General features: G+C 37.2%; 396 protein-coding genes, 28 tRNA genes, 6 rRNA genes, 1 other RNA gene, 3 pseudogenes, 2 riboswitches and 4 other annotated features (2 of these 440 only partly in view). Of the genes and pseudogenes, 85 read left to right on the forward strand and 349 right to left on the reverse strand.

Annotated features, from left to right (window positions below; all coding sequences use genetic code 11):
• The 6 genes from IGJ66_RS09615 to IGJ66_RS09640 all read right to left on the reverse strand — a co-directional run.
• Window positions 1–713, reverse strand: the 5' portion of a protein-coding gene (locus IGJ66_RS09615; RefSeq protein WP_430616546.1) for a CDP-glycerol glycerophosphotransferase family protein. Its footprint begins 1,645 nt before the window's first position; only the first 713 of its 2,358 coding nucleotides appear in the window; it begins with the start codon at window positions 711–713; the stop codon falls past the left edge of the window.
• 40 nt (window positions 714–753) lie between these two features.
• The gene (gene tagD, locus IGJ66_RS09620) at window positions 754–1,149 is read right to left on the reverse strand and encodes a glycerol-3-phosphate cytidylyltransferase (protein WP_067482535.1); all 396 of its coding nucleotides are present in this window, start codon (window positions 1,147–1,149) and stop codon (window positions 754–756) included.
• Entirely contained in the window at window positions 1,146–2,324 is a 1,179-nt protein-coding gene (locus IGJ66_RS09625) for a CDP-glycerol glycerophosphotransferase family protein (RefSeq protein ID WP_270492832.1), read from the reverse strand. Before IGJ66_RS09625 ends, tagD begins: the two co-directional genes overlap by 4 nt.
• Window positions 2,321–3,121 (reverse strand): WecB/TagA/CpsF family glycosyltransferase, encoded by an 801-nt coding sequence (locus IGJ66_RS09630; protein WP_082294016.1) that lies wholly within the window; start codon window positions 3,119–3,121, stop codon window positions 2,321–2,323. Before IGJ66_RS09630 ends, IGJ66_RS09625 begins: the two co-directional genes overlap by 4 nt.
• Entirely contained in the window at window positions 3,105–4,229 is a 1,125-nt protein-coding gene (locus tag IGJ66_RS09635; RefSeq protein WP_095803779.1) for a CDP-glycerol glycerophosphotransferase family protein, read from the reverse strand. The genes IGJ66_RS09630 and IGJ66_RS09635 overlap by 17 nt, the downstream gene beginning before the upstream one ends.
• Window positions 4,230–4,685: 456 nt before the next feature.
• Window positions 4,686–6,422: a fibronectin type III domain-containing protein gene (locus IGJ66_RS09640; protein WP_430616547.1), complete on the reverse strand. Its 1,737-nt coding sequence runs from the start codon at window positions 6,420–6,422 to the stop codon at window positions 4,686–4,688.
• 220 nt (window positions 6,423–6,642) lie between these two features.
• On the opposite strand from IGJ66_RS09640, the gene IGJ66_RS09645 reads away from it, so the two are divergent.
• A complete protein-coding gene (locus IGJ66_RS09645) occupies window positions 6,643–7,485 on the forward strand; it encodes a helix-turn-helix domain-containing protein (protein ID WP_430616548.1) in 843 nt (280 codons plus the stop codon).
• A 124-nt stretch (window positions 7,486–7,609) separates the two neighbouring features.
• Entirely contained in the window at window positions 7,610–8,254 is a 645-nt protein-coding gene (locus IGJ66_RS09650; protein WP_067482545.1) for a lytic polysaccharide monooxygenase, read from the forward strand.
• A gap of 65 nt (window positions 8,255–8,319) precedes the next feature.
• Here the strand turns inward: IGJ66_RS09650 and IGJ66_RS09655 are convergent, their stop codons facing one another.
• Complete coding sequence (locus IGJ66_RS09655; RefSeq protein WP_271027421.1) at window positions 8,320–9,465, reverse strand: 3D domain-containing protein; 1,146 nt, start codon at window positions 9,463–9,465, stop codon at window positions 8,320–8,322.
• 196 nt (window positions 9,466–9,661) lie between these two features.
• On the reverse strand, window positions 9,662–10,498 hold the full coding sequence (locus IGJ66_RS09660) for a putative ABC transporter permease (RefSeq protein ID WP_067482547.1): 837 nt from the start codon (window positions 10,496–10,498) through the stop codon (window positions 9,662–9,664).
• A 174-nt stretch (window positions 10,499–10,672) separates the two neighbouring features.
• On the opposite strand from IGJ66_RS09660, the gene IGJ66_RS09665 reads away from it, so the two are divergent.
• Window positions 10,673–12,388 (forward strand): ABC transporter ATP-binding protein, encoded by a 1,716-nt coding sequence (locus IGJ66_RS09665; protein WP_430616549.1) that lies wholly within the window; start codon window positions 10,673–10,675, stop codon window positions 12,386–12,388.
• A 1-nt stretch (window position 12,389) separates the two neighbouring features.
• Entirely contained in the window at window positions 12,390–14,153 is a 1,764-nt protein-coding gene (locus tag IGJ66_RS09670) for an ABC transporter ATP-binding protein (RefSeq protein ID WP_095803784.1), read from the forward strand.
• Window positions 14,154–14,201: 48 nt separating this feature from the next.
• On the opposite strand, the gene IGJ66_RS09675 is transcribed toward IGJ66_RS09670, so the two are convergent.
• Together IGJ66_RS09675 and IGJ66_RS09680 are read right to left on the reverse strand one after the other, a co-directional pair.
• Entirely contained in the window at window positions 14,202–14,738 is a 537-nt protein-coding gene (locus IGJ66_RS09675) for a folate family ECF transporter S component (RefSeq protein ID WP_067482553.1), read from the reverse strand.
• A gap of 36 nt (window positions 14,739–14,774) precedes the next feature.
• Window positions 14,775–14,878: riboswitch (THF riboswitch) on the reverse strand.
• A gap of 157 nt (window positions 14,879–15,035) precedes the next feature.
• Window positions 15,036–15,467 carry a methylglyoxal synthase gene (locus IGJ66_RS09680; RefSeq protein ID WP_067482555.1) on the reverse strand — a complete coding sequence of 144 codons (432 nt, stop codon included), beginning with the start codon at window positions 15,465–15,467 and terminating at the stop codon, window positions 15,036–15,038.
• 204 nt (window positions 15,468–15,671) lie between these two features.
• Here IGJ66_RS09680 and IGJ66_RS09685 point away from each other — a divergent pair, with 204 nt between their 5' ends.
• Window positions 15,672–16,781 carry an ABC transporter ATP-binding protein gene (locus IGJ66_RS09685; RefSeq protein ID WP_067482557.1) on the forward strand — a complete coding sequence of 370 codons (1,110 nt, stop codon included), beginning with the start codon at window positions 15,672–15,674 and terminating at the stop codon, window positions 16,779–16,781.
• Window positions 16,782–17,062: 281 nt separating this feature from the next.
• On the opposite strand, the gene IGJ66_RS09690 is transcribed toward IGJ66_RS09685, so the two are convergent.
• The 3 genes from IGJ66_RS09690 to IGJ66_RS09700 form a co-directional block, all read right to left on the reverse strand.
• Window positions 17,063–17,575, reverse strand: a complete 513-nt coding sequence (locus IGJ66_RS09690) for a hypothetical protein (protein ID WP_430616550.1) — start codon at window positions 17,573–17,575, stop codon at window positions 17,063–17,065.
• Window positions 17,576–17,592: 17 nt separating this feature from the next.
• The gene (locus IGJ66_RS09695) at window positions 17,593–18,333 is read right to left on the reverse strand and encodes a helix-turn-helix domain-containing protein (RefSeq protein ID WP_270344619.1); all 741 of its coding nucleotides are present in this window, start codon (window positions 18,331–18,333) and stop codon (window positions 17,593–17,595) included.
• A 747-nt stretch (window positions 18,334–19,080) separates the two neighbouring features.
• On the reverse strand, window positions 19,081–19,938 hold the full coding sequence (locus tag IGJ66_RS09700) for a LysR family transcriptional regulator (protein ID WP_413126954.1): 858 nt from the start codon (window positions 19,936–19,938) through the stop codon (window positions 19,081–19,083).
• A gap of 109 nt (window positions 19,939–20,047) precedes the next feature.
• On the opposite strand from IGJ66_RS09700, the gene IGJ66_RS09705 reads away from it, so the two are divergent.
• Both IGJ66_RS09705 and IGJ66_RS09710 read left to right on the forward strand, forming a co-directional pair.
• Window positions 20,048–20,605, forward strand: coding sequence for a sugar O-acetyltransferase (locus IGJ66_RS09705; RefSeq protein ID WP_075491683.1), 558 nt, complete (start codon window positions 20,048–20,050; stop codon window positions 20,603–20,605).
• A 95-nt stretch (window positions 20,606–20,700) separates the two neighbouring features.
• Window positions 20,701–21,447, forward strand: coding sequence for an SDR family oxidoreductase (locus IGJ66_RS09710; RefSeq protein WP_430616551.1), 747 nt, complete (start codon window positions 20,701–20,703; stop codon window positions 21,445–21,447).
• A 112-nt stretch (window positions 21,448–21,559) separates the two neighbouring features.
• On the opposite strand, the gene IGJ66_RS09715 is transcribed toward IGJ66_RS09710, so the two are convergent.
• The 5 genes from IGJ66_RS09715 to IGJ66_RS09735 all read right to left on the reverse strand — a co-directional run bounded on the left by IGJ66_RS09715 (window position 21,560) and on the right by IGJ66_RS09735 (window position 26,425).
• A complete protein-coding gene (locus tag IGJ66_RS09715; RefSeq protein WP_067482563.1) occupies window positions 21,560–22,168 on the reverse strand; it encodes a hypothetical protein in 609 nt (202 codons plus the stop codon).
• Window positions 22,169–22,598: 430 nt separating this feature from the next.
• Complete coding sequence (gene rsmA / locus IGJ66_RS09720; protein WP_430616552.1) at window positions 22,599–23,486, reverse strand: 16S rRNA (adenine(1518)-N(6)/adenine(1519)-N(6))-dimethyltransferase RsmA; 888 nt, start codon at window positions 23,484–23,486, stop codon at window positions 22,599–22,601.
• Entirely contained in the window at window positions 23,479–24,042 is a 564-nt protein-coding gene (rnmV, locus tag IGJ66_RS09725; RefSeq protein ID WP_095803786.1) for a ribonuclease M5, read from the reverse strand. Before rnmV ends, rsmA begins: the two co-directional genes overlap by 8 nt.
• Complete coding sequence (locus tag IGJ66_RS09730) at window positions 24,039–24,812, reverse strand: TatD family hydrolase (protein WP_067482569.1); 774 nt, start codon at window positions 24,810–24,812, stop codon at window positions 24,039–24,041. Before IGJ66_RS09730 ends, rnmV begins: the two co-directional genes overlap by 4 nt.
• Before the next feature lie 302 nt (window positions 24,813–25,114).
• Window positions 25,115–26,425: an APC family permease gene (locus tag IGJ66_RS09735; RefSeq protein ID WP_067482571.1), complete on the reverse strand. Its 1,311-nt coding sequence runs from the start codon at window positions 26,423–26,425 to the stop codon at window positions 25,115–25,117.
• Between the two features lie 176 nt (window positions 26,426–26,601).
• Here IGJ66_RS09735 and IGJ66_RS09740 point away from each other — a divergent pair, with 176 nt between their 5' ends.
• Window positions 26,602–27,186 carry a hypothetical protein gene (locus IGJ66_RS09740; protein WP_271027368.1) on the forward strand — a complete coding sequence of 195 codons (585 nt, stop codon included), beginning with the start codon at window positions 26,602–26,604 and terminating at the stop codon, window positions 27,184–27,186.
• Window positions 27,187–27,249: 63 nt separating this feature from the next.
• Here IGJ66_RS09740 and metG read toward each other — a convergent pair whose 3' ends face one another.
• Entirely contained in the window at window positions 27,250–29,259 is a 2,010-nt protein-coding gene (gene metG / locus IGJ66_RS09745; protein ID WP_430616553.1) for a methionine--tRNA ligase, read from the reverse strand.
• Window positions 29,260–29,518: 259 nt separating this feature from the next.
• Between metG and IGJ66_RS09750 the strand changes: the two genes are divergently transcribed.
• The gene (locus IGJ66_RS09750; RefSeq protein ID WP_067482577.1) at window positions 29,519–29,797 is read left to right on the forward strand and encodes a hypothetical protein; all 279 of its coding nucleotides are present in this window, start codon (window positions 29,519–29,521) and stop codon (window positions 29,795–29,797) included.
• A 93-nt stretch (window positions 29,798–29,890) separates the two neighbouring features.
• Window positions 29,891–30,724: an NUDIX domain-containing protein gene (locus tag IGJ66_RS09755; protein WP_071868865.1), complete on the forward strand. Its 834-nt coding sequence runs from the start codon at window positions 29,891–29,893 to the stop codon at window positions 30,722–30,724.
• A gap of 172 nt (window positions 30,725–30,896) precedes the next feature.
• Here IGJ66_RS09755 and IGJ66_RS09760 read toward each other — a convergent pair whose 3' ends face one another.
• The 5 genes from IGJ66_RS09760 to opp3b are packed head-to-tail and all read right to left on the reverse strand — an operon-like array spanning window position 30,897 to window position 35,916.
• The gene (locus IGJ66_RS09760) at window positions 30,897–31,907 is read right to left on the reverse strand and encodes an RNA-guided endonuclease TnpB family protein (RefSeq protein WP_067482581.1); all 1,011 of its coding nucleotides are present in this window, start codon (window positions 31,905–31,907) and stop codon (window positions 30,897–30,899) included.
• A 13-nt stretch (window positions 31,908–31,920) separates the two neighbouring features.
• A complete protein-coding gene (locus IGJ66_RS09765; protein WP_067482583.1) occupies window positions 31,921–32,874 on the reverse strand; it encodes an ABC transporter ATP-binding protein in 954 nt (317 codons plus the stop codon).
• Window positions 32,849–33,925, reverse strand: a complete 1,077-nt coding sequence (locus tag IGJ66_RS09770) for an ABC transporter ATP-binding protein (protein WP_067482585.1) — start codon at window positions 33,923–33,925, stop codon at window positions 32,849–32,851. Before IGJ66_RS09770 ends, IGJ66_RS09765 begins: the two co-directional genes overlap by 26 nt.
• A 5-nt stretch (window positions 33,926–33,930) precedes the next feature.
• The gene (locus IGJ66_RS09775) at window positions 33,931–34,974 is read right to left on the reverse strand and encodes an ABC transporter permease (RefSeq protein ID WP_067482587.1); all 1,044 of its coding nucleotides are present in this window, start codon (window positions 34,972–34,974) and stop codon (window positions 33,931–33,933) included.
• Window positions 34,975–35,916 (reverse strand): oligopeptide ABC transporter permease, encoded by a 942-nt coding sequence (gene opp3b / locus IGJ66_RS09780; RefSeq protein WP_067482589.1) that lies wholly within the window; start codon window positions 35,914–35,916, stop codon window positions 34,975–34,977.
• Window positions 35,917–36,000: 84 nt separating this feature from the next.
• Here opp3b and IGJ66_RS09785 point away from each other — a divergent pair, with 84 nt between their 5' ends.
• Window positions 36,001–36,345 (forward strand): DUF3899 domain-containing protein, encoded by a 345-nt coding sequence (locus IGJ66_RS09785; protein ID WP_067482591.1) that lies wholly within the window; start codon window positions 36,001–36,003, stop codon window positions 36,343–36,345.
• Window positions 36,346–36,428: 83 nt separating this feature from the next.
• Here IGJ66_RS09785 and IGJ66_RS09790 read toward each other — a convergent pair whose 3' ends face one another.
• From IGJ66_RS09790 to IGJ66_RS09820, 7 genes are all read right to left on the reverse strand, one after another.
• A complete protein-coding gene (locus IGJ66_RS09790; RefSeq protein ID WP_067482593.1) occupies window positions 36,429–38,093 on the reverse strand; it encodes a peptide ABC transporter substrate-binding protein in 1,665 nt (554 codons plus the stop codon).
• A gap of 321 nt (window positions 38,094–38,414) precedes the next feature.
• A complete protein-coding gene (aac(6'), locus tag IGJ66_RS09795; RefSeq protein ID WP_067482595.1) occupies window positions 38,415–38,960 on the reverse strand; it encodes an aminoglycoside N-acetyltransferase AAC(6')-Ii in 546 nt (181 codons plus the stop codon).
• Window positions 38,961–39,105: 145 nt separating this feature from the next.
• A complete protein-coding gene (gene rlmN, locus IGJ66_RS09800; RefSeq protein ID WP_067482596.1) occupies window positions 39,106–40,182 on the reverse strand; it encodes a 23S rRNA (adenine(2503)-C(2))-methyltransferase RlmN in 1,077 nt (358 codons plus the stop codon).
• A 190-nt stretch (window positions 40,183–40,372) separates the two neighbouring features.
• Window positions 40,373–42,817 (reverse strand): DNA translocase FtsK, encoded by a 2,445-nt coding sequence (locus tag IGJ66_RS09805; protein WP_067482599.1) that lies wholly within the window; start codon window positions 42,815–42,817, stop codon window positions 40,373–40,375.
• A 259-nt stretch (window positions 42,818–43,076) separates the two neighbouring features.
• A complete protein-coding gene (locus tag IGJ66_RS09810; RefSeq protein ID WP_071868860.1) occupies window positions 43,077–44,516 on the reverse strand; it encodes a glycoside hydrolase family 1 protein in 1,440 nt (479 codons plus the stop codon).
• 416 nt (window positions 44,517–44,932) lie between these two features.
• Window positions 44,933–45,283 (reverse strand): hypothetical protein, encoded by a 351-nt coding sequence (locus IGJ66_RS09815; RefSeq protein ID WP_430616554.1) that lies wholly within the window; start codon window positions 45,281–45,283, stop codon window positions 44,933–44,935.
• On the reverse strand, window positions 45,276–46,604 hold the full coding sequence (locus IGJ66_RS09820) for a Y-family DNA polymerase (RefSeq protein WP_071868858.1): 1,329 nt from the start codon (window positions 46,602–46,604) through the stop codon (window positions 45,276–45,278). Before IGJ66_RS09820 ends, IGJ66_RS09815 begins: the two co-directional genes overlap by 8 nt.
• 408 nt (window positions 46,605–47,012) lie before the next feature.
• Between IGJ66_RS09820 and IGJ66_RS09825 the strand changes: the two genes are divergently transcribed.
• Complete coding sequence (locus IGJ66_RS09825; protein WP_285701560.1) at window positions 47,013–48,212, forward strand: amidohydrolase family protein; 1,200 nt, start codon at window positions 47,013–47,015, stop codon at window positions 48,210–48,212.
• 755 nt (window positions 48,213–48,967) lie between these two features.
• Here IGJ66_RS09825 and IGJ66_RS09830 read toward each other — a convergent pair.
• Entirely contained in the window at window positions 48,968–52,261 is a 3,294-nt protein-coding gene (locus IGJ66_RS09830; RefSeq protein WP_430616555.1) for a non-contractile tail sheath protein, read from the reverse strand.
• Between the two features lie 436 nt (window positions 52,262–52,697).
• The gene (locus IGJ66_RS09835; protein WP_067482616.1) at window positions 52,698–53,045 is read right to left on the reverse strand and encodes a hypothetical protein; all 348 of its coding nucleotides are present in this window, start codon (window positions 53,043–53,045) and stop codon (window positions 52,698–52,700) included.
• A 283-nt stretch (window positions 53,046–53,328) separates the two neighbouring features.
• Here IGJ66_RS09835 and IGJ66_RS09840 point away from each other — a divergent pair, with 283 nt between their 5' ends.
• Window positions 53,329–53,538, forward strand: a complete 210-nt coding sequence (locus tag IGJ66_RS09840; protein WP_067482618.1) for a hypothetical protein — start codon at window positions 53,329–53,331, stop codon at window positions 53,536–53,538.
• A 419-nt stretch (window positions 53,539–53,957) separates the two neighbouring features.
• On the opposite strand, the gene cls is transcribed toward IGJ66_RS09840, so the two are convergent.
• From cls to IGJ66_RS09965, 25 genes are all read right to left on the reverse strand, one after another.
• Entirely contained in the window at window positions 53,958–55,481 is a 1,524-nt protein-coding gene (gene cls, locus IGJ66_RS09845) for a cardiolipin synthase (RefSeq protein ID WP_430616556.1), read from the reverse strand.
• Window positions 55,471–56,580 carry an AI-2E family transporter gene (locus IGJ66_RS09850; RefSeq protein WP_430616557.1) on the reverse strand — a complete coding sequence of 370 codons (1,110 nt, stop codon included), beginning with the start codon at window positions 56,578–56,580 and terminating at the stop codon, window positions 55,471–55,473. The genes cls and IGJ66_RS09850 overlap by 11 nt, the downstream gene beginning before the upstream one ends.
• A 466-nt stretch (window positions 56,581–57,046) precedes the next feature.
• Window positions 57,047–57,571 (reverse strand): HdeD family acid-resistance protein, encoded by a 525-nt coding sequence (locus IGJ66_RS09855; protein WP_086270728.1) that lies wholly within the window; start codon window positions 57,569–57,571, stop codon window positions 57,047–57,049.
• Window positions 57,572–57,651: 80 nt separating this feature from the next.
• On the reverse strand, window positions 57,652–58,857 hold the full coding sequence (locus tag IGJ66_RS09860; protein ID WP_067482627.1) for a hypothetical protein: 1,206 nt from the start codon (window positions 58,855–58,857) through the stop codon (window positions 57,652–57,654).
• A gap of 17 nt (window positions 58,858–58,874) precedes the next feature.
• Entirely contained in the window at window positions 58,875–59,714 is an 840-nt protein-coding gene (locus IGJ66_RS09865) for a YitT family protein (RefSeq protein ID WP_067482629.1), read from the reverse strand.
• 6 nt (window positions 59,715–59,720) lie between these two features.
• Window positions 59,721–60,842, reverse strand: a complete 1,122-nt coding sequence (locus IGJ66_RS09870; protein WP_430616558.1) for a M20/M25/M40 family metallo-hydrolase — start codon at window positions 60,840–60,842, stop codon at window positions 59,721–59,723.
• A gap of 145 nt (window positions 60,843–60,987) precedes the next feature.
• Window positions 60,988–62,436, reverse strand: coding sequence for a helix-turn-helix domain-containing protein (locus tag IGJ66_RS09875; RefSeq protein WP_430616559.1), 1,449 nt, complete (start codon window positions 62,434–62,436; stop codon window positions 60,988–60,990).
• Between the two features lie 392 nt (window positions 62,437–62,828).
• Window positions 62,829–65,525, reverse strand: a complete 2,697-nt coding sequence (locus IGJ66_RS09880) for a leucine-rich repeat protein (protein WP_430616560.1) — start codon at window positions 65,523–65,525, stop codon at window positions 62,829–62,831.
• Complete coding sequence (locus IGJ66_RS09885; protein ID WP_095803797.1) at window positions 65,492–66,490, reverse strand: DUF916 and DUF3324 domain-containing protein; 999 nt, start codon at window positions 66,488–66,490, stop codon at window positions 65,492–65,494. The genes IGJ66_RS09880 and IGJ66_RS09885 overlap by 34 nt, the downstream gene beginning before the upstream one ends.
• 96 nt (window positions 66,491–66,586) lie before the next feature.
• Window positions 66,587–67,252: a WxL domain-containing protein gene (locus IGJ66_RS09890; RefSeq protein ID WP_430616561.1), complete on the reverse strand. Its 666-nt coding sequence runs from the start codon at window positions 67,250–67,252 to the stop codon at window positions 66,587–66,589.
• A gap of 92 nt (window positions 67,253–67,344) precedes the next feature.
• On the reverse strand, window positions 67,345–68,016 hold the full coding sequence (locus IGJ66_RS09895; protein ID WP_095803799.1) for a WxL domain-containing protein: 672 nt from the start codon (window positions 68,014–68,016) through the stop codon (window positions 67,345–67,347).
• Window positions 68,016–68,294: an LPXTG cell wall anchor domain-containing protein gene (locus IGJ66_RS09900; RefSeq protein WP_218657929.1), complete on the reverse strand. Its 279-nt coding sequence runs from the start codon at window positions 68,292–68,294 to the stop codon at window positions 68,016–68,018. The genes IGJ66_RS09895 and IGJ66_RS09900 overlap by 1 nt, the downstream gene beginning before the upstream one ends.
• A 33-nt stretch (window positions 68,295–68,327) precedes the next feature.
• Window positions 68,328–68,540: a hypothetical protein gene (locus IGJ66_RS09905; protein ID WP_071868849.1), complete on the reverse strand. Its 213-nt coding sequence runs from the start codon at window positions 68,538–68,540 to the stop codon at window positions 68,328–68,330.
• 654 nt (window positions 68,541–69,194) lie between these two features.
• Window positions 69,195–70,388 (reverse strand): MFS transporter, encoded by a 1,194-nt coding sequence (locus IGJ66_RS09910; protein WP_067482647.1) that lies wholly within the window; start codon window positions 70,386–70,388, stop codon window positions 69,195–69,197.
• Window positions 70,389–71,137: 749 nt separating this feature from the next.
• Window positions 71,138–72,142, reverse strand: a complete 1,005-nt coding sequence (locus IGJ66_RS09915) for an SIS domain-containing protein (RefSeq protein ID WP_071868848.1) — start codon at window positions 72,140–72,142, stop codon at window positions 71,138–71,140.
• A 2-nt stretch (window positions 72,143–72,144) separates the two neighbouring features.
• The gene (locus tag IGJ66_RS09920) at window positions 72,145–73,218 is read right to left on the reverse strand and encodes an SIS domain-containing protein (protein WP_071868847.1); all 1,074 of its coding nucleotides are present in this window, start codon (window positions 73,216–73,218) and stop codon (window positions 72,145–72,147) included.
• A 15-nt stretch (window positions 73,219–73,233) separates the two neighbouring features.
• Complete coding sequence (locus tag IGJ66_RS09925; RefSeq protein WP_370629891.1) at window positions 73,234–74,058, reverse strand: PTS system mannose/fructose/sorbose family transporter subunit IID; 825 nt, start codon at window positions 74,056–74,058, stop codon at window positions 73,234–73,236.
• Entirely contained in the window at window positions 74,045–74,830 is a 786-nt protein-coding gene (locus tag IGJ66_RS09930) for a PTS mannose/fructose/sorbose/N-acetylgalactosamine transporter subunit IIC (protein WP_086270720.1), read from the reverse strand. Before IGJ66_RS09930 ends, IGJ66_RS09925 begins: the two co-directional genes overlap by 14 nt.
• Before the next feature lie 18 nt (window positions 74,831–74,848).
• Window positions 74,849–75,319: a PTS sugar transporter subunit IIB gene (locus IGJ66_RS09935; protein ID WP_071868845.1), complete on the reverse strand. Its 471-nt coding sequence runs from the start codon at window positions 75,317–75,319 to the stop codon at window positions 74,849–74,851.
• A gap of 26 nt (window positions 75,320–75,345) precedes the next feature.
• Window positions 75,346–75,762, reverse strand: coding sequence for a PTS sugar transporter subunit IIA (locus IGJ66_RS09940; protein WP_071868844.1), 417 nt, complete (start codon window positions 75,760–75,762; stop codon window positions 75,346–75,348).
• A 78-nt stretch (window positions 75,763–75,840) separates the two neighbouring features.
• Window positions 75,841–78,612, reverse strand: coding sequence for a sigma 54-interacting transcriptional regulator (locus tag IGJ66_RS09945; RefSeq protein WP_430616562.1), 2,772 nt, complete (start codon window positions 78,610–78,612; stop codon window positions 75,841–75,843).
• 367 nt (window positions 78,613–78,979) lie between these two features.
• On the reverse strand, window positions 78,980–80,302 hold the full coding sequence (locus IGJ66_RS09950) for a C39 family peptidase (protein ID WP_311817900.1): 1,323 nt from the start codon (window positions 80,300–80,302) through the stop codon (window positions 78,980–78,982).
• A gap of 228 nt (window positions 80,303–80,530) precedes the next feature.
• On the reverse strand, window positions 80,531–81,343 hold the full coding sequence (locus IGJ66_RS09955) for an amino acid ABC transporter substrate-binding protein (RefSeq protein WP_067482651.1): 813 nt from the start codon (window positions 81,341–81,343) through the stop codon (window positions 80,531–80,533).
• A 20-nt stretch (window positions 81,344–81,363) separates the two neighbouring features.
• Window positions 81,364–81,999: an amino acid ABC transporter ATP-binding protein gene (locus IGJ66_RS09960; RefSeq protein ID WP_067482653.1), complete on the reverse strand. Its 636-nt coding sequence runs from the start codon at window positions 81,997–81,999 to the stop codon at window positions 81,364–81,366.
• An 11-nt stretch (window positions 82,000–82,010) separates the two neighbouring features.
• Window positions 82,011–82,652 carry an amino acid ABC transporter permease gene (locus tag IGJ66_RS09965; protein WP_067482655.1) on the reverse strand — a complete coding sequence of 214 codons (642 nt, stop codon included), beginning with the start codon at window positions 82,650–82,652 and terminating at the stop codon, window positions 82,011–82,013.
• Window positions 82,653–82,809: 157 nt separating this feature from the next.
• Window positions 82,810–83,043 (reverse strand) — a binding site (T-box leader).
• Window positions 83,044–83,136: 93 nt separating this feature from the next.
• Between IGJ66_RS09965 and IGJ66_RS09970 the strand changes: the two genes are divergently transcribed.
• Window positions 83,137–83,622 (forward strand): prolyl-tRNA synthetase associated domain-containing protein, encoded by a 486-nt coding sequence (locus tag IGJ66_RS09970; protein ID WP_095803803.1) that lies wholly within the window; start codon window positions 83,137–83,139, stop codon window positions 83,620–83,622.
• Between the two features lie 718 nt (window positions 83,623–84,340).
• Here the strand turns inward: IGJ66_RS09970 and IGJ66_RS09975 are convergent.
• The 3 genes from IGJ66_RS09975 to IGJ66_RS09985 all read right to left on the reverse strand — a co-directional run bounded on the left by IGJ66_RS09975 (window position 84,341) and on the right by IGJ66_RS09985 (window position 87,434).
• Entirely contained in the window at window positions 84,341–86,413 is a 2,073-nt protein-coding gene (locus IGJ66_RS09975; RefSeq protein WP_075492003.1) for a DNA topoisomerase III, read from the reverse strand.
• Complete coding sequence (locus IGJ66_RS09980) at window positions 86,346–86,723, reverse strand: DUF1033 family protein (RefSeq protein ID WP_067482663.1); 378 nt, start codon at window positions 86,721–86,723, stop codon at window positions 86,346–86,348. The genes IGJ66_RS09975 and IGJ66_RS09980 overlap by 68 nt, the downstream gene beginning before the upstream one ends.
• A 129-nt stretch (window positions 86,724–86,852) precedes the next feature.
• Window positions 86,853–87,434 carry a TetR/AcrR family transcriptional regulator gene (locus IGJ66_RS09985; RefSeq protein WP_071868838.1) on the reverse strand — a complete coding sequence of 194 codons (582 nt, stop codon included), beginning with the start codon at window positions 87,432–87,434 and terminating at the stop codon, window positions 86,853–86,855.
• Window positions 87,435–87,585: 151 nt separating this feature from the next.
• Here IGJ66_RS09985 and IGJ66_RS09990 point away from each other — a divergent pair, with 151 nt between their 5' ends.
• Entirely contained in the window at window positions 87,586–88,884 is a 1,299-nt protein-coding gene (locus IGJ66_RS09990) for a multidrug efflux MFS transporter (protein ID WP_067482666.1), read from the forward strand.
• A gap of 238 nt (window positions 88,885–89,122) precedes the next feature.
• On the opposite strand, the gene mnmA is transcribed toward IGJ66_RS09990, so the two are convergent.
• Together mnmA and IGJ66_RS10000 are read right to left on the reverse strand one after the other, a co-directional pair.
• The gene (mnmA, locus tag IGJ66_RS09995) at window positions 89,123–90,244 is read right to left on the reverse strand and encodes a tRNA 2-thiouridine(34) synthase MnmA (protein WP_067482668.1); all 1,122 of its coding nucleotides are present in this window, start codon (window positions 90,242–90,244) and stop codon (window positions 89,123–89,125) included.
• A 185-nt stretch (window positions 90,245–90,429) separates the two neighbouring features.
• Entirely contained in the window at window positions 90,430–91,041 is a 612-nt protein-coding gene (locus IGJ66_RS10000) for a metallophosphoesterase family protein (protein ID WP_430596610.1), read from the reverse strand.
• Window positions 91,042–91,199: 158 nt separating this feature from the next.
• Between IGJ66_RS10000 and IGJ66_RS10005 the strand changes: the two genes are divergently transcribed.
• Window positions 91,200–91,970: a hypothetical protein gene (locus IGJ66_RS10005; RefSeq protein WP_270492848.1), complete on the forward strand. Its 771-nt coding sequence runs from the start codon at window positions 91,200–91,202 to the stop codon at window positions 91,968–91,970.
• 581 nt (window positions 91,971–92,551) lie between these two features.
• Here IGJ66_RS10005 and IGJ66_RS10010 read toward each other — a convergent pair.
• From IGJ66_RS10010 to IGJ66_RS10075, 14 genes are all read right to left on the reverse strand, one after another.
• Window positions 92,552–93,559, reverse strand: coding sequence for a sugar kinase (locus IGJ66_RS10010; protein ID WP_067483112.1), 1,008 nt, complete (start codon window positions 93,557–93,559; stop codon window positions 92,552–92,554).
• A gap of 10 nt (window positions 93,560–93,569) precedes the next feature.
• Complete coding sequence (gene dagF / locus IGJ66_RS10015) at window positions 93,570–94,310, reverse strand: 2-dehydro-3-deoxy-phosphogluconate aldolase (protein ID WP_067482674.1); 741 nt, start codon at window positions 94,308–94,310, stop codon at window positions 93,570–93,572.
• Window positions 94,311–94,334: 24 nt separating this feature from the next.
• On the reverse strand, window positions 94,335–95,429 hold the full coding sequence (locus IGJ66_RS10020; RefSeq protein WP_430616563.1) for a DgaE family pyridoxal phosphate-dependent ammonia lyase: 1,095 nt from the start codon (window positions 95,427–95,429) through the stop codon (window positions 94,335–94,337).
• Window positions 95,413–96,525, reverse strand: a complete 1,113-nt coding sequence (locus tag IGJ66_RS10025; protein ID WP_067482678.1) for an amidohydrolase/deacetylase family metallohydrolase — start codon at window positions 96,523–96,525, stop codon at window positions 95,413–95,415. Before IGJ66_RS10025 ends, IGJ66_RS10020 begins: the two co-directional genes overlap by 17 nt.
• 9 nt (window positions 96,526–96,534) lie before the next feature.
• A complete protein-coding gene (locus tag IGJ66_RS10030) occupies window positions 96,535–97,623 on the reverse strand; it encodes a DUF871 domain-containing protein (protein ID WP_270608215.1) in 1,089 nt (362 codons plus the stop codon).
• Complete coding sequence (locus tag IGJ66_RS10035) at window positions 97,620–97,883, reverse strand: hypothetical protein (RefSeq protein ID WP_067482682.1); 264 nt, start codon at window positions 97,881–97,883, stop codon at window positions 97,620–97,622. The genes IGJ66_RS10030 and IGJ66_RS10035 overlap by 4 nt, the downstream gene beginning before the upstream one ends.
• A 70-nt stretch (window positions 97,884–97,953) precedes the next feature.
• On the reverse strand, window positions 97,954–99,297 hold the full coding sequence (locus IGJ66_RS10040; protein WP_067482684.1) for a PTS sugar transporter subunit IIC: 1,344 nt from the start codon (window positions 99,295–99,297) through the stop codon (window positions 97,954–97,956).
• Between the two features lie 175 nt (window positions 99,298–99,472).
• Window positions 99,473–100,174 carry a GntR family transcriptional regulator gene (locus IGJ66_RS10045; RefSeq protein ID WP_067482686.1) on the reverse strand — a complete coding sequence of 234 codons (702 nt, stop codon included), beginning with the start codon at window positions 100,172–100,174 and terminating at the stop codon, window positions 99,473–99,475.
• A 445-nt stretch (window positions 100,175–100,619) separates the two neighbouring features.
• The gene (locus tag IGJ66_RS10050; protein ID WP_430616564.1) at window positions 100,620–102,062 is read right to left on the reverse strand and encodes a glycoside hydrolase family 1 protein; all 1,443 of its coding nucleotides are present in this window, start codon (window positions 102,060–102,062) and stop codon (window positions 100,620–100,622) included.
• 22 nt (window positions 102,063–102,084) lie between these two features.
• Window positions 102,085–103,941 carry a beta-glucoside-specific PTS transporter subunit IIABC gene (locus IGJ66_RS10055; protein ID WP_430616565.1) on the reverse strand — a complete coding sequence of 619 codons (1,857 nt, stop codon included), beginning with the start codon at window positions 103,939–103,941 and terminating at the stop codon, window positions 102,085–102,087.
• A 124-nt stretch (window positions 103,942–104,065) separates the two neighbouring features.
• Window positions 104,066–104,914 carry a BglG family transcription antiterminator LicT gene (gene licT / locus IGJ66_RS10060; RefSeq protein ID WP_067482690.1) on the reverse strand — a complete coding sequence of 283 codons (849 nt, stop codon included), beginning with the start codon at window positions 104,912–104,914 and terminating at the stop codon, window positions 104,066–104,068.
• A 292-nt stretch (window positions 104,915–105,206) separates the two neighbouring features.
• Window positions 105,207–105,953, reverse strand: a complete 747-nt coding sequence (locus IGJ66_RS10065; protein WP_071869161.1) for a class A sortase — start codon at window positions 105,951–105,953, stop codon at window positions 105,207–105,209.
• Between the two features lie 95 nt (window positions 105,954–106,048).
• On the reverse strand, window positions 106,049–106,375 hold the full coding sequence (locus IGJ66_RS10070; RefSeq protein WP_067482694.1) for a nucleotide pyrophosphohydrolase: 327 nt from the start codon (window positions 106,373–106,375) through the stop codon (window positions 106,049–106,051).
• Window positions 106,376–106,410: 35 nt separating this feature from the next.
• Window positions 106,411–106,869, reverse strand: coding sequence for a MerR family transcriptional regulator (locus tag IGJ66_RS10075; RefSeq protein WP_067482696.1), 459 nt, complete (start codon window positions 106,867–106,869; stop codon window positions 106,411–106,413).
• A 74-nt stretch (window positions 106,870–106,943) separates the two neighbouring features.
• Here IGJ66_RS10075 and IGJ66_RS10080 point away from each other — a divergent pair, with 74 nt between their 5' ends.
• Window positions 106,944–107,675, forward strand: coding sequence for an SDR family oxidoreductase (locus tag IGJ66_RS10080; RefSeq protein WP_430616566.1), 732 nt, complete (start codon window positions 106,944–106,946; stop codon window positions 107,673–107,675).
• 687 nt (window positions 107,676–108,362) lie between these two features.
• Here IGJ66_RS10080 and IGJ66_RS10085 read toward each other — a convergent pair.
• On the reverse strand, window positions 108,363–108,734 hold the full coding sequence (locus IGJ66_RS10085; protein ID WP_067482702.1) for a winged helix-turn-helix transcriptional regulator: 372 nt from the start codon (window positions 108,732–108,734) through the stop codon (window positions 108,363–108,365).
• A gap of 285 nt (window positions 108,735–109,019) precedes the next feature.
• Here IGJ66_RS10085 and IGJ66_RS10090 point away from each other — a divergent pair, with 285 nt between their 5' ends.
• A complete protein-coding gene (locus IGJ66_RS10090) occupies window positions 109,020–110,261 on the forward strand; it encodes an MFS transporter (protein ID WP_430616568.1) in 1,242 nt (413 codons plus the stop codon).
• 85 nt (window positions 110,262–110,346) lie between these two features.
• Here the strand turns inward: IGJ66_RS10090 and IGJ66_RS10095 are convergent, their stop codons facing one another.
• Window positions 110,347–111,165, reverse strand: a complete 819-nt coding sequence (locus tag IGJ66_RS10095; protein WP_067482704.1) for a MurR/RpiR family transcriptional regulator — start codon at window positions 111,163–111,165, stop codon at window positions 110,347–110,349.
• Between the two features lie 158 nt (window positions 111,166–111,323).
• Here IGJ66_RS10095 and IGJ66_RS10100 point away from each other — a divergent pair, with 158 nt between their 5' ends.
• Window positions 111,324–112,013 (forward strand): N-acetylmannosamine-6-phosphate 2-epimerase, encoded by a 690-nt coding sequence (locus tag IGJ66_RS10100; RefSeq protein ID WP_067482706.1) that lies wholly within the window; start codon window positions 111,324–111,326, stop codon window positions 112,011–112,013.
• 11 nt (window positions 112,014–112,024) lie between these two features.
• Window positions 112,025–113,539, forward strand: a complete 1,515-nt coding sequence (locus IGJ66_RS10105) for a PTS transporter subunit EIIC (RefSeq protein ID WP_067482708.1) — start codon at window positions 112,025–112,027, stop codon at window positions 113,537–113,539.
• 90 nt (window positions 113,540–113,629) lie between these two features.
• Here IGJ66_RS10105 and IGJ66_RS10110 read toward each other — a convergent pair whose 3' ends face one another.
• From IGJ66_RS10110 to gnd, 10 genes are all read right to left on the reverse strand, one after another.
• Window positions 113,630–114,349: an HAD family hydrolase gene (locus IGJ66_RS10110; protein ID WP_067482710.1), complete on the reverse strand. Its 720-nt coding sequence runs from the start codon at window positions 114,347–114,349 to the stop codon at window positions 113,630–113,632.
• A gap of 272 nt (window positions 114,350–114,621) precedes the next feature.
• A complete protein-coding gene (locus tag IGJ66_RS10115; protein ID WP_218657939.1) occupies window positions 114,622–115,281 on the reverse strand; it encodes a bifunctional 4-hydroxy-2-oxoglutarate aldolase/2-dehydro-3-deoxy-phosphogluconate aldolase in 660 nt (219 codons plus the stop codon).
• 30 nt (window positions 115,282–115,311) lie between these two features.
• Window positions 115,312–116,376 carry a mannonate dehydratase gene (gene uxuA, locus IGJ66_RS10120; protein ID WP_071869167.1) on the reverse strand — a complete coding sequence of 355 codons (1,065 nt, stop codon included), beginning with the start codon at window positions 116,374–116,376 and terminating at the stop codon, window positions 115,312–115,314.
• Window positions 116,377–116,393: 17 nt separating this feature from the next.
• Window positions 116,394–116,837: a PTS sugar transporter subunit IIA gene (locus IGJ66_RS10125; protein ID WP_067482716.1), complete on the reverse strand. Its 444-nt coding sequence runs from the start codon at window positions 116,835–116,837 to the stop codon at window positions 116,394–116,396.
• Window positions 116,831–117,757: a hypothetical protein gene (locus IGJ66_RS10130; RefSeq protein ID WP_430616569.1), complete on the reverse strand. Its 927-nt coding sequence runs from the start codon at window positions 117,755–117,757 to the stop codon at window positions 116,831–116,833. Before IGJ66_RS10130 ends, IGJ66_RS10125 begins: the two co-directional genes overlap by 7 nt.
• A gap of 85 nt (window positions 117,758–117,842) precedes the next feature.
• Window positions 117,843–118,349, reverse strand: coding sequence for a PTS system mannose/fructose/N-acetylgalactosamine-transporter subunit IIB (locus IGJ66_RS10135; RefSeq protein ID WP_067482720.1), 507 nt, complete (start codon window positions 118,347–118,349; stop codon window positions 117,843–117,845).
• 21 nt (window positions 118,350–118,370) lie between these two features.
• Window positions 118,371–119,237: a PTS system mannose/fructose/sorbose family transporter subunit IID gene (locus tag IGJ66_RS10140; RefSeq protein WP_067482722.1), complete on the reverse strand. Its 867-nt coding sequence runs from the start codon at window positions 119,235–119,237 to the stop codon at window positions 118,371–118,373.
• A 21-nt stretch (window positions 119,238–119,258) separates the two neighbouring features.
• Window positions 119,259–120,104: a PTS mannose/fructose/sorbose/N-acetylgalactosamine transporter subunit IIC gene (locus IGJ66_RS10145; protein ID WP_067482724.1), complete on the reverse strand. Its 846-nt coding sequence runs from the start codon at window positions 120,102–120,104 to the stop codon at window positions 119,259–119,261.
• A gap of 80 nt (window positions 120,105–120,184) precedes the next feature.
• Complete coding sequence (locus IGJ66_RS10150) at window positions 120,185–121,183, reverse strand: D-isomer specific 2-hydroxyacid dehydrogenase family protein (protein WP_071869168.1); 999 nt, start codon at window positions 121,181–121,183, stop codon at window positions 120,185–120,187.
• Between the two features lie 13 nt (window positions 121,184–121,196).
• Window positions 121,197–122,108 carry a phosphogluconate dehydrogenase (NAD(+)-dependent, decarboxylating) gene (gnd, locus tag IGJ66_RS10155; RefSeq protein WP_067482728.1) on the reverse strand — a complete coding sequence of 304 codons (912 nt, stop codon included), beginning with the start codon at window positions 122,106–122,108 and terminating at the stop codon, window positions 121,197–121,199.
• Window positions 122,109–122,243: 135 nt separating this feature from the next.
• Between gnd and IGJ66_RS10160 the strand changes: the two genes are divergently transcribed.
• A complete protein-coding gene (locus tag IGJ66_RS10160) occupies window positions 122,244–123,092 on the forward strand; it encodes a MurR/RpiR family transcriptional regulator (RefSeq protein WP_067482730.1) in 849 nt (282 codons plus the stop codon).
• Between the two features lie 251 nt (window positions 123,093–123,343).
• Here the strand turns inward: IGJ66_RS10160 and IGJ66_RS10165 are convergent, their stop codons facing one another.
• The 13 genes from IGJ66_RS10165 to IGJ66_RS10225 form a co-directional block, all read right to left on the reverse strand.
• A complete protein-coding gene (locus IGJ66_RS10165; RefSeq protein WP_067482731.1) occupies window positions 123,344–123,571 on the reverse strand; it encodes a hypothetical protein in 228 nt (75 codons plus the stop codon).
• A 226-nt stretch (window positions 123,572–123,797) separates the two neighbouring features.
• A complete protein-coding gene (locus IGJ66_RS10170; protein WP_067482733.1) occupies window positions 123,798–124,634 on the reverse strand; it encodes an MBL fold metallo-hydrolase in 837 nt (278 codons plus the stop codon).
• Between the two features lie 11 nt (window positions 124,635–124,645).
• Complete coding sequence (locus IGJ66_RS10175; RefSeq protein ID WP_368027080.1) at window positions 124,646–125,773, reverse strand: glycoside hydrolase family 88 protein; 1,128 nt, start codon at window positions 125,771–125,773, stop codon at window positions 124,646–124,648.
• A gap of 13 nt (window positions 125,774–125,786) precedes the next feature.
• The gene (locus IGJ66_RS10180) at window positions 125,787–127,742 is read right to left on the reverse strand and encodes an alginate lyase family protein (protein ID WP_430616570.1); all 1,956 of its coding nucleotides are present in this window, start codon (window positions 127,740–127,742) and stop codon (window positions 125,787–125,789) included.
• Window positions 127,743–127,753: 11 nt separating this feature from the next.
• Window positions 127,754–129,520 carry a glycoside hydrolase family 35 protein gene (locus IGJ66_RS10185; protein WP_067482739.1) on the reverse strand — a complete coding sequence of 589 codons (1,767 nt, stop codon included), beginning with the start codon at window positions 129,518–129,520 and terminating at the stop codon, window positions 127,754–127,756.
• A gap of 22 nt (window positions 129,521–129,542) precedes the next feature.
• On the reverse strand, window positions 129,543–130,367 hold the full coding sequence (locus tag IGJ66_RS10190) for a carbohydrate ABC transporter permease (protein WP_067482741.1): 825 nt from the start codon (window positions 130,365–130,367) through the stop codon (window positions 129,543–129,545).
• Window positions 130,357–131,247: a carbohydrate ABC transporter permease gene (locus IGJ66_RS10195; protein ID WP_067482743.1), complete on the reverse strand. Its 891-nt coding sequence runs from the start codon at window positions 131,245–131,247 to the stop codon at window positions 130,357–130,359. Before IGJ66_RS10195 ends, IGJ66_RS10190 begins: the two co-directional genes overlap by 11 nt.
• Before the next feature lie 75 nt (window positions 131,248–131,322).
• Window positions 131,323–132,663 carry an ABC transporter substrate-binding protein gene (locus IGJ66_RS10200; RefSeq protein WP_067482745.1) on the reverse strand — a complete coding sequence of 447 codons (1,341 nt, stop codon included), beginning with the start codon at window positions 132,661–132,663 and terminating at the stop codon, window positions 131,323–131,325.
• A 472-nt stretch (window positions 132,664–133,135) separates the two neighbouring features.
• On the reverse strand, window positions 133,136–134,137 hold the full coding sequence (locus tag IGJ66_RS10205) for a LacI family DNA-binding transcriptional regulator (protein ID WP_067482748.1): 1,002 nt from the start codon (window positions 134,135–134,137) through the stop codon (window positions 133,136–133,138).
• A gap of 9 nt (window positions 134,138–134,146) precedes the next feature.
• Complete coding sequence (locus IGJ66_RS10210) at window positions 134,147–134,764, reverse strand: YitT family protein (protein ID WP_067482749.1); 618 nt, start codon at window positions 134,762–134,764, stop codon at window positions 134,147–134,149.
• Between the two features lie 545 nt (window positions 134,765–135,309).
• Window positions 135,310–138,333, reverse strand: a complete 3,024-nt coding sequence (locus IGJ66_RS10215; RefSeq protein WP_430616571.1) for a polysaccharide lyase 8 family protein — start codon at window positions 138,331–138,333, stop codon at window positions 135,310–135,312.
• A 264-nt stretch (window positions 138,334–138,597) separates the two neighbouring features.
• Window positions 138,598–139,050, reverse strand: a complete 453-nt coding sequence (locus tag IGJ66_RS10220) for a MarR family winged helix-turn-helix transcriptional regulator (protein WP_067482753.1) — start codon at window positions 139,048–139,050, stop codon at window positions 138,598–138,600.
• A gap of 3 nt (window positions 139,051–139,053) precedes the next feature.
• Window positions 139,054–139,527: a YbaK/EbsC family protein gene (locus tag IGJ66_RS10225; protein ID WP_071869175.1), complete on the reverse strand. Its 474-nt coding sequence runs from the start codon at window positions 139,525–139,527 to the stop codon at window positions 139,054–139,056.
• Window positions 139,528–139,692: 165 nt separating this feature from the next.
• Between IGJ66_RS10225 and IGJ66_RS10230 the strand changes: the two genes are divergently transcribed.
• Both IGJ66_RS10230 and IGJ66_RS10235 read left to right on the forward strand, forming a co-directional pair.
• Window positions 139,693–140,910 (forward strand): restriction endonuclease subunit S, encoded by a 1,218-nt coding sequence (locus IGJ66_RS10230; RefSeq protein ID WP_430616572.1) that lies wholly within the window; start codon window positions 139,693–139,695, stop codon window positions 140,908–140,910.
• An 81-nt stretch (window positions 140,911–140,991) separates the two neighbouring features.
• The gene (locus IGJ66_RS10235; protein WP_430616573.1) at window positions 140,992–141,921 is read left to right on the forward strand and encodes a site-specific integrase; all 930 of its coding nucleotides are present in this window, start codon (window positions 140,992–140,994) and stop codon (window positions 141,919–141,921) included.
• 46 nt (window positions 141,922–141,967) lie between these two features.
• On the opposite strand, the gene IGJ66_RS10240 is transcribed toward IGJ66_RS10235, so the two are convergent.
• From IGJ66_RS10240 to IGJ66_RS10255, 4 genes are all read right to left on the reverse strand, one after another.
• Window positions 141,968–143,176, reverse strand: a complete 1,209-nt coding sequence (locus IGJ66_RS10240; protein ID WP_430616574.1) for a restriction endonuclease subunit S — start codon at window positions 143,174–143,176, stop codon at window positions 141,968–141,970.
• On the reverse strand, window positions 143,173–144,762 hold the full coding sequence (locus IGJ66_RS10245) for a type I restriction-modification system subunit M (RefSeq protein ID WP_430616575.1): 1,590 nt from the start codon (window positions 144,760–144,762) through the stop codon (window positions 143,173–143,175). The genes IGJ66_RS10240 and IGJ66_RS10245 overlap by 4 nt, the downstream gene beginning before the upstream one ends.
• A 46-nt stretch (window positions 144,763–144,808) precedes the next feature.
• Window positions 144,809–147,796, reverse strand: a complete 2,988-nt coding sequence (locus IGJ66_RS10250; protein ID WP_430616576.1) for a DEAD/DEAH box helicase family protein — start codon at window positions 147,794–147,796, stop codon at window positions 144,809–144,811.
• A 474-nt stretch (window positions 147,797–148,270) separates the two neighbouring features.
• Window positions 148,271–148,948, reverse strand: a complete 678-nt coding sequence (locus tag IGJ66_RS10255; protein ID WP_430616577.1) for a DUF4767 domain-containing protein — start codon at window positions 148,946–148,948, stop codon at window positions 148,271–148,273.
• 1,215 nt (window positions 148,949–150,163) lie between these two features.
• Here IGJ66_RS10255 and IGJ66_RS10260 point away from each other — a divergent pair.
• On the forward strand, window positions 150,164–151,102 hold the full coding sequence (locus IGJ66_RS10260; RefSeq protein ID WP_430616578.1) for a hypothetical protein: 939 nt from the start codon (window positions 150,164–150,166) through the stop codon (window positions 151,100–151,102).
• A gap of 289 nt (window positions 151,103–151,391) precedes the next feature.
• On the opposite strand, the gene IGJ66_RS10265 is transcribed toward IGJ66_RS10260, so the two are convergent.
• The 17 genes from IGJ66_RS10265 to IGJ66_RS10345 form a co-directional block, all read right to left on the reverse strand.
• Entirely contained in the window at window positions 151,392–152,315 is a 924-nt protein-coding gene (locus tag IGJ66_RS10265) for a DUF5655 domain-containing protein (RefSeq protein WP_270608189.1), read from the reverse strand.
• A gap of 597 nt (window positions 152,316–152,912) precedes the next feature.
• Window positions 152,913–153,611 carry a hypothetical protein gene (locus tag IGJ66_RS10270; RefSeq protein WP_430616580.1) on the reverse strand — a complete coding sequence of 233 codons (699 nt, stop codon included), beginning with the start codon at window positions 153,609–153,611 and terminating at the stop codon, window positions 152,913–152,915.
• A gap of 230 nt (window positions 153,612–153,841) precedes the next feature.
• Window positions 153,842–154,258 carry a hypothetical protein gene (locus IGJ66_RS10275; protein ID WP_430616581.1) on the reverse strand — a complete coding sequence of 139 codons (417 nt, stop codon included), beginning with the start codon at window positions 154,256–154,258 and terminating at the stop codon, window positions 153,842–153,844.
• 310 nt (window positions 154,259–154,568) lie between these two features.
• Window positions 154,569–154,739, reverse strand: coding sequence for a hypothetical protein (locus IGJ66_RS10280; RefSeq protein ID WP_270608176.1), 171 nt, complete (start codon window positions 154,737–154,739; stop codon window positions 154,569–154,571).
• A gap of 497 nt (window positions 154,740–155,236) precedes the next feature.
• Window positions 155,237–156,628, reverse strand: coding sequence for a Fe-S cluster assembly protein SufB (gene sufB, locus IGJ66_RS10285; protein ID WP_067482761.1), 1,392 nt, complete (start codon window positions 156,626–156,628; stop codon window positions 155,237–155,239).
• 4 nt (window positions 156,629–156,632) lie between these two features.
• Window positions 156,633–157,103: a Fe-S cluster assembly sulfur transfer protein SufU gene (gene sufU, locus IGJ66_RS10290; protein WP_270492858.1), complete on the reverse strand. Its 471-nt coding sequence runs from the start codon at window positions 157,101–157,103 to the stop codon at window positions 156,633–156,635.
• Window positions 157,090–158,322: a cysteine desulfurase gene (locus tag IGJ66_RS10295; protein WP_430616582.1), complete on the reverse strand. Its 1,233-nt coding sequence runs from the start codon at window positions 158,320–158,322 to the stop codon at window positions 157,090–157,092. The genes sufU and IGJ66_RS10295 overlap by 14 nt, the downstream gene beginning before the upstream one ends.
• Window positions 158,319–159,608, reverse strand: coding sequence for a Fe-S cluster assembly protein SufD (gene sufD / locus IGJ66_RS10300; protein WP_071869093.1), 1,290 nt, complete (start codon window positions 159,606–159,608; stop codon window positions 158,319–158,321). Before sufD ends, IGJ66_RS10295 begins: the two co-directional genes overlap by 4 nt.
• 12 nt (window positions 159,609–159,620) lie before the next feature.
• On the reverse strand, window positions 159,621–160,394 hold the full coding sequence (gene sufC, locus IGJ66_RS10305; protein ID WP_067482766.1) for a Fe-S cluster assembly ATPase SufC: 774 nt from the start codon (window positions 160,392–160,394) through the stop codon (window positions 159,621–159,623).
• A gap of 651 nt (window positions 160,395–161,045) precedes the next feature.
• Window positions 161,046–161,891, reverse strand: coding sequence for a MetQ/NlpA family ABC transporter substrate-binding protein (locus IGJ66_RS10310; RefSeq protein WP_067482768.1), 846 nt, complete (start codon window positions 161,889–161,891; stop codon window positions 161,046–161,048).
• A 24-nt stretch (window positions 161,892–161,915) separates the two neighbouring features.
• On the reverse strand, window positions 161,916–162,602 hold the full coding sequence (locus tag IGJ66_RS10315; RefSeq protein WP_067482770.1) for a methionine ABC transporter permease: 687 nt from the start codon (window positions 162,600–162,602) through the stop codon (window positions 161,916–161,918).
• Window positions 162,595–163,629, reverse strand: a complete 1,035-nt coding sequence (locus IGJ66_RS10320) for a methionine ABC transporter ATP-binding protein (RefSeq protein WP_095803815.1) — start codon at window positions 163,627–163,629, stop codon at window positions 162,595–162,597. The genes IGJ66_RS10315 and IGJ66_RS10320 overlap by 8 nt, the downstream gene beginning before the upstream one ends.
• Window positions 163,630–163,700: 71 nt before the next feature.
• Window positions 163,701–163,953 (reverse strand) — a binding site (T-box leader).
• A 78-nt stretch (window positions 163,954–164,031) separates the two neighbouring features.
• Window positions 164,032–164,370 carry a glycine cleavage system protein H gene (locus IGJ66_RS10325; RefSeq protein WP_067482774.1) on the reverse strand — a complete coding sequence of 113 codons (339 nt, stop codon included), beginning with the start codon at window positions 164,368–164,370 and terminating at the stop codon, window positions 164,032–164,034.
• Window position 164,371: 1 nt separating this feature from the next.
• Entirely contained in the window at window positions 164,372–164,728 is a 357-nt protein-coding gene (locus IGJ66_RS10330) for an arsenate reductase family protein (RefSeq protein WP_067482777.1), read from the reverse strand.
• Between the two features lie 4 nt (window positions 164,729–164,732).
• On the reverse strand, window positions 164,733–165,920 hold the full coding sequence (locus IGJ66_RS10335; RefSeq protein WP_067482779.1) for an FtsW/RodA/SpoVE family cell cycle protein: 1,188 nt from the start codon (window positions 165,918–165,920) through the stop codon (window positions 164,733–164,735).
• 106 nt (window positions 165,921–166,026) lie between these two features.
• Entirely contained in the window at window positions 166,027–166,554 is a 528-nt protein-coding gene (locus IGJ66_RS10340) for a GNAT family N-acetyltransferase (RefSeq protein WP_067482781.1), read from the reverse strand.
• Window positions 166,538–167,413 carry a LysR family transcriptional regulator gene (locus tag IGJ66_RS10345; RefSeq protein ID WP_067482783.1) on the reverse strand — a complete coding sequence of 292 codons (876 nt, stop codon included), beginning with the start codon at window positions 167,411–167,413 and terminating at the stop codon, window positions 166,538–166,540. Before IGJ66_RS10345 ends, IGJ66_RS10340 begins: the two co-directional genes overlap by 17 nt.
• A 160-nt stretch (window positions 167,414–167,573) precedes the next feature.
• Here IGJ66_RS10345 and IGJ66_RS10350 point away from each other — a divergent pair, with 160 nt between their 5' ends.
• Window positions 167,574–168,617 (forward strand): YeiH family protein, encoded by a 1,044-nt coding sequence (locus IGJ66_RS10350; RefSeq protein ID WP_071869096.1) that lies wholly within the window; start codon window positions 167,574–167,576, stop codon window positions 168,615–168,617.
• A gap of 90 nt (window positions 168,618–168,707) precedes the next feature.
• Here the strand turns inward: IGJ66_RS10350 and IGJ66_RS10355 are convergent, their stop codons facing one another.
• Window positions 168,708–169,172: a methylated-DNA--[protein]-cysteine S-methyltransferase gene (locus IGJ66_RS10355; RefSeq protein ID WP_067482792.1), complete on the reverse strand. Its 465-nt coding sequence runs from the start codon at window positions 169,170–169,172 to the stop codon at window positions 168,708–168,710.
• Between the two features lie 286 nt (window positions 169,173–169,458).
• Here IGJ66_RS10355 and IGJ66_RS10360 point away from each other — a divergent pair, with 286 nt between their 5' ends.
• On the forward strand, window positions 169,459–170,403 hold the full coding sequence (locus tag IGJ66_RS10360; RefSeq protein WP_430616583.1) for a glycosyltransferase family 2 protein: 945 nt from the start codon (window positions 169,459–169,461) through the stop codon (window positions 170,401–170,403).
• Window positions 170,404–170,525: 122 nt separating this feature from the next.
• Here IGJ66_RS10360 and IGJ66_RS10365 read toward each other — a convergent pair whose 3' ends face one another.
• A complete protein-coding gene (locus IGJ66_RS10365; protein WP_067482796.1) occupies window positions 170,526–170,762 on the reverse strand; it encodes a hypothetical protein in 237 nt (78 codons plus the stop codon).
• A gap of 123 nt (window positions 170,763–170,885) precedes the next feature.
• On the opposite strand from IGJ66_RS10365, the gene IGJ66_RS10370 reads away from it, so the two are divergent.
• Both IGJ66_RS10370 and IGJ66_RS10375 read left to right on the forward strand, forming a co-directional pair.
• Window positions 170,886–170,958: transfer RNA gene (locus tag IGJ66_RS10370), tRNA-Thr, on the forward strand.
• A gap of 236 nt (window positions 170,959–171,194) precedes the next feature.
• Window positions 171,195–171,476, forward strand: a complete 282-nt coding sequence (locus IGJ66_RS10375) for a DUF1905 domain-containing protein (RefSeq protein WP_082294022.1) — start codon at window positions 171,195–171,197, stop codon at window positions 171,474–171,476.
• Between the two features lie 89 nt (window positions 171,477–171,565).
• Here the strand turns inward: IGJ66_RS10375 and IGJ66_RS10380 are convergent, their stop codons facing one another.
• The 7 genes from IGJ66_RS10380 to IGJ66_RS10410 form a co-directional block, all read right to left on the reverse strand.
• A complete protein-coding gene (locus IGJ66_RS10380) occupies window positions 171,566–171,958 on the reverse strand; it encodes a hypothetical protein (protein WP_430616584.1) in 393 nt (130 codons plus the stop codon).
• Window positions 171,959–172,025: 67 nt separating this feature from the next.
• Complete coding sequence (gene upp, locus IGJ66_RS10385; RefSeq protein WP_067482804.1) at window positions 172,026–172,655, reverse strand: uracil phosphoribosyltransferase; 630 nt, start codon at window positions 172,653–172,655, stop codon at window positions 172,026–172,028.
• Window positions 172,656–173,088: 433 nt separating this feature from the next.
• The gene (gene glyA / locus IGJ66_RS10390) at window positions 173,089–174,333 is read right to left on the reverse strand and encodes a serine hydroxymethyltransferase (RefSeq protein ID WP_075491261.1); all 1,245 of its coding nucleotides are present in this window, start codon (window positions 174,331–174,333) and stop codon (window positions 173,089–173,091) included.
• Between the two features lie 70 nt (window positions 174,334–174,403).
• Window positions 174,404–175,426: an L-threonylcarbamoyladenylate synthase gene (locus tag IGJ66_RS10395; protein WP_067482809.1), complete on the reverse strand. Its 1,023-nt coding sequence runs from the start codon at window positions 175,424–175,426 to the stop codon at window positions 174,404–174,406.
• Between the two features lie 196 nt (window positions 175,427–175,622).
• On the reverse strand, window positions 175,623–176,459 hold the full coding sequence (gene prmC, locus IGJ66_RS10400) for a peptide chain release factor N(5)-glutamine methyltransferase (protein ID WP_368027070.1): 837 nt from the start codon (window positions 176,457–176,459) through the stop codon (window positions 175,623–175,625).
• Window positions 176,452–177,525, reverse strand: a complete 1,074-nt coding sequence (gene prfA / locus IGJ66_RS10405) for a peptide chain release factor 1 (RefSeq protein ID WP_067482813.1) — start codon at window positions 177,523–177,525, stop codon at window positions 176,452–176,454. The genes prmC and prfA overlap by 8 nt, the downstream gene beginning before the upstream one ends.
• Before the next feature lie 2 nt (window positions 177,526–177,527).
• On the reverse strand, window positions 177,528–178,118 hold the full coding sequence (locus IGJ66_RS10410) for a thymidine kinase (protein ID WP_067482815.1): 591 nt from the start codon (window positions 178,116–178,118) through the stop codon (window positions 177,528–177,530).
• Between the two features lie 247 nt (window positions 178,119–178,365).
• Here IGJ66_RS10410 and IGJ66_RS10415 point away from each other — a divergent pair, with 247 nt between their 5' ends.
• Window positions 178,366–178,965 carry a class I SAM-dependent methyltransferase gene (locus IGJ66_RS10415; RefSeq protein ID WP_430616585.1) on the forward strand — a complete coding sequence of 200 codons (600 nt, stop codon included), beginning with the start codon at window positions 178,366–178,368 and terminating at the stop codon, window positions 178,963–178,965.
• 523 nt (window positions 178,966–179,488) lie between these two features.
• Here the strand turns inward: IGJ66_RS10415 and lepB are convergent.
• From lepB to IGJ66_RS10435, 4 genes are all read right to left on the reverse strand, one after another.
• On the reverse strand, window positions 179,489–180,061 hold the full coding sequence (lepB, locus tag IGJ66_RS10420) for a signal peptidase I (RefSeq protein ID WP_067482821.1): 573 nt from the start codon (window positions 180,059–180,061) through the stop codon (window positions 179,489–179,491).
• A gap of 247 nt (window positions 180,062–180,308) precedes the next feature.
• Complete coding sequence (locus IGJ66_RS10425) at window positions 180,309–181,085, reverse strand: DUF6681 family protein (RefSeq protein ID WP_071869103.1); 777 nt, start codon at window positions 181,083–181,085, stop codon at window positions 180,309–180,311.
• Window positions 181,082–181,543 (reverse strand): hypothetical protein, encoded by a 462-nt coding sequence (locus tag IGJ66_RS10430; protein ID WP_067482825.1) that lies wholly within the window; start codon window positions 181,541–181,543, stop codon window positions 181,082–181,084. The genes IGJ66_RS10425 and IGJ66_RS10430 overlap by 4 nt, the downstream gene beginning before the upstream one ends.
• Window positions 181,544–181,638: 95 nt before the next feature.
• On the reverse strand, window positions 181,639–182,325 hold the full coding sequence (locus IGJ66_RS10435; protein WP_067483114.1) for an epoxyqueuosine reductase QueH: 687 nt from the start codon (window positions 182,323–182,325) through the stop codon (window positions 181,639–181,641).
• 195 nt (window positions 182,326–182,520) lie between these two features.
• Between IGJ66_RS10435 and IGJ66_RS10440 the strand changes: the two genes are divergently transcribed.
• A complete protein-coding gene (locus tag IGJ66_RS10440; RefSeq protein ID WP_430616586.1) occupies window positions 182,521–183,921 on the forward strand; it encodes a TrkH family potassium uptake protein in 1,401 nt (466 codons plus the stop codon).
• A gap of 63 nt (window positions 183,922–183,984) precedes the next feature.
• Here IGJ66_RS10440 and IGJ66_RS10445 read toward each other — a convergent pair whose 3' ends face one another.
• Window positions 183,985–185,529, reverse strand: a complete 1,545-nt coding sequence (locus IGJ66_RS10445) for a glycosyltransferase family 39 protein (protein ID WP_349702660.1) — start codon at window positions 185,527–185,529, stop codon at window positions 183,985–183,987.
• A complete protein-coding gene (locus IGJ66_RS10450; protein WP_349702659.1) occupies window positions 185,530–186,474 on the reverse strand; it encodes a glycosyltransferase family 2 protein in 945 nt (314 codons plus the stop codon).
• Window positions 186,475–186,699: 225 nt separating this feature from the next.
• On the opposite strand from IGJ66_RS10450, the gene IGJ66_RS10455 reads away from it, so the two are divergent.
• Window positions 186,700–188,052 (forward strand): Mur ligase family protein, encoded by a 1,353-nt coding sequence (locus IGJ66_RS10455; protein WP_067482829.1) that lies wholly within the window; start codon window positions 186,700–186,702, stop codon window positions 188,050–188,052.
• The gene (locus tag IGJ66_RS10460; RefSeq protein ID WP_067482831.1) at window positions 188,045–188,740 is read left to right on the forward strand and encodes a type 1 glutamine amidotransferase; all 696 of its coding nucleotides are present in this window, start codon (window positions 188,045–188,047) and stop codon (window positions 188,738–188,740) included. The genes IGJ66_RS10455 and IGJ66_RS10460 overlap by 8 nt, the downstream gene beginning before the upstream one ends.
• A gap of 92 nt (window positions 188,741–188,832) precedes the next feature.
• Here IGJ66_RS10460 and manA read toward each other — a convergent pair whose 3' ends face one another.
• The 6 genes from manA to IGJ66_RS10490 all read right to left on the reverse strand — a co-directional run bounded on the left by manA (window position 188,833) and on the right by IGJ66_RS10490 (window position 196,840).
• On the reverse strand, window positions 188,833–189,789 hold the full coding sequence (gene manA, locus IGJ66_RS10465; protein ID WP_430616587.1) for a mannose-6-phosphate isomerase, class I: 957 nt from the start codon (window positions 189,787–189,789) through the stop codon (window positions 188,833–188,835).
• 38 nt (window positions 189,790–189,827) lie between these two features.
• Window positions 189,828–190,853 (reverse strand): serine hydrolase domain-containing protein, encoded by a 1,026-nt coding sequence (locus IGJ66_RS10470; protein ID WP_071869104.1) that lies wholly within the window; start codon window positions 190,851–190,853, stop codon window positions 189,828–189,830.
• Window positions 190,854–191,084: 231 nt separating this feature from the next.
• Window positions 191,085–191,921, reverse strand: a complete 837-nt coding sequence (locus IGJ66_RS10475; protein WP_067482841.1) for a VOC family protein — start codon at window positions 191,919–191,921, stop codon at window positions 191,085–191,087.
• Between the two features lie 636 nt (window positions 191,922–192,557).
• Entirely contained in the window at window positions 192,558–194,447 is a 1,890-nt protein-coding gene (locus IGJ66_RS10480) for an ABC transporter ATP-binding protein (protein ID WP_430616588.1), read from the reverse strand.
• Window positions 194,444–196,171 (reverse strand): ABC transporter ATP-binding protein, encoded by a 1,728-nt coding sequence (locus IGJ66_RS10485; RefSeq protein WP_071869107.1) that lies wholly within the window; start codon window positions 196,169–196,171, stop codon window positions 194,444–194,446. Before IGJ66_RS10485 ends, IGJ66_RS10480 begins: the two co-directional genes overlap by 4 nt.
• A 15-nt stretch (window positions 196,172–196,186) precedes the next feature.
• On the reverse strand, window positions 196,187–196,840 hold the full coding sequence (locus IGJ66_RS10490; protein ID WP_430616589.1) for a TetR/AcrR family transcriptional regulator: 654 nt from the start codon (window positions 196,838–196,840) through the stop codon (window positions 196,187–196,189).
• Between the two features lie 720 nt (window positions 196,841–197,560).
• Here IGJ66_RS10490 and IGJ66_RS10495 point away from each other — a divergent pair.
• A complete protein-coding gene (locus IGJ66_RS10495; RefSeq protein WP_430616590.1) occupies window positions 197,561–198,181 on the forward strand; it encodes an FMN-dependent NADH-azoreductase in 621 nt (206 codons plus the stop codon).
• Between the two features lie 108 nt (window positions 198,182–198,289).
• Here the strand turns inward: IGJ66_RS10495 and IGJ66_RS10500 are convergent, their stop codons facing one another.
• Both IGJ66_RS10500 and IGJ66_RS10505 read right to left on the reverse strand, forming a co-directional pair.
• Window positions 198,290–199,459 carry an AI-2E family transporter gene (locus IGJ66_RS10500; RefSeq protein WP_067482849.1) on the reverse strand — a complete coding sequence of 390 codons (1,170 nt, stop codon included), beginning with the start codon at window positions 199,457–199,459 and terminating at the stop codon, window positions 198,290–198,292.
• A 9-nt stretch (window positions 199,460–199,468) separates the two neighbouring features.
• Window positions 199,469–199,822: a PTS glucitol/sorbitol transporter subunit IIA gene (locus IGJ66_RS10505; RefSeq protein ID WP_067482850.1), complete on the reverse strand. Its 354-nt coding sequence runs from the start codon at window positions 199,820–199,822 to the stop codon at window positions 199,469–199,471.
• Between the two features lie 165 nt (window positions 199,823–199,987).
• On the opposite strand from IGJ66_RS10505, the gene IGJ66_RS10510 reads away from it, so the two are divergent.
• From IGJ66_RS10510 to IGJ66_RS10520, 3 genes are read left to right on the forward strand one after another with little or no spacing between them, the layout of a single operon-like run.
• Window positions 199,988–201,004 (forward strand): lactonase family protein, encoded by a 1,017-nt coding sequence (locus tag IGJ66_RS10510; RefSeq protein ID WP_430616591.1) that lies wholly within the window; start codon window positions 199,988–199,990, stop codon window positions 201,002–201,004.
• A gap of 32 nt (window positions 201,005–201,036) precedes the next feature.
• Window positions 201,037–201,387, forward strand: a complete 351-nt coding sequence (locus tag IGJ66_RS10515; protein ID WP_067482853.1) for a hypothetical protein — start codon at window positions 201,037–201,039, stop codon at window positions 201,385–201,387.
• A gap of 50 nt (window positions 201,388–201,437) precedes the next feature.
• Window positions 201,438–201,599: a hypothetical protein gene (locus IGJ66_RS10520; protein WP_430616592.1), complete on the forward strand. Its 162-nt coding sequence runs from the start codon at window positions 201,438–201,440 to the stop codon at window positions 201,597–201,599.
• Between the two features lie 677 nt (window positions 201,600–202,276).
• On the opposite strand, the gene IGJ66_RS10525 is transcribed toward IGJ66_RS10520, so the two are convergent.
• The 6 genes from IGJ66_RS10525 to IGJ66_RS10550 all read right to left on the reverse strand — a co-directional run bounded on the left by IGJ66_RS10525 (window position 202,277) and on the right by IGJ66_RS10550 (window position 209,572).
• Window positions 202,277–202,711, reverse strand: a complete 435-nt coding sequence (locus tag IGJ66_RS10525) for a hypothetical protein (protein ID WP_071869109.1) — start codon at window positions 202,709–202,711, stop codon at window positions 202,277–202,279.
• A 93-nt stretch (window positions 202,712–202,804) separates the two neighbouring features.
• Window positions 202,805–204,667: an LTA synthase family protein gene (locus IGJ66_RS10530; RefSeq protein WP_368027063.1), complete on the reverse strand. Its 1,863-nt coding sequence runs from the start codon at window positions 204,665–204,667 to the stop codon at window positions 202,805–202,807.
• 133 nt (window positions 204,668–204,800) lie between these two features.
• Window positions 204,801–205,958, reverse strand: coding sequence for an NAD(P)-dependent oxidoreductase (locus IGJ66_RS10535; RefSeq protein WP_071869111.1), 1,158 nt, complete (start codon window positions 205,956–205,958; stop codon window positions 204,801–204,803).
• 132 nt (window positions 205,959–206,090) lie between these two features.
• A complete protein-coding gene (locus tag IGJ66_RS10540; RefSeq protein WP_067482862.1) occupies window positions 206,091–206,927 on the reverse strand; it encodes a Cof-type HAD-IIB family hydrolase in 837 nt (278 codons plus the stop codon).
• 322 nt (window positions 206,928–207,249) lie between these two features.
• Window positions 207,250–208,074, reverse strand: coding sequence for an ammonia-dependent NAD(+) synthetase (gene nadE, locus IGJ66_RS10545; protein WP_067482866.1), 825 nt, complete (start codon window positions 208,072–208,074; stop codon window positions 207,250–207,252).
• 25 nt (window positions 208,075–208,099) lie between these two features.
• Window positions 208,100–209,572: a nicotinate phosphoribosyltransferase gene (locus IGJ66_RS10550; RefSeq protein ID WP_430616593.1), complete on the reverse strand. Its 1,473-nt coding sequence runs from the start codon at window positions 209,570–209,572 to the stop codon at window positions 208,100–208,102.
• 257 nt (window positions 209,573–209,829) lie between these two features.
• Between IGJ66_RS10550 and IGJ66_RS10555 the strand changes: the two genes are divergently transcribed.
• Complete coding sequence (locus IGJ66_RS10555; RefSeq protein ID WP_067482870.1) at window positions 209,830–210,060, forward strand: hypothetical protein; 231 nt, start codon at window positions 209,830–209,832, stop codon at window positions 210,058–210,060.
• 138 nt (window positions 210,061–210,198) lie between these two features.
• On the opposite strand, the gene IGJ66_RS10560 is transcribed toward IGJ66_RS10555, so the two are convergent.
• A complete protein-coding gene (locus IGJ66_RS10560) occupies window positions 210,199–210,555 on the reverse strand; it encodes a DUF1827 family protein (protein WP_430616594.1) in 357 nt (118 codons plus the stop codon).
• Between the two features lie 23 nt (window positions 210,556–210,578).
• Window positions 210,579–211,427 carry an HAD family hydrolase gene (locus IGJ66_RS10565; RefSeq protein ID WP_071869113.1) on the reverse strand — a complete coding sequence of 283 codons (849 nt, stop codon included), beginning with the start codon at window positions 211,425–211,427 and terminating at the stop codon, window positions 210,579–210,581.
• Window positions 211,428–211,549: 122 nt separating this feature from the next.
• Between IGJ66_RS10565 and IGJ66_RS10570 the strand changes: the two genes are divergently transcribed.
• Window positions 211,550–212,311: a MerR family transcriptional regulator gene (locus IGJ66_RS10570; RefSeq protein WP_071869114.1), complete on the forward strand. Its 762-nt coding sequence runs from the start codon at window positions 211,550–211,552 to the stop codon at window positions 212,309–212,311.
• Window positions 212,312–212,553: 242 nt separating this feature from the next.
• Here the strand turns inward: IGJ66_RS10570 and IGJ66_RS10575 are convergent, their stop codons facing one another.
• The 5 genes from IGJ66_RS10575 to groES form a co-directional block, all read right to left on the reverse strand.
• Window positions 212,554–213,477, reverse strand: a complete 924-nt coding sequence (locus IGJ66_RS10575) for a LacI family DNA-binding transcriptional regulator (protein ID WP_095803823.1) — start codon at window positions 213,475–213,477, stop codon at window positions 212,554–212,556.
• Between the two features lie 18 nt (window positions 213,478–213,495).
• Window positions 213,496–213,765, reverse strand: a complete 270-nt coding sequence (locus tag IGJ66_RS10580; protein WP_067482878.1) for a hypothetical protein — start codon at window positions 213,763–213,765, stop codon at window positions 213,496–213,498.
• Window positions 213,766–213,919: 154 nt separating this feature from the next.
• The gene (locus IGJ66_RS10585) at window positions 213,920–215,332 is read right to left on the reverse strand and encodes a PTS sugar transporter subunit IIC (protein ID WP_067482880.1); all 1,413 of its coding nucleotides are present in this window, start codon (window positions 215,330–215,332) and stop codon (window positions 213,920–213,922) included.
• A 381-nt stretch (window positions 215,333–215,713) separates the two neighbouring features.
• Window positions 215,714–217,339 carry a chaperonin GroEL gene (gene groL / locus IGJ66_RS10590; RefSeq protein WP_067482882.1) on the reverse strand — a complete coding sequence of 542 codons (1,626 nt, stop codon included), beginning with the start codon at window positions 217,337–217,339 and terminating at the stop codon, window positions 215,714–215,716.
• Between the two features lie 40 nt (window positions 217,340–217,379).
• Window positions 217,380–217,664, reverse strand: a complete 285-nt coding sequence (groES, locus tag IGJ66_RS10595; RefSeq protein WP_067482883.1) for a co-chaperone GroES — start codon at window positions 217,662–217,664, stop codon at window positions 217,380–217,382.
• Window positions 217,665–217,899: 235 nt separating this feature from the next.
• Here groES and IGJ66_RS10600 point away from each other — a divergent pair, with 235 nt between their 5' ends.
• Window positions 217,900–218,553 carry a CPBP family intramembrane glutamic endopeptidase gene (locus tag IGJ66_RS10600; protein WP_067482884.1) on the forward strand — a complete coding sequence of 218 codons (654 nt, stop codon included), beginning with the start codon at window positions 217,900–217,902 and terminating at the stop codon, window positions 218,551–218,553.
• A gap of 57 nt (window positions 218,554–218,610) precedes the next feature.
• Here the strand turns inward: IGJ66_RS10600 and IGJ66_RS10605 are convergent, their stop codons facing one another.
• From IGJ66_RS10605 to IGJ66_RS10615, 3 genes are all read right to left on the reverse strand, one after another.
• A complete protein-coding gene (locus IGJ66_RS10605; protein ID WP_067482885.1) occupies window positions 218,611–220,044 on the reverse strand; it encodes a 6-phospho-beta-glucosidase in 1,434 nt (477 codons plus the stop codon).
• A gap of 36 nt (window positions 220,045–220,080) precedes the next feature.
• The gene (locus IGJ66_RS10610) at window positions 220,081–221,412 is read right to left on the reverse strand and encodes a PTS sugar transporter subunit IIC (protein ID WP_067482886.1); all 1,332 of its coding nucleotides are present in this window, start codon (window positions 221,410–221,412) and stop codon (window positions 220,081–220,083) included.
• A 190-nt stretch (window positions 221,413–221,602) separates the two neighbouring features.
• A complete protein-coding gene (locus IGJ66_RS10615; RefSeq protein ID WP_086270683.1) occupies window positions 221,603–222,352 on the reverse strand; it encodes a MurR/RpiR family transcriptional regulator in 750 nt (249 codons plus the stop codon).
• A 147-nt stretch (window positions 222,353–222,499) separates the two neighbouring features.
• Between IGJ66_RS10615 and IGJ66_RS10620 the strand changes: the two genes are divergently transcribed.
• Window positions 222,500–223,129 (forward strand): NAD(P)-dependent oxidoreductase, encoded by a 630-nt coding sequence (locus IGJ66_RS10620; RefSeq protein WP_430616595.1) that lies wholly within the window; start codon window positions 222,500–222,502, stop codon window positions 223,127–223,129.
• A 266-nt stretch (window positions 223,130–223,395) separates the two neighbouring features.
• On the opposite strand, the gene IGJ66_RS10625 is transcribed toward IGJ66_RS10620, so the two are convergent.
• From IGJ66_RS10625 to IGJ66_RS10670, 10 genes and pseudogenes are all read right to left on the reverse strand, one after another.
• Window positions 223,396–224,205: an MBL fold metallo-hydrolase gene (locus IGJ66_RS10625; protein WP_067482895.1), complete on the reverse strand. Its 810-nt coding sequence runs from the start codon at window positions 224,203–224,205 to the stop codon at window positions 223,396–223,398.
• A 55-nt stretch (window positions 224,206–224,260) separates the two neighbouring features.
• Complete coding sequence (locus IGJ66_RS10630; RefSeq protein WP_271027079.1) at window positions 224,261–225,133, reverse strand: two-component system regulatory protein YycI; 873 nt, start codon at window positions 225,131–225,133, stop codon at window positions 224,261–224,263.
• Window positions 225,134–226,453, reverse strand: a complete 1,320-nt coding sequence (locus IGJ66_RS10635) for a YycH family regulatory protein (RefSeq protein WP_075491266.1) — start codon at window positions 226,451–226,453, stop codon at window positions 225,134–225,136.
• Window positions 226,450–228,285, reverse strand: coding sequence for a cell wall metabolism sensor histidine kinase WalK (walK, locus tag IGJ66_RS10640; RefSeq protein WP_067482899.1), 1,836 nt, complete (start codon window positions 228,283–228,285; stop codon window positions 226,450–226,452). The genes IGJ66_RS10635 and walK overlap by 4 nt, the downstream gene beginning before the upstream one ends.
• Window positions 228,286–228,288: 3 nt before the next feature.
• On the reverse strand, window positions 228,289–228,993 hold the full coding sequence (gene yycF / locus IGJ66_RS10645; protein ID WP_067482900.1) for a response regulator YycF: 705 nt from the start codon (window positions 228,991–228,993) through the stop codon (window positions 228,289–228,291).
• Between the two features lie 527 nt (window positions 228,994–229,520).
• Window positions 229,521–230,519: pseudogene (locus IGJ66_RS10650) on the reverse strand (IS30 family transposase).
• 157 nt (window positions 230,520–230,676) lie between these two features.
• Complete coding sequence (locus tag IGJ66_RS10655; protein WP_067482903.1) at window positions 230,677–231,357, reverse strand: MIP/aquaporin family protein; 681 nt, start codon at window positions 231,355–231,357, stop codon at window positions 230,677–230,679.
• Between the two features lie 84 nt (window positions 231,358–231,441).
• The gene (locus tag IGJ66_RS10660; protein ID WP_067482905.1) at window positions 231,442–232,302 is read right to left on the reverse strand and encodes a DegV family protein; all 861 of its coding nucleotides are present in this window, start codon (window positions 232,300–232,302) and stop codon (window positions 231,442–231,444) included.
• On the reverse strand, window positions 232,295–232,861 hold the full coding sequence (locus tag IGJ66_RS10665) for a DUF1836 domain-containing protein (protein WP_430616596.1): 567 nt from the start codon (window positions 232,859–232,861) through the stop codon (window positions 232,295–232,297). Before IGJ66_RS10665 ends, IGJ66_RS10660 begins: the two co-directional genes overlap by 8 nt.
• A 472-nt stretch (window positions 232,862–233,333) precedes the next feature.
• On the reverse strand, window positions 233,334–234,026 hold the full coding sequence (locus IGJ66_RS10670) for a MurR/RpiR family transcriptional regulator (RefSeq protein WP_067482909.1): 693 nt from the start codon (window positions 234,024–234,026) through the stop codon (window positions 233,334–233,336).
• A gap of 44 nt (window positions 234,027–234,070) precedes the next feature.
• On the opposite strand from IGJ66_RS10670, the gene IGJ66_RS10675 reads away from it, so the two are divergent.
• The 4 genes from IGJ66_RS10675 to IGJ66_RS10690 all read left to right on the forward strand — a co-directional run bounded on the left by IGJ66_RS10675 (window position 234,071) and on the right by IGJ66_RS10690 (window position 237,743).
• A complete protein-coding gene (locus IGJ66_RS10675) occupies window positions 234,071–234,688 on the forward strand; it encodes a hypothetical protein (RefSeq protein WP_067482911.1) in 618 nt (205 codons plus the stop codon).
• Between the two features lie 12 nt (window positions 234,689–234,700).
• Window positions 234,701–235,999, forward strand: coding sequence for a PTS sugar transporter subunit IIC (locus tag IGJ66_RS10680; protein ID WP_067482912.1), 1,299 nt, complete (start codon window positions 234,701–234,703; stop codon window positions 235,997–235,999).
• Between the two features lie 585 nt (window positions 236,000–236,584).
• Window positions 236,585–236,657, forward strand: a tRNA-Lys gene (locus IGJ66_RS10685).
• 663 nt (window positions 236,658–237,320) lie between these two features.
• A complete protein-coding gene (locus tag IGJ66_RS10690; protein WP_067482913.1) occupies window positions 237,321–237,743 on the forward strand; it encodes a VOC family protein in 423 nt (140 codons plus the stop codon).
• Between the two features lie 113 nt (window positions 237,744–237,856).
• Here IGJ66_RS10690 and IGJ66_RS10695 read toward each other — a convergent pair whose 3' ends face one another.
• The 6 genes from IGJ66_RS10695 to IGJ66_RS10720 all read right to left on the reverse strand — a co-directional run bounded on the left by IGJ66_RS10695 (window position 237,857) and on the right by IGJ66_RS10720 (window position 244,423).
• Window positions 237,857–239,584 carry an ABC transporter permease/substrate binding protein gene (locus tag IGJ66_RS10695; protein ID WP_067482914.1) on the reverse strand — a complete coding sequence of 576 codons (1,728 nt, stop codon included), beginning with the start codon at window positions 239,582–239,584 and terminating at the stop codon, window positions 237,857–237,859.
• A complete protein-coding gene (locus IGJ66_RS10700) occupies window positions 239,577–240,770 on the reverse strand; it encodes a quaternary amine ABC transporter ATP-binding protein (protein WP_071868952.1) in 1,194 nt (397 codons plus the stop codon). Before IGJ66_RS10700 ends, IGJ66_RS10695 begins: the two co-directional genes overlap by 8 nt.
• A gap of 142 nt (window positions 240,771–240,912) precedes the next feature.
• Window positions 240,913–241,545, reverse strand: a complete 633-nt coding sequence (locus IGJ66_RS10705) for a GntR family transcriptional regulator (protein WP_430616597.1) — start codon at window positions 241,543–241,545, stop codon at window positions 240,913–240,915.
• Window positions 241,546–241,672: 127 nt separating this feature from the next.
• Window positions 241,673–241,810 (reverse strand): FeoB-associated Cys-rich membrane protein, encoded by a 138-nt coding sequence (locus IGJ66_RS10710; RefSeq protein ID WP_095803826.1) that lies wholly within the window; start codon window positions 241,808–241,810, stop codon window positions 241,673–241,675.
• Window position 241,811: 1 nt separating this feature from the next.
• Window positions 241,812–243,953, reverse strand: a complete 2,142-nt coding sequence (gene feoB / locus IGJ66_RS10715; RefSeq protein WP_430616598.1) for a ferrous iron transport protein B — start codon at window positions 243,951–243,953, stop codon at window positions 241,812–241,814.
• Complete coding sequence (locus IGJ66_RS10720) at window positions 243,950–244,423, reverse strand: FeoA family protein (protein ID WP_430616599.1); 474 nt, start codon at window positions 244,421–244,423, stop codon at window positions 243,950–243,952. Before IGJ66_RS10720 ends, feoB begins: the two co-directional genes overlap by 4 nt.
• A gap of 410 nt (window positions 244,424–244,833) precedes the next feature.
• On the opposite strand from IGJ66_RS10720, the gene nrdH reads away from it, so the two are divergent.
• From nrdH to nrdF, 3 genes are all read left to right on the forward strand, one after another.
• On the forward strand, window positions 244,834–245,058 hold the full coding sequence (nrdH, locus tag IGJ66_RS10725) for a glutaredoxin-like protein NrdH (RefSeq protein ID WP_067482923.1): 225 nt from the start codon (window positions 244,834–244,836) through the stop codon (window positions 245,056–245,058).
• Window positions 245,059–245,182: 124 nt separating this feature from the next.
• Window positions 245,183–247,342: a class 1b ribonucleoside-diphosphate reductase subunit alpha gene (nrdE, locus tag IGJ66_RS10730; protein ID WP_067482924.1), complete on the forward strand. Its 2,160-nt coding sequence runs from the start codon at window positions 245,183–245,185 to the stop codon at window positions 247,340–247,342.
• Window positions 247,343–247,387: 45 nt separating this feature from the next.
• Window positions 247,388–248,353: a class 1b ribonucleoside-diphosphate reductase subunit beta gene (gene nrdF, locus IGJ66_RS10735; RefSeq protein WP_067482926.1), complete on the forward strand. Its 966-nt coding sequence runs from the start codon at window positions 247,388–247,390 to the stop codon at window positions 248,351–248,353.
• A gap of 435 nt (window positions 248,354–248,788) precedes the next feature.
• Here nrdF and IGJ66_RS10740 read toward each other — a convergent pair whose 3' ends face one another.
• The 4 genes from IGJ66_RS10740 to IGJ66_RS10755 form a co-directional block, all read right to left on the reverse strand.
• Window positions 248,789–249,499: an MgtC/SapB family protein gene (locus IGJ66_RS10740; protein ID WP_067482927.1), complete on the reverse strand. Its 711-nt coding sequence runs from the start codon at window positions 249,497–249,499 to the stop codon at window positions 248,789–248,791.
• A gap of 112 nt (window positions 249,500–249,611) precedes the next feature.
• Window positions 249,612–250,418 carry a PTS system mannose/fructose/sorbose family transporter subunit IID gene (locus IGJ66_RS10745; protein ID WP_067482929.1) on the reverse strand — a complete coding sequence of 269 codons (807 nt, stop codon included), beginning with the start codon at window positions 250,416–250,418 and terminating at the stop codon, window positions 249,612–249,614.
• The gene (locus IGJ66_RS10750) at window positions 250,405–251,199 is read right to left on the reverse strand and encodes a PTS mannose/fructose/sorbose/N-acetylgalactosamine transporter subunit IIC (RefSeq protein ID WP_067482931.1); all 795 of its coding nucleotides are present in this window, start codon (window positions 251,197–251,199) and stop codon (window positions 250,405–250,407) included. The genes IGJ66_RS10745 and IGJ66_RS10750 overlap by 14 nt, the downstream gene beginning before the upstream one ends.
• 19 nt (window positions 251,200–251,218) lie before the next feature.
• Complete coding sequence (locus IGJ66_RS10755; protein WP_430616600.1) at window positions 251,219–252,145, reverse strand: PTS mannose/fructose/sorbose transporter subunit IIAB; 927 nt, start codon at window positions 252,143–252,145, stop codon at window positions 251,219–251,221.
• 229 nt (window positions 252,146–252,374) lie between these two features.
• On the opposite strand from IGJ66_RS10755, the gene IGJ66_RS10760 reads away from it, so the two are divergent.
• From IGJ66_RS10760 to IGJ66_RS10770, 3 genes are all read left to right on the forward strand, one after another.
• Complete coding sequence (locus IGJ66_RS10760) at window positions 252,375–253,082, forward strand: GntR family transcriptional regulator (RefSeq protein ID WP_067482933.1); 708 nt, start codon at window positions 252,375–252,377, stop codon at window positions 253,080–253,082.
• 127 nt (window positions 253,083–253,209) lie between these two features.
• A complete protein-coding gene (locus IGJ66_RS10765; RefSeq protein ID WP_071868944.1) occupies window positions 253,210–254,415 on the forward strand; it encodes a glycoside hydrolase family 88 protein in 1,206 nt (401 codons plus the stop codon).
• Window positions 254,416–254,427: 12 nt separating this feature from the next.
• On the forward strand, window positions 254,428–256,227 hold the full coding sequence (locus IGJ66_RS10770; protein WP_430616601.1) for a glycoside hydrolase family 35 protein: 1,800 nt from the start codon (window positions 254,428–254,430) through the stop codon (window positions 256,225–256,227).
• A gap of 586 nt (window positions 256,228–256,813) precedes the next feature.
• On the opposite strand, the gene IGJ66_RS10775 is transcribed toward IGJ66_RS10770, so the two are convergent.
• From IGJ66_RS10775 to nagB, 3 genes are all read right to left on the reverse strand, one after another.
• The gene (locus IGJ66_RS10775) at window positions 256,814–257,647 is read right to left on the reverse strand and encodes a hypothetical protein (RefSeq protein WP_430616602.1); all 834 of its coding nucleotides are present in this window, start codon (window positions 257,645–257,647) and stop codon (window positions 256,814–256,816) included.
• Window positions 257,634–259,376, reverse strand: a complete 1,743-nt coding sequence (locus IGJ66_RS10780) for a DUF2264 domain-containing protein (RefSeq protein WP_430616603.1) — start codon at window positions 259,374–259,376, stop codon at window positions 257,634–257,636. Before IGJ66_RS10780 ends, IGJ66_RS10775 begins: the two co-directional genes overlap by 14 nt.
• A 572-nt stretch (window positions 259,377–259,948) precedes the next feature.
• Complete coding sequence (gene nagB, locus IGJ66_RS10785) at window positions 259,949–260,650, reverse strand: glucosamine-6-phosphate deaminase (RefSeq protein WP_067482938.1); 702 nt, start codon at window positions 260,648–260,650, stop codon at window positions 259,949–259,951.
• A 236-nt stretch (window positions 260,651–260,886) separates the two neighbouring features.
• Between nagB and IGJ66_RS10790 the strand changes: the two genes are divergently transcribed.
• Complete coding sequence (locus IGJ66_RS10790) at window positions 260,887–262,443, forward strand: ABC-F family ATP-binding cassette domain-containing protein (RefSeq protein ID WP_067482944.1); 1,557 nt, start codon at window positions 260,887–260,889, stop codon at window positions 262,441–262,443.
• A gap of 90 nt (window positions 262,444–262,533) precedes the next feature.
• Here IGJ66_RS10790 and IGJ66_RS10795 read toward each other — a convergent pair whose 3' ends face one another.
• From IGJ66_RS10795 to rplK, 6 genes are all read right to left on the reverse strand, one after another.
• Window positions 262,534–263,715: an MFS transporter gene (locus IGJ66_RS10795; RefSeq protein ID WP_071868939.1), complete on the reverse strand. Its 1,182-nt coding sequence runs from the start codon at window positions 263,713–263,715 to the stop codon at window positions 262,534–262,536.
• A gap of 68 nt (window positions 263,716–263,783) precedes the next feature.
• Window positions 263,784–264,479, reverse strand: a complete 696-nt coding sequence (locus tag IGJ66_RS10800) for a TVP38/TMEM64 family protein (protein ID WP_430616604.1) — start codon at window positions 264,477–264,479, stop codon at window positions 263,784–263,786.
• Between the two features lie 710 nt (window positions 264,480–265,189).
• Window positions 265,190–265,558 carry a 50S ribosomal protein L7/L12 gene (rplL, locus tag IGJ66_RS10805; protein ID WP_067482950.1) on the reverse strand — a complete coding sequence of 123 codons (369 nt, stop codon included), beginning with the start codon at window positions 265,556–265,558 and terminating at the stop codon, window positions 265,190–265,192.
• 50 nt (window positions 265,559–265,608) lie between these two features.
• Complete coding sequence (rplJ, locus tag IGJ66_RS10810; protein WP_067482952.1) at window positions 265,609–266,112, reverse strand: 50S ribosomal protein L10; 504 nt, start codon at window positions 266,110–266,112, stop codon at window positions 265,609–265,611.
• Between the two features lie 118 nt (window positions 266,113–266,230).
• Window positions 266,231–266,356, reverse strand: a sequence feature (ribosomal protein L10 leader region).
• 82 nt (window positions 266,357–266,438) lie between these two features.
• The gene (rplA, locus tag IGJ66_RS10815) at window positions 266,439–267,128 is read right to left on the reverse strand and encodes a 50S ribosomal protein L1 (RefSeq protein ID WP_067482954.1); all 690 of its coding nucleotides are present in this window, start codon (window positions 267,126–267,128) and stop codon (window positions 266,439–266,441) included.
• 108 nt (window positions 267,129–267,236) lie between these two features.
• Window positions 267,237–267,659 carry a 50S ribosomal protein L11 gene (rplK, locus tag IGJ66_RS10820; RefSeq protein WP_067482956.1) on the reverse strand — a complete coding sequence of 141 codons (423 nt, stop codon included), beginning with the start codon at window positions 267,657–267,659 and terminating at the stop codon, window positions 267,237–267,239.
• A gap of 327 nt (window positions 267,660–267,986) precedes the next feature.
• On the opposite strand from rplK, the gene sdaAB reads away from it, so the two are divergent.
• Both sdaAB and sdaAA read left to right on the forward strand, forming a co-directional pair.
• Complete coding sequence (sdaAB, locus tag IGJ66_RS10825) at window positions 267,987–268,655, forward strand: L-serine ammonia-lyase, iron-sulfur-dependent subunit beta (RefSeq protein WP_067482958.1); 669 nt, start codon at window positions 267,987–267,989, stop codon at window positions 268,653–268,655.
• Window positions 268,656–268,672: 17 nt separating this feature from the next.
• Window positions 268,673–269,545 (forward strand): L-serine ammonia-lyase, iron-sulfur-dependent, subunit alpha, encoded by an 873-nt coding sequence (gene sdaAA / locus IGJ66_RS10830; protein ID WP_067482964.1) that lies wholly within the window; start codon window positions 268,673–268,675, stop codon window positions 269,543–269,545.
• Window positions 269,546–269,787: 242 nt separating this feature from the next.
• Here sdaAA and IGJ66_RS10835 read toward each other — a convergent pair whose 3' ends face one another.
• On the reverse strand, window positions 269,788–270,261 hold the full coding sequence (locus IGJ66_RS10835) for a helix-turn-helix transcriptional regulator (RefSeq protein ID WP_067482965.1): 474 nt from the start codon (window positions 270,259–270,261) through the stop codon (window positions 269,788–269,790).
• Window positions 270,262–270,389: 128 nt separating this feature from the next.
• Between IGJ66_RS10835 and IGJ66_RS10840 the strand changes: the two genes are divergently transcribed.
• Window positions 270,390–270,935, forward strand: a complete 546-nt coding sequence (locus IGJ66_RS10840; RefSeq protein ID WP_067482967.1) for a hypothetical protein — start codon at window positions 270,390–270,392, stop codon at window positions 270,933–270,935.
• Between the two features lie 480 nt (window positions 270,936–271,415).
• Here the strand turns inward: IGJ66_RS10840 and IGJ66_RS10845 are convergent, their stop codons facing one another.
• From IGJ66_RS10845 to rpmG, 5 genes are all read right to left on the reverse strand, one after another.
• Window positions 271,416–272,516 carry a lactate oxidase gene (locus IGJ66_RS10845; RefSeq protein WP_067482971.1) on the reverse strand — a complete coding sequence of 367 codons (1,101 nt, stop codon included), beginning with the start codon at window positions 272,514–272,516 and terminating at the stop codon, window positions 271,416–271,418.
• A gap of 151 nt (window positions 272,517–272,667) precedes the next feature.
• Window positions 272,668–273,501, reverse strand: a complete 834-nt coding sequence (locus tag IGJ66_RS10850; RefSeq protein WP_082904086.1) for an alpha/beta fold hydrolase — start codon at window positions 273,499–273,501, stop codon at window positions 272,668–272,670.
• Window positions 273,502–273,669: 168 nt separating this feature from the next.
• The gene (gene nusG / locus IGJ66_RS10855; RefSeq protein ID WP_067482980.1) at window positions 273,670–274,215 is read right to left on the reverse strand and encodes a transcription termination/antitermination protein NusG; all 546 of its coding nucleotides are present in this window, start codon (window positions 274,213–274,215) and stop codon (window positions 273,670–273,672) included.
• 99 nt (window positions 274,216–274,314) lie between these two features.
• Window positions 274,315–274,485: a preprotein translocase subunit SecE gene (secE, locus tag IGJ66_RS10860; RefSeq protein ID WP_067482982.1), complete on the reverse strand. Its 171-nt coding sequence runs from the start codon at window positions 274,483–274,485 to the stop codon at window positions 274,315–274,317.
• 21 nt (window positions 274,486–274,506) lie between these two features.
• Complete coding sequence (gene rpmG / locus IGJ66_RS10865) at window positions 274,507–274,659, reverse strand: 50S ribosomal protein L33 (RefSeq protein WP_067482984.1); 153 nt, start codon at window positions 274,657–274,659, stop codon at window positions 274,507–274,509.
• Window positions 274,660–274,818: 159 nt separating this feature from the next.
• Here rpmG and cbpA point away from each other — a divergent pair, with 159 nt between their 5' ends.
• Window positions 274,819–275,457 (forward strand): cyclic di-AMP binding protein CbpA, encoded by a 639-nt coding sequence (gene cbpA, locus IGJ66_RS10870; RefSeq protein ID WP_067482986.1) that lies wholly within the window; start codon window positions 274,819–274,821, stop codon window positions 275,455–275,457.
• Window positions 275,458–275,743: 286 nt separating this feature from the next.
• Here cbpA and IGJ66_RS10875 read toward each other — a convergent pair whose 3' ends face one another.
• Window positions 275,744–276,241, reverse strand: a complete 498-nt coding sequence (locus IGJ66_RS10875) for a QueT transporter family protein (RefSeq protein ID WP_067482987.1) — start codon at window positions 276,239–276,241, stop codon at window positions 275,744–275,746.
• 488 nt (window positions 276,242–276,729) lie between these two features.
• Here IGJ66_RS10875 and IGJ66_RS10880 point away from each other — a divergent pair, with 488 nt between their 5' ends.
• The gene (locus IGJ66_RS10880) at window positions 276,730–277,707 is read left to right on the forward strand and encodes a diacylglycerol/lipid kinase family protein (RefSeq protein WP_430616605.1); all 978 of its coding nucleotides are present in this window, start codon (window positions 276,730–276,732) and stop codon (window positions 277,705–277,707) included.
• Between the two features lie 93 nt (window positions 277,708–277,800).
• On the opposite strand, the gene recD2 is transcribed toward IGJ66_RS10880, so the two are convergent.
• The 4 genes from recD2 to IGJ66_RS10900 form a co-directional block, all read right to left on the reverse strand.
• Window positions 277,801–280,371, reverse strand: coding sequence for an SF1B family DNA helicase RecD2 (gene recD2, locus IGJ66_RS10885; protein WP_071868932.1), 2,571 nt, complete (start codon window positions 280,369–280,371; stop codon window positions 277,801–277,803).
• 18 nt (window positions 280,372–280,389) lie between these two features.
• The gene (locus IGJ66_RS10890) at window positions 280,390–281,046 is read right to left on the reverse strand and encodes a histidine phosphatase family protein (RefSeq protein ID WP_067482994.1); all 657 of its coding nucleotides are present in this window, start codon (window positions 281,044–281,046) and stop codon (window positions 280,390–280,392) included.
• Between the two features lie 57 nt (window positions 281,047–281,103).
• The gene (locus IGJ66_RS10895) at window positions 281,104–281,607 is read right to left on the reverse strand and encodes a tRNA (cytidine(34)-2'-O)-methyltransferase (protein ID WP_067482996.1); all 504 of its coding nucleotides are present in this window, start codon (window positions 281,605–281,607) and stop codon (window positions 281,104–281,106) included.
• Window positions 281,608–281,838: 231 nt separating this feature from the next.
• Window positions 281,839–282,696 (reverse strand): methyltransferase domain-containing protein, encoded by an 858-nt coding sequence (locus IGJ66_RS10900; RefSeq protein ID WP_430616606.1) that lies wholly within the window; start codon window positions 282,694–282,696, stop codon window positions 281,839–281,841.
• 103 nt (window positions 282,697–282,799) lie between these two features.
• Between IGJ66_RS10900 and IGJ66_RS10905 the strand changes: the two genes are divergently transcribed.
• A complete protein-coding gene (locus IGJ66_RS10905) occupies window positions 282,800–283,438 on the forward strand; it encodes a copper homeostasis protein CutC (protein ID WP_368027052.1) in 639 nt (212 codons plus the stop codon).
• Window positions 283,439–283,658: 220 nt separating this feature from the next.
• Here IGJ66_RS10905 and mgtE read toward each other — a convergent pair whose 3' ends face one another.
• From mgtE to IGJ66_RS10925, 4 genes are read right to left on the reverse strand one after another with little or no spacing between them, the layout of a single operon-like run.
• Window positions 283,659–285,020, reverse strand: a complete 1,362-nt coding sequence (mgtE, locus tag IGJ66_RS10910) for a magnesium transporter (RefSeq protein WP_067483003.1) — start codon at window positions 285,018–285,020, stop codon at window positions 283,659–283,661.
• A 17-nt stretch (window positions 285,021–285,037) separates the two neighbouring features.
• Complete coding sequence (locus IGJ66_RS10915; RefSeq protein ID WP_430616607.1) at window positions 285,038–285,937, reverse strand: RluA family pseudouridine synthase; 900 nt, start codon at window positions 285,935–285,937, stop codon at window positions 285,038–285,040.
• A 1-nt stretch (window position 285,938) separates the two neighbouring features.
• Window positions 285,939–286,736, reverse strand: a complete 798-nt coding sequence (locus IGJ66_RS10920; RefSeq protein ID WP_067483007.1) for an NAD kinase — start codon at window positions 286,734–286,736, stop codon at window positions 285,939–285,941.
• Window positions 286,733–287,419 (reverse strand): GTP pyrophosphokinase, encoded by a 687-nt coding sequence (locus tag IGJ66_RS10925; RefSeq protein ID WP_067483009.1) that lies wholly within the window; start codon window positions 287,417–287,419, stop codon window positions 286,733–286,735. The genes IGJ66_RS10920 and IGJ66_RS10925 overlap by 4 nt, the downstream gene beginning before the upstream one ends.
• A gap of 132 nt (window positions 287,420–287,551) precedes the next feature.
• On the opposite strand from IGJ66_RS10925, the gene IGJ66_RS10930 reads away from it, so the two are divergent.
• Window positions 287,552–288,127 carry a CYTH domain-containing protein gene (locus tag IGJ66_RS10930; RefSeq protein ID WP_067483012.1) on the forward strand — a complete coding sequence of 192 codons (576 nt, stop codon included), beginning with the start codon at window positions 287,552–287,554 and terminating at the stop codon, window positions 288,125–288,127.
• A gap of 118 nt (window positions 288,128–288,245) precedes the next feature.
• Window positions 288,246–288,923 (forward strand): ClpXP adapter SpxH family protein, encoded by a 678-nt coding sequence (locus IGJ66_RS10935; protein ID WP_067483014.1) that lies wholly within the window; start codon window positions 288,246–288,248, stop codon window positions 288,921–288,923.
• 198 nt (window positions 288,924–289,121) lie between these two features.
• On the opposite strand, the gene pepF is transcribed toward IGJ66_RS10935, so the two are convergent.
• From pepF to spxA, 4 genes are all read right to left on the reverse strand, one after another.
• Window positions 289,122–290,933: an oligoendopeptidase F gene (pepF, locus tag IGJ66_RS10940; protein ID WP_071868924.1), complete on the reverse strand. Its 1,812-nt coding sequence runs from the start codon at window positions 290,931–290,933 to the stop codon at window positions 289,122–289,124.
• 109 nt (window positions 290,934–291,042) lie between these two features.
• On the reverse strand, window positions 291,043–292,059 hold the full coding sequence (locus IGJ66_RS10945; RefSeq protein WP_218657962.1) for a competence protein CoiA: 1,017 nt from the start codon (window positions 292,057–292,059) through the stop codon (window positions 291,043–291,045).
• 116 nt (window positions 292,060–292,175) lie between these two features.
• Window positions 292,176–292,832 (reverse strand): adaptor protein MecA, encoded by a 657-nt coding sequence (locus tag IGJ66_RS10950; protein ID WP_071868922.1) that lies wholly within the window; start codon window positions 292,830–292,832, stop codon window positions 292,176–292,178.
• A 291-nt stretch (window positions 292,833–293,123) separates the two neighbouring features.
• A complete protein-coding gene (spxA, locus tag IGJ66_RS10955; RefSeq protein WP_067483021.1) occupies window positions 293,124–293,522 on the reverse strand; it encodes a transcriptional regulator SpxA in 399 nt (132 codons plus the stop codon).
• Window positions 293,523–294,289: 767 nt separating this feature from the next.
• Here spxA and IGJ66_RS10960 point away from each other — a divergent pair.
• On the forward strand, window positions 294,290–294,997 hold the full coding sequence (locus tag IGJ66_RS10960; RefSeq protein ID WP_430616608.1) for an HAD family hydrolase: 708 nt from the start codon (window positions 294,290–294,292) through the stop codon (window positions 294,995–294,997).
• 110 nt (window positions 294,998–295,107) lie between these two features.
• Here IGJ66_RS10960 and IGJ66_RS10965 read toward each other — a convergent pair whose 3' ends face one another.
• The 4 genes from IGJ66_RS10965 to IGJ66_RS10980 form a co-directional block, all read right to left on the reverse strand.
• Window positions 295,108–298,302: an SNF2 helicase associated domain-containing protein gene (locus IGJ66_RS10965; protein WP_430616609.1), complete on the reverse strand. Its 3,195-nt coding sequence runs from the start codon at window positions 298,300–298,302 to the stop codon at window positions 295,108–295,110.
• Between the two features lie 16 nt (window positions 298,303–298,318).
• Window positions 298,319–301,471 (reverse strand): AAA family ATPase, encoded by a 3,153-nt coding sequence (locus IGJ66_RS10970; protein WP_430616610.1) that lies wholly within the window; start codon window positions 301,469–301,471, stop codon window positions 298,319–298,321.
• A gap of 6 nt (window positions 301,472–301,477) precedes the next feature.
• On the reverse strand, window positions 301,478–302,596 hold the full coding sequence (locus tag IGJ66_RS10975; protein ID WP_067483029.1) for an exonuclease SbcCD subunit D: 1,119 nt from the start codon (window positions 302,594–302,596) through the stop codon (window positions 301,478–301,480).
• 152 nt (window positions 302,597–302,748) lie between these two features.
• Complete coding sequence (locus tag IGJ66_RS10980; RefSeq protein ID WP_067483031.1) at window positions 302,749–303,366, reverse strand: lysophospholipid acyltransferase family protein; 618 nt, start codon at window positions 303,364–303,366, stop codon at window positions 302,749–302,751.
• Between the two features lie 132 nt (window positions 303,367–303,498).
• Between IGJ66_RS10980 and IGJ66_RS10985 the strand changes: the two genes are divergently transcribed.
• Together IGJ66_RS10985 and IGJ66_RS10990 are read left to right on the forward strand one after the other, a co-directional pair.
• Entirely contained in the window at window positions 303,499–304,233 is a 735-nt protein-coding gene (locus tag IGJ66_RS10985) for a tRNA1(Val) (adenine(37)-N6)-methyltransferase (protein WP_071868919.1), read from the forward strand.
• Window positions 304,223–304,498, forward strand: a complete 276-nt coding sequence (locus IGJ66_RS10990) for a GIY-YIG nuclease family protein (RefSeq protein ID WP_075491245.1) — start codon at window positions 304,223–304,225, stop codon at window positions 304,496–304,498. Before IGJ66_RS10985 ends, IGJ66_RS10990 begins: the two co-directional genes overlap by 11 nt.
• Before the next feature lie 81 nt (window positions 304,499–304,579).
• Here the strand turns inward: IGJ66_RS10990 and IGJ66_RS10995 are convergent, their stop codons facing one another.
• The 4 genes from IGJ66_RS10995 to hisS all read right to left on the reverse strand — a co-directional run bounded on the left by IGJ66_RS10995 (window position 304,580) and on the right by hisS (window position 310,938).
• Complete coding sequence (locus IGJ66_RS10995; protein WP_430616611.1) at window positions 304,580–306,559, reverse strand: acyltransferase family protein; 1,980 nt, start codon at window positions 306,557–306,559, stop codon at window positions 304,580–304,582.
• Between the two features lie 293 nt (window positions 306,560–306,852).
• Complete coding sequence (locus tag IGJ66_RS11000; protein WP_067483039.1) at window positions 306,853–307,728, reverse strand: YitT family protein; 876 nt, start codon at window positions 307,726–307,728, stop codon at window positions 306,853–306,855.
• A gap of 126 nt (window positions 307,729–307,854) precedes the next feature.
• Window positions 307,855–309,624, reverse strand: a complete 1,770-nt coding sequence (gene aspS / locus IGJ66_RS11005; RefSeq protein ID WP_430616612.1) for an aspartate--tRNA ligase — start codon at window positions 309,622–309,624, stop codon at window positions 307,855–307,857.
• Between the two features lie 15 nt (window positions 309,625–309,639).
• Window positions 309,640–310,938 carry a histidine--tRNA ligase gene (gene hisS, locus IGJ66_RS11010; RefSeq protein ID WP_270492987.1) on the reverse strand — a complete coding sequence of 433 codons (1,299 nt, stop codon included), beginning with the start codon at window positions 310,936–310,938 and terminating at the stop codon, window positions 309,640–309,642.
• A gap of 424 nt (window positions 310,939–311,362) precedes the next feature.
• Here hisS and IGJ66_RS11015 point away from each other — a divergent pair, with 424 nt between their 5' ends.
• Window positions 311,363–312,310 (forward strand): aldo/keto reductase, encoded by a 948-nt coding sequence (locus IGJ66_RS11015; RefSeq protein WP_271027060.1) that lies wholly within the window; start codon window positions 311,363–311,365, stop codon window positions 312,308–312,310.
• A gap of 200 nt (window positions 312,311–312,510) precedes the next feature.
• On the opposite strand, the gene IGJ66_RS11020 is transcribed toward IGJ66_RS11015, so the two are convergent.
• From IGJ66_RS11020 to IGJ66_RS11055, 8 genes are all read right to left on the reverse strand, one after another.
• Complete coding sequence (locus IGJ66_RS11020) at window positions 312,511–312,681, reverse strand: hypothetical protein (RefSeq protein WP_169819333.1); 171 nt, start codon at window positions 312,679–312,681, stop codon at window positions 312,511–312,513.
• 415 nt (window positions 312,682–313,096) lie between these two features.
• Entirely contained in the window at window positions 313,097–313,543 is a 447-nt protein-coding gene (dtd, locus tag IGJ66_RS11025; protein ID WP_067483047.1) for a D-aminoacyl-tRNA deacylase, read from the reverse strand.
• Window positions 313,544–313,565: 22 nt separating this feature from the next.
• A complete protein-coding gene (locus IGJ66_RS11030; protein WP_067483049.1) occupies window positions 313,566–315,779 on the reverse strand; it encodes a RelA/SpoT family protein in 2,214 nt (737 codons plus the stop codon).
• Window positions 315,780–316,084: 305 nt separating this feature from the next.
• The gene (locus IGJ66_RS11035) at window positions 316,085–316,714 is read right to left on the reverse strand and encodes a hypothetical protein (RefSeq protein ID WP_218657966.1); all 630 of its coding nucleotides are present in this window, start codon (window positions 316,712–316,714) and stop codon (window positions 316,085–316,087) included.
• Window positions 316,704–317,471 carry a 16S rRNA (uracil(1498)-N(3))-methyltransferase gene (locus IGJ66_RS11040; RefSeq protein WP_430616613.1) on the reverse strand — a complete coding sequence of 256 codons (768 nt, stop codon included), beginning with the start codon at window positions 317,469–317,471 and terminating at the stop codon, window positions 316,704–316,706. The genes IGJ66_RS11035 and IGJ66_RS11040 overlap by 11 nt, the downstream gene beginning before the upstream one ends.
• Window positions 317,472–318,419 (reverse strand): 50S ribosomal protein L11 methyltransferase, encoded by a 948-nt coding sequence (gene prmA / locus IGJ66_RS11045; RefSeq protein ID WP_067483055.1) that lies wholly within the window; start codon window positions 318,417–318,419, stop codon window positions 317,472–317,474.
• 13 nt (window positions 318,420–318,432) lie between these two features.
• Window positions 318,433–318,924, reverse strand: a complete 492-nt coding sequence (locus IGJ66_RS11050; RefSeq protein WP_071868910.1) for a DUF3013 family protein — start codon at window positions 318,922–318,924, stop codon at window positions 318,433–318,435.
• Window positions 318,911–319,570: a DNA-3-methyladenine glycosylase gene (locus IGJ66_RS11055; protein ID WP_067483059.1), complete on the reverse strand. Its 660-nt coding sequence runs from the start codon at window positions 319,568–319,570 to the stop codon at window positions 318,911–318,913. Before IGJ66_RS11055 ends, IGJ66_RS11050 begins: the two co-directional genes overlap by 14 nt.
• Window positions 319,571–319,709: 139 nt before the next feature.
• Here IGJ66_RS11055 and IGJ66_RS11060 point away from each other — a divergent pair, with 139 nt between their 5' ends.
• From IGJ66_RS11060 to IGJ66_RS11075, 4 genes are all read left to right on the forward strand, one after another.
• On the forward strand, window positions 319,710–320,990 hold the full coding sequence (locus IGJ66_RS11060) for a replication-associated recombination protein A (protein ID WP_430616614.1): 1,281 nt from the start codon (window positions 319,710–319,712) through the stop codon (window positions 320,988–320,990).
• Window positions 320,991–321,060: 70 nt separating this feature from the next.
• Window positions 321,061–321,255, forward strand: a non-coding RNA gene (ssrS, locus tag IGJ66_RS11065) — 6S RNA.
• Window positions 321,256–321,334: 79 nt separating this feature from the next.
• Window positions 321,335–321,619, forward strand: coding sequence for a hypothetical protein (locus IGJ66_RS11070; protein WP_271015918.1), 285 nt, complete (start codon window positions 321,335–321,337; stop codon window positions 321,617–321,619).
• 76 nt (window positions 321,620–321,695) lie between these two features.
• Window positions 321,696–322,172 (forward strand): universal stress protein, encoded by a 477-nt coding sequence (locus tag IGJ66_RS11075; protein ID WP_067483065.1) that lies wholly within the window; start codon window positions 321,696–321,698, stop codon window positions 322,170–322,172.
• 125 nt (window positions 322,173–322,297) lie between these two features.
• Here IGJ66_RS11075 and IGJ66_RS11080 read toward each other — a convergent pair whose 3' ends face one another.
• The 10 genes from IGJ66_RS11080 to comGA form a co-directional block, all read right to left on the reverse strand.
• Window positions 322,298–322,948 (reverse strand): uridine kinase family protein, encoded by a 651-nt coding sequence (locus tag IGJ66_RS11080; RefSeq protein ID WP_430616615.1) that lies wholly within the window; start codon window positions 322,946–322,948, stop codon window positions 322,298–322,300.
• Window positions 322,949–323,130: 182 nt separating this feature from the next.
• Window positions 323,131–324,315 carry an acetate/propionate family kinase gene (locus IGJ66_RS11085; protein WP_270608599.1) on the reverse strand — a complete coding sequence of 395 codons (1,185 nt, stop codon included), beginning with the start codon at window positions 324,313–324,315 and terminating at the stop codon, window positions 323,131–323,133.
• A gap of 25 nt (window positions 324,316–324,340) precedes the next feature.
• Entirely contained in the window at window positions 324,341–325,348 is a 1,008-nt protein-coding gene (locus IGJ66_RS11090; protein ID WP_067483071.1) for a class I SAM-dependent methyltransferase, read from the reverse strand.
• 171 nt (window positions 325,349–325,519) lie between these two features.
• A complete protein-coding gene (comGG, locus tag IGJ66_RS11095) occupies window positions 325,520–325,888 on the reverse strand; it encodes a competence type IV pilus minor pilin ComGG (RefSeq protein ID WP_067483073.1) in 369 nt (122 codons plus the stop codon).
• Complete coding sequence (gene comGF / locus IGJ66_RS11100) at window positions 325,866–326,216, reverse strand: competence type IV pilus minor pilin ComGF (RefSeq protein WP_430616616.1); 351 nt, start codon at window positions 326,214–326,216, stop codon at window positions 325,866–325,868. Before comGF ends, comGG begins: the two co-directional genes overlap by 23 nt.
• Before the next feature lie 31 nt (window positions 326,217–326,247).
• Window positions 326,248–326,550, reverse strand: coding sequence for a hypothetical protein (locus IGJ66_RS11105; protein WP_430616617.1), 303 nt, complete (start codon window positions 326,548–326,550; stop codon window positions 326,248–326,250).
• A gap of 25 nt (window positions 326,551–326,575) precedes the next feature.
• Entirely contained in the window at window positions 326,576–327,028 is a 453-nt protein-coding gene (gene comGD / locus IGJ66_RS11110) for a competence type IV pilus minor pilin ComGD (RefSeq protein WP_430616619.1), read from the reverse strand.
• A complete protein-coding gene (comGC, locus tag IGJ66_RS11115; RefSeq protein WP_071868905.1) occupies window positions 327,009–327,320 on the reverse strand; it encodes a competence type IV pilus major pilin ComGC in 312 nt (103 codons plus the stop codon). The genes comGD and comGC overlap by 20 nt, the downstream gene beginning before the upstream one ends.
• Complete coding sequence (comGB, locus tag IGJ66_RS11120) at window positions 327,317–328,366, reverse strand: competence type IV pilus assembly protein ComGB (RefSeq protein WP_430617028.1); 1,050 nt, start codon at window positions 328,364–328,366, stop codon at window positions 327,317–327,319. Before comGB ends, comGC begins: the two co-directional genes overlap by 4 nt.
• Window positions 328,311–329,312, reverse strand: coding sequence for a competence type IV pilus ATPase ComGA (gene comGA, locus IGJ66_RS11125; RefSeq protein WP_285701371.1), 1,002 nt, complete (start codon window positions 329,310–329,312; stop codon window positions 328,311–328,313). The genes comGB and comGA overlap by 56 nt, the downstream gene beginning before the upstream one ends.
• 131 nt (window positions 329,313–329,443) lie before the next feature.
• On the opposite strand from comGA, the gene ade reads away from it, so the two are divergent.
• Complete coding sequence (gene ade / locus IGJ66_RS11130) at window positions 329,444–331,171, forward strand: adenine deaminase (protein WP_430616620.1); 1,728 nt, start codon at window positions 329,444–329,446, stop codon at window positions 331,169–331,171.
• Window positions 331,172–331,461: 290 nt separating this feature from the next.
• Here ade and trmB read toward each other — a convergent pair whose 3' ends face one another.
• From trmB to IGJ66_RS11150, 4 genes are all read right to left on the reverse strand, one after another.
• Complete coding sequence (trmB, locus tag IGJ66_RS11135; RefSeq protein ID WP_067483086.1) at window positions 331,462–332,112, reverse strand: tRNA (guanosine(46)-N7)-methyltransferase TrmB; 651 nt, start codon at window positions 332,110–332,112, stop codon at window positions 331,462–331,464.
• Between the two features lie 64 nt (window positions 332,113–332,176).
• Window positions 332,177–332,959 carry a phosphotransferase family protein gene (locus IGJ66_RS11140; protein WP_172843754.1) on the reverse strand — a complete coding sequence of 261 codons (783 nt, stop codon included), beginning with the start codon at window positions 332,957–332,959 and terminating at the stop codon, window positions 332,177–332,179.
• A gap of 288 nt (window positions 332,960–333,247) precedes the next feature.
• Complete coding sequence (locus tag IGJ66_RS11145) at window positions 333,248–334,459, reverse strand: ABC transporter permease (protein WP_430616621.1); 1,212 nt, start codon at window positions 334,457–334,459, stop codon at window positions 333,248–333,250.
• The gene (locus IGJ66_RS11150) at window positions 334,456–335,190 is read right to left on the reverse strand and encodes an ABC transporter ATP-binding protein (RefSeq protein ID WP_086270662.1); all 735 of its coding nucleotides are present in this window, start codon (window positions 335,188–335,190) and stop codon (window positions 334,456–334,458) included. The genes IGJ66_RS11145 and IGJ66_RS11150 overlap by 4 nt, the downstream gene beginning before the upstream one ends.
• Window positions 335,191–335,335: 145 nt before the next feature.
• Here IGJ66_RS11150 and IGJ66_RS11155 point away from each other — a divergent pair, with 145 nt between their 5' ends.
• From IGJ66_RS11155 to IGJ66_RS11165, 3 genes are all read left to right on the forward strand, one after another.
• Window positions 335,336–335,770 carry an HIT family protein gene (locus tag IGJ66_RS11155; protein WP_430616622.1) on the forward strand — a complete coding sequence of 145 codons (435 nt, stop codon included), beginning with the start codon at window positions 335,336–335,338 and terminating at the stop codon, window positions 335,768–335,770.
• On the forward strand, window positions 335,763–336,113 hold the full coding sequence (locus IGJ66_RS11160) for a YtxH domain-containing protein (protein ID WP_430616623.1): 351 nt from the start codon (window positions 335,763–335,765) through the stop codon (window positions 336,111–336,113). The genes IGJ66_RS11155 and IGJ66_RS11160 overlap by 8 nt, the downstream gene beginning before the upstream one ends.
• A gap of 184 nt (window positions 336,114–336,297) precedes the next feature.
• Window positions 336,298–337,308, forward strand: a complete 1,011-nt coding sequence (locus IGJ66_RS11165) for a peptidylprolyl isomerase (RefSeq protein ID WP_067483096.1) — start codon at window positions 336,298–336,300, stop codon at window positions 337,306–337,308.
• 82 nt (window positions 337,309–337,390) lie between these two features.
• On the opposite strand, the gene IGJ66_RS11170 is transcribed toward IGJ66_RS11165, so the two are convergent.
• From IGJ66_RS11170 to IGJ66_RS11210, 9 genes and pseudogenes are all read right to left on the reverse strand, one after another.
• Window positions 337,391–338,335 carry a 3'-5' exoribonuclease YhaM family protein gene (locus tag IGJ66_RS11170; RefSeq protein ID WP_067483098.1) on the reverse strand — a complete coding sequence of 315 codons (945 nt, stop codon included), beginning with the start codon at window positions 338,333–338,335 and terminating at the stop codon, window positions 337,391–337,393.
• Between the two features lies 1 nt (window position 338,336).
• Window positions 338,337–341,030, reverse strand: a complete 2,694-nt coding sequence (locus tag IGJ66_RS11175; RefSeq protein WP_430616624.1) for an AAA family ATPase — start codon at window positions 341,028–341,030, stop codon at window positions 338,337–338,339.
• Complete coding sequence (locus IGJ66_RS11180; protein ID WP_067483124.1) at window positions 341,027–342,247, reverse strand: metallophosphoesterase family protein; 1,221 nt, start codon at window positions 342,245–342,247, stop codon at window positions 341,027–341,029. Before IGJ66_RS11180 ends, IGJ66_RS11175 begins: the two co-directional genes overlap by 4 nt.
• A gap of 147 nt (window positions 342,248–342,394) precedes the next feature.
• Window positions 342,395–342,510: ribosomal RNA gene (gene rrf / locus IGJ66_RS11185) — 5S ribosomal RNA — on the reverse strand.
• 91 nt (window positions 342,511–342,601) lie between these two features.
• Window positions 342,602–345,515, reverse strand: a 23S ribosomal RNA gene (locus IGJ66_RS11190).
• A gap of 229 nt (window positions 345,516–345,744) precedes the next feature.
• Window positions 345,745–347,305: ribosomal RNA gene (locus tag IGJ66_RS11195) — 16S ribosomal RNA — on the reverse strand.
• The 16S, 23S and 5S rRNA genes sit together here, the layout of an rRNA operon.
• A gap of 513 nt (window positions 347,306–347,818) precedes the next feature.
• Window positions 347,819–349,225 (reverse strand): annotated as a pseudogene (locus tag IGJ66_RS11200) (MFS transporter).
• 194 nt (window positions 349,226–349,419) lie between these two features.
• Window positions 349,420–349,761, reverse strand: coding sequence for a YlbF family regulator (locus IGJ66_RS11205; protein ID WP_067481657.1), 342 nt, complete (start codon window positions 349,759–349,761; stop codon window positions 349,420–349,422).
• 65 nt (window positions 349,762–349,826) lie between these two features.
• Window positions 349,827–351,998: a PBP1A family penicillin-binding protein gene (locus tag IGJ66_RS11210; RefSeq protein ID WP_430616625.1), complete on the reverse strand. Its 2,172-nt coding sequence runs from the start codon at window positions 351,996–351,998 to the stop codon at window positions 349,827–349,829.
• A gap of 196 nt (window positions 351,999–352,194) precedes the next feature.
• Here IGJ66_RS11210 and IGJ66_RS11215 point away from each other — a divergent pair, with 196 nt between their 5' ends.
• Window positions 352,195–353,049, forward strand: coding sequence for an RluA family pseudouridine synthase (locus IGJ66_RS11215; RefSeq protein ID WP_071869322.1), 855 nt, complete (start codon window positions 352,195–352,197; stop codon window positions 353,047–353,049).
• Window positions 353,050–353,250: 201 nt separating this feature from the next.
• On the opposite strand, the gene IGJ66_RS11220 is transcribed toward IGJ66_RS11215, so the two are convergent.
• The 3 genes from IGJ66_RS11220 to IGJ66_RS11230 are packed head-to-tail and all read right to left on the reverse strand — an operon-like array spanning window position 353,251 to window position 358,102.
• The gene (locus IGJ66_RS11220) at window positions 353,251–354,114 is read right to left on the reverse strand and encodes an ROK family protein (RefSeq protein ID WP_067481660.1); all 864 of its coding nucleotides are present in this window, start codon (window positions 354,112–354,114) and stop codon (window positions 353,251–353,253) included.
• Window positions 354,115–356,802 (reverse strand): alpha-mannosidase, encoded by a 2,688-nt coding sequence (locus IGJ66_RS11225; protein WP_430616626.1) that lies wholly within the window; start codon window positions 356,800–356,802, stop codon window positions 354,115–354,117.
• A gap of 10 nt (window positions 356,803–356,812) precedes the next feature.
• Window positions 356,813–358,102 carry a glycoside hydrolase family 125 protein gene (locus tag IGJ66_RS11230; RefSeq protein WP_430616627.1) on the reverse strand — a complete coding sequence of 430 codons (1,290 nt, stop codon included), beginning with the start codon at window positions 358,100–358,102 and terminating at the stop codon, window positions 356,813–356,815.
• Between the two features lie 151 nt (window positions 358,103–358,253).
• Between IGJ66_RS11230 and IGJ66_RS11235 the strand changes: the two genes are divergently transcribed.
• Both IGJ66_RS11235 and IGJ66_RS11240 read left to right on the forward strand, forming a co-directional pair.
• Window positions 358,254–359,321, forward strand: coding sequence for a GntR family transcriptional regulator (locus tag IGJ66_RS11235; RefSeq protein ID WP_071869319.1), 1,068 nt, complete (start codon window positions 358,254–358,256; stop codon window positions 359,319–359,321).
• A complete protein-coding gene (locus IGJ66_RS11240) occupies window positions 359,302–361,443 on the forward strand; it encodes a GH92 family glycosyl hydrolase (RefSeq protein ID WP_376022358.1) in 2,142 nt (713 codons plus the stop codon). Before IGJ66_RS11235 ends, IGJ66_RS11240 begins: the two co-directional genes overlap by 20 nt.
• Window positions 361,444–361,647: 204 nt before the next feature.
• On the opposite strand, the gene IGJ66_RS11245 is transcribed toward IGJ66_RS11240, so the two are convergent.
• From IGJ66_RS11245 to IGJ66_RS11280, 8 genes are all read right to left on the reverse strand, one after another.
• Complete coding sequence (locus IGJ66_RS11245; RefSeq protein ID WP_071869317.1) at window positions 361,648–363,090, reverse strand: response regulator transcription factor; 1,443 nt, start codon at window positions 363,088–363,090, stop codon at window positions 361,648–361,650.
• Entirely contained in the window at window positions 363,083–364,825 is a 1,743-nt protein-coding gene (locus tag IGJ66_RS11250) for a sensor histidine kinase (protein WP_430616628.1), read from the reverse strand. Before IGJ66_RS11250 ends, IGJ66_RS11245 begins: the two co-directional genes overlap by 8 nt.
• Complete coding sequence (locus tag IGJ66_RS11255; RefSeq protein ID WP_430616629.1) at window positions 364,818–365,432, reverse strand: DUF624 domain-containing protein; 615 nt, start codon at window positions 365,430–365,432, stop codon at window positions 364,818–364,820. The genes IGJ66_RS11250 and IGJ66_RS11255 overlap by 8 nt, the downstream gene beginning before the upstream one ends.
• An 85-nt stretch (window positions 365,433–365,517) precedes the next feature.
• Window positions 365,518–366,975 carry an ABC transporter substrate-binding protein gene (locus tag IGJ66_RS11260; RefSeq protein ID WP_430616630.1) on the reverse strand — a complete coding sequence of 486 codons (1,458 nt, stop codon included), beginning with the start codon at window positions 366,973–366,975 and terminating at the stop codon, window positions 365,518–365,520.
• Window positions 366,976–367,007: 32 nt separating this feature from the next.
• Window positions 367,008–367,928, reverse strand: coding sequence for a carbohydrate ABC transporter permease (locus tag IGJ66_RS11265; RefSeq protein WP_067481675.1), 921 nt, complete (start codon window positions 367,926–367,928; stop codon window positions 367,008–367,010).
• A gap of 12 nt (window positions 367,929–367,940) precedes the next feature.
• Window positions 367,941–368,888, reverse strand: coding sequence for an ABC transporter permease (locus IGJ66_RS11270; RefSeq protein WP_067481676.1), 948 nt, complete (start codon window positions 368,886–368,888; stop codon window positions 367,941–367,943).
• Window positions 368,889–369,147: 259 nt separating this feature from the next.
• On the reverse strand, window positions 369,148–369,867 hold the full coding sequence (locus IGJ66_RS11275) for a pseudouridine synthase (protein ID WP_067481678.1): 720 nt from the start codon (window positions 369,865–369,867) through the stop codon (window positions 369,148–369,150).
• An 80-nt stretch (window positions 369,868–369,947) separates the two neighbouring features.
• Window positions 369,948–371,594: a putative polysaccharide biosynthesis protein gene (locus IGJ66_RS11280; RefSeq protein ID WP_067481681.1), complete on the reverse strand. Its 1,647-nt coding sequence runs from the start codon at window positions 371,592–371,594 to the stop codon at window positions 369,948–369,950.
• Between the two features lie 289 nt (window positions 371,595–371,883).
• Between IGJ66_RS11280 and IGJ66_RS11285 the strand changes: the two genes are divergently transcribed.
• Window positions 371,884–373,395: a UDP-N-acetylmuramoyl-L-alanyl-D-glutamate--L-lysine ligase gene (locus IGJ66_RS11285; RefSeq protein ID WP_067481682.1), complete on the forward strand. Its 1,512-nt coding sequence runs from the start codon at window positions 371,884–371,886 to the stop codon at window positions 373,393–373,395.
• A gap of 98 nt (window positions 373,396–373,493) precedes the next feature.
• On the opposite strand, the gene IGJ66_RS11290 is transcribed toward IGJ66_RS11285, so the two are convergent.
• The 3 genes from IGJ66_RS11290 to IGJ66_RS11300 form a co-directional block, all read right to left on the reverse strand.
• Complete coding sequence (locus IGJ66_RS11290; protein ID WP_071869314.1) at window positions 373,494–373,727, reverse strand: hypothetical protein; 234 nt, start codon at window positions 373,725–373,727, stop codon at window positions 373,494–373,496.
• Window positions 373,728–373,902: 175 nt separating this feature from the next.
• Window positions 373,903–376,317, reverse strand: a complete 2,415-nt coding sequence (leuS, locus tag IGJ66_RS11295; protein ID WP_071869313.1) for a leucine--tRNA ligase — start codon at window positions 376,315–376,317, stop codon at window positions 373,903–373,905.
• A 106-nt stretch (window positions 376,318–376,423) separates the two neighbouring features.
• Window positions 376,424–376,636, reverse strand: a binding site (T-box leader).
• Window positions 376,637–376,705: 69 nt separating this feature from the next.
• A complete protein-coding gene (locus tag IGJ66_RS11300; RefSeq protein WP_430616631.1) occupies window positions 376,706–378,739 on the reverse strand; it encodes a LysM peptidoglycan-binding domain-containing protein in 2,034 nt (677 codons plus the stop codon).
• Window positions 378,740–379,083: 344 nt separating this feature from the next.
• Between IGJ66_RS11300 and IGJ66_RS11305 the strand changes: the two genes are divergently transcribed.
• Genes IGJ66_RS11305 through IGJ66_RS11315 form a run of 3 tightly spaced genes read left to right on the forward strand, consistent with a single transcriptional unit; the run spans window position 379,084 to window position 381,284 of the window.
• The gene (locus IGJ66_RS11305) at window positions 379,084–379,716 is read left to right on the forward strand and encodes a phosphatase PAP2 family protein (RefSeq protein WP_067481691.1); all 633 of its coding nucleotides are present in this window, start codon (window positions 379,084–379,086) and stop codon (window positions 379,714–379,716) included.
• Window positions 379,717–379,742: 26 nt separating this feature from the next.
• On the forward strand, window positions 379,743–380,699 hold the full coding sequence (locus IGJ66_RS11310) for a TIGR01212 family radical SAM protein (RefSeq protein ID WP_067481693.1): 957 nt from the start codon (window positions 379,743–379,745) through the stop codon (window positions 380,697–380,699).
• The gene (locus tag IGJ66_RS11315; protein ID WP_071869311.1) at window positions 380,700–381,284 is read left to right on the forward strand and encodes a class I SAM-dependent methyltransferase; all 585 of its coding nucleotides are present in this window, start codon (window positions 380,700–380,702) and stop codon (window positions 381,282–381,284) included.
• A 65-nt stretch (window positions 381,285–381,349) separates the two neighbouring features.
• Here the strand turns inward: IGJ66_RS11315 and IGJ66_RS11320 are convergent, their stop codons facing one another.
• Window positions 381,350–383,119, reverse strand: a complete 1,770-nt coding sequence (locus tag IGJ66_RS11320; protein ID WP_067481697.1) for an ABC transporter ATP-binding protein — start codon at window positions 383,117–383,119, stop codon at window positions 381,350–381,352.
• Window positions 383,120–383,122: 3 nt separating this feature from the next.
• Complete coding sequence (locus tag IGJ66_RS11325; RefSeq protein ID WP_430616632.1) at window positions 383,123–384,835, reverse strand: ABC transporter ATP-binding protein; 1,713 nt, start codon at window positions 384,833–384,835, stop codon at window positions 383,123–383,125.
• Window positions 384,836–384,949: 114 nt separating this feature from the next.
• Between IGJ66_RS11325 and IGJ66_RS11330 the strand changes: the two genes are divergently transcribed.
• Window positions 384,950–385,606 carry a TetR family transcriptional regulator gene (locus tag IGJ66_RS11330; RefSeq protein ID WP_095803855.1) on the forward strand — a complete coding sequence of 219 codons (657 nt, stop codon included), beginning with the start codon at window positions 384,950–384,952 and terminating at the stop codon, window positions 385,604–385,606.
• A 50-nt stretch (window positions 385,607–385,656) separates the two neighbouring features.
• Here the strand turns inward: IGJ66_RS11330 and IGJ66_RS11335 are convergent, their stop codons facing one another.
• The 44 genes and pseudogenes from IGJ66_RS11335 to pth form a co-directional block, all read right to left on the reverse strand.
• Window positions 385,657–386,445, reverse strand: a complete 789-nt coding sequence (locus tag IGJ66_RS11335) for an alpha/beta hydrolase (protein WP_067481702.1) — start codon at window positions 386,443–386,445, stop codon at window positions 385,657–385,659.
• 18 nt (window positions 386,446–386,463) lie between these two features.
• Window positions 386,464–387,939: an MDR family MFS transporter gene (locus IGJ66_RS11340; RefSeq protein ID WP_430616633.1), complete on the reverse strand. Its 1,476-nt coding sequence runs from the start codon at window positions 387,937–387,939 to the stop codon at window positions 386,464–386,466.
• 133 nt (window positions 387,940–388,072) lie between these two features.
• Complete coding sequence (gene metK / locus IGJ66_RS11345) at window positions 388,073–389,266, reverse strand: methionine adenosyltransferase (RefSeq protein WP_075491740.1); 1,194 nt, start codon at window positions 389,264–389,266, stop codon at window positions 388,073–388,075.
• Window positions 389,264–389,341: riboswitch (SMK box riboswitch) on the reverse strand. (Overlaps the previous gene by 3 nt.)
• Before the next feature lie 215 nt (window positions 389,342–389,556).
• A tRNA-Glu gene (locus tag IGJ66_RS11350) sits at window positions 389,557–389,628 on the reverse strand.
• 22 nt (window positions 389,629–389,650) lie between these two features.
• A tRNA-Ser gene (locus tag IGJ66_RS11355) sits at window positions 389,651–389,738 on the reverse strand.
• A gap of 24 nt (window positions 389,739–389,762) precedes the next feature.
• A tRNA-Ile gene (locus tag IGJ66_RS11360) sits at window positions 389,763–389,836 on the reverse strand.
• A gap of 17 nt (window positions 389,837–389,853) precedes the next feature.
• Window positions 389,854–389,924 (reverse strand) — tRNA-Gly (locus tag IGJ66_RS11365).
• Window position 389,925: 1 nt separating this feature from the next.
• Window positions 389,926–390,001 (reverse strand) — tRNA-Asp (locus tag IGJ66_RS11370).
• A gap of 20 nt (window positions 390,002–390,021) precedes the next feature.
• A tRNA-Met gene (locus tag IGJ66_RS11375) sits at window positions 390,022–390,095 on the reverse strand.
• Window positions 390,096–390,108: 13 nt separating this feature from the next.
• Window positions 390,109–390,198 (reverse strand) — tRNA-Ser (locus tag IGJ66_RS11380).
• Between the two features lie 13 nt (window positions 390,199–390,211).
• A tRNA-Glu gene (locus IGJ66_RS11385) sits at window positions 390,212–390,283 on the reverse strand.
• A gap of 12 nt (window positions 390,284–390,295) precedes the next feature.
• Window positions 390,296–390,369 (reverse strand) — tRNA-Ile (locus IGJ66_RS11390).
• A gap of 17 nt (window positions 390,370–390,386) precedes the next feature.
• Window positions 390,387–390,457, reverse strand: a tRNA-Gly gene (locus IGJ66_RS11395).
• 6 nt (window positions 390,458–390,463) lie between these two features.
• Window positions 390,464–390,536 (reverse strand) — tRNA-Phe (locus IGJ66_RS11400).
• 3 nt (window positions 390,537–390,539) lie between these two features.
• A tRNA-Asp gene (locus tag IGJ66_RS11405) sits at window positions 390,540–390,612 on the reverse strand.
• A gap of 20 nt (window positions 390,613–390,632) precedes the next feature.
• Window positions 390,633–390,706: transfer RNA gene (locus IGJ66_RS11410), tRNA-Met, on the reverse strand.
• Between the two features lie 13 nt (window positions 390,707–390,719).
• Window positions 390,720–390,809 (reverse strand) — tRNA-Ser (locus IGJ66_RS11415).
• A gap of 23 nt (window positions 390,810–390,832) precedes the next feature.
• Window positions 390,833–390,906, reverse strand: a tRNA-Ile gene (locus tag IGJ66_RS11420).
• Between the two features lie 14 nt (window positions 390,907–390,920).
• Window positions 390,921–390,994 (reverse strand) — tRNA-Met (locus IGJ66_RS11425).
• Window positions 390,995–391,022: 28 nt separating this feature from the next.
• Window positions 391,023–391,095, reverse strand: a tRNA-Ala gene (locus tag IGJ66_RS11430).
• 12 nt (window positions 391,096–391,107) lie between these two features.
• Window positions 391,108–391,181: transfer RNA gene (locus IGJ66_RS11435), tRNA-Pro, on the reverse strand.
• A gap of 5 nt (window positions 391,182–391,186) precedes the next feature.
• A tRNA-Arg gene (locus tag IGJ66_RS11440) sits at window positions 391,187–391,260 on the reverse strand.
• A gap of 11 nt (window positions 391,261–391,271) precedes the next feature.
• Window positions 391,272–391,357, reverse strand: a tRNA-Leu gene (locus IGJ66_RS11445).
• Window positions 391,358–391,373: 16 nt separating this feature from the next.
• Window positions 391,374–391,445, reverse strand: a tRNA-Gly gene (locus IGJ66_RS11450).
• A 10-nt stretch (window positions 391,446–391,455) separates the two neighbouring features.
• Window positions 391,456–391,528 (reverse strand) — tRNA-Thr (locus IGJ66_RS11455).
• 22 nt (window positions 391,529–391,550) lie between these two features.
• A tRNA-Leu gene (locus IGJ66_RS11460) sits at window positions 391,551–391,632 on the reverse strand.
• Between the two features lie 7 nt (window positions 391,633–391,639).
• A tRNA-Lys gene (locus IGJ66_RS11465) sits at window positions 391,640–391,712 on the reverse strand.
• A gap of 3 nt (window positions 391,713–391,715) precedes the next feature.
• A tRNA-Val gene (locus IGJ66_RS11470) sits at window positions 391,716–391,788 on the reverse strand.
• A 13-nt stretch (window positions 391,789–391,801) separates the two neighbouring features.
• Window positions 391,802–391,917: ribosomal RNA gene (rrf, locus tag IGJ66_RS11475) — 5S ribosomal RNA — on the reverse strand.
• A 92-nt stretch (window positions 391,918–392,009) separates the two neighbouring features.
• Window positions 392,010–394,923: ribosomal RNA gene (locus IGJ66_RS11480) — 23S ribosomal RNA — on the reverse strand.
• A 173-nt stretch (window positions 394,924–395,096) separates the two neighbouring features.
• Window positions 395,097–395,169 (reverse strand) — tRNA-Ala (locus tag IGJ66_RS11485).
• 83 nt (window positions 395,170–395,252) lie between these two features.
• A 16S ribosomal RNA gene (locus IGJ66_RS11490) occupies window positions 395,253–396,813 on the reverse strand.
• Window positions 396,814–397,499: 686 nt separating this feature from the next.
• Complete coding sequence (gene lysS / locus IGJ66_RS11495) at window positions 397,500–398,996, reverse strand: lysine--tRNA ligase (protein WP_067484745.1); 1,497 nt, start codon at window positions 398,994–398,996, stop codon at window positions 397,500–397,502.
• 116 nt (window positions 398,997–399,112) lie between these two features.
• Window positions 399,113–400,111: a tRNA dihydrouridine synthase DusB gene (dusB, locus tag IGJ66_RS11500; protein ID WP_430616634.1), complete on the reverse strand. Its 999-nt coding sequence runs from the start codon at window positions 400,109–400,111 to the stop codon at window positions 399,113–399,115.
• Window positions 400,112–400,999: an Hsp33 family molecular chaperone HslO gene (gene hslO, locus IGJ66_RS11505; RefSeq protein WP_071869035.1), complete on the reverse strand. Its 888-nt coding sequence runs from the start codon at window positions 400,997–400,999 to the stop codon at window positions 400,112–400,114. It lies immediately after the preceding gene.
• Window positions 401,000–401,233: 234 nt separating this feature from the next.
• Window positions 401,234–403,393: an ATP-dependent zinc metalloprotease FtsH gene (ftsH, locus tag IGJ66_RS11510; RefSeq protein ID WP_067484737.1), complete on the reverse strand. Its 2,160-nt coding sequence runs from the start codon at window positions 403,391–403,393 to the stop codon at window positions 401,234–401,236.
• An 88-nt stretch (window positions 403,394–403,481) separates the two neighbouring features.
• Window positions 403,482–404,027, reverse strand: a complete 546-nt coding sequence (hpt, locus tag IGJ66_RS11515) for a hypoxanthine phosphoribosyltransferase (RefSeq protein WP_067484734.1) — start codon at window positions 404,025–404,027, stop codon at window positions 403,482–403,484.
• Window positions 404,021–405,429: pseudogene (gene tilS / locus IGJ66_RS11520) on the reverse strand (tRNA lysidine(34) synthetase TilS). Before tilS ends, hpt begins: the two are co-directional and overlap by 7 nt.
• A gap of 153 nt (window positions 405,430–405,582) precedes the next feature.
• Window positions 405,583–406,065 carry a S1 domain-containing RNA-binding protein gene (locus IGJ66_RS11525; RefSeq protein ID WP_067484728.1) on the reverse strand — a complete coding sequence of 161 codons (483 nt, stop codon included), beginning with the start codon at window positions 406,063–406,065 and terminating at the stop codon, window positions 405,583–405,585.
• A gap of 44 nt (window positions 406,066–406,109) precedes the next feature.
• Window positions 406,110–406,535: an FtsB family cell division protein gene (locus IGJ66_RS11530; RefSeq protein WP_067484725.1), complete on the reverse strand. Its 426-nt coding sequence runs from the start codon at window positions 406,533–406,535 to the stop codon at window positions 406,110–406,112.
• Window positions 406,536–406,606: 71 nt separating this feature from the next.
• On the reverse strand, window positions 406,607–406,873 hold the full coding sequence (locus IGJ66_RS11535) for an RNA-binding S4 domain-containing protein (RefSeq protein WP_067484722.1): 267 nt from the start codon (window positions 406,871–406,873) through the stop codon (window positions 406,607–406,609).
• 9 nt (window positions 406,874–406,882) lie between these two features.
• Entirely contained in the window at window positions 406,883–408,481 is a 1,599-nt protein-coding gene (locus IGJ66_RS11540) for a putative polysaccharide biosynthesis protein (RefSeq protein ID WP_430616635.1), read from the reverse strand.
• A gap of 15 nt (window positions 408,482–408,496) precedes the next feature.
• Window positions 408,497–412,018, reverse strand: coding sequence for a transcription-repair coupling factor (gene mfd / locus IGJ66_RS11545; RefSeq protein WP_430616636.1), 3,522 nt, complete (start codon window positions 412,016–412,018; stop codon window positions 408,497–408,499).
• Between the two features lie 14 nt (window positions 412,019–412,032).
• Window positions 412,033–412,593, reverse strand: coding sequence for an aminoacyl-tRNA hydrolase (pth, locus tag IGJ66_RS11550; protein ID WP_067484716.1), 561 nt, complete (start codon window positions 412,591–412,593; stop codon window positions 412,033–412,035).
• A 345-nt stretch (window positions 412,594–412,938) separates the two neighbouring features.
• Here pth and IGJ66_RS11555 point away from each other — a divergent pair, with 345 nt between their 5' ends.
• A complete protein-coding gene (locus tag IGJ66_RS11555) occupies window positions 412,939–413,910 on the forward strand; it encodes an L-lactate dehydrogenase (protein WP_067484713.1) in 972 nt (323 codons plus the stop codon).
• A gap of 200 nt (window positions 413,911–414,110) precedes the next feature.
• Window positions 414,111–415,511: a L,D-transpeptidase family protein gene (locus IGJ66_RS11560; protein ID WP_067484712.1), complete on the forward strand. Its 1,401-nt coding sequence runs from the start codon at window positions 414,111–414,113 to the stop codon at window positions 415,509–415,511.
• A 50-nt stretch (window positions 415,512–415,561) separates the two neighbouring features.
• On the opposite strand, the gene IGJ66_RS11565 is transcribed toward IGJ66_RS11560, so the two are convergent.
• Window positions 415,562–416,287, reverse strand: a complete 726-nt coding sequence (locus IGJ66_RS11565) for a YebC/PmpR family DNA-binding transcriptional regulator (RefSeq protein ID WP_067484711.1) — start codon at window positions 416,285–416,287, stop codon at window positions 415,562–415,564.
• Window positions 416,288–416,355: 68 nt separating this feature from the next.
• Window positions 416,356–416,862 carry a VanZ family protein gene (locus tag IGJ66_RS11570; protein ID WP_071869029.1) on the reverse strand — a complete coding sequence of 169 codons (507 nt, stop codon included), beginning with the start codon at window positions 416,860–416,862 and terminating at the stop codon, window positions 416,356–416,358.
• A 119-nt stretch (window positions 416,863–416,981) separates the two neighbouring features.
• Here IGJ66_RS11570 and IGJ66_RS11575 point away from each other — a divergent pair, with 119 nt between their 5' ends.
• Window positions 416,982–418,784 (forward strand): M3 family oligoendopeptidase, encoded by a 1,803-nt coding sequence (locus IGJ66_RS11575; RefSeq protein ID WP_067484708.1) that lies wholly within the window; start codon window positions 416,982–416,984, stop codon window positions 418,782–418,784.
• Window positions 418,785–418,907: 123 nt separating this feature from the next.
• On the opposite strand, the gene IGJ66_RS11580 is transcribed toward IGJ66_RS11575, so the two are convergent.
• From IGJ66_RS11580 to IGJ66_RS11665, 18 genes are all read right to left on the reverse strand, one after another.
• Entirely contained in the window at window positions 418,908–420,461 is a 1,554-nt protein-coding gene (locus IGJ66_RS11580; protein ID WP_430616637.1) for an NlpC/P60 family protein, read from the reverse strand.
• Between the two features lie 184 nt (window positions 420,462–420,645).
• A complete protein-coding gene (gene mreD / locus IGJ66_RS11585) occupies window positions 420,646–421,155 on the reverse strand; it encodes a rod shape-determining protein MreD (RefSeq protein WP_067484702.1) in 510 nt (169 codons plus the stop codon).
• Window positions 421,156–421,158: 3 nt separating this feature from the next.
• Window positions 421,159–422,016, reverse strand: coding sequence for a rod shape-determining protein MreC (gene mreC / locus IGJ66_RS11590; RefSeq protein WP_067484700.1), 858 nt, complete (start codon window positions 422,014–422,016; stop codon window positions 421,159–421,161).
• Between the two features lie 167 nt (window positions 422,017–422,183).
• A complete protein-coding gene (locus tag IGJ66_RS11595) occupies window positions 422,184–422,822 on the reverse strand; it encodes a thiamine diphosphokinase (protein ID WP_067484698.1) in 639 nt (212 codons plus the stop codon).
• 1 nt (window position 422,823) lies between these two features.
• The gene (rpe, locus tag IGJ66_RS11600) at window positions 422,824–423,474 is read right to left on the reverse strand and encodes a ribulose-phosphate 3-epimerase (RefSeq protein WP_430616638.1); all 651 of its coding nucleotides are present in this window, start codon (window positions 423,472–423,474) and stop codon (window positions 422,824–422,826) included.
• Window positions 423,475–423,485: 11 nt separating this feature from the next.
• A complete protein-coding gene (rsgA, locus tag IGJ66_RS11605) occupies window positions 423,486–424,382 on the reverse strand; it encodes a ribosome small subunit-dependent GTPase A (RefSeq protein WP_067484694.1) in 897 nt (298 codons plus the stop codon).
• A 169-nt stretch (window positions 424,383–424,551) separates the two neighbouring features.
• Window positions 424,552–426,588 (reverse strand): Stk1 family PASTA domain-containing Ser/Thr kinase, encoded by a 2,037-nt coding sequence (gene pknB, locus IGJ66_RS11610; RefSeq protein WP_071869025.1) that lies wholly within the window; start codon window positions 426,586–426,588, stop codon window positions 424,552–424,554.
• Window positions 426,585–427,325, reverse strand: coding sequence for a Stp1/IreP family PP2C-type Ser/Thr phosphatase (locus IGJ66_RS11615; protein WP_071869024.1), 741 nt, complete (start codon window positions 427,323–427,325; stop codon window positions 426,585–426,587). Before IGJ66_RS11615 ends, pknB begins: the two co-directional genes overlap by 4 nt.
• Before the next feature lie 12 nt (window positions 427,326–427,337).
• Window positions 427,338–428,696, reverse strand: coding sequence for a 16S rRNA (cytosine(967)-C(5))-methyltransferase RsmB (rsmB, locus tag IGJ66_RS11620; protein WP_067484685.1), 1,359 nt, complete (start codon window positions 428,694–428,696; stop codon window positions 427,338–427,340).
• Entirely contained in the window at window positions 428,696–429,637 is a 942-nt protein-coding gene (fmt, locus tag IGJ66_RS11625) for a methionyl-tRNA formyltransferase (protein ID WP_430616639.1), read from the reverse strand. The genes rsmB and fmt overlap by 1 nt, the downstream gene beginning before the upstream one ends.
• Window positions 429,630–430,121, reverse strand: coding sequence for a peptide deformylase (def, locus tag IGJ66_RS11630; RefSeq protein WP_067484760.1), 492 nt, complete (start codon window positions 430,119–430,121; stop codon window positions 429,630–429,632). Before def ends, fmt begins: the two co-directional genes overlap by 8 nt.
• A 13-nt stretch (window positions 430,122–430,134) precedes the next feature.
• On the reverse strand, window positions 430,135–432,543 hold the full coding sequence (gene priA / locus IGJ66_RS11635) for a primosomal protein N' (protein WP_430616640.1): 2,409 nt from the start codon (window positions 432,541–432,543) through the stop codon (window positions 430,135–430,137).
• Between the two features lie 182 nt (window positions 432,544–432,725).
• A complete protein-coding gene (gene rpoZ / locus IGJ66_RS11640) occupies window positions 432,726–433,031 on the reverse strand; it encodes a DNA-directed RNA polymerase subunit omega (protein ID WP_067484679.1) in 306 nt (101 codons plus the stop codon).
• Between the two features lie 4 nt (window positions 433,032–433,035).
• Window positions 433,036–433,650, reverse strand: a complete 615-nt coding sequence (gene gmk / locus IGJ66_RS11645) for a guanylate kinase (protein WP_067484676.1) — start codon at window positions 433,648–433,650, stop codon at window positions 433,036–433,038.
• Between the two features lie 234 nt (window positions 433,651–433,884).
• Window positions 433,885–434,169, reverse strand: coding sequence for a hypothetical protein (locus IGJ66_RS11650; RefSeq protein ID WP_430616641.1), 285 nt, complete (start codon window positions 434,167–434,169; stop codon window positions 433,885–433,887).
• 32 nt (window positions 434,170–434,201) lie between these two features.
• Window positions 434,202–435,092 carry a YicC/YloC family endoribonuclease gene (locus tag IGJ66_RS11655; RefSeq protein WP_218657991.1) on the reverse strand — a complete coding sequence of 297 codons (891 nt, stop codon included), beginning with the start codon at window positions 435,090–435,092 and terminating at the stop codon, window positions 434,202–434,204.
• A gap of 16 nt (window positions 435,093–435,108) precedes the next feature.
• Entirely contained in the window at window positions 435,109–435,327 is a 219-nt protein-coding gene (locus tag IGJ66_RS11660; protein ID WP_067484668.1) for a YdbC family protein, read from the reverse strand.
• Window positions 435,297–437,009: a patatin-like phospholipase family protein gene (locus IGJ66_RS11665; RefSeq protein WP_270659897.1), complete on the reverse strand. Its 1,713-nt coding sequence runs from the start codon at window positions 437,007–437,009 to the stop codon at window positions 435,297–435,299. The genes IGJ66_RS11660 and IGJ66_RS11665 overlap by 31 nt, the downstream gene beginning before the upstream one ends.
• Before the next feature lie 265 nt (window positions 437,010–437,274).
• Between IGJ66_RS11665 and IGJ66_RS11670 the strand changes: the two genes are divergently transcribed.
• Window positions 437,275–438,051, forward strand: coding sequence for a hypothetical protein (locus tag IGJ66_RS11670; RefSeq protein WP_086270511.1), 777 nt, complete (start codon window positions 437,275–437,277; stop codon window positions 438,049–438,051).
• A gap of 111 nt (window positions 438,052–438,162) precedes the next feature.
• Here IGJ66_RS11670 and IGJ66_RS11675 read toward each other — a convergent pair whose 3' ends face one another.
• The 8 genes from IGJ66_RS11675 to mprF all read right to left on the reverse strand — a co-directional run bounded on the left by IGJ66_RS11675 (window position 438,163) and on the right by mprF (window position 448,219).
• A complete protein-coding gene (locus IGJ66_RS11675; protein ID WP_067484661.1) occupies window positions 438,163–439,131 on the reverse strand; it encodes a ribose-phosphate diphosphokinase in 969 nt (322 codons plus the stop codon).
• Window positions 439,132–439,223: 92 nt separating this feature from the next.
• On the reverse strand, window positions 439,224–440,597 hold the full coding sequence (gene glmU, locus IGJ66_RS11680) for a bifunctional UDP-N-acetylglucosamine diphosphorylase/glucosamine-1-phosphate N-acetyltransferase GlmU (RefSeq protein ID WP_067484657.1): 1,374 nt from the start codon (window positions 440,595–440,597) through the stop codon (window positions 439,224–439,226).
• 157 nt (window positions 440,598–440,754) lie between these two features.
• A complete protein-coding gene (purR, locus tag IGJ66_RS11685) occupies window positions 440,755–441,576 on the reverse strand; it encodes a pur operon repressor (protein WP_067484655.1) in 822 nt (273 codons plus the stop codon).
• Window positions 441,577–441,739: 163 nt separating this feature from the next.
• The gene (locus IGJ66_RS11690; RefSeq protein WP_067484652.1) at window positions 441,740–442,567 is read right to left on the reverse strand and encodes a metal ABC transporter permease; all 828 of its coding nucleotides are present in this window, start codon (window positions 442,565–442,567) and stop codon (window positions 441,740–441,742) included.
• Window positions 442,540–443,220: a metal ABC transporter ATP-binding protein gene (locus tag IGJ66_RS11695; protein ID WP_067484650.1), complete on the reverse strand. Its 681-nt coding sequence runs from the start codon at window positions 443,218–443,220 to the stop codon at window positions 442,540–442,542. The genes IGJ66_RS11690 and IGJ66_RS11695 overlap by 28 nt, the downstream gene beginning before the upstream one ends.
• A gap of 32 nt (window positions 443,221–443,252) precedes the next feature.
• Window positions 443,253–444,209, reverse strand: a complete 957-nt coding sequence (locus IGJ66_RS11700) for a metal ABC transporter substrate-binding protein (protein WP_430616642.1) — start codon at window positions 444,207–444,209, stop codon at window positions 443,253–443,255.
• A gap of 403 nt (window positions 444,210–444,612) precedes the next feature.
• Window positions 444,613–445,464 (reverse strand): 4-(cytidine 5'-diphospho)-2-C-methyl-D-erythritol kinase, encoded by an 852-nt coding sequence (gene ispE / locus IGJ66_RS11705; protein WP_067484646.1) that lies wholly within the window; start codon window positions 445,462–445,464, stop codon window positions 444,613–444,615.
• A gap of 181 nt (window positions 445,465–445,645) precedes the next feature.
• Complete coding sequence (mprF, locus tag IGJ66_RS11710) at window positions 445,646–448,219, reverse strand: bifunctional lysylphosphatidylglycerol flippase/synthetase MprF (RefSeq protein WP_430616643.1); 2,574 nt, start codon at window positions 448,217–448,219, stop codon at window positions 445,646–445,648.
• A 143-nt stretch (window positions 448,220–448,362) separates the two neighbouring features.
• On the opposite strand from mprF, the gene proC reads away from it, so the two are divergent.
• Entirely contained in the window at window positions 448,363–449,178 is an 816-nt protein-coding gene (gene proC / locus IGJ66_RS11715) for a pyrroline-5-carboxylate reductase (protein ID WP_067484643.1), read from the forward strand.
• Between the two features lie 42 nt (window positions 449,179–449,220).
• On the opposite strand, the gene rny is transcribed toward proC, so the two are convergent.
• The 8 genes from rny to yfmF form a co-directional block, all read right to left on the reverse strand.
• Complete coding sequence (gene rny / locus IGJ66_RS11720; protein ID WP_430616644.1) at window positions 449,221–450,777, reverse strand: ribonuclease Y; 1,557 nt, start codon at window positions 450,775–450,777, stop codon at window positions 449,221–449,223.
• 486 nt (window positions 450,778–451,263) lie between these two features.
• Complete coding sequence (gene recA, locus IGJ66_RS11725) at window positions 451,264–452,310, reverse strand: recombinase RecA (RefSeq protein WP_430616645.1); 1,047 nt, start codon at window positions 452,308–452,310, stop codon at window positions 451,264–451,266.
• A gap of 104 nt (window positions 452,311–452,414) precedes the next feature.
• The gene (locus IGJ66_RS11730; protein WP_430616646.1) at window positions 452,415–453,659 is read right to left on the reverse strand and encodes a competence/damage-inducible protein A; all 1,245 of its coding nucleotides are present in this window, start codon (window positions 453,657–453,659) and stop codon (window positions 452,415–452,417) included.
• Between the two features lie 97 nt (window positions 453,660–453,756).
• Window positions 453,757–454,335, reverse strand: coding sequence for a CDP-diacylglycerol--glycerol-3-phosphate 3-phosphatidyltransferase (gene pgsA / locus IGJ66_RS11735; protein ID WP_067484631.1), 579 nt, complete (start codon window positions 454,333–454,335; stop codon window positions 453,757–453,759).
• Window positions 454,336–454,489: 154 nt separating this feature from the next.
• On the reverse strand, window positions 454,490–455,374 hold the full coding sequence (locus tag IGJ66_RS11740) for a helix-turn-helix domain-containing protein (RefSeq protein WP_071869015.1): 885 nt from the start codon (window positions 455,372–455,374) through the stop codon (window positions 454,490–454,492).
• Window positions 455,375–455,396: 22 nt separating this feature from the next.
• On the reverse strand, window positions 455,397–456,122 hold the full coding sequence (ymfI, locus tag IGJ66_RS11745; RefSeq protein WP_071869014.1) for an elongation factor P 5-aminopentanone reductase: 726 nt from the start codon (window positions 456,120–456,122) through the stop codon (window positions 455,397–455,399).
• Window position 456,123: 1 nt separating this feature from the next.
• Window positions 456,124–457,416, reverse strand: coding sequence for an EF-P 5-aminopentanol modification-associated protein YfmH (yfmH, locus tag IGJ66_RS11750; RefSeq protein WP_067484618.1), 1,293 nt, complete (start codon window positions 457,414–457,416; stop codon window positions 456,124–456,126).
• Window positions 457,409–458,677, reverse strand: a complete 1,269-nt coding sequence (yfmF, locus tag IGJ66_RS11755; protein ID WP_285603250.1) for an EF-P 5-aminopentanol modification-associated protein YfmF — start codon at window positions 458,675–458,677, stop codon at window positions 457,409–457,411. Before yfmF ends, yfmH begins: the two co-directional genes overlap by 8 nt.
• A gap of 151 nt (window positions 458,678–458,828) precedes the next feature.
• On the opposite strand from yfmF, the gene mscL reads away from it, so the two are divergent.
• Window positions 458,829–459,290: a large conductance mechanosensitive channel protein MscL gene (gene mscL / locus IGJ66_RS11760; RefSeq protein WP_067484613.1), complete on the forward strand. Its 462-nt coding sequence runs from the start codon at window positions 458,829–458,831 to the stop codon at window positions 459,288–459,290.
• A gap of 39 nt (window positions 459,291–459,329) precedes the next feature.
• On the opposite strand, the gene IGJ66_RS11765 is transcribed toward mscL, so the two are convergent.
• The 4 genes from IGJ66_RS11765 to IGJ66_RS11780 all read right to left on the reverse strand — a co-directional run.
• Entirely contained in the window at window positions 459,330–459,761 is a 432-nt protein-coding gene (locus IGJ66_RS11765) for a GNAT family N-acetyltransferase (RefSeq protein WP_067484610.1), read from the reverse strand.
• Between the two features lie 86 nt (window positions 459,762–459,847).
• Window positions 459,848–460,093, reverse strand: coding sequence for a Veg family protein (locus IGJ66_RS11770; protein ID WP_067484607.1), 246 nt, complete (start codon window positions 460,091–460,093; stop codon window positions 459,848–459,850).
• Window positions 460,094–460,200: 107 nt separating this feature from the next.
• Window positions 460,201–460,782 carry a sigma-70 family RNA polymerase sigma factor gene (locus IGJ66_RS11775; protein ID WP_067484603.1) on the reverse strand — a complete coding sequence of 194 codons (582 nt, stop codon included), beginning with the start codon at window positions 460,780–460,782 and terminating at the stop codon, window positions 460,201–460,203.
• A 75-nt stretch (window positions 460,783–460,857) separates the two neighbouring features.
• A protein-coding gene (locus IGJ66_RS11780; RefSeq protein ID WP_067484601.1) for an NYN domain-containing protein crosses the window boundary here: on the reverse strand, window positions 460,858–461,373 show its 3' portion. It continues 15 nt past the right edge of the window; the window shows 516 of its 531 coding nt (coding positions 16–531); its start codon lies off the right edge, out of view; it ends in the stop codon at window positions 460,858–460,860.

A 461,373-nucleotide genomic window follows, 5' to 3' on the forward strand; every position in this document is an offset into this window, starting at 1 on the left:
TTCTTATGGTAACGGAATTCATTCATTTTAACTGGTGGTTGTATTGTAAATGATAACGATGTTTTTTGAGAGGCATAGATCATTGCTTCACGAGTAGCATCTCTATATAAAAAATCAAGATATTTATTTTTTTTTGTATGAATTTTAGCTAGTAAAAATTCGTATTTTTTGCCTTCAGTTTCAAGATAAAAATGGTACCTACCAAGTTCATTTACTTGACCAATTAAGTCAAGATTATTTATAACTACGGTTGTTATTCCTGCCGTTTGACTTCTAGAATAAGGAAGCTTTTCATACAGTTTTCCAGCCTTTGAGCGGACATTTATCGTAAACTCATTTTGATTCAACTCGAAAAATGAAAATTTCAATTGCTGATTTTCAATCAAACAGTCAAATATGGGTAATCTATTTTCTTGTAGAATCTGTTGTTCAGTGAACCAATTATGCGTCCTTAATTCTAATATTGTCATGTTCATATCAACTAATTTAACTACTGAGTTATCTTTAATGTCTACCGGTAATTCTCGATCGACTTCAATTTGAAAAATAAACTCATCTGCTAATAGCATTCTCGTTACGTTGACAATCTGGAAATTTTCTTGATTGATTTGTAATGAGTAATTTTCCGAGAAAACGTCAAGAAGCGAGGTGTCTTTCAAACTACCTCGCAAGTTGTTATTATTCAGTAAGATAAATGAGCATTCGTATTTCAAAAAAACACCTCTTTTCAACTTTACAACATTAATTAAATTACTACTTATTCAAGTCTTTCTTTATTTGTGTAGTTGAAATCTCAGGTGTTCTTGGTAAATAGAAAACTTCAGCTGTTGTTTCTGTTTCCAGAAAATCAAATTTACCTGCCCAGTCGTCTCCCATCACAAAAGTATCAATATGATATTCTTTGATGTCCGATGCTTTTTGACTCCAGCCGTTTTCTGGAATTACCAAGTCAACGTACCGTACAGCTTCTAGTAACTGTTTCCTTTTTTCATAAGAAAAATAGCATTTTTTTTGCTTTTGCTCCCAGTTAAATTCGTCTGTTGATAAAGCTACGACTAGATAATCTCCTTGTTCTTTAGCTCTCTTTAATAAATTGATATGACCATAATGTAATAAATCAAATGTTCCATAAGTAATTACTCGTTTCATTTTGTTCCTCCTAAAATTTTCGTTATTAATTTCTCAGTCGCATCAATATCATCAATACAAAAACGTTGATAAAATGCACGATAGTCTCTATTAGTTGTAAAAGATGTTGAATTAATTGCATGGATTTCAGAAATAAGGTCTGCACGTTTCTGAATAATTGGTCCTGGCAATTGATTCAACACCCCCTCATAAAATCCTCTAATTTCCTGTCCGTAAGAATCTAAATCATACATATAGAAAATCATTGGCTTTTTCGTTAAGGCAAAGTCAAACATGACAGAAGAATAGTCCGTAATCAACAGGTCTGCAATCAAATATAAATGACTGATATCTTCGTAACTAGAAACATCTATTACGCGATTCCCATATTGCTTAGGATCAAATTGTTCTGCCACTAAGTAATGTAGCCTAGTCAAAATAATCGTGTCTGATTCTTGTTCTAAAATTTCAGTGAAAGGAAATTGATTATCAAACTTGTAAGCACCTTTTTTTATAAATTGGTTATCTCGCCAAGTAGGTGCATAGAGGATAACTTTTTGATTTTCAGCAATAGTTAACTTTTTTCTGATTTGTTTGATCTTTTCACTATTATCAGGTAACAGAAGAATATCATTCCTTGGATAACCGATTTCTAGGATCTCCCCTTCATATGCAAATGCACTTCGAAAAATTTCCGTACTGTATGCATTAGGTGAAATCAAATAATCCCAACGGGCCGCTTCGTTTTTAAAATTTTCCCGATACTTATTTGTATCCGTTCCTGGCATCGTTACATTTTTGATATCTAAGCCTAATCTTTTTAACGGTGTTCCATGCCATGTTTGAACATACATATTTTTACCTTTAACCATCCACCCAGGCATCCTAGTATTGAAAAACCAATATTTTGATCTTGGCATTGTTAGTAGCCACTTCAAGCCCATCCGTCTGACATAAGGAACATCATTTTCAATAAAAGGGGCTTCAAAGCCTTTCTTTACCGCCCAAATACAGGTGTATTCCGGATAATTTTCCCGAATATATTCATAAATAGCACGTGGGTTGTCACTATATTGTTTGCCATGAAAACTTTCAAAAAAAATTAGTTTTTCTTTCGGATGTTTATTAAGGAGAGAAAAAACTTTTTTCACCCATCGATGATAAATTATTTCAAGATTTCTTCGCACTATACTCACTCATGTCTCCACTCTTTTATCTCTTTTTTGATTTCTACATCTAGTTGTTGCACCTTGTTTTCCATTTTGGCGTCCCTATGTCGCACAATCGAATACAAATACTTCGGAATCTGCACCAAACGATCATAACGCTTCATCGAAAGCGAACGATAGAGCCATTCAAGATTGTTGTCTAAATAAAATTTTGGTGCCCGCTTGACTGCTCCTGCAAGGACATCAAAAGTACCACCAACATCTAGAAAAACTTTGGCATTCAATTGATCTACGTTTCTTTCCAAAAAGATTTCTTGCTTAGGTGAACCCAAAGCGACAAAGAGAAAGGTACAGTTTGCTTGATTGATTTTTTTAATCACTTCTTCTGTATTTCTACTTGTGTAGCCATGAAGTGTACCTGCTACTTCAATATTCGGATATTTTTCTTGAATATTTCGTGCAGCTTGATTCACAACATCCTTTTTCGCTCCATATAAGAAAATCCGGTAGCCAAATTGATTCGCAAACTGCAAACTTCTTTCCATCACTTCAATACCAGTTATCCGTTCACGAATATTTCCTCGTAACATTTTAGAAGCCTTAACCACGCCAATTCCGTCAGCAATTCGATGTGTTGCCCGTTCTAAATAAGCCTTTACCTCTGGATACTGATAAGCTTGCAATGTAATTTGAGGATTAACACTTGTGATTAACATTTTTTTGTTTGCAGCTAGATATTTGGGGATGTCCTCCACAATTGTTTGATAGGTCAAATTATCAACAGGGACTCCACTTATGTATTCTGTCCTACTCTTCTTTTCCACCAATCTCACCCAGTTCCTTTTTCACTAACGCCATTATCTTTCCAACAGTTTTGCCATTTTCATATTGATTCCATAACAGTTTTGCTTGTTTTACCCCTTGTTCATTTGCTTCATATGAATAGGTCTGAATTGTTTGCCCCAACAATTCCTGATTCTTCACGACTGGTCCAGGTGCCCACTCAAGAAAATCATTTTGAATTCCTGGATTTTTTTTATATTTATCAAAATCAGGACAGAAAAAAATAATTTTTGACTGTTCCTGTATAGTAAGATACTCAAAAGTACTTGCCGAGTAGTCCGTAATCAATAGTTTGACATTTGGATAACTTTTCATAATATTTTGGTTCCACCAATGTACATTTTTAGGTAATACCCAATTTTCTTGCTGAATTGTCGGATGCAGATGTACATAAAATTGTTCCTCAGGTAGTTTAGAAAATGTAGCTAATACTTGACTAAGAATTTGCTCCATATCTTTTTTTTCTGGACGATACGTTGGTGCATATAAAATAAATTTTTTTGTTTGTTCAACTGATTCTGCTACTTTTTGAGCTGTTTCTAATCTCAAAGAACCGAACTTTTGAATCACTTTTTGATTTAAACTGTAGCTTTTTTGAAAAACCTCTGCCATCTTATCCGAATTGACTACTACATAATTGAAGGAGTCATAAACTTTTTGAAATCTTTTTTTGTCTTGCCGACTACGTTGTTTCGTCTGTGGATCATCCCAGCCAAATTTTTTGATTGCACCATCAGCATGCCAGACTTGAATGACTACTTGATTTGGCGTCATCACGGCTAACTCAGGAAAGTAGTTATCAACAATAATTACTTTTGCTTGTTTTAATAACGTGAGATTTCTTCCTAAAAAAAGACTTTTGGGCGTAAATGGGCGAACATCGATCCCTTCACTCTTTAACTTTTCCGCATACTCGCGGCACTTGTCTACAAAAAAAACAGTCACCTTTCCTGGATAGTTCAAGTGAAGCTGCTTAATCAAGTCGCCTTCATTAAACGAAAAACTCATAATGTACACAATCGTCGAGGTCAATTTTCTCTTAGGCCAAAGCATTGCAGCGGTCATATATCCATTTTTCAATATATTCATCACTGAACTACTCCTTCCCAACCTAACAATTTTGTCACCTAATCAACATTTTCTATCCTAGTTTATACACAAAATGCACACAAACTAATCGACAAAAAATCAATTTTCGGTCTATAAAAAGGCAATATTTGATCTAATTATACAGAATAATATAAAGAATTTAAAGGTGATTCGTCATGTGTAATACTCGAGAAATACTTACGTAATAATAATTTAATATTATAGTCTTATTTGTAAAGTCCCGCTTTTTAATTACCGTTATTTATTAGTTGATAAAACCATCAATCTACAGCTATATTGTATTTTTAATGACTAAATAAAAAACAATATCTTTCAACTTCGTAAAATGCAGCTTAATTGATATTATTTAAAAAAACAAACATCTAACCACGAATCAAAAGACCTCACGCCTTTTTTCTCAGTAGTTAGATGTTTGCTTAATTGACTGATTCAAATTTATTTATTTAACTTTTCCCATAAAGCTGGTGCTTGGTCTGGGCTCCAAACGGAAATCGAAGTATGTTCTTGTAAACATTTATATTGATGTCCTTGATGAGTCACAATATCCCCAATATGATAAGTCACGCCAACTTTCCATTCACCTACTTGACCACTGTCAGATGTTGTCGTTCCTGTCACTTGCTGACTAAAATCAGATAGACCAACTCGATTTACCGCTTTGATCTGATACATGTACGTTGTTTCTGGTGTTAGATTTTGATCCGTGAATTGATTATCAGTTGTCGTTGCCACTTTTTTATTTTCACGATAAATCTCATAGGTGGTTACTTCTTCTTCTGGTGCATTGTTGTCCCATGCTAAAGTTAAACTATTTGCTGTAGCTTTGCTAATTTCTACATTTGTTGGTGCAGATGGCTTGTTTAACTCGGATGCCTCTTTTGTAATCACATCTAGCTTAGTTGAGTGCGCAGATTGGTTATTTGACGTATCTACTGCTACGACTGTATAGCTATAGTTTGTTGCTGCTGATAAACCAGTGTGCACAAAATTTGTTGTTTTACTTGTGCCAACTAACTGATTGTTTTCATAAATAGTGTAATGATCTACTTTGACATTATCAGTAGACGCTTTCCAAGATAATGAAACACTGTTTGAGGTCGCAGATGCTGTTAAATTGGTTGGAACAGATGGTTTCTCTGTATCAGGTACCTGTTCTTCAAATAATCCTTGATACGCATGTGCAAATGATTCATTGTAACCAATTCCTGCTGAATTTTTTCCTTCGTCCCAGTTAACACTCCAAGTCATGATTCCTTTTAAAGGCGTCCCTTTTGCCGCTAGTTTTTCAAATACTTGATAGACAACATTCGGATCTTTGACATAACCATTTGCTGCTGCATCTTGGTTTGCTGGAAGTCCTAAAGCTAATTTATTGGCTGGGATATGAATGAAGCCATTATTTCCTTTATCAAATGCATCTGAGATTCCATATAAAAATTCAAACTTTTTGCTATCATTGTTTTGAGCAATCCACTCTGAGCCAACGCTAATACCATCTCCTGCTTGATTATAAAGCTGTGGAGCAATAAAGTCATAATCGTTTTCCAAGGCAGTAATGTAAGGGACATATTTCCCTGCTGTTCTTAAGTATGGGAATTCTGGAGCCATTGAAATAATAAAGTGTTTATTTTGTTGTTCATAATGGTTGCGCACAATTTTTAACGCTGCTGGGATTACTTTCGCATTATCACCTGCCGCTACAGCCGTTTGTTCCAAATCAATATCTAATCCATCAAAGCCATAAGTATCGACCAAGCGAATAATTTCATTTGCAAAAGCTTGTTCTTGTCCAGTTGAAAGTTCAATATGTGAATCTGCGCCACCTAATGATAAAAGAACCGCACGATCTTGTGCATTTAAGGTTGCCACTTGGTTTCGGAATGCTTGATCACTCATATTATACGGTTTGAAAGTTGGAATTCCCTCACCCTTCATAAACGCAACCGAAATGACATTGTAAAAAGGATTGATTTGTTCTAATTGGATATCAGCGGGGACTCCGCCCACATAACCTGCCCCCATTTCTCCAGGCCAGTTATGATAATAACCAACTGAAATTTGCTTGTTCGCAATACTTGGCATTTCATCTGCGGTATCCGCAGCAACACCATTAGCACAGCCAAGTAATCCTCCCATGATACTAATTGAAAATAACAATAATTTTTTTTGCATTCTTTTCCCTCCAACACTTATTTTATTTAAAAAGCCTCCTCAATTATAAACAGCCTCCTGTAAAAAAGATTTTTTTGTACGCTATTGCAACAAAATATCCTTAAAACAAAAGGGTGTTCACACTTTTTAATAAAAAGGCAGCACAAAAGAAGACTTTCTTCATTCGAATTGGAGTGTGTTATCTTAAACTAGAAATAAAATAACAAAAGGAGTGTTGAAGATGTCAGAACATGCTTTTTTGATCCGGAAGTTAAGGAAAGAACGTGGCTTTACTCAGGAGCAGTTGACCATGGGAATTTCCCAACGAGGAACACTCGCTGCTTTCGAATCTCGTGGAACAAAAATCAGTTTTGAGCTTTTGATTAATTATTTAGAAAAAATGAATGTGACCTTAGAGGAATACGAATTTTTACTAAACGAGGGTTCGCTGTCGCCAAAGCAAAAATTAACCAATTATTTTCTTACGACTCCTGGACTCACTTCTGCACAAGAAGACGAATTACTAAAAGAATATGAAAAAACCGGAAATATTTTTTACCGTTTACTTTACGCCCAACGAAAAATCATCCTTAATCATTTGGAAAACAAAGCAACCACTCCTGAGGTGAAAAAAGAAATACAACTGATTATGAACTATTTAGAACATATTGATACCTGGGGGCGTTTTGAGCTTTCAATCTTTTCAAGATGTCTTTTTATTTTTAAAACAGATTATATCGTACGTTCCTTCTATCATAGCGTCACTAAAATGGGGATTTATCAAGATACAACTGTCCAGCAAAACTTATTAGCCAATTTTATTTTAAATGGCGTCAGACTGTCTTTTACTCGTTCATCAGCTACTTTAAGAACTCTTTTTCTTACTGAACTAAAAAAACTAGCAGAATTACATACAAATAGCTTAAATATAGCTTATTATAAAATTTTTTCTGCCTTGGATCGTTTAGCTCAAGGCGATCAAAGCGCAATTGCCGAAATCGATCAAGGAATTCATTTTTTTGATTGGTTAGGTCTAACAGCAATGACGGACTTCATCATTCGATTGAAGACAACTTATAGTTGATTAAATAATTTTTGTTGCAATAACATACAAAATAATTTTTCAAAACTGTTCCATTTTATACTACTTGTTGTTGAAATAACTGAGTTTTATTTCAAACAGATTATTTATTTTGGAGGGTTTCAAGATGAAAAAGAGTACACTGCTAGGGTTAAGTTTCGTTTTAGTTGCGACTGGGTTGACTGCATTAACAACTGTTTCTGTTGATGCACATGGGTATGTCAAAGAACCAGCCAGTCGTGGTTATCAAGGCTTTTTAGACAAAAATCAGCTAGGTTGGAGTGCCGCGCATGATAAATATGGTGCTGTAATTGATGACCCACAATCACTGGAAGGAAAAAAAGGGTTCCCACAAGCTGGACCTGCTGATGGGCACATCGCTTCAGCTGATGGTGTATTGGGTGATTATACTTTAGACAAACAAACAGCTGATCGTTGGACCAAACATACAGTATTCACCGGTAAAAATAATTTTTCTTGGACATTTACTGCCGACCATGCAACAACAAAATGGCATTACTATATTACGAAAAATGGTTGGGATCAAAACAAACCATTAACTCGCGATGAATTACAATTAATTGATACAATCGATCACGATGGTGATGTTGCTTCAACAGATAAAACTCATGAGGTAACAATTCCTACAGATCATCTAGGCTACCACGTGGTTTTAGCCGTTTGGGATATTGATGACACACCAAATGCGTTTTACAATGTAATTGATGTAAACGTCAAACAAGGAAATCGCTTGACTAATTTAGCACAATAAAAAGAAAGGCTGAGGCAAAACGCGCATGCGCTTTGTCTCAGCCTCTTTTTTATTTATGAAAAGTTTTAACTCATGACAGTTACTTTTACTTGACGACGTCCCCAAGCAACGCATTTCTCAACCGTTGTAAAGTGAACATCAATAATATTTCCTTTGATTGCTCCACCTGTATCAGCGGCAATTGCTACACCATAGCCTTCAACATTTACGATTGAATTCAGTGGAATCACGCTTGGATCAACGGCAATTGCTTGTGGATTGTCATACAAATCTAACCCACTTGCAGTGATATGTCCTGAACCGGGTTCTGAATAAGAATATGCCGTAGATTCCATCATGCGAGTAGCACCTGACGTTGGTACTTCCTCTTTTGATGTGTCTTCTTTTGGCTTTTCGTTTGACTCTTCTTTGGCTGGCTCAGTTTCCTTCTCTGCGTTTTCTGCTGCCAATTTTTGGGCTTCTTCTTTTGCTTGTTGTGCTTCTTCTTTTGCTTTTTCAGCCTGTTTTTGTGCTTCTTCTTTTGCTTGTTTTTCAGCAGCCTCTTTTTTCGCGTTTTCTGTAGCAATTCGCGTTTTTTCAGCTTCTTTATTCTTAGCAATTTCGCTAAGCGTCACTTGATTATCTGTTAGTTTTTGTTTTAAAGAATCAACTTTTTCATTCAAAGAGTCCGCTTCGACTTCTAGGGAAACTTGATTATCCTTTAATGAAGTTTGTGTATCCTCTAATTTTTGATTGAGATCAACTAACTTTTGTCTTTGATTATCTAAGCTAGCAATTTTATCTTTTTCTGCTTGATGAAGAACACGAACAGCGTATGCACGATTGATAAATTCGGCCACAGTTTCAGCGTCTAAAAGTGCTTGTAAATTTCGCTCGTTTGAACCATTGATTTGAACATCTTTTAGTCGTTGTGCAACGGCTTCTTTGCGTTTCTCAATCGTTGCTTCGGTCTCCTTGATTTCTTGTTTTGATTGATCAATCGTTTTTTTGTTTTGAACAATCTCTTGTTTTATTTTTTCAACTTCTTGATACTTTTCATTAACATCATTCAATGCCACTTGTACTTCGACACTGATTTCTTCACCCTGACGTTTTGCAACTTGTTCTTTTTCATTTAAAGAATCAAGAGATTCTGCTTGAGTCACTAAGGGTAGTGCTAAATTTGCTGACAATAAGACAGCAAGCATAACTAAGGCTTTTTTTGCCTTCACGAACTCCAACACCTTTCTCCTAAAATACCAACTCTTACATTATACAAATGATTATTACAATTCATATGTCAGAAATATTACAATTTATTACAAATATAATTCGTTCACATCCATTTTTGATTAACTGTTAGCTAAAATAAAAAAGCAATTGAACTTTTTTTCGTTCAATTGCTTTATTTTTGAGCAAATTTGCTAGTTATTTTTTTTTGCGCAATTCTTTTACTAATTGGCGAATTTCATTGACATCTTTTCCTTCTTTCAATGACAATTGTGGGAAATTCTTTAAGAAGCGTCGTTGCGTATAATTCAAACGTGGCAAATAATCATTGGTTTTCGTCGATTCTTTAAATGCTTGTAACCAATCACCAGCAGCTTTTTTCTCTGGTTTTGAGACAATTCCCTTGCCAAAAACTGTGCCAGAAGTTTTTTGTCGTTCTTCCCATTCGTCTTTGGTTTTTTCAAAGACTTCTTGCAAGTTTGCTTTTTGTTCATTAATTGCTTTCTGTAAATCTGTGACTGCTTTTTGGAAACTTTGTAAATTCGCTAATGTGTAACCAAGATCCATCATAATTAGCCCAATCAAAAGAACTGGCAAGTAAAAACTAAAGTGTTCCGCCAAAAATCGTTCCAAAATCAAAATATGCGGATGGATTACTTTCACGATCAAGACACAGCCCACACCCCAGAAAAGTGAAACTGGTAAAGCAACTCTTCCATTGATATTCAATGGAACATCATGGTAATCCCACCAAGTGGCATGAAATAATTTTTCTAAGCCAAAGCTAGTCAGGTACTCCAAAATCGTGACCAGAACAGTTGATAAAACATACAGTAAAACAAGGTTCGATTGGAATGGTTCAATAAAATACAATACCCCTAAAATCCCAAAACCATAGATTGGCGTAATTGGACCAACTAAGAATCCTCGATACACGAAATGTTTGGCTTTAATGGAACAGTAAACTGTTTCCCATAACCAACCGACAAATGAATAAATAAAAAATAGCAATACTACACGGATAAATTCGGTCATAAGTGCCTCCTTTTTCTTTTTATTGTATCAATAAGCTGGAAAAATGAAAAGAAACTCTAATGAAAGAGCTTGCTGGCTTTTCATTCCAAATTTCATAAGCTACAATGTGTAATGTACTTATCGTTTTTCTTTCTACTATAAATATAGAAAATTTTACTACTTAGGAGGAATCATATGATTCAATTATTGCGTTATGCAAAAGACTATCGTAAGCAAATCATTTTGGGACCCTTTTTCAAATTTCTTGAAGCAGTTTTTGAATTAATTCTCCCTTTATTGATGGCTTCGTTGATTGATAACGGACTTAGAAAAAATGATACAGGTGTAGTCATTCAAATGGGTATTTGGATGGTTGTCATGTCAATTATCGGACTGATTTGTGCTATTATTTGTCAATACTATTCCTCAGTTGCTTCGCAAGGTTTCGGTACGGAGTTACGTAACCAACTCATGAAAAAAATCAATACACTTTCCCACAGCGAGCTAAATCATTTTGGAACAGATACCTTGATTACCCGAATGACCAATGATATCAATCAATTGCAACTAGCTTTAGCGATGGTTATCCGGCTATTGATCCGCGCGCCATTTTTAAGCATTGGTTCTGTCGTGATGGCCTTTATCATTGATTGGCAAATTGGCTTGTTCTTTTTACTCTTTTTACCCATTTTTGCGGTAATCTTGTATTTCATTATTAAAAAAACAATTCCTCTTTACCAAAAAGTACAAGAAAAATTAGATCACTTAAACGAAATCGTTAGTCAGAATCTTAGTGGCGTTCGTGTCATTCGCGCCTTTGGTCGAACAAAGACAGAGGTTAAAACCTTTGACGAAAGTACCGATGATCTGGCAAAAAATTATTTGCTCGTTTCAAATATTTCTGCACTTTTGACCCCTGCCACAACATTAATAATGAATGTAGGCATTATTTGCCTGTTGACAGTTGGTGGAATCAAAGTCAATATTGGCGGACTACAGCAAGGACAAGTGTTAGCGTTAATCAATTATATGAACCAAATGTTGTTAGCTTTGATTGTTGTTTCTAATTTAGTCGTGATTTTTACCCGTGCTGAAGCTTCAGGAAAACGTGTCAAAGAAGTCTTGACCATGGAAAATTCAATCCAAGAAATGCCAGACGCAAGCACACCTGCGCTTGACAGTCAGATAATCCTTGAATTTAAGCACGTTGATTTCCGCTATACACCAGCTTCTGGTTTGTCTTTGGAAAACATCAATTTTCAAGTGAGAAAAAATGCGATTGTCGGCATCATTGGACCCACTGGTAGTGGTAAAACAACTCTGACTCAGCTCATTCCTCGTTTCTACGATGTAAGTAATGGTGAGATTCTCGTTGACGAGCTAGATGTCCGACAATGGGAAATGGAAAAATTGCGAGCGCAAATTGCCATGGTTCCTCAAACAGCTGTGCTTTTCACTGGCTCCATCCGAGACAACTTGCATTGGGGCAAAACGAATGCCACAGATGAAGAATGTTGGGAAGCTTTAACAATTGCACAAGCTGACGATTTTGTTCGTCAACTTCCTGATGGTTTGGACACCAGAGTTATGGAAAACGGGAAAAACTTTTCTGGTGGTCAAAAACAACGTTTGACCATCGCACGTGCTTTGATTGCAAAACCAGCGTTACTAATTCTTGACGATTCATTAAGTGCACTTGACTATCAAACAGATTTGAATTTACGCAAAGCTTTGAAAACTTCCCTTGATTGTACCGTACTGATTATTTCTCAACGAGTTCGTTCAATCCAAGAAGCAGAAACTATTTTAGTCATGGATCAAGGACGGATTGTCGCTCAAGGAACAAATGCTGAACTGTTGCGTACATCAAAAGAATACCAAGAAATCGTGGCATCGCAGGAGGAGGAATAAAATGAAACAAAAAAAATTCTCAATGCAGTTATTCAAACGATTTATCCCCTACCTGATGGCTTATCCTAAAGAAATTACTTTAGCGATTTTCTTTGGTTTGCTGAACGGTATCGCGACCGTCGTCATGACGTTACAAATTGGCCAAAGTATTGATCTGATGATTGGTATCGGACGGGTTCAATTTCAAGAACTCTTTCATTTATTGTTACTCTTTGGTGGTGTAGTACTCGTCAATGTTCTTAGTCAGTGGTTGATTCAAGTCTTAAGTAACCGGCTTGCTTATCTCTCGGTAGCGGCGCTGAGAAAAGATGCTTTTGAACGATTGAACCGTTTGCCTCTTCGCTATTATGACCAAACAGCACACGGAAATATCGTCAGTCGTTTTACCAATGATATGGATAACATTTCTATCGCCATTGCAGCAGCCTTCAATCAATTATTTTCTGGCGTTGCGATCATCATTTTATCTTTTATCTTTATGATTCATTTGAGTCCGTTGCTAACAGTTGTCGTTTTATGTGCCACCCCGATTATCTTTTTAGTCAGTTTTCTGGTCGCACGTTCTTCCCAAAACGACTTTAATCAACAGCAAAAAATTATTGGTGACATTTCCGGATTTGTGACTGAACGTATTGGAAATCAAAAAATCGTAAAAGCTTTTCAACAAGAAACAGCTAGTCAACAGGCATTTGAAACATTGAATCAAGAACTTTACGTCAAGGGACAGCGTGCTCAATTTTCTTCTTCTTTGACAAATCCTTCTTCCCGTTTTGTCGATCATTTAGCTTATCTGTCAATTGGTTTAGTTGGCGGCTTGCTTGCTTTACGAAGCGGGTCAGCAATTACCGTTGGTGTTATTTCCAGTTTTACCATCTATTCGAGTCAATTTTCTAAGCCTTTTATCGAATTATCTGGAATCACTACGCAAATTCAAACGGCCTTTGCTGGATTGGATCGAGCGTTCGAGTTGATTGATCAGCCCGAAGAGACACCTGACGCCCCTAATGCGTTTGCTTTGGATCCCAACACAATCAAAGGAGAAGTCGTTTTTGAACACGTTTCGTTTTCATATGATCCAAATCAGCGTTTGATTGAAGACTTTAATTTCAAAGCAAAACCTGGGCAAACAATTGCAATCGTCGGAAAAACAGGTGCCGGGAAATCAACGCTGGTCAATCTTTTAATGCGATTTTATGATACCACTAGCGGAAGGATTCTGATTGATGGTCACAATCTCCGTGACATCAAACGAACGACTTTGCGCAAAAGCTTTGGTATGGTTTTACAAGACACTTGGCTATTTGACAGTTCCTTACGTGCGAACCTTCGCTATGGCAATCCAAGTGCTAGTGATGAGGAAATCAATGAAGCATTAAAAGCTGCCTATATGTATGAATTTGTCGAGCGACTACCAGAAAAACTTTCAACCAAAATCGGTGGTCAAGGACTAAAAATTTCCGATGGTCAGCGACAACTATTAACGATTGCACGAACGATGATTAGTAACCCGCCCATGCTGATTTTAGATGAAGCAACTAGTTCTGTTGATACGCTAACCGAAAAGAAAATCCAACAAGCCTTCTTGACAATGATGGAAGGGAAAACCAGCTTTGTAATTGCGCACCGACTTTCCACTATTAAAAATGCGGACCAAATTCTGGTCATGGATCATGGTGAAATCGTTGAAATGGGTACACATGATGAATTATTAAAAAAAGCTGGTTACTACAGTCAGCTTTATCAAGCACAATTTACACATCAATAAAAAAACAGGCAATCTTCTGGGATGGGAAGATTGCCTGTTTTTTTATTTTTATTTCGTGCGAACTGTTAGACTTTGCAAAATCTTTTTATAAGGAATACTTCGTCCAACATAGTAAATTGCAATTGATTGAAGCGGGATCCAAATAACTGTTTTCAACAATCGTGGTGCCCAAACGACCCAACTAAACAGTGGGACATGATACATCAAAGCTAGCCAAAGTGGCGTCAAAATCAAATTGATAATCAACGTGACACTCAGTGTTGCTAAGATAGCATTTTTCCAAGTAATTTCTTTTCTATAGAAAAAGAAGCCGTAAATCGCACCTTCGATAAAAGCATTCAAGGTAAACCCAATAAAGAATGCTGATTTTGAAAATAATGCCATTCCGACAAGGTCAGCTAACACTGATCCAATACCAGACCAAAAAGGGCCAAATAAAATCCCCATGATGACCTGTGGAATAAATGTTACACTGAGTTTGATAAAAGGTGTTTCGATAGATATTAGTCGTGATAAAGTAACCATTAAGGCAATCAACAGCCCCATGATCGCTATCATCCGTGCGTCTAATCGATTTTTTTTCATTTTAGCATCTCCTTTAAGAGCTGCTACACAATAATATGCAGCGAATGCGAAAATAAAACCGCGAATAAGTTCCCTTATCCTTCGTCCAGGTGGCAACATCCCATCCTCCCAGCACTTAACGCTTTATTTCCTACTCTGATTTTATTTTGGGAAACAATTCCCTCACAAAATATAACATAATTATCATTGACTAGCAAACAGGAAAACTGAATGTTACTATGATTTCCGTCTTTTATGTTCGCTATTCAACAACTTCCATTAGTATTTATTCATATTATTGGATAAAATACCGAAAATTCATTCATGTTCCGTTGAAATCGCTTCTTTTTCCATTTCATGAACGACCGTCCGAAAATCTAAATATCCTGCTGCTAATCCACGCAGTAAAACTTCAGCTGTGCCAATATTGGTGGCCAAAGGAATCTCGTATACATCTGATAAACGAATCAACGCTGTTACGTCTGGTTCGTGTGGTTGCGCTGCCAGTGGATCTCTCAAGAAAATGACTAAATCAATTTCGTCTTCCGAGATCATTGCCCCAATTTGTTGGTCGCCTCCCAACGGACCTGATTTAAAACGATGAACTGGCAAATTAGTTGCCTCTTGAATTCGTAAACCTGTCGTCCCAGTTGCATAAAGCTCGTGTTTCGCTAAAATCGTTTGATAAGCTGTCGCTAATTTAATCATCAATGGTTTCTTTCGATCATGTGCAATCAAAGCAATTTTCATCAGTCACACTTCCTTTCTTTTCTTTAGTGTAACAAACTTAGGAAACCGTTTAAATTTTTTGTTACCATTTTTTTGATTTTCTTTGCTTCTTCGTCACTCTGACCAAAAAACAGACAAATTCTTGTTCATTCTGCCGTTGTCACAGGTTAGCGCTTTCATTTATACTTTAGTCAAATAAAACTTATAGAAAGTGTGGAATTTACTATGGTAGAAATGGCGTTGACACATGTTTATAAAAAATACGATAATGCAGAAAATTATTCAGTTACTGATTTTAATCTAAATATTCAAGATCGTGAATTTATTGTTTTTGTTGGACCATCTGGATGTGGGAAATCAACTACTTTACGTATGATTGCTGGTTTAGAAGATATTACGGAAGGCGAATTAAAAATTGGCGAAAAAGTCATGAATGATGTAGCTCCAAAAGATCGTGATATCGCAATGGTTTTCCAAAACTACGCTCTTTATCCTCATATGACTGTTTTTGATAATATGGCATTTGGTTTGAAATTGAGAAAATATGACAAAGCTGAAATCAAAAATCGGGTTGAAAATGCGGCAGAAATTTTAGGTCTAACCGAATACCTATCTCGTAAACCAGCTGCATTATCTGGTGGACAACGTCAACGTGTTGCTTTAGGTCGTGCAATCGTTCGTGATGCCAAAGTCTTCTTGATGGATGAACCTTTATCAAACTTAGATGCTAAATTACGTGTAGCAATGCGTGCAGAAATTGCTAAATTACACCAACGTTTAGAAACAACAACAATCTACGTTACCCATGACCAAACAGAAGCGATGACAATGGCAGATCGAATCGTTATTATGAAAGACGGATTTATTCAACAAATTGGTTCACCAAAAGAAGTTTATGACACACCAGTGAATGTTTTCGTTGCTGGATTTATTGGTTCACCTGCAATGAACTTCTTCAATGTAACGCTAAATGACGGTGTGATTACTGATGGTCACGGATTAAGACTTCGCATTCCAGAAGGAAAAAATAAAATCTTAGTAGAAAAAGGCTACAACGGCAAAGAAGTCATCTTCGGTATTCGTCCTGAAGACATCCATAGCGAACAAATTGCTTTAGATGCTTCACCAGAAGCAGTCGTTCATTCTGAAGTTGTGGTTTCAGAATTACTAGGTGCAGAAACAATGCTTTACACAAAAACTGGCTCAACTGAATTTATTTCAAAAGTCGATGCACGTGATTTCCACAAACCAGGCGAGATGATTGACCTTGCTTTCAATATCAATAAAGGACATTTCTTCGATAAAGAAACAGAAGATGTGATTACCTTACCTTAATTTTAATTGATGCCCCCTTTTTAAGAGCTGTACCGCAACCAACGGTGCAGTTCTTTTTTTGCAATACTAGGGCCTTGTTCGATTACAAAAAAAAATAAAAGAGCTTGGGACAAACGCGTTCAGCTCTAAAAAAGAAAAACAGTTTGGAAATAGCTCTGCCTATTTTTGAAATTATTCGGCTTGTTTTTCGAGAAATTTACTTTTTGAACATCATTTGTTCGTAAAAAAGTGTCTGGAACATTCATCAAAATGATGATTTTCCAGACACTCGTTTGCTTATTTTAAAACATCATATTCATTCCATAATTCATGGCACTGGAAGATAAGTTTCTTAAACCGAAATAATACGTTGCAGTAGCTGATGTTGTATCAGCGATTGAAGCTGGTGTCCCGTACACTTCCCAATATTGGATTTGCGCGCCATTTTGATTTACAATCATTGCTCTCGGACTCCAATCACTATTATGATTAGTAGTTAGGTAAGTATATCGAGTGTTTCCTGCAATCGTAAAGTTGTAGCCTGTTACATCACCGCTTAAAAGCTGTACATCATGATAGATAAAAGGTGTTACACCTGGGATTTCCTTATCTAGTAAGACGAGCTTATTCTCATTAATCACATATCTACCTTCAGAAGTCGTACAAAGAATGTCAGTCAAGTCAGACTCACGCTCATCTATGTAAATTTTCCCCAATTCTGGTGCCACATCGTTAGTAATTTCAGCAGCTTGTGCTGGCTGACCAAACAGTAACATTCCAAACGTAACCAAGCCCAGACAAACAAATTTTTTCATTTCTAAACACTCCTTTTTTATTTTTCCCAAATCACCCGTTGCTCTTTTGCTGTACTTGGGGGATCTGCGGTATTATCGTCAATCAAGATAATCTTTTTAGGGATATCCATGTACTCGGTATCCCTAACATACTGTGCAGCAACAAAACTCAATTTTGGAAAATAGTTGGTCGGAAAAGGTTCACCTTTATACACTTTATTTTGTGAAAGATGAATATACGCAGCTCCCGTATTATTATCAAAATGAAAAACCCATCCCGGTTCTTTCCAGCCTTCACGTAATTTTACATTTGCAGTTATTTCAGGAACTTGATATTTATTATCTTTACCGTAAGGGATTTCTTTGACCGTAACATCCATGATATCCGTCAAAGGAATAATATACTCGACCGGTTCTTTTTGTACTTTTTCTTTTTTTGTACTCTGATTCGCCGTATTCAGAAAAAATAAGCCAATCAACAGTGCGCAGATGAAGCAAGCCAAAAAGCCAAATCCAAAATATTTTTGTTTCTGATTCAAAGAACCCATTGTTTTTATTGTCTGATTGTTGTCAATTGTCTCTTCTTCATCTTTAATTAAATAATCGACTGTTACTCCATATAATTTACTTAAAGTAATCAGGAAAGAAAGATCAGGATATGTTCTCGACACTTCCCAGCTTGAAACAGTGGAGCGTGCAACATTCAATATTTTGGCAATATCTTCTTGCGTATACTCATTCTTTAGACGTTCTTCTTTCAGTTTGTCTCCTAGACTCATTTTTGTTCCCTCCATTAAATAGTTGTCTCAATCAGACTAACGGAAGTTGTTAACCAAGTTAAGACAAAATTCATAGCTAGTAGGCTTGCTACAAAACATATCGTAGCTATTTGGTGCTTTTTTACATAGCAAACGAACTAAATGACTAATCAGGAAGATAATTGAGCATATAAATAACAATATTATATAGCCATTAAACAACAATATGTACGCCAACCACGCCAAATAAAAGTTATTTTTATTCCAACCACCTCTTTATTCAATCGTACGATTTTATTTATCAGGCACCTTCAGTTACACTATGTCACAAAAAGATAGCGCTTTCAATAAGTTTTTTTATTATTTTTAATTTTGGGTACGCATCTTAGACTTTCTATTTTAAAATTTGTTTTTTTTAGAAAAAATATTTTTCGAAAATTCATTTTAAAAGAACAATCAAAAATATTTTCCCATTAAATCGCTCACTTTTTTTGACAGCTCTTCTCTAGATGCCCTAAGTTAATTGATTGCTAATGTAAAAAAAAGTGAGTGCTCCTGCATTCCCTTTCAATACTTTTATTCTAAAGTAAAAGGCTTACTCTACCTTTTTTACTTATTAATTATTTTCAAAAAGCGCTCTACCATATTTTTACTAACTTTCCCACCAGTGAACCGCTCGATTTGACGGAAGGGCATATTGATAATAAGGTACATATTATTTGACCAAATCAGATTTTTTTTGCTTGCAACGAATAGCTAAACAACTTTTCACAGTAAAGTTAGGAGTTGATTTGCCGCATTAGAAAATACTCGATTTTTTTTCCAAACAATATTTATTGTGGCATATAAGCTTGGACTTAGAGGGACAAACTGAAGATCTGTTCCCTCTGTATTAATGATTCCTTCAATACATAAAGCACTTGCAACGTCTTCTTTCACCATCACTGATGCATTATAAAGTAAGTTATAGGTACCCACAATATTTAAATTCTGAAGATTCGTTCCAAACCATTCGGCTAATTGATTGTCTACGGATGATTGATTTGAAATCAGTAAGGGTATTTCTTTTAACTCCTCGGCTAATACGAATTCCTGTTTCGATAATGGGTTTTTATTATTTAGAAGTATGCCCCAGCGATCTTTTTGAGGTAATTGTTTATACTCGTACTTTTGTTTGGAAACCGGATCAATAACCAGACCAAAGTCTAATAATCCTTTATCTAATTTATCCAATACATCATCAGCATTTCCACTATATATTTCTACTTTAATGTCTGGATGATCAGTAATTAATTTGTGTACAAGACCAGCAATAACTCCAAATGCTTCCGTTTCTCCTCCGCCAATTGTGATTTTCCCACTGACAACGGATTGATTTGTAAGATTCGAAATCGTTAAGTCAACTAGAGTCATTATTTCTTGTCCTCTGTTTTGCAAGTAAATGCCGTCCTCAGTTAACGTGATTTCGCGGCTCCCACGTTCAAAAAGTTTGATACCTAATTCCTGTTCTAATTCCTTTAATTGCTTTGATAAGGTTGGCTGTGTGACATGTAAAGTTTTCGCAGCTTTGCTGATTGTTTTTTCCCTTGCAACAGTCAAAAAGTAATTTAGTACTCGTAGTTCCATCCAATTCCTCCTATAACGAAAAGTTATACTGCCCTATTCTATATAAGTATTTTTCATTATCAGTATAGCGAAGTACACTAAATGTAGCAAAAAAATCGGAGGTATTTTCATGGAAAGGTTACTTGAGTTGATTCAGTATATAGAAATTCTGCCTAATTCACCACTGTTTAAGCAAATTCATAGCATAAAAAAACAAAATGAACGTCCATTAGTTGAATTGAATCTCGACTACCGAACAAACGAAGAAATATTAGCATGGCTAGAGCCTGTATTAGGTAAAAAAATTGACTCTTCAGTTACTATTTCTCAACCATTTTATAGCGATTTTGGGCGCCACATTTCATTAGGAAAAAATATTTTTATCAATCAGAATGTAACGCTTGTTGACTTAGGTGGGATTACAATAGAAGATCATGTTTTAATTGGACCAAATAGTCAAATCATTACAGTTAATCATTTGACTGATCCTAAAAATCGTCGCGGGTTGATAACCAAACCGGTAGTAATTAAACAAAATGCGTGGTTAGGCTCTGGGGTGACAGTCCTGCCTGGAGTGACAATTGGAAAAAATGTGATTGTCGCAGCTAACTCAACTGTAACGAAAGATGTACCAAGTGATGTGATCGTTGCAGGCACTCCTGCTAAAATAATCAAATCTATAGAATAAGATACTTCAAATTAAAAAAGTTCAATGAAATAAATAATTAATTGGAAACCATACGTTCAAAAAGGAACTAATTTTATTTAATAGGAGGAATTAATATGACTATCAAAAATAAAGTTGTAGTGATTACAGGTGCTTCTTCTGGTATTGGCGAATCTACTGCTAAATTACTTGCCATCAAGGGCGCAAAAGTGGTCTTGGCTGCCAGACGTGAAGAAAAGTTAAAAGAAATCGTACATGATATCCAAAATGCTGGTGGCAATGCAGTTTATCACGTAATGGACGTAACTAATTTGGATGAAAATCACAAATTAATCGAATTTACCAAAGAAAATTACGGAAAAATTGATGTCATTTTTTTAAATGCTGGAATCATGCCCAACTCTCCACTATCGGCTCTGAAAGTCGATGAGTGGAATCAAATGATAGATATCAATTTGAAAGGTGTATTAAATGGCTTAGCAGCAGTCCTTCCCACATTCATTGGACAAAAAAGTGGTCACGTAATCACAACTTCTTCCGTAGCAGGAATAAAAGCCTATCCAGGTGGCGCTGTTTATGGAGCAACTAAGTGGGCAGTCAAAGATCTGATGGAAGTTTTACGAATGGAGTCAGCTCAAGAAGGGACAAATATCCGAACCGCGACCATCTACCCCGCTGCAATTAATACTGAGCTACTTGATACAATCACAGATAAAGATTCTTTAGAGGGCATGACAGCTCTTTACAAAAAACACGGGATAGCTCCTGAACGAATTGCCAACATTGTTGCTTTTGCAATAGATCAACCCGAAGATGTCAATATAAATGAATTTACGGTTGGACCCACAAATCAACCATGGTAAGCAAAATAGGTAATCTAAAACAAAATCTGTTTTAGGTTACCTATTTTTTACTAATGTATTTGAAAAATTCAACAATAACTAAATCTAATCAATTTTTCTCATTCAATTATTTTTAGCCAAGCTTCTCCATCTTCCTCGCCTGTTCTTTCGCTGCAGTAAATACAGGAATATCAAAATATTTGCTCAACGTGCCCGCAACAAAGTAAGCAATATTGTAGTCAACCAAACTGTGAATCAATCCACCGATTCCCATCAAAATAAATACTGTGTAGAAATAACCTTCTGAATAATACGTATCAGGCATATTACCCATAAAGTAAAAAGCACTCACAACCAACATTTCGGCAATTGAATGGATAACCCCAATGACAAAATTAAAGCCTTGAAATTTCCAGTTTGCTAGCGTAAATTTTCCATCCTTCAAGACGATTCCAGGTTTCTTTTGCAAATACCAAGCACCAACTACTGCAAAAATAATGTGTGACAATGCTCTTAATGCAATAATGACTGGTGTCGATAAAAAGAACCCAAACGTTGTTCCTAAAGCGACAGCAACAGCTACCCCTGGTGAAAAAAACATTGCTAAGAATAATGGCACATGCGAAGCTAAGGTAAAAGATGCTGGTGGAATCATGATTTTTGGCATAACTAAAGGAATGATGATTCCCATCCCAATCAGCAGTGCAGAAATAGTTAAGTGACGAACAGAATTTTTTTTCATTTTTTCTCTCCTTATGTGTCTTGACACATTGATGTTGTTTATTGTACTGATATTCCATGTATCTGTCAAGACACTTAAAGAAGTTGCCAACAATCTTCGACAAATTCTTTTTTTACTCACTTAGTTGGATCGTATAAATGCTTTTCAAATTGGATATGTCTGTCAGCTCATCAATTTTATTATAGAGCCACCAAGTCATTCTTCTTTTCCAATTAAAATAATTGTGTTGCTAACTTACTTCAAAAGCATCCTTTCGTCATTCGAAAGATGATTTAGAAAGTGACTTAGTTGTGCTACTTTTTTCATCCTATCCCTATTATAAAAGTACGCATTTTCCTCCAAATTTTATCCTACTTGATAAAAAAATCACAGAAAAACGCGAGCATCCTGCTCCGCTTTTCTGTGATAACTATTTTTTGAACAATACTTCTTACCCTTGTTTATTCGCCATCATCGCATTGCTTAATGCAGCAAATTCTTCTAATGACAGTGTTTCCCCACGACGTTTTGGATCAATTTCTGCATCAGCTAAACTTTGAGTCAACCACGCTTTGGTTGCTTCGTCTTTTCCATAAGCGTGTTGCAAATTGTTCCATAATGTTTTGCGACGCAATTGGAATGAGGCTTTCGTCAAACGGAAAAATTCTTTTTCATCCGTGACTTCAACAGCTGGTTCTTCTCTGCGTGTCAATTTTAAAATCGCTGAATCAACGTTTGGTTGTGGTACAAAAACTGTTTTAGGAACGATAAATGCTAAGGACGCATCCATATGATATTGCACGGCAATTGAAAGTGAGCCGTAAGCTTTGGTACCAGGCTTTGCAGAAATTCGATCTGCAACTTCTTTTTGCATCATAACAACCATTTCATCCACACGTACGTCCGATTCAAGAAAGTGCATCATGATTGGCGTTGTAATGTAATAGGGAAGATTTGCGACCACTTTTAATGGTAAATCTTCTGTAAAATATTCTTTGACAGCAGCAGCCAAGTCCGTTTTTAAAATATCTTGGTGAACAACCTTAACATTTGGATAACGGTGAAGTGTATCTGCTAATACTGGAATCAAACGATCATCGATTTCAAATGCGACGACTTGATTTCCATTCATGGCTAATTGTTCAGTCAGTGCGCCAATTCCTGGTCCTACTTCAATTACATTTGTTTCATGGTTGATCTCAGCTGTTTCAACGATTTTTCGTAGAATGTTAGGCTCTGTTAAAAAATTTTGTCCTAAACTTTTTTTAAATTGAAATCCATGTTCTTTCAAGATTTCTTTTGTTCGAGAGGGTGTTGCGATCTCACGATATTCAGTCATGTTTTGCCTCCACTTTTTTCATTGCTTGTGTCAATTCTTCTGGTGTAATGCGAAACATTTTCAAGCGTTTCGCTAATTGTTTGCCATTGGTGTAACCAATCCTAAGTTCATCCCCAAGTTTTTCTCTTTTTTCTTTGGCTTGTGCTCCCGCTATTAAACCATAGTCCAAAAGCATCTGTCTAGGGATTTCGTCAAACGCTTCCTCGCTAGGTGTCACAACTTTCTTCAATGCTTCAAGAATGGCTTCATTGCTTGCGTGTTCAACACCTAAGCTACCCTTTTTCTTTGGCTGAGCTTGCTTTCGAGGTAAGAAGGCATGTTTCGCTTGTGGTACGACTTCCATAATTGTTTTACGAATTTTTTCGCCTGAAAAATCTGGGTCTGTAAAAACAATCACCCCTCTTGTTTCTTGTGCATGCTCGATCTGCATCAAAATCGCTTCGTTAATTGCTGAACCAATTGTTTCAATCGTATCGACATTCACGACTTCTTGCAATCGTCTGGTATCGTCTTTTCCTTCAACGACTACAATTTCTTCAATAGTCAATTTACTCATTTTTCTGAAATCCCAAATAAGCGATGTGCATTGTGCCATGTGTGTGTAGCAATTTCTTCAAAAGGTACTTGGCGAAGTTCCGCAATTTTTTCAACCGTATAGCGAGTATACCCAGGTTCATTTCGCTTACCACGATAAGGTACCGGCGCAAGGTAAGGGGCATCCGTTTCTACCAGCATCTTATCTAAAGGAACATTCGTTGCAGCTTCTTGGACATCTAAAGCTTTTTTGAATGTCACAACACCACTAAAGGAAATATGCATACCCAGATCAAGAAAGCGCTGTGCCCACTCATAGTCACCACTAAAACTATGCATGATTCCACCAATATTGTGGACTTTTTCTTCTTTTAAAATCTGGTACGTATCTTCTATCGCATCACGCGTATGGATGCTAATTGGTAAATTCATTTCTTTGGCAATCGCAATTTGACGACGAAAAATTTTTGCTTGAACTTCCTTTGGATCTTCCATCCAATAATAATCCAAACCAATTTCTCCTAATGCCACAACCTTAGGTAACGTCAATCGTTCTTGTAATTGTTGTTCAACTTCTTTGGTATAGCTACCAGCCTCAGTTGGATGCCAGCCAATGATACTATAAATATTTGGGTAGTCTTGACTAAGCTGTAAGGATTTTTCAATCGTTGGTTGATCAAAGCCAACCACAGCCATCTTTGTCACGCCCAGCTCTTTAGCACGCTCAATTGTTTCGGGAATGTCTTCATTAAATTGTTCCGCATTTAAGTGAGTATGAGAATCAAATATCATTCAAATCGCTCCTTTTCTTTCCTACTTTAGCACATAAACGGTTGAGACAGAAGTGGGACGGAAAAAAAGATTTTGAGAGTTTCAGAACTTCAAGTTTCTCATTCTAGCAAACAAGAAATTCTTTTTAGAAACCACTGCTTTTTATTTTATTTTTTCAGGAAACTACCTGATGAACAACAATTCATTTTCAAGTTCTTTTGTTACGAATAAACTGAAGAAATGTGCTAAAAAAACCATCTTTAAGCTTAGCAATGCGTTAGACAAGTAAAAAGAGATTGAGTAAGCCCCAATCTCTTTTTTATTTATTTCTTATTTTTATATAAGTAAACTGGGATTCCTAATAACGTCACGCCAATCCCAATCATCGCAAGTGATGTCTGCGTTAAGATTGTCATTCCTAAGATAAAAATTGCGCCAATAATCGCAATTAGCGGAATCACCGGATAAAGCGGCACTTTGTAAGGACGATTCATCTCTGGCGCTTTCTTGCGTAAAACAAAAACAGCGATAAATATCAGTAAACTAAACAGCCACATCACAAAAATTAACATATCTGTCAGAAAATCAAATGAACCCATCGTCATCATGATACAGGCAATCACCAACTGAAACATTGCTGGCACGTAAGGAACTGTGAATTTCTTTGATAATTTTGTTAACTGATTACTGAATGGTAGTTCATTTTCTAAGGCCATCGCATAAGGAACACGAATTCCAGTCAACGTGTAGCCATTCAGCGCGCCATAAACAGAAATCAGAATACCAATCGTAACTAACTTTCCACCAAATGAACCAAAAATCACTGCTGAAGCATCCGATGCTGCGTTCAAGTTTCCAGCAATTCCTTCGATTGGTAAAGTCTTCAAGAAAACAAAGTTAATCAACAAATAGACCACTGTCACAAAACTTAATCCTAAAATAATTGCTTTAGGCAAATCTTTTTCTGGCTTTTTCATTTCACCAGCAATTGCGCCGACACCTAGCCAACCATCATACGCAAACAAAGTAGCCAGTAACGCACTACTCAATCCTTCCATAAAGGAAACATCTTTCCCCGCTTCAATTGGAAAGAGCTGAACCGTACCAGATCCGGGAACCATTAACCCCCAAACAACAATTACTGCAATCGGGATCAATTTGATAATAAGTGTAGCAGATTGAACAGTTGCACCAACTTTTGTCCCCAATAAATTCAATCCAGTTACTGACAAAGCAGTCACAGCTGCAATCAATACCAGATAATCAGTGGATAACTGAAAGAGATTCGTCAACTGTGTTGCAAAAATAATTGAAAGAGCCGCAATGTTTGCTGGAAAATAAATCAGACTTTGCGCCCAACCTAATAAGAAACTTGGTAATTTTCCATACGCAGCCTCTATGTATTTAACTGCTCCACCTGTTTCTGGAATTGCTGTGGCTAATTCTGCAACAGTCAACCCGGCACAAATGGTCAAAAGGCCACCCAATAACCATACAAAAAGTGTTAAACTCGGTGATTGTGTGCTAGCAGTTACTGAAGCGGTCTTAAAAAAAACTCCTGCTCCAATAACAGTTCCCATAACTGTTGCTAATGCGCCAAACAAATTAATTTCACGTTTTAATTTATTTCCCATTCCTCATCCTCTTTCCTATTTTTATTAATATAATTGCTAGTATAACCGAGTTTTTTCCCCTTGGCTACGCACAAATCTAATAAAGGGTTTTCAAAAAAATCCCCCTTAAGTCGGATGTTTTTTCTTTCCTTTTTGATTACAATTTAGCCAGTTTCTATTTAAAGGAGGTTTTGCTTTTGGACTTTCAACGTTCACATCCAAAATTAGCAAATTTTCTCACAGATCATGTTTCAGTTACACGAAAAGAACAACAACAGTCGCGCTGGCATTGGGCCACGCTGATTCTTTTTGGTCTTTTGACCATCGCTTCGTTTAGTCAACAGCTCCTTTTACTCACTGGTCTAGTAATTTTAGTCGCGTTATTCAGAGGACCCGGTTTGATTCTATGGAGCATCGTCTATTCTTTTTTAGTTAGTCTTTTCCCACCGCTAGGAATTATTTTATCTGCAATTTTCTTTTTGCTTAACATTGGAACCTTTACTAAAAATTGGCGTGTCACCTTGGTTGGCATCTATTTTTACCTTTATCCTGTTTTTGTCATGAGCTTACGTTATTTCAAATGGGATAATCAATGGTTTCTCGCCGGTTCGTTAATTATTGGTTTGTGCTTACTTCACTTGATGTTAAGGAGCCTCTACCAACGATATGGCATTGGACGAACAATTTCTTGGTACATCTTTGCGATTCCTTTCACCGTTTTAAGTGCGTTGCTACCTACTCGCTTGAAAAAACGATTGAAAAGATTTCCTTCAGTAAAGTGATACAAAATCATTTATATGTAAATAAAAAGGAATCCAATCATTACGATTGGATTCCTTTTTTATTTACGCAATTTCTGAACCATTTGGCATGCCTTTTGGCGCTTCAACTACTTGCAATGAGCCATCCGGTGCTTCTGCTGAGAGAATCATTCCTTGGCTGATTTGACCACGCATCTTACGTGGTTTTAAGTTTGCCACGATCACAAGCTTTTTGCCGATTAACTCACTTGGATCAGGATAATATTCTGCGATTCCAGATAAAATTTGACGGTCCTGACTATCCCCTGCGGCTAAACGGAATTGCAGTAATTTATCTGCACCTTCCACTTTTTGACAGCTGATTACTTCAGCAACTTTTAATTCAACTTTATCGAATACATCAAATTTGATTTGTTTTTCTTTTGAAGAAACAAATTCTGTTTCTTCTGGGTCCCACTTCACTGTGTCCTCTGTACTTTGGGTTCCTTCAGACATTTTCATTTGGATATAAGCAACTTCTTCGTCCATATCTAAACGTGGGAAAATTGGTGTACCTTTAGCAATAACTTTTGTTCCAGAAGGAAACTCACCAAAGTGTAAGCCTTCCAAGTTCATGGATTCCGCATCCAATCCCAATTGTTTGAAGATTTTGACTGGTGTTTCAGTCATGATTGGTTGCAACAGAATGGCTGCAATTCGTAATGTTTCAGCTAAATGAACCATTACGCTATCCAATTCATTTTTCTTTTCTTCGTCTTTTGCTAATACCCAAGGTTCTGTTTCATCAATGTATTTATTCGCACGAGAAATCAATACCCAGATCTCAGCTAAAGCTGTATTAAATTCCATTTTTTCCATGGCATCATGGTAACGTCCAACTACGTTTGCAGCAGTTGTTGACAGTTCACTATCAAAAGGCGTTACTAATGAAGCATAATCAGGAACGACACCCTCACAATATTTGTTGATCATCGCAACAGTGCGGTTCAATAGATTACCTAAGTCATTGGCTAAATCGTAATTTACACGAGAAACAAAATCTTCTGGTGTGAAGACACCATCAGAGCCAAATGGAACTGCACGCAATAAGTAATAACGTAATGCGTCTAAGCCATAACGTTCAACTAACATTTCAGGATAAACAACGTTTCCTTTTGATTTGGACATTTTGCCGTCTTTCATCAATAACCAACCATGTCCAAAAACTTTTTTAGGTAATGGCAAGTCTAGCGCCATTAACATAATTGGCCAATAAATTGTGTGGAAACGAACGATTTCTTTCCCAACCATATGGACATCAGCAGGCCAATATTTTTCAAACAAACTATCATCATCTGAACCATAACCTAACGCTGTAATATAGTTTGATAATGCATCAATCCAAACATATACAACGTGCTTTGGATCACGTGTCACAGGGATTCCCCAGCTAAATGTCGTTCTTGAAACAGCCAAGTCTTCTAAACCAGGTTTGATAAAGTTGTTAATCATTTCTTTCTTGCGTGATTCTGGTTGGATAAATTCAGGATGTGCTTCATAGTACTCAAGCAAACGATCCGCGTATTTACTCATGCGGAAGAAATAAGATTCTTCTTTGACTAATTCAACTTCATGTCCGCTTGGGGCTTTCCCACCAATCACGTTGCCTTCATCGTCTTTGTAAACTTCAGCTAGTTGTGTTTCTGTAAAGAATTCTTCATCAGAAACTGAATACCAGCCTTCGTATTCACCTAAATAAATATCGCCTTGTTCTAGTAAACGATCAAAGATTTTTTGAACAGCTACTTTGTGATAATCATCCGTTGTTCGAATAAATTTATCGTAACTGATATCAAGTGTTTTCCATAATTTTTTCACGTCTGCAGCCATTTTATCCACATATTCCTGTGGTTCAACACCTAGTTCTTCTGCTTTTGTTTCGATTTTTTGACCGTGCTCATCCACTCCAGTAAGATAAAACACATCAAAGCCCATCAACCGTTTGTAACGTGCAACAGCATCGCAGGCAATCGTTGTGTACGAGTTACCGATGTGCAGTTTGCCACTTGGATAATAGATTGGCGTAGTAATATAAAAAGTTTCCTTTTCTGCCACGGGGCTCCTCCTCCTTTATCGCATGATGCGAATTCGTTTCCTTGCTAGTATACCACAAAATAATCTTAATGTTAGCGAATTTTTGAAAAGGGAATTCGGTAGGAATACTCGTCTTCCTAGTTGAAAAAAAGGAAAAACTTAGAATTCTTTGTACGTTTATTAAGTTACGTTTTTTGGGAAAATTTTCCCCGCTATTTTTCCAAAAATGAATCATGTATAATAGAAGGGGAAAAACCAATGAACAAAGGTAGGAATGATTATGCAGAAAAAACACACGATTTTTATGATTAGTATCGCAGTACTGACAATTGCTCACTTATTTTTTAGTTATTTTTATATAAGGATGTATGGTTACTTTAACTTAAATGGTAACTTGAATAGTTTCCTTCTTGTTTCGAATCTCTTTCGTATCGCATTCGATTTATTTATCATTATTTGCGGGTTCTTTGCACTTCGTGAAGAAAAAATGAAGTTTTTACCTTTTTATCTACTGTTCTTTTTAGTCAATTTAGTTTTACCATTCATTTTTCATCTTTGATAACCACGAAATTTTGCGGGAAGTCCTTGGTTTTTTCCAAGAGTCTGCTACAATAAAGTAAAATGTACTTTTATCGGCAGTGGAGGTGTCAGAATGAAAGAATTTGCTTCTAAAGAAGAAGAAAAACTATATTATGAACAAGAAGCCAGCGAAGAAGATTTTTTAACTTGGTATCAAGCACAAGAACGCCCTGAATACGACAAACCTTCTTTGACTGTCGACATCGTTTTGATGTGTTACAACAAAGAAGAAGATCAGTTAAAAATTCTTTTGATTCAAAGAAAAGGGCATCCTTATCGAAACTCTTGGGCATTGCCTGGTGGCTTTGTCCAACGAGATGAGTCAACTGGTGAAAGTGTCTTACGCGAAACACAAGAAGAAACTGGAGTTATTATTTCTAAGGAAAATATCGAACAGCTTCATACATTCAGCACACCTGATCGTGATCCACGTGGCTGGGTCGTGACGGTCAGCTATCTTGCCTTTATTGGTGAAGAACCTTTGATTGCCGGAGATGACGCCAAAGAGGTTCGCTGGTTCACTTTAGAACGACAAATGAATCAAATCCACTTGACCAGTGGCGATGTCTCAATCGCACTTGATTTAGCAACTGGCCAATCAACTGGAAAAGATAAGTTAGCATTTGACCACAGTTTCATCGTGTTAAAAGCCTTTAACCGTATCGTCAATAAAATGGAACATGAGCCACAAGTCCTTCAAGTATTAGGCAAGGATTTTACAATTACTGAAGCTCGCAAAGTGTTTGCAAAATTTTTAGGAATTGATTTTAAAACAATCGACCACTCAAATTTTAAAAAGGCAATGTTGCAATATTTTGACGAAATCGGTGAACGCCCCGTTGGAATCGGTCGTCCATCAAAAATCTATCAATTAAAACCTGAACACCATCCAAAAATGGAAGATTAATCGGTAAAAACCAAGGACTGTAACACAAAATCATTGCTGATTTATGTTACAGTCCTTGGTTTTTGGTTTCTCATAATTAGTGAGCTTTTTCTTTAAGCGAAAAGAAAATTCCTAGAAACAAAAGTTTTAAAAACTTTTTATTAGCAAGGCGAACTCTGGCGCTCCTACCAGTTTAGACATCAAAAAGTAATTGTTTCCCAATTCGTTCCAACAGCCGACTCTTTTCTTGTGCAGAATGACTGTGGATATCTTGTGTATTAATCAAAATAAAAGTTTTTTGATACCATTCTGCTTTATACCTCAATTTGGTCAACAGTTTGTGCCAGTCTTGCACTGAAAAATCAGAAGCAAGCTTTTCATCTGGTAATGATTCAATAAACAAATAATCAAATTTATTCACCAGAATAGCAGAAAGCTGTTCTAAGTAGTCTTCCCGTTGATATTTTTGTTTTTGATACAGATTCAGCACTTTTCTTTTTTGTTTTTGATAATTTTTTGCTCGTTCTAAAGCCTTTTTTCGTTGTTGAGCTGCTTTTGCTCGAATACTCAATTTTCTTTCTGCTACAGCGATTTTTTGATTTGTCACCAAAAGTTTAGGTGCAACAACCTCAATTTTCTGCGAAGTTTCGACTAAGCCTTTGGGGCAATACGCGATTCCCACCCATTCATTGGTTTTCTGTCTTTTATTCAGCGGAACTTCACATAAAAATGAAACATAAAACTCTTCATTATATCGTGAAGAAATCGTAGCTGAACGAATTGTTCCTTCGATTGGCCGGTGGACATGCACGTTGAACAACTTTTTTTGCTTTGGTAATTTTAATTGATTTCCTTCTAAATAAATGGTGTGTCCTTGGTTATTTGTGGTATAAGATTGCCACATACTCTTCTTACTTTTCAACTTTGGAAAGCTGGCTCGTCCTTTAAAATAATTGCGAAACGCACGATCCAAATTCAACTGAGCATTGGCTAATGCCAAACTATCCGCCTCTTTTAAAAACGAATAACGTTTTTTCAAAGCAGCTGGTGTCAACGAATAATCAATCACACCTAGTTGCTTGTAAGTTTCTTGTCGTGAAAGTAATAAATGATTATAGGTGAACCGAACACAACCAAAATTTTGAATTAACCACTTTTTTTGTTCATCGGTGGGATACATCCGGAATTTAAAGGCTTTGAGCATTAGCACTTACCCCCTAGTTTGCTACGAGTAAGTTTTCTTTTTTTCGTTGCAATTTTTTCGCATAGTAGGCAACTTCTTGTTCTGTTGCGTACACAAAATGTTCTGGTGCAATTTCTCTTAATGTACGTACTTGATTATCATCTGGTTCTGGCTGGTATTTGATTCGACGGCGCTGTCTCTCATGGTCTGGATCTGGTAATGGAATAGCAGACAACAAACTTTCGGTGTATGGATGAACACCAAAGTTATAAATTTCGTCACTTGTTCCCATCTCTAACAACAAGCCATTGTGCATAACGCCAATGCGATCGCTAATGTGTTTTACCATTGATAAATCATGGGCAATAAATAAGTAAGTTAAATTCTGTTCTTCTTGTAAGTCTTGTAATAAATTTACTACTTGAGCCTGAATGGACACATCTAGTGCAGAAATAGGCTCATCACAAATAACAAAACGTGGATTGACTGCTAACGCTCGAGCAATGCCAATCCGTTGACGTTGTCCACCTGAAAATTCATGAGGATAGCGCGTTCCGTGACTCGGGTTTAACCCAACTGTTTTTAATAAATCATCGACTTTTTGCGCACGCTCCTGTGGCGACTTCGCTAAGCCGTTCACATCAATACCTTCTGCAATAATGTCACGAACTTTCATTCTCGGATTTAAGGATGCGTATGGATCTTGAAAAATCATTTGGACTTCATGACGAAATTTCGTCATTTCTTTTTTTCCTTTGATTTTTGTCACATCTTGTCCATCAAATAAAATTTCGCCACCAGTTGGCTCATTTAAACGAATGATTGTCCGACCGGTCGTCGACTTTCCACTCCCAGATTCACCAACTAATCCAAACGTTTCCCCTTCATAAATGTGAAAACTGATGTCATTAACCGCATGCACTTCATTTTTTTTGCCAATGTTGAAATATTGTTTTAGACCTTTAACCTCGAGTAGCTTTTTTTTCATCCACTATTCCCCCTTGGCTCCCTTGTTTTTCTTTAAAAATTGCCCAACGACGTTGAATTTCTTCTGGCGGCAGAACTTTTGGTGCTTGTGGTGCTAATAACCAAGTTGCTGCTTTGTGTGTTGCAGATAATTCAAAAAATGGTGGCTCTTGCTCTGCATCGATTTTCAAAGCATATTCATTACGTGGATAAAATGCGTCTCCTTTTGGTGGATTCAACAAATCTGGAGGTGAACCAGGAATCGCATAAAGCTGTTTGCTTGTACTTTCCAACGTCGGCATTGAACCAAGTAATCCCCAAGTATAAGGATGTTGTGGATTATAAAAAATTTCTTCCGAAGTTCCTACTTCGATGATTTTCCCACCATACATAACAGCCACTCGGTCAGCGACATTTGCCACTACACCAAGGTCATGGGTAATAAAAATGATTGATGTATCAATTTTTGTTTGAATTTCTTTGAGTAATTCTAAAATTTGTGCTTGGATTGTTACGTCTAACGCGGTTGTTGGTTCATCTGCAATCAAGATTTCTGGATAACAAATCAAAGCAATCGCAATCACGATCCGTTGACGCTGCCCACCTGAAAACTGATGTGGGTAGCTTTTGATTCGTTTTTCAGCTTCTGGAATCCCAACTAAATTTAGTAGGTCTAGCGCTGCTTTTTCGCCATCTTTTTTTGATACTTTATTATGTTTGCGTAAAGATTCCGCTACTTGCTTTCCAATCGTCATCGTTGGATCTAACGATGTCATTGGATCTTGGAAAATCATCGCAATTTCTTTTCCGCGAATTTTTTGCATTTCTTTTTCGGATTTGTTAACAATGTCTTCTCCTTTAAATAGGATCTGACCAGCGTCAATGTTGGCATTACTTGACAGAAGTCGCATGATACTCCGAGTTGTAACAGATTTTCCACTCCCAGATTCACCAACGATTGCCAAAGTTTCTCCTTTATTCAAGTGAAAATTAACACCGCGAATTGCTCGAACTTTACCAGCATAAGTGTCAAAAGAAATTTCTAAATCTTTCACTTCTAAAATTTTCGTCATAATTCTCACTCTTTCATTTTAGGATCGAAGGCATCACGTAATCCATCAGCTAATAAGTTAAAGCCAATCATGATAACCGATAAAGTTGCTGCCGGAATCCATAACAGATATGGCAGATATAAGAATGTTTTGTAGCCATCACTTAGCATTGTTCCTAATGAAGCAGACGGTGGTGTTAAACCTAGCCCGATGAAACTTAGGAATGCTTCGAAGAAAATAGCTGATGGGATACTAAACATCATTTGAATAATAATCACACTTGAGATATTCGGTAAGATATGTTTGAACGCGATTTTCAACTTTGATTCACCCAAAGTCAAACCAGCTAAAACATATTCTTGATCTTTCAATTTCAATGTCTGTGCACGAACAATCCGTGCCATTGGAATCCAGTTCGTGATTGCCATCGCTGCTACGATTGAAAAAATTCCTGGCTCAAATACAACCAGCATCAAAATCATTACAACTAAGTTAGGAATCCCAGATAAGATTTCCAAAAAGCGTTGCATTGCATTATCTACACGTCCACCTAAAAGACCAGAAACCAATCCATAAGCAACACCAATCGTCACGTCTAGAATAGCTGCGATAAATGCAATCAATAGAGAGATTCTCGTGCCCATAAACAAGCGACTCAGCACATCACGACCTAGGCCATCTGTTCCCAAAAGAAAGTTCACATTTGCTGGAACATTTGCCTGTGCATATTTATCGACTAACTCGCCACCAACCATCGCTTTTCCGTTTAGACCATCAATACTGATACCAGGAATACGTGGCGGTAAGTTGATATAATCAACATTTTGTGCAGTCGGATTATGCGGTGAAACAAAAATTGTCACGATTGAAATCAAAATAATCGTCGTTAGTAAGACCATTGAAACCACTGCCGCTTTATTTTTCTTCAATCGACGCCAAGAATCTTGTAAGAAATTCAGCGAAGGAGCAGAAATCTGTTCACGCTCAGCTTCGGTATTTTTTTGTAAAGGAAGAAACTCGTCTGCAGGAATCTCCGCAACTGTTTCATAGCGTTTTGGTACCATTTCCATCTATCCTCGACTCCCTTCAGAAACACGAATTCTTGGATCAACTAATCCATACAATAAATCAACGACTAAGATGACAAAAATCAACATAAATGAATAAAGAATTGTCACAGCCATGATTGTCGGATAGTCATTTGTGGTAATTGATTTAACAAATTGTTCCCCGATTCCAGGAATGGCAAAAATATTTTCAACCACTAATGAACCAGTCATCAAAGCAACTGCCAGTGGTCCTAATAAAGTCATCAATGGAATCAAACTGTTTCTTAAGCCATGTTTAAAGGCAATTTCCCAACGACTTAGCCCTTTTGCTCTAGCTAATTCAACATAATCACTATGAAGAACTTCAACCATTTCGGTTCGAATAAAGCGGGCGGAATCGGCAAGCGGGGACATCGCTAAAGCGATTGTCGGTAAAATGGTATAAGCGAATCCATCCCATTTTGCGATTGGTAAAATGTGTAATTTCATTGCAAACACATATTGAAGCAATACCGCAAACACAAAGTTAGGAATCGAACGTCCTAAGATTGCAATCAAGGTTGACGAACTGTCGACCCAAGTGTTTTGCTTCATTGCGGAAATCGTTCCTAAAATCGTTCCAACAAATGTCCCAACAATAATTGCTTGTAAACCTAACTGTAAAGAAGGTCCAATTCTGCCTGCTAATAAATTAGCCACAGGTTGGTTTTTAAATTGGAAAGAAATACCAAAGTCACCTTGAAGTAGATTAGAAAGATAAATGCCATATTGAACAAGTACCGGCTTATCTAAACCTACTTGTTTATTCAACATTTCAATCGTTTCAGGACTCAAGCGTTCCTGATTGGTATAAGGTGTTCCTGGTAATAACTGCATTAAGAAAAAAGTGATGGTGGCAATCAGCCACAGCGTGATCATCATGAAGAAGACACGTTTTAAAACATATTTGATATAACTATTCACAGATGTTTCCCCCTAGCTTTTGACTTCTGACAAATGTTTCGCTACATTATTAAGTAATGAACCCACTGATAAAGGAGCAAAAAAATGAACAAAAAGTATCTTCCCTATGCCATTTCCATTTTGTTGATGGTCCTCATTTTGATAAAAAATTTTTTAACCAATCAATTAACTTTTCTACAATTATCAAATGATTCTTTCTTATGCGCGTTGCCGTTTTTGATTATCGGCGGATTTTTATGGGTTTTTTCCTCGGGTTTCTTTGATCATTTTCAACGATCGATTCACCTAGCTCGAACAAGAAACCGGAAGAAAAAACCAGAGTTCTCGCTGCTTTCATCTGCCAGCCATGGTATGTACAGCTTTTGGCTGATTATTGCCGGGATTTTACTTATTTTTTCAATTCTCTTCATGCTATTCGCTCTTTTATAATTGTTGATGAGAACAGGGTGTGTCGTTGGATCAATGACCTACCCTGTTTTTTCTCATCTTCAATTGTTAACGAATAAAAGTGGTTATTCTTCGATATATGTCCACTTGTAATCCCATGAAGCCCCAGCTGCGTGATGCACGATTCCTTTAACTTTTTCATTAACTAAATGACCTTCAGCCTTTTGGTAAACTGGTGCTACACCCATATCATCAGCAATGATTTTGTTTGCTTCTTGCAAATCATCCCAACGCGCTTTTTCATCGCCGGCATCAGTTGAAGAAGATGCTTTCACTACTTTGTCATACTCTTCATTACTCCATTGTCCACGGTTATAAGAGTTTCCTGTTACGAACAGATCAGTAAAGCTACTTGGATCTGCGTAGTCAGCACCCCAACCACCTAATACTGTGTCAAAATCACCTGATGATGAACGATCCAAACGAACAGAGAACGGTACTGGAACTGGTTTAACTTTCACACCATCTAAATTTTCTTGAATTGAGTTTTGGATATATTCAATTACTTTTTTCGTTGAGTCATCATCTGATGCCATCAACTCAAATTCGAGTGAATCAATACCTAGCTCTTTCTTCGCTTTTTCCCAATGTTCTTTTGCTTTGTCTTTATCATAAGAAACTAAATCACCAGCTTCTTTGGCAAAGTCTTCGTTTGTATCAGGATTTTTTGTCATGTCTGCTGGAATTAAGCCAGTTGATGCAACCGAGCCATCCCCCATAACTTGTTTTACTAATGCATCGCGATTGATTGAGTAAGAAATCGCTTTTCGCAAATCAGCATTGTTGAATGGAGAGTCTTCTTCACGTTGGTTAAACTCGATATAACTTGTACGAGCTTCTTTCACAGATGTATACGCTGGATCATTTGCATTTTGTTGTGCTAACTCACCTGATAAAATAACATCATCTGCTTGACCATCTTTAAAGAGATTCAATGAAGTAGAAGATTCTTTTACTACACTGACTTTGACTTCTGATAACTTCACTTCGTCCTTATCCCAGTATTCATCATTTTTCTTGTATGTCCATTCTGTATCCGTTCCTGGACCATCAAAGTCTTCTAATGTGAATGGACCATTGTATACTGCTTTGTCACTTGCTGAAGCATAAGCATCACCGTTTTCTTCAACAACAGCTTGACTTTGCGGGAAGAAAGATGGGAAAGCGAGTAAATATTGGAAATAAGGTGTTTGTTTTGTTAGCGTGATTTCTAATTCGTGATCACCATTCGCTTTGATGCCTAACTCTGATTTATCTTTTTTACCAGCTGTGATGTCTGCTGCATTAGCAACTGGTTCAAATAGATACGCATATTCAGATGCTGTTTTTGGATCAACCGTACGTTGCCAGCCATAAACATAATCTGCTGCTGTTACCGGTTCACCGTTCGACCATTTTGCATCTTCACGTAATTTGATTTTATAAGTTAAACCATCTTCGCTGACGTCTGCCAACTCACTTGCACCTGCAGGTTGTGGTTTACTATCTTTATCAAGACGATAAATTCCTTCATATACGTTGTTCAACGCTGTAAAACTAATTGTATCTGTCGCAACAGATAAATCAGCTGTTGGCATTTCTTGAGGTACAACTAAATTAAATACGCCGCCTCCACTAGCAGAACCACTGCTTTTTGTATTACTGCTCCCTGTATCTGAGCTGCCACCATAACAGCCAGCAAGGACAAGGCCACAAACCGCAACAAAACCAAAAGTTACTTTCTTTTTCATCTTTCGTACCCCTTTTATCGGAATTTTCAGAATAATTAAATATTTCTGAAGTTGTTTAAGAGTTTAATGAATAATTATTAAAAAAGCAACTACTTTTTTCTCTTTTTTCTTAAAATAATCTCTTTAATCAGTATTTTTCGTTAGATTTTTCAGAAAATTCCCTTTATTTATAAAGAAAATAACATTTTTTTGTTTTCAATAAAATAATACGTAAAAAAGATTTGATTTCTTAAAAAAAGGTTTTAATGTTCGGTTTTTGCTCAAAAAAAGAGCCGTACAAGTCATTTTCTTGCACGGCTCTTTCTCATTTTTTTCTTCTTTTTATGTGGTTGGTCTTGGCACAAGACCTTTTGCCATCCAAATATCAGGTTTATTCCAGCCATTTGCATCTGGAATCACGCCAACAATTTGATACCCCATTTTCTCATAAAACTCATAAGGATGACTTTTCAAATTTTGAATGGCTTTTGCTTTATCAAAAGTATGCTCAAATAAATTCTCATAACTTAACGTTGTTCCATGATCCAGATCATCTGTACCTAAGTACATCGTGATTCCACCTTTTGATGTTACTTCTTTTTCTAGGTATGTCACAAGTCTGGTACCAATTTGATTTCTCCTTCGAGTGCTCTCTACTACTAAGGGATGCAATTCCCAGCCTGTCAATCGGTATTGAGGAATCGCTCCAACAAAACCAATCAGCGTATCTCCATCTAAGGCAGAAACAGCAATGCGATCTGGTTCCATCAACTGGTCAACTTCTTTTGTCGCATCGGTACCATATTCTTCTGGCCAAGTTAATCTCAATAAATCTGCAAGTTGGTCTCGCAGATCGAGATCGTCACGATCGAATTCAGTAATAATCATTTGTTTCCCCCCGTTCCAACTTATTTTAGCAATGATTGTGGAAAAACCCAAAGATTTCTTCTTGACGTTTAAAAAATGATCGATCATTTTAGATAAAAAAGAAGACGTGAACAAGTCACGTCTTCTAATAATAAACAGCAGTTTCTTACTTACCTGCTACTTTTTTCTCTTTCTTCATCTGCTTGCTACGCAATTGACCACAAGCTGCATCAATATCTGTCCCGTGTTCTTTACGAACGACACAGTTGACCCCATTTTTCTTCAAGACATCATAAAATTTCAACACATCTGCCTTAGGGCTACGTGAATACTGGTCATGTTCACTTACTGGGTTGTATGGAATCAGATTGACATATGCTAATTTTTTCTTATCTTGTAACAAATCTGCTAACTGCTGTGCGTGTTCTGGCCGATCATTCACGTTGTTCAACATAATGTATTCAAACGTGATTCGACGATTCGTTTTCTCAAGGTATTCATCAACTGCTTCCATCAATTTTTCGATTGGAAAGCTTCGATTGATTCGCATGATTGACGTACGAACTTCATTATTGGGTGCATGTAAGGAGATTGCTAAGTTTACTTGCAGCCCATTATCGGCAAATTCTTTGATTTTATTTGCTAAGCCACTCGTTGACACAGTGATGTGACGTGCCCCAATTGCTAGACCTTTCGCATCGTTGATAATATGCAAGAAATCCATCACGTTATCATAGTTATCAAATGGTTCACCAATCCCCATTACAACAACGTGAGATACTCGTTCACCTTCTCCGCGTTCATCAAAATAATGTTGAACCATCATGATTTGAGCAACGATTTCTCCTGCAGTTAAATCACGATTTTTTTTCAGTAATCCGCTAGCACAGAAGGTACAGCCAATATTACAGCCAACCTGAGTTGTAACACAAACGGACAGACCATACTCTTGACGCATCAAGACAGTCTCAATCATATTCTTATCCGGTAATTCAAATAAATATTTGACTGTTCCGTCAGCTGCTTCTTGCACAACCATTTGTTTTAATGGATTAATCACAAAGTTTTCTGTTAGTTTTTCAATCAAATTTTTTGATAAATTGGTCATTTCTGAAAACGCTGTTACCCGTTTTTGATAAAGCCATTCCCAAACTTGGGCTGCACGGAATTTCTTTTCGCCATTGTTGATAAACCAATTTGTTAGTTCTTCATTCGTCAAGCCATAAATGGACGTTTTTTCCAAAATTATTTCCCTCTTTTTCTCAAAGTTTCGCTACATACTATAACTGATTCTATCTGGGAATGCAAGAAAGTTTGCGAGATCCTTCACTTGTTCTTTCGTAGTGAAGTCCAACTAAAAAAACCAGCCAGCACGGAGTATTCTCTGTGTTGGCTGGTTTTTTTACACACATATAATTTTTTGTTTCTATTAATTATAGATGATCCTCTGGCTGTCCTTCTGGTAAATCATTCATTGAATCTTCTAATTGCTCAATAAAGACTTTTCTTGGCTTGCTTCCTTCTGATGGGCCTACCACACCATGCGTTTCTAGTTCATCTACTAGACGTGCTGCACGATTGTAGCCAATTCTAAATCTTCTTTGCAATAAAGAAATACTTGCCGTTTGCATCTCAACAACCAAAGCTTTCGCTTCTTCATATAACTCATCTTGTGGTTGTTCTGGAGTACCAGTGGTCTCGACCTCATCTGTTGGCATCATTTTTTCTTCATAACGTGCTTCTTGTTGTGCTGTTACAAAACTTACGACGCGTTCAACTTCATGATCAGAGATGAAGGCGCCTTGAACACGGATTGGTTTATTTTCTCCCATTGGTAAGAAGAGCATATCACCACGTCCAAGTAATTTTTCTGCCCCATTTGAATCAATGATCGTACGAGAGTCAGTCCCACTAGAAACTGCAAAAGCCATTCGCGAAGGAACATTAGCTTTGATAATCCCCGTGATAACATCCACACTAGGGCGTTGTGTTGCTAGAATCATATGGATCCCAGCAGCCCGAGCCATTTGTGCCAAACGAATGATTGCATCCTCAACTTCATTACTGGCAACCATCATCAAGTCTGCTAATTCATCAACGATTACCACAATAAACGGTAATGTCGGATGCTTCGTGCCATCTTCTAAATTCTTTTGTTGTACAAATTCATTGTACCCAGAAATATTTCTGACTCCTGTAGCGGCAAATTTTTCGTAACGTTCTTCCATTTCTTGAACAACTTTTTGTAAAGCTTGTGCTGCTTTTCTTGGATTTGTTACAACGGGCGTTAAAAGATGCGGAATCCCATTGTACATATTCAACTCAACCATTTTCGGATCAATCATCATTAATTTGACCTCATGTGGTTTTGCCTGCATCAAGATACTTGTGATAATGCCATTGATTGCAACAGACTTCCCACTACCGGTGGAACCTGCCACAAGTAAGTGAGGCATTTTGCTTAAATCAGCTGTTTGTACGCGACCAGAAACATCACGACCTAATGGTACTTCCAAAAGTTTATCCGGATGTTTTGGCTGTGCTTCAATTACTTCTCTAAACGAAACCATACTGATTTTGCCATTAGGAACCTCAATCCCAATCAAAGATTTACCTGGAATTGGCGCTTCCATCCGCACATCTTTTGCTGCCAAAGCTAAGGCAATATCATCAGTTAAGTTAACAATTTTGCTTACCTTTACACCAACGGCAGGCTGTACTTCGAATTTCGTAACGGAAGGACCAAGACTCGCTTTCACTACTTTGGCATCTACGCCAAAACTTTGGAAAGTTTGTTCTAGCACACCAATATTTTTTTCGATTTTCTTATACTCGTCACTTTGGTCCACTGCTGGAATCGAATCGAGCAAATCAACAGACGGTAATTCATACGCATGATTTTCTTCTTCAGCGGCAATCTCAAACTCTAAAACAGAGCCGTCATCTTCAGGAACTTCTTCTTCAAGCCCTTCATGCGCATCAATCGGCAACGTTGTTTGTGTAGGTGTATGTTCAATCGGTGGCTTCGTCTGCATTTGTTCTTGGAAGCTATTGATTGGCACAAAACTCGGTTCGTTTGTTTCTGTCGCTGGTAATTCATCTGGTTCGTCGTTTCTTGTTTGTTGACGTTCCCGATTTTTTTCCATTTCGGCAATTTCTGCCTCAGCTGCTTCTTGAGCAGCCAAACGTTTTGCTTCTCTTGCTTGTGCTCGTTGTTCTTTTCTCTCTGCTTTTTCAGCTTGTTTTTTTGCTTGTTTTGCTGGGTCACCTTCCAACAATCCTTGCAGTCTCTCCCCTAATGTTTGGATGCCCTCTAGTAATTGATACCCTTCAAGATTGCTAAATAAAAACGCGCCGACAATCAATAGTAAAACAGCGACCAGATAGCTACCTGGTTGAGCAATCAAAAAGTAAGTGAAATGATACAACAGTGCTCCAACCATCCCACCACCTACATTACTACTGACTTGACTTTGCTTAATATCACTTGCTAATAAATCCCAAGTAGTGCCAAGAATATTCGGTTCTCCACTGTGGAGCTTCCCAAATAAATGAGCGTGGAAGAAAAGTAATATTCCTAAATAAAAGAAAATACCTCCTACCAAACGTCGAGGTTTGCCAATCTTTAATTCCGTATTCTTGATAATGATCCAGAATCCTGTGATGGCTAATAACAAACAAAGAATTGGATAAGTATTACCTGCAAAGATTCGAAAACCATTAGCAACTAAAGTTCCTAAGAACCCTAATCTTAAAAAACCAAATGCAGCAAATAAAATCAGTGCAAAACCGACAAAAATCGTCAAGAGTTGCTCTTGTTGCTGCTTTTGCTTTTTCGTCTTTTTCTTTTTCTTTGCAGGACGTTTTTTCTGCGCCATTATTTATCCCTCATTTCATTCCCCATTATACAAAAAAAAAGAAGGGAACTAAAGTTTTGTTTCAAAGAACTCGTCTCTTTCTTTTCATTTCGTCATTTTTTCATAAAAATGCGAAAGAAATTTGATTATAACAATGGAAGAAGTGAATGCTTTATTTTTTTATTATCAAGAATGAATTTTTCAGTTAAACTTTTGCTCGCAAAAAAGTTGAAACAACAGCTACGTAGCTATCGTTTCAACTTTTCGACTTCATTTTTTATTATTCGATTGATTCGCCATTTTCTTTAATGACTGATTGATACCAATAATAGCTGTCTTTTTTGTAACGTTCAAGCGATCCTTCTTGTGTTTCATCTTGATCCACATAAACAAAGCCATAACGTTTTTGGTAGCCATTCAACCAACTTAACAAATCTGTATAGGACCATGTGCAGTAACCTAAAACCGTCGCACCATCAGAGATTGCTTCTTTGATGGCTTTCACATGACTCGCCAAATAATTAATTCGATACTCATCATGGATTTTTTTGTCGTCAGTTAACTTATCATATTCACCTAATCCATTTTCGGTAATCAAAATAGGTGTTCGATAACGGCTGGTAATTCGACGAAGAGCAATTCTTAACCCTTCTGGATCGATTTCCCAGTCCCAATTTGTGCGTTCCACAAAAGGATTTTCAACTTTTTTGTACATTCCCGGTACACCGGTTTCTTCAGAAGAACCTTTTTTACCAGTTGTGTTCATTTTACCTGCGCCAACGCCATCTAAGGGGTTAAATGCATTCGTTGCTGTCTGATAATAATTGATACCTAAAAAGTCAGGCTTTGCTGATTCTAGCAGTTCTTCATCGCCCGCTTCAATCGTTGGTGCCCAACCTTGCTCCTCTAAAAACTTCATTGCAGCAATTGGATACTTGCCCCACATGTAGACGTCCATCCAATAATTTGCCATTAAATCTTCGGCATTTTCAGCAGCCAAAATATTTTTTGGATCGCTATTGATTGGATAATTTGGCGTATACGCAAAACTTGGACCAATTTTTCCTGGCATTTTTAATTCATGGAATTTATTGATTACAGAAGCATTCGCTAAATTCGCGATGTGATTTACTGCATACATTCTTTTTGGATCGGTTACACCTGGTGGATGAACAGCCAGTAAGTAGCCTAATGAAGTGAAGACATTTTGCTCATTTAAACTAATCCAATAATGAACTTTTCCACGAAAAGCTTCAAATAAAGTTTCAGCATACTTCGTAAAGTCTTCAATAATTTGGCGTGATTCCCACCCATTGTATTCATCTTGCAATGCTTGTGGCAAGTCCCAATGATACAAAGTAACCATTGGTTCAATGTCGTTTTTAATCAACTCGTCTACTAGTTCCTGATAAAAGGCTAACCCAGCTTGATTGACTTCCCCGCGACCTGTTGGGAAAATTCGAGTCCAGGCAATTGAAAAACGATAAGCTTTCAATCCCTGTTCCTTCATTAAAGCAATATCTTCTTGAAAGCGATGATAATGATCGACCGCTAAATCACCATTGGTACCTTTAAATGTTTTACCCGGAATTCGGACAAACCGATCCCAGACAGATTCTCCTTTACCATCTTCTTGCCAAGCACCTTCGACTTGGTAAGCAGCTGAGGCAGATCCCCATAAAAAATCATTTGGAAATGAAGTTAATGTTTGATGTTCCATTGTCTACTTCCTCTCTTCCTTCATTCAATCCTTACAACCTTAGAATAACACGAAACCCCTTTCAGTTCAAAGAGTTTTATCGAAAAAGACTAGACATTTTAAAATAAGGATAGTGTTTCAGTTTTATTGGCATCAAGGCTGATTCAAACAAATAATTTGTGTAGTAATAAAATATCCCTAGTAAAAATTCAATTTCAGGAATAATCAAATCAATGAGCTTCAGTGTGAAAATAGCCATTATTTGCTTGTTTTCATTGCTTACCATAATAGGTTATTTTAAATCGATTGAAAAAAATTCAAAACTATTTTTCAACTTCTTTCATAAATAAAATACTTCTTCAGCAATCACAGCTTTACTTACTCAAGAAAGAATATTCTGACCATGGCTAGGCTTTCGAATTCTTTCAAAAATAAACCTAGTCTAACGCACTCCATTTTTTGGGGGTATATAATTCGACATGCCTGATCTCGTCATAATTCACTTTATTTGAATGAATGTAAATCCCTAATTCATCATGACCATCAATCTGTCCGATAAGTTCATCAGAATAGTGACCTTCCACATCTATTTCTTCTTTTTGGATCGCGACTGCTTTATTTTTGATGATTGCTTTGTTTAAGACTCGAGCGATTTCTTCGTTTGTCATTTTCACCTTTGCCAAATTGATTGTCCTTTTTTCTTTCGCTTGGCAAGTAATTTTTTCAGTATGGTCAGACAAATACATCCCTTGCCACTTGATTATTCCACGATCTTCATAATCAACCATGATTGATTCCTCCATTTCCACCAGCGTGTCCACCAACCAAATGACTTCGGTCAATACTTCTTGCACCTTCAAGATAAGAAGATGCATGAACAATTGAGCTAAAACCATATTTTTCTCGAATTTTATCAATAATTCGATCCAAATTTTCCTCTTTGATTTGTTTTTCTGGATTGCTAAACAAATCCAATTGCATCGACTCTGTATAAACTAACTTGCTATAGGAGATGGAGACTTTGCGAACTTCTTGACCATTATAAAATTTATTAAATAAATACACGCAATACATTTGTAGCTGTTTCGTATTATCAGTCAAAGGTATTTTCATTTGGCGAGAAAAGCCTTCTTTCTCTTCTAATATAGATGTGCCAATACCTACATGAATACAACTTGTTTTACAGCCGTGCTTTCGAATTCTAATGGCTACTTGCTCAGCCATTTCTTTCACGACAATCTCAATCTCATTTCTTCTAGTATAATCTCTTGGTAATATTTGAGAATTGCCATAGCTTTTTTCTTTGGTTGGTGGTGGCGCAACTGCGATATCGGTTCGATCTATACCATTTGCATGAAAATATAATTGCAGACCTATCACACCAAATTTATTCTTAAGTAAATCAGGTTTCCAATTAGCTAAATTTTCGATGGACATAATGCCCATCTGATGTAATCTTTTTTTCGTTCGTGAACCAATCCCCCAAAAATCGGTCATTTCTGCTATGTTCCAAACTTTCTTAGAGATATCTTGATATGTCCATTCAGCGATAAACCCGTTATTTTTTTTGGCTTCGTTGTCTAATGCCAGTTTCGCAAGCAAGGGATTGTCCCCAATTCCAACAGTTGCGATCAAACCCATTTTCTGATAAACATGTCGTTGAATTTTTCTAGCTAATTGTTTTCGCTGCTTACTCCGACTTTTTCCTTCTGTCGTAAATAACTTCATCGACTTAGTGACTTTCAAAATAGATTCATCAATTGAATAGATTAACAAATCTTCATCAGTTACATACTGCCTAAAAATATCATTCACTTCCATGTTTCTCTTGATGTATAAATTCATTCTAGGTGCGGCAATAACTAGGCTATCAGGAAAAGGCGAAGGCAGATCTCTTGGACGACTTACATTGGAGATTCCGTAATGTTTCTTAGCCATCGGTGATGAAGCCAAAATAAGTCCTGAACCAGTATTGTCAGCTTGGCTCATTACAACCAGTTCTGTTGCTAAGGGATCCAGTCCACGTTCAACACATTCAACTGAGGCATAGAAACTCTTTATATCAATCATGAAATAGTCATTCACTGGTTCATTTGAATAGTCTAACACGTCGTTACACCTCACTTCACGCCCTTATTATACAAACATACGTTCCCTTTGTAAACTGATTGTCCCAAGTTTTTCAAAAAAAGAACACAGGAAAGAAAGGGTTCCAGATTGATTTTTCTTTTTTGTGTATAGTTTTTGCCAAGCAAAAAATCCTTTTTTAGTTTCGAAAATAAAATGACAAAATTTCTAACGAATCAAGCCTTTTCTTCACACTTTGTTTCCAAAACCCTCTTTTTTTCAAAAAGTAGCGCTAAATGTGTTACCGAAATGCTTGAAACTGGTTTATGCGTATCAGTTGGTGCTCTTGGTGGATGTGTTCGTTTTATCCAAGAAGCTAATCAAAAGCCAAAAATTCGTATCTTTTCCAAAAATTAGGTATGGTAATCATACATACTTGGAGGTGCAAAAATGGAAACTTTGTTAAAAAATGTGCGTGTTGAAACAAATTACTTAACAGCTGGAAATTATACGTATGGAACGGAAACGAGAACAGTCGATATTTTATTCAACCAAGACACGATCGTTTCTGTTCGAACTGCTGGCGAAACACCCGACAAAAATCGACAGGTCATCGATGGCAAAAATGCACTTTTTCTGCCCCAATTAAGAGAAATGCACTGTCATTTTGATAAAAGTAAACTGGGTATTCCTTGGACACCCATCGAGCCGGCAGCAACTATTGTCGAGCGGTTTACTCGAGAGTATGACTATTTAGAATCCGCACCACTTTCTTTTGACGAACGAATGAAAAATTTACTCAATTTGGAATTGCTTCATGGCGCCACGCATTTTCGTTCGCATATTGATGTTCATCCCTTAGTCGGTCAACGTTATTTAGAAGGGGCACAAAAAGTTTTAACTGAGTATACAGATAAACTGGCGTACGAATTAGTTGCCTTTCCTCAACATGGATTACTTCGTTCAAATGCTTACGACGAAATGAAAAAAGCTTTGCAAAATGGTGCAAGCTTGGTCGGCGGAGTTGATCCACTCAGTCTTGATGGTAACTTGGAGAAATCATTAACAACCACATTTGATTTGGCTACACAATTTGATGCGCCCATCGACCTTCATCTGCACGAACGTGGTGATAACGTCCGGCAAACTTTTGCAAAGATCATTGCATTAACTGAAGAAAGTGGCTGGGCTGGCAAAGTAACTGTCAGTCATGCTTATGGGCTGAAAGATTTATCTGCTAGTGAACGAAAAGAACTGTTTCCACGTTTAGCAGAAAATAACATCACGATTATCTCAAGCATTCCACTGAACCCTGTGATCCCACCCCTAACAGAATTAAGGACTGCTGGTGTAAAAACATTTATTGGCTGTGATAATATTTATGATTGCTGGTCTCCTTTCGGTAATGGTGACGTGCTAGATAAACTAAATCGTTATGCCGAAATTTTTAATTTGACGAGTCAGCAAGCACTTACTGAAAGTCTCGAATTAGTGACGAATCAGCCACTAATTGAGCCAGATGGTTGGGTAAAAATCGGCATGCCCGCAAATTTCACATTAGTTGATGCAACTTCTACTGCTGAATTTGTAGCACGAAAAATCCCTATTTCAGCTAGCTATTTTAAAGGAAAGAAAGTAACAATTGATTAACAAAAAAGCCATTGCTCTATTTAAGAGCAATGGCTTTTCCATATGTCATTTGAAAATCAATCGCAAATCCTGATTAACGTAACGAATTTTCATTACTTACCTTTTCTTATATCTATGACCTGTACGGACATTGGTTAAGACAGACCTGTTGACCTTGTCTCATCTTTTTTTTTCTCTTAAAAAAGCAAATAAGAACCACATCTATACCAGATATGGTTCTTATTTTGAAAAAGTGAACACAATTTATAAGAGTAAACGATCATCACCGTTCTAACTAATTCAGCTAGCTGATTTCACTTTTACTGGTATTTTTTAAAAAAAGTTTTCCTTTAAAAAATAGCGCTACTAAAATACTAAGTCTTATCACGCTATCTACCAAATTAAAATGAATACTTACTTCAGGATGTTTATACGTATAAATAAGGAAGACCAATAATGTTATCGCCAGTAAGAGGTTCTTCCAATTTTTTTTAATCATTCCCATGATAAGCATCTGGATACCTGCCAAAAGAAAAAAGAGAGGAAAAACAAAAAAATTCATTATTGTTAGCAAGAAACTGGTAGTTATCGTCTGCTGAAACATTGCTAAAAATTGACTAAAAAAGAAGCTATTCCAAGTTAATATGCCTATGAACAAAAAAATCGTTCTTATCCATGGATTAATTACCATAAAAAATACGGTTGAAAATAGTATTAATGCATAACTAAGTTCCATCATTCTCTGTTCATCTCCGCTTCTTTGGTTTCTACTGTGGTCACATTTCTTCTTTTGCTAAAGCCAAAAGTTTGTCTTTAAATGCTTTACAGATATCTTTCTTCGCTTCTACTGATTCTTCGCCCTGTTCAATACCAAGGGCTGCATCTGAGCCCCCAAACAGGGTAAGTAAACCGATTCTAAATCCATAAATAATTGGATGTTCTACAGCCGAACTTAACAGTGCTTCTTTTGCACTTTCTAACATATAATCTTCTGTAGCGCCATATCTTGTAGCAATAAAATTCGTATAACGATAACCATATAAACTAGGTTCTCCTAAGTAGTCTGTAAAAGCACTAGCAAGTGATCGTTCATTTTTAAGTACTTGGTAAGCCATATTCCATGCATCAACATCAGAAATCAAGTCTTCTCTTGAAAAGAAGCTCTTGGCATTTTCACCCGTACCACCAATCCAATCATAGCTAAAGTTATAAACAGATTCAATTATATCTTTTTTATTCCAATAATCAATTAGGAAAGTATCTAAATCACCCAACCAGCCACAGCCATCGCCAAGGTTTGCTCCGTTAATATCAGGTAACCCATGCTGTAAATAACCTGCAATAGCGGCGAAACAATGTGCGCCACCAATAGTATCGCCACTGCTAGGATCAATATAATCAAAATATCGTTCATTTTCAGGTACTTTCGAATGAACAAGTGCTACAAAGTTATCATCAATTTTCCCCGCAACGGATTCCCAAATGTACCCTGAATATACCTCGTGTCTAAAATAATCTGCAACTAAATGTGCTCGATGAAGTGGTAAATACAAAGGCTTATACTCTTTAGCTAGATCTTCCACTTTTTGAACAAACGCAATAAAATTATTTTGATCGTTCTCGTAATTAGTTACTTGTGTATTGACGACTGCTGCGTTTCGACCAGGAATAGGCGCAAAATCTTCGAAGTTTCGACCATAACCAAGCTTTATTTCTTTTGGCGAACCAATCCCTAGGTCACTTAATTTAGCTGTCACTTCAATAAAGTTACTTTTTTTGATGATTTTTGCTTGTCCTATTTCCTCCCAAGAAAAATCAGAACCTGTCCCTGTATAACGATAAATTTTATCATTTTGAATCATCCGATTCATCTTTGCATTTGGCCAAGCCCAAACGTCCATTCCAGCTCCAGCACCTGTATCTAAGTAAAAATTGCTAGAGGTATCTAGCTCATATCCTCGTACATAAATATAAAGATTTTTACTATCTTCGGCTGCACTCAAATCAAAAATTTTACCTGAACCCATAGCTAGAGACTTAACTGTTACCCACTCAGAAAAATCCCCCGTTGAGCTAATTGTCGTTTTTAATTTTTTAGACATGTACATCGTATAACTAAATTGAGAAATTTCAGATATTGTGTCTCCAATCACTTGAGCGACTTTAAACGTGACCGACTTATCGATTTTTATAGGCCCAGAATACACCGTGCCATTCTCTAATGTTGGGTTCAAGCCATTTGTTGTATAGATTAATTTATCCCCAGTGTAGTTAAAGGATAAATTAAATGGTTGGGTATAATTTCCAGATTTATGCGATGCATAAATCACTTTTGGTTGTAACCAATTATCCCTTTTGACTTGCGCATACGCCCAAATATAAGTTTCGCCCATTCCAACATTCACGCCATCCATAATCGCTTGATGAATTCTTTTCCAGACATGTGCGTCCTTTTCCGGATCAAGTACAAATCCCGTAAAGTAATGAATTTTTTCCGAAGGATAGCCCAAATTATTTTGAATGAATTCTAATACATCTTGATGTTCACGCATCTGATTCTTAATCAAGTAATCATAATCTTCCAGCATAAAGAAATCAAGATTTGGATATGCCCACTCTACTTTAGGAAAATTTACCATTCCCATCATCATCGGTGTTCGAGTCTTATCCATAACAGAAGGTGGGAAGAATAATACTGTGAACTGTGCATTTGAATAATTTGCTTTGACTGCGTCACGCAACATTAATGTAAAGGAACCAATTTTTGTTTGCAACCATGAAAGCATTGATTCATGACCAACGATTGCTTCGTTAACTGTATGAAATTCATGCATATCTAAACCAGTTTCTGCTTTATAAAGATTTCTAGTGGCTTGGTCATAAAAACAAGGAGTTAATTCATCTTGATGCCACCACCAAGGTTCTCCTAATTGCACGATAGGCGTTAAGCCAAATTGATTGGAAATGTCAGCTAGGCCAACTGCTAGTCGTTGATAAAATGCTTGAACTTCTGCATTTGTGAAACTTAAAAAATGCGGGGTAGGTGTCCAACCACTTGTCCCTGGTGTTCCATCATATGTTCGTTGCCACCATTCTTCTTTCGCATCTACATTTTCCATGGAAATTGAATGAATAATAGCCATTTGGTTATCAGCTAATCGTCTTACATAGTCTTTATACCAAGCTTCAAATGCCTGATTGAACAATTTATCTTCGAGTAAAATCCCAGTACCATCTACAATTTTTTTATCATAGTAATGGGAGGCACCAATGTAAAAGTTCACAATTTTGGTATAACCTAATTGGAGATAGCTATCAATAATCCGCTCAGGTGTTAAATTATAACTATCATCATAATCATCACACATTCTGATTACTCCAGGAGAAGCGGCTACTGTTTCATTGCCAAGAAAGGTGTCCCCTGTAACTTTCCAGTTCGTCATACTCATAGCAAAAGGATAAGAATCATCTAAATATTGAGTAGTTCCTCCACCATTTCCAGTATAGCCAATTGGTGTGAACGCCCACATGATTGTTTTGATATTCGTTACATCAATTTTTTTCCATTCAGGATTTTTGTTCCATTTTCCATTTGCATCAAACGTATATGGACTCCAACCTTCATAAAGATTATCAAAATCTAATTGGATTGTCCCCAAATTTCCTGTTCCATTACCTGGTGTTCTTCCTTCTGGAAAGACAATTCCTTCTTGTTTCTCCCATTCGTCTTCTGGTCGATTAGTCACATAATTCCATAGTCGAATATAATGAATTTTTCCATCAACGGTTTGAATCGTTAAAGCTGATGCTTTATCAGAATCTAAGGCTTCTGTATACCCACTTAAAGCATAGTCATAGCTTAACGATACATTTTTAAAATTCGGATTTGTTGGATATTTTAAAGATTCATGGCTGTGAGTATCTTCCGTCTCCCAAATAAGTCCAGCCAAATCGTCTGTTGTTCGAAAATGTCCTTGTACGGAAAACGAATTTTCATTTTGTGTCACAACTGAAGCTGTCATTTCAAAATTGAAATTAATAGTTAAATACTTTGCTTGTAATTTGTACATACTCAAGATCACTTCTTTCCTGTTGAATCATCAACATAATTTTCATTTGATTATTTACATCTAAACTAACAGCACAAAATCGCAAAACACTTTTATAATATTTTATAATAAAAAATTGTGCGAGCATCTTTAAAAACGCTAATAAATCACCTCCTCGAAAACAATTATACGAACATAAGTTCTTTTTAGCAAGCGTTAATCTCGGATTTTCACAATAAACTATAAAAATAAAATAAAAAAATAACTTAATATTTTTTTATTTCGTTATATTGTAAGTTAGCTAATTAAAATAACGTTTTTTAGATAGACTTTATTTAAAATTTTTTTCTTATTCATAACTGTGCACAAAAAAACTGTAAACAAAATTCCAAACTTGGATGGTTTACAGTTTTATTATTTTATTCAATTTTTTATCTGCGATTAGCTGTTGAAAAAGTTAATTGGCTATTTTGGTTACATTGGCTATGACATATTCTCTGATTTTTTCAGTATCATTCGTAAAGTACAGATTATAAGGAATGCTGAATCCTTTTTTCTTGGTTTCTTCATCAAGATATTTTTCATCTACATCTGTATAAATAATTAAATCTGCATCTAACACCTTAGGCTCTCTTATATCATAACTAATAAATTCTAAATCAACTTCTGGCATTAATTCCGCTTTGAGTTCCTTTTGAAATTTCATGCCATTTCCGAAAAGGTATTGCCCAGCTTTCGTTCCCATGTATCCTAATGGAGGTACTCCGTCAGCATTGACAGAAAAGATCCATTTAGCTTTTTTCATGATATCCACCTCAATGTTTTGAAATTTTATGATAATCAATCCGGTATTTCCAAACGATTGACTAACCAAGTTGTTCTTAAAAAAAATAGGTATGAAACTTTTTTCAGTTAAGTTATTCTCTTACTCCACTCCATCATACTCCTTATTGCAGAAATGTAAAAGGATAAGTAGAATCAGATAAATTCGTTATTTGATAGTCCTGAATAGGTTTTTTTATGATAGATACAAAACATAGCAATAATCTGTATGTAAGTGTATACTTTCTCTATAAGGAGATGATTACGTGCGTTATTTGTTCGGATTTATTTTTTTATTCTTAAGTGTTTGGCAATTCATTATGTTTAAGCGAGCATTCACGAATCTGAAAGAAAAAGGAAACCAGAATACTTCCCCTTTCATTATGTTAGGTCTGTGGAGTGGCTTGGTCTTTGCCATCATATTCTTAATTGTTGCCATCAATTGTTTTTTCGCTGATTTTTCAACTTTTTTGTAAAAGAATTCATGTAAATGATTGATTAAATCTTAGTAATACTTTATTTGTTTTGTTCATATAAATCTTCCAGACTTTAGTGACAAATAAAATGCTTTCCTTTTGTGTTATCCAAAGATGGTTCTTACTTGAACATCTTTGGATAACATTTTTTTACAATTATGTTTATATATTTTTCACCAAAAATTTTGATCAACTTGGTTTGCTTGATTCCAAAAAATCCCTTATAAATGATCTCTAACGGCTTTTGCCCACTATTACTATTCATGGAACAAAACAAGTTAGAAACAGATTAGTTTTACAAATTTTATTGAATTGGGTAGAGCAAATAAAAAAAGGAAGCCTACGTAGAAGCTTTCCTTTTTGTAGCATTAACAAAAATTAGAGTTGCTTACATAACTTCATATCCATTTACCTTTGCTTCACAGCAAAGGAATGAACAACTCACTCAATCGCTCTTTGATAATTGTCCATGTTGACCGCGTTTGATAGTAATGGTCCACGCTTATCGACTGTTCCAGATCTGTTGCAAACTGTCGATTTAATTCGTCAATCGTTTTTGAGGGACCATAAATAAACGCAGATACTTCGTGATTTAAGTGAAAGCTACGAATATCAAAATTCGTTGAACCAATCGTCGCAATTTCATCGTCTACAATCATTAGTTTACAATGGATAAACGACTCTGGATCGTAGAAAAAGACCTCGATTCCTACTGCTAACAAACGGTTAATGAATGAATTCGAACCATGAAAAGAAATCCCTCGATCTCCTTTTCCAGGAATAATCAGTTGGATTTTGATGCCACAACGTGCTGCCCTTCGTAAAGCAGACAACGCTTCTTCATCTGGTACAAAATAAGGCATGGCCAACTTGATAGATTTCGTTGCTTTCCCAATGATGTCAATGAATGCATCCTTGATGACTCTTTCTGAATCATAAGGCCCTCCATATAAAATCTGAACTGCTTCTCCCGCCGAATATTGTTCTGTCAACAAAGGAAAATAACGGTCTGTCTGTTTCAATAATTTATCTACCACCGCCTGATTGTCGTCTAAAAACAACCAATCATAGATAAAAATTTCTTGCACTTCAAGAACTGAAGGCCCTTTGATTCGCAGATTCGTATCGCGCCAATAGTGAAACTTTTCTGTTTTGCTTAGGTATTCATCTCCGATATTCATGCCACCCATATGCGCAAGTTTTCCATCAACAACCACCATTTTTCGATGGTTTCGCCAATTGATACGTGTACTCAACAAAGGGGAATTAACGAGATCATATGCTCGCACTTCTCCACCAGCTTCTTCCACGAGATGGATCAATTCATAAGGAAGTTTGATTGAGCCCAAGCTATCATACATCAGGCGAACAGTCACTCCCTGTCGCGCTTTTTCAGCTAAAAGATGCAACAACTCTTCACCTGTAGCATCCCCTTTAATAATAAAATAAAATACATGAATGTGATCTTGCGCAGCCCGAATATCTTCGAGGAGTTCAGTGAAAGCTTGCTTTCCATCATGAAACAGATCAACTTTGTTCCCAATCAACGCACGCTTACCTGATAATTGAAATAATTCTCTTGATAAAGGATGGTCTAAGTCAGGAAAGCGGCTTTCATCACTGATTATTTTTGATACATGTTGTTGCAAAGTACGTTCGTTTCTTTTTTGTTGTTCAGAGAATTTTCTTGATTTTGGATTTTTTCCAATCAAAAGGAAACACAAAAGTCCAATATACGGAATAAGAATGATTGTTAAGATCCAAGCAAATTTTGATGTCGTATTTCTTTGGTCAAAAAAGACTAAATACCCACAAGTCAAAAAGGCAAACAGTTCAACAATCATTGTCACATAAATAAATTGTGGCACATACCAATAGAAAAGGATTAGTACACCTATCGTAATTATCGTTAACAATGCAAATTGTTGGAATTTATTCTTCATGGGCAGAGTCCTTAAGAACCGTTTTGCTTTCCGCTTTTCTGATTCGATAAACCTTGATTCCATAATCAATAATCACTTTCAGCGCGGCTACCAACGGCAAGACAATAATCATCCCTAAAATACCAAAAACTTGTCCCGTAATCAGCAAAATAATAATCACTGCTAATGGATGCATTTTTAATTCCTTACTCATGATATAAGGAGAAACCAGGTAAGACTCGCCTAATTGGACAATTAAAATACCAATAATAATAATAAAGATATTGACTTCATTGGACACCAAGGCTGACAAAATTGCTGGCAATGTACCAATCCAAGGTCCAAAATAAGGAACAATATCCATCAATCCGGCAATTACGGCAAAAACTAACGCACCTTTTAACCCCGCAAAGTAGAACGTCGCCCAAGCACCCAAAAAAACATAGAGACAAACCAGTGATTTTCCACCAATATAATCGGAAAGCGTCTTTTCAAGATCGTAGAAAAACTGTTTGGAAACACTTCGATATGATTTTGGAATCCACGCCGGAACTTCTTTTGGTTTATTTGTCTTTTTCAACATAAACAGCACCATGATCGGCACTAAGCTTACAACCAAAAATGAACTAGCAATGATTGCCATAATGATTTGGATACCATTTTGCAAGCCAAGAAAAATCAGATCAATCAGGTCTTCTATCGAGGTGTTAATCAATGAAAGATAGTATTGAACATTTCCTTCGCCTAATAACTGGGACTGAATAAGCCACTTGTCAAATTCTTCGATCCATCTCGGAAACTCAGTGAGAATGGTATCTATTTGTACAAATAGTACCGGAATGACTTCTCTGATTAAAAAATAAATCAGCAAAGATAACACCGCAAAGGTTCCGATCAAACTAATGGTTTCGTTCTTCCCAACTTTCAAAAGGAAGAGATATAAAGGCCGTAACATGTAATACAAAAAAATTGAAATAATCACTGGAATTAATAACGTACTGAAAGTAACCCCCACTATCCTTGATAGAAAGTCACTATTTTTAATTTCCGACCAAACAAGCAAGCTGCTAAAAAGCAACACAAGAATATAAAAATATTTTGATTTTTTTAGATAATCCATTCTCGTTCCACCTTCTTTTTATTCTAATTAGAACTCTTTTTCTCAATTTATTGAGCATTTAAGGAGGTGTGACAAAAGTTTTGTCACACCTCCTTTTTCCGAATAAACGGTGTTCACAAAGCAACTCCTACAGATAGCTTGCATCCGCTTCAAAACACGGAAAGCTATTTTGAGCGTCTGCTCGCTATCTTGTCGGAGCTAAGCACTTTGCGCCACAACCTCTATTCACGGTGTTCCCAAAGCAACTTCTTCGGCAATCAATCCTCTTTTTTTAATATGAAAAACTATTTTTAGAAAAGTATTCTTATTGCTTAAAGCCTAACGCTTTGCACCACAACCTCTATTCATGGTGTTCCCAAAGTAGCTTCTTCGGTAATAAGTCCTCTTTTCATAAAAATATGAGAAGCTATTTTTAGAAAAGATTCCTTATTACTTGAAGCTAACCACTTTGTGCCACAACCTTTCATTATGATGAAAAACGAAGTCCTTGTACTAGTTGAACAATCCCAAATAAGATGGCAAACCAGCCAACTAAAATTGGTAACGCCAATGTCACCACTAATGGGTTTAAAATAAGCATGACTGCAATGACTAAACAAACAATGTCTAAAATCAGAATGCCGATTTTGGCAATCCCTGATCTTTTAGAAAAACGCGTGGTCAAAAATAGATTTCCGATACTTTCAACAAAGAACCAAACGGCAAAAAAGATTCCCAGCCAAAAAGCACCCTTTGCTAAATTTGCGACAAAAATAAATCCAATAAGGATATCCACGATTCCGATAAACAGTCGCACACCTCGTGACTTGCCATCACCGTAAGCACCCATTCCAGTAAGTGTGGCAATTCCTCTGATAATCGAAAATACACCAAACCAGATAACTAACGCACCCAACGTTGCAATTGGGCGGTTTAATGAAAAGATACCTAACCCAATAAAAACAATTCCTAAGATAATCTCGACAATTCTACTTCTCTGACTTCTATCCATACATATTCCTCATCTCTTTTCTTTTTATTGACTCATTTCGTTGTTGGATGTTATTTTTACTAACAAATAACCTATTTTACCTAACCAAACATCAAACCAACAATCAAGCCACCGGTAATCACCGAAGTAATCGTAATCGTTGAAAAACCTGCGGTAACCATGATTGGTAAAATATTTTGTTCAATCACGGCAATTTCTTCGTCTGATTCGCCAACAGCTGCTGCTGCTTCTTTCGTTAACACCATCGTCCCCGGAAATCCGAAGAACGTCGTCATACCAATTGCTAGTGAAAGTGGTCCTGAGTACCCCACTCTTTTCCCAATTACGTAGGAAATGGCCAAAATAATTACGACTCCTGCCACTAAATAAAACAGAATTGGCCAAACTAACGTCAACAAATCGGCTGGGACGATATCAGCCAATGGACCAAATGCAATGACCATGATTGAAATCATTAATAACCCAAAGGAATCTGTCGTTGACAACGCATTAGGTTTCAACACTTTAAAGTGACGTAATAAAATACCAAGTAGTAAAGCAATCACAAACGTATTCACATAGCCATCTGTTAAACTACTCAGCAAACGAGCAACATAAACCGCTACCCCTAACATGAAGAGCGTTCCATAAGGCGTTTGTAAAAATTCTGGCAATACACTTTCATGTTCTGTTTTCGTATTTTCTTCTACTTCTTTTTCATAAAAAGTCAGATTTCCTTTACGGTATTCGCCTCGCACACGTAACGCTTCTTTTTTCAAAATATTGGCAGTAACTAAGAAACCAACTAAATTTTTCAAATTAAGAATCAATAATGGAAAAACCGCTAATAGGTAGCTGGATAACATACCTAAATTACCACCGGCAGAATTAATTTCATTTACCTTATCTTGGACCATCAAGATGGATAAAGTTCCTCCTGTGATTGAGGCAGTTCCTGCAATTGCAACATTTCGATCAAAGATTAATTCACCCGCAAAAATCAAGATGACCGTCATCAGAACAACTGTTAACGAGCCAATGACAAATGTCCGCCACTGTGCTTTTAAATCCTCAAGACTCATCATCGTTCCTAAATGAACGATAATGATACCAATTACTGCATTTCCGAGTCCTAATAGTCCAGAATCTTGAATCAAATCATGTGGCAGAAAATCTCCGGCAAACCCAATTAAAAAAATCATTGATGCCACGAGCATCATGGAGACAAGTGCTTTCGTTTTAGTTGAAACAAATTCACCAATCGTCCAAATCAACATAACAATCGTAAACGCTAAAATTGGTTCCATCTTTTTGCCCTCCTATTTTACTGTATTGGATGATACGTAAATCCTGCCCCATGAACTTCAGCAACATTGTACGTCATCATAAAACTTTTTGGATCAATCTCATCAACAATTCTTTTCACCTCTGGGTATTCTTGATTTGAAACAACAATCAACAACATTTCACGCGCTTGTTCCTGTCTACCACCTCGGATATCTAAAATCGTCAACCCTCTATTCACGTTTTCCATGAGACTAGCTCGTAAAACTGCAGCTTCTGTTTGACTAATAATCATAATGGCTTTACGTCGCTTCATCCCTGTTTCAATGTACGTCATCACAATGGATGTAATTCCGATTGATAAAATAGCAAACAAAAACTCTTCAAAGCCAAAAACGTATAAACTCATGGAAACAATAATAAAGTCGGTCACAAACAAACCTACGGACGTATTCAGATTAAAATACTTTTCAAAGATCAACGGCGGGATCGTCGTTCCACCACTGGACGCTTGGATTGTGTATAGAATGGAGACCCCCACCGCAAAAATCAAACTCCCAAAAATAACCGATAATAGCCGGTCACTCGTCAACATCACTTCCGGAACAATTCGTAAAAACAATGGAAAAACAACACTACCAACCACCGTATTTAAAAAGACAGTCTTGCCAAGAAAAATGGCTGCTAAGACCAAAACCAGAATATTTAATGACAAAACGACCCATGATCGCCCAATACCCAAAGCTGTTTCGGCTAAGATACCAATTCCACTGACACCACCGGCAGCAATGTGATGAGGGCCCAAAAACATGTTGATACTAACGGCCAAAATGAGCACAGCCAAGACGATTTTCATAAAATGTTTCACTTGTGCTACCATAGTTGATCACTCTGCCTTATTTGGTGAATTTTTGACTAATTCGATGACCAATTGAACAGCCTTTTCCATTTCTTCCACAGGAATGTATTCATCTGTCGTGTGAATTTTTTCATATCCTATAGACAAATTGACGACCGTCTTGCCTTTTTCATTAAAGACATTGGCATCACTACCGCCACCACTGACTTCACGAATTGCCTCAAACCCAAGATTTTTTGTAGCCTCTAAGAATAACTGCATTACTTGTTCCTCGTCACTAATATGAAAACCAGTTGCCATTTTTTTCGTGTCAATTGTTACCGAACCATTGTGTTTTTCTGCTGATTGTTGGAAAGCATCTGTCATTTCTTGAATCAATTTGTCCGCTTTTTGAGGATCTACAGCACGAACTTCTCCTTTCACTAACAGATGGTCCAGCACAACGTTTGTGGCTTCCCCACCTTGAATTACCCCAATATTAGTCGTCGTCGTTTCATCTAACCGACCAATCTTGATAGTTGGTAAAGCATCTGCCAAAATGGCGACCGCCGAAACACCTTTTTCAGGTTCGATTCCTGCATGTGCAGCGACACCTGTGATTGTTACGTCATACATGTATAACGTTGGGCTGGCAATTGTCACTTTGCCTACTGCTCCGCCACTATCTAATACATAGCCATTCGCAGCTTCGATTAAATTCATATTCAAAGCCGAAGACCCAATCAAACCAATCTCTTCTCCTGGAGATAACACGAATTCCAACGTGCCATGGGGGATAGATTGTTCTTTGATTTGTTGGATTGTTTCAATCATGATCGCAATTCCTGCTTTATCATCTGCCCCTAATATGGTATTTCCTTTAGAGAATAGCTTTCCATCTTTCTCAATTACCTCGATGCCTTCTCCAGGAGGAACTGTATCCGTGTGGCTCGAGAAAAATAGAGGCTCGATATCACTATTTCCAGCTAAGGTGGCAATAATATTGTTTCCGCCTAATCCAGTCTCTTTTTTACTATCGTCTTCTCTTACCGTTAAGCCCAACTCTTTGAATCTCTGAATCAAATATTCATGGACTTTTGCTTCATTTTTGGAAACAGAATCAATTTCAACAAGTGTGGAGAATGTGTTAATCAATCGTTCACGTGTCATTTTTTATTCCCTCATTTCGTCAAATTATCGTTCAATATCGTCCTACTTTTTTATGATTCTAGGATTATCAGAATGTCTTCGCGCATTTATATGAATTTCGTTGGAAAACGAAAGAATTTTTTGAAATTTTTGATTGTAGAAAAAATCACACTCGATATAGCTTTTCTACAAGAGCTTCCCATTCTTTTTCATTGGGGTTATCTGACAAACGAATCAGTTCACATCTTTTCCGATCCAATTGACGCTGGTCGATAATGACATTGGTAACGATAATATCAATATCTAGCGCTTGCAGTAACTCATTGGACACTGGCTTATTAAATAAGAAATGAGCACTAGCTTCATGTGGTAATAATCGATGGATAATCCCCTTATAATAAGGGATAAGTACGGGTTCACCGGTTAAAACGAATAAAACATTTTTGTAGTTATAATCCCTTTGCATCAGTGATGTACAAGTCAAATAACTTAGACTTGTTGCCACATCATGTTTAAATTTCCAGTCAGAATTTTCCAACAATTCTTCCCACAAATTACATATTGGCGCATACGTTTCAGGAAAATGAGCCTCTACACCAAGCCGTTGATGTAATACAGTCGTATCTGTCAAAAAAGATAAATTCGTTAAAAAAGCTTTCAATTTGAATTCTAGTTCAGAATAGACGACACGATTCAATTGGTATTTGGAAAAAAACTCCGAGACAATTCCATGGTATTTTTCTAATTCTTCTATATATTCATCTACAAAATAGACTTTTCCATCTTCATAAACCACTGTACTCAATCTCGTGATATAAGCATAAACCAACTCAGACTTTGAACTATTTTTCCAAATTTCATTTGTCGAAAAAAAGAGTTGAAATGCTTTCATATACTGCTGAAAGTAAGATGTGTTCCAATATTGAGTAATGATCTTCTCATCGATTATCACTGTGTTTCCTTGTGATAATCGAGTTTCGATTACAAACATCCACAGCAACACTCGCGAGTAATCAACATATAAAGGAATTTGATATTCTAAAGCAAGATAGTCCAAATAATCGTATAAGCCTTTGGCGTTTATTTGATATTGTGGGCTTTCAGCAGCTAATTCGCCTGAATAATGAAAAAAATGAAAATAAAAATAACGAACATCGGCCTCCTTTCCTATCAAAATAACCACTGGTGATAGCTTCAAGGTCAGGTTATACTCCTCCACTATGTTTTCTAATAGTTTTAGATATGTTCTAGTCGATGATTCAGACAAAAAAAGTTGATCCGCATATTCCGTGATTGTTAGTTTTTCGCTATAGAAAAGTGCTTCAACGACATTGAACAGTGGACTATCTCCTGCCCAAGATTTCATTAGCGACGAAAAGACAAAATAATCCGAGACCTGTAAGATTAGAACAGATGATCTTAAAATTTCTACTTTAATCTCACTTGGTAACTCATCTTCTAAAATAGCTAATAATCGCCGAACTGTTTTTTCTGAAGCATGAATGTGTTTTGCAGTATCCTGAATGGTCTTTGGTCCTGCTAATAAGTAATTCAGCATAGCTATTTTTCTTTTTGACGTCTTACTTAAAACTAATCGACGACCAATTTTGTACACATCCTTTCCCCTCCTTACTTAATGCCTTTTTATGTATTTCAGCTCTCTCAGCACATTATTTGTGGGCGTTTACAGTATTTATAAAATTATCATACCATGAATTAGAAAATTCTCCTTTTTTGAGCTACTTATCGTTCATCTTAGCGAATCAAATGTTTATTTAATAAGTCTGTACTTATAAATAAAGTCTTATGCTAAATACTTTGATAACAGATAATCAAAGTATTTAGCTACGACTTCATATATAGATTGCATTGTTCATGACTATTCATTGATATTTTCGTCAGTGTCTCGACTTTTTTCATTTTACTGTTTCATCAACTCAGTCATTTTCTTAATATTAGACAATAGTCTCCTGTGTTTTTCATTGTGTTAAACCAACTAAAAAAATGTTATGGTCCTGTCACTAACTGCCAATGAACCGTCGTTTCATAACTACCTATCCCAGTTTTTTCTGGCACTCTGAGACGCATTGGCTTCCCTTCACTCTCCATTCCCATCGAAACAATACCAAATGGATTTGATTGGTTAGTGGTGGTTCCTGCGAATCGTTGAGGTGCATCATTTAAAACTAACTCTGAAGACGGGTCTATGAGTAAGTTGTCTTGATTGGCTTGATGAATAAATGGATTCATCACGATTTCTGCACCATTCATAAACGATGTATCTTGACTCACCAACAATTCCCAGCCAGAACGTTCTGATTTTGGTCGCATATCTTGGATCGTTACCATTGGTTGATTTTCTTGAGTATCTAAAAATAAATCTTGGTCAGATACGCTAAATGGTGCTGACTTGAAGTGAATGTCACTTGCATAGCGAATCGATAATCCGGCAACATCTGGATTCACATTTTCTGGTGATGCAGGAGGCTCACTTGGATCAATCGCTGGAATTTCCGGTTCTATTTCTGGAATAACTTCTAGCTGTAAATCAGGAAACGGCGTTCCATCCACAATTGCTTTATAGATTCCACTGTCTGATTCTTGAACATTTAAAAGCTCTAGGAATGGAGAAGTCGCTCCCTCAATAGCTGATTCATTTTTTTCCCATTGTACTTCTGGTAGATGCGCATCCCATACGCGAGTGTCCACTGATCGAAGTCGATACTGTTGCGAAATTGCATAATCAATCGTTTGGCCAACTAAAACAGATCTTTCTTTCTTCGTTCCGATTTCATACTCAAGTGCACGAAGAACCGTTCTGTCAATAACGCCATTCATAACCGTTGAAGTTAGTAGGTTCTTTAATGTATCAATGTTTTCTAAACTGGTTTCGATATATTGTAGCGGATTCTCTTCAAACACCGAGTCGCCTAAATTTGTTACACTGCTTGGAATTGTCACACTCGTTAAATCATTATCATAGAAAGCATCTAGCTCTATATTAGTCACACTATTAGGGATGTTCACACTTTCAAGGCTATTTATACTAAACACCCCGGCCTTTAAAGTTGTCACACTATTTGGAATCATAACGCTCGTGAGCTTGTTATTAGAGAATGCATCACTGCCTAGAGTAGTTACACTATTCGGAATCTCTATACTTGTTAATTGATTTCTAGCAAATGCGGATGCCTTTATAGTTGTCACACTATTTGGAATAGCAACATTTCGTAACTGGCTCCTAAAAAAAGCATGCTGTCCTATAATCTTTACAGTATCAGGGATAGATAAATTTGTGATACGTATTTCTTGAAACACTCTGTCTCCAATTTCAGTAACTGGTGAAAACATTTCCCAGCCTGCTTCTGTATTTACTGCTTCTGATGGAATCACTACATCTCCACCATCTCCGTTATAACCTACTAGGGTTGCGGTTGAGTCTCCATCTGATCCACTGAATATGAACTCAAATTCTGCCTTCTCTACGTCTAAGATAAGATTAGGAAATCTTTCGCCATCAACTACCGCATGATACACACCGCTGTCGTTGATTGCTACTGATTCAAGTTTAAGCAATGGCTCAGTTCGTTCAGATAATACAATTTCATTCTTAGACCATTGAACTTCTGGAATGTATTCTTGCCAAATTCGGTCATAAGTATCATTTGTCTGATATTGTTGAGAGATTTCATAGCTTATGTCATCTCCAACCCTTACTTTTCTTTCTCTTTCAGTTCCTGTTAAATAATCAAGCGCACGAAGTATAACTCTCCCTTCTGATGATACACTTGGCAAAACGTTCGGTGCTAATTGATTTTTAAAAGTATTCAGATGGTCTGTAACAACTTCTATATATTCCAATGGATTATAAGAAAATGCTCCCTCACCCAAAGTATTAGGTGCCGCACCCTTGAATTCAATCTTTGTAAGCTCATTATGAGAAAATGCACCATTCATTATCCAGAATGCGTTGGGAAGAAGAGTCAAAGATTCAAGAACATTAAATGAAAAAGCGTCAGTTCCTATACGTTGTACTGATGCTGGGATGTCAACTGTTTGAAGGTTATTATTAAAAAAGGCTCTGTCTCCTATAGCCGTTACTCCAGATGGAATAATCACATGATCAATATTTTTATTAGCAAGTGCATCCTGTCCAATTTCTCTAACTGGTACTGGTAAGCTCCAATAAGCGGGAAGAACTGTTGCTGGAATAACTACACTTCCGCCCGTACCGTCATAACCGATAACAGTCGCCAGTGCAATACCTTCACTCCCCCGAATTCCAATTACTAGATCATCAATTGTCATCACGAAGTCAAAAGCTAGTACAACTTCAGATTTTGGCTCCATCGATTCGGACTCTATTTTTTTTGTATGAATATTATCTTCTGATACGCCACTAGTTTCTTTATTAGCTAAATCTTCTTCATCATTCGATTTAATTTCTTCTTTAATGTCAGGTTCTGCTTGCTGATTTTCATCTTTGGCGAACAGTTTTTCGCTAGACACTTCTGCTTTTTCAGAAGTTTCTTCTGCCATTTTATCAGTGCTTACTTCCGCCTCACTTGTGGCGACGATTTCTGTTGCTTGCACGATACTTGGCATCATCAAAGCTAAAACCATACATAGGGCGGAAAACTTCTGCCAAATTTTCTTTTTCATGTTTTCACCTATTTCTTTTTTCGTTTTGAATACACTAACCAAACAATCACCAATAATAACAACACGACTACGCCACTAGCAATTGCCAAGTAAAGACCGGTTCGATTCGTTTCCAAATTCACCGCTTGTTCATTTAGTTCTCTGGCTTCTTTTGCGGTGATAGTAAAGTCTTTTTCAAATTGCCACTCTTCCTCACCAGAAGCAACAACCATTTTTAGTCGATAGTCGCCAGCCTGTAATGGTTTCGTCCCTGTACTAATCCCAAAAGGTAAAGTCGAATTAGGTGCCATGCGCATATCGCCTCGTGCCTCTGTATAAATCGGTGTCTCGTTTCCTTTTTCAAACACTTGTGCTTCTACCTGTACGTCATTCAAAATCATTGCTGCTTGATTTTGAATCGAACCAATCACAAAACTTCGACGGTTTCGTTGGTCTACGTTTACTTGTGTTAGGTCTACCACAGGTGAAATTTCTTGATCCGTTTGGTTAATGACCACAGCTAAGGAATAGGAAAAGCGGTTTGTGATTTGGCTCTCATTTTCCGGTACTTGTTCAGAAACCGTGATTCCACCCAGTAAGATGCCATCAAAAGATTGTTCTGGCATTATCACTTTCGCTTCAATCGTGCGCGTTTCGCTTGCAGCTAGTGTGATTGATTGGTCTTCAAGTTCAACGATTTCAGCAAAATTAATCGGCAAGGTATCGTCTGGTTCTGCCTCACTAAATCCATAGTTAATCACACCATTACTATTGGTTGTTGCAGTATTCACACCTATATCAAGGGTCATTTCTTCTTCCGAATTGTTTGTAACTTGAACTGCCAACATCTCTTCCTGTTTTGGTTCTAAGTTGATATCAAAATACGAAACGTCTTCATTTGTTTGGCTTTCGGGCAACACTGCTTGTACACTAAAATCAGGTGAACTTGCTTCTACTAAACTGCCTCCCGTAAAAAACACACCTACTACAGAGGCAAAGCAAATCAATCCCACTACTACTCGTCGCACGTATGCATCTTCCTTTCTTTTTTGACTGTTTTTTAGTTATGAACAAGAAAAGGGAATAAGTACCCTTTTCTGTTGTTCATTCTTTTTTGTCTTGACTTACTCAGGTCCGTTTGTCAAATTCCACACCAAACTTGTTTCGTATGCCCCTACACCTGCACGTGCAGGTACATCTAGTGTGACATTCCCCATCCCCATGGAAATCACACCAGCATCGGCCTCTTGATTATCTGCTTGTGCAAAAACTTCATCTTCTGTATTGACAATTAGCGCACCCGAAGTAGTCGTTACGCCATAGTCATTGTTTGCCACATGTGGATTCAGCGTCATAACAGAGCCGTTCATAAATGCTGTTGCTTGACGAACCGTCAATGTCCAACCGTCTCGTTCGCCACGAATATCTTCTACCGTGACCATGTTTTCAAATTCTTGTCCTTCCACGCCGGAATCCAGATGTGCAGTCAATCGTTGTGCTTCCGTTGAGAATTCTGCGCTTCCAAAATCAAGTGATGAAACATATCGAATGGATAATCCATCTCCACGATCCGGATTCGTTTCCTCCGGATCAATCGGAAGGTCTGGATTCTCTGGATCAATTGGTGGAATCTCTGGATTTTCTGGATCGATTGCTGGAATCGTAATTTCTGCTGTGACCGAAGAGTTTGCATCAAGCGGTCCATCATATGTCGTTGCGGAAACTTGAATACCTGTTCCTACTAGCATTGCCATTAAGGCAGCTGTGCTCATTAATTTGATTGATTTCATCTTTTTCCTGCTTTCTAATCTTTATTTTTCTAAGTTTGTTGTTGTTTTAAATACTTTTTTCATAAGGAGTTTTAGCTTGAGTTACCAAATGTTTAGCCCAACGGACCGTCTGTTAATTCCCAGACAATCGTCGTTGTATACTCACCTGAAGCATAATCTTCTCCAGGAATAACTAATTGAACAGCTTGATCTGGTTGTGCCATTCCCATGGAAACCGTGTGACGTGCATATGGTACTTGACCAGCTTCCGCAAAGGTTGTTGCATTAGTGCTTAATGAAATTTCTCCGCCAGTTTCAATCCCAAATTCTTCTTGGTTACTACTATGAACATATGGATTCATTTTGATTTCTGCACCATCTAAGAAATCAGCTTCGTACCGAACCGTTAAAGCCCAGCCTTGACGTTGCGCATCTGCGCGTCGATCTTGAACGGAAACCATTGGTGAAAAAACTTGTCCTGCTGTATCTATATCATCTGCAGCATCAATCACTTGTTCTTCACCATTCAACACAACTGTGCCAAAATCTAAAGGAGATACATACAAAACATCTAGTAAACCAGGTTCTGGATTCGGATTTTCTGGTTCAGGGGATGGATTCTCTGGGTCAGGCGGTGGAATGGTAACATCTCCATCTTCTTCAATTAATACCCTCACAGAACTTTCTGCTTTTCCTGGCTCTGGAAATTCGGTTGTGGCTTGTGCAACAACACTACCTCCTGTAATAGCTAAAATACCGACAGCTGTTAATCCAATTTTTTTCATTATTCCTGTTCCTTCTTTCTTTTTCTAGTTTTGATTAAATATGCTCCACCCAACAGTAGTAATACACCGCTAAAGAAGAACTTGTTATTTGCAACGCTCCCTGTTTTAGGAAGCAAATTGTTCTCGTTATTGACCAACTTACTATCTTGCGGATTGATGATTCTCACACGTACTTCAGATTCTCTTTGGACAGTTGTTCTGGCATTTACCTCCGAGGTATAACCCAAGGTCAGCGCACAAAGAAGTACTAGAAAACATGAACGAATAAATTTACACACTGCTTTCCTCCCTTCCTCTTTTTAACAACTTAATTACCAACATATGACATCTCGCTCAATTTCATCAATATATTCAATCGATAAAATCCTTCCCATACGAGCAGACAAAACTTTTTTGATTTCTGCTTCAGTCATCTCTGGCTCAAATGCAAAAGCTCGTTCTACATGTAACATCCCACCATTTTTTCTTTGACTACAAAATCCCACACGATAAACATTAATGTTTTTCATTTCCATACTGCCCATACTATCCCCCCTTTCACATTATGATGGTGGCTGGCGAATCAAGTACCTCAACTCTATAATTTATGTTAGCAAGCGCTCGAAATTTCCGCATTTTTCTTTTGTCCAAAATTGTCCATTTTTCTGTAGCAAGAAGGAAATTTGCTTTTTTAACGACCAAGACCAGCCATTTATTCCTAAATAGCTGGCCAAATGATTTTAAATGGGATTTCTTCAGTAAGGACTAGTAAGATAAACCATTTTGTTTTTCTATAAAACAAAAACCTCTTTTGCTCACACAAAAGAGGTTCCAGACTGTAAATAAAGCCCCAAAAAAGGGGTGACATCTACAGTTTTTTTATTTTACACTTAATATACGAAAACACTTTAAAGAAATGCGGAAGAAACATGTCAAAACACTCAATGAATGAAATAAATCAATACATGATGGTTTCCTTGTTGGGAAAAGTCACAGTGCATACGGGGCTAAAAGAAAAGCCTTCATCTTTCTTTTTTTTACTTTGATACTAAGACAAAGAATACGTTCAACTCTCTATTTTCTAAATGTTGAACGTATTTGTCTACAGTCTGAGGGACTATCTATTGAAGGTAGTCCCTTTTATCACGTAATAAATAAAGAGCTTAGCATCTAAATCAGCTAAGCACTTTCAACACCATCTATTCTTGCAAACTTACCTTTAAAGCTTTAACCTCAGTAAGTGTCATCAAAACCAGCAAACTAACTAGATAAATACTACTTAAAAAAATGATAACTGCGGTCAAATCATAATGATCCATCAAAAAACCAATAATAATAGAAGAAAAACCACCAACTGCACGTCCTAAGTTCATAATGAAATTATTCGCAGTTGCTCTAATTTCAGTTGGATATAAACTACTAATAATTGCACCGTACCCGCCATACATGCCGTTGATAAAATAGCCAACGACAACTGCAGCTGCGATTAAACTCCACTGACTGTGAGCCATTACCAGTAGGAATACTGACAATGAAGAACAAATCAAAAATAACGTAAATGCAGTTCTAGGTCCTAATTTGTCCATAATGATACCAAAAGTCAACATTCCTAGTGACATCCCTGCAATCGTACTAACCATCCATATTGAAGAACCTGAGACAGATAAACCTAATTGTTTCTGCATAATGGAAGGTAACCAATTCATCAAACCAAAGTAACCAGCAATTTGCACTGTCACCATGATACTTAGACCAATTGTTTGCCAGGCTAGTTTCTTTGTTTCAAATAGATTAATCAGTTTCGTTGGTTTACCAGTCACTCGCTTTTTCTGGAATTCCTCTGGTTCCTTCAATCCTCGACGTATAAATAAAACCATTAGTACTGGCAGTACCCCAATAACATACAACATTTTCCAACCTAGCAAAGGAATAACGAGAGCTGCTAAAATAGCTGCTAAAGCAGCCCCTACCTGAGCGCCAATTCCTGCAATCGAAGAAGCTCTTCCAATTTGTTTTTTTGAAAAGCTTTCAGAAATTAAGGACATACATGCGCCATATTCTCCTCCTGCACCAATCCCTGCGATAAAACGAAAAAGATAAACGAGATAGATATTTGAAGCAAAAAACATCAATAATGAAGCAATTGAGAATAAAATGACTGTTTGTGAGAATACTTTTACTCGTCCATATTTATCTGCCATGAGCCCAAAAAAAATACCTCCAACGAGCATCCCCAAATTAGTGATTGTAGCGATCATTCCCGCCTGTGTTCCACTAATATGAAAAGTTGCAATCATTGAAGATAAAGAAAAAGCTAAAAACATGATATCCATATTTTCTAATGCGATTCCCGCTGATGTTGACAATAAAACTTTCCGTTGATACTTTGACATTTCACCTTACCCCTTTTCCTGAAAAATAACCCTAAATTATCGAAATTATACATATAAACGAAAGAAAATGCAAGTACTTTTGAATTTTAAATTGAGTATAATTTCAGCAATCCAAGTATTATGAATAAACGGCTCACTCATAACTGTCGCTAATTAGTGCTTTAACTGACTAAATAGTCAATGAATTGTTGCAAGCTTGTCGGTATAGTGATTTCAAATAAAAAAAAGCTTTTCACTTGAAGGTTCCTCCTCTCCTAACTGATTATTCTATTAAATAAATGAGTATGGTTGAATTAACTGTTGCGTAATTCAACCATACTCATTTTTTCATTATATATTGCGGTAAACTGCTAATCTTAGCTGGTGATTTTACACCTTCATCACCAGCGATAGTTGTCCTTAAATCTACATAACTTTGCAAAGAAACATCTTTTAAATAAAATGAAGTTTTCCATCACTAACTTCGGCATTTAGAATCAAAATTTCAAATCCTGCAATCGAATTGGCTAAGCAAATTTTCCCAGTTTAGTTTTTTTCAGGATCTACATCATTAATCACCTCAAAAATTATCCGATTGTTTCTCGTGATTCTACATTCTAATTCTAACTGTATTGCTATTTTCACCTGCTATATCACTAACTATTAATCTTAGATACAAAATACATCATTAAAATAATAGAGTGTTGAGCGTGTTTGTCTACAGTCTGAATCTCTTTTGCTCACACAAAAGAGATTCATTATTTTCTTAATTAATATTCAAATTGACGATAATAACGACGAATATCTAGTGGATGACAATTTAGTTTTTCAACGTGAGCATCAATTCGTTGTGTCACGCAGTGCATCAATAAATGAGATAATACTCTCCCTCTATTTTTTTCACTAATTCCTTCGATAGGATAGTCTTTTGAATCAATAAACGTATAATTTCCACAGATACGCGGTAATAGTTTTTTTACGCGTTCAGCTAGTGGCCGTTGCTCATCTTCGCCTAGGAATAAAGTTACTGGTGTTGTTTCATCAACGATTTCTAATGTGCCATGTAAAAATTCAGCTGCATGAATTGACTTGGATCGCAACCAACTTTGTTCTTCCCAATAACACATTGCATACGAATATACGCCTCCCCATTGATTACCAGCACCAATGAAATAATGCATTGCATCGTGGCGATGTTTTTCCGCGAACGCTTGACCAAAAGTATCTGCCTGCTTTTCTGCCTCAACTAATCCTTTGGCTAAATGACCTTCTAGTTCCGCATAATATTCTTCATAGTCAGGAAAATCACCATTGTTATTCATTAGTCGATCAGCTACCATAAAGAATTTGATTTGTTCTGTACCAGGTGCAGGATAAGTGATTACATGGTCACAGCTTTCAGCAAGTGGTGTATCTTTCGTATCAATAAATCCTACTAATGTTGCCCCAACTTTTTCGATTTCATTAACTGCTTTAACAACTTCTTCCGTTGTTCCTGTAACAGATGACAAAATCACAAGTGAATCTTTCGTTAATCTCCGATTTCCTGTCGTATAATATTCGGCAGCATGTTGAACGTAAACCGGTAAATTACTATGTCCCTTAATGTACGTTTCCGCTTGTAGTGCTGAAGCGTATGTTCCTCCAATTCCTAAATAAAAAATGTTATCATATCCTTTTTCGCAAATCTTATCTACGATTTGCTCTACGTGTGGACGTAAGTTTAATGCACCTTGAATATCATCAACTTGTTTTTGTTCATTAAATTTCAACATTTTTAACTCTCCTCAACTTTTTCTATTTTACTTTTTAATACTGAATCAAAATCATTAAAAATTCGTTTGCTTAAATCTATCCCTTTGGTTGTGGCTATCCGATAAGCTAATACTTGAAACGGAATAACTAGTAGTAGTGGAGAAAACTCCTCAGAAACAGCAATATTCAATGCCAGAGTATCACTATCAGGGCTGTCCTCTGTTGTAATCTTGAACAATTTACCAACATAATTAGCCATATAATTTGCTAATGCGTATGACCGACTTTTGTTACAACTTGGCGTTTCAACAAAAAACAGTGTATGTTCCCAGTTTGCCTCCAAATAAGGACCGTGCATGTATGACTCTAGCTCAAATCCTTGGCTAGGACGACGAACTGTTTCAGTGAATTTCGTTTCAAATTCTTTTACCGTTCCCCAATTTGGTCCATAACCTAATGCAACGAATCTTCCACCAAGTTTCAATATTTTCTCGTGTTGTTCAAAAAAAGCATTCGACTGGTCAATCACTCCTTGAAAATGACTGATTAGCTCATATAATTCTTTTTTTAATTCGTTTAGTCTGTGACTATCAATCTGTTTTTTAGAAACGCCAACACGAATGGCAAGTAGCATAAGATGTAACACCGTTGCTGAAAAACCTTTTGTCACAAACCCTACTGTCTCAACTCCCATATTCAAATCAATTACATAATCAGCTACTTGTGCAATGGGACTTGTTACATCACTTGTTAAAATAATTTGTTGTATCTCACTACTTTTTAAGTTTTTGATAGCATCCACAGTAGAAGCACTTTTCCCGCTTTGTGAAACACCGATGATCGTATCTGTTCCCGCTATCAGTCGTCCATAATGATTAAAATGATACGGCTCTTCAATCACAATCGTAGCATCAGCTATTTTTTCAAATGCCATTTTAGCGGATAAACACGCATTATACGAAGATCCTGTAGCCAAAATTGTCACTGTTTTCAGCTTTGTCAATCTGGGATCTAACGTAAAATCATACTCATCTAAAATTTTAGACAGTGCTTTTTGTTCCTCATTGATATAGTGAAGCATTGTCATTGGTTCCATTTTATTTCCCCCATTCTAAAAAAAGCCGACCCATGAACCAAAAATCCCAAAGATAGCTAAGCCTAATAAAATCGTTAATGCTTTGACTTCCTTTTTAAGTAAGTAAAAGACCACACCGAAAGCGCCAAGCGATAAAATTTGAGGAACAATATCGTCAAAAATACTTTGAACTGTTACTGCATTTTCTCCTGTGCCAATTTTTAATGGAATATTGATATCAATCATTGAAGCTGTCATTCCTCCCACTACCATCAAACCAATGATCGACGCTCCCAATGTCAAACTTCCCATCATGCCATTTTCTTGAATTTTCTTTAAGAACCCTGTTCCCAATTTATATCCCCAAGATGTTGCAAAATAACGAAATAGTAAATGAGGTATGTTGAAAATAAGTATAAATAGAATAGGTCCTAATATATTTCCTTGCATTGCTAACGAAGTACCTACACCAGTAGCAATTAAACGTAGTGTTCCCCAAAAGAAAGAATCGCCGATGCCTGCCAATGGTCCCATAAGTGAGGTTTTGATATTATCAATCGTGGACACATCAAAATTGGGATCGTTGGCATTTTCTTCTTCCATAGCTGCATTGATTCCTAAAATCAGCGTAACAATGTGTGGTGTTGTATTGAAAAACTCCAAATGACGTCTCAAAGCATTGGCCATTTCGTTCTTAGTTTTGTAAAGTTTTTTCAAAATAGGAATCATTGCATAACAATAAGCAAGATTCATTTGTCGCTCATAATTCCAAGAAAATTCCATCTGAAATGAACGCCAAAATACTTTGCTCAGATCTTTCTTAGTGATTTTCAACTCATTATTCTCATTAGAAGTCATCATCAACTATCCCTCCTGTTGAAGTTTGGGCACTGTTTTCTTGATTACCACGTACATTCATAATGTTAACAACTACGACTGCTACGATAGCGCCAAAAATTGCGATTCCAGTAACTGGAATTTCTAGATAAGCAGCTAAAGCAAAACCTAGGAAAAAATACGGTGCTACTTCTTTATTGATTAAAAGTCGTGCGAGCATAGCAAATCCAAGTGCTGGAATCAATCCCGTCGCTACAGATAATCCATGCTGAATGAAATCAGGAATCATGTTTAATAAATCACCGATTGTTTTACTACCCACCACAAATGAAACCATGACCACTAAACCTAGCATCAATGATAGACCAAACCCTGCAGTCAAATGCATTCGCTCAACACCTTTATAGTTTCCTTCTAGAGCGTATTTGTCCGCTTTTTGGTTCATGATTGGAATCAAAAGGCCAAGATAGACGTTCTTTAAAATCAAAGTCAATGTCGCAATAGGTAAGCCCAATAGCAAAGCTGTTTCGGGTCCCGCATCAGCAGTAATTGCGAAAGCTGTTCCCAACACACCACCAGTAACAACATCTGGTGGAATCGCTGCACCAACAGAAAATGAACCGATAAATGCTAATTCTAGAGTAGCTCCCATAACGATCCCAGTCTTCAAATCACCTAATACTAGTCCAGTAAATAGACCTGTAACGATTGGCCGTGACAGTAATGATGTTCCTAATGCATATTCCGACTGGGCAATAAATGCAACGAGTCCGAGTAAAATTGCTTGAATGAACATTTTTCTTCAACCTTTCTTTTAAAGAACTTCAGTAACAATAACTTTTTTATCAGATGGTACTTGTCGTATTTCTACTTCGATTCCTTTATCGACCATTTCTGCTAATAGATCTTCTTCTTCCGGTAAAACATTGACTGCCTTACCCAGACTTCGCGTTCCTTCTTTTGCTTTGATTCCACCCAAATTGATTTTTTTGATTTCTGGATAGCCTTCTGCTAATTTCTTGGCATCAGCAATTGACTCCACTACAATAAAAAGTTTGTACTTATCTGTCACACCACTTTGTAATGCTGAAATTGAATCTTCGATATTTTTGATAACCAACTTTACTCCTTGTGGTTTAGCTAACTTGATTGTCGTTTTCCGAATTTCATTTGTTGGTACATCATCATTTGCAATCAAAATACAATCTGCCCCCAACCCTTGTGTCCAAGAAAATGCCACTTGTCCATGTAATAAACGATGATCCACTCTTGTTAATAAAATCATTATTTTTCCTCCATTTATTTAATGATTTAAAACTCTTCTTCCTCTACTTCGTTGCTGATTAATGAATTACAAAACAGAATCGTTTGTTTCGTTTTCTCTAAAGTTTCTTTAATTAAACTTGAGAGTGATTCTGTTATTTGAAACTGCATAGTTAACTCAATTAAAAAAGGTAAATTCATTCCTGTAACTAAATAAAAATTGTCTTGTTGAATATACGTTAAAAATTCATTGTTCACACTTCCACCAAATAAATCCGTCACAACTACTAACTGATGATCTTGGTGACGTTCCATTATTTTTTTGACTTCCTTTTCTAAATTAAACTCTTCACTCAAGTAGCAATCTAGTGTTTCAATTTCTTTTTCTCCACAAATCAAATCCAAAGAAGATTTTATCCCCGATGCTAACTTTCCATGTGATGCTAAAATCAGCTTTCTTTTCAATAATGTTCACCTCTCCGTCCTTTACAGTTAAATAAAAGCAAGCAGCGTGCCAACTTTAGTGGCGTACTGCTTACTTTTCTAAAATTCTTCAGTTTTCATTGAGGTGTCAGTGTTTCTATAGACGATATCAAAAATATAAGCAACTTCAGAATCTGGAATCACGACACTATAATCACGTTCAATGACACTAAAAGCTTTCTTAAGGCTCTTCAAGCGTTCCTTTTGACACTGATCAAATACCAAGGGTCCTTCATAAGTTTCGATTGGGATATTTCGAATCAAACGCTCAATCAGACAGCTAACATGGACATATAGTGCTAATTTTTTTGCATTTGATAACTGAATCAAGTTAACTAATTCCAGGTCGCGTATAAATAAATCAATTTCACTCATCACTTTATCCGTATCAAGAATCGTGACTGAATCAATCACTCTTTCTAATGAAAAATTGCGGACGATGTTTGTATTAAAAATCTGCTTTTCTTCTGGTGTCATCACTTGACTTAGCCACTCATTCAATTTCTGATGCTCATCTCCTGAAATCAGTTCTTCTAAAGATAGGTATGCTACACCTTCAATTGCTGGATCATCTGTACCAATAATCCCTAAGACGTCATAAACAGAAAAAACAATCTCATTTACTTTTCTTTCATTTAAAATCCGATATTCTTGTGGCAAAATTTTTAGTTTGCAGGAATTAGGTAAACTTTTTTCTAATAACTGACTAATCTTAGTTGCCGTTCCTATACCTGTTTGACAAGTGGTTAACAAGGCTTTTGGGCGATTTTCCTCTGGATAGATGATTTCCCAATCAAAATGTACTTTATCAACAGACTCACTTGCAATTTCATTTAAAGTTCGTTGGTTCTTAATGTTTTCACCTACTAAAATCGCTAGTGGCGTTGTCACATTGTTCATAATGACAATTGGTACATTGATTTGCTTCGGAAAATACTGATAGATCTCTTTGAGGCTGCCCATATCCACTAAAATGACTAGTCCATTAGAAATATCATTGTTTTCACTGTATACTAGGATTTCTTCTGCAATTTGCTGTGGCGTTACATCTAAAGACATATCAAATGATTCAAAAATATTATGTTCTAAAAAACGGTTCGCAACATTTGCAATACTACTAGCTGTCGCATAACCATGGGCGACAATAATTGCTTTCGGTATTCCCTGTTTTTTGGTCCAATCTGCTTTTTTTAAATATAGGGTCAGAACGATTCGATCCATTACTGATACTTCAATATCGACCTTTGGTTTGCATAACTCAAGTATTCTTTCAACATAATGATAGCTTGCTGGATAGGCTTCCAAGAGCTGTGCTTCCAGTTGATAGACTAATCCCATAATCTGTCGATCCTCAGGTATCCAACGACTAGCACCACGTTGAAATAAATAATAGCCAACTGCGTATACACTATTTCCGTTAAACTTTATCTGATAAGCATTTTCCATTTGTTGAAAAGTTTCACGAACATATTGAGTTAGGTATAGCAATGTCTCATGTTTTTGGTTACGGTCTGTTTTAAATAGCAAATAGTCAAATAACCGATCAACTATTTCTTTTAATTTTAAATGGCACTCGTTCAAATGCCCGTTAGATTTTTGATATTCTAAAATGATAGTTGATAAAAAGTCATCCACTTTTTTTTGATTATGCGTATTTGGCATCATTAAATGTTCTACTTTAGATTCACTATGAATGACTATTTCTTCTGGAAATGATGTTTGTAAGTTGTAACTATGTTGCGAAAACAATCTTTCTGGTAGCTGATAAATGGTCAATTTGATTGGCTGTTCTTTCATCGATTCAGAGAAAGCTTTAGCCACCATGACCTTAATAATATTTTTTAATTCCCCAATATTCCCTTTAAATTTTCCATTAGCCAGTAATTCAAGTGTTTGACCACTAATCAAAAGATCGCGTTTGATTTTTGTTTGTTCATTAATCAGAAAAGAATAAATTAACTCGACTCGTTCATTCTTCTCTCGCTGTTGTAGTGAAGGAATTGTCACTTGGATCGGGATTCGCCGAATAAATGTATTTAAGAAATTACTAGTTAGCTCTTCTGTTGTTGCAAAAAATAACCTTGTTTGAACATTAATTGGATTACTTGTATCTCCCATTCGATAAATTAAATGCTGATCTAAATAAGTAAATAATTTTTCTTGACCTTCAGCAGTCAAGCGATGCACTTCATCTAAAAATAAAATCCCGCCATTTGCTAATTCAAATGCGCCTTTGCGATCGTCATCCGCCCCAGTATAAGCCCCTCTCACATGTCCAAAAAGATTACTAGTCAGAAGTTCAGGATTATTCGCATATTGTGCACAATTCAATGTCACAAAAGGTGCGTCTTCTGCGATAAGATCATTTTGGATACAGTAATGATGAATCAATTTAACCAAATAGCTTTTTCCTGTACCACTTTCTCCATTAATCAGGACAGGTAATCCACCATCAGGATAGTTAAGCGCTGCTTTGATTTGTTCAATTACTTGATGCAAACTCTTATCGTGACCGATTAGAAGAGAAAATAAATCTTGTTTTTTACCAAACAAGGGTTGCTCAGATAAAATTTGTTTAGCGCTTTCATAATAGTTTGTGTGCAAAGTAAAAAACTGTTTTTCGAATGCTTCTTTGTGAAAATAATAAACTGGGCGTGAATTTATCTTCACTAACTCACCAGTTTCTGTCATAAGATTTAAATATTGGCTAACTGTATTTCGTTTCACTTTAAATATTTCAGCCAACTTTGAAGCAGTGAAGATATCACTTAAATCATTCAAATTGAGAAATGCCGTTTGGTTCTTCAAATAATTCAACAATTCTTCTTTCATGTACTCCCCCCCTTCTCTTTATAATAGAAAAAAAGCCTTCAAAGTCAATCCTTGTTTTTCTTTAGAAAAGTAGCTAATTATCATATATTAGTTGCTTCAAATGCGTTACCTTCCTATTCCCTTCTGGAAATAAATCCACAAACTATAACCATTCTCCTGCTCATTTTCAAGAGATTGCCTTTTAACTTTCATTTTTTTATTTTCAATCAGGTGGCTAATTCATAAAAGAATTGGACTGGAACAAAAGTAACCTAAATAGAAAAACGCCCAAAATTCGTTTTGAAAACGATAATTTTAGGCGTTTTTTAAATTGGAAAATGTGTTAAGAACGGCTGGATTTTAATTTTGTCCCTGTCTTGTCTTTTACTTATTTTACAACTACTGCATATTTTCTTGCATTGTAAATATTCTCAAATGTTGTTCGGCTTAGCCAATATGAGCCACTGATTGGATCAGAAACATGAACTTGATTACTGCCCTTGTTGTAGCCATCGAGTGTTACTGCGTGATTATTATTGGCTGCTACCCCAAAATTCCAGTTACCCCAGCGTATCGGTTGGAAATTAATCGTTACCCAAGCAACAACTGGGTTCCCGCTTTTCACTTCATTTAAAAGAATATTCATCGAACTTCCAGAAATGTTTTGAACATTGCCATACTTTTGTCCCCAAGTTGTTAATGGTGCAGGATAGATTGCGGAATAGGTCCAAGAATTTTCTACAAAAGGACTGCCAACAAAACCAGTATTTGGATTTCCATTTGTAGATTTAGGAATCGTATTTAAAAATTGAGTTAAGCTCCAGTTAGTGATTTTTCCTTTGTATTGTAAAGCTTGCAGTAATGAAGCACCCTCACAACCGCTTGGGGCACCTAAAGCGTATTGGTTGTAATTTTTTACACCAAGAAGCTTATAGTCATCATTCGTTTGTTGGCCATTCCCTACCGCATACCAACCTACACCTTCATAGTTCCAGCCTTGTTTACTAATCACATTTTTCTCGTTTTCGTCTAGCGTGTAATGATGCCAGTTGACCCGTTTACTATACAGACGGCTAACGGGGATTCCATTTGTGCCAGTGTAAGAGTACCAACCAATGCCTTCATACTTCCAACCATATTTAGTGATATTGTCGCGCTCTTTCGCATTTAGCGTGTAAAAATGTTCCCCATTGTAACGGTTGTACAAACGATAAACAGGTGCACCAGTTGTTGGCGCTTGCCAGCCAACTCCTTCATAGTTCCAGCCAATTTTTCTCAGTTTATCACGCTCACCAGTATCTCTTGTGTAAAAATGTTCCCCACTATAGGGATTGAATAAACGATACATCGGAAATGTTTGAACAGAACTTTGAATCGCACTTCGCGCATAAAGACTTGATCCACCTTCTTGCAACTCTTCTTTTGGTGCCTCCGTTGCCTCTGCCTCAGCTTGACCTTCTTTGACTGGTGGTTCAACAGTTACTTGTTCCCCATTGACAATAGTTGTCTGTACTTCTTCATTCACTTGGTCTTCCTCTGTAACTGTACTACTTTTCGTTTGTTCCTCCGTATAAGTAGACATTATCGTCTGCTTATTCATTGTTGTATTCGTCGTTGTATCAATTGTTTCTTCAGCAAGAACACTTGTCGTTGCTAACATCATTGTTGACAGCAACGTCACACATACTAAATACCCTACACCCTTTTTCATTAAACTGTTCCTCCGTAAAAATATGTCTCATTTATGATAACATTCTTTTTTACATTTATAAAAAAAACATGAGTGATCCAAACGGACGCATACCTGCTCTTATCTTCACATACCAGTGTTCCTTTTTTATAGGGTAACCTTCTCTTCTGTTTCTTTATATTTACTTACTTAAATAAAAAATAGCTCAAGAAACCCCGTTACTGATTTCTTAAACTATCTTTCATTTAGTCATTTTGGCGTCACATCTTCCCCAAACCATCGCTGTGACAGTTTCTGAAACTCACCTGAGGCTTCTAGTTGATCAAACGCCTGATTGATTTTTGTCACTAATGTCTGATCTGATTTTCTCGCCCCTACTGCAAAATCCTCGCTTGCATAATCTCCAGTTAAAATGTGATAATCTTGCAATTGATTTTTTTGTTTCAAATAATAATTTGCATACACACGATCCATTAATAAACCATCAATTCGACCACTTCTCAAATCAATCAATGCTTCATTAAAGCTATCATATAGAACAGCTTCCTTGTTTTTAACATAATCTTTTAGGACTTCCGGTTGCTTCGTAAAGACATCGTAACCTGATGAACCATTTTGAGCACCTAGAATCTTCCCCTTCATGTCTGCAAAACTTGTGATTTTAGAACTTTTAGGCGTTATTAAAACTTGCATGTTTTCCATGTAAGGTTGTGTAAACTGTACTTTTTTTTCACGTGCAGGGGTTTTGGAATAGCCATTCCAAATCAGATCAATCGTTCCATTAGTCAACTCAAACTCCTTCATTGACCAGTCAATCGGTTGAAAGTTGACCTTGATTCCATATTCTTTAAACACAGCTTTAGCTAACTCGATATCAAAGCCAGTTAACTTACCATCTTTATCACGAAACCCCATCGGAACAAACGTATCGTCTAAGCCAATCGTGATTTCTTTTTCTTGATTGATTGTCGCCCAACTGTCTTCTGTTGGCTTTCGTCCACAACCAGAAAGTCCGAGTAAAATAAAAAGAACTAAAAATAATGCCTGAGTAAATTTTTTCATCTATTTTTTCTCCCTTTCTTTTACTGGTTTGGTGTTACTTTTAATAACTGATCGCTCACATTTTCTGCAAAAACTAAATCATGGGTCACGATAATTTGAGTTACACCTTCTTCTTTCAGAGATACAATCAACTTTTCAACTTGTTGACGCAACTCAGGGTCTAGTGCACTTGTTGGCTCATCGTAAGCTAACACTCTGGGATTCATAGCTAACGCGCGTGCGATTGCAACACGTTGCTTTTGCCCACCTGACAATTGGAAAGGATAGCTGTCTAATAAATCACTGATACCTAAAGACTCTGCCAGCTCTTTTGCCTTTTTGGTATACACTTCTTTTGGCTGTTTTAACACATTCTTAGGCGCTAAAGTGATGTTATCGAAAATACTTAAATGTGGGAATAATTGAAAATCTTGGAATACAACGCCTACCACTTGTTCCCGATTTTTTAGTTCCGCTGGGTTAAATGGTTCTTGATCTAAATAAAACTCACCACTATCTGCTTTTTCAAGCCCAGCTAATACACGAAGGAGGGTTGTCTTCCCACCACCAGAAGGACCAACGATAGCTAATGTCTTACCATCAGGAATGACTAAATCTAACTCTTTGATTACTTGTTTTTTACCAAATGTTTTACTTACTTTTTTTAATTCGATCATCTTTTTTCCTCCTAGCGATAATAGTTCAACTTCTCTTCTACTTGTTTCATAATCAATGTCAAGATTCCTGTCAGTGCAAGATAAATTCCTGCCACACCTAGTAATGGTAATAAACTAGCATCCCGTTCCATGGCAATTTTTCCTGCACGCATAACGTCCCCTAAACCTAAAATATAAACTAATGAAGAATCTTTCACCAAGTTGATGACTTCATTTCCTACAGAAGGAAGAACAATTTTTATTACCTGTGGGATCACGATTTTCGTCACTGTTTGAAAAGGACTAAATTGTAAAACTTGTGCTGCTTCATACTGTCCTTGTGGAATAGATTGGATTCCCCCGCGAAAGATTTCGGCAAAGTATGCCGCATAATTTAATACAAAAGCTAGTAAAGCTGCTTCAAAACGATCGAAGACAATCCCAATCGTTGGTAACCCATAAAAAACAAAAATCAATTGTAAAAGTAATGGTGTTCCTCGCATAACCCAGACATACGTTTGAAGAAGATAACGAATTGGCTTAAAGTTGAGCGATAATCCTAACGCTAAAATCAATCCGAGTGGGAGTGAGCCGACTAATGTCAAACAAAATAATTTCAAGGTTGTCAGTGCTCCAACTAATAATTGCGGCATAACTTCAATTAAATCTTTCATTGTTTTTCCTCCTTTAAATAAAAAAAGCCCTCTTGGCTTGATGCCAAGAGGACGTTTACACGTGGTTCCACCTCTGTTTACTTTTTCCTTGCAGAAAAAACCTCTAGCGGTCTTGTTTCCAGAAATTGGTGAAAAAAAAAGCCTTTGGTCGTTATGACCAAAGGACGAATAAACGTGGTTCCACCTTTTTTTGTTGGCACTTCACAGTCAGCCAACCTCATCTGGTCATCAAACAATGACCGCAGCTATAACGGGCTACCCGGGTTCTCCTACTTCTCAATTTCAAAAAACCGACTCCAAGATGTGTTTCACAATTAGTTGCTATCTCTTCGCACCAACCAGAGACTCTCTAAAAACTGCTAATGGCTACTCTTCTTTTCGATGTCATTTCATTTACTTACGTGTAATTTACAGGATTAATTTTCATTTGTCAAATTTTTTTTACCTGTTAAAATAAAAATAAATGAAGGAGGTCGAATGAAATATGCCACAAGCAACTGAACAAGAAGCGTACGAGCTACTTTCTCACCTAGGAATTTCTTATCAAAAAGTGGACCATCCAGCAATTACATCTGTTAAAAATTTGACATTTGATTTACCTGGTCCTCAAGTTAAAAATTTATTGTTGAAATCAAAAAAAGGCAAGCAAATTTATCTTGTTATCTTGCCTGATGAAAAACATGCTGATTTAAAAAAGTTAGCCGATGAATTAGCTGAGAAGCGTCTTTCTTTTTTATCAGAAGAACAAATGACCCAATTATTAGGCGTTCCTGCTGGCACCCTCACGCCTTTAGCCCTTATGCACGATACCGAAAATCAAATTCAAGTAGTTATTGATGCGGCAATCGACCAAAAAGACACAGTTGGCTTTCACCCAAACATAAATACAACAACATTAATTATCGATTTTGTAGATTTCCAAAAAATTCTAAAGTATTTAAATCATCCGCCAATTTTTGAAAGTTTATAGGCATTTGAAATTAAGTAAATAAGTCTGGTTCAAATTTTCTTTATTCATATCAAACAATCTGCTGAAAAATAGCAGAAATCTTATAAAAAGCCACGCAGCTTCTCATGTAGAAGCTTGCGTGGCTTTTTTGATTTTCTTTTATTCTTTAGTTGTTTAACTAATTTTGAGCTATTATTTTTAGAAAAGTGTTCTTACTTGTTTGAAGCAAGACGTTTTGTGCCACAACCTCTATTCACGGTGTTCCCAAAACAACTCCTCCAGATAGTTTGCAAACACGTCAAAATATGAAAAGCTATTTTGCGTGTTTGCTCACTATCTTGTCGAAGCTAAACATTTTGCGCCACAATCTTTATTCACGTTATTCAAGAAATAACTCCTTCCAAATAAGTCCAAATTTCACAAAAATTTGAAAAGCAATTTTCGAAAATTTATTCTTGTTTATTGGAGCAGCGCACTTCTTTCACAACCTTTTTCACGGTGTTCCCAAAGCAACTTCTTCGGCAATAAGTCTTTTTTTCATAAAAACATGAGAAACTATTTTTAGAAAAAACTCCTTATTGCTTGAAGCTACACGCTTTGCGCCACATCCTTTATTCACGGTGTTCCCAAAACAACTCCTCCAGATAGTTTGCATCCACGGCAAAATATGAAAAGCTATTTTGCGTGTTTACTCACTATCTTGTCGGAGCTAAGCGTTTTGCGCCACATCCTTTTTCTACTACTCTTTCATCGCAGCTTTTAAAGCAGCTGCCAAAGGACTTTCTTCCGGCTCTTCCGCCTGTGAATATTTTTTCATCAGACGACGCTCTTCATGCTTCGTCATCTTTTTCTTTTGCTCTTTTTTCCCTAACATTTTTTCTGTCGTTCCATCATATTTACAACGGAAATAAGCGCCATTTTTCCCCTCAATGATTTCCATTTTTCGATGACATTGTGGGCAACGATGGTTCGACACCTTAGGATCTTTTCGTCGACGATAACTACAGTCCGCATTCGTACAGACATAGATTTTACCGTCACGCGTATTTTTTTCTCGTAAATTTGAACCACATTCAGGACATTTCTTTTGTGTAATTGAAAAATCTTGATAAGATTGCTTGCTTGTTTTGATTTCTTGAACTAAACGTTTCGTTTCCTTTTCAATTCCTTGTAAAAATTGACCCGCCTGTTTTTTTCCTGCGGCAATGGCTTCCAGATCTTTTTCCCAACTTTCAGTCAATTCCGGTGTAACTAATGAAGGATTAACTAACTCAAGTAATTGCTTACCTTTCGGCGAAACTTGTAGACCAGCTGGTGTCCGCTCCATTAATTCTGATTTAATCAATTTTTCAATAATCTCCGCACGAGTCGCTGGTGTGCCCAAACTATACTTCTCCATAAATCCAAGTAAACTTGCTTCAGTTAATGGCTTTGGCGGTGCAGAAAGTTCTTTTTTGATAGTAAAGTTTGGCGTAATGCGCTGCCCTTTTTTCCATTCAACTTCGTTAACCGTTTCTTCCGCTGATTTCTTCCAGCCAGCTTGAACCACTCGATTTTGACGAAAAACAAATATTTCTTTTCCAAAATTTACGGTGATTTTTGTCTGGCTCACTTTATGTGGTTCAGCAAATAACGTTAAGAAACGTGTTACGATCATTTGATAAATTTTTTGTTCCTCGTTGCTCAATTTTTCATAACGTGGACGATTTTCCGTTGGTAACAGCGCATGATGATCAGTTACTTTGCTATCTTGAAAAACTTTTGTTTGTTTCACTACTGCGCCATTTTTCAAGTAAAGTTTCACTTCTGGTGCAAAATCACTAACAGCTTGTAGACGCTCTTTCATCGTGCTTTTCATATCATTTGTCAAATACTTACTATCTGTACGCGGATAAGTCACGATTTTGTGTGTTTCATACAAACTTTGAACTAAACTTAATGTTTTTTTCGCTGAATAACCATGTCGTTGGTTCGCTTCACGCTGGATTTCTGTCAAATCATAAGGCAACGGAGCAGGCTCAGTCTTTAGCTTTTCTTGAATCTCTGTTACCGTACCATTCGACTGACTTAATGTTTTCACAAGTGCTTGTGCTTCTTCTATTTTTTTCAACGCAAATTGATTTTTTTGAATCATTTTCGCTTGTTCGTTAGCAACCGCTAAATGGATTGTAAAATAAGTCTGTGGTCGAAATTGTTCAATCTTCTTTTCTTGATCACGTACTAAAGCTAAAGTTGGTGTTTGCACACGGCCTGCAGATAAATTATCCTGATATTTAACCGTCAATGCTCGTGTCACATTTAAACCGACTAACCAGTCTGCTTTTGCTCTTGCCAAAGCAGACGCATAAAGTGCATCGTATTCTTTGGCTGGCTTGAGGTGCTTAAATCCATCTTTGATTGCTTTATCTGTTTGAGAAGAAATCCATAAACGTTTTACTGGTTTATTAAAATGTACGTATTCTAAAATCCAGCGCGCGACTAACTCGCCTTCTCTTCCAGCATCCGTTGCAATGACAACTTCATCCACATCTTTTCGGGTTGCTAATTGCTTGATTGCCTTTAATTGATGCCCAGTTTTTGGTAGTGGTTTGATTCCTAGATTTTTGGGAATCATCGGTAATGTTTCCATCTGCCAGCTCTGCCATTCTTTGTTCAAGTCTTCCGGCATTTTCAGTCCCAATAAATGACCAAGGGCCCAGGTCACAATCACCTTGGGTCCTTCGTAATAATTTTTATGTTTTTGATTAGCTCCAAGCACCTTGCTTAGGTCTTTGGCAACGCTTGGTTTTTCCGCTAGAATTAGTTGTTTCATAAAATTCCTTTCCACTTTCTACGCTGAGTGGTTGATTTTCTTTTAATAAAGCTAAACCTTTATATTGTTGGAGATCATCATCACATTCTTCACACCAGCGCTCTTCTCCTTCATTCCAAAAGGCGCTTAGAAAGTTGCTCTTCGCATTGATATATTCATATTTTTGATGGATTGCGATCCATTGTTTTTCATACTCAGCTTTGGCTTCTTCAAAAGAATCAAAGATTTTCTCATCTTGAATATCTTCTTCCCAATTCTCGAAAAACCACCATGGCTCATTATCACCAAACATGGTTATTACTTGATACATATTTGCGTTCCCTCTTTTCAACTTAGACGTAAGCATTTTGTTCTGCTCGTTTCACAATAGCTACATCTTAGTCACTTTTCAAAAAAGTTGCAAGAAATCACTCTTACGAAAATCAATCTATTTTAATTTTCATTTATCCAAACCTTTTTTAGATGACAATGTCGCAATAAAATCTTCAATCATCCAGCGATAGCTTTCTTCTGGATCCACTTGTGGTTCACGAGTAAAATAGCCTAAAAAACGTAAAGATAAATACCCATGGATCAGACTTCTTAGCTCACGGCTGCGATGAACTTTTTCTTCATTTGTTAATTCAAATACTTCAAAAATCTGCAAGATGATTTGATTCGTTTCATGGATCCCATCGAGTAAAATTTCTTCATTCGTGTGGGGAATACTAATCAATAACTCATAGACTGCGCGATTGGCAAAAGCAAATTCTTGATAAGTTTTTGCGTATATTCGGAGTGCCTCAGCACCACTTTTCCCAACTAATGCTCGTAACAATTGGTCATTCAGTTCACGTAAAAGCTGCGCAGTCAACGCCGTTTTCACCTCACGAATATTTTTAAAATAGTTATAGAGTGAAGGCGACTTGATGTCTAAACGTTTTGCTAAATGTTGAAAAGTAAGTTGTTGCACATCCATTTCTTCTGCTAACTCACGAAAACAGTCGATGATTTTTTCTTGAGACAGATTTCTCTTTTTCATTTCTTTAATCTCCTCATAAGTAAAAAAATCCTTAACATTCATAGTTTAACATGAAAAACTCGGATAAAAAAGGAAGTTTTGTTGATAAACTACAAGTTGTAGTTTATAATAATCGACTGTAGATGAAAATTTTCAGAAAGAAGGATTTTGCTTGACTACGGAAATAAAAAGAAAAATATTTAGAAGAAGAGAAGTTTGGGAACGCAATCTACTCGTTTTATGGTTTGGAACTTTTATGGCTGGTATTGGGTTCAGTCTGGTCATGCCATTTATGTCACTTTACATAGATACGTTAGGTCATTATAGTACCGCTCAGTTGAATTTTTGGAGTGGCTTAACCTTTTCTTCTACTTTTTTGGTAACGACGATTATCTCCCCATGGTGGGGAAAACTTGCCGATCAAAAAGGGCGAAAATTGATGCTGTTACGTGCTTCTCTTGGGATGGCAGTTGTGATTGCCTTAATGGGTTGCGTCAGCAATGTTTATCAACTTGTTGGCTTACGTCTTTTGCAAGGTATCTTTTCGGGCTACATCAGTAATGCCACCGCTCTCGTTGCGACAGGTACTCCTAAAGAAAAAAGTGGTCAAGTTCTTGGAACACTGGCTACTGGATCAGTTACTGGAACATTACTCGGTCCGCTGTTAGGTGGTATTTCTGCTTCAACTTTTGGCTATCGTCCAACATTTTTCATTACTGGAATTATTTTATTTTTGGTTTTTCTACTTAGTCTATTTTTTGTTCATGAAGAATTTATACCTGTGAAAAAAGAAAACATGGTTTCTGCTAAACAAATTTTTCGAGAGCTTAAGTATCCTCAAGTTGTCTTGGGAATGTTTATCACTACAATGATTATCCAAGCATCTAATAATTCAATTAGTCCAATCATTAGTTTGTATATTCGTCAGTTATTGAATGGACATGGAGACGTGACTTTAGTTAGCGGAATTATTGCATCGATTCCTGGGATAGCAACTTTGATTGCAGCACCTCGTTTTGGACGGCTTGGTGATCGAATCGGTAGTGAACGAATTCTAGCAATCGGCTTAGGCTTTGCCGTCTTAGTCTATATTCCAATGGCATTTGTCACAAATGTTTGGCAGCTTGCTGGTTTGCGTTTTTTAGTTGGGATCTCGGATGCTTGTCTTCTTCCAGCGGTTCAAGCATTGATCACGAAATATTCACCACATCACGCTGCTGGTAGAATTTTTAGTTACAATCAATCTTTCCAAGCGACAGGAAATGTGATTGGTCCAATGATTGGTTCAAGCGTTTCAAGTGCTTTTGGTTATCGGGGCGTGTTTCTCTCAACCTCGTTACTCGTTATGGTTAATTTTTTATTAGTCCGTCATAATACACAAGAAATCCATGAACCCGTTGTTGAAAAGTCAGTTTCTTTAGATGATTCAGCATTAACAGAGCATTCTTTGAAAGAAAAACAATTACATTAACTAAAAAATGAAAAGGTTGGTTGCCATGTCAGCCAGCCTTTTTTACACCAAATTCTCTTAACTTATCTGCTAGTAAATAAAAAAATAGCTACTCCCAATTAGGAGCAGCTATTTTTTTATTTATTTTTTGTTACTTGCGTTACTTAAAATAATCATTAATGTTTGTTCCAAACGATGGCAACTGTTTTTGAACATCACTCCTTATCTTCTCGGAGTTAAACGATTTGGGCCGCAACCTTTAGATATATTGCAACACTTTTGCTTCTTGGAAGGCATTATCAATTAAACCGCCACCCAAACATTCCATTCCATCATAAAAGACAACTGCTTGCCCTGGTGTGATCGCACGTACTGGTTCATCAAAAATGACTTCTGCACGATTTCCAGGAAGTAAGCGAACCGTTACAGGAACATCTTGTTGACGATAACGGAATTTCGCTGTGCATTTGAATTCTTTCGGCATTTCATTGTTGGTTGTGAAATGAATTTCACTTGCTTCAAGACTTGTTGCATACAAGGCAGGATGATTAAATCCTTGTCCAACATATAACGTGTTTGTTGTTAAGTCTTTTCCAACAACAAACCATGGTTCTTGTGTCTTTCCGCCACCACCAATTCCTAATCCTTGGCGTTGACCGATTGTGTAATACATTAAACCAGCATGTTGTCCCATGACTTCACCATCAAGCGTCACCATGTTTCCTTTTTTTGCTGGTAAGTAATTGCTTAAAAATTGTTTGAAATTCTTTTCTCCAATAAAACAGATCCCAGTTGAATCTTTTTTCTTTGCTGTCGCTAAGCCAGCACGTTCAGCAATGGCACGTACTTCTGATTTTTCCATACCGCCTAGTGGGAACATTGTTTTTGCTAATTGTTCTTGTGACAATTGGCTCAAGAAATAGGTTTGATCCTTGTTATTGTCCACACCACGAAGCATGTGAACCACACCATTTTCATCACGAGAAACTTGTGCATAATGCCCAGTTGCTACATATTCTGCACCTAAATCCATTGCGTAATCTAAAAATGCCTTAAACTTGATTTCTTTATTACACATCACATCTGGATTTGGTGTCCGTCCTGCACGGTATTCTGCTAAGAAATATTCAAACACTCGATCCCAATATTCTTTTTCAAAATTCACAGAGTAATAAGGAATCCCAATTTGCGCTGCAACTTTTGCAACGTCTTTGTAGTCTTCCGTCGCTGTACATACGCCATTTTCGTCAGTATCGTCCCAATTTTTCATGAAGATACCAACGACATCATACCCTTGTTCCTTTAGTAAAAGTGCTGTTACTGATGAGTCAACTCCGCCACTCATCCCTACGACAACGCGTGTTTTGCTGTTGTCTGTCATACTATCACCATCATTTCAATTAGATTTTCTGAAACATCTACGAGTTGAAGGTCGCAACTTTTCAGTGCTTTCCATTATACGTCATTTTTTTGAAAATTTCATCTCTTTGTTCTTAAGATTTTACCAAAAATAATTTCAATAATTTATAACCAAAAAATCACCGTTTTATATAAGATGAAGTTTGTTCATAATCGGTTAATTTTTGCTAATTCTTCTTGCTTTGCTTGAAAAATTTCATCAATGTTTGCTTCTGATAATGGCGATCCGAATGGTAAGGTTTTGACTAATAATTTCCTTTCCGGCGCATCTACACCCACATTTACGTCATTGCCGATTGGAACACTATAATTATGGATGTGACCGTGCAAATTACGAACGGCATCATTTTGCCCCAACAATAAAGGATAATGCGTTAAGTAATATTGATGGTGATTAAATTTAACGATTGCACCGACATCATGAAAATAAAACTTCTTGTCTTGATTCATCATTCCAGGATCATTTTTTTCTAAATAACGAAAAAAGGCACGGCTATCATGGTTGCCTTTAATAAAATGGATTTCCCCATTTAGTTGTTTCACTTGTTCAAGTATTTCCTGACTCCCCTTTTCATACTGAGGATGCATGGCAAGATCACCTAAGTGATAAACGGTATCTTGCTCTTTTACAATAGCATTCCAGCTATCGATAAGTTGAGCATTCATTTCATCAACTGTTTTAAATAAACGTGGAGCAAAATCATTTTGTCCTAATAGAGCCTCATGAAAAAAATGAAGATCACTAATAAAATAATTCATGTTCTCGCCTCTTTCTAAACTTATCAAGTTCTCTTTATTTTAGCGTTCTTTTGCTAAAATCACCAAAGTTAAAGCCAAATAAAGGGAAGTTGTTTTTCATTCATGCTAAACTGAACGTAGCTATTGCTTAAACTAAACGAGAGAGAAGGGAAAACATTATGACAATCTCATTTACTGGAACAATCAAACCAGACCAAACAATTATCGAGTTAGCTGAGAGCCAAGGAACCTTAACCATTTCAACTAAGAAAGTAGAACCTATGGACAACTCTTTTGAATTATACTTCCAAAATCGCCACTGTGTTGGAATTGATTCCGTACCTAAGGACTTCGATACGCTTATTTTGGTAACGCTCCCTTGGGAAATAGAAGCAAATTATTTAAGTCACTCCTTTTTAGTACTCGCAGAAGAAAACAACTTAACCATTTCGAAACCAGAAGAAATTGCCAAGCAGATCCCTACAAATGTTTTACCGAAAATCGAGGAAACACGCGAACAATTTTTGCGTATACTGACAACAATCGGTTACTTCTTCTTGCCAGCAGAAACAAAGAAAAAGAAACCAGCCAAAGCACGTCATCGTTGGACAAAAGAAGTCAGTGAGATTCCATTCACTGTTCATTTTCGTGGCAGTAAAGCCACCCTTTATTGGAAAAGTCGAAATGAAATGCTAGTTAAAAAAGGCGCTATTATGATGGAGGAAGCTCCGCTTAATAAAGATGGTTCCGTGAGTTACGCCGCAAAGTATGGTGACAAATTACGTGCCGATCATCAAGAAAAAATTTCTGGTAATAAAACAACTGCTGATATTATTTTGAAAAGTGTCAATGAAGTGAGTCTGTTCCTTTACTTTGGCGGGACAAACAGTTGGCTTGAAATTCTGGATGAGAATGGGAAAAGTCTAGATGAATGGACTAGAGTAGACTAATTAATTGATAAAAAATTCAAACAAAAAAAGTAGCATCAAACATAGTAAAACAGGAGCTGTGACAAAATTATTGTCACAGCTCCTGTTTCTTAATAGGCGATATTTCCCAAATCAGCTTTTTCGGCAACAAGTCCTCTTCTCATAAAAATATGAGAAACTATTTTTAGAAAAATTTCTTATTGCGTGAAGCTGACCGCTTGGAGCTACAACCTTTTTTCCTCGGTGTTCCCAAAACAACTCCTCGCAATAGCTTGCATCCACTTCAAAATATGAAAGGCTATTTTGAGTGCCAGCTCGCTATCTTGTCGGAGCTAAACGTTTTGCGCCACAACCTTTTCCTCGGTACTCAAGAAGTAACTCCTTCAAAATAAGAATAAATTTCACAAAAATTTTAGAAGCAATTTCTGAAAATTTATTCTTATTTATTAGAGCTGAGCGTTTTGAGCCACAGCTTTTATTCACGGTGTTCACAAAGTAGCTTCTTCGGTAATAAGTCTTTTTTTCATAAAAACATGAGAAACTATTTTTAGAAAAAATTCCTTATTACTTAAAGCTAACCACTTTGAGCCACAGCCTTTTTCTTAACGAATCAAATCTGTGTCTGGATGTTCCAGTAATTGCTTGACTTGTTTTCGCGTTGTCAATGGTACATCCCCTTGAATCGCATGCGCAAGTCGTGCATTGGCAATAGCAAATGCAACAGTTTCTTCCAATGACCAGCCTTCTGCAAAACCAAGTAGGATTCCTGCGGCATACGCATCTCCAGCACCAATTCGATCTAAAACCTCTAATCGTTGTTTGGGTATTTCAAATGCGTCTGTCGGCGTTATCAAATAACCGCTCAAAAATTTTTCGTGATTAATCACTTGGCGTTTTGTACCAGCAAACCACGTAATATCATAATGTGCTAAAAAGGATTGGATAAAGGCTGTTTCATTTTCTGAAACGGAGACTTCTGTTTTCCATTGCATCAACTCCACCAAATCTCGGGTGGAACCAAAAACTATCGTACAATAAGGCAATATTTCTTCGTAACGCTGTTTCATTTGCTCTTTTTTCCCTGGTTCTTGGTTTAAACTTGGGCGAAAATTAAAATCAAAACAAACGATTTTTCCCGCAGCATGTGCCTCTTTTGCCAACGTAATCGCCGTTTGTGCTGTAATTTCAGTCAAACTTAAACTAATTCCGCAGATATGAAGCATATCCACTTGCTCAATGAATTGTTTCACGTCATAAGCTTCGATTGGAGACAAACTAAACGAACTACTTTTTCGGTTTTGGTAAGTCACTTCGGTTGGTCTTGCACCAAATCCCATCTCCGCAAAGTACGTACCAATATGTTGATGTTGTTGAACGATATACGCTGTTTGAATACCTAAACTTTTTAAATTAGCTAACGCAGCTTTCCCCAAACGATTATCGGGTAACGCCGTCAACAGATAACTTTCTATTTCAAAATGCGCTAAATTTCCAACCAGATTCACACCTGTTCCCGTATACGCCATTCGCAAAGTATGTGTTTGTTCCAATTGCAAATGTTCAGGGGGCGTCAAGCGTAACATCACTTCACCATATGCACCAATCTTCATTTTTTTCACTTTACTTCACCAGCTTCTCCATCATTTCCAATAACGTTTTAACATCTTCAACTTTTGTATCTCCTGTTTCTGAATCAATAATTGAGCTATAAACATGGGGAATGATTTTTTTCACACCAGCATCAACGGCAATCTGCACGATCTCTTCGAAATTCGCCAAATCAATGCCACCAGTTGGCTCCAACGCAAAATCGAATTCCGCACAAGCTTTTGCGACTGCTTGATATTCTTCTTTGTGCGCAAGTCCCTTCATAGGGAAATATTTAATGGATGTCCCGCCCATGTCTTTTAACAACTGAATAGCTGTTTCAATTGGTACTTCAGCTGCAGGTGCTTGTGAACTTAATGGCCCAGTTGCGATATTGACATAGCCCACTTTTCCAGTCGGTGACACAAGACCATTGACAACTGTTTCTTCTTGTTGTAGTAATGCTCGTGAAGCACCTACTCCCGTAAATACTTGGTTCACATGTTGTGGTTGCAAAACAGCCGACAGTCTTGAGACCATTTGGCTTTGATTGGGATCGCCCGCACCCAAACCAACGGACAAAGCATTATTCGTTGCTTCTTGATATTTTTTCATATCAGTAATTGCTGCTTCATCTGTTTCGTAATTTTTTGAAAGAACACCTAAAACAATATGACCATTGGCTGCTTCATAACATGCTTTTGCATTTTCGACAGAGTTTGCTAAAACGTTTAGACAAATTCGATCGGCTAAATAATTTGGACTAAGTGACATCTTCATTCTCCTCATCAATTGGTTTTAGTTTAAAATTTCTGCTAATCGTGTAATAATTTTTTTCATTTCGGCTTCTGTGACTGACCGAATATCAAATTCGATCACACCATTGTTTGCCTGATATTCTCTTGTATAGATGGCAGGATCTTTTTCTTTCAACTCAGTAATCACTTCTTTAGCTGACTTTTCACCTGAAACTTTGATGCTTGCTCGATAAATATCCCGACCAGCACCATCCTGCACGATTTTTGCTTCAATATTTGGTAGTTGGTTCATCGCCTCAACAAAAGGAAGTAATCTTTTTTTCATTGATTCCCCAGTTTCACTTCCTGTAAGTAAATAGTCCTCAACGGCTTGAGTAAAGCCTAGTAAATTATCTTTGCCGATTTTCATCGCACGTCCGATTCCTTTGCTTTGCAAACGAACCCATTCCACATACGTTTTCTTGCCAATCACTAAGCCAGCACTAGGGCCTTCAATTGCTTTCGCGCCAGAGTAAATTACTAAGTCGGCACCAAGTTGACTATAAGTAAACAAATCTTCTTCTGCGGCTGCATCAACAATTAAAGGAAGATCATGTTGATGTGCCACTGCTGCAGCTTCTTGGACACTCAGCATACTTTTTTGAACGGTGTGATGACTTTTAATATATAAAATTGCTGCTGTTTCTTCCGTAATCATCATTTCTAGGTGGTCAGGTGTACACATATTGGCATATCCTGTCTCGACAACTTGTCCACCACCTTGTTCAACCATCACTTCAACAGGCGTACCATAATCCACATTATGACCCTTAGGTAAAATGATTTCTCGCTTGGTGATTTTTTTGGTATAAGGGTGATACACGTGATAGGCACTTCCTTGCCCAATAATGCCAGCAACTGACTGTGCAATTCCAGCTGAGGCACTCGAAACGATTTGAGTATCTTCGACTTGAAGTAGCCCAGCCAAGTAGCTCCCTGTTTCTTTCACTAATTCACTCATTTCAAAAAAGTGTTCACCGCCAAAACGCTGCGCTTCCAGCACTTTTTCTGAAACCTTTGATACACCTAGAATGGTCATTTTTCCAGAAGCGTTGATGACTTCTTTTAAGTGAAATTTTTCATAACTGACAGTCATAAATTTCCCCTCCAATAATGGTTTTGACTGGTTTGATCTGACTATCCGTCGTCCGAGTAAAACCATTGGAATCTGTTAACACTTTTGGTTCTTCTAAAAATTCAAAAATCGTTAAATCTGCATCAAATCGTTCTTTCAACTGCCCTTTATTGGCTAGATGAAAGTTTTCCGCAGGTGCCTTTGTTACTTTTTCAATAATTTCTTCCCAAGAATAACCAACGACATGTAACTTTTCCATCGTGGTTGCTAAATCATAAACTGGTCCATTTTCACGATTACGAATATAGATATCCGTACTAATTGATGATGCTTTGATATTTGCTTGTTTTGCGACTTCTGCCACATGAAAATTGAAACTATCTGTCCCATGACCAATATCAAAAATGATTCCTTTCGCAAAGGCTTCTTTAGCAATCAATTTGATTTCATTTGTTTCTGAATCAAGGATACCATTACTTTTTCCATTGAAACAGTGAGTCAAGACATCTCCTTTTTCCATTCTAGCTAAAACTTCGGCTAATTCTGGTGGCGCAGAACCAATATGAACCATTAAAGGTAGATGCTGATTCTCATTTTGGATTTTTTTAGCTAAATCTAGTGGTGTGATGCCATTTTTTCCTACCACAGTTTTACTCATTCGTGCCTTGATTCCAACAATGAATTCAGGAAGTTCATTCATTTTTTGTTTCACTAATGTTTCTTGCACTTTACTTAAATCAGCTAACTCATCTTGCGTGACAATTCCCCATTTAGAGATATTCAGTAGCGCATAGACATTCGTTTTTGCTTGCTTGGCGTAACGATAAAACGTTTCGATATTTTCTGCGCCAGTTGTTCCGGCATCAATAACGGTCGTCACGCCTTTTTCAACGCCAATTTTATCCGGATAATCATAATAAAGCGTCATTTCTTCAAAACAATGTACATGATCATCAATCCAGCCAGCTGATAAATATTGCTGTGAGGATAAGGTCAACGTTTCTTTTGTCTCTCCCGTAATTTTGGGTGCAATTTGGCTGATTTTCCCATTTTCAATACCAATTTCAAAGGACGGACCTTTAAGTTCTTTTGCATTTTTTATTACTAAATCAAACATGGCGACACCCTACTTTTCAATAAATTTAAATTTTGACCAAGGATGAATAAATGGCAATAAAATAAGCTCTTCTTCACGAATTGTTCCTACTTTATTTTTTCTTGAATCACTATGAGGCTCTAAAACGACTTGAAGTTCATTTTTGTATTTGCCAAATTGATCATTGCCAATCACAACGTCACCCACTTGAAATTCAAAACTTGCATCATGGACAGGATTGTCTACATTTTTATATTTTTTTCGTACTTCAGTTGAACGAATCACTTGGTTGGTAATATCTCCACGACGAACATGTTGCTCATTCAATACGATTTGACGCTCTACTTCATTTACTTCTGGTACAAATTCAATCGCAAAAACAGTTTGATAACGATCAATCTTGCCTAAAGCTTCTAGCTCTTCTTCTGAAGCATATGCATTTCCGATAATAACGTCATCAATCAAGTCTGTCGCAAATAAATGTTTTGCAGCAACATCAACAGGTAAATGGCGATGCATTTCTAATGTTGGTAACCCATCGTTGATGTCCCAAGGGCCAATTTCTCCAACTTGTGAAGTAATGAATGCCGCTGTGCGAATACCTTGACGTTTAAAACGTTGGCTACATTTTTCAAAAAATTCAAAAGGTAAAGCCGTGCCTTCTTGGGGATAAAAATTATGACAACCATATAAAAATGGTGTATTTGCTTGATAAGTCAAAATGTTATCTAAGTAAGCAACATCATTACTCATATTTAATTCGATTGCTAATTCATAAGGATTGTATGTTAGCATTGCTTCCTTATTTCCATCAAAACCTAAATCTAAACGAATGCCATCCGCACCTAATTCGTGGAAAAAACTCAAATCATCATACGAAATGCCAAGCTGTTCAAAAATCGTTGGTGCAACATCTAAAATCGTTTCGTAACCAAGTGATTTGGCGAAAAAAATCAAATTTTTGAATTTTTCTTTGACAACTTCACTATCTTCATTGATTTCTAACATACTCATAAAAATTCGACGGAAACCATAACGATGTGCCAGTTCAATATAAGCACGATCTGTTTCACTATCACTGTGGTCTGGATAAACTGAAATACCTAAAACTCTCTTCATACTTCTTCTCCTCGTTCCATTTTTTCAAATTTTTTTCGGTACTTATAAGCAATACTTGTGGCAAAAAGAATGGTCACAATTCCTACAAGTTGGTGTAAACCAGCAAAAAGTCCACTCAAAATAATCACAGTTGAAATACCAATGATTGCAATAACTAGAAAATAACGTAATTTCATCTGCTCCATTTTTGGAGGTAATCCTCTTTTTTCCAAATAAGTATGTGCTGCAATTAACACAACTATGCCAACGATCAGTTCCATTTTTTCACCACCATTCACTTTTACTGATTCAATTCAATAAAGGGCAGGACTGCATCCCGCCCTTCGTTGTTTATTGTTCTTGCGTGATCCCAGTATTCAATACTTCTTGTGTTGCTTGTTCTTGTGCCTGTTCTTCAGCTTCTCTTGCTAGCTGTTGTTTTTCAAATACTTTAAAGAATGGATAGTAAATTCCTAACGTAATGAAGAAGTTCACCACAACTAAGATTCCTGCGGCTACGCTCCAATTCGTGCTCATCCAAGCAGCGATTGGTGCAGGCATTGCAAATGGCAAGCGTGCGACCATCATCGGTACAACTCCGCTGATTGTTAAGACATAAGATAAAGTTGTTGTAATCAACGGTGCTACGATAAATGGAATACCTAAAACAGGATTCATCACGATTGGAGCCCCGAAAATCACTGGTTCATTGATGTTAAATAAGCCAGGGAGAATGGATAATCGTCCTAAACTCTTCAAATATTTTGATTTTGAGAACATGAACAACACGACTAAAGCAAGGGTTGTTCCAGCGCCACCAATCCAAATGAACCATTGTAAAAATTGTTCTGTGAAAATATTTGGCATGTTTTGTGCACTTGCTCCAGCATTGAATGCATCAATGTTTTCAGCAATTGAAATATCCCAAAACGGACGGATAACTGGTCCCATGATTGCTGGCCCATGAATCCCTAAAACCCAGAAGAAGCAGATTAAGAAAACAGTTAGTAAACCACCAAACAAGCTATTTCCAGCTAAAATCCCTTTTAGAGGCATCAAAATTTGACTTAAGAATCCATTCAAATCGAATCCTAGCATATGACGAATAACCCAGAAGAAAATCAAGATTACTGCACCTGGGATCAAAGCGACAAATGAATTGGTGACTTCAGGTGGCACGCCATCTGGCATTTTGATGGTAATTTTCTTTTCAATAAAAAAGCGATAAATTTCTACAGAAATAATTGCAGTTACGATTGCACCAAATAATGACCCTGAACCTAAATTAGCAATATTGATATAGCGTCCTGCACCAATCACGTTATCCACATCTTCAAATACACGTGTTGGTGGTGCTGCAACGATCAAAAATGACATTAATGCTAAAATTCCGGCTGTTAATGAATCGACTTTGTAGCTTTTTGCTAATGATGAAGCAATCCCGAAAGTTGCATATAATGCTAAGATCCCAACGGTGTAACGAAATGGAATATCTAAAATTTCTCGGTATGGTTCAATCACTGCAGCAACTGATTCAATCGGAATATTTAACAAAATAGTGAAAAATGAACCAACAATCGTTAATGGCATTGTTGCGATGATTCCCTTTCTGATTGCAGTCATGTGTCGTTGTGTTCCAATTCGATTGGCTACTGGCATAATCTTTTGCTCAATGATGCCTACAAATTTATCCATGTTGCTCCCCCTCTAGTTCCTTTTGTTGTTATAACATTATAATGTTTACACAAAGAGAATAACACATATTTTTTATAATGTAAACGCTTTTTAAAATACAAAAAAGAAAAAGTGGAATCATTGCCCTCCCACCTTTTCTTTTTGATGTACCTTCTTACTTTTCGGTTCAGCTTCCTTACGTTTCATAGTCAATATGATAAGGATGTAAAGCCGTGTGATAGATAGCTTCTGAATACTCAACTAGCTGACCGTCTTCTGTCAATGAACGTCTGATTCGTTTCATTCCTAGCGGTTCAGTTGTTTTCAAGATTGCTTGTTCTTCTTTGCTTAAAAATACCGCAGAAAAATCATCCGAAAATTGATCAATTGCATAACCTTTTTGCGTTAACAAACGATATAAAGATTCTTGATGGAACATTTTTTCCTCTAGCTCAGTAACTGCTTTTGGCAAATAATGCACAAAATAAATATATGGCTTTTCGTTGAGATAATACAATCGCTTAAATCGTACCGCTTGATTTCCAAAAGAAGAAAATAATGGATCTTCTTCTGCCAAATCAATTGGGGTAAGCTCTAAAGTTTCTTTGCGTACTTCATGTTGTGAGTTTTCTAAAATTTGCGTAAAACTTGCTGCTTTAGATAAACGATTATATGGACGATTACTTAAAACCGTTGTGCCACGCCCACTTTTCTTTTCCACATATTCATCAGAAGCTAATAATTCAATTGCCTTACGCACAGTGATTTTACTTACCTGAAACATTTCTTCTAATTCATTTTCCGTCGGTAGCATGGAACCTACAGGATATTTTCCAGAGAAAATATCTGCTTTAATTTTATCTGCAACTTCTAAGTATAATACCCGCGTTCTCTTCATAGTTTCACCCTTTATTTTACTCTTAGTAAAAGAATAGCACATAAAAAATAAAATACAAAAAGAAGAACATAAAAGCCTGGGATTGAATAGATCTCCCAGACTTCTTTATTGTATATACAACAGTGATACCGTTTTTCTTTTTGAGTAATTTCGCGATTTTAGGAAAAATTTTTATCAATTAGCGTTGAGTGTTTGTATCACAATTTCTATCTGCGGTGTTCAAGAGTCAACTCCCAACTTTCTAAAAACATGAAAAGCCATTTTGAGTGTCAGCTCACTATCTTTTCAGAGCAAAGCGTTTTGCGCCACAACCTTTTTCACGGTGTTCCCCAAGCAGCTCCTCGAAATAATTCATAACTGTCCAAAAATATGGAAAGCTATTTTTGTCAGTTACTCTTTATTTTTTTGAAGCTGACCGCTTGGAGCCACAACCTTTTTCACAACCTTATGCTCTTTCACCATTCGTCTTAATAACTTCTTTATACCAATCAAATGATTTTTTCTTTGAACGGTTCAATGTACCAGCACCATTATCATCCAAATCAACATAGATGAATCCATAACGCTTGCTCATTTCACCGGTAGAAGCACTCACTAAATCAATACAACCCCACGGCGTATAGCCCATCAAGTCAACACCATCTGCCACCGCATCCGCCATTGCATCAATATGTCGACGTAAATAATCAATTCGATAATCATCATCAATCGTTCCATCTGGCTTTACTTCATCAATTGCACCTAAGCCATTTTCTACAATAAATAGTGGTTTTTCATAACGATTATATAATTCGTTCAATGCAATTCGAAGGCCATCTGGATCAATTTGCCAACCCCACTCACTTGCTTCTAAGAATGGATTTTTGACCCCGCCTAATAAATTACCAATTGATGTATCTGCTTCTGGACTAACTTCATCAACTGCGCTAGACATGTAGTAGCTAAAGCCAATGTAATCTACAGGATAACTTTTCAACAACTCAAAGTCTTCAGCTGTTTGTTCTAGAAGGCTCGCATCCACGCCATATTTTGCATAAGTTCGAGCGGTATATGCAGGGTATTCACCACGAACTTGCACATCCGTACAAAAGAAATTAAATTCTTGATTTTGGATCATTGTTGCAACCTGATTCACTGGGTTGGCATCAATACTATAAGTGGTCGCATAAATAATCATGCATCCAACTTCAATATCTGAACGTAATTCATGCGCAATCTTCACTGCTTTACTGCTAGCAACAAATTGATTGTGCCACGCCTGAAAAATATTTTGATAATCTGCTGCCCCATTGCTTGGGACTAAGCCTTGGCTTAAAGCAGGAAAATGGAAAGCTGAATTGATTTCATTGAACGTCATCCAGTATTTTACTTTTTCGTGGTAACGAGTCAACACTGTTTCTGCGAATCGTTCATAAAACGTAATCAATTCGCGGTTTTTCCAGCCACCATATTTTTTAGCTAAGTTCAACGGCATTTCATAATGAGAAATCGTAATCACAGGCTCAATACCATACTTCAAACATTCATCAATCAACTGATCGTAAAAGCGTAAACCTGCTTCATTTGGCGTCAACTCGTCTCCTTGAGGAAAAATTCGTGACCAAGCAATTGAGAAACGATAACATTTAAAGTTCATTTCAGCAAATAAAGCAATGTCTTCTTTAAAACGGTCATAATGTTCGATTCCTCGGTGATTTGGATAAATATATGTTTCTTCATCAATTGTCCAGTCAAAGTCCTCACTACCGATAATCGCAAATCGTTGCTTTCCACCCGGCATTGCATCGGCAACGGATAAACCTTTGCCATCACGATCAAATGCACCTTCTAATTGATTGGCGGCTGTTGCGCCTCCCCATAAAAACTCTTTTGAAAAACGTGTTGTCATCACTTATATCCTCCTAGTGTCTTTATTTTACGATTGCTAGAAAATCTTCATTCGAGATAATTTCTTTTTGATCTAGTTCTAAAACATCAGCAAATTGGTCGGTATTCGTAATTACAATTGGTGTCACGGTACTGTAACCCGCAGCATGAATTGCCTCAATATCAAATTTTGCTAACAGGTCACCCGCTTTCACTTGGTCCCCTTGTTTTACGACCGTTTCAAAACCAGTACCATTTAATTCCACCGTATCCATTCCAATATGCATCAAGATTTCAATACCATCCGTTGTTGTTAAACCAACTGCGTGACCCGTTGGGAAAATCGTAGTAATTTCGCCATCTGCTGGTGCAACAAGTTCCCCTTTTTCTGGCTCAATTGCGATTCCTTTTCCCATCGCACCAGATGAAAAGACTTGATCGGCCACTTCACTTAATGGTAACACTTTTCCTGTCAATGGGCTCTTTAGATTATGTCGACCAGAAGAAAGTGTTTCTCCTGCTGTGGCTTTCTTCTTTGTTTCTTCTGCAGGATCTTCAAATCCAACCAATAAAGTTCCTACAAAGGCAAGAATGAACGAAATTCCTGTCGCAATGATTGCCATCGTTACATTGGACTCTACACCATCAATTGTACTGATGAACGACGGGATCGTTAGCAAGCTGACCAATCCACTAGCAAAAGATTTTACGCCTGCAAAACCGATCAAGGCACCACCAATCCCACCAGAAACACAAGCTACGATAAACGGTTTTTTCAATGGTAATGTTACCCCATATACAGTTGGTTCTGTAATCCCAAATAACGCAGTAATTGTGGATGAAATACCTAACGAACGTAATTTACTATCTTTCGAACGAACTGCAACAGCTAATGCTGCACCCCCTTGTGCTAAAACAGCTGGTAATAGCATTGGCATCAAAATATCATAACCAAATTGATCAAGGTTCAAGAACATAATTGGGACAAATCCCCAATGCATTCCAAACATAACAAATACTTGCCAAAAGCTTCCCATAATCAAACCAGCAACAATTGGACTAAAGTCATAAATTGAGTTGAACAAGCCACCTAACGCATTCCCAGCAATTGTTCCAATTGGTCCTAAAGCTAAGAAAACCAAAGGAACCATGACTACTAAAATAATTAAAGGAACCAAAATCATCTGTAAAAATTGTGGAATAATTTTTTTCACAAGTGGTTCAAACTTACTTTGGACCCAAACAGCCAAAAGAATTGGAATAACAGAAGAAGTATAACCAGATGGCGATAAAATAACTGATATCCCAAAGAAATCTAATGCTGTTCCAGCACCAGCTGCTGCCGTGATTGCTGGATAAACCAGTGCCATTGCAATAGCTACTGCTAAAAATTGATTCGTTTTAAATTTCTTAGCTGCTGTAAAAGCCAACATTACTGGTAAAAATGTGAATACGCCATCAGCCGCTGCAAACAAAATCTGATAAGCCCCACTATCTGCAGCTAGCCAGCCAAGAACAGTTGCCAAAGATAGAAATCCTTTTAAAACCCCCGCTGCTGCCATTGCACCTAAAAATGGTGTAAAAATACTTGAGATGATATCAATAAACTTACTTAACAGATTACCTGATTTTTCTTCCTCTGTTGGTTGATCCGCCAAGCCTTCTTCATCCACAATTGCTTGATAGACATCAGCCACATTACTGCCAATCACCACTTGATACTGACCGCCACTTTGAACAACCTGAATCACATCTGGATCACTCTTTAATTTTTCTGTGTCTGCAATAGATTCATCTTTTAATTTAAAACGTAATCGTGTTGCGCAATGAACCAGACTGTTGACATTTGTTTGCCCCCCAACTGCTTCCCATACACGTTTGCCAACTGCTTTGTTATCCATTTTTCTTCCTTCTTTCTACTAAATTTTGATAAAATAAAAAACCTAGATTGAAAAAACGGTCACGAGCTACTTGCTCGTGTCCATATTTTCAATCTAGGTTTTGCCTGCCTGACAGTAACAACCCTTATGATTGGATCTGTTTTTCATTCACTACACGTTGAATGTGAATCGTCAAATAAATTTGTTCTGCAACTTCCATCTCTTGCTGCTGCGTATGAACTAAATAATCATTAATTCGTTGCACACAACGAAAGGCTTGTGGGTATTTTCCCTGAACTAATGCGTAAAGAAACTCATCTTTTTCGTCAGAATTCTCACCTTTTAGGTAACGCTGTGCAAAAAATTGTAGATGTGTGATAATTCGTTGATAATTCAATGATTCTTCATCAAAAACGACACCGAAAAATTTACTAATAATGCTCAAGATATCACGTACCATGGTTGTCGCAGTCATTGTCACTTGCATATCACCATTTCCTTGCTGGCTATTCACAAAATGAAAAGCGATAAATCCAGCTTCATCTTCAGGAAATTCAATAGCAGTCTTTTCTTCAAGAAAATGCAAGGCTTCTTTAGCAATCTGATACTCTTTAGGATAAAACTTTTTTGTTTCAAATAATAACGGATTTGGCAATTGAATTTTTTCTTTTGCTCGTCCAATTGCATAATGAACGTGATCCGTTAGTGTTAAATAAATATTTGGTGAAAAGTTCACAGCTAATTTTTCTTCCGCTAAATCAACGATTTGCTTTACTAGCTCGACTTCCTCAGAGGGAATGTCAGCCATCAGCTGTTGAAATTGGTTTCTTGAAAAAGAATCCTTGAGTACAAACTCTTTTTGGATTGCTTCAGGTGAAATCGAATCGCCGGGCTTCTTTTGAAACGCCAGTCCTTTACCCATGTAGACAATTTCTTCACCTAATTCATTTTTCGAAATGACGACATTATTATTCAACACTTTTTCAATAATCATCTCGTCTTCCCCTTTCCAAAAAATAAAAAAAACCTAGAATTCGCCTGTAAATCCTCAGCTGAATTCTGGTTTTGCCTGCTAAGCAGTAACAATCCATTTCTTAACTGAATTTATGATAACACTTTCTTTTCTTCTTTGCAACCCCTTCCAAGTTTTTTTATTTTTTGTTTTGGCTTTCTTCTATTGTTAACTGTTGACAACTATTAAAATAAAAAAACTGAGAACCTTTAGTTCTCAGTTTCTAAGCCTTTCTATTCTCCAGCAACGCTCACACTTTTTATGAAATTTCGTACTAAAAAGTTTTTGTTTCTAAATTAAAGGCTTGTTTCATTTCATCTGTTGCATCTTTTATCGGTGTTACTTTTTCTAATGCGCCTTGTACAACTAACCGAGTTACTGCATTATTATCTCCACAAGTAATCAGGGTCACGATTTCTTTACCGTCCACTACATCTAATAACTCAGTTTCTGTTGGTGCTACTTTTTCTTTGAAAAAAGCTTTATACGTGTACACATTCTCTAAATCAGTCAAATAGATTGTAGCACCCATTGATAGATTTTCTAAAGGAGTGAACAATAGCTCTGGATTGGTTGAGCGATGACTAGCCAGCGCATAATTTCCTTTTCCCATTTGTTGATCAGGTGATAAAGTTCCTGCACCATACAATAACGCTGTATTTGAAAGTCCCTTAAAAATTGGTAAGTTGATTGATACAGATGGAACTGCGACACTAGCAATCACTGGCAGATCCTTACTTTCAGAACTGGCCTCTGCTCGAATCACACGTTCAGAACTCATTGGTTCAACTGCATCAAAATCAAACGTTGTTTCTCGTTCGTTGTTTTTTTGCAAATCTTCTTTAGTTACATTAGCTATCGCGTATTGATCACCAGTATTCTTAACAAAAAAATCTTTGATTTGTTCATTAAAAATTAAAGCAATTCCTACTAGTAAGAGTAACAGCAAAAGTAAATTCATTAGCCAACGTCTCACGCGTTTTCCTTTTTTCTCTTTATTCGTGTTGTTGTCAGTCGCCATTGTACGACCTCCTCTTTCCACACCATATTTTCTTCATTTTAATGGATATCCCTACTTCTGTCTATCATTCAAGCGTAACTTACTACTCATTTGTTTTAGAGTTCCGTGTATTTTTCGCGCTTTCCTATACTCTTTTCGACAGGATATTTTCTATTATTTTTGATTAACTTTTCTTCAATGATTTCATCCAAATCGAAATCAAGATTATCCGCTAACATGTACGAATAGATTAAAACATCTGCTAGCTCTTCCTTAATTCGTTCTACCTGATTTGTCGTAACTTCCTCAGGTTGCTTCCATTGAAAAAGTTCCAGTAGTTCTGAAGCTTCCAAAGAAATCGAAATCGCTAAATCTTTTTCGTTATGAAATTGTCGCCAATTCCGATCATCACGAAATTTATTTACTTTTTCCATACTGTTCATTTGTCGGGCCTACTTTCTTTTTATCACTAAGTTTTTTAGTAGACAGTCTTTGATAATTGGTCTTCATATTCTTGATGCCATTTTTCGCTGACTTGTCTTGTTCCTGGTTCAAAAAAAACTGTTTCTGTTCCAACTTCATTTGCTTTTTGATAATACCATTTCTTCCAACGTAAAAAAGCCAAATTAGCTTCTAATACTTGAATTTTTGCTTCTAAAATCGTTTCTTGTTCAACAATAAAGGCATAGCGATCAGGTAGAGTCCCATCACCTTGCATACACCATTCCATAAATGTTGCAATATCTTTTACTGGAATAGCCGATTTTTTTAAACACTCAATGACATTCAAGTAACCTAAATCATCCTCGGTAAATACACGTCGCCCCGCTGAATTTTTTTTCACGAATGGTAACAAACCTTCTTTATCATAATAGCGTAAGGTGTCTGTTGATAATTGATACTTTTCAGCAATTTCGCCAATTGTATAAGTTTTCATTTTTCCTCCTTGACTTGGAGCTAACTCCAAGTTGTATACTACGTTTATCTTAACAGAAGAAAGCAGGAAATGAAATGAATAAACCCCTAATCGTGATTACTGGAGCAAGCTCAGGCTTTGGAGCAGAAATCGCCAAATTATTTAATAAAGAAAACTATCCCATGTTATTGCTAGGTCGTCGTACAGAAAAAATCTATTCCTTACCGCTTGATTTTGATCAAGTGCTTGTTGACTCTGTCGACGTGACTGATGAACAAGCTTTCAAAGCCAGTATTGCCACAGCAGAAGAAAAGTTTGGAAAAACTGATTTATTAGTAAATAACGCTGGTGTGATGTTATTAGGTAATGTTCAATCACAATCTCCATCGGAATGGAAAACGATGATGGACACAAATGTTTTAGGTGTGTTAAATGGTATGCAAGCTGTACTAACAGATATGGTTGAAAGAAAGCACGGTACAATCATCAACATGTCTTCATTAGCTGGACGTAAAACTTTTGTGAATCATGCCGCTTATGTTGCCTCAAAGTTCGGTGTTCACGGATTAAGCGAAACCATTCGCGAAGAAGTTTCAAAAGATAATGTTCGTGTAAGCTTAGTTGCCCCTGGCGCTGCCGAAACGGAATTATTAACTCATGTTACAGATACTGGTGCTTTGTCGGACTATCAAGCATGGAAAGAAACAATGGGCGGAATCACTCTTGATCCTGTCCACGTCGCAGAAGTGGTTAAATTTATTTATGATATGCCACAAGAAGTGAACATCAGAGAAATTGACATTGCAGCAACACGCCAAGATGGCTAATCATTCTGATACTAAAAAGGTTGGAACAAATGGTTCCAACCTTTTTTCTATTTAAGGAGTAGCTCCTAAAAATAACATGCTACTCTTACCATCTATGAAAAGTTTTTGGTATCTCTGTTTGATATTTTTGTCAGTTGTTCTTTCTCTTTTCGGAACTGAACGCTTGGAGTCACAGGTTAAGCCTTTTGCGCTACAACCTTTTCCCTCGGTGTTCCCAAAGCAACTTCTCGAAATAACTCTCAACTGGTCAAAAATATGAAAAGCTATTTTTTGTCAGTTGCTCTTTATTATTTCGAAGCTAAACGCTTGGAATCACAACCTTTTTTCTCGGTGTTCCCAAAACAACTCCTCCACATAGCTTTCATCCACTTCAAAACATGAGATGCTGTTTTTAGTAACTGCTTGCTATCTGTTCGGAGCTGAACGTTTTGCGCCACAACCTTTTCCTCAGTGTTCCCCAAGCAACTTCTTCGACAATAAGTCCACTTTTTCTAAAAATATGGGAGGCTATTTTAAAAAAAGTTTTCTTATTGCTTGAAGCTAAACACTTGGAGCCACAACCTTTCTCTCAGTGTTCAAGAAGTACCTCCTTCAAAATAAGCCCAAATTTCACAAAAATTTGAGGAACAATTTCTGGAAATTTACTCTTATTTATTGGAGCTGGGCACTTCTTTCACAACCTTTTTCTTAATAATTCAAATAACCGCCGTGCGTATGTAAAAGTTTGACTGACTTGCCTTCTTCTTGCTGCTTTTCAATTCGCTCTTCACCCCAAACAGACATTGCAACCAAAATCTCCCGTAGTGATTTTCCTTCTTCTGTTAATGAATATTCTACTTTAGGAGGCACTTGATTATAAATCTTTCGATGAACGATACCGTCTTGCTCTAACTCACGCAATTGTTGCGTTAACATTTTTTGAGTAATTGTAGGAATTTTTCGACGTAGTTCACCCGTGCGAATAGCCCCATTTCCTAAATGGCAAAGAATAATTGGTTTCCATTTTCCGCCAATCACTTCTAAAGTTGCTTCAACACCAATATGATAAATTTTTTCCATTCACTTACTCTCCTCCAAAAAAGATACGCTCCAAATACTAGCACCTTCTATCAACTTTTGAAAGCAAAAAAACTTTTTTCAAAGACTATCAATTAATAATCAGCGTCTTAAATAAAAAATGAAAAATGAAAAATTTCTAATACTACAATAAAACGATTTTTTTCGCGTACTTACGCAAATGTTACAAAAAAGTACCTATTGCACTAAAAAGTAGGTACTTTCTACTTTCATAAATAAGGTCTATATTTTCTATTCGTCAGGTATCAAACTTTTAGGAGGAAAAAAATGAAAAATAAAATCTCACCCACGCTTACATTGATGGCATTAGTTATCAATGCCTTTGCCATTGGTTCAACTGAATTTATCAGTGTTGGCCTTATGCCTTTGATTGTAAATAGCTTTCACGTTAGCTTGGCACAAGCAGGACTGACTGTTTCCCTTTACGCAATTGGCGTTACTGTTGGCGCGCCACTCTTAACTATTTTAACTGGAAAATGGAGTCGAAAATTTTTAATGATGATGATTATGTCTTTATTCATTATTGGAAATCTATTTGCTGCATTCGCTGCAAGCTTTGCCATGTTACTAATTGGTCGTGTTATTTCTGCCCTAGCTCATGGTATTTTCATGTCCGTTTCAAGTGTCATTGCAGCAGATGTTGTTCAGCCACATAAACGTGCCAGTGCAATTGCCATCATGTTTACTGGATTAACCGTGGCTACCGTTACAGGTGTTCCATTAGGTACCTTCATCGGCCAACAGACCAATTGGCACATGACATTCATTTTTATTGCAGCTGTTGGTTTCATCGGGTTAGTCGCCAATTTATTCTTGATTCCAAGTGGCTTACCTATCCCAGGGTCGGTAGACTTGAGAGGTATTCTAAGAATCTTTAAAAATAAATTTTTAGTTGGTTCCTTTTTGATCACTGCACTTGGTTATGGTGGTACTTTTGCTGCTTATACTTACCTAACGCCAATTTTGCAAGACAAAATTGGTTATTCTGCACATGCTGTCGTTATCTTATTAGTTATCTATGGACTAATGGTTGCCATTGGAAATACGATTGGTGGGCATTACTCTAACCGGCAACCTTTGAAAGCTTTAGGTGTTATGTTTGGTCTGTTAGTTCTTTCTCTACTTTTCCTATTTTTAACAATTTTGAGTGGAAATAAACTAGTAGCAACCGTTGCAACACTCGTCTTAGGACTCTTCTCTTTCATGAATGTTCCTGGGCTACAATTTTATGTCGTTCAACTAGCTGAAGGCTATACACCAAAAGATATTACTCTAGCTTCAGCATTTAATATTTCTGCATTTAATATCGGAATCGCATTCGGCTCGTTTGTCGGAGGACAAGTAACAAAAACTGTCGGCGTTGGTTACACGCCAATTTTCGGAGCAGGTATTGTCTTACTGGCTGTTTTTTTAGTTCTAAAATTGATTGCTGAAAATAAAAAAATAGAACAACTGTCTTTAACTGCACAGGAAATGAATCCTGAAAATTCAACTAGTGTCACAAAATAAAGAAGAGGACGAGCCTAAGACTCGTCCTCTTCTTGCGTTTTCTTGATGCTTTTTTCCTATACATACGTTATGTCTATTTAAGCGTTTAATCGATACTCTTATCGATAATTGCCCGCAGTACCTTTTCCCTTAACTCAATCGAATCAACGTTATTTTTTCGTTCATAACCTTGAACCAGAATATCGCAAAGATAAAGCTGAGAGATTTTTCCAGCTAAAGACGCCCCGTTCAGAAACTCTTCAATTGCTGTTTGTAAAACAAAATCGGCAGTTCGTCCAATTGGCGATTGAAGATAATTCGTAATTGCCAAAATTTTGGCACCATTTTTTTTCGCAATTTTCATTGAATCATACGTATCTTTTGTTTTCCCTGACAGTGAAAAAACAATTACTGTGTCTCCTTCATCCAATAGTGAAGCAACCTGTGCTTGAATATGCGGATCTACTACTGCATGCGCCTTTACACCAACTCTTAGAAACATAGTGGCTAAATCTAAACTAGTCGTTCCACTTGATCCCACTCCAAATATATAAATATTGTTTGACTGGCTAATCAGTTGAAGCGCATCGGCTAATGTTTCCTCGTTAAGTAATGATTCTGTTGCATTCAATGCCTCTTTTACTCCAACTGCGATTTCAGTAAAATATTTTGCTTCTTTCGGTAGCTCTTGTTTCTGGCTAAAGTCTTCTTTCGCAATTTCGATTTTCAAATCAGAAAAACCAGAAAAACCTAATTTTTGACAAAAACGAATAATTGTTGCATCGCCAACTTTTGTTTTTGCCTTGATGTCACTCATTGTATTATAAATAACTGATTTCCCAGAATCCAAAATATAGTCAGCTACTTTTTTTTCAGATTTTGTTAAAAATGGATAGTGCTCGCGAATCAAATAGGTATACTTCATGACTTCTCCTTCACTACAACGTATTCGCTTCATTATACTCCAAAACAAAAAAATTCTCCAAAATTCTCCAATTAAGGCTTTACATGATTGTAAGCGGATGCTACACTATGTTCGGAGTTATTATCCAAAAATAAAACAAAAATGGAGAATTAAGGAGAATGAAAAAACAAACATTTTTAGATGCCATTTCTGGCGGGTTGATTGTTTCTTGTCAGGCTTTACCTGGCGAAGTATTTTACAGCGAAACTGGCGGAATAATGCCTTTATTTGCTTTGGCTGCTCAAAAAGCAGGAGCTGTTGGTATTCGTGCAAATTCTGTTCGTGATATTTTGGAAATCAAAGAACAAGTTGACTTGCCGATGATTGGTATCATCAAACGTGATTATTTACCTGAAGAACCTTTTATTACTGCAACCATGCGCGAAGTTGACGAGCTTGTTGCAACCGGTGTGGAAGTTATTGCTCTTGATTGTACTTTACGAAAACGTCACGATGGCTTAAAAATCAATGACTTTATTGTTCAAATTAAAGATAAGTATCCCAATCAACTATTGATGGCGGACATCGCCACATTTGCAGAAGGTGTCAATGCTGCTAAGGCAGGAGTTGACTTTATTGGGACAACATTGAGTGGTTACACAGCAGACAGTAAACACCAAAACGAGCCAGATATTGAGCTTATCAAACAATTGGTTGATGCAAATCTATGTGTTATCGCAGAAGGAAAGATCCACACACCTGAACAAGCAAAAAAAATCAAAGACTTAGGTGTTGCTGGACTTGTTGTTGGTGGTGCAATTACGCGACCGCAAGAAATTGCACAGCGTTTTGTTGATGGATTAAACTAGGAGGAATCACTATGTTCAAAAAATTTTCACAGCTTGGTCGTGCTTTCATGCTCCCGATTGCTATCTTACCTGTCGCTGGTCTTCTTCTTGGACTGGGTGGCGCGCTAACAAATGAAAGCGCCATAAATGCCTACCCACTTTTAGCACAACCATGGCTACACACGATTTTGAGTATTATGAGTGTTGCTGGTAATGCTGTTTTTGCAAATCTAGCGTTGATTTTTGCGATTGGTATCGCAGTTGGCTTGGCAAATGGCGATAAAGGAACTGCTGGATTAGCTGGCGGTGTTGCCTATCTCGTGTATACAGCAACAATTAGTGGCTTTCTGGAACTTTTTTCTCCAGAGGGTGCCTCTTTGGATACTGGAGTTGTTGGTTCAATTGCCATTGGTGGCACGGTCGCCTTTTTGCATAATCGTTATCGAAAAATCGAATTACCACAGTTTCTTGGTTTTTTTGGCGGCTCTCGTTTTATTCCCATCGTTTCTAGTTTAGCTGCAATTCTTATCGGTTCATTTTTTTATTTGATCTGGCCGCCAATTCAAAACGGCTTAGTCATTGCTGGAGAGCAAATTGCACAAATGGGTAGTTTGGGTACATTTTTATATGGCTTTTTACTTCGTCTGACTGGTGCAGTTGGTTTGCACCACACGATTTATCCACTGTTCTGGTATACTTCGTTGGGCGGAACAGAAACAGTTGCTGGTTCAACGATTTCAGGTGCACAAAATATTTTCTTTGCTCAGTTAGCCGATTCTAGCCACACAGGTCTATTCACTTACGGAACCCGTTTCTTCGCAGGAAGATTTGCTACGATGATGTTCGGTTTACCTGCTGCATGTTATGCAATGTATCGCGCGATTCCCAAACAAAACCGTAAGAAGAATGGTGGTTTGTATTTTAGTGGTGCGTTGACCTCTTTTTTAACTGGGATTACTGAACCTATTGAATATATGTTTTTATTTGTAGCTCCATGGCTATATGTCATTCACGCATTTTTAGATGGGCTCTCTTTTTATTTCGCTGATATTTTAAACATTCGAATTGGTAATTCATTTTCTGGAGGCCTCATTGACTTCTTATTATTTGGTGTTTTACAAGGAAACGACAAAACAAATTGGTTGAAATTACTACCTTTTGGTCTTGCTTGGGCAGTTATCTATTATGTTGTCTTTTCATTTTGTATCAAAAAATTCAAAGTGGCGATTCCAGGTATGGAGTTAGCTACAGATGAAACTCCGAACGAATTTGAAAAGGAAAACAAAAAGAAACCAACTACTTTACATGACGAGTCACTAACCATCATTACTGCACTCGGAAGCCAAGAAAATATTGAATCAGTCGAAGCTTGTGCTACTCGTCTGCGTGTTTCTGTCACCGACGGACAACTGGTCAATAAACAAGCTATCCAAGAATTAGGCGCTACAGCTGTTTTTGAAGTTAAAGGTGGCATCCAAGCCGTTTTTGGTGGTAAGGCAGATCTTTTGAGTCAGGAAATCAACCAAATTTTAAATAAAGATAGTTAGCAGTTTGCTACTTATTGATTGCATAAAAAAGAAGCTCAGTTGTCCCACACTAGACAACTGAGCTTTTTCATTCTTTCATTTACTAAATACTTATAAAAACAACTCTTTTTTCGCCAAAAAATTTCTAGCTTGCAACAAATCATGAAACTGAAAATCTGCGGGTGCTGGACGTTCTCGTAAACGTGAAAGATCTTTTTTCAGTGGATAGCGCCCTTTTCTAACTGGTAGATCCGTGATATCATCTTCAACTAGAACAGAAAGAATTCCTGCACGACGCGCTGCTTCGATCCCGACTCTTGAATCTTCAAAAACAAGCGCATGTGCTGGATCAACACCAGCTTTTTGACTGGCTTTTAAGAAAATCTCTGGATTTGGTTTCCCGGCTTCGACTTCATCCCCCGCCAATAGTACATCAAAATAGTCAGTAAGTCCTTCCATCTCTAAATAAGTTAAGACTTTTTCTCGGTTTGAAGACGAGGCAACAGCGATTTTAACCCCTTGTTCTTTGGCGAAATCTAATAATGGAACCAAACCATATTTTTTATGAACTGTTTTTTCTTTCGCCAATAGTTCATTTTTGAACACGTTCATTGAGTCACGCCATTCATTGTAAGGTACCTCCTCGCCATAGAGTTCTTTCATCCCTAAACGAATATCTGAATCCGTTTTTCCTGTTAAATAATAATAAACATTATGATTCAATTCATAATCATGTTTTTCTGCAGAATTGAAATAGCCTCGATAACTAAGACGACCTGTATCAAACATTAGTCCATCCATATCAAAAATAAATAATTCGATTTTATTCATAATAGCCTCCAATAACTTGAGTTGGTTCATTCTACCTCAAAAGGGAAAGAAAAGACAGCAGTAAGCGATTAAGGAACCCTCTAACGAAAAGAAAAATCAGAGGATTCACAGCTTTTTCTACAATTATTTGCTCATTTCAGAACGTTGTTTTTTCTTTGCTTTTTCTTTGCTTTTTCTCGCCTAACTAGTAGTCATTTCCGTCAAAAAGGCGGGCAAAACGCCTGTTCGTTTTGTCCCACCCTCTTTTTTACCCGTTTGATACATTCACAACTTTATCTGCTTGCCGTGAAAGATTGTTCTTTGATTGTTTCTATTAATTCGTTCAAGTGCTGACTGGCAGTTACTCCGTCATCTTGCTTCAAACTTGCTTCTGAAAGAATAAATGACCCACCAACTGCTACTACTTGAGGATGGTTCAAATAGTCGAGAACATTGGTTTCATCAATGCCACCCGTTGGCAAAAATTTCACGTCATAAAATGGTCCACTCAAGGCCTTGATTGCCTTTAGCCCGCCATAGATATCTGCTGGGAAAAATTTAACCATATGAATACCATAATCCACCGCTTGCTGAATTTCACTGGGTGTTGCCGTTCCAGGAAAAACGGGAATACCTTGAGCTAAACTATATTCGATGACTTCAGGAATCACAGCTGGTGACACAATAAATTTCGCGCCATTCTTAACTGCTGCCTTTGCCTGTGCCAACGTTCGCACAGTGCCCGCACCCACCAACAATTTTCCAGATCTTGCTAATTGTTTGATGGCCGCTTCTGCCAATTCACTACGAAACGTAACTTCAACTAACGGTAACTGATTTGCTAACAGAATTTCTTCCAATCGATCCAGATAGTCAAGATCCGTTGCAGTATAAAGAGGCAATAGCTTTGCTTCTTCGATTTTTTGATAAACTTCGTTTTGAATTGTCTGCATTTTCAAGCTCGCTCCCTCACAAAACGTGATCTATTTTTTGGCTTTTGTGATTGCTTCGTGTAATCCTTGCATATAGGTAATCCCCATTGCGCGGTCATATAAACCATAGCCTGGCATCGCCACTTCTCCCCAAATCGTTCGACCATGGTCAGGACGAATCACACCATCAAAACCAACGTCCACTAATGCTTGCATCAGCGCATACATATCAAGTGAACCTTCTGTTGATAAATGTGCTGTTTCCTTGAACTTTCTTTCACCCATAAAGCCAACATTTCTAAAGTGGACAAAGTTAATTCGTTCTCCAACTTCATGAATGATTTCAACCAAATCGTTGGCTGGATCTGCTCCCAAGGAACCTGTGCATAACGTAATTCCATTGTAAGGAGAATCAACAATTGATAAAATTCGTTTTAAGTCTGCCAGGTTCTTTGTAATGCGTGGGAAGCCAAAGATCTCCCATGGTGGATCATCCGGATGGATAGCCATTTTCACATCCATTTCCTCACAAACTGGAATAATTTTTTGCAGGAAATAGGAAAGATTTTCAAATAAAACTTCTTCCGTCACACCTTCATAAGTTTCCACCAACCGATTGAATTTATCTAGGCGTTCTTTCTCCCAGCCGGGCAAACGAAATCCTTTTGATTGGCTATGGATCAATGTATACATTTCACTTGGCTGCATGTTGTCAACTACTGACTGATCATAGACTAACGAAAAGCTGCCATCTTCATTTTCATAAAACAAATTGGTCTTTGCCCAACCAAAAATTGGCTTAAAGCTATAACAAATCAAATGCACGCCACACTTCGACAAATTTTTGATTGTCTGGATATAGTTATCAATATAATGATCTCTATCGGCTGTTCCTGCTTTAATTGCATCATGGATGGCCACACTTTCAATTCCTAATAATTCTAGATTTCCAGCTTCAACAGAATCTTTTAATTCCTGAATTTCGTCAACTTCCCAGATATCACCAGGTAACTTGTCTAACAAAGTCCCTACAATTCCATTGATGCCCGGAATTTGACCTACATTTTCCAGCGGAATCGAGTCTCCTTGACCATACCATCTAAATCCCCACTTCATCTTGGCTTACGCCTCCTTTAAAAGTCATCTTCTTCATCATTTTCTTCAGTCATTGATGTATGCCATGCTTGTAAACTATCTTCTCCCTGTGCAAGGATTGCCGGAGCAACTTGTTCTAAAGGCGTTTCAATTAATTGATGATTGATCGTTTCCAATAACATTGGTAAGTTGACACCGCCAATGACATACACTTGTTCTTGAAGTGCTGGTTCCAATTGACTAACAGCTAATACTGACTGATTGTAGGGACTAGCACTTACCAAGTCTGTTAATACAATGACACCATTTTCTTGATTGACTTCATGGATTGCTTTCCCGATTTTTTCACCTAAAAGTTGTACATCATCCGCTTGGTTCAAGCGAACGGTTGCTGTATTATTCGTTGCCCCAATGATTACCGTTGCAGCATCTTTTAATCCTTCACTCAACGTACCATGTGTTGCAATCACAATTCCTAACATGATGCTTCCTCCTCGACAGAAAGTTTTGGTTCATTTCTTTTGAAAAAAGTCATAACTTTTACGATATTTTCCATATTAAGTTCTTTTTGATCGAGTACTTCTCGACTTAGATAAAAGCCAGTTGTCTCTGCTTGATTTTCACCACTAAACAAATACATCGGCTGTTTTTCTAACAATTGTTCGGACACAACTTCAATGCCTGCTTTTTTAGCAGCTTCACTTGTTTTTTTAGGCGTACCCAGTACTCTCAATGGTGCCTTCGCCCCAACGCTATCCAACAAGTACACTTCACAATTTCTTTTGGTTACACTTTGTAGTACCGTAACTCCTTGCTCACCAAAGCATCCTTCATCAAGCAGTGCATAAGCTGTTTTTTCATCGGGTTCTTCCATCATTGCTAGTAGCGTCAAGATCGATGACGTATTCCGAACAAGATTTTTACGATTCGACAATCCTTGAGTCACCTTGCCTAAAAAATAAAAGTAACTAGCAAAGACAGCTATTACGAGCCATGTACTAAAAGTAGTCACATCAAAAACCAATGCATACTTCATTAAGTAAACGATCGTCGCCATTAAGCCAATAAAAATCAGGCTGACTGTGCCTAATAAAATAAATTTGGTCGTAGCCTTCGCTTGTTCTTTTCGTTGAAACAAAGTGTACGCCCCCACATGTCTAGGTGGTGTGTCATAATACGTGCAAATCACTCGCTCGGCATTTTCGACATCGCCAATGTAAATATTTCTGGAAGAGGTTCTTTTCTGTTGGTTATATTCAATTACTTGTACGTCTTCTCGCATCGGCAAAATATCTGCAATAACGGCTGAGATAAATCTTGTTTTTTGTTTGTGTGTACGCCGTAAGCGATAGACATATTGGTAACGAAACAACCAATCTTGAAAGCGTTCCTTTTTTTGCATCGTACTCCCCACCTATCCTTGTTCGTTTATTTGGGGAGTCTGGTAATCAATCCCAGACTCCATTTGCTTATCCTTATGCGTGATTTTACAAATCAAATTTGCTTAAAATGTCTTTTAAAGTTGATTTTGGCGCAGATGGCGTTGCTTGGAAATAAATATTTTCAACCCCATAGTCTTCGTTCAATTCTTTTAATTTTTGCGCATCTTCTTTATTTAAATAAACTGATTTTGTTACTAATAAATCTTTTTCTGGATCTTTTTGAGCAATCCCGCCAATATTTAATTCTTTCATTGGTATACCATGTTTGACTAAGTCATAGATCACACTCACTGTTTTGGCAATCAAGATGCAGTTATACTCTTTAAACTCATATTCATCCCAATAAAATTTTGCTTTATCGCTTGTGATGACAATCGTTTTTTGCCCCGTACGACTTCCCGCGTTTTTATAAAGATCACGCATGAATTTATCTTTTGCGACAACATCATCCACTACAAAAATGGAATTAACTCCGCTCTTTTGTGACAAAGTCACCATTACTTGACCATGGATTAAACGTTCATCTACACGTGCTAAGTTTACTTTTCCCATCAAAAACACTTCCTTTAATTTTTATAAAATTCCAATACCTGCTAAGACAATCAAAATCAATGTTAACCAGAGCAACGCTTGAGTTACTTTTAGTCCCTTTTTGTTATAGAACCAGTAAACACCCATCACGACTGCTAACGGCAACAACCCTGGAACAATTTGGTCCAAAATATCTTGAATGACGAAATCTTTACCCGAAATAACAAACTTCAAGGTTGACTCTACTTTGACATAATTACCTGCTAAAACACCCATCATGAATAGCCCTAAAACAGATAATGTTTCAATTGCTGTTTGAATGCCGGTGCTTTGCATCAAACCAGTGGCATTTCGTCCCATTGCAAAAGCTTGTCTTGCAAAGAACACCCCTAAAATCGCTTGATACGTGGCAAAACAGATGAATGGGAACAACGCGCCTAACGCACTACCTTGTTGTGCCCATGGAACTGCGATTGCAATAAAGATATATTGAACAGTTCCTGAGTCAATCGCATCCCCAATTCCTGCTAAAGCCCCCATCAAACCAGCTTTTGTGTTGTACATCAAATCATCTTGCATCAAAACTTCACTGTCAGTATATTCTTCTTCTGCACGTTGTTGTTCCATTGAAGACATTAACCCAGTGATTACACCACCACCCCAACTTAATTGGGTATTGAAGAACAACAACTGACGTTTATAAGCAGCTCTTCTAGCATCATCATCTTTATACAATTTTTTCAAAATCGGCATCATTCCATAAAGTAAGGATGGTGCCAAATAGCGTTCAAATGAGTGCGGAATTTCATTAGCGAAATGCCAACGTAAATAGGCTTTCGTCACATCTTTTTTGGTAATCTCTTCTGGTGCTTGACTGTTTACTTGTGTTTTTTCAATTGCTTCTGTCATCATTCTTCCTCCTTACTTTGCTTAGAATCCATCATCATAGTCATCGTCATCATCATCGAACGTTGTCGTTGCAGTACCATTACCATTGTCAGCAGCTGCTTGGACATGTTTTCCTTGTTGTGATTTCACGAAAATCAAAGCAATCAATACACCAAAGATTGCGTAAGTTACCATCGTGATTTCTAATGATTTGAAGACAACACTTAAGAAATAAGCCAAGAAGAAGAACACCATATAATCTTTTCGACCAATAACATAAACTGTTGTAGCAATCCCAATTGCCGCTAAACCACCACCAACAACTTCTAAAATATGAATCACAACCGTTCCTTCTAAAGCAGTAATCACATCGGCAATAATTGGTGCCCCCAAATAAAGTGCGATAAATACTAACGGTACGAATAACAGAAATGAAGCCAAGGTTGGATATAAGATAATTGAACGTTTGATTGCTTTGTCGTTCAAGTCTTCAACAGCTTTATCTGTATATTTCCCTAAAAATGTATTGATAAAGAAGCGCAATTGATATAAATAACTTCCTAATAATCCTACTGGAACAGCTACTGCAATTGCTGCCTCAGGTGAAAGATCTCCTAAAAGTGCTACTGGAACAGCCACCGCTGCTGCAATTGATGGTTCAGCTGGCATTGAACCTCCAGGTGAAAAGACACCCATATAAATCATTTGTAATGAAGCGGTGATAATCATTGCTTGTGCCACGTTTCCCATGATGATTCCGACAACTAACCCTGTCATCAATGGCGAGAATCGAAGTGTTAACGTTGCCCCTCCGCCAAGCCATCTTGACATGATAGCTGCAACCCATAAGGCAATCAATAAACTTTGTATGATACTTAAATTTTCCATAAGTCCTCCCCTAAACTTTCGTTCATTTTTGTTTTGACCTAACGACCTTTATCCTACGAACTGATTTTATCAACTGAATTTTATACTAAATAATAGCTCTGACTTTGGACCGCTCGTTCTGGTAAACGACCAGCAACAATTCGCTCGACATCTTCAACACATTTTTTTCCCATCTCTTCTAGGCATTCCCTTGTATATGCAGAGGTGTGTGGTGTCATTACAACATTTTCAAATGATAGATAAGGATGATCTTTTCTTCCCGGTTCTTCTTCCAAGACATCTGTAGCAAAACCAGCGATTTTTCCTGATTTTAGCCCTGCAACCAGTGCTTCCTCATCAATCAAAGCACCCCTAGCACTATTTGACAGATAAACCTGATCTTTCATCTTTTCGATTTCAGCCGTTGAAATCATATGATAATTTTCTTCTGTAAGATTGGCACATAAACAGATAATATCTGCTGAAGCAAGTAATTCATCCAGCTCCACTTTTTTGGCACCAAAGCTTTGTAAATACAACTCTGATTTATAAGGATCATATGCCAAAACTTCGCAACGAAATCCATTTCGTAAAATCTCGACCACACAGCTTCCTGTGTTTCCAACCCCGATTACGCCAACTGTTTTGTTGAAGAGTGCCCGACCAACAAATTGTGCACGATCTTCCCAGTGATCCTTTTTCACACTAGAATCTGCTTCAACTGTGCATCTTAAAATAGCTAACAGATTTGTGATATTGTTTTCGGCTACGGCATCTCGCTCAACTAATGCCGGAATGATTGAAACAATCGTTCCTTTTTCTTTTGCTGCTTCGAGGTCGATATTGTTGTACCCAATGCCGTGTCGAGAAATCAAACGTAGTTCATCTTTATACTCGAAAAATTCTTTGGTAAAAAATGGGGTAACACTGGCAATAATCACATTGTAGCCGTGCAACATTTCTGCCAGTTCTTTTCCAGGTATCTCACCATCTACAGTAAAGTGTTTGACGGTTCCTAACGCTTCTAATCGTTTTAAATGTTCAGGAAAAATTTTGCCAAAGCTACTTGAATTCACAATTGCGATTTGATACTTAGCCATTTTTTTACTCCCTTCACTCTTTTTTGATTACTTCATGACCACCAAAACCATTTCGCAAAGCAGAAACAACTTTTGCAGAAAAACTGTCTTCTTCCTGTGACAGATTTCTCATGAATAAACTCATCGCAATCACCGGAACAGGGACATTCATTGCTAATGCTGTTTCTACCGTCCATTTTGCCTCACCAGAAGCTGCTACGATTCCACGATAATCTGCCAATTCAGGACTTTGGCGAAATTGTTCTTCTGCGATTTCCATTAACCACCCTCGAATAACGGAACCGTGATTCCAAACACGAGCTACATCTGCTAGATCGAAATCATAATCACTTTGTTCCACTAATTGAAAGCCTTCGCCGATTGCCTGCATCATGCCATATTCAATCCCGTTGTGAACCATTTTCAAAAAGTGACCGCTCCCAGCTGGCCCAGCATATAGGTAACCGTTTTCAATTGCAAGATCTTTAAATAATTGCTCAATAGATAAAAAGATTTCTTGGTTTCCACCAATCATCAAACACGCATTGTTACGCGCACCTGAAATACCACCCGAAGTTCCACAATCAAAATAATAAATGCCACGTTCTTCAAAAATTGCTGCGCGCCGAACTGAATCTTGATAATTTGAGTTTCCACCTTCAATCACAATGTCCTGCGGTGCTAAAAGTGGCAATAATTGCTCTAATACTCGATCAGTTGGGCTGCCTGCGGGTAACATCAACCAAATAATTTTTTGCTCTAGCTTGTCTTCTTGATAAGAAGCTAGTAAGTCTTCGACTGTTTGAAAGGCTTCGATCCCTTCATGACTTGCAATATTTAACGTCTCTTCAGCTAAATCTGTCCCCTTTATTTCATAGCCACGCTCTTTCAAATTGATTGCTAAGTTCATTCCCATCTTACCTAATCCAACAAAACTCACTTTCATGATAGCGCCTCCATTTCTATATCCTCATTATACAAAAAAATATTTTTTTGTAAACATAAAAAATAAAAATTTTTTCGTTTGATTTTTTTATTGAAACATTATATCCTTTATTTAGAGAGTAAAGGGGGAACACATATGTCTGTATCCATTCGCTTACAAATAAGAACCATGTACAATGATTTCAGTCCGAAAGAGCAAGCCATTGCAGATTATGTTCTAGAAAATTCAAGTAAAGTAGCCCACAGTTCCATTAGCGATTTAGCGAATGAGCTTGGAATCGCTGACTCCACTTTTTTTCAATTTACGAAAAAACTTGGTTACAATGGATTCAAAGATTTCAAAATGGCAATGCTCATTCAAGAAAATGATTTTTCTGCGATTGCCATCCACGAAAACATTGATCAAAATGATACGGAATTAACCATGGCACAAAAAGTTTTTGACTCCAACATCACAACTTTGAATGATACACAAAGGTTATTGCGACAAGAAGATTTAAAGCAAGCGGTTGATCTGATCAACACTTCTGATCGGCTCTTTTTCTTTGGTGTAGGTGGATCTGAAATCGTTGCAACCGATGCTTATCACAAATTTTTACGCTCACCAATCTCAGTTTTTCATAGTACGGATTACCATATTCAATTGATGGAGGCTTCTCTTTTAACACCCACTGATTGTGCAATCTTGATTTCTCATACAGGTAAATCAAAAGAAACCATTCGTTTAGCAGAAACCGTCAAAGCCACCGGGGCAAAAGCAATCGTCGTCACAAGTCAGGCAAATTCTCCTTTGGCTAAGTTGGGTGACGTGGTCTTTATTTCCATTGCAGAAGAAACCGAATTTCGTTCTGAAGCTTTAGCTTCGCGAATTTCTCAACTAAGCATCATGGACTCGCTTTATGTCATTTTAATGTTTTATAATCAAGAAAAAGCACGTGATTCGATTTCCAAAGTTCGCCGAGTAATTGCTCGCAGCAAACAATAAAAAAACCACCAACCATTAGCCCAGATTACTAATGGTTGGTGGTTTTTTTATTTGTTCTGAAAGTAAATTGTTTATTGGTGGCATCAAAAGGAGAAAGACAGTACACACGTGTCAAATCAGAGGCATCTGTGTTCTCTACTTATTTTTGTCTAGGTAAGAAACTACCTAGCACTATCCCACAAAAAAACAGGCAACTAAGTTTCCCCATACCATACTTCAGTAGTCAGCCTGCTTTATTGAATTATTTTTACTTAATCAATCACTTGTTTCACCTTGAACTCTTTTGTCTGTTCCGATTTTTCTTCTTGGCTCGCTAATTCAAACAATATATGTTCTCCACTTGATTCATCTTCGACAATGACCAATTTTCCCAGTGGCTGACGTTGGTCTTTCACGATTTGTGCTTCACGAATCAATTCTTTTGGGTCACGTTTTGCTGCTAATGCATTTCCTAAATTAAAAAAAACTGTTTCTTCCATCATAATCCCTCCCATTTCTACCGATATTTTGCTTTTTATCAAAACTTGAAATCTTTACGCGTTGGAACCTGCCTGTTGAAACTTCTATAGTTTTATTATACCATGCGTCAGAAAAACAATGTATTTTGGGCACACTGATTCATTTATAAAAAATAACTTGCTTATAAAAATAGAAAAAAAGTAGAGCCAAACATTCACACGTTTTGCTCCACTCTTCTCTTCATCCTTAAATTTCAATCAGCATACCGTCATAAGCTGTCAACATTTGGTGCTCATCTGCTAATTCTTTCATTTCTTGATGTGTCAAACCTCCATTGTGAGAAAAATGACTAAGAACATAGGTCGTCTTTTCATCACATAACCCTCGTTCGGACAACGATTGAATCAGTCGTAAATTTTCTCCTAAATTCATGTGAATACCACCAACATACGTCATGTTTTGTCCTGTACAATCCAATGAGATCGCATCTAGTTTTAATTGATTTTCTTCTAAATAATCCAGAACTTCATCGGTTGGAAATCCTGTATCATGTGTATAAAACAAGCGTTTCCCATCACGTTCAATCACATAAATGAAACAATCTCCATTTTTTTGACCATGAACAGCTGGTAGTGTATGAACTTGATACTCACCAATTTGATACTTTTCAAATGGCGCTAATTCTTGAAACTCGATTCGTTCAGGTTCAATCATTTTTTCTAATTCAAATGCACGATCAAAGAAGCGATGAACAGTTGCATTACCATAAACGGTCAGTTTTTTATCCAAATCATTCGCATACGAGCTCATTCGAAAAGCCAAATCTTCTGCATATAAATGATCGCTGTGCCAATGTGTAATCAATAAATGTTCAATCTCATTGAAATTCAGCTGATGTTCCCGTAAATGAAAATAGCTATCTCCAGGAAAATCAATTAATAACTCACCATCATCTATTAAGGTTTGTGTCTGAGTTCGTAAGTCTTTTCCACCATGTTCTCGTGCATAACGACAAATACGACAGTTACAAAAAATCCCGGGAACTCTTTCCGCTGCCGCCGTGCCTAAATAATGAATTTTCATGTTGTTTCCTCCTACCAATAAGTTGCCCAGCTTCGATACAAACGTGTCAGTGCCTCAAAATAAAAATAGTCCCCCCATGTAGTACATTCGTTAACTCCTGTCCCACCTGGCTTAGAGTATACGCCTTGAACTAGTAAACCATTTGATTCAGGATGACTTTTTGTCGTGTAATTCATCAGATTAACCATGATTTCCTGCGCAGCCTCTTCATATTTTTGGCGTCGTGAATCCGTTAACGGTAAGTTTTTTGCCAACTCCAACAAACCACAAACAGTAATTGCTGATGCAGACGTATCTCTTTCTTCCTCACCATCCATAAAAAACAGATCCCAATAAGCAATTTTATCTTCCGGCAAGTGGGCTAAGTAATAATCTGCTAAATAACAAGAAGACTCTAGTAACGTTGCATCACCTGTATGAGTAAAACTGATTGGAAATCCATAGATTCCCCACGCTTGACCTCTTGCCCAACAGGAATCGTCTGCGTAGCCTTGCGCTGTCGCGCCAAAACGAGGGTTTCCTGTCTCAATATCCATATAATACGTATGAAAAGTCGAATAATCCTCACGAATCAAATATTTTTGTGCCAATTTCACATGATTTTTAGCTGCTTCTCGATAACGTGGGTCGCCTGTTTCATTTGAAGCAAAATACAGTAAAGGCAAATTCATATTGCAGTCAATAATCATTCGACCTTGTTGCTCTTTATCAGAAAGCTCCCCCCATGCTTGGAAAATCTTCGCTGTTTCGTTATAACGTCGCATTAAAACATCCGCGGCTTGGAGCGCCATTTTTCGTGAAGAACCTGTGTTATTTTCACGATAGTCGGCAACTGCTGCCAAGGAGTATAAAAAACCAATATCATGGTGGTTCAAAACAATTTCTTCATCTAGTCGTTGTTGAAATACTTCTAGCTGTTTGGTAATCACTTGCTGAATTCGCTTGTCTGGTCGATAGCCTTGAGCCAAATGCAGCATACCAATCCAAAAACCATCTGTCCAATCTGCGTTTTCAACAGCTGGATAACAATAGTTTTTAGAAACTGCTGCCGGAACTAGGGTTTCAAATGTTGTCAGGTTCTCAATGATTTTTTGATAAACAAATTCAAGTTCTTGTGCTACTTTTTCTTTCGTTAGCATATTGTCCTCCAATTTAATACAAAACAATTTTTTCTTGGTCAGTAGCTACAACCACTCGGCCATAATAATATTCTCCCTCAACACAATAGGCTCTTCGCCCATGGGCAGGCTCTTGATGCTGAATTAGAATGAGTTTTTGTGTGCGATCTTTCAACTGAACCTTGATTGCTTCCACTACTTCATCTGGTTGTTGTTCTGCTTCTGAATAAACGGGTAGCTTTTCAACTTTTGTAACCAGTCCTTGTGGGTTTAAAAGATAAGTTGTTGCGGCTGTTCCTTGAATATTTTTCTTTGCTCTCGCACAAGTGATTTTTCGCAATTCATTATAAGTTGGCGCACTATTTTTTTCGTAACATTCCCAGCGTGCTTCTTTTGCTAAACATGAAATCTCGTAGCCTAATTCTGGGAAGATTAACATACTTTGCTTTTGTTGAACTGTTGATGAATCAAAGTGAAAAAAGGTTTCAATTTCATGATTTCCGCGACAAATATAGCTGTCACTAACAAAGCTGAATCCCTCCGGAAAATGAATCACTTTACGATCGACGTACACTGGATCAGCTAATGTAAAATAACCCAAATGTCCACCTTCAAAAAACTGGATGCCTGACTTTTCGGTAGCTTTTTGATTGATTGGTGTCGCCACTTTGACACTGTCCCACGCATCTGTATGCTGATTAAAGTTTTCTTTATCAACCACGATGGTATTATGCGCTGTTGCTTCTTTGAAAACCAGTCGGTGCTTACTTAATTCGTAGCTGTATCGACCTGAATCAATCAAGATATCTTTTCCTTGATAGGCTAAGTCAATATGGAGTAAATCATCATGTCCATGCCCGCCCCCCAGAGGTCCGCATTTAAACAAATGATACGTCAGTGGGCTTTTTGCAATCATGATTCCTGCTTGCTCAAAATGATGAAAGGCTTCTTTCAATAACAAGCAATCGGTAATTGGAAATTGACCTCTTCCTAAAGAAGTTTTTGCAAAAAAGGTTAAGTCTGCTTGATTTTTTTTCACTGGTTCTTCTGGATTGGTTAAAATAACTTCTGCATATTGCAATAAGCCCGTCATATCTTCTTGATCGCTATCGCCATACATTGGTTGCTGACCATTTGGTTTCACAAATAAGCTTGCTGCTCTTGCCAATTGTTTCGCATAGTCAACCATTTTTTCTGGTACGTCAGTTGCTGTCCTTTGAGCGAGTTGTAAAATTTCCAATAAACAAAGCAAAACTTCATTGTGATACATAAAAGATTGTTCTCGTTGCATACCATCTGCTTCCACTTGTAAAGCGAATGAATGCGTTAAGTAAAAGAGACTTTCTGCTTGCCATAAATCTGCCTTCTCGAAATTGGGAAAAGCTAGACTTAAACTATACAACCCTGCAATTTCTAAAACCTGCCAGTTGCTCTGCCCTCGTTCAATTGATAAATTTTCGTAGAGATACGTTCCTTGAATCTCAAGAGCTGTTTCTACTTTTTGCTTCAATTCGTCCGAAAAAAGTGGCAAGAAGCGATTCATTTCAACTAGCTTCAACCAATTGACTACACGTAGCCCAACATCAATGGTTCGCCAGCTAGACTGTTTTGTTAGTTGATTTAGCGGATTATGTTGAAGAAACGCGTGTAAAAAACGTTCAAGATATTCTTGGTACTCTGACTCTTCAGTTAATAAATAGGCCAATCCTACATCAACTAAAAAGCGATGACGATGTAACATATAGAGCCATTCCAAATCACCATTTGGACTAGTTGACCACTCAATGTCTGCTACTTGCCAGAAAACAGGCTCGTGGGTTCTTTCCATGTCCCATGCGTTATCAAAAAGATATTCCCCAGAAACAAACCGTTGACTCCTCGCAAGCAGTTCTTGACACTCTTTTTCGTTATTTTTTAGCAACTCTTCTTTAAATTCAAACAGCTCTTCTTGACTTGTGCAATTGAAAAAACCTTTAAAATTTTGCTCCATGTCACTGACTCCTATGCCATGATAGGTGCTTCAGAAAAATGAATTTCATAGATTGGCACACCTTCTGTTTCAAAAATAATGACTTCATTTATCCCTTTTTTCCAAAAGAAATCAGGAATGAATAAAGACTGGGTCGGCCCTGCTTGCCAATAGCGCCCGATGTTTTCCCCATTCACGAAAACAACACCTTTACCAAAACTGCTGCAATCTAAAAACGTATTTCCAACTTCCTCTAGCAATAGCTCAATCTTATAAAAACTTGGTGTTTTCGCGATTGTCGCTTTGGTAAAATCAATTTTATCTAACTGCTCCGGTTGCAATTCTAACGGATAATGTTCCCAATCAGAGATGTAATGAATATCCTCCATCACCCCACTTCGAATCCCTTTTCGTTGACTATCTGCAACTAACTTCGGCCCATAATTATTTCGGCCCATATTTTCAACCAACAAACTCAATTCATTTTGTTCTTTAGTCAATTCGCATGCAAACTCTTGCCCTAATTCTGCCTGATATTGGGTTGTAATCAACTGCTGATTCATGAAAAACTGCACACGATCCAAACCATCAACAACTTTCATTTTGGCAATGTGACGTTTGTTCAATAATTGGCTACGATACAAAGTATACCCAAAATTTTGTCCGATTTTTTCCATTGGTAAGGTGTAGTCATTGATTATCGGTTCACTGATTTCTTCCAAAACAGAAAACAAACTGACACTTTCCTTAACTGCATAAGAACCTAAGTAAATTGTCTTTGGATAAACAGGTTTTGAAATTTTAGCTGTTGGTACTTCTTCTTGAATAACTTTTTGAATAGCAAAATATTTTTCTGTTGGCATACCCCATTCTGTTAATGGCGCATCATAATCATAAGAAGTGATCTGTGGTTCATTGGTTGCTCCTGCATCTGAACAACCATTATAAAATCCAAAGTTTGTGCCACCTTGAAACATATAGAAATTAATACTCCCTTTTTTTAACACTTGGCGTACTTCTTCTGCTGTTTCTTGTGGATCACGACGAATAATTGGTTTCCCCCAAGAATTGAACCAGCCATCCCAAAACTCCATGCACATGTAAGGTTCCTTCAGTCCATTTTTTTCCTGATAATTCTGTAACCATTTGAAGTTTTCATTTGCATCAGAACCAAAATTTGCTGTAGCTAAAATACCTTCTTGTGGTAAAGTTCCAGCTTCTAAAACTTCTTCCCAGCCACCATCTGAAGTTACTAAAGGAACATCAAAGTAACGGCGGAGTTCCTCTGCCAAAAATTTTAAATACATTTTATCTTCGCCGTAAGAACCATATTCATTTTCTACTTGAACAAGCAACAAACGCCCTCCACGTGTAACTTGATATGGCGCCAATTTTGGTAATAATACATGATAATATTCTTTCACCGCCTGCAAATAACCTGGATGTTGGCTGCGAATACGCATGCTTGGATCTGCCAATAACCAAGCTGGCAACCCACCAAAATCCCATTCTGCACAAATATACGGGCTTGGTCGAACAATGATATACAAACCTAATTCTTCTGCAATATCTAAGAATTTAGTTACATTCGCAATCCCAGTAAAATCAAACGTTCCCTTTTGTGGTTCATGTAAATTCCAAGGGATATACGTTTCCACGCAATTACAGCCCATTGCTTGCAAATTTTGTAACGTTTGACGCCAATGTGTCGGGGCAATTCTAAAATAATGAACGGCACCAGAAATCAACTTGATTGGCTGCCCATCCACGTAAAATTCTTCTTTGACTTCGAAATTCATCCTGCAGTTCCTCCTAAAATTCTTATTTGATTGCAGAGTCTAGACCATTTGACTTGAATTTTGATTGTAAAAACATATAAAGAAAGACAATCGGGATAACTGACGTTGCTAAGACCGCCATCAGCGCACCATAATTCAAAGGATCGTAATTGTTTTGTGTCATGTTTTGAATAATTAATGGTACAGTGAATTTTTTTGAATCGGATAAAACAATCAACGGAATCAAATAAGAATTCCAGTAGCCCATAAATGTCAGTAACGCTGTCGTAATGATACTTGGTGTCAACACTGGAACAGCAATTTTCCAAAAAATCGTCCACTCACTAGCACCGTCGATCCGGGAAGCTTCCATCAATTCATTGGGAAACTGCTGTGCATATTGACGCATCATAAATACGGAAGTTGTCGAAGCAACACTCGGAATGATTACCCCGGCAAACGTGTTCGTTAAACCAAACTTACTTAAAATATAGAAGGTAGGAATCAATGTAGCAAAACTTGGAATCATTCGCGAAACCATCACTAAATTAAAGATAAGATTGCTACCTTTAAACCGGTATTTTGCCATAACATAACCAGCTAACGTTGTGACAATCGTCGAAAGTGCTGTCCCTACCAATGTGATGACAGCTGAATTAAATAAGACTCGGATATAATTATATTTTTCTTGTATCTCACCGAGGTTTTTCAAAAAATGTGGGCCAATCGTAAAATTGATTTTTTCCCCTAAAATGACATCATTCGATTGTGTTGAAGCAATGAGCATATAAACATAAGGTAAAGCAAAGATCACTAAACCAATCAGCAAAACGAAATAAATAAGTAAAGGGTTCAATTTACGCTTCATTGTTTTTTCCTCCTACAATAAACTGAATGATTGATAGGATTGCAGCGATAATTACCATCGTCCAGGCAATCGCAGAAGCTTTCCCAAAATCAACCATTTCAAAACTTGTTTTATACAAATTCACACCAACTGTTACTGCAGAAGATTCTGGTCCAAATCCATTTTTGAATAAGATGTTTGGCACTTCAAAAGCACCTAACCCATTGATTGTCGAAAGAATCATTCCCATCAGCACAACTGGTTTTAACAAAGGAATCGTGATTTTAAAGAACTTGTGGAAACTATTTGCTCCATCGATATCCGCGCTCTCATAAATTTCTGAAGAGATATTTTGCAATCCAGCTAAAAACAAGACTGTGTAATACCCAACATTCAACCAGATTGAGATAATGATGATGGATACTCGTGCCCAAAATGGATCCGTTAGCCAAGGAATCGGCTCCATTCCCAAAGTTGTTAACACGGTATTGAACAAACCTGTTGGATTATAAAAAGTTAAAAATACGGATGACACAGCAACAATCGATGTGATTGCCGGTAAATAATACACTGTTCGGAAAAAACCTTTTCCTTTAATCGTTGGCTTATTCAACAAAACAGCAAAAATCAAAGCAAAGAAAATCGTAATCGGAATTGAAAAAATCATAAAGATGAATACATTGAAGTATGATTTAAAAAACAATGGATCTTTAAAAATAGCTGTAAAATTATCTAAACCAATAAAATCAATGGATGTCGATACTTTTGAAAAACTAAATCCTAATGACATCACTGCTGGAATCAATAAAGTAATGATGAAAAATGCTAAAAATGGCAACAACATGATGTAAGCTGTTCGGGAATAATTCGTAATGCCTTTTTTCTTTTTTGGAAATTCCATGTCCAGATGCTCCTTTTCTGTTCTAAAAATAGGTTAGGACAGTATGGCAGCCCTCACTATCCTAACCCGTTTCATTTACTCGTTTATTTCTACGTTGTATTTCGAAGCAAAATCTTCTGCCTGTTTCTTCAATGCTTTATCAACAGACATGCCATTATTCTTGATGTCATAGCTTGCAGCCTCAATATAATTATCTAAATCTGCTGAGTAAGGGAATGCGTAACCCTTGATACTATTTTGACTAATTTCATCTAGCGTCAATAAAATCTTTTGGTTTCCGTAATAAGGAAACTCTTTTTGAGCAACTTCACTTTGATAAGCAGTCACGTTTGCAGGCAAACCACTTAGTTCCATATAAGCATCTAAAGCATCTTTATCCGTTAATGCAAAGGTAATGAATTGTAGTGCAGCTAACGCATTATCTGATTTTTTAGGTACATAATAGCTAGAACCACCACTCATTGGTGAAAAGTTTTTCGATTCGTCCACCGCAGGAATCGCACTGATTCGCCAGTTTCCTGCATCATCTGGATAATCCGTTGCTTGATAAGAAGCCAACCAGCCACCGGCAAAGATTACGCCACACTCTTGTCCAATCACTGTATAATCTTTTGAATTACCATAGGCCACTAAATCTTCATCTTGAAGTTTTTGAATGATTTCGTACGATTTTTTAACAGCATCATCTAATAAATTCAATTTTCCATTTTTATCAAATAGAGACACACCTTGTTGTTCCGTCAAATATTTAACAAGATCTAATTCTCCTGTATCACGCATGAATAATAGCTTTTTACCCGTTTTTTCTTTTAATTTCTTTCCTGCATCAATCAACTCATCCCAATTTTTGATAGTTGTTACGTCAATCCCGGCTTCTTTAAAAGCGGTTTCATTATAGAACATGCACGCATTTCCCCAGTCATTAGGAAAACCAAATACTTTTTTCGACGGTGCAATATTCCCCAACATGTTCATTTTTGCATCATAAAAATCTTTGCCATACTCTTTTACAAAGCCAAAGTCTTCAGATGAATAAAACAAATCTTCAAACTTGTCAAAAACCGAACCAGCATTACTATCTTGCAAGAAAATCAAATCTGGCATTTTTTCGTTTGCAACTAATTTTGGCGTTACCTTTTGAACCATCGGGATGGCAGGTGCGACATCTACTGGATTCAATTCCAATTCTGTATCATACTTCTGATTGTAAAGCTCAATGGATTTTTGCAAATAATCGGTATTTTTGCCTTTTGGAACATAGACCTCGATACTTGCTTTTTTCACGCGTTCTTCTTTTGCCAAATCCTTAGCAGAATCTGCCCCGGCTTCTGCTTTTGAATCACCGCCACCACAAGCTGCCAAACTAACTACTGCCAATAATCCTAAAGCACCGCTCAACAATTTTTTGTACTTCATAAAGTACCTCCTAAATTTTTGTAAACGCTTTATTCATTCGTAGAATACACGAAAGCTAGTCAAAGGTCAATAAGTTTAGTGAACTTTTTTATTTTATTCACTAAACTTATTGGAATTAATTTTTATAGGGTCTTTTTAAATAAAAAAGAGGTATGACAAACACATTGTCATACCTCTGGTTTCCGAGTGAATGGTGTCCCAAAACTGCTCCTCCACCTAGCTTGCAAGCACTTCAAAATAGGAATTAGCTATTTGGGGTGCTATCTCATCGGAGTTAAGTGTTTTGCTCCACAACCTTTTCCCTCGGTGTTCCCCAAGTAGCTTCTTCGGTAATAAGTCCTCCTTTCTTAAAACTCCGGGAAGCTATTTTTAGAAAATATTCCTTATTACCTGAAGCTAAGCACTTTGTGTCACTACCTTTTCCTGTTCATCCGCTTAAACAGTGAAACAAATAATCAACCATTAATCCAGTTTAATCGCCTGTACTTCCACGCAAACTGAGTTCCGTCGCAATAATTAATTTTTTAGCTACTTGTCTGCCAGTTTCTAATTTCTCCAACAGTAACTCCACGCTTGCTTCGCCCATCAGTTCTGTATGTATTCTAACTGAACTCAACGTTGGAAAAATATGTTTAGCAACACTCGTATCGTTGAACCCAATTAACGATACCCTTTCAGGTACCTTGATTCCCGATTCTAGCAATGCTCTTAATGCACCAACTGCCAAAGGATCATTTGCGATAAAAAATGCCGTTGGTAACTGTTGCCCTAAGGTAACGATTGCTTGTTTCATCATCTCGTAACCACTTTCGACATCAAAGCTACTTTGAAATACATTTTCCTCCCGATACACGTCGCGTAAACTCGTGTATTTCTCAAAAGCAATTGTTCGCTTATCTTTTCCAACAGGATGATTAGGTAATGTTTTGCCGTAGTCCAAACCACCAATGAACCCAATATTCTTATGGCCACGCGCACAGAAAAAATCAATCACACTATTCACAGCTTGATCAAAGTCTAGTGAGACAGAATCATATTTGGTTGAAAGAATATCCATTCCAACAAAAACCAAGTTATCTGTAAAATCAATTAATGATTGTTGTTGTTCTGGAGTACATTCGCCAATCGAAATAATCCCAATTACCTCTTCGTCAAATATGCGTGTATCGTTATAAAAATAGCGCACAATCTCATAGCCTTCATCCAAAATCTTCTTTTCAGCACTCATTCTTAGTGAAAGATAATATACATCATCTAGTTCATCTTTTTCCGTCATCCACTGAACGATTGCGATTTTTCCTTTATCAATTACGCGATTCCGTTTATATTTGGTATATTCTAGTTTCTCTGCTGCTTCAAAAATTCGTTTTTTCGTTTCATCACTTACCGATAATGTTTGATCAAAATTCAATACTCTAGAAACGGTCGTCTTAGAAACGCTTGCTAAATCTGCAATGTCTTTAATTGTTGCCATGTCAGCACCTCATTCTTCAATCCTTCGTTTTAATAAAAAATCTAACATATACGAGTTCAGTAAACTGAACAAAATACCTATCACTACTGATTTTACCCCATAAGTCAAAAATCCCAAAGCCAGTACCATCACATTGATGTAACGGATTCCTCTGGCAATACTAAATTCTGGATGTTTTTTATTGATTGCTAAAGCAATGACATCCATTCCTACCGTAGAAGCATTCGCGGAAATGCAGCAATAATACCCAATCGCGATAAAAATACAAGCAAAAAGAAAATCGACAACCAAATTGATTTGCACATTGAGTTTAAGCAAATAAAACATCGTAAAGAACAGATTGTAGCAAATACTGCTAACGATTGATTTGAGAAAGTTCCCTTTGCCCAGAAAGAACCAACAAAAAATCAGTAGCAAGACTGTTACACCAGAGGTTAAATAAAAAATCGGTATTTGCGAGATTTTTTCTAAAATCATCGCGACACTTGTCACGCCTCCATTGATAATATTATTCGGTTTCATCCAATTTGCGTAAGCAAACCCTAAAAAAACATTTCCAACAATAACCTTTAAAATATTTTTTTGTTCTGTTGTCGTTATTTTACTTTGAATCACAGCTTTTCGCATTCATACTCTCTCCTAACAAAGCGCTTTCATTTTATTCTAGTAGACTATACCATTGATTCACCTATTTTTTCAAATAGTTTAGTGAAAATTCAGTAAAATAATTTAAATATTTTTGACCATCTATCTTTACATAAAAAAAAGAAGAACGAGCGCAAACCCGTTCTTCCTTCTTAACTTCAGTCTTTCCTGCTATTCTCACTGTTTACGATTTGCAGCAACTAAATCAATAAATTTTTACAGTAGCTCATCATTTTGCGTGGCCATTAGCTAGTAAATTACCCTTACGTTGTGACTATTTCAAAATAGTGAACGCCTATGCCGAAATAACTCCTCCACATAGCTTTTATTCACTTCAAAATATGAAGAGCCATTTTGAGTGCTTACTCGCTATCTTGTCGGTGCTGAACGTTTTGCGCCACAACCTCATTCACGGTGTTCCCCAAGCAACTCCTCAAAATAATTCATAACTGTCCAAAAATATGAAATGCTATTTTTGCCAGTTGCTCATTATTTTTTTGGAGCTGAACGCTTGGCGCCACAACCTTTTATTCCCACTCAACTTCCAACTGACTAGATCCTCCTGTCATACCTGCTGTTTGAACTTGCGCACTTCTTCCATCTTCACTAATTGTTATATTTTCATCTGCGTGAATAACTGTTTTAACTGCTTTTGAAAAATTCAACGTCAGTGTTTCATTCGTTTGTAGCGGATTAGCAACGGTTACCTTCGCCTTATTTGATTCTTCTTTCAACAAAACGGATGCCGGATGGCTAAAGGTAATTCCTGCCACCGTTTGATTGGCTGCCCAAAGATTTGCTGCTGTTATTCCAGTGACTGTATCTTTGACACTTTGATTTGCCTTTTCATTTGATAAAATTTCGATTCGATTTTGTTTTGCATAATTCTCAAGACCTTGCTTTGTTGTATTTGGTAAAAGAACATACGCATACTTTTCATCGATTGGTTTTTGACCATGGTTAAGCAAAACTTTTTGATAGTTTTCCGTATACACTTGACTGTTTGGGAAACCTTCATTAATATCACTGTATTTTCCAGTACGCTGTTCCTTAACCAAAGTAATTGTTTCTTCTTGAGGAAAGTAATATCCAATACTCTGATTTTTTTGTGAAGATGACAATAGGAGCCACTCATTTGCTTGCATCGTTTGTTCGCCGTTGCTGGAAACTTCACCTTGATTTGTCAACAACTGGTACGTACTGTTGGAATCAAGCATTCGGTTTTCAATCACTGTTTCAATCGAAGCTGACGTCGTCCCTTGAATGCCTGATCCTAATGCAACAATTTGGTCATCAAATACAAACCAAGATTTCTGTGCTTTGAGATCCATTGGTAAAACCGTACCGTTATTTTTCGTACCTGCTTTGTTTAACGCCATTCCAATAGCGGCATTTTCCCCGTCTGTTGCACCACCTACTTGTTTTTCTGAAGAACGCACCGTCGTAAATGAGCTCACTTCATCTGCTAATTTGACTGTATCAACTGTCGTACCAGGTAATCGGTATGGGTCAATCGTCGGCCAATAGCCTTCCCCATATTGCTGGTCTTGATTGAATAAATACAGCATGCCATCTGATGTATGCCAGCCTCGTTTATTCTCTTTGTTACCTGCCTCAAATGAAGAAATTCGATTCGAGTACATGCTAAGTCCCACACTAAAATCACCGCTGGCATACACATAACGATCCATTGCACCATACAATTTGCTTCCTAGAAACGGTTTTTCTTTTCCAAGAATCGTTTCATCGCTCATCACCTGTTTCGTTAACAATAAATCCTTGAAATCACGTGCGTTGGTATAGTAATAAGCTGGATTCTCCTTCAACCAATACTTGACACTTTCCTTCAATTGACTGTTTGCTGATGGGTCTGCAAATTCTGATACTAGCAACAAATTATACATTGTTGGTGAACCAAAACCAGTTGTTTTTGTCGAAGTTGCCCGCGAAATTGAACGCCCATTCACCATTGGCATCATTTCACCTTTCTCAATTAACGGAATAAATGCATTATTCACGTTTGTCACAAAAGAATCTGTTACATCCTTTGGTAAATTCCATTTTGAATTGGCTAAAATTCCTAAAATCTTACTTGTTCCTTTCACCAAAACATTTCCATATGAACCAGTATATGGAATATCCCCATGTTGAATAAACGAGCCATCTTTATAGAATCCATCTCCTTTTGTCACAAGTGCAAAAACTTCTTTGATACTTTCTCCGGAAACACTTAATTTATCTCCATTTTTTTGTAAAATACCCAAGCCCATGATCGTTAACGCTAAATCCGTCCGATTCGCTCCTGTCGTTTGGAAATTGGGAATAAAATGCAAATCAACAAAGGTTCCTTGTGGCTTACCATACAATTGTTTATAGGGATCTGGAACATATCGTGAAATTACTTGCGTGTATTTCGCTAATTGGTCCGGTGTCAGTTCGTCTTTCATAATCATTAGAATATCAATAAATTTTTGTGGCACACCAATCTGCCAATCCCACCAGTTGCCGTGATATTTTTTCCCATCATATTTTCGAACATCTACCATAAAATCAAGCGCCTCGACAATGTCCGTTCCTACCTGTTGCTTTTGGTAAAGCGCCGTTCCCTGTGTCCCGTAAGCCCGAGCCAAAACAGAAAGATTAGCAAATTGCGTTGTTATATCTGCTGAGGCTGTGTCTGAAGCTACCTTTTCCCACAAATATGTGCGACTGGATTCTTTATTTAGTTTCCCATATAATTCATTCGCTTGTTCTGACAGCTTTTGCGTATACGCAATAACATCTGGATCATTTAACAATTCAGGATTTTTTTCAAAATCACCAACAAGATTGGTTTTCCATTTTTGTTGCAACTCTTTTGCTTCTGCCTCTGTTGGATCATTTGACTCTTCAGGATCTAAAGGAATTGAACCAATCTCCCCATTTTTTAACGCCACTACCTTCAACGTCACACGATCACCAAAAAGACGAATACCAATTTTTCCTTGCCAATCTCCATCAATGCTTCCATTGCCATTAGGATAGTTGACTTCTTGATTTTCATATAACAAGTGACCATTCAAATAAGCCATAATTTTTTTTTCTTCATAGCGCACCAACAAACGATATGTTTTTCCTTTGACCAATGGTGAACCTTTAATTGTGGTAATCCACTTTCCACCCGGTTGCCCTAGCTGCCAGTCCCCATCTCCATTGTAAGCAAAGGATTGCCAAGTCGCTGAATCAGTCTCACTACCTCTAAAAATCACCCCAAAGTTTTTTTGTCCTTCATAAAGAAAGCTTATCTCAACTTCGCCAGTTTTCTTTAACGGTGCATCTTGTAAAATACTCACAGATTCAATTGAAGTGCCTTGTGTTGTATTACTAATAACTAATTGATTCTCACTGAGACTAGTCTTGGAAGTCCCTTTGATATCTAACCAATTCCCTTTTTCTTGACTAAAATTAGTTTCAAAAATCTCCGCTGCTTTTACTGTTGTACTCTGAAACATACCAATAACAATGATACTTCCCACTAACGATAACCACTGAATCATCTTCCGTTTTTTCATCCAATACCTCCTAGATGACTTACCCACAGCATCTGCCTTTAATCCAATCGCAACACAACTAAATAAAGCGTTTTCAAAAAGCATGATAGCATAGACTTTATTTTTAGTAAACATATAAGATAATTCACTAAACTACTTCTCCCCCCAAAGTTTCTTTCGTAAAATACGGATTTTAAGCTATTTTATATCCGTCCAGAACATTGATTACAGACAAAGAGCCAAACAGACTACCCTCCTGTTTGGCTCTTTTATTGTTAGAAAAACCTAATAGATTCGTTTATTGCCGTTTTTAACAAACAGCCACTCTTCATCAACATTTTTACTCACCTTTTTCAATAGTTTTAACAAAGTTTCTCTTTCATTGGCTGAAAGATCGAGTAAAGCAGCTTTTTCTGAATAGGCTTCCTCACGTTTTAAATAGTCATAAAATGCTTCTGCTTTTTCAGTTGCATATAATCGACGAATTTTTTTATTTTCAGCATCAATTTCTTTCCGAACTAAACCAGCATTTACAAGTTTTTGAACAGACTTCGAGACAGTTGTCCGGTCTTGCTTGACCAGCTCTGCTACTGCATCATTGATGATACCCGGATTTTCATAGATTCTTGTTAAGTACAGATATTGTTCTTTGTTTAGCTCTAATTCCTTGAACTCAACATTACTGATGTATGATAACGAACGGGAAATAATTCCAATTTCTCTTAAAATTTCAGACATTTTTTACTCCTCTGCAGGCAATAGATAGGTTTCCAAATTAAGCACTTCAATTATTCTATCTAAGTCTGCTACTTTCACCACCATGGTTTGATCTGGACGTCCTGGTGCGAAAACTAATTTTTCATGTGCCAATAACTCTTCGTCAATAATCACTGGAACATGTGCTTCGTAGCCAAAAGGTGATACGGCTCCAGGTTTTTGCCCCGTTTGTTCTTCCATCATTTCCGCAGAAACAACTGATACTCTTTTGCCAATCAGCTTACTTAACCGCTTAAAATCACTCTTTTTCGTTGTGAAAGTCAGAAAAATATAGTTATTCTTTTGTTTATCTTTTAGGTATAAACTTTTGGTTTCTGTGCCAGAGAATCCTTGCTCTGCCTTGACCACTAACGCATCTTCATTGGTGTAAATCGCGCGATGATTATATAACTCAAAATCAATGTGTGCTTGACTAAATACTTCTTCTAAATTGATCAAAATGGCTCACTCCTCAAAATTGTTGAAAATTCTACATTAACTAGTTATAAACTTAACGCTTTTTTGTTGAAAAATCAACATTTTTTCATTGATGGATTGGTGATTTTTGGATTGTTTTAAAATGTATATTATAATAAACTATTTTCTTATATACTGTTGGTTTACGTGTGGGAACAGCGTAAGTTATTGGATAACGTGAATGATGTCTTGGATTATAGAGGGAAAAGTCCTAAAAAATTTGGAATGGAATGGGGAAATTCTGGTTACCTTGTACTATCAGCTTTAAATGTTAAAAATGGTTATATCGATATGGCAGTTGAAGCGAAGTATGGATCTCAACAACTGTTTGAGAGATGGATGGGTAACAGAAGACTTGAAAAAGGAGATGTTGTATTTACAACAGAAGCTCCCTTGGGTAATGTGGCTCAAATACCTGATAATAATGGTTACATTTTAAATCAACGCGCAGTAGCTTTTAAAGTTAATCCAGATAAAATGGACAATAATTATTTAGCACAATTATTGAGAAGTCCAATATTTCAATCAAGGTTACAAGCTAATTCAAGTGGTGGAACTGCAAAAGGAATTGGGATGAAAGAATTCGCAAAAATGACTACATTGATCCCCAAAAGAGTAAATGAACAACAAAAAATCGGTACCTTTTTCAAACAACTCGACAACACCATCGCTCTTCATCAGTGTAAGATAGATGCTCTAAAACGGATGAAGAAAGGCTTCCTACAGCAGATGTTCCCAACAAATGAAGAATCGGTTCCAAGGGTACGGTTTGCTGATTTTGAAGAAAAGTGGGAACTGAGTAAGTTAGGAAACGTAACTGCAGCAGTATTTCAAGGAATCAATACTGCTGGAGATAAAGTTGAGTACTCAGATATAGGTACCCCAATTCTTCAAGCGAAACACATTACAGGTGGAGCTGTAACTTTTGATGAGGCACGTTTTTTAGACAAAGAGCGATATTCAAATTATTTTCCAAAATACGTACCCGTTGAAAATGATATTCTGTTTGCGAATATTGGAACTATTGGTCCATCAACAGTTGTACGAGATGAAAGTGAATTTTTGGTGGCTTGGAACATCTTAAAAATTACTCTCAAGAAACCCGAAATAGCTGAATTTATTCAGCTTCAGATCGATCAGTTAAATCAAAAACACTATTTTGACTCTGTTCTAACAGGCAACGCTACAAAATTTGTGAATAAAGACGAAATGCTCCATACACCGATTTTAGTACCAATGATTGAAGAGCAGAAGAAAGTTGGTGCGTTCTTTTCAAATATCCAAAGAGCCATCACCCTTCACCAACAAAAACTAGACCAACTCAAAGCCTTAAAAAAAGCTTATCTTCAAAACATGTTCATCTAAGCAATATTTACACTCCAACTAACTCCCTAGATAATAAACAAAGATGATGTACTCATCTATCAATTATCTGGGAGGTTTTTTATGAAAGCAAAAAGAAGAAAAGAGCAAATGTTTCATGAGTATTTTAAAGAATGGGTGAATCTCTATAAGGTGGGAGCTATTCGTTCTATTACCTTACAAAAATACTATGTAGTCGAACAAAAATTACAAGAACTTGCACCAAATTTAAAACTAAAGGAACTAGATCGATATAGCTATCAACAATTGTTAAATGATTATGCGCTTACCCATGAGAAGCAGACTACTATGGATTTTCATCATCATTTGAAAGGTGCTATTTTAGATGCAGTGGATGAGGGTGTTCTTACGCAAAACCCTACAAGAAAAATCGTTATTAAAGGAAAAGCTCCTCGACCTAAAAAAGCAAAATTTCTAAATCAATTTGAAGTTCAAGCTTTATTAAAAGAGCTGAATTTGACAGAAGAAATTAATTGGGATTGGTTTATCTTGTTAGTCGTTAAAACAGGTCTTCGCTTTTCTGAAGCATTGGCTTTGACACCTTTAGATTTTGATTTTTCCAAACAAAAAATAGACATTAATAAAACTTGGAATTATAAAAAGACAATTGGCTCTTTCCAACCAACAAAAAATGAATCATCCAATAGAAAAATTCAAATCGACTGGCAATTAGCCATGCAATTTTCACAATTAATTAAAGCGAAAGAACCAGATAAACCAATTTTTGTTAAGAGTAGAGTATTCAATTCCACTATTAATAATCGTTTGGGAGTATTGTGCACTCGTGCAAACATCCCAATTATTACAGTTCATAGTTTGCGACATACTCATGCATCTTTACTGTTATTTGCGGGTGTTTCAATTGCCAGCGTTGCAAATCGTTTGGGACATTCTAGTATGACGACGACTCAGGAAACATATCTGCATATTATTCAAGAATTAGAAAATCAGGATAACGATAAAATTATCCGACATTTATCCATGTTGATGTGATAGCAAATCCCCATCAAGCTAAGGTAGAAGCTGGATGGGGATTGCTTTATATGAACATGTTTTGGAGGTAAGCTTTTTTTAGGATTTTTAGTTTGTTCAATTGATCTTGATGAAGGGTGAATAAATCATCAATGCTTTTGAAAAACTTTCCAATCTTTTTCTGTTCATCAAAATTTGGAACAGAAATTTGAAAGTCACCATACTCTTTTGCATTAACACCTGGCTGACCAGAACGCTGTGATGTTATTCTAATAAAGTTATTGTATCTATCGGTTAATGTATTTTGAAACACGAAATCAGAGTCAAATTCTGGTTTAATTCGAGCTCGAATCAAGAAACCTGCATAGTAAACCAAACCATCTTTTTCTTGATAACGATATGTTTTCCCGACGCTTGCTCCAGTTCTCGCAAAAAGTACGTCGCCTTTTTGAAGTTTATAATTATCTGCTGAAGTTAAATCAATATCTGGCGAAGTTAAACCATCTTGAATAAATTCTCGGCTGTTATCATCAATATCTGTAATGCGAAGATACTTATTTTCTCCATTGTAATCAGTCGAAGTAGCATTCAATCCATATTCAAATGACTCTGCAAGCTCGGACAGCTTACGTTGTTCCCACTTTTCTTCAAAATCAGCGAACCGTACCCTTGGAACCGATTCTTCATTTGTTGGGAACATCTGCTGTAGGAAGCCTTTCTTCATCCGTTTTAGAGCATCTATCTTACACTGATGAAGGGTGATAGTATCATCCAGTTGTTTGAAGAAGACGCCGATTTTTTGTTGTTCTTCAATACTTTTAGGAATTAAAAAATCTGTGTTTGAAACTTTTTTCCAATCCGAACGAGGCATCTTTGTTCCTGCTGTATCGTTAGCAACTTTTTGATATTTATCAGCCTGAATTAAAGCATAAATGAAACTAGGAATACTTTCTTTTGCTCGAAAAACCCAAAAATCACCTAATGCTACACCTATAAAATCAGCCAGTAACCAATTCTTTAAATAAGGTCGAAGTTTTCCATATAAAACATCTTCAGATTCAAATTTAATTCCTTTTCGATTATCAAACTTTGTAGATACATCTTTATTTAAACGACCTTCTCCAGCAAAAATATCCTCAAATTCTACTTTAGGTAATTCATTGTCACTTGAACTTTTATTAACACGTGTTACTATATCTGTTAGCTTACGCAGTTCCCATGCGTCAAAAAAACCATCAAATCGAATCACAGGGGCATTTTTTCTCTCATCTTTCATCGAAACACCGCCTTCGTAGCTTCAATTATTTCTTTTGTCTCTGGCGTTACAGCTAATTCATCTAGCAACGCTAAAAACTCACTTTCAGTTTTTTTAATCTCAGTATTTAATGTAACTATTTCCTTACTTAGCGCTATTAAATCAATTGGTTCCTCTTCTTCAAAAGTGTCCACATAACGAGGAATATTTAAATTGTAATCATTTTCTTTAATTTCTTCTAATGATGCAATATGAGAATATTTATCAATTTCTTTATGGTTAACTACGGTATCAACAATTTTTTCAACATCTTCTGCGCGTAAGCGTTTTTGATTCTTTAATTTTTCAAATTCCTTACTTGCATCAATAAACAAAACGTCTGAATCCATTCGATTTTTTCTTAGAATTAAGACACAAACTGGGATAGATGTATTTAAAAATAACTTATCAGGGAAGCCTATTATTGCTTCAATCTGATGTTTATCAATTAGCGCCTTACGAATTCGTCCTTCTGCTGCCCCTCGAAATAGCACACCATGTGGCAGAATAATTGCCATACGACCATTCTCTTCTAAATGATATAAGCAGTGTAGCAAGAATGCGTAGTCTGCCTTTGTTTTTGGAGCAACTCCATATTCCCGCCACCGTGGGTCATCTTCACGATCCTTATTATTCCAATGAGCTGAGTATGGTGGATTAGCCATGACCGCATCAAACATTCGTGGAGAATCTTTTCCTTCCACTACTCCGTCTGGCCAGTCGCTCTCAAGCGTATCGGCATGGTTGATATTAATGTCATTATATTCAACACCATGCATCATCAAGTTCATTCTGGCTAGTCGGTAAGGCGTAGCATCTTTTTCCTGACCAAAATACTTAATCATTCCACGTCTATTTGAATTTTTCATATAACTAGCTGTTGTAAGTAAAAGAGAACCTGATCCTACTGTAGGATCATAAATAGAGAAGCTCTCTTTATCTTCCCGTCCGTGTGTCAAAATTCGAGCCATTACATCTGAAATTTCTTTTGGTGTATAATACTGTCCCATATCAGAAGCTAGTACCGTAGCAAACTGGGCAACTAAGTATTCATAGATATCTGAAACCGTATCTTCACCACCTGATAAATCAAATTCTGGCGAAGACAGTAGCTCAATCATTGAAATCATTACACTAGCACGTGCTTGTGCGTTAGCACCTAAATCAGCACTATCAAAACGCATGCCGTCAAAAATCCCCTCAAAATCTCCCTTTGCGTTAAATGCGATTTGTTGATTGAAATGGCCAAAGGAGTCCGTCATCATTCCAATATTAAATCGATCGCCGTCAATTGCTTTCTTCCAATCTTCAAAAAAATCATTTGGTTGAATGGCATAGCCAAGATTCTTGTTCATGTAATCCAGCGCTTTAGCAGGATCTTGAGAATAAATACTTTCCCAAGTTTCTCCACGTAAAACGTTTTCTAGCCAGCGTGTCGCCTTTTCAGATAGATATTTATAAAATAAGATGCCAAATATATAATCTTTATATGCTGTTAATCCAATTTGTCCTCGTGTTTGATTAAGCATCCCCCACACTTTTGTTTGTTGTTCATTTGATAACGCCATTAGTCTTTCCTTCTTTCACTCAGTCTTCAAAATTAAAATGTACTCTCTACAAAGAATTAAAAAAGTTCATTACTGATTCTTCAAAATCTGATGACTCAAAGAATCCGATGTTCTCTTCCTCCTCGATTTCGTGCAGAAGATCTGCTAATTTTTGGTTTTCAATCAAGTTATGTCCAGGTAAAAATAAATCAAAAGCTTCCACAATCCGGTTACCATTGACATGTTGATTGGCTGCCCAACGGCGAAGTTTTAATTCTCGAAGTTCTGTGCGATACTTCTTTCGCGTTTTTTGAAGAGATTCTGCTGTAAAGTGTGTAGTAATTTCTCCAGACTCAATGTCATCCACAATCGCATGAATTTCTTTACGGCTTTCATCATCCATCGGTGTAATATGTTTATTGATTGCTTCTTTATTTGGTTCAGTTTGTTCATCAATGAATGTATTCAAAAGTTCCACTAACATATCGTAATCAATGATTTGATGACTATACAATTCAATTCCTATTTTAATTTCAGTTAAATCAGGACGTTCTGGTTCAGGTAGTTTTTCCCTAGCATCATTTAATCGAGCTTGTAATGCACCAAATTCTTCTATACTTGAAATATTAAGTCGAACCATCTTACCAGTTGGTTCACATTTTTCATTCAATTCTTCAATTTCGCTCCCCAATTCATACCCCTGTTGTACTAATCGTTGGATTTTATTTTGTGTAGACAAACCTATGTTTACAAACTCTTTTAGATTATTTTGTCCTCGTGGAATTTGACTAAAATCATTGCCTGCTAACTCTTTTAGTCTGGAAACATCTTCTTCTAAATCAATGATCTGATGACTTTGTGGTTTAGCCAAAATATCATCAGTAACCAAATCTTTGGGAAGCTGGTTTCCGGTCTCTTCTTCTGCCTCTTGGAGTGTATCATTTCCACCTTTTGTATAAATGCGCAATGCGTTTTCAACAAAGCCTTGCATCTCATCTCCCTGGCGGTAAAAGCGTACTTTACCATGAGGTTTACTATTGCGATCTAGAGTTCTATTTGTACGAGACATTGCCTGAATAAGCATTCCTTCTTTAAGCATTTTGTCCATGTAGATCATATTGATATACTTCGAGTCAAATCCTGTTAACAATTGATCAGATACTATCACTAAATCTAATCGTTCATCTTCTTTACCTTGATTATATGGTTTCTTACGTGCCAAACGTTTAGTGATATCAACCATATAAGCTCTAGCAGGATCTTTAGCATCTAAAATGCTTGGTACATTAAACTTTTTCGTATAGTTCTCAATAGCTTTCTTCAATGCCTCATTTTGTTCTTTGGTACCATACTCATTTGATTCATCTCGAGAAAATGTCATTGCAACATTTAAATCTGGTGCTTTCTCTTTAAAAATATTGTAATAATGAATAACAGCTTGCTTGCCGGAAACAGCTAACATTGCTTGAAAAGCATTTTCTTCACGTTTTCCTGCAATCAATGCGCCACTGGATGTCTTCTTCCAGTTATCGAGAACATCCTGCACTACTTCTTGGCGATAACTATCACTTTGATAGACTTCCTTTTCATATTCTTTTTCTGAAAACCCGTCCTGAGCATGCTCAATCACCCAATGTGGTTTGAAATATGAAACGTCAAACCCCAAAACATTACCGTCCCCAATTGCATCTTTAATCGTATATGTATGCAATCGTTTTCCAAAGATATCATGTGTTGAAACATCTCTAGTTGTTTTCACATCATTTATTTCATCACTGTAAAAATTAGGGGTTCCTGTAAAACCAAACCACGTAGTTTTTTTAAATGCTTCTTTGATTAATCGTACCGAATCACCACTTGCGCTTCTATGTGCTTCATCCATAAGAATAACGTTCCATTCATCGTTTTTTAGTCCTTGTTTAACAGCTTTCGTTAACCCTTGAACAGAGATCAATAAAATTTGTGATGCACCTTTATGTTTTAATTCTTTTTTCAATTCTCGGCCTTTAACTTTTTTAATACGTTTCTTAAAATGCAGATAGGCAAAATCTTTAAAATTTTCAAGAGTTTGGTCAATCAAATCCACGCGATCGACGATAAATAATACATTTCGAATTCTAGGAGCTGCGGCTAACAATTGTGCGACTTTGAAAGATGTAACCGTTTTCCCCGAGCCGGTTGTATGCCAAATATACCCACCTTCCTTTTGAATCAAATCGTTTGCTGCCATTTCTTTCATTCGTTGTAAAATTTCTCTTGTTGCTTGAATTTGATAACTACGCATAACCATCAAGTTATCATTTGATGCATCTGGAATCATATTAACAGTGACCAAGCGATGTAAGGCGGGAATCCCCATTACCTGATTAGCAAACTCAAAGGCATCCGTTATATCTTTATTATTTTCATCGCGCCAGCCGAACACAAATGTCTTGTTGTAGTTTTCAAATGCATTTGGTCGAGCAAAATAATGTGCTGAATGTTGGCTCATAATAAATTGTACTTGTACAAATGCAAATAGCCCTTCATACAAACCATCTCCGTGATAGCCTTTTAATTGTTCGAATGCGTGCCATTGATTTTGCAAATGTTCATCTTTTTCTTCGATATGAACAACAGGAATCCCATTTATGAGTAACGCTACATCAATTATTCTTTTCGTCGTTAATCCTTTAGGTAGATCATCAAATGTTACTTGATTGACAATTTCATATCGAGAACGACCGCCTGCTACATCATCTTCATAAAAAATTTCAACTTCTAGGCTAGAACCATCATCACGAGTAATTGGAATTGAACCAACTCCACCTGCTCCTACCAATAAAAGTTGTGCATCGTAAGGTGTTCGAATACGTCGTACTTCTTGAAGAATTAATCCAAATTCAACATTTGACAACAATTTTCCATTTAATTTATGCGCATTAATTTCATTTAAAATATCCCGCCAATGTTGTTCAAGCTTTCCTATACTAACATTGGAAAAATCTTTTCGATAAGTCCAGCCTTCAGCTTCCAGCTTTGCAATCAATGCCTCTTCAAATTTTGCCTCTGCCAATTAAATACTTCCTTTCATCCTTTACTTGTTAACTATCTGCTTTTCAACGTTTTCACTTATACACAGTTCCAGCGTAAGTAATTAATATACGCTTTTATTATATCATGAATTATAGATTGTTATTTAAAGTTTTAGAATGTTGACCGCGTACTGCATTATACAGACTCTTCACCTAAGCCATTTGAGTAAGTAGACAGAAAAACTTTGAAGAACTAACTAGGATTACATAAAAAAGCTAGAACTATCACGTCAGCGATAGTTCTAGCTCTTCAAACTTTTTAATGATTTATTCTTTTTTTTACTACTCATGCCTAAGGTAAAATATCATAATGCTTATACTTTTCATTTTATATCTAAGCTTTCTTTTGTACTTAACAAGTTCATGAGATTTTTAAGTTTCTAGAAAAACAGGCTTATACTTATCAACAAGCCACTTTAAGTTATTTTTTTGTCAAAAAATTTTAAATTTTCTCTTTACACATTTCCCACAATTTCAGTAAAGCCATCTTTCAATTGTTGGTTCTCTGTCTCTTTGAAATATAAATAATTGTCAGGATTTCCTTGATTCTGGCTCGTCACCAAGACTTTAGGAACACCCGCATCAATCGTAAAGAAATAAACATGCTTAGCTAATGATGCTTGCGTCTCCACATCAGAATAGACCGCTACTAACGCATAGCCAGCATTTGCTTCGCCATTTTCTGACCAAGTTAAAGTAATTGGCACATTATTGACTGTCGCTTGCCAGCCATTTGTGTTAGCAAGAACCGTATCAGGAAGCTGTAAGCCATATAAATTAACGTTATTGCCGGGACCATATTCTTTATAACTTTGTTTCATAGTTTGTCCCCAGCTAGCCATAAATGTGTTTAATTGTTGTGCCTTAGCCTCACTCCACAAAATATTCACCACTTGACTTTCTTTAATCGAAGAACTGCTACTTTCCGAAATCTCTTGTTCCTCACTAACTGATTCCGTAGAAGTAGATATTGAGTTTACTTCTTTCTTGGCAGATGAATGCTCTGTAGACGACATGCTTGTTTCTTTAGTGGCTATTGTAGATGATGATGTAGAAATAACTTCCCTATTTTTTTGGCAAGCAGTCAATAGCAATGCTGCGAACAGCAAACTGGTAATCCATACTTTTTTCATTTTATAACTCCTCATAAAATAACTTTATTTTATCATTACAAAGTTATTATAACGAACTATATCTATTACTACAATTACCTACGACTTGTAAATAGTGAAAACTTATGCTGATTTGAAAAAGGTAATAATGAAGACAAAACAACTTGTTCTTTCCTTCATAATTTATCCTTGTCACAATAATAAATAATTAACAACTTATCTATTAAGGATCTATAGTAATTCTGCTCTGAAAAATAAGTTCTTTCTGCTCATAGTTTTTGTCAGATATCTTTTCTGATTCACTTATTAAAATCAATAAAATAAGCAATTAATTCAGTAACTACGCTCTTGGTTCAAGTAAAATCAAAGTCGGTTCCGCTAGCTTTTTCAGTTATACTTGAAATAAATCAAAGACTTTTTGTGTAACCTTAAATGATAATGGTAAAATGACATAAAACGATATGGAGGAATAAAACTTGGATAATGAAAATAGCAATAAAAAATTTTTCATTGTAACACTCATTCAGTTTATAATCTATGGAATTTCGCTAGTATGGGCATTCTTAGATAGAGGAATCACACCAAACTGGCCATTTTTTCTCTTGTACGTAGGGATATTAATAGGAAATTTTAGTCCAATCAAATACCGCGGAAACTTTTTTTCAACTAAGCCTGGTTTATTTTTCAAAACAAAGACACGAAAATTTGAAAACATTATGTATATGACAGTTACTTGCATAGTTATTTTTCTAGTTACATTTTTAAATATCTCATAAAACACTGAAATTACTTGTTCATATACTTATTAAGAATTCTCTAGCAATTTACTTCTATAGTTGGTCGTACAGAAACACTATTCTTTTCTTTATGATTATCACTAAAATCAATCAAAATAGTTACTTATAAATCATCACCAGTGAAGTTATCTTACATATCATCCCCACAAAAAGATCCAAGGACTCGAAAATATAAAAATATTTTCGAGTCCTTGGGTTTTTTTATTTACTATTTCTTGAATGATTTAAGTAAAATGGCTGTTAGCCTACTGAGCCTTTTTGACTATTGTCACTAAGCTTATTCCCCCTTATTTTATCACGCACACTTAGCCTATAAAATGTCACTCTTCTTTTTTAGAGAGTCTATCCCCTAAAACATATGATAAAATTAAATAAATGAATATTATTTAAAAATAAAAAAATGAGTATTATCATCATCTTTAGCAGAGGAGTTATTACATTGAAAAAGGTTTTACTGATATTCATAGGTACACTTATAGGAGGTCTTGTAGGATGTTCTGCAACACAAAAAGCAAGTAATAACAATGAACTTCAAGTTACAGAAGAGACACAAGAAAAAAGTTCAACAACTAATAAAGAGCAAATTACAGAGATGACGCAACCAAATAAGCCAGCAGCAGATATGGAATTCATCGATATATCTGGAACTTTTTATACTACATCAGGTGATACTGCAAGTGTAAAATTATTAAGCAGAAATAAGTGGGAAGTATCTTATTCAACTTTAGAAGGTGATGTTAATGCTACCTTTGAAACGAATTGGGAAAATTCAGGTCAGGAAAAACAATCAAAAACACCAATGAAAAAATCTGATGAATATTCTGGATTTCATGTGCTCGTAACGTATGTAAATGAATCAGATATTGAAATTATTATGGAAGACGGTGACCCTACTCATAAAATGGTCTTCACTAAACAAAAACCAAAAGAAAATGAAAACTATGAAATTGTTTTACAGGGAGACCTCTCTCCATTTGCTGGTCAATTTTCAAGTGACTATTTCAACAAAAAAATTGTAGACTCTGGATTTACTTTAGGTGGCTATGCCCCAGATGATTATTATAATAATAGAACTACTGTATTCCCTACACTATCTGCAAATGGTTATTGGGATGGGATTACTTCCCACGGAAATTATGAAATAAAAGCATCTGATATGCCGCAAAAAACAAATGGCTATTTTGAAGTACGTGTACACGGAACTAATCCAGTAACTAATTATGGAGAGCTAGCATTCTTCTTAGTTCCACCAAATGTAAGTGGGCCTGATGGAACCTTGAGTAAGGATAGACGAGTTTTCCAAGTACTTTTTGATGGGAAGCTACGTTTACTTGAGTATCAAAAAGAAGATTGGTGGAAAGAATATCAATCACAATAAAAATTTTATTTAGCCCTCCTAATTTCTCTCTTAAAGTAATACTATTTTAAGATTTTTCAGGAGATAATTGATAAAATTGGAGGCAAACAAAAAGCCAAGAATGCTGCTACTATAGCATTCTTGGCTTCTTGTTTGTTCTTTTACCCCACAGACCCTTCCAGCAAAAAGTGCGTGTTGTCTACAAGTCTCAACAGCTTCTAAATGCTGGTATATCCACGTTCATAGTTTGAAACGGTACCATGAAATTCTAATGATTTTTCGGGATTGGTGTTAGTTTTTATCCAAATTACTACTTGTGATATCGCCAAGATTCCTTAATTAAACTAGCAATATACTCAATATTTTGATTATCTTTCATAATGATTTCGTAGTCACCATTTCCCCAATGACCTGTTTCACTTACATTTCGAGTTATATTCTCAGTATCATTTAATTCTCCATATTTTAGATTAATCCAAATTTTTAGAGCTTTCTTCTGAATTTGAATATCTACTATATTACGTTTCATCTTAAAAGAATTATATAATTTGACTGGCTTGATTCGAATATTGCTATCCCAACTTAAAATGATTTCCTTCAATTCCTCGTATAATTCTTGAATTTCTGGTGATCCTTTTTGAATATGTTCTTCTTCAGTGTATACTTTGATTTCTTTTGATAAACCTTTTTTGCTGACATCTTCCTGCCTAACTTGCTTGCTTGTCGAACTTTGTTTTGAATTTGTTTTACTCAATGTTTCTACATCTATCAATCCGTTTTCATATTTTTTAACGGTAACCAAGTCAATAGGTAAATCAGGATTATTCACAGCGCCATATTGATAATTGGTATAATCATTCGCTACAAAGACAACTCGTGTTTGTGACCATTCAATTTCACTAATACGCTTTAGTCGATCTGGATACTGCTCATTGTACCTCAAAACAAACTCCCCTTTATGAGCTAATAATGAGTTAAGATAAGCATAACCTTGATCAATTACACTGAATCGCTTTCCTTTTTTGTATTCAATAATTACAAAACTCTTTGTTTCTTCATCATAAGCCACCGTATCCAGCCGAAAATCATCTACAGAAAATTCAGTAGCCACAAAGTTCAAATTGAACAGCTTTTCTAAATTTGCTTCTACTAAAAATTGTAATTCCTTTTCTTTAGCAAATGGTACTTCTTGAATTTCTACCATCTCATGTTTATTAATGTGATAAAGAGCCATCAAAACACCTCCGTTTCTAATATATTTCATGTCGAAATTGTCTAATAAAGTAGATTAGCTCAATTAGTTGATATAAACAAGTTAATTAATAATTTTAGCATTGTCATTAATTGAATCTATTGATTGAATTAATGACTGAATTTACCTCTAATTATCACCAAATAAATTGACAATAGTTCTGATACTTTTAAAAGGCTCTTCCAGAAGAAGTGCTTTTTCTAAATAACCATTCTAAACAACATAATCAATAATCAATTTAATGAATTCTGATTGTTGTAAGTTCAAACTTTCATTAGATAAAAAATCGAAAATATAGCTTTGGCAGCACCTTTGTCTAATCCTATCAGCTCCCTTACTAAGAGGCTACAGATTTTTCTCCGTAACTTTCCTTATACTGATCTTTTGAACCCAATTTCTCCCAGAGAACTTCTTCCAACATCTCCACCATCTTTCTTAGTCAATGAACGGTTGTGATGTAACTTGTAGACAGCAGTGTTATCCAAATGTGTTCTAATATAATTCCCGACTTTCTCTTTGTTAAAAAAATTTATCTACCGTGAGGCGTTTTAACTTTAAAATATAATACATTTACATAAATTACTCTGATTCATTTGACTCGTATAAAGCACGTGCGTATCTCATATCATATAAAGTAACTAACACCTGTCTTTTTACCAAAGAAAATAAAGAAAACACAAAATAACCAAATAGAATGAACGAGCTAAATAAAAATAAAATTTGAAAAAATAACATCATTATTCCAGAGAGAATATCATGATTTTTCTCATTTAACTGTTTGATGATTATTTTAGAAAATTCCTTAATATCTTTATCATCTGTACCTTTTAAAATAACATCTGAAATTTTAGAATATATATTTAACAATAAGGTTGACACTAGAACAACTAATGTCACTATTACACCAACACACCATTCAGTAAATCTCTTAATATTTTTAACGCTTTGTTCTACCTCTTGAATTAAGTATTTTAAAGTGGCATCATTAACCAATTCGCTATTATGCAATTTATATGCACTATTCCAATTGGATGATATAATTTGTCTATTTAGAAATTTCAACGTGATATAGCATACAACAGTTATTCCCAGATAAATTAGAGCCTCTATATTATCCTTGTCATTTAGCACAGGTTGTCTAGTAATAGATGACACAAAGGTCCAAGAAGTACCTACGCCTGTTAAACAAATAGCATAATAAAAAATCTGCATATCGATCCCAAAATACTGTTTTTTGTTCAGTATTTCTTTTTTTATAATGCGATAGTACGAACTCACTACTTTTTCACCTCTCATACCTAATTAATATGTTTACTACAGTTATATGTATATAAATAAAGTGAAAAAATCTGCACATTTTCCTTTTTCACTTTAAAACACCTTATAAAAAAATAGTACCATGTGTGATGAAATATTAACATCGCCTTTTTGATTTTTTTCCATTCAACATACTACCCACAAAAAAGGTAGCCTAATTTTTTGGCTACTTAGTAGTTATGGTCTTTTTATTATTGGTTTTTCTCTAAAATACTCTTTAGAACAGGTATAAACCCACTTTGTAAAGTAGTGTGGCAATAACTTTGAGAATGTTCTAGTAGACATCCTAATTTGAGGATAGGTAGATTATGTGCAGTATCTGAATATAAGCTTGTACCATAATAACCACCTTCTATATGCGCTACATAAGGCTGAATATCTTTCACCTTCTTGCTCGTTTTTGACTCTTTAAACTTCAAAAAATCATTATATACCGATAGAAAATCCATCAACGAAATTTGAAGCTTTTCATTTTTTTCTTTTAGCTCTGTGTCCTCTCTAATTGTTGCATGCGGGGCTAATCTAATTTCATTCCGTAATATAAGATTAGCTAGCCATTTTTTACCAAGTTCAAGATAAGTTTTCTGATAAAACACTGACAGTTTCACAGACCCACTTATTTTTAGATAATGAAAAAGCTATAATCCTTATATATCAAGGATTATAGCTCCTATAACAGTTTTATCCAACAGAGGCCCTTCCATTTGATTATAGAAAGTCGAATAAGGTAATTATTTGTCATAATAACAACGATTTGTATTCACATACAAACAGTTTGGTAATAAGCTAAATAATTTTAAATTCATAGCATTCAAAGACACAAAACTTATGTGTTTTTTTGGAAATAAAGAAGTTTAATTACCGCTTTGGAAATTAAACTTCTTTAACTTCCGTTCCCCCATTTGTAGCAAAAAGATTTTACTCTTTTTCTGCTACAAACAAACCAACTAAAAATCCAACTAATAGAATTCCCCAGAATATAAATCCCCAGAATGGTATATTATATCCTTTTAGCATTTTTATTATGATTAATAAAACCATTGTTGCTACAAAAATTTTACTACTCTTTTTGTTTAGAATGTTAATCATCTTTTACCTCGCTTTCCTCTAATTTAACTTTTATTTTAATTCTGTACCATATCAACCTATGTAAGATTAAGACTAAACTATTATAATATTATCTCCTTGTGTATCATTCCACATGTAACAATCTACCGTTTCCACGTAAGAAATAACAAACTTAATTTTGTTATGATAACTTCTAAATATTAATATCCAACATGAAAAAATTTCGAACTATGAATGAAGCGGATAACTGTCACTAGTATTTTGAACTAAAAAAGTAAACAGTTTATTTTTTTATACCGTATTCTACTGACAAAATAACCCATTTTTGCTAAAGTTTGTAGATTATTGCAAAAATTGCTACTTTTTAGGCTCTCTAATTATGTATTAAACCCCATTAACTTGAAAATGTATAGTGTATTTCTTTATCATTTTATGTTCATAACATGGTTAGTAATTTATGTATAACAAAAAAGACTATAAGTACCGCTTTATCAATACTTATAGTCTTTGTTTGATGATTATCCTACTGACCCTTCCATCTCATAACTGATCAAACGATTGAGTTCAACCGCATATTCCATTGGAAGTTCTTTAGTGAATGGCTCAACAAAGCCCATCACGATCATTTCTGTCGCTTCTGATTCAGTCAAGCCACGGCTCATCAAATAGTAGAGCTGCTCTTCGGAAATTTTTGAAACTTTCGCTTCGTGTTCTAAAGAAACTTGACTGTTGTGGATTTCATTGAATGGAATCGTATCTGATTTTGATAGTTCATCCATAATAATCGTGTCGCATTCAATGTGAGAAATAGATCCTGCGCTGTCTTTAGCAAAGGTTACTTGTCCACGATAGTTGACTTCGCCACCGTCTTTTGAAATTGATTTTGAGACGATAGAGCTTGAAGTGTTTGGTGCATTGTGAATCATTTTAGCACCTGTATCTTGGATTTGATTTGCACCTGCAAAAGCGATTGACAACATGGTCCCTCGAGCACCTTTTCCGTCCAAGTAAACACTTGGGTATTTCATCGTTGTTTTCGCACCAAGGTTCCCATCAATCCATTCAACTGTTGCACCTTCGTAAGCTTTTGCACGTTTCGTTACTAAGTTATAGACATTATCAGACCAGTTTTGGATGGTTGTATAGCGACAATAAGCATCTTTTCTGGTATAAATTTCAACAATCGCTGCATGTAAACTATTACTTGAATACGTGGGTGCCGTACAGCCTTCCACATAGTGAACACTAGCGCCTTCATCAACAATAATTAATGTTCGTTCAAATTGTCCAGTATTTTCTGCATTGATTCGGAAGTAGGTTTGTAAAGGAACATCTACTCGGACACCTTTTGGTACATAAATGAATGTGCCACCTGACCAAACCGCAGAGTTAAGTGCAGCTAATTTGTTGTCGGTTGGTGGAACTAATTTAGCAAAATATTCCTTGAATAATTCTGGATATTCTTTCAATGCAGAGTCGGTGTCAGTAAAAATAATTCCTAATTTTTCGAATTCCTCTTTCATGTTGTGGTAAACCACTTCTGATTCATATTGAGCTGAGGCTCCTGCTAAATAAGCACGTTCGGCTTCAGGAATACCGATTTTTTCAAAGGTTTCTTTGATTTTTTCTGGTACATCTTCCCAATCACGAGCAGGCTTATCACTTGGTTTTTGATAATATTTAATGGCCTCAAAGTCAATATCAGACAAGTCAGGTCCCCAAGTTTGCATCGGCATTTTATTAAACGTCTCTAACGACTTCAAGCGAAACTCGAGCATCCATTCTGGTTCTTCTTTAATTCGTGACATTTCACGAATAACTTCTTCAGTTAATCCTTCTCCGGTACTGAAAACAGGTTGCACATCATCGTGAAACCCAAATTTATATTCTTCTAATTCTGGTACGCCCATATTCTCACTCCTCTTCTTTATGGTAATGGTGGGCTGTTGCTGTGCCATTTTCAGTTACTGCTTGACTCAATGCTTTCCAAGCAAGTGTGGCACACTTGATTCTGGCTGGAAACTTCGCAACGCCACTTAACATGGCTGCATCACCTAATTTTTCTTCATCGGCGACTTCATTTCCTTGTACGAGTTGTAAAAATTCAACTGTTAAGTGTTGTGCTTCGGCAACGGTTTTACCGATTACAGCATCCGTCATCATCGAGGCACTGGCTGTACTGATTGAACAGCCACTACCATCAAATGCGATATTTTCAATCACGCCATTTTTAACATCTACTTGTAATTTGATCACATCACCACAAGTTGGATTGTTTAGTTCGATTTTATTCGTTGACTCGGTCAAACTTCCACGATGGTGTGGATGGGAAGAATGATCTAGAATCACTTGACGATAAAGATTGTCTAATTTAGATAGTCCCATGTTGGAAAAACTCCTTTGTTGCGAGAATTGCTTCAACTAACCGATCCGCGTCTTGCTTAGTATTATAGAAATAAAAACTTGCTCGAGCTGTTGCAGGTACCTGTAAATAATTCAATAATGGTTGTGCGCAATGATGGCCTGCTCGAACTGCTACACCTTCCATGTCAAGTGCTGTTGCCACATCATGTGGATGTAAATTTTCTAAATTAAATGCAATCACTCCGGTACGCTTTTCTGGCTCTTGTGGACCATAAATCGTTAATCCTTTGATTGCTTGAAGTTTAGGCAATACATAAGCTACAATTTCTTCTTCATAACGATGGATTTCTGCTAATCCAATCGTTTCTAAATAATCAATCGCATGACCAAGCGCAATCGCGCCAGCGATGTTCGGCGTTCCAGCTTCAAATTTCCAAGGCAGTTCTTTCCATGTGCTATCGTAAAGTTCAACGAAGTCAATCATTTCTCCACCGAACTCAACGGGTTCCATTTGTTCTAGCCAAGTTCTTTTACCATATAAAACACCAATTCCAGTTGGCCCACACATTTTATGACCACTAAAAGCATAAAAATCGCAATCAAGTTCTTGAACATTAATTGGCATATGTGGTGCAGCTTGCGCCCCATCAACTACGATTACGCCACCTTTTTCATGAACGAGTTCTGCTAAATCTTTCACTGGATTTTTGACACCTAAAACATTAGAAACGTGGGCGATTGCAAGAATCTTTGTTTTTGCTGTAATTTTTTCTTTTGCATCAGCCATATCGAGTAATCCTTCTGGTGTTAATTCGATATACTTTAAGGTTGCACCTTTTTGTTTAGCCAGTTGTTGCCATGGAATGATATTAGAGTGATGTTCCATATAAGAAAGAACGATTTCGTCTCCTTCATGAATGAACTCCCCAAAGCTTCTTGCAACCCAGTTTAAACTTGTCGTCGTCCCGCGCGTGAATAGAACCTCTGCTGTTTCATTCGCATGGATAAACCGGTGAACTTTTTCTCGAGCAGCTTCGTATTCATGCGTTGCGCGTTCTGCTAAAGTATGAACCCCACGATGCACATTCGCATTATCTTTTTCATAATAGTTAGTTAGTGCAGCCAGCACTTGCTTTGGTTTTTGGGTCGTTGCAGCATTATCCAAATACACCAAGGCTTCATCGTTCACTTCTTGAAATAAGATAGGAAAATCAGCACGTAATTTTTCTGCATGAATCATGCATTCAACTTCCCTTCAATGACCTCAATCAATTCTTTTTGCACTTCTTCAACAGGGATAGCCGTTAATACGGAACCAAGGAATCCGCGAATAACTAAGCGTTCAGCTTCTTCTTTATGCAAACCACGGCTCATCAAATAATACATTTCCTCCGGATCTACACGGCCAACACTAGCAGCATGGCCAGCAGTTACTTCGTTTTCGTCAATCAAAAGAATTGGATTAGCATCACCACGAGCTTTATCTGAAAGCATCAAGACACGACTTTCTTGCTGTGCATCCGCACCTTTTGCGCCTTTTAAGATATGCCCAATTCCGTTAAATGTTAACACACCTCGCTCACGAATCACGCCATGTTGTAAAATATGACCAATCGTATGTGGTGCTTTATTCGTCACACGTGTATCAATTCCTTGTGTTTGTTTGCCGCCACTAATAGCAACGATCTTAACTTCAGAATGACCGCCTTCGCCAACTAAATCAGAATCAAAGTCAGCAACAATATTGCCATCATTCATCACACCAATTGCCCAGTCTACAGAAGCATCACGTAAAATATGACCACGGCGATTCATATAAGCCGTCACATTCTCACCTAGTTGATCAACTGCGGAAAATTTCACTTTTGATCCAGCTTTCGCAATGACTTCTACCACGATATTTCCAGAAACTTTTGCTAGTTGCTCACCCGTTGTTTGAAAACGTTCAAGGTAAGAAAATTCACTATGTTCATCTGCGACAATCAAGACATGTTTAAAGAAATGTTGATCGATTGTGCCATCTTGAATAAATAAAGATTCAATTGGTTCTTCAATCACGACATTTTTAGGTACATAAAGAAATAAACCACTATTCATAAATGCTGCGTGCAAGGCAGTTAACTGATCTTCATCCATATTGACAGCTTTTGTCATATAGTATTCTTGTACTAATTCAGGATACTCTTGCATTGCAGTAAAGATATCGGTGAAAATCACACCTTGTTCTGCTAATTCTGTCGATAATTGTTCAAAAACAGTCCAAGTTCCCTGTTGTACCAGCACTGGATTGTCTTTCATTGTATCAAACGCAGCAACATTCCCAGCATCTGTCACAACATCTGTCATTTCTTTGATATCAAATAACGGCCAGCGAGCAAATTTTACTCGTTCAATTTTTGGTAAAACCAATTCATTTGCTTTTGCCAATGCTTGTTGACGAAGCTCTGTCATCCAAGCAGGCTCTCCTTTACTCAAAGAAAAGTCGTTGACCGCGTCAAGATGGTCGAGCCAGTTTTTCTCTTTCATTCCTGCTCCTCCTTACGCTTCTTCTTCTTTGTAGTCGATTCCTAATTCTTTACTGATTCCAGCATAGCCTTCTGCTTCTAAACGTTTTGCTAAATCAGCGTTTCCAGTCATTACAACGCGACCTTCCATCATGATATGGACCACGTCAGGAGTGATATAGTTCAACAAACGTTGATAGTGAGTGATGATTAATGCACCAAAGTTTTCGCCACGCATTTCATTCACACCTTTTGCTACTACTTTTAATGCATCAATGTCTAGTCCTGAATCGATTTCATCTAAAATAGCAAATGTTGGTTCAAGCATCAACAATTGTAAAATTTCATTACGTTTCTTTTCACCGCCAGAAAAACCTTCGTTCAGATAACGTTCAGCCATTTCTTCAGGCATGTTTAATAGATCCATTTTTGCATCTAATTTTTTCAAGAAAGTCATGACAGACATCTTGTTATCTTCATCACGTTTTGCATTGATTGCTGCACGCATAAATTCTGCATTAGTGATTCCTGGAATCTCACTTGGGTATTGCATCGCTAAAAATAACCCTAGTCGTGCACGTTCATCCACTTCTAAGTCTAAAATATTTTTCCCATCGAATAAAACTTCGCCTTCTGTTACTTCATAATTAGGGTTCCCCATGATTGCAGCAGATAAAGTTGATTTACCTGTTCCATTTGGTCCCATGATTGCGTGGATTTCGCCCGTTTTCATTACTAAATTAACACCTTTAAGGATTTCTTTCTCCTCGATAGATACATGTAAATTTTTTACTTCTAAGACAGACATGCCAGTTTCCCTCCAAATTCTCTTTCGTTCTCACCCATTTTAGACTAATTGAGAATGAAGCGCAATGATCTAACCAGCCGAAATTAGAATAACTTTCATTTATTCTCAAAAAAGCTTTATTTTTACATTGTAATTTGTATAAAAAGAAAGGAGCTAGGATAAAAGTAGCCGAAATAGAAAAAAACGCCTAAAATTCGTTTTTTTAAACGTTGATTTTAGGCGTTTTTTAAATTAAAAAATGTATTAAGAACGACTGATTTTTAGTTTTGTCTCGGTCTCTCTTTTATGAAACATTTCTAGTTGTGCGTAGTGACGTTTCTCGTGAGATTTATTCTGATTTTATTCAAAATTTAGAAGCTATTTTGCATGCTTACTCGCTATCTATTCGGAGCTAAACGTTTTGTGCCACAACCTTTTCCACGGTGTTCCCAAAGCAATTCCTCGAAATAATTCGTAACTGTCAAAAATATGAAAAGCTATTTTTATCAGTTACTTTTTATTTTTTCGGAGCTAGTCGCTTTGCGCCACAACCTTTTCCACGGTGTTCCCAAAGCAACTCCTCGAAATAATTCGTAACTGTCAAAAATATGAAAAGCTATTTTTATCAGTTACTTTTTATTTTTTCGGAGCTAGTCGCTTTGCGCCACACCTTTATTTTGCATCTGCTGAGACTGGCTTCACAGAACCGCCCCATTTTTCAGTGATCCATTTTTGAACATCGTCACGGTGTAACACTTCAATCAAAGCTTTGATTTTCTTGCTGTCCTTATCTTTTGAACGTGTTGCAATGATATTTACATAAGGTGAATTGTCTTGTTCTAATAGCACCGCATCTTCCAATGGATTCAAACCAGCACCATAAGCAAAGTTTGCATTGATTGCAACTAAGTCACCTTCATTATTTTGATAAGTCGACGCAAGTAAAGAAGGATCAATTGTATGATTGAATTTTAAATTCTTAGGATTTTCTGCAATATCATCAAATGTCGCTGTTTCAAGATCCACACCATCTTTGACTTTCACTAAATCAGCATCTTGTAAAATTGTGATGATTCGACCCCAGTCAGATTCTGAGTTTGAAGTAATGATTGTAGCACCATCTTTTAATTCAGAAATATCTTTGATTGATTGAGAATACAAGCCCATTGGTTCAATATGGATGGCACCAGCATTCGCAAAGTCATACCCTTTTTCTTTGATTTCTTTGTTCAAATAAGGAATATGTTGGAAATAGTTGGCATCAATATCGCCTTCTTCAAGAGCTTGGTTCGGTAACACATAATCATCAAACTTAACAATTTCAAGATTGATGCCTTCCTCTTTCAATAATGGTTGGACGTGTTCCAAAATTTCTGCATGTGGTGTTGGTGATGCACCAACTTTTAATGTTGTTTCATCCGAACTATCCTTTGCGCTGTCTTTTCCGCTGTTCCCACAAGCTGCTAAACCGACTGTTAATAAAAGTGCTGCTGCTAATCCAAAAATTTTCTTTTTCATCCTGATATCCCCCTAGTATTTTTCTTATCTTCTATCTGTTTTCTTCGTTAAGAAATCTCCAATTCCCTGAACAACGAATACAATAGCTAAAATAATTAATGTTGCAACAAATGTCACTGTCAAATTACCACGTTGGTAGCCTTCTTGCCAAGCCAAACCACCTAGTCCGCCAGCGCCGATTGCTCCTGCCATTGCAGTGAAACCAATCATTGAAATCGTCGTTACCGTTAAACCTGAAATCAAAGCAGGTACACTTTCAGGAATCAACACTTTCCAAATGACTTCCCAATAACTTGCGCCCATTGCATCTGCGGCTTCAAGAACACCCGGACTTACTTCACGAAAAGCAATTTCAACTAATCGTGCGTAAAATGGTGCTGCAGATAATACCAATGCTGGAATCGCTGCTTGCGCGCCAAGCATCGTCCCAACGATTGCTTTTGTAAATGGAATGATCAATACCATCAAGATCATAAATGGTGTTGAACGGAAAATATTACTGATAATCGAAACAATCCCGTACACGATACGTGCATAAGGTTTATTTTTTCTACCAATCGAATAAAGAACTAAACCTAAAACTAATCCGATAACTGTAACTAAAACCATTGAAATCAATGTCATGTATAAAGTATCAACAATTGCTTGTTTCATCGTCTCTGCATTGATTTGGCTAAAATCTAAATAGGTTGCTGAAAAGCTTTTATCCATGATGAATCACCTCTACTTCTACGCCTTGTTCGGTAAAGAATACTTCTGCTTGATCTAATTCTTTTTCTTCACCTGTCATCAAAATCGTTAGTGAACCAAACGAACCTTCCTTTGCTTGTTTGATTTTGCCATAAACAACATTGATATCCACGTTATAACGACGAACTGCTTGAGAAATCACTGGTTCATTTGCGTTATTTTCGTCAAACGTTAGCGTAACTAGGCGGCCGTTTGGATTTTCCTTGATCAATTCAGCTAATAGTTCAGTAGAATCAGCTTCTGGTTCAATATCTTGTTGAACAAAACGTTTGGTTACTTCTTGTTTTGGATGACGGAAGACATTTAGAACCTCGCCTTCTTCAACTACTTTCCCAAGTTCCATTACAGCAACCTTATTACAAATTTTACGAATAACATTCATTTCATGTGTAATCAAAACAATCGTTAAATTTAATTTTTTGTTGATTGCCAATAACAGGTCCAGCACTTCTTCCGTTGTTTGCGGATCAAGTGCACTAGTAGCTTCATCACATAATAAAATTTCTGGATCATTTGCCAATGCGCGCGCAATCCCAACTCTTTGCTTTTGTCCACCAGATAGTTGCGAAGGATACGCATCACCTCTGCCTTCCAATCCAACAAGTCCCAATAGTTCTTCTGCTCGTTGTTGACGTTGCGCTTTTGGTATACCAGCAAGCTCAAGTGGCAACTGGATATTTTCTAGCACTGTACGTGACCACAAAAGGTTGAAATGTTGAAAAATCATTCCGATTTTTTTACGAAAAGTTCGTAACTCTTTATTTTTCAACTTTGTGATATCTTGATTATTTACAATGACCTCGCCACTGCTAGGTAACTCAAGTCCATTTAACAAGCGGACTAGTGTACTTTTTCCGGCGCCCGAGTACCCAACGATTCCATAAATATCTCCTTTTTCGATACTTAAAGACACATCGTTGACAGCGTGGATTGCTCCGTTTTTCCCACCAAAAGTCTTTTCGACATTGGTCAATTGGATTAGTGCCATATTTTCCCCATCTTTCTTCTAAAAATTTTCTTGGATAAACAAAAAAGCTTCCGCCCATTTGCTCCATTAAGCAAAAGGACGAAAGCATAAACTTCCGTGTTACCACCTTGATTTGTTAATGCTTTACAGCAATAACCTCTTTACAGTACTTGAATAATCACTCGTATACTGTCGTGCTATAACGGGCACTCCCGTAGTAAGTTCGCTTATGCTCACTCACTCTGCTCTAAGACCATCTTCCATCTCATGTTCGTTACCCATTTTCAGCGAACAGGGCTCTCTTCAAACGTCTGTGAAATGTACTCTTCTTTTCAAAGCTTTCATGTAATTGCCTTTGATTATAGCAAGTAGAAATTCCAGTGTCAACAATTTTTAAAACTAGAATACTTAATCAAAAAATGATTATAGGTTTTCAAAATCCTGTGGATCAACCTCTTTAAAACTTAAAATCCAAGCATTCATTTCGTCTTCATCATTTAAAATGTTGATATCCGCATCGATTTTTTCATTTACGGAAGAAATCGTTCCTGTAACTGGGCTGGCAATTTCGCTGACCGCTTTTTCTGCTTCAACTTCAAGCAACGGTTCCCCTTTTTGATACGTCTTGCCAACTTTTGGTAAATTGATAAAAGTAACTTGTCCTAATTCTTCTTGTGCTTCATTCGTTAAACCAATGCAGTATTCTTTTCCGTTAAATAAAACCCAAAGATTTTCAGTTTTCTTCAAATGTTTGCCTGCCATGTTAAACTAACGCTCCTTCATAAGTTTTTTCATTATAACCAACTGTTACTACCTGATCTTCTTTCACTAAAAGTGGACGTTTAATCAACATTCCGTCAGTTGAAAGTAGCTCACTAGCTTCTTCGATTGAAAAACCATCGATTTGTGATTTCAAACCTAATTCACGATATTTCATCCCGCTCGTATTGAACAAACGACGCATCGGTAAATCTGTATTCGTTAACCAAGTCTCAATTGTTTGAGCGGTTGGTGTTTCTTGAACCATATCGACTGTTTGATAAGCAATCTGATGTGTATCTAGCCATGCTTTTGCTTTTTTGCAGGTCGAACATTTCGGATACCAATAAAATGTGTACAACGTCTTACCTCCTAGATGTTTTGTCAGGTGTCTCGTTTTGGAAACGCATGGATAGAATTAAACCAATCCCAATCATATTTCCCAAAATAGACGAACCACCTTGACTAATAAATGGTAGGGGAATCCCCGTTAGTGGTAGTAAACCAATATTTGCGCCAATATTTTCAAAAACATGGAACAATAACATCATGATTAAGCCACTAGCGATATACGCATAAAATTCATTATTTGTGTCAAAACAAACGCGAATCATTCGATAAATCAAAATAAAATATAAAAAGATCACGAACGCGCCGCCAATAAACCCAAAATTCTCGCCAATCACTGTAAAAATCATATCTGATTCACGAACAGGTACATATACATCACTGGTATTGAACCCTTTACCTAATAATCCACCAGAACCAATTGCCAATAAGCCTTGGGCAGGTTGATAACTCATACCAGAAGTATCGTGGAAAGGATCTAGCCACGAATCGATCCGAGCAAATTGATAAGACTTAAAACCAACTTTATATAATAAATCTCTTCCGCCTTCTGTCGTAACTAAATAGATCAGCCCTGCCCCAACAACTAAAGCGATCACTACGACAGGAATGACAATTTTCCAAGAAATCCCTGACATCAAGAAAATCCCACCAAAGATAGCCAAGAAAACTAGCATCGTTCCAAAATCATCTTGTGCCATAACTAAAGCTAAAACAGGTAACGTTACAAGCAACATCTTAGCAATCAGCCACAAATCATTTTTCGTCGTTCGTTCTTTCAACTGACTGTTGTGCTTGGTCACGATTAACGCCATCATCAAAATGTACGCAATTTTCATTAATTCCGCTGGCTGAAAAGTGAAGGAGCCAAAACTAAACCAGTTTTTTGACCCAGTTACCAATGCGAGCTGTTTGTCATAAAATTTGAGTAGCAATCCCATGACTACTAAACCCAGACCATATAAATAGGGTGTTAACTTCCAAATCCATTTGGAATTCAGGTGCATAATAACAATAATTGCTACAGCTCCAACCATGTACCACACGGTTTGCATCATTACACCTCGAAAAACAGATGGATTATTCGGATCGTGACTAAGTGCTACGTATAAAGAAAGTAATCCAATTAAACATAAAAGGAACACTGGTAAAATGACACCGTAGTCAATCCGATTATCGTTTGACGCTCTTTTTTTCTTTTCCATGTTTCATCCCTTTTCCTAAAACCATACTGCTATTTATTATAGCGGTCTGATTCTATAATTGAAAGTCTCAGCAAATGAGATTTGGGAAAAAATTAACTTTCCATCACTAAATTCCAAAAGCCGATGAATATTGAATGACACCAGCAGTTTTCACTGGTTTTTCTCCAATAAATTTTATCAAAGAGTACGCGTCGGGCACATCGAAAGGCAAACGAATTTGGGCTTGACTTGCTGGGAAGTACCCAAATTTTTGATAATACGCAGGTTCACCTAAAATACTGATTGCCACATAGCCTAATCGTTTCGCTCGTATTTCGAGTTCTCGAAGAATTGCAGCACCCACTCCTTGATGCTGACAAGTTGAACTAACTGCTAATGGCGCAAGTACTAATGCTTGGTATGCTGAATCTTCAGATAAGATATTGATTTTTGTCAGTAGTCCATAGCCAACTATTTGATTTTCTTTTTTCGCCACTACTTCTAACTCTGGAACATACGCCTCAGTTCCTCTTAATCGCTCAATCAATTCATGCTCATCGCCATCTCGATGCTCTGCCGTTAAAAATGCCTCATAAACCATTCTCTTAGTCGCTGAATACTCCTCTGGTTTAATCGTTTCAATCAAAAATTTCATTGTTCTCACCTTTTCTCTGCTTGATTTCTTTTTCATGAAAGAATGTTTTTAGCTTCTGCTTCAGCCAATCGTAGACGTCTGGAAGTAGGGAGTTTGTACTACTATGACCAGCTACAATAAAAATATCCCTCTTTTGTAAAAAATTACCTAGCGGTTGCCACTTCATATCCTCTGTAATCGATAATGATGACACGATTGATTTTCCAACACCTTCACGAATCAGTTGTAATAACAGTTCATTATTGTTCACATAGATGATTTGTGGATGTAAATCAAACTCATTCAAGTATAATTCATTAAAGAAACGTATACCAGAATCTTCTTCACGAATTAACCAATGCGCTGCTTCAGCATCACCAGCCAAAACCAATTGGTCTTCTAAGATGATTTCTTTACGAATATCATTTGTTGCTAACGGCTTCTCCAATAAACCAATGTCCGCGTGCCCAGCTTGAACAGCCAAAGCAACCTCGTTTGAATTCATCATGTTAATACTGAAATCAATTAACGGAAAAGTTTCAACTAAAGATTTCATTACTTTGGGTAACAAATAAATTGCGGTCGTATGAGAACAAGCAATGACACAATTTTCTTTAAAGTTATCTTTTTTGGCAGCTTGGGCAACCGAAGTAAATAATTCATTCATGACTGCTAAAAATTTAGGATATAAAAAATCAGCTTCTTTAGTTGCTGTAATTTTCTGCTTGCCATTTCTCAAAAACAATTGAATCTCTAACCGATCTTCTAACTTTTTGATTTGTGAAGATACTGTCGGCTGTGAGATGAACAATCGCTCTGCCGCAATACTAAAATTCTGTGTTTCATAAACAACTAAAAATGTCTGAATCCATTCAAACATTACGTTCACTTCTTTCTATTTCTTTTTTACTATTGTAACTTGTTAGCCTTAACATTACAAAACATAATCATAAATATAGTAATTATCAATTTTACAAATAGTTATTTTCTCTCTATAATACAGCTATCAGTTAAAATATTACTAGGAAGGATTCTGATTCATGAATAATTTATCAATACACCAAAATAAAACAGCGATGGCTCGCTTCAAACAGATTGCACCTGGTCTAGGATTGTCAATCATTGTCGCAGCCATTAGTCGTGTTTTAGCTATTTTTTTACCTACATTAGGAGGGGCAACAATTGCTATCTTATTAGGGATTCTTTTAGGAAACACGTTGTTCAAACAGCCAGTATTAGCTACTGGGACAAAGTTTGCAGAAAGTTTCTTGCTTGAATGTTCTGTTTTCTTATTAGGCGCAACAGTAACTGTTCAAACGATTGCGCAAATTGGCGTCAAAGGAATCTTCTTTATTCTTTTACAAATGACAGGGACAATCTTGGCAGCATACTTTATCGGGAAAAAATTATTATTTTCTGATACTGCTTCATTGATGATGGCGGGTGGTAACGCAGTCTGTGGTTCGTCTGCCATCGCAGCGATTGGGCCAAGCATTCGCGCTGACGAAGAAGAAAAAGGACAAATCATTACGTTAGTTAACTTATTAGGAACCGTAATGATGTTGACTTTACCATTTTTAGGTCTTCAGCTTTTCGGTGCTAATCTCATCGAAAAAAGTGCACTTTTAGGTGGAACACTTCAATCTGTCGGTCAAGTTGTTGCCGGAGCTAGCTTTTTAGATGCTTCTGTTGTTCAATTTTCAATGCTCTTCAAAATCTTACGTATTGTATTACTCGTAGTTGTAGTATATATTTTTGAAAAAGTAATGGTTCGTAAACACCCCGAAAACTTTGTTCAAAATCTTCAAGATGTGAATAAAAGAAAATTACCACTACCATGGTATGTCTTAGGGTTTCTAGCATTTTGCCTAGTCAATAGCGTGTTCACGCTACCGACTGTGATTGATCACACTGCACATTTTATCAGCACTTGGTTTGAAATCACTGCGCTAGCTGCCATTGGTCTTCGTTTAGACTTTGTCAAATTTATGAAAGAAGGTCCACGATTTTTATCTTATGGTCTTGCCGTAGGTCTTTGTCAAACGATTTTAGCGGTAGGTTTGATTTGGCTCATTCGCCTATAAAAATCCTCGCTTACAATAAAACAGGAGAAAAAGTATGTCAGAATCTTTCTGACATACTTTTTTTGTGCCTCTAACTTTTTCTATTCATCTTTATTCTGAAAGAATTTTTTCTAATAAAAGCAATTTACGTTTCTTGGCTAACCCTTCTTCTCCATTGCCCATGTAGCCCGTTAACTGACCATTATGGCCGATTACTCGATGGCAAGGGACAATAATTGGCAGAGGATTTACTCGATTCGCTTGCCCAATTGCGCGCACTGCTTTCGGGTTGTCAATTGCCTGAGCAACTTCTTTGTAACTGCGAGTTTCGCCATAAGGAATATTGATTAATGCTTGCCAAACATCTTGCTGAAATGCCGTACCTGTTTTAATCGATAATGGAACTGTAAACGCTTCTCGCTTTTCAGCAAAATATTCTGTAAATTGTTCTTTGGCTAAATTCAAGATTTCTTGATTAGCATTTTCGCTCTCTTCAATCAAAGTAAAGCTAACTTTTGTTACTCCTTTTTCGTCTGCGTCAAACCAAAGATCCCCAACAATTGTGTTCATCTTCATGATTTTCTTTGTGCCTACTCAACAGATGTGTGGTAGACTTTCCTCCTTAGAATTGTATGTAAAAAATAATCTTTAAAACTATTTCAAAAGTTTGCTTCATCATCTACTATCTCAGGTAAAATTGCAACTGGAAGGAGCTTTCTTCCTGTTTTTTAGCAATTTCTTTAAAGAAAAATTTTTTTAATTTTGAATGAAATGCTACACTAGACATATCACTAAAAAGCATAATACTCAACTTATCAACTAACCAAGTACTAGTTGTTGAGCAACAGAAAGGAACAAACGAATGAAAGTCTCTATCGTCGTACCCTGCTTTAATGAAGAAGCAGCAATTCCACTCTTTTTCCAAGAAGTTGAAAAATATCGCGGAACTTATACTTTTGAATACTTGTTTATTGATGACGGGTCCAAAGATCAGACCTTACCTGTCATCAAAGAATTAGCTAATGCCTATGATTCCGTGCGGTTCGTCTCATTTTCCAGAAATTTTGGAAAAGAAGCTGCATTATATGCTGGCTTGCAAGCTGCAACAGGTGATTTAGTCACCGTCATGGATGTTGATTTGCAAGACCCGCCTGAATTGTTACCAGAAATGATTGAACGTATCTTGACCTCTGATGTTGATTGCATCGGAACAAGACGATCTACTCGGAAAGGTGAACCCGTGATCCGTAGCTTTTTTGCCAAAAAATTCTATCAATTGATTAACCGAATCAGTGATACTGAAATGGTGGATGGCGCCCGCGATTTTCGTTTGATGACGCGTCAAATGGTCAATGCTGTTTTAGAATTAACAGAATACAATCGTTTTTCTAAAGGCTTATTCAGCTGGGTTGGTTTTAAAACAGAATATATTTCTTATGAAAATCGTGAACGTGTAGCTGGAGAAACTTCATGGTCTTTTTGGAAGCTGTTAAGTTATTCGATTGATGGCATCATCAACTTTTCTGATGCACCGCTTACCTTAGCTGCATTAATTGGCGCACTTTCTTGTATCGGTTCAGGGATTGCAATTTTATTTATCATTGTTCGCGCTCTTTTATTCGGCGATCCCACATCTGGTTGGCCTTCTATGGTTTCAATTACCTTATTCATCGGTGGAATCCAGTTGTTGTGTCTTGGTATTATTGGCAAATATATTGGGAAAATTTTCCATGAAACCAAACGTCGTCCTATTTATATCATTCGTGAAACAGAGAAAATGAAACCTCATCAAATTGATTCTCACTAAAACATACGTCAATCAATACAAATTTTTTTAACGAGGCTGGGATAAAAATAAATCCTAGTCTCTTTTTTATTTTATAAAAAGACATAGAAAAAACCATCTCACTGGTACGAGATGGTTCATGACTAAATTTTTTGTAATTGTTTGTAATTAATAATAACTACGCCTTTGCTTTGGGTCATCAGGTTGGCATTTTCAGCAGTTTCATCAATTTCAACCACTGCAGAATTCTTAAGCTGCTTTGAAATCGTGCCAGTTTGTGGCTTTCCATGTACTGTAAAAGTGACGTGAGTGTCAATTGTAAATTTTTCACCCAATTCTGACGGGACGACATGTGTATCAAATTTTCCAAAAGTTGCCATTTCATAAAACCTGCCTTTCATTACAATTATAGCACATTTTATGAAAAAAATCATGAAATTGATAAAATCTACGAATATCTCTTTACATTCATTAAGATTGGGTTTATAATTTCTTTGGCATTTGCCAGCTTAGCTCAGTCGGTAGAGCAACGCACTCGTAACGCGTAGGTCACAGGTTCGATTCCTGCAGCTGGCATAAAAAGGTTGTGAAAGAAGTGACCTGCTCCAACAAATAAGAATAAAATTTAGGCTTATTTGGAAGGAGTTACTTCTTGAACACCGTGAATGAAGTTGTGGCACAAAGTACTTGGGCGCAACTAAACAAATGCAAGAGTCTTGGGCATTCACTTGTCTTAGGCTCTTTTTTATAGCAAAAATCACTTATTTATTTTATATTGAAAAATACCTCACAGCAAAAGGAAGTTTACTATGATGAAAAGTTATCAGTTTGAATCAAAAATTTATTGTTCTGAAGCTGGCAAAGGTGGGGCCTACGTTATCTTTCCTTACGACCTCCGAAAAGAATTTCATCAAGGGCGTATAAAAGTCCATGCTACTTTTGATGGTGAAGATTATCAAGGAAGTATTGTAAACATGGGAGTGAAGAATGAAGACGGCAGCATTTGCTATATTCTCGGTATAAAAAAAGAAATTCGAAAGAAAATCAAAAAGGAGATTGGTGATACTGTACTCGTTACCGTTCACCCCATTTAAATCGTTAACAATAGCCTATCGCATAAAAAACTGGACTCTCTTGACAGTGAGAGCCCAGTTTTTATTTAGTACTCTTTCTCAACGTTTTTTTATTTAACGTTAACAGTTATATTTAGGCTGACCTTATCATTATATTCTTGATGAACTTCAATAATAGTGCCCGTTAGCTGTGCAGGAATGTCCATTACCCATTGTTTATCTTCGTCAACAGTTGTCCTTCCAATTTCAACATTGTTTACTTCTGCAATAACTGTTGCTCCTTTGAAACCTGTTCCTTGTAACTTGTCATCAACAGATGTTACTTCGCTTTGAATAGTAGGTGGCAATAAAAGCCACGGTGTATCATCATTAACGAATGAACCGCCAATTATTTTTCCTACTTGATTCGCCATAAAACCAGCTGAAAAATCTTCGTTTGAAGAGGAAATCATTTCCTGAACAGCAGTACTGCCAATTTCATTAGATAAAATAAAAGATACCATTCTCTCCGTATTAGAAAGAGAATGGTATCTTTTATTTCTTAACTAAATTTGAACTTATAGCCTTTAACTATTTTGTTCCAAATAAACGGTCACCAGCATCCCCTAAACCAGGAACGATGTACCCTTGTTCATTTAATTTTTCATCAAGAGCTGCTGTGTAGATATCAATATCAGGATGTGCTTCTTGTAAAGCTTTCACGCCTTCTGGTGCAGCAACAAGACAAACAAATTTAATGTTTGATGCGCCACGTGCTTTCAAAGCATCAATAGCCATGATTGCTGAGCCACCAGTTGCTAACATTGGATCAACAACAAATAATTGACGTACGTCGATGTCTTCAGGTAATTTAACGAAATATTCGTGTGGTTCTAATGTTTCTTCATCACGATATAAACCAATATGGCCAACTTTAGCAGCAGGAATCAGTTCTAAAATTCCATCAACCATTCCAATACCTGCACGCAAGATTGGTACGATTGCTACTTTTTTTCCAGACAATGTTTTTTGTGTTGATTCTGTAATTGGTGTTTCAATGACGATATCTTCTAGTGGCATATCACGTGATACTTCATACGCCATTAACATAGCGATTTCATCGACAACTTCACGAAAAACCTTTGTTCCGCAGTTTTTGTCTCGAATAATAGTCAGTTTGTGTTGAATTAATGGATGGTCGATCACTTGAAATTTGCCCATTTTTAGCTCTCCTTTGTTCTGTCGTTTCTTTTTTATTTTAAAACAAAATTATCAGTTTAGCTAGTCCGAGTTGCCTTTTTCCGGAAGAAAATCATAGTCTAGTTTAATTTGTTTAAAAATAATCAGTCAAATTTTTGAGGAAGTCGCTTCAACTTTATCAAATCCTCATTCTCTTCCAATTACTTTTTTCTCTATGAGAATACACTCAACTGTCATCTGTTCAACCAACGTATTAGAAAAAGTTTTTCGCAAAAAAGGAGTTATGACAAAACTCTTGTCATAACTCCTTTTTACGAATAAACGGTGTTCCCAAAACAACTCCTCGATATAGTTTGCCTACTCCTCAAAATATGAAAAGTTGCGTGTTTGCTCACTATCTTGTCGGAGCTAAGCATTTTGTGTCACAATCTACCAAATAGTTTTACCTTAAAATTTATTTTGAATACAAAGGATATTTTTGAGTCAACTCACGAACGCCTTGTTTTACTTCGTCTAACTGGGCATCGTCACCTTTTGATTGTAAAGCTTTCACAACAAGTTCAGCTACTTGAGCTGCGTCTTCTTCTTTGAAGCCACGTGTAGTGATTGCAGGTGTCCCAATTCGGATACCGCTTGTCTTGAACGGACTTAATGTTTCAAATGGAATTGAGTTTTTATTTACTGTGATATTCACACTGTCTAAAATTGCTTCTGCTTCTTTCCCATTAAGATCCATCTCACGAACATCGATTAGCATCAAATGATTATCAGTGGCACCTGAAATAACACGCGTACCCGTTGCTTGATTGAACACTTTGACCATCGCTTTAGCATTGGCAACAACTTGTTCGCTATACTCTTTGAACTCTGGTGTCAAAGCTTCTTTAAAGGCAGCCGCTTTTCCAGCAATCACATGCTCCAATGGACCACCTTGGATTCCTGGGAAGACAGCACTATTGATTTTTTTCGCTAATTCTTCACTGTTTGTTAAAATCATTCCACCACGTGGACCGCGAAGTGTTTTATGCGTTGTTGTTGTTGTAATATCAGCATATGGTACTGGGCTAGGATGAACACCAGCAGCTACTAAACCAGCAATATGTGCCATATCAACCATTAATTTTGCACCGACTTCATCAGCAATTTCTCTGAATTTCGCAAAATCAATTTCTCTTCCATAAGCACTAGCACCCGCAACAATTAATTTTGGATGATGTTTTCGTGCTAAAATTCGTACAACATTGTAGTCAATGACTTCTGTTGTTGGATCAACGCCGTAAGCCACAAAATGATACGTTTTCCCACTGAAATTTACTGGTGATCCATGTGTTAAATGTCCACCTGCAGAAAGATCCATACCTAAAATCGTATCACCAGGTTCTACCAAGGCAAGGTATGCCGCAGTATTTGCTTGTGAACCAGAATGTGGTTGAACATTTGCAAATTTGGCACCAAATAATTCTTTGGCACGGTCAATTGCTAAATTTTCCACGATATCAACAAATTCACAACCGCCATAGTAACGATGTCCAGGATATCCCTCAGCGTATTTGTTTGTTAAAATACTTCCTTGTGCTGCCATCACCGCTTCAGAAACAACATTTTCAGAAGCAATCAGCTCCAAATTATTTTCTTGTCGCTCTTCCTCACGTGCAATTGCATTCCATAGATCAGGGTCAAACGTTTTGTAGTCCACCACAAACAACAGCTCCTTTTAACTAGTATACTGCATTGTATCATACTAAAAATTCATCGTAAAAAGTATTAGACTATTTTTCAAAATAATTTTGAGCCGCCGCTTTTTTCAAACGGTTCATGTAAGCGACACCTAACCCTTCGTTAGGGAAAACTTGAACAAAAATCAAGTCCAACCCAAGCAGTGGTTCATCTAAACCACGTAGACCTGCAAACAAACCTTTTGCCGCCGCTTCAATAGAATCATCATGAAACATATATACAGCTGCCGTATCAAATCGTGTCTCTTCTGCAATTTTTGGTCCAGCAATCACGCCTGTTCTGAACCCTTTATTTTTTGCCCATTGAATAGCATCTGCCCAATCATTATCATGAACCATCAGGACTTTTGTGTCAGGTGAATAATGTTTATATTTCATTCCTGGTGCTTTCGGTGTCTCCGATTCTTTCACTAAATGCTTGTCAACAGAAACTTCTCCTACAACTTCTTCCAATTGCTCTTTGGTCACTGCACCTGGTCGTAAAATCATTGGCACTGCATCAGGATTACTTAAATCAATTACGGTTGATTCTACCCCAATTCGAGTTGCTCCATCTTCGATGATTCCAGTAATTTTCCCATGTAAATCGTGGTACACATGATCTGCCGTTGTTGGACTTGGCTTACCTGACGTGTTTGCACTTGGTCCTACTAAAGGCACACCCGCTTGGCGAATAACTTCAAGTGTTTTTTTGTTATCTGGCATTCGAAAAGCAGCTGTGGATAAGCCACCTGTTACGACACTTGGTAACTTGTTCTTTTTGATTTCAAAAATCATCGTCAACGGGCCAGGCCAGAAATTTTCAACAATTTTAGCTGTTGCAGGATGAAAGTTATCCACATATTCTTTTACTTGGTCAAACGAAGCAACATGAATGATCAATGGATTATCTTGTGGTCGTCCTTTCACTGTAAATACTTTCGCAACTGAATCGGGTAAAAGTGCATTAGCACCTAATCCGTAGACCGTTTCTGTAGGAAAAGCCACCAGTGAGCCATCGCGTAATGCTTGGGCCGCTTCTTTCAATTCTGATTCATTATATCGTTTTGTTTCCACAGTTTATCCACATCCTTTTTTTTGAAAATCCTTGATTTTTAACGATTTATCCTCAGGTTATCCCCAAATTGTTGATAAGTTATTTGTCAATAGTGGATAAGTATGTTGATAAGTTTTAAAATCGCTTTTTTAACTGTTATATCAGTGTTTTTTTATCATAAAAAAACACTAAAAAATTTTTTCATCCACAGACCTGTTAATAAACTTGGATCATTCGTTCATTTCCAGATAGATCTTTTTTTACTATGACCGTTTTATGTGGAAATGCCTGTTGAAAGATGTTTTGGACTGCCTCTCCTTGACGAAAACCAATTTCAAGAAAAATCTTTCCTTCTTCAGTCAAGACATCTGGTGCTTCCCTCGCAATTTTCCGATAAATCGCTAAGCCATCAGCTTCTGCAAATAATGCCATTTTAGGCTCAAACGTTCGAACACTTTCATCCATTAAATCCCATTCTTTGTGACTAATATATGGTGGATTAGAAATAATTATGTCAAAACGTTGATCTAAGACCGGCTCCAATGTATCACCGAGATAAAAATCGATTTCAGCTTGTTCTTTTTCAGCATTTTCTTTTGCGACATCCAGGGCAGACGCAGATAAGTCTACTGCCGAAACTTGCCATCCTGGTCTTTCAGCCTTTAAACTAATGGCAATTGCACCTGTTCCCGTTCCAATGTCAATAACGGCTTGTTCAGAACCAGCTACTTCCGCCAAACACCAGTCCACCAGTTCTTCCGTTTCTGGGCGTGGAATAAGAGTTGCCTCCGTTACTTTTAGTCGATGACCATAAAAATCTGCATAGCCCAGTAAATATTGGGGGGGATGATTTTCCAGCAATAATTTCATATCCGTTTGGATCAAGAGCTGGTCAGCTTCTGAAATCACCTCATTCATATGCAATAACCAATCTAATTTTTGCCATTGTTTTCTTTCCAGAAATAAGAATTGGATACTATAACCTTCTTTGCCTTGCGCCTCTAAAAAAGAAGAAGCCCCTAACAAGGCTTCTCGATATGTTTTCTTATCCATTTTGCATAGCTTCCAGTTTAGAAGTTTGATCATACATAATCAAGGCGTCTACGATTTCATCTAATTTTCCAGCTAAAATTTGATCTAATTTTTGGATCGTTAAACCGATTCGATGATCGGTTACTCGATTTTGTGGGAAGTTATACGTACGAATACGCTCTGAACGATCACCTGTACCAACAGCTGATTTTCTAGTTGCATCATACTCACTTTGTGCTTCTTGTTGAATTTTATCATACACACGCGCACGTAGAATTTTCATTGCTTTTTCTCGGTTCTTCAACTGTGAACGTTCGTCCTGCATTGCGACCACGATTCCTGTTGGTAAGTGAGTCAAACGAACAGCAGATGCCGTTTTATTGACGTGCTGTCCACCGGCACCAGATGCGTGATAAATATCTGTACGAATGTCTTTGTCTTCAATATCAATTTCAACTTCTTCTGCTTCTGGCATAACAACAACTGTAGCTGTTGATGTATGGATGCGCCCTTGTGATTCAGTTGATGGCACACGTTGTACGCGGTGTGCGCCACTTTCATATTTTAGTTTTGAATACACGTTTTCGCCCGTAATCATCATGATCACTTCTTTGTATCCGCCAATACCAGTAATATTCGCTTCCATCACTTCGGTTTTCCAACCTTGTGCTTCTGCATATTTTTGGTACATATTGAATAAATCACCTGCGAACAAGGCTGCTTCGTCCCCGCCAGCAGCGCCGCGAATTTCCATGATGATATTTTTATCATCATTAGGATCTTTTGGTAAAAGTAAGATTTTAATGCGGTCTTCTAAAACTTCTTTTTCTTTTTTTAGATCTGATAACTCTTCTTTTGCCATTTCAGCCATTTCATCATCAAGCTTTTCGCCTAAAAGTTCTTCCGTATCAGAAATTCCTTGGACAACTTCTTTATAACGACGATAAACTTCAACTGTTTCGCGTGTGTTTGCTTCTTCTTTTGATAATTCCATGAAGCGTTTTGTATCCGTAATTACTTCTGGGTCACTCAGTAACTCACCCAGTTCTTCATAACGGTCTTCAATTGATTGTAATTGATCGTACATGCTTATTCTCCTTCTTTGATAACTGGTGGGTGAAAATAATGATGTCTACATACTGGATAGTAAGCTTCATTTCCACCAATTTGGACTTGATCCCCTTCATAAACAGGCTGATCGTCGATATAATGTAAATTCATGATTGCTTTTTTGTGACAGAACCAACAGATTGTTTTCATTTCTTCAATCTTGTCTGCATAAAGCAATAAGTATTTTGATCCTTCAAATAACTCATTTCGAAAATCATTTTTCAAACCAAATGCCATAACTGGAATATTTAGTTCGTCAACAATTCTTGTGAACGCAATGACATGTTTTTTCTTCAAAAATTGCGCTTCATCAATCAAGACACAATAAGGTCTTTCTTCATCAATCATTTGGCTAATCAATTCAAATACATCTGTTTCTTCAAAAACTGGTATGGCTTCTCGCTTCAAACCAATTCGGCTTGAAACTACACCAATCCCATCACGTGTATCAACACCACTGGTCATTAATACGACATTTTTCCCTTGTTCTTCGTAGTTATGCGCTACTTTTAGAATCTCAATTGTTTTGCCGCTATTCATTGCGCCATATTTAAAAAAAAGTTGTGCCATTTATCCGTTCACCTTCCAGTTTGTTCCTAAGGTATTATACTTGATTTTCATCATTTTTTACAGTGACAATTTTTAACCATACTGAAATAAGTTTGAAAAGTCATTTTTATTTGTCTCAATTCCATCTCAACAAAGAAGTGATTCTCCTTGTTTTTATTTGAAACAGCTCGATAAACGTTGTTTCAGCTAACCTAAAAAATTTATGTTACAATCAATTTCTTATCAACGATGTTAAAGGAGACTTTCTATGTCTGAAAATATTTTTAATCAAATGGCCAATCATTATGACACACCTGACAGATTGGCGCTCGCAGAAATTATTCGTGCAGAAATTCGTCAAAATTTACCCAAAGAAACAAACCAAAAAGTTTTTATTGACTATGGTGGCGGTACTGGACTTGTTAGTTTACCTTTGGCAAAGTTATTCAAAGAAACTTGGATCATGGATGCTTCTAAAGCAATGTTAACTGTTGCTGACCAAAAAATAACTCACAGTCACTTAAATAATGTGCAAACTCAGTTAGCAGACTTGACGAAGGATTTACCGAGTCAAAAAGCAGATCTTTTGCTGGTATCTTTAGTACTTTTACATATCCCCGATACTAAATTGATTCTGAAAAAACTAGCAGAACTATTAAACCCTGGCGGTCAATTATTCATTGTCGACTTCAATAAAAATGAAGCAGTCAACCATCCAGAAGTCCATAATGGATTTGAGCAAGAACCTTTGGAGCAATTGTTGGCAGAAGCTGGACTAACACCCCTCAAGCTAGAAACTTTCCATAAAGGAGAAAACCTTTTTATGAGGCAACCAGCTTCTTTGTTCTTAGCTATTAGCCAGAAATAAAAAGGGGCTGGGGCAAAAGTAGCCTAATGGATAGAAAAAAAGCCTAAAACCCGTTTTTGAAAACGTTGATTTAGGCTTTTTTTATCTGTTAAGAACGACTGGATTTTTAGTTTTGTCTCAGTCTCTTTTTCGTTAGCTGTGTTTTACCATTCGTCCTTCGGGTTGCACTCTTTTCTACAATCATTATTTTTCCGTAAAATGAATAGCTATTTTTTGAAAGAACTTCGTATTGCTTGAAGCTAAACGCTTTATTTTTTCGAAGCTGAGTGCTTGAAGCCACAACCTTCTCCTCGGTGCTCAAGAAGTAACTCCTTCCAAATAAGCCTAAATTTCACAAAAATTTGAGAAGTAATTTCTGAAAATTCATTCCTATTTATTGGAGTTGAACACTTCTTTCACAACTTCTTTCTCGGTGTTCCCAAAGCAGCTTCTTCGGTAATAAGTTTTCTTTTCATAAAATATGAAAAGTTATTTTTAGAAAAGATTCCTTATTACTTGAAGCTAATCACTTTGCGCCACAACCTTAACTAATCAACGAAATTTCTGTCAACGGCCAATAACGGAAAACTACTTTTCCCTGAACCAATTTTTCATCAACTAAACCAAAAATTCGGCTATCTTTTGAAATCAAGCGATTATCGCCTAAAACCAAATAATTTCCTTCCGGCACCGTGTACTCAAAATCACTAGTGAAATTTGTCGAATTTTCTGCTTGAATTTGGAATGACTCATTATAAGAATACTCGTTTTGCAATTTGTCATCGGCAAACTTTTCTTTGTATTCATCCAAATAAGATTCATCATATTTTTTCCCATTGATTGTCAGCTGGTCATTGACCATCTTCACTGTGTCACCAGGCATCCCAATTATTCGTTTCACGATCATCCGTTCTTCGTCTTCCGGTTCTTTCGTGGTAATAATATCAAAACGTTCATATTTTGAAATTTTAGATGAAATCAATCGTTGTCCATCACTCAATGTTGGATCCATCGAATGACCATTGACAGTTACTGGTGTAAAAACAAAAACTCTAGCTAGCAAAATAGCTGCCAAAACGAGAATTAATACGCCCCAGTTTTTCAAAAAATTTTTCACACTATCCCTCCTTTTTTCTTTGCATTCGTTTTTTATTCTCTTTGTTCATTTAAAAATAAAACTGATAACATAAGATTATGCTTACCTTTTATTCTACATTTTTTACAGAATAAAGAAAAGAAAAAGTGTCATTTTTAGTGACCTCTGTGTTTTCGATTTTAGGCATAAAAAAAGAAAAACTTGCCACTTTCCAAAAGAAACAATCTGCTTTCTTTTGGAAATTCTTTACTAGCAAGTCTCACTTCTTTTATGAATGTTTTCGACGCTGGCTTCGACTGTAAACAACAGGCTCTCCTGTAGCTGCTTGCAGTTGCTCTTTTTTCGCTATCAATTTTAGACGATATGGCTCATGGTAGCGCAGACCATCTTTCACGAAATCACCACCAACAATAAAAAGCCCTACCGGATTAATTGTTTCCTGACCAGCTTTTGCATGAATTTTGCCGACCTCAACTAACTCTGAATAGTTTTTTCCAATCTTCAAGACATATTCTTGTTCACTTACTTTTTTGACGTAATAATATGGATATAACGTATTACGATCAACTAAAAAGCCATCCATTCGACCAAGATCATTAACCTTGATTTGACCCTCTGCAATCAAATAACTCATATTTTCAGCCAATTGCAGTTGATAATCTTCATTATAGTCAACAGTCACTTCTTCTGTATCTACTGATTGAAGTGTGTTTCCAGTTTGAATGCCACCTTCCGTTTGAATATTGAAAGCTTCATCTGGCAAGTACTTAACGAACACTTGTGTGACATCTGCTTTCGAGTTTTTGTCAAAAAAGTAATAGAAGATGTTTAAAACGATAAAATAAACTAAAACTAAAAAAACAATTCCATAAAGGAAAAACTGTAAATAATTCTGATTTTGCCACAAACCAAAAATGATTCGCAATAAATACATCGTTGGAATCACGCTTAAAATCGTGTATCCTCGATTCAAATATTTTGGACTAATATCCAAATAGCCTAAAAATTTGTGCACACCATTAATCAAATCTAATAAAAATGTCATTGATTCTCACCTGCTTGCTGATTACTCATTTGCGTTCCCGCTTTTTGTGTTGCAACGTCGTCCTGCGAATTCGCTGTCTCTGCTTCCGGCGTGGTATCATTTCCAGTCGCATCACTAGTTGTAGTGGCATCATCTTCCGTTGCAGAGGAATTCGTGGTTGGTGTTTGGTTATTCGTATCGTTATTCTCTGAACCAGAATCAATTACACCAAAATTATCTTTTGAACTACTTGTAGGTGTTTCATAAGTTGTTGAATCCGTTGTTTCGGCCCCTGTCTCTGTTGACTGGGTGTTTGGTAATGACGAACTGGTTGGTGTCGTTTCTTCTGTAGTTGGCGGCGTGGAGTTTGAGCTAGGAGCCCGATAACTTGAGCTATTAACTACGCCGGTTGCAGTTGCCACGATTGTGGAAATGGTTAACACTGCGATTGGTTTTAAAATCGGTGCTACTTTTCGCATCATATCTCTTCCTTTTCTAGTATCATCTGATCTTTCTATGTTACTTGATATTTATCATAATTCTTTTATTTTTTTCTTACGTTTTTATGAAGTTTTTATTGATTCGCTAGATATTCTTTCGCTTCACGATTCACTTTTTTCAAGTCAATCCCTTGTTGTTTGGCAGAAAATACACAACCACAATAACATTGACGATAGATATCATATTCCTTACACATCTGAATCGAGCGTTCATAGCCCTTATTTTTCTTGAAATCACTAGGCAAATAATGGGTGCCATATATTTTTTGGATATCCATTCCAATTTGATTGATCAATGCCGCATTTTTTTTTGGCGAGATTGTTAGGGCACTCCCAAAGTAATCATAGCCTAATTCTTGTGCTTTTTGTGCTACTAAATCTAATCGCATGTTAAAGCAAGCTGTGCAACGTGCACCACCTTCTTTTTCATTTTCTAACTGATTTTCCAACACCATTTTGTTAAAAACGCTAGGACGATACTCATCGACAATTAGTTTCACTTGATGATTCGTATTTTCGTTAAATTCATCAACAAACCGTTGTTGCTCTGCTAACCGACGTAAATATTCACTTTTAGGATGGATATTTGAATTCGAGAAAAATAAAGTGACTTCTGCATGCTCTGACATAAATTCTAATGTGTGCGTGCTGCAAGGAGCACAACAGGTGTGGATTAAAATGGTTGGCTTTTTTTGTGCCAGTTCCCATTGTTTGATCATTTTTTTTAGAACAGAATCATAATTTATTTTTTGATTCTTCATTTTTTCAACTATTTCTGTGGCATCAACTACTTCCGTCACGCCAGCTCACCTCTTTTTAAAATATTGCTTCATTATATGCTATTTTTTCATAAACAAAAAGACGAATCTCACACTTATTTTAGCGATTTTTTTGAGCTTTTGCATTTGCACCTGTTATACTGTTAGCAACAACCCAAAGAAGGAGGCTTACTTTTTTTGAAGATTGAGCTTTTTTTGCGTAAGACGCAACGACACACGCAACGCTTTATCACGAATCACTTTACTTCGATTCAAATTATTGTGTCTTATTATATTTTGATGACTATCCTTTCATTAGGATTGTTTTATTTACCTGTTTTCCGAGAAAAAGGTAGCCACGTTCCATTTATCGATATGCTATTTATGGCAATCAGCACGGTTAGCGTAACCGGTCTTTCTACTTTTGATATCAATTCGGTATTCAATGATTCGGGCATTATTTTATTGGAAGTTCTATTTCAAATCGGCGGGTTAGGAATCATGATGATTTCGACTGCTTTCATTATTTTATCCAAAAGGCGCATTACGTTGCGTCAACGGCAATTGATCATGACCGATATGAACCAGCCACGACTTTCGGGAATTGTGCGCTTGATTCGGACAACTTTTTCCATTTTGATTTGGTTTCAAGTAATCTTTGGTACATTATTTTCAATTTATTTCTACTATCAAGGGTACTTTGAGCGCTGGCGTGATGCTATCTTTTACGGTTTTTATCAAGCAATCTCAGCTGTAACCAACTCTGGCTTTGACGTGACTGGTGACTCCATCAAGCCTTTTGCTCATGACTATCCATTTCTGATTGCTATCATGTTTTTGATTTTCATTGGTGGGATTGGTTTTCCGGTTCTAATGGAAGTTCGCGAATGGTTTTTGTATCGAAAACGAAAAGAACGCTTGCCTTTTCGCTTCTCTTTATTTACCAAATTAGCAGTTCTGGCATTTATCATTTTATTTATTAGTGGCACACTGTTGATTTATTTACTGGAAAAAGATCACCTCTTTCATTCTTCCAGTCAAGGTGTCCAGTGGATTAATTCCATGTTTTATTCAATGACTACCCGGAATGCGGGGCTTCAGATCCATGATTTAGGTAATTTTCAAATCACCACATTAATTGTCTTTTCATTGCTCATGTTTATCGGGTGTAGTCCAAGCTCTGTCGGTGGTGGAATTCGAACGACGACTGTTGCAATCATTGGGCTTTATCTGTACTCTTTCTTAAAAAGTGAAGATAATATCAATATTTTTGGGCGAAGAATCGATGATGATGATGTTCGTAAATCAGTCGTTGTGTTTATGTTATCCCTAGGTATGTGTTTCTTTTGTATCCTATTTCTATCTGCAACAGAAGAACAATCTCTAATAGCTATTATTGTAGAGGTCACATCTGCTTTTGGGACAACTGGTCTTTCATTAGGTATCACCCCAGATCTTTCTGTCATTGGAAAAATCACGATTGCTGGGCTGATGTTTATCGGACGAATCGGTATGCTTTACACCTTGATGTTGTTCGTGCCAAAAGAGACACGAGATTTGGGTTATGAATATCCTTCAGAAAAAATTATTATTGGGTAATATAAAAAAATCCTAGCTACGTAATCAAACTGATTAGATAGCTGGGATTTTTTAGTAATGCTTCTATTTCGTGAGCTGTTTCCTCTCTAGGAGTAACCCTATCATCAAGATAGCTGGAATAAAAATACCCATTGCATATCTCGGACTTGCTTCCCAAATCAACAAGAACGCAAAGTAACCTGAGATATAAATTGTACATAATAATATAAAATCATTTTCTTTTTTAAAAAATTTGATTCCAGCCAAGATAATTCCTAGATAAACAATGTATTGGATCGTCATCATTACAGAATACAAAATTAATCCTGTAGATTTGCTTTTGAATAGATGCATCTTAGACTCATCTCTGCCCGTTCCTAAAAAAACTTCAAAAGAAGACTTTAGATCTCCAGAGCTCCAACTAACAGATACCTTATTATTTAGCACCTGTAAGATTTGGAGCATAGACAAATTACTTAGACGTTCCTTGACAACTTGAAGATTTTTTTCTTCTACTTCTTTCTTAGGAAGTTTTTCTTTTAGAAACATTGACCAAGTAAATTCCTGATCAGATGAAGAATATGCGCCTACCATCCAACGATAATGCTGATCTTCAGGTAAATCATCCGGGATTGGTGTACTATTCAGACCCATCATTAAATAATGTGTATTCGGCTGACCATAGTTAGTATCAGGAAACAACTCTTGACTGTTGATTACTTGTTTCCAACCAAAATTTCCTAAAAATAGGAAAATGAATGGGAATAGGCACAATAATTTCCATTGTTTTTGGTTCACGATTCCTAAAAACAGAGCGATAGCAATAACCAAAATCAAAACAGTTCCTTTACTGATAAAACCAATGGTACAGGCTACTAAAGCCAGTGATAGGAATAGCAATTTTATGCCCATTTTTTCTTGTGGTACAGCCAAATAGTTTGTCATGAAATAAAAAGTAAGTGCTGTAAAAAATAATGAAAGGATATCTGTATAAGCAACAGGTACATGAAAGGCAATTTGAATAGCAAAAATCATTACCTGTACAGCAATCAGCGATGAAAGATTACTTATTTTTAAATTCTTCAATGATAAAAACAATAATAAAATAGTAAATAAATGCATTATCGTGAATACTACTATAATAGCCTGATAACTTGTTCCAAATAATTGTTGTATTCCCCAGAATAGATACATTAATAGTAAGTTCTGTGGATTTGAATACATATAATTGTATCCCCATTCTTTTCCTGCTTGAAGATCCTGTAAGTTCCTCAGCGTTATCCTCGTGTCGTCTACCGGATTAGAAAAACCAATATACTTAACAAATAATAAAACTGCTATAAAGTAAATTAGTAGTTCAAAAAGTAAAACGACGTACGTAACTTTATTATTCAGCTCCTGCCCTTTTAACTTTTTCAGTAGGAAAAAAACGCCTAAATAAAGTACTAAAGAAAAAATCAGACAGATAACATTCACAATAATAGTTATTTTATAGGAATACGTATCACGGAATAAAGAAAAAATTGCGCCGATTCGTGGAGAAATAATACTCGTAGTAATTGCCCAAATCATAGATAAACTAGTAAGTAAAATAAAAAATTGCTGAACATATCGCTTTCTTATTCCCATTTATTCATCCCTTTCTTCACGTTCTGATTGCAAATTGGTTTCTTTACAAATATAAATTGGACGTTTTTTCGTTTCCAAAAATATCCGACCAATGTATTTCCCAATAATGCCAAGACACAACAACTGGATTCCACCAATAAACAAGGTAATAGATACAATAGAAGGCCAACCAGATGTGGGGTCACCGAACAAAAGAGCACGGAAAACAATAAAAACAAGTGCAAGAATCGATCCCGCACAAGAGAGTGCACCTATAACAGAAGCAATTGTAAGTGGCATATCAGAAAAGTTAATGATGCCATCAATTGAGTAATTAAATAATTTCCAAAAAGACCACGAAGTTTCTCCAGCTACACGTTCACGATTTTCATAAGAAATATATTCTGTTTTAAAACCAACCCAGCTGAATAAACCTTTAGAAAAACGATTGTATTCTGTTAATTCTAAAACAGCATTGACCATTTGACGCGTCATCAAACGAAAATCGCGGGCGCCATCCACCATTTCAGTATCACTGATTCGGTTAATCAATTGATAGAATTTTTTGGCAAAAAAGCTACGGATCACGGGTTCACCTTCCCGAGTAGATCGTCTTGTTCCGATGCAATCAACATCAGAGGTCAAGATACGCTCAATCATTTTTGGTAACAATTCAGGCGGGTCTTGCAAATCAACATCCATGACGGTGACTAAATCACCTGTTGCAGCTTGCAAGCCAGCATATAATGCAGCTTCTTTTCCAAAATTTCTGGAAAATGAGACGAACCGCACGGAATCATAGGCATTAGCTAATTCTTTGATGACAGGTAAGGTCTGATCTTTGGACCCGTCATCAATAAATAAGTATTCAAAAGTATAAGTTCCACGATATTTTTCAACTTCTTGGAAAAAGAGTGGAATTGCTGCTTCTTCATTAAAACAGGGTACAACGATACTAATCTTCATTTTTACCGACCTTTCTTCGATTTATCCTCCTTGTTATTTTACCATAATAAATTTTCTAGCAAACACCCACAGAAACTTTCTTTATTTTTCCACACAAAAATTATCAAATACTCTGTAAAAACTCTCATTTCTTAAGAAAAAGAAAAGCAATTTAACCTTTTTTTCAACATGTGGTATGATAAGTTGAATTTACTCGTCAACACGACGTTTTTTGGAGGTTACATAATGGGAATACGCAGTCAATTTGCGATTGCAGTTGGGAAATCATCACAATGGGCATTGAAAACATTTTTTAAAGGTGGCTCAAGCTTACCTGGCAAGCTTGCTCTTAAAATAGATCCGCATATTTTAGATAGTTTAGCCAAAGATTATGAAGTAGTTGTCGTAACTGGAACAAATGGAAAAACATTGACCACTGCCTTAACTGTTAATATTTTGCGTCAACAATTTGATGAAGTTTTGACAAATCCAACTGGTGCAAACATGGTTCAAGGAATCGTTTCAACATTCTTACAAGCCAAACCAAAAAAAGGACAGAAAAAATTTGCTGTTCTCGAAATTGACGAAGCTAGCTTGAGTAAAGTGACAGAATATATGAAACCTGAACTATTTTTATTCACAAATATTTTCCGTGACCAAATGGATCGTTACGGTGAAATTTATACAACGTACAAAATGATTGTTGACGGTGCTGCAAAAGCACCAAATGCAACGATTATTTCAAATGGTGACTCACCAATTTTCAATTCGGTACAAACCGTCAATCCAAACAAATATTATGGGTTTGATCACGAAGAAGATCATGAACAAATGGCTCACTACAACACAGATGGCGTTCTGTGTCCAAAATGTCATCATATCTTACATTATAAAATGATCACTTATGCGAACTTAGGGAAGTATTATTGTCCAAATTGTGACTTTAAACGTCCTGAACTTGATTATCGTTTAACTGAGATGATTCGTATGGACAATGTTTCTGCTGATTTTGTCATTGACGGACATGAGTATGGTATTGAAGTTGGTGGAATGTATAACGTGTATAATGCGTTAGCTGCTACAGCTGTGGCTGAATATTATGGTGTCGCACCAGAAAAAATCAAACAAGGTCTGGGTTATGATGAAAAAGTCTTCGGCCGGCAAGAAACGATAACAATCAATGACAAGAAATGCACATTGATCCTTGTTAAAAATCCGGTTGGAATCAATCAAGTAATTGATATGATTGGTCTTGCGCCTTACCCGTTTTCATTAGTTTCCCTACTAAATGCGAATTATGCTGATGGAATTGATGTCAGTTGGATTTGGGATGGCAACTATGAAAACTTCGCAACTATGGCTATTCCAGCAGTTATCTCTGGTGGAGATCGCCATACAGACATGACTTTGCGCTTAAAAGTTGCGGGTATTCCAGAAGAAAAATTAACGGAAACAAAAGAAATTCCTGAAGTAATTGAAAAAATCAAAACACTTCCAACCGAACATGTTTATATTCTAGCGACTTACACCGCTGTTTTGCAGTTGCGTAAAGAATTGGCAAATCAGGGATATATTAAGGGAGGCATGAATAATGGCTAATTATGAATTAACTATTGCGCACCTGTATGGTAATTTAATGAATACTTACGGGGATAACGGAAATTTATTGATGCTCAAATACGTTGCCGAAAAAATGGGCGTGACTTTCAATTCTGAAATCGTCAGCATCCATGAACCTTTTGATGAAAAAAAATATGACTTAGTCTTTTTCGGTGGTGGGCAAGACTTTGAACAGCTGATTATTTCAGAAGACATTCAAGACAAGAAAGAATCTTTGACAAACTATATTGAAAATGACGGTGTCATGCTTGCGATTTGTGGTGGCTATCAATTACTTGGTCACTATTACATGGGCGCTAATGGTGAAAAAATCCAAGGAATCAGTGCTTTAGATCACTACACACTTAGCCAAGACAACAATCGTTTTATCGGAGATATTGTTATTCACAATGAAGAATTTGACGAAACTTATTATGGATTTGAAAATCATAATGGACGAACTTTCTTAGGTGAAGGTGAACGTCCTCTTGGGAAAGTCGTTCAAGGAGAAGGAAACAATGGCGAAGATCAGTCTGAAGGAGTTATTTACCGTAATGTTTATGGTTCTTACTTCCATGGTCCTATCTTAGCACGTAATGAACACTTAGCTGAACGCTTGATTCGCCTAGCTTTAGAAAAGCGTTATGGAAAAGAGTTAGATTTGCCAACTGTGACAACAAAAATGTAGCACCTAGCATTTCATACAAAAAACTCAAACAAAAAGAATGAACCAAAGCGAAATTCGCGTTGGCTCATTCTTTTTTGCATTCTTTCAATCAATTATTTCTTTTCACCGGGAACAGAAGCAATAATTGCTAACTCACCTTGGATCGTCCATTCTTTGACGCCATCAGGAATGAGGCAGCTTGTCCCTTTCTCCAATGAATAAGTTTTTCCGTCAACCACTAGCTCGCCAGCGCCAGCAATTACTGTCATCAGCGTATAAGGTGCTTGTTTTTTAAATGACATGATTCCTTTAACGTCCCATTCATAAACGTTAAAGAATTCTGTTTCTAGATACGTAACTACGGAAGAATTGCCTTCACGAATTTCTTTTACGTGTAATTCTGGCGTTTTCGCTGGAACAGTTGTTACATCAATTGATTGTTGGATGTGTAATTCACGGGTATTTCCTTGATCGTCTTTGCGATCGTAATCATAAACACGGTAAGTCGTATCTGAACTTTGTTGTGTTTCTAAAATCATGATTCCTTTACCAATTGCGTGGATTGTTCCACTTGGTACATAGAAGAAATCACCTTTTTTCACAGGAACACGTTTCAATAAATCATCCCAACGACCTTCTTCAATCATTTTCGCAAGTTCTTCACGTGTTTTTGCGTGATGACCATAAATGATTTCTGCGCCTGGCTCTGCATCAATGATGTACCAGCACTCTGTTTTACCTAATTCACCTTCATGTTCCATTCCATATGTATCATCTGGATGGACTTGAACAGATAATTCATCTTCTGCATCTAAAATTTTAATTAGTAATGGAAAAACTGGTTCTGTGGGGTGACCGAATAACTCTTTATGATTTGCCCAAAGGTCATCTAATTTTTGACCTTTAAATTCGCCATTTTCAACGATACTTACACCATGAGGATGCGCACTGATTGCCCAGTCCTCTCCAATTTTGTCACTAGGAATGTCAAATCCAAATACAGAACGTAGGCGACTTCCTCCCCAAATTTTTTCTTGGAAAACTGGTTTTAAAAACATAGGTTCTTGCATAATTCAAACTCCTCTCAACTTTCATAGCTATTATAGCACTATTTTTGTAAGAACGCTTTCTCTTTCAGATAAGTTTCAACAATTTCATCACGACATTCAAGATAGGCTTCACGCGCATCATTTGGATGAATACGGTTGGATAAAAAGATAAAGCCTTCTTGACTAATAACATCAATTAACAGGAACGTTCCTGTATATCCCGTGTGGAAAAGTATCGGATGTTGATCCTTTTGATCTAATTTAAGAGCCCATCCTAATGATCGCTGTCCATTTTTTTCAGGTGTATGATCTTGAAGTAATGACTCAATCGTTTGGGTAGTCAAAAATTGTCCCCCATTGACTTTTCCTTTAGCCAAATACATTTGAACAAAAGAAATGCTATCTTCTAAATCCAAAAATAACCCTGCATTTCCAGCATGTTCAGCTAAAATTCTTGCTTTAGGGTCATGAGTGATTCCTCTTAAAACTTCTCCAGAGGGTAATTGTTCAGTAGGAACGATTTTTTTAGATGGAAAAGGTAAAAATAAACTATTCATCATTCCTAAAGGTTCAAGAACTTGTTCTTGAAATAATTCAACCGCTGGCTCTTGATAAATTTCTTCCAACATCAAACCAAGCAAGATCGTCCCTGCATCAGTATATTTTACCGTTTTGCCTAACTCAGCTCCAGGTTGCAATGTTAAATAAGCAGCAATCAATTCTTCTTGTGTTAATGAATCTCGGTCAGGTATCCAAGTTTGAATATCTGAAGTGTGCGTCAATAAATGACGAATGGTAATTGTCTGGTTTTCAAATGCTGGTAAATAGCGCTGGAGCGGTTGATCCAAGTCAAGTTTACCGTCTTCCCACAATCGTAAAACAAGTGTTGTGGTAGCAATGACTTTCGTTAACGATGCTGCATCAAAAAGTAAGTCTTCTGACATCGGTTGTGTATCAGGAACAATTTGGGCTTGTCCTGCTGCAAATGATTCGACTTTTTCTTGTTTGATAAAAGCAGCTACAACACCGGGGTAAAAACCTTCCGCAAGTTTAGTCAAAATCATTTGTTTTGTTTCTGGATACATGTTCTTTCCTCATTTCTACTCAAAGAATCTCTTTGAAGGATTTGATCATTCATACAGCACAAGCATATATTTTTCTAGGTAGTGAAGCAAGCTGTTTCAGTGGATTTCTTTCGATTACTTTGTTTAAAAAAAATAAGAGAAGCCATCCAGCTACTCTTATCCTTTATCAAAATGATTGCAGTCAGCACTATCGTTAAGAAATTATTTTTTGGCTGACTCCAATCTATTTAGCTATTTTTTAGGATTGCTGACAAACCACCACTCGATACCAATTGCATCATACACAGTGATGACTGATTTTTTCTTATCTACGAAGAAATCAAGATTTTCAGCTTGTAAATGTTCAATCAATGTTTCCATGTTTTCTGGTGTCACGACAAATTTCAAGAAGTCTAACCCTAAAACCTCATCTGTTGGTAAGTCGATTGTTCCACCTACCGCTTGGTTCAAACCAACATGAAAATCGCCTTCGTTCAGTACATGCAGACCATTTTCTTCGTTATGTACTTTTAGTCCGAGTACATGACTCAAAAATTGGCGCTCTTTCGCTAGGTCGCTAACATTCAAATGAATTTTTTCAAAATAGGCACCTGATGTTAACTTTGTGAATTTTTCTTCAGATTTTCGCAGTAAAGCTTCTTGATCCATTACTTCAGGTTCTGCTTTTTCAGCATTTTTTTCTTCGTAATAAATTTCAAGTTCGTTACCTTCTGGGTCAACTAATAAGATTCCCATACGTGCTTGATCTTCCAGTGCATCTTTAATTGGATAATTTGTTTTACGGATACGGCATAACATATCTGCCATTTCTTCCACACTTGGAATGACCAAAGAAAAGCGACTCAACTTTTTGATTTCACCTGTGTGATTGTTCGCACGTGGGCTTTCTTCTAGTAAAAGCATTTCACTGTCACTATCTTGTGTACCAAAAATAGCCAACTCATTTTCTTCACGCTTCAAATCAAAACCAACTGTATCCTTATAAAAAGCAATCATTTTATCGCGATCTTTGACTCGGATAGCCACACTTTTTAAATAGGTAGTAGCCCCCAATTTAAAATCTTTCATTTATTCTACTCCCCTTCTGCGTCAAATTATATTTTAACGATGGATGTCACTTCTTTCAAGCAATAACTAAGAATTTGTGAAATTTATTTAGTCCGAGAGTAACACCAATCTCCATTTTCTTCAAGAAAATCAAAAAAATTGGCGGAATCTAACAAATAACTTTTCCTGAATACAGCTTTTTTAATTATTTTTCGTTGCCAATCAGTTGGTTATTTCAATAAATATGAAAAAGGGATGTGACAATCCTTCTGTCACATCCCTTTTTAGAATAAACGGTGTTCCCAAAGCAACTGCTCAATATAACTTGCATTCACTTCAAAACATGAAAAGCTATTTTGAGTGTTTGCTCATTATCTGTTCGGAGCTAATCGCTTGGCGCCACAACCTTATTTACGGTGCTCCCAAAGCAACTCCTCGAAATAATTCACAACTGTACAAAGATATGAAAAGCTATTTTTGTCAGTTGCTCATTATTTTTTCGAAGCTAATCGCTTGGCACCACAACCTCTATTCACGGTGTTCTCCAAGCAGCTTCTTCGGCAATAAGTCCTCTTTTCATAAAAATATGGAAAACTATTTTTAGAAAAGCATCCTTATTGCTTGAAGCTAATCGCTTGGCGCCACAACCTCTTGTTATTAAGCAACTTCTTCAGAAAATTGACTATTATAAAGATCAGCATAAAAACCATCTTTAGCCATTAGTTCTTCATGGTTACCTGTTTCTACAATTGATCCATGATTCATCACAATAATATTGTCTGCATCGCGAATCGTTGACAAGCGATGCGCAACCACAAAACTTGTCCGATTTTCTAAGAGACGGTTCATTGCTCGTTGGATCAAAATCTCTGTTCGAGTATCAACACTTGAAGTTGCCTCATCCAGAATCAAGACATCTGGATTAGCCAAGAATGCGCGAGCAATCGTGATCAATTGGCGTTGTCCTTGAGAGATGTTACTTGCATCTTCATTTAAAATCGTTTCATATCCTTCTGGTAATTTACGAACAAAATCATCCACATGAGCAGCTTTGGCAGCGGCAATTACTTGGTCTTTTGTGGCTTGTTCATTTCCATAATGGATATTGTCATAGATTGTACCTGTGAATAACCACGTATCTTGTAAGACCATCGAGAATTTGGCACGCAACTCATCACGGGATAAGTCTCGAGTATCAACACCTTCATAGCGAATGCTTCCGCCAGACACATCATAAAAACGTTCCAACAAATTGATCAACGTAGTTTTACCTGCACCAGTTGGGCCAACGATTGCGACCATTTCTCCCGGTTTGACATTTAAGTTAAAATCGGTCATCAATAAGTTATCCTCAGTATAACCAAACTGTACATTTTCAAAGCGAACTTTATAAGGAGAATCTTCTTCTACTGGGAGTCCTGAAGGCTCATCTGTCATTTCAGCTTCGTCTAAGACTTCAAATACACGTTCTGCAGAAGCGACAGTTGATTGAATGGTATTCATTAAGCTAGCGATTTGAGTAATTGGTTGTGAGAATTGGCTCGTATATTGCAAGAATGCTTGAACATCCCCTAAAGAAATATTCCCATTTGCTACTTTAATCCCACCAAGGACAGCGACAAACACATAGCCTAAATTCTTAACAAAGTTCATCAACGGCATAATGATTGCCGAAATAAATTGGGCTTTCCAACCAGACGCATAAAGTTTTTCATTTTCAACTTCAAAAACTTCCTGATCTTTTCCAGCATGATTAAAGGTTTTAACAATCGTGTGACCAGCATAGGTTTCTTCTACTTGGTTATTCAACAAACCTAAACTCTTTTGTTGATCTGAAAAATATACTTGTGATTTTGGTGCGACGATCATCACAACGATTAAACTTAACGGAATCATTAGTAAAGCGACTAGTGTCAATTGCCAACTAATTGATAACATCATCACGATGACCCCAATCAGTGTAACTGTACTCGTTACAAATTGCGTCAAATTTTGTTGAAGGGTACTTGCAATGTTGTCCATATCGTTGATTGCCCGAGACATAATATCCCCATTCGTATGTGTATCATAATAAGAAATGGGTACTCGGTTCATTTTAGCTTCTAAGTCCTTACGCAAATCATAAACTGTTCGTTGTGAGACACGCGTCATAATAAATTGTTGTAAGAAACTAAACACGGCAGCAATAACATACATGACAATGACGGTCGCAATAATTTGGCCGATTTTATCAAAGTCAATTGGAAATTCAGTCACTTTTTGACCTTGCTGCATCTGTTTCGCGCCAATCATGACGCCTTTAAAAATTTCAGTTGTTGCACGACCTAGAACTTTCGGCGTTTGGATTTGGAAAATCACTGCCGCAATTGCCAAGACAAATACTAAAACAATCGCAATTAGTCGTTTTGACATATAGCTAAAGAGGCGGCTAACTGTCCCCCAGAAGTTTTTTGCTTTTTCTCCTTTTGCACCAATGTTACGCCCAGGTCCATGACCACCTCCGCCACGCATTGATCCATGAGAGGATTGTGTTTTTTCTTTACTCATGCTAAGTCCTCCTCTCTTAATTGCGAACGAACAATTTCCGCATAAGTTTCATTTGTTTCTAGCAGTTCTTTGTGTGTTCCTTTACCAACTAACTTGCCTTCATCTAAAACTAAAATCGTATCAGCATCCATGACGGTACTTACGCGTTGCGCTACTAAAACAGTTATACTGTCGGTCATGTCCTGTTTCAATGCTTGACGAAGTTTCGCATCTGTTTTGAAATCAAGCGCAGAAAATGAATCATCAAATACATAAACATCTGCTGGTTTGACTAATGCGCGAGCAATCGCTAACCGCTGTCTTTGTCCACCAGAAAAATTTCCTCCACCTTGTTCAACATGACTATCTAGCCCGTCTTCCAACTCAGAAACAAACTCTTTTGCTTGAGCAATTTCTAATGCTTTCCAGATCATTTCATCCGTTGCGTCAGGTAAGCCATATTGCATGTTTTCCCGAATCGTTCCAGAAAATAAAATCGCTTTTTGTGGAACGAAACCAATCAAATCACGCAAGTTTTCTTGAGTCATTTCACGAATATCCGTTTGATTTAAACGAATTTCGCCTGATTCAATTTCATATAGTCGAGGAATCAAATTCACTAACGTTGTTTTACCAGAACCAGTTCCACCGATAATCGCAACGATTTCCCCTGATTTTGCACGAAAATCAATATCTTCAAGCGCTAATTTTTCTGCACCACGATAACGATAATCCACATGGTCAAAATTCAACGTTGCAGACTTTCCGGCAAGCGTTACTTCTTTTGGATTTTTTGGGTCCGTAATATCGATATCTTCGTCTAATACTTCATTGATCCGATCAGCAGAAGCTTGCGCACGAGGAACCATGATAAAGATCATTGATAGCATCATGAAACTAATTAGGATTTGCATCGCATAAGTCATAAAAGCAATTAAATTCCCAACTTCTAAATTCATTTCAGCTATGTAGTGTCCACCAAACCAAGTAATTGCTACGTTTGTTCCACTCATGATTAGCGTCATCAACGGCATCATCAATGCAACAATTGAGTTCACGCGAATCGCTGTGTTTGTGTAATCTTTATTTGCTAAATCAAAACGGTTCTCTTCAAACTTTGTTTTATCAAACGCACGAATCACGCGGACACCCGTTAAGCCTTCACGGAAAACTAAGTTCAAGCGGTCCGTTTTCTTTTGCATACTCTTAAACAACGGAACCGCAAAATACATAATACCGCCAACTAAAACTAACATGATTGGGATAACTACCAAAAAGATTTTTGTTAACTCTTGATCTTTTTGATAAGCAAGAAAACTTGCCCCTATCAATGTAATAGGTGCGTTGATCATCATCCGTAAAAACATTTGAACAACCATTTGAATTTGTGTCACATCATTTGTTGTTCTCGTAATCAACGAGGCTGTTCCAAATTTATCAAAGCCATCATTTGTTAGATTTTCTGCCTTTTGATAAACATCTGAGCGTAATTTTTTCCCTAATTTTTGTGACTCACGCGTCGCAAAAAAAGTATTTCCAATAGCAGCTAAAATACTAATCAATGAAAAGCCAATCATGACAAAGCCAGTCTGCCAAATATAGTCAATGTCTCCTTTAGCTACCCCTTTATCAATAATGTTGGATGTCAATGTTGGTAAATATAAGTCTGCCAAAACTTGAACAACCATAAAACCAACTGCGGCAATGGCAGAAGTAATGGAAATTCGTTTAATAATTTTCAGCATCTATTCCCCTTCTTTCTACTTATAGGCTCCCTCTTTCAACCAAGAAAGCTTTAACTTAAATTCTTCGATTGCTTGTTCAACTGAGTAGTCTTTCGTCACTGAAAGTGATTTGTATGAATGTGCAATCGTTGAAAAAACAGCATTCATCAACAGTGATATCAGCAGCTCTAATTCGTGTGAATCTCTTACTTTTAGTTTTGTTTGATCAATCACTTCTATTAAAGCTTGAGTATCCTGCTTATGTCTTTTATGTGGCATTTTTTTTGCCTTTTCCTCTTCAGAAAGATGAGGAGTCACTTTACGTGAAGCGCGATAATCCATGTTCATGAATAAGTGTCGATAAAATGCAGAATTTTCTCCTGCTAAGATTTCGCGAATCATCTTTTCAAAATAAAGCTCGAAACCTTCAAAAAGATCTCCATGAACTTCTTTCATCAAGTTTCGCATATCTCGCGAACTATCACGTCGCAGTGTCTCAAAATAATAGAAGTACAGATCCTCTTTATTTTCAAAATATTGATAAAAACTACCACGTGGTATCTCAGCTAGTTTCACGATATTAGCAATTGACGCATCCTTTAACGGCACACGTGAAAACTCAGCATTCGCAGCGGCTAATAATCGTTGTTGCTTTTCCTCTGGCAAATGAAAAAATGTTTGTGTTGGCATAGTCCTCCTCCTTTCGTTTCTCCACCCAAATGACGCGTTGTCATATGACGCTATGTCATTATAACACCAGCAGACTGTTTTGCAAGTTTTTTACATTATTTTTTTCCTTTATTTCAACTGCAAAAAAGAAACAGTGCATCCGTTAAACGAATGCACTGCTTCTTTTAAAAATAAGTGAGTAAGGGTTTCCCACCTTTTACGTTTGAGTTCGTTCATTATTTGCCTAAAAGAAAACCCGTTTGCCAGCCAGACGAACTTAGAATATGAGAAGTCTCTTCGGCTATCTTTTTGTAAAAACAATGAACTAACAGCAACTCTAATGAAAGAGTGATGATTTGCTACGACTATGTAAAAAAATCAGCTCTTCCACTTGTGGGGTTATTTGAGATGTTCATCCCAAATCAACATGGTGGAATAACTAAATTATAGCCATGCAAATCAATCATTTCCAATATACTTTTACCGATGTCGAGGTAAATAAATCTAAACAAACTGGCCTTTAGTTGAAGTTTTCTTATTTTTTACACTTGATTTCAGTATGATTTTGTTTTGGCTCCGCCAAATGGATCAGTAAAAAAAGAATGAGTAGTAAAAAAGAAAAGCAGCTAAATTAACTATTCTTTGTTTTTAAACCTTGATAGCCTTTTCTTTTTCGAGTAAACTAGCTTTGTTAGTCTTGAACATAACAAGTATGTTTACAAAAAAGGAGATTGAATCATTATGTCATCAGTATTAATTGTCAAAGGTCATCCTTTAACTGCTGAAGAATCACGCTCAGTTAAAGCTCTTTCTACATTTCTAACTAGCTATAAAGAAAGTCATCCAGAAGATGAAATCACTATTCTTGATCTTTACCGTGATGATATTCCTGAAATTGACGAAGAATTATTATCTGGTTGGGAAGTTCTTCGTACTGGAGCCGACTTCTCAGAATTAACTGAAAATCAACAACATAAAATCGCGCGTTTTAACGAATTAACTGAACAATTTCTAGCTGCTGATAAAATCGTCATTGCCAACGCACTTTGGAACCTAAATATTCCAACACGTTTAAAAGCTTGGTTTGACACGGTCAACGTAGCTGGTAAAACATTCAAATATACAGAAAATGGTCCTCAAGGTTTAGTTCAAGGAAAGAAAGCTTTACACATCCAATCAAATGGTGGTATTTATCAAGGCCAAGATTTTGCTTCACAATATGTTAAAGGAATCTTGAACTTTATTGGAATTGACGAAATCGATCAATTATTTATCGAAGGAATCGACTACACACCTGACCGTGCAGAAGAATTGATGCAAGAAGCACTAGACAAAGCTACTCAATTAGGAAAAGATTTCTAAGCAAAACAGATCTCTTTTACAACAAAAAAACAGCAAACGACAATCTAGTTTTCGATTGTCGTTTGCTGTTTTTATTTATGTTTCTTTTTTGATTTTTAAGATAGTTGCCTATTCTTTTTTCGGCGTTTCAACTGGATCGTCTTCATATAAGGAAGAAATCGTTGTGTACCATTCAAAAATATGCGTGATGATTACTTTGGCTGCCGCATAAACAGGTATTCCCAAAATAACTCCCACAATTCCAAACAGTTTTCCAGAAGTCAATAAAACCAATAAAATCGTTACTGGATGAATCGCTAATTGATTCCCTAAAACTAATGGTGAAATCAATCGTCCTTCGATCGTTTGCTCGGCAATAAAGACGATAATCACTTTCACCAACATCAAAGGCCCTGCTACAATCCCAAGAAAGACTGCTGGAATCATGGCTAAAAATGAGCCAAGGTACGGAATTAGATTCAAGAATCCTGCAACAATACCTAACGTCACTGAATATTCCAATCCAATAATCGAAAAACCAATGATAAACATGATTGCCACAGCAAAAGCCACAGTCAATTGACCTCTTATATAAGAAGATACTTGATCGTTCATTTCACTTAATACTTTCAAAGTTGGTTTTCTCATACGTGTTGGTAAGAATTTAACAAAGTAAGGTGCTAATTGACGTCCATCTTTCAATAAATAAAACAAGATAAATGGCATCGTCATAATTGCCACAATGACTGTCGCTACCGCTCCTACGATACTTCCAACACTTTGAACGGTCGTTTTTGAAAGGTTCTTAATCAAATCGCCGGCAGAATTAATAATTTTATCCCCCGCAGTCTCAAGTTGTTCACGAAATTGATTAAACAAAGGATCGCGTAAGATTTCTGTTAATTTATCATCTATCGTGTCGACATATTGTGGGAAATTACTAGCAAAGCTAACTGATTGCTCTTGAATTTTTGGCACAATCACTACGATTCCCCAAACGATTAGCGCCACCACAACGACAAATAAACCAATAATACTGTAAATTCTGGGAATCTTTTTCTTCTCTAAATAGTCCACCACAGGATTCATCAAATAATATAAAATACCCGCTAAAATAATTGGTAGGCCAACGATAGCTAAGAATTGCCACACAGGTTCAAATAGGTATGACACTTTCGTAAAAAGAAAGACGATTACTAATAAAAGCAGAACAACTAATAAGGCCGTTACTACTTGATTATTTAAAAACCATTTCCAAAACCAGGAAATTGGTTTTCCTTTTTTATTTTTCTCCTCCATATGTCCCTCCTACTGATAATAAATTTGTGTTCCCAAATGAATTTCTGGAAGTTGATAAGGATTCAAATACACACCATTAACAATCGTATTTTCTGGTTGATGCTCGTCAAACACTAACGTTACGTGACCAACTGTTTCCAGATTTTGATTAGCAGTCGTTCCGACATGTTCAATCGTATATTCTTGTTCATCAAATCGAATTGTTTTTCCAGATTCTAGCTTAAAGGGTTCTTTATTTAAAAATTCTTGGATAATCGAGTAGTTTCGTAAAGTAGTTGTTGCTGTGTTGTTGAATAAAATCAGCATTGGTTCTTTTTCATTAATTGCTTCTGGTCCAATTTCTACTACATTGGCTTGAATCATCTTGATCTCTCCTTTGATTACTATCACAATGAACAGTGTTTTTCTTCATACAGCGTATTTTTACGCTCAAAAATATTATAGCATATTCTCTTTCATTATCCGCCAAGAACAGTTGTATGCTAAAATAAAAAAGAAAACAATTTCATTTTTTTAGGAGGGAATCAAATGATTGAAAAAATCATTTTGGGTACTTATACACGCCGAGTAAGTGAAGGAATTTATACAATCGATCTTGATACTGAAAAAAAAGAATTATCTGGACTAACTTTAGCAACTAAAGAAGTGAGTCCCACCTATTTAGCAAAGAGTAAAGCAGGGAATCTATACACGGTCACAACAGTTGATGGATTAGGTGGCGCAGGCGCATACGATTCAACGTATCAATTTTTGAATGCGGTAACAGAAGAAGGAGCACCTCTTTGTTATGTAGCAGTAGATGAAACTCGTCAGCTGGTTTATGGTGCAAATTATCATAAAGGTGAAGTAAATGTTTATCGTATTTTAGATAATGGTGGTATTGAAGCTGTCGAATCTCTTTATCATCAAGAGGAAACTGGACCACATAAAAATCAAGACCACGCACATGTCCACTACACTGATTTAACACCTGACCAACGTTTAGTTGTTTGTGATCTTGGAACTGATCGAGTGTACACTTATGATGTTGCAGAAAATGGAAAGTTAACTCTAGCAGCCACTTTTGTAGCTGAACCTGGAACTGGACCCCGTCATTTAGTTTTCCATCCGACACAGCCAATTGCTTATTTATTTGGTGAATTAGACAGCACCGTAAGCGTCCTCGCTTATCAAGAAAATGGTTCATTTGAAAAGTTACAAAAAATTTCAACTTTACCAGAAGATTTCACAGGTGAAAATGGCGGTGCTGCTATCCGAATTTCAGATGACGGCCGTTTCTTATATACTTCTAATCGTGGACATAACTCAATCGCAGTCTTTGAGATTTCTAGTAATGGTGAACAGCTTTCTGCTATTCAAAATATTTCAACAGAAGGTGATTTTCCTCGTGACTTTGCCTTAAATTCAACAAATGAGTTTTTAGTTTGTGCAAATCAAAATAGTGATAACTTAACTTTATTCACACGTGATGCTCAAACCGGAAAGTTAACATTACTACAAAAAGACATTTATGCACCTGAGTGTGTATGCGTCTATTTCGACTAAAATCAACCTATTTTTCAAAGGAGGAAATTTTTATGATTCAAAAATCAGCTGAAGAGTATCTATTAGACAACCTTTCTGAACTTTATAATAAGTGTCTTCCCTTGTACGAATTGATTACTAGCCCACGCTATGAAAAAAATCGAGTTATTGTTGTGACGAACGAGCTATACAGCCTCGCTCAAACAGCAAAATTATATACTCAGCTACATCCAGAATTGCAAATCAAAGAAGTCAGCAAATTTTTTGATGCTTTTCATCAGTTTTATGCTGAACTCAAGCAAGTCTTCTTCAATGAAGATTCTAATACCGCTTTGCTTTATAGCAAATTGACCATTATGAAACAAAACTTTGAACATTTAACTGCTATTTTTCACAGCTTATAAATGAACCTAGTAATAACTATAGATGAATGATGAAGAAAGAAGCGAAGAACATGAACCAACAAGAAGTGTTAGATCGTTTGCGAGAAGATTTGCAGATTCCTTTTTTTCAGGGGAAAATCGAAGATAGAGAGTATACTGAAGCAGACTATCAACAACTAAAGAAAAATCTGGAAGATTATTTTGATAACTACGTCAGGAATGTTGAAAACTGAAAAAGGTTGTGGCGCAAAGTGGTTAGCTTCAAGTAATAAGGAATCTTTTCTAAAAATAGCTTCTCATATTTTTAAGAAAAGAGGACTTATTACCGAAGAAGCTACTTTGAGAACACCGTGAATAGAGGTTGTGGTTCCAAGCACTCAACTCCAAACAGATAATGAGCAGGTACTCAAAATAGCTTCTCATATTTTGAAGTGAATGCACGTTATATGGAGGAGTTGCTTGGGGAACACCGTAAATAAAGGTCGTGAAAGAAGTGTCTAGCTTAAATAAATAAGAATAAATTTCCAGAAATTGTTTTTCAAATTTTGCGAAATTTAGACTTATTTAGCAGGAGTTACTTCTTGAACACCGTGAATAGAGCTTGTGGCACAAAACGTCTAGCTCCGACTAGATAACAATCAACTGACCAAAATAGCTTTTCATGTTTTGGGCTAGTTGTGAATTATCTGGCGGAGTCGGACGCTTTGTACCACAAGCTTTTTTATTATACATTGAATTTTTGAGCATCAAAAAACCACCGGGTTGGTTAGGCTCGGTGGAAAAGGCTACTTACTCAATGAGAGTAAATAAAGGTTGTTGTTGGTTATGCTTTTATCATATAGCAGTGAACAACTCTTATCATAAAAAAAACGTTATATTTAGATTAAATAACTCTAGTTTTATCTTTAAATTATTTTTTCATCAAAAGATTGGTCATTTTTTGGATTGCTAGTGAAATATCATCTGTTGCTTGGTCTTGTTTCTTTTCTGAAGCTTCAAATAAATCCGTATCAATTCCCTTTTCTACGTTAATACTTTGAATCATTTCTTCACAACCAGCTACATAAGAAAGATAGGCACGTTCAAATTTTTTGTGAATCCCCATCACTTTTGCTGGAGGACGTAACGTACTAACTTTTTTCAGCATAGCTCGGTATTGCTTAGTTCCAGCTTCAAACAATTGAACAACTTCTGTTAATTGCTCTGAATTTAATTCTGCCACTTTCTTTTCATCAATTGCTTGACGAATCATTTCGTATTTGGGATGCATTTGCTCGCCAATTTCTTCCGTTTGTTTCACAATGTTATCGACTGATTGAACATAATAACCAATATTTGGTAACATGAAATTCCCTACTTTCTCCGTTTATCTATCCTTTATTGTACCTGTTTTTACTATTTTATGACAAGCTTATTTCTCGCCTTGTTTCTTTTCACTTCAATCACTATTTTCAAAAAAACTAGCCTGTAAACTATATTGTTTACCAGAAACGATGTCATATTGAATCATTTGATAGTCTTCATATAATTTTTTTTGTTGCTCATTCAGTTGTGCCTCTTTACGCCACTGCCCATTTTGATAATATAAGCCCCTTTCAAACGCAGGTAAAACTTGCTCCATTTCCAATAGCAATTGATAGAACCCTGTTGTTGCTTGATTCGTTTGTTCCAATAAGTTAGCTGCAAAATAAAATGGACTACTGATTGCATCATGAGTAGCTTGATTTGTTAATTTTCCTTCGCTATCAAACATTAAAAATTGTGTTTCATGTAAAGTCTGCTCATCGTTTGCTCCTTGCACTACTTCTGAGTAAATACCAGGAAGATGATCTCCCCAGAAAACAACTAGGGTTCTTCGCGAAACATCTTGTAAACTATCAACAAATTCCTTCAGTGCCTCACTGCTATAGGCAACGTCCTGCAAATAGTTGGTTAAATTATCGGTGTCACTGCCGTCACTTGCCTGAGCATCGTAAGCAATATCTGAATACTTTCCACCATAAGGCATATGTGTTTGCATCGTTACTAGATGAACAAATTGTGGTGAATCTTGCTGTTTTAAAATAGATAAAACTTCTTGATAAGCGGCTTTATCTGAAATATAAGGATTGTTTTGGAGTTTTTCTGTGTAATTCATTTCTTTTTCACTGATAAATGAATCAAATCCCAAAACATCATACACATCTTCACGCTTATACATTGATGTGTTATAGGGATGAATCGCTGTTGTTTGATAATTTTGCGCTGCTAGATTGGAAACCAATGATGGAAATTTTGTCATTTTAGGAACTAACATCGTGTACGGAGTTGTTAATTGTGCATTAAATAGTTCCATTGAAAAACCAGTTAACGCTTCAAACTCAATATTTGCAGTTCCACCCCCATAATTTTGGGACAACATTTTGCCACTATAGGTTTGATTCGCAATGTCATAATAATCTTGCAGTGGATTTCCTGAAACTTCGATTCCGTTTAAGTGACTAGGGTCAGAAAAACTTTCGCTCATCACATAAACGATGTTTGGTTGCTCTTCTTCAACTGTTTGATTTTTCTTATCAGCTATTTGTTGATAATTCTTAGTGATTTCTGCCACTTTCGCTTTGGAATAGCCTTTTGGTTCATCCATTGCTTCAACTTGTAGATTGTAAAGAAACCCGCCAATAAATCCTGTATTATAGTAGTTCATTTTCTGACTATAAGGAATCCACAAGGCTGTTTTGTTGTACGCTTTTCGTAAGAGATTATTCGGGTTATTAAAACTACCAACGTACATCAATAGAATAGCAGATAAAACGAAGACAGTTCCTCGTACGACCTGAAAACGACGACCTTTTTTGAAACTCCGGTATAGCCCCCAAGCAAATAAAATGATTACTAAACCAGTAATTCCCATTAAAATAAAAAATGTCGTTCCCCCTGCCATCTCTTTCAGCAAACTAAGTTCCGTAATCATTTTGATGTCATCAGGATAAATAGGCTCCTGTCGATAACTCATTTTTAAATAGTCAGCAACACCTAAAATGCCGATAATCGTTGTATACAAAATGGATCCAACCAGAACCGATCCTGCAACACTGCTGAGGAAGGCCAGAAAAACGAATAAAACTAAGCAAGCTAAAATAAACTTTTCTGTATGCCAAGAAAACGCAAATTTCAATGCTAAGTCATAGGACAAATCATTTTGGCACCATTGTAAAAATAAATTACTCAATACAACTAAAGCGATCACGCCAATCGTAGTCAAACTAATTCGAATGATACTCTTTTGTTTAAGTGAAAGATTATTTATTCTTTTCTTCAATTAATTGCTCCTTCATCGCCTACTTTATGAACTTAAACGATTATTTTAAATTTGACTCACTCTCTTATTTTAGTAGCATCAAATTTGAAAGTAAAGCGGTCATCGGCTAATTAAAGAAATAAAAATAACTTGATTAAACTTGTGGACGTACTAATAACCGTACACGTTTAACATCCGCAATCGTTTCTAACTGACGGTTAGCTTCTAATAAATTTTTGACATCTGTACTCTCAATGTCAATCAGTGTATAAACGTAATCCTCTTTCTGGTTACGCGTCATATTACCAATTGGTAAATCATTTTCCTCCAAAATTTTAAAAACTTCCGATAAGATTCCTTGTCTTTTTTGATAAAAAATCGTAAAACGATACGGCGCACGAAAGACCATTCGCACAGCTGGAAAATTCACCGATGAACGAACTGTTCCAAATAGCAGATAGTTTCGTAATGCTCGAACAGCTTCCCGACTGCTATCCGCTAAAGCTTCTTTTGTGGACCCACCAATGTGCGGAAGCATCATGATTTTTTCATTTCCTAAAAATTCTTGTGCTGGAAAATCTGTTATGTATTTTGCCAGTTTTCCATCCTCAATCACTTGTAAAAGTGCTGCATTATCTACAATTCCACTTCGTCCCACATTAATTAAAATAGCCTCTTCTTTCATTAAAGATAACTCTTCTTTCCCCAACAGCCCGTTTGTTTCCGGCGTTGAAGGTAACATAATCACGACGAAATCAGACAATCGTAAAATATCCGGCAAGGGTAATTGCTCAACATAGTCTAACTCGTGATTTCTTCTAGCATAGCCTAAAACTTCCATACCTAATTCATAACAAATTCGAGCAACTTCTCTTCCAATTGAACCTAATCCAAGTAAACCAATCACTTTCCCTTGTAATTCTTGACCTACAAACGGTTTTCGGTTTGCTTCTGCTTGCTCTAACAAGTCTGCTCCCTCTAAAGCTTGAACCATTTCGCTTGCTTTGATAACCGGGCGAACAGATAAAAACAAACAGCTTAATACTAGTTCTTTGACTGCATTTGCATTAACGCCAGGCGTATTCATCACAATCGTGCCATTTTCGGTGGCTTTTTGTACCTGGATCGTGTTGACCCCAACACCAGCTCTTGAAATTGCTAACAATTCTGAGCCAATCCAGTCTTCTTCAACAATAGAACTTCTTACTAGTAAGCCGTGCGCATCCTTTTTATCTGTCCGTTCAAAAAATGGCTCTTCCAATTGTTTCATCTGTTCCGTGGCAATATCATCAACTAAAGAAATCCGGTACATAAAATCGCCTCCTTTTTATCAGTATCTCTGATTACAGAAATTTAGACAAGAATTAACTTCTACTAGTCAACCATTGTTATCCAATTAGCTTCCCAAGTAAAATAATCTATTTTCTTCACTTAAAAAATACAATCAAATTTCTTGCAAAAGAATCTGATTCAACAATACTTTTGACACACCATTTTCATCATTAGTCGCTGTTTGGATGGTTGCCCCTTTAGTTACTTCTTCCGGTGCATTGCCCATTGCCACTCCCATTCCAGATAATTTGATCATAGGCAGATCGTTAAAGTTATCTCCAATTGCCATCGTGTTTTCTAAAGGAATTTGATAGTGATTTGCCACAATCGTTAACGCTTTTTCTTTCGATACTTGATAGTGAGTAACTTCCAGATAATTTTCCTTTGATAAATAAAACGAACTAGTTTCCAGATTTAATGATTCGCAAACTTCCTTTAGTTGCTCAATTTCTGAAGTTGATCCTATCAATAATAGCTTATGAACTGGCAGTCTTTGTTCTAAAAGTAATTGGTTAAGATTGGCTACAATTGGTTCAAGTTTCGTGATTGCAGCTTCTTGCTCTACCCACTCGTCAACTGACTCCACATACCAGTCGCTTCCTGAATACAAACTAATTGAGATAGTTTTAAATTTTTTCGTTAAAAGTTCAATGAGCTGAAGTGTTTCTCCTACATTCAATTCTTGACTAAAAATTTGTTGAAACGGGTCGTCTTCTCCTTCTCTGACAATCAAGGCACCATTGTAACAAGCCATTGGGTATTCAGTGATTTCCAATACTTTCGCAATGTCATGCATTCCTTTAGGAGATCTGGCAGATGCCAAAACAAAAGGAATATTTCTAGCTTTTAGTTGTTTCAAACGACCAGCTAATTTGTTATCAATTCTGTGTTCGCTAGTTAAAATCGTTCCGTCAATATCACTCATTACTAGTTTGATTTCTTTTCTCATTTTCGTTCACCTTCTAAATGATTATTTTTAATTTTTTATAATCAAAATCGACTGCTCATGTTTCATCGCTTAGCCAATCTGTACAATCACACATTTTTTTAAAATTTATAATTGGCTTTTCCTTCAAGCTTACTCGCCCTTATGAATAATTCAAACCTTATTCAAATCCTATTTTTTAAACTAGCTTGTTCTCTTCTTTTATTATAACGGTTCCTGTAATTCTCTGTCTCATTTATCGGCATTTGCGAACATAGCTAGCTCAAATAAGTAAAAAAGAAGTCGGAAGATTTAAAAATCCTCCGACTTCTTTTACAGCTTTGTCTTACTTCCAAAAATCATCAAAAACCGTAATTGGTAGATGACGTTTATGTTTTGTTTTATCCCACCAAGCTTCAAGGGTTTCTTGTGCATGTTCAGGAATTTCTTTTCCTTCTAAATAATCATCAATTTGATCATAAGTGACACCTAAAGCAACTTCATCTGCAATTAATGGTTTCCCATCTTCCAAGTCCGCCGTTGGAATTTTTGTATACAATTCTGCTGGCGCACCTAGTTCTTTTAACAGAGCTTTTCCTTGTCGCTTGTTCAAACGAAAAAGTGGTAAAATATCTGCCCCACCATCACCAAATTTTGTAAAGAATCCTGTAATATTTTCTGCAGCATGATCTGTTCCCAAGACAGCACCAAATTTTGCACCAGCAACACCGTATTGAGTAATCATTCGTTGACGTGCTTTAATATTTCCTTTATTAAAATCACTGATTTCAACACCTGCTTCACTCAATGAGGCAACTTGTGCATCCACAGCAGGTTTGATATCAACACGTAAACTCACATCGGGCTGAATAAAATCCAATGCAGCTTTTGCATCTTCTTCGTCAGCTTGTTCGCCATAAGGTAAGCGAACAGCAACAAATTGATAACTGTCATCTTGTGTTTCTTCACGCATTTCAGCCATTGCTAACTGTGCTAAACGACCAGCTAAAGTTGAATCTTGTCCACCACTGATTCCTAAAACAAATGTTTTGATAAATGGGTATTTTTTTAAATAGTCTTTCAAAAAGTCCACACTTCGACGAATTTCTGTTTGTGCATCAATTATAGGTTTCACACCTAGTTCTTGAATAATTTCTTGTTGTAAACTCATGTTTGTTCCCCCTCAGTGATTTCAATCATGCTTCATTGTGTAGATCAGCAACGCTTTTTTTCATTCGTTCCATAATAGACATCTTGTGATTCCAGCACTCTGTTGATAAATCAACTGGATACTTTTGTGGGTTCAAATCACGTTTATATTCTTCCCATAGAGAGTCCAAGTTCTCACGTGCATAGTCTTTAATTTCATTTAGCGAAGGTAATGAATAGACCAACTTTCCTTCAACAAAAATATCTTGTAACATCGGACGTGCCGAAAAATCACGTACCGTTTTATTGATGAACGTATGAACAGGATGGAACATAAAGATTTCCTCTTCCTTGCGAGGATCTTCATTCCATAACGTGACATAGTCTCCTTCAGATTTTCCGTCAAAATTTCGTGTAATACGCCAAACCTGTTTTTTCCCTGGCGTTGTTACTTTTTCTGCATTACTAGATAACTTGATGGTATCAATCATTTTTCCTTCTTTGTTTTCAATAGATACTAATTTGAAAACAGCCCCTAGTGCAGGTTGGTCGTAAGCTGTAATCAACTTAGTGCCCACACCCCAAACATCGATTTTTGCTTTTTGCATTTTTAAATTTAGAATCGTTGCTTCATCTAAGTCGTTAGAAGCATAGATTTTTGCTTCAGTAAAGCCTGCTGCATCTAATTGTTCACGCACACGTTTTGAAATATACGCCATATCACCACTATCAATGCGGACACCTTGGAAATTGATTTTATCACCCATTTCTCTCGCCACTCGAATCGCACTTGGCACACCTGACTTCAACGTATTATACGTATCTACTAAAAAGACACAGTCTTTATGTGTTTTCGCGTAAGCCATGAAAGCATCATAGTCGTTTCCATATGACTGAACTAATGAATGAGCATGAGTTCCACTCGCAGGAATACCAAAAATTTTCCCAGCACGCACGTTACTTGTCGCATCGGCACCACCAATGAAGGCTGCACGTGTTCCCCAAACCGCCGCATCAAGTTCTTGCGCACGTCTTGTTCCAAATTCCAATAGTGGATCGTCACCAATAACGGATTTGATTCGGGCTGCTTTCGTAGCAATCAATGTTTGGAAATTGACCATATTCAGCAGTGCTGTTTCGACCAACTGGCAATGTGCCAACGGTCCTTCGACTTGAATAAGTGGTTCATTGTTAAAGACGATCTCGCCTTCAAGCATTGAACGAACGGTTGCTTTAAATTCAAATTCTTTTAAATAAGTAAGGAAGCCTTCTGGATAGTTACCCACTTCTCGTAAGTAGTCAATATCTGATTTACTGAAAGTTAAGTTTTCTAAATATTGAACTAAACGTTCCAGACCAGCAAAGACAGCATAACCATGGTTAAAAGGCATTTCTCGAAAGTAACATTCAAAAACGGCATGTAGATCTGCACGACCTAATTCCCAGTATGTCTGCATCATATTGATTTGGTACAAATCAGTGTGTAGCGTCAAACTGTCATCTGGGTAAATTTTATTCATCTGTTTAATACTCCTCTTGGCAATTTTTCATTTCCTAACCATTATATCAAAAAAACGAAATAGGAAAAGAAAACTTGATTTTTTTCCGAAAATATCAGCTTGATATTCTTTATTCCTTTTCATTTTTTCTTTGATGAATTGATTGACAGAGAAACGAACATATGTTCTAATTAATTTGTTGAAGACTTCAATTCATTGTAGTTATCCATTCATTTATTCGCGCAATCTACTTGGACAGTATAGATAAGGAGGCTGTTATGCGTACAATTACACAGCACTTTGAAACAGTTATTATCACTGCTTATATCGCAAAGCAAAAAATTATTGTTGAACGTTTGGACCATAGTTATGCAGAAGGATTGGTTCAACCAAGCATCACACCTGATGGCTTCTATCTTGATGAACATTTTATCCAGTGGGAACAGATTTCAACAATTTGCTTGGCTGAACAATATTTTCATTTTTGGAAGGACATCGTTCAAAAATAAAAAGAGTCTGGGACAAAAGCAGCCTAAATAGAAAAAAAGCCTAAAATTCGTTTTTTAAAACGTTGATTTTAGGCTTTTTTGCATTGAAAGATAGATTAAGAACGACTGAATTTTTAGTTTCGTCCCAGTCCCTTTTTGTTAGACATTTGTTACATTTTGTTCAATAATCACAATATCTTTATTTGGACGTTTGAATTGAAGGCCAGCCCGTTCCAATTCTTGTTTGACACCAATGTGAACGGTCACATCTTCGCGTGCTACTTTCAAGATTCGACGAATAGCATAGTCGATTTCTTGCTTTGTAATTTTCTTTTTCGTATTAATCATCACCAACTGGATTTTATCATACGTATCTACATATAAAATTTGTGTACGATCTAGCGAATAGAACTTATAGTAGTTAATTGCCTGATTTCCAAAAAAGAAATCCACTATTTTTGGGTAAAATGTCTTGATATTTAGATTACTATTGATTGGTGTTTCAACTAATTTCATCTCATCCCTCTTTTTCTTTTTAATTATAAAATATGTTCAAAAATAAACCGGCCGACGCCACCTTCACTGCAACTAGGCGCAATCACATGACTACTTTCTTTCACATTGGTTGCGGCATTTTCCACAGCAACAGGCACATCAACAACAGCTAACATAGCCAAATCATTTTCTCCATCTCCGATACCATAGCTGGTTGCTAATGGATAATCAGATAAATAATTGGTGATGGCACTTCCTTTTGTACTATCAGGATGTACAATTTCCAAGGTTTTTATAAATGAATGGAACACAAGCAATTCTGTTTCTTGTAAAGAAGATCGAATCGCCTCGTGACGTGCATCATCTGCTTCCATCAATTCAATCTTGACCACGATTGTTTCAGGTCTTTCAGAAAGATACTTTGCGATATCTTCCGTATGTACGCAATCGTTTTCAAAATATTGTTCCTTGTAATCCATAATTCGTTTGCCTTGCTCCCCAAGTTTTTCTAATGATTCTCTCAAGGCACTTAGCTGTTTCGTGTACTCTTTCGTAGGTCTTATCACCACACCGTGATTTGTATGAATAAAGTGTAAAATTTCTTGTTCTTCTAAAATGTTGATTACTTCTGTTGTTTCTTGATGTGTCAGTGTACTAGTATAACGTTCAGGTTCGCCTATTTTCTTAATACCTGCACCATTTCCAAAAATAACATCACAATCAATTAATAATTCATCATTCATTTGTTTGACTAAGTCGTATCCGCGTCCTGTAACAAAAACAAAATGATCGCCTTTGGCTTGTAACGCTTGAATGGCTTCGCGATTAATCGGCGGAATTTCTTTTCCTAACTCTTGAAACGTTCCATCAATATCTGAAAAAACAATGTTCATTGATTTCTCCTTTTCCTTTTCTTATGAAATAGTATAACATAATTTTTAATAGGATTTTGAAATTTTTCCTTGACCTTCTCGTTACGTGAGGGAGTATTCTAGCAAGTGTCAGGAGGGAAAAAATGGAATATACAATCAAAAAAATAGCAGAGCTATCAGGTGTTAGCCCCCGAACATTACGTTTCTATGATGAAATTGGGTTGCTCAAACCAGCTAGGATTAACTCTTCTGGTTATCGCATCTATGGAGCAAATGAAATTGATCGACTCCAACAAATTTTATTTTATCGCTCACTTGAGTTCAAACTTGAACAAATTCAGGAATTACTAAACCAACCAGACTTTGATCAGCACCAAGCTTTACTTGAACATCAGAAACTTCTATTAAAAAAAAGAGCGCAAATTGACGCCCTTTTGACAACTGTACAAAAAACACTTACTAGTTACGAAGGAGGAATAACTATGTCAGACCAAGAAAAATTTGCAGGATTCAAGCAACAAAAAATCAGCGAAAATGAAGAAAAATTTGGGCAAGAGATTCGAGAAGCGTATGGCGAAAAAACAGTTGCGAAAGCCAATCAAAAATGGGCGAACATGACTGAGGAACAATTCCAAGCCATGCAAACAGTTGAGTCACAGCTTTTAGCCGATTTAACAACTTATCTTACACAGCCAGGAGTGGATCAACCACTAGCAAAAGCCATTTTTGACGCACATAAAAAATGGCTAACATTTAGTTGGCCTACTTATACGCCACAAGCTCACCAAGGATTAGGACAAATGTATGTGGCAGATGAGCGTTTTACCGCCTATTATGATGAACGAAGTGGGAATGGTGCAACCCAAGCATTGAATGAAATCATTCAACATTACACCAGCAAATAATTATTACTTTCTGACCCTTATCAGTTATTGAAATAGGCGAAACATTTATTCCAATCCAATCTGTTCTAATTTTTACCGAAGAAAAAGACTGAGGTAGCTTACTCCAGTGCCCTCAAAAAGCCCAATTTTACAATTGAACTTTTTGAGGAATCACGTAAAGCTACTTCAGTCTTTTTTATTATTTCTAGCCTAACCTCTTACAATCACTAATTATTTTTGCTATTAGTTTGTTTAAACTTTCTTTATCTTTGAATAAATTCATATGGAATCTTGATTTGTTCCGGTTGTCTTTTCAAAAATAAGTGAAACGCCATTTCACCACACTGTTTCAAGTGATGATCAATAGTGGGAAAATTTAAGAGATCACTCACATACAGATTGTCTCTGCCAACTAATTTAGGTGCTCGACCTTTCGGAAATGTTTTAAGGATACCAGCTGCAACCATATCTGAATTCGTAAAAATACCATCTACTGGATGCTCATTAAAAAAAGCACCTGCCTTGATCCCATCTTCCAAACCAATACAATCCCAGAAAACCATTTCTTCTTCAAAATTCGAATAGACTTTCCGACATAATTGCAAGGTAATCTTAGAATTAAAACTAAGTCGACTACTCCTTCCTAAAGTAACACCTAGTTTTTTGACACCAACTTTTTGTAAAAATTTCAATGCTTCCGTAATCGATTGTTCCCGGTCAATAAAGACACAGCTTGATTTTTCATCTTTGATTTCTTCGCAAAAAATAATAGGGCCATATTTTTGGTACGCTTTCAATTTTTCTAACGAATGAGCACGCGAGGTTACGATCAAGCCATCAAATCTTTTTGCTGCAAACTCTTCGAGATACTCTTTTTCACGACTTGCTTGATAATTTGTCGGTAACAAGGTGACTTTATAATTGGAATCGAAAGCGGCTTCAGTAATTCCACTAATCAACTGATCAAAGTATGGATGATTGGTGTATGGCAAAATGACTCCTAAATTTTTGGTTTCTCCATAGCTTAATGTTCGTGCATTTGCATTAGGAATATAGTCTAGTTCCTTCATAACTGCTAAAATTTCTGCTCGTTTTCTTTCATCCACATAAGGGTGTTCATTAATAACTCGAGAAATAGTCGAGACGGAATAACCTGTTAAACGTGCGATATCTCGAATAGTTGCCACGATGATGATTCACCTACCTTAAACGAAAAGTTTTTCTTGTAGATAGTCTATCACAGCCGGCCCACATTCATAAAACTGATACAACTTTTCTTGATAATAAAAACTAATTCGCTGTCCGCCCCAAAATGTATCTTTTGTTAAATTCGTTAACTGATTGACATCGATTTCTTCTCTCATTGGTTTGTTCAGGCCTTGAAAACTTTTTAAAACTAGTTTATTTTCATTACAATCTACCAACGCGTAAAAACAAGTGCTTGATGTTCCCAAAACTTTCACATAAGTATGCATAGGTAAGCCCTCCTTCTTGATAGCTCGAGTATAGTTTATGAAACGCGTCCCAGAGCAAGCGGAAAGTTTTGGTTAAATAAAATCCAAGCAAACAAGTTGGAAATACTGTTTGCTTGGATTATTTTTATACTTATTAACAACTTTTTCAGTGCAATCAGTTTGTTTCGTTTGTTTCTCCCAAATTAGGGTCTAACTTATTTGCCGCAAGAATAAATGGTGCCCAAATCAATGCTGCTACAAGCAAATTCACAATCGTCAACACAATGGCACGCCAATCTCCAGCAGTCGCTAAGAAACCACTAATAATCGTTGGCATGACCCAGATTACATTGACAACTACAGGTCTTACAAATCCCGCCATCGTTGCGAAGTATGCAATAGTGGCAGTAGCTAAAGGCGCTAAAATAAACGGAATCATTAATAACGGATTTAGTACAACCGGCAAACCAAACATCACTGGTTCATTAATATTGAATAAACCCGGAGCAATACCTAGTTTCCCAACTGTTTTATAATCCGCACGTTTTGATAAGAAAAGAATCATTACAATTAATACTAAAGTCACACCTGCACCACCAGGCCAGACAAAAGCTTCAAAAGAGCCGGCTACCCACTTAAACGGAATTGGCTCATTATTTTGAAAAGCATTCGTATTTTCAACCATAGCAGTTCCATAAAGTGTTTGTAGTACTGGTGACATGATGTTCGTTCCATGAAGCCCAAAGAACCAGAGAACATGAACAAGTAGCACAATGATAAATACTGCGCCGTAGCCCTGTGAAAGATGCATTAAAGGCTTTTGGATTGCTTCAGAAATCCAGTCGATTAAAGGAACACCAGCCGTTTGTTTGAATAAATAGTTAATAATTCCAACAACATACAAGGAAACCACTGCAGGGATGATTGCAGCAAAAGCCTTAGAAACAGCCGGTGGTACAGAGTCCGGCATACGGATAATAATGTTTTTTCGAATTAAAAGAGCAAAAATAATGACTGAAATAAATCCAAAGATCATTGCAGTAAAAAGACCCGATCCACCCATATACTTACCAAAGTTAAAATAACCCCATGCGCCCATCGAGAGCGTTTGGCCACCTTCTGCAGCATCAGAAAGAACTCCACCTGCTGTAGTGATCATTGTCGAAGCTTCTTCTGATAACTTCTCTGGTAATGTCAAAACTGCAGTAGCGGCATCCGGTAATCCGATGATAAAAGCGACTAATGAAACAATACTTCCTGACACAGGATCAACTTCATACGCTTTTGCTAAATTTGCGCCTAAAGAAAGTGCAAACACAACTGCCATAATCGCCAATGTTCCATTCCAAATCAATCCATTTACACCAATAACAGGTGTAAAAAAGGTTGTAATTGCATTGCCCTCTCCTAAATAGGTATTAGGAAAATCGCGCATGAAAGCATTAAGCAAAACTGCGATTGCACCAGCCATTGTTGCTGGCATCGTACCAATAAAGGCATCTCGCAAGGCGACTAAATGCTTTTCTGACCCTATTTTTGTTGCCACAGGTAAAATATATTTTTCCATCCACTTCATCAATCCGTCCATCTTCATCCTCCTAAGTTTTAATTGCATCACCTATAATGTATGCGCATACATTATAATGATATTACAAATATAGCATATATTTTTATATGTGCCTACTAAACGATTTTTGTTTATTTAGAGTTAATAACTAAGCTAAAGCAACAGAAATTTTTTCTACTTCTTGTAGTTTTTTCTAGTAAGAACAAACAGCAAGCTATGCAGCCATATGAACGAAGATAAAAATTATTCCTCAGATAATTTTTTACATCTAATTTAATCGTATTTCTTTTTAAGATGTTGTTTCTCGAAAGAAAATAGGCACAAAAAAGAGGCACACCCTTTTTGAACAGGATGTGCCTCTTTTTTGTTATACTTTCAATTTTTATGAATTGAAAGTAGTGATTACATCATGCCGCCCATCATTGATGGATCCATTGCTGGAGCAGCAGGTGCAGCTGGTTCTGGTTTATCTGCAACAACTGCTTCTGTTGTTAATAACAATGCTGAAACGGAAGCAGCATTTTGCAATGCAGAACGAGTTACTTTTGTTGGATCAACGATTCCGGCTTCCACCATGTTTACCCATTCGCCTGTTGCAGCATTGAACCCAGTACCAAGTTCAACATTTTTCAGTTTATCAACGATTACTGAACCTTCATAGCCAGCATTTTCCGCGATTTGACGAATTGGTTCTTCTAATGCACGAACAACAATCTTAATTCCTGTTGCTACGTCACCTTGGGCTTCTACTGCAGAAACTTTTCCAATAACATTTACCAATGCAGTACCACCACCAGAAACCATACCTTCTTCTACGGCAGCACGAGTAGCATTCAATGCATCTTCAATACGTAATTTCAATTCTTTTAATTCTGTTTCAGTCGCCGCACCAACTTTGACTACTGCAACACCGCCAGCTAATTTAGCTAGACGCTCTTGTAATTTTTCACGATCAAAGTCAGAAGTTGTTTCAGCAATTTGATTTTTGATCAATTGAACGCGTGCGTCAATTGCTGTTTTATCGCCAGAACCTTCAACGATTGTTGTATTGTCTTTATCAACAACAACTTTTGAAGCATTTCCTAAGTTATCGACAGTTGCGTCTTTTAATTCTAGACCTAGATCATCAGTGATTACTGTACCACCTGTCAAAATAGCGATATCTTCAAGCATCGCTTTACGACGGTCACCAAATCCTGGTGCTTTGACAGCAACTACGTTAAATGTTCCACGAATTTTATTCAATACTAATGTTGGTAATGCTTCACCATCTACATCATCTGCAATGATTAATAATGGACGAGATTGTTGTAAAATTTGTTCTAATAAAGGCAAGATATCTTGAATATTTGAGATTTTTTTGTCTGTAATCAAGATATATGGATTATCTAAAACAGCTTCCATTTTGTCATTATCAGTAACCATGTATTGTGATAAGTATCCACGGTCAAACTGCATTCCTTCAACAACATCTAGTTCTGTTTCGATCCCTTTTGATTCTTCAATTGTGATAACACCGTCATTGCCGACTTTTTCCATTGCATCCGCAATCAAATGACCTACTTGTTCTGAACCAGAAGAAACAGCCGCAACTTGTGCAATTGCTTCTTTTGAATCAACAACTGTTGAAATATTGTGTAATTCTTCTACTGCCGCTTTTGTAGCTAATTCAATTCCGCGACGAATGCCTAAAGGATTAGCGCCGGCTGTTACGTTTTTCAAGCCTTCACGAACGATTGCTTGTGTTAAAACAGTAGCAGTAGTTGTACCGTCACCAGCAATATCATTCGTTTTTGAAGCAACTTCAGAAACTAATTTTGCACCCATATTTTCAAAATGATCTTCTAATTCGATTTCTTTTGCAATTGTTACCCCGTCATTAGTAATCAATGGAGATCCATAAGATTTTTCTAAAACAACATTACGGCCTTTTGGACCTAAGGTAACTTTTACTGTATCAGCTAATTTATCTACGCCACGAAGCATTGCTGCGCGTGCGTCTTCTGCGAATTTTAATTCTTTTGCCATGATTGGTTTCACCTCAATAATAAATTTTGTTTATCTTGTTTTACTCAACGATCGCCATGATATCTTTACCTGAAACGATCAAATATTCTTTACCTTCAAATTTCACTTCTGTTCCAGCATACTTTTCAAACATTACTTGATCGCCTTCTTTAACAGCGGCAGGAACTTGTTCACCGTTTTCTAATAAACGGCCTTCACCAACCGCAACGATTCTACCAGTTTGTGGTTTTTCTTTGGCAGAGGAAGCTAAGACGATTCCTCCAACAGTTTTTTCTTCTTCTTTTGCGACTTCGATGATGACGCGGTCACCTAATGGTTTTAACACGATAAATCCCTCCGATAACACGATTTTTAGTTCCGTTAGCACTCTTACCTTTCGAGTGCTAACCTACATTTTTAATAATACTCATTCTGCTCCTTTTTTGCAAGCTTTTTAAATCAAAGAAATCTGATTTTTTATTTTCATTGGCGAACAACTTTCGTATGGTATAATTACCAATAAATCTTGTCTACTAACACAGGTAAGTCATCTTTTATAAGAGCCTGTAAGGAGGAATTTCATGTCATTAAAAAAATATAGTCTACTAAGCATTTTTTGCTACGGTTTAGTCTTTGTTTCACCTGTCCTTTTAAGAATCACAGGTATCGTTACCTCTTCGACTGGTTTGATTTCGGCCATGACTATTACTTATTTACTAGGAGCAGTTTTGCTGCTGTTTTTGTACTTCAAACAAAAGGAACCTTTAACAATAGAGGCAGATGTCCCTAAAGCAAGTGTTCCTGAAATCATTTTACTTGGATTAGGTGGTATTTTGATAGCAATCTTTTTACAAGGTGCGGCTGTCGGAATCGAAACTTTCTTATTTGGTCAAAGCGCTCCATCTGAAAATACGCAAAACATCATCCAAATGATTTTAAAAGCACCCGCATTTATTCTAGCAACGACTATTGGTGGCCCAATCATGGAGGAGCTTGTTTTTCGTCGTAGTATTCTAGGACTCGTTAGTCACTACTCGAATTTTTGGGTAGGTGCTGTAATCAGTTCTCTACTTTTTGCTGTTGCACATGCAGATGGTCATCTATTGGTTTACTTTTTCTTAGGTTTCTTCTTTAGTTTATTGTATAAATCAACTGGTCGAATTTGGACTTCAATGATTACACATGTAGGTATGAATACATTGGTCATCGTTGTACAGTTGTTAATCCAAAAATAATTTTTGCTTTCAATTAAAAACTGCGACAAAATCTTAAACGATTTTGTCGCAGTTTTTTTAGCTTAATGTTTCACCGTTTGTGGCAATAACTTCCTTATACCAATCAAACGATTTTTTCTTGCTTCTTGCCAATGTTCCATTTCCTTCGTTGTCCTTATCAACATAGATAAAGCCGTAACGTTTTTTCATTTCTCCTGTCCCGGCAGAAACCAAGTCAATGAATCCCCATGGCGTGTAGCCCATTAAATCAATACCATCATATTCAACAGCATCTTTCATTGAAGCAATGTGCTCTCGCAAATACTCAATGCGATAATCATCTTCGACTTGTCCGCTTTCCCCAATCTCATCAATTGCACCAAACCCATTTTCCACAATAAATAATGGTTTTTCGTAACGTTCATTGAACCAGTTCATTGCGTAACGCAAACCCATAGGATCGATTTGCCATCCCCAGTCAGATGCTTTCACATAAGGATTTTCTACTAAGTCTGCTGCTTCATCATAGTCAAAAGTTGGTGCTTTATCATGATCTTTGATTGCAAACGACATATAGTAACTAAAGCCGATATAGTCGACACACCCTACCTTTAAAATACGGGCATCTTCTGCTGTTCGATCTAATTCAAATCCTTTTCGTTTAAAGTACGCATCCATATAACTTGGATAGCGACCTTTACAATGCACGTCAGTAAACCAATAACGTCTTTGCATCGCAACTGTTGCTGCCATCATATCATTGGGACTACATGAGTAACTATAGATTGGCACCATGGCAATCATACAACCAATTTCAAAATCTGGATTAATCCGATGACCGATTTCTACCGCTTGCGCACTTGCCACTAATTCATAGTGTGCAGCCTGGTACATGATTGCTTCGCGATCTTCGCCTTCTTCATAACGAATGCCCGAATTAGTAAATGGTGCAAAATCTTCGTGAAAATTCGCTTGGTTATTGATTTCATTAAAGGTCATCCAGTATTTCACTTTCTCTTGGTAACGAGTGAAACAAGTTTCCGCAAACCGAGTAAAAAATTCAATCATTTTTCGATTTCGCCAACCACCATATTCTTTTACTAAATGATAAGGCATTTCAAAATGGGAAAGCGTGATAACCGGTTCGATCCCATATTTTAGACATTCATCAAATAGGTCATCATAAAATTGTAACCCTGCTTCATTTGGTTCTAATTCATCACCTTTTGGAAAAATTCTGCTCCAGGCAATTGATGTCCGAAAACAATTCAAACCTAATTCAGCAAATAAACGAACATCTTCCTTATAATGATGATAAAAATCAATTGCCTCATGATTAGGATAATAGTTGCCTTCAATCACACCATCTGTGATCTTTCTTGCCACACCGTTTTTTCCAGCAGTCATAACATCAGCAACACTAACACCTTTGCCACCTTCTTGCCAACCACCTTCTAATTGATGGGCTGCTACTGCACCGCCCCATAAAAATCCTTTTCTCAACACGCTCATACGATCGACTCATTTCTCGTTAATTTGTAAAATCGTTTATAAAACTTGTGATTCTTCTAATTGATCTGCTTCTGCAAAAGAAAGATCGTTTTCTTGTGCATAGTTCATTGCATCAATTTTCTTCACGAATGGTAAGTAGATAAAGAAACCAATTGCTAAAACAAATGTTTGTAACAACGCCGCTTGCCAGCCACCTACTAAAAATCCTGAAATAATTGGTGGTGTTGTCCATGGTACTTGTACAGCTGTAAACAATGGAACTAATCCTGTATACAAAGCGAAGTAAGTAATCACACCAGAAACAACTGGTGTCGCAATAAATGGAATCGCCATAATCGGATTCATTACGATTGGTGTTGCAAAAATAATTGGTTCGTTAATGTTAAAGATAGCTGGAGCTAAAGATAAACGTCCAAGCTGTTTGAACTGTGCTGATTTTGCAAAGAAAACCATGAACATCACAACACCAATCGTCATCCCAGCACCTGTTACTGTCATGAATTGGTCTAAGAATTGTTGCGTAACAATATGTCCACCATTTGCAACGGTCAATGCTTTACCAGATTCAAGAATCTCTGTGTTTGCTAATGAGTTTGCTTGTAAGATTGGTCCCATGATCCCACCAACAATTGTTGAACCATGTACTCCAAAGAACCATAAGAATGGAACTAAGAAACCAAGCATCAACGCACCACCAAGTGAATCTGTTACACCTTGCATTGGGCTTTGGATTACTTCATAAATCCATTGAATCATTGTTGTGCTGAAGACTGCATCAAAGAAAATATATACAAGCATTGCAAAGGTAATCAAAACAGCTGCTGGAATCAACGCTGTAAATGAGTTTGCTACGTTATCCGGCACTTGCTCTGGCAATTTGATTCGAATATCTCTTTTTAGGAACCAAGTGTAGCCCCAACCAACAAACAGACCAACCAAGATTGCACTGATCATCCCTTGACCACCAGTCCAACCTTTATCAATTACGTTACCAATTACAACACCAGATTCTGCATCCGTCACATCTGAACGCATAGTTAGTAAAAAGATAACCAATGCGATCATCCCTGCTGGTAGCCCTTCAAAGCCTTCATCTTTGACGTAAGAATAAGCAATCCCAACTACTGCAAAAATTGCCATAATAGCAAATGAAGCACCATACGCTTGGTTAAAATAAACTGCGAGTCCAGAATTGTTGACCCACTCTGAAACTGCTGTGACGGGGAAGTTAGCAAGTAGTAAGAAAACCGAGCCAACAATTGTGAACGGCATTGTGTATAACATCCCATTACGTAACGCAGTAATAGGTTTCGTATTAACAAATTTTAAAACCGGAGGTAAAACTTTCTCATTAATCCATTCATTCATAATACTTCTCTCCTTATCCAGTTAAATTAAAAAAATCATCCAATAAAAAATAAGTGCATTTCATCCAATAAATCCTATTCTATACTCCTTTCTTTTTTGTATCCGTTTACATATATAACTATAACTAACCTGTACAAAGAAAAAAAGAGCTTAGCCTTCTGCAGGAACATGTTCCAACAAAAAAAACAGGCTAATGCGCTCTTTCTATTTCTTGACTCGCTTTTTGCGCTAACATTTCTAATAAAGTCACCACCGGAACTTGTGTTGTCAGGTTTAGCGATTCCTCTTTTCCTCTTGTTTCTGGCATATAATAAGACAAATTATAGTCTGCCAAACGAGCAATCGTCGAGGTTTCATCATTTGTAATACTAAGAACTTTTGCACCGTAGCGTTTAAAATCCTCTGTTTTTTCAATCATTTCAACCGTTTCACCTGATACAGACAAAATGATTGCTAGTGTACTTTCTAATCCGCGAGAAGGGACTGGAGCAAACGGATCAGTGATGCTATAGGCATTCAACCCTAAATTGATAAAATAACGACTACCATATAATCCAAGGACACCACTTGTACCAATTCCAGAAAAAGCAACATGACGGGCTTCTAAAATCATTTGGACTGCTTGCTCCAAAACGATTCGATAACTTTCATTATTGACCTTTTTCAAAAAAGAATCTACCTGAACCGTTGCATCATAAAATTGTTCAAACATCTGTTGTTTTGCTTGTGTTTGATAATTTTTTATTGCAAATTTCAGCTCAGAAAAGCCTTGTAAGCCCAATTTGTTACAGCAACGTAAAATCGTCGAAGTTGACACATGGCATGCATCTGACAATTGACGAATCGTCATTTTTGACACTTCTTCTAAATGAGCAATCAAGTAATTATAAACAATCATCTCCAGCTCATTCAGTTGCTTGATTTTTTCTGCTTCAAACACGGCTCCCCCTCCTTTCATTATCTTTTAATTATAACAGAGCAATAATTATAAAAGAAAGTCTGGTGTTGAAATCTTCTATAAAAAACCAATTCTTTGACCCAAGTGACATAACTTCATACAATAAAGGAAATGATAGGAGGTTTTTTGATGAAAATAGCAATTATTGGCGTAACTGGTCACGCAGGTTCATTGATTTTGAAGGAGGCTCTTGCTCGTCATCTTGACGTTACAGCCATTGTCAGAAATGCCAAAAAATTAACAGTAACTGTTCCATTTATTGAAAAGGATTTATACGATTTGACGACTGAAGACCTTGCTCCTTTTGACGTTGTTGTTGATGCGTTCAATGCACCTGTAGGTAAGGAAGAAATGCATCAAACATCCCTTGCACACTTAGCAAAAATTTTAGCGAATACTTCGACTCGTTTACTTGTCGTTGGTGGTGCTTCTTCTCTATTTATTGATCCAGAAAAAACAACTCGTATGATTGACCAAGTACCAGAAGACGCACCTTTTTATCCAACAGCTTTCCATATGTCGCAAGCACTTGTTCATTTAAAAGACACAAAAGGACTTCGTTGGACCTATATCAGTCCAGCTGCGTTCTTCAATCCAACAGGCGAACGAACAGGAAAATATCAACTAGATGATGACTTTCTTCATAAGAATGCACAGGGAGAAAGCGTTGTCAGTATGGCAGACTATGCCATTGCTTTGATTGACGAAGTACTGGCAGATAAACATGAGAATGAGCATGTTAGTGTCGTGAGCCAATAAAGCAGTTAAAATAAAAAAGGTGCAACCGGTTAGCTAAAAATAACCGATTGCACCTTTTTTATTTGGAATGAATACTTTATGTTCTTAATAGAAAGCAGATTGCTAGAAAGCAGATTGTTACTTAACGTTTTACACCACAATCTTTACCTTCGGTGTTCCCAAAACAGCTCCTCGATATAGCTTGCATCCATATCAAAATATGGAAAGCTATTTTGAATGACTGTTCGCTATCTAGTCGGAGCTGAACGTTTTGTGCCACAACCTTTTTAAATCGAAAACAATTCCGTCGCCTGATCAGGATCCGTATCGTACACATCAAAATCAGAACCCACACCAAAATCCTTTTCTTTTAACGTATTTTCCATCGTCAAATGCGCCAACTCTTTCAAGTTGTTTTCTTTACTCAAATGACCTAAATAGATGCGTTTTGTTCGATTACCAATTACATCAGTCATCACTAATGCACCATCTTCATTTGATAAATGACCACGATCTCCCAAAATTCGTTGTTTTAAATTCCAAGGATAAGAACCCATTCGCAACATTTCTAAATCGTGATTACTTTCCATTAGATAGCCGTCCGCATTTTCAATAATTCCACGCATATAATCACTACAGTAACCAGTGTCTGTTAGCATCACAAATGAATGATTTTCTTTGTAGATACGATAAAACTGTGGCGCAGCCGCATCATGCGAAACACCAAAACTTTCAATATCTACATCCCCAAAAGTTTGGACTTTTCCCATTTCAAATAAATGTTTTTGCTCGACGGGGACATTGCCAATCAATGGCGACATTGCTTCCCACGTTTTTTCATTGGCATACACATCTAAATGATATTTCCGCGCCAGCACACCTACACCATGAATGTGATCTCGATGTTCATGCGTTACTAGAATGCCATCTAAATCTTCAGGTTTACGATCAATTTGAGCCATCAAGGAAGTAATTTTTTTCCCGCTAAGACCTGCATCCACCAATAGTCGTTTCTTCTCACTTTCTAAATAAAGTGAGTTTCCTGAACTCCCACTCGCAAGGATACTGATTTTAAAAGCTGGTTTTTCTTCGACCATTTATTTATTACTTCCCTTCTTCACACTGTAAACTTTTTTCATTATACCTACTTTTTTAATTATCTTCCACTTTTGGAACTACATTATTTGTCACAATCGTATTACTGAATGCGTTGACTGATTCAATTTGAACACTTTTATCACTCGTTTCAATAGCCACATACCAAATTGGAACATATACATTTTTTTCACGAACCTTCACGATACAAGAATAAGCAAGTTGACGCCACAAAATTTTTGAAGAACTAGGAATCTTATTATTCACATAAAGCGTTTGGATTGCTTCCTCTTCTGAATATAGATCCATTTTTTCACGTAGCTGTTCAATGTTTGTTAAGTGCGTCTGGGTATATTTCGTCAGTTTATAAACACCCTCGTCTTTTTCCACTATAAAATTGATTTCAGCAGTATCGTCATGAAATGGGATTCCTTCATAGGACTGGCTTGCTTCAATTTCTAGTGAATTTCCTTCTAATGTGGAGAAATTCGACATAAATTCATATTCATCACCATAAAGTACGTTATTTTGACTATTCAAAAATTCTGTAATCGAATGTTTGGTCTGTTTGTTGTCGATTTTGTACTTTTCAGATTCTTCAGCAGTGAACGTCTTCGTTAAAGTCGACAGCCCATCAAAAGTGATTCCACTACGAAGTAGCCCTGTTGGATTCTTCTTTCGGTGTTGTGCTAAGACCGTACCAAGATCGCTTTGTTCGGCACTTAAATAGTATCCCTGTTTACTCTCAGAAGAAATATTTCCTGAATAAGAAATATCATCACTAGCTAGACGATTTTGCAGCGATTCTGTTTGGTCTGAACGTATCACATTGTTTTCTTGATTCATTGCCTCGTGATAACTGCTGAATAAAAAAACATTGAGGCCTAAGAAAGCTAGGAAAAAAATCCATTCAATTTTTTTAAAGTCCACTTAGTTCGCCCCCATTTCAGCTAGTTTGTTAGACAACTCACTGGCGGAGTACCAATTCCCTTGATATTTCACATACCATTCTGGTAACAAGTCTACGACCCGGTTCGTTTCTTTGATATTTTGCCACGTGTAACCAATAATGACTGATTCAAGTTCTTCCTTTTCCGCACCATGGGTAACTAATTGTTGAATAACGTCTGCCGTACTAGCCAATTCCACTGACTCGTCTGAAGGAATAGGTACTTGGATTGCATTTAAGCTGGTCTGAATGTTAACTTGCGTTTTTTCAGTAGCTTCACCATTAATCGTTATACCAACTTTGCCTTTACTATCCGTGCCAAACACTGGGAATCCTTCAACAAAAATCCGATAGTCAATTTGATTATCCGTACGATCAAAATAATGAAGATTTCCTAAGTTGCTGCCAATTTTACTAATGTATGGAAAACTTTTCGAGTAAATATTTCCGTTATTATTTGTATCAGATAACTCTCCACGAAAATCTACAACTTGACTGGCAGAATGAATTGTCATCGTTTCATTGCCACCATAAAAAATCAGTTCGCTACTTTCATCATTATTTTTCACTTCATCTGGGGATTGAAAGAAAGCATTTCGAAAAAGTGTGTACGGTTGTTGCGATAAAATATAACTGTATTTTTTTAACTTGATTGGTGATTCTGTATCATATTGATGAGCAATCACAGATGTTTTTTTAGACATTTTAGTCCATTTATTTTCATCAAAAGATAACTCTTTTTTGATGTCTTCCCAATTTAAAGAAAGGTTAGCTTCATAAATCGTTTGATGAACAAAATCCAAGAAACGAATTTTTTTATTTTTTTCATCAAACTGAATACAAGTAAAAGAAATCATCTCTGTATCATCAGATAGATTACTTACATCTAAGTTCAACCCAAATGCTTGGATATATTCTTGTAACAAAAATGGTGCTAGATAAGTTAACTCAAAGCCTTCCGAAAGTTCCTTTTTCTGATCAAATTCAGTTTTATCTCCTGTAACCACTTCTGAAAGCTTACCAAAACGAGCTTTACCGATTACTGTTTGCAGGCGCGAAACTAAGTTTTCACTATTTGTTTCTTGGATATTTTCTCCTTGGACCCACGTCACGTGTAGTGGTAAAAAAATTTCTGAAGATTTTCGATTTGATTGTGATTCAGTCATCACTTGTGAACTCGTTTCGTCAACATTCACTGTTTCTTTTCCAGCAGGACTTAGCCAGATGACATAGGAGAAATATAAACTCAGTGCAACCATCAAAACTAGTCCAATCCGGATGATTTTCCCTGAAATTTTCATTCCCACCAGTCCTCCTCATATGGTTCATATGGTAATGAAATATAGAAAGTCGAACCTTGACCTTCTTTACTTTCTGCCCAAATGGCGCCTCGGTGTGCCTTAACTACTTCACGCGAAATCGCTAAGCCAAGACCTGTTCCGCCTTGAGCACGTGCCCGAGCTTTGTCTACACGATAAAAACGCTCGAATACTCGAGTCAAATCTTTTTTAGGGATACCTAGCCCCTGGTCAGTTATGCTTAGAATAACGTTATTATGTGTTTCTAACAGACGGCAAGTAATCGTTCCTCCATCAGGAGAATATTTAATAGCGTTATTCATGATATTGTCGATTACTTGTATGATTTTGTCAGTATCTATTTCAACCCAGAGATCTCGTTGGGTAAATTCACGGCGAATCGCATATTTTTTTTCTTGATTACCAACCATCATATCGAAACGATCAAGTACAAAATTGATTAGCTCATTAAAATTGACGTATTCTAATTGCAGCTGTGTGTTTCCCGTGTCCATTCGAGAAAGATTCAATAAGTCATTGATCATCCGAATCATTCGGTCTGTTTCATCTAAAGTGACCTTCAAAAAGTTCGGTGCAATTTCTTCGTCTTGCCACGCGCCTTCGCTCAACGCTTCAATATAGCTACGCATACTTGTTAGCGGTGTGCGTAGTTCATGGGAAACATTGGAAACAAACTCACGACGTTCACGTTCTGTCTTTTCTTGCTCAGTTACATCATGTAAGACAGCTACCAGACCACTAATAAAGCCTGATTCACGACGAATCATGGAGAAATCAACGCGTAAAATCATTTGGTCACTTTCAGTGGAGCCTGTTGAACGATCGAGAACCATTTCATCTGGATTCTCTAATAATTTACGCAACGTATATTCTTCTTCGATGTCAAGCAAGGTCAAAATAGACTGACCAATTGCCTCTTCATTTTTAATATCTAACAACGATAAAGCCATATCGTTAATCGTAATGACTTTTCCTCGACGATCGGTTGCAATGACCCCATCCGTCATATGCGAAAGGACACTATCCAACCGATTTCGTTCAGCTTCCATCGTATCTTGTGCTTCTTCGATTCGTTCAGCCAACTGGTTAAAAGTATCTGCCAATTGCCCCAATTCATCTTGTCCATGGACTTTTACTTTTCGACTATAGTCACCCCGCGCAATGCGGATAGCTTGTTCGCGCATTTCGCCAATTGGTTGTGTAATCGAACGTGCAACTAAGACCGACACAATCATGGAAATGAATGCCGCAATCAGAGAAGCCGTGAAAAAGATAATCGCTGTGTTACTAATTTCTGAGTACTTTTGTTCAATATCACTTTTGACGTAAAGAGCCCCGATGACGGCATCGCCGGTCGGGGACAGAATAGGCTGAACATTAATATTTACCCGCTTGTCATCTGAATCAAGTGCGACATAACGTTTAGTAGTAAAATCATCAACGGCTACATAATCATTTTTCTTACCGATAGAACTTTGTTCACTTACATCCGTTGTCCCCCGAATGATCCCTTTTTCGTCAACCACACGAATTTCGATAATATCGCTTGAAGCACTATTTTCGATAAAACGTTTGATATTCGCATTGACCTCATCTGGATCTGCCGTATCTTTTCGACTAAGTTCAGGACTAATTGTTGAAGCTAATGAGACAACTGTCTGATTCATATCTTTGATAAAAGTGTTGATCGTGGAGCGCTCCAAACCACGTATAAAATACGCACCAATAATTTCAATCGAAATCAATAAAATCAAAATAAATGTAATGGCGATTTTAAAATTGACTGATCGAAAAAAGCGGACCTTTTTCTTCATTGATTACTCCTGTTCTGGGTTACGCAAGTAGTAACCGACGCCACGACGCGTAACTAAATAGTTCGGGTGACTTGGATTATCTTCGATTTTTTCGCGCAAACGACGTACAGTAACATCAACTGTTCGGACATCACCAAAATAGTCGTAACCCCAAACAGTCTGTAGTAAATGCTCACGTGTCATTACTTGTCCAATATGTTTTGCTAGATAGAAAAGCAACTCAAACTCACGATGTGTCAACTCAATTGTTTCGCCACGTTTCGTTACCATGTAAGCATCTGGGTGGATTGTTAAATCACCAATTGTTAGTTCTGATGGTGTTACCTCTTCCACTTCTTTTGCAGCTGCTGCGCCACGACGTAAATTGGCTTTGACACGAGCTACCAATTCTCGATTCGAAAACGGTTTTGTCACGTAGTCATCCGCACCAAGTTCTAATCCTAAAACTTTATCAATTTCAGAATCTTTTGCAGTTACCATGATGATCGGCATGTCATAAGTTTTACGAACTTCTCGTGCTACTTCTAGCCCATCCATTTTTGGTAACATCAAATCTAATAAAATCAAATCAGGTACTACCTCTTCGACTTTTTCTAAGGCTTCTTCGCCATCGTACGCAGTGTAAACATCGTAACCTTCTTTTGTTAAATTAAACTTAACGATATCCGAAATCGGCTTTTCGTCATCGACAACTAAAATTTTCTTCATAAAGAGCCACCTCTTTTTTATTATTGTCATACCTTTTCATTATACCGTATTTCGAGATTTGTTTCATCCTTGCTTTTGAAATGAAATGGAAACTTAAAAAGGTTGTGGCGCAAAGCGTTTAGCTTCGAAAAAATAATGAGCAACTGACAAAAATAGCTTTTCATATTTTTGGACAGTTGTGAATTATTTCGAGGAGTTGCTTTGGGAACACCGTACATAAGGTTGTGGCACAAAGTGGTTAGCTTCAAGTAATAAGGAATCTTTTCTAAAAATAGCTTTCCATATTTTTAAGAAAAGAGGTCTTATTACCGAAGAAGCTACTTTGGGAACACCGTACATAAGGTTGTGGCACAAAGCGTTCAAGCCCACAAAAAAACAAGGAACACAAACACAAAATAGTTTCCTATTTTTGTGGTAACTGTTCCTTATTTTAAATAAATTGATTTTGATATCATATAAAAAGAATTAAATATAAATTACTCTTTCAAAAAATGAATCATTTCCCCAATTTTTTATCTATTGAATTGTCAAATTAAGTGCAACGTTACTCCAAAAAATATTTCGTAGGGTGTTTTCCAGTGTAAACATTTTCTTGGCCGTAAATTTAATTTAAGAATATATTGATCAATTGTTTCATCAGTAACACTACCCATCTCTTTATTTTTTGGTAAATACTCTCTGAGTAAACCATTGGTGTTCTCATTTGTCCCTCGTTGCCAAGGCGCATGCGGATCAGGAAAATAGAAAGGAACACCATTAAGAGCTTTCGTGATTTCTGAATGTTTTGAAAACTCTTTTCCACGATCAGGAGTGATTGATTTCACTCGACTAGGATGGATAGAGGAAAATAATTCAATGAACTTGTCCTTAACAAATAGGGATAGTTTCTTCTCAATTTTTCCACCTAATAGATATCTCGACCTACGGTCAGTCAATGTAACTAGGCAAGCACCACCCGTCTTCCCAGCTACTGTATCAGCCTCCCAATGACCAATTTCAGAGCGGTCGTTGGCAGAATCGGGTCGTTCATGAATCGTGTTGGATATCTGGATTTTTCCTCTTCTCTCAACATGATGTTTGGCATGTCTTGTTTTTCCGCGGTGTCTAAGTGAACGAACCAATCCTCGATTTCCATGGCTTAGAGGCTCTGTTTCAAAAAGTCCATTATAAATACCACGATAAATTGTCGTGTAGCTTATAGCAATACCAGTTCGTTCACTTTTTAAACGATGAGAAATTTCTTCAGGAGATCATTGTTCTTCTACAAATAATCTTCGAACGATAGTCCAGATCCTGTTGTTAGACAAGAGTAATTTTCGCCCACAGTTCTGTTTTCTATAAGAATATATAGTTTGAGCAAGCACAGGAGAATACGTAGTATTTTTTGTATTAGGTTTAAGTTCTCTAGATATTGTAGAAGGGCTACGCTTCATAAGAGAAGCAATGGAACGTATAGACCTTCCTTGATTGAAGAATAAAAATATGTTTTCTCGCTCGAGTATTGTAAGATGGTTATAGTGGCTCATAGCTATCTTCCTTTCAAATAGTGTTCTAGACAAACCTATTTTAACTGGATTTTAGCTATGAGTCTTTTTTTGTAATCAACTGTTGCACTTAATTTGACAATTCAAGCTACTAAAAAAAGCCAGAACATTTCTGTCCTGACTTTTCTTTGAAGAAGGCTTAAGCTTCTACGCTATCGTTTTCAGTATTTAATAGATATTTTGCAACAAGTGCTGCAAGAATCCCACCTACGATTGGCGCAACGATAAATACCCAAACTTGTTCTAACGCTTGACCACCAACTAAAACAGCTGGTGCTAAACTACGTGCTGGGTTAGCTGACATTCCTGTTAATGGAATCCCAACGAAGTGAATCAATGTTAATGACAAACCAATCACTAGACCAGCTAAGCTGCTGTTTCCTTTTGTTTGGCTGGTAACAGTCATGATAACTAATACAAAGATAAAAGTTAAAATAATTTCAACTGATAATGCACCTACTGTACCCATTTCAAAAACATTTTGTCCTAAATTTTCAACACTTTTACCTGCTGAGTCAAGCAAACCAGATAATGTTAATGAAGCTGCAAATGCCCCAACAACTTGACCTACGATATAATAAACTAATTCAGTAACTGAAATTCTTTTATTCATCCACATTGCAATCGAAACAGCTGGATTCAAATGAGCGCCAGACACAGTACCAATACTGTAAGCTGCTGCAACAATTGTTAAACCAAATGCTAACGCGATGCCAGCAATCCCAACAATCCCTTCTGCTCCTCCGCCTAGTACGGCTGCGCCAGTCCCAACAAAGACTAGAATATAAGTGCCAATAAATTCTGCGATACCTTTTTTCATAAAAAAATACATCCCCTTTCCTTGCAATTATATCATTTTCTTGAAAATTTCCAAGGATTTACATTTATGAGACATATTTTTCAATCAGGCTTCCAAAATTTGAACACCTACACCTAATAAACCAGGTCCAGTATGAACTACGAGAGCCGGTGAAATTTGGCCAAAATACATTTGTTGCACTTGTGGAAACTCTTGGCGCAACCTTGCTTCCATTGCATGCGCTTCCTCTTCCGCAGCTCCATGTGCGACAGCCAAATTGAAAACTTTTGCATCTCCTACTCGCTCTTTAATTAACGCTACAGTTTTATCCAGACTTTTTTTGCGACCTCTGGCTTTAGCAACCGTGTAATAGATTCCTTCCTCATTACATGAAATGATTGGATTCAATTTCAAAGCTGTTCCTAAAATGGATGCAACTAAACCAATTCGACCACCTTTTTGTAAGTATTCAAGTGTCGCTACATTGAAAAACACTTTCGTTTGCTTCACTAGAGTTTCCAATTTGTTAATCAATGTTTGCCAGTTCACTCCCTCTTCAAGCCATTTTGCTGCCTGAATAGCTGAGAAACCCGCACCAATTCCAATATTTTTTGTATCAAGGATATACGTTTCTAACGCCGTTTGTTGTTCAGCAATCAATCGCACAACATTATAGGTGCCAGATAAGCCACTAGAAATTGTAATTGCTAGCACTTTTTCGTACCCATCTGCTTTGATTTGATCAAAAATAGCAGTAATCGTTTCACCATCAGGTAGTGAAGTTCCTGGAATTTCTGTTGGTAACTTTTCATAAATCTCTTCTGGGGTAATGTCTACCTTATCAATATATTCACGATCTGAATAAATAATTTTCAAAGGAATCATATACATCTGATATTGTTCCATCAATTCTGCCGGAACATCTGTACCTGAATCGACTAAAATTGCAATTTTTTCTTTATTCATTTGGTTTCTCCTCTTTTAGATAATCTGTTTCTAACATAATTGTTTTTTCTGCAAGTAATTTTAAGGCAAAAGATAATGTCGCCGTTTTGACAGCAATCATTTCGACTGCCATTGTTTGATTTAAAATGAGTGGTGCTTGCTCTTTTCCTTGTGCTTGTTGACTGATTAAATGAATCGCTGCTTCTTGTTCTTCACAAAATAAATTATAGGCTTCACGAATACCAATCACTTTTCCTTGAAACAAAATTCCATCTTTGATTTCTGGAATTGTCAAAACTTGTTTCAAAGTTGTAATCGCGATTAAAAAAGCAACATGTCGCTTATTGTAACGTTTTTTGATTGGCGCCGGAATCAAGCCTTGCTTGACGTAATTATTGACCATTGAGGACGTCAATAATGGATGCTTTTCGCCTTGGATAATCGGTGATAGATAACGATCAATCAGAGTGATTACCTGATCCATGTATAATTCTAAATCGGGTAATTCTTCCCAACGCGGCAAACGAAAGGTTTCAATATCTGTTCCCCACGCAACTAATTGTTCACGCATTTTTTCCATTAGTTCGTCTCCTTTTCTAATTTCATCCACATCATATCAAAGTTATCAAAAACATTCAATCTAGTTTTTAAAACTAGATACTTTCTTAATTTTCATTACACAAAAAATTTGAACAACGTGAACCATCGTCTCGAACAGCAAAAATGATTGACCCAAAATCCTTTTCAGAATTTTAGGTCAATCATTTTTATTAATATAGAAAACTTCTAGCCGGACTTCATTGATACTTTCACCAAAATGCGCGAAGAAAGAACATTTTTTTACAAAATATATTTTTAACAGTTGTACATTAAGCACAGTAAATGTATCCGATTTTCATCTATATTAAGCAAATGGACTTTTTGTGATCTACCCGCTTCCTCTAAACACGTTTATAAATTAACAAACATGTTCACAACTCAAGGAAACCCCTTACAATTCCAAGCCCAATATTTATACTAAGAAATGAAGAAACAGTGGCCACCTCGTTCTTCTACTCAAAGATCGATTTTAACGCTTCACTTAGTAATTGTTCGAATTGATTTAATGCTGTTCCAAAGAAAAGATTAGGTTGATATTCTGACAAAACCTGTGCTGTATATGTCTCTGTACTAATTGTTAACGTTGCTAACTGTCCAATTCGAGAATTTTTTTCGCCAACAAAGGCAATTACATCGATTCGATGATTTTTTGCCATTTCTGCAAGTTCTGTTAAACGAAAAGTATCGCCAGAATTCGAAATAATAATAATCAGAACATCTTTTTCAACATTTTCGCGAAGAAATTCTAAGTGACTGTTAGCTGTTGCACGAAATCCATAAAGATTAAATGTTTCAGAAAAATGATTGGCGATATTTTGAGAAAAACCTGATCCTAAAATCATGATTCTTTTTTCGCGATAGGCGGATAGCAAGTGGACGAACGTATCTCTGTCGGCACTTGAGAAAGTACTTGAGAAATTGTTTGAAGACTGCTTGTTTCCATAAGCAAAAACTAGTTCACTATAACCAGAATAACCAATCTTTTTTGCCATATTAACAATCGTTGCAGTTGAGACATACGTTTCTTTTGCTACGTCACGAATACCTAAATTTTTTAATGTTTCACGGTTTTTATCCATAAATCGCAAAACAGCAGCTTCTGAATCATTCAACTGATATTTTTCAATTAGCGTTTCCGTATTCAACAGGTTCACCTCAAATTCAATTCTTTAGTTAGGAGTATTATATTATGACAGAAAAACAGTTTATTCAAGACCCTTGGGCGAAAATGGTTACTAGAAATGGTTTGCGAGGGGACGAAGTTATTTCCGCGTTACAAAAATCTATTCGTAGAGGAAAAGAAAAAGAAGCCTGTGAATTTGCCTATGAGATGTACATCACTTCACCGCAATTTGAAGAAAAATTATGGCGTCGATTATTAGCTATCAGTGTGGAAGATGTTGGAATGGGAAATTCAATGGCTGCAATCATGATTAATAACTTGAACATGATGCGTAAAGAGTTTCAATATAATGAATCAGATCGTGCAATGTTTTTCTTTCATGCCATTCGTTACTTGTGCGAGTCAGAAAAAGATCGTTCATCTGATTTACTCAAAAATATTGTGATAAAGAGTTTTGCCATGGGCTATGTACCTGAAATTCCAGATATCGCACTCGACAAGCATACAACTCGTGGCCAAGAAATGGGACGAGGTTCAGAACATTTCTTACATGAAGCCAGTAAAGTGGTTCCACAAGCAAAAGTAACTAACAACTACAAAGAACAATATGAAGCAATCATAGAGAAATATGATCCAACGCACGTGGTTCCAAGTACCTTTGTTTTTAATCCTTGGCAAGTATAAGGGGGAAATTTTATGGAAAATTCTACGATCATTACAAAACTCAACGACATGCTTAGCCCTATTGCTGCAAAAATTGGGAATCAGCGACATCTTAAAGCAATTTCTAGTGGTATGATGTTTGGTTTACCGTTTATTGTAATTGGTTCTTTTTTTCTGATTTTTGCTAACCCACCTATCAACTTAGATCAATATACTCCCGAAACAGCCAATTTTTTCCTGAAATTTATGGCAGGCTGGAAGGATTTCGCAGTTGCAAATTATGATTTGATTACTGCACCGTACAATTTAACTATGGGACTTATCGGACTAATTAGTGTTTTTGGGATTGCTTTTTCTCTTGCTAGTGAATACAAAATCAATCCATCTATGAACGGTATGGTCGCAACAGTTATTTTTCTAATGGTATGCACACCTGTGACAGACGGAACGATAAATTTAAATTATTTAGGAACAAATGGATTATTTGTGGCTATTATCATTGGACTTCTGGTTGTTGAAATCAATCGATTATTTGAAGTAAAAGATATTAAATTAAAATTACCAGATACCGTACCACCCATGGTAGCAACCTTTATCAACACCTTGGTCCCTCTATTGACGAATATCATTCTTTTTTATGGAATTAACTTACTCTTCTTGAGTACAACTAAAAAGATTTTCCCAGAAACAATTATGAGCGTGCTAACACCTGCAACTGACATTGCTGGGAGTCTTGGCGGGTTCCTGTTAATAGTTACTTTAGGAAATATCTTATGGTTATTTGGAATTAACGGCTCATCAATTATTTTTCCAATCGTCTTTACTTTGGGGATGGCACAAACTGGACTGAATGCCGAGCAAATGTCTAATGGCGAAACGATGACCCATCTTATGAATCTACAAATGTTCCGCATCTCTGTTTTAGGTGGTGCTGGTGGAACACTTGGTTTAGTCATTTTAATGATGCGTAGCAAAGTTTCAGAATATCGTACGATTGGAAAACTATCGATTATTCCTGGAATTTGTTCCATAAATGAACCAATTATTTTCGGTTTACCCATTGTTTTCAATCCAATTTTGGCAATTCCATTTTTAGTTACGCCAATCGTCTCTTTATTACTAACCTATTTTGCTCAAAAACTGGGATTGATTGGTCTAGGATTTATCGTAGATCCGTCCTTCACACCGTTTTTTGCGCAGGCGTATCTTTCAAGTATGGATTGGCGAAATATTGTCTTTTGTCTCGTACTAATTCTTATCAGTGCTGTCATCTATTACCCATTTTTCAAAGTGATGGAAAATAACAAGACGAAACTGGTGAATGAAGAATAATAAACAACTTTGTTTACCCGATTTGCTTAACCCTAAAAGATTCCTTTGTATCTTTTGAAATCGAAAATTTATTATGAATTTTACGAGCTATCCTTCCAAACATTCTTTTGAGAGAGGATAGCTCGTGTCACAAAATGAATAACTGCCTTTTTTAGCATAACTGCTGATGCTGCAGACAAAATGATCTAAGTTTAGGATCTACTGAAGATTAGCATACCTCAGCTATACTGTTAATTTTGCTAAAATAAGTTTAAAAAAACTAGCAAATTGGCAGTAATAGTCCAGACTCTTGCTTATTTTCCACAAAAAAACAAGCACGCCAGCCAAAGCATGCTTGTTTTTATTCTCGTTAAGAAATAAGAGGCCCGCCGAAAAATCGGCGGGAAAGGAGTAAAAATGAAAAAGTGTTAGGGTTCGTTCTTTTATTAAGAACTTTCTTTTGTTGGTATGCTTATATAATAGCCAGAAATTATGAATAAACTATGAAAAAAATTCTCTAACCTTGTAAACTTTTCTTTGATTTTTTTCTATGTCTTCTTGCATTTTAAAACGCTTAGTGCTAATATTATTAAGTACTTTTGGTACGGGCCGTTAGCTCAGTTGGTAGAGCAGCTGACTCTTAATCAGCGGGTCGCGGGTTCGAGCCCCTCACGGCCCATTGGGTGCCAAACCCACGAGAATGGTAGTTTGTCGGCGTCTTCGGACGTTTGGAAGACAGACTGCGCATTCTCTTTTTTTGTTTTCGAGCATAAAAATCAGATAAGCTACTTACTTTTTTCAACTTAATACTACGCAAAGAATCTAATTCATTAAAACTTCTATTCCTAATTTTCTGCTTATCCTTCCTCATTTTAGCTTTAACTGCTATTCTCATTTTCCAAATAAATACATATTTATAGTAGAAACACCTTGTTCAGCGTTATATTTCTAGCTAATGAAATGACTCTTAATCATCGATCTCAATAAGTATTGATATTTTTCACAGGCCGTTACTAAAGCAATTGTCTTCCAGCGGTTTTCTACTAATTTAAACTGAGTATAGGATAAGAAGATGCGGCATTGATTTAGCGCTCAATTGGTTAATTCTTTTCGTTCCCCAAAAGACTTACCTTCATTTGAATCACTACTGTTTTTAAACTAGTTGTTCCTTTTCTTTTTCAGCAGACAGCGTAACGTTTGCTTTCCATTAATAACTCATTTAAGCTTTGAAGTATGAAATACAGACTGTCGCTTTGTCAGCTGTTCGTTGTCACGTAGGCATCCACTTTAAGTAACTCAAACTAGATTTTACTCTGCAGAAAAACCTTTAGGAGGAACCACCATGGACATCTATTTAACCTTTACTAATCAAGCAAAAGAAGTAATCCATTTTTACGAAGAAATCTTCTCAGTGACTTGTACCGACCTGACAACTTTTGGAGATATGCCTAGTTCACCTGATTTTTCTATCCCGGAAGAACAGAAACAGCTTGTTTTAAATGCTAGTCTGATGATTTATGGAACACGAGTTATGTTTTCTGACACACCAGAAGGAATGTCCGCTCCTGTTGTTAACGGTAATAATGTAGCTTTAGTCATTCAGACAACAACCCCAGCAGAAACCAAGCAGCTTTTCCAACAATTAAGTGAGGCCGGAGAAGTCACTATGCCTTTAGAGCCCACCTTTTGGGCAAAACTTTATGGAACATTCACCGACCGCTACGGAATTAACTGGATGGTCAATCTTCCATTAGAGGAGGACTAGTCCATCCATTCTTTCAACTAGGTAACTTTCTCTTTGTACGGCAAAAATAACAAAAAGGAGTACAGCCAGTCTGGCTGTACTCCTTTTTTGATAAACTCACAAACCAACTTCTGTTAAGCTTTCCAGCTAGCTACCTTGTCTTGGTTATTTTCAATCCAAGTTTTAGCAGCTTCTTGTGGATCTTTTCCATTGTTGATTTCTAGCATAACTTCTTCCATATCTTCTTTGGTCCAATTAAATTGGTCCAATACTTTATATGCTTCAGCTTGATCCTCTTTCAATCCTTTACGAACCATTGTATGGATCTGTTCTTCACTACCCATTCCATTTTTAGGATCTTCTAAATATTTCAACTCATATTTTGCGAACATCCAGTGAGGTGACCACCCAGTGATTACAATAGGTTCTTGCTTTTTAATTGCTTGCCCTAGTGCAACGGTCATTGCCCCTGACGAAGATGTTTCGACTGTCCAGTCCGCTAGATTATCATACGTATTGATTGTATTTTCTGCGGCGTTGACTACACCAGCACCGGGTTCGATCCCAATGATTTTTTTATTTGCTTGATTCGTTAAATCAGCAATTGAATCAACATCCATATAGTCTGGAACAACTAAACCAACTTTTGCGCCTTTTAAATTTGCTCCTAGATCAACGATTTGATCTTTATATTGAGCGTATTGAGAACCATGTGTTTTTGGCAACCAAGCAGAAACCATTCCATCTGATTCACCTTTTGCAATTGATTCCCACATGATTGAATTATCGAGGGGCGTCATCGTCACATCATACCCCATTTGACGTAGCACTTCGCCAACTACATTCGTTGATGCTACTTCTGTATCCCATTCGACATAAGATAAGTTGATTTTTTTCGTTTCTTTACTTGAAAAGACGCTACCGACACCTAATGCACCCAGCAAGATAACTGCTGTTGCAATAATGATGGCTCCACGACGTTTTTTACTTTTAGCTCCTGCTACATCACTTACTTTTTTGGTACGTGGTTGATTCAAGTGTTGTGTGAAACGGTCAATGATAATCGCCAAAATAACTAAAGCAACACCATTAACGAATCCATTCCCAACTTGCGCTCGTTGTAAAGCAGACAGTACTCCACGACCCAGCCCAGGTGCACCAATCATTGAAGCAATAACAACCATAGATAATGAAAGCATCGTTGTTTGGTTGATCCCAGCCATAATAGTATTTTTTGCTAAAGGTAATTCTAGTTTAAATAATTTTTGCCAACCTGTGCTCCCAAATGAATCCGATGCTTCTACTAACTCTTTCGGTACTTGGCGAATGCCTAAATTCGTAAAACGAACAGTTGGCGGTAAAGCAAAAATAACGGAAGCGAACACACCAGGTACCATTCCAATTCCGAAAAAGGCAACTGCTGGAATTAAATAAACAAAACCAGGCATTGTTTGCATAAAGTCAAGAATCGGTTTGATTACACTCTGTGCTTTATCACTTTTTGCCATCAAGATTCCTAAAGGCACACCAATGATAATTGAAATCACACTTGATAATAAAACAAGAGTAACTGTGTTCATCAAATCAGTCCATAAACCTTGATTATAGATAAACCATAAACCAATCAGTGTAAATAAAGTCAAACCTAGACGTTTTTTAGAAATAAAGAAAGCTACTATTGTTAATAGTAAAATGAAAATTGGTGCTGGTATAACCAACAAAATGTTTGTTATACCAGTCATGATTGCTTGCCCGATTGTCTGTAGGAAAGAAAACAAGCCAGAGAATGTCGTTGTGAACCATTCCGTCATTGTTTCGACCCAATCAGCAACGGGAATTTGATAGTTTAATAAATTATTCATGTTCACTCACCTCACTTGTTTCTGCCAACGCTTCAATCACACTTCCACGAATGACGACTCCTCGTAGCTTGCCATTATCAACAACTGCTAGTGGTGTTGGTGAATCATAAATAATATTAAAAATATCATTGACTAGCATATCTTTATCAATTGTTGTCACATTTTCATCTAAGAAATCAGTCAACGGTCGTTTTTGACGACGAGCTTCCAAAGCATTTTCAGCTGTAATGATTCCTTTCAAGTGACGCTTTTTATCCACGGCCATCAGCATACTTACTTCTTCGCTACGCATGCGTGTCAATGCGACATTTGGTCCATCCACTTCAATATTTGTTGTTAAAGCTGGCACCATGATGTTTTGGGCGGTTAAGACTTTCGAACGATCGACTTCTTCCACGAATTCACGGACATATTCATTCGCAGGGTTTGTCAAAATTTCTTCTCCTGTTCCGATCTGCATAATTTCTCCGTCTTTCATTAGTGCAATTCGATCCCCAATGCGTAAAGCTTCATTTAAATCATGAGTGATAAAAATAATTGTTTTTTGAACAGAAGCTTGTAATTCAAGTAGCTCATCTTGCATCTCACGACGAATCAATGGATCCAACGCAGAAAAAGCCTCATCCATCAACAAAATTTCCGGATCATTTGCTAGCGCTCGTGCTAGACCGACGCGTTGCTGCATCCCGCCAGATAATTGGTTGGGGTATTGATCTTTAAATGAAAGTAAGCCAGAATTTTCTAACGCTTGTTCCGCTTTCTTCTGACGCTCTTCTTTAGGTACGCCACGTACTTCTAATCCATACTCCGTGTTTTCTAAAATTGTTCGTTGTGGAAACAACCCAAAGTTTTGAAAAACCATGTTGATTTTATGACGACGAACTTCACGTAATTCTTCTTTATTTAATTGGGATACATCTTCCCCATCAATATAAATATTTCCAGCTGTTGGCTCAATCAGACGATTCAATAATCGAATCAATGTGGACTTTCCACTTCCTGAAAGTCCCATGATGACGAAAATTTCGCCTTCTTTCACATCGAAATTAACATCATATACGCCAACTGTTGCACCAGTTTTCTTTAAAATTTCTGTTTTTGGTTGATGCTGTTGCATCATTTCTAATGCGGTTTGTGTCTTTTTACCAAAAATCTTTGTTAATTTTTTTACTTCAACTTTTGTCAAACCAATTCTCCTTTTTTTCGCAAGTTTCAAATTTTTTTCATGAAAAAAGTGACCACACAATAGTAACATCATGTAGTCACTTTGTCAAAAAAAGAAAAAAAGAGCGAACAATCGCTTGTCCGCTCTGCGTTTTACTCAATTTTTATTCTTCTGGATAGAAAAAATTCATCATTCGTTGCAAGGTATATTCGTTTCCAATAAAGTGAACCGTATCACCTTCGCTAAATTTTGCATACGGCCCCGGGGAAACAAGTAGCTCTTCTTCATGCGAGATAGCAATGACTGTCGCACCAGTGACTTGCCAAATGTTTAATTCACTAATTGATTGATCCAAATGTTCCGAATTTTTGCTTAATTGAAGTTCAAACGGTAACAATGGATTCATTTTGTGGATGCGTTTTGTTTGGTTAACTAATTGATCCAGAAGTTGCGAAAAGTGATCCAACTCTTCTTTTTGTTTCTCAACACTAGCCATAATATCTGCTTTCGTTTCCTGAATGGATTGTACATCTTGATATTGTAATAAAAATTCTTTCGCTTTTTCTTTGGAAGCGACAAATGCACCACTACCATGACGAACTTCCATAATTCCCAAATCGACTAAAACATTGATTGCTTTACGTGTCGTTTCTGGTGAAGCATTATATGTGCTTGCTAAGGTTGAACGGGCATGGATTTTTTCGCCAATTTTGTAACGATTTTCCACAATTCGCTCCGCTAAGTCCACTGCAATTTGCTGGTAACGTGGACGAACAACTTTTTTCTTTTCCGCCATAGCTTATTCCTCTTCCCTTTCAAATCTTGTCAAAATCATCTTACTATGCTCCGTTAAAATAAGCAAAAAAAGCTGAAGTAAAGTGTTGCTCTTACCTCAGCTTTTTATTAGTTCTTACTCAATTTTCTTATTTTTCAGTGTTTGATGCTTTTTTCACTGGACAAGTAGTATGACAATCATCACAATTCTTGCCTTTTTTCACGCGAGAATAAACAATATATCCTGCACTTCCAAAAATCAACACACTTAATAAAAATGTTGCCATCTTACCTTTCTCCTTCCAATGAAAGTGACACAACTGATTCTTTTCGTACCATCGGTTTTTTTATGATGCCATACACTAAAGCAATCAATACTAAGCCAGCTAAATAAGTCATGATTGACAAGTTGCCACCTTCAAAGATCACATGCCCAATTTGATAAATGATAAAGCTGACTAAGTAAGCTAAACCACACTGATAGCCAATCGCAATCCAAGTCCATTTTTTCGAACCCATTTCGCGATGAATTGCACCAATTGCAGCAAAACATGGCGCACACAACAAATTAAATGCAAGCAATGAATAGGCAGCAACTGGTGTATACGTTCCACGGAGCACTTGCCAGATTTCTTGTCCATTTTCGGAAACTTCTGCATTTCCAAACAGAATTCCAAATGTTCCAATCACATTTTCTTTTGCCACTAATCCAGTAATCGTTGCAACGGCACCTTGCCAGTTTCCCCAGCCAAGTGGCTGAAAAACAGGTGCAATGATTCTTCCAAGCCAAGCTAAAATACTGTGGGTTTCTGCTACTGATTGACCACGGAAATTGTAAGAAGATAAAAACCAAACAGCAATACTTGAAACAAAAATAATTGTTCCTGCTTTTTTCACAAATGATTTACAACGATCATACGTTTGTCGTAAAATCGTCTGAAGTTGTGGAAAATGATACATTGGCAACTCCATAATAAACGGAGCTGTTTCACCAGCAAATAAGCGCGTTTTTTTCAACGCAATCCCAGATAAAATAATGGCACTCATTCCTAAAAAGTAGGCAGACGGTGCCACCCATGAAGAATGTGGGAAAAAAGCGCCTGCGATCAATGCAATAATTGGTAATTTTGCGGAACAAGGCATGAATGTCGTGACCATAATCGTTAAACGACGATCTTGTTCATTTTCAATTGTTCGGCTCGCCATCACGCCCGGCACACCACAACCCGTTGCAATCAGCATCGGAATGAACGATTTTCCTGACAAGCCAAATTTGCGGAACAAACGGTCCATCACAAAAGCAATCCGTGCCATGTACCCACAATCTTCCAAAAAACTTAAACAGAGAAACAAAACCATCAGTTGCGGTAAAAAGCCTAACACTGCACCAACACCAGCAATGATTCCATTTAAGATAAGTTGCTGCATCCAGTCCGCGACTTGAGCGACCTGTAACCAGCTTCCAACCGTTTCCGGTACCCATGAGCCAAAGAACGTATCATTGATCCAGTCCGTTCCCATCGTTCCAACTGTTTGAATGGCTAAATAATAGATAAACCACATCACTAACGCAAAGATTGGTAACGCCAACCAGCGATTCGTTACGATGCGATCAATTTTGTCACTTAACGAATATTGGAAAGAATCAACAGCTACCACACTCAAAGCTGTTAGTTGTGTGATAAATTCATATCTTTCATTGACTAGAATAGTTTCACTTTCTTCTGCAAAAATTTTTTCTGTTAACTGAATCAACTCTTCAATTTCTTTTGTTTGTTGCGTTGTTAGCTCTAATTCAGAACTAGCTAATGTTTCTCGTTCAAAGTACTTTAGAGCATACCAACGCTGATTTTTTATTGTGAAATCAAAATGCAAGACATCTTCAATTTCATTTAATGCTGCTTCCAATCGTGGATCGTATTCGCATGGTTCTGGTACGGTAAAGGTTTCTTGATTGGTTAACAACTTTGAGACACGTTCAAGTCCTTGGTTTTTGACAACGCTCATTGGAATAACTGGCACGCCTAACCCATAAGACAATTTATCAAGGTTGATTGTCTTTCCTTCTTTTTTGACCACATCCATCATGTTTAAGCAGACAACAACCGGAATACCTAAATCAAGTAACTGCGTAGTGAGATAAAGGTTTCTTTCCAAATTAGTCGCATCTACGATATTCAACACAACATCTGGGCGTTCATGAATCAAATATTCTCTAGCAACCATTTCTTCAGGTGTATATGGAGAGAGAGAATAAATGCCGGGTAAATCTTGAATGTGGATTGCTGGATGTTTTTTTAGGTTACCTGATTTTTTTTCGACTGTAACCCCTGGCCAATTTCCAACATATTGATTGGCTCCCGTCAACGCATTGAATAAACTCGTCTTCCCACTGTTGGGATTACCAACTAACGCAACTTCAATACTCATTCACTTCGCTCCTTTTGAACAAGAATCAATTCAGCTTCTTTTTTTCGCAATGTTAATTCATATCCACGTAAAGTAATCTCGATTGGATCGCCTAACGGTGCTAACTTTCGAATCGCTACTCGAACATTTTTCGTCACGCCCATATCCATTAAGCGTCGTTTCACTGCACCTTGTCCATGAAGAGCTACTACTGTCGCGCTTTCGCCAACAGTCAGCTGATCAAGAGATGTCCAGCTTTCTGCTATAGAATCTGGCTTCTTCACAAAAATCTGTGCTAGTAATTCTCGATTTACAGCAATTCGATTGTTCTTTAATAGAAGAATTGCGTTTTCCCCTGACAAATTCACAACCGCAATTTTGGTTCCTGGGATGATTCCTAAATTTTGCAAATGATTTTTGACAGACTCTTTTGTCTGGATTTTGACAATTTGGTAAACTAAATTCTGTTTTGCTTGTGCTAAAGTTTCCATCCGAAATCCTTTCTTGTGAAAAAAATCATGTGGGGAAATGATTTCATTCCTTTTTGTTTCTATTTATTTTTGTTGAACAGAACAACGATTGATAATCATTCTCAACAAGAATAACTCCATCAATTGAGAAAGTCAATTAGCATTGTGAAAGATTACACTTTTGTTATAGATTCTTTTAATTTGATGAGAAAAAAAATCTTTTTAAGTGGTTATCCACAGCTTATTTTTACTTAATTATGGGATTTCCCTTACTGATACTTGCTTTCAATTGTTTTTCAAAAAACACAAAACTTAGTATTCCACAGTTTCCACAACACAATATATAGTGTTTCCTGTTTGACTTTTTTACTAAGAGTTTTATACTATTGATTATAGATAACGATGAAATGTGTTACGAGGAGGCACAAACGATGAACGTAAAAATTTTTTCTAAAAACAACTGTATGCAATGTAAAATGGTCAAACGTTTTTTAGCTGATAACGAAATTGATTTTGAAGAAGTAAATATTGACGAAAAACCAGAAGCAATTGATTGGTTGAAAGAACAAGGATTCCAAAGCGTCCCTGTGACAACTTCTGAGATTGAAACGGTTATTGGTTTCCGTCCAGATCAATTACGCAGATTAGCTAGCTAATTTGTTTATCAACTAAAAATAGGTAGTACACTTGGATTTGACGGCTCGACCAAAAGCCCCAAATCCTTTTTTAAAGCACGATTCTCCAAAACTAAACAAAAAGAAAAGAAGGTTGGGCGTACTTATGAGTCTTAAAAATTTAAAAGATGTCAGTTACTTTAAGTTAAACAACGAGATTAACCGACCAGTTAACGGTCAAATTCCTTTGAATAAGGATAAAGAAGCTCTTGCAGCTTTTTTTGAGGAAAATGTACAACCAAATACGATGACATTTCCAACAATCAAAGAAAAAATCGATTATCTGATTGAAAATCAATATATCGAAGCAGAATTTATCCAATTATATTCTGATGAATTTATTGAAAAGTTGTATCAATTTTTGGCAGACCAACACTTTACCTTTAAGTCATTTATGGCAGCTTATAAATTTTATTCTCAATATGCGTTAAAAACAAATGATGGCTCTGCTTACCTTGAATCTTACGAAGACCGCGTAGCTTTTAATGCCTTATATTTTGCAAATGGTGACGAAGCACTTGCGTTGGCTTTAGCTGATGAAATGATCCATCAACGTTACCAACCTGCAACTCCTTCATTCTTGAATGCTGGACGTAAACGCCGTGGCGAATTAGTTTCTTGTTTCTTAACACAAGTTACTGACGATATGAACTCGATTGGGCGCTCAATCAACTCTGCGCTACAACTATCTCGCATTGGTGGCGGTGTCGGAATCACTCTTTCCAACTTGCGTGAAGCAGGGGCTCCTATCAAAGGCTACGAGGGCGCAGCCAGCGGTGTCGTTCCTGTCATGAAATTATTCGAAGATAGCTTTAGTTATTCAAATCAATTAGGTCAGCGTCAAGGTGCTGGTGTTGTTTATCTGAACGTTTTCCATCCAGATATCATTGCCTTTTTATCTGCAAAAAAAGAAAATGCTGATGAAAAAATCCGTGTAAAAACACTTTCTCTTGGGATTGTTGTTCCTGATAAGTTCTATGAATTGACTCGTAAAAACGAAGAAATGTATTTATTTAGTCCTTATAGTGTAGAAAAAGAATATGGTGTTCCGTTCTCTTATGTTGACATCACGAAAGAATATGACAACTTAGTAGCCAACCCTAATATTCGTAAACAAAAAATCAAAGCACGCGATTTAGAAAATGAAATCTCAAAATTGCAACAAGAATCTGGTTATCCTTATATCATCAACATTGATACAGCGAACCGCGAAAACCCAATCGACGGTAAAATCATTATGAGTAACCTATGTTCTGAAATCTTACAAGTTCAAACGCCTTCTGTCATCAATGGCAAACAAGAATACGAAGTGTTAGGAACAGACATTTCATGTAACTTAGGTTCAACAAATATTGTTAACTTGATGGACAGTCCCGACTTTGGAAAATCCATTCGAACAATGACTCGTGCCTTAACCTACATCACTGATGCTTCTGATATTGATGTTGTGCCACCAATTCAAAATGGAAATCAACTAAATCATACCATTGGATTAGGTGCGATGGGCTTACACACTTACTTTGCAAAAGAACAAATGGAATATGGTTCTGAAGATTCTTTGGACTTTACCAATATCTATTTCATGTTACTGAACTATTGGACATTAGTTGAAAGTAATCAAATTGCTCGTGAACGTAAGGAAGTTTTCCATAACTTTGAAAAATCAGACTATGCGAATGGCTCTTACTTTGACAAATATATCACTGGCGAGTTCCAACCAAAATCTGAAAAAGTAAAAGCATTATTTGAAGGTATCTTCGTCCCAACTGCACAAGATTGGGAAGAGTTAAAACAAGCGATTATGAAAGATGGTCTATATCATCAAAATCGTCTGGCTGTAGCGCCAAACGGTTCAATTTCTTACATTAATGATACAAGTGCAAGTATTCATCCGATTACGCGAATGATTGAAGAACGTCAAGAAAAGAAAATCGGTAAAATCTACTATCCTGCACCTTATCTTTCAAATGAAACGATTCCTTATTACACTTCTGCTTACGATATGGATATGCGCAAAGTCATCGACATTTATGCAACTGCACAAAAGCATGTCGATCAAGGAATGAGTTTAACTTTATTTATGCGTTCAGAAATTCCAGAAGGCTTATATGAATGGAAAACAAGTAGCAAACAATCGACACGTGATTTAAACATTTTACGTCACTATGCTTTCCATAAAGGCGTGAAATCAATTTATTATGTACGTACCTTTACCGATGATGCAGAAGAAATCGGTAGCAATCAATGTGAAAGTTGTGTCATTTAACAAGCAAACGAATTTAGAAACGACAATCAATAAAGGAGCAAACTCATGTCAGAAACTTATTATGAAGCAATTAACTGGAATGAAATCGAAGATATTATTGACAAGTCTACCTGGGAAAAGTTAACGGAACAGTTTTGGTTAGATACTCGTATCCCACTTTCAAATGACTTAGATGACTGGCGGACACTTTCTGAACTAGAAAAAGAAACCGTTGGTCATGTATTCGGTGGTTTGACATTGCTTGATACGGTCCAATCAGAAAGCGGAATGGATCAGCTACGAAATGATGTCCGTACACCACATGAAGAAGCTGTTTTAAACAATATTCAGTTTATGGAATCTGTTCATGCGAAAAGCTATTCTTCTATTTTCAGTACATTAAATACCAAAAAAGAAATCGAAGAAATTTTTGAGTGGACCAATACAAACATCTATTTACAACGCAAAGCGGAACGCATCAATGAGATTTATAAAAATGGTACACCTTTAGAGAAAAAAGTAGCGAGTGTTTTCTTAGAAACATTCCTCTTCTATTCTGGTTTTTATACACCTCTTTATTATTTAGGAAATAATAAACTAGCAAACGTTGCTGAAATCATCAAATTGATTATCCGCGATGAATCTGTTCATGGAACGTATATTGGTTACAAATTCCAACTCGGCTACAACGAGTTACCTGAAGCAGAACAAGAACAATTGAAAGATTGGATGTACAATTTACTTTATGAATTGTATGAAAATGAAGAACGTTATACAGAAGAATTATATGATGAAATGGGTTGGACAGAGGAAGTAAAAACTTTCTTGCGTTACAATGCAAATAAAGCATTGATGAATTTGGGGATGGATCCACTTTTCCCAGATACCGCAAATGATGTCAATCCAATCGTCATGAATGGAATCTCAACTGGTACAAGCAACCACGATTTCTTCTCTCAAGTAGGGAACGGCTATTTACTAGGTCACGTGGAAGCAATGAAAGATGATGACTATTTGATTGGATTAGAATAAGAAAACTTGATAATCTTTGAGAGAAAATTATCAAGACTTTCTCTCAGCAAACAAAGGTTTCCCAAATAGAAAAAACCGCCTAAAATTCGTTTTAAAAAACGGTGATTTTAGGTGGTTTTTTTATTTAATCATGTGTTAAAAATGACTGGGTCTTTAGTTTTGTCCCCGTCTCTTTTTGTAAGTAAACGGTGTTCCCAAAGCAACTTCTTCGGCAATAAGTCTTTTTTCATAAAAATATGCGAAACTATTTTCAGAAAAATTTCCTTATTGCTTGAAGCTAAACGCTTTGCGCCACAACCTCTTTCCACGGTGTTCTCAAAATAATTCCTCACAATAACGCCCAATTGTCCCAAAAATATGGACAGCTATTTTTTGTCAGTTGCTCATTATTTTGTCAGAGCTGAACGCTTTGCGCCACAACCTCTTTCCTGCTCATCAAGAAAGACTAACTAGTCGCAACTTAGTAATATTTTTATACGTGGAAAGTTCCTCAATCACGTCCGTGTAAGTCATTCCTTTTGGTAAATCAATCGTGTAAATATTCGTGTAAATGCGATAATCTTCGACAAATTTAACATCAAAATTCACATCTTCAATTTTAATTTTTCTCGCTTCAAAATAATCAGACAAAAAATCTTTGGTCTCCTGTCGGTGAATAAATTGGATCTCTAATTTTTTTGTCGTTGGAACGTGAATAATTCGCTTAACCATTGTCAAAGCAATCATCACACCAATGAAACTAATAATCGCAATCGAATAAAAACCCATCCCGATTGCAATCCCTAGGCCGGCTCCTGCCCAAAGAGAGGCCGCCGTTGTCAATCCAGTCACCGAGCGCTTTGTTACAATAATTGTCCCAGCACCTAAAAAACCAATCCCACTAACAACTTGAGCAATCAATCTCGCTTCATCTGAACGAATCACACCTGAAAGATCTGGATGTTGCATTGCGTCTTGCACTGCCCCACCAGCTATTTCCACTTGGATCAAAGCAATAATACATGCACCCATGCAAACTAAAATATGTGTGCGCATTCCCGCTGGACGATTTTTATATTGTCTTTCAAAACCAATCGCGCCCCCAAATAACATCGCCAAGCCTAAACGCAAGGTAATCTCTGGAATCGTTAATACCATATCTGCCATTTCAACATCTCCTCCCATTCAATATAGCACATTTTTTATGGGTAAGAAAAAAGAAGACAGCCAAATACTCATTGATTTGGTCGTCTTCTTTTCAATCATGTCTTCTTTACGATTAGCCCAAAATTCCTAGTGCACTTAACGCAATCGATAAAATCAAGATAATCCAGATAACGCGTGTGGAATTCAATTTCTTATGGCCTAACATCCAGTAAGTTAATAAAACTAGCAACACTGGTACTAGTGCAGGTAAAATAGCATCCAATGTATCTTGAATCACTAGTTCTACGCCATCTTTTTTATAGACAAACGGTACAGTTGCTTTCACAACGGAAGGAATCAATGCCCCGATAACCGTAACTCCTAAGACAGTCGCTGCATTCGTAAAAGCAGATAACTTATCTTTTAAGGTCGTAACTAACTTCACCCCTTGTTTATATCCCAATGGCAATAAAGCCGCTCGACCAAATAACAAAGCAATATTGGCTATAATCCAGATGACACATCCCACAATTGAACCACTCTGAGCTAAGGTACCCGCAATTGAGCCAAAAATTGTTCCCCAAATCACGTGGAATAACGAGTCCCCAACACCTGCAAGTGAACCCATCAACGCTGTTTTTAACGCAACGATCGTATCTTTTGCTCGATAGCCATCTTCTTCTTCAATTGCGACATCAATCCCCATAATCAAATTCCCAAAAATCGCGTTTGTGTTAAAAAACTGATTATGTGTTCGTAACATATCTTGCAATTCCAATGGATCTTCACCATAAAACTTTTTCAAGACAGGCAACATTCCGTATAAATACCCGGAACTCATCATCCGTTCATAGTTCCAGTTCAATTGACTTCCTAAAATGTAACGCCAACTAATTGCGTTTAATTCTTTTTTTGTTAGTTTTTGATTATTCATCACCATCAAATCCTCCCTCGAAAGTTCCAGTATTTGCTACTGTTTGAACACTTGCTGCTTTTTCGCTATCACGTTTAAAGACAATCATTGCTGCAATCACACCCACAATTGAAATACCTAACATTGGGACTTGCAAATAAGCAGCTAAAAAGAAACCTAAAAGCAAATATGGAATATATTGTTTTGTAGGAAGATAATGTAGCAAGATTCCGATACCAACTACTGGCAATACACCACCAGCTGTTTTTAGTCCATCCATCAACCAAGCAGGCGTATTTTCAGTAATTGTTGAAACAGCAGCATCACCGACAAGTAACATCAACAAGATTGGAATCGCACGTGATAATCCCCATAGGAAAGAACCTGATAACACAAGCCGAGGGATTCGACTAATCTTCATATCATCAATTGCACGATCAATGCGGTGTAGCAAGAAAACATTACAAAAGCGGGCTACTACATCAAGCTGCAGCATCAGTAAAGAAACTGGAACAGCTAACCCAATTCCATACTCTGCCCCTTTACCTGAAATCACCGCAAAAGCAGTTCCTAGCACGGCTCCCGTAAAGTAATCAGGAACTGAAGCGCCACCAAATGCTGCGATACCTAAACGCATCAATTGAAGCGTCCCACCGACCATTAATCCGGTTTTTAAATCGCCCATAATCATTCCGGAAATCATTCCGGCAATTGCCGGTTGCGTTAGTGTATTTGAAATAAGTGAATCATTAATGGCAATAAAAGCATAAACAGTAATAAGAATAATTTGATATATTTCTAAATGCATAGCTGTCTTCCTCCTAATATTAGCTTCTTAATTTTTCCATAAAGTCGATAACTGGATCATTTGGTACCAATTGCGCAGTTACTTTCACTTTTTTTGCGGCAATCGCTTCAAAAACTATTTCTTCTTCTTTCAATACTTTGATACTCTTCGTTACATCTCTTGCGCCTTCCTTATAACTCATGTTTCCAACATTGACCGTTTCCAATTGACCACCAGCTTCTAAGTATCTCAATACATCAGTTGGATTTTTAAAGACCAAGAATATTCTTTGCTTACCGTACTTACCTGATTGGATATTTTTAGCTGCAGTAGCAACATCTAAAACTGAAAGTCGCATAGATGTAGGCGCTGCCATTCTTAGTGAAGATTTTTGTAAAGAATCTGTAGCTGCTTCATCGTTAATCACAATGATTCGCTGTGTATTCAAGCTAGGTGACCAGATACCTGCAACCTGTCCATGAATCAATCGTTCGTCGATGCGGACATTCACGATGTTGGCTTTGCCTTCATATTCTTTGTATTTTTCTAAATCTTCATTGGAAACAACCGGATCTTTTTCTACTTCGGCTTCCAGCATTTCCTTTTTAACATTTGTAATCCCACTTATCGATAGCTGAATCAACTCACTAACACTAGCATGGCTATTCAATGTAGCTTCAATGACTAATGGTAAAGACATTCCCGCAATGATTTCTACCTCGTCATTTTCAAGATAGTTAGTCAATGCAACATTGCACGGTGTTCCACCCAATAAATCGGCAATGATCAAAGTCTCGCCGTTAAGGGCTTTCATTTTTTCTTCTAATTCATTTTCAAATTGTAGATTATCCCCGTCTGGTTTCAAAGAAGCTGTGTGAACATGTGCCTGCTTACCGACAATCATCTCCAAACTTGCTTTGACTCCTTCCGCCATATTCCCATGGCTAATCAATAGGATATTTCTCATCTGTCTTCCTCCCCCAAAATTGAATATTCAACTTAACATATTATGTTTTGCTTACCCATACTATATCACACCACTTTCTCCACGTAAACCTAACATCTTAACATATTATATTTTTTTCGATAAAAATCACATTTTGTGAATTGGCCTAGCGATAATCAATTGCTAAACTAAAGTTAACATGTTATGCTACTAGTTAGTATTTACCGCAGAGAATGGAGGGTATAATCGAATGATTCCCAAATATGAACAAATTAAGCAAGATTTATTAGCGGAAATAAAAAAACATAAATTTATTCCTGGCGATAAATTCTATTCAGAAGCTGACATCAAACAAAAATATTCTGTCAGCTCAATCACAGCTGTCAAAGCATTAAATGAGTTGACGACAGCTGGCTATCTTTACCGTATTCAAGGAAAAGGAACTTTTGTTTCTAAATCAAAAGTCTCCCAAAGTGTGAAATTCTCTGATATTGAACTTCATTCTTTAGATAAAGAGAAAGTCAAAGTTTTAGCTATTGAAGAAGAAAATCACCCTACTATTTTAAAGGAACTGGGCTTACCTGCCAATGCTTCCTACTATAAAATCAAACGTGTTCGTTTTTTTGAAGACGTCCCTTTTCTTTTACATATCACTCATCTACCTAAGAAGTTAGTAAAAGAACCACTGACAAAAGATCTCTCAACCTACGCAAGCATTTATGAGCGAGTACGTAAAGACTTTGATATTGATTTATTCTCTTTGTCTTCTGTTGAAACAGACGAAATTATTTTTTCTGATAACTCAGAATTATTGAATTTATTACAGTTAAGTTTTAGAGAACCTGTCGTCAAACAAGTCAAACATTCTTACTTAGCTGATCAAAGTGTTGCAGAATATATCGTCAGTTATAAACATTGGAAATATTTCAAAACAAAAATCGAAGTGGAAGCTGAGTAAGCGACCACTTTTTTTGCGTTTCTATCCTTTTTTAAATAAATAAAAAGAAATGGAATATTCGCTTTTTGTAGTTAAGTACGGTATACTAATCTAAGTTAATATGTTAACAAGTTAAAAGGAGGCTCTCATGAAACTTCAAGATAAGAAACAGGAACTGATTCAACTCGGTAGCAACGTACAACAAGACTGGTTGACACAACAATTAGATTGGTGCTGTCAAACAATCGAAGCCAACATGCAACGTTATGGGTTAGATTTTCCTTCTGCCTGTGCAACAAACGGAAACTATCGAATCAAACCAAATGATGATTGGACAAATGGTTTTTGGACTGGGATGCTTTGGCTCGCTTACGAATGGACTGGGAGAGAGACATTTTTAGTTCGTGCGATGGAAAATATCCATAGCTTTCAAGAGCGATTAGAAAATCATTTTGTTTTAGATCACCACGATATCGGCTTTTTATATAGTTTATCTGCCGGCGCGGGCTATACTGTTACCGACAGTTTGTTATGTCAGCAACAAATTTTACAAGCTGCAGATGTTTTAATGGCACGTTTTCAAAAAAAAGGACAGTTTATTCAAGCTTGGGGAAAATTGGGTGACCCCAAAGAGTATCGACTAATCATTGACTCACTAATTAATTTGCCATTGCTCTTTCGTGCAACAGAGATTTCTGGAGATATGCGCTATCAAGAAGTTGCCCAAAAGCACTATCAGACTTTACTAAAAACGGTTATTCGAGAAAATGCGACAACTTTCCATACTTATTATTTTGATCCGCTAACCGGCAAACCCAGCCACGGTGCCACTCATCAAGGGAACAGTGATGATTCGATTTGGGCACGTGGACAAAGCTGGGCAATTTTGGGTATCCCATTAAACGAAAGCTATTCACAAAATAAGCAAGAAAATGGGGCACAGAAAGATACGTCGTTAACAAATGCTGGCTTTCCACAAAACTATAACGAAATCGTTGATGTCTTTCTAACTAACTTGCCTCAAGATCTCGTTCCTTACTGGGACTTTGATTTTAATGACCAAGTCCCTTCAGACAAAGACAGTTCTGCCCTAGCAATTACTGCATGTGGTCTGCTGGAAGCAGAAAAAAGTAACGCCTATCCAGCCGCGAAGGAATTAGCTCAAGGAATGATTTATCAATTAGGTGAAAAGTATTCAGCCAAACATGAAACTGTAAACGAAGGTCTTCTACTACACGGTGTCTACGCACACGCCGAAGGAAAAGGCATTGATGAACCAAATCTTTGGGGCGACTATTTTTATTTCGAAGCACTCATGCGTTTAGCAAATCCCGAGTGGAAAAAATATTGGTGAGGAGAAAAAAAGATGCAGACATTTGAAATCAAAGAAGATTTTTTACTTGATGGAGAACCCATCAAATTAATCAGCGGAGCAATTCACTACTTTCGACTAGCACCTGCTCAGTGGGAAGACAGCCTGTATAACTTAAAAGCTTTAGGCGCCAACACGGTAGAAACTTACATTCCATGGAACATCCATGAACCTAAAGAGGGAACTTTTGATTTTGAAGGAATGAAAGATGTTGTCGCTTTTGTTAACTTAGCACAAGAATTAGGTTTGATGGTCATTTTACGTCCTTCTGTTTACATCTGTGCTGAGTGGGAATTTGGTGGTTTACCAGCTTGGCTTTTGAAAGAATCTGGTATAAGATTACGCTCGACTGACCCTCGATTTATGGAAAAAGTCAAAAATTATTACACTGTTTTGTTACCAAAACTAGCACCCCTTCAAGTTTCTCAAGGTGGTCCTGTTATCATGATGCAAATCGAAAATGAGTATGGTTCTTATGGCATGGAAAAAGAATATCTTCGACAAACAAAGCAATTGATTGAATCTTTTGCAATCACTGTTCCGTTATTTACCTCCGATGGTTCTTGGCCTGAAGTTTTAGATGCGGGTACATTGATTGAAGATGATGTATTTGTCACTGGAAACTTTGGTAGCCATTCAAAAGAAAATGCAAACGTTTTAAAAACATTTATGCAACAACATGGAAAAAATTGGCCCATCATGTGTATGGAATACTGGGATGGCTGGTTCAATCGTTGGAACGAACCTATTATCAAACGAGATGCCCAAGATTTAGCAAATGAAGTCAAAGAGATGCTGGAGGTTGGCTCGCTTAATCTGTATATGTTTCATGGCGGTACAAATTTCGGTTTCTATAATGGTTGTTCAGCTCGAGGAATGTTGGACTTACCACAAGTCACAAGCTATGATTATGATGCGTTGTTAACTGAAGCTGGTGAACCAACTGAAAAGTACTATCTTGTGCAACAAGCAATCAAAGAGGTCTGTCCTGATGTTTGGCAAGCAGAACCAAGAACGAAAAAAATAAGTGCTCTTGGGAACTATCCAGTGACAGAAAGTGTTTCTTTTTTCAAAACAAAAGATCAAATGATGGCAGGAATTGCTTCGCCTTACCCACTAACCATGGAAAACATCAGTACAGGTTACGGTTATGTGCTGTATTCTGCTCAGTGGAAAAATTATCAGCACAAAAATAAATTACGACTTGTCGAAACCAGTGATCGAGCACATATCTATAGTGATGGCGAACATCAGGCTACACAATATCAAGAAACACTTGGCGAAGAAATTATGATTGCTGGTCAAAAAGAAAACGAAGTAATCCAAATTGATGTATTAGTAGAAAATTTAGGTCGAGTAAATTACGGAGCAAAATTAAACGGCCCCGAGCAATCAAAAGGTATTCGTGGAGGAATCATGCAAGATATCCATTTTCATCAAGGATATGTTCACTATCCATTGACGTTGGAAAAAGAACAACTCGAAAAAATTGATTATCAAGCTGGAAAAGTGCCAGAGCAACCTTCATTTTATCAATTTAAGTTTGATTTAGCAGAAACAGCTGATACCTTTATTGATTGTTCTCGTTATGGTAAAGGCGTTGTGGTCGTTAACGGAATCAATCTAGGACGTTACTGGAATCAAGGACCACTTCTAACTCTATATTGTCCAAAAAGTTTCTTGAAGCAAGGAGAAAATGAACTTGTGATTTTTGAGACGGAAGGTATTGAAATCGAGGAGCTTTGCTTCGTTGATATGCCGAAAGAAAAGGTTATTGATCGGCCAAACCTGTAGAGGTTGTGAAAGAAGTGCCCAGCTCCAATAAATAAGCATAAATTAACGAAAATTGCTTCTCAAATTTTTGAGTAATTTATGCTTGTTTTGAAGGAGTTACTTTTTGAACACCGTGAATGAGGTTGTGGCTCCAAGCGTTAAACTTCAAGCAATAAGGAATTTTTCATAGAAATAGTTTCTCATGTTTTTATGAAAAAAGACTTATTACCGAAGGAGTTGCTTGGGGAACACCGTGAATGAGGTTGCGGCTCCAAGCGTTAAACTTCAAGCAATAAGGAATTTTTCATAGAAATAGTTTCTCATGTTTTTATGAAAAAAGACTTATTACCGAAGGAGTTGAGTTGCTTGGGGAACACCGTGAATGAGGTTATGGCTCCAAGCAGCTTTCGAGCAATAAGAACATCTTTTTAAAAAATAGCTTCTCCTATTTCTATGAAAAAGAGGGATTGCCAACGTGGAGAGACTTTGGCGATCCCTTTTTTAATTTATGGCTTAAAACATCAATTTCGATGAATAGCATACATTACTAGAATAAATCACAGAAGGCTGAATCAGTTACTTCAGCCTTCTGTGATTTATTCTTTTGTTATTCATGACTATTTCGTCCAAAGACTTCGATTTGTGTCAATGCAGGAAATGGTGAATCATCATTTGCTTTTTTCAAGTTTTTGATTGTTAGTTTGCTTGTCTTTTTCATGGGGAAAGTGATCTCTTGAAATGACAAAGTATTTGTTGTTGGTACAACCAACGTTTCGCCATCTGAAAAAAGTAAAGTAATCTCTGTCCAAAAACTATCATGTGGATAATCGCCACGAAAGAGTACTTGTACCCGGTCTGTCTCAATCACTCGTCCAAAATCGATAACTAACTCTGCATCTGCTTGTTGATTGATCCCCCATGAAGCAAATGGATAGGAACCATGAGAAAGGTTTCCATATTTACCATCAATTGCATTTTTAGCAAAAAAGACAGAATCATTTCGTGTTTCTACATTTGCAAAAGCATGTGGGTAAGCACCTGAATCATTTTTTTGGTCGTGTGTGTTGATGGACAAGTTTTGATAGTTAGTGATTTCAAACTCATAAGCTTTGCGAATCATCAACTGATGGCGAGCTGATTTAAATCCAGTTTCTACACTTGATTTCGTCAAGGACTCCTCCAATGGAAAATGATATTCCCATTCTTCTTCGGGCAAATAGATTAAATTTGGTGCTAATGTTTCATCTAACTGAACGACAAAATAACTTTCATTTGCCTCTGTAGTCACTACGACTTTATCTCCCAACTGATAACGGTAATCTTTGATTGCCAAGACAGCCATTTCTTCTCCTCTTGCTTCAAATGGACCTGTCTCTTTGTCATGATCGATTTTTCCAATAATTGGTTGATTGTATTGATCCTTCAAACTAATTTTCAGCATGTTTCTCTCCCTCTCCTGTTATGCCACCAACTAAACAAATCAAGCGATGCGTTCCTGGTTGCAACTGATTTTTTAAATACGGTAAACTAGTTCGTGGAAAAAACAAAGAAGTATTTGCTTCCAGTTGCGTTATCTTTGCTTTCTCATATCCTTCAATCGCTATAATTTGCGAACATAGTTCTTCTGAAATGATTTTCGCGGATAATGGTTCAACTATCCCCCCAATGTTTTTCCCTTTTAACGGCAAACTAAATCCACCTTCTCTGATTTCGATTGGGATTGTCGTTTTGATTTCATGCACTCGCACATGCCATTCACCAAATGGATAAATTTCTGTCTGAATTTCTACTTCTCTAAACGGTCGCCAGAGATAACTTACACAATTGTTATCTGCGTGATAATCAATGACTTCTCCTTTCACTCGGTAATACTGACCATCTCTAGAAACTGCCAGAACATTATCAAACGCACCTGCTTCATACTCAGAACTAGCTTTTGGAACACTGAACCCAAACTTGGTCGAATAAACAAATTTACTGTACTTTGCTTCAGCATGAGCTTGGTTATGCACTAGATTTCCAAATGGATAGCCTAGGACATGTTGCCCATTTTTTGCCTGAACGATGAACATATTCCCCGCAGTAACTATCTGATTTTCTTTTTTTACAATTGATTCTGGCTCTGCTTGCCAAAATGGATGTGCTGGTTCCGTGGCTAATAACAAGAAAAATTTAAATGCCCAATAAGGCGATCCTGGCGCATTATATCCTTCCGCCATCACAAGATTCTCATAGTGATAACCAATTGACAATCGGCCATCAAAAGTAAAGATATCATGTGCCAACCAGGTCTGTAGATGATTCGATAAAAGTGTTTTTATTTGTCCCCAAGGAATTGCTTCCACTTCTGCAAAAATCAGTGCCGAAAAAAATGCACCTTGCGCAAATCGATAAGTCAGACTTCGTCCGTAAGGTAATGCTTCGCCAGCTGAGTCAAAAAAATAAATAAATTCTTGTGTAAACCGTCTTGCTCGATCAATAAATTTATCTGCCCATTCTGGCAGTTCTTCCTTCATAAATTTCGCAAAAATCAACCCATAATAATGAAAAGCAAAAGGTACATAATAATCTTTTTGCGTTGGTTTACCATCTACATACCAACCATTTTTAATCGCCATTGTATCAATTAAAGTCAGCTCTTCAATTAACTTTTCACGATTCAACTTTTCTCCACAATGAGCTAATGCCAAACGAATCAATACTTTGAAAAAAGTCCAATTATTTTTCGGAATTTTTTTATCCAAAGCTTGTGCTAGCCAAGCAACAAGATTGCGTTGACTCGTTGTAGACATTTCTACCCAAAAAGAATCTTTGTTTAATAATAAATTTAGCGAAAGTGCCGCCATTTCAACAATATATTGATCGTAGTCTTCGACTGTCCCCCAGTAGTATGGACTATCTGGGTCGGTTCCGTTTGAAACTTTTTGGATATAAACATCTCTTAATTCATCCTCTTGATTCATCGTCCAGTATGGTCCTAATCCCCAAAGCACGCGGATAAGCGCTTCCATATCCGCGCGTTTTTGATCGTATACTGCTCCGCTACTCCCCAAATGTAATCCGGCCAATTCCGAATGAATCATCTCATTTCGTAAAGGCTGAATCATCTCTTCCAATGCATGTTGAAAATCTTCGCGCGTAAAAAAATGATGGCTCTCTTGCTGATACATCCAAGCTCCCCCTTACCTCTTTCAGTCAAGAATAACAAGGCATCACTGCTTTTTCAACCCAACATTTCTTTCAAAATGAATGTTAGATGAGAAAAAAATTCTTTAGCTACTAACTTAACCTATTAACTTAGCACTAAGCATTTTCAACCTCAAGGATTCAGCCAGCTTTTCTTTTTTACTTAACCTAAAACAAATGAAAAAAAATTTATCAAATAATTTTACCCTTTTAAAAATAAAACTGGCTACCACGAATCGTTCGTTTCATCTAAGTTCATACAACAAAACAGGAGGCATGACAAAAGTTTTGTCATGCCTCCTGTTTTCGAGCAAATGGTGTTTCCAAAGCAACTCCTTCGGCAATAAGTCTTTTTTTTCATAAAAACATGAGAAACTATTTCTATAAAAAATTCCTTATTGCTTGAAGTTTAACGCTTGGAACCACAACCTCATTCACGGTGTTCCCCAAGCAACTCCTCGAAATAGCTCACAGTCTCACCAAAATATGAAGAGCTATTTTGTGCGCCTGTTTGCTATTTTTTCGGAGCTAGTCGCTTGGAACCACAACCTTTTCTTTACAGTTTACTTGCAGCTTCTTCGTCGATGATTACAACAACGTCATCATGGTTTTGCAATGCACTTGCTGGCATTTCTGTCGTCACAGGTCCATCCACCATTCCTTTGATTGCATCTGCTTTGTTTTCGCCATAAGCCATCAAGACGATTTTCTTACCTTTAAGAATTGAACCAATTCCCATTGAAACAGCTTTAGTTGGTACATCTTCCACTTTATCAAAGAAACGTTTATTTGCATTGATTGTTGATTCAGTTAAGTCAACGACAGAAGTTGTTCCATCAAGTGGCGCACCAGGTTCATTGAAACCAATGTGTCCATTTTGACCAATTCCTAAGATTTGAATATCAATTGGATTTTCATCAATTGTTTTGTCATATTCTTTACATGCAGCACCTAAATCGTCCGCTTTACCATTTGGTACATAAGTTGCTTTGAATGGTTTTTTATCAAATAATTGAACATTCATAAAATGACGGTAGCTTTGTTCATCTGATCCGCCTAGTCCAACATACTCATCTAAGTTAACAGAAGTCATGTCACTAAAATCAATGTCGCTTGAAGTCATTTCTTTATATAAAGTAATTGGTGTACTACCTGTTGCCAAGCCTAAAACCTTTGCCCCATTTTCCATGCCGTCTTTGATTATTTCAAAAGCTTTTTTGCCGCCTTCTTCAGCGTTTTTCACACGAATGATTTCCATAGTGATTACTCCTTTGTGTTTTGGTATAGCCCAATTATAGCACCCTTTTTTTGGAATTACAATAATTAGTATAGACCAAATTCGTTTTTTTTCGTTTTCTTGACATTTTTCATTCATCTGTGTTAGTTTGCATAAGACGAGATAATTAAATTGATTTTTGCTGCACTTTAACCAGGATACTTGATGACTGCTGACACAATTGTCTGCAGTTTTTTTACTATTAAGAAGGAGAAATTATGAGTATATTAACACTAACAAATATCACCCAACAATTCGGTGATAAAATTCTTTATGAAGATGTCCAACTGCAATTAAATGCTGGTGAACATTTAGGACTGATTGGTCAAAATGGTGCGGGTAAAAGTACCCTGATTAAAATTATCACAGGGGAAATTTTGCCAGATAACGGTCATATCCAATGGCAAAAGAATATTCATCGTGGCTATTTAGACCAGTATGTCGAAGTTGACGAACAATTGACAATCCAAGAGTTTCTGAAAACTGCTTATGCCGATGAATTTGAAAAAGAACAAAAAATCGGCGAGCTTTATACCCAATACGGTGAAACTTTTGATGATTCACTACTTGAAAAGGCAGGAAAATTACAAACCGAACTCGATCAAGGAATCTTTTATCAAATTGATACACTTGTCGCTGAAATGAGTAGCGGACTTGGCTTAGATGTGTTGGGAGCCAACACATTGTTAAAAGAGCTAAGCGGTGGACAACGTTCAAAAGTGATTTTAGCTAAATTACTTTTAGAAAATCCTGATGTTTTAATCTTGGACGAACCCACGAACCATTTAGACGATCAACACATTCAATGGCTGACACAATTTCTGCAAAGCTTTCAAGGTGCGTATATCGTGATTTCCCACGATCAAGAATTTTTAGACCAAATCACTACACACATTGCTGATATTGAATTCGGTCAATTAACGAAATACACTGGCCATCTAAAACAGGCTTTGAAACAAAAAGAACAAAACCGAGAAAGTTATTTACGTCAATATCATGCGCAACAAAAACAAATTGAGAAAACAGAAGCCTATATTCGTAAGTACAAAGCCGGTTCTCGCTCGACAATGGCAAAGAGTCGCCAAAAACAATTAGATAAAGTTGATCGATTGAAGCCACCAACCAACACAGCAACTGCAGTATTTGATTTTCCTTTCACACCAATCGTGACAACATTAGCACTAGAGACAACCGATTTAGTCATTGGATATGAACGACCTCTACTAGCACCTATCAACTTGACTATTCGCTTTGGGGAAACGGTGGCGATTCGTGGCTTTAACGGAATCGGAAAATCAACACTGCTTAAAACCTTAATTGGTGAAATCAAACAGTTAGATGGTGATTTTCATTTTCCAGAAAACACCAAAATCAATTATTTTTCGCAAGACCTAACTTGGGAAAACCCATTAGAAACACCTTTGCAATATTTAAGTGGGCACTTTCCAAAAGCAACGATCAAAGAATTACGTCGTCAATTAGCCAAAGCTGGCTTAGTTAACCAGCTGGCAAGCGAACCTCTAGCTACGCTAAGTGGTGGTGAGCAAACAAAAGTAAAACTTGCACAGATGACTATGAACAGTGGCAATCTCCTGATTTTAGATGAGCCCACTAACCATATTGATCACGAAACAAAAGCAAGCTTGCAAAAAGGAATACAACAATTTACAGGAACTGTCTTAGTTGTTTCCCATGAACAAGAATTTTATCAAGAACTGGTTGATCGAGTGATTGAGATCGAAACGAATGAAGCAACGTACAGCAGCAAGCACTGAGCAAATGACAGGTGTCAAAACAAAAAAAGGTGAAGCAAAACGAAAATACGTTTTGTTTCACCTTTTTTGTTTTTGATTATTACTAACTTTTTATTTCTTGCGGAATAAAACCAATTGACAGAAGTAGGCACATGCTTGAAAAGCGAGCCCTGCAAGTGTGACACCCATCCAGCCAAAATGTTCCCACATCGTTGTTCCTACTAACGAACCTGTTGCTCCCCCGATAAAATACATAAACATGAAAATCGTATTATTCCGGTTACTTGCTTCTTCACCAAGACCTTGAACACGTGCTTGGTTAGAAACTTGACCAAATTGATTACCAACATCTAATAAAATAATTGCAAATAATAAAAGTGTTAGATGATTTCCACCAATCAAAAGTAAGACAAAACTAAGTGTTTGCATCCACAATCCCATCGAAATAATCTTTCTTTCGGAATAGGAATCTGCTAAACGCCCAACAATCGGTGCTGCAACAGCTCCCGACAAACCAAAAATCGCTAAGATCCCTGCTTCAAATGTGCCCCAATGATAAACAGGACTGCTAATATAAAAAATCAAAGTTGACCAAAAAATAGAAAACGTTCCAAACATAAAAAAGCCGTTGAATGCTGATTCACGTAATAAACGTTGAGATGTAAATAAATGCGGTAAGCTCTTCAAAGAATCGATATAAGAAACTGATGCTTTTCGACTTTCTTGCGTCCTCGGTAATTTCACATAAAGCAACGCTGTTAACAGCCCCACAGCAAGCAACGCAAATAAATAGACCATTCGCCAAGAAAACACGCTGGCAATAATTCCTGATACTGTTCTCGATAATAAAATCCCAATCAATAAACCACTTAATAATTGTCCCATTACTTTTCCGCGTGCGGCTGAGCCCGCTAAGACAGCGCCATACGGAATAATGATTTGTGGCACAATAGACAGTAAACCAATTAAGAAAGATGCACATGCAAATAACGTAAACGATGGCGCAAAAAAAGCAGCCAACAACGAAATAGCAGACAATGCAGCCATTCGAATAATCAATTTAGGTCGATTTACCACATCGCCCAATGGCACTAAGAATAATAAGCCCAAAGCATAGCCGAGTTGCGTCAACATGGTTAAAATGCCAATTGCACTCGTACTAACTGAAAAACTTGTTGCTACTTTTGTTCCAATCGGTTGGATATAATACATATTGGCAACCACTACACCACAAGTAGTTGCTAGTAAAGTCGTCAATGCTCCTGTTAGTTGAATTTGGTTTTTTTGTTCCATTCTTTCCCCTCACTTCCAACTAATAGTGTAGCTCTTTCATAAAAAAAATGAAATCATCTAAGAACATTTTATTCACTTTTCTTTACCTTATCTAGACGATGTTTTTCACGGTCCTTATAAATAATAACAACTAACCCAATCAGTAGAAGTACACTAGCAATAATTCCTACTGCTGTTTTGTTATAGCCATGGAACAAGGCTTCGCCCCCACAAGCATATAAGATTGATGACGGTAATACACCTAAAATCACCGATAACGCTACTTGTTTTAAAGATAGATTCAGTGTATAGGCTATAAAACTGACAATGGAAGAAGGAATCACTGGTACCATGTAGCCAATCATCACACCTATTTTAGGATGCCTCATTCGAGTAATTGCTTTCACCCAGCGATTTTCTTTGGTTGACTGATCCAAAAAAGTTAAGTGATGTAATAAAAAAATAGCGAATAAGTTTCCCAAGGCATTCCCACTAATATTGATGAGACTTCCAAGAATTGGACCATAACTAACCCCCACCAAAACGCCAACAATTGATGTCGGAATCCCTGGAACAACACACATCACTGTTGTTAATAAAATCAATAACGCCGCAGTAATTACCCCATGGGAACGTACTGTTTTTTGTAATAACGCCTGACTTGCCTTTGGATTTAACAAAATATCAATATCCTTTGCATATTGCAAATAGACATGATAACCAATAAAAGAAATCAATCCGATACCACATAGAATCAAAATGATTTGAACTATTCTCTTTTTCATTGATACTCCTTTTCTCAAATACTCCCTATTTATATCTTATTTTAGCATAGGTTTCTCTTTCTTTGTTTCCTCCTTAATCTAATCATACTTTCTAAACAACATTTGGAATAAAAAATCAAAACCACGTCCAATACCTGTTCACCTATATCTTTTATACAGCTATTAACTACTAGCCAACATAAAAAGCACCTGAATCCGATCATATCAAAGATTCTGGTGCTTTATATTCAGCAAAGTTGATTCAATTTTGTGGTTATACCCATATGTTTTATCAATCAAATAATGCCTTTCTTTTCTTGGCTATTATTGCAACAAACAGTAACAATATTCCTGAAAGGAAAAAAACAATTCTAGTTCCAAAAATGTCTGAAATGATTCCGACTTAAAGATATACCTATCTTCAAACAGCTCTAAAAATGATATTACCCAGAATATGTAAAGAAAATATTTTTAATGATCTAAGTGTTCACGAATTTCATCCTACCGACTACAGTTATTATTGAAGCTAGCTAGTTCACTAAATAAGTTCAAGAACTGGGCCACCCAAACCATCATCCTACTATCTATGAACATCTATACTCATACAAAAAAAGATTAGTCCGTAAACAAGTTCGCAAAGTATATCAATTCTTAAAAAGTATGGTCAAAGAACAAAAAAGCACCAAAATCCCATCATATCAAGGATTTCGGTGCTCTATAATCAGCAAAAATTATTTAACTGTTACTGATGCGCCAACTTCTTCAAGTTTAGCTTTTAATTCTTCAGCTTCGTCTTTAGACACGCCTTCTTTAACTGGTGCAGGAGCGCCGTCAACTACAGCTTTAGCTTCTTTCAAGCCTAAGCCAGTTGCTTCACGAACTGCTTTGATAACTTTAACTTTTTGGTCTCCAGCTGCAGTTAATTCTACAGTGAATTCAGTTTGTTCTTCAGCTGCAGCACCTGCTACAGCACCAGCTGCAGCTACAGGAGCAGCAGCAGATACGCCAAATTCTTCTTCAATAGCTTTAACTAGGTCGTTAAGTTCTAGGATAGTTGCTTCTTTTAACTCAGCAACGATGTTTTCAATGTTCAATGCCATGATAATTTCCTCCATTAAATGTTGTTTGTTTTATTTATGCTATGCGGCTATTAAGCTGCATCTCCATCTTCTTTGTCTGCGACTGCTTTGACAGCGTAAGCCACGTTGCGGACTGGCGCTTGTAGTACCGATAGCAACATAGAAAGAAGACCTTCGCGGTTTGGCAATTTTGCCAAGGCTGTAATTTCTTCCAATGAAGATACTTTACCTTCGATGATACCGCCTTTGATTTCTAATGCTTTTGCTTCTTTAGCAAATTCATCCATGATTTTTGCTGGTGCAACTACATCTTCGTTACTAAATGCAACGGCTGTAGGGCCAGTAAATACTTCGTCCAAGCCTTCTAATCCAGCTTGTTTTGCAGCACGTGAAAGGATAGAGTTTTTGATAACTTTCATTTCTACGTTTGCATCACGAAGTTGTTTACGTAAGCGAGTTACTTCATCAACAGTTAGTCCACGGTAGTCAACGACTACTACAGATGCTGCTGCTGTAAATTTTTCACTTACTTTATCAACGATTTCTGCTTTTTTTGCGATTGCTGCTTCACTCATTTTGAGTTTCACCTCCTGAATTTTGATGGAAGAGTTTTTAGTTGCCTCATTATGCTGTTCAAAAGAAATCCTTTTTACTTCGCTTAGCGAGTATTGTTCATCAGCTAATTTCTTAGTAATTCACAATAAAAAAACCCTATGCCACCGTAGACATAGAGGGACTATTGAAATTATTCAATAAACGTCCTCGGTAGGAAATTAAGGCTAAGCCACCTACTGTCTTCGGTACAAGTTAATTATTAACCTCAACTAGCTTAGCACGCTAAACTAGTTGAGTCAAGAATTATTTTTCAGTTGGATCAATCAACTATCTAACTTAATTAAAATTAGAAAGAAGCTTGGTCAACGTGGATACCAGGTCCAAATGTTGTTGTTACAGTAACATTCTTCATGTATTGACCTTTAGCTGCTGATGGTTTAGCTTTCACTAATACATCATGGATTGTTTGGAAGTTTTCGATAAGTTTTGCGTCATCGAATGAAACTTTACCGATTGGAACATGTACGTTACCAGCTTTGTCAACACGGTAAGTTACTTTACCAGCTTTTACTTCGTTAACAGCTTTTGTTACGTCCATTGTAACTGTTCCAGTTTTAGGGTTAGGCATTAAGCCTTTAGGTCCTAATACACGACCTAATTTACCAACAGTTGCCATCATATCAGGTGTTGCAACAACTACGTCAAAGTCAAACCATCCACCTTGGATTTTTTGAACCATGTCGTCGTCACCAACGAAATCTGCACCAGCTGCTTCAGCTTCTTTTGCTTTTTCGCCTTTAGCGAATACTAAAACAGATTGTGTTTTACCAGTTCCGTTTGGTAATACAACAGCACCACGAATTTGTTGGTCTGCTTTTTTAGGGTCAACATTCAAACGGTAAGCAACTTCAACAGTTGCGTCGAATTTTGCAATGTTAGTTTCTTTTGCCAAAGCTACTGCTTCTGCAACAGGATAAACTTTACTTGAATCAACTTTTTTTAATGCATCTTGCATTTTTTTGCTCTTTTTAGCCATTTTGTTTCCTCCTTGATTGTGGTTATAACGGTTGTACCTCCCACGTGTTCTATATCTTTCAATACAGAGCCAACTGAGAAGCTACTTTCTTGGGAACGTTAGAATAAATTATTCTACAACGATACCCATGCTTCGTGCAGTTCCTTCAACCATGCGCATTGCTGATTCAACGTTAGCAGCGTTTAGGTCTTCCATTTTCAATTCAGCGATTTCTCTTACTTGATCGCTAGAAATTGTAGCAACTTTATTTTTGTTTGGTTCACCTGAACCTTTTTCGATTTTAGCTGATTTTTTCAATAAAACTGCAGCTGGTGGTGTTTTTGTAACAAACGTAAATGAACGATCTTCATATACTGAGATTACAACTGGGATAATCAAGCCTGCTTGATCAGCTGTACGAGCGTTGAATTCTTTAGTGAATCCCATAATGTTGATACCCGCTTGACCTAGTGCAGGACCTACTGGTGGTGCTGGAGTTGCTTTACCTGCAGGAATTTGCAATTTAACGATTTTTTCTACTTTCTTTGCCACGAGACATACCTCCTTAAGTCCGTGATGTGGTTAATTGGAGATACATATTTCTCCTCCCACGTTTTCATCTATCAATTTTAAAAAAGTTAGATAAAAATGTGCATTTCAATGCACACTGATACATTATAGCAAATTCAATCATATTTTCAAGAATTTTTTTGATTTTTTTTATAATTATCAGCAAAAAGTGCTAAAAATTTTCTTATAAAGGAAAGATTTTTTTCTTTCTTTCGTCCTTTTGTGCTAAACTTACGCCAGAATAATTAAATGTACGAAAAATGAAGTTTGTAGAAACTTTTTTCCTTAAGAATTTGACGAGGTGAAAAAATGAAAGAGTTAAAGTATAGAAGCGTCTTTGATATTATCGGGCCAGTGATGATTGGTCCAAGCAGTTCTCATACAGCTGGAGCAGCTAGAATTGGCAAAGTGATTCGCAGTATTTTTGGTGAGCAACCAGATTCTGTTGATATTTACCTTTATGAGTCATTTGCGAAAACTTATCGTGGCCACGGTACCGACATTGCTTTGGTTGGTGGTTTGTTGGGAATGGAACCTGATGATGAACGTTTAGCTGATTCACTAAAATTAGCGTATGAAGCTGGGATGGAAGTTTTATTCGTACCAAAAAGTGAAAAAGCAGAACATCCAAACTCAGTCAAAATGCTTTTATCAAAAGGAAAACGGAAATTATCAGTCACTGGTATCTCGATTGGAGGCGGAAATATTCAGATTTCCGAACTCAACGGTTTCAAGATTTCTTTAAGTATGGGAACACCAACACTGATTGTTGTCCATCAAGACGTTCCTGGAATGATTGCCAAAGTGACCAATATTCTTTCCGAAACAAACACAAATATCGGAACGATGACCGTGACAAGAGAGTCAAAAGGTGAAAATGCCATTATGATTATCGAAGTGGATGATCCACAAGTCGAAGAAACTGTCCGAAAACTACAACAGCTACCACATATTGATAGCGTGAATTACTTTGATTAAAGGAGTCTGCAAAGCCTATGTTTTTATCAATTGAAGAATTAGTCGAACAAGCAAAAGACTACTCATCTGTCGCAGAGCTAATGATTGCAACCGAGATGGAAATGAGCGGCCGTTCGCGCGAACACATCATTCAAATCATGGAAAAAAATCTAGCAGTCATGGAGCAATCAATCACTGAAGGAAAAGCTGGCGTTACTTCTGTCACAGGAATTACTGGTGGAGATGCAAAACGTTTAGATACTTACTTAGAACAAGGTGATTTTTTGAGCGGTGATACGATTTTAACAGCAGTAAGAAATGCCATCGCAGTGAATGAAGTCAACGCCAAAATGGGACTCATCTGTGCAACACCAACTGCTGGAAGTGCGGGCGTTGTCCCCGGTGTATTAATGGCCGTTCGTGAACGTCTTTCTTTGACACACGAGCAACAACTAGACTTTTTATTCACAGCAGGAGCATTTGGATTAGTCATTGCAAACAATGCTTCAATCAGCGGTGCCGAAGGCGGTTGTCAAGCGGAGGTTGGTTCCGCTAGCGCAATGGCAGCTGCGGCTTTAGTTTGTGCTAAAAATGGCACACCTCATCAAGCTGCTCAAGCAATTGCCATTACTTTAAAAAATATGATGGGACTGATTTGTGATCCTGTTGCAGGACTAGTAGAAGTTCCCTGTGTGAAACGAAATGCTTTAGGTTCCTCACAAGCTTTTATTTCAGCAGACATGGCACTTGCAGGAATCGAAAGCGTCATTCCACCAGACGAAGTAGTTGCTGCTATGTATCAAGTTGGTCGTCAAATGCCATCGATTTTCAAAGAAACGGCTGAGGGTGGTCTAGCTACTACGCCAACTGCACAACGCTTAACCAATGAGCTGTTAACTAAACAAGCTTAAAAAGGTCGGGGCAGATAATTCTGCCTCGACCAACCTGAAGACAACAATCCTTTCATGGTTGTTGTCTTCAGGTTTTTTATTTTCTTTACCTATGTATTTGTTAACCGATAAATTCATGCATCCTATCACGGTCAGCCTACTACTATGTTGAAATACATTGTTGCTTCAGAAAAAGTTCTTAGCTTAATAATTGACCTTTTACTATAAACGAATGAATTATTTTTATTTATTATCTGCTCTATCTATTTATACCCTACAAAATAAAGGAACACTATAAGCATCGCTGAAATATCAAGCGAAACGATCACAATTATCAGTGCAGCCGCTCGTTTAAATTGTTTTGGAGTAATTTTATTCTTCCACGTAAAAATCATGGAAAGAGCAATCGGCGCGGAGTAAGGAATAAGTAGCGCAATTACTAAAAGAATAATCAAAGCAAGGTTCCATAATTTCAAATCTTGCATTTCAAATAATCTATTTTTTCTCACTCGTTTACTCAGATATTCTGAGTCCATCACTTCATTTTCAGAATAAAAATAATCAACTGGCAAATCAAACAATTGAGACAATAGAATAATATTATCCGTAGTAGGAATCGCTCGTTGATTTTCCCAATTAGAAATTGTTTGTCTAGAAACTAAGATTTTTTCTGCTAATTCTTCTTGTGTTAGTTCTTTTTTCAATCTTTCTGCTTTTATTTTTTGGTACATAGCCATCAAACAAACCCCTTTCCTATATAGTTTTACGAATGTAAAGCCTTATGTAAAACACCTTTGATAGTTAATTACATCATTACGTAGTAAGTTATTTTTGTAAAGAAAAATTTTAGAAAGAAGTGTTGAGAATGTTGGCAAAAAATTTAAAAGTTGTTACAGGTTTATTATCAGTTATTACAATTTCTGGAGCTCTTGCCCCAACAGTTACTGTCTTAGCTGAAGAAAACAATCAGATTAAACTGACTAATGAACAAACAAGCACACAAGAAACATACGTCCTTAATGAAAATAATCAAAACTATAACCAAGCTGTGACATACTTAAAAGAAAATGCTAGTAGCTTTTCCGTAAAATACTTTGAAGCATATTTTTATGGAAAAACTGTCACTTCTGAAAATCACGATGAATTACTGAATGGTTATCTTGAGTTTTTAAGTACCAAGTCTCATTCCAGAGTTGGTATTGAAGTCATTTTAGGGATTATCGCCTCGGCTATTGCAATTATTCAAGGAATGTACAATGTTGGTAGATACGCTGCTAAGCAATGTGTATCTCGTGGTATTCTTTCTAAAAAAGAATATAAACCTAATGGTGGTTGGATAATGGCTAGAATTACAGCCTCATTTGGCTTTCCAGCAGCACTAGGTTTTGATGATTACATGTACAATCGTTAATTTGTCTTACGAAAGGAATAGAAATGAACATATTTAGGGAATTTTTTAAATTTTTTATTGATCACTATGATTTCATCGCAATCTTATTACTCTCAGGAGCCGTAATATCTTTATCTATCAAATCCGCTAGACAGCAAGATGAAATTGACCAAATTAAGCAGCAACTTCACACTTACGAAGTACAAGATCTTTTATCAAGAAAAAAATAATTAGCCGAATTCACTAAATTGATTGTTCTTACAAAAATCTTGATAATAAAGTGGCTGTAACAAAGGTGGGCACCTTCAAAAAAATAAGAAGGACTTTCTAAAAATCTCTTCTCAAATGTTTGTGACACTTCGACTTATTTACGAAGGAGTTACTTCTTGAACACCGTTTATTCAGAGAAAGAGCAGTGACAAAATTTTCGTCACTGCTCTTTCTCCATTTTATTAGTGTATTTAAATGTAGATAGAAAGTTTTTGACTACAACTCCCTCACCTAATCCAACAATGTTGTATTTTTTACTTCTTCAATTGTTTTTGTTCCAGCCAATTGCATAGTAATTGATAGTTCTTTATTGAAATGTTCAAAAACAGAAGTTACGCCTTCTGCTCCGCCTAAATTCAACCCATAAATCACTGGACGACCTATTGCTACTAAGTCCGCACCACTTGCCAATGCTTTGAAAACATGTTCACCACGACGTACGCCTGAATCAAAAACAATTGGTACACGTTTATTAACTGTTGCAGCAATCATTGGTAATACTTCAAATGAGGCAGGACCACCATCTAATTGACGTCCACCATGATTTGAAACCCAGATACCATCTGCTCCAGCAGCAATTGCAACTTCGGCGTCTTCTGGTGATTGAATTCCTTTTACAAAAACAGGAAGATGAGTAAATTCTTTGATTTTTTTGATATCATCTGGAACTAGCCCTTGTTTAGCAGCAGCATAAATTTCAGCAATTCCTTTTCCTTCACCACTTCCACTAGCACTCTGCTCGCTATAAGCAGCTAAGTTAGGCATTGGTAATGGGAATTGGAATTGATTGATGACGTCTTCTTCACGATAACCACCTAATGTTGAGTCCGCAGTAAGAATAATTGCTTTTGCTCCGGCTTCCATCGCTTGCGTCAAAATAAATTCATTAAAACCATCATCTTTACTCATATATAGTTGGAAAAATTGTGGCGCATTTGGTGCTGCTGCAGCGGCGTCTTTAATTGTTGTATTCGCATACGTACTGATTGAAAAAATTGAACCAGCTGCTGCTACACCTTTTGCAGTATCCGCCTCACCTTTTTCATGAGCTAATCCTTGCGCAGCTGATGGTGCTTGAATAATTGGTGTATCTAAATCAATACCAAAAACAGACGTGTGTAAATCAGCATGATCAATCCCGCGCAAGACGCGTGGCATAATTTTTTTAGTATTGAATGCAGAAGTATTTTCTTTCATCGTCCATTCATCTTCAGAACCGCCACGAATATAACCGAAAGCACCTGCTTCCATACGTTCTTTCACGCGGTCTTCTAGTGATGCAATGTTTACGATTTCGATTGGATGTTCTTCATTACTTGTATGATAAGTCATTTTGACTCCTTCTTTCTTTTCAACTTTACGAAATTAAGTATATTACTCTTACAAAAAGTAAGCAAATATTTATACTCGACAAAAAGAGCGCTAGCTTAAAATAGCTAACGCCCAATATATTTCAACTAAAAGTTCTTACTTTATCAATTTTTTAACTAGCTGCATTCTCTTCCCAAATAAATTTCTGCACAAGTTGATCTACTTCTTGATTTTCATGAAGCATACTATGGGAAGCGTTATCTCCTTCGATGACTTTTTCCTTCACTTGGTTTCCGTGCTGGGTTAGCAAAGCAAATACAGCTAACGCACTATTGAGTGGCACCGTTCCATCACTTAAATCTGTTTGACTTAACTGCCCCGCAATTAACAACACCTTTGTCTGTGTAGGAACATTGTCAATCATTTGCTGATAGTCTTGATAGCGACTGGAAGTGACTGCCGGACCATTTGCTAGTTCATCTGTTAAAGTTTGTGCACTATCATCTGTAAAGTCATTAAATGGCGCACCAATCGCTACAAATTTTTCGACTTGAGGTAACGAAGGCTCTTGGCCATAAGTTACCAAGTAGCGCAATGCACTTACGCCCCCCATCGAATGCCCAACAACATTCACTTTTTCCACACCATACGTTGTTTGTAAATAGGTTAAACAGTTTTTGATCCACTCCGTCTGATTCCACTCATTGTTGACATTATCAGTAAACAAAACTTGAATCATTGGATTTTCTGCCTGCTGACTTAACTTGCCTGTTGCTTGAACCGTTCCATCTGGACTGACCGTCAACTGAAGCGATTGCTTTGCTAGTTGCTTTTCTTCTAACCGTTGCAACATGCCCTTAAAAGAATTGACTGTTCCACTGTAGCCGTGAAAAAAAAGTGTTGGTGTCGTTGACTTCTTTGGCGCATCGCTCGTTTGCGTCGTTTTTTCAGTTTGTGTAGACGCATTGGAACTAGATTTATCATTTGTTCTTTGACAACCAGCCATGATGACCAGCCCTAATAAAAGTAAACTGATGATCAAAGCAGGATTGATTTTCTTTGAGTTAAATTTTTTCAATGACCTGATTCCTCCTTTTCACACACGATCCGTCTTATCTACTAAAAAAACCTGAAGCGCCAATCACTAGGATTAGCATTTCAGGTTTCTGTTTAATTAGTCAATTTTATCTACTTGATCGAAGTCAAGCTCAGTACTTGTTTCACGACCAAACATATCGATATTTACTTTTAGTTTTTCTTTTTCTTCATCGACTTCAGTTACGTGTCCTTCAAGTCCAGCAAATGCACCTTCAATAATTTTCACTGTTTCGCCAACGCCAACTTCTAAATCATTTTGGCGTACGCTCATACCGATTGAACGTAAAATGTGATTTGCTTCTTCAGGTAACAATGGAGCAGGTTTACTACCAGCACCGTGAGATCCTACAAAACCAGTTACTCCTGGAGTATTACGAACAACATACCAAGAACCGTCGGACATAATCATTTCAACTAGGACATAACCAGGAAATGTTTTATGAACCGTTTCTTTTTCTTTGCCATTTTTCACTTCAGTCTCTGTTTCTTCTGGGACAACGACACGGAAAATATAATCAGCCATTTTCATGCTTTGCGCACGAGATTCAATGTTTGCCTTTACCTTATTTTCATAACCAGAATACGTGTGCAGCACGTACCAATTTTTTTCAAAAGATTCCATTTACGGCTCCTCATTTCGTTGTAAAATAAAAAAACCTCAGTCACCCGAAGTTTTTCTTCCACCCAATTGTAGCACAAATCACGCTCGTTTACTAGCGTCTTATTTAAGAACTAATGCAAACAAGCTTTGGATTGCTGTGTCCATAATGAAAAACATCAAAGCAAAAATAATTGATGTTTCAATGACAACTAAAGTGTCACGACGTAATTGTCTTTTTGTTGGCCAAGTAACTTGTTTCATTTCAGCCAATACACTTTTAATAAATTTCACCGTTGTGTCCTCGTTTCGTTCTTATTTTGTTTCTTTATGTAATGTGTACTGATTACAATATTTACAAAATTTATTGATTTCCAAACGCGCGCCACTTTTTCCTTCACTAACCGATTTGGTGTAGTTTCGAGAGCCACAAACGGAACAAGCTAATGCTGCTTTTTTCTTTGCCATCCGTGTCTACCTCCTAACTGAAAATCAAATTTATACATTCTAACAGTAGCATGGAAATAAGTTCTTGTCAATTTGTGATGAGTACTAGCTATTGTTTTATAAATACTTATGATATGATTAGTAAGAAATGAAGTAAAAATGAGATATGGGGGTATTATTATGCTACTTAAAACGCTTGTATATAAGAAAAAAGATCTAACAACTGTAACAGAAACAAATACATTAGAAGAAGCACTTGAAATCTTAGAAACATCTGGTTATCGTTGTGTGCCAATCTTAGATGAATCTGGAAAAATCTTCCGCGGAAATATCTACAAAATGCACATCTACCGTCATAAAGCAAACGGCGGAGACATGACTTTGCCAGTCACTCACCTGTTAAAAAATGCGACAAAGTTTATTTACGTGAATACTTCATTCTTTAAAGTGTTCTTCACAATTAAAGAGTTACCTTATATTGCTGTTCTCGATGATGAAAATCATTTCTATGGCATCTTGACTCATAGCACATTGTTAAACATGTTGTCACAATCTTGGAGCGTTGAGCAAGGAAGCTACGTTCTAACTATTGCTTCCACGGGTAAGCAAGGTGACTTAGCAGCCATTTCTAAAATTATTTCTAAATACAGCAGCATTGCCAGCTGTATCACATTGGATATTGGCAAAGACGAATTTATTCGTCGCACATTGATTACCTTACCAGCTGACACTGACCAAAAACTTTGCGATACAATTGTTGAACATTTGGAACGTAAAAACTACAAAGTTGTCGAAATCGAAAATTTAAGAGATATGTAAGTAACAAAAAAAGTTACGCTAAATTGGCGTAACTTTTTTTCGTATAAGATTCTATTTTCATCTCTTTTAGACAAACTCTCAAAAATACAAAAAGAACTAGCCCTCACTCTAACAAGAGAGTTGGCTAGTTCTTTTTAACTTCATTGACTCACTTACCACCCATTTTGGCGGTGCTGTTTAAGCTGTTACTCGCGCAACTGCTTTGTTTATTGATTATTCATTAACCAGCTGACACAAGCGAACTCCAAATAATTTTTTAGTCGGCTATTGCTCGTGTTAGAAAAATCTATACTCTTTTATCGAATCCAATTGCTCGATTCAAGTAATACATAATTGGTGCCGAGATTGCCATTGTCACGAACTCACTCAACGCCAATGTTCCATATGTGATCCAAAAAGGTTTCCCGCCTGTTGGCACTAGCATATACGCAATCAAGATCATACTCACTGTGAAAAATAGCGTATTCAATGCTAAGCGAACTTTGACATTTTTTACTTTATTATACAATAGAGCTGTAATACCTAATGCAAGCAATGTTTGTCCACCACCGAACAGGACATCTAAAATACCAAAGCCAAAAAATGCATTATATACAACTACACCACCCAAGACACCCCATAATAATTTTCGGTTGAAGACGACTAAATGGTTCAAGCTTTCCGAAATCCGAATTTGAACGGGACCTGATGAAAGTGGTGTAATAAAAGTTAACGCCAAATATAAAGCCATCACAATTCCGTTAATCATTACTACTCTTAAACGCTGATTACTCTTTGTTTTCATTTCCTTTTCCTCTTTTCTCCTAGTTTTGTTAACGCGGGATGGTCGACGAACCGCAAAGGGTATTATAGCAGATGTCTTTTACTTTTCAACCATACTTTTGCTTTTTTAGTAGCCAGCATCAGTGCAAACGCTTGCAAAAACGTACGTTTTATGGTATAAAGTAAGTGTAAGAGGACATAAGAATTCCCCGTCACGCAAACGAAGTAGGTTTTGCACGCAGAGAATTGTTATGAACTTAAATAAACAACAGAAAGGTGTGGGAATTTGAGCTACCTCTTACTATTACCAGGGTCTAGCAAGCAGCGGAAGAACTAAGTGGACATTTCGAACCTTAGAATTCTTCTCCTTACGCAGTTAAGGATTAAGCACTTGCTAGACTTTTTTTGTTTTTTTCGTGTAAGTTCTTTTTTATTTCGGATTTCCTCTGCTATAATAACTAGGAATCTGCAAAAAAAGATCTTTTTTTGCGTTAGCCACAGGAGGCACACATGAATTTTCATTATCATCTTTTAATCAACCGAGCTGCTGGAAGTGGCAATGGACAGAAAGTCGCCGATAAAATGTTACCTATCTTCGATCAGTATCGAGCTACCTATTCTGTCTACTATTCAGAATATCCCGGACATGATGCAGAGCTAGCGGAACAACTTGCCAAAGCTACACTGATGCCATGGACTACTGAAAATCAAGAAACATTGACTACCTTTCCACTCCTAGTTATCGTCGGTGGTGACGGTACGCTACACCAAGTTTTAAATACCTTTTACCAATTAGATTTGGAATTCCCCGTTGCTTATGTTCCAGCTGGTTCTGGAAATGATTTTGCTCGAGGAATTGGCTTATCTCGCAATACAGAACAAGCGGTCACTAATTTATTGAACACAACCGAGCCACGGGAAATCAATCTGCTGACTTATCAAGAACAAGTGACCGATACTAAAGGGGTTTTAGTCAACAATTTGGGAATTGGTCTTGATGCAGCAATCGTTCATGCAACAAACCATTCTGCTACCAAAGAGCGCTTAAATAAATATAATTTAGGCTCACTTTCCTATATTTTATCCATTTTACGTGTCTTTTTTACACAAAAAGGATTCCCAATTTTGGTAGATGTTGGCGGGAAAACAATAAATTTTGAAAAAGCTTTTCTTTGTACTACAACCAACCATCCTTATTTTGGGGGCGGCGTTGCTATTGCACCAACTGCTGAGGCATTTAAGCCAACGATTGATTTCGTTGTGGTTGAAAGAATTAATTTATTCAAAATTATTTGGATCGTGATTTTATTACTACAAAAGAAACAATTGAAATCAAAAAATTTCCATCACTTTACTACAAGCAAACTACGCATCGTTTCCACGACTCCCCAGTTTGGTCAAGCAGACGGTGAAGACATTGCACCTCAATCATTTGATTTACAGTTTGGAACAAAAAACCAGTCATTCTGGTGCCAGACGAAAAAATAAGGTCATGTTTCTAAAACAATTAATACATGCTAAAAAGCAATTAGCGGGTAAAATCAACGATGGTTGATTTTACCCGCTAATTTTAGTATTTTTTCATTGCAAACGAATCTTTTCCATCCCAATCATTGGATCGATTGTTTGATTTTCAATTGCTTCACTTGTTAAAATATACGTTTTAGGTTGTTCGTTTGATGCCACTTCTTTTTCCGTTTCGATCGTTTGTGTTTCAAACAAAGGAACTTCTTCGACAATAAATTCATTTCTTACTTCTTTTTTGTTGGAAACAGTACGCTCTTCTTTTTTGGCTGTCTTTACTACTTTTTCTGATACTTCACTTGTATAGGAGCCATCTTCAAAAGGATCATTTCCAGCTAACGAATCTTCATAAGCAGTCAACTTCGTCCGTGTCACAAGCGTCATGCTATCATTTTCTTCAATTCTTCGCTTCAAGGTTGTCATTCGACTAGCAGTTTCATTTTTCACACAAGTCAGGTAAGCTTGTTCTTCTCCAAGCAAAATCAACAGGTCTTTACTTCGGGTAACTGCCGTATACAATAAATTACGTTGCAACATTCGTTGATACTGATGCACCATTGGCAAGATAACCATCTTAAATTCACTACCTTGTGATTTATGGATCGAGCAACAGTAAGACAAAGTAATTTTATTCCACTCGTTTCGCTTATACGTTACCTCATTTGCATCAAATTGAATGACTAATTCATCCACTTTATCGTCAGAATCCTTTGCTAAAATAATTCCCGTAATCACACCCATATCACCGTTGAAAACATTCAATTCTGGCGTATTGACTAATTGTAATACTTTGTCGCCAATTCGATAAACTGTTTCATTCCATCGAACTTCTTTTTTATTTGGTCCACCTGGATTAAAAATTTCTTGCATCATTTTATTCAGTGCATCAATTCCTGCTGCCCCTCGATACATCGGAGCTAATAATTGAATATCTTGCGCAGTAAATCCTTTATTTTTAGCTTTTTCTACGATCTGCGAAATCAAAGGTTCGATTTGGTACGCATCACTTCTAAAAAAAGAGCGATCTTTTTGATTTTTCGTAAAATCACTAGGCAAGCGCCCTTCCTTGATTTCATGTGCTAACGGAATAATACTGGATCCGTCGCCTTGGCGATAAATCTCATTGAGCTCCATTTTTGGAATCTGTTCGATGTTTAGCAAATCATGTAAAACTTGCCCAGGACCAACAGATGGCAGCTGGTCTTTATCTCCAACTAAAATCACCTGCATATTTGTTGGAATTGCTTTAAACAAAGTATTTGCTAACCACGTATCAACCATCGACATTTCATCCACAATTAATAAACCGCCTTCTAATTCCTTGGTACTGACAGAAGGTGTTTTTTCACGCCCATTCAAGCCAAGTAGACGATGAATCGTACTTGCCGGTAAACCCGTTGTTTCATTCATCCGTTTAGCTGCCCGACCTGTTGGTGCTGCCAATAAAATAGGAAATAGTTCTTGCGTATATTTATTGGGATCTAGTTCAATTCCATTTAGTTCAGCAAACAAATTGACGATTCCGTTGATGACTGTTGTTTTCCCCGTTCCCGGCCCACCAGTTAAAATAAATAAAGGCGAGCGAATCGCTTCAGCAATCGCTTTTTCTTGTGAATCACCATATTGAATTCCAAAGATTTTTTCGACGCGTCGAATGTTCTTAGTGACTTCTTTTTCAGGATAATGAATTTCTTTTTTACGACTTAATAATCGTTGAATTGAATTGCCGATCCCCCACTCTGAAAAATACAAGCTGTTTTCATATAGGTTAGTTTCCTCTTGCTGGATTTTTCCTTCTTCGACTAGCTGAATAATGACTGTGGCAACTTGATCGGGTTCAATCTCAACTGGACGACTGGTTTCTAAAATCCGGATTGTTTGCTCCAATAGTGTGTCAGCGGGAACATAAGTATCACCTGTTTGGACACTGTGTTGAAAAATTTGATGTAAAATAGCCGCACGGATTCGTCTTGGCGAGTCAGAAGCAATCCCAATTTGTTCTGCCAAATTGTCCGCTCGTTTAAACCCGATTCCTTCGATATCTTCGACTAATTGATACGGGTTTTCTTGAATAATATCTAACGCTTCATTTTTGTATGCTTGATAGATGCTGAAAGCCAATTGACTACCGAAGCCATAGCGATTCAATCCCATAATGACTTGATCCATTCCGTGATTCAAGCGAATCGTTTCAGCAATCATGTCACGCTTTGGTTTCGTTAAACCAGAGATTTGTCGTAAAAGAGAAGGATCTTCAATGATTTTTTCAATGGCATCTTCCCCCAGCATCTCAACAATTTTTTCAGCTGTTTTTTTACCAATCCCTGGAAATTTTTCACTTGAGAGATACGAAACAATCCCATTAGCCGTTGTTGGTTTTTCTTGCTCATAACGTTCAACTTTTAACTGACGGCCGTATTTAGGATGGTCAACTAGTTCACCATAGAAACGATACGTCTCATTTTCTTGGATTTCCCCGAAACTCCCCGTAACGACAATTTCTTTTTCTCGATAATCTGCACTCGTTTCATTCACATGGACTAAGAGAACTTTATAAAAATTACTTGGATTTTGAAAAAAAATCGCGGCAACTGTCCCAACGAAATATGGCATTTCTTCTGGCTGCATCGAAGCCGCCTCCTTCATCTATAGTAACGGTTCTGGTTTATTCTCCAAGCCTAAAAAATCGACTTCATTCCAAACTTTTAGTTGGTAAGGTAATAAGTTATTTGGCTCTTCTGTCTCTAGTATAGTCAAACTGCTATTAAATAAGCCACCCATTTCACGTAATTGGCTCAGTTCTTTTCCTGTCATCCATTGAATTGCAGCCGTCAGTGACGCACCATGTCCCACGAATAAAATGGGACCATCATGTTGCGCCACTGCATCAGCTACAACTGTTTCAATTCGCGTAATCGCAGCTGTAATTGGCTCACCATTAAACGGTGTTGGATCATATTTATCTAAATGATTACGCAAATTAGGTAGATTTTCCGGGAATCTTTCATACATTTCTTCGATTTTTTGACCTTCCAGCAAGCCTAGTCCTAGCTCGCGAAGTTTATCCGTAAAAATAATTTCAACTGGGTGTGCCAGCATTTGATTGATTCCTTCAGCTGTATCACGTGCTCTCTTCGCCGTACTTGCATAAATGACTTCAAAAGGAACGTGCTTCACTTTTTTCCCTAGCGCTTTGATTTCTTCATAACTTTGTGGGAGTAAAGGTGAATCTCCATTACTTCCTTGGAAGCGACGTTCTTGGTTCCACTCTGTTTTACCATGTCGGGTAAAATATAAATCCATTTTTTCTCACACCTCACTCATTTATCTAGCATTCTTTTTACTATTTTTTATCAAAGATTAGTCTAGTTTATCATGTTCATAGTGGTGTGTTAATTCTAACGCAGGAAATCCTTGTTGGCGCAATGCTTCATATACGATCATCGCTGCCGTGTTCGATAAATTTAGTGAGCGTACATGTTCATCATTCATTGGGATGCGTAAACATTTTTCTTCATTATTACGCATAAATTCTTCAGGCAATCCTGTCGTTTCTTTGCCGAATAAAAAGAAATGTTCTTCACCATCTGCAAAGTTTTCATCACTATAGATTTTATTGGCAAATTTTGAGATTAAATGTAATTTCCGATCCCCCAAAAAATCTAAAAATGCTTCAAGATTTGGATAATACTTGATATTAACGTCATTCCAGTAGTCCAACCCCGCACGTTTTAAATGTTTATCATCTGTCGAAAATCCTAAAGGCTCGATCAAATGTAAAGGTGTGTTCGTTGCAGCACATGTTCGTGCGATATTTCCAGTGTTCGCTGGAATCAAAGGTTCAAATAAAACGATATGATTCATCTGTTGCTCATCCTCTCATGGTAATGTTCATTTTTTATAATAAATACGATTGAATTTTGGCATAAAAAAAAACGTATCAACTCGGTGTTAGTCACTGCGAGTCGTTACGTTAGTGAAGCTCTTCTCACTATCTTTTATCAGAACAGGAACCTGATAAAAACCAATGAAAAAACAACTTGTTGCTACTATATCACCATTAAATTATTTTTGCAACCACTTGTTAATAAAAACTCAATGTAAACGTTTTTTCTTAGTGCCTTTTAATAATTCAACATCGATTGTAATTTTTTCCAGCGGATGCTTGTACAAATTCTCTTTTATTTCTGGCGCAACTTGCCATTCCAAAGGTGACATCGCCAAGAGATCTTGTCGATTTTTTTGGGGGATTTCAAATTCATACGTGACACGCTGACGTTCAATCAAGTCTAATGATTCAGTAAACTTTGTGACAACTCGCTCATTTGAATAATTTTGTTTTTCTGGTTGATCCGGATAAAAAGCTTGTCGTAATTCTTTCAAATAGTTCTCTTGAGGTACAATTTTTAAAACCGTGCCATCATCTGTTAACACACGTTGAAATTCTTGATAGTGTGACGGCGAAAAAATATTTAAAATCGTTGAAAACTGTTGTGATGCAAACGGCAGGTTCGTCAAATCTGCCACACACCAGAATGCAGGGATTTCTTGTTCCGTTGCAGCATACACGCCTTCTTTAGAAATATCAAACCCAACTGCTGTATTTATTTTTTGCAATTCATTGATTTCATTTAAAAAACTACCTTCTCCGCAACCAACATCTAAAACACTCGCTCCTTCTGGTAGGTTTTTTGCAAGCAATTCGATTACCGGTTGGTACATTCCTGAACGAATCATTCGGCGTCTAGGAGCAAACATTTCTTGGTCATAGTCCGTTTTCACTGCATGTGATAAAAAATAAAGTGTTCCTTTTTTGGATAAATCAAAACGATGGCTGTTTTGACAAATTAAACCTTGTTCTGTTGCAACAATTGATTCCTGACAAACAGGACAACAAAACAATTGCTGATGTTTCAGTAAAAACTGGCGTCCACGGTCAATTTTTTTTAGCATATATTTCCCTCATTTCACTTTTATCTTACCTGTTGGCGAAAACTTTAGCAACCGGAAAAAATGTGTTACAATGCCCAAGAAGAAGAGCAAAGGAGTGCTGTTTATGATTAAAGAATTTTGTGCCGAAAATTACACCTCGATCCCTTTAGCGATTTCCCGCGGCGCGAACCGGATTGAGTTATGCGACAATCTTGCTGTGGGAGGAACCACACCAAGTACTGGCGTAATTGAAGAAGCTTTAAGTTACGCTGGTGAAAAAGAAGTCCCCGTGATGACGATTATTCGTCCGCGTGGAGGCGACTTTGTTTACAATGATATTGAATTAAAGATTATGCACACTGATTTGATTGAAGCAAAGAAATTAGGAACAGATGGTGTTGTTATTGGCTGCCTGACTCCTTCCGGTTGGCTGGATGAAGAGGCTTTAGAGTTGTTGATTGAAACAGCAGAAGGTTTACAAATTACTTTCCACATGGCATTTGACAGCATCCCCAAAGAGCGTCAATTCGAAGCGATTGATTGGCTAGTTGAACACGGTGTTGAACGAATTTTGACTCATGGTGGCGCAGCTGGTACACCAATTGAAGATAACTTTGCACATTTGAAAAAATTAATTGCTTATGCAAATAATCGTTTGATTATTTTACCTGGTGGTGGTGTATCTGATAAAAATGCAGAACAAGTTGCAAAAGAATTAGGTGTCACTGAAGTACATGGAACAAAAATTATTCCACTGGATTAACCACAAAAAGGGAGTGTGGCCTGATTAGGTCACACTCCCTTTTGATTATATAAATAATTGCTCGCTAATTTGTTGAAGCTGAACGCTTTGAGCCACAGCCTCATCCACGGTGTTCTCAAAACAGCTTCTTCGGCATAAGCCAATCTCTCATAAAAATATGAGAAGCTATTTTTAGAAAGAATGTCTTATTGCTTGAAGCTGAGCGTTTTGAGCCACAACCTTACATAAAATACCCCATAAACAAAGAAGCAATATTAAAATAAATCAACACACTTGTCAAATCACTTAAAGTGGTAATAAAAGGCCCACTCGCAACTGCCGGATCAAATCCCAAACGATCCATCAACATTGGAATCAAACTTCCCGCTAGGTTAGCAACTGTAATCGCAAATAACATTGCCATACCAATAACAAAACCTAAAATAAAATTATTCTTCCAAAAACCAACAATCAAGAAAATAGTCAGACCTGTCACAGCTCCAGTAACTAAACCTGTGAAAACTTCCGCTAGAATCAATCGTGTAAAACTATTTTCTTTTTCATCCGAGATAGCCAATCGTCGCACGGCAACCGCCAATGATTGCGTCCCCGCATTCCCAGCTGTCCCCGTAATTAGTGAAATAAACACCGCTAAAATACTCGCTTCACTCACAAGGTCTTCGTAATGACTAATCAATGATGCTGTTGACATTCCTAAAAACAATAGCGTAATCAGCCACGGTAGTCGCCTGGATGCAGCCTTGATTGGATTTTCATTGACTTCTTCTACATTGACCCCAGCCAAACCAGAGTAGTCACTTGCTGCTTCATCATCAATAACGTCAATAATATCATCAACCGTTACGATTCCTAACAAATGATCATCATAGTCAGTAACTGGTAATGCTAGAAAGTCATAGTCCCGAAATGTTTGCGCCACATCTTCTTGGTCATCACCCACATGCACTGAGATAATTCGTTCACTCATTAAGTCAGCGATCATTGTATCGTCATCGTTGACAATCAAATCGCGCAAAGAAATAACACCAACTAGTTTTCCTTCTTGATTGACCACATAAATGTAGTAAATCGTTTCAGCCACATCTGCCTCATTTTTCAACACATACATCGCTGAACGGACGGTTTGATTTGCAACGATTGAAACAAATTCCGTTGTCATGATAGCGCCGGCTGTTTCATCTTCATAGTGTAACAATTCTTTGATTTCACTGGCATCTTCAGTGGACATCAAACTTAAGTATTTAGCTATTTGTTTTTTATCTAACGTATTTAACAAATCGACCGCATTATCGGTATACATTTCTGCCAACATATCCGCGGCATAGCTTGGTCGCATCTCTGCCAAATATTCCTTCATATGTTCATTATCTTCTTCAATCACGTCGAACATATCAGCTAATTCTTTCGGCGAAAGATACGTATAGATCAATTGACGATCATCTTCAGGGAGTGACTGGTAGAACTGCCCCTGCTCATAAATATGCATCTCCAAGAAATCATTTCTAAATTCTTGAATATTATTTGTCTTCAAATCCTGAGACAACTGGGCAAATCTTTCCTCTAATTCTTGATTTTCGTCCAAACCAATCTCACCTCACCTTAATCTTTAAAACGTTTGATCACTGCTGCCATGTCTTCTGCTAGTGGCTGCTTAAATTCTAATAATTCTTGAGTAAAAGGATGATAAAAGCGTAAATCATAACAATGGAGCGCCTGTCTTTGGATACCCAAATCCATGCGTCCCTCATACATATCATCACCTAACAAAGGACAACCTATTGCAGCAAAATGAACCCTAATTTGATGCGTACGCCCTGTATGAAGTTGAATATCAACTAACGCTGCATCTGAAAAAGCTTGATCAAGCCAATACTCTGTTTCCGCAGCTCGACCTTCTGGGGAAATCGTTCGTTTCAGTAACGAAGTATAGTCCCTCGCAATCGGCAATTCAATGCGTCCATGCGTTTGTAATTCATTCATTTTTCCGCTAACTAATGCTTGATATTTCTTCGTAAATTTCTTTTCTCGAAGTTGCGTATCCAACTTGGCATGAGCAAAACCATGTTTGGCAAATAGCATCAATCCAGATGTATCTCGATCCAATCTGGTTACTACGTGGATCACTTGGTTTTCATACGCTTGTTTTTTGTAATACGCTTTGACCCGATTCGCCATCGTACCATTAGGATGGTATTGTGCCGGAATCGAAGAAACACCCGCTGGTTTATTGACTACCAAAACATGTTCATCTTCAAAAACAATGTCGATTGGTGTCTCATCTAAAAGAACCGTTTCATGCTCTCCTTCAGCAGGAATCACAATGGTTACCTTATCATTGTCTGTCAGAGAAAACAAGACATTTTCGACTTGGTCATTGACTTTGATTTCGCCGCCTTGGAATTTTATTTTTGCTAATAAACCTTTAGAAATCCCTTGTTCTTTCAAGAAATATTTTACTTGTTGCGGATGCTCCTTTTGATAAATCCATGTAAACTGCATACTATCCCTCACCAATAAAGGCATCCTTCACGCGATGCCAAAAATGCATATGTCGATAAGAAGCAAAATGGATGCGTTCTTTCGCAATTCGGTAATAAATTGAATGAATGTGTCCCTTTGCCACGTCCAATTGATCAACTGTCACCAAATAATCTTCTGTATTTTCTAACTTGATTTCAACCCACTCATCTTGCCCAATTACAATGGGGGAACCTAACGTCCGAAAAACACGGTTATTCAAAGAGGCAATTTCTGTTAATTGAAAGGCATTGATACTAGGATGGATAACCGCTCCACCAATACTTTTATTGTACGCAGTAGAGCCAGTCGGTGTCGAAATCGCCAATCCATCACCACGAAAACTTTCAAACAATTCATCTTTGATATACACATCAGCAACCATCGTCCGGTTCGCACGTTTGATTGTTGATTCATTCAATGCAAAAAAATGTTTATCTGGTTGATCATTTGTGTAACTAATTCGCACATCGAGTAACGGATAACTAACACTTTGTTCGCGCGTCGTCAATAAACTATCGACTAACTCTTCTAGTTCGTAATCGCGCCAGTCTGTATAAAAACCAAGATGCCCAGTATGCACACCTAAAAAGCGAACTTCATTCAACCGATGATTAAACCGATGAAAAGCCGAAAGTAACGTTCCATCCCCTCCAACCGAAATCACCAATTCTGGATTTTTTTCATTGATTTTGATACCAGCTTGCGTTAAAAGAGCAACCAACCGTTCGGTAACTTCTAATGTTTTTGCTTCATTATTATGAACAATGGCTACTTTCATTCGTTGCCTCCTTGCTTCTCATCTTCTTTATCCAGCAATGTTCGATAATAAACATCATCTGATTTTCCTCGACCATGAGAAAATAGGCGCTGTGCCTCTTGAATTTCTTCACGAATATTAGACATTTCTTCGTCTAATTGATAGGCAGCTTCTGCGGCACGTTGCAATCGTTCACTCATTTCTTCTGGAAAGACGCCTTGGTATTTATAATTTAGCGAATGTTCAATTGTTGCCCAAAAATTCATCGCTAATGTTCGAATTTGGATTTCAGCTAATATTTTCTTTTCGCCGCTAATCAACTGAACAGGATATTCGATTACTAAATGATAGGAACGATACCCACTCGCTTTTTTATTCGTAATGTAGTCTCTTTCTTGAATTACCTTCATGTCTTTACGGTTACGAATCACTTCCACAACTTGGTGGATATCTTCGACAAACTGGCACATAATGCGTAACCCAGCAATATCGGACATTTCTTCTTCTAACCGTCCCATCGGAATATGTCGTAACTGAGATTTTGTTACAATGCTATCGACTGGTTTCACACGACCAGTTACAAATTCAATTGGCACATGTTGATTTTGTTCACGGAATTGTTTACGAATCCCACGTAACTTAACTTTCAATTCTGATACAGTTTGTTCATATGGTGCTAAAAATGTTTCCCAATCTCGTTCCATAACTCATACCTCTACTTTGCACTGACATTCATTGCCTATTTTACCATACAACCAAGAGTTTCCGTAATCGTTCACCCTTTCATTGACCAGAAAAGAAAATTTAGGCAAAATAAAGAAAAAGGGGCGAATAACATGGCAGAAAATTTAGAGATTGAATTCAAAACAATGCTTTCTCAATCAGAATATCAACAATTGATTACCCATTATCAATTGACAGCAACCGATTTTAAAACGCAAACAAATAGTTACTTCGACACACCTGATTTTCAATTAAAAGCAAAAAATTGTGGACTACGCATCCGAAGATATGAGAACTTGGCAGAATACACATTAAAAACGCCAACAACATCTGGACTTTTAGAAACAACTGATACACTAACCAAAGCTTGTGCTGACGACATCCTCCAATCAAATGTGCTACCAATCACAGGTCACGTCTTTGAAAAGTTAATTGAGCTTGGCATTCACTCCTCTCAACTCATCAAAACTGGAGAGTTAACGACTAAACGTGCAGAGTTTCACATAAAGGAAGGCCTCTTAGCTATCGATCAAAGTTGGGCACAGAATTTACATGACTATGAATTAGAGCTCGAAGTACAGGACACGACTACTACAAGCGCTGATTTTTTGCAGTTTCTAAGTTCTTTCAACCTTCCTTATCGTCCGGCGAAAAATAAAATTCATCGAATGATTGAGGCAAAAAATTAGATTTCTTTCATTTTCACAAGGCGCATGAGTTCATTTTTTGCGCCTTTTCTGTTAAGTTATAGTCTGTGGATGAAAGTATTCACTAATTATATAGAATCTATTTTTGGGGGAGATTCATATGATCGAAATTTATCTTTTCGTGAACCCTTTGGGGAAATACTGTTTTAATATGGAACGGCAGCTGTTACAGTTCATCGAAGAAGAATATGGGACGACAAATCTAAAAAACAAAAAAGTTCAATTTCGTTTTTTACCTTTAGTTAACTTGCAGACAATCGGGGATGTCATGCAAACACGAGGCGTTGATCGTCAAGATTTAGAAGAACGTAACAATTTATTTTCAACAATCTACTCTGCATCACTTGATTGTAAAGCTGCACAGTTTCAAGGAAAGAAAAAAGGACGTCAATTTTTGATTAAATTGCAAGAAGCTGTAGGCTGTAAAGATATTCCTTATTCACAAGCTTTATCTGAGGAACTTTTTGCGTCTATTGGTGGAGATTTAGCAATGTTCAAAGAAGACCGTCAATCTGAATTTGTAAAAGAAGCTTTTTTCTCTGATCAGAAAATCGCTCGAGAGATGGGGATTACCAAACATCCTTCCGCGGTTGTTTATAACTACGCATATGATTGTGATTTCGGCGTTTTAGTCGAAGGGACAAATACTGTTCACCGTATTCAAGAACTTTGTAAAGTAACTGATGAATCCTATCAAATTTTTACTGGTCAACAATTACATACAACTGGTTCAAAATTTACAACTGGCGCAAGCCACTTATCTTTACTTTCAAATTAACTTTGATTCAAAACAAATAAGATCTATTTAACATCCAAGACAGATTGAATATTCTGTTTTGGATGTTTTTTATTTCACTAAAAATAAAGAGCCTCGACAAAAGTCGAGACTCTTTATTCAGCTTCATAAATTCTTTTTTTGTATCTGCACACGAAAAATTCGTTTTCTCATTTGAAACATTCTTTACCCTCTTGATTTTTATAACTCATCAATCAATGCTTCTAATTCATCCAAACGTTTTTCAAACATCGCCATTGCATCTTCAATATAAGCTGCTTGCGTCATATCAACACCTGCTTTTTTCATTACTTCCACTGGATAATCGCTGTTTCCTGCTTTCAAATAAGCTAGGTAGTTACCTAACGCATCTGGTTCTTTCGCCCAGATTTTCTTCGCTAATGCAGACGCTGCAGAAAATCCTGTCGCATATTGGAAAACATAGTAATTATAATAGAAATGTGGAATCCGTGACCATTCATATTTGATTTCTGGATCTTCTTCTACTGCTGGTCCGTAATATTTTGCATTTAATTTTCCATAACTTTCACTTAAATATTCACTTGTTAATGGCACACCTTTTGCGTCTTCAACATACATAAAATGTTCAAATTCAGCAAATTGTGTTTGACGGAAAATTGTTCCTTTGAAACCATCCAAATAATGATTTAACACGTATGCACGCACACGAGGATCTGTTTCTGTTTCCAACAAATACTCAGTCAAAATATTTTCATTTGTTGTCGAAGCAATCTCTGCCAAGAAAATTGAATAATCTCCATAAACATAAGGTTGGTTTGAACGAGTAAAGAAACTATGCACGCTATGACCCATTTCATGAACTAAGGTAAATAATTGATCTAATGTATCATGCCAATTCAACAAAATGTATGGTTTCGTATCATAGCTTCCTGAAGAATACGCTCCGCTGCGTTTCCCTTTGTTTTCAACCACATCGATCCAACGATCAGCAAATGCTTCTTCAACAACTGCCATGTACTCTTCACCCATTGGCTGTAAAGCTTCTAAGGCTTTTGCTCTTGCATCCTCATAAGAAAACTTGATCGGCGCTTCCCCTAATACCGGAGTATACAAATCATACATGTGTAGTTCTTCAACATTTAATAAACGTTTACGCAATTCCATATAACGATGTAATAATGGCAAATGCTTATTCACTACTTCAACCAATGTATCATATACACTTTCAGGCACATGGTTGTTGCTTAAAGAAGCTTCACGAGCAGAATGATAATGACGTGCTTTCGCTTTAAAATTGTACCCTTTGATGTGTGCACTCAAAGTCGAAGCAAAAGTATTTCTAAATTGTTCATATACTTCATATAGTCCTTTAAATGCCGCTTCACGTACAGAACGGTCTGTACTTTCTAACAACTGACCATAGACTCCATGAGAAAGTTGGATTTTTTCGCCATTTTCTCCTGTGATAGTTGGAAAAACTAAATCAGCATTGTTCAATACGGAAAATGTACTACTTGATGCACCAAAAATTTCTCCAGCACCAGCTAAAAGTGCTTCTTGATCAGCCGATAAGACGTGCGCACGATTATCTACCATTTGCTGAACAAAATGGCGATAGATTTCTAATTTTGGCTCTTCTTCAAAGTAACTCCAAATCGTTTCATCTGATAATTGGAGAACTTCTGGTTCCAACCAAGAAACTGATTCACCCACTTTTGCCATTAAGCTACCCGCACGTGAATGCAAAGCTTGATATGTCGTGTTTGCAGTATCTTGATCATTCTTCAAATGAGCGTAAACGTACAACACTTCAATTTTACGATAAACATCTAAAACAAACTCAAGCGCATTCAAAAATGCGGTTGCGCCGTTAGCTAGCGTTCCCTTATACTTTTCTGCCTGTGTCAGTTCCTCAGATAGTTCTTGATATTTTTCGTCAAATTCTTGATCATTTGCAAAAATTTTCGTCAAATCCCAAGTTAAATTTTCAGATAGTTCTTCGCGATTCGGTAATTGGGTTGTTTCACTCATGAAATCGACTCCTTTTTCTTAATCTTTCTTCATCTTATCACAAATTTTCTCAGACAAAAGCTTCTTGCTTAAATTCGTCTAAATATTCTAACAAAAGTTTTTTAACTTTTTAGTTATCCACTTTCTTTTTCCATAGGTCACAACACTCTTCAAAAAATCGCCAATACATTTGTTCTTTCGAAATCAACGGAAACAACCACTCTGGGGCCACGTCTTCAAGCTTTTCACGCCAGCAAAGATAATGAAGCAGTCGTTTTTCCTGTAACGTTTCCTCAAATAGCACTCGATACACAAGCACGTTTGTCCCAAAGAAAAAGAAAAATGCACTTTGCTGATAGATCCATGAGGAAAGATAGAGAAGATGCTTTCCTCTCATATAACAAAACTCTTGAACTTGCAAAAGAGCATCCTGTTTCCGGCGCAATTGCCAATCAAGTTCCTGATAAATTTCTTTTTTAGCTCGACTAGCAACGATTTGTGTGTCACTAACCAACTGATTGGTCAGAATCTTAGTTAAAGAACAAGTATAAAATGACCACTCCATTACCCGATAACTGATTTCCTGAGCGACAGACAACGTCAACTCATGATAAAGATACAACTTTCCTGTGTGTCTATCCACCGCCCAAAAATGAACATGACGTTGCTCGTCATAGCGGCAAGCACCTTTCACTAATTGTGATAATTTGGGGCCTGCTAACAACTTTTTGTTAATCAAACTACTGCTAAGAATCCACCAAACGGTGAACTGCTTACGCTGATAATTCGTTGTCCGTTCAATAAATCGTGAATAAGCTAATGGTGAACATTGGATCTCAAATGCAAAATTTTCGCTAAGTAAATCTGGTCTTTGGGCTAATTCAGACAAATAAGGTTCTATTTCTACCTGTTCAGCGAATTTTTTTAACCATTGATAGAAGACTTCTTTCAGGAATACATGCTCCTCTGATTCTGCTTCGCTAAAAACTTGACATACACTACTTTTCTTATGTGCAAAATGTGCACGAACTTGCTTTCCTTGTTTTAAAATCACCGGCAACCGACAGCCTGGACAAAAATAAATTTCTTGTTTCACAGCTTGACTAGCAATGAATCTTTTTCCATATTGATTGATTGCACACAACATTGTACTCTCCCTTTTTTGTTTCTCAAAAAAAGTTACGCGGTTTTCAATGATTTTTTTTTTGCAAAAAAAAGCCATTGTTGATATGCAATCAACAATGGCTTTTCCAATGACAATATTTAGTTGAAATAAAATCTGGTGCGTTCAATCGCATTTCGTTCCATTAAACATTTTCCATGCTCGCTCAACGCGTCTGCAGTTCGATCACTCTTCTTAGAAAATTCAAGAATTCTCGCAATTTGATTTTCTACATCTGCTTGGTTAAGATTTTCGAGCCAAAAATGTACCGATAAATAATACTTTTCGTCAAACAAATATAAATCTGTCCAAGCAGACTCTAATCGCACATCTTGAGCCAACTGAATCATTTGTTCAAAATCATCAAACACAAAAATCGCACGACTCTCATCTGCTTTTACAGGCTCATCTTCCGCATCTTTGGGTTCATCATAATCATCCATCATTTGTTGGCGCAAGAACTCACTAACATCATCTGAGTCAATCGGACCATCGTGTGCTTGAATCATTTCTTCATCAGGCAAATTCTTACTAATAAATAATTCTAGCCCATCACCCTTTGGCAAAACTTGGAAAGTCACAGCTTCGCTTCCACGAAATTCTTCTTCGATATCGACTTCTTCTAAAATACTATAGAAGAAATTCTCTATCTCCTTGTGATTACCCAACAAGTCTAAAAAAGAAACACCTCGTTCTTCTAAATCTTCATGACCAATCAATACGCGGATGGTATTTTCATTGATATGTTCCATTTCCATTTCGCAACACCTCACTTTGCCGCAACGGTTAATATAGCTTCATTGTAGCGAAAACCAGTTAAATGTAAAGAAAAACCTAACTTTACCAATAGAAAGTTAAAAAATTTTTCTTTATTGAAACAGCTACTGAAACAATCACCCTACGCTATTTTTTATAATTGTGTAATGATTTCTTATCTAATCACAAATAAATAACCATAATCCTTGAACTAAAAATATCAGCCAAATTTTTTATTATAACAAAAAACTTGGAAGACCATCTACAGACAGTCTTCCAAGTTTGATAATCTTTTATAATCCAGCCATTAACTGGGCCTGACGTAACTCTAATTGGCGAACATCGCGTGGTAAGAAACGGCGAATTTCATCTTCATTGAAGCCAACTTGCAAACGTTTGTCGTCAATCATAATTGGACGACGAAGCAATCCAGGGTTTTTTTGAACTAAGTCTAGTAGCTCTGGCAATGGTAGCTCATCTAAATCCATATTCAACTTTTGAAATACCTTTGATCGCGTTGAAATAATTTCTTCTGTACCATCTTCTGTCATTTGCAAAATAGCTTTTAATTCAGCGCTATTCAACGGTTCAGAGAAAATATTACGCTCAACAAATGGGATTTGATGCTCTTGCAGCCACGCACGAGCCTTTCTACAGGATGTACAACTTGGGGAAGTATATAGTGTTAACAACGTGCACCACTCCTTTTCGTGAAAATCATCACATTTTTGTAACAGAAGACTCATTTCATCTTCTATCTGTTTCTATTATACCTAATCGCAAATTAAATAGCTACCTTTTTTTTTATATTTTTTTTCAAAAATGAATGTTATCTAAGGTTTTTTTACAGTTAAAGCAAGGCTTTTCATTTTGACACACATTTGAAAATGAGAAAACTCCAATCATTTTGCAATTTTTTTGCAAAATTAAACAGCCTGAAAAACTGTACTATTTTAAAATCACTAAAGCAAAAAGAAATCGGATACATTAGATTAAATATGTTTTTTATTCCTACGAAATCAATTAAGCCTATTCAGCAGTCGATAAAAAAAGTTTAACATAACGCCTATTTCATCTGTACTAAATAACAACACTGTTAACATAAAAAACAAGTAATTAAAATTATTCTAAATTAAAAACAAAGATAGTGTTATTTAAAGTTTCCTGCAAAATTTTGCTACTGTATCAAAATTTGATTTCTAAACAATTTCTTTAGATTTAAAAGAAAAATTATCTCTCAAAAAAATCTCAAAAAAGCTTAATTGATTGTTCTGGTCATCTTTTTCTTTTTTTATATCATTTTTGGTGAAAAAAACTGAAATTTAAAAACGTTGCTACAACAACAACTAGAAAATACAGTAATAAAAACCTTTATTATCAACGTTTATCGAGATTTTTTTCTGATACAATGATGAAGGATTTGTGAAAAAACAAATGAAAATCGAAAGGCGTGTAAGATTTGATTAAAGCTGTTGTATTTGATGTTGACGATACAATGTATGACCAACAACAACCATTTAAAAATGCGGTGAATAGAGTGGTTCCGCTGGTTTCAGATGAAGATATGCATCCATTATATATTCGTTTCCGTCATCATAGTGATGAAAACTTCCCAAAAGTGATGGCTGGGGAATGGACATTAGAATATATGCGGGCACATCGGATTAGCCAGTCGCTAAAAGATTTAGACTATCCACATATTACTGAAGAAGATGGTTTGTTTTTCCAAAAAGTATATGAAGACGAACTAAACAATATTTGTCTACATGATGAGGTTCGCAAAACACTCGACTTTCTAAAAGAAAAACACGTACCTATGGGTATTATCACGAACGGTCCAACAGATCACCAATCAAAAAAATTAAGCCAGCTACAATTAGCAAATTGGATTCCAACTAAAAATATGATTGTTTCTCAAGCAACTGGCTTTCAAAAACCTGAAAAAGAAATTTTCCAATTAGCAGCCGCAACATTTTCAATGGAACCAGCAGAAACACTCTACGTTGGTGACAACTATGACAATGACGTTCTTGGCGCGCATCGTGCAGATTGGCATTCTCTTTGGTTTAATCATCGTGGAAGAACGATTGATACAACACCTGTTTCAGACATCGAAATTAGTTCATTCGATCAATTACTTGAAACAATGGAATCTGTCTTTGCTTAATCAAGTTAAAAATACTCAGGACAAGTAGTTTGTCCTGAGTATTTTTGTTAGCAAAAAATTAGGCAAATTTTTTCTCAAAAAACGGATTAAATCCGCACTTTTTTTGAGTCCTACTCTTCCAATTCACCCACACTTAAAATCATGCGAATATCGTCTTCCGTTAGCTTCGTCAATTGTTCTTCGTTTCCTTGAATTACTTTTTGGAACAATTCTCGTTTTTCTTTTTGTAAAGAGTTCATTCGTTCTTCAATCGTTCCTTCAGCAATCATTCGCCAAACTTCCACCACGTTTTTCTGACCAATGCGGTGTGCCCGTCCGGCTGCTTGTTCTTCGATTGCGGGATTCCACCACAAATCGTACAAGATAACGGTGTCTGCTCCTGTCAGATTTAGTCCGGTCCCACCAGCTTTCAATGAAATCAAAAAGACATCTCGCTCGCCGTCATTGAAAGCATCAACCATTGTTAAACGATCTTGTGGTTTTGTACTTCCACGTAAATAGAAAGTTGTCATTCCTAGCTCTGCCAGCTCTTCTTCCAAGATGCTCAACATCCCAGTAAATTGAGAGAAGAGTAATACACGTCGGTTGTTTTCTTTGGCAGCTACTAACATATCTTTCACTTGTTCTAATTTTCCTGACCCACCTTGATAATCATCAATAAACAAGCGTGGATCACAACAAATTTGGCGTAAGCGTGTTAAGCCAGCTAAAATTCCAATCCGATTTTTCTTAAATGCTTCTGCATCCATTGAAGCTACTTCTTCACGCATTTGGCGCAAATAAGCAAGATAAACCGTTTTTTGTTCTTCTGTTAAAGCAGAATATAAATTCATTTCCGTTTTTTCTGGCAAATCTTGAAGCACCGTTTGCTTATCTCTTCTCAAGACAAACGGACGAATCATTTGTGCAATCTCTTCTGTCGAAAGTTCTCTGAATTTCGTTCGATTTGGAAAGAAACCAGGCATGATTGTCGCAAATAATGACCATAGTTCTTCTAAATTATTTTCAATTGGTGTTCCGCTCAGTGCAAATCGTTGTGGAACTTGTAGTTCTCTCAAGGCTTGCGCCGTTTTCGTACTACTATTTTTTACCATTTGTGCCTCATCTAAAACCAAATATTGAATCGACATTTCTTGATAATCAGCAACGTCTTGTCGCAAACTTGCATAAGAAGTTACGCGAATATCAACGTCATTTTTAAGAAGTGTTTCCCGCTCTTTTTTATTTCCATTTATCACTTGAACACTTAAAGAAGGCGCAAATTTTCTGATTTCTGCTTGCCAATTATAAATCAGACTTGCAGGAGCAACAATCAGTGCAGATAACCCATTCTTTTCTTCTTTTTCTGAAAGTAAAAAAGCGATTGTTTGTAGCGTTTTACCTAGCCCCATCTCATCAGCTAAAATTCCACCAAATTGATAATGACCGAGCATTTTTAACCACTGGAACCCTTGTCTTTGATAATCGCGCAATTTCGCATTCAGTCCCTCAGGTAACGCCACTTCATAGTTTTCTGGTTGGATCAGATCTTGTACCATTTTTTTGAAAGAATCGCTAAAGGTTGTTCGACTTCCTGATAATTGGCTTTGAACAATCAGGCCTTGATTTTTAGGTACATGGATCGTTCCTGCTTCCGAACGAATTGATTCTCTTAACTGACGCAAAACCTCACTTGTTTGTTGAAACTCTTCTGAGTCAAAAGATAAAACTTGTCCATTTTCCAACGTGTAGAACGCATCATTGCGCAACAAACTTTGTAGCACATGATCGATCTCTTTTTCCTGGATTCCTGTGACATCAAACCGGATATCTAACCATGAACCTGTTTCAGTCACTTCGATTTGCGGTTGGTGCTTTTGAGCATCTAAATACAATTCACGTAATTTTTTTCCAATTCGTACTTCACCGAACTGGCGAAAAACAGCTAATTCTGTTCTGAAAAATGCGTATAATTCTTCCCCCGCAGGCAACACCCGCTCATAACCTGTTTCATTTTCTTGATAGTGATACATCTTGAATAAGTCAATCACTCGTTGTTCTTGTGCTTGATCTCGTAAAATTTCACGAGAAGAGTCTGATTGTACTTCATGCTTCTCATCAGTTGAATAAATGACATCTTCATAAATAAAATCAATTCGCGCTTGAATTTTCCCTTTGGATTTCCGGAAGAAAAACACGAATTCAACAGGGATATCTGCAACTTCCGATTCCACCTCTTCTGTCACTTCCACTTCTGCAATTTGGGTTAACAGAGGCAACAGTTCTTTAAAAAGTGAAGAAAGTTGTTGTTTTTCAAATCTGACTTGAGGTGTTTCAAAACGCTTCATTAGTTGTTGCCAGGTAAGATAGATGGTTTGCTGTTGTTTCGTTAAGGAATAGAACGTTCCTTGCATCATTCCCCATTGATAGTGAGTAAAAAATAAATCAAATGTATTTTCAGCACGTAATAGATACGCATCTTCTTCTTTAACTACTTTAAAATGCAGTGGCTTTTCTTGATCTGAAATTTCAATTCCCTGATACGTTTGTTGATCAATTATCACTTGTAAACGGGTTGTTTGATTCATCTGCTCCAACAAATATTTTGCTTGCTCTACGGGTAACATCAAATATCGCTTATCTAATTTTCCTTTGACTTGCAGACCGCTGACACCCAGTAGTTGTTGTGTTTGTGCCGTTCCAGCGAATAAGCTCAAAATCGTTTGATCTTCTCCTTGAAACGCGCGTTTATTCAATTCAAATTGATATTGTTTATTTACGGTGTAAGCTTCATTTTCGGTATAAGCTTGCAAAAAATCATAAATATTTTTGACAATATAGGTTTTCTTAGGTGCTTTTAAGTAGCCGATTCTCAAAGAAACTGCTAGTAATGATAGTTCTGGATGGTATTGATTTGTTTCAATCGCTTCAACTTGATACTCAACAATTAACGGCTGGATTGCACGCGTTGTTTGTTTCGTTTGTAAACGCGCAAACCCTTTGCTTAAAATCTCACCTTCACTAACTGTTCGAACTGGTTCAAGCATTGGCTGGTCTTTTCTCATCACTCGGGAAACATTTTTCGAACGTAGATATAATTCAACAGCCACCGTATGCTTACAATAATGATGCTCTTCCCAATAAGGACATTGGCAATAATCAACTTCCTTTGCTGTGCCATCTAAATCGACCATGTACAATTCGCTACCTAATACTTCAGCATGCCATACGATATTTTCTTGATCAGGAACAACCGATAACACTCGACCTTCTTGCAAGTATTTGCGTCCGCGTTCAATCACTTTTTCCGGAATACTCCATTTCATCGTTATCAATCTCCCTTTATCCAAGATGATAGCGAACGGTACTTTGTCCACTACCTTTTGCATCAATTCTTATTTGTTGTAACACTCGTTCTTTTAGTTCTCTGACGTGACTGATGATTCCTATCATCCTTCCTTCGCTTTCAATCGTTTCCAAAGCTTCCATTGCCATTTCTAGTGCTTCCTCATCTAATGAGCCAAAACCTTCATCGATAAATAACGCCTCAACAGTAATTCCACCTGACTGTGCCTGGATGACTTCTGCTAATGCCAATGCTAACGAGAGAGCAGCAATGAAACTTTCTCCTCCAGACAAGGTGTGCGCACTTCGCGTCATCCCAGCTTCGTCATCATACACGTTGATTTCCAATCCAGTTTTGCCACGATAGCTCCCAACTGAATCGACTAACTCAAACTGATACCGATTTTTCGTTAGACGTTGTAAATGAGTATTGGCAACTTGGAGTACTTCTTGTAAGTACACTTGAAGTACATATCTTTCTAAACTGATTTTTTTCACGTTTTCCCCATTGATTGTTTGCGAAAGCTGTTGTAGCTGTGCCAACTCATCCAGTTGCTTTTGACTTGTTTGATAAAGTGCTGCAAATTCCGTCACAATCGCTTGATTATTTTCTTGTTGCTCTTGGATTTTATAAAGTGCCGTTTGCTGTTCTTCAATTACTTGCTTTCCTTGCGCAATCTGTTCAGCTAAATGGGTATCCTCTGGCACTTCAACTGACAAATCCACCGACTCTAGTTGTGCTAGTTTCGCCTTCGTAATCAATTGGTCTTCTTGATATGTTGCGACAATCGTTTTGTACTCCTCATATTCAACTTGTTGCTGAGCAAAAGACACTCCTTCATCTGCTGAATTAAAATACTCTTGTTCGGCTAACAAATCCTGAATTTTTGCTTCTGTTTTCATTTGTTTGACAGCCAATTTTGCTAATTGTTCTGTTACTTGACTAAGTTGCGCTTTCGTTAACTCAATGGATTGATTGAGTTTATCTCCGACTGCTTTTTCTTGAGCTAATTGTTTACTTTGCTCTTCTATCTGTTGAGCCAGCTGCTGGACAACTTCTTCCAGTGTATCAATTTCAACTGTTGCTAATTGTTTCTTCAATGTTTCCATTTGACCAATACTGTGCTGGTGTTTCGCCAATAAATCTGTCTGAATTTTTTGTTGTTCTTCAACTGCTTGGCGATTTTTTTCAAGTTTTGCTTGCAGGGCTACTTGCTCAATCTTGGTTTTTGCCAACGTTTGCTCTTCTTGAATTATTTTTTGTTCAATTTTACTGAACAAATCTGATATTTGTTCACTGGTAACCGTTATGTTTGATGCATCCTCGGCCAAAGGAAAATCTTGTAATGATTCACTCAATGCTTGTTCACAAGTTGTTACTTTTATCAATGAATCAGCTAACTCTTTTTCTTCTTTTGCCAATTGTTGTTCAAGTTTAGCTACGTACGCTTCATTTTGACCATGACGTTGGTTTAACGATTCTGCATAGGCTTCCGCATCTGCTAGCTCTTTTTCTAGCTGTTGTACAGCTTGTTGTTCAGGTACTTCATGACTGGTATTTTCTAGAGGATGTTCTACTGAACCGCAGACAGGACAAGGTTCCCCTGGCAAAAGTAATAATTGCAATCGAGCAATCTGCTGTTTCGCCCACTGACTTTTAAGTTGGGCAATCTTCACTTGATGTTTTTTTCGTTTCTCTTGAATTTCTGTGGCTTCACTACTTAACTGAGCGAGTTGTTTCTGGCTCTTTGTTTTTTGTTGGTCAAGTTTTTGTGTCACTTGTTGTGCACTTTCCCACTCTCTTTTTTGTTGCTGCAAGTTTGCGAATGCAAGCTGTTGCTTTGCTAGTTCTTCTTGTGTTGCTAGTAGTTGCGTTATTTCTTGTTGGCGTATATTCAATACCCCTTGTTGCTGTTGAAAGTCCTTTAACTGTTGTGTAGCGACGGCTAGTTCTTCATCGATCAATCGAAGTGATTTGCCTTGTTCGGTGTATTCTTTGACACGAGGAAGTAATGTTTTCTTTTCTTGATAGTCATCATTTAACCGTTCAATTGCTTTTTGCAAGTTTTGCCGTTCTTCGACTTTTTCTTTCCACTGCGTGAGTTCTTCTTGTAACTCGTCCAACAGCTCTTTCTGCTTTAATTCATCTTCAAGAAGCAATTTCCGTTCATTTTCGTATTCTTTGTTATGTGATACAGGATCAAGCAAACGTTGTCCAAACTCATAATAACGAATCCATTGTTTTTTTTCTGTTATTTCGTCTTGCATTTCAAGCAAATTCCCCATTTTTTCGAGTAACGTTTGCTTTTCTGCTCTTTGTTTTTGTACCGATTGGATTTGGTAATACTCTTTTTCTAGCTTTCCTTGAACAACTTGCTCTTTTTTCAACTGTTGTTGAACGAGTTGGATTTTCTCTGCTAACACTTGCTGTTCTTTTGTCCAATACTGCATCACTTCTTCAAAGCTCAGTTCAGAAAAATCTCGTTCTTCTAGAGAAACAAAACGTTTTTGTAAAAGCAATAATTCTTGTTCTAAGTAATCAAGCGTTTTTTGTTGTTTCTTGGCTTTTTCTTTTAAAATTTCATTGAACTGTTGGAAAATCTGCGTACCAAATAAATTACGGAGTACTACTTCCTTTTCGCTACTAGATGAAATCAAAAAATTACGAAATTCCCCTTGCGGCAATAGTACGATTTGTGAAAATTGCTTAGCATCTAAGTGCAAGAGTTCTTTAATCAGCTCGTCGACTTCCCCGCGTTTCGTTAACTGACGCACTTCTTTTCCTGATTCGTTAAAAATTGTTAAGGAAACTTTCGCTGATTGCTTACGATTTCCGTCGCCTTTTAACTTAGCCAGCACTTGCTCAGGTTTGCGCGTGACTTCATAAGTTAGCTTCTGATGTTCAAACGAAAAAGTGACACTGGTTTCTTCTGCCGGTGTCGCAAATAATGAACGCATCTCTTTTCCCGAGCGCAGTCGCCCTGAAGTTTCTCCAAACAAAGCATAGGTCATCCCATCAAAGATTGTCGTCTTGCCTGCACCTGTTTTACCGCTAATCAAAAATAGTGGTGCTTCAGTCAAAAGCGAAAAATCAATGGTTTCATCAATAAAGGGACCAAAGTTTTTTAATCGTAATTTTTGTGGTTTCATCACTGATCATTCCATTTCCATTAGTTCTTGTAGAGTTTCTGTGAGCCACTTTTCTTGATGATCTGTCAGTGGTTCATCCGTTATTTCTTTAAAGAAAGTTGTCGCCATTGATTTCGGATCTTTCATTTCTACCGACTGTTTTGTCGTTATTGTATCCAGACGGCCGTTCACTCGTTCCACGCCTAAGATTCTTGGATATATTTTCCGCAACTGATTCATCATATTGGGGATGATTGTTCGGTCTGTTAAGTAGATTTGTGTGTAATTTTCCCGATTAACTGTTTGGTAAAAAGCTGGGCTCAATAGTTCTTTAAAATTTGCTTGTAGTTCTTGAATATCATGAAGAGGTGTTAATTCACGGAAAGTCAATTGTAAACGATCATTCAAATCAACTATCCAGACACCTTTTTTCTGATTGATTTCTGATAAAGAAAACTTCAACGGTGAGCCACTGTAGCGTGCATTTTCTTGGTGCAAAGCCGCTTGATTATGCAAATGACCCAATGCAACATAGTCAAAATCTTTCAGCAAGTCGCCAGACACTGCATCTAAACCACCGACTTCAATCTTTGTTTCTGAATCAGATTTTGAGCTTCCCGTTACAAAAAAGTGACTGACTAATACTTGTTTTTTATTTGGTTCAAATAGCGTCTGCATTTTTTCAACGACTAAAGTCATTGCTTGTTGAATCGTACGAATTTCATCGTCTTCAAAATATAAACGAGCAGCAATTGGTTCAAAGTAAGGTAACAAAAAGAACTGTGTGTCACCAAACGTAATCGGTTGAAACGCTTCAGCAAACTGAGTGCGCAAGAAAAAATCAGATTGACTAAACCAAGGTGTCCCTGTCGACAATCGAATGCTACTATCGTGATTGCCAGAAATTGCGAAAATCGGAAATTTTTCTTCTAAATTCCAATCAATCATCAACTGATTAAACAACTCGACTGCTTCCGTCGCTGGCACGCTTCGATCATACAAATCACCTGCGATGATGATTGCATCAACTTGTTCCTCTTTTGCTACATTCAAAATATCTGAAATAACTTGCTTTTGTTCTTCAAGCAAATCATAGCCTTGTAATTTTTTTCCAATATGCCAATCGGCTGTGTGCAAGAAACGCATATACTCACCTCAAAAAAATGTCCTTCTAATGATTATAACACTTCCCAGAAGGTCGTAACAGAAATGTTTCACATCTCCTATATCCATAAAAAAACAGAGACGAAACAAAAAACTACGAAAAAATCAAAATTGATTTTCTCGTAGCTTCTCATTTATTTTATTTCATATTTAAAATCAGGATTTACTTCTTTGTCTAATTGATCAAACGCACCTTGTGTTCGACGTTCGACTTCTTCCAAACCTTCCTTATCCATTTTCTTAATGTCAGATAAGTCAATTGGTTCTCCAAACCGAACCGTTACACGTTTGCGCTTAAACAGATCCCCCAATGTCAATGGTCCTTGGTAAACAGCCGGAACGATTTTCACTTTTGCCATTTTAGCAATCAACGCCATCCCACCTTTCAACTCTGTCGCATGGCGCGTACCACTTGGAAACATGATTAGACCCAAGTCTGTTGATTTCAATATTTTTACAGGTGTTTTGATTGCGCTTGGTCCTGGTTTATCGCGTTTGACCGGAAAAGCATTCGCATGTGTCAAAATAAATCGTAAAATCGAATTTTTGAACAACTCTTCTTTTGCCATAAAGCTAAATTTCTTTGGTGCCGCCCCAACAGCTAGGTACAATGGATCCCACCAAGTGCGATGTGGCGCAACTAATATGTAATTCTCGTCTTTAGGCAACAATTCTTTATTTTCATAATGGGCATTGCCGTTGACTATCGCTAAGACAACTCGAACAACCCCGCGCATAAATCGATAAAACATAGACTCTTCCTTTCTCTTTGCTGAACATAGATAGTATGCCTAAAAAAATCTTCCTTGGCAAGCAAACTTGGTTCTTTTTAACAAACATAGTATAATACAAACGATTATTTTATTCACTTTGGAGGGAAACCCATGCTTCACGAAGACGAACGAATTGACCAATTATACGCAGAAGATATTAAAATTATCCAAAGTGCGCAAGTTTTTTCCTTTTCACTTGATGCTGTTTTACTCGCAAATTTTGCGCGTGTGCCGAAAAGAGGACAAATCGTCGACCTATGTGCTGGAAACGGTGCAGTCGGTTTATTTTTAAGTAGAAAAACGAATGCACAGATTGATTTGATTGAACTACAGCCTCGCTTAGCCGATATGGCGAAAAGAAGCGTTGTGCTTAACCATTTAGAAGACCAAGTCACTGTTCATACCACCGATTTAAAAAATAGTTTAGCAGTTGTTCGTCATAATTCTTGTGATCTTGTTGTCTGTAATCCACCCTACTTCAAAGGATTGCCCACAAACAAAAAAAATCCAAATGAACACTTAGCCATTGCGAGACATGAGATTTATACAACACTCAATGACGTTATCCAAATCTCTAGTAAACTTTTAAAGACAAACGGGCGCTTTGCAATGGTTCATCGACCTGAACGCTTTTTAGAAATTTTAGATGTCATGCGTGAACACCAAATCATTCCAAAACGCATTCGCTTTGTCTACCCAAAAGCTGGAAAAGATGCCAATATTTTATTGATTGAAGGTATCAAAGAAGGAAAATTAGACGGGTTTAAGGTTTCTTCACCACTTATCACTTATGATGAAGATGGTCAGTATACGCCAGAATTACGTGGTATGCTTTATGGAGACTAAGCATTATTTTTATGTTCTCGCTTGTAAGGACGACACTTTTTATGGTGGATATACAACCAACCTTGAGCGAAGACTTGCCGAGCATAACAACGGTACAGGCGCCAAGTACACTCGCTTACGTAAGCGTCGCCCTTTACAAATGATTCATGCAGAATGTTTTGAAACTAGAAGTGAAGCAACCAAAGCAGAGTCTGCCTTTAAAAAATTAACTCGAAAACAAAAAGAACTTTATTTAGACACGCATCTCTCCGTTGATCTTCCCTAAGGTGTAATGGGAAAAACTTCTTCTTATTCCTATTTAGAACAAAAAAAGACTTGAGATGAACCTTCATCTCAAGTCTTTTTCTTATTGTGCTGTATCTAAATCTTCTGGTGTATTTGCCATTGAGGATGAAGTTACGCCATTAGTTAAATCTTCACTGTCCTGATTCGTTGCCTCGTCAGTTACTTCTGAATCTTTCGTTGACTCACTGCTTGAACTTTTGCCACCTAATAACGCTTGGCTAACAAAGTGCGCATAATGGATCATTCCTTCAGGGTTTGGATGAACTTGATCGTCGTAGAACCATTCATCGTGATCTTTGCTGTAGTCATACCAATCAATCAGGGTCATATTATCATATTTTTTCGCCATTTTAGCTAGCATATCATTTACATCATTTTGCCAGCGTTTGGTTGGTACTCGAACATTTACCCAGTAGACTTTGCGATCACCTATCGTGTCCATCACACTATCAAATTGCGTTTCTGAAAATGCACCATTAGTTCCTAAACCAACCAACACGGTATCTTTCAAGAGCTCTTGTTTTTTCAGTTCTTCAAGATAAGGTTCGCTCGTATAAAGCTGGCGTCCGACGTCACCGTCCACAACTACTTTAGGATAAATTTCTTTTAAGTCCGTGGCTGCATCAAGCATAACCGAATCGCCAAAAGCTGTCAGTTCCAGTTTTTGTGCTTTCTTTCCTTGTGCCTTAGTCAAATCATATTTATCCAAAACACTCTGATCAAGTGTTCCAGAAGCTTTGCCATTTTCTTCTTTACTTTTTTCTGCTAATTTTTTATTCGCAGCAATTTTTTCTTGTAACTGTTGTTGATCCGCTGTCACAGCATTCTTTGGCGCAATCGTAAAGCCAACTAATGCAATGATGACAACTAGTAAACCTGGAACTAGCCACGGCTTTTCAAGACTAAGAATTGGTTTTTGGAACCAGCCCTTAACAACTGAAAATGTTTTGCTATAATCAAAACGTGCCAATGGTCGTTCAATATAGCGATAAGACAATTCACTAATCAACAGAATCAAAGTTACTTCAATTAACGTGTGCATCAAGACGTGGTCGCCAATATTAGAAACTTTTGCCTCATAAAAAATCATCACAGGAAATTGGTAAAGATAGATGCCATAACTTCGCTTACCAACCCAAGTAAAGATTGGGTTCGTTAACCACCTATTCCAGCTTGCGCCAGGATGAGCTGTCACCGCAACTAACACCACACACAACAAGCTAACTAACAACATCCCACCGTAATAAACAAAGTCCATATGGTCATTGAAGAAAAAGAATGCTGAAACCAATAAGACAAACGAAATCAATCCAGCGATATTCAATGTCTTCTTCGCTTGTTTAGGTATCTCTTTTTTCAATCGTGTGCTTGGCCAAACAAAAGCCAACGCACAGCCGAGCCAAATCGAAAATAGTCGTGTATCTGTTCCATAATAAACACGAGTTGGATCTGCGCCAGGTGAATACAGAATCATCATCAGGATAGCTGAAATTCCCGACATTCCCAATACGGTGTAAAAAATCCATTTTTTCTTTCGAACTAAAGTCATCAGTACGACAAAGATAATTGGCCAAAACAGATAATTTTGTCCTTCAACTGCCAAAGACCAAATGTGAGTAAACGGTGATTCGTTGGCAAACCGATCAAAATAAGATAGCCCATTATTGATTTGCCACCAGTTATTCACATAAAACAAACTACTGATAACCGTGCCTCGCAAGTTATTTAACAAACCTCGCTGAAACAAAGTAATATACGCTGAAGCAGTAACTAATAAAAAGACTAAGCCCGGATAAAGTCGCTTCATCCTTCGAACATAAAACTGCCAAATATTTATTTTTCCATTTTGTTCCCATTCTTGTCGCAATAAATCGGTAATCAAATAACCAGATACCACAAAAAATATCGGTACGCCCAAATAACCACCTGTCATTACTCTTGGTAACAAATGATAGAGAATAACGCCCATTACGGCTAAAGAACGAATACCATCAAAGCCTGTGATATAGCGACTTTTTTTCAATCTTTTTTGTTTTTCCATTCAATCTTCCAACTTTTCATAAACTTTTTTCATTTGTAATATACGTTCATTATAAGAAAATAGCAAGACTTATTTAAACTTCTTGCCATCTTTTCTATCATCCCATAAAATTTGGCAAAAGAACAATGATTTCATCGACTTTAAGAAATTTTCAAAAGAAATAACGTAGCAACTTTTTTCACTTCCAGTCAAAAGTTAACGAGATAAGTTATTTTTTTGAAGTCATCAATAAGCAGATACAAAAAGAGGATAAAACGAACAGTCGTTTTATCCTCTTATTTTTTATTTTCTGATTAGACGCCATCTTCATAAAAACGTCCTAGAATTTGAACATTCTCTGCAATACTTACGAAAGCATCCGGGTCAGAGGCTTTCATTGCTTCTCTTAATAGCGGAAGTTCGTAACGTGTCACGATTGTCATCAAGACTGTTTGTTTGTCATGTTTGTACGCACCTTCTGCTTCATTGATAATCGTGATTCCTCGACGCATACATTTTTGGATTTCATTCACGACTTTTTCAGGATGTTTCGTCACAATCATAACCTGCATTTTCTTCTGCTTCGTGTAAAAAACATCTGTCACTTTCCCACTAACAAAAATCGACAACGTGCTATAAAACATATATTGCCAACCAAACAGAATTCCAGCAACAAACACAATCAATGCATTGAAATAAATCGAAATAGAACCAATGGATTTACCAGTTTTCTTTCGTATTGTGATACTGACAATATCTAATCCACCAGAAGACAGACCATTTCTAAGTACTAAACCAATCCCAGCTCCCATCACTGCTCCACCAAATAATGCACAGATGATTGGATCTGTTGATAACACGGTTTCGGGTACGATGTGAATAAATAGCGAGGTCAAAGTAACCGTGATAAACGTGAAAATTGTAAATTTTTTACCGATTTTAAACCAGGCTAGGAAAAATAATGGAATGTTCAATAGATAAAGAGTTGTTGACACTGGTACTTCAAAACCAATCAACGTTTTGGATAAGGTTGTTAAAATTTGCGCCAGACCAGTAATTCCACTTGAATAAATATGACCTGGTTGATAAAAAAGATTTAACGCAATAGATGCAATTAATGCATAAACAATAGATACCGAAAGTTTGGTCGTATAGTCGTGATAGGCCCAATTTTCGAACGTTTTTTTCATGAAAAAGCCTCGCTTTACATAATTATGGCTCTATTATAAGGTTTTTTCTTATAAAAAAAAAGAGAAGATGACAAAAGCTTAACACTTTTACCGTCTTCTCAGAATCATTTACAATTTAACTGATTTTTATTCTTCAATTTCAGTGACATCAATACTTAATTCTGCCAATTGAAGTGGAGAAACTAAGCTTGGTGCTTCACTCATGACATCAGCTGCTTTTCCGTTTTTAGGGAAAGCAATCACTTCACGAATATTTTCTTCACCTGCAAGTAGCATAGCAAAACGATCTAATCCTAAAGCAATTCCGCCATGTGGAGGGAAGCCGTAGTCCAACGCAGTTAATAAGAAACCAAATTGTTCTTCCATTTGTTCTTTCGTGAATCCAAGTGTTTCAAGAACTTTTTCTTGTAACTCACGAGTGTGAATCCGAATTGATCCACCACCAAGTTCATAACCATTTAAGACAATGTCGTAAGCTTCAGCATAAACTTTCGCTGGGTCTGTACCCAACAATTCAACATCTTTGGCTTTTGGCATCGTAAATGGATGGTGCGCAGACACATAGCGACCTTCTTCTTCTGAGTATTCAAACTGTGGCCAATCAGTTACCCATAAGAAGTTGAATTTTGCTTCATCAATCAATCCCAATTCTTTGGCTAAGCGTGTACGAAGCGCACCTAATGACGCTGCGACAACTTCTACCTTATCTGCACAGAATAACAGTAAATCGCCCACTTGTGCATCCGTTGCTTGAATGATGTCTTCTCCCGCTTCACCCATGAATTTTGCGATTGGTCCTTTTAACCCATCTTCTTCCACTTTTAACCATGCAAGTCCTTTTGCTCCAAATTGACCAACATATTGACCTAAATGATCTAAATCTTTTCGAGAATAATTGCCAGCAGCACCTTTCGCATTCAATGCTTTTACTGCCCCACCATTTTCTAAAGCCATTTGGAAGACTTTGAATTCGATTGATTTCACCGTTTCACTCAAGTCAATCAATTCCATTTCAAAACGTGTATCTGGTTTGTCACTACCGTAACGGCTCATCGCATCATCATAAGTCATTCTTGGGAATGGTAATGTTACCTCTAATCCACGAACGTCTTTCATAACTTTAGCAATCAAACCTTCAGTATAAGTTTGAATTTCTTCAGAAGTTAAAAACGTTGTTTCAATATCGACTTGGGTAAATTCCGGTTGGCGGTCGCCACGTAAGTCTTCATCTCGGAAGCAACGGACGATTTGGTAGTAGCGATCAAATCCTGCATTCATCAATAACTGCTTAAATAATTGTGGTGATTGAGGCAACGCATAGAAATGACCTGCATGAACACGAGAAGGAACTAAATAGTCACGCGCGCCTTCAGGTGTTGATTTACCTAAATAAGGTGTTTCAATGTCTAGAAAATCATTGTCATCCAAATAATGACGAATAGCTTTAGTTGTTTCGTGACGCATTTTGATATTCTTTGTCATTTTTGGACGACGTAAATCTAAATAGCGATATTTCAAGCGAACTTCATCGCTGATTGTTTGGTCATCTTCAATTGAAAACGGAGGTGTTTTCGCTTGGTTTAAAATCGTAATTTCATTGGCAATAATTTCGACTTCACCTGTCGCCATTTTCGGATTGACTGCATTTTCGCCACGACGTTTGACGATACCAGTAACTTCAATCACATATTCACTTCGGCATTTATCAGCTACTGACCAAGCATCTTTTGAAATTTCTGGGTTGAAGACTACTTGCACAATTCCTTCACGGTCACGTAAGTCAATAAAAATCAATCCGCCTAAATCACGACGCTTTTGTACCCACCCTTTCAGTGTAACTGTTTGATCTAATTGTTCTTGGGAAACAAGTCCACAATAAATTGTCCTTTTTGCCATCGTTCTCTCTCCTTCTTACTCAAATAATGTCGTTGTCATTTCATCATACACTTCATCAAATCGTTGATAGATTTCTTGTAATGAAAAGCTTTTTTCTTTACGATCTGCCATTGACTTCACATTAATTGTTTGGTTATTTAATTCATCTTCTCCAAGCACTAGCACTAATTTGGCATTTGCTTTATCCGCTGTCTTGAACTGAGCTTTCGCTTTACGATTCATAACATCACGATCTGCAGAGAAGCCAAAGTTACGAATTGCTTGAACAACTTTTAGTGCTTCAAGATTTGTGGCTTCACCAATTCCAACTACGTAAGCATCTAATTCATTTAAGGCTGGAATAACTACTTCTTCTGCCTCCATAGTTAACAAGATACGTTCGATTCCCATTGCAAAACCAAATGCTGGTGTTTCTGGTCCACCAAGTTCTTCTACCAAGCGATCATAACGACCACCCGCACAAATCGTCGCTTGGGCACCCATTTTTGGCGCATCACTCATAATTTCAAAGATAGTATGTGTATAGTAATCTAGACCACGAACCATATTGCTATCAATCTCATAGGGAATTTCTAGTGCATCTAACATCGTTGTTACTGTTTCAAAATGTTTCTTAGCTGATTCACTTAAATAATCTAAAATCGAAGGTGCATCCACAACAAATTTTTGGTCTCGTTTATCTTTACTGTCAAGGACACGTAAAGGATTTTGGTGTAAACGGCGTTTTGAATCTTCACTTAATTCATTTTCAACTGGTTCTAAGTAGTCAATCAACGCTTGGCGATAAGCTTGGCGTGTTTCTTGATCTCCTAAAGAATTGATAACCAAGCGAATTTGTGTGATACCCAACTGTTTAAAGAAGTCTAGCGCCATTGCCATACTTTCAACGTCTGTTGCTGGATTATCTGAACCAAATGCCTCAACACCAATTTGGTGAAATTGACGCAAACGGCCTTTTTGTGGACGTTCATAGCGGAACATTGGCCCCATATAAAAAGTTTTGTAAGGTTTAGCAAACTCTGGTCCAAATAATTTGTGTTCCACAAACGAACGAACGATTGGCGCTGTTCCTTCTGGACGTAAAGTTACATGACGATCACCTTTGTCATAAAAATCATACATTTCTTTTGAAACGATATCTGTCGTATCTCCTACACTACGTGAGATAACTTCATAATGTTCAAAAATCGGCGTGCGCATTTCATTGTATTGATAATCTCTAAATAATAAGCGTGCTGTCTCTTCAATAAATTGCCATTTTTCTGATTCACCGGGTAAAATATCATTCGTTCCTTTTGGTCTTTGGAAGTTCATACATCTCTCTCCTTTTCTTTTATGTAACTAAGTGAAAATAAAAAAATTCACCCCTGTTCACAATGAACAAGGGTGAATGAAAGTCATACACGGTACCACCTAATTTTGAAAGATTTCTCTTTCCTCTCACGAATAACGCTCGTACGCGGGACGGCTTTGCACGCGTCCATCTCCAGAGTGTCTTTTCGGTAACCAACTCTTGAATCATTTTCAGCCTCGATGATTCTCTCTTTCTAAAAGTATCGGTAACTTACTCGCTCTTTCAGTGATTTTCTATATTACCTACAACTTACTAAAAACACATCTTAAAGTCAAGAATATTTGCCCTAAAAGTTGGACTATGCTCATTTCATTTTTCAAAAGACGATTTAGTTTTGCATTTTTTTTGTTTGTTTTAAACTAAAAGCAAAGGGAGGAATGCAACATGGCAGAAGTAAGAATCGGACATTCACAAGTATATGCAGAACAACTTGGTTTAGGAGCAAATGCCGTTGGCGGTCACAATTTATTTCCTCATTTAGAAGATGAAGTTGGGAAACAAATCATTCGAACAGCACTCGATAATGGAATCAATCTTCTTGATACGGCTTATGCCTATGGTTTTGGACGTTCTGAAGAACTAATTGGTGAAGTTTTAAAAGAAAAAGAATATGATCGTTCACGCGTAATCATTGCAACTAAAGCGGCTCATGACCCCAACAATCCTGGGAAATTCAATAATACACCCGAATTTTTGACACAGGCTGTTGAAGAGGCATTGAAAAGACTACAAACAAATTATATTGATATTTTTTATATTCATTTTCCAGATGAAACAACGCCAAAAAATGAAGCAATTGCTGCTTTGCATCAATTAAAAGAAGCAGGGAAAATTCGAGCAATCGGCGTTTCAAACTTTTCTTTAGCACAACTAAAAGAAGCGAATCAAGAAGGGTATGTGGATATCATCGAAGACCATTACAGCTTGATTCAACGAAAAGCAGAGACCGAACTTTTTCCTTACATCAAACAGCATAAAATTAGTTTTGTTCCTTATTTCCCATTAGCTTCAGGTTTGTTGACTGGTAAATATCAGATTGGACAACCACTTTCATTTTCCAAAGGTGACCTTCGATTAAAACAGCCAAATTTTCAGGGCGAACGCTTTGAAAAAATCATTCGTACGGTTGAGCAGCTAAGACCACTTGCAGCGAACTATCAAACGAACATCGCTCAATTAGTCTTAGCTTGGTATATGAAAAATCCGGTTATCTCTGTCGTAATCCCGGGTGCAAAGAAACCAGAACAAGTTGCAATCAATGCTCAAGCTTTAGACATTCATTTGACAAATGAAGACTATCAAAAGATAGATCAATTATTTGCCGAATTTTAATTAGGACAATCTTGTTTCTTTTTTCTTCACTAGCTAAGAGACTGGGATAAACCTAAAAAAAAACCAGTCGTTTTGAACACATTTCCAATTAAAGAAAGCCTAAAACCAACGTTTTCAAAAACGAATTTTAGGCTTTTTTTCTATTTAGACTTCCTTTTCTACCAGCACCTTTTTTGTATTCAACACTGACAAAATATGCCTTATTTCCCGTCGTACTTACCATCTTTGCTAAACAAAAAATAAACTACTGTTCCGAACCCGACTAGTGCAATAATGCTTCCGACAATTGGAACCCAATTAGCATATTCGCCTGCTAACATAAGTATTGCCCCGCCAATAAATAAAAAACCACCAGCTAATAAATTTTTCATCATTACTCCTCCTCTTTTTCATATTTCTCCATCAATATAACACGGAATCACAAAAAAATTGTCCTCACTGTATCGCAAAACTCAGGTCCAAGTTCCTGTGTAAGAAATTCGTGCAGAAAGTAAGTTTGGCGCAGCGATTGATTTCTATGTTGAAAAAGTAAATCCTCTTAACTGGACTTGATGTAACCCGATTGATTGCGAAACTTTACAACGTCCGGCTTTTTTTCATTCGATGTTCCAATAAGTTTCAGAAAAATACATTCACTCCTAACTTTATCAACGACTTTGGGTTGTACAAGAGTATTGTCCAATCCAAAGTACAAATGAAAAACAAAAATCGACATAGCATCTACCTGCCATGTCGATTTTCACCTAAACTATTTTCGTAGTTAAGGGAACCGTTATCTCTGGTTTTTTATTTGTTTTGGGAGTCGATTAAAATGGTTACGGGGCCGTCATTCACTAAAGACACATCCATATCTTCACCAAACTTCCCAGTTGAAACTGGAATACCACGTTGTTTCAAACCAGTATTAAATGCTTCGTACAATGGAATAGCTGTTTCTGGACGAGCAGCAGCAATAAAACTTGGTCGATTCCCTTTTTTAGTATCTGCAAATAACGTAAATTGTGAAATGCTTAGTATTTGACCACCAATATCTTCAATACTTGTGTTCATTTTTCCTTGTTCATCTTCAAAAATACGCATTTGTGCGATTTTTTTGACCAAATACTCCACATCGTTTTGAGTATCTGTTTCATGAATACCTAATAAAATTAATAGCCCTTGATTGATTTTACCAATTTCTTGACCATTAATTGTAACTGCCGCACGACTCACTCGTTGAATGACTGCTCGCATCAAATTCTCCCTCTCTTCACGTTTATCCGTTCATTCGACGTACACTATAGACATCTGGAACAGACTTGATTTTATCTACAATACTTTTTAAGTGTGTTAAGTTCTGAATCCCTACAGTTAAATGAATTGTTGCCATCTTATCTTTATTTGTGCGAGCTTCCACACTATTAAGATTTTTTGTCATCGAATTAACTGTTTGTAAAACATCATTTAACAGTCCTGAACGATTGTATCCATAAATTTCTAGGTCAGCATCGTATTCTTTTTTTGAATTTGAAGTGTCTTCCCACTCTACCTCGATTAACCGTTCAGCAACATTTGGTTTATCTGGCTGAACATTAGGACAATCACGACGATGAATGGAAATTCCTCGACCTTTTGTAATATATCCAACGATATTGTCTCCTGGAACTGGATTACAACACCGACTGATGCGAATAAGCAAGTTTTCGACGCCTTGAATCACCACGCCGCCTTCATGACGAACCTTCATTTTTTCTGGTTCTTTTTTCGGTTGGTTCATCAATTCATTGGCTTCTTGTTTTTGTTGCTCGATTTTTTGTTCACGACGTTCTTTTTCAGTTAATCGATTTGCCATCGTTAACGGACTGATTTCACCATAACCTACAGCAGCATAAATATCATCTTCGTTATTGTAATTAAAACGATCCAATACTTCTTGCAATTTTTCTTTGGTCAAAATATCTTTTGGTAAGAAACCAAGATCAGAAATACATTTGGTAACTGATTCATGGCCTTTGACAATATTCTCTTCGCGATCTTGTGCTTTAAAGAAACGTTTGATTTTATTTTTTGCTTTACTTGTTGCAACAATTTTTAACCAGTCACGGCTTGGACCAAATGAATTAGGCGAAGTTAAGATTTCAATGATATCGCCATTTTTCAATTTGTAATCTAATTGAACCATTTTCCCGTTCACTTTTGCACCAGTTGTCTTGTTTCCAATATCGGTATGGATACTGTAAGAGAAATCTAGTGGTCCTGATCCTTTAGGAAGCTCAGTTACATCTCCTTTTGGCGTAAAGACATACACTTTATCGCTGAAAATATCTCCTTTGACACCTTCCATAAAGTCAGATGCATCATAACTTTCGTCTTGCAATTCAATAATTTCATGGAACCAGCTTAATTGTTTCGTCATTCCATCAGGTTCTACTTTATCATTTTTTCCTTCTTTATAAGCCCAGTGTGCTGCTACCCCAAATTCCGCAATTTCATGCATTTCTTGCGTACGAATTTGAATTTCAACAGGATTTCCCGCTGGACCAATCACTGTCGTATGCAAAGATTGATACATGTTAGCTTTTGGCATAGCAATATAATCTTTAAATCGTCCAGGCATTGGTTTCCACTTCGTATGGATCGCGCCTAAGACTGCATAACAATCTTTGATTGAATCAACGATGACTCGGATAGCCAGTAAATCATAGATTTCACTAAATTGTTTTTTCTGGTCTTTCATTTTTCGATAAATCGAATAGATATGCTTTGGACGGCCATATATTTCTGCATAGATACCTAGTTCTTCTGTTGCCAATCGAATATCTTCCACCGTAGCATTCACGTATTGCTCACGTTCTTCACGTTTTGATCGCATTAAATGAACGATTCGGTAATATTGTTTTGGATTCAGATAACGTAGAGCGGTATCTTCCAGTTCCCATTTGATTCGGCTAATCCCCAAACGGTGTGCTAATGGTGCATAGATTTCTAGTGTTTCTTGTGCGATTCGACGTTGTTTGTCTTCACGTAAGTGTTTTAGCGTGCGCATATTATGAAGACGGTCTGCCAATTTCACCATGATTACACGTAAGTCTTGTGCCATTGCTAACAACATTTTACGATGATTCTCTGCCAATTGTTCTTCATGAGATTTATATTTGATTTTTCCCAATTTCGTCACGCCGTCAACCAGCATGGCTACATCATCACCAAATTCTTCTCGCAAATCATCCAAAGTTACTTCTGTATCTTCAACTACATCATGTAAAAATCCCGTTGCTACAGTGTGTGGATCCATTTTTAACTCAGCTAAGATTCCAGCAACTTGGATCGGATGAATAATATAAGGCTCCCCAGATTTTCTAAATTGTCCGTCATGTGCTGCTGTTGCATAGTCACATGCTTTTTGCACGAATGCAACATGATCCGGTCCCATATATTTGCTAACAAGCGCAATAACGCCAGGACCTGTTAAAATTTCTTCTTTTGACATACAAACCGATCCCCCTTTCGTTTCGATAGCAAAACAGGAGAGGTATCTGAAATCACAATTTCTAAATTACAGTTAACTGGTATAAAGAATTCGTTTTTCCACGAATGGTATTAAAAAATAACTCCGAAAAAACAACGCATCATCACACAAAAACCTAAAAATGATTTGTGGTGCCTTTTGTCAATTCCATCGGAGCTAGTTAATTTGTCCCAACCTCTTTTATTTTTTATCGGACTCTTGAACGGTTATTGCTACTATTATACAAATTGTCGTTTATTTTTTCAATTCTATCATGTTCAAATTTATTAAGAAAAGTTCAAATGACTTATGGCAATTCTTGTAATGCCATTCGCAACTAATTTTTGCTTTTCTTGTGATGTAATCTGGTGCACGTTAATTGTTAATGCTAGCTTAGTCGCCGTATCCGATTTAAAAATTTCCGCTAGACGTAAAGCTTCTCGATAAGGCAAATCTTCTCCTAATGATAAACGTGTCCACCCTAATGGTTTCATCGCACGCTCAAATTTCACCAGTGTCAGTTCCTTTACTTGACGTGTGTCTAAATAAAAGCTTAATTTCCCATTACTTAAAGCTAGAGAAAACAACGACTCGCGCAATTCTTTTACTCGAACTGGGTGTTCAAAAATATCTGCTAGGTTCACACAAACTTCGAGAAACCCCGCTCCTGCTTGATACGCATGTGCGGCTTCAAACACTTTTTTCTCCACTGTACTTGCTCCCAATGGAAAATCAATTACACTCCCAATTTGGATCGCTGAATCTGCTAAAAGATACTTTACTCGTGCAATTTGAGTAGGCAAAACAACGATTTCCGTTGCGCCTCCTGCAACTAACCGGTACACTGTTTCTTTTAACAAGTCATCACTCATTTGATGATCCAATAATCGTACGCGAATGGATGCTTTATTTTCCATCCTGTTCACCTAGTAATTCCCATTGATAGCTCGCGGCACTCAATAAATATAATGGCGCTGTTTCCGTTCGCAAAATCCTTGAGCCTAAGCCACAAATAACTGCACCTTCTGCCGATAGTTTTTCCACTTCATCTGTCGCTAATCCACCTTCTGGCCCAAAAATTGCCAAAATACGTAGTCCTGAGCCCGATTTTTGTAAGGCTTGTGCTAAGTTAGCTAATTCTCCTCGCTTAGCTGACTCTTCGTAGGCAACTAACACCTTGTCGTAAGAAGAAATTTGTTGATAAAATTCGCTGGCTGTACTCAACAATTCTACTTGTGGTACTACTTGGCGATGTGCTTGTTCGGCAGCTTCTTGAGCAATTTTTGCTAAACGTTGTTGTCGTTTGTTTCGCTTCTTTTCATCCCATTTAACAACCGACGTTTTTGCCGGAAAGCCAAGAAATGCGTGTGCTCCAAGTTCCGTTCCTTTTTGCACAATCCAGTCTAGTTTTTCACCTTTTGGATAACCACTTGCAATGGTAATCATACTTGGTAATTCCTTTTGCCCTTGTTCTTTCATTACCTCTTTTAATTCAACTTCATTTTCTGTGATAGCAGTAATTTCAGCGATGATTGCCACTTGGTCGCTAAAAGCTAAGTAAACACGATCTTCTGGCGTCATACGCATAACGCGAGTTATATGATGATATGGCTCACCAACTAATACAAAACGGTCTTTTTGCTGGTATGGTTCTTCCAAAAAATAACGTTGCATTTAGTCCACCTCAGGCTTTTTCAAAATAATTGCATACCAATCTTTTTGTTGGAAAATTTGATCAACTACAAATCCTTGCGCCTCCATAGCATCAATAACCATTTGTTTTTTATCTTCAATAATTCCAGAGACAACCAGAGTGCCTGTTTGCTTTAATAAACGCCAAGCATCAGGAATCATCAATAAAATAATATCAGCTAAAATATTAGCAACAATTACGTCACTCTCAATCTCGATTCCGTTCAATAAATCATTGGCAGCAACATGAACATCTTTTGCAATTTCATTCATGTCCATATTTTCCTTTGCTGAACGAACAGCTACATCGTCAAGATCGTACGCATAAACTTCCTTTGCACCTAAATATTTGGCAGCAATACTTAACACGCCTGAGCCTGTACCAACGTCTAGTACCGTCTCACCACCGCGTAAAACAGATTCCAATGCTTCCAAAGTCAGCAAGGTCGTTGGATGTGTTCCTGTTCCAAAAGCCATACCTGGATCTAATGTAATGATTTTTTCCATTGGATCTTGTGTCGTATAATTTTCCCAGCTCGGAGCAACAGTCAACATTCGCGTAATACGGACAGGATGATAGTACTTTTTCCAAGCCGTTGCCCAGTTACTTTCTTCTACTTCACTAACCGTTACAATATTTTTCCCAATGGCCAGGCCAAATTCAGGCAATTGTGTCACGCGGTCTTTGATAAAAGGTAAAATTTCTGGCAAGAAAATTGTTTCTGGAAAATATGCCATGACCAGCGCACCCTCAGTTAATGAGGTAAAATCAGCTTTATCTAAAATTTCACCATACTGATCTGATTTAAAATTTTCAACATCAAGCGCATCTTCGATAGCCACACCACTTGCTCCTGCTTCCATTAAAATATTGGCAACAGCTTCGACTGCCTCACTCGCTGTTTCTACTTTGACTTCGTTCCATTTCATCGCTATCGACTCCTTAATAACTAGGGTAAGGTAAATAAGTTGTTGTATTTTGTTCCTGTTGTTTCTTTTCAACTAACTGTGCTAGTTGTTGATTATCCCAGTGTAATTCAAAAATTGCATCTTCATCGTCTGCATCTAAAAAGTCCAACAAATCACTTTGTCCCTGATCTAGTACATCCTGTAAATAATCAATAATTGCATCTGCAACTGCTTTTTCTAACCCCTTTTTACCTTCATAAGGAATTACTGCTAAGTAGTCTTCTTCGTCAAATGAAGATTTTTGTGGGTTAAATAATAAAATACCATCCTCAAATTCAATAATTTCTTCTTCAGACACAACACCTTGTGCATCGTCGATTTCTAAATGTGCTTTGTTTTCTGCAAACAAGCGAACAACTATCTCAATCGTATGATTTTTTGTATCCCAATCTAATGCAACATCATAAGCATCAATGTTTTTTTCAATGGACTCATCCAAATAACTCAGTAAATTATTTTTTTTCATCTTCGTTCCTCCATCCCCAATCGTTTTGATCGATCAGGCTCTTTTTTTGTAAAGAAATATATGGATTTCCCGAAACAATGTAGCGTAACGGCATATCCGTCCACTCACCCTTATTCGGAATACCAATTCTTGGCAAAGCAATAATTTGTTTTGGTTCTTTACGTTTCTCAAAATTCAAACGCAGCGTACTTTCACTATCCATAATTGATTGTCCATAAAGTTCTGGACCGATGGCTAAAGCTTTCACTAGCTTACCTGGACCGTTGCTAATGTCTGGCCCCTCTTTTCCTCCACGATTTTGACTCATCTGTTCAATCATAGCTGCTGGCTGAACCGCGCGAATCATCACACCTTGGGGGATTCCCTCAGGTTGAGTAATGATATTCAAAATCCGATGTGTATGCATCGTATAGAGATAGATTGTTCCTGCTTTTTGATACATCGCCCGCACCCTTGGCGTATCTCGCATGCCATAACTGTGCGCAGCTCGGTCCTCTGGCCCAAGATAAGCTTCAGCATCAACGATGTAACCAGCTAATTTGCCCATCGGTGTTACATGTTCTAAATACATTCCCAATAAATTTTGCGCAATTTCTGGTGTTGTTTTATTTTCAAAAAAAGTTTCGATTTTCTTTTTTTCCGTCATTTTTTTCACCTACTTTATCATACACAATATTTTCGTTAGATGCTATGAAAACAAAACGTTTCCTTTGTGTTCTTTCCCCCAGTTTTTTTGCAAACTATGCTATAATAAACGAACGAAAAATTGAAAGGGAGGCCACTTCATGCAACAACCTTTAGCTTATCGAATGCGCCCTCGCACAATCGATGAAGTCGTTGGACAACAGCAACTAGTCGGTGAAGGAAAAATCATTCGCCGAATGGTTGACGCGCGAATGTTGTCATCAATGATTTTATATGGACCACCTGGAACCGGAAAAACCAGTATTGCTAGTGCCATTGCTGGTTCAACAAACTATGCTTTTCGTATGCTGAATGCTGCAACTGATTCAAAAAAAGATTTACAAATTGTGGCTGAAGAAGCCAAAATGAGCGGCACAGTCATTCTGTTACTCGATGAAGTCCATCGATTAGATAAGACAAAACAAGATTTTCTTTTGCCTCATCTTGAAAGTGGACGCATTATTTTAATTGGCGCTACGACCGAAAATCCTTATATCACAATTAATCCTGCGATTCGGAGTCGAACACAAATTTTTGAAGTCAAACCTTTAGATGAAACAGATATTCAATCAGCCATTCAAACAGCCTTACTTGATAAAGAACGCGGGCTTGGAGAACTACCGATTCAACTTGATGAGGATGCCTTACTTCATTTATCACGAGCAACAAACGGCGATTTACGAAGTGCTTTGAATGGTCTTGAACTAGCGGCTCGTTCAACCAAACCAATGGAAGATGGACGCATCCACCTCACCTTAGCAATCATTGAAGAATGTGTACAAAGAAAAGCATTGACTCATGATAAAAATGGCGATGCTCATTACGATGTCATCTCGGCTTTTCAAAAGTCGATTCGTGGAAGCGATGTGGATGCAGCACTTCATTACTTGGCACGTTTAGTGGAAGCCGGCGATCTTGCAAGTATTTGTCGACGTCTAATGGTTATTGGCTACGAGGATATCGGCTTAGGAAATCCTGCAGCAGCAGCTCGTACTGTTAATGCTGTTCTTGCAGCAGAACGTTTAGGATTACCCGAAGCACGAATTCCTTTGGCAGATGTCGTAGTTGACCTTTGTCTTTCCCCTAAATCCAATTCTGCTTATACTGCATTAGATACTGCCATTGCAGATATTCGAGCTGGAAAAGCGGGAGAAGTACCAGACCATTTGCGAGATAGTCATTATCAGGGTGCGAAAGAATTGAAACGTGGACTTGATTACCAATATCCCCACAACTTTGAAAACGCTTGGGTCAATCAACAGTATCTACCAGATAAATTAAAAAATGAAACCTATTATCAGCCAAAAGAAACTGGAAAATATGAACAAGCCTTAAAGCAACAATATGAGCGAATCCAAAATTGGAAAAAGCATTCTTCTTAAAAATAAAACGGTTACTTTTTAAAGAGCGCTCCCGTTGCTCTTTTTAAATTCCTATGCTACTATAGAGATGGGAAATCTGTGATGTTCGAATTGTCCTCTTTGTGTGTTGACCGAACATTTTTATTGATATCTTGGGACCTGTCTTGTGTCACTGCTGGTAACATGCCTTATCATTTGGTAGTTCGAAGCTTCGACCGTGGGACCCACCTGCTAGAATTTGCGGGATCAATACTACAGGACAAACAACGGCATTAACGGAGATTACCCTTTGTTTAAGAATGAAGCAATTTGCTTTTAGCAAATTGCTTTTTCTGTTTTTATTCTGATTTTTTGGAGGACGTTTCATGATTCGTATGTTGATATCTATTGCAACCATACTATTGGTATTTGTTAGCTATTATTTACTCAAAAAACAATCTATTTTCTTTGCTTTAATTGAACCATCCGAAAAAAACCAAGCCTTTTTACAGTTTTCTGGTGTCGTCTATGCCTTTCTTGGTGCTTTAGGCTTACTCGTAGTCTTTTTTAATCAGAGAATGCTCGCTTTCTTATTCCTAATCGTAGTTATTCTAGCTTCAACTGTCTTCAGTATTTCATTTGCTAAAAAAATATCTGCTACTAAGCAGTAAAATAATTTTCTTTTTTTGCAAAGTGATTTACAATAAAGATAGTAAAAGAACTGATCTTTGAAGGGAGCGAACACTTATGTTACAACAATATAAAAAAATCATGGTCGCCGTTGATGGCTCTGCCGAAGCTGAGTTAGCTTTTAAAAAAGCGGTCAATGTTGCAAAACGTAATAATGGAGAACTTTTATTAGCACACGTTATTGATACTCGTGCATTTCAGACAGTTTCTTCATTTGATGGAATGCTAGCTGAACAAGCAACAGAAATGGCTAAACAAACACTAGCTGATTATGAAAAGAGCGCAAAAGAAGCTGGTTTAGAAAAAGTTTCAACTGTTGTGGAATATGGTTCACCAAAACCAATCATTGCCAAAGAGATTCCTGATGACAATGATATTGATTTGATTTTATTAGGTGCAACTGGGCTAAACGCTGTAGAACGTTTATTCATCGGTTCAGTTTCTGAATACGTTATTCGTAATGCAAATTGCGATGTCCTTGTGGTACGTACAGATTTAGAAAATCAATTACCAAAAGATGATGACAAGGAATAATCTAACTAAAAAAACCGCCAATCGTACACGACGATTGGCGGTTTTTTCATTTTTAAAACATTTATCACAAGATGAGTTACACAAAGAAAGTCTATTTTGGTTTAAGAATTTTTATCGTAAGTGAACTACTTGATACTAGGATGATTATAGTCGTTATTATCAATAACTAAATCAGCAATTTCTCTTACATGATTTTGGTTAAGATGTCGTTGATAAACCGGAATATAACGCGTACGATATTTATCTATAATCCATTCACCGAATTTAGGCACATCCCTTTCTCTCCCTCGTCGCATAACCTCCTCCATTGACACCTCTAAAAAGATTTTATAATCAATAAATGAAAGTAACTTCTCTCTAAATAAAAACGAGCCTTCTAAAAGCACAATTGTACGCTCACCAATAGTAATCATCCGATCATTAGCATATGTAGCTGACACCCAATCAAGACCCTTGATTGTCTTGTTAAGAACACCTTCTTGCTTCAAAGGAATCAAAAGTTCATCCAAAAGTTTTTGGCTGTTGAAAGCATGATAAAAAGCATCCACTTCGCTATTTTTTTCTTGAGACCATGTAATCGATGGAAGTGGCTTGTGAAAGTCATCATAATGAATGACTTGTATATCGTAACCGTTCTTTCTAAGATGAGTGGCTAATTGTGCTGTAAAGTTCGTTTTCCCTGAAGCATAACTACCATCAATTCCTACAACACTTGGCGTCTTTAACTTTTTAATCTTCTCTTCAATCAAATCATAAATTGGATACGATAAGTTCACTCTCTTACTCCTTAGCTACTTCTATTATTTTTAATTTTATAAAACAACATTGCTGGCTGACAGACAGAAACTGATCTGTAGATAGTTAATACCTTTTTTATCCTTCATTTTCATCTCTAGATTATGTAAAAAGAATGCTAAACTTAAATTAAGTTTAGCATCCCTTCTGTTTCAACATTTTATTATCCGCGTAAACGTTCCACGTCGCGAGCAATCATTAGTTCTTCATCCGTTGGAATAACTAACACTTTCACTTTGGATTCTGATGTTGAAATTTCAACTTCTTCGCCACGAATACTATTCAATTCGGGATCCACTTCACACCCAAACCAAGTCATTCCTTTAATGATCTCACTACGTACGTGTGCATCATTTTCACCGATTCCAGCGGTAAAGACAATTGCATCAACGCCATTCATAGTAGTTACATAACCACCAATGTATTTACGAATACGGTCAACAAAAATATCATAAGCTAAGCGGATATGATCTTTTTCGTAATTTTTCTCTAGATCACGCATGTCACTTGATAATCCTGTTAAGCCTAATAAACCAGATTCTTTGTTTAAAACTGTAATCATTTCATCGATTGTCAAATCTAATTTACCCATTAAGTATGGTAAAACAGCTGGATCTAAATCACCTGAACGAGTCCCCATTGTTACTCCTGCTAGCGGTGTGAATCCCATTGATGTATCTACTGATTTTCCACCATCAACAGCGGTAATAGAAACGCCATTACCCAAATGACAAGTAATGATTTTTAAGTCTTCAATTGGTTTATCTAATAGACTAGCTGCACGTTCTGAAACATATCGATGACTTGTACCATGGAAACCATATTTTCTTACTTTAAAGTCCTCATAGTAAGAAGTTGGTAAACTATACAAGTAGTTATGTTTTGGCATAGTTGCATGGAAAGATGTGTCAAATACTGCAACACTGATGATATCAGGCAAGATTTTTTTGAATGCCTTGATTCCCATCAAGTTTGCTGGGTTGTGTAATGGGGCAAATTCTGCCAATTCTGCAATTCGTTCCATTACTTCGTCAGTCACAACAACAGAGTCACTATAAGTTTCTCCACCATGAACGACACGGTGTCCAACACCTGTGATCTCGTCATAAGAACTCAAGATTGTTAATTCAATCAATTGATCCAATAACATTCTAACAGCTATGTCATGGTCAGCGATATCCAAAATTTGTTCGAACTTTTGATTGTCACCATATTTAATTGTAAAAATAGAGTCGCTTAAACCGATACGCTCAACGATTCCTTTGGCGATAACTGTTTCTTCAGGCATTTGATATAATTGCCATTTTAAACTTGAACTTCCAGCATTGATTGCAATTGTTTTAGACATAGTACTCTCCTTCTATTTTGAATGATTACAGAGCAGATGATTTCCAATCTTCAAATTCTTTAAAGAATTCTGTCACCTTTTCTGGTTCTTTAAGTGAAGCAAGTTTAACAAGCAATACTTCTTTGACTTGTTTCGCTTGCGGACCTTTTTTCTGTAAAATTAAAATACTTTTTTGTGATTCTTTTTTGCGGAATAATTCATCTGGCAACTGAACCATCCCTTGAAGATAGCCTTCTTCTTTAAACCATTTTTTGATCATTTCACTTTGATCAGTTTCTAGGAAGTTACTTGGAATCAAGAACAAACCAAAGCCATCTGGTTTTACATATTTCATTGATTGTTCTAACAATAAATGATGTGCATAACTATGACCTTCATCTGCGCTTGTCAAAAATTCACTCGCTTTTTGATCGTTTGGATAATAACCAATTGGTAAATCACTAATAGCTACATCCACAGGGTCAACCAATAAATCCTGTAAACCATCTTGATGAAAGTACTGCACGTTTGCTTTTGTCAATTCACTTGTCGACGCAGCCACGGACAACAACGTATCATCAATATCTACACCAAATCCTTCAACTTGATAGTTGGCAATCTTCAAATTTAAAAGAACTGTTAGTAGTAAGTTACCCATTCCAGCCGAAATATCTAAAATTTTGACTGCTTCTTTTTTATTTGTGAACAACTGTTCAATCAAGAAAACAAATAGATAACCAATACTATCTGGTGTTAGCTGATGATTTGCTTGCAGTCGTTCTGTTTGACCACCTTTTAATAAAAGCAATTGTGACAGACGGCGCCACTCTTCTGGTTCAAAAGACAATTTTTGCAACTCTTTATAAAGAGCCTCAATTTGTTGGACAACTTCTGGTGTTGGCACGCCATCAACTACCCGAACTTGATAATCATCATTTAAATTTTCAGCATTCTCGACATAAGCCTCTAAAAAGGAAGTTCCCAATGCATTTTGTAGCAGCTGAATTGCTTCAAGGTTTTGATTAAACCCTTGCTCCATTTTTTCTGGTAACATGGTGCACCTCATTTCTAGATATATTATAACAATTTTTTCACCTGTTTAATTCTATCGGACAATCACAAAAATTTCAATCGTTTTCACAGTTTTTTTGTTTGTGAAACGACAAACATTCTTTAGCTAAAACAGTGATATAACAGAAAAGAGGACGTTTTCATGATTATTCCTTCATTCTGTACTACTAACTGTATCATTCTGTATCGTTTCTGTAAAATAAAAGTCAAATGTATCAACTGTAATTTGAAATTTCATCTTTTCGTTTTCAATCTCATATTCAACTACTCCTGTAGTATAGATATATTTACCTCTCTGTGTTGTATTTTCAGCTTGTAAAAGTTCTGATAGACAAAGCTCCTTCATTGTTTGTGCTATGTAAAAAAACTTTGTTCGTTGATTAAAATCAATTGTTAATCGATAGCTATCAACCACTGCTGTTAATAAAAAGCCACACAGCAAAAACAATAATAAAGTAGAAAATAAAATGTTTCCCTTAACCCTGTTTTTCTTTCGTTGGTCATGGCTTCGTCCATTTGCCATACCCTCGTTCTCCGTTTTCAAATTTAACTTCCAGTATGACTTCATTGCCCTTCTCCTCAAAACTAAACTCGCTCACATTCATGAGCATTGGTTGATGTCCGCCAGCAACTTGTCTTTTTCGAATAACTGATTGATATTGTTCAATAATATACGTTTTATTTTCTATCACATAGCAAAATTGTCTGCTTTCTATACCCAGTAATGTGCTACCCGCCACTTCATTTTCAAATTGCGTCAAAAAAATCAACCATTCTTTTTGATCCTTCCTTTGTAAATACTGATCTACCTGGTCTGCGCGTCGAATAATCAAGGTAATTGTTAGTATCACTCCACTAAAAACAAGAAAAGATATCAAACACTCAATCAGAGTAAAGCTTGGATACTTCTGAATTTTTTTCAATTTCCAATACGACCTTCCCCTTAACTTCAATCCCGACTTTTTGAATAGCACCTTGTTCTGCTTGAAAAACAATCTTACTTTTTATTGGTTGTTCTCGAGTAATATAATTTGCTCCCTCATGCAGCCGGTAATTTCGTGCCTCTTCATAAATAATGCGTGCAAGTTGAACTTCTCGATTACTCTTTTGTCCTTGCTCTAACAAAAAGGTCTGATGTGCACTGATGCCATAGACGATGATTAAGGTTAAACCCAATGCTGTCATTGTTTCCAATAATATGTAGCCAGACTTATTCGATTTTTTTCGTATAATGACCACTTCCTAACTGGAATTGATAAGTAATTGTTTGTTTTTTCTTCGGCCAGTAAAACTGATAAGTTTTTAGTGAACTGTTATTTCCCGTTCGACCAGCAAAAGTCACTGTCCCATGACGTTGAATTTTTAAATTTTCTGGTATTTTTAGATATGCCCAATCAAACGTGATGTATTTAGGTACACCAAAGTAAATTTTTTGTTGATTATCGGTTAGATGCATTCGAGTCGCTTGCTGACTGACAATCGCAATCTTTTGCGTTGTATAAATTCGTTTTTCAAACTGACTGAAAAATTGATGCACCACTATGTCTTTTTGCAAATGATCAAACGAAAAAACAGGAACTGCTACGAAGAACAACGTAATTAGAAAAACAACTAATGATTCTACTAAAGTAAACCCTGCGTATTTATTTCTTATTGTAGACATCTGCGTGTTCTTGCTTGATATAGCCCTCTGCAAGTAGCTCATCAATAGTTGGGACTTTTCCATCATTTTGTAAAGCATACAATTCTTTTTGTGTATCAACTAACTGAACCACTGCTGCTTGGCTTTCTTTATCCACATGATTTTTGTATTTTGAAAGGTTGGGTACAAATAATAAAATCAACACACTGATAATTAACAAAACTATCAGCATTTCAATCAAAGTAAACGCATTCGCCTTTCTCGATAGATTTACCTTAAATTGCTCGTTCTTACTTACATTTTCTATCCTCATGAAATAACCTCCTCAAGATTTCCATAAATTGGTAATAAAACCGCTGCATAAATCATTAATATTAAACAAGCAATCACTAAAAAGAGTACGGGTTGAATCCAACTTAACCATCGATTTAACCGTTCAAAAAAATGTTGTCGTGTGTAATTACTATAAAATAATAATTCTTTACCTAAATTTCCCTTTAACTCTCCTTGCTGAACGATTGTGCTGAACTCTTCGGTTAAAAAAGAGTATTTTTCAAATTGAGTTGCTAATGAAATTCCTTTTTCCAATTCATTTGCCATTTGTAAAGCTAACCGTTGCATCAAACTTCCTGTTTTTGTCTCTTTTAAACAAAAAACGACTTGTTTCAACTCAAGACCTTCATTAAAAAGTTTCCCTAATTCCAACGAAAAATAAGCAGATTGATACAACGTATAAACTGGACCTAAAATTTTCAACTGACTAAGCCACTGACTCTGCCGTAATGAATTTCCCTTCCGATCAAAAAATCGAATAGCTCCATATAAAAGAATTAGCAACATCAAAATGCCGAACACGTACCAGTGAAATGTTTGGATCAACTGAATTCCCCAATGATTTTGGGGAACCATCTCTGAAATTAACAACTGTGGTAAGACAATTTGACGCATACTAAACAAGATGCCAATCAAAAACAACGAAAGCAATGCAGGATAGCTTAATAATTTTTGCAACTCTTTGCGAAATGCACCCATTCGTTGAAATTGGTCGGCTATGCTTTCCAATGTAGTTATTAAATTCCCGTGAACTTCAGCCAATTCCACCTGTACAAGATAAGTTTTATTAAATCCACAGTAAGCTAGTATTTCCGTAAATGATCCACCAGAAATCACTATTTTTTGAGCTTGTTCTAGTAGTTCAACCGGAAATAATTTCAACTTAATTACTAACTGCAATGCTTCTTGCAAACTGAAGCCATTGCTCAATAAATCAGCAATGATTTGAATAAACTGTTGTTGCTGTTTTTTATTCAATTTCTTCAAATGGATATGACCTCCAGTCGTTTCTTTCTGCCTGAAGATGACTTGTTTGCCAACATTTTTCTTTCACCACTTGAAAGGTAGCTTCTTTATCACTTCGCTTAGTTGGTTCTTCCTGTATTTTTTCAAAAAACTGATAACTCCATAACACAGCAGAAGACTGTTCTTTATCTGGTAGTATTTCTTGATAAACAATCCCTTTTAAACAGTCTATTAATGCTTGCTGGTAACCCATCAATTCTTCGATTCTTGGCAGGATCCCTGCTAGCTCTCTAGCATGAATCGTGGCAAACACCCGATGGCCAGTCAATGCCGCACGTAAAGTCATTTGGGCAGTTAACGCATCTCTTATCTCTCCAACAATCAATAGATCTGGTCGATGACGCAAAGAAAGTTTTAACAGTTCCTCATAGCTTTGGTGAATTTTCTCATTGACTTGTAGTTGTAAAAATGTCGCTTCTTCCAGCTCTACAGGATCTTCCACCGTAATGATTTGTTCTGCATTTTCTTGGGCTAAACGATACATTAAAGAGGTTTTTCCTGATCCAACCGGACCACTAAAGAGATATAATCCTCTTTCCTTAGTATACCGGTGTAATGCTACTAGATCTTCTGTAGAAAAACAGCGAAAATGCTGGTCACTAAGTGGATAAAGCAAACGAATCACCAAGGTTTCTCGGTGCTGATAATCCCCAACAGACGAGAGCCTCAATCGAATTTTCTCATTGACACTTGAATGCTCGCTCCCATAAGTCAGTGCACCAGATTGTACTTTTCTTTTTTCACCAATATCCATTTGCCCTAAGTACTTGAATCTGGAAATCAACTGTTGGCCTATTTCTTTTGAAAAATTCTGCTTTAATGTTCGGTTTTTACCTTTACGTTCAAAAAGTTGATAATCTTCTGCTTTTGGCAAAATGTAAACATCTTCTATTCTTCTTTTGTAGGCATCTGCAATGATTTTATCTGATAATTTTTTAATGTCCATTATCCTCCCCTCCAATAAAAACATACGCTTTTATCAATTTTTTATCGTAGATTTTGATAATTTCATAAAAAATGTTGGCTAAATCCGAATTTGTGTTATACTATTAAAAATTTATCTTAGGAGGCGCCACCTTGGAATCATTGCTAAAAAAACATCTTTTAGTTGCGAGCAAACAACAACCAGCAGATTTAGTTATCAAGAATGCCAAAATCGTCAATGTCTTTACCAGAAAAATTATGTCAGGTACCCTTGCTATCAGTGACGGGAAAATCATTGGAATTGGCGAATATGAAGGGAAACAAACTTACGATGCAAATCATCAGTACTTAGTTCCAGGTTTTATTGATGGACATGTTCATATTGAAAGCTCTCTGCTTTGTCCACAAGAATTTGCTAAAATTTCTGTGTTGCATGGTGTGACAACTGTTGTAACAGATCCTCATGAGATTGGAAACGTTGCTGGCAGTACCGGCTTGAAATTCATGCTGGAAGATGCTAAAAAATCACCGATGAATATTTTTTTCATGCTCCCTTCTTGTGTTCCCGTTACACCTTTTGAAACAAATGGCGCTGTCCTAGATGCCGAAACCTTGGCGACCTTCTTAGAAATGCCTGAAGTTCTTGGCCTTGCTGAAGTAATGAACTATCAAGCAGTCGCAAATGCTGAAACAGAAATTTTAGACAAACTTCAATTAATGCTTGATCATCACAAAAAAATTGATGGCCACGCAGCTGGAATTACTGGTGATGCGTTGAATGTTTATCCTGTTGCTGGTATTCGGACTGACCACGAAGCCACGACTACTGAAGAAGCGAGAGAAAGACTTGATTTAGGGATGTACTTGATGATTCGTGAAGGGACTGTTGCAAAAGATTTAGCTGCTCTCTTTCCAGCCATTACCCCAGAAAATTCTCGACGTTGCTTTTTTGTTACTGATGATAAGTTAATTAATGATTTAGTGAGTGAAGGATCGATTGATTATATCGTCCGAAAGGTGATTGAATTAGGGATGGACCCGTTGCAAGCAATCCAAATGGCAACACTAAATGCAGCGGAATGTTTCGGTTTATCCACGATTGGCGCTGTTGCGCCAGGTTATCAAGCCGACTTTTTCTTAACAGATAACCTTGAAACATTACCAATTCGAGAAGTATTTCATAATGGTGAACAACTTGTTACCAATGGAAACTTTATCAGTGAAACAAGTGAACAACCAAAAAATTCTCTGATTGAGCACTTACCAAGCATGGCAGTTGCACCTCTAACAAAAGCTTCTTTAAACCTGCCTTTAAGTTCAAATGAAGCCCATATCATCGAGATTATTCCTAACAGCTTGATTACTAATGATTTACTTGCAGAAGTCACTGTTCAATCTGGGGTCTTTGTTCCTTCTATTGAAAAAGATTACCTGAAAATTGCTGTTATTGAACGACACAAAGAAACTGGAAATATTGGTCTGGGCATCGTCAAAGGTTTCGAACTAAAAGAGGGCGCCTTAGCAACTACGATTTCGCATGATTCTCATAATATTGTTGTCGTCGGAACAAACGATGAGGATATGCTTTTTGCTATAGAACAGCTAATCAAAGAAGGTGGTGGCATGATTGCTGTCAATCATCAACAGGAATTGGCAAGCTTACCACTTAAGATTGGCGGATTGATGTCTCAAAAACCTTTTTTAGAAGTGAATCAAGAATTAACTAGCTTAACAAATGCTGCCCATCAAATTGGTGCTAGTCAGCTCTTCGATCCCTTTTTGACCTTATCATTTTTAACATTATCTGTTATTCCTGAGTTAAAAATCACAGATATGGGACTTTTTTCCTTTTCAAAATTCCAACTTATTCCGCCATGCTAACAAGAAAATGTCTGTAGCAGAAATAGTCCGCTTAGTAAATAAAAAAAATTACCAGAACTTGTTTCTCAAATTTTTGCGTAATTTAAGTTTACTTGGAAGAAATTACTTCTTGAACATTGCAGCTGAAGGTTATGGCACAACGCACTTAACCCCGAAAAATCACTCATAGCTGACAAAAATAGCATTCCATATTTTTAGATTGTTGTGAATGATTTTTAAGAGTTGATTTAGGAATATCCCTTATTCGAAAAAAGGAGGTGTGACAAGACTTTTGTCACACCTCCTTTTAATTATTTTGTTTTATCTTTAAATTGCGCTTCCACTCGATAAATCCGTTGGCCACGAGAAGAAAATTTTTCTTCATACTCTGTCATAATATTTCCTTCAAATGTACTCTCATGTAAATCAAGCCAGACTTGTTTGATAATCATACCATACTGTGAAAAACTTGCTAAGGAATACTCAAACAATCCTTGATTATCTGTTTTGAAATGGATTTCACCAGCTGGTCGTAAAATTTGTTCATCCACCGCTAAAAAGGTTTTAAAAGTCAAACGACGTTTTTCATGACGCTTTTTTGGCCATGGATCAGAAAAGTTCAAATAAATCTGATCGACTTCACTGTCCGCAAAATACTCTGTCAGTGCTGAGCCATCAACATGAAGTAATTTCAAATTAGGTAGCGGCTCTTCAATCAATTTATCTAATGCCAGAGAAATAACACTGACTTGCATTTCCACGCCAATGTAATTGATTTCTGGATGTGCCTTTGCCATTCCATTGATGAATTGACCTTTTCCCATTCCAATTTCGATATGAATTGGATGATTGTTACCAAAGAGTTCAGCCCATTGACCTTTCCATTCAGTCGGATCACTAATAACAAACTCTGGATGTGCCGCTAATAATTCTGTTGCACCAGGACGATTTCTAACACGCATAATTCATAATTCCTTTCTCAAATAAAAAAGGTTGGCCAAATCTCCAAAGAGTTTGGGCTCAACCTCAGCCACTAAAAATTCGTTTTAATTGTAAAATTTCTTCATTCATTCGTCGGTCATCTCCTCGAAGGCAATACCGAGTAATTTCTTGTAATAAATTCATCACCGCGTACCAGTGAAGTTTCTCGAGAACTTCATTCGTTGGGCGAATACCATAACTAATCAACCATTGATTCCAATTTGAAAGTGGAACATAATTTCCTAAAATCGTTCCAATATCAACTGCTGGGTCAGCGAACATGATTGAATCCCAATCAACTAAATATAAATAATTTTTACAGACTAGCCAATTACGATGGTTCACATCTCCATGAACAACAGCAAAATCTTTTTTATCTGTATGAGGAACCTGTTGACTCAAAAATTGATGCACAAGTTGGATAAACTGATTTTTTTTTAGTATTTCTGGGAGTTCTTGGTTGTATTTCTTCAACATCGTCTCAGGTGTGACAACGCGACCACCTATTCGATTCAACATTGTTTTTAATGATTCAGAATGATGTAAATGGTATAAAACATCAATAACATCGTTTCTTTGCCCAATTTCTGCGGTAGTCAATAAGCGACCATCTAACCACTCTTGAGCTGTTAATGTATCTCCGTTCCCTGTTCTTTTAGTCCAAACAAGTTTTGGAGTAATTCCTTCTCGAGATAACGCAGCAAGCATGGGGGTCGTATTACGCTTGATGAAGACCTTATCCTCATCACGCATGCCTATGTATGTTTTTCCTGTATCACCTTTGATGGGCCGTAACCGCCACTCTTGGTCTAACTGAAACTCCATCATGCTTTCTCCCATCCTCTTAAACTCTTTCATTTGCAGTAATTATTATTCTAGTCGCCCAGACACATAACGTCAAGCACATATACGTTCTTTTTCAGCATTTTTTCATTCAAAAAACCAACTTTTCTAAAAAAGAAAAATAGGGGCTAAGACAAAAGTAGCTTAAATAGAAAAAACGCCTAAAATTCGTTTTTGAAAACGTTGATTTTAGGCGTTTTTTAAATTAAAAAATGCGTTAAAAATGACTGGATTTTTAGTTTTGTCTCAGTCTCATTTCGTCTTGGGCAGTTCTTACTCTGCCAGTTTTTTCAGACGTGTAGGAACGTACATTTTTACGAACAGAAAAACAAAGATCAGATAAACCAAAATAGGAATCCAGCGTTCTATTCCAGACAAAACAAACGCTGCAATTACTCCAAAAATAAGAGCTGCTAAAACTAATATTCCCAACAATAATTGCTGAATAGCTGTTTTTTTCTGCGCCTCTTTTACAGGATACAATTGAACTAACACCATATAGCGAAATTGACTATACAATGGTAGCAATTGGAAACCAATCAAGTACAAGAATAATGCGCCAATAATCAGACTAAATGTTAAATCTGTTACCCCTACGATCAGTAAACTGCCAATCAATAGTAATCTCAAATATAGTCCACTAAAATCTGAACCACGGGCAAATCGTCTAGCATACAAGTAAAGATATGTTTTACTTTGATCCCCTTTAATTTTCTTCAATAGCGAATCTAGGTAACGACGTCGTTTTACCTTTGCTGAAATTTCTGGTACATCGGTAAATAAATTGATAAATTGATAAATTTGATGAAGGCGGCTTTCTTCCATTTGAATCATTTTTTCCCAATCAAGCTGTACTTCATTTTTTCGCCATAAATACCAATAATAAATACCTGCTTGTATCAAGGAACCAGCTAAACCTAACCAAATGGATGCATAAAAAGTAAGTAATAAAATGGCAAAAGCTGAAACATACCATCCCATTTTAAACCAACGTAACACTTGACTAGAAAATCGAAAAAGTTCTGCCCGTTTCACTTGTAGATGACCCGTTTTTAGGCTGATAAGTAAGACCAAATAGATTAGGTACATTGAAAATGGCTGACCGGTACTCACTACTATTAACGGCATTGCAAATCCACTAGCTAAAAATAAAACAACTGATGGAAATACACAAGAATAGCGAAACGCTTCACTTAAGTACGCTCGCATTGCTTTTTCTTTCGGCAATAAAAAAACAATATCTGCTGCCTCTGCAAAAGTAGCAATTTTTCCTACCGCCAAGCTAAGCAGCCAAAAAATTGAAACAATCAGTCCACCAAATACAAAAGAAGGAGTTAAATTCTTTAGCCAACTGGAATAATAAAAGCCAATTCCTCCCACCAAAAAAAGACAAACTAACACAAAATGATCATTGAAAACATAGCGCATATACTTTAGCATTTTTTTTTGGTGTCTAGCTAAACGTTTTCGAAAAAAATCATTCATGCTTCTTGCTCCTTCGTTAATGCGACATAAATCTCATCCAGTGATGAATCCGGAAGATTGAATGCTTCCCTTAGCTCTTGTAGTGTCCCTTGCGCTCGAACTTCACCATTATGTAAAACAATAAAGCGATCACAGTATTTTTCAGCAGTTGCCAAAATATGCGTTGACATCAAAATCGCAGAACCACTTTGTTTCATTTCAACCATCAATTCTAACAACGCATTGATTGCTAAAGGATCAAGTCCTAAAAAAGGTTCATCAATGATATATAGCGATGGTTCAATCAAAAAAGCACATAAAATCATGACTTTTTGCTTCATTCCTTTTGAAAAATTAGCAGGAAACCAGTCTAAACGTTTTTCCAAGCGAAACGTCTCTAATAATTTTTCTGCTCGTTTCAGCGCTACTTCCAGTGGAATATCATAAGCCATAGCAGTCACTTCAATATGTTCACGTAAAGTTAATTCTTCATATAATGAAGGTGTTTCTGGAATATAGCCAATTTGTTTCCGATAATTTTCACTATCACTTTTTAATGTTAGATCATCAATTTCAATTTTTCCTTTAGTTGCTTCTAACAACCCAATGATATGTTTGATCGTTGTACTTTTACCAGCACCATTTAAGCCAATCAAGCCAACCATTTCACCTGAATGTACTTCAAAACTTATATCTTTTAAAACAGGAAGATGTCCATATCCCCCCGTCACATGTTCAATCGTTAAACTCATTTCTTTTCCTCCAATGATCTTGTTTACTCGCTCTTTTATTATACCATGAAGAAAATGGCGACAATTTGTTTTTTTCCTTACAACCATCGGAACTTATGGTAAAGTTAACTTAGCCAAAATATTCTTAGCAGAAAGGATGTCTCGAATGGAAAACTGTATTTTTTGCAAAATTATCAACCAAGAAATTCCTAGCTATAAAATTTATGAGGATGACAAAGTGTATGCGTTTTTGGACTTATCACAAGCTACAAAGGGCCACACCTTAGTCGTACCCAAACGCCACGTTTCTGATATTTTTGATTACGACCAAGAACTAGCTGGTGCTGTCTTTTCATGTGTGCCGAAAATTGCTCGTGGTCTAGAAAAGGCATTTCCTGATATGAAAGGTTTAAATATTTTGAATAACAATCGCGAGTTGGCATACCAGTCAGTATTTCACTCGCATATCCATCTGGTACCACGCTACGCAAAAACAGATGATTTTTCAATTCATTTTGGTAATCATCAAGCAGATTACTCAGCAAGTGAATTGACAGCTATTCAGGAAATCATTGAAGCGCAGGTGAACGACATTGATTAAAAACTTTCTTAAAGGTCTCGTATTTGGTTCAGCTGTAGGTGCTGTAGGTGGACTTCTTTTTGCCCCAAGAAGTGGCAATGATACCCGCCAAAAATTAATTGACGAGTTAGATGAAGCTGCTGATTTAACGATGGAATTAAATAATAGTCTCAGCCACTTTAAAGAGGCATTGATTGAAACAAAAGAAACGGCATCTACCCTTATTCCAGAATTTCAAGACTCTATTCAAAAAGATGTACAGGAATTTAAATTTCAAGCAGAACCAAGAATTGCTCAAATCCAAGAACAAATAGAAAAAATTTCTGCAAGCTTGCCTGAACTTCCTGAAGAAAATCTTCATTAATTGAGTCAAAATACAACGATTATGCATTCTAAACTGTTTTTTTGTTATACTCTCGTAATGAATGTGATTAAAACATGAATTTTCTTTGAAACTATTCACTAGAAGCTTTTTTTTAGGAATTAGAATATGGTATAGTTGTAGATGTGAACAACTAAATATAAAAAAACAGGAGTGCAAAACTAAAATGAAAAGAAAAAAAATAATTTTAGCAGCGACTAGTGCCTTAGCTGTCCTAACGCTAGCTGCTTGTTCTGATGGTACAAACAAAGATATCGCTACAATGAAAGGTGGAACAATCACTGTTTCTGACTTTTATGACGAAGCAAAATTGGAATCATCTAACCAAACTTTAGTTCAACGAATGATTATTTACAAAGTATTCAATAACAAATATGGCGACAAAGTAACTGATAAAAAAGTTGATGCTGAATACAAAAAACAAGCAGAATCATTAGGTGATGGTTTTGAATCTCAATTGAAAGCTGCTGGTTACACAGAAGATTCTTACAAAGATTATATCCGTAACAACCTAGCTCTTGAAGCTGGACTGAAAGCACATGTTGATATCACTAAAGATGACTTAAAAACTGCTTGGGAATCTTTCCATCCAGAAGTTGAAGCACAAATCATCAAACTTTCAAGTGAAGATGATGCGAAAAGTGTCAAAGAAAAAGCTGATAAAGGTGATGATTTCACTAAATTAGCAAAAGAAAACTCAACTGATACAACAACTAAAGATGACGGTGGCAAAATCAAATTTGATTCTGAAACAACAACTGTCCCTAACGAAGTGAAAGAAGCTGCTTTTAAATTAAAAGATGGAGAAATTTCTGACGTGATTTCTGCAACAAATGCTTCCACTTATGCAACTGATTACTACGTTGTAAAAATGGTTAAAACTTCTTCTAAAGGCGACGACATGGATAAATACAAAGATGAATTAAAAGAAATCGCCACTCAAACAAAATTGAACGATAGCGCATTTACAACAAAAGTTATCGGTGAAGTATTAAAAGAAGCTAACGTGAAAATCAAAGACGATGCTTTCGAAAGTGTCTTGAGCGCATTCACAACATCTTCTTCAGGTTCAGAAGCAACATCTGATTCTGAAAAATCAACAGACTCTTCATCTACAGAAAAATCAACTGAAGCAACTGATAGCTCAGAAACAGCAACTACAGACTCTTCAAAATAAATTTTGTAATTAAAAAAGAAGTAAAGCAGACTCGTGAAATTGAGTCGCTTTACTTCTTTTTTTTATTGTTTAAACAAACTAGTTAAATCTCTTTCGGTACATAGAAACTGCGGTTATCCATACCAAAAATTCGATCTGTATATTTTCCAGGTTCCGTTTGACGAATAGAAGTCAACATCATTTGCATTGACGCATCAATATTATCAATTTGATGTAAAATTTCAGCTTCCATGATTCTTGGTCGCACAGGTGAACCATATTCCAATAGCCCATGATGTGCTAGCACCATGTGTCTTAGCACTAAAACATCTTCATCTTCTTCACTGATTTTCAATGCAATACAAGCTTTAGTAATTTCTTCATCTACAAGGACTAAATGCCCTACCAAATTACCAGCTAACGTGTATTCTGTTGACATTGGACCAGATAACTCAATGACTTTACCCAAGTCATGTAAAATAATCCCAGCATATAGTAATGCGCGATTGATTTCTGGATATTCATCTGCAATTGCTTTTCCTAAGTGAAGCATCGTTAATGTATGATAAGCTAGACCACTAGCAAACGCATGATGATTTCTTTTTGCTGCTGGAAACTCGAAAAATTGTTTTTGATACTTATTTAATAAATACCGTACGATACGATTCCAGTGTGCATTCGTAATTTCAAACAATAATTGATTGATTTCTTCTTCCATTACTTCTTTTTTTATTGGCGCCCGTTCCATATAAAGACTAGGGTCACTAGGTTCATCAATTTTTGTTAAACGCATATGGATAATTTTCACTTGAGGATTTCCTTGATACATTTCTCTTTTACCACTCAAAAATACCACAGTTCCCGCAGTAAATTTGCTGATTTCTTCCTCAGAAGCATCCCAATATTTTCCATCAATCGTTCCAGAAGTATCTTGGAAAGTAAACGCAATAAATTTTTTACCGTTTTTTGCCATTCTTACATCAGCATTTTTTATTAAGACGAACAATTCAAACTGTTCATCAATGACTAATTCACGAATTTTTTTCATCTTATGCTCCTTCTAACCTTTTCACGGATTGTTGTAACTCTTGATAATAGCTTAACATTTCTTTGTCAGAAGAAAAACAAATTATCTGATACTTTTTACCAAACTCTGCTAAAAGTTTTGCTAAGTAATACTTTCTGTGCGAATCATAATGTAGCCATCCATCGTCAATAATTACTGGACAAAGTGCTCGATTTGCTTCCAAAGAAAGATAAGCAAACCGCATTGCCATGATTAATTGATCTTTGGTACCTGTAGACAGTTCATAAATAGGAAATTCTGTCTTTCCATCTGTGAGCGTCAGTAAGTCTTCTTTTAATAAAATCCTTTGATACTTGCCGTCAGTTAGTAATCCAAAATAATAAGTAGCCTCTTTTAACAACTGTGGCAATTGTCGCTCACTCATTTCAGTCGATAGATCGCCTAAAAAAGTGCCGGCAACTTCATATGCTCCCCACTGCACCATCAAGTGTTCTAATTCTGCCTTTTGACGACTTTCTTCTTGATACAGTTCATCAAGTGTACCATCTTTTTGTAATTCCTCAACCTGAATGTTCAAGCGTTGTTGTTGTTCACTTGCAGCTTTTTCTTCTAGTTGTCGTTGTCGTTGCAATTGGTCTAAACGAATGATTTCTTGTTCTAAAAATACGCGTGTCATTTTTTCAGGAAATAATGGTGTTACTATTTTACTTAACTCAGCAAGTCTTTCTTTTTTTTGAATCGTTTCGTGGGCTTTTTGCAGAAATAGTGGCACCTCAGATGGATAAGCAAGCTGTGCCTCATTAAGTTGTTGCGTATACTCTTGTAGCCACGCTTTTTGTTTCTTCTTCAATTGATTAATTTCTTGCGTGAGTAAGGTATTTTGCTGGTAGCTACGAGCAAATTTCATTTGTTCCATTTCTTGAACAAATTGTGCCAGTAGGTCCATTTTTTCAGAAATGAGTTTATCTTGAACTGGTAGCCATTCTTGAACAACATCAAATTTTTGCTCTAGGAATAGTAACTTCTCTTGAATCTCTCTTTCTCTTTTTTGCTTTCGTTCATAAATAGCACAAAGACGTTGATAATCCGTAACTTCTTGACCATACTCCTTCATCAGCTCCACTGTATTCAATTGCTTTAGGGACCATTGAGCAGCCAAGTACTGTACTTGTTGATCAAGCTGTTGTTGCATTCGTTGATTTTGTTTCCTATTTTCTTCAACTTCTGCGATTTGTGCAGACGCGACATCCAATTGCCCCAGTTTTTCTTGCCACATTCCTTTGACTTCTAATGAATTACTTTTGCTATCTTTTTCTTTGTTAAGAAAGTAGCTTCCTACAAGCCCTGCTCCACCAAGTAATGAGATTATTTTCCAAGGGAAAGGCAATAACAAGCCTATGACGATGAAAACTCCACCAGCAACCATATAAGGAATACTATTCCGCTTTTTTTTCTCCATCTGCTGGTTCTGTAAAAGAAAAGGGTACCGCGCTTCTAACTGGCTAATTTCTGCATCAATCAATTCCTGTTGTTCTTTTGCAATTTGTAGTCGAATTGTCAATTGTTGGTCTTCTTCTTGAAATTGTCTATTTTGTGAAAACAGTGCCTTCCATTCGGGGCTTTGCTGAAATTCTACTGGCTGATTTTGTCTTTGCCAACCCCAGCGTTCTTCTAAAATCTTTAACTCTGCTTCTGTTTCTCGTGTTTCTACCTGAAGTCTTTGCCATTCATTGACTAACTGCTCAACTTGAGTCTGTTCCTTTAAAAGAGCTTTTAATTCTGTTTCTTGTTCTAAGAAAAAATAGTATCGTGCTGATTGCTGATCCATGCCGCTATGTTTTTCTAACGTTGATTCTAGTTCTTCCAAACGTTCACTCATTTGTTGATACCTGCTAGAAAACTCTTGCAAATCTGTCAGCAACTGTTCACTTGGTAATTCATTAAGTGTATTTTCTTGTAATTCTTGCCATTCTTCATAAAGTGAAAAATTGATTTTTTGCTGATTTAGTTGCAATAATTTTTCATTGTTCCTTGATAATTCTTGTCTCAACTTATCTTGCTTTTTTTTCGCAGCCTGTTCTTGCATTACAAGTTGGCTAAAAAAATCTTCTTGTGCTTGTTTCTGATAAATTTTTTCTTGTAAACTTTTCCAACTATTTAATTTTTGATTAATAAGTAATTTTTGACCTTTTTTCTTATATAAATTTTGAGCTTGATTATAATACTCTTGTCGCTTTTGAAAAACTTGTGAACTTCCAGTAATACCTAGTGAAATCAGCATATCATGTAGTTCTTTTTCTCTAAGATGATCCAATTCTGATAACTGTTCTTGTTGAAAAGTGAAAACTTGCTGAAATAATTCTCTAGTCAATGGTGAAATCAGCTGTCCCAGGAGTATTTCACTTCCTGTTTGTTCACCAAAAACAACTTTTGCCTTTCCACGATTCTGTTGTTTATAGCGCTCGACCATAAATTCACCATGAACAGGATGTTCGAACCAGACACGACCACCATAAGCCGCTCCATCTTTTGGTGTATAGTCTTTCTTTTTTCTCCCTTTTGATGGAAAGCCAAAGAGGATTGCTTGAATAAACTGATAAACAGTCGATTTTCCTGCTTCGTTTTCGCCATAAATCAATTGATTACCTGAAGAAAAATCAAAACTCTTTTGACGCCATTTTCCAAAAGCATTAATTTCAATCCGTAAAATTTTCATTCATTATCCTCCTTGAATTGAAAATCCTGATTGATTAATTCTTGTGCAGCAAGTAATGTCTCACTCTGATAATCAGGTAACTCATTCAATAATTTTGTTGCTTCTGGATGGCTATACAATTCACTCAAAATTTGTTTAAAATCTTGAGGAATTTGATAACTTTCAAATAATTGATACTTCAATTTTTTTGAAACAGTTACGGTTATTTGTTTCTGAACAGTATCCTTCATAAGAACAATACGCCATATAAATAAATTTGATGTATACTTTCTTAATTCTTCAATTAAATATTCTAATACTTCACCAGAATCAATTCGCTCCACAATATCCATTCCTAAATGTTCATAGTTAACAATCTCTAGCTCAATTAGATGAAATTTATTGTTAGAAATTTCCAGTTGTCGTTGAACCATGGGAAAAATCTCGTTAGTTGTTCGAACTTGCTCAAAAGAAATTTTTTGACGATGCCAATATACTTCAGCTACTTCTATAGGCGTTGTTTGATATTCACTTCGCTTCAATTCTACTAATGAAACAGACGTTGAAGTTTGTTCCTTTCTCGTGTGTCCTTGAGGTGCGCCAGAATATACGATTCTTCCATGATTGCTAACGATAGTTGGAACATGGATATGACCTAACGCCCAATAATCATAATTTTTTTCTTGCATTTGACTGGAACTAAATGGAGCATAGTTCCCATGATCTTTTGTGCCCAATTCCCCGTGATACATTCCAACATGATAATCGACATTTGCTCGAGAGGGAAACTCTAGTACTTTTTCTTGTTGTATCCATGGATGACAATAGCTAAAAGCACTGATAGCAACTTTTTCACCCGAATTTAGTTTCAGCACTTTTGTTTTTACTTCTTCATCTACAAACAAATGAACATTTTCAGGAAATTCAAACCAGTATCTTTCTTTCTGATAATAATCATGATTTCCAAAAATCATATATACAGGAATATTTATTCGGTTTAAACGTTCCATTTGTTCAAAAAAGTGTTTTTGTGTTTTAAGTGAAGGTTTGTTTTGATGAAAAGTATCTCCAGCAAACAGAACAAAGTCAACTTCATGGAACACTGCTTGATCTACAATATTTGCTAGAACAATCTGATTTGCCTGTATTAATTTTTCTTGAACACGTTTATCGAATGGAATGGATCCTTCAAAAGATCTATCTATATGTAAATCAGCCGCGTGGATAAATTTCACTATCAAATTCCCTCCTTTTTTCTTTTATCATAACATTTTTATGTGTTTTTTTCACCCGAACACGAAAGTTTGTTCGCTTTTTTAATATAGAAATTTTATGAGAATACAAAAAAACAGATGAGCTTAATCACTCATCTGTTTTTTACCGTTGCGTGGCGACGTCCTACTCTCACAAGGGGCAACCCCTCACTACAATCGGCGCTAAGAAGCTTAACTTCTGTGTTCGGCATGGTTACAGGTGTATCCTTCTCGCTATCGCCACCACACTGTGGTGTTATCTTATTGAGTTTGCTTTTGCTCACTCAAAACTGGATTTGAAGTAATCTCAACTCTACCGAGTTTTTTCTTTTACCATTCTTGGTTAAGTCCTCGATCGATTAGTATCAGTCCGCTCCATACATCACTGTACTTCCACTTCTGACCTATCTACCTGATCATCTCTCAGGGATCTTACTTTCTTAAAGAAATGGGAAATCTCATCTTGAGGTGGGCTTCACACTTAGATGCTTTCAGCGTTTATCCCTTCCCTACATAGCTACCCAGCAATGCCCTTGGCAGAACAACTGGTACACCAGCGGTAAGTCCATCCCGGTCCTCTCGTACTAAGGACAGCTCCTCTCAAATTTCCAACGCCCGCGACGGATAGGGACCGAACTGTCTCACGACGTTCTGAACCCAGCTCGCGTGCCGCTTTAATGGGCGAACAGCCCAACCCTTGGGACCGACTACAGCCCCAGGATGCGACGAGCCGACATCGAGGTGCCAAACCTCCCCGTCGATGTGGACTCTTGGGGGAGATAAGCCTGTTATCCCCAGGGTAGCTTTTATCCGTTGAGCGATGGCCCTTCCATGCGGAACCACCGGATCACTAAGCCCGACTTTCGTCCCTGCTCGACTTGTTGGTCTCGCAGTCAAGCTCCCTTCTGCCTTTACACTCTTCGAATGATTTCCAACCATTCTGAGGGAACCTTTGGGCGCCTCCGTTACCTTTTAGGAGGCGACCGCCCCAGTCAAACTGCCCATCTGACACTGTCTCCCACCACGATTAGTGGTGCGGGTTAGAGTGGCCATAACGCAGGGGTAGTATCCCACCAGCGCCTCCATCGAAACTAGCGTTCCGATTTCTACGGCTCCTACCTATCCTGTACATGCGGTACAGACACTCAATATCAAACTACAGTAAAGCTCCATGGGGTCTTTCCGTCCTGTCGCGGGTAACCTGCATCTTCACAGGTACTAAAATTTCACCGAGTCTCTCGTTGAGACAGTGCCCAAATCGTTACGCCTTTCGTGCGGGTCGGAACTTACCCGACAAGGAATTTCGCTACCTTAGGACCGTTATAGTTACGGCCGCCGTTTACTGGGGCTTCAATTCGTACCTTCGCTTACGCTAAGCACTCCTCTTAACCTTCCAGCACCGGGCAGGCGTCAGCCCCTATACTTCATCTTACGATTTTGCAGAGACCTGTGTTTTTGATAAACAGTCGCTTGGGCCTATTCACTGCGGCTGATCTGACGATCAGCACCCCTTCTCCCGAAGTTACGGGGTCATTTTGCCGAGTTCCTTAACGAGAGTTCTCTCGCTCACCTTAGGATTCTCTCCTCGACTACCTGTGTCGGTTTGCGGTACGGGCCGTTGTTTTCTCACTAGAAGCTTTTCTTGGCAGTGTGACATCAGGAACTTCGGTACTATTATTTCCCTCCCCATCACAGCTTGTCCTTAAAAGATTAAGCATTTGACTCAACCTAAGACTTACTGCTTGGACAGACATTTCCAATCGTCTGCATTCCTTAGCCTCCTGCGTCCCTCCATTGCTCAAACAAAAACAACGGGTACAGGAATATCAACCTGTTATCCATCGCCTACGCCTTTCGGCCTCGGCTTAGGTCCCGACTAACCCTGGGCGGACGAGCCTTCCCCAGGAAACCTTAGTCATTCGGTGGACAGGATTCTCACCTGTCTTTCGCTACTCATACCGGCATTCTCACTTCTAAGCGCTCCAGCAGTCCTCACGATCTACCTTCAACGCCCTTAGAACGCTCTCCTACCATAACACCATAGGTGTTATCCACAGCTTCGGTAATATGTTTAGCCCCGGTACATTTTCGGCGCAGGGTCACTCGACTAGTGAGCTATTACGCACTCTTTAAATGGTGGCTGCTTCTGAGCCAACATCCTAGTTGTCTGTGCAACCCCACATCCTTTTCCACTTAACATATATTTTGGGACCTTAGCTGGTGGTCTGGGCTGTTTCCCTTTCGACTATGGATCTTATCACTCACAGTCTGACTCCCGGATATGAATGAATGGCATTCGGAGTTTATCTGAATTCGGTAACCCGAGATGGGCCCCTAGTCCAAACAGTGCTCTACCTCCATCATTCTCAATTCCGAGGCTAGCCCTAAAGCTATTTCGGAGAGAACCAGCTATCTCCAAGTTCGTTTGGAATTTCTCCGCTACCCACACCTCATCCCCGCACTTTTCAACGTACGTGGGTTCGGTCCTCCAGTGCGTTTTACCGCACCTTCAACCTGGACATGGGTAGATCACATGGTTTCGGGTCTACGACTACATACTCAAACGCCCTATTCAGACTCGCTTTCGCTACGGCTCCGTCTCTTCGACTTAACCTCGCATGCAATCGTAACTCGCCGGTTCATTCTACAAAAGGCACGCCATCACCCATTAACGGGCTTTGACTTGTTGTAGGCACACGGTTTCAGGTTCTATTTCACTCCCCTTCCGGGGTGCTTTTCACCTTTCCCTCACGGTACTGGTTCACTATCGGTCACTAGGGAGTATTTAGCCTTGGGAGATGGTCCTCCCGGATTCCGACGGAATTCCTCGTGTTCCGCCGTACTCAGGATCCTCCTAGGTGTCTTCCAAATTTCATCTACGGGGTTTTTACCCTCTTTGACTGACTTTTCCAAGTCATTCGATTATCTGAAAAAACTACCATATCGGAGTCCTACAACCCCAACAAGCAAGCTTGTTGGTTTGGGCTTTTCCCGTTTCGCTCGCCGCTACTCAGGGAATCGAATTTTCTTTCTCTTCCTGCAGGTACTTAGATGTTTCAGTTCTCTGCGTCTACCTCAAATATGCTATGTATTCACATATTTGTAACATCCTATAAAAGATGCTGGGTTCCCCCATTCGGAAATCTCTGGATCATAGCTTACGTACAGCTCCCCAAAGCATATCGGTGTTAGTCCCGTCCTTCATCGGCTCCTAGTGCCAAGGCATCCACCGTGCGCCCTTATTCACTTAACCTTATCAACCTTACGGTTGGGTTTTGACATCATTTCTAGCGATAGAAACTAGTCAAGAAAAATAAGCAATTGAACTTATTAAAAAACTCATTCAACGCGGTGTTCTCGGTTTGTTTTGATCTTACTTCAAATATCCAGTTTTCAATGAACAAAGTGTTTTGAGAGTAAACCTCTCAAAACTGAACAAAGTAATGATGACAAACGTGTGTAGTCTCCGTAATATTCCTTAGAAAGGAGGTGATCCAGCCGCACCTTCCGATACGGCTACCTTGTTACGACTTCACCCCAATCATCTATCCCACCTTAGGCGGCTGGCTCCAAAAAGGTTACCTCACCGACTTCGGGTGTTACAAACTTTCGTGGTGTGACGGGCGGTGTGTACAAGGCCCGGGAACGTATTCACCGCGGCGTGCTGATCCGCGATTACTAGCGATTCCGGCTTCATGTAGGCGAGTTGCAGCCTACAATCCGAACTGAGAGAAGCTTTAAGAGATTAGCTTAGCCTCGCGACTTCGCGACTCGTTGTACTTCCCATTGTAGCACGTGTGTAGCCCAGGTCATAAGGGGCATGATGATTTGACGTCATCCCCACCTTCCTCCGGTTTGTCACCGGCAGTCTTGCTAGAGTGCCCAACTAAATGATGGCAACTAACAATAAGGGTTGCGCTCGTTGCGGGACTTAACCCAACATCTCACGACACGAGCTGACGACAACCATGCACCACCTGTCACTTTGCCCCCGAAGGGGAAGCTCTATCTCTAGAGTGGTCAAAGGATGTCAAGACCTGGTAAGGTTCTTCGCGTTGCTTCGAATTAAACCACATGCTCCACCGCTTGTGCGGGCCCCCGTCAATTCCTTTGAGTTTCAACCTTGCGGTCGTACTCCCCAGGCGGAGTGCTTAATGCGTTAGCTGCAGCACTGAAGGGCGGAAACCCTCCAACACTTAGCACTCATCGTTTACGGCGTGGACTACCAGGGTATCTAATCCTGTTTGCTCCCCACGCTTTCGAGCCTCAGCGTCAGTTACAGACCAGAGAGTCGCCTTCGCCACTGGTGTTCCTCCATATATCTACGCATTTCACCGCTACACATGGAATTCCACTCTCCTCTTCTGCACTCAAGTCTCCCAGTTTCCAATGACCCTCCCCGGTTGAGCCGGGGGCTTTCACATCAGACTTAAGAAACCGCCTGCGCTCGCTTTACGCCCAATAAATCCGGACAACGCTTGCCACCTACGTATTACCGCGGCTGCTGGCACGTAGTTAGCCGTGGCTTTCTGGTTAGATACCGTCAAGGGATGAACAGTTACTCTCATCCTTGTTCTTCTCTAACAACAGAGTTTTACGATCCGAAAACCTTCTTCACTCACGCGGCGTTGCTCGGTCAGACTTTCGTCCATTGCCGAAGATTCCCTACTGCTGCCTCCCGTAGGAGTTTGGGCCGTGTCTCAGTCCCAATGTGGCCGATCACCCTCTCAGGTCGGCTATGCATCGTGGCCTTGGTGAGCCGTTACCTCACCAACTAGCTAATGCACCGCGGGTCCATCCATCAGCGACACCCGAAAGCGCCTTTCAAATCAAAACCATGCGGTTTCGATTGTTATACGGTATTAGCACCTGTTTCCAAGTGTTATCCCCTTCTGATGGGCAGGTTACCCACGTGTTACTCACCCGTTCGCCACTCCTTTTCTTTCGGTGGAGCAAGCTCCGGTGAAAGAAAAAGCGTACGACTTGCATGTATTAGGCACGCCGCCAGCGTTCGTCCTGAGCCAGGATCAAACTCTCATAATAAAAGTTAGAACAATCTTTCGATTGTTAAGCTCAATTTGTTTGCTAGCATATTGCTTGCTGTTTAAAAATGTTTGTTGTCTTGAATTGAATCAAGACGCCCTACACATTTGGTTTGTCTTACTTTGTTCAGTTTTCAAAGGTCTACTTGAATTGCCGTAGCAACTTTTATATCATATCAGAGTGACGTTTGAATGTCAACTCTTTTTTAAAAAAGTTTTTTTGATTTCGTTTAAGAAATCTTTCGGCAACTCATTTATCATACCGCATCGTTTGTTATTTGTCAAGAACTTTTTTGAAGTTTTTCTTGATGAAATCAAGCTTCATAAGCAGTTCTTTTTAAACGACTTAGTTATCTTATCATGTGATAATTCACACGTCAACAACTTTTTGAAATTATTTTTTAACTTCTAGTTGTTTTTCAACAACTCATTTACTCTATCATTAAAAAAAAGAATGGTCAAGCAAAATTTTACATTTTGTTTGACCTAATTTTAAATTCTATCCATTCACAACTTAACGATTGATTTGTTTTAATTTTTCACCCATTTTAATCGTTTCTTTCTTATTGAGTGGATAACCAACAAGTAAAATCAGCGCAGACAATAGCAAACAAACTGCTGGCAATAAATTAGCAATCGTATAAATACGTTCTTGCACTAAAGCTGATTGAATTGTTCCGCCTACTGAAGACGATTGCTATCCAATCATCGTTAACATAAAGCCATCAATTGCCCCTGCACATGCTTGTCCCAATTTTCTACCAAAAGAATTGACACCGTAAACTGTTCCGTCTTCTCGTAATCCCGTTGTGTATTGATGGTAATCAATTACATCTGTAATGAAAGCCCACACCATCAAATTGAATAATCCTGATCCCAATGTCGCAATAAATAGTAGGGACAAGTATACCCATGCATTTGTAATATGTAAAAAGTACATCAATAAATACAATAGAAGAAAACTTTAGAGCGACAACGCTTGCTTCTTTCTTACCGAACCTTCTTGTCAATGCCGTTGCAAAAGGGGACAATGCAACGACCGTTCCATACCTGAATAATAAAGCAATCGACATTACTTCTTTATTATGGAAGTAATCATTAAATAAATAGGTCATATTTGTCCCAGCTAAACTTTGATTGATCACAATAAAAATATCCACAACAACTAGTACTACTAGTGCACGATTCGAAATTAAGCCTTTAGCCAGCCTGAATCTCTTCTTTTTTTCTACTCTTACTCTCTCTGTGGATAGCTTGCAAGTTAATATATATGCTAAAAAATCTATTGACGCGCAGCCAATGGTAATCCAGAAAAAGCGTTCACTTGAGACAATCTGTTGACCATTTTTATTTTGCGTATACATTAATATTGGAGTAAAGAAACCCGTAGTTGATCCATCGATTGCTGATCCAATACTTCTGAAAGTCGACAACGAAGACCGATCATCCGAATTTGAACTGATTGCTGCCGCCATTGCCGCATAAGGAATATTAATTGTTGAAAGAAAAATACCATAAACAATGTATGAAACAAAAATATAAATCATCTTGCCCGACATTGGTAAATGCTAAATAATAGGCAAAAACATTAGAACTGCTACGGTACAAAACGGATACTTCATTCGGCGAATCCACGGGATAGATCGTTCAACTTCTGTTACCTTAGAAATATCACATAGCCGTCCAACGAAAACATCCGCAAATGCATCTAACATTCTTGAAACTAGAAAAAGCGTACCTACTATTGCTCCAGAAACGCCAAGGACATTTGTGTAATAAATCATCAAAAAGCTATTAACCAATCCTAAAATAAAACAATTCCCTAAATCACCAAACATGTAACCAATTTTGTCCCTTCAAACCAAACGCACTTGTTTTCTTATTGATTTTCTCCTCTAGAAACTGCTTGTTGTGAAAGCATTCCAATCACTCCTTTTTCTTTTTTAGTAATCGTTTTCAAAATTATACCCTCCATTTTTTTATTTTTATATTCACAATATTGTTATTTTCTTGCATTATGTTGGTTGATAAAAAACTAGAGAAAGAATTCTACTTAGCTAGAAGCAAAAAAGAGCAGGACTGCAATCAGCCCTGCTCTTTTCTATTTACTATTAATTATTCGCTATATAGGTCACGTACTGGTGTCATGATGATTCGATTTAAATCATTAATAATTGTACTAAAACCTTGTTCTTTTTCCATTAAATCATTGATAACTGATTCTGATTGAATTTTCATAGCCATTTCTTGTGCTTTCATTGCATCTTCATCAGAGAATTCTTCGCCACGCATTTGTTTTTCCTGTAATTCAATTTGCATTGCTTGGAAGTTTTTAAATAGTTCATGCGCTTCTTTATTTTCTTTTACTTTACCGTATGCTTCTTGTAAAGCTTTGAATTCAGGAAGTTCACGAATTTCGCGTTCGATTTGATTCGCGCTATCATAGATATTTGACATAATATTGCCTCTTTTCTTTCAGTAGTTGAGTTCATTGTAACATGCAGCTATCCGTTTTCAAAGAACTACTCACTTTGATATTTCCGCCACAAATCTTTGGCTGCATCGCCAATTCCTTGTACGCCGTCTTTTACAAAGTCACCAAAGTTCTTCAATCCTTCTTTTGCTTTCTCGCCATATTGATCTAAGTTTTCTTTCCATTTTTCAGCATTGTCCTCTGCTCCTGATGGATTGTCCACTTGATCTGCTGGGACGACCTCTCCGCCTGTTGCATACGCATCCGCGACACTAAAACTTGTATTTGAAGTATAAGGAAGAATTCCTTCTGCAGCAGACTTAAAGACTCGGCCCACAACATTCCCACTCGTTCCTTCTAAGTAGTGCAATTCGCTGGACTCTTCGTAACCCATCCAAGTTGAAATAACTACGTCTGGTGTATAGCCAACAATCCATTGATCATTTGCTTTAGTGGCATCAAAATTCGTTTCCGTAGTACCAGTTTTACCAGCAACCGTATAACCAGCTGGATTTGCAGCAACTGCTGTTCCATTAGAAAATGTGCCAAGCATCATACTTGTCATTTGTTCTGCTGTTTCTTTTGAAATCACTTGTTTAGGTTTTTTGTCCGTATTATCTACAATAACTGCACCTGTAGAATCAACGATTTTCGTAATCAAATGTGGCGAATACATCTGCCCATCATTCGCAAAAGCACTATAGGCTCCGGCCATCGTTAACGGTGATACACCTTTTTCTAAGCCACCTAATGCTAAACCATAGTATTTATCGGATTTTGATAAGCTTAACCCGAATTCTTCTGCTTTATCATACCCTTTTTGAAGACCAATCTCATGGAGTAACCAAACAGCTGGCAAGTTCAAGCTTTGAGCTACTGCTTGATACATTGGTACTTCACCTTGATACGTACCATCATAATTTTGAGCAGCATAGTAACTTTGTGGTGCGTCTTGCAAAGTACTAGAAGGTAAGTAGCCAGACTCTAAAGCAGCTGAGTACACGCTCAATGGTTTAATTGTCGAACCTGGCGACCTTTTCATTTGTGTTGCAAAATTAAATCCACGGAAGACGTGTTCTCCACGCCGCCCCACCAAGGCTTGTACACCACCATTTTTCGGATTCAATGCAACAGACGCAGATTGAACCATTGCCCCGTCCGAAGCATCTGCCGGAAATAGCTGTCCATTTTGATAAGTCGCTTCTAACTGCTTTTGATAATTTTGATCTAACGCAGTATATATTTTATACCCCTTGTTCATTACATCTGATTCATCCAGTCCATATGCTTCCACAGCCTCATCAATTACCGCATCAAAATAATAAGGATAGCGATAACCTGATTCCGAATCCGTATACGTGTCATTTAAATAATCCGTAATGTTCGTTTGGCTCTCCGCACTGGCTTGTTCTGCTGTGATTTTTTCGTTTTCTTTCATCACACTCAACACAGTATTTTTTCGATTATTAGCATTTTCTGGGTTATCAATTGGATTATAAATACCTGGTCCTTTAAGCATACCCGCAATTGTTGCCGCCTCTGACAATGTTACGTCACTCGCATTGACACCAAAATATCTCCTTGCAGCATCTTGAACACCCCAAACACCATTACCAAAATAAGCGTTATTCAAATACATAGTTAAAATTTCTTCTTTACTGTATTTCTTTTCTATTTCTATCGCTAGAAACAGCTCTTTTGCTTTTCTATCAAAGGTTTGATCGAGTGTTAAATACGCATTTTTTGCCAATTGTTGCGTAATCGTACTCCCTCCACCACCAGCGGTACTCCCTGAAGTAAGCATACGAACTGCTGCTCGAGCAATCCCCTTCACATCAAATCCATGATGATTATAAAAATTTCGATCTTCCGTAGAAATAACTGCATCTTGAATATACGGAGAAATTGCATCTAGTTCTACGTAAGTCCCTTTTTGAGCATAAAGTGTACCTGCTTCTTCATTATCTTTATCATAAATAACAGTAGATTGGCTTAATCCTGATTTTAAAGTCTCCACATTTGCTTGTTTTGCTAAAATAAACAAATAAACACTCGTTACCAAAATAAAAATCAGTCCCAACAAAAGAATAACTTTATTGATATGATATTTTTTCCAAATTCGCCTTCGCCATTTATGAAATCGGCTCAAATATGGCTTACTCCAGCGCCAAAAGCTAATCAAAGAAGCTTTTATTTTTTCCAAAACGCGTTGAAAATCCATTTGCATGTTCTCCTATCTTTTTATTCACACGGTCAGTTTACCACAACTAACTGCGCCTTTCTTCCTGCTTAAGATGTAAGTTTTGTAGTTAATGACGGTAGTTTAGCATAATAAGTAGCTGATTGATTTAATCTTTTTCTTAAATATATTTTAAAAATGGTAAAATAAAACTGACTTCGACGAAAGGAGCTCCTTTATGGAAATCACAATTACATTACCCGCTGATCACTCAGCAACAACTATCCAAGAATTATTAGAGCGAGAATGGCTAGTACCAAAAAAAGTTCGTCATTTTTTGCGTACCCGAAGAAATGTTTGGGTAAATGCGCAGCCCGCTCCTTTTCATTCAGAAATCCGCGGTGGCGACACAATTACTTTGCATTTTGAAGAAGGTGACTACAGTCATCAAGAAATCATCTTTGGTGATCCTCAAAAAATACACACGCTCTATGAAGACGATCAATTAGTGATTGTAAATAAACCAGCTGGTCTAAAAACCCATCCCAATAACGCAAAAGAAACTGGAACCTTATTAAATGATTTAGCTGCTTATCTAGCTCCGAAAGATGAAAAACCATATGTTGTACATCGCTTAGATCAAGAAACCAGTGGCGCTATTTTATTCGCTAAAAACCCATTTATTCTGCCTATTTTAAGCCAATTAGTCGAACAAAAGAAGATTTATCGACGCTACCAAGCTATCGTTTGGGGAAAGTTAACCAAAGATATCACCATCACCAAGAAAATTGGACGCGATCGACACAACCGACGAAAACAAGTCATTGATGAACGTAACGGGAAAACAGCAACAACCCGCGTAACCGTTGCAAAAAATCTACCGACACAAACACAAATTTATTGTGTTTTAGCTACTGGGAGGACACATCAAATTCGGGTTCACCTCGAAAGCCTAGGTCATCCAATTGTAGGCGATCCACTTTATCAGTCACGGCCAGCGCAACGAATGATGCTTCACGCAATTGAACTTCATTTGACACATCCATTCACACAAGAAACGATTATCGCTAGAGCAACTCCTGGACTATGGTAGGCCTCAAGAAAATAAAAAAGTGTCTGGGACATTAATCAAAATGATTATGCTCCAGACACTTTTTTACGAATAAATGGCTTTTCGAAAGTAAATCTCTCAAAAATGAGTAGAATAATCTCAAAAACAGATAAAGCTATTTTCAGATTATCCTTCTTATCTATCAGAGTTGACTGCTCTTATTTAAACCACTTTTTTGAAATTTTATTTTTGTCGATACTCTTTTTCGGCTAATAATAAACTACCAATAATCCCACTTTCATTCGGCAAGCCCCAGCGAACAATATATTCACTAGCTTCTGGAACTTCCATATATCCTGCCATTAATTCAACAAATTGTTGACGAATTTTTTGTAGTAAATGATCTTGGTTCATTACGCCACCACCAAGGATAATTTTTTCTGGTGCTAAAGTTAATGTATAGTTGATTAAAGCTTGTGCAATATAGAATGCTTGGATATCCCACACAGGATGGTCTACCGGTAAATCTTGACCTTTGATTCCGGTTCTTGCTTCTAATGAAGGACCAGCCGCCAATCCTTCCAAACAGTCCCCATGATAAGGACAAGTACCAGCGTAAGTATCATCTGGATGACGTTTCACCCAGATATGACCCATTTCCGGATGAGCAATCCCCGAAAAGATATCTTGATTCAAAACAACACCTGCGCCAATCCCAGTACCAACGGTTAGATAGATACAGCTATTCTTTCCTTGTGCTGCACCTTTCTTCAATTCGCCATAGGCAGCAGCATTAACATCCGTTGTCCACGCAATTGGAATTTGATAACGTGCTTTAACACTCCCTAAAAAGTCAAAATCAGCCCAACCTTTTTTAGGTGTTGCTAAAACATATCCATAGTTATCTTTTGTTTGGTCAATGCCAATCGGGCCAAAAGACCCAATCCCCATAGCAGATAAGTCAAACTTGTCAAAAAAAGCAAACACCTGTTGCAACGTTTCTATTGGAGTCGTTGTAGGAATACTTACTTTCTCCATAATTTCATGTTGATCATTCGCCACCGCACAAACAAACTTTGTGCCACCTGCTTCTATTCCGCCGTACATTTACTTTTCCTCCTCGAATCCGATTGTCCGAATTTCATAAGGCATCAATGTCGGCTCAATCGTTTGCTTACTGTCTTTTTCTAAAAGATTCAACAATCTATTAGTTGTCCCTGGTTTTTGAACAACCATTTTTTCTTCGTTTCCTGACAGATTGAATCCTCTCAGTACTACTTTATCATTAAACTTGCTTCGCTTCAAAGCAGTAATTGCAAACGTTTTAGCATCCACTTCTAAATAATTGTTTTTGCTGCTTAATTCACCTTGTTGATTAGCTAATTGTTGCGTCGTAAATGGAACTTGCGCAGCATACGCGTGTTGATAAGATGCAAATTTTTCATTTGGTTCATGAATTTCCATACTATACTGGAAGTGTTGTTGTCCTAAACACTGTGCCTCGGGAGTTGGGAAATATCCCCAGTCCCCTAACTCACCAACACAACGCAATAAGGTCAATGCAATTTGACCTGCATCTACAATTTCGTATTCATTTAAGCCATAGTTTCCAATTGTGACACCATAATTTTCATCATGAAGATTAACAAATGCATGTTGATGTTGCGGATTCGTTGGATTTTCCCAGCTTGCGGAAACTTTATTTGGTCGCGTAACGACTTCAAATATACTATCTGCTTCATGGTGTTCCACATGTAACTTCGTTGGAAATAGCGCGCGTAAGCGATGGTCTTTCATTTGATTGTCAATCGTCGTTTCAAAGTCGATTTTCCGACTATTTTTCCTTAAAGTAATTTTTGTTTCTATTAATAATGGTTTTAATTCTTTTGCTCGTTTCGCTTTACGATAACGGAATTCAACTACCATTTGTTGTTCCCTTTCTAGAAGTTCATCGGCAGAAACTGGAATCATCATGGTCTGAATGAGTTGGATTTGAGCAATCTCTGGTGTATCAACCAAAATTTCTACTCGAGAATCCCCTTGTTGGTTTGAAAGAATTGGGGCTGTGTCACTTGGTTGTTTATAGATATACTCATTTCCAACATCACCCGTATCTTCAAAAACAAGCATATCCTCAAATTGACGATCCATTTTTTTGTCCAACACCGTTAATGAACCATTCTCTTCAATTTTGATTTTGAGCAATTCATTTTCGATTACTCGTCCTTGGTCACTGACCATCGAATCAGTAATAGCGATTGGGGCTTCTCCTTCAGCTAATGTAAATGTCTCCCATGAAAAAGCAGCCATTTCTTCTAGCGGAATAGTTACAGTCACTACTTTTTCCATATAAGGTATCCGGAACCGATCTTTCGGTAAGTCATAGTCAAAACGAACAGTTGCTTCAGATACAATTGCGGGAATGATTTCTCCTTGTGCATTCTCAACATGATAGCTCTTAACAGGCGCATCTTCCAATTCTTTAAACAATGTCTCTGGTAATCCTTCAGCAAACTTTTTACGTTCCAACTCGACTTCAATCACAGCTTCACCAGTTTTCGCTGTTCCAGCTGTATTGATTACAACAAAAGGATACGTATCCTCTGAGAATTCGCTTGTATCAATAACTTGCGACAACTGCCTCATTGCTTCTTCTGCTACAAATTTCCCAACTTCGTCTGCTTTTTCGAATCGTGTAATCATTTCTCGATGAACAGAATCCACTGAACAACCACAAATACTATCATGTGGGTGATTTTGCATTAATGTTTTCCAAGCATAATCTAATTGATCATGAGGATAGCTTCCCGAAACTTCATATGCCATTGTCGCTAACGGCTCAGCAATATTTTCTAATTGTCTTTGAACTTTCGTATTCCATTGTTTTAAATACACGCGCGCAGATGCAGTATTTGCCAAAGTATACCAGCCATCTGTTTCTTGACTCGTTAATTCGCCTTCTACGGTCCCCAAATCTTCAGGTAAATCATTTGTTACTGCTGCTAAATAGTCGGTAAAATTAGAATGAATAAATTCGTAATCTGGATATAAACGATTTGCTAATGCAATCGCCTTTGATATATCTTTTTGAACAGGCTGATGATCGACACCATTCATCATTAATAAATGTTCAGTTGAAGCATATTGTTCTGCATCAGCTAATTTTTGATCCCAAAATGCCTTGGCTTCTTGTTCTTCAGCTGGTATTTCATTTCCATTACTATACCAATTAGCAAATAATAAACCAAAAATTTCTGAGTTATCAGGCCCTTTCCATTTCATTTCAGAATATTGGGAGGAATAATTTTCTGCCTCAAGCACCTGATTATCAAAGCCAATCGGTTTTACTCCGCGGCCAAATGCTGCTGCTTCAATCCCAACTTGCTTCATCATTTGAGGTGTTTGCCCCATATTTCCAAATGTATCTGGGAAGTAGCCAAGCATTACTGGAACACCCCATTTTTGCGTTTCTTCGAACCCAATCAACATATTACGAACGTTGGATTCTGAGCTAATCAAAAAATCATCTTGCAAAATATAAAATGGTCCAATACGTAGCTTACCCGCATCAATCGCTTGTTGAACTAACGCTCTTTTCTCCGGTCTTACTTGTAAATAATCATCTAAAATAATTGTTTGTCCATCTAAGTGAAAACTATTGAATTCAGGGTCATTCTCAAAAAGTTCTAATAAATCATCCATTAATTCAACTAGACGCATATGGTGTTGTTCATAAGCCATGTACCATTCTCGATCCCAGTGACTGTGGGAAATAATATATACTTTCTTTTTCATCTAATCGCTCCTATTTTTCTACTCGAATATCAAAGTAATCCATTACTAATTCACAAAACATCATATTTGCCCAAGAAAACCATTCTCTTGTGTAATTGTTAGGGTTATCCACATCAAAACCTTCGTGCATCAAGTTTGTTCCAGCATCTGTAGCTACTAATAAATCTAAAATTCGCTCTTTTTCTTTTCGATCATCAGTGGTCATGCCTTCCATTGCTAAAGCAATTGGCCAAACATAATTTTCAGGCGTATGAGAAGAGCCGATTCCTTTTGCATACTTTCCTTCATAAAAATAAGGATTTTCTGGGCTAAGCAACGTTTTTCTTGTTTGTAAATACGTCTCATCTTTCGAAGAACAATAGCCTAGGTAAGGAGCAGCCATTAGGTTTGGTACATTGCTGTCATCCATGATTGAGGTATTTCCTTGACCATCCACTTCGTATGCGAAAATAGTCTCTTTTGCTTGATTTTTAGTTTTACCATGCACTTCGATCCCTCGTTGAATCTCTTCTCGCAATGTGGTAGCTTTTGCTACGATTTGATTATTTGATAACACTGTTTGAAAAATTTCTTCAATATATCCTAAAACGACTACAGCAAACATGTTCGATGGGACTAAATACCCATATTGGCAAGTATCATCACTTGGTCGAAAACCTGACCAGGTCATTCCTGTAGGTACCACTTTTGCACCTTTCCCATCATTAACAAGCGTGTCTTCCAGACGAGTAGTATCACGTTCAAATCGATAAGGTGACTTAGTATGGTCTTGTTCTGTTTGAAAAACATTTAGAATTTTTTCGATTCCTGAAACAAATGAATCATCAAACTGATCTGTTTGCCCCGTATTTTTATATAAAAGATAGGCAAGTTGAACAGGATAACATAATGAGTCAATCTCATATTTTCTTTCCCAAATCCAATCATTCATTTCAGTATGGTCACTCTGATGTCCCGCCCCGTTCGCTTCTTCATTAAACGCATTCGCATACGGATCAATGTTGATATAAAAGAATTGTTTCTTTACCAACCCACTAATCATTGCTGCTAAGTCTTTATCTTCTTTGGCAATCACTAAGTAAGGGCGTACTTGTGCAGTGGAATCTCTTAACCACATAGCCGGTATATCACCGGTTAGCAAGAAAGTTGTTCCATCAGAATGTCGCTTTACTGTGGTTAACAATGTATTAGCAAACGCAGTAGAAAAATTTTTAGCCCAATCTGCATGCTCACTTCCACATTTCTGTTCAATTTTCCCCATGAATTCTTCAACTGATTTTGGTATATCTTTATATGGCATCTCTCAATATCCTCTTTTCTATTTGATATATCTTAGTAGATTATACTTCTTGGTTTGTTTTTTGTCTACGCTTTCATAATATTTTTTATTGTTTACTTTTGCTTTATTTATGCTATCATTTATACATGATATATCATTAAGAGGTGTTATTATGGAGCAACCATTATATAAGAAAATATTTATCGATCTACACAACGCAATTCTTGATGGAACTTTAGCCATTGATAGCCAAGTTCCTACTGAAAAAGAACTTTCTCAAAAATATCAAGTAAGTCGAATCACATCCAAACGAGCATTAACAGAATTGGAACAACTTGGTTTGATTTATCGAATTCGTGGAAAAGGCAGCTTTGTCAAAGCAGACAATCCAGAGACCTCGGCTGTCCACATTCAAAAAACAAAGAGAATTCTCTTTTTATTTCCGTTCTTAACTGATTTGTCTGTTGGTGATTTCACTGAAGGATTGAATCCAATTATGCAAGAAAATCAATTTGACGTATTGATGACCTCTCTTGATTTTCTCCAAACAAAAACGGCAAAAGAAGTGATGGATGAATTCGATGGATTGATTTACTACGCTATCGATACGGAGCAACACTTAGATTTATTGTTTGAACTTTCACTGAAAGATTTTCCAGTCATTATTTTGGATAAGAAAATTTATGAACTACCATTTCCAACCGTTCTTTCAGACAATTTCGCCGGCGGCTCGATAGCCACAAATCAATTGATTGCTGACGGTCATCAAAAAATTGGCTTCTTATTTGGCGAACCAACTCATCCACAATCAGTTCGTCAGCGCTATTTAGGCTATCTTGAAGCTCTTGATAAAGCTAATTTAGCTTTTCATACTGCGCTTGACGACCAAAAAGCAACGAATAAAGAGTTATTAAACTATATCAAAGAACACCAACTTACTGCGTTTGTCTGTGAAAATGATCTTGTTGCCATTCAAACAATGAACCAATTGAAACAAGCTGGCTTTTCAGTTCCTGCTGATTTTTCAATTATCGGTTTTGATGATATTCAAGCTGCAGCTTTAGTTGATCCGCCTTTGACAACTATTGCCCAAAATTTCAAAGAACTTGGAAAATCTGCTGGAGAAAAATTGATTCATTGGCTTGAAACCAAAGAATCACCAGCGGATACCAAATACCCAGTTACATTAATAACAAGACACTCAACGAAGGAGCTTAACAATGAACATTCAACAAATTGATACTCGCCACGGGACTGCCAACCAGTCCAATTATTCAAACGGAAATTGCCTGCCTTATACAGGCGTTCCGTTTGGAATGAATTATTTTGCCCCACAAACAACCGACCAAAAAGGAAGTTGGTGGTTCCACCCAGAAGACCGTATCTTTCAAGGTTATCGTTTAACACATCAACCTAGTCCTTGGATGGGTGATTTCAGTCATTTCCTAATGACACCAGTTAGTGGTACTCTACCTGAAAACAGTCTTTTTCATGCTCAGAGTTCTTATCGACCAGAAGAAAGCACGTTTTGCCCTACGCATCTGTCAATCAATCAACTGCGTTATGAAATTTCATCCACGTTGATTCCTAGTATGTATGGGGGTGTACTTACGATTGATTATCACAAAAATGATAGCGGTTTACTTTTGACTTTTCCTGAGCGATACCAGTTAAATGTTGTAGACTCGCATACAATTACTGGTTATCTCATCAACTTTTCTGGATGTGAGGATCCTGATTTTCGCTTTCACTTTATCCTTTCCTTTGAACAACCATTATTCGACACTGAGTTAGCAATTCCAGAGAATAGTTCTTCTATTTTGTTGTCGTTTGGCTCGATCGAACAGCAAACGATTCGCTTTGGTACTTCTTTTATTAGCGAAGAACAAGCACAGGTAAATTTATTGAGAGAGTCTGCACAGTCGCCTGATGAATACCTGGAAAAAAATCGCCAAATTTGGCAAGAATATTTCGATAAAATCAAAATCAGTCATCATGATAAAAAACAAGTAAGTACTTTTTATCATAACTTGTATCGTGTATTTCTCTTTCCTCAAACATTCTATGAAGTAACTAAGGATGGCGAAAAAATTCACTATGATACATTCAGCAAAACTATTCGCTCTGGTGTTCTTTATACAAATAATGGATTTTGGGATACGTATAAAACGGTCTACCCACTCTATTCATTGATTGCCACTGAAAATTATGAGGAAATGCTTGAGGGCTTTCTTACAAGTTATCGAGAAACGGGCTTTTTGCCAAAATGGCTATCGCCTGATGAACGAGGTTTAATGCCCGGAACATTGATTGATGCGGTAATTGCTGACGCCGCAGTAAAAGGAATTCGTAGTGATTTGATGCCTGAATTTTTAATAGCAATGAAAAAAAGCGCTACTGTCCAAAGTGAGTTACCTAATTATGGGCGCCAAGGAACACTTGATTATTTAACATATGGCTATGTTCCTAGTACCTATCATGAATCAGTCAATCATACTTTAGATTATGCTTATAGCGATTTTTGTATCAGCCAAGTTGCTGCTATACTGGGAGATCATGAGACCAGCGCTTTTTATCAAAGACAGTCCTTAAACTATCGTAATATTTTTGACCCTACCGTTGGGTTCATGCGTGCAAAAGATACGAATCAACAATTTAGAGAAAACTTCTCAGCGACTCGCTGGGGTCAAGATTACGCAGAAGGAAGTGCATGGCAAAGTAGCTTTGCCGTCTACCAAGACTTTAATGGTTTGATTCGTGAACATGGTGGAGAAGCTGCTTTTCAAGAAAAATTAATCAAGCTTTGTAATCAATCTCCTTCCTTTGAAGTTGGTGGATACGGATTTGAAATCCATGAAATGAGTGAAATGGCCGCTATTGAATTTGGACAACTGGCTATCTCAAATCAACCTAGCTTCCACTACCCTTATCTATTCAGTTATCTTGGTAAACCAGAGATGGCTCAACCGTTAATTAAACAATTGTTGACTCAAACCTTCAATGATTCACCGACAGGTTATCCCGGTGATGAAGATAATGGTAGCATGTCAGGTTGGTATATCTTTAGCAGTTTAGGTTTTTATCCAGTCACACCTGGTTCTGGAGAATATGTTATTGGTTTGCCACTGTTCGATCACGTTGAACTAAAACTTGCAAACGGTCAGACACTTACGATTGAAAGTTCACCAAATCAACCACAACAACAGTTTGTTCATCAAGTTGACCGTAATGATCAAATGCATTCTAAGTTATTCTTTACACACGAAGACTTACTCACAGGAGGAACAATTCGTTATCACTTAGGTACTGTTCCTCACCCCAAAAAATACGCGGCCGATGCTTTACCGTTTTCTTTAACCTAATAAGCCTTCACAATAAACTACGTGCAAAAATAAAATTTGATTTTTATTTTCATAAAAAAAGACTGAACCAAAACATATTTTCGTTTGGGCTCAGTCTTTTTGATTGTCTTTTTTACTCAGTCATTATCATTCCAAAATCAGCAATTCCAACCTATATAGAAGTTCCTACGTCTAAACACTGTACTCCCTACTTTTTTCTTTAAACTAAGTAAGGGGCTTTTCTCGGTACTCTTTTGGTGATTGTCCCACAATTTTCTTAAATAATTTAGAGAAATAAGTGGTGTTGTTGTAGCCAATCTCGTTTGAAATTTCATTGATATTTTGTTCACTGTGAAGTAGCAACCATTTTGCTTGCTCCATCCGTAAATGATTTAAGTAGGTAGAAAAGCTTTTTTTCGTTTCTTTTTTAAATAGTTGCCCGAGATACATCACATTTAGGTGCAAACTTTCGGATACTTCTTTTAATGTTAACGGCTCCCGGTAATTTTCGTGCAGTATTTGCAGCGCTTGCTTGATATTTTCACTATAGTTTTTTTGCTTTTGCTGCTTACGAACTAAGGAAAGCAACAATTCTTGAAGGTCATTCACATTTTTTGCCTGATTTATTTGATGAATACCTGTCAAGTACTCATCATCTTCTAGTGTAATCAGCTCTCGTTGAATATCCATAAACAATAAGAAAGTGAAGTGCCGAATGTCCTCGGGAGTCATGACTGCCGATTGGAATTGTTCAAAAAACTCACGAATCATTTGTTGAACTAAATCTAACTGATTACTTTGAAGCGCGCGACTAAAAGTAGAAAAATCAATTAACTGATCTTGATTTTCTGCAGGCAGGGACCTAATGATTTCACGTCTGGCTTCACCGTAAAACTGTTGAAGATGCAACTGGTCTTTTGCCCGACGAAAACTTTCAGGAATATCATCTATTTCCTTTATTTCGTCACCCACACTAATCAGCCAATCTTGTTGTGCATACTGCGTTTGAAAATAGTCACAAAAGTCCCCGACTTTCTGGGGACTAAGCAAAATGGTGAAGCAAGTCACATCCCCAAAACTTCGCTGATAATAAGTAGTTGCTTGTTGTTCTTTTAACCATTGAATAATAGCAGATTCATGTATTCTTTCTAGCTGAATCAATAAAATTTGTTGTGACTCTTGAGGTAATCCACTCAAAAACTCTTCTTCGCTGGTTTCATCTAACTCTTCATTTAACCATTGACTGAATAAAAGTTCCTGATAAATTTCTTGCTGATTTTTTTGCTCATTTTGCTGATCCAAACGTTCTTTTACTTTTTTTAAGCTTTCAATCAACTCTGTTTTATTCACCGGCTTCATCAAATAATTAACTGCCCCAAGTTGCATACCACCTTTAAGGTATTCAAATTCTTGGTAGCCAGAAAGAATCATAAACTCAAAGGTATATTGCTCTTTTTGAGCTGCTTCAATAAATTCTAGACCGTTCATCTCTGGCATTGTTACATCTGTAATAACTAAATCAATAACTTGTTTTTCTAAAACCAATAACCCTTGCATAGCATTTTCTGCCGTTGCTACGATTTCAAATCCAAAACTGGGCCAATCAACAATTTTTTTCAATCCATTCAAAATCATGTATTCATCATCAACCAGCAACACTTTATACATTTTCAGACTCCTTCTTCTTAAATGTAATTTTAATCGTTAAGCCACCTTCTTTATTCGCAAACATTCGCATCCGGTACGTGCTACCGAAATTTGCGCGTAAACGTTCATTTACGTTTTGCAAACCAATTGATTCATGTAACTCGACTTTTGGATGTACCAATCGATTTTCAATTGACACTAACTGCTCTGGAGTAACTCCTTTACCGTTATCTTTCACTTGAATTTGTACAAATGATCCTTGTTGAAAAACTTTTACGCTCAATGCGTTATCATAACGAGTAAAATCAATTCCATGTTTAAAATAGTTTTCAACTAGTGGTTGGATTACAAATTTCGGTACTTCAATTTGCTCTAGTGATTCCTCAATCGAAAAATGATAGGCTACACGATTAGGATAACGCATTTGGTAGAGAAATACATACTTTTCACAAAAATTCAGCTCTTCTTTAAGGCTAATTTTCGTTTCTTGATTCGTGTTATTTCTTAATAATGCAGAGAAAGCATAGACCACTTCTGCAAGTTCTTCGCTTCCCTCACTCAACGCATACATTCGAATGTACTCCAATGTGTTGTAAAGAAAATGAGGATTGATTTGTGCTTGTAATGCGCGCATATGTGCATCTTTTTGTTTGATTTCTAATTTATAGATATCTTCAACGTATTGGTTGATGCTATCCAACATAGTATTAATACCTTGCGCTAAATCTTTCAGCTCATACTCCGTTTGTTCCTGGGCAATTCGCGTGTCCAGATTACCATTTGCCGCTTCATTCATTGCACGCATCACTACGTCGATTTGCTGAGAATAACGTTTAAATGTTTTATATAAGAATACGAGTAGAATACTGTCTAAAAGAATCACGCCAATAATCAATGGTGCCAGACTTCTTGCAGTTTCTCGATAAACATTTCGTTGGTCTAGCGTTGCTAGTATACGGTACTCACCAGATAATTCCTGATAGGAAACAAAGTTATGTTCTTCCAATTTCGATAAAGGGAGTCCAGAATTCTTATCCAATTCTTGTGTAATCAGTGTTTCTTGTTTCTTTCGGCTTTCTGGTGCTAGTCCTGCGCTATGAAAAGTATACAGACGATTAGCAGAGCCAGAAATCATGTACAAAGATAAGCCATTAAAAGCATTCAGGCTTTCTAAACTGGATTCCAATTCTTTCTTTTGGAACCCAACAAAGATGCTTCCCAGCTCCGTGCCACCTTGAGTAATCGGCATTTTGATATAAAAAGCATTTTTTAATGTCGGGGTTCCCGTTTTAACAATTCCCGCTTTGTGTTCTCTGGTAGACTCAAAATATTCTGGCAGTTGACTAAAAACAATGTAGAGAGAACTTAGCTCTTCATAGTTGACGTAAAGATCCAACATTTCATTTGGAAAAGACAATAGTTCATTGGTTTTACTTTGTTGCGTATATGCGTACATCAAATACCGGTCAATTGGTTGTGTCAGATAAGTTGTCGCATTCTCGATTTTTTCTGGACTTCCCAGAAGTTGATCTTTGATAATTTTGCTTAATGTTGTTTTGTCATTTAGCATTCGATTTGTCGTTTGCAGTGCTTCATTGGTGACATTTTCTGCTTGATTTTGGTTTTGACTCCAAGTATGGATACTAAAAATAATTGTTGCGCCAATTGTGAGTACAGTCATCACTACTGCGTATTTACGCAACAAACGGTTGAGCAACGTCCCTTTTGAAAATAAAACTTTGAATGGATTATTCATAGTTTTCCATTCGAACCGCTAATTCTTCGCGCCATTTTTTTGTCGCCAACACATTCCATACGGTCAATAAACCTAGCAAACCAAATAACAATAGACCTTTGAAATGCCACGTCAACGCAAGGATAATCCCGCTACCAATAATCATCTTCAACAACGTAGAAAAGCTCGATAAACTTGAAATAAAACTTAACTTAACCACATTGCCGAATGTCATTTCATATTCACTATCTAAAATTAAACTCCATTGATACGTTGCAAACAAATAAAGTAAACCAAACAACAAAATAAAATCAATTCCCAAAAATAAAAGTCCTTGTATTTGAACTGAAAGATAAAGATTATAACTTAGAATAGCTAACCCTGCAAAAAAGAAGAAAAACAAATAATTTCCTCGCTTAAAATATTTCTTAAAACAGTACCAACCTTGCTTAAGTGTTATGTCTTTGTACTCAAACTCATAGTGATAAAATAATTCATTAATTGTTTTCAACGCTGGTCCAATTCCTAAAACAATCCCGCCTGTTAGACTAAACAACCAGAAAAAAAGTGTTAGTTTAACAACTACCCACACACGAATGAACAATGTCTCCAAAGCTTTTCCTAACATAATATCTCCTTTTTAAAACATAATCTTTTCTCTCTTATTATATAAAGAACAGCGAGCAGATGGAACCGCTCGCTGTCAGACTTATTTATTTTCGAAATTCATCGTATTGTTTTTGCATCTCAGTTAAAACTTTTTCGTAACCAGCTTTATCTAATGCCTCGAGCAATTTAGGCAAAGTTTCGTCTGGATCAACTGTTCCGGTATTTAATCCATCCATATACTGATTCATGACGTTTGAGATGTTACTGATTTCTGTTTTAACACTGTCTGTATTAAAGCTGAACCCTAAGATTGGTGAAGTTTCAGCTTCTTCAATTGATTTATCGCGTGTAGCGATCATTTCATCAGTGATTGATTCTTGTGTGTATAAAATTGCGTTATTTCCTGTGTTCCAAGCAGACATGTGTGTTTTTGGTTGGTAACCATCTAACAACTTGATCTTGTCGTCTGTTCCGTCTACTTTTTCCCACGCTTCGCCTTCAATTCCCCAAACTAATCCGTTCAATAATTCAGCATCGCTGTTAAGTAATCCTAAAAATTCAACTGCTTTTTCTTTGTTTTTTGAAGTATTTGAAACAACGAAGTTTGCCATTTGTGCTTGCCCTGTTGATTTCAAAGGAACAGTGATTGATTTAGAAACTAATTCTTGGTTTGCTGCATTACTTAAAATTGTGTCACCATAATCGAAAGGCCCTTGTGTTTCGCCACGTAGTAACCAAGTGTTCCCTTCTAAAGGATAATCTTTGCTACTTGTTGCCGCATCACTTGGAATCAAGCCTTGTTGGTACCAGCTATGCATCGTACGAAGTAAGTCAACATAAGTTTTGTTGTCGTATTGATTGATAATCTTTGCTTTGTCTCCATTTAAATCAATTGCAAATGGTAACGTATTTCCTAATGGATAATCGAAGTCACCTTGAACTTTGAAGCCTTGACCAATGGCGAAAGCAGCTGTATTTGGTTCTTTTTTGTGGAATTCTTGTAAAACTTTTTCGGCATCTGCATAAGATTCGATTCCATCAATTGAAAGATTGTATTTATCTAACAATGGTTTGTTAAAAGTTAACACTTGTTGAGCAAACACATTGCCATTTACTGGAAGCGCATATAATTTGTCATTGACTAAATTCCCTTTAATATAGGCTTCGTCTAACGCATCATAAGCATCTTTAGCGTATTTAGGTGCTAACTCAGTTAGGTCGGCAAACGCACCTTTTTGAGCATTAGAAACATAGTTATTTGCATAAGCGATATCGTAGTTTTCACCAGAAGAAATGATTACGTTCATTTTTTTCTCGTAGTCCCCAAAACCGATATAGTTGATATTGACCTTCGTACCAATTTTGTCTTCGATTCGTTTATTCGCCACTTCCATCAATGCATCATAATTATCTGGCTTATCCCCGATTTGATACATCTGCAATGTGATACTGTCAGACCCTTCTGAATTACTGCTTGCATTTGAACCTCCACCACAAGCAGCTAACGTACCAACCATCAACGCTGAAACTCCTGTAAAGGCTAGTTTCTTCCATAACTTCATCTTACTTCCTCCTAAATAAAATAATTTATTATTTATTCCTTGACTCCACCAATCGTTAACCCTTTGACAAAATGTTTTTGGAAAAATGGGTAACTAATCGCAATTGGCAATGTTGAGATAACAACGATTGCCATTCGTGCTGATTCTCCTGGTACAGCTGCTAAACCTCCAGCAAGCTGGCTTCCAGCTCCCGCATTTTGTGTGAGATATTGGATATTACTTTGAATCTTCATCAACAAGTATTGTAATGGGACTAAGTTATCATTTTGAATGTAAAGTAATGCGTTGAACCAATCATTCCAGTAACCTAATGCGGCAAATAAGCTAATTGTCGCAATTCCGGGAACAGCTAAAGGTAACACGATTTGAATAAAAATTCGCAACTCGCTTGCTCCATCAATTCTGGCAGACTCAATAATTGAATCTGAGACTGAGCGTTTAAAGAAAGTTCGCATCACAATAATATTGAATGGGCTAACTGCCATTGGCAAAATCAGTGCCCAAATCGTATCTTTTAATTGAAGCAAATTGGTCATCACCAAGTAATTGGCTACCATCCCTGGTGAAAACAACATGGTAATTAAACAAAAGACTGTAAAGAAACGACGGAATGGGAAATTAGAACGAGAGATTGCATAGGCATACAATGAAGTAGCTGTGCTATTAATCAAAGTTCCTAAAACCGTTACTAAAACTGTTACAAATAATGCTTGGAAAATTTTCTCTTGCATCTGTCCAAATAGATACGTATAACCAAATGTACTGAATTTTTCTGGCCAGAAACTATAACCATTAGTTGCTAACGCTGTTTCATCTGTCAAAGAAATCGCGATAACAAATAGAAACGGCAAGATACAGGAGAAGGCAAAAATCGCGATCAATAAATTAGAAAAGAGATTCATTGGTTTGCTGAAAGCTCGCACTTGAACCTGCTCTACTTTTTTCTTTTTCATCGAATCCCCCTCCTAAAACAATGCTGATTCGCTGTCGAAACGACGTGCGATCGCATTCGTAGTCATTAACAAAACAAATCCTACAACTGACTGATACAATCCGGCTGCTGCAGTCATTCCAAAGTCACCTGTAGAAGTCAACCCATTAAAGATATACGTATCTAATACTTGAGTCACGTCATACAGTGCGCCTGAATTTCTTGGAATATTATAGAACAACCCGAAATCAGCTCGGAATATATTCCCAACAGCTAAAATCGTTAAAATCGACATCAACGGTACTAATTGAGGAATTGTCACATGTTTGATTTGTTGCCATTTGCTTGCGCCATCAACCATAGCTGCTTCATAGTAAGTGGGGTCGATTCCCATTACTGAAGCAAAGTAAATGATACTATTATAGCCGATTCCTTTCCACGTCCCAATGAACAATAGAATAAATGGCCAATATTTTGGTTCATTGTACCAATTGATTGCTTCTCTTCCATGACCTAACAGCCATTGGTTGAAAATTCCTTTATCTGGGCTCAAAAAGGCATAAACAAAGTAACTAATGATAACCCAAGACAAGAAATAAGGTAGTAATGACATTGTTTGATACACTTTTACTAATTTTTTATTTCTTAACTCACTCATGATAATGGCAAAAACAACCGAAATCAGTAAGTTTAGTGTAATAAATCCTACATTATACAAAATCGTGTTTTTCGTAATTAAAAATGCCTGATCTGAAGAAAATAAAAATTTGAAATTCTCCCAACCAACCCACGGGCTCTCTCTCAAACTTGCCAAAAATCCATCTGCAGAGATATGGAAATTTTTAAAGGCAACCACGTTTGCTAACACTGGAATATAGAAGAAGAAAATCATCCACAACATTCCAGGCACAGCCATTAAAATCAAAGCTTTAAAACGCCAAACCATCGAGAAAAAATGTTTTAACCCCTTTCTTTTTTTCATCAAAAAACTCCTTTCAACTTGTTCGCACCGTAATTATAGCGCTTTCAAAAACAAGATTGAATAAACAAATTATAGGTATAATGAAACAAACTATAGCTGATATTGAACTATTTTTAATTGGTCGCTGCCTATTTTTGAGTTTGATCAATAAAAAAAGGAAGGAATATAGCAGATTCCTCCCCTTTCATTTTCATTTGTACTAAATAAGGTTGCCTGTTTTGCGTATTTACGCAGGAATAGCACCTAATTTTTTAATTGTTTACTTTTCTTGGATTTTTACTAATTCCTCTGCCGTCAACTCCCGATACTCACCTAATCCTAAGTCTGCAGGTAATACAACATTTCCCATTCGGATTCGTTTGAGGTAAGTCACTTCTTTGCCAACAGCTTTCACCATTCGTTTCACTTGATGAAATTTTCCTTCATGAAGAATCAAACGAATGTCTGACGTTTGTTCGGCTTCGTTCACTGCATCAATCGTTAGCACAGCAGGAAGTGTTTCTTCCCCTTGACTGATGACCAATCCCTTTGAAAAAGCATCAATATCTTCTGCCGTCATCACCCCAGCTACTTTTGCAAAATATTCTTTTTCAACATGTTTCTTCGGCGACAATAGCCGATGTGCCAAAGCACCATCATTGGTTATGAGCAATAAGCCTTCCGTATCTTTATCCAATCTTCCTACTGGAAAAAGATCCTCACGATAATCAAAATCATTCAGCAAATCCAAAACAGTTTCATCATAGTTATCTTGCGTTGCAGAAACCACACCCGCAGGTTTATTTAAAAGATAATAAAAATTCTTTTGGTACATAAGTTTTTCATCTAAATAAGCAATTTCATCTAAGAGTTCTTTTACCTGAAACTTATCACTTTTGATTACTTTGCCATTAACAGTCACTTGGCCTTTTTTGATTAACCCTTTGACTTCCTTTCGACTGCCTAACCCCACATCGGCTAAAAATTTATCTAAACGCATGCGTTTTCCTACTTTCTAAAAAGAAAAGAACTTGCAACAACAGTCTATTGACGTTTGTCGCAACTTCCTCTTCTTTCTTTTTATTTGATTCGTAAGCGATAACGTAGTCGGACCATACTGCTACCCAATAATTTCTCCGCCAAGCGAATTTTCAATGCTAAATAACCATAAACTGCTACACCCACGCCAGCCACACTGACGACTAAAATCAATGATTCAAATTTACTATCTTGGCTTAAGAATAAACTTAAAAGTTGCTTTGTTAATCCTGTTGCTAACAACATCAATAGCGTCATGATAAAAATCAACAACGTTCTTCGCCAAACAAAGCCAACTCGAAAACGTACGACTTGGTGCATTTTACGAAGAATCAAGATACAAGAAACAGCGAAACCAATCATGGTTGCTAGTAACGGTCCGTAAACTTGAAATATTCTGATCGCAGGATACTGTAAAATTAATTTCACGACAAAGCCTATCAACAAGTAGCGAATAGCTGCACGATTTTCAAACATTCCTTGCAACATATTAGAAATCAACATATACAAACCTAAAAATAAGCCTACAAAACTTGCTTGGACCAATACTTTACTGCCCAATACATCTGGTGTGTAAAAGAGTGTATTCAATGGATAAGCTAACAACATCACACCTGCGGTAGCAGGAAACATGACAAACGAAAACAATTGTAGATTGCCACTAGTCAACTTAGCCAAACCAGGACGATCCTTCAATGTGATGGCTTCCGTAATCAATGGTAAGCCCGTCGCTGCAATCGATGTTGCTAAGGCAATGACCACCATCGTTAACTTATCTGGATTTGCGCTAAAAATAGAAAATAGATCAAGCAACTGTGCCTTTGAATATTCCGTCGTGGCAGACATGATTCGAATGAACGTAAACTGGTCAACCAATTTGAAAATCGTTACTCCTGATCCAACAATGATAAATGGAATAGCCTCTTTCATAGTATCCAGTAATAGTTTTCTAGTTGCTACATTTACTTGGTTATTGCTATGTTCAATATGCTGATTCATCAGTGGTTGTTGTTTTCTTAAATAATAAAGCAAAACCACAATACTAACTAACATTCCGATAAACGCGGCAAACGTTGATTGCGTGACTGCAGCCACGTAATCGCCTGTAGTCATCTTCATGATGATAAACGTCATCAACAACATGTAAAAAATTCGTGCAACTTGTTCAACAATTTGTGAAAGTGCATAAGGCATCATGTCTTGATTTCCTTGGAAATACCCACGAATTACACTCATACATGGGAATACCAATACCGCAATACTCAATGAACGCATTGTTGGAATCAATTCGTCTCCGCCACCAGAAGCATGCGCAAGCCAAGGTGAAGCAAGATACATGAACGCGGCAAAAACAATGCCTAAAATCCCCATCATTTGTAAAGCGCGGAAGAAAAGTCGGCGAGAAGTACCATATTCATTTAATGAATTATAACGAGCCGTTTGTTTGGCAATCGCCGCAGGAATCCCAGCTGTTGAAATCAATAAAAACAGCGCATAAATATTATAGCCCATGTTAAACAAACCATTTGCTGCTTTTGCATTTTCGCCCATCCAGGCATACCACGGAATAATATAAATCGCACCCAATAAACGCGAAAGGATATTACTTGTTGTCATCCAAGCAGAGCCTCGAGCCATTTTTTCTTGGGCAGTTAAAACTTTTTCTGTCGGTCCTCTTTGATTATTCATCTCAATTATTCCAACTTTCTTCAAAACATTACTATTATTTTAATTGTAAAACAGGAAACTAGCAATCTCTTTTCGATGGTTTTTCTGTGAAGATGTGCTTTTTTTGAATTCGGTTTCTTTTTCAACTGAATTTGCTAGTCTACAACGCGCTCTTTTCTTAAAAAGTATCTACTCTGTTCAAGTAATCTGAACCTAAGCGATTTTCCTAAAAAGAACCTTGCATTAAAGAAAAACATTTCATGCTATGCTATAATTAGTTAGAAAATTCAACAAAGCGAGGGATCAATCAATGAGCTTCTCCTTAGAAGATGTCCGTGAATTGTTACTAAAAGAAAATCTATTAAAAGAATTTGTTTCCAATCAAGGCTGGCATTTAACTGCGCCAACTAATTTTTCATTTGAAACGATCAGTTATGATTCTCGTCAAGTCGATGAATCAACTTTATTTTTTTGTAAAGGTCTGAACTTTAAAGAGGCGTATTTACAGTCTGCTGTTTCGCAAGGACTAGCTTATTATGTCGCTGAACAGCCTTATGAAGTAGCTGCTGTGGGCGTTATCGTTACCGACATTCGTAAAGCGATGGCCATTTTAGCCATGGCATTTTATGATTATCCACAACAAAAACTACAGGTCATTGGTTATACTGGCACGAAAGGAAAAACAACAGCAGCTTATTTTACCAAGGCAATCCTAGACCACACAACGAATAAGAAAACTGCCTTGCTTTCGACAATGAATACAACACTAGATGGCCAAACTTATTTCAAATCTCATTTGACCACACCAGAATCTTTGGATTTGTATCGAATGATGGCTGAAGCAGTTACGAATGGGATGACTCATTTAGTCATGGAAGTTTCTTCTCAGGCTTATAAAACACAGCGCGTCTATGGACTAACATTAGATGTCGGTATCTTCTTAAACATTTCACCCGACCACATTAGCCCAATCGAGCATCCAACATTTGATGATTACTTTTATTGTAAACGTCAGTTGATTTTAAATTCTAAAACCGTTGTCTTGAATCATGAAAGTGATTATTTCGAGCTGTTGAAAGAAACTGCTGACCTTTATCACATACCTGCAATTGTGTATGGGCGCTCGCCTGAAACAACTTATCAAGTCACAAGTTTAGCCGGATTAGGTCATCCTTTTGCTTTGACAAGTCATCATGGACAGTTACCCATCGAAGCAGAATATGATATTTTACTGGCTGGCGGATTCAATCAAGAAAATGCGACTAGCGCAATCATTGCAGCTGCTTTGACTGGTGCTTCAATCGAAGATGCACAAACTGGCTTAAAAGCAGCTCGCGTTCCCGGACGTATGGATCAGCTAATTCAACAGAACGGTGCACATGTTTATGTTGACTATGCACATAATTATTTAAGTTTAAAAACATTATTGGCATTTGCCAAAAGTGAACATCCTAAGGGGCGCGTCATTGTTGTCTTGGGCAGTCCCGGAAATAAAGCTATTTCTCGACGTCATGATTTTGGAAAAGTCTTGTCAGAAACAGCAGATGTTGTTTTCTTAACGGCTGATGATCCAGCCTTTGAAGATCCTCAAAAAATTGCCGATGAAATTGCTGAAGCAATCACGAATGAAGAGTTGCTTATTCATTATGAAATGGATCGTCCAGCTGCGATTGAACAGGCTTTGACTGAAAGTACAGCCGAAGATTCCGTAGTCATTGCCGGAAAAGGCGTGGATCCTTATCAAAAAATCAATGGCGAAGATGTTCTTTATGAAGGTGATTATGCTATCGTGAAGCGACTGATCGAGGAAAAACAACTTTAATTAGTAATTTATACCTGCATACACATTAATCCTATTATTACTAAATAATGCAAATGGACTGCGAAAAAAATCGCAGTCCATTTTTTATGTAAGCCAATTTATCTTTTAGGTTTTTTTACTCGCTCTTCTACATTTCGTTGCTCAGCGGCTAAAAAATCTTTTAAATCGATTTTATTTACCTTGTTCAACCCACCATATCCAGAATCTGCCATTTTTCCCCAGCCAGTTTGCTTCTTTCTTCTATTCGGTTCTTGATTCCTTTTTCGAATTGTTTCACTTCTTTCCGCTCGTTTCTTTTGTAAATACGTTTCAACGTTTTCTGTGAGCTTCATGTCATTTCCCCCTTTTTAATAAAGTATAGCATTCTTGATTGAGTAGCCAAAAAAATAGGTTGAAACGATTATCGCCTACTTTGCTTTCCTCCCTCATTCCAAATGAAAAACAAAGAGAGGAAACTCAATGATGCTTGAGTTTCCTCTCTCGTTTTAATCCGTTTGCTGCTTGTTTTTAGTTTGCAACAATATTAACCAATTTATTTGGAACAGCAATCACTTTACGAACCGTTTTTCCAGCAATTTGTTCTTGAATTGCTTCATCTGCTAAAGCTACTTTTTCAAGCTCATCTTTGCCTAAGTCACGTGCAACATTTGCTTTAGAACGAACTTTTCCGTTGACTTGGAAAACAACTTCAATCTCATCTTCAACCAATGCAGCTTCATCATATGTTGGCCAAGGTACATAAGAAATTCCATCTTCGTTTCCTAAAATTGCCCAAAGTTCTTCGCCCAAATGTGGCGCAACAGGCGCTAACAATTGAACAAATCCTTCAACATACTCGTAAGGCAAGGCATCTGCTTTATACGCTTCGTTAACAAAGACCATTAATTGAGAAATAGCTGTGTTGAAATGCATGCTTGCATAGTCTTCTGTTACCTTTTTCACTGTTTGATTGTAAACTTTTGCTAGTTTGCCATCATTGATGGTTGTGATACGATCACGCATTTTATTGTTTTCGTCCACAATCAGGCGCCATACACGATCCAAGAATTTACGGCTACCTTCTAGTCCGTTTTCGCTCCATGCAATCGAAGCATCTAAAGGTCCCATGAACATTTCATACATGCGTAATGTATCCGCACCATAAGCTTCAACTACGTCATCTGGATTTACAACATTTCCACGTGATTTTGACATTTTCTCATTGTTCTCGCCTAAAATCATTCCTTGGTTATACAATTTTTGGAATGGTTCTTTTGTTGGAACAACACCAATATCATACAGGAATTTATGCCAGAAGCGAACATATAATAAATGTAGCACTGCATGTTCAGCACCACCAACATAGATATCCACTGGCATCCAGCGTTCTAGTTTTTCATAGTTTGCTAATTCTTTTTTATTGTGTGGATCAATGTAGCGTAGGTAATACCAAGAACTCCCAGCCCATTGTGGCATCGTATTTGTTTCGCGACGACCTTTTTTACCTGTTTCTGGATCAACAACATTGACCCAATCAGTGATATTTGCTAATGGTGACTCACCAGTACCACTTGGTTTAATGTTATCTGTAATTGGCAAACGTAATGGTAATTCTTCTTCTGATAGTGCAGTTACTGTGCCGTCTTCCCAATGAATAATTGGAATTGGTTCTCCCCAATAACGTTGACGTGAGAACAACCAGTCGCGTAAACGGTAGCTAACTTCTTTTTTACCAAAGCCATTCTCCTCAAGCCAGCTATTCATTTTAGCAATGGCTTCTTCTGTGTTCAAGCCATCTAAAAACTCAGAATTGATATGTGGGCCATCTTCTGTATGTGCTGCTTTTGAAAGATCGCCACCTTCAATAACTGGTTGGATTGGCAAATCAAACACTCTGGCAAATTCATAGTCACGCTCATCATGCGCAGGAACTGCCATGATCGCACCTGTTCCATAAGAAGCAAGTACATAATCAGCAATCCAAATTGGAATTTCTTTGCCATTGGCTGGATTAATTGCATACGCACCAGTAAAGACTCCTGTTTTTTCTTTGGCAAGATCTGTCCGCTTCAAATCAGATTTTTTCGCAGTTTCTTCAATATACGCTTCAACAGCTGCTTTTTGTTCTGGTGTCGTGATTTCACGAACCAAATCTAATTCTGGTGCTAAAACAGAATAAGTTGTTCCAAATAATGTATCGGGACGAGTTGTGAAGACTGTATAAGATTTATCTGTCCCAGCCACTTTGAATTCCACATTTGCCCCAACTGAGCGACCAATCCAGTTTCTTTGCATTTCTTTAATGCTTTCTGGCCAATCTACGGTTTCTAAATCGTCTAATAAGCGATCCGCATATGCAGTAATTTTCAACATCCATTGGCGCATCGGTTTACGCACGACGTCAAAGCCGCCACGTTCGCTCTTTCCATCAATAACTTCTTCATTTGAAATCACTGTTCCTAGTTCTGGAACCCAGTTCACAGCAACTTCTGCTTCATACGCTAACCCTTTTTCATATAATTTCGTAAAGATCCATTGTGTCCATTTGTAATACTCTGGATCTGTGGTATTCACTTCACGGTTCCAATCATAACTAAAGCCTAAAGAATTGATTTGACGACGGAACGTTTCAATATTTTTCTTCGTGAATTCTGCAGGATCATTCCCAGTATCTAATGCGTACTGCTCTGCTGGAAGTCCAAATGCATCCCACCCCATTGGATGCAACACATTGAAACCTTGACTACGTTTCACACGTGAAAGAATATCTGTTGCAGTATATCCTTCTGGATGTCCCACATGTAATCCTTGACCAGATGGATACGGAAACATATCTAGTGCGTAAAATTTTGGTTTTTGTGGATCATCTTGGGTATTAAATGTGTGATTTTTCGCCCAATATTTTTGCCATTTTTTTTCAATTTCTTTATGGTTATAACTCATTTTCTGTCCCCCTGCATTTTTTTCGTTGAAAGTAAGTTACTTTCCTCATTGTTTTTTTCGTTCTACCGATAAAAAACAAAAAAGTCCTATAAAAAGATTGCTCTTTTTATAGGACGTAATCTACGTGGTACCACCTAATTTTTACCTTTTCCATTGGAAATAGGCCTCAAACGTTGTAACGGTCGTCACCGCCATTGCTTACTTTTATTTTCAGCAAAGGCAACTCAAAGGCGAGTTCAAAAGCGTCCGTACACATTTTCACCAACCATGTGCTCTCTAAAACTTCCAACTTTTTACTAATTCCTTTTCAAGTGTTGCTTATTTAAGTAGATTCATAGTAACAAATATCTTCAGTAAGTTCAAATAGTATTTGACAAAATTTTTAGATTTATTTTGCAACTATCACACTTTGACCTGGATAAATGAAATTGTCTTTAATATTATTCCACTCAATGAATTGCGCCATTGATAAATTGTGATCGTTGGCAACACTCCAAACAGACTCACCGGCTTTTACTGTGTACTTTTTAGTCCCAGAGTTAGTAGTAGGCGCTGTTGTTTGTGCTGATCCTTTTTTCACAATGACTTTTTGGCCTGGATAAATGAAATTGTTTTTTATGTTGTTCCATTCAATGAATTGTTCCATAGTAATGTTGTTTTTGTTTGCTACACCCCAGACAGATTCGCCTGCCTTCACCGTGTACAGCGTATCTCCACTGGTACTTGTGCTTGTCGTTGGTTTCGCATTATTTGAAGAAGTAGTTGTATTCGCTGCGTTATTTCCAGTCGTAGCTGTTGCATTCCCACTTGCTGAATTAGTCGATGCAGTAGAACCACCCTTGATAATCAATTTTTGCCCTGGATAAATGAAATTATTTTGAATATTATTCCATTCAATCAATTGTGCCATGGTAATGTTGTTTTTGTTTGCTACGCCCCAAACAGATTCGCCTGCCTTCACCGTGTAAGTGGAAGAAGTTGTTGTTTCTGCTGAAGAGCTGGTCGAATTACTATTATTCGTAGTAGCATTATTGTTGGTTGTCGCACTACTTGATGTCCCATTCTTCACAATCAGTTTTTGCCCTGGATAAATGAAGTTATTCGAGATTTTATTCCATTGGATAAGCTGTGCCATCGTGATTCCGTGGGCATTTGCCACGCCCCAGACAGAATCACCCGCTTTGACCGTATAAGAACCAGTCGATGCACTTGCATTACCTGATTGATTTGTATTCGCATTTGAATTTGATGAACCTGGGTTTGTCGTTGTGCCAGTTGTACCATTAGAAACAACTAATTGTTGACCTGGATAAACAAAATTATTTTTGATATTGTTCCATTGGATCAATTGATTCATTGTAATCCCATGTGCATTTGAGATGCCCCAAACAGAATCACCTGATTTAACGGTATATTTCGAACCATTACTTGGTTGTGTATTCGTTGCATTACTGTTACCAGAAGAGTTCGTATTACTTCCAGAATTATTTGTTGATGAACCTGTTGATTGTTCCCCTTTGATTGTTAAACGTTGACCTGGGTAAACAAAATTATTTTTGATATTGTTCCAATCAATCAATTGCGCCATGGTAATTCCATGCGCATTCGCAATACCCCAGACAGAATCACCTGATTTGACAGTATACGTTGATGTGGTAGTTGTAGAACCATTATCAGTTGGTGTCGTCACAGAATTATTTGAGCCTGTTCCTGTATTCACCCCACTGCCTGAACCAGTTGTAGCACCACCACCCGCATTACCAGTTGCAGGTGTATCGTATTTGGTTAATCCATAAGTTACGATAATATTATTTAATTTTGTTGAATACGTTGGATCTGTCGCATAGCGACCAGTTAATGCTGCAGTAGCTTCTGTGTAAGACTTGGTATTACTTTTCCAAGTACCAGCATAATAGTAGCCATTGCCAAAAGAAGTATTGCGCAATACATAAGCATTATCACTAAATGATTCTGCAAAAGTTGGGTAATGACGGAAAGGTTCTTTTTTCGTTACCCATTTATTATTTAAATATTCTAATGTATTCATATAAACAGTTTGACCTTGGTAACTGCCTTTGATTCCAAATAAATTGTGATAAGGTGATTGTGACAACGCACTACTTCCCCAGCCGCTTTCAACAACTGCTTGGGCAATCATAACCGAAGCGTATAAATCATTTGCTTGGGCAATAGGTTGCGCATAAGTTGAGATTTCCGCAATAAATGCTGAAGTATTGATTCTTGCACCAACTTGAGCAGGTAGCTCATTTGCGGCTACAGGAACTGGTTGAATCAACGGTGCCGCAACAGAACAACCAACCATTGCAGTACCAACTGCTGCTACTCCACGTTTTGCATTTCTAAAACGTTTCTTTTCTTCTTGGCGTCTCCGCTCTTTTCTTCCGATCGTTGCCTTCTCCATTTTCTATCCTCCGCATCCATTTTTCAGTTACTATAAGTATAACTTTTCTTAAACTACATTAAAAGTTCTTTAAACTCTTTGTTATCCTTTGTAATCTGTATGTAATTTTATGTAATACCCAATCATTTGAGTTCATAAAAGTCTTGATAGCTCTACGTTGCAGAAACTAATGACTTTTTAAAATCATTAGTTTTTATTTCAGAAATATTACTAAATCTTTTCGTCAGCATTACGCCAGAGCCTATCATCAAAATTTCATCAGTTTTTCATTTCGTTTCTCCGAGCAAAAAATCTAGCAACTAAAAAAATGCTATAATGATTTCATTAGATTAAGGAGGCATTTTATGAAACAAAACACGACGTTTCGAGTTACAGCGAGTATTTTTCTTGTACTTTTCTTAACTCTTAGTTATTTTGTAAAATTTCATTTATCACAGCTTCATGGCTTCGATCAATTCTTCACTTCAATTATTCGAGCACCACTGCCACATTGGAATACGTATCAAATGATGGTTACAAAATTAGGAAACCCGTTAACCGTCATTTCTATTTTTGTTTGCTTGATTTTTTTCTTGTGGATCAAAAAGAAACATGTCGAACTGATTTGGTTAACAACTAATTTTATTTTGATTGCTGGAATTACTAATCCATTGATTAAATTATTTTTTATGCGTGATCGCCCAACCTTACCACACTTAGTTAGTGAATCAAGCTATAGCTTCCCTAGTGGGCATTCGACAGGGAGCATGATTTTGTATGGCACCTTGATTTTCTTATTACCTCATTTGATAAACAATAAAACAGTGCGATTTTTGTTGCAATTTATCTTAGGATTGATTATTTTAAGTGTTGGTATTAGCCGAATTTATTTAGGCGTACACTTTCCAAGCGATGTTTTAGGTGGTTACTTATTAGGATTAACTTGGTTATGTTACACTTATCCAATTTATTTGAAAAAGAAGGAATCAATTACCTAACAAGGGAAAAGAAAGAAGGAATTTAAATGGAATTTCCTTATGCAGAAGGAAATAAACGTTATCATTCATGGAATTATGCTTTGCGCAATGAATTTGGTGGCAAAATTTTCAAAGTGCCTATCGACGGTGGCTTCGATTGTCCTAACCGTGACGGTACGGTAGCTCATGGTGGTTGTACTTTTTGTAGTGTTTCTGGGTCGGGAGACATGATTGTTGCGCCTGAAGATCCGCTGCCTATTCAATTTCATAAAGAGATTGATATGATGCATCAAAAATGGCCACATGTACAACAATATATCGTTTATTTTCAAAATTTCACTAATACACATGCACCTGTTGAAGTGATTCGAGAACGTTTTGAACAAGTTATCAATCTTCCTGGCGTTGTTGGACTTTCGATTGGTACACGACCAGATTGCTTGCCAGATGAAGTGGTTGATTATCTAGCCGAATTAAATACTCGTCTCTATCTTTGGGTGGAACTCGGCCTGCAAACGACTTTTGAGGAAACTTCGACTTCAATCAATCGTGCACACGATTATCAAACTTATCTAGACGGCGTAAGTAAACTACGCAAACACAACATTCGTGTATGTACGCACCTCATCAATGGCTTACCTGGAGAATCTTTAGAGATGATGCGTGAAAACGTTCGCCGAACAATCTTAGATTCTGACATTCAAGGAATTAAGCTGCACCTCATGCACTTAATGCGTAAAACCCGCATGCTGCGTGATTATCATGAGGGTCGCCTTCAGCTAATGAGTCAACAAGACTATGTTCATGTAATCTGTGATCAGCTAGAGATGATTCCTCAAGAAATAATTATTCATCGTTTAACTGGTGATGCACCCTGGGATTCACTAATTGGACCAATGTGGAGCTTGAAAAAATGGGAAGTCTTGAATGCAATTGATGAAGAATTAATTCGTCGTGATAGCTACCAAGGAAAATTCAACGTTCGAACAAAGGAGCTCATATAAATGCTACAAACAGCGCTTCATTTTAGCCACACCTTATTAAAAGAAATTTTGCAACCCGGTGATCAAGTGGTTGATGCGACAATGGGAAATGGTTACGACACCGTTTTTATGGCTGAGTTGATTGGTAAAACAGGACATGTTTATAGTTTTGATATCCAACAACAAGCTATTGATTCCACTCAGGAAAAATTGAAAGCAGCCAACTTAACAGAGCGCACTACTTTATTTTTACAAGGTCATGAAACCCTTGGCCAAGTAATTTCAATTAATCAGCCAATCAAAGCAGGTATTTTTAATTTGGGCTATCTTCCACAAAGCGACAAAGAAATTATCACTTTGCCACAAACAACTAAGCAAGCAATGGAAGAGATCTTAGCGCGTCTAGTTCCAAAAGGTCGATTGATTTTAGTTGTTTACTACGGACATGCGGGTGGAGAAAATGAACTTGACATGGTTCAAGAATTTTGCCAACAATTGTCACAGGAGCAATACAACGTTTTAACTTATCAATTTATCAATCAAAAAAATCAGCCACCCATCCTTTATTGCATTGAGAAAAAGAAGAAAAAAAGAGAGTTCAGCTAAAAATAGCTGTACTCTCTTTTTGTATGGCCTCTAGCTGTCAAAAATAGTTATACTTTCATTCCTTCTTACTCAAACACAAATTGATTGTGGTAAAGTTCAGCATAGAATCCGTCTTCTGCTAGCAATTCATGATGATTGCCCTCTTCAATTACTACTCCATCACGTAAAACAACAATGCGATCGGCATTCAAAATGGTTTTGAGACGATGCGCGATAACAAAGCTTGTACGCCCTTTGATTGCTTCATCCATTGCTTTTTGGATTCTTGCTTCTGTAACAGTATCAACATTACTTGTTGCTTCATCCAAAATCAACAAACTTGGTTCCGTAATAATTGTTCGTGCGATACTAATCAATTGTTTCTGTCCTGTACTAAATAAATTATTTTCTTCTGAGACTTCCGTTTCATATCCTTTTTCTAACGACATGATAAAGTCATGGATATTGGCTTGTTTCGCTGCATTGATGACCTCTTCATCCGTTGCCTCTGGTTTACCAAACGTAATATTGTCGCGAATCGTTCCAGAAAACAATACAGATTCCTGTAACACGATCCCCACATGTTTACGTAACATATCTAAATCAAATTCACGAATATCTGTACCATCAATCATAACAGATCCATCATTGACATCATAAAAACGATTCAATAAGTTCATAATCGTTGTCTTACCAGAACCAGTTGGACCAACTAAAGCGACCATTTCGCCTTTGTTTACCTTAATCGAAACATCCTTCAAAACTAAATTATCTGGTTTGTAACCAAAATCAACATGCTTTAATGCTAATTCTTGTTCAACACCATCAAATGCTTTCCCATCAACTGGTTTGACTTCTTCTGGTTCATCAAACATTTCATTTAATCTTCTAGCACCTGTAATTGCTAATTGGATCATGCTATAGCCAGAAGAAATTTGCATCAATGGTTGATAATATTGTTGTGAATATTGAACAAAAGTTACTACTAATCCTAATGCAACTGAACGTTCTAAATCACCATTTAAAGCTAACCAACCACCAAAGAAAATGACGATTGCCGTGTTAACCAACGACATTCCTTGCATCATTGGAAACAGTAAACCTGAATACACTTGACCTTTATAAGTTGCTTTACGTACTGTTTGGTTATGTTCCAGAAAACCATCAATTGTTTCTTCTTGTAGCCCATTAGTGATGATTACACGTTGCCCACTGATTTTTTCATCCATATAACCATTCAATTTACCAACTTCATCTTGCTGTAAGTCAACATATTTTCGCGCTTTTTGAATGATAAATACCGCAATCAAGATGGCAACAGGAGTAGAAGCAATCGTTGCCCATGCCAACTCCACATTTTGACGAAACATCATAATTAAAATACCAATCATCAACACTGCATTCGTAATAACTTGAAGTAATGCTTGGTTCAAACTATTTTGGATATTATCCAAATCACTCGTAAAACGGCTTAAGATTTCACCATCTTGATGAGAATCAAAGAAGCGAATCGTCAATTTTTCAAGTTTATTAAACAAACCAATACGCATTCTATTCGTTGATTTTCCAACTACTTGCGTAAATAAAATACTATAAATAAAGTTTGCAGCACTAGCTAAAACATAAAAAATCAACAATTTCCAAATAATATCAATGAATTTGCTCTTATCATCAACGCCTTGCATTAATCCTGTGACATAATTTGCTAACTCCTGAAAAGCTTCCCCAACAAATTGAGGAGCCTTCACTTGTAAGTAAGTAGCAATAATCACTGTCACAAAGATAAAGAAAAAGGAGAATTTATAACGTTTCAAATAATGATAGAAAAATTTACTTGCTTTAATTAAATCAGTCATTGATTACTCCTCCATTCCTTTTTGTGTTTCAAAAATTTCTTGATACACTTGATTACTTGCAACTAATTCTTCATGTGTACCTTCACCCACTAAGCGACCTTCATCTAATACTAGAATTCGATTTGCTTTGACCACAGACGCGATTTTTTGTGCAATAACGATTGTCGTCGTCTCTTTTAATTCGTGATTCAATGCTTCACGAACTAATTTTTCTGAACGAGCATCCAAGGCACTAGTACTGTCATCCAAAATCAAAATTTTAGGATCACCAATTACGCCACGAGCAATAGATAAGCGTTGCTTTTGCCCACCAGAAAAATTACTACTTCTTTCTTCAACAGGAGCTTCATAGCTCTCTGCTAATTTACTGATAAATTCTTGTGCCTGAGCAATTTTAGATGCACGCTCCATGTCTTTTTCTGTTGCGTCTTCTTTTCCTTGACGCAAATTTTGTGCAATTGTTCCAGAAAAGAGAATTGCTTTTTGTAAAACAAAGGAAACTGTTTTACGCAGACTTTTTTCATTCACCTTTTTCAAATCAACACCGCCAACTTCAACTGTTCCTTCTGTTGGATCGAATAGTCGAGGAATCAATTGTGCCAAAGTTGACTTACCTGCACCCGTTGCACCTACAATCCCAATCATTTCTCCGGGTTCAATCATAAAGCTAATATCTTTTAATGTATCTTCATCATCACCAGGGTAACGGAAAGACACGTGGTCAAACGTTACAGAGCCTGTTAATTCTTGTTCAGGTACATCAAGATAAGTTAAATCTGGTTCTGTATCCAAGATTTCTTTGATTCGTTTAAGTGAAACAGCAGCCCTTGAAGTCATCATCATCATCATGCCGCCAATAATGATTGCCATCATGATTTGCATCAAATAGTTCATAAATGAAGCTATTCCACCAATTAGGGTAGGATCATCTTTCGCCAAATCACTCACAAAGAAAATCGCACCCACTACTGCTAGATTGGCTGCCAACATGAAGGAAGGAATCATCACTGAAAACAAAGTTCCTACAATGATATTGTGCTCAGTTAACTCATCGCTCACTTTGGTAAATGTTTTTAGCTGGTTCTTTTCTTGGACAAACGATTTGACCACGCGAATTCCCATGAGATTTTCTTTTGCAATACTATTCACTTTGTCAATCAACTCTTGGATAATCATAAAGTGCTTACCCATTCTTGTAAAAGAAAGTCCAGTAATGATAACTACTGCAACAATCAATGCAACAATGATCCACCATAATTGAGGCATTGTCATCATCGCTAAAATAAATGCACCAATAAATAAAAATGGAATTCTAAAAAGTGATTGTAAAGAAATCATTACTAAATTTTGAATTTGCGTGATGTCATTCGTCAAACGAACAACCAAGTTTCCTGCAGAAAACTGCTCAATATTTCCAAATGAAAATGTTTGAATTTTTCGAAATGCTTCTTCTCGAATATCCGCACTTACGCCCTGCGCTACTCTAGCGGAAAAAATCGTATTTGTCACGCCTGCAAGCAGTCCTAGGACAGCCAAGCCAATCAGATAGATACCAATTGTTTTCATTTCATCGTTATCTTCTGTAATAATAGCTTCAAGTACTTGTTGTAATAGTTTTGGTTGCCACAACGTAGCCGCAACCATAATCCCTACGGAAACCAATGAAATAAAGACAGCCATTTTATACTTCTTCGCATGTCTTAAAATTAGATTCATGTGTTATATACACCCCTTTAGTTAAATTGACAGCCTCTCTTTAACACTGTAAAATAAGACCGCATAACAATTTACCATGTTTAAAAAAATAATGCAATACAAGAGGTCGATTAAATGGAACCCAAGCTTTCCCAAAAAGTAATTATTCAAAATGCCTTTGCAATTTTAGCAGAAAAAAAGGAATTCTCCGCTCTTTCTATGCGTAATCTAGCAAAAAAACTAGACGTCCAGGCACCTGCACTTTATTGGTATTTCAAAAATAAACAACAGCTCTTGCAAAAAATGGCAGAAACAATTGAAGAGACGTTAGTCGTTCCCAACGAAACGTTGCCATGGAAACAACAACTTTTACAGTTTATGGAAAACTATTATGATCTTTATTCTCAGTTTCCTTGTGCTGCTGAAATCGAAATTCATACTGTTCCAGCATTTCCTAGTCGACTGGAACATTTAGAAACGATGATTCAATTACTCATCAAGCAAAACTTTTCATTACAACAAAGTCATCAAGCAATCTCGGCTTTGCATAATTTATTAATTGGTCAATTAATGGATTACCAACAGGAACAAAAACTACGGCATGAAGTAATGAATGGTAATGAGCTATTAAAAGAATCTGTTATATATATGCGTACTTATGTTCAAGAACATCAGTTAACTGGTTTGATTGAAGATATTCATGCCCATCGTACTTCCGATAATAAACAAGAGTTCCTTAATAATGTGGCCATTTACCTAGCTGGTCTTGAATATAGCAAAACTTTACAATAAAAAAGCAAGTCAGTAATGTGGTGCCCACTACATTACTGGCTTGCTTTTTTTTATTGTCCTTCAAATAACCAAACAAACGCACGTTGGATCCATTCATCCCAAAAAATCCAGTTATGCTCACCTGGTCCATGTTCAAACGTAACAGCTAACCCATTTTCTTTGATTACCTCAGCCATCTCCTGATTAGCAGTAAACAAAAAATCAGATTCTCCACAAGCCAAAAAGATTCGTGGTACTTGTTTACCACTAGTCACTAACTTATCCAATAAAAATTTTGGATCATTTACCGACCCTTCAATTTGATCTAGTGGTCCAAAGATTCCTTCCCAGAAAGACTGCTTTCGAATCTTTAGTAAATCATCCATTCGGTTCCCCACAGAAACTGCTCCAGATAATGAAATCACTGCTGCAAAATTTTCAGGTTTAGCTAATCCCAATTTTAATGCGCCGTAGCCTCCCATCGATAACCCAGCAGCATATGTTTTCTCTCTTTTTGTTGTCAACTGTGGAAATAATTCATGACAAATAGCTGGCAGCTCTTCTGAAATGAACGTCCAATAATTCATGTCGTATGTCGTATCTGTGTACCAGCCTAAATCCGTTGACGGCATAATCACAGCCAAACCATAATCTGCAGCATAACGTTCAATAGATGATCGACGCTCCCAGACACTATGGTTACCACCCATCCCATGTAATAAATACAGCACCGGGATATCTGTGTTTTTTTGCTGCGTACTTGTGCCAATTATTTTCTTCGTTTGCTGTGGAAGAATAACATTTAGGTTAACTTCCATTTCTAATATATTGGAATAGATATTCGCTTGGATAAATGCCAATTTTTTCGCCTACCTTCTTTAACTTTCTATTATTCTACCACTTTTAATGCGTACAAAGAATGTTAAAGCTAAGGCAAGAACGACTAGAAGCAAACCAGCAAAATAAACGCTGTGTAATCCATCATATAAAATTTCTCTTAATGGAACTAATAATGTGGCATCAATTTGCTTAGCAGTCTGAGGATTCACTAATTTATTCATGATATCGGCATCCTCAGTTAGTTGTTTCGCTGCTAATTCTCTCTGAGTAACTGCGTTCATCAATAAACCAAAAACTGCCACCATAACTGTTTGACCAATTGTTCGCACCAACGTATTAAATGAAGTTGCCACACCTAATTGTTCATGTGGAACACTATTTTGAGCGCTAACAGTTGAAGTCGTCATCGTAATTCCCAATCCGACACCAATAATCGTTGAAATTGCAAAGAACCATAAAAAGTTACTTTCAAAAGGCATCAAGTATAACCACGTGCCACCAACAGTCGTAATCAACAATCCAATTCTTAACACCCAATGAGTTGACATTTGCGACATCCATCGACTCGCCAAAAACGATCCTACCATCCAAACAAGGGAAAGTGGCGCTAAAACCAATCCACCTATCGCAGCGTTCAAACCAAGAACACCTTGCATCCACATTGGAATATATACATCGATCCCCATCAAAAATCCACTTGCTAAAGCAGCAGCTAAATTGACAATCACAAACAATGGATTCTTAAACAATTCCAACATGATAACAGGATCTTTTGCACGCTTTTCTGCCCAGATAAAAAAGAAAAATAGTAAAACACTAACAATCAACAAACTAATAACAAACGTTGTAAATCCTTGATCACCTAGTAATTGAAAACCAAGTAACAAGGTCACTAATGTTGCCATCAGACTCAAACTTCCCAAAACATCCATTGGTTTTGCTTCACGTTCAATCGCTGGTTCATTTAAATAAACCCAAATTAGTATCATCAATCCAATACCAATTGGCACATTAATAAAGAAAATCCAGTGCCAACTAATCGTATCAACAATAAAACCGCCAGCCAGAGGACCAAACACACTAGCGATTCCCCATGCAGAGCTGTTCAATCCTAATACTTTTGCACGCTTTTCTATTGAATATAAGTCACCAATAATTGTCAAAGCCACAGGCATCATTGCTCCCGCGCCCATCCCTTGCAATGCACGTGCTGCGATCAATCCAATCATTGTTTGAGATAACCCGCAGAACAGAGAACCAATAATAAAAAGTAATGTACCAAAAATAAAAATTGGCTTTCGACCAATTTTATCAGCTAGTTTCCCATAAATCGGTGTCAACATGGCATTTGTTAATAAATAAATGGAAAATACCCAATTCATTATTTCCATTCCATGTAGTGAACCAACGATTGTTGGCATTGCTGTTGTTACAATTGTGCCTTCAATAGCCGTCATAAATGTAGCAATAAATACGCCTATTGTTACCAACGTTACATTTGTTTCTTTTTTCATTTTTTTCCTCCCCATATTCAATTGTCAAAAATAAAATCTATTTAAACAAGAATGATTTCAGATAATTCAGCGAATAAAACCATAAAAAAAAGCAGAACGACTATCTTAAAGATAATCGTTCCAGCATTTTTTATTACTTACTTAAAGTTGCTTTCAATGCTTCTACTTTATCTGTACGTTCCCAAGGTAAATCAACATCCGTACGCCCAAAGTGCCCATAAGCAGCTGTTTGTCTATAAATTGGACGACGTAGGTCAAGCATTTCGATAATACCAGCTGGGCGAAGGTCAAAGTTTTCTCTTACTGCAGCAATCAAATCTTCTTCCGGTAGCGTTCCAGTGCCGAAGGTATTGATTGAAATCGATACAGGTTGTGCAACACCAATCGCATAAGCTAATTGAACTTCAACTTTTCTTGCAAGACCTGCAGCAACAATATTTTTTGCAATATAACGTGCAGCATAACTTGCAGAACGGTCAACTTTTGTTGCATCTTTCCCAGAAAACGCACCGCCACCGTGGCGAGCATAACCACCATAAGTATCAACGATGATTTTTCTTCCTGTTAAGCCAGCATCCCCTTGAGGACCTCCGATAACAAAGCGACCAGTAGGATTGATATAATATTTAGTCTTATCATCTAATAGCTCTGCCGGAATAACTTCCTTAATAACTTTTTCAATTACATCTTTATGAATTGTTTCATTATCCACTGCATCATCATGTTGTGTCGAAATAACGATTGTGTCAACACGTTCAGGCTGACCATCTTCTCCGTACTCTACAGTAACTTGTGATTTCGCATCTGGACGTAAATAAGTTAATTCATTAGATTTACGTAATTCTGCAAGGCGTCGAACTAAGCGATGGCTTAAAGCAATTGGTAAAGGCATCAATTCTGGTGTCTCATCAACCGCAAATCCAAACATAAGTCCTTGGTCACCTGCACCAATCTCATCTAGTAAATCTTTTTGGTCTTCTTCGCGAATTTCTAACGCTTCATTTACACCTTGAGCAATATCTGGTGATTGTTCATCAATCGCTGCTAAAACGGCTACCGTATCTCCATCAAACCCAAATTTTGCACGAGTATAACCAATTTCTTTAATTGTTTCTCGTACAACTTTTTGAATATCTACATAAGCAGTAGTCGAAATTTCTCCAAATACTAAAACTAACCCGGTTGTTACGGATGTTTCGCAAGCAACACGTGCCATTGGATCTTGTGCTAAAATTGCATCTAAAATTGCATCACTGATTTGATCAGCAACTTTATCTGGATGCCCTTCAGAAACAGATTCTGAGGTAAATAAATGTCTTTCTGTCATGGTGATTCCCCCTAGTTAAATTCGGTTACAAGGCATCTCCGTTCGTACGGATCCTCTCGGGAACTTGCAACGAAATCAGTATAGCAGATAAAGCAACTTTTCGCTCGCTTTTTCAAACATTTTTCATTAAAAATGAGAATTTATTATGGAACAACTTAACAATGAAATGTTTTTCTGTCTATATAGATAAAGAACTTAGCGCAGTTATCTATAAGATAACTATGCTAAGTTCTTTGAAATCATTCTTTCGAAAAAAGAAAAAAAGATACTTATATAAAGTATCTTTTAGATGACCCGTACGGGATTCGAACCCGTGTTACCGCCGTGAAAGGGCGGTGTCTTAACCGCTTGACCAACGGGCCAATAAAATAAAAAATATTGAAACGGAGAAGGAGGGATTTGAACCCTCGCGCCGGTTTCCCGACCTACACCCTTAGCAGGGGCGCCTCTTCAGCCACTTGAGTACTTCCCCAAAACCAATAAGATTTTGAACTAATGGGCCTAAATGGACTCGAACCATCGACCTCACGCTTATCAGGCGTGCGCTCTAACCAGCTGAGCTATAGGCCCATAAAAATTTAAAACAAAGCGGGTGACGAGAATCGAACTCGCGACAACAGCTTGGAAGGCTGTGGTTTTACCACTAAACTACACCCGCATGGCGGTTCCGACGGGAATCGAACCCGCGATCTCCTGCGTGACAGGCAGGCATGTTAACCCCTACACCACGGAACCAATAGTTTTTAAATTTTTAATTGCGGGAGCAGGATTTGAACCTACGACCTTCGGGTTATGAGCCCGACGAGCTACCAGACTGCTCCATCCCGCGATAATATTAAAAAAGGAGGATAAGGGATTCGAACCCTTGCACGGTTTTACCCGCCTGACGGTTTTCAAGACCGTTCCCTTCAGCCGGACTTGGGTAATCCTCCATATGTTGATTAATGACCCGTACGGGATTCGAACCCGTGTTACCGCCGTGAAAGGGCGGTGTCTTAACCGCTTGACCAACGGGCCAGTGAAAACTAATGGGCCTAAATGGACTCGAACCATCGACCTCACGCTTATCAGGCGTGCGCTCTAACCAGCTGAGCTATAGGCCCATAAAAATTTAAAACAAAGCGGGTGACGAGAATCGAACTCGCGACAACAGCTTGGAAGGCTGTGGTTTTACCACTAAACTACACCCGCAAACAATGGCGCGGGACAGAATCGAACTGCCGACACATGGAGCTTCAATCCATTGCTCTACCAACTGAGCTACCGAGCCAAACGGTTCCGACGGGAATCGAACCCGCGATCTCCTGCGTGACAGGCAGGCATGTTAACCCCTACACCACGGAACCAATAGTTTTTAAATTTTTAATTGCGGGAGCAGGATTTGAACCTACGACCTTCGGGTTATGAGCCCGACGAGCTACCAGACTGCTCCATCCCGCGATAATATTAAAAAAGGAGGATAAGGGATTCGAACCCTTGCACGGTTTTACCCGCCTGACGGTTTTCAAGACCGTTCCCTTCAGCCGGACTTGGGTAATCCTCCATATAATGCTTACAACGTCGCTATGGACCTTGTAGGACTCGAACCTACGACCGGACGGTTATGAGCCGTCTGCTCTAACCAACTGAGCTAAAGGTCCAGGCTCTATAAAAATCGCGGCGGAGGGGATCGAACCCCCGACCTCCCGGGTATGAACCGGACGCTCTAGCCAGCTGAGCTACACCGCGAAAAAGAAACTTTCATATTAAAATGAAATGGAGCCTAGCGGGATCGAACCGCTGACCTCCTGCGTGCAAAGCAGGCGCTCTCCCAGCTGAGCTAAGGCCCCTTTTTATAACTATCGGGAAGACAGGATTCGAACCTGCGACCCCTTGGTCCCAAACCAAGTGCTCTACCAAGCTGAGCTACTTCCCGTTAAACGCGCCCAAGAGGAGTCGAACCCCTAACCTTTTGATCCGTAGTCAAACACTCTATCCAGTTGAGCTATGGGCGCATATGTGTTAATGCCGAGGACCGGAATCGAACCGGTACGGTGATCACTCACCGCAGGATTTTAAGTCCTGTGCGTCTGCCAGTTCCGCCACCCCGGCGTTTTGATAATGGCAAAGCGGAAAACGGGGTTCGAACCCGCGACCCCCACCTTGGCAAGGTGGTGCTCTACCACTGAGCTATTTCCGCATAAACTTGATGCCGGCTAAAGGATTTGAACCCTCGACCCTCTGATTACAAATCAGATGCTCTACCAACTGAGCTAAGCCGGCTTGAATAGTTATATTCATATAATGCGGGTGAAGGGACTTGAACCCCCACGCCGTAAGGCGCTAGATCCTAAATCTAGTGCGTCTGCCAATTCCGCCACACCCGCAAAAATATGAGCCGTACAGGGCTCGAACCTGTGACCCTCTGATTAAAAGTCAGATGCTCTACCAACTGAGCTAACGGCTCATATGGAGGTTAACGGGTTCGAACCGCTGACCCTCTGCTTGTAAGGCAGATGCTCTCCCAGCTGAGCTAAACCTCCATTGATAACTTAAGCGTGGCGACGTCCTACTCTCACAAGGGGCAACCCCTCACTACAATCGGCGCTAAGAAGCTTAACTTCTGTGTTCGGCATGGTTACAGGTGTATCCTTCTCGCTATCGCCACCACACTGTGGTGTTATCTTATTGAGTTTGCTTTTGCTCACTCAAAACTGGATTTGAAGTAATCTCAACTCTACCGAGTTTTTTTCTTTTACCATTCTTGGTTAAGTCCTCGATCGATTAGTATCAGTCCGCTCCATACATCACTGTACTTCCACTTCTGACCTATCTACCTGATCATCTCTCAGGGATCTTACTTTCTTAAAGAAATGGGAAATCTCATCTTGAGGTGGGCTTCACACTTAGATGCTTTCAGCGTTTATCCCTTCCCTACATAGCTACCCAGCAATGCCCTTGGCAGAACAACTGGTACACCAGCGGTAAGTCCATCCCGGTCCTCTCGTACTAAGGACAGCTCCTCTCAAATTTCCAACGCCCGCGACGGATAGGGACCGAACTGTCTCACGACGTTCTGAACCCAGCTCGCGTGCCGCTTTAATGGGCGAACAGCCCAACCCTTGGGACCGACTACAGCCCCAGGATGCGACGAGCCGACATCGAGGTGCCAAACCTCCCCGTCGATGTGGACTCTTGGGGGAGATAAGCCTGTTATCCCCAGGGTAGCTTTTATCCGTTGAGCGATGGCCCTTCCATGCGGAACCACCGGATCACTAAGCCCGACTTTCGTCCCTGCTCGACTTGTTGGTCTCGCAGTCAAGCTCCCTTCTGCCTTTACACTCTTCGAATGATTTCCAACCATTCTGAGGGAACCTTTGGGCGCCTCCGTTACCTTTTAGGAGGCGACCGCCCCAGTCAAACTGCCCATCTGACACTGTCTCCCACCACGATTAGTGGTGCGGGTTAGAGTGGCCATAACGCAGGGGTAGTATCCCACCAGCGCCTCCATCGAAACTAGCGTTCCGATTTCTACGGCTCCTACCTATCCTGTACATGCGGTACAGACACTCAATATCAAACTACAGTAAAGCTCCATGGGGTCTTTCCGTCCTGTCGCGGGTAACCTGCATCTTCACAGGTACTAAAATTTCACCGAGTCTCTCGTTGAGACAGTGCCCAAATCGTTACGCCTTTCGTGCGGGTCGGAACTTACCCGACAAGGAATTTCGCTACCTTAGGACCGTTATAGTTACGGCCGCCGTTTACTGGGGCTTCAATTCGTACCTTCGCTTACGCTAAGCACTCCTCTTAACCTTCCAGCACCGGGCAGGCGTCAGCCCCTATACTTCATCTTACGATTTTGCAGAGACCTGTGTTTTTGATAAACAGTCGCTTGGGCCTATTCACTGCGGCTGATCTGACGATCAGCACCCCTTCTCCCGAAGTTACGGGGTCATTTTGCCGAGTTCCTTAACGAGAGTTCTCTCGCTCACCTTAGGATTCTCTCCTCGACTACCTGTGTCGGTTTGCGGTACGGGCCATTGTTTTCTCACTAGAAGCTTTTCTTGGCAGTGTGACATCAGGAACTTCGGTACTATTATTTCCCTCCCCATCACAGCTTGTCCTTAAAAGATTAAGCATTTGACTCAACCTAAGACTTACTGCTTGGACAGACATTTCCAATCGTCTGCATTCCTTAGCCTCCTGCGTCCCTCCATTGCTCAAACAAAAACAACGGGTACAGGAATATCAACCTGTTATCCATCGCCTACGCCTTTCGGCCTCGGCTTAGGTCCCGACTAACCCTGGGCGGACGAGCCTTCCCCAGGAAACCTTAGTCATTCGGTGGACAGGATTCTCACCTGTCTTTCGCTACTCATACCGGCATTCTCACTTCTAAGCGCTCCAGCAGTCCTCACGATCTACCTTCAACGCCCTTAGAACGCTCTCCTACCATAACACCATAGGTGTTATCCACAGCTTCGGTAATATGTTTAGCCCCGGTACATTTTCGGCGCAGGGTCACTCGACTAGTGAGCTATTACGCACTCTTTAAATGGTGGCTGCTTCTGAGCCAACATCCTAGTTGTCTGTGCAACCCCACATCCTTTTCCACTTAACATATATTTTGGGACCTTAGCTGGTGGTCTGGGCTGTTTCCCTTTCGACTATGGATCTTATCACTCACAGTCTGACTCCCGGATATGAATGAATGGCATTCGGAGTTTATCTGAATTCGGTAACCCGAGATGGGCCCCTAGTCCAAACAGTGCTCTACCTCCATCATTCTCAATTCCGAGGCTAGCCCTAAAGCTATTTCGGAGAGAACCAGCTATCTCCAAGTTCGTTTGGAATTTCTCCGCTACCCACACCTCATCCCCGCACTTTTCAACGTACGTGGGTTCGGTCCTCCAGTGCGTTTTACCGCACCTTCAACCTGGACATGGGTAGATCACATGGTTTCGGGTCTACGACTACATACTCAAACGCCCTATTCAGACTCGCTTTCGCTACGGCTCCGTCTCTTCGACTTAACCTCGCATGCAATCGTAACTCGCCGGTTCATTCTACAAAAGGCACGCCATCACCCATTAACGGGCTTTGACTTGTTGTAGGCACACGGTTTCAGGTTCTATTTCACTCCCCTTCCGGGGTGCTTTTCACCTTTCCCTCACGGTACTGGTTCACTATCGGTCACTAGGGAGTATTTAGCCTTGGGAGATGGTCCTCCCGGATTCCGACGGAATTCCTCGTGTTCCGCCGTACTCAGGATCCTCCTAGGTGTCTTCCAAATTTCATCTACGGGGTTTTTACCCTCTTTGACTGACTTTTCCAAGTCATTCGACTATCTGAAAAAACTACCATATCGGAGTCCTACAACCCCAACAAGCAAGCTTGTTGGTTTGGGCTTTTCCCGTTTCGCTCGCCGCTACTCAGGGAATCGAATTTTCTTTCTCTTCCTGCAGGTACTTAGATGTTTCAGTTCTCTGCGTCTACCTCAAATATGCTATGTATTCACATATTTGTAACATCCTATAAAAGATGCTGGGTTCCCCCATTCGGAAATCTCTGGATCATAGCTTACGTACAGCTCCCCAAAGCATATCGGTGTTAGTCCCGTCCTTCATCGGCTCCTAGTGCCAAGGCATCCACCGTGCGCCCTTATTCACTTAACCTTATCAACCTTACGGTTGGGTTTTGACATCATTTCTAGCGATAGAAACTAGTCAAGAAAAATAAGCAATTGAACTTATTAAAAAACTCATTCAACGCGGTGTTCTCGGTTTGTTTTGATCTTACTTCAAATATCCAGTTTTCAATGAACAAAGTTAACAACAAATGTTGTTAATGGAGCCTAGCGGGATCGAACCGCTGACCTCCTGCGTGCAAAGCAGGCGCTCTCCCAGCTGAGCTAAGGCCCCGTATTTAAATGAAGAGAGTAAACCTCTCAAAACTGAACAAAGTAATGATGACAAACGTGTGTAGTCTCCGTAATATTCCTTAGAAAGGAGGTGATCCAGCCGCACCTTCCGATACGGCTACCTTGTTACGACTTCACCCCAATCATCTATCCCACCTTAGGCGGCTGGCTCCAAAAAGGTTACCTCACCGACTTCGGGTGTTACAAACTTTCGTGGTGTGACGGGCGGTGTGTACAAGGCCCGGGAACGTATTCACCGCGGCGTGCTGATCCGCGATTACTAGCGATTCCGGCTTCATGTAGGCGAGTTGCAGCCTACAATCCGAACTGAGAGAAGCTTTAAGAGATTAGCTTAGCCTCGCGACTTCGCGACTCGTTGTACTTCCCATTGTAGCACGTGTGTAGCCCAGGTCATAAGGGGCATGATGATTTGACGTCATCCCCACCTTCCTCCGGTTTGTCACCGGCAGTCTTGCTAGAGTGCCCAACTAAATGATGGCAACTAACAATAAGGGTTGCGCTCGTTGCGGGACTTAACCCAACATCTCACGACACGAGCTGACGACAACCATGCACCACCTGTCACTTTGCCCCCGAAGGGGAAGCTCTATCTCTAGAGTGGTCAAAGGATGTCAAGACCTGGTAAGGTTCTTCGCGTTGCTTCGAATTAAACCACATGCTCCACCGCTTGTGCGGGCCCCCGTCAATTCCTTTGAGTTTCAACCTTGCGGTCGTACTCCCCAGGCGGAGTGCTTAATGCGTTAGCTGCAGCACTGAAGGGCGGAAACCCTCCAACACTTAGCACTCATCGTTTACGGCGTGGACTACCAGGGTATCTAATCCTGTTTGCTCCCCACGCTTTCGAGCCTCAGCGTCAGTTACAGACCAGAGAGTCGCCTTCGCCACTGGTGTTCCTCCATATATCTACGCATTTCACCGCTACACATGGAATTCCACTCTCCTCTTCTGCACTCAAGTCTCCCAGTTTCCAATGACCCTCCCCGGTTGAGCCGGGGGCTTTCACATCAGACTTAAGAAACCGCCTGCGCTCGCTTTACGCCCAATAAATCCGGACAACGCTTGCCACCTACGTATTACCGCGGCTGCTGGCACGTAGTTAGCCGTGGCTTTCTGGTTAGATACCGTCAAGGGATGAACAGTTACTCTCATCCTTGTTCTTCTCTAACAACAGAGTTTTACGATCCGAAAACCTTCTTCACTCACGCGGCGTTGCTCGGTCAGACTTTCGTCCATTGCCGAAGATTCCCTACTGCTGCCTCCCGTAGGAGTTTGGGCCGTGTCTCAGTCCCAATGTGGCCGATCACCCTCTCAGGTCGGCTATGCATCGTGGCCTTGGTGAGCCGTTACCTCACCAACTAGCTAATGCACCGCGGGTCCATCCATCAGCGACACCCGAAAGCGCCTTTCAAATCAAAACCATGCGGTTTCGATTGTTATACGGTATTAGCACCTGTTTCCAAGTGTTATCCCCTTCTGATGGGCAGGTTACCCACGTGTTACTCACCCGTTCGCCACTCCTTTTCTTTCGGTGGAGCAAGCTCCGGTGAAAGAAAAAGCGTACGACTTGCATGTATTAGGCACGCCGCCAGCGTTCGTCCTGAGCCAGGATCAAACTCTCATAATAAAAGTTAGAACAATCTTTCGATTGTTAAGCTCAATTTGTTTGCTAGCATATTGCTTGCTGTTTAAAAATGTTTGTTGTCTTGAATTGAATCAAGACGCCCTACACATTTGGTTTGTCTTACTTTGTTCAGTTTTCAAAGGTCTACCTGAATTGCCGTAGCAACTTTTATATCATATCAGAGTGACGTTTGAATGTCAACTCTTTTTTAAAAAAGTTTCTTTGATTTCATTTGAGAAACCTTTCAGCAACTCATTTATCATATCGCATCGTTTGTTATTTGTCAAGAACTTTTTTGAATTTTTTCTTGATGAAATCAAGCTTCATAAGCAGTCCTTTTTAAACGACTTAGTTATCTTATCATGTGATTACTCACACGTCAATAACTTTTTGAAATTTATTTTCTGAAAGAATTTTCAACTTTCAGCAGTTGTCCGCCTTGCGAACAAATAATAATATACCAACTAAAACAAGGCAGGTCAATGAATTTTTTTCTTTTTTCTACTTTTTTTCACTTGTCCGATCATTGTTATTCAAAATATATTTTTTGTTCGTTTTTAAGGCAAATATTTAAGATGTTATTTCGAAAAAGCAGAAAGAATTTATTAAATCCCTTTTTGATTTTCTAGTAAAAAAAGAAGCTATCTGTTTAGCCAGATAGCTTTCTTCTATACCATACACTCTATTGTTTAACGCATTGTTGGGAACAACAAAACGTCACGAATTGACTGTGCATCTGTAAGTAACATTACTAAACGGTCAATTCCGATTCCTAATCCGCCAGTTGGTGGCATGCCATATTCTAAAGCTTCCAAGAAGTCTTCATCTACACCGTGTGCTTCATCATTACCCAGCTCACGCTCTTTTTCTTGCGCTTCAAAACGTTCTCTTTGATCAATTGGATCATTCAACTCAGTGAAGGCATTTGCAAATTCTCTACCAATAATAAACAATTCAAAGCGATCAGTAAAACGTGGATCTTCAGGATTTTTCTTCGCTAATGGTGAAACTTCCACTGGATGTCCATAAACAAAAGTTGGTTGTGTTAATGTTTCTTCAACAAATTCTTCAAAGAATTCATTAATTACATGTCCCACACCCATTGCATCTGTTACTTCCACGTTATGTTCTTTAGCAATTGCAAGAGCTTCATCCAACGTCATCTCTTTCCAGAAATCAACACCAGTTTGCTCTTTAATTGCATCGACCATATGAACACGTTTGAAATCACTCTCAAGGTCAACTGCTTGACCATCATAGGTAATGCGCGCTGTTCCTAAAACTTTTTCTGCTGCGTTACGAATAATTCCCTCAGTTAAATTCATTACATCGCGATAATCCGTATAAGCAGTATAAGCTTCTAGCATTGTGAACTCAGGGTTATGCGTTGTATCAATTCCCTCATTTCGGAAAACTCGACCAATTTCATAAACTTTTTCCATTCCGCCAACAATTAAACGTTTTAAGTGTAACTCTAGTGCAATACGTAAATATAAATCAATATCTAGAGCATTGTGGTGTGTAGTAAATGGACGAGCAGCTGCTCCACCAGCTTCATTGTGTAAAACAGGTGTTTCTACTTCAATGTAGCCATTTCCATCCAGATAACGACGAATTTCGCTAATGATTTGACTACGTTTCATAAAACGATCAAAGCTTTCGCGATTACTAATCAAATCTAAATAGCGTTGACGGTAACGTTGTTCAATATTTGTTAACCCATGATATTTATCAGGTAATGGACGCAAAGCTTTTGAAAGAATTGTAAATTCTGTTGCTTTGATTGTTACTTCACCTGTATCAGTTTTCATGATTTGACCCGTAACTCCGAAGAAATCTCCTAAGTCAGCATGTTTGAAAATCTCATAGGCATCATCACCTACTTGATCTTTACGTACATAAATTTGGATTTGTCCTTCACGATCTTGAAGATGCGCGAAGCCCGCTTTTCCTTTTCCGCGGCGAGTCATCATTCGTCCAGCTACACTAGCAGTCAAACCCATCTCAGCTAATTCTTCTTTTGTTCTTGAATTAAATAATTCATGCAACTCTTCTGAGTTATGTGTACGTTCAAATCGCTTACCGAACGGATCGATTCCAGTTTCTCTTAGTTCTTCCATCTTTTGGCGGCGAACAAGCATTTGATCATTTAAATCTTCTACTTGATGTTGTTGTTCCTCAGTCACAAAAGTTCCTCCATTCTCCTAGTTGTTCTCAGTTCTAATAATGCCAATGAAACACAAAAAAAGCAAGCCGAACTTAAATTTTCGGCTTGAAATTCACAAAAATCTTAGAAATCAGTTTAATGTTTTATAGCAACTTTTTCCGTTTTTTCTAAAAAAGCTTCAAGCAAATCATTGATTTCCTGTCGGTTTTCAGAATGGTTGATTGCTACTTTTACTTTAGCTGCGCGAGGAATTCCTTTTAAATAGTAGGAAGCATGTGTTCGAAATTCGCGGCAGGCTACTTGTTCACCTTTTAAGTCAGTTAAACGTTGCAAATGAAGTTTTGCTGTCGCAATTTTTTCAGCTGGCGTTGGTTCAGGGATTAGTTCACCTGTTTCTAAATAATGTTGCGTACGGTGAATCATCCAAGGGTTGCCTAATGCTGCTCGCCCAATCATCACACCATCTGCTCCGACATACTCCAACATACGCTTCGCATCTTCGGGTGTTTTGACATCTCCGTTTCCCATAAAAGGAATCGTTAAATGCTGTTTAACTTCTTTCAAGACTTCCCAATCAGCTTCCCCCTCATACATCTGCACCCTAGTACGACCATGCATAGCAATTGCTCCTGCTCCAGCCGACTCTGCTGCTAACGCGTTTTGCACGGCAAAAATGTGTTGATCATCCCAACCAATTCGCATCTTAACCGTGACAGGAATGTCTACAGCAGAAGATACAGCATGAACCATTTCATAAACCTTATCGGGATCAAGTAACCATTTTGCTCCCGCTTCCGCCTTAATAACTTTGTTTACAGGACACCCCATATTGATATCAATAATATCTGCTGTCGTGTTTTCTTGTACAAACTGTGCAGCCTCAACCAAGCTATCTTTATTTCCACCAAAAATTTGGACACTTAGTGGATGTTCTGCCTCTTCAATATGAAGCATTTCTAACGTTTTTTTGTTTCGAAAATGAATACCTTGATCGCTAATCATCTCACAAACGACTAGTCCTGCACCAAATTCTTTAACTGTTACTCGAAAAGCAGAGTTACTAATTCCAGCCATTGGCGCAACAACTACGCGATTCGGAATTTCAACGTTTCCAATTTTCCATTGATGTTTCAACTAAATTCCTCCTACTGCTTCTTCTTTCAGCGCTAATAATTCTTGTTCAGAATACTCGTACTTATTATTACAAAATGAACAAACTGCTTCTGCACCATGGTCTTCATCAATCATTGCTTGAATTTCTTCTGTGCCCAGTGCAATGATAGCTTCTGCAAATTTTTCTTTTGAGCAGTCACAAGCAAATTGAACAGGCATTTTTTCTAAGATATTTAACTCTTCTGTTCCTAATAATCCCTTCAAAATTTCTTCAGGTGTGTGACCTTCATCAAGCAATGTTGATATTCTTGGTGTTGTTTTCAATTGGTCTTCAATTTTTGAAATTGTTTCTTCATCTGCACCTGGCATAATTTGAATCATAAATCCACCAGCTGTTTTGATGCTGTCATCTGTATTTACTAGGACACTTAGGCCAACTGCTGATGGAATTTGCTCAGAAATAGCTAAGTAGTAAGTAAAGTCTTCCGCAATTTCCCCCGAAACGATGGGTGTCTGTCCAGAAAAAGGTTCTTTTAATCCCAAATCCTTAGTTACAGTGAACATTCCTTGTGTACCTACTGCACCACGAACATCAATTTTCCCTTCAGCATTCAACGGCAAACTCAAATGTGGATTTTTAATATATCCTTTTACATCGCCTTTACCATTTGCATCAACAACGATTCCAACAGCTGGACCATCGCCTTGAATGCGAACCGTTAATTTATCTTCACCTTTTAGTGTCGCTCCTAATAATAAACTACCGACTAGTGTACGGCCTAACGCTGCCGACGATGTATGCCATGTATCGTGGCGACGTTGTGCTTCTGCCACTGTATTTGTTGCTTGTACTGCATAAGCACGAACAAAACCATCATGTGCTAGTGCTTTAACTAAATAATCTTCCATTATTGTATGTACCCCTTTTTTTGATTTTTCAGCTCCTAGTGAATCATACTAGCAACTTTCATTTTTTTCAACTTTTGAAATCAGAGCTTAATAATAAATAAAACTGAACAAAAAAGAAATCAATTTTGTTTGTGTACAAATTTCTAGTTCAAACTACTCAATAGAAAAACTAAATTGAGTGAATCCAAAGAAAAAAGCTGGGACATTTAATTGTCCCAGCTTCAAAACATTTTACTATTTATAACGATCTTCAAAGTTATTTTTGTCGTAATCAGACTCTGTGTCTTTGTCTTTTTCTTCTTCAGCAACTTCTGAACCAGTTTCTTCACTGGCCAATTTTACTTCTTCAGCTTCGTCTTTTAGTTCTTGTTTTGTTTCTTCAAAATCTTGTTTTTCTTCTGCTTGTTTCTCCGCATCTTTTTCTTCTAAAGCACGTTTTGCTTCTTCAAACGTTTGTGCTTCTTTCTCACTTGGATAATCCGCAGACTCTGTTCCTTCTGGCATCACGCCACGTTCGAACAATGATTTAATTGCTTTTGCATCTAATGTTTCAAACTCAAGAAGTTTTTCTGCGATCAATTTATGTTGTTCACGGTGCGCTTCGATAATTTCATGCGCTTTTTGATGAGCATCCATCAAAATCTTGCGAACTTCTTGGTCAATTTCAAATGCAACTTGTTCAGAGTAAGCTTTTGTTTGACCATAATCACGGCCAACAAAGACTTGATGATTTCCTTCATATTGAACTGGACCAAGTCGATCACTCATTCCATATTCAGTAACCATGCTTCTAGCTAATGAAGTCGCTTGTTCAAAGTCATTTGAAGCACCCGTTGATTGAACGCCAAAAATAATTTCTTCAGCTGTACGACCACCAAGTAAGCCAACGATTTGTTCAAACATATCTTCTTTTGTCATCAAGAACTGATCTTCTTTTGGTAAAGCGATCATGTACCCGCCAGCACGCCCACGAGGGATGATTGTTACTTTATGAACGATACGTGCGCGGCTTAAGACTAAACCAACAATTGTATGCCCAGCTTCATGGTAAGCAACCATTTCGCGTTCTTTCTTGTTAATTACGCGATCTTTCTTAGCAGGACCAGCGATAACACGATCTTCTGCTTCATCAATATCAGATGCGTCAATTTTCTTTTTATTACGACGAGCAGCTACCAAGGCAGCTTCGTTTAAGACATTTTCTAAGTCTGCACCAGCAAATCCTGGTGTTTGTTGTGCAACCACTTTTAAATCAACGTCGTCTGCTAAAGGTTTATTTTTAGCATGAACACGTAAAATGGCTTCACGACCTTTGACATCTGGACGACCAACCAAAATTTGGCGGTCAAAACGGCCTGGACGTAACAACGCTGGATCTAAGACATCTGAACGGTTCGTTGCGGCAATCACAATTACGCCTTCATTTCCGTCAAATCCATCCATTTCTACCAATAATTGGTTCAATGTTTGTTCACGTTCATCGTGTCCGCCACCCATACCAGCTCCACGTTGACGACCAACAGCATCAATTTCGTCAATGAAAATGATTGCTGGTGCATTTTTCTTCGCTGTTTCAAACAAATCACGTACACGACTTGCCCCAACACCGACGAACATTTCAACGAAATCAGAACCAGAAATGGAGTAGAAAGGTACACCAGCTTCACCGGCAACAGCTTTCGCTAATAACGTTTTACCTGTTCCTGGAGGTCCTTCTAAAAGAACACCCGCTGGAATTCTTGCACCTAATTCAACAAATCGACGAGGATCTTTCAAAAACTCAACAACTTCAACAAGTTCTTGTTTTTCTTCTTCTGCACCAGCAACGTCAGAAAAACGAACACGGTTGGCTTTTTTGTCGGCTTCTTTGGCTTTTGATTTACCGAAGTTCATCACTCGGCCACCGCCGCCACCGCCACCACCTTGTTGACCCATCATCATATAGAAGAAGAAAATGATGATGACAATTGGCAAGAAGCTTAATAGTAGAGATACCCAAATACCGCTACTTGACTCTTCTTTAATTGTTGTTCCTACATCATGTTGTCTTGCCAAGTCTGTTACCTGACTTAACGTTGTGTCGTTTGGCAAAATGATAGTTGTGAAGTGTGTTGTTGATACATCAGTTGAACCTAGGATCGCTAAACCGCCACTGTTGCTAACTGTTTGTTGTTCCTTGTATTCACCAGTGATTTTATACACACCGTTTGCAGGTTGAACACTAAATTCTTTGATTTTCCCTGACTCTAATTGTTCAGTAAATTTTGAGTACTCGATGTCTGACGACTGCTGGCTATTGTTACCAAAAATAAAATAGACCACCATGACCATCGCCAAAATTACGAGGACATAATATAAGGCATTTTTCATCATGCCGTTATTCTTTTTGTTCATAGTTACCCTCCTTAAACACTAATTTGATTTAGAAATTTTTATCAATCCTGACCATTTCATTGTAACATAACTCATTTCAGAAAAGGCACTAATTTGACTGATAAACACTAGGTTTTAAGACCCCAACATAAGGAAGGTTTCGATAAGCTTCTGCATAGTCTAAACCGTAACCTACAACAAATTCATTAGGTACGTTAAAACCAACATAATCCGCTTCGATATCCACTACGCGTCCTTCTCGTTTATCTAATAAAGTAACAATTTTCACGGAATTTGCTTTACGATATTTAAAAAGATCAACTAAGTATGCAAGTGTTCGACCACTATCGATGATATCTTCAACGATCAACAAGTCGCGACCTTCAACGTTTGTATCTAAGTCTTTTACGATTTTTACTTCACCAGAAGATACAGTAGCATTTCCGTAACTTGAAACATCCATGAAATCTAACTCTAAATAAGTGTCAATTGAACGCACGATGTCTGCCATAAAAGGAACAGCTCCTTTTAATACGCCGACTACTAGTGGATTTTTATCACGATAAGTTTCAGTTAATTCTTTGCCCAGTTCTTCACAACGAGCTTGTATTTCTTCTTTTGAAATCAAAACTTTCTCAATATCCTTTTCTAACATTGGGTTCTCCTTCCAGTTGCTTCTTTTGATATTTGTAAAGAAGTATGTAGTGTATTTTATCAGTTTCTTTGTCAATACTCAAATAAGAAAAGGTAAAAGGAACAACACTATACACGTTTCTTTGCTCATCTGTAATCAACCATGCTTGTTCCCTGTGTGAATCAGGGATTTTTTTGTCAATAAAGTAACGGGAAACTTTCTTCGTAAGCGTTTCAGTCAAACGAACCCGATCACCCGGATGTCGTTGATCCACCTGAAGTTTCGTACCGTCTTCGAGCCACAAATCATGTCTAAATTCCGACCAATCAGCAAGATTTTCTGGTACAGCTAGCTTGTCACTTGAAAACAAACCAATCCATTGTGAATCACTTAAATAAATCGGCTGGTTTGGAAGTAGCATCCGTGGCACAAAGCTTTGCACTGGTTGGAGCTGTTCAATTCTGACATTCGTATACTCTTTTTTAAACAGCCAGCCTTTGCCTAAATCAAACTGCCATTGGCTTTTATCACTTTTCCATTGATTTACTAGAAATAAAATTTGCTGCTCTTTTACTGCGACCGTTGTTTCGTTAAACAACTGTTCAAAAAGCGCATGAAGAAAAAAATAGCGTTCACCTTCAGCCATTTCGGAAATTTTCGCTACAGAAATTTGCCAGCCATTGGCTAATGGTTGGAGAAGTTCAGTTACTTTTTCATTCATCTGTTTTTGAATCAGTTCATCCGCCCATTGAATTTGCTTTGAAAATCGTTGGAAATGACTTAAAGTTTGCGAGTTTTCTTCTTTTAATCGTGGGATAACTAAGTGACGCAGCCGATTTCTTTGTACATCTAATTTCTGATTTGTTACATCTTCAAAATAAATCAACTGCCGTTCTTTAGCATATTCATATAATTGTTCCTTACTATAACTTAGTAATGGACGAATTAACCTTCCTGTTGCAAATGGTTGTATTTCTTTGATTCCAGCAAAGCTACTCAATTGTCCCCCTCTTAAAATTTTCATCAAAATCGTTTCAATTTGGTCATCTCCATGATGGGCAGTCATCAACGTATCATAGCCTTCCTCGTGCATGATTCGAGAAAAAGTTTGATAACGAAATTGACGCGCAGCTGTTTCAATTCCTGTTTCAGCAGGTCGTTCCCACGTAATGGAATAAAACGGAAGGTTCTTTGCTGCCGTATACGTTTGTAAATAATGTTCTTCCTCAGCAGATTCTACCCGTAACTGATGATTGATATGGACAACGCCCAAAGCAAAGAAATTTTTTTGTTGTGCAGCTAACAATAAATCCAATAAAACCATTGAATCTACTCCACCAGAAACTGCAACTAAAATTTTGGTTGTTTCCGACCAAAATTTTTTTTGCTGTCCTACTCTACTAAACCGTTCTTTCACGATAATCTACCTCCTCTCAAAAAAGAAAAGCCGAGACAAAACGAAGCCAATGTTTTGTCCCAGCTATATTTTTGTTTGGTACGAATAATGATGTGTTCAACAAACGTTCTCCTAAACTACGAATGGCAAGAAAAACGTTCGGATGATTCGTCATCTTTATTAGCTACGACGTCCGCCGCGACCTCCACGTTTTCCTTCAGTGTTACGTTTTAATGAAGTTAGTCGATCATCACTATCTTTCAAAAATGAACTCATCAATGAATCGAAGTCTTCTTTCGTATTTGAAGGCTGACTGCGAGAGAAAGATTTTTTAGGTGTTGAGCGAGTACGATTTTCTCGAGGTTCCTTATTTTGATGTTGAAATTTCTTTGCATTATGACTTGTTTCTTTACCAGCGCTTTCTGGTTGTTCTTGTGCTTTACGAATGGATAATCCAATTTTTCCGTCATCACCAACAGATGTAACTTTTACTGTCACCTCATCGCCAACACTTAATACATCATGAATATCTTTTACAAAACCGTTCGATACTTCACTGATATGGACTAAACCTGTTTTACCAGAACCTAAATCAATAAATGCACCAAAATTTGTAATACCTGATACTTTTCCTTGCAGTTTTGCTCCTACCTCGATTGACATAAAAAAAATGTTCCTCCTATTTATTACCCAATTTATATTCCTGCTTATTTTGCAGTTGTAGAACTCGTTGATTGGTTTGTTTCTTCTGTTGAACTGCTTGTATTAGATTCTAATACTGGATAGACTTGCTCGCCTTCTTTGGAATAAAAGAATTTGCTTCTGGCAAGCTTTGCGACATAGTCGTCATCCTTCAGCAGCGAGACATCTGATTTTAATTGCGAGACGTCTGCTTTGACTTCTTTCATTTCCGTGGTAGCTTCGACTTTTAGCTCAGCTAGTTTATCTAGACGTTGCATATCTCGGAAAATCTGCACACCAATGATTGAAAAAATGACCAAAGCGCCTAATAAGATGACCGCTAACCGACGTCTGCGAAAAACGAGCTGACGTTGTTGCTTTTGAAACTCAGCGTATTTTTTCTTTGTGTAATCTGTATCTAACGCAGCAATTTTATTGCTTTTTTTTGCCACTTGCTTTCGCTCCAATCTGTTTTGGCTTGTCTTTTCCATTATACCAATATCAATAAAGCTTGTCTAATCTATTAATTTACGTTTTCTGTTCTTGTTTCTGAAATAATTTCGTACATTTTTTGTGCATCTTCTTTTTTGGTTGACTCATGAAGTTCATTGACTTTGATTTCCATTGTCTTGTTCCCAAATTGGATTTTTAAGACATCGCCAACTTTTACATCACTTGAAGATTTTGCTAACTTGCCATTTACTTGAATTCTTCCTTTATCAGCCACTTCTTTTGCTACAGAACGTCGCTTGATAATTCGAGAAATTTTCATAAATTTATCTAATCGCATAAAATATCCTCACTTTTTCTTGAATTTTTGATTGAATCGTAGAATTTTTTTACCAAAAGGCAACAACAACCACTCACGAATGGTAAAAACTTTCAACGAGATGACCGCAAAGACAAATGTTAATCCGCCAATTGCGACACCGATAAGACTAATGAGTAATGCACCCGACCGATGCATGACCGGTCCAACAATCACTTGGATTACTCCATAATAAATAAATAGAACAAAAATCATCCAAGCTAAACTTTGTAACAATTTTTTGCCAAAAGCCCGCTCTTTCCAAAAGGCATTCACTTCAGTTGTTTCTATATGAATAAAATACCCAAGAGTCACTACTAAACCAAGTAAGGTTGATAGACTTGCCCCAATCGTTCCAAACCATTGTGTAAACAATGCTGTTGTTAATAATTTTACTAATAGTCCCCAGCCAGCACCTTTCAAGGATGGACGAAAAGAATTCTTACTTTGCGCAATACTTTGGTAAGCTTGGATCACGGCGGTTAAGACAATTGCAAACACAAACAGCACTAAAGTCGCATTTCCTGCGTAGTCTTTAAACAACGCATAGTTGATATAAGGTAGTAACATTGCTAACCCGACGGAAGCCGCCAAAGCTAGTGCCGTCGTTAACCGCAGATACATCTTAGCAGTCTTCACAAATTGTCCATAAACAGCATCTGCTAAATATCTAGTCAACGTCGGTAAAAAAGTGGCACTCAATGCCGTTGCAATAACTAGCCCTAATTGTACTAATGGCTGGCCACGATCGTAGACTCCTTTAGCTATTTTAGACGCATGTTCACTCAAACCATAGATTTGCAATGCATTCTTTACAAAAAATGAATCAATTAATTGAAAGAAAATCAATAATCCACTGTAAATCGAAACTAAACCACCCTCAACCAAGAAACGACGTATCAGCCACTTACTTGGTTGCGAGAAAATAGGGAAGCTTCGAAAGCGCATTGCCCCTCCATGAATTTTTTGTTCATAATAATAAAGAACAAGATACGCGCATAAGCCACCTACTACGGCACCACTCATTGCAGCAGTTCCCGTTTCGTAAACATCCCAACTATACTGTTTAAACGCAAATGCACTGAACACGATAATCGACACGCGAACAATTTGTTCCACAACTTGTGAGATAGCCGTTGGTTCCATCAAAAAATGCCCCTGAAAGTTTCCTCGATAAAAAGACAAACCAGGCATCAATAAAAAGGTGAAGGAAACAACTTCAATCAAAGGTTTCAGTTGATAATCACCCATCATTTGTGCTAAAACGCCACTAAATAACCAGACACCTAACCATAAACAAACCCCTGTCCAAAAAACTAAGGGATATAGTTCTTTTAGTGCTTCCCGTTGTTTTAATGGTTCTTTTTTTTCTGCAACATATTTTGAAATAAATTGTGGTAACCCCGATAGTGCCAAGGCCATCGCAATGCCATAAATCGGATATACTTGTTGATAAACATAAAATCCTTCATCACCAACTAAGTTTTGAAGAGGAATTCGATAAAGTGCGCTTAAAACTTTAGCAATAAAAGAAGCTACGGTCAAAATCACCGCTCCTTGCATCACTTGACGCATTTCTTTGTGGTCCAAGGGAATCGCTCCTTCCTATACCGACAAATATTTTTGTTGTCGCAATGCTTTAACAAAACGTTGGATTTCTAATAACCAAACAGCTTCACTCATTGTTTTAGGAATGGTTAAGCGGATAACCATTTTTTCCTTTTCAACACCTAAACCTGCTTTCAACGTTGTTTCACTTAACGCCTCAAACAATTGTTCAACAGAATAGCGTTTCGTACCAACCTTACTTAGCGTGAAAATTACTGTTTCTTGTTGCTTACGCATCGTTTCTAATAAGGCACGATCACCATCCATTTTCAATTGTCCAACTGTTAATAGATAAGCAACTTCTTCAGGGTACTCACCAAAACGATCCAATAGATCATCTTCAAGCTCGTCCAACATTTCTTGTGATTCCAGCTCCCGAATCCGCTTATAGATTTCAATTTTTTGACGTTGATCTGAAACATAAGTATCTGGTAAGTAAGCATCCACACCGAGGTCGATCTCCACAGTTGTTTTTTCAACTTGATTATTTTTTCCTTGTTTACGAGCGACAGCTTCACTTAACATTTGTGAATACATATCAAAACCGACTGCATCGATAAAGCCATGCTGTTGCGCACCTAATAGATTACCAGCACCACGAATAGACAAATCACGCATCGCAATTTTAAAGCCTGATCCTAGCTCTGTAAAATCCTTGATTGCTTGCAATCGTTTTTCGCTGACTTCATTGAGAATCTTTTGTGGTTCATACATGAAGTAAGCATATGCCACTCGATTGCTTCGCCCCACTCGGCCACGTAGCTGATAAAGAGTTGATAAACCCATATAATCGGCATTTTCAACAAATAGCGTATTTGCATTTGGAATATCCACGCCTGTTTCAATAATTGTGGTCGTGACTAACACATCATATTGTCCTTCAACAAAATCAAACAACGTATTTTCTAATTGAACTTCCGTCATTTGACCATGAGCGTAACCAATTCTCGCTTCCGGAACTAACTCTTGGATTTCTTCAACCTTTTGCTCAATGGTTTCCACTCGATTATAGAGATAAAAAACTTGACCACCGCGTCCCATTTCACGATGAATCGCTTCTCGAATTGCTCCAGGATTCTTCTCCATAACATAAGTTTGAATTGGGTAACGATTTGCCGGCGGTGTTTCAATCACCGATAAATCTCGTACACCCAACATCGACATATGCAACGTTCTCGGTATTGGTGTCGCTGTTAATGTCAATACATCTACTTGCGCCCGAAGTTGTTTCAACCGTTCTTTGTGCTTCACGCCAAATCGTTGTTCTTCATCAATAATCAATAAGCCTAAGTCACTAAATTCAATATCTTTTGATAAAATACGATGCGTTCCGACAACAATGTCTACTTGTCCCGTACGCAATTGTTCAATCGTTTCTTTTTGTTGCTTTTTCGTTCGGAAACGGCTCAGCAAGCCAATATTGATTGGAAAACCTTCAAAACGTTCTAGCATCGTTTCATAATGTTGTTGTGCAAGAATGGTCGTGGGAACTAAAAATGCCACTTGTTTGCTTTCCTTCACAGCTTTAAAAGCAGCTCGCAAAGCAACTTCCGTTTTACCATATCCTACATCACCTACCAGCAGACGATCCATTGGTTTTTCTTTTTCCATATCACGCTTGATTTCCGAAGAACTACGCAGTTGGTCATCTGTTTCAGAATAAGGAAATGCTTCTTCAAATTCTTTTTGATACCCATCATCTGGCCCAAAAGCATAGCCAATCTCGGACTCTCTGGCTGCGTATAATTTGATTAGATCATCCGCGATATCTTCGATTTTAGAAGATACTTTCCGCTTGGTTTTCGTCCACTCACTACCACCCAGCTTATTGATTCGTGGAGCTTTTGATTCAGACGCAACATATTTTTGAATCAAATTCAACTGAGTGACAGGGATAAATAATTTGTCGTCATTTTGGTATAAAATCGTCATGTAATCTTGATGAACGCCATCGACTTCAAGCGTTTCCATCCCGATATATTTTCCGATCCCATGATTCGCATGAACAACATAATCGCCAGCTTTTAATTCGTTATAACTCTTTAAACGTTCTGCATTCGTAACCGTTTGGCGACGAGCTCGTTTTTTCGTTGTCTTTTGGAAAATTTCTTTTTCGGTGATGACCACGATTTTTTCTTGTGGCAATTCAAAACCATTTTGTAGTGCCCCTTCAACTAATTGCACTTGTCCGACGATTAGCTCATCATTTGCCGTTTCAATGGCTAAAATATCGTCATCGCGTAATAATTCTTCTACTTTACGAATTCGTTCCTTGGTTGGAATATAAATCATGACTGTCTGCTTTTGTTTGCGCCAACGATCAATTTCCGTTTTCAACAACGGCATTTGACCAAAAAATTGCTGCATCGTCCGATATTGAAACGAATAAATGGCGTGAAATTTCAAATTGCCCATTCCTTTTTGGAACAAAGCAAAAAAGGTTGTCGAAAACTGTTCTTTTTGAATCAATTTATGAACATCGGTAACAAAACTCTGTTCTGAAAAAACACGAAGTTCACTAATTTTTTGTGTCTGCCATTCAGCTGCTTCTCGTTCAATTTCTCGATTTGTTTCCATCATCCTTGGATAATCATCCACCATCAAGAAGCTATCAGAGTGAAAATAATCTAAAATCGTGGTTGACGTTGGATACAGCAAATCAGCGTAAAGCTTTGCCTCTTCCGTTGGTATTCCCGCTTGCCAGTTTGACAAAATTTGACCGAAATAGTCTTGTAAAAATACTTGATCGACTTTTTCAGCAGTCGTTGCTAATCTTTTTTCAAGTAATTTTTCTAACTCTTTCATTCCATGTTCCAGATCAGTTCCTGTGTAGATTTGCTCTGATGTTGGCGAAATCCAAATCTCTTCCGTTGGTCCAATAGAACGTTGTGTTTCTGCTTCAAAGTAACGCATCGAATCAATTTCAACATCAAACAACTCCACCCGTACAGGATGTTCCATCGTTAAAGGATAAATGTCAACAATACTTCCGCGAATACTAAACTCACCGGGTTTTGCAACCATTTCTTGACGTTCATATCCCATCAGGACTAATTGGAGCGGTAGATTTTCTACATCAATTTCATCGCCAATTTTCCAGTTGAGTTGTGCATCAACCCAAGCATTCTTACTCGGTAATCTTTTGTGTAATGCAGCAACTGGCAAAAGATAAATTCCTGCTTGCTTTTCCTGCAATGCATTTAATGTGGCTACTCGCTCTGCTCTTGCTTCTGGCGAAGAAAAAGCCATTTCCGCAGACAAGACTTCATCTACTGGAAATAGATGAATGTTGTCTTGATCAACGACGTGTTGCAAATCTTCCGCTAATTGATTTGCGTAATATAAATTTGGTAACAAAACGATTATATTTTTATTCGTTTTTTTGAAAACGTGGGCAATCAGTAATGTTTTAGCAGATCCTGCTAGCCCAGTAATCAATTGCCGTGGCGTATTTGCTTCTAACTGAGCCACCCATTCTTTTACTTGAGGTTCTTGACCCACTAATTGAACAATATCCATTTCGCTTCTCCTTCTTAGTTAAACTGATTCATTGTATCAATAAATGAATGCCCGTCGAGAACAAAATTGATTGCTTGAACCGATTGATGAATACTTTCTTCTATTAAAGGTTGTGTTTCTTTACTAAAAGGACTAAGCACATGTGAAACCACCGTCTTTTTACCTTCGGGTCGACCAATCCCAACTTTTACACGATTAAAAATATTCGTATCCAAGTGAGAAATGATACTTTTCATTCCATTATGTCCGCCGGCACTTCCCTTTTGGCGTAAACGAATCTTTCCGACTGCCAAATCTAAATCATCATATACAACAATTAACTCTTCTGGATAAATACCAAAATAAGTCATTAACGGTCCGACCGAACGACCTGATTCATTCATGAAAGTTTGCGGTTTTACAAGTAAAATCTTTTCTCCCTTGTAAAAGAATTCTGCAACTTCCGCTTCAAAGGTATTTTTTTTAAATGTCGCTTGATGCTCTTTTGCAAGACGATCAACAACCATAAATCCAATGTTGTGTTTTGTTTGTTCATACTTCGTTCCAGGATTACCTAATCCTACGATCATTTTCATTTATTTATTCACCTAATTCTAAAGAACACAAAATGCTGGACAGCTAATCAGCAGTCCAGTTAAAAGGTTCATTCTTCTTTTTTATTTTTAAAAACAGTATAACACATAAACAGCTGTTTCGACTAAAACAGAATGTTTAATAAATGATAAAAATATTAAAAATTTCTTCAAAACTTAATGAAATCATTGGTTTCAAGAAATAGTGAAATAACGCACATGTAAGCTTTTACATATGATACAACCTTGTTATCTGTTATATTTCCTAGTCAAATAGCGTGACAGCAAGGCTGATCCGTGTTAGCATAGTCAAGGGAAAAACAAATCAATGGAAGGATTGATACACATATGACTGCAACTGCAGAAATTAAAGATCACAAAAAAGTTATTCTTGTTGGAGACGGTGCCGTAGGTTCTAGTTATGCTTTCGCTCTAGTGACTCAAAATATCGCTCAAGAAGTTGGAATTGTAGATATTAACACAGCTAAAACTGAAGGAGACGCATTAGACTTAACTGATGCTCTTGCTTGGACACAACCTAAAAAAATCTACTCAGCTACTTATGCAGATGCACATGATGCTGACCTTGTAGTTATCACTGCTGGTGCTCCACAAAAACCAGGTGAAACTCGTTTAGATTTAGTAAATAAAAACTTAAAAATCAACCGTGACGTTGTTACACAAATCGTTGAATCAGGTTTCAATGGTATTTTCTTAGTTGCTGCTAACCCAGTTGATATCTTGACTTACTCAACTTGGAAATTCTCTGGCTTCCCTAAAGAACGCGTTATCGGTTCAGGTACATCTCTTGACTCAGCTCGTTTCCGTCAAAAGATTGCTGAATTAGTTGACGTTGATGCTCGTAACGTCCATGCTTACATCCTTGGCGAACACGGTGACTCAGAATTCCCAGTTTGGTCACACGCAAACGTTGCTGGACTACAAATTTACGAATGGGTTAAAAATAACCCAGAAGTAGATGAAGAAGCATTAGTAAATATCTTCTTCGGCGTACGCGACGCAGCTTACACAATCATTGAGAAAAAAGGCGCTACTTTCTATGGTATCGCAGTTGCATTAGCTCGTATTACTCGTGCTATCCTTGATGACGAAAATGCTGTATTACCTTTATCTGTTTACATGGAAGATCAATATGGATTAAACGACATTTATATCGGCGCACCTGCTGTTATCAATGCTCAAGGTATCCAAAAAGTTATCGAAATTCCATTATCTGATGCAGAACAAGATCGTATGAATGCTTCAGCTAAACAATTAAAAGAAATTTTAGACCAAGCATTCGCAAACTTAGAAGACTAATTGAGTGCTTCTTCGTTAAAGTGAAACTTGTAGCCGGGACAATGTATGTCTCGGCTTTTTTATTATTTTGAAATAATTATCAAAAAAGATTTTGTTTAATTTTTTCCATAATGAATATTTAAACTTCGTCTTTTTAAATAAATTATGCTATGATGAACTCGATATGCACCCTATTCTATTATTCAAGGAGTTATCGTTCTATGACAAGATCTTCCCAACACAAAAAAAAGATACACATTGGCATTCTTTCAGCACTTGGTGTTCTGTTGATATTAGTCAGCTTTTATACCTTCCGCAGTACATATTACACAAGTCACTTCTTACCTCATACTGAGATCAACGAAATTGATGTAAGTAATATGACTGTTGATCAGGCAAACAAGAAATTAAAAGACACTTACTCTAATACAACTTTAGCAATTGAAGAAAATGGTAAAGTTTGGCAAGAAATCGCTAAATCAGAATTAGGTTATCGCGATGATTTTTCAGATGATTTAAGTAAACTCTTATCCAAGCAAAACGGTTGGACTTGGGGGATGACTTATGTTTCAGCAGCTGAAAAACAAGAAATTGATCCTGTTAGTCAAGATCATTCAAAACTAGACGCTACAATCGATACGCTGACAACAAAGCTAAATGATTTAAATAGTAATCGAAAGCAAACACAAGATGCTACCATCAAAAAAACAGATGACGGCTTCGCCATTACACCTGAAGTTAACGGTGATTCAATTGACGTAGACGCAACCGTAAAAGAAATCAAAGAAGTTGCTGCTACAAATGAAAAGCAAATTGACTTGAATGACTTTAAGCAAAAAGCTAAAGTTACTGCTGACGACAAAGAGCTAAATCAACAATTAACAGCTATGAACAATATTGCTAAAGTCAAAGCAACTTATAGCATTAATGGACAAACATTCCAAATTCCTACAAACGATTTAGCTAGCTGGCTGATTTATTCAGACGGCAAAATTGATTTAGATACTGACAAAATGACGCAATATGTGACTGAGCTAGGTCAAGAATATAATACAAGTACAAATGATACCGTGTTTAACAGCACAAAACGCGGCGAAGTAAATGTCCCAACAGGAACGTACAGTTGGACCATTCAAACAGAAGATGAAGTCGCAGCTCTAAAGAAACAAATTTTAGCTGGTCAAGATTTTACTCGCTCACCGATTGTTCAAGGAAGCACAACTGCTGATCATGCTTTAATTGAAGATACTTACATTGAAGTTGATTTACAAAACCAACACATGTGGTACTACAAAGACGGCAAAGTCGCACTTGAAACAGATATCGTTTCTGGTAAACCAACAACTCAAACCCCTGCTGGTGTCTTTTACGTTTGGAACAAAGAAACCAATTCCGTTCTAAAGGGAACCAACGATGATGGCACGCCATATGCAAGTCCTGTAGATTACTGGATGCCAATCGACTGGACCGGCGTCGGAATCCATGATTCTGACTGGCAGCCGGAGTATGGTGGCGAGTTATGGAAAACTCGTGGCTCACACGGTTGTATTAATACACCACCAAGTGTCATGAAAGAATTATTTGGAATGGTCGAAGTAGGTACGCCTGTTTTGGTATTCTAATACTCAAAAAGGAGTCAACGAACAAAATGTTCGTTGACTCCTTTTTATTTTTACATTTCAGCAGAAGTAAAGACCTCTGAGACATCATCGTCGTCTTCCAATTTATCGACTAGTTTATCTAATTGTTCGCGTTGCTCATCTGTTAATGAAATCATCGTTTGGGGAAACATTGTCAATTCAGCCTGGACAAAAGTAAATCCATCTTTTTCTAATTGATCACGAACAGCTACAAAATCTTCAGGTGCTGTGTAGATTTCAAATACTTCAGCTGAAGTTTGCAGATCTTCCGCTCCAGCTTCTAGCACATCTTCAAACATTGTCTCCTCATCTACTGCTAATCCTTCACGTTGAATGACCAAATAGCCCTTACGATCAAACAAATAATTAACGGACCCCGTTTCTCCCAAAGATCCTCCATTACGTGTAAAAGCTACGCGAACATTGGTTGCTGTTCGATTTCGATTATCTGTCAACGCATGTACCAAGATCGCTACGCCACCTGGACCGTACCCTTCGTACGTAATTTCATCATAATTTGCTTCATCTGCCGCAGTTGTCGCTTTTTTGATGGCACGTTCTACATTATCATTTGGCATATTAGCCGCTTTTGCTTTGTCTACCACTAAACGTAGTGCAGGATTCATTGTAGGATCAGGCCCACCTGATTTTGCTGCCATATAGATTTCTCGTGAAAGTTTTTGAAAAATTTTACCACGTTTTGCATCTTGGGCATTTTTTCTTCCTTGAATATTGTGCCATTTACTGTGTCCTGACATTTCTACTCCTCCTTTATGTTCACACTAATCATTTTAGACCCTCTGACAAAAAAAGCAATCTTCCAAATTTACAATTTCTTTTTCCAGCCTTTCACCAAAATACACAATAAAACAGCCGTCAATGCACCCATTGAGTCAAGCATCACATCTTGAAACATTGGCGATCTACCACCGGTCATCATTTGATGAAACTCATCTAGACCAGCATATCCTGTCGCCGATAACCATGCTAAAATTCCTGTTAACCACCAAATTTTTAGCTTAGGAAACACACCTAAGAACAAGCTACCCCCCAGAATAAAATATGTTCCAAAATGAGCTGCTTTTCGGATAAAAAACTCTACAAATTTGAAATAGCCTAAATGCTCAATACTCACTTCGCTTCCGCCATAATCAAAGCGAATCGTTGCGAATGTTTCTTTAAATGGCTGTGAAGAAAGCCAGCCTTCTAATCTGGAAACTTGTGACTGCTCTACATACGTTTGCGATGAACTATAAAATAATACAGCTACAATCAGCAAAGCAATGACCAAATAAAAGTTTCCATTTTTCATTTGTTTTTGGATTGAATTCATAAGTCACCTCTCCTACTTATCTTAGCTTTTTTTTTCGGAAACGACAATCTAAAAAAAGACTTCTTCTACTAGATAATGCTATACTAAATGTTGAACAAAAAATTGAAGGGAGATTTTTTATGAACTATTCATTAAACTGGGATCTTGACTCCATTTTTTCTGGGGGAAGCAATTCTTTAGCCTTAAATGAGCGTATGACTGAGCTTGAATCACAGATGGAAAACTATTATCAATTAGTTGGGAATTGGGAATTCACACCAGAAGACTTTGAACAACTACAAACCATTTTACAATTACAAGCAAAAATTTCTGATGGATTCACTCAATGTGACAGCTACATCACTGCACTATTATCTGCAAATGTAAACGATTCACAAGCGAAAATTTTATCTGGAAAACTTTATGCACTTCTTCCTCGACTACAGTCAGCAGAAACTGTCCTTTCGACAAAATTTGCAAAAATAAATGAAGAACACTGGCAAACACTAATCACAAATTCTAATTTTCAACTACTTGCGTTTCGTTTAAATGAACTTCGTCGTGATGGTGCGCAATTATTATCAGAATCCGAAGAAAATATTATCAATACTTTATCACTTGATGGGCTAAACGCTTGGAGTAGTCACTACGATACCATCGTTGCCAGCATCAAGATTCCTTTTACTCAAAACGGTGAAACAGTTGAACTTTCCGCTGGACAAGCATTCAATAAAATGATGAGTGATCCTGATCAAGAAATTCGTAAAACATTATTTGTTGCTTGGGAAACAGCATGGAAAGAAAAAGCACCCCTATTTGGCGATACACTAAATCATTTAGATGGTTTCCGTCTCTCTACTTATAAGCTTCACGGCATTACTGATTATCTGCAAAAACCGTTAGAATACAATCGCTTGAAAAAAGAAACTCTTGATGTTATGTGGTCAACGATTGAGAAAAACAAACAACCTTTAGCAGACTATTTGACCCGAAAAGCAAATCTTTTTGGCAAAGAAAAAATGGAATGGCAAGATCAAGATGCACCAATCATTTTAGGCGACCTAGAAGAAAAAACATTTACCTTTGATGAAGCTGCGGCGTTTATCGTCGAAAACTTTAAAAAATTCAGTCCTAAAATGGCTGACTTTGCTCAATCAGCATTTGAAAAAAGTTGGATTGAAGCGGAAGATCGTCCAGGAAAACGCCCAGGTGGTTACTGTACTGAATTACCTGAAACAAAAGAATCAAGAATTTTCATGACTTATAGCAATTCTGTAAATGAGGTTGCTACCTTAGCACATGAACTTGGTCATGCCTTTCACAGTAGTACAATGTGGGATCTTCCTTCATTAAACCGTGAATATGCTATGAATGTAGCAGAAACTGCTAGTACTTTTGCAGAACTGATTGTAGCGGATGCTACCCTAAAAGCTGCAAAATCCAAAGAAGAGCAAATCAATTTACTAGATACTAAATTACAAAATGCGCTGGCCATGTTCATGAACATTCATTCACGTTTTATTTTTGAAAACAGTTTTTATACTGCTCGTCAAAAAGGATTAGTTTCTGAAGAAGAAATAACTTCGATGATGATTGACGCGCAAAAAGAGGGTTATCAAGATGCCTTGGCTAGTTACCATCCATATTTCTGGTCAGCAAAATTACATTTCTTTATTGATGATGTACCATTTTATAATTTTCCGTATACATTTGGCTATCTATTCAGTATGGGAATTTATGCTTATGCTAATCAAAAAGGCACAAATTTTGAACAAGAATACATTGATTTACTAAGAGATACAGCTTCAATGACTACAGAAGAGCTAGCTAAAAAACATCTTGGTGTTGATCTAACAAAACCAGATTTCTGGCAAGCCGGAATTGACATGGTTTTAGATGATATTCAACAATTCATGGAATTAACGGAAGAATTTGTTCAATAATTCTTTTAACACAAAAAACCTGAACGACTTTTCAATCCAAAAAGTTGTTCAGGCTTTTTATTTAAGTAAAAAAACAAAAAAGAGTTAGGCATCAGCCTAACTCTTTTATTTTTTCAATTAAAATTACATGCTAACTGCAAAGTCAGGTGCAAACCATTGAACTGAGCCAACTTTTACACTTTCACCTGGTTGAGGTGCATGGATGTATTGTCCGCCACCTAAAGCAATTGCTACGTGGTAAGTTCCACCAGCTGAACCCCAGAATAATAGGTCTCCTGCTTTAGCTTGAGAAACTGAAATTTTTGTTCCAGCTTGTTCTTGAGGAACAGTATAGCCGCCGATGTCACGACCAGTTACTTGTAAGTATACATAGCGTGTGAAACCTGAGCAGTCAAATCCTGATGGAGTTTTTCCACCCCAAACATATGGTGTACCAATATATTTGTAAGCTTCTGCTACGATAGCTGAACCATTAACAGATGATGAACCACCAGTTGATGGAGGTGTAACAGGTTTAGATGGTGTAGTTGAACCATCGTTACCAGTATTTGAGTTACCAGTATTTGAGCTTCCATTACCAGTACTTGGTGTTGTTGGTTCTTGAACTACAGGAGCTTCTGAAGAAGAATCTTCTGTTACAGGAGCTTCCGGTGTTGTTGATTCTTCAGGTGCTGAAGTTTCAGGTACTGTAGACTCTTCAGGTGTTGAAGTTTCAGGTACAGTTGATTCTTCAGGCGTTGAAGTTTCAGGTACTGTAGACTCTTCTGTTGCTGAAGATCCAGGCGTTGTTGATTCTTCTACTACTGAAGAATCAGATGTTGCTGTTTCTGAAGATTCAGATACTACAGTTGATTCAGTAGCTGTAGATTCAGAAACTGCTGTTTGTGCAGCAGCTTGAGCTTCTGCTTGTTCACGTGCTTCTTTTTCAGCTTTTTCTTGAGCAGCTTGTTGACGTGCTTGTTCTGCTAAACGTTCTTGTTCGCGAATACGAGCTTGTTCTGCTTCTGCTTCTGCTTTTTGGCGATTTAAATCAGCTTTCTTATCTTCAGCAGTTGCTTGTTCAGCAGCTAATGAAGTTTTCATTACGTTTAAGTCAGCTTGTGCAGATAAAAGATCACCTTTTTGAGCTTCTAAAGCTGCTTGGTTTTCAGCAAGTTCTTGTTGTTTTTGTTTGTTTTCAGCTTGTTTGTCTTCAACAGCTTTTTTATCTTCTTTTTGTTGTTCAATTAATTCATTGTTTGCTTTAACGATTGTTGTCATCGCATGAATACGACCAACAGCATCTGCAAATGAATCTGCATCCATTACAGCATCAATGTAATTTGAACTTGTATTTTTCACTTGTGCTTCACGCGCTTGATTTTGAATTGTATCTTGGCGTTTTTCAATACGTTCTTGTAAATCTGCAATTTCTTTTTCTAATTGTGCAGATTCATTACGTAAAGTTTCTTGTTTTGATAATAAATCTTGAGCTTGTGTGTTAATATCAGTAACTTGACTTTCCAAAGCATCAATTTTTGATTGTGCATCTAATTGTTGGTTTTGTAGGTCTGCAATTTTCTTATCTTGTTGTTGGATCTGTGAATCGAAATCATCTGCCGCGGCAGCGATCGGTGATGCTACGGCAGTTAAAGTCATTGAACAAACCATTACTGCTGATAATAAACTCTTTTTCACTCTTCATTCCTCCGACTGGCTTAATTTAATAAATATCTAAAAATATTTAAGTCTTTCTTAACGATAAGAAAATTGTACCATAGCTGTATGTCAGCGATATAATAGTTATGTTACAAAAATATTTCAAAATACATTTATAAAATGACAAAATTGTTAGAAAAGGAAATAGAAACAAAAAAAGAAATTATTCATCACTGAATAATTTCTTAAATGGAAATACAAAAATAGCAAAAATAATCATGTTCAACAGCAATGTTGGGCCTAAAAACTGGGTAATAAAATAATTCTTATTCACTATCGCAAGTTTAAAAATCAGCTGAATAATTAACGTAAATAGTTCATATCCAGTCACAAAAATAATCATACTAAAAAATTCGGTAAATATATTTGTATGAATAATTTGACTCATTGAGTACATGATAAAAACAATTAGGGGAAGTGCTACCGCATAAATACCAATTACACCAATATAATACATATCAAAAATGGCACCTAAGACGATTGTCGTAATTAACAGATATCTTTTTGAGAAGCTTAGGCTACAAAATAGTAATGCCAGAATCAAAAAATGCGCATTTGCCATGTAGACACCTTTTGTCCACTCACCTAAAACTCTAGTTACCTGCCCATCCAAAAGCATAAGAAAGAACAGGATAACAGGTAGGTAATACTTCATCGTTTCTTTTTTCAGCATAAGCTACTCATCCTCCACTAAGCGTTGGATGATTGTGACAACTGATAAGTCATACATCTGTGCATAAGGTTTGATATAAACTTCTCGATCTAAACCATTACTGTCAGGTTTAACTTTTGTAACTGTCCCGATTGACAAGTTAGCAGGTGAATTACCTCCTAAACCAGATGTCTGTACAACATCGCCTTCCTTGATGTCTGTATCACCAGTCAATTGTGTTGCAACCAACGCTTGGTTTGCTTCATCATATCCTTTGAGCAACCCAAAAGCATTCCCGTTGGCAGAATTAATTTTTACCGGAAAATGATCTGAGCTTTCATTAGCTGAAGTTAATAACTCAACTTTGGAAGAAGCTGCATTTACCTCAACTATACGTCCAACTAAACCTTTTTGTGACATAACAGCCATGTTTGGTTCGATACCATCTCTTGAACCTTTATCAACAGTCAACATGTCTTGCCAACTATCAGGTGAGCGAGTAATAACGTTGGCAGTGACTTTCTCATAACTGGTTAATGTTTGATTCAAATCAAGTTCTTTCTTCAATGACTCAATTTCTTTTTGATAATTTTTATTTTGCTGTGCTACTTCATCATAACTATCTAAACGCTCTTTTAGTCGCTCATTCTCAGAATAAGTAGAAAATAAATTATGCACAGAATTCACACCATTTCCGACCCATCTTGCTGGTGCGAAAACAGCTTTGTCAATAATAGCAACACTGTCATTGACAACAGATTGAAATATATTAGTTTTTCCTTCATTTGCTCGTTGAGCAGCCGTTACACTTAAAATCGTCACCACAATAATGACAATAATCAACGTAATAATAATATTTTTATTGGGATTGAACTTCTTCACAAAGACACCTCGAATTAATTAGACTCTTGTTTTTAATTTTAGCACTAAACACCTTGAAACAAAAGGCAAGTTACTTCTCTTAATCTTTTTTTAGCAAATCTTTTTCACTATGCTTGCTTTAGTTATTCAAGTGTCCGCGTTTGTGAAATTCTAGCCAAAGAAGTTCCTTAATCTTTGCTTTGAATTACAGCTATTACACCCGTTTCAAATGAAAATTTAGCTGTATCAGAAACAAATTCATTACTTGCATACGAAGTTGGTTGAGTAACAGTTGCATTTTCTAACTCATATTTGCTTTCTTTGATATCCAGATGGCTGACGGGCGTCAAACAGCAATAAGCCAAGTATTTCATTTCTGGTATCTTTTTGATTGAGTAGCTGCCTGGCAAGTAATAACTCAAATTATTTTGACGATCTGCCAAAGTCAAATGCTGAATATATGGCTGAAACCTTGGCTCCAGTCCTAACCACAAATTAGATAATAAATGATCCAAACGTCCACCAGTCGCACCTACTAAGGTATAATCTGCATCGGGATAGCGCTCGAATGTAGACACTAATGCTAATTGCGTGTCAGTATCGTCTTTTTCTGCTGGCGATTGAATAACCAGCTCTGCTTGTGAGAAAACATAAGTACGTTCTTCCTCATTTAACGAATCAAAATCACCTACAGCTAGTTCCAAAGAGAATCCTTGTTGCAATAAATATAACGCTCCACGGTCAATGCCAACATGATAGTCATACTCAGAGCCTGTTATCTCTGGCCATTCTTGTGGTGATCCGCCTGCTGCTAATAAAATTTTCATTTTAGCTCAAAGCCTCTTTGAGTTGATTAATTTGATGTATTGGATTTTCAGAGGCATAGATGTAAGATCCTGCTACAAAAACATCTGCTCCTGCCTCTTTACAAATTTTCGCTGTTTCCGGAACGATTCCACCATCAACTTCGATTGCGTAATGATAGCCATTTTCTTGGCGAAGCAAGTCTAATTCAGCAATTTTAACAACAGTTTCTTCAATAAAGCTTTGACCACCAAAACCAGGATTTACCGTCATGACCAAGACCTGATTGACTATAGATAACACATGCTGAATTGCTGAAACTGGTGTACCAGGATTGATTACCACACCAGATTTCACTCCTAGATCATTAATCATTTGAACAGCACGATGAATATGTGGTGTTGATTCAGCGTGAACAGTAATGATGTCGGAACCAGCTTTTGCGAAATCTGTAATATAATTTTCTGGATTTACGATCATCAAATGAACATCTAAAGGCAATTTAGTCACTGGACGGATTGCTTGGACAACATTTGGTCCTAATGTAATGTTTGGTACAAATTGACCATCCATAACATCGATGTGGATGTAATCTGCTCCACCTTTTTCTACTAACTCAATATCACGTTGTAAGTTGGCAAAGTCTGCACTTAAGATTGATGGTGCTAATTTCATTTCATTTCCCCCTATTTTCTTTTGCTCTCTTTTTTATAAACAGGTCTGCGCTTTTCAACTTCTTGTAGAAATTGCAAATAGTTATCATAACGCGTTTGTGCAATTTCGCCATTTTCTACTCGGCGTTTGACCTCACACCCCGGTTCTTTCGCATGCATGCATTCACGGAAACGACAATGTGCAGACGCCTCAACAAATTCCGGAAATTGTTTTGGTAGCTCCGTTGCTTCAATCGTCAAAAAGTCAATCGAGCTAAAGCCTGGTGTATCAGCAACCAATCCATCATACAACGGAATCAATTCAACATGACGCGTAGTATGCTTCCCTCGACCAAGAGAATCTGAAATTTCTGCTGTTGCTAACTGTAATTCTGGCGAGATTTGATTAAGTAAAGTCGACTTGCCTGCCCCCGATTGCCCCATAAAAACAGTTAGCTGCTCTGGAAAGTAACGAATTAATTCATCTGTATCTCCTGATTGCTTCGGTACTATAACTGGATAACCAATTTTTTCGTAGGTTTCTTTAATCTCTTTAATTTTGGGATCATTCGGTGCTAAATCTGTCTTTGTTAGAAAAATAATTGGTCGAATCATTTCATACTCAAGCATCACTAAAAAGCGATCAAGTAAATTCGCTGAGAAATTTGGTTCAACTAAACTGGTTACGATTACACCTAAATCAACATTCGTCACCGGCGGTCTTACTAATTGATTTTTTCGTGGCAAAATTTCCAGCAAATAACCATCTGTTTTATTTTCACTTTCAAAAATGACTTGGTCACCAACTAATGGACTAATTTTTCGATTACGAAAATTTCCTCTTCCTCGTGTTTGGTAGGTTTCCCCATCGGCATAAACATAATAAAAACCACTGATTGCTTTTCTAATTTGTCCTCTGATTTGTGCCACCTCCGTTTTTTATTTATTTTAACACAGGAAAAAGAATTCTTATGCCTTTACAAGTAAACTTATTAAACTCTAGAAAATTTATTTTTACATTTTTCTACAAAAAAAGAATTATGTCATTAGTTTTTCACTAACAACATAATTCTTTTGTGCTTAGTTAAGTCACATGTGGTTACTCTTGTGATTTATTTTCTTCCTTTGATTCTCCTGTTGTCTCTGTCGTTTCTTTTGTTGAACTACTTGATGAATCTTTTTCTGAAGAAGCTTTTGCTGGATCTGGTCCCTTGGAGTAAACAACACTCACGATATCACCTTTAGCAATACTTGCTCCGACACCTGGATTAGTACGAATAACTTTATCCTTGTCGACAGTATCTGAGTATTCAGAAGTTTCATGTCCAATGTATTCAGCGCCAATCCCAGATAAATAATTTTGTGCTTCACTCTTTGAATAGCCTGAAATATCATTTAGACGACTTGGTTTTTCCTCAGCTCCTTGGCTGACTACAAAACTAACAGCTGTTTCTGCTGCCGTGAATTCGCCTGACCCGGGATTTTGACTAATAATATTTCCCGCAGCTATCGTATCGCTATAATCATAGCTCACGCTAATATTCGATGCTAAAAAGCCTGCAGATATCAACGTACTATAAACTTCATCATAGTTTTCTCCTGTATGATTATACAAATAAACTGGTTCCGCTCCCTTGCTCACTTTGAAAGTAATTGTATCAGAATCCGGATCAACTTCTCCGTCCGCAGGTGTTTGAGAAATAATTGCACCCTTCTCAACTTCAGAACTATATTCTTCTTCCGACTTAATTTGGTTTTCTGAAAAACCTAATTCAATTAAATTTGCTTTTGCTTCATCGTAGTTTACGCCAGCATAATCTTTTAATTTGATTTTTTTCGAGCCACTGCTTAAATATAATTTTACTTCGCGATTCCTTTTCACAGTTGTTTTTGCTGCAGGATCTGTTTTAACCACATTTCCTTCTTCAATTTTGTCATCAGCAATTTCTTCTGTCTCGCTCGCTACTTTTAGATTCGCGTTTTCCAACACCGTTCGAGCCGCTGCTTCCGTTAAATCTGATACATCTGGTACTTCCACTTCGCCTCGACCACCAGAAGCAAAAAATACGCCTGCGCCGATGCCTAAGCCCAGTAAGACCAGAATGAGTAAAATCCACCATTTTTTTCGTTTTTTCTTTGGTTTTTCTTCCTCTTCTTCTGGCTGATGATTTGGTTGTTCCCACACGTCATGCTCATCCGGTAAACGCATCGACTTGAACGAATCTGGCATTGGTGAGTCTGCATCAATCGGTGTCAGCACTTTGGTTTCATTCAGCATAGCTTGCGGTTCCCACTTTGGTTCATTCGCACGCGCAGGTGAAAGAACCGTTGCTAAGTCTTCATTCATTTCATCCGCAGTCAAATACCGATCAGTTGGTTCTTTGGCAGTTGCTTTCAATACAACATTTTCCAATGCCTGTGGCGCTCCCGGATCAATCGCTTTAATCGAAGGTAGCTCATCTTGAAAATGTTTCAAGGCGATCGTTACTGCTGACTCACCGTCAAATGGCACACTACCTGTCAGCATTTCATAAAGAATGATTCCAAGCGCATAAATATCGGACTGTTTCGTAGCCATACTTCCTCTTGCTTGTTCAGGTGACAAGTAATGCACGGAGCCTAACATTGTATTCGTTTGAGTAATTGATGTTTCAGATAATGCAATCGCAATTCCAAAATCAGTAATCTTCACGACACCTTCATGGTCAATCAAAATATTTTGAGGTTTTAAATCGCGATGGATGATTTGATGATTATGAGCCAAAGAAATCGCTGATAAAATTTGTTGCATAATATCAACAGCTGTCTGATATGGAATTGGATAATGGGTTTGGATGTATCGCTTGAGATCCATTCCCTTCACATATTCCATTACTAAATATTGCATACCAGCTTCTTCACCAACATCATAAACACTCACGATGTTTGGATGAACCAATTCAGTTGCTGCTAAAGCTTCTCTTTGGAATCTGCGGATAGCAGTTTTGTCGTTTTGAAAGTCAAACCGTAAAACCTTGACAGCTACATCACGGTCTAAGATTAGGTCATGGGCCAAGAAAACATTTGCCATTCCGCCACTGCCAATATTGCCAGTGATTTGGTAACGTCCATTTAATTTCTTACCTAACTCGATCATGCACAGTCCTCCTTGTACTCAATAAGGAGTGCAGTAATGTTATCAGCGCCACCTGCCTCGTTTGCACGATCGATCAATTCTTTTACTTTATCCGTAAGCGAACCGGCACCATCAATAATTGACCCAATCATTTCTTCTGACAACATATTAGTAAGTCCATCTGAGCAAAGTAATAATCGATCACCCAATTGCCAAGAATAAGTTGCTACATCTACTTCAACTGTCCCCGGCATTCCTACCGATCGTGTCAAAATATTTTTTCTTGGATGGTTCACTGCCATTTCTTGACTGATTTCACCAGATTTGACCAGTTCATTCACTAATGAATGGTCTTCTGTTAACTGCTTTAATTGGTCTTCACGTACTAGATAAGCACGACTATCCCCAACATTTGCAATCGTAAATCTTGTTTCTGACAGAGCTGCAGCAACAATGGTTGTCCCCATACCATTATATTCTGGCTTTTCTTGTCCTCGCTGATAAATTTTACCATTTTCATTTTGGATTGTTTGAATAAACCACTGGGCAATTTTTTCACTATCTTTTAGTGCTTGTCCTTCCCAGTCAGCACCCAAATTGGTCACAGCCATTTGACTGGCAATATCACCAGCTCGATGCCCACCCATTCCATCAGCTAAAACTGCCAGTTTGATTCCTTTTTGATTAGTAAATACACTCGCATAGTCTTGGTTGGTATTACGGCGTCTTCCTACATCTGATTGAAATTCAATTTGCATTTCTTCACCTCATTACTTTTTACGCAAACAACAGATAAAAAAGCCATCTGTATTAAATTGATGTGGATACAAAGTTAACATTTTATCTTCGATTGATGATTTTAGCACAGGACTCACTAAAACATCAATCCTTTCAAATTCAGGATGTCGTTTTAAAAAGGTCGAAATGACCCCTTGATTTTCATCAGCTAGAATGGTGCAAGTGCTATAAGTCAAGATTCCTGACGATTTTAACGTAGGAGCACAGCTTTCCAAAATTGCTAATTGAATTTTAGGTAAATTTTCTAAATCTTGTGGATTTTTTTTGTAGCGAATGTCTGGTTTCCGACGCAATAAGCCTAAACCAGAACATGGTGCATCAACCAAAATACGATCAAATTGTTCTGATTCAAAAGTTTGTTGTACTTCTCGTGCATCCATTTTTTGTGCAAAAACTGCTGACGACACATTTAAGCGAGCAGCATTTTCGTCAATTAGCTTTACTTTATGATCATGAACATCAAGAGCAATCACTTCGCCACCACATGTTGAATCTAAAAATGTTGCAATATGCGTTGTTTTACCGCCTGGCGCAGCACATGCATCCAGCACATGATGCTCTGGCTCAATTTGCATGGCTGGTGCAACTAGCATGGAGCTTTCATCTTGGACAGTTAGCAACCCATCATGAAATAGTGAACTCGAAGCTAAATGACCTTTTTCAGCAACAACACCATAAGGGCTAACTTGGCTTTCTTTCACAGAGATATCTTCTTCATTCAAAACAGTGATTGCTTGTTCACGTGACAAGCGACGAACATCCACTCGTCCACTTGCATGGCTTGATTCATAGAGTGAATAACCTAGTTTTTCTGTTTCTTCAAACCCAATTTGATCAATAAAACGTTGAGTCAGCCAAACAGGTAGACTGATTTTCACTGCCAATCGCTCTACGGGATCTTTGATTGTTTCTACGTCAGGTTTTCCTTGGCGTTGATAACTTCTCAATACGCCATTCACGAATTTTCCTGTTCCGGGGTTTCCTTTTATTTTCGCAATTTCCACAGCTTCGTTCAAAATCGCATGGTCTGGAACCTTGTCTAAAAATTCCAGCTGATAAACAGACAACAACAGCAATGTTTTGACCCATTCATCTACTTTTTTTGCTTTAGCAATAAAAGGAGTAATATAAAATTCAAGTAATAATTGATGACTAATCGTTCCATAAACAAGTTCTGTAAATAGTCCGATATCTTTTGGATTAAGCTTTCCTTTGTTAATCATTTCGTTTAATAAAAGATTGGAGTACGCACCACCTTTAGAAACTCGTTCTAAGGTCATTAAAGCCATGTAGCGTACAGATTTTTTCATACTGTTTGGGATTTTTGTCATTATTTCACCTGCTGTCCAACCATTACATGCTGGCCGCTACCATTTAGAAATGCTTGAATGGTTTGCTTCCCTTTACCTGCAGGTTGTAATTCTTTGATTGCTAATACCGTTTGATTGCCACACGCGATCCAAAGGTTCTTTTTATCTTTGCGAATGATTGTACCGGGAGCTTCGGTTGTTTCCTCTGCAAGTGGCTCCACAGCTAGTAATTTCCAACGAACATCTTCATACGTTGTAAATGCGATTGGCCAAGGACGCATCCCGCGTACTTGATTATCAACTTCTTCAGCCGTTTTATTCCAATCGATTGCTTCTTGTTCTCTTGTAATGTTAGGAGAAAAGGTCACTTTTTCTTCATCTTGAGGAGTTGGTGTTAAGCTACCATCTAAAATACTTGGTAATGTTTTTAATAAGAGTTCTTTTCCTAATAAACTCAATTTATCAAACATTGTTCCAACATCATCTTGTTTGGTAATGGGCAAGCTTTCTTGCGCAAAAATACCACCAGCATCCATTTTTTTAATCATTTCCATAATGGTGACACCTGTTTCTTTTTCACCATTGATAATCGAATAATGTACAGGTGCTCCTCCACGATATTTAGGTAATAAAGAAGCATGGACATTGATTGCTCCATGTTTAGGAACTTGAAGTAATTTTTCTGGTAAAAATTGACCGAAGGCAGCCGTAATCAAAATATCTGGTTGTAATTCAACGATTTTTTCCATTTCTTCTGAGCCAGAAATCTTTTCTGGTTGTAGTACTAGCAAATCGTGCTTCAATGCTGCTTCTTTGACTGGCGTTGGTGTAATCACTTTTTTTCTACCAACTGGTCGATCAGGCTGTGTCACTACAGCTTGAACTGTATAGCCAGCTTCCAATAATACCTCTAGTATTGGGACGGAAAAAGCTGGTGTTCCCATAAATACAATATTAGTCATTCATGTGCTCCTCCATATATTTTTCAAGTTCTTCTTCAGGAATTTGTTCAATCATTTTTTCAACAAATAAAACACCGTTTAAATGATCGATTTCATGTTGAAAGGCTCGTGCTAAATAGTCGAATGCCGTTACTTCCATTTCTTGACCTTCACGATCAAAATAGCGAACAGTCACCTCGTCTGCACGTTTCACAGTCCCATAAACATGCGGGATACTCAAACAACCTTCCACATCTAAGCTTTCTCCTTTTGCCTCAATAATTTCAGGATTGATCAATTCAAATTTGTCCCCTTCATCAACTTCAACGATTGCTAAACGAAGATTTTTTCCTACTTGCGGTGCTGCAATACCAATACCGTCCATCGCAACCATTGTTTCATATAGGTCATCTAGTAGGGCAACTGTTTCATCTGTGATGACATCGATAGGTTGAGCTGTTCGTTTTAATTTATCATTTGGGTGAATCAAGATTGGGTAGCGCATATAGTATCCTTTCTCAAATAAAATGTAATGGTTCATTATCAATTGCCACGAATAGTCCTTGGCGTTGTTCTTTTTGGCTTTTATCTAAAATGTCATCCAACACATTGGCTAGTTGCGGTTCGTGCTTGTATTTAATAATCAGCTGATAGTAATAACGATTCTTCACACGCAAAATCATACTTGGTGTTGGACCTAAAATCAAACTTTGGTCACTTAACGTCTGTTTGAGCAATTGCCCAATTTGGAAGATTTTTTTTGCAGCTACTTGTTCTTCTGGGTGGCTCGTGGTAATTTTCACTGTAAAATAATACGGTGGGTAGCCTCCGCGATGACGAACTTGCATTTCTTTTTGATAAAAGCGTTCATAATTTTGTTCTTTTACTAACTCAATTGCGTAATGTTCTGGGTTAAATGTTTGAATGACTACCTCTCCAGCTTTTTCAGCTCGGCCAGCTCGACCTGAAACTTGCGTTAACAGTTGGAAAGTATGCTCACTTGATCGGAAATCTGGTAAGTTTAGTGACGTGTCTGCATTTAAAACACCTACTAACGTTACATCTGGAAAATCTAGTCCTTTAGCAATCATCTGCGTACCTAAAAGAATATCTGCTTCCTTCGCACCAAATTTTTGCAAGATACGTTCATGTGCTCCTTTTTTTCGGGTAGTATCGACATCCATTCGTAAAATACGCGCTTCCGGATACAAAGTTTGCAATTCTTCTTCCACTTTTTGCGTACCTGTACCATAATACCGAATTTTATTCCCACCACAATTTGGGCAACGATGAGGGATTGGCTCTTCATGTCCACAGTAATGGCAACGCATTGACTTACTATCCATATGTAACGTCAAGGAAATGTCACAGTTTGGACAAGGTAAAACAAACCCACAGTCACGACACATAACAAACGAAGAATAGCCACGACGATTTAATAACAGAACCGTCTGTTCCTTCTTTTCTAAACGATCTTGAATTTTTTTTTGTAATTGGCTAGAGAAAGTAGATGCCTGATGTTTTTGAAACTCTTCTCGCATGTCCACAATGTCAATCACAGGTAGTTGTGCACTACTTTTTGCTCGTTTGTTCAAGGTCAAAAGTTGATACACTCCCTTTTGTGCTCTCGCACGTGATTCAAGAGAAGGTGTCGCACTTCCTAATACGACTGGACAATGATGGTACTTCCCACGCCAAATAGCTAAATCTCTCGCATGATAGCGTGGTGTTTCATCTTGTTTATAACTTGATTCATGTTCCTCATCAATAATAATCAAGCCAATATTTTCTAACGGTGCAAAAATCGCCGAGCGAGCACCAACAACTACTTGTGCCTCGTTTCGTTCGATTTTACGCCACTCGTCATATTTTTCTCCCTGCGATAATCCACTATGTAATACCGCAACGGCTTCACCAAAACGTCCTTTGAATCGCTCAACCATTTGTGGTGTCAATGCAATTTCTGGGACTAACATGATTGCTGTCTTTTTCGCAGCTAAAACTTCGGCAATACTTTGCAGGTAGACTTCTGTTTTTCCACTTCCGGTAATGCCTTCTAATAAGAAAATCGGTTCTTGTTGTGTTTGACATGCTGTGGTAATTTGATCGACTGCAAATTGTTGTTCTTGGTTCAAATCTAACGCACTGGTTTGTTCAAATGAACGGTGTTGATATGGATCACGATAACGTTCGACTTCTTCAAAACGAAGCCAGCCCTTTTCTTTTCCTTGATTCAACACAGTGCTACTGATTCCTTTATCTTTAAAGTACGCAAGTGGCTCATCTTTAACTACTTCAGATAAGCAAAGCAACAATTCTTTTTGTTTTTTAGCATTTTGACGTAGCTTTCCCCACTCTTCCTCGATCTGTTCTTCTTTCAAAAGTGAGTGAACCATTCGAATTGTCTTCACTTTGTTTTTAGTATGAACTTCATAACGAATATCAACTAATTTCTTTTTTCGCCAACGCATCAACTGAGAAACCATGCCTAAAGACTCTGCCTCTTTCCAAGAAATCATTTCTCGTTCTTGAAAAAATGCTTGTGTTTCAACTGCAGGTTTCAACGGATAAATGATTTTGTCATACTCCGCTTTCATGACACTTGGCAACATCGTTTGAAGACAAGTGATTTTAAATGCGTAGGTAATTGTCTTCATATAATCAGCCAACGCTAAAAGCTCTTGATTAACAACTGGTGCTAAGTCAAGCACACGAATAATTGATTTAAGTTGAACTTCAGTCTGAACAGCTTCGTCGTTCAATCCAACAACAAATCCCTGAACATGTCGATCGCCTTTTCCAAAGGGAACTTCCACACGCATGCCCACTTGCAACTCCGCTTCTAATGTGAAGGGAACGAGGTAAGTGAAAGGTTGATCTGTTTGCATCGTCGGCACGTCTACAATTACTTCTGCAATTACTCCCACAACTTTCCCCTCCTTTGATAACCATTTTTTGGTGAAAAAGATCCGTGCTTATTTTACTAGAAAACCCTTAGCTTGTCCTGATTTCTGCCATTTCGTAACAAAAAAATAAACTAGCTAACTCACGTCTTCTTTTATTTGAATAATTAAAAAGAGAGCCGTGACCCTGGTCACAGCCCCTGAAATTATAGTTTTTGTTCTTCGCGAATGCGTGATTCTAATTCTTGTTGTTCACGTTCTTTTTGTGCTTGGCGTTCTTCATTTTCCATACGTAGACGTTCACGTTTCAATTCAGGATGTGGATCATTGATCACATTTCCCGCATCAATTTCTTCAAGTGCTTGACCAACACTTTTTACAGACTCAAATGAATCCAACGTTGGTTGTGCTCCCGCATCTAATTCGTGGGCGCGTTTACTTGATAAAATTACTAATGAGTATTTTGAATTTACTCGGTCTAACAATGAGTCAATTGAAGGTTTCAACATCATAAGACTACATCTCCTTTAACATTTTAATATATTTTCCGATTACCCGATCTACTCGAAAGTGTTCGCTAGCAATAATATCTTTAATTCGATTAACAGCTAACGGAACTTCATCATTTACAACGGCATAATCATAAAGGGCCATCATTTCGATTTCTTCTTTAGCAACTCTCATACGTTCTTCAATTACTTCTTCTGCATCCGTTCCACGACCAACAATTCTTGATTTTAATTCTACTAGATCGGGCGGTGTCAAAAAGATAAATACACCATCTGGTACTTTATCTTTTACTTGCTGTGCTCCTTGAACTTCGATTTCTAAAAATACATCTTTTCCTTCGTCCAAGGTTTGATTCACATATGATAATGGTGTGCCATAATAATTTCCAACATACTCTGCGTATTCAAGCATCTCACCAGCTTCAATCATCGCTTCAAATTCTTCTTTGCTCCGAAAGAAATAGTCGACTCCTTCGACTTCTCCTTCTCGCATTTTACGAGTAGTCATTGAGATTGAATATTGAAAATCATTACCCTCACTCTCAAAAATTGCTTTACGTACGGTTCCTTTTCCTACACCGGATGGACCTGACAATACGATTAATAATCCACGCTCTGACATGACGACGTCCTTTCAACTAGTCTTTTCTTGCTTATCGTTTATTTTGCACTTTTTTTCTGCAACTTTCAAGGTTCTCTTTATTATAGACAGATTTTCCTAAAAAAGCCACCTTTGCTTGAAACTAGAAAAGAAAAGCTTGATTTCCTCGACAAAACAAAAAAACTGCAACCAAATTTCTGGTGCAGCTTTAGATAGTATTTGATGTTTCAACATACTTGATTTTAGCCAAAAGAATTAAAATCCCATGTTAGACAAAGTATTCACGACGCCAATTATTTCGTCTTTTCGGCTAAGTACTTTTTCTGTTGGATCACTAACTTCTTGTGTATCCATACGCACAATAAATTTTCGATTAAGCGTTACATATGTCCCATCATTGATCAAAATACTTAGTTCTTGATCCGAAATTTTTACGCATGCGTCTTGCCAGGCATCAAATCCTTCTTTATCTGATGGAACATTTCTTTTAACCACACTTTTTCCGCTTAACTCATGAAAAGTAATATCATAATAGGTCATTACAAACTTCCTCCTGTTTCTATTTTATAAAATTATTCAATATTTTGAACTTGCTCACGAATTTTTTCCAAAATCGTTTTTAATTGGACTACTTGGTTTTTGATTTCAATTGCACTTGACTTGGATCCAATGGTGTTCACTTCTCGATTCATTTCTTGAATTAGAAAATCAAGTTCTCGACCAACTGGTGTAGACATCAAAATTAATTCATTTAGCTTTACGAGATGGATAAACAAACGATCTAGTTCCTCGTGAATATCTCCACGTTCTAACAAAATGGCCAACTCTGTCAACAATCGTTGCTCATCAACTTTGTCGCCTAAAAATTCTTCCAATTTTTTTTGATAGCGTACTTGGAATTCTTGTTCATATGTTTCAACAAACGCTACAAGGTTGTCTAACACTTGCGAAAACTCTTCTTTGTTTTGCAACAATACAGCAGCTAAAGCCTGACCTTCTGCTTCACGGCTACGTTCGATTGCTGCTAAGGCCTCAGACAACGTTTCTTGAACTAATAGACTGAGTTGCTCTTCATCTGTTTTTTCTGGTTCACTGACTGAAACAAACTTTTCCTGTAACGCTAGACGTTCAATTAATGACGCTACCGAAAGTTGGACTTCACCACCGAAGCGATCATGTACGCCTTGCGAAAGTTGCGTCACTAACGAATCAATCAGCGACCAGTCAATTTCAACTTGTTTCGTATTTTCCCCGATATGCGTTACATTCACAAAAACTTCAACTCGTCCGCGAGTGAGTTGTTGTTTAATCAACTGACGCATAGTACCTTCAAGAAAATTCAAAAGCTTCGGACTGCGTAATTGAATATCCAAAAAACGTTGATTCACACTTTTGATTTCAATATCCAGTTGATACTCTTGTGTTTCACGGATTGCTTTGCCAAAACCGGTCATACTTTTCATTCGACAGGGTCCTTTCTTACATGTTTTCTATCGCTTTTTGCAATGCTTCAAACTCTTCGTTCGTCAATGTCAATCCTTTCCCCATTTTTTCGTGTTCCGGTGACCAGTCACGCAAATCAAATTTCGGCGGGCGACCATTCCAGCTAACTAAGTTTAATTCTTTACGCCAGCCCTTTGCGTTTTCAGATAAAATTGCGATTTCTTCTATGATTTCATAGGAAAATTCTTGTGCCATTCTTGTTCCTCCTTAAGATAATGTGCATATAAAACAAATAATGTGTTCAATGGTTGTTCCTTAAGTAACGTTTGAACCTTCTCTTTCGTACTAGCATAAAGTTCTTTTGCTAGTTCCGTCAACTTTTGTTCTAAACGTTGTTCTCTTGAAGAAGACCACCACTCTTCCATACTTAGTAACCCAATTTCATTCGTAACAATTTCTGTAAATGGACGTTGTTCTTTTTCACGAATCAACGTTATCATTTCTGGTACTTGATAAACTTTATTAGGCAGTAAATACATTTGTTTTGCCAATAGTTCTAGCATTGCTAATCCGCAAGTTTCAATAACGACCCTGTCTTTATATACATTACGCAAATTCTCCCAAAATTTTACGTCATAGAAAAAAGAAAGCTCTAAATTTTTTTCCTTGGCTAACGTGCGCAGAAATTTTTTCCAAATTTTTTCAGCCAACACGGTCGAATCAAAGGTATACCAATGACCTTCATATTGGTGCAGCTGTTTTTTTGTTTCTAAATAACCTAATTGTAAATTCATTGAATTACGCTGTCCATCAAAAATCAAAAATGTACCTAGCGTCCAAAGTGAGCGACAACGCCATTCAACAAATCCTAATGGTTTTTTGACTCTTTTTGTAATTCCTGGTCCTTGAACATCTACCACAAAAGCTTCAGTTGCTCCTTGTTCAATCGCAACATCCACTGGCAGATTATTTTTATATCCGCCATCAATATAGCGATCTTTGTCAATTTTTTTATAGGCCATCGCTGGATAAAAAGAAGCGGAAGCAACAATCCACTCCGGAATCTGCTCTGGTGGCATTTTTTGAATAGGCACCACTTTCTCAATCATTTCAGGAATTTTAGTCGTAACTGTAAATAGTTGTGGCTTCGTTTTTTGAACTATGCTTTTCAAATCCAATGATTTTCTTAGCAGTTCTTCTAAAGGCTGTGAAGAAATACCGCGAGTTAAAACAGCCGTCTTGGTCATTCGACGAATATCAGTCAACAACTGTTGGCGCAAATCAGTTAAAGGCACGTTCTCTGGTACAGCCAAAATCTGATTGGTGGATAAATTCGTCCATAAAAATTCAGCTTGATCCAAATCACCTTGCAACATCAAGACGCCATTGATTGCACCAACTGACGTGCCGGTAATAATTTCAATCGAAAAGCCAGCTTCTTGTAATGCCTTCCACACACCAATTTGGTAGGCCCCATGTGCGCCGCCCCCGCCAAAAACCACAGCAGATTTTCCAGAAACATTTTTCACCCACTGAGTAGTCCTGGTATCAACTGTTTGGTACCCAAATTGAATAAATAATTCGGTCATTTGGGAAGAAAGTGGTTGTGAAAAGGAAAACTGACAAGCCGATTTCAAAAAGTAGCGCGCACAACTTTCCAGCAATGTAAATAGTTGACGCCATTGCCGGAAAGATTCGTTGGCTAACACATTTGTTATCACCAAATGATCTGACTCACTTGCTTCTCCTGTTTTCTTCTCAAAGTAGAGCACTAGTTTACCAGCTTTGACTCGCCATGCATTTTTCTTTTTTGCCGTTTGCCAAAAAGAATCACGACTTTTTTGTTGTTCATTGAAAAACGGAAATGGTTGTTCCATTTTTCGACTCTCATTGTGTAGACGCTGCCTTTCTGACCAATAAATTGGTTGGATATCCATCGTTCTCTCCTTTTTCTCCAAGTATAGCAGTCTCTGAAAAAAATTTCTTGTCTGAACTAATTGCGCCTATCCTTTACAAAAACAAAAGAGTTCATTTATCTTTTCTAAAAAATAACTGATATTAAATTTAAAGCAATTTGAAAGTTACGATTATTTTCAATGAAAACGTGACTTTGTAATGGAATTTTAAAATAAAAGAAACAAGCTTTTTTCTTACAATTGTTGTAAAATAAAATAGTTGAGAAATCAAGTAAGGAGGAGCATGATGACTGATTCAGTTTATGTACATATCGACACAACTAGTAACGCTGTTTTAACCAAAGGATTAACTGCAAATGATTTTTCAAACAGCATCGTGCATTATCCTCAAAACTTGCTATTATTAGATCCTGCTGCTTCAGCAGGAGAATATGAACCTCACACTGGTTTGAAAATCATTCGTGGAACAGAAAATATTCAACATTTCTTCTCCTCACTTCGTAATCGTCATAATGCGGACGACTTAAAGTGGATCGATTTTACAGACCTAACTATGCTAAAAGAACTATCACCATTAGAAATTTCAGAATTATTGTATTTTGGGCATATGAAAACGCATCTGCACTCACCATTTTTCTATAAATTACAAAATAATTTTGTTTATTTTGATTTAAGCGATCAGTTGAACCGAATTTATTATCGTTACCTGGATGAATTTTACCGAATTTTTGCAGACAAGATGAGTCAAATTCTTGCAGATAAAATCAACGAAAAGAAATCATTCTTTCGCCGTGGCATCACTGTTGAAAAAATCAATGGTGATTTACTAAAAGAAATGCGTCCATTGATGCAAGAAGGCATTATTTTTTCATTTGAACAAGCTGGATTGATCAATGATGAGTATCGAATGCCCATCTATGTGATTGAAGACTACATATGGAAATTAAAAGGGACTCGCTACCGTGAAGAACCTGTAATTGGTACACTCGTCTACAACACACTTGACCGACGTTGGCGTCTAATCAGTGATGTGGATGACTTTGCCTACGGTACACTAAATTAAAAAATTTTTTACCTGTGTAAAGGAACGTAACAGTTAGATGTTACGTTCCTTTTTTCGCAAAAAAAGATTGAACAAAAAGCCATAGGCTCTTTGTTCAATCTTTTTAAGTGCTTATTTTTTTGTTTCAAAAAGTGGGCTAACTGGTTTATTTTCATGGATACGTTTAATTGCGTCACCCATCAAACCACCAACGCTAACTTCGTCGATTTTATCAATTTTACGATCTTCTGGTAGATAAATTGAGTCCGTTACAACTAAGCGTTCAATTGCTGAATCTTCAATTCTTTGCAAAGCTGGACCAGATAAGACTGGATGTGTACAAGAAGCATAAACACTTGTTGCTCCTGCTTCTTTCAACGCATTAGCTGCTAAGGTGATCGTACCTGCAGTATCAATCATGTCATCGATCAAGACACATGTTTTTCCTTCAACTTTACCGATGATATTCATTACTTCTGCAACATTTGCTTTAGGACGTCGTTTGTCGATGATTGCAATTGGTGCTTTTAGGAACTCAGCCAATTTACGCGCACGAGTTACGCCACCGTGGTCAGGTGAAACAACAACAACATCGTCGCCTTTGATTCCTTTTTCTAAGAAATAATTAGCAATTAATGGTGCACCCATTAAATGGTCAACAGGAATATCAAAGAAACCTTGAATTTGAACAGCGTGAAGGTCTAGGGTCAACATTCTTGTTGCTCCTGCTTTTTGAATCATGTTTGCAACTAATTTAGCAGTGATTGGTTCCCGCGCACGCGCTTTACGGTCTTGACGAGCATAACCATAGTACGGCATAACTACATTAATTGTTTTTGCACTAGCGCGTTTCAAAGCATCGATCATAATCAACAGTTCCATTAAATTATCATTTACTGGACTACTTGTTGATTGGATAACATACACATGTGAACCACGAATACTTTCTTCAATGTTTACTTGAATCTCACCATCACTGAATTGAGTAACAGATGATTTACCTAATTCTACACCAACAGCTGCAGCGATTTTCTCAGCTAATGGGCGATTTGAGTTTAATGCAAAAATTTTTAATCTTGGATCAAAATAATGATTTGACATGGGGACCTCCACTTTCTTTTTCACAACTCTGGAATTCTTCCTAGTAAATAGTAGACATATTTTTTAAATAAATCAAGTTATTTTACAAAAAACTAATTGAGATAAGGGAGTTTTTTCGCATATCCTTCTTTGTTTACTTGTCGCGCACGTGCAATTGCAAGTGCATATTCAGGAACATCATTTGTAATGGTTGAGCCCGCTGCAATCGAACTATGATCTTCGATTGTCACCGGTGCAACGATGTTTGAGTTTGAGCCAATGAAGCTGTGGGCACCGACTTTTGTATGATGTTTTTGTTTACCATCATAGTTAACGAAAACCACACCACAACCAACATTGATGTCCTCACCTAATGTTGCATCACCAACGTAAGTCAAATGACCAACTTTTGTATGATTGCCAATCTCAGCATTTTTCACTTCAACAAAGTTTCCAATGTGCGCCCCTTCACCAATTTCAGCGTTTGGACGTAAGTGAGCAAATGGGCCAACATCTGCTGCTTTTTTCACATGACTGCTTTCAATCACAGAATTAGTAATTACAACGTTATCTTCAATCACACTGTCCACAATTCGTGAATGTGCACCAATCATGCAATCCATCCCAATGACTGTTTCGCCTTGTAATTGTACGCCTGCTTCAATCACTGTATCTGAACCAATAACAACACCCGCATCAATATAAGTTGACGCTGGATCAACAAAAGTGACACCATTAGTCATGTGTGCTTCATTAATTCGTTTACGCATGATTTCATTTGCTTTTGCCAATGCGATACGATCATTTACACCCATTGATTCTTCAAAATTTTCTGTTTGATAGGCAGCAACCGTATTGCCATCTTCTTTTAGAATTTCAATAATATCAGTTAAGTAATATTCACCTTGGGCATTGTTCGTACCCACTTTATTCAAGGCAGTAAATAATGCTTCGTTGTCAAAACAGTAAGTACCTGTGTTGATTTCTTTTACGCGTGCTTCTTCTGGTGAAGCATCTTTTTGTTCGACAATTTTTTCTACGATTCCAACATGGTCGCGGATGATTCGTCCGTAACCAGTAGGATTTTGTGCTTGTGCTGTTAAAATCGTTGCACTAGCATTTTTTCCTTGATGGTATTCAAATAAATTGTTTAGTGTTTCTGTTGTTAATAATGGTGTGTCACCACTGATGACTAACGTTGTTCCTTTTTTGCCTTCTAAGAAAGAGGCTGCTTGTAAAACTGCGTGCCCAGTGCCTAGTTGTTCTGCTTGTAAAGCATACTCACTACGTTCACCTAATTGTGCTTTTACTTGTTCAGCCCCATGACCAACGATGGTAATGATTTCGTCAGGATTAGTTTCACTTACTCGATTGATAATATGTTCGACCATTGGTTTTCCAGAAACTGGATGTAATACTTTATATAATTTTGACTTCATACGAGTTCCTTTTCCCGCTGCCAAAATAATTGCATAACGTGCTTCCACTTACTTCACTCCTAGTTATCATTTCCTGTGTTAAGTTTAGCCCAGTGCTCGCTTTTTTTCAACTAACGATTATTTTAAAAAATTGCGTTAAAAATAAAAAAGTTGGGACAGCTTTTTGTCCCAACCTCTTCTAACTTGATTCGTTTCGCTGATAAAGTTATTCTTCTGAGAAATAATTTCCAGGAACAACTGTGATGTTTTTCGTTTTTGTATCAACATCTTTCACATAAAGTAGTGAAGTATAATCATCGATTGCACGATGTCCATGGAATTTTGATTCTGCAAAAACAGTGATACCAACTAATTCAGATTCGAATTCTTCAATCAAACTCTTCATTCCGTTGACTGTTCCGCCGCCTTTCATAAAGTCGTCGACAACAAGAACTCTTGAACCACGTTTCAAACTTCTTTTTGAAAGTTCCATTTTTTCAATTCGCTCAGATGAGCCTGAAACATAATTTACACTCACAGTCGAGCCCTCAGTGATTTTTGAATCACGTCGAACAATGACAAACGGAGCGTTTAAATAATAAGAAACGGCTTGGGCAATTGGTACACCTTTTGTCGCAACTGTCATCACGGCATCAATTTTTTCACCTAAATATTTTGATGCGATGATTTTCCCAACTTGTCTTAATAACTCAGGTTCTCCTAATAAATCTGATAGATAAACATAGCCACCTGGCAACAAGCGATCTTGTTCTGATAAACGTTCGGCTAAAGATTCAATATATTTTTTTGCTTCTTCGTAAGGAATCTCGGGAATAAACAAGACACCACCCGCCGCACCAGGAATTGTCTCTAGTGTGCCGTAACCTCTTTCTTTAAATGTTTTCTTGATAATCGCTAAGTCCTCACTGATGGAAGATTTAGCAGATTCATAACGTTCGGCAAAACTTGTTAACGAAATCAATTCGTGTGGATGATCTAATAAGTATTGAGTCATATCAACAAGACGCTCACTGCGACGTACTTTCACATATTCCAGCTCCCTTTTTTAAAATTGTCGTTTTTCATTATATAAGTTTTTTTTCAAAAATTCGAGCATTTTATAAAAAAATAAGAAAATAGTTCGGTATTTCTGATTTATAAAAAAAGAAACGGTGGAAATATTTCGGTTCCGCCGTTTCTTTCAACACATTTTATGCTCGATTTTTTCGTTTTAACCCAATTGATAGTCGTTTCACTATATTAACGATTAAGAATAATGCAATAAAGACTAACGTGATTGTTGCTCCCGGCGGTGTGTCCAAGTAAAAGGAACTACCTAATCCAGAAAGCATCCCGACAAAGCCAACAAAAATACTAATTGCAATCACGACGTTGAAGCTCCGACCTAAGCGCATGCCGATTGCTGCTGGTAACACCATGATTGCAGAAATCAACAATGCCCCTGCAATTGGAATCATTACCGCAATCGCAACACCTGTGATCACGTTAAACATCATCGACATCGCATGGATAGGCAATCCGTCAACATGCGCCACATCTTCATCGAAAGTTAGGACATACATTGGACGTTTGAATAAAACAAATAAGATACCAATGACTACAAATAAAATACCTAAAAAAATGACTTGATCCCACGTGATGGTCACAATTGATCCAAATAAATAAGATTGAATGCTCGTTGCAGAATTCCCACCACTCAAATTCATCAAGACTAACGCTAACGCTAGTCCTCCGGCCATTAAAATTGCAATCGAAATCTCAGAGTACGTTCGATAAATCGTACGTAGATATTCTAAAACGATTGCTGCTAAGACCACAACAATCATTGTGGTAACTGTTGGGTTCAAATTGAGAAAGAACCCCAACGCCACACCTGCTAACGAAACATGAGAAAGTGTATCAGCCATCAACGACTGTCTTCTAATTACTAAGAAAACGCCCAGCATTGGGGCAATTCCCGCAATAAAAATCGCAGCAAGAAATGCTCTTCTCATGAATTCATATGAAAGCAACGCCATTGAGAATCCTCCTTCCTTACCAAACGAATTTGTCGATCTGCATACTGCTTGATGTCCTCATGATCGTGAGTAATCATCAAAACTGATTTTCCATGCACATGCGCACTATGTCGCAACAAACGATAAAATTCATTTCTAGATTCTTCATCCATCCCTGTCGTTGGTTCATCTAAAATAAATAAATCTGGATCAGTTGCAAACAAACGTGCCAAACTAATTCGTTGTTTTTGTCCACCTGACAGCTCACCAATTCGACGATGCCGCATATCCCACATCCCAACAGACTCCAAGGCAAGCTTCACGTATTCGTGATCCTTTTTAGTCAGACGTTTGAACCACTTACCTCTAGGAAACCGTCCTGAACGAACTAATTCAATTACTGTGCTTGGAAATCCCGCGTTAAATGATGCTACTTGTTGGGGAATGTAGCCAATCTTCAATTTTTTTCCTTCTTGATTTTCCGTAGCAATCGTGACAGTTCCTTTAGTGGGCTTTAACAATCCCAAAGTTGCTTTAATCAACGTTGACTTTGCTGCTCCATTTTCTCCAGTTAAAATGACAAACTCCCCAGCATCAACATGATAAGATACATCTTCTAATACTGGTTCTTCTTCATAATAAAAGGTCAAATCAGATACTTCGATATAATGCATCACAAGACCTCCTTCTAAACTTACTCGATAACTTACTTAATGCTTTCTTTCAATGCCGCTAAATTTTCTTCCATTACAGAAACATAATTCTCACCAGCAGCCATTTGTTTTTCCGTTAAGCTTTCCAGTGGATTTAGCACTTCAAGCTTCACGCCTGTTTCAGCAGCTAGCGTCTCAGCCACTTTCGAAGAAGCATTTTCTTCAAAATAAATGACTTTTGTCTGATTTTCCTCAACAAATGATTTCAGTTCTGCCAAGCGACTTGGTGTCGGCTCTTGATCTGGTGAAATACCTGAAATTGATTTTTGCGTTAAGTTATATTGATTAGCTAAATAAGCAAATGCAGCATGTTGCGTAACAAATGTCCGATTTTTTGCATCTTTTAATTCTGTTGCGTATTTTTGATTTAACTCTTCTAACTTTTTGATATAAGCTTCCGCGTTTTTATCAAATGTCGCTTTCTTTTCAGGATATTTATCTCCCAATTCTTTCGCAATGGTTTGAACTTCTTGAATTGCTAATACTGGATCTAACCATACATGAGGATCATATTCGTGATCATGTCCGTCATGGCTCTCTTCATGCTCATCTTCAGCTTCGTGATCATGGTCTTCCGTTCCTTCTAAGCGTTCAATTCCCTTAGCTGCCTCAATCATCAATTTTTTTTCTTGATCAACTGATTTCTTTATTGAATCAACAAAAATTTCCATGTCTGAACTATTATACACGAAAACATCTGCATCTGAAATTTTTGCCATCTCTTTTGCACTTGGTTCAAAATCATGGGGTTCTGTTCCTGCAGGTATCAGTAACTCAACTTTGCCTTCGTCACCAACAACTTCCTTCGTAAAATCATACATTGGATAAAAAGAAGTAATAATGGTTAATTCGTCTGTCTTTGACTCACTTTTCTTTTCAGTTTGTCCACAAGCAGCAAATAACAACATTCCTGCAACAGCTATCATTGCCCATACATATTTTTTAATCATTGTTTACCCCTTTCTAAAATAGCAAATCGGAATTTTACGATTTGCCAACGTGGACTAATGTATCAAAATAAAAAATCGCAGTCAATAGAATTCGGAAAATTTCTGATTTACAACGCATATTTAGAAGTAAACCGTAAAACACTTGAATACTTTTTCATAGAATAGGCTTTCTTTTCAGCAACTAGACCATCATTCTATTCTCAGATAAAATGGCGCAAACTTTACGAAAGGGGTGATCCCATGAATTGTTACAATTGGATAAAGGTCATGCTTCCACCATTTCCCTGGAATAAAAAAAAGCACATAAGTTTAGCCGCAAAAGAAAACTAAACTTATATGCTTTTTAATTGCTTCTCAGTTATTAAATCGACTACAAAAATCTTTTCCGAAATTCACTTAAGCTTTAACGCAATGTGCGTACAAGATAAACTTCATCACAAAACCCTTTTAATCCATTATATACTCGTTGTGCTCTCGAATAGTGTTGGCACAAACCAAAAACTGTTGGTCCACTACCGCTCATCAAAGCCACATCCGCTCCATATTTAATCATTCGTTCTTTGATCTGATGAATTACAGGATGCCTTTTCCCAGTCACATCTTCTAAACTGTTTCCCATTTTTTGAATCATTTGTTGATAGTCTTGTTGCTGGATTGCTTCCACCAATCCAGCGACGTCCTGATGCTGAATGGCTTGCGTGTCAAGATCTCTAAACACTGTTCGTGTAGAAACACTCATTCTTGGTTTGACTAGAATAACCCAACACTGTGGCATAGATGGAATAAGTTTTACTTCCTCACCCTTACCACCAATAAATGCCGTATTCCCATATACACAGTAAGGAACATCTGTACCAACTTCTAAGCCGATTGCTGCTAATTCTTCTAAGGAACAGCCCAAATCCCATAATTGATTGATTCCGCGCAAGGCTGCGGCACAATCAGTACTGCCTCCACCCAGGCCAGCAGCCACTGGGATATTTTTTTGAACAACGATTTTAACGCCTTTTTTGATATTAAATTTATTTTTCAGTAATAAGGCTGCTTGATAGACATTATTTCGTTGATCTACAGGCAAGAAAGCTTTATTTGTTTCCACCACAATTTGATCTTCAGGTAATTCTTCAAAAATCAAATGATCTGCTAAGTCCACACTCGACATAACCATCTCAAGTTCATGGTACCCATCTGGTCGTTTATATAATACATCCAATCCTAAATTTATTTTGGCTGGTGCTTTTTCAATTAGTTCCATACCTCTCACCCATTCGAAAAGTCTAAGTCGAAAGTATTCTATCATAGGGGAAAATAAAAGTATAGCTAACTTCCGCCTTAAATTCCTATTTCAACTGAAGCAAAAAGAAAAAAAGAGGATAAGATGTTATTCATTCTTATCCTCTCAATCTTTCAAATCGATTTTTATTCTCATTACCTATTTATAGTTCAGTCAAAACTTCTTGAGCTAAGCTTGGATTTTTCCCTTTCCCGCGACCAATCAGAATAAATAATTGAATAGTTGCGAATACAAAATTGCTACCTTTCATATAAGCAAAGTAACGTCCTTCCCAACGACTGACATACCTTGATTTTCTTTCATAAGTCGTTTGGAAAGCATAGAAAAAGTTTCCATAATTATAAACGATGTTCATCATTTTTTCTTGAATAAATGAAAAATCTGTTTCTCCAACGTTCGCCAAAGGTGCTAGACCAAGATTTGCTTCCAAGTAACCTTGTTTTTGATACACAACAAACAAATTTGCTAACAGGTAGTCACTCAATGCGACAGGTTCTCCCGGCAACACTCGCAACAAATCATATCCTGCTTGTGTTTGTGTCATCGGTTGTGCCGTCACAAAACCAACTACTTGTTGGTCTTTTCGAACAACACCCACGCCACTGGTCTTCACGTACTCTTTGTCAAATCGGCCAACAGAAAAATGTTTCTCTGTTTCGCCGTTCAACCAAGCATGTGACACCTCTCCCAGTGTTGCAAGCAGTTCCTCAGGAATTTCATCATACCAAGTAAAATGATAACCTTCATTTGTTAATCGTTGATATTCTAATTGTTGATTCAGCCAAGGAACATCTGCAATCGTTAAGTCAGCAATCCCTGCTTCCCCTACTTTAACAAAACGAAACCCAACTTCATGCAGCATCACAACATATTTTTCTGACACCTTATAAAAAGCCAGCTGATAACCTAAACAATCAGCTTTTTTCAGAAAGCTTTTGGTTGCCGTTCGCCACATAGCTGGATTACCAATTGGATCTCCAAGCACAAAGCATTTATTTCCCTTCACCTGATAGCCAAAAACTACTTGATCTTTGCTACCTTCTTGATAATAAAAATATTTATATCCCGACAATTGCAAATAATGACTAGAAGCTGTTCCACCATATTGATCAATCAGCTGATCCAATCGCTCTGCCTCTAGCTCCGTTCCAAGCTCCTCCGTTGCCGTAGATAAATACTGATATAACGCCACCAGCGCTAACAACGAAATACCTAAACCAACCAGTCCAGAAAACCAGACCTCATCTGAAGGAAACAGAATAAAATTGTTCGCAGTCATTCGTCCTACCCAAAATTGACCACTATGATAACCTGCAATTGCATAAACAACAAACAAGAACCCGAATAAGCAAGCATCAAAAGCGATTGCTCCCCAAGAATAGACAAATTTTTTGCGATAAAACTCCTTGCGTGCCAGCCAAACTGCTAACAAAATAAGGACATAAACTAAAATCAATTCCCACGACAACGTTCGAGTAATCGTATTTAAAATACCAAAAATCAACAAGGTGATTGTTGGCAAATACGCTTTTTTCACCTTCATCGCTAAACCACGAGCCAAGCCTAACAGTAAAAATCCGACAAGTAGGTTGAGTGTCTGATCTAAGAAATTAAATGAAAAAGGCAACAAAATTTGAAATAGGCGACTAATCGCAGATAAATTTGTAATTGTTGATAGTAAAACCATCATGATACCCGCAAAATAAACAGCACTAACTAAAATAATATGTGCCACTTTTTGGAAAAACAACCGTGGGATATTATCAAGAAACCTGTTCACTTTCACACCAGTATGCGTGATAAACAAAAGAATACCTGTTAAAAATGGCACTACATAATAAAATAGGCGATAATACAATAACCAAACAACTGCTACATCTTGACGAACAGCTAACTGACTCATACCAAGAATCATCAACACGTCAAACGTTCCCATACCACCCGGAACCATCGTTAACATACCTATCAGCGTTGCCACAATAAACATGGGATAAATCGAATGAAGGGATACGTTGATTCCCATCAGCTTACCGATTAATAGAAATACGGTTAGCGCACCTGTCCACTGACCAAACGAGGCAAAAAATAAACCCACCAAGCCTTTTGGATAAAATTCTGAAAACAGGGTCCTTCTTTTAAGATACGCAAAAAAGAAAATGACCGGTGCAACAAAACTTCCACCTAGTAACCAAATCCAATAACTTCGAAAAATACTCTCTGTTTGAATGAAAAAGACATCCACAAAAGTGAACAGCGACCATACAGATAAACCTGTTATCATAAAGACTGCTACTTTTGAAACAGTTGCCAGTACCTTTTTTCGATCCGCCTGCTTACCATAAAAATTAGCGCGCAAGCTTGCACCCACGACACCACCAAATCCTGCCAAATTGTTGATTGTATTCGTAATCCAAGCCGCTAGAAAAAATTCTTGCCTTGGCATCTTAGGCTTTCCTTGCTTTTCCAATACTCTAAGTGTCACCCAATCATATAAAAGCATTGGTAACACACCCAGTAATCCAAGCAACGTCATTAAAACAATTGTTAGGTGATTCTGCTTATCCATTGTTTCCAAAATATCTTGCCAACTCATACCATTTGCGATATTAGCAACCTGATTCGCGACAAAGACTAATACTGAACCAAAAAAAATCAATTTTAAAATCAGACTATGACTTTTCATCCATTGAAGAATCAATTGTATTTTATTTTTCACATTTTTACCTTCCAAACTCATGTACTTTCATTTCATAACACTAATGTTAGCTTATTTAATTATAATTTTCCACTTTTGCTTAGCACGTTGCTTGCGATTCCTAACAAACAAAGATATTCTAAAATCAAAAGGGAGGAAATAAAATGAACATTGGATTTATTGGAACAGGAAATATGGCACAAGCAATTATTCGTGGGCTACTTGAAAAAGAAACTTTTTCAAAAGATGAAATTTTTGTTTCGAGTGGCCATTTTGAAAACGCACAAGCCTTTGCCAAGCAAACAGGAGTCACTGCTTGTCAAACAAACCAAGAAGTCGCTGAGCAAGTAGACATTCTTCTACTCGCAGTAAAACCTAAAATTATTTCAACCGTACTTCATGAACTACAAGACTATAGTCAAAAAATTCTTTTTATTTCTATTGCATCTGGCACAACTTTAAATGATCTTGAAACAGCCTTAAATAGCTCGCAAGCTGCGATAATCCGCGTCATGCCAAATGTCAATGTCAGCGTTGGTGCCGGAGTTTCTGCCATTTGCAAAAATTCTGTTGCTACCGAAGAACAATTCGCACACGCAACACGGATCTTTGAAGCAATCGGGAGCGTCTATCCTTTAGCCGAAGCAGATTTTAGTGCTTTTATTGGCTTGGCTGGAAGTTCTCCTGCGTTTGTTTACATGCTCATTGACGCTATGGGAAGAGCCGGGGTGTTCAATGGCTTACCCAAAAAATTAGCCACTGAAATCTCTGCCAAAGCAATTTTAGGTTCGTGCGAAAAATTCCTTGAGAGCAATGAAAATCCTTGGGAATTAGTTGACCAAGTTTCCTCTCCAGGAGGAACAACAGTTGCCGGGGTCGTTGCACTTGAAGAAGCTGGGTTTATTCCAGCAATCATCAAGGGAATCAATACTACCATTGAAAAAGATCAAGAAATGCTTGCACAAAAAAATCAACAATAATAAAAAAACGACCAATGACTAAAATAGTCATTGGTCATTTTTTTATTTAGCGTAATCTGTTGCTCGTGTTTCGCGAATAACAGTTACTTTAATGTGTCCAGGATAATCTAATTCTTCTTCAATTCGCTTACGAATATCTCTAACCAAACGAACTGCTTCTAAGTCAGAAATTTCTTCAGGTTTTACCATTACACGTACTTCACGTCCTGCTTGTACAGCAAAACTTGAATCTACGCCGGCAAAACTATTAGAAATATTTTCTAAGTTTTGAAGACGACGAATATAGTTTTCTAAAGATTCGCTTCGTGCACCAGGTCGAGCGGCTGATAAAGCATCGGCTGCAGCAACAAGTACTGAAATAACCGATGTCGCTTCCACATCACCATGGTGAGAAGCAATCGCATTGATAACCACTGGATTTTCTTTGTATTTGGCAGCTAATTCTGCACCAATCTCAACATGAGAACCTTCAATTTCATGGTCAAGTGCTTTCCCAATATCATGTAGCAAGCCTGCTCGTTTAGCTAATTGGATATCTTCGCCTAATTCTGCAGCTAAAATTCCAGATAGTTTAGCAACTTCCACTGAATGTTTCAACACATTTTGACCATAACTTGTTCTAAAGCGTAATCGTCCCAAAATCTTAATTAAATCTGGATGGAGTGTATGCGCACCAACTTCAAACGCAGCCTCTTCTCCATATTCGCGAATACGTTCATCCATTTCTTTACGTGATTTTTCAACCATTTCTTCAATACGAGCTGGATGGATACGCCCATCTTGAATTAATTTTTCCAACGTCATTCTTGCGATTTCTCTCCGAATTGGATCAAAACCAGAAAGAACAACTGCTTCAGGAGTGTCATCGATAATCAAATCAATTCCTGTTAGTGTTTCTAATGTGCGAATGTTACGACCTTCTCTACCAATAATGCGACCTTTCATCTCATCATTTGGCAAAGTAACAACTGATACTGTGGTTTCAGAAACTTGATCTGCCGCACAACGTTGAATAGCTAATGAAAGCAAGTTCTTCGCTTTACGATCAGCCTCTTCTTTTGCACGCTGTTCAGATTCTTTCACCATAACAGTTAACTCATGATTCAACTCTTCCTCGGTTGACTTCATGATAACATCCTTTGCATCTTCTTTAGATAAACCAGCAATTTTCTCTAACTCTTTTTGTTGATCTTCAATCAATCTTTCAACGTCTTGTTCTCGCTCTTCAATTAATTGCTGTTTTGAACTAAGTATTTCTTCTTTGCTTTCAAGTGAGTTCTCACGTTTTTCCAATGAGTCATCTTTACGATTCAATGTTTGTTCACGTTGAATCAATCGATTTTCTTGAGATTTTAATTCTAACTTGCTTTCTCTCAGCTCACTTTCAACTTCAGAACGATATTTCTGATTTTCTTCCTTAGCTTCCAACAATGCTTCTTTTTTTAGAGTCTCTGCTTCTTTCTTTGCACTGTCGATAATACCCACAGCTGATGTTTTTGCACCAGCTATCTCTTTTTCGTGACGTGACTTCGCAACGACCAACCCTAAACCAAGACCGACAATTAAACCGATGATAGCGAGGAGAATGTTGAATACCATAAAATCCACCTCCATACTATCTTTTTCATTTTATCAATCACGTAGTTTTTCTGATAAACTATTTTAATCTTATCAATATGCCTACTTGCATATGTGCACAAAAAGTACACAAGTTTATTCTAATGTTTGTACCCCTTAGTGTCAACTTTAAATAAACAAAGAAACTGCTTTCTAAATTTATATTAAACGATGGTTTTTTATCATTACCGACAGAAAGAGGTCTTGATAGCACTTGGTTTATTCGCTAGACTTAATCCTTTTTTCTTTTCACAGATAAAAGCCAAGTTTTCGATTATTTCCGTTGAACTAGATAACCGCAACTGTTATATTCGAATGCAAATTGTCCTATAAATATAAATTAGCGATTACAAATGTTCTTTTATTTTTGAGAAAACCTCTTACTCTTGATGAAGACTCTAACTTCTAGTTTCACCCTCGACAAAAAAGGTCGAGACAGTTTGTCCCGACCTTTGAAAGTCAAATTCATTATTCTTCTGTTAAAGGTAATTCTTCCTGTTCAGGTTTTTCCTCTATTTCAATACCTTCACCAATTCCATAAGCTTCGCGAACCAAGCCAGAAATTTCATTCATCATTTCTGGGTGAGTAGACATATAAATTTTTGCATTTTCGCGTCCTTGGCCGATACGATCTTCTTTATATGAATACCAAGCACCACTTTTATCAACGATATCTTTTTCTACCGCCATATCAAGTAGTTCTCCCTCTTGTGAGATTCCTAGTCCATACATTACATCAACTTCTGCTACTTTAAATGGTGGTGCAACTTTGTTTTTAACTACCTTAATTTTCGTACGGTTTCCGACAATATCTGTCCCTTGTTTCAATTGTTCTGCACGACGTACTTCTAAACGAATCGTTGCATAGAACTTCAATGCACGTCCCCCAGGTGTTACTTCTGGGTTACCAAACATTACGCCTACTTTTTCACGAATTTGGTTGATAAAAATCGCAATTGTTTTTGTTTTATTAATTGAACCTGATAATTTACGCAAAGCTTGGGACATCAAACGAGCTTGTAATCCAACGTGAGCGTCACCCATTTCACCATCAATTTCTGCTCGTGGAACTAACGCTGCTACTGAATCGACAACAACGATATCTACTGCACCACTTGAAACCAATGCATCAGCAATCTCTAATCCTTGTTCACCTGTATCTGGTTGTGATAACAACAATTCATCGATATTAACGCCTAATTTTTGGGCATATTGAGGATCCAATGCGTGTTCAGCATCAATAAAGGCTGCTGTCCCACCATTTTTTTGTACTTCGGCAATTGCATGAAGTGCAACCGTTGTTTTACCAGAACTTTCTGGCCCGTAAACTTCGATGATTCTTCCTCGTGGATAACCACCTACTCCCAATGCTACATCTAAAGCAAGTGAACCACTTGGAATTGTTGAGATTTGTTGGTCGATTTTCTCGCCCAATTTCATAATAGAACCTTTACCATAACTTTTTTCAATTTTCTTTAACGCAGCATCTAAGGCCGCTTTACGATCATCTGCCAATACGATAATCCTCCTTATATTCACATTAACAACGTCATTTCAATACAATTATCATAGCGGTTTTAGAATTAAAAAGCAAGAAAAACCGAACAAATATTCGCATTTTATTTTTTTCTTAAAATCCGCTTACGTAACATATTCAGACCTTCCATTACCGAGTTGCGACGAATTACTTCACGTCCGCGCGTAAATTGAAACTTAGTTGCACTTACTTCCTCAGCTGAAGCTACAGCAATCCAAACTGTTCCGACGGCTTGGTTTTCAAGCATACCTGGTCCTGCAACGCCTGTAAACGATACCGCATAGTCCGTTTTCGCTAACTTTCTTGCTTGCTCAGCCATTTTTTCGGCACACTCTTGACTCACAGTTCCATATTTTTCCAGAAATTGCGGATCGATGTTTAAAAAATCGGCTTTTGTTTCTTCTGAGTATGTCACGAATCCTCCAGGAAAAACTTCAGAAACACCGGAAAGTTTTCCTAATGTTGCTTGAAACTCTCCTGCAGTTAAACTTTCAGCAGCAGTTACTGTTTTCCCTCTTTCTTTTAGCAAATCGACCACAACTTTTTCTAACGAATTATCATCTCCATAGCCATAAAAATATTTGCCCACCCGTTCCTGAATTTTTTCTTCCAGTGCAAGCAATGCTTGATTACCGGCATGAATATCATTGGTTTTAACCGTTAAACGTAAGGTAACTTCATTGGGTTTCGCATAGGGTGCAATCGTCGGATTGATTTGTGTTGAGATTAGTTCGGCTAGTTCTGTAACTAATCGTGATTCACCAATGCCATAAAAACGTAAGACGCGTGAAATTAATTTTTCTTTTGAAGGAAATTTTTCGATCAATAATGGACGCACTTGCTCAATGAACATTGGTTTCAGTTCACTTGGTGGCCCAGGGAGTAGGATATACGCATGAGATTCTTCTTGGATAAATGTCCCAACAGCTAGCCCTGTACGATTTGGTAAAACAATACCTCCTTCAATAGTTTGTGACTGTTGTAAATTATTCGCAGTCATTTTACGCTTGGTTGTTTCAAAAAACTCTAATAATTTTTGATAGGCTTCTCTATCTTGAACCAACCCTTTCCCCAAATGGTCAGCGGTTACTTCTTTGGTTAAGTCATCCTCTGTAGGACCTAACCCACCACACAAAATAATTAACTCGCTTCGTGACTCTGCTAAGCCTATCAACTCATCTAGTCTTTGTTTGTTATCCCCAACAACTGTCTGATAGTAAACTTCAATACCAAGATCTGCTAACTGCTCAGCCAAAAAAGTTGCGTTTGTATTGACCACTTGACCAAGAAGTAGCTCTGTTCCTACTGCAATAATCTCTGCTTTCATAAATTTTCCTCTCCCTAATAATTAATACGCTATAACGAAAATATTTTTTTATTTAAAAAAAGCTTGGGACAAAATTGTCACCAAGCTTTTATCGAAATTACATTGAGCCTTTAAACACAGCACTATTTTTGGCAAAGTAATCAACACCAGAATAGATTGTGAATACTAAACATGCATAAAGCATAATTTGATCTAATGGAAGACCAATCAAGTTAAATGGAATGTTATTGATAAGCAACAAAATGATTGCAACCATTTGAGTAGCAGTTTTCACTTTTCCAGGCCATGCAGCTGCCATTACTTCACCATGTTCAACCAATAATAGGCGTAAACCTGTTACAGCTAATTCTCGGCAAACAATAATCGCAACAACCCATGCTGGTGCTTTATCTTGACCAACTAACATAATAAATGCTGTCATAACTAACATTTTGTCTGCTAAAGGATCGGCAAATTTCCCGAAGTTTGTTACTAAACCTTGAGAACGAGCAATTTTCCCGTCAAGCCAGTCCGTAATACTTGCAATTGCAAAAATGATTGCTCCAACTATTTGTGTTACAGCAACAGTTGTTGTTCCCACCGTCAATTGTCCCCAATCCAAAGGTACTCCTACAACAAGGATAAAGATTGGAATCATACAAATTCTTAATACAGTTAATTTATTTGGTAAATTCACACTATTGCACTCCTTTCTTGTTCATTTTACGTGAGTCTCACTAAAGTTTCCACAGAAATAACTTACTTTTTTCACTCACGAAAAAAATTATTCATTTTACTATTGAAAAACTGCAATAAAAATCGAATGGATTTTTATTGCAGTTTTGTTTGAATTATTCTGCGTATTGGATAGCAAGGTTAACGTTTTTGGGACTTAAATTATTTTCTCCAGCATTCACTGGAACATCTTCCCCATTTGCTTTAATTGAAATATTGCTTGCTGCACCAATTGTCACAACTGCATTAGGCACATTAGCAGCAATCTGTGTACTCTGTGATTCACCAGTTGCAAGTGTTCCTTGGTAAACATACGCACCATTAACCATCACACCTACCCACACACGATCTTTCGCTGTGAATTCCAGTGTTAAAGGCTCCGTTGCATCAATAATGTTCACATCAATTGCATTCGTTGTATCTGTACCAGCAGTAATCGTCATCTTCTTTTCTTCAGTCGTGGATTCAACTGTCGAAGATTGTGCTGACGTTGATTCACTTGATTGTGAGGATTGCTTTGTTTCCTCAATTGATCCATCGACTGTCATTGATGAGCTCGCTTCACTAATAATTGGTGCCGCTTGTCGATCTTGCCACGTCATATAACCAACAACAATCACGATTGCAACTGCAACCAATCCTAACAAAACAACAGGCAGACTTGTCCAAAATTTACTTGGTTTAAATTCTTCTTGGTGCATTGCTTTTCGTGAACCACTAACAGTTTCTGGCTCTGGTCTTTTAATTTCTGAGCCATCAGATAATTTTCTTTTTCCATCGAAAACATCCACAAGTTTATCGCCATCTTCTCCAACAGCTTGCGCATACTGACGAATAAATGCACGTACATAAAACTTACCAGGAAGTTGATCGAATTCGTCGTTATCGATTGCTTCAAGGTAACGTTTTTGAATTTTTGTAATTTGTTGTAATTCGTCTAAAGATATTTTTTTATTTAGACGAGCTTGCCGTAATTTTTCCCCAATGGTTTCAAAAGCCACTCGTTCATCTTCTCCAGTCTTTTTATTCTAGCCAACCACCCGTTACTGGTAGTGTAATTCCGGTGACATAGGCCGCTTCTTTTTGTAATAAAAATGTGACAGCAGCAGCAATTTCTTTTGGCTGAGCTAGTCTTCCTAGCGGGATTGCCTCTTTTAATTCCGTTAATTCTGTCTTAGACCAGTCCTGATTCATCGCTGTTGCGACAGCTCCTGGCGCTATGACATTGGCCGTTATTCCTAATGTTGCAACTTCTTTTGCATATGCTTTAACAAATGCTTGTTGGGCACCTTTAACAGCACTGTAAACTGTTTCCATACTGCTTCCTTGCATCCCGTAAACAGAACCAATAAACACAATTCTGCCATAATCAGACCGAGCAAGTTTTGTTTCTAGCCTTTGCAAAAGCAATAGCGGAGATTTCACATGAATTTGCCAAAGCTGGTCCATGTCTAATTCCGTATACTCCTTAAACAAAGCATATTTCGTAAATCCTGATGCAAAAATGACACTGTCAACTTGAAATAATCCTTGTGTAAATTTCGGTATTTCTTCCATGCTTAACATGTCTAAGGATACCATAAAAAAATCTTGCAGCGGATAACATTTTTGCAAGTCTAAAACGAAATTTAATACTTTTTTTTCATTGCGATGATAGTGACAATACAATGACCAGCCCTCTTGCGCCAACTGACGACAAATCGCTTCACCAATATCCCCACTAGCTCCCATAACTAACGCCGTTGGCATCTCACTCACCCTGTGGTTCCATATAAAACTCACTAAACGTCTCTGCCACTAAAAATGCCGAACCAACAGCTAATACATCAGCTAATTGGATTGATTCGATCACTTCTGGCAAATCAAATAAAGTATATGCACCATAAAGACTTTGGGTAAATTGGTTAGCAATATACTCAATGGAGTTAAGTGATTGGAAGTATTTCCCTAACATTTTTTTCTTCAATAATTCAAGATTTTTTTCATTTACTTCTGGATCTTTCTCAAAACCAAGAATGATTTTCCGTACTTGCTGCGCAGCAAGTTTTGGTTCATCCGTATCACCACTAAAATCAGCAAAATGAAATTCACGATCTAAACTAAATTCAAAACCAAAACTGTCATCAATGATTCCTTCATTGTAAAGTTTCAAATAGTTTTGGGAAGTATTTCCTAGCAGTAATTGGAATAAGAGATTCAATGCTGTTTTATAGCGCATCAATTGATAGCCATCTGCTGGCAACTCGTCAACACCTTTAATTCCCAATACGAATTTTTTACGTGTCACAGCTGCTCTCAGACGACTTTCCTCGATAATTTCATCATTATTTTCAGGGAAGTATCGCTTGATTTCTTGTGCTGGTGGAAATTCTTTACTCATTTGATTTTCTTTAATAACTTCCATTAGTTTCTCTGGATCTAAATTTCCAACTAAAAACAAAACCATATTACTTGGCTGATAAAACGTGTGATAACAAGTATACAGATCATCGGCAGTAATTTTGTCGATGCTATCAACCGTCCCTGCAATATCAATGTGTAAAGGATGGTTTGGATATAAGTTATTCAAAATACCAAAAAATAGACGCCAGTTAGGATCATCTTCATACATTTGAATTTCTTGTCCAATGATTCCTTTTTCTTTGTTGACTGTTTCCTCAGTAAAATAGGGTGCTTGTACAAAGTCCAATAGTGTCAATAAATTTTTTTCCACTTGATCCGTCGTTGAAAACAAATAACTTGTTTTGGTAAAACTAGTAAATGCATTTGCAGACGCACCTTGTTGTCCAAACAATTGGAAAACATCTCCGTCTTCTTTTTCAAATAATTTGTGTTCTAAGAAATGGGCAATTCCATCAGGTACCTTTATCTTTTCAGTTGCTCCATAAGGAATAAATTCATTATCGATTGAGCCATAATTAGTGCTAAATAAGCCATAAGTTTTGTGGTACTCATTTTTTGGCAACAAGTAAACGGTCAATCCATTTGGTAGCACTTCATGATAAAGCGTTTCATTAATTTGTGAATACTCGGTTTTATTCATTCATGCTTCCTCCATCTAAAAAGAAAATTGCTTGAAGCTCTACTTGATCTGCAATTTTTTGAACATCTTTGATTGTGATACTTTCCAGTCGAGCTAGCCACTCGTCATCTGTTAATTTGGTTTCTGGTAGCCAGTTATCTAAATAAGTCGATTCAATCGCTGCTTGAGGTGCATCAAGTGATAGCAAGTATTGATTTTTCAACATTGCTTTTGTTTGAGCTAAATCAAGGTCAGTGATTTCTCCATTTCGTAAACTTTCTAATTGTTTATGAATCAAATGTAAAACTTTTTCGCGATTTTTCCCATCAATGCCTGTTTGAACAGTCATAAATCCACGGAACGTGTCCACACTGCTAGAAGCATAGTAAGCCAAGCTTTCTTTTTCGCGCACATTCATAAATAATTTTGAATGCGGAAATCCACCAAACAAACCATTGAACACCATTAATGAAAAACGCTCAGGTTGGTTGTAATAAACATTGGTTTGATAAGCTAAGTTTAACTTGGCTTGTACAACAGATTCATGCATTTGGCGTTCTTTGATTACATTTGATTGTGGTTGCGCATAAAAAATTTCTGGGTGTACAAATTCGCGGTCAGTAAATGGTAATGTTTGAATTGCTTCAGTAACTTCCGTCTCATTCACATCTCCAATTACAAAAATGTCGACTTGATCTTCCGCTAAGACTTTCTGGTAATACGCAGCAAGTGACTCTGCTGTAATTTCTTTTAAGTCTTTTACTGTTCCAAAACTAGGGATTCTTTGAGCATCTGTTTGCTCAAAGTAAAGACGTTGTAGTGCTAATGAAGCTAAGGTTTGCTTATCTTCGTCCAAACTTTCTAAATAAGTTTTCAGATTATTTTTTTCTAAATCAAACGTTTGATTATCGAACTGCCCCGCCACAATATTTGGTGCAAAGATAACCTCTTTCAAAAAGTCAACAACTTGAAGCAGAATCTTTGAGTCATTTACATAATCACCATTAACAAAACTGATGCCTGCGTTCAGCCAATGCAAATTTCCTTTTTTGCTTACATTCCAGCCAAAACTTGCACCATATAATTCAGCTAATTTCGCGCTAAGCTGTGTTTGATCTGGATAGTTTAAGCTATTTGTTTCTAACAAACTGCTCAGTAATGACCGTTGCGTAATGACTGCTCGATCAAGACGTGTTGTAAATCGAATAAAGATTCGAATCGTTTTATATTTTTTTGTTTGCAGGACATGTAAATTCACGCCCTCCGCCAATTTATTCGTCATAAGTCGTTGTGCTCCTTTTATCGTTACAGTTGTTTCTAGTATAGCATAGAAGGTTAATATTCAAGCATTTCGCGAACAAAAGCGTTTATTGTTTTTATATTTTTTTATTCTTAGATATACTAAGGGTAAGGAAAAAGAAAGTAGGGGTTTTATGATTAAAGAATTTAAAGAGTTTATTATGCGTGGCGACGTGCTCGACCTAGCTGTTGGGGTTGTTATTGGGAGTGCATTCACGGGAATCGTTAATCAAATCGTAGAAGGATTGATTACACCATTAATTGGTTGGATAGTTGCTCTTGTCACTGGTACTTCTGATTTGGACGGAGCATTGTCTGTATTAGATGTCACACCTGTCAAAGGCGTAACTTTTTCATTTGGTAATGTTGTTAGTGCTATTATTACATTTTTAATTACAGGTTTTGTTTTGTTCTTAGTGGTCAAAGCAGCCAACAGTGCAAAAGATTTACGTAAAACAGAAGAAGAGGTTCTTGATGAGCCAACTGCTGAACAATACTTAAGTGACATTCGTGATTTACTGGCACAACAAGTAGCTGAAGATAATGGTCGTTCAACACTTCAAGCAAAAGTAGAAGACGAATCAACCACAAAATAAAAAAACTTGAAACAACAAATTTTGTTGTTTCAAGTTTTTTTATTTTTTCATATCAATATGAGGAATATCATCTTCCAAATAAACATCGGAAATGGCATTAAAACCAAATGATTCGTAAAACGAACGTAAATAATCTTGTGCACCAATAATAATTGGCGTATTTGGATACTTTTGTTCAATAACTTCCAACGTCCGTTGAACAATTTGCTTACCTAATCCCGATTGACGATGTTCCTTGGCTACCAAGACTCGACCAAAATGAACAGCATCTTCTTCTTTGTAAATCCGTGTGTAAGCTGCTACATTTCCTTGCTCATCTGTCAGAAACGTATGCAATGCCTCAGGATCGATTTCATCCACTTCTTGATATGGACAATTTTGTTCGACCACAAAAACGGCAATTCTTTCTTTTACTAGCATATAAAATTCTTTTGTCGTTAATTCATCAAATGTTTTCACTTGGTAATTCATTCAGTAGCCTCCTAACAAGTTTTCTTTTTATAGATTACTTGTTCAAAAATAAAAAAGCAAACGAACCACATAAGGCCCGTCAGCTTTTAAACTGCTTCTGTTAAAAATTCAATCTCTACTGTACGAGTTAATACATCAGAATAGCTGTAAGACACTCGTTCAAAAGAGTTTTCTTCAGGATCTAAGTCAACGACAAATACTGAAGGATAGGTTTCTGTTAAAACGCCGCGGCGTTCTGTTTGACGCTTTCTTCCTGTCTGAGCAACCAACATGATTTGGCTGCCGATACGACCTTCTAAATCTTTCTTGATTGTAGCTAAAGTTGTTGGCATACAGTTCACCTCGTCGTCAATTATAACAGATAGTCCAAAACTTTTCAAGTCTACCATATAAAAAAAAGAAATGCAATAAAAAAAAACAGTTGAAACAAGAATATTGACTAGCATTCTTCACTGTACGCTTTCAAATGCTTCTTGATTTTCTGTTTTACACGACTGTATCCACTCATTACTTGCTGAATATCCATTGATAAATCTTTTGCGATGTAGGAAAAATCACTTCCTTGCATGTAATGATGAAAAATTTGCGCTTCTCTTTTTGAAAAATGGATTTCACATGTTTCAATTGCTTCATTCAACAGCAGTTGTTGGACTGCTACAGGTTCTTGAGTTGTCACTTCTGCTAAGAAATCTGGTCCTTCAGATTCCATTTTCTGTTCCATAGAAACTTCGTCTTTTTGATCTCTGCGTTTTAATGCGTTTTGTTTCCTTAATAACGAATAGATTTGGTTAGTAATAACACTTTTGTAATAACTACCGAAACTAACTCCTTTGTTATTTTCATAGGTTTTTAATGCTTGATATAACGCAACACGTGCTTCTTGCTCCCAATCTTCATTCATAAAATTTCGCACATAATAACTATTTTTTAAGCGTAATAAAAGTGGATAATATTTCTGATAAAGGGTAGAAAATGCTTCTTCATCACCATTGCGTGCAGCACGTAATAACTCCTCAGGCATAAATAAATCCTCCATAATCTCTATTATGGAGGAATATTAGCATCAAAAATCGTGTTATTTAATCTGATAACGTGGTTATCTGTCCTTTTTCATTAAATCGTCTAACTTTTTAGACAATTTATGCAATTGTTCATCATTCCAAGGAGAATTACGTCGAAAATCAATAAAACGCATATTTATATTCTCTTGGGCTATTGTTTCTTCTGTTTTTTTGATTGTTTTATACAACTCATACGCAGAAGTTCGTAAGGCTCCTTGTGAAAACACTACCCATTGTTCAGCCAAATCACTTGTAGCAACTGTTACTTGTGTCAATCGATCGTTCAACGTGCCCGCTACTCGTTCAATATAACTATCTGCTGTTTCATCTTCTTTGGTGAATACAACTTCTAGCTGATATTTTTTATAGTTTTGTTGAATTCCAGGAACCAGCTGCGCATCGAAAACCACAATTACTTCAATTCCTTCAAATTTTGCATAATTAGACAACCGATGAAGCAAGGCTTCACGTGCATCAGCCATTTTGTCTTGCTTCTTTAACAAAACAAGCTCTGGCCAAGAACCAATCATATTGTAACCATCGACAATCAA

The sequence above is a fragment of the Enterococcus sp. DIV0176 genome (assembly GCF_050528535.1).
GTDB lineage: Bacteria > Bacillota > Bacilli > Lactobacillales > Enterococcaceae > Enterococcus_B > Enterococcus_B thailandicus.

Excerpts from the sequence above, each read along its gene's own strand:
- tagD (WP_067482535.1), bottom strand. The coding sequence starts at position 1,149 with ATGAAACGAGTAATTACTTATGGAACATTTGATTTATTACATTATGGT.
- IGJ66_RS09635 (WP_095803779.1), bottom strand. The coding sequence starts at position 4,229 with ATGAATATATTGAAAAATGGATATATGACCGCTGCAATGCTTTGGCCT.
- IGJ66_RS09640 (WP_430616547.1), bottom strand. The coding sequence starts at position 6,422 with ATGCAAAAAAAATTATTGTTATTTTCAATTAGTATCATGGGAGGATTA.
- IGJ66_RS09645 (WP_430616548.1), top strand. The coding sequence starts at position 6,643 with ATGTCAGAACATGCTTTTTTGATCCGGAAGTTAAGGAAAGAACGTGGC.
- IGJ66_RS09650 (WP_067482545.1), top strand. The coding sequence starts at position 7,610 with ATGAAAAAGAGTACACTGCTAGGGTTAAGTTTCGTTTTAGTTGCGACT.
- IGJ66_RS09660 (WP_067482547.1), bottom strand. The coding sequence starts at position 10,498 with ATGACCGAATTTATCCGTGTAGTATTGCTATTTTTTATTTATTCATTT.
- IGJ66_RS09665 (WP_430616549.1), top strand. The coding sequence starts at position 10,673 with ATGATTCAATTATTGCGTTATGCAAAAGACTATCGTAAGCAAATCATT.
- IGJ66_RS09670 (WP_095803784.1), top strand. The coding sequence starts at position 12,390 with ATGAAACAAAAAAAATTCTCAATGCAGTTATTCAAACGATTTATCCCC.
- IGJ66_RS09675 (WP_067482553.1), bottom strand. The coding sequence starts at position 14,738 with ATGAAAAAAAATCGATTAGACGCACGGATGATAGCGATCATGGGGCTG.
- IGJ66_RS09680 (WP_067482555.1), bottom strand. The coding sequence starts at position 15,467 with ATGAAAATTGCTTTGATTGCACATGATCGAAAGAAACCATTGATGATT.
- IGJ66_RS09685 (WP_067482557.1), top strand. The coding sequence starts at position 15,672 with ATGGTAGAAATGGCGTTGACACATGTTTATAAAAAATACGATAATGCA.
- IGJ66_RS09690 (WP_430616550.1), bottom strand. The coding sequence starts at position 17,575 with ATGAAAAAATTTGTTTGTCTGGGCTTGGTTACGTTTGGAATGTTACTG.
- IGJ66_RS09695 (WP_270344619.1), bottom strand. The coding sequence starts at position 18,333 with ATGAGTCTAGGAGACAAACTGAAAGAAGAACGTCTAAAGAATGAGTAT.
- IGJ66_RS09700 (WP_413126954.1), bottom strand. The coding sequence starts at position 19,938 with ATGGAACTACGAGTACTAAATTACTTTTTGACTGTTGCAAGGGAAAAA.
- IGJ66_RS09705 (WP_075491683.1), top strand. The coding sequence starts at position 20,048 with ATGGAAAGGTTACTTGAGTTGATTCAGTATATAGAAATTCTGCCTAAT.
- IGJ66_RS09710 (WP_430616551.1), top strand. The coding sequence starts at position 20,701 with ATGACTATCAAAAATAAAGTTGTAGTGATTACAGGTGCTTCTTCTGGT.
- IGJ66_RS09715 (WP_067482563.1), bottom strand. The coding sequence starts at position 22,168 with ATGAAAAAAAATTCTGTTCGTCACTTAACTATTTCTGCACTGCTGATT.
- rsmA (WP_430616552.1), bottom strand. The coding sequence starts at position 23,486 with ATGACTGAATATCGTGAGATCGCAACACCCTCTCGAACAAAAGAAATC.
- rnmV (WP_095803786.1), bottom strand. The coding sequence starts at position 24,042 with ATGAGTAAATTGACTATTGAAGAAATTGTAGTCGTTGAAGGAAAAGAC.
- IGJ66_RS09730 (WP_067482569.1), bottom strand. The coding sequence starts at position 24,812 with ATGATATTTGATTCTCATACTCACTTAAATGCGGAACAATTTAATGAA.
- IGJ66_RS09735 (WP_067482571.1), bottom strand. The coding sequence starts at position 26,425 with ATGGGAAATAAATTAAAACGTGAAATTAATTTGTTTGGCGCATTAGCA.
- IGJ66_RS09750 (WP_067482577.1), top strand. The coding sequence starts at position 29,519 with ATGCAGAAAAAACACACGATTTTTATGATTAGTATCGCAGTACTGACA.
- IGJ66_RS09755 (WP_071868865.1), top strand. The coding sequence starts at position 29,891 with ATGAAAGAATTTGCTTCTAAAGAAGAAGAAAAACTATATTATGAACAA.
- IGJ66_RS09760 (WP_067482581.1), bottom strand. The coding sequence starts at position 31,907 with ATGCTCAAAGCCTTTAAATTCCGGATGTATCCCACCGATGAACAAAAA.
- IGJ66_RS09765 (WP_067482583.1), bottom strand. The coding sequence starts at position 32,874 with ATGAAAAAAAAGCTACTCGAGGTTAAAGGTCTAAAACAATATTTCAAC.
- IGJ66_RS09770 (WP_067482585.1), bottom strand. The coding sequence starts at position 33,925 with ATGACGAAAATTTTAGAAGTGAAAGATTTAGAAATTTCTTTTGACACT.
- IGJ66_RS09775 (WP_067482587.1), bottom strand. The coding sequence starts at position 34,974 with ATGGAAATGGTACCAAAACGCTATGAAACAGTTGCGGAGATTCCTGCA.
- IGJ66_RS09785 (WP_067482591.1), top strand. The coding sequence starts at position 36,001 with ATGAACAAAAAGTATCTTCCCTATGCCATTTCCATTTTGTTGATGGTC.
- IGJ66_RS09790 (WP_067482593.1), bottom strand. The coding sequence starts at position 38,093 with ATGAAAAAGAAAGTAACTTTTGGTTTTGTTGCGGTTTGTGGCCTTGTC.
- IGJ66_RS09805 (WP_067482599.1), bottom strand. The coding sequence starts at position 42,817 with ATGGCGCAGAAAAAACGTCCTGCAAAGAAAAAGAAAAAGACGAAAAAG.
- IGJ66_RS09810 (WP_071868860.1), bottom strand. The coding sequence starts at position 44,516 with ATGGAACATCAAACATTAACTTCATTTCCAAATGATTTTTTATGGGGA.
- IGJ66_RS09815 (WP_430616554.1), bottom strand. The coding sequence starts at position 45,283 with ATGGTTGATTATGAAGATCGTGGAATAATCAAGTGGCAAGGGATGTAT.
- IGJ66_RS09825 (WP_285701560.1), top strand. The coding sequence starts at position 47,013 with ATGGAAACTTTGTTAAAAAATGTGCGTGTTGAAACAAATTACTTAACA.
- IGJ66_RS09830 (WP_430616555.1), bottom strand. The coding sequence starts at position 52,261 with ATGTACAAATTACAAGCAAAGTATTTAACTATTAATTTCAATTTTGAA.
- IGJ66_RS09835 (WP_067482616.1), bottom strand. The coding sequence starts at position 53,045 with ATGAAAAAAGCTAAATGGATCTTTTCTGTCAATGCTGACGGAGTACCT.
- cls (WP_430616556.1), bottom strand. The coding sequence starts at position 55,481 with ATGAAGAATAAATTCCAACAATTTGCATTGTTAACGATAATTACGATA.
- IGJ66_RS09850 (WP_430616557.1), bottom strand. The coding sequence starts at position 56,580 with ATGGATTATCTAAAAAAATCAAAATATTTTTATATTCTTGTGTTGCTT.
- IGJ66_RS09855 (WP_086270728.1), bottom strand. The coding sequence starts at position 57,571 with ATGGATAGAAGTCAGAGAAGTAGAATTGTCGAGATTATCTTAGGAATT.
- IGJ66_RS09860 (WP_067482627.1), bottom strand. The coding sequence starts at position 58,857 with ATGGAACCAATTTTAGCGTTTACGATTGTTATGTTGATTTGGACGATT.
- IGJ66_RS09865 (WP_067482629.1), bottom strand. The coding sequence starts at position 59,714 with ATGGTAGCACAAGTGAAACATTTTATGAAAATCGTCTTGGCTGTGCTC.
- IGJ66_RS09870 (WP_430616558.1), bottom strand. The coding sequence starts at position 60,842 with ATGACACGTGAACGATTGATTAACACATTCTCCACACTTGTTGAAATT.
- IGJ66_RS09890 (WP_430616561.1), bottom strand. The coding sequence starts at position 67,252 with ATGAAATCAATCAAATTAATGAGCACAGCTGCCTTAATGGCAATGCTA.
- IGJ66_RS09895 (WP_095803799.1), bottom strand. The coding sequence starts at position 68,016 with ATGAAAAAAATTGGATTAACAGCTGTCGGTATTTTAGCTATTACAGGA.
- IGJ66_RS09905 (WP_071868849.1), bottom strand. The coding sequence starts at position 68,540 with ATGGGCAGTATGGAAATGAAAAACATTAATGTTTATCGTGTGGGATTT.
- IGJ66_RS09910 (WP_067482647.1), bottom strand. The coding sequence starts at position 70,388 with ATGTCAAAGTATCAACGGAAAGTTTTATTGTCAACATCAGCGGGAATC.
- IGJ66_RS09915 (WP_071868848.1), bottom strand. The coding sequence starts at position 72,142 with ATGTTGAAATTTAATGAACAAAAACAAGTTGATGATATTCAAGGTGCA.
- IGJ66_RS09920 (WP_071868847.1), bottom strand. The coding sequence starts at position 73,218 with ATGGAACCAATGACAATGCTTCACTATATCAATGAGGAACAAAAAGCA.
- IGJ66_RS09925 (WP_370629891.1), bottom strand. The coding sequence starts at position 74,058 with ATGATGACTTCTAATGAGAATAATGAGTTGAAAATCACTAAGAAAGAT.
- IGJ66_RS09930 (WP_086270720.1), bottom strand. The coding sequence starts at position 74,830 with ATGTTCATTCAAGCAATTTTACTCGGACTCGTTGCATTTATTGCCCAG.
- IGJ66_RS09935 (WP_071868845.1), bottom strand. The coding sequence starts at position 75,319 with ATGATTTTATTAACAAGAGTGGATCATCGTTTATTACATGGACAAGTG.
- IGJ66_RS09945 (WP_430616562.1), bottom strand. The coding sequence starts at position 78,612 with ATGAAAGAAGAATTGTTGAATTATTTGAAGAACCAAACGGCATTTCTC.
- IGJ66_RS09950 (WP_311817900.1), bottom strand. The coding sequence starts at position 80,302 with ATGAAAAAGGGTGTAGGGTATTTAGTATGTGTGACGTTGCTGTCAACA.
- IGJ66_RS09955 (WP_067482651.1), bottom strand. The coding sequence starts at position 81,343 with ATGAAAAAATTTACTCAGGCATTATTTTTAGTTCTTTTTATTTTACTC.
- IGJ66_RS09960 (WP_067482653.1), bottom strand. The coding sequence starts at position 81,999 with ATGATCGAATTAAAAAAAGTAAGTAAAACATTTGGTAAAAAACAAGTA.
- IGJ66_RS09965 (WP_067482655.1), bottom strand. The coding sequence starts at position 82,652 with ATGAAAGATTTAATTGAAGTTATGCCGCAATTATTAGTTGGAGCACTG.
- IGJ66_RS09970 (WP_095803803.1), top strand. The coding sequence starts at position 83,137 with ATGCCACAAGCAACTGAACAAGAAGCGTACGAGCTACTTTCTCACCTA.
- IGJ66_RS09975 (WP_075492003.1), bottom strand. The coding sequence starts at position 86,413 with ATGAAACAACTAATTCTAGCGGAAAAACCAAGCGTTGCCAAAGACCTA.
- IGJ66_RS09980 (WP_067482663.1), bottom strand. The coding sequence starts at position 86,723 with ATGTATCAAGTAATAACCATGTTTGGTGATAATGAGCCATGGTGGTTT.
- IGJ66_RS09985 (WP_071868838.1), bottom strand. The coding sequence starts at position 87,434 with ATGAAAAAGAGAAATCTGTCTCAAGAAAAAATCATCGACTGTTTTCGT.
- mnmA (WP_067482668.1), bottom strand. The coding sequence starts at position 90,244 with ATGACAGACAACAGCAAAACACGCGTTGTCGTAGGGATGAGTGGCGGA.
- IGJ66_RS10000 (WP_430596610.1), bottom strand. The coding sequence starts at position 91,041 with ATGAATTATTTTATTAGTGATCTTCATTTTTTTCATGAGGCTCTATTA.
- IGJ66_RS10005 (WP_270492848.1), top strand. The coding sequence starts at position 91,200 with ATGACAATCTCATTTACTGGAACAATCAAACCAGACCAAACAATTATC.
- IGJ66_RS10010 (WP_067483112.1), bottom strand. The coding sequence starts at position 93,559 with ATGAAGATTGGTGCATATGGTGAAGTGATGTTACGCTTGACGCCCCCT.
- dagF (WP_067482674.1), bottom strand. The coding sequence starts at position 94,310 with ATGTCACTTAGTCCAAATTATTTAGCCGATCGAATTTGTCTAAACGTT.
- IGJ66_RS10020 (WP_430616563.1), bottom strand. The coding sequence starts at position 95,429 with ATGACTGTCAGTTATGAAAAATTTCACTTAAAAGAAGTCATCAACGCT.
- IGJ66_RS10025 (WP_067482678.1), bottom strand. The coding sequence starts at position 96,525 with ATGTTTGATTTAGTAATAAAAAATGCAAAAGAACTTAAAGGTCCGTCC.
- IGJ66_RS10030 (WP_270608215.1), bottom strand. The coding sequence starts at position 97,623 with ATGAAGAGAGTTTTAGGTATTTCAGTTTATCCAGACCACAGTGATAGT.
- IGJ66_RS10035 (WP_067482682.1), bottom strand. The coding sequence starts at position 97,883 with ATGGAACTGATCGTTGGCATAGTTGTGTTAATTGCAGCACATACTTAT.
- IGJ66_RS10040 (WP_067482684.1), bottom strand. The coding sequence starts at position 99,297 with ATGGATAAATTTGTAGGCATCATTGAGCAAAAGATTATGCCAGTAGCC.
- IGJ66_RS10045 (WP_067482686.1), bottom strand. The coding sequence starts at position 100,174 with ATGAAGAGAACGCGGGTATTATACTTAGAAGTTGCAGATAAAATTAAA.
- IGJ66_RS10050 (WP_430616564.1), bottom strand. The coding sequence starts at position 102,062 with ATGACAACACGTTTTTCAAAAGAGTTTTTATGGGGAGGCGCAACAGCC.
- IGJ66_RS10055 (WP_430616565.1), bottom strand. The coding sequence starts at position 103,941 with ATGGATAACAAAGCAGTTGGCAAACGTGTATGGGAAGCAGTTGGGGGG.
- licT (WP_067482690.1), bottom strand. The coding sequence starts at position 104,914 with ATGATTATTGAAAAAGTGTTGAATAATAATGTCGTCATTTCGAAAAAT.
- IGJ66_RS10065 (WP_071869161.1), bottom strand. The coding sequence starts at position 105,953 with ATGGCGACTGACAACAACACGAATAAAGAGAAAAAAGGAAAACGCGTG.
- IGJ66_RS10070 (WP_067482694.1), bottom strand. The coding sequence starts at position 106,375 with ATGAACAGTATGGAAAAAGTAAATAAATTTCGTGATGATCGGAATTGG.
- IGJ66_RS10075 (WP_067482696.1), bottom strand. The coding sequence starts at position 106,869 with ATGAAAACTTATACAATTGGCGAAATTGCTGAAAAGTATCAATTATCA.
- IGJ66_RS10080 (WP_430616566.1), top strand. The coding sequence starts at position 106,944 with ATGAATAAACCCCTAATCGTGATTACTGGAGCAAGCTCAGGCTTTGGA.
- IGJ66_RS10085 (WP_067482702.1), bottom strand. The coding sequence starts at position 108,734 with ATGGAAAAAATTTATCATATTGGTGTTGAAGCAACTTTAGAAGTGATT.
- IGJ66_RS10090 (WP_430616568.1), top strand. The coding sequence starts at position 109,020 with ATGAAAAATAAAATCTCACCCACGCTTACATTGATGGCATTAGTTATC.
- IGJ66_RS10095 (WP_067482704.1), bottom strand. The coding sequence starts at position 111,165 with ATGAAGTATACCTATTTGATTCGCGAGCACTATCCATTTTTAACAAAA.
- IGJ66_RS10100 (WP_067482706.1), top strand. The coding sequence starts at position 111,324 with ATGAAAAAACAAACATTTTTAGATGCCATTTCTGGCGGGTTGATTGTT.
- IGJ66_RS10105 (WP_067482708.1), top strand. The coding sequence starts at position 112,025 with ATGTTCAAAAAATTTTCACAGCTTGGTCGTGCTTTCATGCTCCCGATT.
- IGJ66_RS10110 (WP_067482710.1), bottom strand. The coding sequence starts at position 114,349 with ATGAATAAAATCGAATTATTTATTTTTGATATGGATGGACTAATGTTT.
- IGJ66_RS10115 (WP_218657939.1), bottom strand. The coding sequence starts at position 115,281 with ATGCAGACAATTCAAAACGAAGTTTATCAAAAAATCGAAGAAGCAAAG.
- uxuA (WP_071869167.1), bottom strand. The coding sequence starts at position 116,376 with ATGAAGTGGGGATTTAGATGGTATGGTCAAGGAGACTCGATTCCGCTG.
- IGJ66_RS10125 (WP_067482716.1), bottom strand. The coding sequence starts at position 116,837 with ATGTTAGGAATTGTGATTGCAACACATGGTACGTTGAGTGAAGGATTA.
- IGJ66_RS10130 (WP_430616569.1), bottom strand. The coding sequence starts at position 117,757 with ATGCAAAAAAAGGAACGCTTTCAAGATTGGTTGTTTCGTTACCAATAT.
- IGJ66_RS10135 (WP_067482720.1), bottom strand. The coding sequence starts at position 118,349 with ATGGGAAAAGTAAACTTAGCACGTGTAGATGAACGTTTAATCCATGGT.
- IGJ66_RS10140 (WP_067482722.1), bottom strand. The coding sequence starts at position 119,237 with ATGACAGAAGCAATTGAAAAAACACAAGTAAACAGTCAAGCACCAGAA.
- IGJ66_RS10145 (WP_067482724.1), bottom strand. The coding sequence starts at position 120,104 with ATGGAAAATTTAAGTATCATACAAAGTTTATTGATTGCCTTATGGGTT.
- IGJ66_RS10150 (WP_071869168.1), bottom strand. The coding sequence starts at position 121,183 with ATGGCTAAGTATCAAATCGCAATTGTGAATTCAAGTAGCTTTGGCAAA.
- gnd (WP_067482728.1), bottom strand. The coding sequence starts at position 122,108 with ATGAAAGTGAGTTTTGTTGGATTAGGTAAGATGGGAATGAACTTAGCA.
- IGJ66_RS10160 (WP_067482730.1), top strand. The coding sequence starts at position 122,244 with ATGTCTGTATCCATTCGCTTACAAATAAGAACCATGTACAATGATTTC.
- IGJ66_RS10165 (WP_067482731.1), bottom strand. The coding sequence starts at position 123,571 with ATGGAAGAAACAGTTTTTTTTAATTTAGGAAATGCATTAGCAGCAAAA.
- IGJ66_RS10170 (WP_067482733.1), bottom strand. The coding sequence starts at position 124,634 with ATGAAAATTCATTATTTAGGCACGGCGGCAGCGGAAAGAGTTCCCGGG.
- IGJ66_RS10175 (WP_368027080.1), bottom strand. The coding sequence starts at position 125,773 with ATGCTAACGAAAGAAAAAGTAGCACAAGAACTTGAATTTGTTTATCAA.
- IGJ66_RS10180 (WP_430616570.1), bottom strand. The coding sequence starts at position 127,742 with ATGGAGCAAAATTTTAAAGGTTTTTTCAATTGCACAAGTCAAGAAGAG.
- IGJ66_RS10185 (WP_067482739.1), bottom strand. The coding sequence starts at position 129,520 with ATGAATTTCGAAGTCAAAGAAGAATTTTACGTGGATGGGCAGCCAATC.
- IGJ66_RS10190 (WP_067482741.1), bottom strand. The coding sequence starts at position 130,367 with ATGAAGCGTAAATTGAACCCTTTACTTATTTATTTCGTTTTGCTGATT.
- IGJ66_RS10195 (WP_067482743.1), bottom strand. The coding sequence starts at position 131,247 with ATGGAATTTCCAAAAAAGAAAAAAGGCATTACGAATTATTCCCGAACA.
- IGJ66_RS10200 (WP_067482745.1), bottom strand. The coding sequence starts at position 132,663 with ATGAAGTACAAAAAATTGTTGAGCGGTGCTTTAGGATTATTGGCAGTA.
- IGJ66_RS10205 (WP_067482748.1), bottom strand. The coding sequence starts at position 134,137 with ATGGCAACAATTAAAGACATTGCAGATTTAGCAAGCGTTTCTAAGACG.
- IGJ66_RS10210 (WP_067482749.1), bottom strand. The coding sequence starts at position 134,764 with ATGCGAAAAGCTGTGATTCAAAGTAAAATAACGACAACAGAACAAAAA.
- IGJ66_RS10215 (WP_430616571.1), bottom strand. The coding sequence starts at position 138,333 with ATGAAAAAACGGAAGATGATTCAGTGGTTATCGTTAGTGGGAAGTATC.
- IGJ66_RS10220 (WP_067482753.1), bottom strand. The coding sequence starts at position 139,050 with ATGTCTGAAATTTTAAGAGAAATTGGAATTATTTCCCGTTCGTTATCA.
- IGJ66_RS10235 (WP_430616573.1), top strand. The coding sequence starts at position 140,992 with ATGAAAGCAAAAAGAAGAAAAGAGCAAATGTTTCATGAGTATTTTAAA.
- IGJ66_RS10240 (WP_430616574.1), bottom strand. The coding sequence starts at position 143,176 with ATGAAAGATGAGAGAAAAAATGCCCCTGTGATTCGATTTGATGGTTTT.
- IGJ66_RS10245 (WP_430616575.1), bottom strand. The coding sequence starts at position 144,762 with ATGGCGTTATCAAATGAACAACAAACAAAAGTGTGGGGGATGCTTAAT.
- IGJ66_RS10255 (WP_430616577.1), bottom strand. The coding sequence starts at position 148,948 with ATGAAAAAAGTATGGATTACCAGTTTGCTGTTCGCAGCATTGCTATTG.
- IGJ66_RS10265 (WP_270608189.1), bottom strand. The coding sequence starts at position 152,315 with ATGGCTCTTTATCACATTAATAAACATGAGATGGTAGAAATTCAAGAA.
- IGJ66_RS10280 (WP_270608176.1), bottom strand. The coding sequence starts at position 154,739 with ATGATTAACATTCTAAACAAAAAGAGTAGTAAAATTTTTGTAGCAACA.
- sufB (WP_067482761.1), bottom strand. The coding sequence starts at position 156,628 with ATGGGCGTACCAGAATTAGAAGAATATAAATTTGGGTTTCACGATGAT.
- sufU (WP_270492858.1), bottom strand. The coding sequence starts at position 157,103 with ATGGGACTATCTAAATTAGACAATCTTTATCGTCAAGTGATTCTAGAT.
- IGJ66_RS10295 (WP_430616582.1), bottom strand. The coding sequence starts at position 158,322 with ATGATTCATGCAGAAAAATTACGTGCTGATTTTCCTATCTTATTTCAA.
- sufD (WP_071869093.1), bottom strand. The coding sequence starts at position 159,608 with ATGAAAGAGAAAAACTGGCTCGACCATCTTGACGCGGTCAACGACTTT.
- sufC (WP_067482766.1), bottom strand. The coding sequence starts at position 160,394 with ATGTCTGTCTTAGAAGTAAAAAATTTACATGTATCTATCGAGGAGAAA.
- IGJ66_RS10310 (WP_067482768.1), bottom strand. The coding sequence starts at position 161,891 with ATGAAAAAGAAAATTTTTGGATTAGCAGCAGCACTTTTATTAACAGTC.
- IGJ66_RS10315 (WP_067482770.1), bottom strand. The coding sequence starts at position 162,602 with ATGGATAAAAGCTTTTCAGCAACCTATTTAGATTTTAGCCAAATCAAT.
- IGJ66_RS10320 (WP_095803815.1), bottom strand. The coding sequence starts at position 163,629 with ATGGCACTAATCCAATTGACCAATGTCGAAAAGACTTTTGGTGGGAAA.
- IGJ66_RS10325 (WP_067482774.1), bottom strand. The coding sequence starts at position 164,370 with ATGGCAGGCAAACATTTGAAGAAAACTGAAAATCTTTGGGTTTTATTT.
- IGJ66_RS10335 (WP_067482779.1), bottom strand. The coding sequence starts at position 165,920 with ATGGAAAAGAAAAAAAGAGCGTCAAACGATAATCGGATTGACTACGGT.
- IGJ66_RS10340 (WP_067482781.1), bottom strand. The coding sequence starts at position 166,554 with ATGAAATTTTTGATTGAAACGATTAAACCAGAGGAGTATTCAGCGACT.
- IGJ66_RS10345 (WP_067482783.1), bottom strand. The coding sequence starts at position 167,413 with ATGTTTGAATGGATTCAGACATTTTTAGTTGTTTATGAAACACAGAAT.
- IGJ66_RS10350 (WP_071869096.1), top strand. The coding sequence starts at position 167,574 with ATGAATAATTTATCAATACACCAAAATAAAACAGCGATGGCTCGCTTC.
- IGJ66_RS10355 (WP_067482792.1), bottom strand. The coding sequence starts at position 169,172 with ATGAAGATGAACACAATTGTTGGGGATCTTTGGTTTGACGCAGACGAA.
- IGJ66_RS10360 (WP_430616583.1), top strand. The coding sequence starts at position 169,459 with ATGAAAGTCTCTATCGTCGTACCCTGCTTTAATGAAGAAGCAGCAATT.
- IGJ66_RS10365 (WP_067482796.1), bottom strand. The coding sequence starts at position 170,762 with ATGGCAACTTTTGGAAAATTTGATACACATGTCGTCCCGTCAGAATTG.
- IGJ66_RS10375 (WP_082294022.1), top strand. The coding sequence starts at position 171,195 with ATGAAAAGTTATCAGTTTGAATCAAAAATTTATTGTTCTGAAGCTGGC.
- IGJ66_RS10380 (WP_430616584.1), bottom strand. The coding sequence starts at position 171,958 with ATGGTATCTTTTATTTTATCTAATGAAATTGGCAGTACTGCTGTTCAG.
- upp (WP_067482804.1), bottom strand. The coding sequence starts at position 172,655 with ATGGGCAAATTTCAAGTGATCGACCATCCATTAATTCAACACAAACTG.
- prmC (WP_368027070.1), bottom strand. The coding sequence starts at position 176,459 with ATGGATAAGAAAACATATCGAGAAGCCTTGTTAGGGGCTTCTTCTTTT.
- prfA (WP_067482813.1), bottom strand. The coding sequence starts at position 177,525 with ATGTACGATCAATTACAATCAATTGAAGACCGTTATGAAGAACTGGGT.
- IGJ66_RS10410 (WP_067482815.1), bottom strand. The coding sequence starts at position 178,118 with ATGGCACAACTTTTTTTTAAATATGGCGCAATGAATAGCGGCAAAACA.
- IGJ66_RS10415 (WP_430616585.1), top strand. The coding sequence starts at position 178,366 with ATGTCTGAAAATATTTTTAATCAAATGGCCAATCATTATGACACACCT.
- IGJ66_RS10425 (WP_071869103.1), bottom strand. The coding sequence starts at position 181,085 with ATGACATTTTTATTAGATTTGATTAATGGTGTGCACAAATTTTTAGGC.
- IGJ66_RS10430 (WP_067482825.1), bottom strand. The coding sequence starts at position 181,543 with ATGCGAAAAGTAGCACCGATTTTAAAACCAATCGCAGTGTTAACCATT.
- IGJ66_RS10435 (WP_067483114.1), bottom strand. The coding sequence starts at position 182,325 with ATGAAGAATCAAAAAATAAATTATGATTCTGTTCTAAAAAAAATGATC.
- IGJ66_RS10445 (WP_349702660.1), bottom strand. The coding sequence starts at position 185,529 with ATGGGAATAAGAAAGCGATATGTTCAGCAATTTTTTATTTTACTTACT.
- IGJ66_RS10450 (WP_349702659.1), bottom strand. The coding sequence starts at position 186,474 with ATGAAGATTAGTATCGTTGTACCCTGTTTTAATGAAGAAGCAGCAATT.
- IGJ66_RS10455 (WP_067482829.1), top strand. The coding sequence starts at position 186,700 with ATGGGAATACGCAGTCAATTTGCGATTGCAGTTGGGAAATCATCACAA.
- IGJ66_RS10460 (WP_067482831.1), top strand. The coding sequence starts at position 188,045 with ATGGCTAATTATGAATTAACTATTGCGCACCTGTATGGTAATTTAATG.
- manA (WP_430616587.1), bottom strand. The coding sequence starts at position 189,789 with ATGCAAGAACCTATGTTTTTAAAACCAGTTTTCCAAGAAAAAATTTGG.
- IGJ66_RS10470 (WP_071869104.1), bottom strand. The coding sequence starts at position 190,853 with ATGTATCCAGAAACAAAACAAATGATTTTGACTAAACTTGCGGAAGGT.
- IGJ66_RS10475 (WP_067482841.1), bottom strand. The coding sequence starts at position 191,921 with ATGAAAGATTTTAAATTGGGGGCTACTACCTATTTAAAAAGTGTGGCT.
- IGJ66_RS10480 (WP_430616588.1), bottom strand. The coding sequence starts at position 194,447 with ATGAGTAAAGAAAAAACACAATCCTCTCATGGATCAATGCGTGGCGGA.
- IGJ66_RS10485 (WP_071869107.1), bottom strand. The coding sequence starts at position 196,171 with ATGCTGAAAATTATTAAACGAATTTCCATTACTTCTGCCATTGCCGCA.
- IGJ66_RS10490 (WP_430616589.1), bottom strand. The coding sequence starts at position 196,840 with ATGCCAACACAAACATTTTTTCATTTGCCAGAGGAAAAGCAACAACGA.
- IGJ66_RS10495 (WP_430616590.1), top strand. The coding sequence starts at position 197,561 with ATGTCATCAGTATTAATTGTCAAAGGTCATCCTTTAACTGCTGAAGAA.
- IGJ66_RS10500 (WP_067482849.1), bottom strand. The coding sequence starts at position 199,459 with ATGGAGGAGAAAAATAAAAAAGGAAAACCAATTTCCTGGTTTTGGAAA.
- IGJ66_RS10505 (WP_067482850.1), bottom strand. The coding sequence starts at position 199,822 with ATGATTCAAGCCAATGTAGTAGAAATTGGACCAGAAGCAATTAATGAA.
- IGJ66_RS10510 (WP_430616591.1), top strand. The coding sequence starts at position 199,988 with ATGATTGAAAAAATCATTTTGGGTACTTATACACGCCGAGTAAGTGAA.
- IGJ66_RS10515 (WP_067482853.1), top strand. The coding sequence starts at position 201,037 with ATGATTCAAAAATCAGCTGAAGAGTATCTATTAGACAACCTTTCTGAA.
- IGJ66_RS10520 (WP_430616592.1), top strand. The coding sequence starts at position 201,438 with ATGAACCAACAAGAAGTGTTAGATCGTTTGCGAGAAGATTTGCAGATT.
- IGJ66_RS10525 (WP_071869109.1), bottom strand. The coding sequence starts at position 202,711 with ATGTTACCAAATATTGGTTATTATGTTCAATCAGTCGATAACATTGTG.
- IGJ66_RS10535 (WP_071869111.1), bottom strand. The coding sequence starts at position 205,958 with ATGTACCGGATTTCTTTAGTTGATGATATTGCCACGGAACAGATGAAA.
- IGJ66_RS10540 (WP_067482862.1), bottom strand. The coding sequence starts at position 206,927 with ATGAGAAAAGAAATCAAACTAGTAATGAGTGATATTGACGGAACGATT.
- nadE (WP_067482866.1), bottom strand. The coding sequence starts at position 208,074 with ATGAGTTTACAACAAGAAATTATTCAAGAACTAGGTGTGAAACCTATA.
- IGJ66_RS10550 (WP_430616593.1), bottom strand. The coding sequence starts at position 209,572 with ATGAATAAAATTTACCCAGATGACAGTTTGACGCTACACACTGATTTG.
- IGJ66_RS10555 (WP_067482870.1), top strand. The coding sequence starts at position 209,830 with ATGCGTACAATTACACAGCACTTTGAAACAGTTATTATCACTGCTTAT.
- IGJ66_RS10560 (WP_430616594.1), bottom strand. The coding sequence starts at position 210,555 with ATGAAATTAGTTGAAACACCAATCAATAGTAATCTAAATATCAAGACA.
- IGJ66_RS10565 (WP_071869113.1), bottom strand. The coding sequence starts at position 211,427 with ATGAACATTGTTTTTTCAGATATTGATGGAACGTTTCAAGAGTTAGGA.
- IGJ66_RS10570 (WP_071869114.1), top strand. The coding sequence starts at position 211,550 with ATGGAATATACAATCAAAAAAATAGCAGAGCTATCAGGTGTTAGCCCC.
- IGJ66_RS10580 (WP_067482878.1), bottom strand. The coding sequence starts at position 213,765 with ATGCATACTTATGTGAAAGTTTTGGGAACATCAAGCACTTGTTTTTAC.
- IGJ66_RS10585 (WP_067482880.1), bottom strand. The coding sequence starts at position 215,332 with ATGGACGGATTGATGAAGTGGATGGAAAAATATATTTTACCTGTGGCA.
- groL (WP_067482882.1), bottom strand. The coding sequence starts at position 217,339 with ATGGCAAAAGAATTAAAATTCGCAGAAGACGCACGCGCAGCAATGCTT.
- IGJ66_RS10600 (WP_067482884.1), top strand. The coding sequence starts at position 217,900 with ATGTCATTAAAAAAATATAGTCTACTAAGCATTTTTTGCTACGGTTTA.
- IGJ66_RS10605 (WP_067482885.1), bottom strand. The coding sequence starts at position 220,044 with ATGAGCGTGTTGAGAAAAGGATTTTTATGGGGCGGTGCAGTAGCAGCC.
- IGJ66_RS10610 (WP_067482886.1), bottom strand. The coding sequence starts at position 221,412 with ATGAATGAATGGATTAATGAGAAAGTTTTACCTCCGGTTTTAAAATTT.
- IGJ66_RS10620 (WP_430616595.1), top strand. The coding sequence starts at position 222,500 with ATGAAAATAGCAATTATTGGCGTAACTGGTCACGCAGGTTCATTGATT.
- IGJ66_RS10625 (WP_067482895.1), bottom strand. The coding sequence starts at position 224,205 with ATGGTCGAAGAAAAACCAGCTTTTAAAATCAGTATCCTTGCGAGTGGG.
- IGJ66_RS10635 (WP_075491266.1), bottom strand. The coding sequence starts at position 226,453 with ATGAAAATTTCAGGGAAAATCATCCGGATTGGACTAGTTTTGATGGTT.
- walK (WP_067482899.1), bottom strand. The coding sequence starts at position 228,285 with ATGAAGAAAAAGGTCCGCTTTTTTCGATCAGTCAATTTTAAAATCGCC.
- yycF (WP_067482900.1), bottom strand. The coding sequence starts at position 228,993 with ATGAAGAAAATTTTAGTTGTCGATGACGAAAAGCCGATTTCGGATATC.
- IGJ66_RS10655 (WP_067482903.1), bottom strand. The coding sequence starts at position 231,357 with ATGAAAAAAGGTATCGCAGAATTTATTGGCACTTATATTCTAGTCTTT.
- IGJ66_RS10660 (WP_067482905.1), bottom strand. The coding sequence starts at position 232,302 with ATGAATAAAGAAAAAATTGCAATTTTAGTCGATTCAGGTACAGATGTT.
- IGJ66_RS10665 (WP_430616596.1), bottom strand. The coding sequence starts at position 232,861 with ATGGAAAAAATGCGTGAACAATTAGTTGCGTGGGGAACAGATATTGAA.
- IGJ66_RS10675 (WP_067482911.1), top strand. The coding sequence starts at position 234,071 with ATGACAGAAAAACAGTTTATTCAAGACCCTTGGGCGAAAATGGTTACT.
- IGJ66_RS10680 (WP_067482912.1), top strand. The coding sequence starts at position 234,701 with ATGGAAAATTCTACGATCATTACAAAACTCAACGACATGCTTAGCCCT.
- IGJ66_RS10690 (WP_067482913.1), top strand. The coding sequence starts at position 237,321 with ATGGACATCTATTTAACCTTTACTAATCAAGCAAAAGAAGTAATCCAT.
- IGJ66_RS10695 (WP_067482914.1), bottom strand. The coding sequence starts at position 239,584 with ATGAATAATTTATTAAACTATCAAATTCCCGTTGCTGATTGGGTCGAA.
- IGJ66_RS10705 (WP_430616597.1), bottom strand. The coding sequence starts at position 241,545 with ATGGCGGAAAAGAAAAAAGTTGTTCGTCCACGTTACCAGCAAATTGCA.
- IGJ66_RS10710 (WP_095803826.1), bottom strand. The coding sequence starts at position 241,810 with ATGGCAACATTTTTATTAAGTGTGTTGATTTTTGGAAGTGCAGGATAT.
- feoB (WP_430616598.1), bottom strand. The coding sequence starts at position 243,953 with ATGAGTATTGAAGTTGCGTTAGTTGGTAATCCCAACAGTGGGAAGACG.
- IGJ66_RS10720 (WP_430616599.1), bottom strand. The coding sequence starts at position 244,423 with ATGGAAACTTTAGCACAAGCAAAACAGAATTTAGTTTACCAAATTGTC.
- nrdH (WP_067482923.1), top strand. The coding sequence starts at position 244,834 with ATGAACGTAAAAATTTTTTCTAAAAACAACTGTATGCAATGTAAAATG.
- nrdE (WP_067482924.1), top strand. The coding sequence starts at position 245,183 with ATGAGTCTTAAAAATTTAAAAGATGTCAGTTACTTTAAGTTAAACAAC.
- nrdF (WP_067482926.1), top strand. The coding sequence starts at position 247,388 with ATGTCAGAAACTTATTATGAAGCAATTAACTGGAATGAAATCGAAGAT.
- IGJ66_RS10740 (WP_067482927.1), bottom strand. The coding sequence starts at position 249,499 with ATGGCAGATATGGTATTAACGATTCCAGAGATTACCTTGCGTTTAGGC.
- IGJ66_RS10745 (WP_067482929.1), bottom strand. The coding sequence starts at position 250,418 with ATGGTGATGAATAATCAAAAACTAACAAAAAAAGAATTAAACGCAATT.
- IGJ66_RS10750 (WP_067482931.1), bottom strand. The coding sequence starts at position 251,199 with ATGCATTTAGAAATATATCAAATTATTCTTATTACTGTTTATGCTTTT.
- IGJ66_RS10755 (WP_430616600.1), bottom strand. The coding sequence starts at position 252,145 with ATGAGAAATATCCTATTGATTAGCCATGGGAATATGGCGGAAGGAGTC.
- IGJ66_RS10760 (WP_067482933.1), top strand. The coding sequence starts at position 252,375 with ATGATTCCCAAATATGAACAAATTAAGCAAGATTTATTAGCGGAAATA.
- IGJ66_RS10765 (WP_071868944.1), top strand. The coding sequence starts at position 253,210 with ATGAAACTTCAAGATAAGAAACAGGAACTGATTCAACTCGGTAGCAAC.
- IGJ66_RS10770 (WP_430616601.1), top strand. The coding sequence starts at position 254,428 with ATGCAGACATTTGAAATCAAAGAAGATTTTTTACTTGATGGAGAACCC.
- IGJ66_RS10775 (WP_430616602.1), bottom strand. The coding sequence starts at position 257,647 with ATGCTGAAAATTAGTTTGAAGGATCAATACAATCAACCAATTATTGGA.
- IGJ66_RS10780 (WP_430616603.1), bottom strand. The coding sequence starts at position 259,376 with ATGTATCAGCAAGAGAGCCATCATTTTTTTACGCGCGAAGATTTTCAA.
- nagB (WP_067482938.1), bottom strand. The coding sequence starts at position 260,650 with ATGGAAATCATTCGTGTGAAAAACGCTGAAGAAGGCGGCAAAAAAGCT.
- IGJ66_RS10790 (WP_067482944.1), top strand. The coding sequence starts at position 260,887 with ATGAGTATATTAACACTAACAAATATCACCCAACAATTCGGTGATAAA.
- IGJ66_RS10795 (WP_071868939.1), bottom strand. The coding sequence starts at position 263,715 with ATGGAACAAAAAAACCAAATTCAACTAACAGGAGCATTGACGACTTTA.
- IGJ66_RS10800 (WP_430616604.1), bottom strand. The coding sequence starts at position 264,479 with ATGAAAAAGAGAATAGTTCAAATCATTTTGATTCTATGTGGTATCGGA.
- rplL (WP_067482950.1), bottom strand. The coding sequence starts at position 265,558 with ATGGCATTGAACATTGAAAACATCGTTGCTGAGTTAAAAGAAGCAACT.
- rplJ (WP_067482952.1), bottom strand. The coding sequence starts at position 266,112 with ATGAGTGAAGCAGCAATCGCAAAAAAAGCAGAAATCGTTGATAAAGTA.
- rplA (WP_067482954.1), bottom strand. The coding sequence starts at position 267,128 with ATGGCTAAAAAGAGCAAAAAAATGCAAGATGCATTAAAAAAAGTTGAT.
- sdaAB (WP_067482958.1), top strand. The coding sequence starts at position 267,987 with ATGAAAGAGTTAAAGTATAGAAGCGTCTTTGATATTATCGGGCCAGTG.
- sdaAA (WP_067482964.1), top strand. The coding sequence starts at position 268,673 with ATGTTTTTATCAATTGAAGAATTAGTCGAACAAGCAAAAGACTACTCA.
- IGJ66_RS10835 (WP_067482965.1), bottom strand. The coding sequence starts at position 270,261 with ATGGCTATGTACCAAAAAATAAAAGCAGAAAGATTGAAAAAAGAACTA.
- IGJ66_RS10840 (WP_067482967.1), top strand. The coding sequence starts at position 270,390 with ATGTTGGCAAAAAATTTAAAAGTTGTTACAGGTTTATTATCAGTTATT.
- IGJ66_RS10845 (WP_067482971.1), bottom strand. The coding sequence starts at position 272,516 with ATGACTTATCATACAAGTAATGAAGAACATCCAATCGAAATCGTAAAC.
- IGJ66_RS10850 (WP_082904086.1), bottom strand. The coding sequence starts at position 273,501 with ATGGCTGGTTGTCAAAGAACAAATGATAAATCTAGTTCCAATGCGTCT.
- nusG (WP_067482980.1), bottom strand. The coding sequence starts at position 274,215 with ATGGAATCTTTTGAAAAAAATTGGTACGTGCTGCACACGTATTCTGGT.
- rpmG (WP_067482984.1), bottom strand. The coding sequence starts at position 274,659 with ATGGCAAAGAAAAAAGCAGCATTAGCTTGTTCCGTTTGTGGCTCTCGA.
- cbpA (WP_067482986.1), top strand. The coding sequence starts at position 274,819 with ATGCTACTTAAAACGCTTGTATATAAGAAAAAAGATCTAACAACTGTA.
- IGJ66_RS10875 (WP_067482987.1), bottom strand. The coding sequence starts at position 276,241 with ATGAAAACAAAGAGTAATCAGCGTTTAAGAGTAGTAATGATTAACGGA.
- IGJ66_RS10880 (WP_430616605.1), top strand. The coding sequence starts at position 276,730 with ATGAATTTTCATTATCATCTTTTAATCAACCGAGCTGCTGGAAGTGGC.
- recD2 (WP_071868932.1), bottom strand. The coding sequence starts at position 280,371 with ATGCAGCCAGAAGAAATGCCATATTTCGTTGGGACAGTTGCCGCGATT.
- IGJ66_RS10890 (WP_067482994.1), bottom strand. The coding sequence starts at position 281,046 with ATGGATTTATATTTTACCCGACATGGTAAAACAGAGTGGAACCAAGAA.
- IGJ66_RS10895 (WP_067482996.1), bottom strand. The coding sequence starts at position 281,607 with ATGAATCATATCGTTTTATTTGAACCTTTGATTCCAGCGAACACTGGA.
- IGJ66_RS10900 (WP_430616606.1), bottom strand. The coding sequence starts at position 282,696 with ATGCTAAAAAAAATTGACCGTGGACGCCAGTTTTTACTGAAACATCAG.
- IGJ66_RS10905 (WP_368027052.1), top strand. The coding sequence starts at position 282,800 with ATGATTAAAGAATTTTGTGCCGAAAATTACACCTCGATCCCTTTAGCG.
- IGJ66_RS10915 (WP_430616607.1), bottom strand. The coding sequence starts at position 285,937 with ATGCAGTTTACATGGATTTATCAAAAGGAGCATCCGCAACAAGTAAAA.
- IGJ66_RS10920 (WP_067483007.1), bottom strand. The coding sequence starts at position 286,736 with ATGAAAGTAGCCATTGTTCATAATAATGAAGCAAAAACATTAGAAGTT.
- IGJ66_RS10925 (WP_067483009.1), bottom strand. The coding sequence starts at position 287,419 with ATGGAACGAGATTGGGAAACATTTTTAGCACCATATGAACAAACTGTA.
- IGJ66_RS10930 (WP_067483012.1), top strand. The coding sequence starts at position 287,552 with ATGGCAGAAAATTTAGAGATTGAATTCAAAACAATGCTTTCTCAATCA.
- IGJ66_RS10935 (WP_067483014.1), top strand. The coding sequence starts at position 288,246 with ATGATCGAAATTTATCTTTTCGTGAACCCTTTGGGGAAATACTGTTTT.
- pepF (WP_071868924.1), bottom strand. The coding sequence starts at position 290,933 with ATGAGTGAAACAACCCAATTACCGAATCGCGAAGAACTATCTGAAAAT.
- IGJ66_RS10945 (WP_218657962.1), bottom strand. The coding sequence starts at position 292,059 with ATGTTGTGTGCAATCAATCAATATGGAAAAAGATTCATTGCTAGTCAA.
- IGJ66_RS10950 (WP_071868922.1), bottom strand. The coding sequence starts at position 292,832 with ATGGAAATGGAACATATCAATGAAAATACCATCCGCGTATTGATTGGT.
- IGJ66_RS10965 (WP_430616609.1), bottom strand. The coding sequence starts at position 298,302 with ATGAAATGGAGTATTCCGGAAAAAGTGATTGAACGCGGACGCAAATAC.
- IGJ66_RS10970 (WP_430616610.1), bottom strand. The coding sequence starts at position 301,471 with ATGAAACCACAAAAATTACGATTAAAAAACTTTGGTCCCTTTATTGAT.
- IGJ66_RS10975 (WP_067483029.1), bottom strand. The coding sequence starts at position 302,596 with ATGCGTTTCTTGCACACAGCCGATTGGCATATTGGAAAAAAATTACAA.
- IGJ66_RS10980 (WP_067483031.1), bottom strand. The coding sequence starts at position 303,366 with ATGTTTTATCGATTTATGCGCGGGGTTGTTCGAGTTGTCTTAGCGATA.
- IGJ66_RS10985 (WP_071868919.1), top strand. The coding sequence starts at position 303,499 with ATGCTTCACGAAGACGAACGAATTGACCAATTATACGCAGAAGATATT.
- IGJ66_RS10990 (WP_075491245.1), top strand. The coding sequence starts at position 304,223 with ATGGAGACTAAGCATTATTTTTATGTTCTCGCTTGTAAGGACGACACT.
- IGJ66_RS10995 (WP_430616611.1), bottom strand. The coding sequence starts at position 306,559 with ATGGAAAAACAAAAAAGATTGAAAAAAAGTCGCTATATCACAGGCTTT.
- IGJ66_RS11000 (WP_067483039.1), bottom strand. The coding sequence starts at position 307,728 with ATGAAAAAAACGTTCGAAAATTGGGCCTATCACGACTATACGACCAAA.
- aspS (WP_430616612.1), bottom strand. The coding sequence starts at position 309,624 with ATGGCAAAAAGGACAATTTATTGTGGACTTGTTTCCCAAGAACAATTA.
- hisS (WP_270492987.1), bottom strand. The coding sequence starts at position 310,938 with ATGAACTTCCAAAGACCAAAAGGAACGAATGATATTTTACCCGGTGAA.
- IGJ66_RS11015 (WP_271027060.1), top strand. The coding sequence starts at position 311,363 with ATGGCAGAAGTAAGAATCGGACATTCACAAGTATATGCAGAACAACTT.
- IGJ66_RS11020 (WP_169819333.1), bottom strand. The coding sequence starts at position 312,681 with ATGAAAAATTTATTAGCTGGTGGTTTTTTATTTATTGGCGGGGCAATA.
- dtd (WP_067483047.1), bottom strand. The coding sequence starts at position 313,543 with ATGCGAGCAGTCATTCAACGAGTGAGTCGTGCGGCAGTTACAATTAAT.
- IGJ66_RS11030 (WP_067483049.1), bottom strand. The coding sequence starts at position 315,779 with ATGTCAAAAGAAGAAATTTTAACAGGTCCTGGCGTTATTGCGCTTGTT.
- IGJ66_RS11035 (WP_218657966.1), bottom strand. The coding sequence starts at position 316,714 with ATGGAAAATAAAGCATCCATTCGCGTACGATTATTGGATCATCAAATG.
- IGJ66_RS11040 (WP_430616613.1), bottom strand. The coding sequence starts at position 317,471 with ATGCAACGTTATTTTTTGGAAGAACCATACCAGCAAAAAGACCGTTTT.
- prmA (WP_067483055.1), bottom strand. The coding sequence starts at position 318,419 with ATGAAATGGAACGAAGTCAAAGTAGAAACAGCGAGTGAGGCAGTCGAA.
- IGJ66_RS11050 (WP_071868910.1), bottom strand. The coding sequence starts at position 318,924 with ATGAAAAAAAATAATTTACTGAGTTATTTGGATGAGTCCATTGAAAAA.
- IGJ66_RS11055 (WP_067483059.1), bottom strand. The coding sequence starts at position 319,570 with ATGACGGAAAAAAAGAAAATCGAAACTTTTTTTGAAAATAAAACAACA.
- IGJ66_RS11060 (WP_430616614.1), top strand. The coding sequence starts at position 319,710 with ATGCAACAACCTTTAGCTTATCGAATGCGCCCTCGCACAATCGATGAA.
- IGJ66_RS11070 (WP_271015918.1), top strand. The coding sequence starts at position 321,335 with ATGATTCGTATGTTGATATCTATTGCAACCATACTATTGGTATTTGTT.
- IGJ66_RS11075 (WP_067483065.1), top strand. The coding sequence starts at position 321,696 with ATGTTACAACAATATAAAAAAATCATGGTCGCCGTTGATGGCTCTGCC.
- IGJ66_RS11085 (WP_270608599.1), bottom strand. The coding sequence starts at position 324,315 with ATGTCTAAAACAATTGCAATCAATGCTGGAAGTTCAAGTTTAAAATGG.
- IGJ66_RS11090 (WP_067483071.1), bottom strand. The coding sequence starts at position 325,348 with ATGTTACCAGAAAAAATGGAGCAAGGGTTTAATCAAAACCTTGAAGCA.
- comGG (WP_067483073.1), bottom strand. The coding sequence starts at position 325,888 with ATGGCAAATGGACGAAGCCATGACCAACGAAAGAAAAACAGGGTTAAG.
- IGJ66_RS11105 (WP_430616617.1), bottom strand. The coding sequence starts at position 326,550 with ATGACAGCATTGGGTTTAACCTTAATCATCGTCTATGGCATCAGTGCA.
- comGD (WP_430616619.1), bottom strand. The coding sequence starts at position 327,028 with ATGTCTACAATAAGAAATAAATACGCAGGGTTTACTTTAGTAGAATCA.
- comGC (WP_071868905.1), bottom strand. The coding sequence starts at position 327,320 with ATGAGGATAGAAAATGTAAGTAAGAACGAGCAATTTAAGGTAAATCTA.
- comGA (WP_285701371.1), bottom strand. The coding sequence starts at position 329,312 with ATGGACATTAAAAAATTATCAGATAAAATCATTGCAGATGCCTACAAA.
- trmB (WP_067483086.1), bottom strand. The coding sequence starts at position 332,112 with ATGCGTGTTAGAAATCGTCCTGGTGCAACAGAATTATTAGCGGCACAT.
- IGJ66_RS11140 (WP_172843754.1), bottom strand. The coding sequence starts at position 332,959 with ATGATGGAGTTTCAGTTAGACCAAGAGTGGCGGTTACGGCCCATCAAA.
- IGJ66_RS11145 (WP_430616621.1), bottom strand. The coding sequence starts at position 334,459 with ATGAATGATTTTTTTCGAAAACGTTTAGCTAGACACCAAAAAAAAATG.
- IGJ66_RS11150 (WP_086270662.1), bottom strand. The coding sequence starts at position 335,190 with ATGAGTTTAACGATTGAACATGTGACGGGGGGATATGGACATCTTCCT.
- IGJ66_RS11155 (WP_430616622.1), top strand. The coding sequence starts at position 335,336 with ATGGAAAACTGTATTTTTTGCAAAATTATCAACCAAGAAATTCCTAGC.
- IGJ66_RS11165 (WP_067483096.1), top strand. The coding sequence starts at position 336,298 with ATGAAAAGAAAAAAAATAATTTTAGCAGCGACTAGTGCCTTAGCTGTC.
- IGJ66_RS11170 (WP_067483098.1), bottom strand. The coding sequence starts at position 338,335 with ATGAAAAAAATTCGTGAATTAGTCATTGATGAACAGTTTGAATTGTTC.
- IGJ66_RS11175 (WP_430616624.1), bottom strand. The coding sequence starts at position 341,030 with ATGAAAATTTTACGGATTGAAATTAATGCTTTTGGAAAATGGCGTCAA.
- IGJ66_RS11205 (WP_067481657.1), bottom strand. The coding sequence starts at position 349,761 with ATGTCAAATATCTATGATAGCGCGAATCAAATCGAACGCGAAATTCGT.
- IGJ66_RS11210 (WP_430616625.1), bottom strand. The coding sequence starts at position 351,998 with ATGGATTTTCAACGCGTTTTGGAAAAAATAAAAGCTTCTTTGATTAGC.
- IGJ66_RS11215 (WP_071869322.1), top strand. The coding sequence starts at position 352,195 with ATGGAAATCACAATTACATTACCCGCTGATCACTCAGCAACAACTATC.
- IGJ66_RS11220 (WP_067481660.1), bottom strand. The coding sequence starts at position 354,114 with ATGTACGGCGGAATAGAAGCAGGTGGCACAAAGTTTGTTTGTGCGGTG.
- IGJ66_RS11225 (WP_430616626.1), bottom strand. The coding sequence starts at position 356,802 with ATGAAAAAGAAAGTATATATTATTTCCCACAGTCACTGGGATCGAGAA.
- IGJ66_RS11230 (WP_430616627.1), bottom strand. The coding sequence starts at position 358,102 with ATGCCATATAAAGATATACCAAAATCAGTTGAAGAATTCATGGGGAAA.
- IGJ66_RS11235 (WP_071869319.1), top strand. The coding sequence starts at position 358,254 with ATGGAGCAACCATTATATAAGAAAATATTTATCGATCTACACAACGCA.
- IGJ66_RS11240 (WP_376022358.1), top strand. The coding sequence starts at position 359,302 with ATGAACATTCAACAAATTGATACTCGCCACGGGACTGCCAACCAGTCC.
- IGJ66_RS11245 (WP_071869317.1), bottom strand. The coding sequence starts at position 363,090 with ATGTATAAAGTGTTGCTGGTTGATGATGAATACATGATTTTGAATGGA.
- IGJ66_RS11250 (WP_430616628.1), bottom strand. The coding sequence starts at position 364,825 with ATGAATAATCCATTCAAAGTTTTATTTTCAAAAGGGACGTTGCTCAAC.
- IGJ66_RS11255 (WP_430616629.1), bottom strand. The coding sequence starts at position 365,432 with ATGTTAGGAAAAGCTTTGGAGACATTGTTCATTCGTGTGTGGGTAGTT.
- IGJ66_RS11260 (WP_430616630.1), bottom strand. The coding sequence starts at position 366,975 with ATGAAGTTATGGAAGAAACTAGCCTTTACAGGAGTTTCAGCGTTGATG.
- IGJ66_RS11265 (WP_067481675.1), bottom strand. The coding sequence starts at position 367,928 with ATGAAAAAGAAAAAAGTAGAGCAGGTTCAAGTGCGAGCTTTCAGCAAA.
- IGJ66_RS11270 (WP_067481676.1), bottom strand. The coding sequence starts at position 368,888 with ATGAAAAAAAGAAAGGGGTTAAAACATTTTTTCTCGATGGTTTGGCGT.
- IGJ66_RS11275 (WP_067481678.1), bottom strand. The coding sequence starts at position 369,867 with ATGCGTTTAGATAAATTTTTAGCCGATGTGGGGTTAGGCAGTCGAAAG.
- IGJ66_RS11280 (WP_067481681.1), bottom strand. The coding sequence starts at position 371,594 with ATGAATAATCAAAGAGGACCGACAGAAAAAGTTTTAACTGCCCAAGAA.
- IGJ66_RS11285 (WP_067481682.1), top strand. The coding sequence starts at position 371,884 with ATGAGCTTCTCCTTAGAAGATGTCCGTGAATTGTTACTAAAAGAAAAT.
- IGJ66_RS11290 (WP_071869314.1), bottom strand. The coding sequence starts at position 373,727 with ATGAAGCTCACAGAAAACGTTGAAACGTATTTACAAAAGAAACGAGCG.
- leuS (WP_071869313.1), bottom strand. The coding sequence starts at position 376,317 with ATGAGTTATAACCATAAAGAAATTGAAAAAAAATGGCAAAAATATTGG.
- IGJ66_RS11300 (WP_430616631.1), bottom strand. The coding sequence starts at position 378,739 with ATGGAGAAGGCAACGATCGGAAGAAAAGAGCGGAGACGCCAAGAAGAA.
- IGJ66_RS11305 (WP_067481691.1), top strand. The coding sequence starts at position 379,084 with ATGAAACAAAACACGACGTTTCGAGTTACAGCGAGTATTTTTCTTGTA.
- IGJ66_RS11310 (WP_067481693.1), top strand. The coding sequence starts at position 379,743 with ATGGAATTTCCTTATGCAGAAGGAAATAAACGTTATCATTCATGGAAT.
- IGJ66_RS11315 (WP_071869311.1), top strand. The coding sequence starts at position 380,700 with ATGCTACAAACAGCGCTTCATTTTAGCCACACCTTATTAAAAGAAATT.
- IGJ66_RS11320 (WP_067481697.1), bottom strand. The coding sequence starts at position 383,119 with ATGACTGATTTAATTAAAGCAAGTAAATTTTTCTATCATTATTTGAAA.
- IGJ66_RS11325 (WP_430616632.1), bottom strand. The coding sequence starts at position 384,835 with ATGAATCTAATTTTAAGACATGCGAAGAAGTATAAAATGGCTGTCTTT.
- IGJ66_RS11330 (WP_095803855.1), top strand. The coding sequence starts at position 384,950 with ATGGAACCCAAGCTTTCCCAAAAAGTAATTATTCAAAATGCCTTTGCA.
- IGJ66_RS11340 (WP_430616633.1), bottom strand. The coding sequence starts at position 387,939 with ATGAAAAAAGAAACAAATGTAACGTTGGTAACAATAGGCGTATTTATT.
- metK (WP_075491740.1), bottom strand. The coding sequence starts at position 389,266 with ATGACAGAAAGACATTTATTTACCTCAGAATCTGTTTCTGAAGGGCAT.
- hslO (WP_071869035.1), bottom strand. The coding sequence starts at position 400,999 with ATGGAAGATTATTTAGTTAAAGCACTAGCACATGATGGTTTTGTTCGT.
- ftsH (WP_067484737.1), bottom strand. The coding sequence starts at position 403,393 with ATGAACAAAAAGAATAACGGCATGATGAAAAATGCCTTATATTATGTC.
- hpt (WP_067484734.1), bottom strand. The coding sequence starts at position 404,027 with ATGTTAGAAAAGGATATTGAGAAAGTTTTGATTTCAAAAGAAGAAATA.
- IGJ66_RS11525 (WP_067484728.1), bottom strand. The coding sequence starts at position 406,065 with ATGTCAATCGAGGTAGGAGCAAAACTGCAAGGAAAAGTATCAGGTATT.
- IGJ66_RS11535 (WP_067484722.1), bottom strand. The coding sequence starts at position 406,873 with ATGCGATTAGATAAATTTATGAAAATTTCTCGAATTATCAAGCGACGT.
- mfd (WP_430616636.1), bottom strand. The coding sequence starts at position 412,018 with ATGGATATTGTTCAATTAGTGGGTCAAGAACCTCAAGTAAAAGAATGG.
- pth (WP_067484716.1), bottom strand. The coding sequence starts at position 412,593 with ATGAAAATGATCGTAGGATTAGGTAATCCTGGAACGAAGTATGAACAA.
- IGJ66_RS11555 (WP_067484713.1), top strand. The coding sequence starts at position 412,939 with ATGACTGCAACTGCAGAAATTAAAGATCACAAAAAAGTTATTCTTGTT.
- IGJ66_RS11560 (WP_067484712.1), top strand. The coding sequence starts at position 414,111 with ATGACAAGATCTTCCCAACACAAAAAAAAGATACACATTGGCATTCTT.
- IGJ66_RS11565 (WP_067484711.1), bottom strand. The coding sequence starts at position 416,287 with ATGTCAGGACACAGTAAATGGCACAATATTCAAGGAAGAAAAAATGCC.
- IGJ66_RS11570 (WP_071869029.1), bottom strand. The coding sequence starts at position 416,862 with ATGAATTCAATCCAAAAACAAATGAAAAATGGAAACTTTTATTTGGTC.
- IGJ66_RS11575 (WP_067484708.1), top strand. The coding sequence starts at position 416,982 with ATGAACTATTCATTAAACTGGGATCTTGACTCCATTTTTTCTGGGGGA.
- mreD (WP_067484702.1), bottom strand. The coding sequence starts at position 421,155 with ATGCTGAAAAAAGAAACGATGAAGTATTACCTACCTGTTATCCTGTTC.
- IGJ66_RS11595 (WP_067484698.1), bottom strand. The coding sequence starts at position 422,822 with ATGAAAATTTTATTAGCAGCAGGCGGATCACCACAAGAATGGCCAGAG.
- rpe (WP_430616638.1), bottom strand. The coding sequence starts at position 423,474 with ATGAAATTAGCACCATCAATCTTAAGTGCAGACTTTGCCAACTTACAA.
- pknB (WP_071869025.1), bottom strand. The coding sequence starts at position 426,588 with ATGATCGAGTTAGGTAAGAAATTAAATGGACGTTACCAAATCACTGGC.
- IGJ66_RS11615 (WP_071869024.1), bottom strand. The coding sequence starts at position 427,325 with ATGCAAATTGAATTTCAATCAGATGTAGGAAGACGCCGTAATACCAAC.
- rsmB (WP_067484685.1), bottom strand. The coding sequence starts at position 428,696 with ATGACAAAAATCCCAAACAGTATGAAAAAATCTGTACGCTACATGGCT.
- fmt (WP_430616639.1), bottom strand. The coding sequence starts at position 429,637 with ATGACTAATATTGTATTTATGGGAACACCAGCTTTTTCCGTCCCAATA.
- def (WP_067484760.1), bottom strand. The coding sequence starts at position 430,121 with ATGCGCTACCCAATCTTGATTCACCCAAATGATAAATTAAAACGAACA.
- rpoZ (WP_067484679.1), bottom strand. The coding sequence starts at position 433,031 with ATGATGTTGAAACCTTCAATTGACTCATTGTTAGACCGAGTAAATTCA.
- gmk (WP_067484676.1), bottom strand. The coding sequence starts at position 433,650 with ATGTCAGAGCGTGGATTATTAATCGTATTGTCAGGTCCATCCGGTGTA.
- IGJ66_RS11650 (WP_430616641.1), bottom strand. The coding sequence starts at position 434,169 with ATGACCTATTATGATATTACTTTTCATGAGTTAAGCGGAAAAAGTGTG.
- IGJ66_RS11655 (WP_218657991.1), bottom strand. The coding sequence starts at position 435,092 with ATGAAAAGTATGACCGGTTTTGGCAAAGCAATCCGTGAAACACAAGAG.
- IGJ66_RS11660 (WP_067484668.1), bottom strand. The coding sequence starts at position 435,327 with ATGGCACAAGAATTTTCCTATGAAATCATAGAAGAAATCGCAATTTTA.
- IGJ66_RS11665 (WP_270659897.1), bottom strand. The coding sequence starts at position 437,009 with ATGGATATCCAACCAATTTATTGGTCAGAAAGGCAGCGTCTACACAAT.
- IGJ66_RS11670 (WP_086270511.1), top strand. The coding sequence starts at position 437,275 with ATGACTGATTCAGTTTATGTACATATCGACACAACTAGTAACGCTGTT.
- IGJ66_RS11675 (WP_067484661.1), bottom strand. The coding sequence starts at position 439,131 with ATGTCAAATCATTATTTTGATCCAAGATTAAAAATTTTTGCATTAAAC.
- IGJ66_RS11690 (WP_067484652.1), bottom strand. The coding sequence starts at position 442,567 with ATGGCGTTGCTTTCATATGAATTCATGAGAAGAGCATTTCTTGCTGCG.
- IGJ66_RS11695 (WP_067484650.1), bottom strand. The coding sequence starts at position 443,220 with ATGCATTATATCGAAGTATCTGATTTGACCTTTTATTATGAAGAAGAA.
- IGJ66_RS11700 (WP_430616642.1), bottom strand. The coding sequence starts at position 444,209 with ATGATTAAAAAATATGTATGGGCAATGATAGCTGTTGCAGGAATGTTG.
- ispE (WP_067484646.1), bottom strand. The coding sequence starts at position 445,464 with ATGGAACTAATTGAAAAAGCACCAGCCAAAATAAATTTAGGATTGGAT.
- proC (WP_067484643.1), top strand. The coding sequence starts at position 448,363 with ATGAACATTGGATTTATTGGAACAGGAAATATGGCACAAGCAATTATT.
- rny (WP_430616644.1), bottom strand. The coding sequence starts at position 450,777 with ATGGTATTCAACATTCTCCTCGCTATCATCGGTTTAATTGTCGGTCTT.
- IGJ66_RS11730 (WP_430616646.1), bottom strand. The coding sequence starts at position 453,659 with ATGAAAGCAGAGATTATTGCAGTAGGAACAGAGCTACTTCTTGGTCAA.
- ymfI (WP_071869014.1), bottom strand. The coding sequence starts at position 456,122 with ATGCCAACGGCGTTAGTTATGGGAGCTAGTGGGGATATTGGTGAAGCG.
- yfmH (WP_067484618.1), bottom strand. The coding sequence starts at position 457,416 with ATGAATAAAACCGAGTATTCACAAATTAATGAAACGCTTTATCATGAA.
- yfmF (WP_285603250.1), bottom strand. The coding sequence starts at position 458,677 with ATGACGAATAAATTGGCGGAGGGCGTGAATTTACATGTCCTGCAAACA.
- mscL (WP_067484613.1), top strand. The coding sequence starts at position 458,829 with ATGATTAAAGAATTTAAAGAGTTTATTATGCGTGGCGACGTGCTCGAC.
- IGJ66_RS11765 (WP_067484610.1), bottom strand. The coding sequence starts at position 459,761 with ATGAATTACCAAGTGAAAACATTTGATGAATTAACGACAAAAGAATTT.
- IGJ66_RS11770 (WP_067484607.1), bottom strand. The coding sequence starts at position 460,093 with ATGCCAACAACTTTAGCTACAATCAAGAAAGATTTAGAAGGTCGTATC.
- IGJ66_RS11775 (WP_067484603.1), bottom strand. The coding sequence starts at position 460,782 with ATGCCTGAGGAGTTATTACGTGCTGCACGCAATGGTGATGAAGAAGCA.